Consider the following 461,373-nt stretch of genomic DNA (forward strand, 5'->3'; position numbering starts at 1 on the left):
CAGTTCCATGGCCGCAAAATTAAGTTAAAAATTGTTACACCTCCCGATTTCGTTGGTTAAAAATGAGTCTATGTTTGTGGACAAATATTCTGTTTTTAAAAGAATTTAAAATAAGTTTATGGCTTCCGTTCGGATACTCATAATCTGCTTCATACAATAAGCAGAAAAACTAATGGCAAATCCAGTGTTATGAAGAATCTCTTGCTACTTACCCTATTGTTTATGTTTAGTTTACAGCCTTCTTTCTCGCAGGAAACTTTAAAGCTTTGGCCTGATGGTGTTCCCGGTCCCAATGTTTCGCCCAAACCTGAAGAGGTATTTGATAGCGTGCGGGTCCGTTATGTTTCGGAACCAACGCTGACGGTTTATCTTCCGGAAAAGGAAAAAAACAGCGGAACGGCTGTGGTTATATGCCCCGGAGGAGGTTATTGGATTGAGGCCATGGATCACGAGGGATATGATTTTGCGAAATATTTGCAGAAACATGGAATTGCCGGCATCGTATTGAAGTACCGTTTGCCGTATGGTCATCCAACGATTCCGTTGCAGGATGCACAGCATGCCATCCGCACCGTGAGAGCTAATGCAAAAAAATGGGGCATCGACCCGAATAAAGTAGGAATTGCCGGCTTCTCGGCCGGAGGACACCTGGCATCGACTGCTGAGACACATTTCGACGATGGAAAGCTGGATGCTTCGAATCCAATAGCGAGGAAAAGTTGTCGTCCCGATTTTGCCATTCTGGGTTACCCGGTAATTACCATGAATAAAGCCTGGACACACATGGGATCACGGGAAAATTTACTCGGGAAGAATCCGTCAAAGGAATTGGTTAAAAAATATTCGAACGAACTGCAGGTAACGCCGCAAACGCCGCCTACTTTTATTTTCCTGGCGGATGACGACGATGTTGTTCCTCCTAAAAACAGCGTTGAGTTTTATATGGCTCTGAGGAAAAACAAGGTGCCGGCTGAGATGCATATTTTCGCAGAAGGCGGGCACGGCTTTGGAATGCACATTAGTGGAAAACCACACGACCAATGGCGAAATTTGGTCATCGATTGGATGCGCGTCCGTAAATTGATTCCTTAAATATGGAGAACCTGTTCAAACTCCCATCTTATTGCTAAGTTTATTATTCTATGTTGTCTGATACACATCCTCAAAAAGTTATAAATCATTGTCCCCGTTGTGGTTCAAGCCAGTTTAAAAGTAGGGAAGAGGGTATCTCTTTTTCCTGCGAAGATTGCGGATTCGTTTATTTTGTCAATAGTTCGGCTGCGGTGGCTTGCCTTATTTTTAATTCGAAAGGCGAGTTGATGCTTTCGCGAAGAGCGATTGAACCAAACCACGGAATGCTGGACTTGCCGGGAGGATTTGTTGATGTGATGGAAACCGCAGAAGAGGCGGTTCGAAGAGAAATCAACGAAGAGTTGGGAATTGCAGTTACCGGTTTGCAGTATCTCACGTCCTTTCCCAACGAATATGTCTTTTCGGGCTACAGCGTTTTTACGCTCGACATGGCTTTTGTTTGCCGGGTCGATGACCTCGCTTCTGCCCATCCCAAAGACGATATTTCAGCCATCGAATTTTACGATGTGAAAACTGTTCCGTTCCAGGAATTGTGTTCCGACAGCATGCGAAATATTATTGAGTTCTATCTTGAAAATAAAATAAAATGACTGTACCAGAACGTCTTGCTGCTGCAAGAGATTTGATGAAACAGCGTGGAATCGATGCGTGGATTATCTCCGGCACCGATCCGCACATGAGTGAATATCTTCCAAAACATTGGTATACAAGAGAGTGGATATCCGGATTTACCGGCTCCTACGGAAAGGTTGTCGTTACTCAGGAAGAAGCTATTCTGTCTACCGATTCGCGTTACTTTTTACAGGCAGAAGAGCAATTGGCTGGAACCGGTATTCAGTTGGTGAAGGATCTCCGCCAGCCGGGCGACGCGCCTTACATCGGTTGGCTGAAAAAAGCGCTTCCGGAGGGAAGTAAAGTTGCCATTAACGGACTGACAATTTCGGTAAGAGAAAAACGTAGCCTGGAAGCTTCATTGGGTGCGAAGGGCATTACTTTGGATATTACCATTGATCTGGTCAGCGAACTATGGGAGAACCGACCATCTCTTCCCAACTCGCCGGCTTATGAGTTGATGCCCGAGTTTGCCGGTACTTCCCGCAAGGAAAAACTGGCAATGCTGCGAAATAGTCTGCTGGAAAAAGAGGCGGACGGAATGGTGATAACGGCTCTGGATGAGTTAGCTTGGGTTTTCAATCTTCGTGGTAGCGATATCGACTACAATCCGGTTTTTGTCGGATACGGATATATCGACAGGGAAGAGGCGCATCTTTTTGTTCCGGAAGGAAAGATTGACAGTGCATTAAGTGAAAAGTTGGAGTCGGAAGGCATTCGCATCGGTGGTTATGACGAATTTCTCTCTTTCGTGAAGAATGTAGCGGATAAAACGTTGTTGATCGATCCATCCCGAACCAGCGCTTTGTTGTTCGAGTCGGTTCCGAAATCGTGCCGAATCGTAGAAGCTTCATCTTTAGCTAATTTGCTGAAGTCTGTTAAAGGACCGATCGAAATAGAAGGAATGAAAAAGGCGCATGTTCGCGACGGCGCTGCCATGGTGAATTTTCTGTATTGGCTGGAAAATCACCTGGGAAAAGAGAAAATAACCGAGCTGACAGTCGACGGCAAACTAAGGGAATTCAGGGCTGAACAGGATTTGTTTGCCGGCGAAAGTTTCCATTCCATTGTAGGGTATGCCGACCACGGTGCGGTTGTTCATTATAGTGTGACCGAAGAAACCGATAAGGAAGTACAGCCCGAAGGCTTCTTGCTCATCGATTCTGGCGGCCAATACCTCGATGGCACGACGGATATTACCCGGACAGTTGCCGTTGGTCCGCTTTCAGAACAACAGAAACTGGATTTTACACTGGTGCTAAGGGGAATGATTGGTTTAAGCATGGCTCGCTTTCCGGAAGGGACTCGTGGTGTTGCACTCGATATTTTAGCGCGAAAGCCATTGTGGGATAACGATATGGACTATGGTCATGGAACGGGACATGGCGTCGGACATTTTCTGAATGTGCACGAGGGACCAATGAGCATCCGGCAGGACCTGAATCCGGAAATTATCCGGCCGGGACAGATTTTGTCGAACGAGCCTGGCATATACAAAACTGGTCAGTATGGTATCCGGACGGAGAATATGATTCTTTGTGTCCCCGGAAATGAGTCGGAGTTTGGCCAATTTCTGAAATTTGAAACATTGACTCGTTGTCCGATTGATACGAGTGCTGTGATTCCAGAATTGTTGACAACGGAAGAGCGTGAGTGGCTGAATGATTATCACCACGCTGTTTTGCAGGAAGTCGGACCACTGGTTTCTACTCCGGTAAGAGAATGGCTGACAGCCAAATGTGCACGAATCTGACATCTTAATTTTTATTATTGATTGTGTAAATCATTCTGAATATGAGGAGATTTTTCGTGGTCATCATCCTGCTGGTAAGCAGTTTGACTTCGTATGGTCAATACTACGTTAACGGGCAGGATCCTGCTTCGATTCACTGGCGGCAAATCAATACACCGAATTTCCAGGTAATTTACCCGGATGATTTTGAGCAGAAGGCTCAGCAGGTGGCTTATATCCTGGAAAAGGTTTATGGCTATGCCAGTGAAACGCTGGAACATCAACCAAGAAAAATCTCTGTCATTTTACATACGAAAACCGTTCATGCCAATGGTTTTGCCGCCTGGGCACCTGCCCGGGTCGAAATGTTCCCTACGCCATCGCAGGATATTTATCCACAGAAATGGCTGGAACAGTTGGCGATTCACGAGTTCCGGCATGTGGTGCAGATTGATAAAATCGGTGAGGAGCTGCCCGGTATTTTTAAGGTAATTCTCGGTCAGCAGGCTGCAGCTGCAGTCGTTGGTGCTTATTTACCTTTCTGGTTTCTGGAAGGTGATGCCGTTTCCACGGAAACAGCGCTTTCACACGCTGGTCGGGGACGCCTTCCTTCTTTCGAAATGCCGCTAAGGGCGCAGGTTTTGCAAAAAAAGATCTATTCATACGACAAAGCTTATCTCGGTTCGTATAAGAATTTTATTCCTGATCATTATGAATTGGGTTACCAACTAGTGGCTGGAGCCCGCAGCCGCTACGGTGCCGATGTGTGGGCCGGCGTGCTGGACCGTGTTGCCAGGCAGCCTTTGTCGCTGACGGCTTTCGATAAGGGACTGAAACTGGCTACCGGAGAGAACAAGATTGGCTTGTATCACGAAATATTCGACAGACTGAAAGCCAAGTGGCAACATCAGGATAGCTTGAACGAGTTGACCCCGGTTCAGGTTCTTTCGGCTAAGCCAAAGTATTTTACGAGTTATCGTTATCCGTATTATGTGAATGATTCGACGGTCGTTGCTCTGAAAACTTCTATCGATGATATCGACCGGTTTGTTTTGCTTGAACCAAGTGGAAAAGAACGGAAGTTAGTAGCGCCAGGCCCGTGGTTTCGCGAATCGGTGACATACGGAAACAACCGGATTTACTGGGTCGAACAGAAATCGGATGTCCGCTGGCAACATCGTGAATTTTCGTTGCTCCGCGTATATGATATCAATCGGGGAATGGTTTGGCAACGCCGTTACCACGAAAAAGTGCTGGCTCCTTCCGTTTCCAGGGATGGTAAACATTTGTGTGCCGTGGAAGTGGGGTGTGCGAACCAGAGTTCTATTCTGTTGCTTTCGCCGGAAAATGGTGATATCATCAAATCGTTTCCGGCTCCTGACGGGCAATTGTTTCTGACACCTTCGTGGAGCCAGGACGGGAAACATATTTTCACGGTAGTGTTAGGCGACAAAGGGAAGACACTCGCCGAGCTGAATGTAGCGACCGGCAAACTCAAAACATTGATGCCTTTTTCGTATGTGGAAATCCGCAGGCCGGTGCAACAGGGGAATTACCTATTCTATGCTTCGGCTCAAACGGGGATCGACAATATTTTCGCATTGGATCTAAAGACCGGTGAAAACTTCCAGGTAACGTCTTCGCGTTTTGGTATCCGGGATATTCAGTTTTCTCCGAACGGAAAGAAACTATTGTATGCCGATTATTCTGCTAATGGTTTCCGGGCGATTCAGGCAAACGAGAAATCATTGCTTTGGAAGAGTTCGCCACAGCAGGAAGAGGTGCATATGGAACCGGCACAGACGATTGCCCGGCAGGGACCGGGGGCTGTGCAACTGGATGAGCCGGATTCGGCTTTATATCCATCAACAAAATACAGTAAGCTGGGACATCTTTTCAATATTCACAGTTGGGCACCGGTTTATGTGAACACGACGGATTACACGATTCATCCCGGAGTGTCGATCATGTCGCAGAATAAGCTGAGCAGCATGATTGCGCAGTTTGGTTACGATTACTCGGTGAATGACAAAGAGGGTAAGTGGTATGCAAACCTCGAGTATGAAGGTTGGTTCCCGATTTTTAAACTGGAGACTAGTTTCGGAAAACAAAAATCGCAGTATTACCAGGTAACCAATTATACCAATCAGGCCGGCCAGGTGGTCCGGTCGGATACTTCGCTGGTCGATTTTTCCTGGAATCAGTGGAACATCGATCTGGATGCCCGGATTCCGCTGGATTTGTCGAGAGGGAAATGGTACCGGCTCCTTCAGCCCGAAGCAAAAATGGAGTTCACGGGTATTCAGCACAATTCGACTACGCCTTCCCAGTTTTTCTCGGGCAGCATTGTACCGATTACTTACCGGCTGTATTTTCATAACTTACTCCGGCAGAGTATGCGGGATTTGCAGCCTCACTGGGGACAGATCGTGGATTTCAGTTTTCGGCACACGCCTTTTGGCAATTTGGATTATGGAACGGCCTGGTCGGCTGAGGGATATGAATACCTTCCCGGATTTTTCCGCCACCATGGCATCCGGGTGTATGGTGGTTACCAGCGGAAGGAGCTATCGGCAACCGGCAATATGTTGTCAGACCTGATTTTGTACCCGCGCGGTTACAAGAGTTTTTCCAACCGGCAGTTGTTTACACTTCGAACGGACTATACGCTGCCGTTGCTGTACCCGGACTGGAACCTGGGACGGTGGATTTACCTGAAGCGAATCAACCTGCGCGGTTTTTATGATTATGGATGGACAGAGGCACTTGCTTCTCAAAACAACCAAATAATCAACTATAATTTTAGTTTTAAATCATACGGGGCTGAAGTAACAACCAATTGTCATTTCCTTCGTTTCAAGGCGCCGGCCAACCTGGGAGTCAGGTATAGTTACATGCCCGATTTAAATGACTACCGTTTCGATGTACTTTTCTCCATTAATTTTTCAGCACTGTAATTTTTGAAAAAGAATCTAAACCGAGAGCTGTTTATTTCCTCTTGATGAACAGCTCATCTTTTTTAAAGCCGCTGTCATCCGAAGGTTGATTTATTGATTCCTGCTCCTCAAAATCTGCATCATTACCGGGAAAGCATATAAACATGCAATTCTCAACAGGTTTATAACACTTAAATCACATTGTATCGAGCTGATTATACGTTAATTAATATCTAAACAGATAGAGAGAAAACGGTTTCCAAATAAGAGCTTCAAGCCGTTTGAGTTGCCAGTTTGCTTAAATTCCCACTTATCGATTCGGTTGACACCTTGAAACCGGATTTCCTTTCCTGAAAACACACCATTTACGGTTTACAAGAAACAATTCCCGTATTCAGACTTGCTGTTCTCCAACATAAGCATAGAAGACAAATGTCAACCAGACGTATGAATACATATGTAAACAATGTGTTTCTGGAACATTTGTAATATAATCATCTATTTTACTAATGTAATCAGCCAAAATTTACATAAAACGAATCTAAATTCACTTTTTTTAACCTTGATAGTGTCTGTTTGTAAATAGACTTTGTTAGTAACTGCTCATTGAGACTTACACTATATTAAGTTCACTAAATCAATTCTTTAAGATTAATTTCAAAAGCTAAACTTTAAGTAATTAGATACATTTGTATGCAAATGGGCTTCAAACACTATTGATACTGTATATTTAAATCCATAATACTCTATAAACCAGTAATTAATACAGGCAGTTGCTACCAATACTTTAAGTATTTCATTTCAATATTCCGGATATTCTTTGTGTATGATTAAAGCATAGAAAAACAACATATTAGGTGTATATGTGAGTAAACATGATGTTTTAATTATCTTGTATTCATGTAGTTTGATATATTTTCAGAAAATACAATTGTAAATTGCAATATATAAATCAAATCTATTGTTTGTTCGATTCTGTATTATTACATTTGTCACAGATAGAGTTTACAAATGAGTGGTCGTAGATAAATGACATTTCTGTATCGATAAGAGCAGGCTGCTAAATGTGAATTCCCTCAATTACCAAAATTCAACTGTAAACAGATGAAGGAACGGATCAATGAGTTTTTGCTAAGTGAACATTTGTCTCCGGCTGAATTTGCCGACCGGATTGGAGTGCAACGCTCCAGTGTTTCACATGTGCTGAACGGGCGAAATAACCCCAGCGCTTCGTTTATTCAGAAGATGATTGCTGCTTTTCCCGGACTGAGCACACGATGGCTGCTGCTTGGCGAAGGAAACATGACAGAGCAATCAGCCAGGTCGGGCAGTGACTTATTCACAGAGCCAAGGCAGCCGGAAGCTACGACAACCAACAATGAACCTGTTCAAAAGAAGGCGGAAGGTCCCGAAATTAAGCAGAAACCTACTCACGAACCGTCGGTGGTCCAATCGGAAGAACCCGTCTCTTATGCATCGAAAAAAGAGGTACAGGACATCTGGGATGACGGTCCGGGCGAAATCGAACGTATTGTGGTGTTTTATTCCGACAAAACTTTTAAAGCATACAAACCCTCAAAATAGTTTTTTCGGCTATCTTTGCCCTTCAAATAGTGGCTTAAGATGATGAATAAGACTGTTCAGAACCTCAGGGTTTTATCGAATATCCAGCTTAACCGGGACCATCATCTCCTGGAGTTGCAGGCTCCCGTCAAGTTGGAACAGATCGCCCCAGGCCAGTTTGTGAATGTCCGTGTTGAGAAATCACAAAGTACGTTCCTTCGCCGGCCGTTTTCTATCTACGGGGTTGATTACGAAAAGAATACTATCTCTTTGTTTATTAAAGATGTGGGCCCTGGTTCGCACGTGCTGACATCAACTCCTGAAGGTGAGGAGGTCGATGTGGTTTTTCCGCTGGGAAATGGCTTTTCTTATCCCGAAAAGAACGAACGTATCCTGCTGGTGGGCGGTGGTTTTGGTATCGCTCCTTTACTTTTCTTCGCCAGGGAACTGAAAAAACGCAACCTTGATGTAGATATCCATGCTCTGGTTGGTGCCCGTACTTCGGATGACCTGATGGAACTGGATTCGTTCGCTCAGTGTGGAGAGGTGTATTCGACGACTGAAGATGGTACACACGGTGTGAAAGGCCGGGTGACTGACCATCCTGCCCTGAAGGATAATTTACAAAAGTTCAACAGAGTTTACAGTTGTGGACCGGAGCCGATGATGGAAGCTGTCGCGGCAAAAGCTGCTGCAGAGAATGTGTTTTGTGAAGTATCGCTGGAGAACACGATGGCTTGTGGTTTTGGGGTTTGCTTGTGCTGTGTAACCGATACGACCAGCGGTCATCAGTGTGTTTGCACGGACGGACCAGTGTTTAATATAAAGGATTTGAAATGGTAGATTTAGGTGTCAAAATAGGCAATCTCGACCTGAAAAACCCGGTTATGACGGCTTCCGGGACGTTTGGATATGGACTGGAATTCGAGGATTTTTTCGACTTAAACCGACTGGGTGGCTTTGTTGTCAAGGGAACAACCTTGCATGCACGCCAGGGAAATCCTTATCCGCGTTCAGCTGAAACGCCTTCCGGTATGTTGAATGCGGTCGGTTTACAGAATCGTGGAGTAAAGTACTTTGCCGAAAACATCTACCCAAAACTTGAGAAATTCCAGACCAATGTGTTGGTGAATGTTTCGGGTTCTACCGTGGAAGAATACGTGGAATGTGCCGAAGTGATTAACGAACTGGAGCATATTCCCGGTATCGAACTGAATATTTCCTGCCCGAATGTAAAGGAAGGCGGAATGACTTTCGGAACCAGCTGTCCGTCGGCTGAGGCCGTAGTCCGTGAAGTACGGAAAGTTTACGATAAGCATCTGATGGTGAAGTTGTCGCCAAATGTAACTTCCATTGAGGAGATTGCCCGTGCTGTGGAAAATGTGGGTGCTGATAGTGTTTCACTCATTAATACATTGCTCGCTATGGCCATCGATGCTGAATCGCGCAAGCCATTGCTTTCGACGATTACCGGCGGATTATCAGGGCCGGCTGTGAAGCCTGTAGCGCTGCGGATGGTGTGGCAGGTGGCTCAGGCGGTGAAAATACCGATTGTCGGCATGGGAGGTATCATGAATGCAGCGGATGCAGTTGAGTTTATGCTGGCGGGTGCTTCTGCTATCCAGGTGGGTACTGCTGGCTTTGTCGACCCGCTTGCTCCGGTAAAGATTGTGGAAGGAATCGAGGATTATCTGAAGCGTCACAAAATTGAATCGGTTACTGACTTAGTGGGGAGTTTACAAGTGTAATTACATTTGTAAACATACGAATTAATGAATTTTAACGTTATATAACATGCAGCCTGTTTTTTGAACAGGCTTTTGTTTATAAAATTGCGCACGTTATTAAATTGTGCATGGATATTTTAGTGAATTTTCGAAATATTATTTCCAGAGCAGTGCCTATGAGGTATTTATTGGGATCTTTTTTGGCATTACTGTTTGTCATGTCCGACTTTACACCCGGCTTTTCTGACCTGGGTGTTCCCAAACACAGCTTTTCGGTTCCAGATATGAAACCGCTTAATGAGCGGTTGACCAACGATTTATCGACGTTTGAATATTCCGATTACATCGAGCGTACGGTCGATCGGTTTATGGAACGGAATGAACTGCGTGGTGTTTCCATCGCTGTGGTAAAGGACGAGAAGCTGGTATTTGCACATGGCTACGGTTATGCTGACAAAGAAAACAATGTCATTACCGAACCTCGTAACATTTTCAGAATCGCCAGTGTTTCGAAGTTGATTACGGCTGTGGCCATTTTTAAACTCATTGAGAGTGGCAAATTATCGCTCGACTCAAAGGTGTTTGGCAAGGACGGCGTTATCAACGACGAAAAGTATATGCCATATCGCGACCGTCGTATGAATGATATCACCGTAAGGGAATTATTGAATCACTCTGGCGGCTGGACTCAGAAATATGGCGACCCGATGTTCATGCCTGATGTTATTGCCCGTAAAGTGGGCGATCCGCTTCCGGCGACCATCGATACCTATTTAAAGTTTGTTACCAGCCACCGGTTGCATTTCAAGCCGGGGACAATGAGTTCCTATTCGAACCTGGGTTTTGTGTTGCTGGGTGAAGTGATTGCCCGTGCTTCCGGAATGTCGTACGAAGATTATGTACGGGCCAATGTATTGTTGCCTGCCGGGATTACCGATATGCACATTGGTCACAATACATATAAGAATAAATATCCGAATGAAGTTAAATATTACGAACAGCGGGGTTCGCTTCCGGTAACGGCCTGCGACGGTTCGGGACTGATTCTTCCGAAATCCAACGGTGGAAACGATATTACGTTGCTTAGTTCTGCGGGTGGATGGGTTGCCTCGCCGGTGGAATTGATGAAGTTGCTGGTGGTGATTGATGGTTTTCCCGGTGTACCGGATATTCTGTCGCCTGAAAGTATCCGGGAAATGACAACGCCAAATCCACGCGGATTCGAACCACTTGGTTGGCGCGGAACTACAGCTTCGGGGTATTGGTGGCGGACAGGCAGCATGCCTGGTACAGCTGCTATCATGAAACGTCGTCCGGACGGTCTTGAGTACGTGATTATTTCGAACACCAGTAGCTGGAAAGGACCGAACTTTACACGGGACCTGAGCCACCTGATGGACCGCATTTGCCGTCGGGTAAAAGAGTGGCCCGACCAGAATTTGTTCGAATATCACCGTCCCAAAGATATGTTGGCAATTAATTAATACACAATATAATCGAATTGAAAAGAGCACCACATTTTGGTGCTCTTTTTTTGAATTGATATCTCCACATTACATTTTTGTGTATTTTTTTTAAAGTAGAATGAACCCTTTTCAAACCTTTCAGGCTTTGGTGTGTTAAAGGAGGTGAAAAAAAAATTGATTTATAATCATTCACCATAAAACCGTTTAATTACAATGTCTGATTTTCAAGTGATGATGCCCAAAATGGGTGAAAGTGTCCAGGAGGCTACAATCACCAAAATGTTTGTCAAAAAGGGCGATACTGTTGAAGAGGACGATGTTCTTTTCGAAATTGCTACCGATAAGGTGGATTCGGAAATTCCCTCACCGGTTGCCGGTAAGGTAAAAGAAATTAAATATAACGAAGATGACCTGGTTGCGGTTGGGGAAGTTGTTATGTTGATTTCAATGGATGGGGAAGACGAAGGAGATGATACTTCTTCGGAAGAGACTACCGATAAAAAGGCAGAGGAACAACCTGCCGCCAAGGAAGAAAAATCGGAAACACCGAAAGATTCTGATGCTCAGCAAGGAAATGTAAATAAACAATCGGGCCGGTTCTATTCACCGCTGGTTCGCAGCATTGCCGATAAAGAAGGCGTTTCGTTTGACGAGCTCGAATCGATTGAAGGAAGTGGCCAGGGAGGTCGTGTTCAGAAGAAGGATATCCTGGCTTACCTCGAAAACCGTGGCTCCGGAAAAGCTGCTCAACCCGCAGCGGCCAGTGCACCTGCACAGGAAGCCAAAGCTGCTCCCCAGGCTCAGCAACACAAAGTATCGGTTTCCATCGGTGCTGAAGATACCATCGTGGAAATGGATCGCGTGCGTAAGATGATCGCCGATCATATGGTAACATCGAAGCATGTGGCACCTCACGTAACTTCAGTTGTCGAGGCCGATATGACCAATATGGTGCTGTGGCGTAATAAAGTGAAGGGCGAATACCAGGAGAAGTACGGTGAGAAAATTACGTTCATGCCGTTGATTACGGAAGCTGTTGCCAAAGCACTGGCTGAGTTCCCGTACGTAAACTCTTCGGTTGACGGTTATAATATTGTTCTGCGCAAGCATGTAAATATTGGTATGGCGGTAGCTACCGAGAATAATAACCTGGTAGTTCCGGTTATTAAGGATGCCGATACGAAGAATCTGCTTGGTTTGACCAAGGATGTAAACCGCCTGGCTGCGCTGGGACGCAAGAACAACCTGGGGCCCGACGATCTGCAGGGCGGAACATTTGCCATTACCAACTTCGGTTCGTTTGGTAATATTATCGGTACTCCGATTATCAACCAGCCGCAAACAGCTATTCTGGCTGTAGGTACCATCGAAAAGAAACCGGCTGTTATGGAAACACCTACCGGCGACGCTATCGTGGTTCGCCATAAAATGTTCCTGTCGTTGTCATACGACCACCGTGTGATTGACGGAATGCTGGGTGGTAAATTCCTGCGCCGTGTGGCTGATATTTTGGAAGAACATGATCCCAACCGCGAAATCTAATTGACAAACGGATAAAAGATTATTACAAAAGGAGATAAAATGAAAGAGAATCTTCACGAACTTGAAGTTCCCAAGAAATACCATATTAAGAAGACCGATAAGGAGGTTTTAGCCCAGTGGTTTTACCTGATGACCGTTGGTCGTGCTATCGATGAAAAAGCTCCCAATTACCTGAAACAGGCGATTGGATGGTCGTACCATGCACCATACGCCGGTCACGATGGAATCCAGCTGGCTATTGGTCAGGTTTTCGATAAGGAAACGGATCACCTCTTTCCTTACTACCGTGATATGCTGACTAACCTTTCGGCTGGGATGACTTCCGAGGAGTTGATCCTGAACGGAATTTCGAAAGCAACTGATGTTACTTCGGGTGGCCGGCACATGTCGAACCACTTTGGTAAACCCGAGTGGAACATTCACAACGTTTCATCGTGTACTGGTAACCATACGCTTCATGCTGTTGGTGTGGGACGTGCCATGCGTTATTACAAACACAAGGGCGTTTCCATCAGTTCACAGGGAGAATCCTCGGTGTCCGAAGGATACGTTTATGAAGCCATCAACGGTGCATCGAACGAGCAACTACCCGTGATATTCGTTTTACAGGATAATGGTTACGGAATATCGGTTCCGAAGCGCGATCAAACGGCCAACCGGAAAGTGGCTAACAACTTCACTGGATTTAAAAATCTGCGTATCATTCATTGTAATGGTAAGGACGTGTTCGATTCGATGAACGCCATGGCGGAAGCAAAAGCCTGGTCTATCGAGAACCAAAAACCGGTGATCGTTCAGGCCAACTGCGTGCGTATACATTCACACTCAAATTCCGACCGTCACGAACTGTATCGTAACGATTACGAGTTGAATTATGTGTCGGAATACGACCCGCTGGGCAAATTCCGCAGGATGTTGCTTCGTTACAACCGCTTCACGGAAAAGGAACTGGATGAATTGACCAATAAGGCTTTACAGGAAGTTAAGGATGTGCATAAAAAGGCGCTGAAAGCTCCGGATCCGGATCCAGCATCCATCTTCGATTTTGTACTTCCCGAGCCTTACGTGTCAGAAAAGTACCCTGACGGAACCCACAACGAAGACGGCGATAAAAAGAAACTAATAGAAGCTTTGAACGGTACCTTGAAAGAGGAATTCCGTCGCAACCCCGATACTTTCATTTGGGGACAGGATATGGCCAACAAGGATAAAGGCGGTATTTTCAACGTTTCGAAAGGAATGCAGCAGGAATTCGGTATCGAGCGCGTATTTAACGGCCCGATTGCCGAGGACTATATCACAGGAACAGCCAACGGAATGTCCCGCTTCAAAGAGGATATCCGTATTGTGGTAGAAGGAGCTGAATTTGCCGACTATTTCTGGCCGGCAATGGAGCAGTTTGTGGAAATGACGCACGAATACTGGCGAACCAACGGTAAATTTTCTCCGAATGTGACCATTCGTCTGGCTTCCGGAGGATACATCGGTGGTGGTTTATACCACTCGCAGACCATTGAAGGTGCTTTATCCACGTTCCCTGGTATTCGCATTGTATATCCATCGTTTGCTGACGATGCTGCCGGACTGCTTCGTACTTCCATTCGTTCCAAAGGACCGACGCTCTTCCTTGAACCGAAAGCACTTTACAACTCACCGATTGCCGCTACGCCAATCCCCGAAGAGTTTGAAGTGCCATTCGGCAAGGCTCGCGTGCGTAAAGAAGGTTCCGATTTGACTGTCATCACTTATGGTAATACAACCCATATGTGTCTTAATGCAGCTAACAAGCTGGAAGAAGAAGGTTACAGCGTAGAAGTAATTGACCTGCGTTCACTGATTCCGCTCGATAAGGAAACCATTCTCGAATCGGTTAAGAAGACCAACAAGGCAATTGTTGTTCACGAAGATAAAGTGTTTGCCGGCTTTGGTGGCGAAATCGCTGCGACCATTACGTCGGAAGCGTTCGAATACCTCGATGGTCCGGTGCAACGCGTTGGTTCAACCTTCACACCGGTTGGCTTTAACCGTATTCTGGAAAAAGCCATTCTTCCGAACGATGATAAGGTTTACGATGCGATGGCCAAATTGCTCAAGTACTAAAACTTTAGTTGAAGATTAATCAGTAAAAAATGAAAAAAATAGGATTATTCTATAGTTTCCATACACAGAAAACCGCTAAAGTGGCTGAGAAAATACAGAAAGCTTTTGACGAAAAAGGCATCGAGGCCATCAATGTGGAGGAAGTGGATGAGAAGACTTTCTTGAAATATGACAATCTGATTCTGGGCGTTCCAACCTGGTTCGACGGCGAATTACCCAATTACTGGGATGAATTTGTGCCAGCCATCGAAGATATGGACCTAAAAGGCAAAAAAGTTGCCATTTATGGTTTGGGTGACCAGGTTAATTACCCTGAGAATTTCTGCGATGGAATCGGCATTTTGGGCAAACTGATGGAACAGCAGGGCGCTGAGCTCGTTGGGTTTGTTTCGGCCGATGACTACAACTTCGAAAGCTCAAGAAGTGTTCGGGGTGACAAATTTGCAGGACTTGCGCTTGATCAGGAAAATCAGGCCCGTAAAACCAATAAACGTATCGAAGATTGGGTAGCTGATCTTAAGAAGTCATTTAACTGATTACCAGATACAATTTATTGACAAGATAAGCGATACCATGCTGAGGGAGATTCTCCCTGGCATGGTATTCGTATATTTAGGCTACATTTGTAGCATATATTCAACTTATGAAACTAAGGCAAAGAAACAGACTATTTCAAGTTATTGTTGTTACCGGAATAGTGATATTAGTTGCTTTACTAACCCGAACACCCGAATTCAAAACCCGAAATATACAGATGCTGGAGAAAAACATTACCAGCGTCGACAGCATTATTCCACCCGGCGATTCCACTATTGTTCCGGTTAAATACCAGGGAGTTCCCGACTTTACCGATCTCGATCCACAGGTTCGCAAAGAGAAATTTATTCAGTTTATGCTTCCGGCCGTTCTGATTGTCCGCCACCGGTTGCTGGAAGACCTTCGGCATGTTGAATACATTGAGGATCGGAAAGCAAAAGGTGATCCCATCGCTCCGGCAGACACCGTTTTCCTTCATCGCATGTTCTCGAAATACCGGACTGATTCCGTCAATGTGCTGAAACGGAGGATTTACCCGCATCCTGTAAGTCTGGTCATTGCACAGGCAGCGCTGGAATCGGGTTGGGGTACGTCCCGGTTCTTCCGAAAGGGAAATAACATTTTCGGCGTCTGGTCGTTCAACAGCGACGATTCGCGTATTGCATCGAAATACAAGCGCAACGGACGGACGGTCTACCTTAAGAGCTATGATTCTTACATCCAGTCCATCAGCAACTATTACCTAACCATTGCCCGGGTTCCGTATTACAAAAAGTTTCGGAAAGAGCGTTGGAAAGGCGCTTCGTCGCTTGATTTGCTGCCATATTTGAGTCGATATTCGGAAAAAAGTCAGTACGCCCAACTGGCTGGTTCCATTATCCGTGAAAACGGAATACAGAAATACGACAAGTACTCATTAAGAGAATATGAACACAAATCGGGGATTATGTTGCTTATTCAGGATAAGTTGAAGTTTTGGTAAGCATTTTTTGGCGTCCGGAGTTATGTTTATTTATTAGTTTTACGGCAAAATAATATCAGGATTTACCGCCTGTTTGGATTAAATCAAGATATAATGAAAGAAATAATGAAAAAGAAGAAAAGAATAGCACTGGTTGCTCATGACAACCGGAAGAAAGATATGATGGAATGGGTGAGCTACAACTGGAATGAACTGGCTCAGCATTCGCTGGTTGGAACTGGTACCACCGGTAGATTGGTGGAGGAAACCATCAACCAGAAATGCATTGAAAATGATGCAGTCCCACCAGAAGTAACCCGCTTAAAATCAGGACCATTAGGCGGAGATCAGCAACTAGGTTCAATGATTTGTGAAGGCTTGATTGATATGGTCATCTTTTTCTGGGACCCAATGCAACCACAGCCGCACGATGTGGATGTGAAAGCGTTGCTGCGTATTTCGGTATTGTACAACATTCCAACGGCTTCGAACCGTTCTACTGCAGATTTTCTGATTTCGTCGGAACTGTTTCACAAAGAATACAAGCCGCGTATTAAGGATTATTCAGGCTACATTACCCGTTCCATTGATATGGAGTAGGAGCCTCTGTGATATTTATTTAACCTTTACATAACAATTTTATTCATTTCTCTCTGACTGAAAGGCCGTAACTTTATATTGTTAACCTCTAATCCCTTGAGTTATGAGAAGAAAGAGAGAGAAATTGAGAAAAATGATTAAAGCCATGTATCTTCTGAAGGAAGTTATTGGCGAGAAGCAGGAAAATGACGTGTCGTTCAGTAAAACTCCCAAAAAGAAAATCATTGCCGATCTCAACGAGATTATTGATTTGAGCCTGGAAGATTATTATTCGACAAACTTATCCTGATGAAAAACATGCTATTACGTAACACCAATTGAAAACATCGCCATAGATTACTGAGACGATGTTTTTTTATTTTCCTGATTCAGCCGCTGTGTCGGGTACAAATTTAAGCGCTGCAGAATTAATGCAGTAACGCAGGCCAGTTGGTGGCGGGCCGTCATTGAAAACATGTCCTAAATGGGCTCCACAGTGCGCGCAGCGTACTTCCGTCCGAATCATACCGTGACTGGTATCTCTTACTTCCTTGATGTTTTTATTATTAGCGATATCGCTAAAGCTGGGCCAGCCACAACCTGACTGGAATTTGGAATCGGAATCGAACAGCAAAGCGCCGCAACAAACACAGTGATAGGTACCTTTTTGGTAGAAATCGTAGTAAACGCCGGTAAATGGCCTTTCAGTCGCTGATTTCCGTGTAACTTCATATTGCAACGGCGTCAATGTTTCTTTCCATTCTTGGTCAGTCTTCTTTACCATAGTTTGCTCGCTTTGTTTCGATTTATGACTTTGTGCCTGGGATGTAAACATTCCAAACAAAATAATGCCAATAATGAGAATAGTCCGCTTCATGCTACTACATACGTATTCAACACAATTTTGTTTATTCGCTGGCATTTTATCTCAATGAGATTTTCATATTTACTAAAAGCTGCACGTTGACACATAAAGAAAGCCGCCTGAATCGGTATTTTGTAGTGATAAGTTGTGTTGAGTGAATTGATTTCTGTTAATATTCACTCCTTACTCACTTTTCAATATACTTGTCTTATAATTAATATTATGTTATTTTTATAAACAGAAAAACAGGGAAGCGATTTGGCCTCCCTGCTCTTATGATATTATTTGCAGATTATTTCAAGCTGTCGAGCTTAGCTGAAACTTCTTTGAATTTATCCATCATCTTCAGACGGTAGTACAAATTCTTCAGGTGTTCCAAGATAAAGCGGTCCTTCGGATTCAGCGTACTGGCTTTTTCCATATAAGGAATTGCTTTTTTGAACTGAACATCAGCTTTCGCTTTTTCTGCTTCGTACTTGTCCTGTTCTGTCGGCGGAATCTTCGCAGCAACTTCCAGCTGTTTTACACCACGGTTGAAATAAACCACACCCATGTTGTAATAAGCGTCGGCAAATTTCGGATTTACTTCCGTTGCCTGCTGGTAAGCTTTCAGTGCTTCATCCGAACGGCCCAGTTTGTCGAGAGCGGCTCCTTTAGCAAAATAGAAAGTCGGGTTTTTCGGATCTTTCTCAATTGCTTTGTTAAGATACGAGATGGCATCTTCTGATTTGTTTTTTGACATGTAGTAGTTAATCAGAGAAACCAGAATATTCTGACTTTCAGGATAAGCTTCGAAACCTTCTTTCATTGCATTAACAGCAGCGGTGGTATCCCCCATTGCTTCGTATGCATTGATGATCTGGCCATAAGAAGCGCCGCCGTTATAGTCATACTTGATACACTGCTTAAAGTAATCAATTGCTTTCTTGTACTGCTTGGCATTGGTTGCCGCCAAACCAGTGTTGTAAATAATAACTGTATCAACCGGTGTATCTTTTTTGAACATATCGGTTTTCTCGACATCGAGAATGTTTTCGAAGTACTTGGTCGCTTCGTCATATTTCTCTGCCTGGAAGGCGTTAACCGCAGCCTTTGTCAAATCCTGAATCAGGAATGTGAGCTTAATTTTAATGGCGTTGGTATAACGGCCTTTATCATCCAATGACAAAGCTTTCATATATGACTTGTAAGCTTCTTCCAAAGGATTATCGCTCAGCTTTTTATAGTTTTCGTCTTTTGAGGCGAAAATTGCCTGATAGATTTCACCGCGAACTTCCCAGGTACGAGGCCAATCAAGTGTTTTGTCTGATTTTGGATTATCCGGACTAATTGTATACTCAATTGTCTCCAAAGCCTTGTCGAGCTTTCCGCTTTCCTTGTAATTTTCAGCGCTGGATACTTTACCTTTCTGCGCGAATACAGTAGTCCCCGCGAGAAGTAAAATGGCTACAAAAAATACTTTTTTCATGTTTGAATTGATTATCATTTTGCTAATTACAAATTTGCTTGATTTTTCAGAAAGTACAAACTTTCCAACCAATTATTCTGATACTTCATCATTTGATTCATTATCAGCCTCTAATATATCATCTGAAGCTTCAATATCAGTCTCGGATGCCTTCACCCGGGCAACAGATGCAATCTTATCGGTATCTTTCAGGTTGATCAGTTTAACTCCCTGAGCTGCACGACCTGTCATCCGAATATCCTCGACGGGAACACGAATGGTCACACCTGTTTGGGTAATGATCATCAGGTCATCATCGTTGCTTGCGCTTTTAATCGCTACCAACGATCCGGTTTTCGGGGTAACATTCAGCGTTTTAACTCCTTTACCTCCCCGGTTGGTAATCCGGTAGTCATCAATCTTAGAACGCTTTCCGAATCCATTTTCGGAAACAACAAGGATATCCTCGCTTTCATTCTCTACACAAACCATACCAACCAGCTCGTCGTTCTCTCCTCCCAGTGTAATTCCGCGGACTCCAGCGCCTGTACGACCAATGGCCCGAACCTTATCTTCGGGGAAACGGATGGCTTTTCCGGTACGAACCGCCATCATAATTTCGTGGTTACCGTTAGTCAGACGTGCTTCCAGCAACTGGTCATTTTCACGAATGGTAATGGCATTTACTCCGTTTTGACGCGGACGGGAATATGCTTCAAGCGAAGTCTTCTTGATAACTCCCTTCTTGGTACAAAGAATGATGTAGTTATTATTAATATACTCTTCGTCCTTCAGATTCTTGACATTGATGAAAGCCTTGACGTTGTCATCCGGTTCAATATTCAGGAGGTTCTGAATAGCACGGCCTTTGGAAGCCTTCGCTCCTTCCGGAATTTCATATACTTTCAACCAGAAACATTTACCCTTTTCGGTAAACAGAAGAATGGTATTGTGCATCGTTGCGATGAACATGTGCTCGAGGAAGTCTTCATCACGGGTTGTTGAACCGCGGGACCCAACGCCTCCTCGGGATTGCGTTCGGAACTCAGTCAGCGGCGTACGCTTCATGTATCCCATGTGCGAAATGGTAATTACCATCTCATCATCGGCATAGAAATCTTCCGGGTTGAATTCTTCCGCTGAATGGATGATTTCTGTTTTTCTTTCATCCCCGTAGCGACTTTGGATTTCGGCCAATTCATCCTTAATAATCTGCATCCGAAGTGGCTCGTTGGCCAGAATATCTTTCAAATGTTCGATTTGCTTCATCAGCTCATCGTATTCTTCGTGCAGCTTATCGCGTTCAAGTCCGGTCAGCTTCTGAAGACGCATATCAAGAATAGCGCGCGCCTGGATTTCATCCAATTCGAAGTTGGTCATCAAACCTTCTCTCGCTTCTTCCGGCGTTTTGGAACCGCGAATCAAACTGATGACAGCGTCCAGATTGTCGATTGCGATAATCAAACCGCGCAAGACGTGTGCTTTCTTTTCTGCCTGATCCAGCTCATATTGTGTGCGACGCACAACCACTTCGTGACGGTGCTCGACAAAATAGTGAATCAGGTCACGAAGGTTCAGCATGCGGGGCCGGCCTTTAACCAGTGCAATGTTATTAACGCTGAAAGTTGACTGGAGCTGTGTGTATTTGTATAGCTTGTTCAGCACCACACTGGCCATGTCATCGCGTTTGATATCTACCACGATGCGCATTCCTTTGCGGTCCGACTCATCATTTACGTTGGCAATTCCATCAATTCTCTTTTCATTAACCAGGTCAGCGATTTTGATAATCAGCTCAGCCTTGTTTACCAGATATGGAATCTCTGTAATAATCAGCTTTTCTCTTCCGTTCGGAGCTACCTCGATCTCTGATTTACCACGCATCACAATCCGGCCACGACCAGTCTCGTAGGCTTCCCGCACTCCAGAATAGCCATAAATGATTCCTCCTGTCGGGAAATCAGGTGCTTTGATCAAATCAATCAACTCATCCATCTCGATGTCCGGATTGTCGATATAAGCATTGATCGCCTCAATGGTATCGGTCAGGTTGTGTGGCGGCATATTCGTTGCCATACCGACAGCAATACCTGATGCACCGTTAACCAGAAGGTTCGGAAATTTGGCCGGGAGAACGGTGGGTTCTTTCAACGACTCGTCGAAGTTGGGTGCAAAATCAACCGTGTTTTTGTCCAGATCGGCCAAAGCTTCTTCAGCCAGTTTCTGAAGACGGGCCTCGGTGTAACGCATAGCAGCCGGGCTATCACCGTCAACTGAACCGAAGTTTCCCTGTCCGTCAACCAGCCTGTATCTCATGGACCACTGCTGTGCCATACGAACCATGGCAAAATATACCGAGGAATCACCATGAGGGTGATATTTACCCAGCACTTCACCAACAATCCTTGCTGATTTTTTATACGAGCGGTTGGAGTAGATTCCCAACTCTCCCATCCCAAACAAGATTCTTCGGTGAACAGGCTTCAGCCCGTCCCGAACATCCGGAAGAGCTCTTGAAACAATTACCGACATCGAGTAGTCGATGTAGGCAGATTTCATCTGCTCTTCGATATTTATCTTAATTATCTTTTCTCCGTCAGCCATTTATTTTAAATTAAAAATTTCTAACGTGTCTTTTAAGGTCACACAAAAATAGTAAAATATAGGTATCTCAGTGAATTATTTGCTCTTCAATTTACTGACAAATTCAAGTAGCTGCTTTACATATTATTTACGCTTTTTGATGACGAAAAGACAGGAACTTTACCTATTTTGGCAGGTAATAAATTATGAATAGGTAAAGTTTCTCGTTTACAGTACAAATCCACTGAACATGCATGTACGGTCGGTTGTTAATTTGGCTAAAACATCATGAAAAAACTGAAATAATAGCTATTTTAGTAATTCCGGATGACCCGGAACAGTATTTGATAAGCAATTGCAAACACAGTTAGCTGATGAGTATGGATTCAAAATTTTCACCCAGAATAAAAGACGTCCTTTCTTACAGCCGCGAAGAAGCCATCCGGTTGGGGAATGATCATATTGGTACGGAACACCTTTTCCTTGGGATTCTCCGGGATGGTGAAGGCGTAGCCATTGATATCATGACCCAGCTGGGAATTGATTTTTCCGGCATTAAAAAGGATGTGGAAAAAGCAGTTATTAATGACAAACCTTTAGAACCTGACGCATCGGTGCCGTTGATGAAAAGCACGGAAAAGGTTCTCAAGATAGTGTACCTCGAAGCGCGCTCACTCAACGAACAGACCATTAGTACCGGACATTTGCTCCTGGCTATTCTGAAAGACCAGAATAGTCTGGTGAGTCAACTGTTTAACGACTATGGACTTGGTTACGATGACGTTAAGACGGAATTGGAGCACCTTTCGAAAACAGAAAACAAATCCGACTTTCCGGAAGATAGTGATGACCAGGATGAAATGTATGGTGGTCGTGGTAGCGGAAGCGGTGCAGGTGGTTCGGGAAGTGCCAAAGGTTCTTCGCCCAAAACAGAAACACCCGTACTCGATAATTTCGGCATTGATATTACCAAAGCAGCGGTTGAAGGAAGTCTTGACCCGATTGTTGGCCGTCAGAAAGAAATTGAACGGATTGCCCAGGTGCTGAGTCGTCGTAAAAAGAACAACCCGGTACTGATTGGTGAACCAGGCGTTGGTAAATCTGCTATTGTAGAAGGTTTGGCGTTGCGCATTGCTCAGAAGAAAGTTTCCCGTGTGCTGTTTGACAAGCGCGTGGTTAGCCTCGATTTGGCTTCAATCGTAGCTGGCACCAAATATCGCGGTCAGTTCGAGGAGCGAATGAAAGCAATCCTGAATGAACTGTCGAAAGTGGACAACGTGATTCTTTTCATCGATGAGATTCACACCATCGTTGGTGCCGGCGGAGCAACCGGTTCACTGGATGCAGCCAACATGCTGAAACCGGCCTTGGCACGTGGTGATATTCAATGTATCGGCGCCACCACACTTGATGAGTACCGTCAACACATCGAAAAAGACGGTGCACTGGAACGTCGTTTCCAGAAAGTGATGGTTGAGCCAACCAGCATCGAAGAAACCATCGAGATTCTTAATAATATTAAAGAACGCTACGAGGATCACCACAACGTAATGTACACCCCGGAAGCAATTGACGCCTGCGTCAAGCTGACGACCCGTTACATTACCGACCGGCATCTTCCCGATAAGGCGATTGATGCGCTGGACGAATCGGGTTCCCGCGTTCATATTTCCAACATTACGGTTCCTGACCGGATTGTGAAGTTAGAAGAGGAAATTGAAGATACCCGGAATGAAAAGATTCAGGCGGTAAAAAGCCAGAATTTTGAATTGGCTGCCAGCTTCCGTGACAAGGAGAAAAACCTGCTTGCCAACCTCGACAAAGAGAAGGAAGATTGGGAAAAAGAGCTGGAAAGTCATCGTGAAACCGTTGGTGAAGAACAAGTTGCCGATGTTGTTTCCATGATGTCGGGTATTCCGGTACAGCGTATCGCTGAAGCGGAAGGTAAAAAGCTGAAAAACATGCTGGCCGACCTGAAAGCGAATGTGATTGGCCAGGATGAAGCGCTGACGAAGATTACAAAAGCGATTCAGCGTAACCGTGCCGGACTGAAAGATCCGAATAAACCGATTGGTACCTTCATATTCTTAGGTCCAACCGGTGTAGGTAAAACCCAGTTGGCAAAGGTTTTGGCTGAATACCTGTTCGATACAACCGAAGCGTTGATTCGTATCGACATGAGCGAATACATGGAGAAATTCTCCGTTTCGCGTCTGGTTGGTGCTCCTCCCGGATATGTCGGTTACGAAGAAGGTGGACAGCTGACCGAGAAAGTCAGAAGGAAGCCCTACGCGGTAGTATTGCTCGACGAAATCGAGAAAGCACATCCTGATGTGTTCAATCTGTTGCTTCAGGTATTGGACGAAGGACGCTTAACCGATAGTTTAGGCCGCAAAATCGATTTCCGGAATACGATTATCATCATGACATCGAATATCGGAACCCGCCAGTTAAAAGACTTCGGTCAGGGACTGGGTTTCAATATCAGGAAGTCGCCGGAAGAAGAAAACGAGCACGCCAAATACATCATTCAGAAAGCGCTGAAACGTGCGTTTGCACCTGAATTCCTGAATCGTGTGGATGATGTGGTACTCTTTAACACCTTGTCGAAAGAGCACATTAGTAAGATTATCGACATTGAGCTGAAAGGATTGTACGAGCGTGTAGAGGCACTGAATTACAAGCTTAAAATCACCGCGAAAGCGAAAGATTTTATTGCAGGAAAAGGTTTCGACCCGCAGTTTGGTGCTCGTCCGTTGAAACGGGCTATTCAGAAATACCTGGAAGATGAAATGGCCGAAGCCATTATTCAGAACCGGATTGAAGATGGCTCGACAATAACGATTGATTACAACACCAAAGAAGATAAGATGGTGGTGAAAATTGTTTCTCCGACAGAACCACCCAAGGCTTTGGAAAATAATAATAACAACTAAAAAAAGCGGTCCTTTCGGGGGCCGCTTTTCTTTACATCAATTTATTTACCACGATTACTTCTTATCAAGCTTTTTGGCCTCTTCCCAGTAATGATCCATCTCTTCCAGGCTCATATCATGAAGTGAGCGCCCGTTTCCCAGTGTTTTTTCTTCCAAATAATTGAAACGACGAATGAATTTCCGGTTAGTTCGTTCCAGCGCTGTTTCCGGATCGATATCGTACAACCGTGCGGCATTGACCAGCGAGAAAAGCAAATCACCAAATTCCTGTTCCAGCTTTGCCTGATCATTTGCTCTCATTTCGTGTTCAACTTCCGACAACTCTTCTTTCACCTTGTCCCAAACCTGTTCGCGTTCTTCCCAGTCGAAGCCTACTCCCCTCACCTTTTCCTGAATACGATTGGCTTTTATCAATGCTGGAAGCGAAGCCGGCACACCTTCCAATACTTTCTTTTTGCGCCCTTTCTCTTTTAATTTGAGCGCTTCCCAGTTCTCTTCTACCTCGGAAGCATCTGCCACTGAAACATCGCCAAATACGTGCGGATGACGGTAAATCAGCTTTTCGTTAAGCGAGTTGATCACGTCTTCGATGTCAAACGCTTCCATCTCGTCACCGATTTTGGCATAAAAAACGATGTGCAGTAGAATATCGCCTAATTCCTTTTTTATTTCCGCCATGTCGCGCTCAATGATGGCATCTCCCAGTTCGTATGTTTCTTCAATGGTCAACTTGCGAAGCGATTCAAGGGTTTGTTTGCGGTCCCACGGGCATTTCACCCTAAGCTCATCCATAATATCCAGCAACTTTCCGAAGGCCTCCAGCTGTTCTTTCTTCGCCATGTATTGATTATTTTTTGGTAATAAAATTCATTTTCTCTGAACCAATTCGGCTTTCCCGAGTTTTGATTTGCGAACGAAGTTAACAAATTCTTGTGTAGGGGTAATCTGTCGGGCCGTTACCTTAGCAACACGAAAAAAAGTGTTTATTTTGTAGTGCCTTTCAGGAAGGTGATAATAACTGTTTATGATCGAAAAGATTTTTGAACTCGAAGGCGTAGAACATACTTCTTTCTTTGGAGTAAGGAACAGTAAAATTGAGCTGATAAAATCCTACTTCCCAAAACTCATCATCACGGCCCGTGGACACAGTGTTAAAGTAAAAGGTGACCCCACGGAAATAGAAGAGTTTACCACCAAATTTCAGCTGATTCTTGACCATTACTACCACTACAATTCATTGTCGGAAGAAAGCATTCATCAAATTATGATGGATGCCGTGAAGACGATTGAGCAACAATTTCCCGGTCAGGAAGATATTTTGCTTTTTGGAAATTCCGGAAAACCCATCCGTGCCCGTACTCCCAATCAGCGAAAGCTGGTTGAAAAGGCAAAGAACGACGATTTGATTTTTGCCATCGGACCGGCTGGTTCAGGAAAAACCTACACCGCTATTGCTTTGGCTGTCCGTGCGTTGAAAAATCGTGAAATTAAACGGATTATTTTGAGTCGTCCGGCAGTGGAAGCCGGTGAGAATCTGGGTTTCCTACCGGGAGATTTGAAGGAGAAAATCGACCCGTATCTGCAACCGTTGTACGATGCGCTGCTCGATATGATTCCTCCACGTAAGCTGGAAGAATTTCTGAAGGATGGAGTTATACAGATTGCACCACTGGCGTTTATGCGGGGACGAACGCTTAGCAATGCCTACGTCATTCTGGACGAAGCGCAAAACACTTCCATCCCACAGCTGAAAATGTTTTTGACCCGAATGGGACTGAATACCAAGTATGTTATTACCGGCGATATTACACAGATTGATTTACCGAAAAAGCAGCCGTCAGGTTTGATTACTGCGCTCCGGATTCTGAAGGATTTGGAGGGAATTTCCATCATCGAATTCGACAAGGGTGACATTATTCGGCACCGTTTGGTTCGCGATATCGTCGATGCATATGACCATTACGATAAGTCAAAATGAGTATTATAAAAACCGTAAAACTTAATCAACATGAGCAGTAAAGCCATTATTCAGACAGATTTTAATTTTCCAGGACAAAAAAGCGTGTACAAGGGAAAAGTACGCGATGTGTACAACATCAACGACGACCACCTCGTAATGATTGTATCCGATCGCATTTCTGCCTTCGATGTGGTGCTCCCTGAAGGCATTCCTTACAAAGGACAGGTTTTAAACCAGATTGCAGCCAAGTTTCTGGATGCGACTTCGGACATTGTTCCTAACTGGAAAATCGCTACTCCTGACCCAATGGTCACCATTGGACATATGTGCGAGCCTTTTAAAGTAGAGATGGTGATTCGTGGTTACCTAACTGGTCACGCCTGGCGCGAATTCCGCGATGGAAAGCGCTCGTTGTGCGGCGTTCCGCTCCCGGAAGGAATGAAAGAGAATCAGAAATTTGATCAACCGCTCCTCACTCCTACCACCAAAGCCGACGAAGGCCATGACGAAGATATTTCCCGTGAGGAAATTCTGGCCCAGGGACTGGTAAGCGAGGAAGACTACGTATTACTGGAGAAATACACACGCGAATTATTTCAGCGGGGAACGGAAATGGCGGCCGAAAAAGGATTGATTTTGGTGGATACCAAGTATGAATTCGGTAAGAAAAATGGAAAAATCTACCTGATCGACGAGATTAATACGCCTGATTCATCGCGCTATTTCTATGCCGATGGATACGAAGAAAGACTGGCCAAAGGCGAAAAACAGAAGCAGCTATCAAAAGAATTTGTACGCCAGTGGCTGATAGAAAATGGTTTCCAGGGACAAGAAGGCCAAAAAGTACCGGAAATGAATGAAGATTTCGTTAACCAGGTTTCTGAGCGTTACATTGAGTTGTTTGAAAAAATCACCGGCGACAAATTTCAGAAAGCTGAAGCCAGCGATGTTGCAGCTCGTATTGAAGAAAATGTAACGAACTACATTAAGCAGAATCTTTGATAATTTCCATCATTAACTAATGATTTAGTTGATGGGTATTCATTAAAATAAATCAGATGAAAAAAACCATCCTCCTCAGCCTGTTTCTGGCTTTTGCCACATTGGCTTTCGCCGATGGAAAAGGAACAAAGGTAGAAACGGGACAACCGGTTCCTGAATTCAAATTTCACGATCAAAACGGGAAAAAGGTCTCCATTGCTGATTTCAAAGGTAAGGTGGTCGTAATTGATTTTTTTGCCACCTGGTGTCCGCCTTGTCGGAAAGAGCTTCCTGAAGTTCAGACAAAAATATGGGACAAATACAAGGACAATCCCAATTTTGCCCTGTTTGTTTTCGGTCGTGAGCAGAAAGCGACGGAACTGGATAAATTCAAGAAGGAGAATCACTACACCTTCCCCATCATTCCTGATGAAAAGCGGAAAATCTTTAGCTTGTTTGCCGATCAGTACATTCCCCGCACCTTCGTTATCGACCAAGCCGGGAAAATTATTTTTGATTCTGTCGGCTATAGCCAGAAAGATTTTCAAAAACTGCTGAATGTATTGGCGAAGAACATTCAGTAATAACACCATTACAAGATAAGCCGGGGGAATCGATTGATTCCCCTTTTTTTGTTCGTTATTTTGTCGAGACTCCCCTTTTGTCTACATTTATTTTTATTTAACAGGAATAAATGGCGGAAAGCAATGACATCCATCGGCTTCGGGAACGTGTAGCTGAATTGGAAAACAGAGTAAAAGAACTGGAGAAGATTCATGACCTGACTGGAACCGGGTATTTCAAAGATGACGGTTCCAAAGGATATTGGTCGGATGAATTGCTGAAAATCACCGGGTATCAGCGTGGAGAAACAGACGAACGGTTCTACTCTTTCCTTGACACCGTTGTGCATCCGGAGGATTTGGAGTACATCGACCGCCAGCACACGGCGCTAACGCCCGGAACGAACCGGATTCTCAACTACCGTATCGTCAGAAAAGACAGAAGTATTCTGCTGGTTCAGGAAAATGTCCGGCTGGATGTTACTCCTGATAAGCAGAGAATAATAACCGGTGCCATCAGGGACATTTCCGACATTTTTACCGTTGATGCAACGCAGAAAGAAAACCGTACCTCCTATCGTGCATTGATTAATGGCGCCAACGACCGGATTGCTTTACTGAAGGAAGACCAGACAAAAGTACTGGTGAATACGGCCTACTACCAATCGCTGGGCTTTGACGAGTCAGACCAACAGGAGTTGCTGGAGCGCAACCTGGTTTCCCCGGAAGACAAAATGGCTTATGACGATGCGATTTGTCAGGCGTTGACCTCTGGCAGTTCGGTTGCCGAATACCGCGTGCTCGCTCGCAATGGTTCTGTTCACCATATGGACACCCGCTTTACCCGAATTTGGTCCGATAACGGGACGACGCCTTATATTCTCCAGATTTCACGCGATGTCAGCTCTTTGAAAAAAGCGGAAGAAAAACAATCGGAAAGCGAAAAAAAATTCCGCCAGTTATTCGAAATGTCTAACGACGCTATTCTTTTATTAAAGGAGTCGGGCGAGATAGTGGATTGTAACCGCAAAACTAACGATCTCTTTGAAATGGAACGTGAGGCGTTAATCGGGCGTTTCCCCTGGGAATTATCACCTGAAACGCAACCCGATGGAGCACTTTCCAGGGAAAAAGCACTGAACATTTTCCAAGACGCTTTATCCGGAAAGAAACCGGTATTCAGGTGGGAACATCTGAGTCATAAAGGGTATTTGTTTGATGCTGAAATTCAAATCACTGCCATTCAGGTTAATAATCAAAAACTTCTGCTGAGCAACCTGCGGGATATCACCAAACAAAACCTGGCCGAAAGCGCGCTGCTCGAATCAGAGCAGAAATTCCGTAAGTTCTTCGATACCAGCTTGCTTGGAAACATCATCGCTTTAGCTGATCATTCTTTTGCAGAAGTTAATGATAAGGCTTGTACGATGCTGGGATATTCGCAGGCAGAATTCAAGGTGATGAACTGGAACCAGATCATTCATCCCGATGATCATTCAGAACTGCTTTTCGAAGTTGGACAAATTTTTCAGGGAAAGAAAAAAGAAATCACCCGCGAAGTAAGGCTCGAGCGCAAGAATGGTCATCTGTTATTTGGACTTGTGGCAATAACGCCGCTCAGGAACGACGCCGGACATGTATACGCCATTCTTACTTCATTACTCGATATCACCGACAGGAAATTAGCTGAAAACGCTTTAAAACAAAGTCAGAATCGGCTTTCATCAATCTTTGAAAATGCTCCGTTGGGTATCATTATCCTCGACGGTGACGGCAAGCTTTTCATGTGGAATGAGCGGTTTGTCAGCATTCTGAATGCCCGCGGTGAACGAATTGACATGAATTACATTGCCCGGCACATGCACCCCGATGACGTGAACGATGCCCGGGAGGCATTGAAACGGTTAATTGTCGGCCGGACAGATTCGCTCGTGATGACCAAAGCTTACCGATTGGATAATTCTGAAACCTTATGGCTGAAAGTAACCGCTTCTTCCATTAAATCCGATAGCAATGACGTTCAGTATATCGTGTGCATGATTGAGGATATCACCACACAGACTTCCATTAGTGAATCGCTGAAAGCCAGCGAACAGCGATTCCGGTCCTTATTTTCGCATATGCGCAACGGCTTTATGATCATCGATGTAATAAAAGATGAAAATGATCGCATTGTAAATTTTCAGTTTGCTGAAGTTAACGAAGCGATTGAAGAAGTAACCGGCATTTCCCGAACTCAGTATGCCGCCAAACTTGCTTCCACTTTGATGGGAAGGCAGTCGCGCTATTGGTTTCCGTATATCGAAGAAATACTGAAGAGTCAATCGGTTATCCGTGAAGAATTCTTCATTAAAGATACGGGGCGATACCTCGAAATCACAGCTTATCCTTTGCAGGGAAATCAAATTGCAGCGATACTGGAAGACGTAAGTGAGCGAAAAATGACCGAAACTTCGCTCATGGTTAACGAGCAAAAGTTCCGAAGCCTGGCCGAAAATAATCAGGATGCCATTATTCGCTACGATAGTCATCAATGGGTAACGTACCTGAACCGGCAAGCAGAAGAGCTTTTTCAGGTCCGGCTGATTGATATCATGAGTCAACCACTTCCTGAGAAAGTATGGAAGAAAAGCCAGCGGAAAAAATGGCAGGAAACGCTTGATTATGTTTTAAAATCCGGCGAATCGAAACACATCGAGACGCACCACAAAAGAAAAGGGAAACAGGTCATCATGCTCTGGCGCCTCACGCCCGAGTTTTCGACGAACAACAAGATCATTTCCATTCTCGCCGTATCGCGGGATGTTACGCTCATGAAAGAGGCGCAACAGCAACTGTTGGTGGCCAAGGAAAAAGCGGAGGAGAGCGACAAATTGAAATCGGCATTCCTGGCTAACATGTCCCATGAAATCAGGACTCCGCTGAACGGAATAATGGGCTTCGCCGAGCTGCTGAAACTGTCGAATATTGGTGAGGATGAAAAACAGGACTTCCTGGAAAACATCACGCAAAGCGGATATAAACTGCTCACGATTATTAATGACATCCTCGACCTGTCGAAGATTGAAGCCGGCCAGATTAATATTGTTCGCAATCGTTTTTCGGTTAACCGGATGCTGAATGACCTGTACAAACTCTTTCAGCCGAAGCTCAGTCTTTCGAATTCGAAGGTGAGTATGTCAGTTACGACTACATTGGAGGACAACGAAAGCTTTATTTACAGCGACGAAGGCCGATTGCGACAAATCATCATCAACCTGGTTGACAATGCACTTAAATTTACCGAAGAAGGTGAGATTGAATTTGGTTACGAAATTATCGACCATTCGCAGATTCGCTTTCTCGTTAAGGATTCGGGAATTGGAATTCCTGATGATAAACGCCAGGCCATTTTCGAACGATTTAGACAAGCGCAGGACACGCACCTAAACAAATACGGAGGCACTGGCCTGGGATTGTCTATCGCGAAAGGTTTTGCAGAGCTACTCGGTGGAACTATCGATTTTACTTCGGAAGTTGGTAAAGGCACCACTTTCTATCTAACACTTCCCTTCCCTGCCGGTTCGGATCACAAACCCGAAAATACCTCACCTGATGAGTTAGCTTTTGACCCGGAAATGTACGACTGGACCGGTAAGAAAATTCTGTTGATTGACGACGATCGGAGTAATTTCTTCCTGTTGAGAAGACTACTTAAAGAGACAGGATGTAAAGTTGATTTTGCTCAAAATGCAAGCGAAGGGTTAGACAATTTAATAAATAACGAATATTCGACTATACTAATGGACATTCGTCTGCCTGACATCAACGGGTTTGATTTGACAAAAAAGCTAAGAAAAGAACAGAACGATATTCCGATTATTTTCCAAACGGCTAATGCCATGGAGCAGGATCGGAAGAAGGCATTTGAAGTGGGTGCCGATGATTTCCTTTCCAAGCCACTCGATTTCGAAGATCTGTTTCATGTGCTCGAGAAATTTCTGCAATAAAAAAAGGGCACTCTAAACTGAATGCCCTCTTTTCTATCTAAATGTAAGTTTTATTCTTTGCTATCATCAGCTTCTTCCGAAGTTTCGCTTTCTTCTGACTCTTCTTCGTCTTCGTCGTTAAGCAGCTCCTTTTCCTGAAGCAGATTATACCACTGAATCACTTTCCGGATATCGGAAATGTAAACCTGGTCGCGATCATACTCAGGCAAAACTTCACCAAAATAATTGGTAAGCTCTTCGGTTGATGCCTTATGGCTGATGGCCTTTCCACCATCTTCCTTCTCCATGATGTTTTTGAAGACTTCTTTCAACGGAACATCTTCCTGCGAAGTATAAATGGCAATATCTTCCAGCGAGCTGATTTTAGAGCTGGCAAATGCCGGCATCTTTTTACCGTTCAGCAACGATTCTACGATGATGTTATTCTTTCCTTCGGATACTACTTTAAAAAGTCCGGGCTGACCGGAAATCGCCAAAATTCCTTTTAACATATGCTTCGTTTCTTATTTTTTGGTGCACGAATATAGTAAATAAATTGGCGCAAAACGTTGACACCTGTTCAGTGGATTCAATCCGGAACGTATTTTTTCCAACATCCCGGACTGAATCCTTTTAGATATTATCAGAGATCGATTTGCTGCATAATTCCAAAGCGAATCCATCGACCTGGCTGTACCAGATTTCCGAAATCGTAATAGGTTCTATCCAACAGATTGGAAACTCCCATGTAGATATTCGTTCCTTTTTTCTTCCAATACAAACGGGCGTCAGCTAACCAGAATGGCTTGTAATCTACCTCTTGTCCATAGCCGGTTCCGGTCCATTGGGTGTAAGCGCCGTTTCTATCCTGATAAGAGAACTGCCAGTTGGCACCGAAATGATTCCAGATAGCATGCGAAATACCGATATCGAGCTTGTTCTTCATGTAATCGAGCACATAGCGCGACGCATAAATCCCACTCTGCTTGTTCTGGTTCATCCAGGCGTACGATACTTCCACATAGTGCAGGAACGTTTTCTGTCCAAGCAGCTGGTCCAGACTGACGCGCGCCGAAAACTCAATTCCGTCGGTATTTATTTTCGTCAGGTTCTCGGCGTGCCACACCGTCTCATTGGGTTGATGAACCCAGTCGATCATGTTCTTTCCCCAGCGATGAAACCAGGAAACGTGCCCTATCAGACCTTTCTGTTCCAATTTGATACCTGATTCCAGAGTGGTTGCTTCTTCCGGTTTTAAATCCGGATTTCCGACATTCGTCGGACTACTGTAATACAAATCGGTAAAGGTTGGCATACGCAGTGACTTATTCACCGATGCATACCAGCGGGCTATCTTGCTGAAATTCCAACTGATATCAGCTCCGGGGTACAAATTCCATTTCATCCCCAGCTGCGAGTTCCAGTTGGTCATCAGTCCGGCCGAGAACATCCAGTTTTTCAAGTAAACCGAATGCTCCAGAAATATACTGAAGTTGGTCCGGGAATCTGATTTCGTAAACTGAATTCCATCTTCTCCCGGAACATTAATTGGCTTGTCCATTTCTTTTCCCAACACGGTACTCCAGATGTTTTCACTCCGGAAATCGGAACCAAACGCTGTTTTCCCTAACGGTGAAGTAAACCAGGCATTCAGATTCGTTCCGTACACATCGGTCAGATGATAATTGTGCTGTGTGTACCACGAAGGCGCATCGACCATACCACGGAACAGTTCAAACTTGTCCTGGTTCCGCCGCCAGTAAACCGATGGCGTGAAATGCACAACCTTTCCGGTCTCCATTTTAGCTGACGCGAAAGTAGTTTTGATACGCTCGTACTGATTGGGAAATGCAGGCGTATAGAAGCTGTTCGCTCCAAATCCCCGGTTGGTATAACCAGTCTGGATTTCCAGGTTGCCTGCATTGGTCATGATTTTCCCCTCGTAGAATCCTTCACCGATGTTGAAATCCGTGTTGCTAATGTAACCATCGGATTTCCGGTAATCAGCTGCCACGAAGTTTTTCATGTGTTTCGAAACCCAGGTACCCGACAAACCGGCATTATAATAGCCGTGCTGTCCGCCTGCTGCGCGTACTTTTACATTCGAATGGTCACTGGTTCCGGTAATGATGTTGATGGCTCCGCTGAAGGCGTTGGGTCCGTATACCCGGGACGCGGGTCCTTCGAGGATTTCGATGCGCTCTACTGCATCGAGGCTGATGGGGAGATTTAAATTGTGGTGACCCGTTTGTGGGTCGGTGATGTTGATGCCGTTGAGAAGAATTAAAACCTGGTCGAAAGAACCGCCGCGGATACTGACATCGGCCTGGACGCCGAAATTGCCGCGTTGTCGTACATCAACATTTAGGGCATACTCTAAAAGGTCCTGAATACTCTGAACCGGAGCAGCCTCAATCTCGTCCTTCCCGATAACGGTAACGACACGAGCCACCTGCGAGAAGGTTACAGGGGCACGTTGCGCACTCACCACAACCTCGCCGACCGGATGGGTATCCTTTGTCAGGTCAAGGGTGTCGCGGCGGGCATCCATGAGGTTGGTTGCTGCGTTCGAGGGTAAGGCGTGCAGGAGATACATCACTCCCAGCGAGCCAATGCGCACCACTTTGTGCAGGCTGCTGAAGACGGAGTACCCTTTCCGGCCCCACTTTTTGAACGTCACCACTTCGGATGCCTGGCGCTTGCCAGTTGTTTTGTTCATAAAATGATTATTTAAGTTAAAATGAAACGGCGCAAAGTTAGGCAATCATTTCTTTTATTACTTTCATTTTTGGATCTTAGTACCTGTTACTGACTGAAACTAACACAAACTGATACGACTAGGTAATGAAAACTAACCGAAGAAATTTTTTCCGCCTTGCGGGAATAACCAGTGCCGGCATCCTTTCCGGCGGAATGGCTTCCTGCCAGCAAGAAACCCAAAACACAACTCCAATAAGTTCTCTTCCCGAAATTGAAGAGGCTGTCAACAAGAAACATACACAGCGATTTAATATGTCGGGGTATGCCGCTCCGAAGGTGGAGAAGGTGCGCGTCGGATTTATCGGTCTTGGCGATCGCGGTTCCGGCGCTGTTGTCAGAATGGCCCACATTGATGGGGTTGAAATCAAAGCGCTTTGCGACAAACGACCTGCAGCAGTTGAAGCTTCCCAAAAGACGCTTGTTGAGATGGGGCTTCCGGAAGCAACAACCTATACCGGCGATGAATCGGCATGGAAAGAGCTATGCCAACGCGATGATTTAGACTTGGTATACATCTGCACACCGTGGAGCTGGCATACGCCGATGTCGATTTATGCCATGGAAAACGGCAAACATGCGGCAACGGAAGTTCCTGCTGCAACCACAGTTGACGAAGCCTGGCAACTGGTTGAAACTTCGGAAAGAACAAAGAAGCATTGCATGATGCTGGAAAACTGTTGTTACGACTTCTTCGAGTTGCTTACGCTGAATATGGCCCGGCAAGGTTATTTCGGTGACATTGTGCATGCCGAAGGAGCTTATCTGCATACCTTACTCGGAATGAATTTCGCCAAGCCACAGGACAATAAGCAATCCGACGGAGCCTATACCGATATGTGGCGATTGAAGGAAAATTTCCGGAATGGAAACCTTTATCCTACTCATGGTTTGGGCCCGGTTTGTCAGGTGATGAATGTCAATCGCGGTGATAAGATGGAATACCTAACAGCCATGCAAACCAACGATTTTCAGATGGCCCAGATGGCCAACGAATTAGCAAAAGAGGATTCGTTTTATGAAGAGTTTGCAAGGAAACAATACCGGGGAAACCACAATACCACATCGATACGAACGGCTAAAGGAAGGACCATAACCGTAAAACACGATGTAACCTCTACCCGTCCCTATTCCCGTATTCACCAGATTACAGGAACAAAAGCCACTGCTCAAAAATGGCCGTCTCCTCAGCGAATTTCCATTGAACATCGCTGGGCTTCGCCCGAAGAATTCAAAAAGTTTGAAGATCAATATACACCGGAAATTGTAAAAAGAGTTGGTGAAATGGCGAAAGAAGTTGGTGGACATGGCGGCATGGATTTCATTATGGACTGGCGATTGATAGATTGTTTGCGCAATGGCTTGCCACTGGATCAAGACGTATACGACGCTGCGTTGTGGAGCGTTGTAGCACCATTGAGCGAATGGTCGGTTGCGAACCGTTCAAACTCCATTGAAGTTCCCGATTTTACCTGTGGTTCGTGGGAAAAGAATACTCCGGTTGACCTTTCGATGAAAGAAGGAGGTAATACACGGGTTGTTAATCCTGAAAAAGCTGACAAAACAAAGCAACTACAAGTGTAGTCCGGAGATAAAAAAGGTCTGCTTCCCCTCGGAAACAGACCTTTTAATCTATGAAAGGACATAATTACACTGTTGTCTTATCTTCGGGCTCCCATAAATATTAGTATATAATAAATAAGGGTGGCCAACGACGCCAGAGCTGCAACTACATAAGTGTATGCGGCCCACTTTAAGGCGTCAAAAGCTTTTTCCTGTGTCTGAACGGTTGTAATCCCGGTTGTTTTCAACCAGGCCAAAGCGCGACTACTGGCATTAATTTCTACCGGAAGGGTAATGAAACTAAACAACGTAGTCAGTCCAAACAGGATGATACCGATCAGCATAATAGCCGGGAAACGCTGAACAGTAAAAATACCGGCCAGCAAAATCCACATAGTATATTTCGACGTGGCGCTCACAATCGGGACTAATTTTGAGCGTAAGCCCAACCACTCGTAAGCTCTGGCGTGTTGGACCGCGTGTCCACATTCGTGAGCTGCGATGGCTGCAGCTGCAATACTATGACCGTAATACACGTCACGGCTCAGATTAATTGTTTTATTGGCAGGATTATAATGGTCGCTTAGCTGACCTGAAACGGTTCCAATTCTTACGCCTTGAATTCCATGATCCCGCAACATCTGCTCAGCCACATCGCGTCCGCTCATTCCGTTGGCTGTTGGAATCTTGCTGTATTCTTTGAAGCGGCTTTTCAGCTGGTAACTTACCAACCAGCTCAATAGAGCAAAACCGATGAAAATAATCCAAATCATATCTTTTTGTTTTTAGTTTTCCACGTTTGTCATAACATCGTGAGATAAACAAATGCCCTGCCAAATTATAAATCCGGACCGATTGGCAGCGTTCAAATTATCTTAAATTTTCTTAATACTGTCACGTTTTCCCGGTAAGGTTCATCATATTTGTATCATCAAAATAGAAATGAACCATGAAACACCTCGTTACCATATTTGCCGTTTTAACATTATTTCTTTCCAACGCTTTCGCTGAAACTCCTTCCAATGACAATATTCAATTTCTGAAAGATGGAGTATCATTCAGTCTTCCAGCCGACTGGAAGATTATTTCGGATGAACCCGTAGGTAAAGACGGACACTATTTTTCGGCCGAGCATAACACAGAAGATGCCACGGGTGTGATTACCGTTACCTGGCTAAATGCGCATATCGAACCGGATGTGGTGATTGACTCGCACAAAAAGAACATGCGGGCCGCCGATATTTACCAGCAGCCGGGTATTGAATTTACTGCCATCGAGCCTGTCACTTTTGCCGGACGGAAAGCTTACCGGTCGAAATATGCCACGTTGGTTAACGGTGACAAAATGGAGGGTGAAATTATCTGTCTGAATTGCGAAGGAAAAACCATTAGCTTATTCATGCAGAGCGGACTGGATGACAAAAAGGCAACTGAAGCAGCATTTCTGCAGTTGGAACAGACTTTTGGTTGCCGCGAAGAATAATTGTTGTTTTCGTAAAATCAACTTTCAGCTTTTTTTCTATTTTTAGAAACGAACACCGACCTTTCGTTTACAACCCATGAGCCGACTGGATTCCAGACACAAAACCATTTTTTACCATTAAGAATGAGGAGGAGTTATGGAAACAGTGTGGGATTACCATCCAACAGCCGCCGAAATTGAAGAGCTCTCGCTGGTATCGCAAGAGGAATATATGCAGGTTAACCACGAAACAGTCAACCTCGACCTTTTTCTACTATTCAGCCACCGGAAAGAAAATGAGAAGGCAGCGGTTTATTTTAACCGGTTAAGCGAAGAAACCAAACAGCCCTTTATTACGCAAAGTGATTTCGACTGCTAAATAAAGTTGTAACCTGGAGAGCGTTTTGAGAACAGCGGCCAAAGAAAAAGCCATTTACAGCGATAACCGATGTAAGTGGCTTTTTTCATGAGCGGCAAACGAGATTCGAACTCGCGACCCTCAGCTTGGGAAGCTGATGCTCTACCGACTGAGCTATTGCCGCTTTTAAAATGACCAGAGCAAATGTACTATTTTTTTCAGTTGTGGTTTTCCATTTTTTCCTAAAAATACTCCTACCCTGTTGGCATTTTTTTTTATTCTTATCTCAGAAAAAACGGTCAGCGCGGAACTTTCTTTCCTTGTTATACGAAAAAGTAATTATCATCATTTAACCATTCCTTTCTACATCTCCGTTCATCAAATATTGATATTGCCTTTTCAGGGAATTTCGAAACCTGCGATTTCCTGTTATACAATATGTTGTCAAACCGAATGAAAACTAGTACGTTCATAAAGAAACTATCCATTAAATAAGCAACTTATGATAATTGGATTACTGAAGGAGACCGGTTCAGAGAAACGGGTCGCCATGTTACCCGAAGTTGTTTCAGGCCTGATAGAACGAAAAGTGGAAATTTTCGTCGAGGAAGGGGCCGGTGAAACAGCTTACCAAAATGATGAAAGTTATAAAAAGGCTGGTGCCCAGGTTGTATCACGGAAAGAAGTCTTGGAAAAAGCCGAAGTCCTGATACAAATTCAACCTCCTGAGACCGATTTAGTTGAAAGTCTGAAAAAAGATCAAATCTGGATTAGCCAGTATAATCCGCTCTGGAATACCGATTTGGTGAAGGCTTTCATTTCGAAAGGAATGGTCAGCTTCAGTCTCGATTCGGTTCCCCGGATTACACGCGCCCAGGCGATGGACGTTTTGTCGTCGATGGCGACAGTTTCGGGTTACAAGGCTGTCTTGGAAGCTGCATCCCTCCTTCCCTCTTTTTTCCCGATGTTTATGACAGCTGCCGGAACCATCCGTCCGGCCAATGTATTGATTCTGGGCGCCGGCGTGGCCGGATTGCAGGCTATCGCCATTTCCCGTAAGTTGGGAGCCCAGGTTCAGGTTTTCGATGTGCGCTCAGCCGTTAAAGAGGAAGTTATGAGCCTCGGCGCTAAGTTCGTTGAAGTGGAAGGCGCCCGAGAGGATGCTGCGGCCGGCGGCTATGCGGTTGAACAGACCGAAGATTTCAAGAAACGGCAGCAGGAAGCCATTAACGAGAAAGTCATAAAAGCTGATGTCGTTATCGGGACGGCGCAAATTCCTGGTAAGAAAGCCCCGGTCTTAATTCCCAATGATGTGGTGGAAAAGATGAAGCCCGGATCGGTAATCATCGATTTGGCCGCTTCGACAGGTGGAAATTGTGAGCTTTCGAAAGATAACGAAATGGTCGAACATCATGGTGTGCGTATTGTGGGACAATCCAATTATCCCGCTCAAATGCCTACCGATGCCAGCAAAATGTTTGGTAAAAACCTCTCCAATTTTCTCGCTCTCCTGATTGATGAGGAAGGTCAGCTTCAGCTCGACTTTGAGGACGAGATTATTAAAGGAACGTGCATAACCCGTAATGGTGAAGTCATTAATGAGCGGGTTAAATCGATGTTAGACAGTAAAAACGAATGATATGGAACAAGTATTAGTTTATTTCTATACCTACAAAGAAGTCATCTTTGTCATCGCTCTATCTATTTTTCTTGGCATTGAAGTGATTTCGCATGTACCGTCGGTGTTGCATACGCCGCTCATGTCGGGTGCCAATGCCATTAGTGGTGTTATCATCATTGGGGGAATTATCCTGGTCGGTCATGCCGATACCAGCCATATTTCTACCGAACTGGTACTCGGCATTTTGGCCATCATTTTCGCCACGCTTAATGTGGCCGGAGGTTTTGTTGTGACGGACAGAATGCTGGAAATGTTTAAGAAGAAAAAGAAATAAACGAGCGATATGGATAAAATTATCGGAACACTCAACGGTACGCCCTTCACGATGGGCGAAACCCTGCTTCAGCTCAGCTATTTGCTGGCTGCACTCTTATTTGTTTATGGTTTGAAGCTCCTGAGCCATCCTGAAACGGCGCGCCGGGGGAACATCATTGCCGGAGCCGGTATGCTGCTGGCTATGATTGCAACCATGTTTCTACATAAAAATGCCGACGGACAAGGAATCGCATTAACAAACATCTGGATCATTATCGTATCGATTGGCGTTGGAACTGTCTTGGGCTGGTACATTGCCCGGACCGTAAAAATGACTGCCATGCCCCAACTGGTGTCGTTCTTCAATGCCACCGGAGGTTTGGCTTCGGCGCTGGTCGCTTTGCTCGAATTTCCTCATGCCGACATCACCGATGTGCGGCTTGTTCTGGTCACCCTTTTGGGACTGGTCATCGGTAGTATCGCCTTCAGCGGTTCGATGATTGCCTATGGTAAGCTAGACGGAAAAATCAAAGATATTCGCGCCGGCATCATGAAGTATGTCAACATTGCGCTGCTCATTTTTGTGGTAGCCATATTTGTTTACATGCTCGTATCCGGAAAAAGTACCGAAGAACTCAACTGGGAGCTTTATGTCCTGTTCGGGGTATCACTGCTTTACGGCGTTCTGTTTGTCATGCCGATTGGAGGTGCCGACATGCCGGTCGTTATTTCGCTATTGAACAGCTTTACTGGTATTGCTGCCGCTATGGCCGGTTTTATTTATAACAACCAGGCGATGATTCTGGGTGGTATTTTGGTTGGCTCAGCCGGAAGTATTCTGACCGTACTGATGTGTAACGCCATGAATCGCTCATTGCTCAATGTGATTGTCGGAGCTTTTGGTGGCGGTCCGTCTGCCGCACAGGCCGAAGGTGGCACGATGAAGGAAATTACGCTGAGCGATGCCTCCATCCTGTTAAGTTATTCGCAGAATGTGGTCATTATTCCTGGCTACGGATTAGCCGTTGCCCAGGCACAACATGTTTGTCACGAGCTTGACCAGTTATTGTCGTCGAAGGGAGTCAATGTGCGCTATGCTATTCACCCCGTGGCCGGTCGTATGCCCGGACACATGAATGTGCTGTTGGCGGAAGCGGATGTTCCTTACAGCCAGTTGGTGGAAATGGACGACATCAATCCGGATATGCCGAGCACTGATGTCGCGGTTGTAATTGGTGCCAATGATACAGTCAATCCGGCAGCACTGAACGATCCCGGCAGTCCCATCGCCGGAATGCCGATTATACACGCGCATGAGGCGAAGAATATTATTGTGATGAAGCGTGGACGAGGGAAAGGATATGCTGGAATTGAAAATCAGTTATTCTTTGGTGAGAAAACACGTCTGCTTTTCGGCAATGCCAAAGACTCGCTGCAGGCGCTGGTAAATGAGATCAAGAGTTTGTAATTAAAATGGTGATATGATAGTCCCCGGATTTGCGTTGAAGCTTATTCGGGGATTTTTTTATTCGTCAAACCACGGATCCATAAAAAGATTGGTATTAGCGTAGATGTCCAGGTTTTGGTACCGAAGGATTTCTTTCAGTTGACTTCGTAATATCTTTCCTTCCGGGAATTGATGATGATTCTCTTCCCAATCATTTAATTCATTGAGCGCTTCGCCGTAGCGCTGTTCTCCAATCAACTGAGAAATTCTTTCATACTTCTCCCGGTTAGTTTCTTTCGGATTCATCAAAAAACATTTTACGATGCACCGGCTTATCTTGCCGTACTGAAGACTTCAGGATTCCCTGATTAATCTGAAAAAGCTGAAAAGAGCCAACGTGTTTACGACGTTCTTCCGTCAACCAGTGAACGTGCTTTTGCAGAATTTCCAACACGTCTTCAGGCGAATCGAGCGAAATAATGACGGGAATAAAATATTGATTGATCCTTTTCAGGTTACCACCAAACTTTTTCGAAACAAGAACATCAACCTCTTCATCCCGGAATAAGCTTGTCAACAACCGGGCCTTTTCCGGGGAACCATGAGCGATACTATGCTGCGAATCCTTGGCAGGATTCAATATTTCCCGGTGGAAATTTATTTTGCCTTCACGAAAGTCATACAAAAGGTATTTATCCGCATCGCCAAAATGTTGGGGTTCAAAAATATGATCACTGTTCACAGCTAAAGCAAAACGCAAGTTCGATTTCATAAAGTCTGGTTTTTAGGTTGGAAATTTTGCAATATAAGCTCAAATCCAATTCAGGTCTTTGAAAGGAATCTTTTTAAAGATAACAAAGTGTATGAACATATGTTCCTTTAAGAAGAAAACCTTCCCAACATTTACATGCGGAAAACAGAAAGCCAGAAAAATAACCAAGGATACGATTAAAGGATACCAGACCAGGAACAGAATGTGTAGAAGATGATAGACAAGAAAAGTCTGCTGAATATTCAACAGACTTTTCTTTCAAGAGAGCCACTCATGGGACTCGAACCCACGACCTGCTCATTACGAATGAGCTGCTCTACCAGCTGAGCTAAAGTGGCGATTTTCGGGTGGCAAATTTAGTAAAATTGGCATTTACTACAATACTCCCCTACCCGAAAATAGATGTTTTTAGTCTTCCCAGTCGAGAATAATTTTTCCGCAGTTTCCTTCTTCCATGATTTCAAATGCTTTCTGGAATTCGGTGTAATGGAAACGGTGCGTAATAACCGGGGAAATATCGAGGCCCGAGAGCAACATTTTTTCCATTTTGTACCAGGTTTCATACATTTCCCGGCCATAAATTCCCTTCAGGGTTATTCCCTTAAAGATGACTTTATCCCATTCAATTTGCGTAGTATCAGGCAAGATTCCCAACAACGAAATTTTACTGCCATTGTACATGTGTTTAATCATGGTGTCAAAAGCAACTGGCGAACCGGAAACTTCCAGGCCAATATCGAAGCCGGATACCATGCCATGATCGTGCATCGTTTTTTCCAGGCTTTCTGTGCGTGGATCGATAATCTCGGTTGCACCCATTTTCATTGCCAACTCGCGCCGGTAAGGGCTCAGTTCAGTACCGATCACGTTTCGGGCACCAACAAACTTACTTACTGCGATGGCCATGCATCCAATGGGACCGCCAGCTCCGGTAACCAGAACATCTTCACCAATCAGTGGAAACGACAGTGCTGTATGCGTTGCGTTTCCTAGCGGATCCATAATTGATACAATCTCATCAGGAATCCGGGCATCAATTTTCAGCACGTTTTCCGAAGGAACAACAACGTATTCAGCAAATCCACCATCGCGATTCACACCGATTCCCACTGTATGGTCGCAAATGTGTTTCCGTCCGCGACGGCAGTTCCGACAATATCCGCAAGCGATGTGACCTTCGACTGTTACCCGCTCTCCAATTTCAAAATGAGTTACTTCATTGCCTTTATCTGCAATCACTCCAACATACTCATGCCCGATGGTCATGGGAGTTTTAATGGTCTTCTGCGCCCACGCATCCCACTTATATATATGTAAGTCGGTTCCGCAGACGGCCGACTTTTTTATTTTGACCAATACTTCGTTAACCCCCACTTCCGGGATGGCAACATCTTCGAGCCAAAGGCCCTTTTCCGGTTTGCTTTTTCTTATCGCTTTCATGAATTTCTTCTTTATCTGATGATTGACTTTTTTCTACCAGTCCGGACAGATTTTTGTAAATCCATTCGCGGAGACAAATTAAGTACCTCCTTTACAAAATAAGGCAATTTGCCGATCCAAATCGCTAATAAAAGTCATTTATTGAAAGCAATCACTCTGAAAAAAAATGAACAAACGACCGTAAATCGTTTGTATTCAAGATAAATTGGTCTTCTATACCACATATGCTGAAAAACATATCGCTGACAAACGTCATATTATTCACTGTTTATGTGAACGTTAAACACATTCTACAGGATCAAATGGAGAGTAATTGTTTTAATTACATTAACATTTTTAACAAAAATTAATAATTAGTGCTAAATTAGCTACTGTTAAACCTGATGAGCATTTTGATTGAATCTGAAGGTTCAGACCTTTTACTAAAACCACAACATTTTCTGACCTAGCTATGCTAAACTAATGAAGCGGGAACTTTCTTCTTCCCGCTTTTATTTTGCAATGTGCCGGATGTTGTACCGAATGCGGATGTAAAACAATATTCCGGCGGAAGCCAAACCAGCCAGAAAACCAATCCAGATCCCTGCCGCCCCAACGTTCAGAACGAATGCAAACAAGTAACTGACTGGTATGCCAATTACCAGGTATGAAATACCAGCCATGTACATCGGATACTTTACATCGGCCATTCCTCGCAAGCATCCCAGCGAAACAACCTGCAACCCATCAAAAATCTGAAAGAAAGCAGCAACAATCAGCAGAATCGTCGCCTGATGGATAACTGCCTTGTCGGGCGTAAACAGAATCGGAAGAAAATTCCGAAAGACAATAAATACAACTGCCGAGAATCCCATGAAAAGTAAAACCAGGTGGCGCGAAGCTTCAATAGCCATCCGCATTTCCTTGAGGCGATGTGCTCCCATCCAGTTGCTCACTCTAACCGTAGTTGCCATGGCAATTCCATTGGAAATCATAAAAGTCATAGTCGCCAGTCCCAATGCAACCTGGTGCGCTGCCAGCGGAACGGCTCCCAACCATCCCATCATGATTCCGCCAAAATTGAATGCAACGATTTCGAGTACCAGTTGTATGCCAATTGGCAAACCGATTTTAAGCAACTCGAGCATCTTCTGTGTACTCGTTTGAACCGAAGGAAAAAACAACAAGTACTTTCTGAAATTCCCCTTAAAATACAGTAACAAAGCCATCATGACCGGCATAGCCATTCGGGCGATTAACGTAGCGTAACCGGCTCCCAGCAAGCCCAATGCCGGGAATCCTACCTTACCATAAATCAAGATATAGTTCAGAAAAATGTTTAACGCATTGGCAGTAAGCGTTACCACCATCGCAATGTGGGTATTTCCGAGCCCTTCGGCGAATTGCTTAAACGTGAAGAACAACAAAAACGGCAACATGGAGATAGTCAGCACCCTAAAATACGGAATCGCCAGGGCAACCACGTTGGCGGGCTGTCCCATGTAAGGCATCAGATAAGAAATTCCCCACGAAGCAGAAGTCAACACTACCGTGAAAGCAAAATTCAACCACAGACTGTTTTTAAAATATATCGCCACTTCGCGGAAATGGTTACGACCAAACGATTGCCCCACCAAAGGCGTAAGACCAAATGTTATTCCCATCCCCAACATCATCACCAGGTAAAAAAGGTTGCTGGCGAACGACGCAGCGGCCAGTTCCGGAGTGCCGACATGGCCGACCATCACCGAATCGGCGAGCTGTACCACTACCTGTCCCGCCTGCGAAAGCATCAAGGGAAAAGCAAGGTGCAATATATTCTTATAGTATGAGCGGTAATTCTGAAACATAGGACTTTTTGTTTTCGGCCTCAAAAGTACGACACTTTGCTGAATAAACTCAAGTGGCTTTCATTCACCCAAAACGGAAGTAAAATCAACTAACGCAATCTTTGATTTCATCTAAATAGTTCCTATATTTGCGCGGTTTTAAAACAAGTTATTATTAATAAAACTGAAACAATATGTTGAATCAGTATGAAACCGTTTTCATTGCAACTCCCGTTTTATCTGAAGCCCAGATAAAGGAAGCGGTTGAAAAGTTCAGAGAGCTGATTACCGGTAACAACGGTGAACTGCTCCACGAAGAACACTGGGGATTAAAAAAACTGGCTTACCCCATTCAAAAAAAATCGACTGGGTTCTATCACCTTTTCGAATTTAAGGCCGATCCGGCTTTTATCAACAAGCTCGAAACTGAGTTTCGTCGCGACGAGCGTGTCATTCGTTTCCAGACAGTAAAATTGGAAAAATATGCCGCAGAGTACAGCGAAAAGAGAAGAAACAAAGTAAACGCGAAAAAAGAAAAGGAGAACTAAACTATGGCAGGTAATACAAGCGAAATCAGGTATCTGACCCCGCCGTCAGTCGAGATCAAAAAGAAAAAATACTGCCGTTTCAAAAAGAACGGAATCAAGTATGTTGATTACAAGGATCCGGAATTCCTGAAGAAATTCCTGAACGAGCAGGGTAAAATTCTTCCCCGTCGTATCACCGGAACTTCTCTGAAATACCAGCGTAAAGTAGCGCAGGCCGTAAAAAGAGCCCGTCAGATTGCTTTGCTGCCTTATGTAACCGATTTGTTGAAATAAAAAAGGAGGAGGTAAGACTATGGAAATCATTCTGCTTCAAGACGTACCCCGCCTGGGTAGCAAAGATGATATTGTGAATGTAAAGGACGGTTATGCACGTAACTTCCTCATTCCGCAAAAACACGCTGTTGTAGCCACCGAATCGGCAAAAAAAGTACTGAGTGAAAATCAACGTCAGCGCGCTCACAAAGAAGCGAAACTGAAAGAGGAAGCTCAGGCAGTTGCTGCCAAACTCGAAGGCTTGAAAATCAGCATTGGTGCCAAAACAAGCACCACCGGAAAAATCTTCGGTTCAGTTAATAACATTCAGATTGCTGAAGCTCTTAAAGAAAACGGCTTCGACATCGATCGCAAACAGATTACCATTAAAGAAGACGCTATTAAAGAAGTTGGTAAGCATGTTGCGAAAATTAAACTGCACCGTGAGGTATACTTCGAACTCGAATTTGAAGTTGTTTCCGAGTAAGTTTATATAACTTATAAAACATTATTATTGATTAAATTCTTTCCGAACATTACATTTTCAAACAACATAAAAGCCGTCAAAATTTTGACGGCTTTTTTTATTGAATATCTATTTTGTGTACTGAAATCTTCTTCGTTGCTGAAACATTTTACGATTTTACGGCAATGGTCTCAATCTCGACCAGCACACCAAGCGGCAATTCTTTTACGGCAAAAGCTGCTCTTGCCGGCGGATTTGTTTCATAGTACTTTCCATACACCTCATTCATGGCTTTAAAATTGGCCATGTCCGATAAAAAACAAGTCGACTTCACGACATCGTCAAAGCCATAACCAGCGGCTTTTAATACGGCTTCAATGTTCTTCATTACCTGTTCGGTTTGCGCGGTAATGCCTTCAGGTATTTCCTTTGTTTGAGGATTAAGCGGTATCTGTCCGGAAATGTAAAGCGTCCCGTTTACTTCAATAGCCTGACTGTACGGCCCGATGGCTTCAGGTGCCTCTGATGTTGCAATAATTCTTTTCATATCACTATATTTTATGAATACGTTCCATTTATATCACGTAAATATACGACATGATATACACCGTGCATGCTCTAAAAAACAGTTTTCGGAGGAGAAAAAATCAGACTTTATAAGTGAAAAAAGAGGGAAATTTTACGGACAAAAGAATCCACGAACAGATTGAAGTCAGTTTAAAACCAAATGATCTTTTAAAACCCAAATACAAAAAACCAATCTTAAAACCGAAAACGACTGTCGTGGATTCAATTGCAATATTGGTAAACACTGACGAAAAAAACAACAAATTTGGATCAATTCTCTACCCCAAAACAAGCATTATTTCGCTTATTGAAAATCGATCAAAACAGTCTTCATCACTCTTCCTAACGTATGTTTTTGAAAAATATTTTGCAAAAAGTAATTTTTTTTCACATTTCCGGAAGCGTTGATTTTATTACGTTATAGGCTATATTTTAGTGTCCGATAGCCATCTTTTTATAAAATTTCTTGTCAAAGATCTTGACACGTAAGGTTAGACTTTCGTAACTTGGCATTACCAAATACAAAACAAAAACCAATTTTAAAACCAGGTTATGACAAAGCATCTAACGGTGCTGGTTCCTGAATTCTTGGTCAACACATCCTCCTTCCCCCAGGAAATTGCCCAATATGGAAACCAGTTTGAAAATAAAGGTTTCGAGGGTCAACCCTCCAACCATCGTAACGGTGGGAAAGACAATCCGACTACATTAGAGAGTTTTGAAGCTGCCATTGATTACTACGTTTGTAATGGTCTCTCTCAGTTCGTGAACACAGTGACTCTATTAATTAAAAAATTAATAAGTTAAAAATATTTTTTGAAAGCTATTGCTTTTTAGAAATGATGTTCATAAATTGTATTACGTTAAAATAGATTAAATCTTAATAAAGATACTTAAAACCCAAAATCTCCTTTTTATAAACCAATCTTAAAATTGAAAATTATGAAAAAAGTAATTTTACTCTTCGCAGCTGTAATGTTCAGCAGTGTCTTATGGGCACAGTACTTAACCCCAGATCAGGTTTTACCCAACAATACAGCGGGTGACGCAACTGTCAATCAGGTTGGAGATCACAACAAAGCTGTTATTGACCAAAGAGGTGCAACCGGCGGTGGAAATGTGTATAACGCTCATGGGATCAAAATTGGTAGCAATACCGATGCAACCATTAATATCGAGGGTGATCACAACAAAGCATCTATCACTCAGGTTGGAACACAACTCGTAGCTGGATCGGATATTAAGTTCGATGTTCCTGAAATGTCTTGTGACGGTTTTGATTTAGATCCTCAGGTGAGTGGTACAGGTTTAATTGGCCCATCACATAGTTCACCATCAGTAACCGCTGATTGTTTTACAACAGTTTGCTGTATGAAATTTGATAAAGTAACCGAAATGTTTACTGGTGTACCTGAATTGATGTATGTTCGCCCCGGTATTTATATTACAGGCGACCGTAATAAAGCATCAATTGTGCAAAATGGAGAGAACCTTTTGGCTGGTATTCAGATTAACGGATTAGACGGTGCTGCTGAAGGACAAGGGAATAAAGCGTTAATCGAACAATGGGGTAAGGACCAAAAAGCTACTATTGGAATTACCGGTGTAGGTAATGGTGCTGTTGTTAAGCAGGGCATGGACGAAGTCGGTTCTCAGGCATTTGTTGCTGTCGATGGTAATAACAGCTTCGCTTTTACTAAGCAAGACGGAACTGGAAATAACTATGCATGGCAGTATATCGATAACGGAGATCGTAGCTATCTCTATATTCATCAAACTGGTGGCTCTGATAACCTTGCTGCACAAAAAATTTACCACGGTGACGATAGTTATGCTCAGATTACTCAAGATGGCAGCAATAACGAAGCTTTCCAAGCAATAGTAGGTGATGATAATATGCTATATTTGAATCAGGAAGGTAATCACAACGTAAGCATTCAACGTACTGAAGGTCATGGCAATAACAGTTGGGCTAACCAGGAAGGAAATTTTAACCAGTCTGTTATTTATCAGTAATCTTCATCAAAAGAACCCATTTTCAAAGAAATTATTTTAATTAAATAAGAAATTATAAATGATTTTGGGTCGAAGCTGCCTGCCTTTGAGTAGGCAGCTTTTTCTTTACTTATTAAATTTCACTGTCATGGTAAAATTTTCTTACATAAAATTTATTCTTGCGGGGATTATTCTTTTGTTTGACTGCTCTCTATTGCACGCGCAAAAAGTACTACCGGAAAAACAGCAGACAATACTGTTCAAGCCCGCATGGGAAAAGAACGACAGTGTAGCATATAAGGCAACAATTAGCTGGGATGTCAAAATTGCTGATTACCAATGGACCAAGCAATACAGCTCGTTACAACGATTCAAAGTTTTATCAGTAACCGATAGCAGTTTTCAGGTTTTGTGGAAAGCACAGGGGTTTCCTATTAACATTTTTCAAGATTATCCCGGACCGATGTATAGCTGGTTCCAACAATTTAATCAATCAAAAACACTTGATCTGATTGTCCAATTCAATGAATGGGGGGTTCCTGAAAAAATCCTTAATCACGATTCCATACAGGCTTACTACAATCGTATGGTAAATGACTTTTTAAAAGAACTTCCCGGTAAAGATGTGAGTCCCCTAAAGAAAACGGCTGTAAAAAATTCTCTGTTAAACCTAAAAAAAATAATAGACAGCCAATCATTCGGAGATGTATTCGTAAAAAATCTCTCCATCTTGTTTCCTTTTTACGGAAAAAGTTATTTTGTCGATCAAGACTTAAGTATGACCGGTTATTCAAATGTGCCTAATTTGTCCTTTCCTGTACCAATAAAAATCCATACCCGCCTCAGAAAATTGCCCGATGGTGTTTATCAAATGGTTTCTGCCGAATCGGTTCTGCCATTTAACGAATGGCGAATTAAACCTCCAAGCTATGACTCTATGGATTTTCAATACAGTGATTCTGTCAATTTCAAATACAACACCAAAACGTTTTGGCTAACACATGCGCGGCACGCTAAGCGTTTTGAGCGAAATGGTTATACAAAGAATTTTGATATATCTTATACTGAAGTTAAATAAAATCCGTTATTTTACTACAGGACTAAAACGTTTTCATCATGTATAAATTTATTTTCATACTGTTGTGCCTAATTCCCTCTTTGGGACATGCGCAAGATTTCGTTTATACACCGGTCAACCCAGCCTTTGGGGGTAATGTATACAACTACAGTTGGATGTTGAATTCAGCGAACGCACAGAAACAACAATCTTCATCTTCGGCCAGTGCAACAAGCAGTTTATTTAGTCAGTCACAAGATAACCTCGACAATTTCACGAAAAATCTCAATAGTCAAATTTTAAGTCAATTATCTCAACAAATTCTGCAGAATCAGTTTGGTGATTTCAGTTTACAGAACGGGCAATATAACGTTGGTAATTATCAAATTAATATCAAACAAGGAACACAGGGAATCGATATCAATATTTTAGATACCCAAACCGGGGGACAGTCCAGTGTCACCATTCCCAATCAATAATTGTTTTTGACCGTGTTTAATTGATCTTTCCCCCATGAAAAAAATCGGATTTGCTATCATAATGACTTTTTCGCTAATTCTGAGTTCGTGTAATGCCTACTTCAATCAACCCATGGCGCCTACTCCTGCCCGTATTGGACAGGATACCAAGGTTACTTCAAAATTCGCTGAGCTGCCAGCGCCGGCGGAACCGATTGTTGCAGCGGTTTACAAATTCAGAGACCAGACCGGGCAATACAAGGCCACCGATTACGGTTCCTCCTGGTCTACGGCCATTACGCAAGGAGCAACCTCCATTCTACTCAAAGCTTTGGAAGATTCGAAATGGTTTGTTCCGATTGAGCGGGAAGGACTGGCCAACCTGCTGAATGAGCGGAAAATTATCAATTCTAGCCGGATGAATTACTCGCGGCAAACGGGCTCAAAAGAACCCTCTCTCCCCCCACTCCTTTTTGCCGGGATCATTTTGGAAGGTGGAATTATTTCGTACGATTACAATATATTAACCGGAGGTGTAGGCGCACGTTACCTGGGCATAGGTGCTGATACAAAATACAGGGAGGATCGCATTTCTATTTATCTAAGGGCCATATCAACCAATAGCGGAAGAATACTAAAGTCGGTAAATGTAACTAAACGTATTATATCTCAAGAAGTTAGTGCAGGAGTTTTCAAATATGTAGCGACCAACAAATTATTGGAGGCAGAAACCGGTTTTACCTACAATGAACCTACTGATATTGCCGTAAAAGAAGCCATTGAAAAGGCAGTCCTAGACTTAATCATGGAAGGCGTATTCGACGGTCTTTGGAAATTAAAAAATCCGGCTGATGTGGAAGCTCCGATTTTTACGCAGTACCTCCATGAAAAAGATGAAGATCAACAAGAAAATTTCTGGGGCAACACATTGAAGCAGCGAAGAAATAAATTCTCGCTCAACTTTGCTGCAAATGCCTATCAGCTACAGAGCGACTGGGGGAAAACAAGCTTAACGGGGGGCGGCACCGTGGGTATTTCCTACTTACCAAAAAAGCGAACTTCATTCCTTAATTTTACAACCGGAATTGGAAAGTTGAAAAGCGGGAGCCAGTTCAGCACCACAATGCTAAACAGTGAACTGAATTATGGAATCAACCTATTTCCACAGCGTTCTTTTACACCTTACTTTTCGGCTGGTTTTGGTGCCACTTACACGGATAAATTTTATCCCTACATAAAAGGTTCTGCCGGAATGGAGTTTTTACTGAGTAATAATGCCGGAATATTTATGGAGATGAGTAGCAATTACTTGCTGAACGACAACCTGGATGGAGTCAATCATGGATACTTCAATGATTATTTTCTCGGAGGCCGGATAGGACTCAACATCTATCTCGACTTCAATAAGCAGAAACAGAAGTAGCAAATGATTGACAATATTCCTGACTTTTTGTAACTTATGTAAAAATGAGCGCTATGAAAAAATTTACAATCATATTTATCATATTGGGGTTGACGATGGTCTCAATATGTTCGCGGGCCCAGGACAATAATCAGGAAAAGCAAGATGAGAGTATTCATCAGCATCAGATGATGCAGCAGATGTTTATCAACGAGCAGAAGGCCTTACAAAATATGTCCTTGCAGACCCAGATTAATCAAAAAGGCAATAACAATAATGCCTTAATCAATGATCAATCAGTACAATCGAATCTGAATTATACATCTATCAATCAGAATGGAAACTCCAATAATGCTCAAATACAGCTCGAGGGGAAAAATTTACGAACGAATACAATGCAAAACGGTAACTACAACAACATTGATTTGAATGTTGGAGGTAATAACATCACTTCAACGATTGTTCAATATGGAGATAACAACAATTATGTCAATCAATTCTCCAACTATTCATCCGCAAACAAGAATTATAATGTTCAACAACAAGACGGTGCTCAATTATATATTCAGGAAAATTACTTTAACCAAATCAATGGTATTTCCATTAAGATGAAAGGTGACATGAAGCTGCTTCTCAAAAACGGTGGCAACTAAAATTTTTCCGAATGACTCGTACTGTATTATTCACTAATATCTAACCCCCTCAGAGACAATGAAAAAATTCTCCTCATTTAAGGTTCTTCTTGTGATTGCTTTGCTGTTAAGTCTGTGGCGATGTAAGGAACAACCCTACGATGTTGTCCAGTACGGATCGCTTGAAGGAGTTATTTTGAGCGAATACAACGACAGACCGATAAATGGAGTTAAAATCACAACATCACCAGCTTCTGAAACCGTTTATACCGATTCTGTTGGGCATTTCAGTATCCCTGAAGTTCAAGCAGGTGATATCACGGTAACAGCCTCCCGGGATGGTTATCTCAACTATACAGAGAAACTGTCGATCACAGAAAACGAAACCAGCAGTGTCAGTATTTATTTGCCCAAAGACAGTACATCTAACCCGGCGGATGATGTAATAAGTTTAGGATCACCGTTGGATGGAGCGCTTGACCAACCTGTCAACCTGACTTTCAGCTGGCGTTTTAATGCAACGACATACAAAAACACGCCAATCGATGTAAGTTTGGTAACAGTAAACACAGCTACGTTGGAAGAAAAAACATGGATTGCCAATACGACTGATACCACCTACACGGTGCAAGGGTTAAAATACAATACTACTTACCTTTGGTATCTGAAGGTGGAAGCAGATGGAGCTTCTATTGGAAATACCCAATTCCAGCGAATTCAAACGCAGGCTGTCCCGAAGAACCTTTTGGTTTATGCCAAGGTATTTAATAATAATTACGAGATCTTCTCATACGATAGCACCACCCAGATAAACTATCAGCTGACAGATTATCCATCCAGAGATTGGTATCCTCGAAAGTCTCCTACAGAAGATAAGGTAGCTTTTGTTTCGGACCGGGATAATTCCAATCAAATTTATACGATGGACATGGATGGTCGGAATGTTACCAAAATATCGCAGCTGTCCGTAACCGGATACAACAATAACGGCACCGGTTTTGCCTGGTCACCAGATGGTGGGTACATCATCTACCCCCACAACAATAAGCTCATAAAAATCAATAAAAATGGTTACGACAGCCAGGTATTGGCTACTGCCCCGGCCGGACGTGATTTCTGGAAATGTGATTGGTCCCGCTATGGGCACAAGATTGTAGTTCAGACCGTTGGTGACAATATTTATGATTCGGAAATCTACGTCATGGACGAGGACGGTAGTAATATGCAATTATTGGTTGCAAACGAACCAGGAAGGACTGATTCTCCAACATTTTCCTTTGATGGGAATACCGTTTACTATACACACGACGCTTCCGGTCTAAACGCTCCGGATGGTTTCCAGCTTGATGCCCGGTTGTACCAGATCGATGTGGATGGAACCAATCAGCAGGAAATTAAAATTACCAAAGGGGCCGGTGAATGCGTTTATAATCCACGTATTTTGCATGCCGGTGTTGGATTGGTATATTCTCTGGGTATTCCGGATGGGCCCAAAACCATCTACTTATCTTACTTACAGACCAACACGGATGGAACCATCTCAGGAACCAATCAAACAATCATTTCCGGTGAGATGCCGGATTGGTAAGAAAATTATTCAATAACGATTATATGAAAGGGGCTTTATTAGCCCCTTTTTTTGATATGCTTAGAATATGAAACAGGTAACTTCGTATAATCTGGAGTTTAAAGTATTCTGCACGCATCGAATTAGTATATAATATTCAACGAACCTGCAATCAGCTATTAAGGTGAGCGTTGCAAATACGGATCAGGAAATTCAACTTAGATATAGTAAAGAGGCTTTAAATACTGAAGGAAAAAATTCATTGCAAAACAACAGCAATAGCCTTTGGGACGAAACGCAATCCTTCATCGACTGAAGCAGCCGCCTAATTCTATTTTTCTGTAGTTCAAGATAGAGCATCAATATATTCCGTTCCCCATCATATCCGGATCTTCTAATGTCTGCGAAACATTTTCTCTCTGCTTAAGGTAACTTTGAACTTGTCCAACTGCATAATCGGCATAGGCATTTATGATTTCCTCACGTGGCGACAGATATGAAGAAAACACTTCATCGTCATTCACATAAATAGACACCATCACCCGATTCATTCGGGGTGGACTTTCTTTGATAAAAAGAGTATAATCTTTGGCACCTACTGGTGCCACCCATTTGGAATAAAAAGACTCATAGAAATCGCGTCCTACCTTCGAGAGCGTCTCATCAACAACCAATCCATCAATTTCGACACTCAGTGCTTCTTCACTCTCTTTTTGCTTCTGCTCATTTATCAAAGACACCAGTTTTTCAAGCATCATTTTTTGAAAAGCTTTCTTGCGAAATGTCAAATTGCCTAATTTATTCAGGACTGAATCAGGCGTGGCTGACAATCGCTTTGACGGCACTGAAGGAATAGGCTTTAAGGCAAGAAGCACTTTTACCCCATCAACATAAATCGTGTCAGGATAAGGCCTTTTGTTTAGAATTTCATCAACATGTTTTTTCCAATCAGCGCCATAAGTATCCGGAACTTTGTATAGTGCAGAACGGGAAGCCCCATCAACAGTACTATCTTGATCGACAACCTGAGGAGTAGTAATTCCTGCAGATAAATTACCTGATAATAATGTCTGAGACTTGGCCTGAAAATTTACTATCAGCAAGAAAAATGCTGCGAGATGAAAATATTTTGTGAGTTCTTTCTTCATAACACATCTGGGGGTTATCTGGCTTCAAGTTACTACAAAATATCGTTAAATTCAATCATTGAGGGCATCCCTTTCGTCCTAAAAACACAGCAAAATAAAAGCACAATTTTGCGTTTTCAATAGCTCCGAATTTTACTACAAACGAAATATTCTTCATGTTGTTATAAGCTATGCCGGAAATCTGACTTTAGCTCGAATCGAAAATTTGCTTATTTTCACGAATTAATTAGGAAAGTATGTCGGATACGATTGATATAACAGGACGATGGCTGTTCTCGGAAGATTTTGGCTTCGGTACCGATAGCGGATACGTTGATTTGGAACAAAAAGGTTCCAGATTATCGGGGACACTTCAGTTTGCCGAGCAGATTGAAGGTGAAGAGACATTTATTGTCCGACAGGAAATTTATGGAACCGTTACCGGCCGTATCGTTTCAATGAAGTCCAAGTCATGTGAGATTCTCTTCAATAACCAGGATATAACTTATGAGCTGGATTCCTGGAAAGGAAAAATTACCGATGAAGGGAAAATTACCGGGAATAGCATCGACGACGAAGGAACCACCGGCAGATTTGTTATGGAACGGATTAACGTCCAGACTTCCGGCTCTTCTGACGATATTTCATTTGGAATAAACTAATCCATATGCCTAATAAAAGCTCTAAAGACTGTTTTGTTTGTCAGGCATCGGAGGAAGAAAAACTACTGCTGATTCATCCCCAGGTGATGTTACCCGTATGTCTGGATTGTCACAATACAGATGCTGAAAAACAAAAAGTTGACGAACTGCTGGAAGGATTGGCCGACGGATTTGTCTGCGGTTGCATCTGATACTAACTTACCATGATTAATTTTCTCGATTTAGCCGGTACATTCGTATTTGCTGTGAGCGGAACCCATACTGCTATGCAGAAACGATTTGATCTCTTTGGGGCCCTTTTTATTGGCTTTGTTACAGCAGTTGGTGGCGGAACGCTTCGGGATATTTTGATTGGAATTACTCCCGTATCATGGATGAAGGACATCAACTACTTCTATATCATTGTAGCAGCAGTTATTTTCACCATCCTTTTCAGGAACTTTGTCCAAAAGCTCAGAAAAACGTTATTTCTTTTCGATACCATCGGAATTGGTGTATTTACGGTCATCGGACTTGAAAAGGCGCTTATGATTGGAATTCCAATCCCTATGGCTATTATGATGGGCGTGGCTTCAGCTGTAGCCGGTGGCATACTCCGCGATGTTTTCAGTAACGAGATTCCCCTCATTTTTCATAAAGAGATATATGCTACCGCTTGTTTTGCTGGTGGAGTTCTCTTCATTATTCTGTACAAATTCACTTCACTTTCCGAATCATTTACCGTGCTATCGACGATACTGGTGATCATTGCCATCCGCATTTTAAGTGTGCGCTTTAACTGGTCCCTGCCCCGATTGCCCAAACATCATGAAAGCCATGGAAATTAACTCTGAACAGCAGCGCCGGGAACTGCTTGAGCTGGCCCGTACCCGCATGCCCTTTGGAAAATACAAAGATCGTTTACTGGTTGATTTACCCGAGCCTTATTTGGTTTGGTTTAAGCAAAAAGGTTTCCCGAAAGGAAAATTGGGTAAAATGCTTGAGTTGATGCTTGAAATCAAATTCAACGGATTAGAAAACATAATTCGAGAAATAAACAAAAATTTTAATTACTGATTTTCAGAATATTATATATTTTGTTTAATTTTTTTCATTATTTCTTAAACATTTTTATTCCTCTGTGCGTATTACATGCAGAATGAAAACGATTTACGTCTAATCAAACACTGCATGTTATGAAAACAATTAAAATTTCAAGACTTTTAGTCACGATGTTGGTTTTAGGTTTTGTCTTTATGTCCTGTAAAGACGATGATGATAATACCACCACGGTAGAGCAACCACAAATGGAACAAACCATTGCTGAAAAGGCAATCGGAACTGAAAACTTAAGTAGCCTCGTTGCAGCACTTCAGGCTGCCGACTTAGTTGATCCTTTCACCAAATCGGGAAACTATACCGTTTTTGCACCTACTAACGAAGCGTTTGCCCAATTTTTGACTGACAACAACTTTGCCTCTTTGAGTGAAGTACCTAAAGAAGTACTCGCCAATGTACTACTCTACCATGTAGTTAACTCGCGCGTGATGTCGTCTGATTTATCGGCCGGATACTCACCATCCATGTTGCCTGCATCCGAGGACAATTACGTAAGTTTATATTTCCCGGAAGGAAATGTTACGCGAATTAATGGATACTCGAATGTAACAACAGCTGATATTGAGGCCAGCAATGGTGTGATTCACATCGTCGATAAAGTGCTGACGCCTCCAACGGTCGTTGACCATGCTGTTATGAATTCTTCTTTTTCATCGTTGGTGGCTGCTGTTACCAAAGCCAACTTGGTTGATGCACTGAAAGATGGTGACAATCTTACCGTATTTGCACCAGTTGACGGTGCATTTGCATCGCTTCTGTCGGACTTGGGATTGTCAAGCCTGATGACCTGACAGCTGAAGATTTAACTCCCATTTTGCTTTATCATGTTCTCGGAACAGGCGTTCCTGCGGCCAGTGTAGCAGAAGGATACGTTCCTACCTTATCAATGGCCAATGATAACAATTTGAGTTTGTACATCCGGCTGATGGATGGAAATGTGATGCTGAATGGCCAATCGAACGTGGTAGCAACCGATGTATTTGGAACCAACGGAGTGATACACGTCATTGACAAGGTTCTTTTGCCTCAGACAATCGCAGACTTCGCTGTTGCCAATCCCGCATTTTCACAGCTGGTTGCTGCGCTTTCACAGGCAAATCTCGTCGACGCATTTAACGGTTCCGATGTTTATACGGTTTTTGCCCCGGTAAACGCAGCTTTTGACGCGCTTTATTCCCAGCTGGGTATTTCCGGAGCAACTGACCTCACTGCTGAAGATTTGACCCCGATTCTTACAGCTCATGCGGTAAACGGTAATGTACTCTCCGGCACACTCACATCAGGCTCAGTGCCCACTCTTAATTCGAACAAGTCGCTGGATATTGCTGTCGCAGAAAGCGGAGTAACCATCGATGGAGACATCAACGTAGTGGCCACCGATGTGCAAGCCACAAACGGCGTCATTCACGTCATCGATAAAGTTATCGTTCCTTAATATATAAACGTTTGGTTGATCAATGTAAGGGTCGGAAATCTCTTCCGGCCTTTTTATTCAAAATGCTTATCTTTAGCCTAACCTCATTTTGAAAGCAATGCCTGGAACTTATACGATAAAAGATTTGGAGAATCTCTCCGGAATTAAAGCACATACCATTCGCATCTGGGAGAAAAGGTACGGTCTTCTGATTCCGCAACGAACAGATACCAATATTCGTCGATATACGGACGATGATTTGAAGAAAATCATCAACATTTCGCTGCTGGTCAACCGTGGCTTTAAAATCTCGAAAATTGCAGCACTTTCCGAAGAGGAACTGTATAATCATGCACTGAAGGCCAGTTCGAAACCCGAGGATACCAACGACCGCATTGAGAAGTTGATCTTTCATATGCTTTCGCTCGACATCAACAGTTTGGAGCAGGAAGTGGAATCGTTGATACAGGAAGCCGGTGTAGAAAGGGCTATTTACCAATACATATTTCCCTTAATGGAGAAAATTGGTGCCTTGTGGCAGGCCAACAGCATTGTTCCTGCACAAGAGCATTTCATGTTTAATTTCTTACGCCAGAAGTTAATTATTGAAACGGACAAGCTTCCTAAGGCTGATGGTAAAGCAAAGCTTTCCGGAATTTTCTTTCTGCCGGAAGGCGAAAATCACGAATTCAGTTTACTCTTTTACAATTACCTGGCGCGGAAAAACGGGCATCACACCCTATATTTGGGACAGTCTGTTCCACTTTCCGACATTCTTACCATTGCCGAATCGTTCCACTTCGATTACTACTTTACCGCGATCATAACTTCGACGCCTAAAAGTGATTTCGAACAGTTTCTGGGAGATTTTTCCCATAGGGTGAGCACGTCTACGTTGTTTGTCACGGGAAAAGAAGCGCAACACTACAAACGCAAACATCCGAGAAATACGCGGATCATCAGCCGGCCGGAAAAGTTCGCCGAAGAAATCAAGAGCCTATCCAGAAAAGAGGATTAACCGCTATTTGATATCCTTCAGGTTGAACGGAGTTTCCTGGTATACGTAGTAGTTTAGCCAGTTCGAAAACAACAGGTTGGAATGTGCACGCCACAACATCAACGGCTTTTTCGAGCTGTCGTCGTTCGGGTAGTAATTTTTGGGGACTTCAATCGGTAAATTCTTGGCCAAATCCCTTTTATATTCCAAATCGAGATTGATACGTGCATATTCAGAGTGACCAGTCACAAAAATCTGCTTCCCTTTGCGTGCCATTACCATGTACACGCCTGATTCTTTTGACGACGAAACGATCTTCAAATCCGGGATCTTCTCGATATCTTCCCGGCGGGTTTCGGTATGCCGTGAATGGGGAACGTAAAAGATATCATCGAAACCTCTGAATATCGGCAACTTATTACTGGTCATCGTGTGCTCAAAAACACCGAACATCTTCTTTTCGAGTAGATGCTTCGGTACTCCGTAAAAATGATAAAGACCGGCCTGTGCTCCCCAGCAAATAAACAAAGTAGAGGTCACATGATGAACCGACCAATCCATTACTGCTTTCAGTTCATTCCAGTAATCAACTTCTTCAAACGGCAACAATTCCACCGGAGCGCCGGTAATGATCATGCCGTCGTAGTTGTTTTGCGAAACCGCATCGAAACGCTGGTAAAATGCCTGCATGTGCTCCGCCGGAGTATGCTTCGGAGTATGCCCGCCAAGCTGCAGCAAATCAATTTCTACCTGCAAAGGAGTATTTGACAGCAGTCGGATTAAATCCGTCTCTGTGTTCACCTTCAGCGGCATCAGGTTAACAATCGCAATTCTCAGCGGCCTGATATCCTGATGCGCAGCCCTGCTCTTGCTCATGACAAAGATGTTCTCTTTCTTGAGCATTTTGATGGCTGGCAGTTTATCGGGCAAATTTAAAGGCATTTCACTCTGTTTTTGTTGTTAAAATTGCAGGACTCGAAAATAACGAATCCTGCAATATATTCCTATTCGGCCGTTTCCAAATCAAAGTGACTGGAACGCCTGTTCAAAGTCAGCAATGATGTCGTCGATATGTTCGATACCAACCGACACACGCAGCAACGCGGGTAATACTCCTGCTGCCAGTTGTTCTTCGTCACTCAACTGTTGGTGAGTTGTAGCAGCAGGCTGGATGATGAGTGTTTTCGCATCACCCACATTCGCCAGGTGACTAACCAACTCAAGTTTGTCGACAAACTGGCGGGCTTTTTCTTTTCCACCTTTTACGATGAATGAAAGCACAGCACCGGCACCGTTAGGCAGATACTTTTTCGCCAAACCATGGTCCGGATGGCTCTCCAAACCAGGATAGCTAATTGATTCCACTTGCGGATGATTCGACAACCATTTAGCCAGTTTCTGCGTATTCTCAACGTGACGCTCGACCCGAAGTGACAATGTTTCTAGTCCCTGCAATAGCAGGAATGCGTTAAACGGACTCAGTGCCGGTCCAAAATCACGAAGCGCTTCCACGCGAGCTTTGATGATGAACGCAATGTTCTGGAACGTTTCCCAGTAGCGCAAACCATGATATCCTTCTGAAGGTTCTGTCAACCCGGGGAACTTGCCGTTGTTCCAGTTGAAATTTCCACCATCGACAATCACTCCACCGATAGAAGTTCCGTGGCCTCCAATCCACTTGGTCGCAGATTCAACAACTATATTAGCGCCGTGCTCCAACGGGCGGAATAGCTTTCCGGCGCAGCCAAAGGTGTTGTCGACAATCACCGGAATATCGTGCTTTTTGGCAACAGCTGCAACCGCTTCAAAATCTGGAATAGCGAAACTCGGGTTTCCAATCGTCTCGAAATAAAGCGCTTTGGTATTTCCATCAATCAGCGCTTCGAAGCTCTCCGGTTTCAAATCTTTCGTAAACCGCGCATCGATTCCCAGTTTTTTCAGTGATACTTTGAACTGGTTGAACGAACCTCCATAAAGGAACGGTGAAGTCACAAAGTTATCGCCCTGCTCCAACAAGGTGGTAATGGTAACAAACTGGGCTGCGTGACCAGATGAAAGTCCCAGAGCTGCTACTCCCCCTTCGAGGGCAGCCATACGCTGCTCAAATACATCCGTTGTCGGATTATTGATTCGGGTGTAAATGTTCCCGAATTCCTGCAAACCGAACAAGTTAGCTGCATGCTCCGAATCGTTGAACACGTAGGATGTGGTTTGATAAATCGGCACAGCCCGCGACAAAGATGATTCATCCGGCTCGTGCCCTGCGTGAATTTGTAATGTTTCGAAGTGTTTACTTCCCTGACTCATAATGCTCATTTTTTATAATTAATAATTGATTTATCCCTATTTCGTATGACACCGACAAGTCGCCTGTGTCAATTTCCCGGCCGGGGAATGATTTTAAACTGCAATAGATTTTGACTCGAAAAATTCCTGGTGAACTGCTTTCACCGCTTTGGAACGGTCATCGCGGTTGACCAAAAAATAACTGACAACCGGTGATGCTCCCGAACAACTCATCACAACATTGATTCCTTTACTTGCCATAGATGAAAATATCCGCGCAGCAATTCCATAATTGTCGATCAAACCGTCTCCCACGGCGGCGATAACGGAGATTTTTTCCATAATTAGCAACTCGCTAACGGCTGGCAACTCTTCGGCACTGACAACCGCATACGCGTTGCGCAAGTCTTTTTTTGCTAACAGAATATTGATAGAAATTTGCGAAGTAATGACGGAACTAATGTTGATTCCTGCCAGATGCAAGGCTGTAGTTACTTTTGCCAGAATACCGGGCTTCAATCCTACTCCGGGCCCCTTTAGTTTGAGTACACCAAAATCATCGCTGTAGGTGACGCTCTTGACTACACCTTCGCGAATGGTTTGGTCAGAATTCACGATGGAAAGCGGCTTTTCCACATCCATTTCACCATAAATATTGTATACCCGGATGGGAATGTGTGGGTCGACCAAAGGCTCGACGGTACGGGGATGCAGGATTTTGGCACCGAAATAGGCCAATTCTGCTGCTTCTGCGTAGGCCAATCGCTCAATTCGTACCGGCTCGTCAACCAGCTTCGGATCGGCGCTTAAAAAGCCATCTACATCTTTCCAGATATCCAGCGAAGATGCTCCGACACAACGGGCAAGCGCTGCTGCCGAATAATCACTTCCGCCTCGTCCCAACAACGTTACTTTTCCTTCATCTGAAACGCCATAAAATCCGGGAACGACATATATCCGGTTTCCCAAAAGGGATTCTCTTACCTGCTTTGTGGCTTTTTGGAAATCAATGGATGCACTTCCAAATTCTCCGTCGGTAACCAATCCGATATCTTCAGGCGAAGCATACGCTGCATCCACCCCGTAACCTTCGAGTACGCCCTGCAGAAACACGGCAGACAAACGCTCGCCAAATGCCAGAATCAAATCCTCTAAAGCAGGAGAAGCATCACCGGTCAGAGCGATTCCCTGCAGGTAATTTTCCAGCTCATCCAGCAATTCACGAATGTGGTTCTCTATGCGCTCAAGCAATTCCTTTTCAATCGGATGCTCTTCCAACGCTTCTTTCTTTAATTGAAAAAGAAAACGACTTACTTCGCCGGCCACTTTCTCATTCTGGCGGGCTTTCTCCAACGATTCAATCAAATAGTTGGTAACTCCATAGAAGGCGGACACTACAACCACAAGAGGCTCATCATAGTTCGTGATAACGTTCACCACGCGGCGCACGTCACTCTTGCTTTTAAGGTTCGATCCGCCGAATTTTACGACAATCTTCGGCATAGATATCCTTAATGAGATGTAAGAAAATAAAGTGTTTCAGATGATAAATGGTCCGGAATGGACCGGTCGGAAATGCCTCCAAGCACGGATATGCCTGAAGGCTATCGCATGGCCATAGTCATGTTGGGCATCATAGAAGAAGCAGTCATCAATCCAGAGGTGTAAATGGTTACCTCGGCAATAAATTTTGGTGTAATGATTTGTTCTTTTTTCATTTTTCTGCTGTTTATTATGATTAGGTTTTGGCACCATAGATGTTTCCGGTTGCCAGAGCTTCACAGAGCCTAATCTCTCCACTCTTCTTCATAATATCAAACATCTTCTTTGCCCAAGAATATGTATGATGTGCTGACAAACATATGGACATGATTTCAAAAATGCAAACATCTCAACATAAAAATCGGACAAATTCCTATTTTTTAAAACGGGCTTAATATTGGCACTCAATATTTTTGTGCAAACCGGTCACACATATTATGACATCAAAAATCTTCTTTGTAGCTTTAACCCACAACTAACACAAAACCTGACGACGATGAGATGCTCCCTCTGCATTATACTGAAATACCTACGTGTATTAACTTCCGAATGATATCCCACATTTATTAAAACTGGAAACTAAACAACAGACAAATGAAACTTAAAAAAGGATTCTTTATGCTGGTTATTCTTGCTGCGGCGGTTGGATGTTCAACCAAACAATACACGCGGCCTGAAGTAAAAATTGTACCGGAACCGGCCAAAGTTGTGAACGCGGATGGCGTGTTTGTCCTGAATGAAAAAACGCCCATTCTGGTTAACGAAGACAACCCGGAGTTGAAACAAATTGCTGGTTTTTTAACCGATCAGCTTTCTGATTTTTATGGATTAAACACTTCAGTCGACGTGGCAGACTCACCACAAAAAAGGGCAATCTTTATCGGTCTCGATAAAAGTCTCAACCTGGGGAAAGAAGCTTATAATCTTTCGGTAACACCGAAACAAATTGTTTTGAAGGCTTCGGCGCCAAACGGTTTGTTTTATGGCGTTCAGACCCTGATTCAACTGCTGCCACCTTCTCGTCAACAGCTAACGGAAGCCGTATTTCCTGCTGTTGAAATTGAAGATGCGCCACGATTCAGCTGGCGAGGAATGCACCTCGATGTCGGCCGTCATTTTATGCCGGTTGATTTCGTGAAAAAGTACATCGATTACATTGCCATGAACAAAATGAATGTGTTTCACTGGCACCTCACCGAAGATCAGGGATGGCGTATCGAAATCAAGAAATATCCGAAACTGACAGAAATCGGTTCGAAGCGGAAAGAGACAATCATTGGGCATGCGCACGAGTCGAAGGAATACGATGGAACACCTTACGGTGGATTCTATACACAGGACGAAATCAAGGATGTAGTAGCGTACGCTAAAGCCCGTTATGTCACCGTCGTTCCGGAAATCGAACTTCCCGGACATGCCTTAGCAGCGTTGGCGTCGTACCCCGAATTGGGATGTACCGGTGGTCCGTATGAAGTGGCAACAACCTGGGGCGTTTTCGATGATGTATATTGTGCCGGAAAGGAAAACACTTTTAAATTCCTCGAAGATGTTATCTCAGAGGTTATGCCTTTGTTCCCGGGTGAATATTTCCACATTGGTGGCGATGAATGTCCAAAAACACAATGGAAGAAGTGTCCTTACTGCCAGGCCCGCATGAAAAAAGAAGGTCTGAAGAATGAGCATGAGCTGCAAAGTTATTTCGTACAACGCATCGAAAAATTCCTGAATGAACATGGCAAAAAGATGATTGGCTGGGACGAAATCCTCGAAGGTGGATTGGCTCCGAATGCAACGGTCATGTCGTGGCGGGGTGAAGAAGGCGGTATCGCTGCAGCCCAGGCACATCACGATGCGGTGATGACACCAGGAAACTATTGCTATTTTGACCATTACCAGGCCGATCCGAAAACACAGCCATTGGCTATTGGTGGCCTGACTCCGCTCAAAGAGGTTTATGAGTACGAACCGATTCCCAAAGAGTTGTCTGCAGAAGAAGGCAAATATATTCTGGGCGCACAGGGAAATGTTTGGACCGAGTACATGAAAACTCCGGAGCGGGTCGAATACATGGTTTTCCCACGTATTGCTGCCCTGGCCGAAGTGGTTTGGTCACCCAAAGATACCCGCAATTACGACGATTTCATGAATCGCATGCAGGACGAAGTCAAACGCTACGATGCGCTGGGCATCAATTATTGTAAGGTCGAATTTCAATAAAGATTGACTTAATTATAAAAGAAAAGGATGGCAGTTTTGCTGTCCTTTTTTCATTTATGCGTATTTTCCGTTCTCAATTAAAACTTAGCCATGCACCTGATACTTCTGGCCATCGCGCCGGTAATCATTATCCTGTTTTACATCTATTGGCGCGACAAATATGAAAAAGAGCCTTTCTATCTGTTAGCCAGAGGACTTCTGTTTGGCGTTATCAGCGTACTGCCGGTTACATTGGTCGAAGGCGTATTGATGATGTTTGGCCCGTTATTCACCGGCTACTGGAACACGTTTTACCAGGCTTTTGTCGTGGCTGGTGCTACGGAAGAAGGGTTCAAGTTTCTTGCTTCTTTTTTACTGGTTTGGCACAGCCGGGAATTCAATCAACGGTTCGACGGGATTGTATACGCGGTATTCGTTTCCATGGGCTTTGCCTTAGTGGAGAACCTGTTGTACGTTTTCAGCAGTTCGGATGGACTCTCGGTGGGGCTAACCAGGGCATTAACCGCTGTTCCGGCTCACGCTATGTTTGGTGTATTGATGGGATTTCATCTCAGTCTGGCCAAATTTTATCCCCAGGCCCGTCGCCTTTTCCTGGGCTATGCTTTTTTAATTCCGTTTACTTTTCACGGATTATACGATTTTATCCTGATGTCAGGTAATCAGATCCTTTTGGCTCTTTTCGTTCCGTTTATCATCTACATGCTGTTCAGGGTTTATCGCAGAATGAAGCTATTATCGGACGCAGATAACCTGATACATGACGGTCAGGAGTAGCCGACGGAAAGTTTTCTTTGTATATTTGTTCACATCACGCCCAAAAACGACTGGATATGCAATTTATCGAATTGGTAGAACAACGTCATTCTGTAAGAAAATTTTCGTCAACTCCTGTTGAAAAAGAAAAGCTGGAAGCTATCCTCGAAGCAGCGCGAATGGCTCCGTCAGCTGTTAACTTCCAACCCTGGCATTTCATCGTGCTAACCCATAAAGACGTTCTCGAGAAATTTTATCCCGTTTATCACCGTGAATGGTTCCGCACGGCTCCCGCTGTGATTGTTGTTCTGGGCGACCATCATCAGGGCTGGCACCGAAAAGAAGATGGAAAGGACCACACCGATATTGACATCGCAATAGCAGTCGACCATATCACGCTGGCTGCAACGGAGCTCGGACTGGGAACCTGTTGGGTCTGCAATTTTCACGTATCGCAGGTAACTGATTTTTTCGAGCTCCCAAGCCATTTGGAGCCCATTGCTTTAATCCCGGTTGGTTATCCTGTAGAAGGACAGGTTATTCCGGCTAAAAAGCGGAAAGATGCTTCTGAAATCATTCACTGGAACAAGTTTTAGTTTCTTTCACAGAAAAGAAAGTACGATTCGTTTGCGCTGAAAACGATTGGGTTGTAACTTGAGTATAAGAAACCAACCTATCGAACGAACATGTACCAGTGTCGAATCATTAAACGGATTTCCAGCGTCATACTTATCCTAACACTCGGTTTAACAGCAAATGCCCAGTTTGTTCCAAAGTTATCAGTAGTCGGCGGTCTGGGTGTTCCCGAATTATACCACGCTGGACTAAAATTGCAGACCTCTCCCCGCTCGGAGTTCGGCGTTTATTATGGATTTATCTATGCTTCTTCTCATAATTCATCCGGGTGGTTTCGTGATTTCGAACTGAATATGCGCTCGCTCACACTAGACCATAGCTATTTCTTTGGCAAGGTCAGTCCGCTAAGTCACCGACGTAGCTGGTTTTCCCGTCAGGGGTTCAATTATTACCATGAAGTTGGAGGAAGTGACGATACTTTTTCCGGAGTGCTTACCATTGGAAGAAAGTTTCCGTTTAGCAATGCGGCCGGATTGGCACTGGATATTGGTACAGCCATTCCTTTTTCCAATAGGAAAAACATCATCCCGGCAGCGCGACTGCAAGTTTATATTCTGCTGAGCAAACCTCCACAGGGGAAATAATCTGCAGCTTAATAAGACTGAAAATAAATAAGATAGAAGTGGTCACATTACGTTTAACAGGGCAAACCTTACTTTCGTTTGCTTGTTTACGCTACAGTTAAAGTCGACGAAATGAAATGACTACCCTAATCGCCATATTACTCCTTCTGTTCTTCCTGACTTTAACTATTTCAGCCATCAGAGATTTGCTTACCAGGACACCTCGTTACAATACCCGCGTTTTTTGGGCCATTGTCATTCTTTTTCTCTTCCCGGTAGGCACATTTATCTATTTCCTTTTCAGGGGAAATGACCCAACATTTTAACTATTAGGCAATGACTTAGTTGCTGGCTCCCTGCAATAAACTATTATCGACTGACATCGAAATGAGATTGAGTACCAGCTGCACCGTTAGTGGGTCGTAGTGAAATTCGCCTTTCAGGCCCTGGATTTTTCCACCGGGATTAAGTAATCGTCCGTCCGTCAATAATTGCGAGAGAATGACTTTTCCATGACCTCTGCCAGTAGAGATCGAAACAACGGGAAAACGGTATGGATTGGTTCCGGCCTGAATGAGATTCTTTGTTGTACCACCTTTCACCTTCAAAAACATATGCACAGGAGGAACAGTAACTTTGTCGAATCCGTTCCAGTTACCACTTTCCATATTCTGCAAATGGTAATTAAGCTCCTTGCTCTTCGAAATAATAGAAAAGTTGGTTTCCGGTTTTGCCTCACCTGAAAAATAGGCGGAAATGCGGAATGGAAGATCGATCTCCTGCTGGTCAACATCAGGCATCTCTGCCGGTCCAAAATCGAGAAAAATAACCGACATGTTGCGACGTAGCGCGCGTTCAATTTCGGCACTCACATCCGGATCTCCGTTTTTCAGGCGTTGCCAGGTCCGGTATGAGCAAAGCATGCATTGCCCCCAGCTAAACGACGGCGCTTTGATGTTCTGTTCTTCCACAAACTGCTTCAAAGAAGTTTCGTATTCTGGAACATAGACCATAATCTTCGACATCTTTTGGGACTTCTCCGGCTTGAAAACATCGAAGGGAATATCTTCACATAACTTCTTACCACTTTCCTCTTCACAGGCGCGTAAAACATACTTTCCTTCCGCTTCGGGAACTTTCACCATCATGGGAATATGGAAAGGCTGGTTAGCTTTCAACGGAATCCTCAATAACGTACTCCAACTCTCCATGCCGACCTGGTTCACAATCTTCAGCTGGGTCCGGCTTCTAATTAAACCGGAAGAATGATTATTCAGGTTAATGTTTACTTTAACCGCCTGTCCCGGAAGGAAATGACTGGCGCCAATATTAATTATCGCATTCACGTCATCTGAGTTCTGAGCGGCGCTTGTCAGTGGCCAAATACTCAAAAACAAACCAATAAAAAGGAGTGAAAATATACTATGCTGTTTCATGGGCTATCTACAAAAATACCCTGTCCGGATTTATTCACGGACAGGGTACTTCATTAATATATATCGTGAAGATTATTCTTCCGGATCGCCGTAAGTAAACGAAACGAAAGCCAAACGTTTTCCGTCGGGGCTCCACGAAGGCACGTTCATGGTACCTTGTCCGCCGTAAAGGTAAGCAATCACTTTCGATTCCTTGCTATCTGTATCCTGCATCTGGATCATCACCCGCTTGTTGTGCGGATGATTGCCCGGTGCTACCGTCGGAGGATACGAAACATATACCATACGCTTGCCATCCGGCGAAATGTGTGCAAACCAATCGTTATACGGACCAAAACTGACTTGTTCCTGGTCACTTCCATCCGGTTTCATGCGCCAGATTTTCATCAGACCAGAACGTACCGAGTTGAAATAAATGTATTTTCCATCCGGTGAATACTCCGGTCCGTCATCCAACCCTTCAGCGGTTGTCAAACGGAATTCTTTTCCGCCAGTTGCGGGAATACCGTATACATCGTAATTACCATTTCGTTCGGCGCAGTATACCAGTGTTTTTCCGTCGGGCGACCAACCATGCCAGTACGAAGGTGCCTTATCGGTTACCCGGAAAGCGTCTCCCCCTTCGATGGGAATAGTGTATATGATAGAACCTGATTTTCCGTCGCCTAATTCAGTTTGACTGGAAACAGCCAGCATGGTTCCATCAAATGAAATACCATGATCGTTATTACAACTCTGTGCTACACCGGTATTCAAGATCTGCGGATTAATCGTATCCAACGGAAATTTGATGATTTTGCCATCCGAGTTATACAGAAGATACTTACCATCCCGCGACCAGTTAGGCGCTTCGATGTGTGTATTGGTCGTGTAAATTACCTTGCGGTGACCGCTCTCAACATCCAGTATTTCCAAACGGCTTGGCGAAGGATTTTGGTATCCGTCAACTCCTTCCGCAGCCGGAACATCAATTCGGAAATTCTCGAACACAGCGGTTTCCGACACATCGGGATTATGAGAGCCGATAAACAAGCCGGCGTATACCGTATCGGGCAATTGCAGCTCGACGCGGCCGGTTTCCTGCAACGGATTTCCAAATTTCGCTGCCCGCATGATAATTGTGTCTCCCTGGCGCTCCAATTGAATCACATCCGGAGCCGAAAGTTCCGCTTTGACTTCTTTTGTCTCGGTGTTGGCTTCCGGACGATATTGCAGCGAGGTGAGACCGTCGCCGTGAATAGCAGCGTCGGCATACACCGAACCACCGGTTAAATCACTACGAAACATCAAGCCCATTTTTCGGTGTGGATCAACACCTTCACCCTTAAAATGAGCCATACAGGTCATGATGAAATCGCCGCCCAGCTTTTTGCGGGCAAACTGAAATTCATCGCTGGTTCCCCAAATGTTGGTTCCACTTCCTGTTAAGGTATAGGTTTGCGTTTCCGCATTGTACACCGTACTTCCTTTTATTTTTAACTTACCAATGTCGGTAGCCTGATTGAACACGCCAATATCAGCCACATTGGCCGGAGGCGTTGAGCAGGAAAAAAGAGCAATGATGGGAATCAATAACATAAATCGTTTCATCGGTTTGTTATTTTAGATTTATTAGTCATGTAGTCTGAATGAATTAAGCAAAGAATCTGAGAATTCATTTGCCGGAAGCTTTCCAATATTAAGCATAATTCCAATAATTCCGAAAGGATGCGGTCAATAAATGTTGTCTCGAAAGTATTCCCCTGTTTTATTGATTTTAACTACCTTGCCTGCTTCAGTTCAAGCCCAGAACGACCGAAATGAAAAGAATAACGCGACATTTGTACCTCGACAAATATCCGGTGAAGCCGGAAGCTGAGAAGTTGATTGTCGGTACCATTCATCCGCACGATAAGTCGCAATTCAAGCTCCCTTTCTTCTATGGCAACCGGCTTAGTTTATGGAAACTATTGCAGCTAGCTTTTCCGGATGATTTCGGACCAGAACTTACTGTGAATTCCATTCTCAGTTTCCTGGAGAAGCATCGAATTGCTATGAGCGATACCATCCGGGAGTGTATCCGGACAAATGACTCGGCGCTGGACCAGGATTTAATTCCTACCCGGTTGAATTGGGAACTAATTGATCAAATCCGGCAATCCCATATCCGTGAAATCTTCTTTACCAGCGGGTTTCAGAAAAACAATGCTTTCAAACTTTTCTATGTCGATATCCTGGGGATGAAAATCACGAAAGAAATCAGGCATAGCCGTGAGTTGGTGCTACCTCCCAACTTATTTGGCAGACCCGTGAAATTAACCATCCTCTACTCTCCTTCCGGAGCTGCCAACCGAGCCTGGGCGCAAACTCGGATATGGAGAGACAATCAACACAAGTATGTTGACTCCCCCACTCCGCTTCAGGACTTCAAAGTAGATTACTACCGTGAAAAATTTAGCTGAGCGGTTCATGCTCTTTTACTCACCACCGACTTCTTCTTGCAAATATTCCGATTAGAAAATTTTATGTTATCTATTTCCTGCAATATCAATGTAGTGCGGAATAGCATGCATTTTTTTCGAAAAAAGGTATTGCGAAAAACCGAAAATCCCTTACATTTGCAGCCGTCAAACGACATCAGTCGCCTGACAAAAAGTTCGGGGTGTAGCGCAGCCCGGTTAGCGCGCGTCGTTCGGGACGACGAGGTCGAAGGTTCGAATCCTTTCACCCCGACAACAAGAGATTCAAACAACATTAAAAGCCTGTTAATCGTATGATTATCAGGCTTTCTTATTTTTTGTCATATCAATTCAAAGCAGAATATTTCAGTATAAATGAGAACCACGCGGTGACCTCTATTATTATGTATCTTTAGGTCACCAGAAACGATGTAATGTTCTGTCGGGGAGTTCATTACAATTTCATGCATACATCGGTTATGTTCAGAATTGATGGTTTTTGATGCCCTTTCGAGGCCCTTATCAGTGACCTTTTCAGGCCAAAATCCATCAGAAAAATGAAATTGTTATGAGAAGCTCACACACCTTCACCATCAAGTTCATCCTCAGAATGAACAAGATGCGTAATCACCAGGCCCCCATCTACGCCCGTATTTCCGTTGATGGAGTCCGAAAAGAGATGGCCATCAAAGAAGCCGTCAATCCCAACGATTGGGACAATGAAATCGGCAAAGCCCGCGGAAACCGGCCGGAGTCACGTTCCCTGAATACCCGGTTGGTTCAAATCAAGTCAGAACTAATGCAATGCTACCAGGATTTGCGTCTGCAGCACAAGCTCATTACGGCCGATAAAATCAAGAATCTTTATCTTGGTATTGAGGTCGAGCAGTTCAGCCTTTCCAAATTAATAGACTACCATGAAAAGACTGCGTCCGGAATCCTGGCACCGGGAACAATGAAAAACTATTACACCACGCAGAAATATCTCGGGGAATTCATCCGGAAACGGTACAAGACATCCGATATCTACCTTTCGGAAATCAATTACCAGTTCATCACTGAGTTTGAATATTTCCTGCGAAGTCATCAGCCGGCCGATCACCAAAAGCCAATGAGGAATAACGGTGTGATGAAACACATGGAGCGCTTCCGTAAGTTGCTGCATTTGGCCAAACGACTGGAATGGATTCAGCGCAATCCTTTCGAATCATTCCAATTCCATTTTGAACCGGTTGACAGGGGATACCTGACCGCATCGGAATTACAAAAAGTAGAGCAAAAAAATTTCAGCATCGAGCGCCTGCAGATTGTTTGCGATTTATTTGTCTTTGCTTGCTACACCGGCGTTGCCTACGTCGATATTGCTAAGCTGACACCCGATAATTTGCGAATTGGTATCGATAGTCACCGTTGGCTGCACTACGATCGTACCAAGACAAAACAATCTGTCTCGTTGCCGCTTCTTCCCAAAGCACTGGAGATTATCAGGAAGTACCAGGAACATCCGAAAGCTTTGCAACGAGGCACTCTTTTCCCGGTAATGACCAATCAGAAGCTTAACGGCTACCTCAAAGAAATTGCCGACCTGACCGGCATCGACAAAAACCTGACCTTCCACCTGGCACGCCACACTTTCGCAACCACGGTAACCCTCAGCAATAATGTTCCGATTGAGACCGTAAGCAAAATGTTGGGCCATACCAAAATTGCCACTACGCAAATCTATGCGCGGGTAATTGAGACCAAAGTCAGTCACGACATGCAGAAGTTGAGAGAAAATCTCAATCAAACAAGTTCAAATTTTATGATTAAACAAAAAAATACTAACTTAGGGTAAACCAAGAAAATAACGGATCGAAAATCTAAGTTATTATTGGGATTAACAGACGATTTAGAGAATGAGGCGTTGCCTCCTGAAGCTATAACCGTCTGTTTTTTTTCACCGCATTTTCAGAAGTGTCGGTTATACACCAATGAGAATATGACCAGGATATTTTCGATCTTTTTCAAACCTAAACCTCAATGAAACATGAATTTCACGTATTGGAAAAATCCGTGATAGAAAAGCTATCCATCACCTCTTTTTGTTGTCAGTCATTCACCCCTGAAGAATTGCGTTCATGGCATGAAACGGTTAAGGAAGAAATGCTACGAATCGAAACGGCCGTCAGGTACCAGGTCTTTAATCAGGGGAACAGGCGCCAGTTAGCAAAATACATTTCGAGCAATCAGGCGGCAATGGTTCGGTTGTTGAATCATCTCCACACGGTCTTTGCATCAACTTCAAACATCTCTCCAACTGAATCACAACACACAATGCTGCAGGTAGGTCAACAGTTGGCCTACAACATGGAAGATTTATTAGGCTATTTGGCAGAGGACCATCCTGACCTGTTCAATTTCAATCAATACGGTTCTGCATTTTTCCACCAGAGAGTAGCAAAGATTTTCAGTCAGAAAGTGGAACCAGTCAGGAAATACCTGGAAGAGAATACAAATTATCCGGCGGTTGTCTCGCTCATACTCAAACCCTATCAGGAATTAATTCATACAAGCCTCCGGAAGTATTCTTATTGGAAGATAAAATACCTCAATGCCTTGTTGGAACAGCTCCAGCAAGTGATAGACAAGAAGCTGAAAGATTCAGAGCTCGGGATGGAACTCTTTATGACTATCATTTACATGAATTACAACCCGACCAACCTGTTCGTCGCCTGCTCACGCTTAATTGCCAAACAGTGCTACCAATACGAAACCACCAAACAGCAATTACACTACCTACACCTGATGCGTAAGACCATTGTTCAGGTCATACCGGCCCCGAATGTGGCTTATAGACCGGAACGTCCTTCGTTGCAAAAACAATTGAAACAATGGATTTCCCAGGAAATAACCTACCTGCATATCAAGACGGACCTGAATAACATTACCTCACTTGGGATTCCGGTCACCGAAGAGAAGATCGAAAAATTACATACGAATCTTTCAGTGGCCCAGCTGGCCTGTATGCTGAAAATCTACATGGAGACAAATGCCATTAAAAACCCAAACCTCTCCGAAGTCATCCGGTCATTTGTTAAACTGGTCCGGACAGACAAGAGCAGGGAAATCTCTGAGGACAGCCTGCGGACCAAATTCTACAACCTGGAGCGGTCAACCTGTGATCGGGTCAAAGAACTACTGCGCCGGCAGTTGAATTACCTCGATGAATTGTAAAAGACACTCCGCTACAAATGGTCCGAATTTTAATGAACCGGGTTGTAACCCCTAAAGAAATTTAGGATAAATTTCTCATTGATAAACAATCTGTTAAGGGGGTTCTGTAACCCCCTTGTAACTGGATCAGCATTGGTTTCTTTCGTTGCTTTGTTTTCAAACCATTTTAAATCAACTGTTATGCCAGACGAAAGAAATCAGTACCCGGAAAAACGGGGCATCTATCGCGAACAGCTGGTCACCACACACGACCTCCAAAACTTAAAAGAAGAACTTCTCTCTGACTTCCGGAAGCTCTTAAAAGAACAGAACCACCAGCCAGTCAAAAAATGGCTGAAATCCTACGAAGTCCGAAAACTGCTAAACATCTCACCGGGGACGCTCCAAAATCTGCGGGTAAACGGAACGTTGCCTTACACCAAAATCGGTGGGGTCATTTATTACGAGCAGAGCGACATCCAGCAAATGCTCGAGTCCCGGAAGACAAAAGGACACTTCGTGTAAACCGGAAGAGTCCTCGAAATCCATCTGAATTACCACTCAAACCTTTCGAAAACAGGTTAATCGTGACGTACAATGAACTACATCCGGCACCTGGCGGCATTCTTCTGGTGCGTGGAGCAAGACGATCGTCTTACACCGCACCACATCAGCCTTTACCTCGCCCTGTTCAGACGATGGAACCTCAACCGGTTTCAGAATCCCATCTCCATCAACCGGGCAGAGATGCTGAGAATGTCCAAAATCGGTTCGGTCAATACCTATTCACGGTGTCTCAAACAGCTTCACCAGTGGAAATACATCGATTATCAACCGTCGCACAACCCCCTTAAAGGTAGCCGGGTGAACATGTTCATTTTTGATACAACTAGTGAACAAGTAGTGATCCCTTTAATAAACATTAGTAAACAGATTAAACAAGAAACTATAGAATACAATGAACCAATCCAATTTCAATCAGAAAAAATGGAACAGGAAACCAGGTACGGGAAACAGCCCGAAAGCGCTCCCTTGCAAGAGAAGAAGTCCAAACCGGAAAACTCCACCGATACACCGGCAAAAAGTAAAATCCCGCCTCCGGAGGAACATGTCAAAATCTACTTCCTCGAGAAGGAGTTCCCTGAAGTGGAAGCTGAGCGATTTTTCAACTACTACGAATCGGTAGGCTGGAAAGTGGGCGGCCGCACCCGGATGAAAGACTGGAAAGCGGCGGCCCGGAACTGGATGCTCAATGCCCGGAAGTACGGTCCGCGACAACCATTGAGCCCGCGGGATAAATCAACCGAATACAAACCTGATAATGGGAAAAACTATGCCGAACCACTCTGAACTTTTCACCGCGCCGGGAGTCATATCTTTCGGGAAAGGAACCGTCAACTACAGCTTTTCAAGCTGCCTGGAATTCATGGAACAAAAAGGCCGGGAATTATTCGGCACTGATTTCAAAATTTATGGAGAAGACAGACCCATCATTTTCAAACTGCTCATCTGGGCCATACGCGACCAGGAGAACGCGCAGCGGCTAAATCTCAACCTCAACAAGGGGATCATGCTTACCGGACCCATTGGGAGCGGAAAAACCAGCCTGATGACGCTGCTTCGCTTTTTCATTCCTCCGGACATCCGACACAACATAAAATCCTGCCGGGAAGTCAGTTTCGAATTTCACCGCAATGGTTACGAGGTCATCCGGAAACACAGCATCCTGGCTTATGACCGCTCCACCGGTGGTAAGAAACCACGGGCCGTCTGCTTTGACGACCTGGGGACCGAACAAAACCTGAAATATTTTGGCAACGAAGTAAATGTGTTGGGCGAAATACTGCTCAGCCGCTACGACCAGTTTGTGTCCGACGGAATGCTCACACACTTAACAACCAATTTAACGGCCGGTGAAATTGAAGAATTCTATGGTTCCCGGGTTAGAAGCCGCATGAGGTCGATGTTCAACCTCATTTCATTCGATTCGAATACCAAAGACAAACGGCAATAGCCTGCTACAACTCCCTGCCATCGCTACCCCGACTAAGTGGTGGCAGGGAGCTTCTTAAACATTCAGGCTAATCCATACCAAACAATCGTAACAATAGCAACCGCGAGGTCAAACCTGAAACCTGAAACCCTTATTACAACAAAAAAGGCTGCCCTTCTTTATCAAAGGACAGCCCCGGTGCGTCGGTTGACGTTGTAATCTTATTCTTGCAACGGAACCAGACTTAACTTCTTAAGCAGCACAGTTCCTTTACCTTGCAACATGATACCGAATTGACCAACCGGACGCACTTCAGCGTGGCCATGGTCGTACTGCTTGCCATTCAGGTAACACTTCAGGTGTTCTCCGGCAGCCGAAATTTTCAAGGTCGACCATCCCTTGGCAAATTGCGCATCATGACTGTCCAGCATTTTTATCTGGCCGTCATTCATACGCTCCAGTTTCATGGTTTTATTGTCGAACACCATCGCATCATAGTTCGACTCGTCCTGATAATGAAAAAGCAGGGCTATTTGACCAGTATAATCGATTAACTGGTATTGGAATTCAGCTCCAAAATTGCCAAACACATCATTAAGCATGAGAACCACTTCCTGACCGTCTGGCTCGATACTCAGGACATTGGAACCATCCATTTTAACCACTTTGGCATTGAGTTTTGCTTCGTCGCCCTTAACTAACTTTAGCTGCCCCTCAAATGGCTGTTGAGCCGGTTGCCAGCTCATTTGTCCTGTGGCTGCTTCATGCATTTCTTCATCATGGTGTTCATCTTCGTCCATCATTCCGTTGTGTGAATGCCCTTCCACCATTTCCTGATGTCCGGATTTTTCCTGTGTATTGTTCTTGTTCTTCTTTGAATTGCATGAGTAAAGACTCCCCGCTAAAAAGAGTGCGCTTACAAGAATTATCGTTTTTGTATGCTGTACTTTAATCTTCATTGGATTCATTTTTTAAAGTTGTGTAATTATTTCTCCTGCTTTTGCTGTGTACCAACCTGGTATTTATACACTAATTTTCCGCCATAGTCGGCAGTCTTGGCTATCGAACCGATACCAAGCAACCCACCAATCAGCAACACCACAGCAATCCACTTTTTGTTTCGCAGACGGGTGAAAAAAACAATCAACCTAACAACCAGGTAACCGCTGTAAAACAACAGGGTCCGCAAGGCCCAGTCTGCATGGTGTGATGCCGTTAATTCCGCCTTCAATGGCACATCGACGATATCAATAGCTTGCCTTCCGCTCAGGTAAGTGATCAACAACATGACCACCCCGAAACCGAAAAGAGCAAGGACCGTATTTTCAAGCCACGCTTTTCTCCATATCAGGCTGGCTGCGTCTGCAAGTGTGGCAGTAATTAATATCGCGATCGGAAAATGAATCAGTAGTGGATGTATGTTCGGTGCCCAGGTAGGGAGTAAACTTTCCATATCATTTCATTTAACTGGTTAACAAATAGATGACTGGTCGACATTCACAAAGGCAAATATCGACTATCGAAATTGAAGGATAGCCGCGATTTTCTTCCTGACTCCGGTAGTAGCAAATCGATGGTAATATGGCTTTTCAACCCTTCCGGTGATACGGAGAGAAAGTACGACCAGACGACCGGTGCGTTAATGCAGAAAAGATTGTATCATAATCCTGATACCCGCTCCTGTATTAAAAGGCAGAGGAGGCCCCTCCCGGATATCCGCAGTAGAACGGTATAAGTGATTATCGCGAAGTTGAAAAAATGTTTGCTCAGTAACGTAAGCAGTAAATGAAGAAATCAACACCGGTGCAGTGATGTAGGGAAGCGTAGCTTGGAACGACGCAAAGTATTTGGCCGTAACATCCGTACAACAATCATCCTCATCACCCGGCGCATGATGTTGATGCTGGTGCAGGTCCTCCTGGCCACTCGTGGTATGTCCACTGTTCAAAACGGAATGAGAATCAGATGGAATCAGGTCTTCTGCGATACAGACAGTCCGTACCATGTAAACTCCCAGGAAAGAGATCATACATGCTACAGCAACAAAAGTCCTTATGTTCCGCAATCGCATCATTCTCTATCTACTCATATCTGCTTGTGAAAAAATAACTCATTTACAGCGCAGTCGGCTAAAAGGCCATCCCCAGCGTTAGCAAAGCCTGCGTATCATATTCACGCTCATTGCTCAGTGGCGTCTGGATACCGACCCCAAACGCTGTTTCGTCCGCAATCCGGAATTTAAGTCCGAATAAAGAATACAGACTGGTGGCGTCCTGTGTAATTTCGCCTCGCAGTTCCAACTCAGGATATAACAGTTTCGATACTCTGAAAACAAACGAGCTTTCGTATTCGGCCATTTTATCGGCCAGATTAATGTGCGTATTCGCATCAACCACCATAAACTGAGGTACCGTAACTCTACCCGAAACACCAAAAAGATACTTTAAAGAATTGGATGCCACTGGACCGGTCGGGATACTTACCTGACCGAAAACACTGGCTCCGTTATGATACGAGTTGTCGTGCAGGAAACTATACATCAGCATCACTTCCGAGTACGGCGAGGTTTTGATACCGTCACTCCGGATATGTATGCCCAGATTAGGGGCTATGCCAGCCTCAATATGCAGGGCTAAATCCTGTTCTACATCAGCGCTGTTTCTCTGCTGGAATGGAGTTACTCTCAAACTGACTTCGCCAGGTTGATCAGGTAGGGCCATGTGTGCCATAAATGGATGGACAAACATATCTGCCATGCGCCCGTCGCCGTTTTCCTGCGCTCTGGCCGGAGAAGTAATTCCGGCAACGGGTAATACGAAAATTAGAAAATACCTAAACAATTTCATGATACCCATATATTTAATTTAACAAAATCGAAAAAGACCTTCAGCACGGGCAATCCCGTTGCAAATGTTCTCTCTTTAGGGGGAGCCTGGGCCAACCAATAGAAGTATGATAAGAAAGGTTGACCAGTAGATAGGAAGAGCTCTGGTGGTCTTTTTCATGATTCTTCTGCCTTAATAGACAACGTCAAAATATTGAACAACAAATAGTTGACAGCCTACTAATAGTCACCAACCATTCATAAGTATAAAAGTTCAGTTTTTAGCATTAATTAATATCTCCGGTACAGCGAACCTTCATATGAATTAAAAACAACCCTGCGATGTATAAATACACCGACAGGGTTACTATGAAAAAAAACCAATCCTTAATTGTTCATCGTAGCTGATGATCCACTATTCATATGACAGTTCTTCATATCTCCCGTCGAATCCATCATCATTGGATGGTTCATTCGGGTACTATCTTTCATGTTGTGCATGTGCATCGCTTGTTGATGGCCATCCATCTTTTTCAACGTCATCCCGCACTTGGGGCATTTCCCCGGCTTGTCCGTTACAACATCATGATGCATCGGGCACCTGTAATGGGCGACAGACGATGAATCTTTCTGCATGGCGTGTTTCATCGGGCAGTTTTTCATGTCCATCGAATCTCCCATCATCATGCTATGCTGCATGTGTGTACTATCGGACATCGAATGCGTATTCATCTCCTGGTGGGCAGCACCCTTTTTCTTCAAGGTCATCCCGCACTTGGGACATTTTCCCGGGTGATCCATCACCACGTCAGGATGCATCGGACAGGTGTACTGAACAGCTGATTGTTTAGTGGCGGGCTGAGCCGGTGTGGCATCTTGTGCAGAAGCACTAAAAGCGATCAATAGCATTCCCGAAAGGAATACCAGGGAGTACAGAAAACTCTTTTTCATTCTTTTTTAATTTATTGAAACATAGATAATGGCGTCAAGCCTTTTGCATTGATTGATATAATTGATGTGTTAGCGATGTACATACTGCTCATAAGTTGAATCCGACTGAAAGAACATGGCTCTCCTGGAATTGTGTGGATCGGGAAAAATCACGGCATCCGCCTTGTTAATCCTTTTACCGGTGACGGGGTCGGTCGTAAAACGAACCTGAGCCGTATTATACCGCAACAAGCTAATGCAGTGCTGACAGCAGCCCCAGTAGGTTTTTCCGTTTACCGTTACTGAACGAACGGAATGGAGCTTAATATCTCCGTTGACCATACAAACCCGGCTATGCTGTATTTCCTTCCCTTCCTGTGAATCAAAAGCCTTATTTACGCTGTTCTGCAGGTAAAAGAGGTAGCCAAAAAAGCCAATGACGAGAGCGAAGATAAAACCCCCGATTCCCAGAAGCACACGCTTCTCTTTCCGGGTCCAATTCAAATTGGATTTGAATACCTCTTTGAGCATTTTTATCTTTTTCATCTTTTCAAAATTTTATATAAGATCGCGCCACTGGTGATCTAATCATATTGATTTCTTCATGCAGGTGTTGAAGTCGAACCCATGAAACAAATAGTGAATCGTATCCGAATTCTCCGGCCTTAAGGTCGCTTCAGGTGCCTTTGCCTGGTGTATAATGGAATTCATTTCAACGGCTTTCAAACTTCCTTGATGCAGGGAGTAGGTGGCCTCCCGGTAATGATCTGAATCGGCTTCTTTGATGGAACTTCCAATCATTATGCTATAGATTATCAACAGTATGACAAATAGGGCAAACTCAAATCTCTTCATCACCGCTCCTCTCAGTTCCAGCCAAATCCAGGAAAATAAAAAAATGACCAGGAGAATGAGTCCCAACATCTCATCGGTTTGAACATTGGGACGAACAGTTTCGAAATCAATTATCGGAGGGGCTTGAAAAAGCCCCACGATAATTGAAAGTACAGCTCCTAAAGCTCCCACCCCAAAGCTCCAGCTCATATACAACCTGAAAGTGTCCCGGTTTTCGGCTCTCAATAGCCCGAAAACACCGAGCAACGATGCCATTATCAAAAAGGTAACAGTCAGATATAGAGCAAAAGCCAACATAGGGTGTAAAGCATTAAAGCATATAATCAGTCAGTAGTAACGAAAATTCAATGGTATCTCTACAATGATTCGATAACCCGTTCCAGTTTCTTTAGAATATTTTCTGAAACACAGATAAGGTCCTCATCATCTACCGCCTGCATCGATGCCACCGGATTGACGGCCGCCACTTCGATTCCTCCATCTTCAGTCTCCTGAACGACCACATTGCACGGTAGCATGGTTCCGATTTTATCCTCTATTTCCAATGCTTGGTATGCAAAGGGAGGATTGCAGGCTCCCAAAATTTTATACTTCCGGAAATCAACATCCAGCTTTTCCTTTAGCTTTTGCTGAATATCAATTTCAGTTAATACACCAAAACCTTCCTGCTTCAACGCCTCAGTCACCCTGGTAACCACTTCGTCGAAGTCTCCTTTTGTTTTCTTATCGATGTAATATTTCATCTGTTTGTATTTTAGGTTTCAACTGTCTGAATATTTAATTTTCATTAGAATCGAAGCGTTAACCCGCCTCCGGCACCGTACCGGTTGTCATAACTGGCTACCAGTGAAAAATTCTTCGATAGCATATATTCTGCACCGGCATTCCATACCGTTTCGCCTTCCACATTTTTATTGGGCGGCAGTGTATTCACCGCGCCAAAGTCGAGTTGATACTCGTAGTAGCCAAATACCGACAGCCGGGGGAACAACATCACATCCCGTCCGATGGAAATGCGCGGACGTAATTCATTATCCACACGAAGGTCCAAATCGAACATGTAGGGTGTAAACCACCGGATTCCGGCGACAGCAGTCGTTTTGATATTATCCAGGCTGTTCCGATCGGTATTCTCCATATTCACTCCGGCGAAAACCCGGAAATAATCATACAAATACCGTTCATAGGTGAACTCTGCCTCCATGTTCTTATTCCAGCCATACTCAGCATCGAAATTGAACTGATTACGGATGTTCGATGAAACAAGGCTTAAACTGGTCACATTCGACGCCATCTCGGCAGTTCCCCACGTATAGTACCGGTTGGTTTCGTGTATGAGTTTCTTCACCGGATAACCTTTCAGGCGAGGGTCCCTTGGAGTACCGTAACTGAATATCCGTGCCATTCCACTCGTCAGGTGATAGAGAATGTGACAATGGAAGAACCAGTCTCCGCTCTCCTGGTTGTAAAATTCAATCGTAATCTTTTTCATCGGAGGCACATTAACCGTATGTTTTAAAGGCGAATAGTCGCCATTCTTATTTAGTACCCTGAAAAAGTGTCCGTGCAGGTGCATCGGGTGGCTCATCATCGTCAGGTTATTCAGCGTGATACGCGTGACTTCACCTTTCTTGATCTTAATTTTGTCCGTTTCCGACAACGGGATACCGTTCATGCTCCAGATATAGCGGTGCATGTTACCGGTAAGATTGAGCAGGATATTCCTGACCGGAACATCCTTCGGGAAGGTAGTTTTTACAGGCGATTTCAGATAGTCGTAATTGTATTTGGCGAACATATCCATCCCTTTCATACTACCTTTCATGTCATGGCTCATGTTCCCCTTCATTTTATCGGTCGACTTATCCATCTGCATGCCCCAGTTCTTTTCCATCTTATGGGGTTCATCTTTCTTTGGCCGGTATTTGATAGCGGGAGCTCCCATGCGCATATCCATTTTGGCCATCTTTTTCATCATCCCGATTTTGTCGGGTTTGGGAACATCCGGGGCGGCAAGCACAGGTCCTTTCCCCAGGAAGGCTGACGTCGAACCCGAACCATCGTCAGTTGTGGCCCTGAATTCAATTTGCCCGTTCTTCGGAATGGTAACAATGAAGTCGTACGTTTCCGCTATCGCGATAAAAGTTTTGTTGCGCTTTACCGGCACTACGTTTTTACCATCAGCCGATACAAGCGTAGGTGTTTTTCCTCCAAAAGTCATCCAGTAAGAAGTCGAAGAGGACCCGTTAATGATTCGCAATCGAACCCGGTCTCCCGGCTTGAAATTGGGATACTCCTGTTTTTGCGAGCCGTTCACCAAAAAAGCAGGATAATACACATCGGCTATATCAGCGCCATCCATTCGCTGCTTCCAGAATTTAAGCTGTGCTCCTAAAGCGTGGCGGGCAATTACCTTGTTCAGCGGCGTAGCGGTACCTTTTTTTATCTGGTACCATTCGCTCCCTCGCTTAAGCGTACGAAGAACGTTGATGGGCTTTTCGTTGGTCCAGTCCGAAAGTACCAGGACTAACTCCTTGTCATACTTTAACTTCTTCTTCCGGGGTTCAATCACAATGGAACCATATACACCGCTTTGTTCCTGCAGCATGGTGTGTGAGTGATACCAGTAAGTTCCGGATTGTTTCAACGGGAACTCGTACTTACGCGTTTCGCCGGGTTTAATCGGTGGAGTCGTCAGGTACGGTACACCATCATAGAAATTAGGTAACAGAAGTCCATGCCAGTGAACCGATGTCTCTACATCCATTTCGTTCTTGACATAAATGACAGCATAGTCGCCTTCTTTAAACTTCAAGGTAGGTCCGGGAATCGTGCCGTTGACGGTCATCCCCATGACCTTTTTTCCTGCTTTATCAACTTGCTCCTTCCGTATCGTCAGATGATAGGTGGTGGTGTCAGTTTGAGCATATGCAGGTATCTTCACCAGGAATAATAAACCAAACAGTAATAGGGTATAAATATTTGTTTTCTTTTTAATAAAATCCATAATAAATTGTTTCTGTGTTCTTTACCTGTAGTTACTCTCTTTTCTTTTTTATTTCATCCATTAATAATTACTACATCCTTCTTAATCTAAGTGCATTGGAAATCACGGAAACAGAGCTAAAACTCATGGCTGTCGCCGCCAGCATAGGGCTAAGCAACAATCCGAAAAATGGAAACAGGATACCGGCCGCAATAGGTACGCCCAGGGCATTATATACGAAGGCAAAAAACAGGTTTTGCTTAATGTTTCGCATCACCTTGTTGCTCAAATCCCGGGCCCGGGCGATGCCATTCAGATCGCCTTTGACAAGCGTGATTTCAGCACTCTGCATAGCGATATCGGTACCCGTTCCCATAGCGATTCCGATGTTGGCTTGTGCCAGGGCGGGAGCATCATTAATTCCGTCTCCGGCCATGGCAACAATATGACCTTCAGCTTGCAGTGATTTAACTTTCTTGTATTTGTCGTCAGGAAGACAGTCTGCCATAAAACCATCGAGTTGCAACTCTTTGGCAACGGACTGGGCAGTAAACTCATTGTCCCCGGTCAGCATATGAACTTTCACCCCCATGTCCTGAAGGGCCCGGATAGCTTTGGCTGAAGACGCTTTAATGTTATCTGCAACGCTAACAATGCCTTCCACCTGCTGACCTCGTACCAGGTACATCACGGTCTGGCCGGTAGACTGCCACTCTTTTACCAATTCTTTGTTCTCACCGTTCAGTCCCGCACCAAAGTCTTCCATCAACCGGTGATTACCTAATCCAATTTTGTGTTGCTGATAAAACGCTTGAACACCCTTACCGGTCACCGATTCAAAATCCGATACCTCCAGCAGGGAAATATCTTTTCCCTTTGCCCCCTTGACAATAGCATCAGCTACCGGGTGCTCACTGTTAGCATCGATTGAAGCGGCCAGCTGCAGTACCTCCACATCGGTCATCTCTCCAAACGATTTGAAGTTCCGAAGGCTTGGCTTACCCTCGGTTATCGTACCGGTCTTATCAATGATAAGGGTATCTACCTTGTTCATCTCTTCAATGGCCCGGGCATCTTTTACCAAAACTCCTGCCTGTGCTCCTCTGCCGGTTCCAACCATGATAGACATGGGAGTGGCAAGGCCCAATGCACACGGACAAGCGATAATTAGTACCGATACAGCGTTCACAAATGCGTAAACATAAGCAGGTGCCGGACCCCAGATAGCCCATACAGCAAAAGTGATGATGGAAACGCCAACAACGATTTGGACAAAATACTTCGCCACTACGTCAGCAAGTTTTTGTATCGGTGCCCGCGAACGACTGGCCTCATTGACCATTTCGATAATCTGGGCGAGCAGCGTATCCGACCCGATCTTCTCGGCCTTCATGTCGAAAGCCGTTTTCCCATTGATGGTACCACCGGTCACCTGATCATCCGGAGCTTTCTCTGCAGGAATAGGTTCGCCGGTAATCATACTTTCATCGATAACAGCATTTCCCTTAACAATTACACCGTCTACCGGAATCTTTTCGCCCGGCCTGACTCTCAGTATGTCACCTACCTGAACTTCTTCCAATGGAATCTCCTGCTCTTCATCTCCCTCTACTCTGCGGGCAACCGGTGGAACCAGGTTCAATAAGGATTTGATGGCCGAATTCGTTTTACTGTGCGCCCGCAATTCCAGAACTTGCCCCAGTAAAACCAGTGTCAGTATCACCGCTGCAGCCTCAAAGTATACATGTACATTACCCGCTGCATCTTTGAACTGTGGTGGAAAAACTTCGGGAACAAGCAAACCAAAAATGCTGAAAAGGTAAGCCACGCCGACGCCTATCGAAATCAGGGTCCACATATTGGGCGAACGTCTCCTGACGGAACTCCAGCCTCTCTTAAAAAAGCTCCATCCGGAATAAAATACCACCGGCGAGGCCAACACAAATTCAATCCATTCCCAGGTTTTCTTCGACGCGACATCCTGTAAATGCAGAAAACTGAAAAAATCGGACATCGCAATTATAAAAACCGGAATACTTAAGGCCAGGGCAACCCAAAACTTCCTGGCCATTTTTTGATAGGCTTTCTCTTCCTCACTTGTCTCTTCTCCCTTTTCCGGTACCAAATCCATACCGCACTTCGGACAACTCCCGGGCCCATTCTGTTTTACTTCCGGGTGCATCGGACAGGTGTAGGTAACGCCCGAAGGCGTGATGCTCTCCGCTTTCCGGAGGTGCATTCCACAAATCGGGCAATCACCCGGTTCATCATACGTCTTATCTCCCTCACAACGCATGGGGCAATAGTATTTGCCCTTGAGATTTCCACGATGTCCTTCTTCTGAATGATGATGTTGGTGTGCCGGGTGATGCCCGTTTGATTTCCCCTCTTTCTCTGCATCTACTCTGACAAGATGCATCCCGCATACCGGGCAATCGCCCGGTTCATCATAAGCCTTATCTCCTTCACAGTGCATCGGGCAATAATATTGGCCGCGGTGTTCTGTATCCGGATGATGGTGCTGATGTGTCGGCTGATGCGTTTCTTTTCCTCCTCGCTCTTTTGCCTCCACTGATACCAGATGCATTCCACATACCGGGCAGTCTCCCGGCGCATCATAAGTCTTATCCCCCTCACAGTGCATGGGACAATAATATCTGTCGAATGTTTTTTTATCCATCGTTCTGAAATTTTAGCGTGAGACAATCAAGAGGAAAAGTGACGAACTACGCGATCATTTTTCGCTTTTCCTGGTATTCTTCCAGGCTTATTTCTCCGCGCGCAAAACGCTCATTTAGTATATCCAGTGCCCCTGGCACCTTTCTGCTATCCGACTTGCTGTCGATAACATTTCCTTTCGTCAGCCAAAAAATGCCGACCACAAAAAGGATTCCGATAATCCATCCAATTCCCATCATAACAGACCTCCTTTTCCTTATTCTTAGTTACTTAGTTACCAGTGTATTTTGAATGTTCTTCAGTGATGATTTAGAAATATATTCATAATCAAAAGTGCTCAACCTGCATTTCAACAACATCCGTGATGATGGTGTGAGTGATGCCTGCTTTCGTTCTTCGGGACCAGGCGCATGTTACATACCGGACAGTTTCCCGGGGAATTGTACACCTTATCTCCTTCACACTTCATAGGGCACTGATAGGATGTTACCTCAAACGTTGGAAATCCTTCATCACTTTGGTGATGGTGCCGTCCACTTCCGGAAGGCCTTTGCCCCATCCGGTTTCCAGCGCTGAATCGGGGTAACAGTTTATTGAATCGTACCATAACGAATAGCTGTTTAAGTTCATAGAACAAAGATACATGCCCTTAAAGGGCTGGCTGTTACACAATTCATCATTTGTTTTACATCATTTTTGGATACAATCACGAATTGACTCCAACCATTTTTTTCAACACTGATTATATCGCTAGTATCCCTTCTTCATCAGTACGCACCTTATAAGCACTGTCCACTGGCGACACAACGATCACTCCATCTCCGTTGTAGCCCGTTCGCGCGTTTTTACGAATGAGCTGAATGACCGGAATTACATGTTCATCGGCAGCCAAAATCTCAAGTTTGATCACCCGGTAGGCCTCGGCGAACGGGTATTTATAACTGATATGTTCTTTCTCATGATCGGAGTAGCGGCCGGTCCCTTCACATTCCACGAAGGTCATACTGTAAAATCCCTCGTGCTTAAGGGCATCGTAAACCTCTTCCATCTTCCGGTAGCGGACATAAGCTTTTATCAGTTTCATGGTACTTTTATTTACAGTTGCTTACTTGATTTTCCGGATAATTCCTTTTCCGGGCAATCGGTTAAATCCCTAAGCTGACACTGGGAACAGGAACCATCTTCAGTAGCCCCTTCATCATCCTGGAAGGCACAGGAGTGAACCGTGAATTCCGCGTCCCGGCTGAACATCAGCTTCACTCCCAGTGCCAGTAAAACAATGGCAACCAAAAAGATGGTGATAACCAAAGTCTTGACAAACATAGTTCACGCTTTAGCGTCTGACTCCCTGAAAATCCATCTCATAGGTCGTTTGACCATCCATCAGTTGAAAATGATAACCGAACGTATGCGACATCATATCGAATCCGCCGACCAGTTCCTGGTCTGCTGTACTGTCGCTGGCCATGTGTTGTTCCCAGTCGGTCATTCCATCCATGGAGCCGCCCATCATCATGCCTCCCGACATATCTCCCATGTCAGGCATATACCCGAACATGTTTTCAAATTCATCGCTGGTAAGTCCGGCCATCACACTATCGTTATGGTCGTAATAGTTAAGCATGAACGTTGTATCCATTTCGTCATTAAAACAATGAACATCAATTTGCGAATCACTGATTTTTGTGATAACAGCCGTGGCTTGGGCAACATCCGAAATGGTGCCGGTTGCACTTTTCAGGCCTGATTTGGTTATCGTACCCGAATAGGTACCGGCGATTTCATTTTTCGAAGCATTATCTGTTTTCTCACAGCCGGTTGCTATGAAAATACTCAGTACAACCAACATATATAGAATTCTGTTTCTTCTCATTTCTCTGATTTTTTAGTGGTTCATGTCACAGCAATCCAATCGTTTATTCCCCAGGTTAGCTTTGTTACTTTTAGCTAATCGGTTAATCCAACCTGAGAAAATCCCTTTCTTTTGATGGGAGAATGAAAAACCCTGTTCGCTTAGGTTCTCTTTGATAGTTTCTTCACTGATTTCATAGGGATTGTATTCTATTTCAACCAGTTTTTTGCTGAAGTTCACCCGGACAATACCTGCGAGAGCTACCAGTAATGACTTCAGTTTCTTTGCTACATCGGCTTCTACAACGATTTCAGATTGATAGGAAACCATATTTAAATATTCTTCCATAGCTAATTATCTTAAATGGTTAAACCCTGATAAGAGAGATAATCGCTTGTAACGTCAGACATCAGTGGAGGAGATCATGCTTTCAGCAAAATCACTTCTTTACGCATGACTCACGTGCCGGAGGTCATCGTTTAACACAATCTGCATACTCATTCCAATACGGAACCAGTCGTGAAAATCCGATAACGACGCTACAGTGAGAAAGAATAAATCAACAGAGAAATACTTGTGTAAGGGCACACCTATCCCCTGCATCATAAAGGGGAAGGCTTGTCTGATGAGTATAAAATGAGGAATGAACTTCCGAAGCAACAGGAAGTTCAACGGCAGGAATGATCAATACCGGAGCAAAAATATGAAGCACCGGAGCCTGAAAATCATTGTCGAAATTCGACGCCAGAAAATCACTGGCCACCTGGTAATGCTCATGTGTATCCGCACAGCCGTCCATATCATGGTGTCCGGGTGTACAACAGGATTGCGCATGGACATAAATCGCTACATCAAACAACCGGCCATGGGAATAGTGCTTGTTGATCGTTACCCCGAAAGTAGAAGTTAGTAGTATCAGGGCTGTGAGGATATGTCCTGCTTTGTTAAGCATAATCAGAAATAAAAATAGACATTGTGCCACGAACCTCCAAACAAAACATCGGTATTACATCATAAAAACAACATAATATCGTGATTCATCAGGTGACATCCAGGACACATCCTGCAGTATTTCTGAACTTTACGCTCCATTGTTAATTTTTATTAAATACACGAGCACGCATTAATCAAGCATTAGTTCCTCCTGGAATAAGGATGACAACAATTGACTGTTTCTTCATAACTAAATTTCGTAACAGGCTGAAAAAATTCTTCAGGTTAATTCGAAAGTGGTCTTCATTTCTGGAAATAAATTTATTCCTCCATATTGTGTCAGTAAATAAAATTATTTTTAGTTTTGCATCCTACCAAATTAGTAGGATAAATAAGAATGAATAAAACGCTCTCCATAGCAAACAGCATGATGTGTATGTGTTGCCGTATGTTTTTAAAACATGTGGGGGGTGATGCTGTACACGATTGTTAGTGACAAAATATTGAAAACATAGGTACCAGCCCTTCACAATTTGTGAAGGGCTTTTTTTTTAACTATAAATTCAAAGTATGTCAGATTTAAATTTCAAAATTGAAGGGGAAGCTCAGACTGGAGCTCGTTTTGTGGCAAAAGCAAGGCAATTTAGCCTGACTATCGATGAACCGCCTGCACTTGGTGGTGACGACCTGGGTGCCAACCCGGTAGAATACCTGTTGGCAAGTTATGCTGGCTGTATCAATGTGGTGGCTCACTTAACCGCCAGAGAGCTGGGACTCCAGGTTAAAAAGCTAAGCATTAAAGTGAATGGAAACCTGAATCCCGCCAGGCTGCTGGGGCAATCAGACGAGGAACGCGCAGGTTTCAAACAAATTGATGTCGAATTCAATCCGGAAATTGATGCCAGTCAGGAACAACTGGAACATTGGATGACCCTCATAAAAAAACGCTGTCCCATCAACGACAACCTTTCAAATGTTACACCCCTCTCATTTAATCTTATCCATGAATCATTAACGGTATAACTAGGTTTTAAGCTATGTCAAGAATTTACAACAACATTACTGAAACCATCGGTAATACCCCGCTCGTTCGCTTGAACCGAATCAACAAGAGCAAAGCCACCGTTCTGGTCAAAATTGAGTCATTTAATCCCGGAGGCTCCGTAAAAGACCGTATCGCGTTATCAATGATTCAGGCTGCCGAAGAAGAAAAGATAGTTAATCCCGACACGGTAATTATCGAACCTACCAGTGGCAACACCGGTATTGGTCTGGCGCTGGTAAGCGCGGCAAGAGGTTATCGGTTAATCCTGACGATGCCGGAAAGCATGAGTGTAGAACGGAGAAAAATTCTTCTGGCTTATGGTGCCGAATTGGTCCTAACTCCTGCCAGCGAAGGTATGAAAGGTGCTATTGCGAAAGCTGAAGAACTGGCTAAAAAATACCCGAATCATTTTATTCCTCAGCAATTTCAAAATCTCGCCAATCCACAGGCGCACCGAAAAACAACCGCTCTCGAAATTTGGGAAGATACCAAAGGTTCAGTCGATATTTTTATTGCTGGAGTGGGTACCGGAGGAACGGTAACAGGTGTCAGCGAAGTGCTGAAAAGTAAAAACCCGGAATTGAAAGCTGTTGCGGTTGAACCTATCGGTTCACCTGTACTATCCGGAGGAAAACCCGGACCGCATAAGATACAAGGTATTGGGGCCGGTTTTGTACCGGAAGTATTAAACACGGGTGTTTACGATGCCGTCATGCAGATAAATGAAGAAGAAGCCGTGAAAACTGCCCGCGAACTCGCAAAGCAAGAAGGAATTTTCGTGGGTATATCTTCTGGTGCTGCATTGGCTGCTGCTCTGAAATTGGCCGAAAAGCATGAAAATGATGGTAAAGTTATTGTCGTGCTCTTACCAGACACCGGCGAGCGTTATCTCAGTACAATACTATTTGAATAGGCAATAAAAAATCATAACCACAAAATAATTTGGTGACAACTCACTTTCCGGAGATTGAAATAGTATGGTTCAATATTCTTACGAAAGCTGGGTTGTCACTTTTTATAAGATTAATCGCGCTCTCTTTTCTAGACCCTCACTTTTTTCTCTTTGTCTACTCTTTTCTTCAATTGAATTGTAACCACACACGCTGTGAGCTTCCACACAGATAATCACCCCCGGCGATTTAACCCCATCAAAATCAAGACATAAAAATATCATAACAATTTAACTACATGTGTGTTATTCTAACAGAACAACGTTTTCAAAACCAGAAAATCAATGAATACCTCACGCAGAAAATTCATCTGGATTGCCTCTGCAGCATCGGTTGGTGTTCTGAGCGTTCCGGTACTTCCGAAATTGTACAATTCCATTACCGGGGGACAAAGGGTTTCACCCCATCCCCTGAACAAAAACTTCCCGGCAGACGTCGATTTGGAGTTCACAGCCATTCCGGATCAAGTGCAGCTTCTCAACGGTAGTAAAACGAACATTTATACCTACCAAACCCGTATCCTGAAAGCTGAAAATGCTACAATAGATAAATTACCGGGCAGCTATCTCGGTCCGGTTATCCGCGTAAAACAAGGACAAAACGTTCGTGTCCGCTTTAAAAATCAATTGCCGCGTGAAAGTGTGATTCACTGGCATGGATTACACATCCCGCAGGAAATGGATGGCCATCCCATGTATGCCATCGACAAGGGCGGGGAATTTGTCTATGAGTTCACGGTCAACAATCGCCCCGGCACGTATTGGTTCCATCCGCACCCCGACAAGTTTACCGGTCCACAGGTATATTACGGACTGGCCGGACTGTTCATTGTCGAAGGCGATGAAACGGGGTTACCCGACGGAGAATATGACGTGCCTTTGGTTATTCAGGACCGGAAAATAGATGCTGACAATCAGCTGGTATACCTCGATGGTGGACGAATGGCGCGTATGCAAGGCTTTCTGGGTGACAGAATACTGGTCAACGGCCAACCCGACTGGAACCTCGATGTGAAAAAAGGCACCTACCGGCTCCGCATCTTAAATGGCTCCAATTCCCGTATCTACAAACTGGCCTGGAGCGATGACAGCAATATCGTGGCCATCGGGACAGATGGCGGCCTGCTGGAAAAACCGGTAACGCGGCCTTACCTGATGCTTTCTCCGGGCGAACGCATCGAAATATGGAAAGACTTCTCCTCCCAAAACGACGGTGAAGAGGTACAATTAAAAAGTCTTCCTTTCGAAACCGGTTCTCCCATGGGAGGCGGCGGAATGATGGGGGGCATGATGGGAGGCGGACAACAGCAGACACCCAACGGAACAGCCTTCGATTTGGCATCGTTCCAGGTAACGCCACAAGCCGGCGTACAGAAAGAGCTCCCGGCCGCCTTCGCAAAACACAGGACATTGTCTCCCTCGGATGCTGTGAATGCCAACAACCCCAGAACATTTCATTTCTCGTTCGAACGGATGCAATGGGTCATCAATGGCGAAACCTTTGAAATGATGGGGGTAGCCGACTGGGAAAAAGTAAAACTGGACACCACCGAGGTATGGGAATTCATTAATGGTGGCGGCAGCCGGGGCATGGGCCGGATGGGCAACATGATGCAAATGCCCCATCCTGTCCACCTGCATGGTTTGCAATTCAGAATAATCGACCGCGATGTCTCCGGCATGAGCGCCTCAGTCTGGGAATCGGTAAAAGATGGTTTCGTCGATCAGGGCTGGCAGGATACGTTCCTGCTCATGCCGGGAATGAAAGTGCAGGCGGTGATGAAGTTCGAAGACTATACCGGAATCTTTGTCTACCACTGCCATAACCTGGAACATGAAGACATGGGCATGATGCGGAATTATGAGGTCATTGCATAGCAGGCTCAAACCCAATGGACACTAAAATTAAAAAACGGTACAACCGGATAGCCAAAGTTTACGATATCCTCGAAAGTCCAATGGAATCGGGTTTTTCCCGGTGGAGAGAAAAATTGCTCAGTGAGGTAAAAGGGAAAACCCTCGAAGTGGGCGTTGGCACGGGTAAAAACCTGAAATATTATCCCGGCGATATCGACCTGACCGGAATTGATTTCAGTGAAAACATGATTGAACGGGCCCGGCGTAAATCCCGCAACAAACCCAATATCCGGTTAATGGTGATGGATGCCGAGAAAATGGATTTCGAAGCCAACACGTTCGATACCGTTGTCACATCGTGTGTCTATTGTTCCGTTCCCGACCCCGTGAAGGGAATGAAAGAGATGAAAAGGGTGTGTAAACCCGGCGGCAGGCTGCTCATGCTCGAACATGTCAGGAGCAACCACAAAATGGTTGGCAAACTGATGGACTGGATGAATCCCATTCCCCTGCATCTTTACGGCGCCAACATCAACCGGGAAACATACGAAAACTTGCTGAAAGCCGGGTTCGAACCGGACGACATTACCATAAAACATTTATGGTACGATATCGTATTACTCATTAAAGTGAATATCAGAAAATAAGGGCTCAATCGGGTGTGCAACATAACCGAATGAACTCAACCAGGTCATAACAGACACATCAGGCACAATTTAGATCTGAAAGACCAGGTCTTAGTCTCTCTTTTAAAAGTTGAATCCAAAAAAAATCAATTATCATGAAAACACTAGTTTTAATTTTTACCATGATTACATTCCTTTCAGCGAAAGGATTCAGTCAGCAAACGGACGCGAACAAGCTCCTCGAAAACCAGGAAACACGTCAGGCTATTTTTAAAGCCATCGCCGGCAACCCGGATATGATGAGCGATTTTATGAAAGTGGCCAAACAGAACAAAAAGGCCATGATGATGATGAATAACGAAACCATGGGCAAAGACCGGCAAATGGGAATGGGCGATAAACAGGAAGGAATGCACGGCAACAAGACCATGATGGGCAAGGATAAAATGGGAAAGAAAGGAACCATGATGGGCAGTGAGAATATGTCGGACCGAATGGAAATGATGAACGAGATAATGGATAACCCCGGCATGAGGCAACAAATGATGGAGAAGATGATGAACAAAACGGACAAGGATACCGCCATGAGAAACCAGTTTATGCACATCATGTCACAACATCCCGAAATGATGAAAATGATGCAGGAGAAAAGCATGATGAAGTCGCAGCATATGAAGAAGAATAAAATGGAGAAACAATCTCACATGAAAAATAAGTAACCGCACGAACGGAAGGTGAGTCCCCCAACGTCGAAATAGATTTTTCACTTCTGCTGGAAACCTTTTAAATCTGGTAATAAACATGCTGAACGTAACATTTCTGAATTTTCTTGAAAGCCCCTCCTTTGTCATACCGTGGTATCTGTTTGGTATCCTGGCCGCCATATGGGTTACCTGGGACGTTTTCAAAGTGAACACCCGTGTGAATACGGCGTTAAAATATGCCTGGCCCATCATCATGATTTTCTTTTCAGTCATCGGGCTGGCGCTGTATCTCATTACGTGCAGACCACCCGGGATTGGAAAAAAGAAAGGAAAGGATGAAATCGATTACCACCATCGGTATGTATCGGCCAAATGGAAAAAGGTGACCGGTTCGGTGATGCATTGCGTAGCCGGCGATGGTCTGGGAATCATGACAGCCATGGTCATCAGCCGGATGATTGATTTAAATTTCTGGCCGGAGTTCTGGTTCGAATATGCTGTTGGATTCTTATTCGGATGGTTCATCTTTCAGTTTATCGCCATGCGTAAAATGGCAGACTCAACCTCCAAAGCCCTCTGGCTGGCCGGCAGAGCAGAGTTCTTCTCGATGATAACCGTCATGGTCGGAATGGGTTTGGTCATGCGTTTTATCACCCCGGAAATAGCTGGTCAAAGCCCCAATCCGGATACGTTTACCTTCTGGGGATTTGGCGCACTGGGGCTGTTCGTCGGCGCGATATTTACCTTCCCGATGAATTGGTGGTTGGTATCAATCGGGTGGAAACACGGAATGAGCTAAGGATCTAGATCAATATCCTCATCTGCTATGGGTGAACAAACCCGGGTAGAACAACAAAAACAAAGGCTGTCCAAAAAATCTGGACAGCCTTTGCTAATTTTCATGCGACTCGCAATGGCAGACACGAATAGCAGATGCCCGCCAACGGGAATAAATTCAATTGACTTTGCCTTCTTCTCCGTTTTTGATGCGTACCGCTCGTTCAATATCCGAGACGAAAATCCAACCATCACCACTTCTTCCGGTATGACCGTACTGTTGGATGATAGATACCATCTCGTCCGCTTTTTCCTCCTCGCAGACAAGCTCAATTTTCACCACGGATGAATATTTCTGAACATACTCAATGGAATAGCTGAAAAACTGATCGTCAGCCCACTGAGCCAGGGCTGCGGCGTCCAGGACAGTCATACCTGTGACACCTGCCTCCTCCAGATTTTGGATGACAATTTCTGCCTTTTCTTTTCGGATGTACGCCTTTATTTCCTTCATGTTAATCCTCCTTATGAACCTCGGTTATCATGTTATTTTTCTTCATTTCCCGCTTTTTCACGACGTAGAAAATAGCCGGATAAAAAGCCAGTTGGATAAGCAATGCAGTGATAATCCCTCCAAACATTGGAGCCACAATACGTTTCATCACGTCTGAGCCAACGCCATGTCCAATCAGGATCGGTAACAAACCAATCAAAAGAACCGTAACGGTCATCACCACCGGCCGGATTCTCCTGACGGCCCCCTGGAAGATGGCTTCTTTCAATTTATCCAGCGAGGTCATTAAACCTTTGTCCCTCATGTTTTCATAAGCTACTTCCAGGTAAAGTAACATGACAACTCCCATCTCTGCACTCACTCCGAGCAGGGCAATTACACCAACCCAAACAGCGACACTCATGTGGAATCCGGCAAAATAGAGGTACCAAACGGCGCCGACCATGGAGAACGGTAATGCCAGCAGGATAATACCTGTTTTGGTAAACGATTTGGTGTTGAAATACAGCAACAACACGACCAGCAACAGCGTCAATGGAATTACGAGCGACAAGGTTTTGGCGGCACGTTCCATGTATTCGTACTGTCCGCTCCATGTCAGGGAATAGCCCTGGGGAAGATTAATTTCCTTATTTACCACCTTCTTAGCGGCATCCACGTATGAGCCGATATCCGTCGTGTTCAGGTCAACATACACCAGTGATTCGGGACGGGCATTCTCTGATTTGATGACTGGCGGGCCTTTCTTCACAATGATGGCTCCCAGCTGCCCCAACGGAACTTGTCCGCCATGTGGCAACGGTACCAGCACCCGCTTCAATGCTTCCAGGTTGTTTCTGTAATCACGTTGATAGCGGAGATTGACCGGATAGCGCTGCAGTCCCTCGATGGTTTTGGTGATGTTCATTCCGCCAATGGCCGATTGGAAAATGTCTTCCACATTACCCACGGTCAGTCCGTAACGGGCGATGGCGTCGCGGTCAATATCAAAATCAATATAATTACCGCCCTCAGAGCGCTCCGCAAATACCGAACGGGTTCCCGGAACTTTTCGCAACACGCCTTCGATTTTCTCTCCCAGGTTTTGAAGCACGCTCAAATCAGGTCCGGTAATTTTAATTCCGACCGGTGTCTTAATACCCGTTGAGAGCATGTCAATCCGGGTTTTAATCGGCATCGTCCAGGCGTTGGTGAGCCCCGGGATTTTAATGGCCGCATCCATCTTATTTACCAGCTTTTTCGGGGTCATTCCCTCAGGCCATTCGCTTTGCGGTTTTAATTGAATGGTGGTCTCAATCATCGAAAGCGGTGCCGGGTCAGTAGCGGTCGATGCACGACCTACTTTTCCCATTACTGATTTCACTTCCGGGAATGATTTGATGATTTTATCCGTCTGCTGCAACAACTGCCGTGCTTTGGTTATCGAAATCCCCGGCAAGGTAGTGGGCATGTAAACCAAATCACCTTCGTACAGTGGGGGCATAAATTCAGACCCAAGTTTGCTGTATGGGAACCAGCTGCCAATCACAATCAGGGCCGAAATAATCAGTACCCACCATCTCCGCTTGATGACGAAACCGACAACCGGTTCATAAGCGCGCATTAGGAACCTCGTGATAGGATTGTCTTCTTCCTTTTTCATCTTTCCACGGATAAAATAGCCCATCAACACCGGCACAATGGTGATGGCGAGAATGGCGCCAACAGCCATCGAATAGGATTTGGTGAATGCCAGCGGTTTAAACATCCGGCCTTCCTGGGCGCCAAGCGCAAAGACAGGAAGAAACGAAACCACAATCACCAGCAGGGAGAAAAAGATGGACGGACCTACTTCTTTTGAGGCCTCCAAAATAACGGCCCAGTGCGGCTTTTGCTTTTCAGGCGGCAACTGCTGATTACGTAGCACATGCGACTGGGCATTCTCCACCATGATAATCGCCGCGTCCACCATGGCACCAATAGCAATGGCAATACCACCAAGCGACATGATATTCGCATTAATTCCTTGCAGATGCATGATTAATAAGGCTCCCAGTACGGCCGTTGGTAAAGTAAATACAGCAACGAATGAACTCCTGAAGTGCAACAGGAAAAAGAAAATCACCAGCGAAACCACGATAATTTCTTCCAGTAGTTTATCCTTAAGGTTGTCAATCGCTTTATGAATAAGTCCTGAACGGTCATAAGCGGGGACAATCTGAACGCCGGCCGGCAGTGATTTTTTCAGTTTTGCAATTTTCTTCTTCACCTGATCAATCACTTTCAATCCGTTGGCACCGTATCGCTGAACGACAATTCCGCCCACGACTTCTCCCTTTCCGTTCCAGTCCGCCAAACCACGGCGCAGTTCCGGGCCAACGACCACATTGGCTACATCTTTCAAATAAATGGGCGTGCCGGTCGCTTTATTAAAACCGACGGTCACCATCTTTAGGTCCTTCTTGCTCTTAACATAGCCGAGTCCGCGGACCATAAATTCAGTCTCGCCCATTTCGAGTAGCCGGCCGCCTACATCGTTGTTGCTATTCTTAATGGCCATCTTTACCTTATCGAGCGAGAGATCGTAAGATGCCAGCTTAATCGGATCAACCTCTACCTGGTATTGCTTGACAAATCCGCCGATGCTGGCTACTTCAGATACACCCGGGACCGTCATCAGCTCATATTTCATAAACCAGTCCTGGATGGACCGTAGTTGCTGCAGGTCCTGTGTCTTCGATTTCAACACGTATTCATAAACCCAACCCAGCCCGGTAGCATCCGGGCCCAGCTCCGGCGTAACGCCTTTGGGCATCGAACTCTGCATCGAACTTAAATATTCCAGCACACGGCTCCTGGCCCAGTACAAATCAGTCCCGTCCTTAAAAATCACATAGACCATTGAAAAGCCAAAGAAGGAATAACCTCGTACATCGGTAGCACCCGGAACCGAAAGTAATTTCGTCGTCAGCGGATAGGTGACCTGGTCTTCCACAATTTTCGGACCCTGTCCCGGATATTTGGTCATGACAATAACCTGAACATCGCTCAAATCAGGAATAGCATCCACCGCTGTGTTCTTGATGGCCCAGATTCCGGCTGCCATCAGCATGACAGTGAAAATAATGACCAGCGTTTTATTGTTGATGGACCATTCGATAATCCGGGCAATCAGGCCGTCTTTATTTGTTTCATTTGGAGTCATAATCTTTCTTTCCTTCGTTTACAAAAATGCTTGTTATCAAGCGTTTCCTGTAATTCTGCCGCAAGGCATCATTGATACTTAAAACCATGTGCTTTCAGGTTGTCTTTTACCTGTTGAATGGTCATTTCACGCAGTTTCATTCCGCAAATCGGGCAAGTTCCCGGTTTATCGGAGATCACGTTCCAGTCCATGACATCTTCGTAGAGTTTACCGTCATGATTTTTATCGATGGCTTCGACGTTAATCACGCCTTTCCGGATGATCGTAGTGTCCTTCACTTCTGAAGTAGCTTTGGTGGAGTCCTTATCCATCTTCATGCCTTTCATATTCTTCATTTGCTTGCCGGAAGTGCTGTCTTTTTTAGCAGCTGTGAACAAGTTCATTGAAGCATTCAGGTTCGATTCGGAGTCAATCATAAACTCGGCAGAGGTAACAACCTTCGTGTTAGCAGACAATCCGCTTAAAATCTGGTAGTAGCCATCTGAGTAGTTACCCAGCTTCACATGTACAGGTTTGAACTTTCCATGGCCTAGTGATACAATCACAGTGTTCTCACGGCCGCTTTGAAGGATGGCCTGTGCAGGAACCATGGGGTAATTGCCTAAATCTTTTCCTTTGATGTCTACATTGGCAAACATACCGGGCTTCAGTACATGGTTGCTGTTATTCAGATCAATCCTGACTTTAATCGTACGGGTTTGGGTGTCCAGTACCGGGTAGATGAACGAAATCTTTCCTTTGTATGTCACTCCCGGCAGGAAATCCATGGTGATGGTCGCCGGCTGACCCAAAGCAATTTTATTCAGTTCATGTTCATATACGTCAGCTACCAGCCACACAGAGCTCAAATTGGCTATTTTCATTAACGGCATTCCGCGCATGATTTTAGCCCCTTCATCAACGTTTTTTGACAATACCGTTCCGTCAAAAGATGCTGTGAGGGTGATATATTTCCTCACATGCTTTGTCTTCTTCAGCTCCTGGATATCCGCGTTTGAAACATCCAGCAATTCCAGTTTTCGGGTAGCATTCTTCAGCAAATCTGATGGCTCCTGACTTCCAATCATAGCGTTATCATAAGCCAAAGCAGTCAGATATTCCTGCTCTGCTGCAACCAGTTCCGGCGAGTAAATCCGCAACAATTTCTGGCCTTTCCTCACTTGCTGCCCCGTGTAATTCACGTAGAGCTTATCAATCCAGCCTCCCGCTTTGGTGGTCACCGTGTATTCTTTCTGCTCGTCAGGCTGAATAATGCCATTGGTCATCACATCAGCATGCATATTTGCGGATTTCACAACCGTTGTCTTCACATTCATATCCTGCTCTACCACCGGATCGATGGAAACCACACCATTTTGGCCGGCCTGATCGGCATAAACCGGAACCAAATCCATACCCATGGCCGATTTGCCGGGATGATTGTAAATCTCATTCGGGTTCATCGGTGCACGCCAGTAAAGGATTTTCCCTTTCTTGTCATTTTTCGCTTTGCCTTGGCTTTGCTCACCTTCAGTCATCACAGTACCCTGTTTCCCGGATAACAGATAATATCCTGTAACGCCCAACGCTGCGCCCAAAATAACTAACAGGATATAGACGAATATTTTCTTATTCATTTGTCCTTTTTTTATAATTCATTAATTCAATTGCGTTCCCGATAAAAACTCCAGTTTCGACAGGTTTTTACTGTAGGAAGTCCGGATATTGGCCAGTTCGGTTTTGACTTTCAGAATCTGGTCTTCTGCCCGCATCACGTTAACAAAGTCTATTTTATTAACCTGATAATCTGCCAATGCAGCCTGGTACGACTGAAGGGCCTGAGGCAGTAACGTGGTCGTAAGCAGTTTTTCCCGTTTTTTCAGGGCACTCATTTGCGAATTGATGGCTCCGAAATGTTGCTGTAAAACCTGCAGCGAATGCTGATATTGTTGACTGAAGGCATCCTGCTGGAAACGGGCGCGGTTGACTTTTGCAGTCTTGTTTCCTCCATAGTTGATCGGAATCGTCACGCCGACCGCTACGCCCAGTAAATCCTTGTAATCCGCTCCACTAACTCTATTGAAGCCTCGCTGTGTGTACTGTACACCTACTTTAAAATTGGGATAGAAAGTGTACTTGGCTTCCTTTTGCATCAATTCAGCCTTCGTTTCATGAAGTTTAATCTCTTTCAAAACCGGCCTGTTTTCCTTGGCTAAGGCCAGAAGTGAATCGGTTTTTACATACTCGTGGGTGATAGGAACAATCCTTTCAGTTGGAATATAAACAGAGTCGTTGCGCAACAAAAAGCCGTTTAGTTTGGCCTGTAACGTCGACTCCTCACCTTTTAAAGTTTCAATCTTATCCTGCAGCCGGGTTTTTTGAACTTCCACCTCGATCACATTCTGCAGACTGGCGGTCTTCACTTCAAACTTTCGTTTGGCAACCACCGAAATCTGTTTCAGTAAATCCAGGCTTTCCTTTGTCAAACCGACATCCGCTCTTTTCTCCTGGAGGTTGTAATAGAGCTCCGAAACTTGTTCCTGTATCTGGTTGACCAAATCGGCAATTTGCTGACGAATAATGAGCGTGTCCATCGATTTAACGGCCGCTTTGGCTTTCAGACTTCCCGGAAAAGGAATCGCCTGTGCCACACCAAGAACTTTGCCGGTCATCGCTTCCTGGTTCAGCGAAAAACTATTCGTCGGAACATTCATCAATCCCAGATTGGCTACCGGGTCCGGAAGGTGCGTCCCCACCTGGATATTCTCCCTCGCAGCCTTTAATTGAGCCTGCAACATCGATAGGCTCGGATTTACTTTTTCGGCTTGTTGAATCAAGCCATTTAAAGAATCATCCTGACTCTGCGCGAACGCCGGCAGACTTATCGCGAGAATCAGTAACAATCCTATTAACTTGTATCTGTTCATTGAAATATGATTTAAGGTGTCTCTTACAACTATTCTGACCAAGAAAAAAGCTATTATTTTCCAGACACGATGTTACTATCATCATGACAAAATTAGAAACATGCTACCGCAAAAGGGTTATATAATTTTCACAAAGAGTTATACAATTACCACTATTTGCCATCTCATTGGGAGAATTTAAGTCAACCGTTAGAAATACGATAAGAAAGTTGACTGCCTGTAACGCCAGACATTGGCAAACGAGATCATGCTTATTGGAAAGTTGATTGTATTAAGCACCACATCTGTTCCCAAAGTTATCGGACAACACGGTCTGTCTGCTCATCACTGAACGAAACCAGCTGTGTAAAAGCGATAACGACGTTACGGTTAGAGCGAATAAATCAACAGAGGAATACCTGCATAAGGGCGCACCTATCCCCTGCATCATAAAGGGGAAGACTTGTCTGATGAGTATAAAAAGAAGAAGGAACTTCCGAAGTAATAGGAAGTTCGACTGCAGGAACGATTAATACAGGAGCAAAAAGATCAAGTACCGGAGCCTGAAAATCATTGTCGAAACTCGACGCCAGAAAATCGCTGGCCACCTGGTAATGCTCATGTGTATCCGCACAGCCATTCATATCATGATGTTCGGGAGTACAGCACGATTGCGCATTGGCATAAACCTCCACATCAAACAACCGACCATGGGAATAGTGCTTGTTGATCGTTACCCCGAAAGTAGAAGTTAGTAGTATCAGGGCTGTGAGGATATGTCCTGCTTTGTTAAGCATAACTCTGTTCCAAAAGTAGAAATTCCAATACAAATGCCAAAAGAGCTTTATTCCAGACAAATACTAATCACGAATGAAATTCCTCTTAATCAACTGGTTCACTATCTATTAAAAATATCTACAGCTATTTGTGAAAAAAGATTAAATTTTCTTTTCACATCCTAAGGTATTCGTTCCATTTTCGGCTAAAACAATGAAGTTGCTGCCCATTCAAAGATAGTAACTCCCCCCAACAAAAAGACCGCTGCCCCCATAGCGCCCCTGGCAGCGTTGCGCCCAAATAACACCCTGCCCACACCAACTGAATTTACATAACACCACCATTCCATAGCATCGTCATCCGTCCGCGCAAATCCGTGATAACAATCCGTGCCAATCTGTGGTCTCCAATTCTCCCAATCTCCGCTTCCCATTTTCCCCACTCACCTTTTCTCCATTTCTCCCATTCTCACCTACACCTCATCCTTATTCCGCTTATTCCTACCCATCCCTTTGATGAAGTGCCGATCACTGCCATCGATATCAAATTCCGGTACCAGGCGTTCGCCAATCGGTTCAATCAATTGCCGCCCGTCTTCTCGTGGGCTCTTGATTTTCGGATCAATCGGATAAGCATTCATAAGTTCTGCCGGGTACGGCTCCAGAAGCGAAGTGATTTCCTCCAATGGAGCTTTCGGGTCCAACCATTGCCGTTCATATTCCCGGTGCAAGATAACCGGTGACCGGTGGTGAGGAATCTTCTGCAGCAAAGCATTCGCCGATGCAGTAATGATGGCAAACGAAGAAATCTCTTCTCCGGTTTCCTGGTCCGCCCACACATCCCAGATGCCGGCAAAGGCAAAGGGGCGTACATGCTCTTTTAGATAAACCACAAAAGGCTTGCTCAACTTCTCTTTGGTTGTTCCCTCAATGAAGGCATCGGCCGGAATAAGACAGCGCTGTGAACGAATTGGTTTCCGGAAGGCAGGTTTGGCAATAATACCTTTCGCGCCTTTGTAGTCGGTTGCATCCTCTTTGTTCTGGTCACCTTCCGAACGGGCGTTGATGAACATCATGCTCTTCTTTTTCGACCAAAAGGGTGTCAGACCAAAACGGAAAAGCTGTAGTTCGCCGGGAGCGGTATTCGTAATAACGGGAGAGTATTTGCCCGGCCCAATATTGTATGAAGGGGTAAAATCAAGCCCTTCAGGAACCGCAACATCAAATCGTTTTTGAATGGCAGTTAAATCGCTTGCCAGGATAAATCGACCGCACATAACAACTGGTTTTAAATTCTTAGTTCAATAAAGTTACACGCTTTGCGCTTAAATTGCATCAAAACAAATTATCTCATTGTTCTTTTGGGTTCTTCAGGGGAAGCCGGGCCAGTTTCTCAACCTCCAGGCTGGGATGTCCGAATTCCTCGGTCACCTTTCCCAACATCAGGTATACGCCATCTCCGCGGAAAGGATACTGCTTGAGCGACGATGGGAAATGAGTGGTCTCGAAAAATTCACCGGTCACATCGAGAAAGCTTCCGAAATGCATGGTCTCTTTTCGCACAGTCCGCACATACTTGATGGTCACCAGCGTTCCCACCATCCGGACGCGTTTCCCCAGGTTGTTCATCAGGTCTTTGGCCATGATTTCACCACGAAACTTTGTCTCCAGTAAATCGAACCAGGTGCAGGTGACCGGAAATCCCAGGATTTCTATCTCATCATAAGCGGCCTCTTCCGCTGTCTGGCTGAGTTGTGGAAGTTGCCATTCCTTCTGTTCCGGTTCAAAAAGCTGGTGCGGGGTGCTCGGCTGCTTTTTGCCCAATAGCATGTGAGCCTCCCACAGCAATTGCATCTTGGGTTTTCCGGTAAACCGGAACGCACCGATGCGGATCAGCAGGATCAGGTTCTCGATGCCAATTTTCAGCCGGGAAACAAATTGCTCCATGGATTTGAAATCACCGGCTCTTTTTCGCTCCCGGACGATGTCCTGCTGCAGCTTGTGCTCGAGGTTGTTCATCAGGTTAAAGCCCAGGAAAATATTCCGTCCGTAAATGGTAGTATCGACGGTGCTGCGGTTCACACAGGGTGGTTCGATATTCGCTCCGCAGCGCCGGGCCTCATTCACATAGACCCACGTCCGGTAATAACCACCAAAATTGTTGATGACCGCGACCATGAAATCAAGCGGGTAATGGGCTTTCAGGTAAAGGCTCTGAAAACTTTCCACCGCATAGGAGGCCGAGTGTGCTTTCGAAAAGGAATAGCCGGCAAAGCTCTCAATCTGACGCCAGACCTCCTTCACAATCTCCGGCGGCCGGCCTAAAGAATGACTGTTGCTGAAAAAACGGTCGACAATGCGTTGAAACTCTGTTCTCGAACGGTACTTACCGCTCATCGCCCGGCGCAGGATATCGGCATCCGCCAAATCGAGCCCGGCAAAATGATGGCACACTTTCAGCACATCTTCCTGGTACACCATCACACCATAGGTTTCTTCAAGCTGCTCTTTCATCACCGGGTGCAGATAGCTAAAACCATCCGGATGGTGAAAACGGTGAATATATTCGCGCATCATACCGCTTTTCGCAACGCCCGGCCGGATAATCGAACTGGCGGCAACCAGGGTAAGGTAATTATCACAATGCAGCTTTTTCAGCAAACCCCGCATGGCCGGACTTTCGATGTAAAAGCAGCCGATGGTTTCTCCTGACCGGAGTTGTCGGCGGGTCTGTTCATCCTGCATGAACTCATTCACCCGGTGAATGTCGATTTCCTCGCCCCAGTTGGCTTTAACGATGTCCACGCTATCGTTGATATGCCCGATGCCCCGTTGGCTCAAAATATCGAGTTTTTCGTAGCGTAAATCTTCGGCGACGTACATGTCCCATTGAGTCGTTGGCAATCCTTTCGGTGGCAAATCGAGTGCAGTATAACAGGTAATGGGTTCTTCGCTGATAAGTATACCGCCTGCATGGATACTCCGCAGGTTTGGAAAATCCTGCATCATCGAACCGATGGAAAAGATATGTCGGTAGAGTTTGCTTTCTTTTATCTCTGTCTCCGGACTTTCAATCAGTTGGTCAATCTCACCCTTGGGAAGTCCGTAAACTTTTCCCAACTCACGCAGAATCGATTTTCCCTGGAAGGTATTGATAGTTCCCAACAATGCGGTATGACGCCAACCATACTTTTCAAAGATGTAGCGTTGTATCTCATCGCGGTCACGCCACGAGAAATCAATGTCGAAATCAGGCGGAGAAGTCCGCTTGGGATTGATGAACCGCTCAAAATAAAGGTTGAGCTTTATCGGGTCAACGTCGGTAATCTTCAGGCAATACGCAACGACAGAATTGGCCCCGGAACCACGTCCCACATGGTAAAATCCGCGCTGCATCGAATACCGGATGATATCCCAGGTAATCAGGAAATAGGCCGAAAAGCCCAGTTCGTTGATCACCTTCAGTTCTTTCCTGACGCGCTGTATGGCTTCCGGGTTATCACCGTACCGGTACCGGCAACCTTCCAAGGCCAGTCTCTCGAGTAAAGCCGTATCCTCTTCCTTGCTCCCGGTAAAGGTTTGCTTATTCTTCACCCGGGTAAAGTCAAAATGTATTTCACATTCTTTTGTCAAACGTTCTGTTGCCTTGACAATCTCCGGGAAGCCGGCATAGAATGTCTTCAATTCCTCAAATGGTAGAAGTCGGTCATGCTCATTGCCCAGTTGTTCCGGCGTTAATTTGCTTAGCAGGGTGTTATGTTGAATCGCCCGCAAATGACGGTGCAACTCAAAATCATTTGGGCCGGCAAAAGTAGCCGGTTGAAAAGCCACCAGTTTCTTTTGTTCTCCTTCCGGAATAGTAACCTGAACACGGTTCAACTGTTCGGGGCGCACGCCCAGGAACTCATTTTCCCGTAACGAGTGGATGGGCTTCTCCCCGAAAGGAAAAATGAAATACACATGGGGAAGGGTGGGAGGATTGTCGGGCAGCGGCGAACCGGCAATCAGGTGTGTACTCAGAAATTCGTTGAGTTCCCGGAAGCCTTCATTATTCCGGGCCAAACCAACATACAATTGTTGGTCACCGTTTCGGAAATCAATACCAGCAATGGGCTTGACACCAACTTTTTCAGCTTCCCGCACCCAATCGACAATCGCTGTCGAATTGTTGATATCGGTAACGGCCATGGCAGGAGCGCCCATTTTTGCCGAGGCTTCAGCCAGTTGCTCCGGCGATCGGGTGCCGTACCGCAGACTGTAGTAAGAATGTGTATTCAGGTACATAAGCCAGTGGTTTATCTGATTTAGTGATAATATCCTTTCCGGATCACCAGTTTACCTGGCGGCGTGTCCTGTAGTGTCTTCATGTCGTCAATCACCTTCCGGGCAGCCACGCCCGAGGCCCGGCGAATGGCCGTACTGCCAAACCGTTGCTTGATGCGGTCCATGCTCAGGTACAGGTTGACCATTTCCGAAGAATCCGTGAACAGGTCGAGTTGCTGTGTTCCGTTAATCAGGTGGCTGAACCGTACCCCGATAAGCCGGATAAGCATCCGGCGCTGGTATAGCTTCCGGAACAGCTCTTTGGTAATCTCTATCAGCGTGTGGTCAAACTGCGTATAGGCAATGCGCTTTTGCTGTGAATGGGTATCGAAATTGGAATACCGGATCTTCACCGTCACACAGGAAGTCATTTTCTCCTGGCTGCGCAATTCAAAGGCGAGCTTTTCAGCCATACTCACCAACAGTTGCTCCAGGAAAAGAACATCGGTGGTGTCGCGCTCAAAGGTACGTTCGGTGCTGATGGATTTCCGTTCCGAATAAGGTTGCACCGGAGTCGGGTCAATACCGTGCGCCTTCTTCCAGATAACCATACCGTTCTTTCCCAACACCTGTTGCAACATTTCCGGCGGAATCTCCGCCAGTGTGCGGATTGTTTTAATCCCCATCGAATTAAGCAAATGGTAGGTCTGAGGCCCAACCATCGGGATTTTCCTGATGGATAAGGGATTGAGGAAAGGTTGAACCACATTGGCAGCCACCTCTAGTTCACCGTTAGGTTTGGCTTCACCCGTGGCAATCTTTGAAACGGTTTTATTAACCGAAAGTCCAAAGGAAATCGGTAGCCCGGTTTCCTTGATAATAGTACGCCGCAGTTCCTGCGACCACTTCAGGCTGCCAAAGAACCGGTCCATACCGGTGATGTCCAGGTAATGTTCATCGATGGAAGCCTTCTCATAAACAGGTGCACGTTCGGCAATAATTTCGGTAACGGTATCAGAGTAGCGGCTGTAGCTCTCCATATCGCCACGTATAATGCGGGCATCAGGACAAAGCCGCCGGGCCATTTTCATGGGCATACCCGAATGGACACCGAAAAGCCGGGTTTCATAACTGCAACTCGCTACCACGCCCCGTTCCGACATGCCCCCAATAAGGACGGGCTTGCCGTTCAGTTCGCTGTGGTGTAACCGTTCCACCGATACAAAAAAGGTGTCGAGGTCCAAATGCACCACGGTCTTTTTTCCGCTTTCTGCTGTTGCTGTCATCGTTGCCATTATCTCTACACATGCTTTCTCAAAAAAAAAGCGGCAGGGAACCTGTTTCCGTTGCCTGTTGCCTTGAATTGGGAAATGGTTCCGTTGGGTCGGGAAATGCCTGCTGTGGCTCCCTGCCGGCCTGCTGTTTTTTTGTTGCCCTACCGGGAAAATACCGGAAGGCTTTTATTATTCAGAACGTTGTTGTATTTTTGCTTAGATTCTAATCATTTTTGTGATTATATTCTAAGCATTATTCCTGAAATACACAAATACAAATGGAAAAATCAGTACTCCTGTAAAGTGTTATATGATTGAAAAACAGCGAATAATAGCGGAAATAAAATAAATCAAAATTTAAAAGGTAACTCCGATGTATTTTGCTCAAAACATTAAGCTCTTACGAAAACGCCGGGGACGGACCCAGGGCGAAGTGGCGTTCGCATTGAAGATGAAAAGGCCCACGTTGGGAGGATATGAAAACGGGGTCGCCACACCGGCTTTGCCTCAGCTGATCGCCTTCTCCGATTACTTCGGCATCTCCATCGATACATTGGTGAAAGTCGATATGTCGAAACTTCGCGACAGTGAACTCAGGCAACTCGAGAGTGGATATGATGTGTATGTCAAAGGCAGCAAACTACGCGTGCTCACCACTACCGTCGACAGCAATAATGACGAAAACATTGAACTGGTACCCGAAAAAGCAAAGGCCGGTTACACCAGTGGGTTTGCCGACCCGGAGTTTGTCAGTGAACTGCCGACTTTCCGGCTACCGTTCCTGTCAACCGAAAGGAAATACCGCACGTTCCAGATAAGTGGCGATTCCATGTTACCGGTTCCACCGGGTGCCTGGGTAACGGGAGAATTTGTCCAGGACTGGAACACGCTGAAAGACGGCGATGCTTGCATCATCCTGACATTGGACGAGGGAATTGTCTTTAAAATCATCGAGAACCACGTCAAAGAGGAAGGAAAGCTTAGGCTCATTTCACTGAACCCTCTGTATGAACCATATGAAATACAGGTAGTCGAAATTCGCGAAATCTGGAAGTTCACCAACTACATCAGTTCCGAAATGCCCGCCGGCGAAGTAAGTCCCGGCCACCTCGCCCAGAGTCTCCACCAACTCCAAACCGATGTGCAGTTCATCAAAGAAAAAATGCAGAACAACAACAGTCACAATTGAGTAAATAAAACCTATAGCTTCTATTGCCCCTAACTGGAAAACCAATAATTAAACTTGATCATAAAGATATTATTCGGATAAATATTGAACATTCGCTTAAAGCCCTTTGAGAAGTCAAAAGGTCCAGCCGGTTCAAATGCGGTTCTGTCTTGTGCCCAGACGAAATAAAATGTCGACCCCGCTTTATATTCCCATCGGACCACAAGGTTACTCCTGAACTGCTGAAAATTAAAATCAGGGTTAGGAATACTGTAATCGGCAACACCATCCCCATTCCTGTCGAAATGATACATGGATCCTTCTTTTTCCGGTGTTACAATATGAAACCTGTCAGTATATCTGGTATTAAGCGGATTGACAACCTCTTTAAAGTCGGAGAATTTACCTATGGAAACAAAAGGACTTCCGTAGTATTGAATCGTCAACTCAGGTGTAATGGCCAAATCAGCCCGGAAGGTAAAGCCCAGGTTCCGGTTATCAACGGTTCCCAGCAAATAAATTTTATCCGAAGATGTTCTTTCGAATTGCCCGATATATTGCAACTCGTCATTGTTCCGAAGGTAGGTCGGTTGCAGAGACAAAACCAGGTTGGAAAACGGCCGGTAGCTAATATCCGGGGTAAACGTAAAATAGTCCAGGTTTCCTGATAACCCTTTTTGGTAATTTCCGGTAATCCCAAAGTAGAGGTTGTTAGACCGGTTGGTATAGAAAGCCCAGGAATACTGTAACAAATCAGGAACTTTCATGGAAGGGCCTCCTCTCAATAACCGCTCATCAATCGTTCGGAATTTGAACTGTCCCACAACCTGGGCGGTCCAGCTATTCATCAACTCAGTTTCAGCTGTCAGCGAAAACAGCGAATACAGACCATCGCCGTGAGCATTCCATGCATTTTGCTGCAACAGGTTAAAAGTATAGGTCTTAAATACCCGGGTATTCTCTTTCTCGTCATAAGTGATATGGGTATTGTTTTTCAGGATATTAGAAATAGTCATGTATCCCAAATCGTTTAACTCCAATCCGGGTGAGCGCATCACCAGTTCTTCGTTATACCGCCAGTGTCCTTTACTCCATTTTCCGATTTTTACCGACGCTCCGTACCCGTTTAGTGCTGTCCGCGCAGTGTCGAAGGTGATTCCTGTTACATCAGGTCGCTGGAAGTACCGCGCCGACGAAGTTTGTAGCCTGATGATAGCTTCCCGGTCTCCACTGATATTACTTCCAATTGCTTTTGCTTCAAAAAAATACTTTCGATCCTTCCAATACCGGGTGAAATCGAGACCGTAGGTCAGCGCATCCCTTGAAAGAAAATCTAGGTAATTATTTTCAATCGCCCGGTGCGTTTGAGTAATAATTCCTCCAAACAGCGTGTTTCCCCTGTCAAAATCCTTTTGAAAGCGACCAATGAAATAGTTGGTCAAAGGCTCGACTACTTGTTGTGATTTCTCTCCATTGTGGTAAATATCAGCTTTCTCCTTTAACGTAAACGACTCAATAATCCCCAATGACAACCCGTCGGCTGTCTTTCCCGATAACTTTAGTGCACCTCCAATCGTCGTGTTTTCCGGCATACTGATGGTGTCGTAAGGAGGGATATAGGATGGAGCATGTCCGATACGGCGCGTATAAAACAACTGGTCTTCATCAAAAGTAAAATCAAAAATATTCTTGCCTTCGACGAAAAAGGGGCGTTTCTCTTCAAAATAGGTCTCGAAAGCCGAAAGATTCATGACAGACGGGTCGGCTTCGACCTGACCAAAATCGGGATTGATAGTTGCATCCAACGTAAAGTTGTTGGTAATGCCAATTTTAGCATCCAACCCGCCCTGGCCCTTCCACTCTGCTCCTTTGGCAAAAGGATTGCCGGGAATTTTTCTGGAAGTGGTTAGCTTACCCGAAACATAGGGGGATAATTCTATTCGCTTAGCTTTTTTTAGTCCTTTCAGACCATGCAACTCACCAAAAGTATAAACCAAACCGGTACCGTCATTCGCCACCAGGTTCCATTGGTCCTCTTCCTGCAACCGATCAATTCTTCGCCACGAATTAAGTCCCCAGACCTGATTCGGCGAAGAACTATAGCGCAACTGACTCAGCGGAATTTCAAATTCTGCTGTCCAGGCCGAATCCTCGTAGGCCACTTTGCCGTACCAGACAGCATTCCAGTTCTCATCCCAGCCATCATTCGAAACCCACACGTCGAGTTTTTGCCCGGCAGAAGTAAGATCGAACTCGAAAGCAGTCCGGTGATCAAAATAACTATCGAAATGTACTCCCACAATATCTCCTTCCCAGTTATCGCGACGGCCCAGTTTTCGGGTCATTTTTTTCATATCATCATAAGCACGAATAGCCACAAAGATGCTCTTATCGTCATACAGGACCTTTAATTCAGTCTTGTGAGAAGGTTTTGCCTTATAAGTAGGTGAAAATTGGGTGTAATCGCTTTGCCACTCCCCAAGCTTCCAGCAACTGTCATCCAGTTTGCCATCGATTATTGGGGGTTTCGAAATACGTAGTGTATGATACACTCGCTTGGGTTGACTTACGGTATCTTCGCGATTATTTATTCCGGGACGATTATCAGTCCCGGAATAAAATCGCACAGTTGCTGAGTATCCATTACTAATCAAAACAATCCATAAAAGAAAGAATACGATCAGCCGTCTATAACTATTTGCGTACATGTTTCCGACTATTTTGCCGCCCTGGTGCGACTCATGAAACGCTTCGACAGCCACCTTCTGACAGGTATATCATACAACTTCACGCTCACATAAGCCAGGGTAATGGTTACGACGAGAACAAGGAGTGCAACAGGTAACGATTCGATTGAAGAAATATGGTTCTTTTCCACCCAACTCATAAACATGTAAATAAACGGGTAGTGAGTGATGTACAACGGGTAGGAAATATCGCCCAGGAATTTGTTAATCTTCGAAGAATATCTTCCGTTAACTTCGCCACTGGCTCCAACGAAAACGATAAGCGGGAATACAAAAATAATGACCAAAGCATCATAAAGTCCGTTCAACCAAACATGTTCACTTCCCCCTATTTTGGGGATGGAAAGAACCACGATTAACAAAAGGCTGGTCCAAAGGAAAGCATGTTTAATATGGCCCGGTTTGCTGATACGTGAGAGTAATAAGCCGGCAAAAAACGGGTATAGCAACCGGGTAAAGCCAATACGTAGCTGAGTGGGATCTATCGACCAACCGCCAATAATATCACCGTTCTGACTGGTTACGGCCAGGTGGAGTAGTGCCGCTCCCGCAATAAAAACCAGCACCGCCAGCACTTTATTGGAAAACTTCCGAATGAAAAGCGCGTATAGAATGTTGGCAATGTATTCAAAGAAGAGAGACCAGGCCGGACCGTTAAGGGGATGCATTTCTGTCCAGCCCCTGATATCCAGGGAAGGAGGAACCGGAAGCAACGTAAAGCCAATCAGCATCACCAGCAGCATTTTCCACACCGGCACTTCATTTATCATCGGGAATGCACCGCCCTGGAAGTAAAAGGTAACAGCTCCAACGATCATCCCCATGATAATCATTGGGTGAAGTCGGATTAACCGACGTTTAAAAAAGTTTCCCAGGCTCATTTTACTCCAGCGGTCATCGTAGGCATAACCGATAACAAACCCCGAAAGGACAAAGAAGAAATCCACGGCCATATAACCGTGATTGATGATTTGTTTCGCATTATCACCGTGGGTAAATGTTTCCAACAGATGAAACATAACAACCAATACCGCGGCTACACCGCGCAGTCCGTCAAGAATTTCATAGTGCTTTTTGGAGTCTTTAAAAGACGCTGCAGAAGTATAATTCATAGGTTAGGATATTGTAATTTTTACAAATAAAGCTGAATGCTTCGTTGAATTATTGTCACATTTTAAATAATTATTGTCGGATTTTTGTAATATTGACCACATACAATTGAATGTATGCCGGAAGAAATAAAATATTGTCAGGTTCCCATCGGTAATAGCAAGTCTTTTTTTTACGACCATGTTCATATTGTTTGGGACGAACAAATCACCTTTCATCAGCATGCTGAATGGGAGCTATCCTATGTAATAACGGGTAGCGGAACACGCATTGCCGGCGATATGGTGGAGACCTTCTCGCACGGAGAAGTCGTGCTGCTTCCGCCCAATATTCCTCATTGCTGGTCCTTCGATGAGCACAACTACGATGAAGAAGGAAAAATCGAAAATATCACTATCATTTTTCCCGACTCGTTGCTGGAGAAATGCACCACAGTTTTTCCGGAAACGGAACAGGTGATATCACAAATCAGGCAGTATCAGCAGGCAATAGCTTTTGGGGGTAAAACCTTAGGGACATTGCAGAAAATAATGGTGGCCATGAAGTCGCAAAACAATCTGGAGCAATTGTCATCTTTGCTCAATTTGCTGGATGTTATTGCTTCTTCGAATGAAAAACGAATTGTAGGTTATCTTGGCAAGCAAAATAAAAGTACGGCGAAAATGCAGGACATATACCGGTTCACTTTTAATAACTACCAAAATTCCATAGCACTCGATGATGTGGCAAATTACGTAGGCATGAACCGTTCGTCATTTTGTGTCTTTTTTAAACGGTCAAAAGGAAAATCATTTTTTACTTTCCTCAATGAATTCCGCATCGACTCATCCTGCCTGATGTTACAGGAAACGAACATGCCCATCGCTGATATATGCTACGCTGTTGGCTTTAATGATGTTCCCTATTATAACCGTACCTTCAAAAAACTGAAGGGAGTAACGCCAAAAGATTATCGTACAAGGCGTCAACTGGAAAATTCAGCAAAATAACCCCGTTGCTCGTAACCTGTCTTCTCCTACTGGAGGTCTCACAAGCCGGAGAAGGATTTTAGCGTAGTTCTTAGAGAACTTGCTACATGGCCTTACTCACCTTCTCCATTTCATCCCAACGTGCCTGCAGGCCGTTGCCCAACCTTGCCGAAAAACCCAACAGTCAACAACCTTCGGCACCGCGCAAAGCAGGTCCGGCCTCCTTAGTCATGACGCCTCTACGTTGTCATTTCCTCCCAGTCCGCACCCGCTTTCTTTCCTTGCGCACTCTCACTCCGTTCAACGTCAAACCATACATGAGCTACCCTCCGTGTCAATCCGTGATAAAAATCTGTGAATATCTGTGTTATTCAAAATCGAATTTATATCTTTGTAACAACATGCTTACCCCGCTTCCCGTAAGAACAGCGCGCTCAGGGTGAGCTTTTTATTTTTATACCTGCTATGAAAAAGAAAGTGTCTTACAATAAACCTGCACTTTCCTATGCCGACCAACTTCAACAATTAAAATCGCGAGGACTGAACATCGCTGATGAGAGTGAATTTCTGCGCCTTCTCGAATTAAAAAGTTATTACCGGTTAAGCGGGTATTGGTATCCACTGTTGGCAGATAAACAAAAACACCTGTTTAAGGCGGGCGCCAGTTTTGATACAGCCTATCGCATTTATCAGTTCGACCGGGAACTGCGTCAGCTGGTCACCAACGAAATGGAAAAAATAGAAATTGCGGTTAGAGCCAAAATGATTTACATTCTGTCACACCATTATGGCGCATTTTGGTACACCGACCCGAATCTGTTTATTGATAAGAAGAAGCACAGCGACACCATTGATAAAATAAGCATTGAATACCATCGCAGTGATGCCCAGTTTATACGGGCGTTTAAAAATAAATATTCAAATCCGTTGCCCCCGTGCTGGACGGCATTCGAAATCATGTCATTTGGCTCATTGTCCAAATTATATAACAATTTCAAGCCGGGGAGAAGTAAACGGGAAGTAGCCCGGTGGTTTGGCGTGGATGATAAGACGTTTGGTTCCTGGCTACATAGTCTCGTTTATGTCAGAAACGTTTGTGCACATCATTCCCGACTGTGGAACAGAGTGATGCGGATACAGCCAGCCTATCCTACAACTCCCAATTTGCGATGGTTGAACAACACGAGCATTCAAAACAACAGAACGTACTACATCTTATCAATTATCATCTTTCTGCTGCAGTCCCTCGACAACGGACACACCTTGGTAGCCGACTTCAATGCATTGTTGAAAAAATACAACAACATCCATCCGGGTGCCATGGGCTTCCCTCCGGGTTGGGAAACCGAACCTTTGTGGAATAGCTCGTGGTGAAGGTACGACCATTTTATCCGCGCCCATCCGTATCCATAGCCATTTATACGCGTAATTCATACGGGTAGTCATTGCGCGCTGCCATAATTCGTATTTACAGAAAAAGCCACCCCACACTCACACACCGGGTATTATTTGGGTCACACTTTTTGTGTGGCCACCTCCAACACGTTACAGCACTTTGCCTTTCGGTAAGTCGGGGTTTCAGTGCGTTTTGCTGAAGCCAGTTCATCCGTCTATTACATAGTCCCAGGTGCAAAGTCAAAAAGCTGTAGCCTTCCCGGGTGTCCCAACAAAAAGTCCGCTGCCCCCATAGCGCCCCTGGCAGCGTTGCGCCCCAAATATAACCTTGCCAACACCAACTGAATTTACATAACATGCAGTTCATAGGAACAACCCCCACAACCCAACCGTGGGCCTGATTGTCCTATAACCTAATTATGTAAATCAGTAAGCCCCAACCACACCACCATTCCAAAGCATCGTCATCCGTCCGCGTAAATCCGTGATTCAAATCCGTGCCAATCAGTGGTCTCCAATTCTCCCACTCTCTGTCTTCGTCTTCACCTTTGCCTTCGCCTGAACCTTTGCCTGAGCCAACCCCATATCAGCTGTTTACGATACCCAACCTTCATCCTTCTTTTAAGTCAGTCTAAATACAAACTGCTGACCTGCAAAAGATTAAGTCAGAGTATAAAAAACAATCGGACAACCGCTACTGTTCCGTGGTTAACAAAATCAATTAGCTATTATGGATACTCTTCAGGTTAAAGGCTCTTCCGGAAGAGGCTCTCCCGGAACAACACTCGGGTTCTTCTTTGGCTTTGCAGCCGATTCGTTATATGGCCCCCCCTCTGGCAATTTTAAAGAGCTCATAGAACTGAGCGCCACGATGTTCGGACTCTTGGTGGCTACTCCCTCCCATACCTCCTCACTGCCTGGCATTCCTTTGGTGACCAGGGGCGATACGACAGGTGAAAAAAACATTTTTTTTCTGCTCCTGCTATCCGTCACCGGTTTGAGCGGAGTAACCGCGCTGTTGCACTGTTTTCGTTCTCATGACCGGCCATTACGGACAGAAGCGCGGCTTGATAATCCCCATGCAGCTAGGCGTTATGATGAAAATCCGCCTTACATCCCGTTATGGCAGGAACAAATCGCCGGTATTCCGAAAGAACAGGTGCCACCGTCGCTCGCCAGTTTGCGGAAAACGCGGCAAAAACCAAAGGGCGATCGATGATCATCATCGGGCCGGAGTTCTAATAATTGGCCTTTGGCCTCTTACCCGGCGGGTCCGTATGTGGGTTTTCCGATTGCTCATTAAAAAGTCGCATCGTATATCGAAGATAATGCAGGAGCCTGGTAATCATGCGACTTCTGTTGATTAACAACGGCAACTATTTTCTAATCAGTTTAACAATAAAAGCATGAAAAAAATATTTCATCTATTTGTAATCGTTTCGATTCTTTTTCCCTTTTGGGGAGGGAATTTGAATGCTCAATCACTCACTTTTTCGGGAGAAATCCGTCCCCGGTACGAATTTCGCCATGGTTATAAGACAATTATCCCGGATGGAAATTCAGCAGCCAATTTCATATCGCAGCGTACGAGACTGAATCTTTCCTACGGAAGTAAGATGTTTAAATTTGGCATCGCATTACAGAACGTTCGCGTGTGGGGCGATGTTCCGCAGCTCAACAGCTCTGATGTTTACGGGACAGCTATTCACCAGGCATGGGGCGAAATGATCTTTAGTAAAAAGCTGGCTTTCAAAATCGGAAGGCAGGAAATATCTTACGATGACCAAAGGATTTTTGGAGGTGTGGACTGGACGCAGCAGGCAAGAAGTCACGATGCAGCGATTTTTAAATACCGCCCCAACAAAACGACGGAAATAGATGTTGGTATTGCGCAAAACGCCCAAAGCGAAGCGCTTTATAAGACTGATTATCTTGTTAGTAATTATAAAACCTTTCAGTACATCTGGTACCATGAACGGTTCAGCAAAACGGGACTAAGCCTGCTGTTTTTAAACAACGGTATGCCTTATAATGAATTAAATAATTCCCAGACAGTTGTTTACAGTCAAACCTATGGCGGCAGGTTTACCTATAAATCGAACCCGCTGAAATTTAATGCCTCGTTCTATTATCAGGGAGGGAAAAACAAACTCGATAAGACCCTCTCCGCAGAATATGCTGCAGCTGGTGTTACCTATTCATTGCCATCTGAATTTACATTCGGCCTGGGGGGCGAATATCTTTCGGGGACTTCTTCCAAAGAACAGGCTTTGAACCAAACGGATAAATCATTCAAACCCTTTTACGGAACGAACCATAAGTTTGATGGCTGGATGGACTACTTTTACGTAGGAAACTTCATGTACAGCAATGGTTTGTTTGATGTGAGTCTACCATTAACTCAAAAAGTAAATAAGTTTACGTTCAAATTAATCCCCCATTATTTCTTTGCTGCTGCAAAAGTATCGGCTTTACAAGGTGACGGAACCTGGAAGGATTATAAGAGTAACCTGGGAGCTGAAATCGATTTTTCAGCGAATTATAACTTCTCCAACGATGTATCTGTTAGCGGAGGATATTCGCAAATGATGGCAACACAAACTCTTCAGGTATTGAAAGGTGGAAACTACAAAAATTCCAATAATTGGGCGTGGTTGATGCTTACGTTCAAACCGACTTTTTTCAGTAAACTCTGAGTTTTGGAAATTGACTAAACCCGGGCATTGAAAATATAATTTTGACCTTTCAATCCCGGGTTATTTTTTCCGGCCATTTCACTAAATGATATGACAATATTCGCTTTCCGACATTCAGGCTTCGAATATGAGTAAAGTCTTGTGATACTTCCGGAGTTTCGGGATTTTCTCCTGCTTCTTTTAAGTCAGTCTAAATACAAACTACTGACCCGCAATAGATTAAGATAGGATGTAAAAAACAATCAGATATCCGCCACTGTTCTGTGGTTAACAAAATCAATTAGCTATTATGGATACTTTTCAGGTAAAAGGCACACCTAAACGGGGCTTACTAGGAACCACCCTGGGTTTCTTCTTCGGCTTCGCAGCCGTCTCGCTCTATGGTCCAACCGCCGTAAATTTTAAAGATGCAATGGGAATCAGCTCCACTCTCCTGGGACTACTGGTGGCAATTCCTTCACTTTCCGGGTCGTTATTGCGCATCCCTTTCGGGGCCTGGGTTGATACAACAGGAGGAAAAAAACCATTTTTTATTCTCCTCTTGTTGTCAGTCATCGGTTTGGGAGGAGTCACCCTGTTGCTGCACTTTAGCTATCCAAACCATATGCAGGGTATGTATGGCCTGATTTTATTCTTTGGATTCCTCAGCGGTTGTGGTATTGCCACCTTTTCGGTAGGAATTGGACAAACCTCCTATTGGTATCCTCAGAAAAAACAAGGTAAAGCGTTGGGCACTTATGCCGGTTTAGGAAACCTGGCACCAGGTATATTCTCGCTTATCCTGCCGTTATATCTTGCTCACTATGGCTTCATATCGGCTTACTTTGCCTGGTTTATTTTCCTTTTTATTGGCCTTCTGATTTATGCTAAGCTGGGTGTAAATGCCTATTTTTTTCAGTTTCGTGATGCCAAAATGAGTGTTGACGATAGTAAGGAGGAAGCCAAAAAGCTCGGACAGGAAATTTTCCCTTCAGGTGGGGTCAAAGATAGCCTAATCAATTCTGCAAAAGTGAAAAACACCTGGGCACTGGTTGTCCTTTATTTTACCACATTCGGCGGTTTTATAGCCCTCACTGCCTGGTTTCCCACTTATTGGAATCAGTTTCAGGGATTCAGTGGTGTGAAAGCTGGTCTGTTTACCGCCATTTTCTCGCTACTGGCATCGCTGCTTAGGGTACCAGGTGGCTCTTTCGCCGATAAGGCAGGAGGGGAAAAAATGAGCCTGCTGGCCATGGTTCTGGTTTTGCTTTCTGCCATTGTACTTTCAATCACGCAAAGTTCAGTCATTGGCATACTGGCGGCTATTGTACTGGCTGCCGGGATGGGATTTAACAATGCTGCTGTTTTTAAACTGGTTCCTCATTATGTCCCTAAATCGGTAGGTGGTGCAGCCGGATGGGTTGGCGGACTGGGCGCATTCGGTGGTTTTGTAATCCCTCCGGTAATGGGAGCTATAGCGGATAGCTATGGAAAAATTGGTTATGCACGCGGTTTCTTTGTTTTTGTTCTTTTAGCTGCCATCAATATGTTCATTATTTACCGGTTGCTAAAAAGTAAACCAGTTGCGGAAAATTAGATTGACAACATCTTTCAAATCTGAAAATCATTAGCATGAGTTTATTAAACCGGCTTTTCTACTTTAGCAGGGTGGCAGAAAAAACCACGGACCGACACATCGTTACAACAGAACGAAACCGCGACAGCGAACAATTCTACAGGAATAGATGGCAGTACGATAAAATTGTTCGTTCAACTCACGGAGTGAACTGCACAGGTTCCTGCTCATGGAAAGTATTTGTAAAGAACGGTTTGGTGACCTGGGAAATCCAGCAAACCGATTATCCCGAAACCCGGCCCGACCTTCCAAACCACGAACCGCGTGGTTGCCCACGGGGTGCCAGCTATTCGTGGTACCTGTACAGTGCCAACCGCGTAAAACATCCCATGGTGCGGGGAACACTAATCGATGCTTACCGCAAAGCCAAACTGAACTGCAGTGACCCGGTCGAAGCTTGGCAAGCCATAATGGAAGACACAGTTATCTCTAAAAAATACAAGGCCGAGCGTGGTCTTGGTGGATTTGTCAGAGCAGACTGGGAAGAGGTCAATGAAATCATCGCTGCCGCTAATATTTATACCATCAAAAAATTTGGCCCCGACAGGATAGCAGGATTCTCGCCCATTCCGGCCATGTCGATGGTTTCTTATGCTGCTGGTACCCGGTACCTGAGTCTTATCGGTGGTTCCGTTTTAAGCTTCTACGACTTTTATTGCGATTTGCCACCGGCATCGCCACAGACTTGGGGTGAACAAACCGACGTACCTGAAAGTGCCGACTGGTACAACTCCTCTTTTCTCATGCTCTGGGGCTCCAACGTGCCGGTCACCCGGACACCCGATTCTCCATTTTTTACCCAGGTACGTTATAAAGGGACCAAAACGGTAGTGATTGCTCCTGACTACAACGACGCAGCCAAGTTTTCCGACCTGTGGATGAAACCCAAACAGGGAACGGATGCGGCCCTGGGAATGGCTATGGGGCATGTAATACTCAAGGAATTCTTTCTGGAGCAAAAAACAGCCTATTTTGATGAGTATGTGCGACAATATTCCGACCTCCCCTTCCTGGTAAAACTGGAGAAGCACGAAAAGGGTTATGTCGCTGGCGCATTGCTACGGGCCTCCGATTTTGACAATAAGCTAAATGTCGATAAATCTCCTGAATGGAAACCGGTACTTCGGGATGAAAGTTCCGGTGAATTATCGGTACCAAACGGAACCATCGGTTCACGATGGGATAAGAGCCAGAAATGGAACCTGGAAATGAAGGATGCCCGCACCGGGAAGGATATTCAGCCGCTCTTGTCTGTATTAGAGAAACATGACGAAATAATTGATGTGGCATTTCCATACTTTGGCGGGCCAACCTATAAACATCAACACTTCAATGCATCGGAGCATGACGATATTATTTCGCACAAAATTCCGGTACAAAGAATCCACACCAATGAGGGAGAATCCTTGTGTTGCACCGTCTTCGATCTGATGGTGGCCAATTATGGCCTCGACTGTGGATTGAATGACCATAATGCAGCGAAAAGCTACGACGAGAATCTACCCTATACACCATTATGGCAGGAGCAAATAACCGGCGTTCCCAAAGAACAGGTGATTACTGTCGCCCGCCAGTTTGCCGAAAATGCAGCAAAAACTAGAGGACGGTCGATGATCATCATCGGAGCAGGTGTCAACCACTGGTTCCATACCGATATGATCTACCGGAGCGCTATCAATATGCTCGTCTTCTGTGGATGTGTGGGGCAATCTGGTGGTGGTTGGTCGCACTATGTTGGACAAGAGAAGTTAAGGCCGCAAACCGGTTGGTTACCGCTGGCTTTCGGTCTCGACTGGAACCGGCCTCCCCGCCATATGAATACAACCTCCTATTTTTATCTTCACAGCGACCAGTGGCGTTACGAAAAAGTGCAGCTGGATGAATTACTCTCTCCCCTGGCTGACCAAAAGCTTTGGAAAAACCTAACCATGGTAGACTGTAACGTGAAGGCCGAACGAATGGGATGGTTACCTTCTTCACCGCAGCTAAATGCTAATCCGGTAAAACTGGCTGGTGAAGCGGAAAAAGCCGGGAAGAAGCCGGAAGATTATGCCCTGGAGAAACTAAAAAGTGGTGAAATACATTTTGCTTCGGAGGACCCGGATAATCCGGTTAACTTTCCCCGTAACCTGTTTGTTTGGCGCTCCAACCTGCTGGGCTCAAGTGCCAAAGGAATGGAGTATTTCATGAAACACCTGCTGGGTGCCCAAAACGGTGTTTTAGGAAACGATCTGAAAGCCAGCGGGCAACCGTTACCATCCGAAGTAAACTGGCACGATCAGGCGCCCGAAGGTAAACTGGATTTGCTCGTTACAGCCGATTTCCGAATGTCTACAACAGCTCTTCATTCCGATATTTTGCTGCCAGCTGCCTCCTGGTACGAAAAGAATGACCTGAGTACTTCTGATATGCATCCTTTCATTCATCCTTTTCATCAGGCTGTTGACCCGGTATGGGAATCGCGTTCAGATTGGGATATATACAAGGGACTGGCTAAAAAGTTCTCCGAACTTTCCATCGGTCATTTGAGTAACGAAAAAGATGTAGTTCTCTTGCCGCTGCAACATGATTCTCCCATGGAGATGTCAGAAACGACAGACGCCAGCGATTGGAAACATGACGGGAAAGAGCCAAAACCCGGGATTAATATGCCCAAAATCATCACCGTAGAACGCAACTATCCGGAAACATATAATCGCTTTACCTCTTTGGGGCCACTGATGAAGAGTGCCGGAAACGGGGCGAAAGGCATTAGCTGGAATACGGAAGAGGAAGTTGAGTTTTTGAAGCAACTGAATCACGCTGTTTCAGAGGAGACAAGTGCTCAAGGGTTGCCGCAAATCAGGACAGATATTCAGGCAGCAGAAGTGATTCTGAGCCTGGCTCCGGAAACCAATGGCAACGTTGCTGTAAAAGCGTGGAAAGCATTGGAAAAAGTAACTGGCAGAAATCACCACGCATTGGCTGCAAGCCGCGCCGACGAAAAAATAAGGTATCATGATATCCTGGTGCAACCCCGGAAGATAATCACTTCCCCCATTTGGAGCGGAATCGATTCGGAGGAGGTTTCTTACAATGCTGGCTACACCAATGTCCATGAGCTGATTCCCTGGCGTACCCTCACAGGTAGGCAAACGCTTTATCAGGACCACCCATGGATGAGGGCCTACGGTGAAAACCTGGTTTGCTATAAACCTCCCATTCAGACGAAATCGGTGGAAAGAATCCTTCAAAAACTACCATCAGACGGAAATTACCTGGTCATTAACATGATGACCCCTCACAACAAATGGACAATCCACTCCTCATGGTCTGATAACCTTCTTATGCTTACCCTGGGAAGAGGTGGTCCGGTGGTATGGATGAGTGAGAAGGACGCCGAAAAAATTAAGCTTGTAGATAACGACTGGGTGGAAATCTTCAACCAGAATGGTGCGTCGGTAACGAGAGTGATTGTATCACAACGCATTCCGGAGGGGGCTCTGGTCTATTACCATAACCAGGAGCGGACCGTCAACATGCCGGTCAGTCAGGAAACTGGCAACCGCGGTGGTGTACACAATTCCCTCGAACGGTTGAGCCTAAAGCCAACCCACATGATAGGCGGATATGCACAACTGGCTTATGGTTTTAATTATTACGGAACCATCGGTTCGAACCGCGATGAAATTGTGGTCATACGTAAATTGGAGAATGTAGAATGGAAAGATGAGGAAATCGGTTGATAATAACAGAGTAAATTACTGATTATGAGAATTCGTGCTCAGATAGGAATGGTGTTAAACCTGGACAAATGTATCGGTTGCCACACGTGCTCCGTTACTTGCAAAAACGTATGGACTACCCGTCAGGGAATGGAATATGCCTGGTTTAATAATGTGGAAACCAAACCCGGAACAGGCTACCCAACTGATTGGGAAAATCAGGAGCACTACCAGGGTGGATGGAAGCTGGACAAAGGGGCGCTGCATCCCCGCATGGGAAGCAAAGTCGGAATCATGAAAGGAATATTTGCCAATCCTCATCTGCCACAGATTGACGATTATTACGAACCTTTTACATTTAACTACTCCATTCTGCACAAACAGGCCAAATTCAAAACACCTCCATCAGCAAGACCATATTCGATGATAACCGGTAAGTTGATGGATAAGATTGAGAAGGGCCCCAATTGGGAAGACAACCTGGGAGGTACGTTTGCCAAACGAAGCAAGGACCGGAATTTCGAACAGGTACAGAAGGAAATTCTCAGGGAATTTGAAAATGCATTCATGCTCTATCTTCCTCGTCTGTGTGAGCACTGCCTGAATCCCACCTGTGTAGCTGCTTGTCCATCAGGCGCCATATACAAACGGGAAGAGGACGGTATTGTACTAATCGACCAGGATGCCTGTCGTGGTTGGCGCGAGTGTGTCAGTGCCTGTCCCTATAAGAAAATCTATTTCAACTGGCAGAGTAAGAAATCGGAAAAATGCACCCTCTGCTTTCCGAAAATCGAGAATGGCGAACCAACCATCTGTTCTGAATCCTGTGTCGGACGAATAAGGTATTTGGGCGTTATGTTGTATGATCAGGACCAAATCAAATCGTTGGCTTCAACTCCCGAAACAGAAGATTTATACGAAGCTCAGTTAAAAGTTTTTCTTGACCCACACGACCCCGAAGTTATCAAAGAGGCAAGGAAACAGGGGATGACGGAAAACTACCTAAAAGCAGCAGCTGCATCACCCGTGTATAAAATGGTGATGGATTGGAAATTAGCGCTACCTCTCCACCCAGAATTCCGCACCTTACCCATGGTCTGGTATATACCTCCTCTGTCGCCTGTTCAAACCGCCGTTGACAGTGGAGAACTGGGGATTAACGGAATATTACCCGATGTGGAGTCCCTGCGAATCCCAATCAAATACCTGGCCAATCTTTTTACAGGCGGTAAAGAAAAACCGGTTACCAGCGCACTGAAAAAAATGTTGGCCATGAGGGCCTGGATGCGGGCTGAATCATTGGAAGAATCTCCCAATCCTGATATTCTGCAGGAAGCTGGCCTTTCTGAAATACAAGTCAGTGAAATGTACCGCTATCTGGCACTCGCGGACTATAAAGACCGTTATGTTCTTCCAACCCGCATGGTTAAATCAGATGAAGATGCCTACCGGGAGAAAGCCGAAAAAGGATTTGATACCAATAATGCAAACCGCCCACGAACCAACTTATTCGGAGGAATATAGCCATGATAAAAACTTATAAAATACTATCTCTGCTACTCTCATATCCTCAAAAGGAGTTGAAGAATTTCCTGCCGGATTGCCTTATGCTCCTCAGACAGGAGGAATTATTGAGGGATGAACAGATGAAAGGCATACAGAATTTTATCGATGTCTTTTCGAACGAGGAATTAACAAAATGGCAGGCACACTATGTTCAGCTTTTCGATTATTCCCGGTCGGTTTCCCTGCATCTTTTTGAACATGTGCATGGTGACTCGAGAGACCGTGGACAGGCGATGGTGGATTTGATACGTTTTTACGAGGAGGCAGGCCTAGAATGGAAAACAAACGAATTGCCCGATTACCTGCCCGCATTCCTGGAATTCATTTCGCTTTCCTCTTCAACACAGGTGGCCGCTGAATTTCTCTCTGAACCGATCACCATCATCGGCAAGGTTTACCAAAAACTGCAGGAAAAGGAGAATACTTATCAATATATTTTCAGCGCTATTATTTCACTCTCCGCCAAACAACCGGAAATGGACAAGGTCAGTTCCCTCACTGAGGCGGAAAAGCCGATGAATCTAGATAAAGAATACAGTGAAGACCCCATCCGTTTTGGCGGAGATAACGGTTGCTCAACCTGTCACTAAAAGAATTGGATCATGGAAAACTACGTCAATAACTTTCTATTTACTTACCTGCCGCATATCGCGATGGCAGTCTTCTGGTTTGGTCTTATTACACGGATTGTGAAAACATCCCGGACCATTCAGGCAAAATCCGGTCAATTCCTGGCCGGAGATGGATTGAAATGGGGCAGCAACCTTTTTCATTATGGCATAATCCTGGTGTTCATAGGTCATTTTACAGGCCTCTTCACCCCCGAAAAATTATACCACCTGGTCATGACGACCGCTACCAAGCGAGTCTTGGCCGTATCTCTAGGGGCTGTTTTTGGAACCCTTACTTTCATTGGAATCATCATCCTAATCATCAGACGGTTTCGGAATGAACGAATCCGACTAAACAGCAGCCCGCAAGACTATTTCATTATTTTTCTGCTGTTGGTAGAAGTGGGATTAGGCCTGGCTTCCATGACTACTACTGCCACCTCTTCGGTGGAAAATTATGCGGCGCTGGGCGAATGGGCACAAAAAATTATCACCTTTCAGCCTGATGCCGGCGCGGTCATTGCCGGCCATAGCTTAATTTACAAACTACACATTGTAGTCGGGCTATTCATCTTCATCATATTTCCTTACACTAAATTAATGCACATAATGGTTTTACCTGTAGCCTACTTCTTTCGTTCAGGATACCAGTTGGTGCGAAGAAGATGAGAAACGGCTAAATAGAACTGTTTTTAATAAACAACTTCCGGTGGATTCACTCGTTACGAATATGACTTAAAATCGAATGCCCGATGGCTTCCGGTTTGTAGGCCGAAAGGTCATAAACAGATATATCCGCTCCGTTTAACCTGCTGATAAGGTCCTTAGCATATCGCGTTCTTGTCGTCAATAAAAGATGACGCTGATTCCTATGGAGCAATTGATTTAGGCTATCGGACCACCCTCTGTCTTTCAGCTCCAATTGACCAACTTCATCAATAACAACAATGTCGCAATCAGAACCGTCTGTCAGCAAACTGTTTGTTCCCATACGTAGTCCATTCGGATGAATGTAATACCGGCCAATCTGTTCAAGTTGAGGTTCTCCGTTTAATCGAAGAAAAGCCCCACGTTCTCCGCTTTTGATATCAACAACGTCATATCCGATCGTTCTACCTTCATTCATAACCCGATCAGAATAAATACCGCCGACTGTAATTTCTTCTTGCCGAAACAAGTTGATGATTTCACGGATGTAGCGGGTCTTTCCTTGCCCACGTTCTCCGCTGAGGATAAATATCCTGGAATGCACCCGTTTTTGCTTTTTCATTTCCGTTAAACGTTCTTCAGCCTGCGACAGTATCTCATAAAAAAGAGTAATCGGCTTCCGGAAGAAAGATTGAACGTTGGGCAAATTGTCTACAGCTGAGGGCAAACTGTTAAAAGAAAGTTCTAAGGCAATCGACAGACTATTGAAAGAATTTCGTTGAAAGAAACGTCGGATTTTAGGATGGTAGAGTTCCGTCCCCAGCACCGAAAAACCCATGATAATGACCGCCGCACGGAAATTCATCTGTAAACCAATAAGCACTCGCTCACCTGTAGTGGAATCGCCATTAAAGACGAATGCAACGAGCATGGTGATGAAAACAAAATATATCCAAAACTTTGGCCGTGCAATCTGCCGGAATGCACGTTTATATCGGGTAGCCCAGATGGTCCCAATGAGAATAATCGCTATACTCCATACTTCCCAGGGGAAAAAACTGAGTAGAAGTAAGGAGCCGATCAGGAGAATGACATCCACAAACAACCAGTTGAGTGAATAATCAAATTTGCCTCTTTGCGGGTTTTGTCTGGAAGATAATGTAGAAGCGCTTCTTTCTGGTCGGTACAAGTCTTGTTCATTTCGTAGCTTCCGTCCAATTTTTATCCCCACAAAACCATATACTATTCCCAAAAAAACATAAATCCCTGAGAAAATTAAAATCGGCATCCAAACTGTCTGGAAATGGAGTTGCATCTCTTTTTCAGCCATCTCAACAAGATGAGTGTAAAGCTCAACAATATGAAAACCGTAAAAAATAATTAAGTTGATGATTCGCTGAACCAGATTCCATGAAACAGCCAGTGCGGCTCCAGTTAAATAACCGGCTATGGTGCGCCCCAAAAGCAACGTGGAAAATTCAAGCAATACTGATTCGGCAAAAATGGCAATCATCGGCCCAAAAATAACAGCACTTGGTGATAAAGTCTTCAAAATGGCCGTTATCAAACCAGCCCGCCAAAACAAACCCTTTTCATTCCATAGATAGCTCACCGAAATCAATACAATCAATCCAATTCCGGTGAGTAGCGTTCCACTAAAAGGAATTCGCAGGTTATGCAAAAAACTACCAAATACGATCTCGAACGAAGCCCAAATGGTCCCAATCACTGAAGCCTTTATCCATTTATCACTAAGTTCATATTTAACAGACATTCAAAATAGAATTATTTTCATCTAATTTTAATATATAAAAAGACGCATAAGACTCATAATGTAACCATTAAATCCATAATTACGGAATCTTAATAATACAAGAAAAATAAGTATAAAAGTAAGATTTCTATATACCTTTCACATTCTTGAAACAGTCTTTTTCTCCTCATTACTCCAATATCTAAACTCCAATCAGGTATCCGGGATCTATTCCCCAAATTACGCAAAAAGAAAGCGCACCGCCATCCCATAGCATCGTCATCCGTCCGCGCAAATCCTTGAAAAGAATCCGTGCCAATCTGTGGTCTCTAATTCTCATTCTCATCTTCACCCTTTCTCCCGATCTCCATTTCTCACTTTCTCCCCCTCTCATCTTCTTCGTTTCTCCAACTCCCCATGTGCCTGCAGGCCGTTGCCCAACCTGGCAGAGAAAGCCCGGAAGTCAACAACCTTCGGCACCCCGCAAAGCCGGTCCGGCCTGTTCGGTCATGACGCCTCTACGTTGTCATTCGGTCACAGCCCGTACCCGCTTTCTTTCCCAACTCACACTCACTCCGTTCAACGCCAGTCTTTACATTAAGCTACCATCCGTGCCAATCCGTTCTATGTATTCATGCTTATCTGTGGCCAACAATTCAAAATTGACAAGTTGAAGTAATATATACGTGACACGCTTAAACATCCATTTGCCCTGTTAAGAAAACCGCAAGAATCGGGTTGTAGCAACCAAATTGGTTATCCAATTTTGCAATAAAAAGAAACATGGCAAACTTTCAAATCAAAGCAATTAGAGAAGACTTCAATCATTTGTTTTCATTAAGCGATTCTCAACTACGTGAGCAAGGCGCTAGAAAAATTCTTGTCGATAATTACCCGGGGTTCCCGTGCCGGATTAGTCTGGAGGATGCACCAATTGGAGAAGAGGTTGTTTTACTACCTTTTAAACATCATAATACAGATTCACCTTATCAGGCATCGGGCCCCATCTTTGTCAGAAAAAATGTAAACGCACCTGAACTTGAAGTAAATGAAATCCCAAAGATTCTACATTATCGATTTCTATCGTTACGCGGTTATAATAGTTCCGGGATGATGATTGAAACAGATACGTGCGACGGAAGTGATGTACAAAGTAAGCTTCAAACCTTTTTTGAAAATTCAGAGGTAGCATACGTTCATATTCACAATGCAAAGCCGGGCTGCTATAATTGTGTTGCAGAGAGGATCTAAAATCATCGGTTTATTCTCGCTTAATCTCGGTCAGAAAGTAGGAACTCCGTACAATTAAGTCCTGCATCTAAAATCGCCACGTGCTTCCCGACTGTTGCTTTCATACGCATATTTCCTGCACAGCAACAACCTTCAGCACCCCACAAAGCCGGTCCGGCCTGTTCGGTCATGACGCCTCCACGTTGTCATTTGGTTACAGCCCGCACCCGCTTTCTTTCCCGCACTCTCACTCCGTTCAACGACAGACTATATATGAAACCCCATCCGTGTAGTTCCGTGATAAAAATCCGCGTATATCCGTGCCATCCAATTCGTGTAATTCGTGCGCGCCAGCCTTGTGCGTTAGGTAATTCGTGTAATTAGTTCTTTACAGAAAAAAGCCACCCAATTTAGGCGGGCGGCAACATAAGCACACTTATTCACCAGGCAAGGTCAGGCCCTTCGGGTTTTGGAAAAAATCTCCATTCTCCTTCGTCGAATCGTATTTTTCCCAAAAACCTTGCTTTCAGCCGGCCCGCCTGTGAGCTGGCTTTCTTTTTTCTTTTTCGGTTTCTGTTTTCTTTGGAAAAATAATTACCCTGCCAGTCTAAAGTCTGTAATCTATTGTCTTACGTCTTAGCAAGAAAAAGACCTCCCTTCCGGAAGGTCTTTCCACTCAAACCTCACACACGGTCACCATCAGGTGACTTCTTTCTCCACTTGCCTCTGACCAGCCTGCTCAGCGTCAGAGAAACAACAAAACTCACTACCGCGCCAACAGCAGCTAAAAGCGCTGTTTCCAGTAAATCCTGCCCCGTCAGGTTCACCAGGGTACTCAGCAGCGTTCCGCCTAACGTACCGGCGCGGGTCCCACCATCAACAGCCGGCAGGCTCACGGCACTTCATCGCTTCCGGACTCTTCATCCTCGACAGCCACCTGGCTGACAGCGCCGGCGACGGTACCGGCTACCGTCAGGTATCCGGCCAGTGTCGTAACGGCTGCCGGTAAAGCAACCGGAGCCGCCAGTAACGTTCCCCCGGCAGCAGCCAAGGCGAGCCCGATAGTTCGTAATACCCGGAAAAACTTCGGGGTCCGTGCTTTAGCTCTTTTCAGAATATTCATATCCAACCATTTTGGAATTACGTGTAATGTGAAGAAGAACTTCTTCATCTCTTCGAATAGCCGGCAATACATGATTCAGTAATCGTTGATTTGCCGGCCTTGATTGAGTCCCGTAGCCGGGCCCCAATAGTTTGGTCACCGGTGCAATGCACCCCAACAACTCGCGCAGGGCATCATTGGCCGGGTGAAACAGAATCCAGGTGCGCCCGGGAACTTTCACAACCTGTAAGTGCCAACCCCGCTTTTCCGTGTATCGTGCCTTCAGGTGATAACTCCCTTCCGGAATACAGGAAATCCTCTTTTGGTTGGCCCGCCAGGGCAGTTCAATGGTGTGGCAGATTACCTTCCCCCGGCAATAAACCACACCATTCGTTCCACTGGGGAAATAACTCCGGTAGAGTTCCAGGTCCACTACGGCAGATCAACTGCAACAATGGCCATGGCATTCAAGGCACCACTTTTCAGCGGATACGCCTCACCATTGACCATCTGGAAGAACTCAATGGAGAAGGCCAGGAAAATCGGCGACGGACTCGCAGCTTCAATCTGCACCTCCAGCGATTGAGCTTCGTGTTCCACGCTGTCAATCTCCACAAAATCGCTCACAGCCATTTTGGTAGAAAAGGATTCCCCCTCGAAATCAACCGTTGCCCCCAAAGCGCCAAAACGGAGATGAGTGGCATCCTGCACCATCGCCAAATCGGTCGTGGGTACCAGTGCCGGCAGCGATACCTCCAACGCGCCGGTTGCCCGGTCAACGGCCGTGGCAAAAGGAACATAAATGGTTCCTGCCAGCTGGGCGCCTGCGTTGAATTCAAACCCTTTCAGCAAAGCCGGGTCCCCGTCGCTCACGGTACGCTCACCACGGGCGTTGGTCGCATCGGCCTGGATAACCTTCAGCATCTGCGTGGTCAACCGGTTGGATACCCGGTTATCGGCGGCATGCACCATCAGCTGCCGCAACGCATTCCGGAGCAGCTTGCTCGCTTTCCCGGCCCGGCCAAACTCCGACCCGTTTTCACGCGTCCTCACAAACGCCGGGTCATTCTTGATGCGGTCAGCATCGACGCCGCCCTTCGTGCGGGCATAATACTCTCCACCGCTCTTGTAGAAGGAAAGATCACCAATCGCTCCCTCCAGTTTAATCAACCCCTTTTGTCTTGCCATAACGCATAGATTTTGGTTACTTCCAACAAGTTATTGTAACCAATGCGCCACAACAAAAACCACCTTCCGCAATAGGTCAAAAAGGGCCATTTGTCCCTAAATGTCTTCCGGGACGGAAGAAAATCAGTAAATTTCCTCTGAAACCTCCGGAAGATTCCCCGGAGTTTAAGTAGGGATAGAGTATAGATAAAGTAGGAATGATGCTTTTACAGCGAAGTTGTATTTACCCAAAAGATGTGCAGCGGATAACCGGTAAAAGCGAACGGTCAGGGAGAAGGTTGCTGACCAAAATCCGTCAGGAGCTGGGAAAAGCTTCCCATCAGTTTATCACTGTTGAGGAGTTCGCTGAATACACCGGTTTGCCGGTTTCCACCATCCGCCAATACCTTGTCGATTAGCCCTAACCGACAACCGAAGCAGACCTTCGTCACTTTCCCATAAAGTTTAAATCATTTTAATATCAATTAGTTGGAAACAAAAAACAGGAATTCTAATTTAGTGGAAGATTGAGGCACGTCAATCGCGTTCATTCCATTTCAAAAGAATTGAGAACCACGCAGTGACCTCCACTGAAACCGTTCTGCTAATCCATTGATTTCATACGATATAAGGGTTGAGGTTCGAATCCTTTCACCCCGACAACAAAAGATTCATTCTGAATCAAAAGCCTGTTAATCGTATGATTATCAGGCTTTCTTGTTTTTTATCATATCAATTCAAAGCAGAATATTTCAGTTTAAATGAGAACCACGCGGTGACCTCTTCGGGCCAAAATTCTCCCTCTCCTCACTTCTCACTTTCTCCTCAACGCCAGCTATCGGCAGCCTTTTCACTTTAACCTTCTTCTTTGCCTGAACCTTGGCCTTTCTCCCTTTCTCATCTTCCCCACTGTCACAGCCCCAACTTACGTTGAAAATCTTTTAGTAAGGGTATCGACAAACTAAACATGACTCGCCACCGGTCCCAGTCTACCGAAGTATTGTTTTCGCTGCTCTCTACAGGTTCTACGGAAGGGAAGTTCAATGGCCTCGATAATTTTGAATTAGTCCCAGAGTGAGTCAAACCGAGTGACAACGAAAAATCCTTAAGGCTGAGCAAAAAACCGCCTCCTACATGGAAATAATCCGAGTGAATGGCAGTCAATAAAGCAGTGCTACTGTCAACTTCCTTTCTCAAACTGTTGTAATCAGTATAAAAACTGGCAAACGACCTCAGTTTTTCTGACAAGTAAAGTTCGACACCAATTCCAAAGTTAATAATACTCCTCTGCTCATCAGCCAGGTTGGAGGTCATCACTTCACCCGTACTTTGAATAACAAAATCAGCTGGATCCATTATATTGTAGCCGGCTACTTGACTATACCATTCTGCGCCTGCATGCACTGTATTCTTCTTTATCCGGTGTGAAATCCCCACCCCAATAGCCAACGGTGAACTGTAACGAACCTTCAGATCGGTTTGGTCACTATAGCCGAATATATCCGGCTTGTCAGAGAAATGATTCAATCCTGAAGCATAGTTTTCGTAGTTGTATTCTCCTTTTCCACCAATTTTTAAAATCGGAGTTAAAACGGTAAGCCCAATCGTTCCCCTGGTATATCGATATGAAACACCTGCTTTCCATAAAAGTCCGTCGTAGCTAAACTTATAACTATTATTGTAATTATAGCTGGCAGCCTGATTGCTCGTTTCATCTAACGCAGCCATATCCAATATCACACCGCGTTCTGATGTTATATGGGAATAAACACTGGTTACTCCAACACTTAACCGTTCACTAAGTGGGTAGGACCAACTCAGACAGCTCCACGTATTTTTGAGGTTAGTTAAAACATTTAATGATGCATTGAAATAATCGTTTCCCGGGGACAGGGGGAAAATTTCCCCATACAAATTATCTTTTATACCGATTTTGATGTCGGAATTATTCTTAATCAAGACCGCCCATGCAAAAGTGTGTTTTTTTAGAAAAGGAACTCTGAATGTACCAGCCGTAAGGTTAGGTACCCCCCGGAACTCACTGCTGCTGTATCCTTTTTTTCCAACCAGATCCTTTACCTTGAAGGTATTAATCTCATAAACATTGCCGGTGTACACAACAATCTGTTCATCGATTTGAGAGAGCCGGCCAGGATTGTAATAAACAGCTCCTAAGTCATTTACCCCACCAATCACCGAACCACCGAGAAACATGGAACTGGCTCCAAATTGCTGTGTCCAGTGATGCCCGTTTTGTCCATGGCTTGACAAAAATAAGAGGACCAATACTGAAAGAAGAGATAGGCGAGCAAATCCTTTTGTTCTATTCATGACGTCGTTGATATCGATGTTCATGACTAAAATCCCCAATGCCAAAAAGCAGTAAAGTGTCTTTTCTTTACTGCCTGTTATTCTAGTGATTCCCCCTTAATAAAAGGAAAACTGAGTCCCAACTGGAATGTCGATAATTTCGACTTCTCAGCATACGCATTGTCTTTAATTACCGGGGTAAATCCCGGACAATACCGGGCAAATACAATCAGATTGACCTTCGACGTGGATTTCTTCGTCGACAGACGAAGCCAATACCCAACCTCTACCGGAAAACTAAAATCAACTTTATGAAAATAAGGTTTGGCATCAATTTTCATATTGGCTTTCGAATCGTCGTATTCGTATTTCCCTTCACTAAATTGATGGGCAGCAGTTAATAAGCTAATTTGGGGTCCCGCTGCGACAAACAAATCAGGCGTAAGGTTGTGACGAATGAAAACCGGTACATCCATGTAATTCAGCCTAAAACTGCTTTTAGCACCCGTTAATTCGCCGGGAGGTGGAATGATAGGAAGTACACCTCTCATCCCTTTTCCGGAAAGTGGCCGGAATTGTGGATTAAATTCCCAGTTCTGGTTCAATTTCACATGCAATCCCAACCCGAAGTTCAATCCTCCGAGAGTTTTTCCTTGTTCAAGTTGAGACATGTATGACGAATTCACAGCTCCGTCAATGCTCAAATGAACTTCCTCCGTAGCCAGATCATCGCCAAAAAGCAAGAGTAAAATGGCCACCTGGCCGGAACTTACGCCAACCAGTAAAAGGCTAAAAACAAACGTTAGCAATAGTCTGACAAGTGCAGGTTTGGTTTTCAATTTACTATATGTTAGGTTGATAGTTAAATTAATCCGATCCCTCATTTATTCGAGATGCAAAGCAATCATTACTTCTTTCCGGGTAATGTGCATCTTTGTTGATATAAGTTAGGAAGAAATCCCGAATCTTCCACTCCAAACAAAAAAGAGGAAAACATTTGTTGGTCTCTGTTGGGCCTCCTTAATAGCACATTCAATATCCAATAACGACTGGTATACATTCATCCGGATGCGTCCCTACTGTCATTTATGCGATTTCTAAACCCGCCTTTTCCAATCCCTCAATCACTTTGTACACGAGTACTTCTTCTTTCACAAACCGGCTGATCAAATAATGGGCCTTCTCTGCAAAATCGGGCCTTCGCTTCTTCAATTGCTGCAACTCCGTTTGAGCATCAACCGGTCGGTTTAGCTGCCCCAAAACAGCAGCCCGTAACATCGGCCCCCAAAAAAAATGTGGGATATGATATTTTTGAGCTTCTGTCAGTGCCTCTTCATATGCCTCCTTACGATAATAATAAAGAGTCGTGGCTCCGTAAAAGTAATTTGGATATTCTAAATTTGTTTCCATTACTGAATCCAGGAGCTGCTTGCCGCGTTCCCAGTCGCCGTACAAGGACAGATGGAATGCCAGAGACCCCAACCGGATAATACTTCGGGGATTCCTTTTCAACATACGCTCCGCTAAATCGAAAAATCGTTCCTTTTCATCATAAAGAAAATATTTAAACGCGAGTGCATTTTGTACAAGGAAATTGTTGGGTTCAAGTAAATACGCCTGCTCGGCAAGTTCTCCAACAGCTACATATGATTGGTCGGCATTGGGAGAGTCCAGTCCATAAGCCGTACCGTGAAAAGCCGCCAGACAGGCTCGCGCAACTCCGGAAGCCGGGTCATCTTCTACTGCTTTTTCCAGGGCACTCAAAGCTTTTTCTGCTGATTCAGGCGACCGGGATACCAGATAATTATAATACATCAGAATCGCGCTGTAGGTATTTAAATTCTGCGGTTTTTGATCTTTAGTTTCCTGTGTTAGTCGTTGCAAGATAATCCCGTATTCATCCCCAATTTCTGCTGAAATATTCCGGACAATACGCTCCTGCAACTCAATGAAGTTTTCAGCAGTCACCTTCTCTGTATACTTTTCAGACCATACCTGCCGTTCTTCGGACAGATCATACAATTCTACCAGAACATTAATTCGTTCTTTATCTCCATGAATGGCTCCCCGGACCACAAACCTGATCCCTTTTTCCATCAAAGAACGATGGAGCTTGGAGCTGTTTGTCCGGCGTCCGGTAACATTCAAAAAATTAGACACCTGCAAATCTTCATACTTGCTTAATTCGATCATGAGTTCATACGAAAATCCACGGGCAAAATAGGCATTGGAGGAGTCCCCTCCCAGGTCGTCAAACGAGAACACTGCAACCGAGGGTTCTCCGAAGTTCAATTTCTCGCTACCGGCAGCAGCCCCCTTTTTTAAATCCTCTGTCGAAGTAAACTGCGAAACAAAATGGGGAATATAACCTCCTTTGGGAATGTTTATCTGAATCTCGTCATTTTTGCCTGTATGACTGTAGTACAGGTCGAGCATCCGGCGCAGTCTTATGGCATTAATTCTGACCAATGTATCCTGACCAGGATCAAAATCCGAATCCCGGTTAAATACATCCACTCCAATAGAATACGCCTTTATTTCATTCCCTCTTCCGTCCAGGGTTTCGGATACAATATATCTCAGAAACCGGCATAGCACTTCTTTGGTACGAAATTCCGGACTTTGACAGATATTATCTACCACCCGCTCTATTGTATCATTCTCGATGAGGATATCTGGCCTCAGAAAGTTAGGTTGCGTTTCACTGTGTTTCACGGTTTGTCTCTTACATTCTAAAGTAAGTTAAAATAAATTTACTGAAAATAAAACACATACATACATTTTCGCAATGGTAGAAAACGTACAACAACAGCCCCTATTATTGCTTAAGAAGAACTTTCCTGAGTTTGAAGAGCAACTCAGTGCAATATACGGACAGGATCCTCTTTTCAGAGAAATAGCGAATGAGTACTATGAGCTAACGTCGAAAGTCGAAGTAAAAGGTTTTAAGACAGTCAAAGAGATTGATAGCTTTACGGATACTATCAACGAATTGAAAGAAGAGCTTCGTGCTTATCTGAATAATCCACCATCAAACAATTTTACGGATTACGACACATAGTGACCATACCTTCAATTTAAAAACCAGACCATGAAAAAGATTATTCAAACAACCGGATTGCTGCTCATTGCCGTGTTGGCGTTTTTTTCCTGCACTCCCGAATTTAACGCAACAGTAGAAGAGCTGGACCTCGCCATCACCGCATATGACAAAAACCAGGATTTCAGCCAACTATCGACATTTTACCTGGCTGATACGATTGTCTACATCAAGGATGATAAAGTAACCATTCAGAGGGAAAGTAATTCCACAGAACAACACATCCTCGATCAAGTCAGGCAGAATCTGCTCGACCTCGGTTGGCAGGAAGTGAGCGACACCACAGACCAAAATGTGCAGGCTGATGTAGCCATCATGGTTTCAGTACTCGAAGCAGACATTTACTATTACTACTCTTACTGGTGGGACTGGTGGTATTGGTACCCGTGGGACTGGTGGTATCCCGGATACCCCGGATATCCCTGGTATCCTTCTTATCCCGATTATCCCGTCTCCGGATACACGGTCGGATCGGTAATGATCGACATGCTCAATATGAGAGACGTGGTCTTACCCCCGGTTGAAGGTAATCCTTCCGTTAAACCCCCAATCGTATGGAGTGGTATTGTTAACGGTATCCTATCCGGATCGAAGGATAACATACAAAATAGATTGACCAGGCAGATTGAGCAGGTGTTTCTCCAAAGTGAATACCTGTATAAAGTAACGACTGACAAATAGAAATAACCCAAAAAACCTGGAATGATGAAAAAATATTTGATCCTAATACTGGTAAGCCTCGCTCCCCTGGTGATGAGCGCGCAGACAAAAACCGTTGTTAAGTTCAGTTACATGCCTGCAATCAGTCTCGGTAAGACTGCTGACTTTACCAATGGCTTTAGTCCCCGGGGAGGCGATTTTGGTGTAGACATGTTTCTGGATGAAGATATATCCGTTGGATTATCTATCGGTTGGAATGTATTCCGCGAAAAAGTCGTTGGTGAGTCCTTTGAATACAGGGATTACCTGGTGACGGGAACCCAGTTCAGGTACACCAATATTGTTCCTTTGAATATCAAAGCCAACAAGTACTTTGGAAACAATGAGCGAAGACCATTCATCGGACTGGGCATGGGAACATCGTACGCCAGGCAAACCAATGATGCAGGGATATTCTCATTCGTTGATGACCAGTGGCAGTTCAACCTCTCTCCTGAGGCAGGGATACAGACCTTGTTGAGACCAGGACTCATGGGTTCTTTTAAGCTCAAGTACAGTTACAGTTTCGAGGCCAACGGATTCCCTGCCATGTCCTATCTCGGTTTCGGACTGGGAATCGGGTTCCTTTAAGTTATGCCGGCCCTGTTATAGCCGATAATATCACAAAGGAATAAATAACTGACTAAAGCGATATAAAATGAGCAAAAAATATGTCATTACAGCCCTGTTCTGCTTAGTGATCTCATCCATTGCCCTTGCGCAGGATAACGAGGAAAATCTATCCCAGCAAGCCGCCAACCCTCTGGCCGACCTGATAAGTTTTCCCTTACAGAATAATCTGAATATGAATTACGGTGAATTCAACCGCAACACTAACATCCTTAACATCCAGCCGGTTATTCCTTTTGCCAATGGCCGAATCATAACAAGGACAATATTTCCCATTGTAAGAATTCCTGACTATGGAAGTAACAACGGAACACTGGCCTCCGGGTTAAGTGATATCGTATTTACCGCGTTCTATGCACCTGCGGACCAGTCAATCACCTGGGGAGTTGGTCCGGTACTCGAACTACCTACCGGAGGAAAGGAAAGAGGTACGCAAAAATGGAGTGCAGGTCCCTCCTTTGTAGCGCTTATGCAGCCCGAAGACTGGACTTTTGGTTTGCTGATTAACAATACCTGGTCATTTGCCGGCAAGCAGGAAAGAGACAATGTAAATCATATGCTACTCAATCTTTTTCTTGTACGACAATTGGGTGATGGATGGTATGTCAATTCAACTCCAATTATCACCGCCGACTGGAAAGCTGAAAGCGGTAACCGCTGGATCGTGCCCCTGGGCGCCGGAGGAGGTAAACTCATTATGCTGGGAGGTAAACTTCCCCTGAACCTTCAGACTCAGTTGTACTACAATGTAGTGCGCCCTGACTTCGGACCCGAATGGCAATGGCGGGTTCAGGCGCAGTTTTTATTGCCTAAATCAATTTTTTCAAAAAAATAGGACGAAACGATGAAAAGGAAAAGAATGATAAACAAGTTGATTTTTTCAATTCTGGTGATTTCAACAGTAGTAGCCTGCTCTTCTCCCGGTAACAAAGAAAAGGAAAGAATTGCATTGGTAGAACGCTACAACGAAGCGGTTGAAAATCTGGATTATCAGACGATGCACAATTGTCTGGCTGACGACTACCTGGGCATGGGCCCGAACTACGGTGATTCGGTTACAAAAGACGCAGCACTGGAAAACTGGAAATATGTAGCTGAACATATCTACGATAAAATAGACTACCGTAAATCCGTAAATGTAGCCATGACCATTCCTTCCGGTGAAAACCAGGGCGATTGGGTATCCAACTGGGCCGAGTTACACATCCGGTATAAAAGTGGCAGGGAGGTCATCCTCTGGGCAAACAGTGTCTACAAGATCGAGGAAGGAAAGATTGCCAGAAGCCTCACCTTCTATAACGAAATGGATGCCCTTCGCCAACTGGGGTACAGGGTCGTCGAAAATAATTAATGATTTTAAAATACTAACGCTATGAAAAACACACTGACCATATTTTTTGCTCTCGCACTGATTGGGTACGTATATAGTTCAACTGCCCAGGAGCAACCGGCGGCAACCGATACAGGACTTGCCAATGGACTTGGGATGTATGTATTTCCTTCTAAAAATCAGGATCAGAAAACGCAGGACGCTGACGAAATGGAATGCTACAGATGGGCTGTTCAGCAGTCTGGTTTTGACCCGCTGAAACCGGTAAAAGTAGCCCCCGGCCAAGTAGATAAGGGGCCCGATGGATCATCCGTGGGCGGAGCAGCCCGGGGCGCAGCGGCAGGGGCAGCCATTGGGGCAATTGCCGGTGATGCAGGAAAAGGGGCAGCCATAGGAGCTGTGGCCGGAGCCGTACAGGGACGGAGAGCGAAAGTGGTAGGTGATCAGATGAAACAGCAACAGATGAACCAAGCTGCAGCCGTCAAAGAGAAAGAAATGATGGATAACTTCAAAAAAGCATTTTCTGCATGTATGGAGGGAAAGGGCTATACCGTCAAGTGAATCGTCATTGTCGAAAAGAACGGTATCACACAATCCTTAAAAATCTGACATAACAAATGCTCAAACCAATGAATACAAAATCACTTATTCTATTGACGCTTATGCTAGCGGCTTTTTGGCATGTAGAGGCTCAAAATGTACCGGCTACTTTTGATGAAAAAGACTCTGCTTATTTCAGCAAGCCCTACCCTTACATTTTACCAATATGGGGCAGCAAAGCGCATGACGCCAATGTCAGATTGCCTTTCCCAATTGGTATCATGTTTAACACACTAACGGGCAGACAAAACCTGGGCATTCAGAACATGCATCTGGGATTTGGAAATATAACGATGCCAAATCCGCCTGAAATGATTGACCTAAGTGATTTTGTGAAATTTGATGATATTTCCGCCCAAACGGCAACCTTCAACATGAGGATCGATGCATGGCTCCTCCCCTTTCTTAATGTATATGGTATTGTAGGAAAAACAAAAAAAGCCGATATCAACGTTAATCTGATCGAACCTATACCTCTGAATGTAACTACCGAAGTAAGTGGTACCTATATAGGGTATGGAGTAATGACTGCCGGTGCTGTCGGTCCAATATTCGCATCGCTCGATGTCAACCGTACTTACAATTATAATCCGAGACTTGATGCCCCTGCAAAAGTTCTGATTGCCGGTCTTCGCACCGGCCCGGTATTCCGGTTTAGAAAGAATTCACAAATGAATGTTTCCTTTTGGACCGGCGCAATGTACAGCCATTTTAACAGCAATACGTTAGGAACGATCAATGCCAGTGAACTGGCTCCGGACGCACCCGCCAAAATCGATGAGATGATAGGCGATTTGAATAATTGGTATGACGGTTTAACTCCCGCTGATAAACTTAAATACCATCTTCCATATACAAAACTAAACGACGGACTCTCAAATCTAAAAGAGGGGCTTTCGAACGGCTATATCCGTTACTCATTTGATAAAGTAATCGAAAACCCCTGGAATATGCTGGTTGGGGCACAATGGCAGATCAATTACCGATGGCAATTGAGGGCTGAAGCACAGTTCCTGGGCGATCGGACAGCCGGGCTCTTCTCCCTCAATTACCGCTTCGGTATCCCGGGTAAGAACTGGTTTTCAAAATAGCAGATATCACCGAATAAAGCTCATCCTATTCAATTGCCGAAAACATAATTATCTAACAAGAAGGAGACAAAGAAAATGAAATCAAAATTACTACCATTAATGGGGCTTACCATTCCGATGCTCATGACGTCCTATGCTACAGCGCAGGAAAAATCAGCAGAGCAGGGAACAAATGCCATCCCCTACCCAAAGAAGGAATGGAAAGGCGTACAGGGTAAAACCCTCGCCGATTCAAAACCCGATTTCATCGGGCAACCCCAGGCTCCGAAAGGGGCCCCAAATGTACTGGTCATCATGCTGGATGATGCCGGTTATTCAAATGCATCATCCTTCGGAGGTGTCATGCACACCCCCACTTTCGACCGTATAGGAGATGAAGGCATTCGCTATACCCATATGTCTGTAGCGGCAGTTTGTTCTCCAACCCGCGGTTCGCTGTTGACGGGTTACAATATTCACCAGATCGGAACAGGGATCATCTCCGAGTTTGCCACCGGTTATCCGGGATACAATTCGCAGATTGACTACAGTACACCCTCTATTGCAAAAATTTTAACCGACAATGGGTATGCTACAGCCGCCTTCGGTAAATGGCACAATACGCCCATGGAAGAAGCTTCTCCTGCCGGTCCGTTTGAGAGCTGGCCCACCGGCATCTGGGGATTCGAATATTTCTGGGGATTTCTGGGTGGAGAAACCAACCAGTTCCATCCTTTGCTGTACGAAAACACAACAGCCATTGAAACCCCGAAAACCAATGCCGATGGATCAGAGTTTCACCTTTCACAAGGCATGGCAGACCAAGCAATCAAGTGGCTGGATAAATGGAAAGGATTAAGAGATGCTCCGTTCTTTATGTACTACACGCCTGGGGCCGTTCATGCTCCTATCCAGGTACCTAAAGAGTGGCGCGATAAATACAAAGGTCAGTTCGATGACGGATGGCATGTATATAGGACAAAATTGCTGGAGCGTCAGAAAAAACTGGGACTGGTTCCTGAAGATGCCAAGATGGTGGATTGGCCGGATGTCATTCCCAAATGGGATTCTTTCACCGAGGAAGGTAAAGCCTATCTGGCCAGGCAGATGGAAGTGAATGCCGCTTTTATGGAACACGTCGACTATCACATCGGACGGGTCATAGAGCACCTGGAAGAAATGGGTGAACTGGACAATACACTGGTGATTTATCTGACTGCCGACAATGGTTGTACGGCGGAAGGAACCCCAACCGGAACCTTCTCGGAGCTGCTGTTTCAAAACGGATTCCCACCCCTCACCATGGAACAGCAGCTGGAAAAGCTTGAAGAGTTTGGCGGGTTAGAAGCCTGGGGCGGGCCACACATGGCTAACCACTATTCTGTCGCCTGGGCATATGCATCCTCCACACCCTTCCAGTGGACCAAACAGATAGCTTCCCATTTCGGTGGAACCATGTCGGCTACGGCCATACGATACCCGAAAGCAATTGAAGCAAGAGGAGAATGGCGCAGGCAGTTTCAGAATGTAACCGACCTCGTTCCAACCATACTTGAAGTTACAGGTGTTCCGGCACCCGATTATGTGAATGGTCAGAAGAGAATAGCGTATCCGGGAAAATCACTTACCTATGCCTGGAAGGATGCGGATGCCAAAACCAATCATCCCACGCAGTATTTTGAAATGCTGGGTTTCATGGGTTTGTATCATGATGGCTGGACACTTGCAGGAAAACCATATCGCATCCCCTGGTCAACAGACCCCGCAGCAATGGCAAATTTTGATCCCCTGAATACCGAATGGGAGCTGTACAATATTAATGAAGACCCCATACAACAGGTGAATGTAGCCGATCAGTATCCTGAGAAAGTGAAAGAACTGGAAAAGATATTCTGGGAAGAAGCTGAGAAATACAATGTGGCTCCCGTAGGTGGCTCCATGGGCCGCTTGTTGCAACCGGAATCGAATCCGCAACGCGCTGCAAAACGACACTGGGAACTCACTCCCAATGTATACCGTGTGCCTGAATTGGCCGGACCCGAGATCAAATCCACCAATTACGAGATCAATGCCTGGATAACGGCCGATGAAAACACCGAGGGAGTTATCTATGCTGTGGGAGAACACATCGGCGGACAGGCACTGTTTATTATGGATGGTAAACTGCGTTACAGCTATTCCACGCTCGGCCTCTACTGGCAGGATTTCGACGGCGATGTGAAAATACCACATGGTGATGTGAAAATCACCCTGAAACACACCATGAAGGAGCCCAAACTGAACGGTCCCTCCACCGTCGAATTCTTCATCAATGATGAAAAAGTGGGGCAAATGGATATTAAAGCAACAGTTTATGCGGCCTATACGGGTCATGAGACCTTCGATATCGGGCGTGATGAAGGCATGCCGGTAAATGAGGAGTATGCCGACAGGGGAAAATTTGAATTTACCCCGGGACAATTGCACAAAGTGGTATTTGACATCAAGAATCTGGAAGAGGAAGTGGGTGCTTCTGAGTATAATGTGATCGAATAATTTGATGATTCTTCTGAAGGAAAAACCGCGGGGGCTGTGGTCACATTCTTCTGGCCACACCCTTGTCGGTTCTAAAAACTATTTTCTCTGATATAGCGATCACAATGATGTTCAGGCTATACCGACTAACAAAATAAAGGTGGCAACTTAGGGCTGAAGCTCTGCTTAACAGAGTTCCCATTGCAGGCTAGTCCGTGTTAAATCACCATTTTGATACTTGTGGAAAAACGGGTTCGCAAACTAACAAAACAATGTATTACCTACGATTCATTATTTTATCGCTTTTATTTTCGCTTCCGCTAAAAAGCTTCTCGCAGGCAGACTCAACGCTAACCAAAAGGGAGTTGCGCCAGATTAGAAAAAATGAAAAAATCAAATCTGGCAAAATGCTGATTACTCCTTTAGCAGGCCCGGGATATACTCCCGAATTACAACTTACTTTTGGCGGGGGTGGAATTATTAGCTGGCGAAACAGCAAAACAAATATGGAGCTGCCGCGCTCCAGCATGCCTTTTATGCTGGCAATAAGTACAACGGGTGCTATGACATTCAACTTGCGCCCCACGACTTATTGGAACAACGATAAAATTCGAATCAATGGCGATTTTTGGTTTAAGGCCATGCCCGATAATTATTGGGGTATAGGTTATCAGAAAGCCTATAATACCGTAAAATCAGACTCTACCACAAAGTATTTCCGCAACTGGTTCCAGTTGAAAAGCAGCTTCCTGAAAAATATCAAAAAGGATCTTTTTGCCGGCATCTATTTCGATGCCAATTATACGAAAGGTAGTCAGGAAACAGACCTGATTAAAGAGGACGAAAACTTCAGCAAGTATAACGACAAACCATTTAATATCGGATTGGGTCCCGAAATTATTTACGATAGTCGCGATGTACCCGTTAATGCATACAGCGGAACGTACTTAAATGTTGTTGCCTCATTCTATGGAACATACCTGGGAGGTGATAACAATTATCAACAGTACATCATTGACACCAGAAAATATTTTGCCGTCAGCAACATCAGTGGCAGGACAGTCGCCTGTCAGATCAAAGGCCGGTTTACCTTTGGGGAAGTCCCTTATGGTGAGATGTCTCAGCTGGGTACTCCAATGGACTTAAGAGGATATCCGTGGGGAAAGTTCCGGGACAAAAGTATGTTTTATTTTTTAGCTGAATACCGTCACAAATTAATGAAAACCGACGGCACAATGAGCAAAAGTGGAGTTGTGGGATGGATCGGATCGGGAACCGTTTTTGATTTGGAGAAATCCTCGGACTATAACCAACAAGCCCAATGGCTGCCCAACTTCGGGGTTGGGTATCGACTGGAAGTGCAACCCCGTATGAATTTGCGTATTGACGTTGGCATTGGGCGGGAGACTACTGGATTCTACTTCAATTTTAACGAAGCCTTCTAATAAGTATTCAGCCTTAAAACTAAATATCATGAAACGAACAACATGGTTAGCCTTATTATCTGCCGGTTAAATGTCTCCACATCAGCTCAGGATAGATCCAGATACATGGGGACAGATGTCATCCTTGTCAAAGCTCCAAACGGAGCAATAGCTCAGAAAAAAACAAGTTAAATCGTATCAATTAGGTTCAAACAAAATAGTATTTAAAGTATAAACCTTAACAAAACTTACTTATGAAAACTTCATTGTTAATCTTTATTCTGACACTGGTTTTTGGAAACCTGAATGCGCAGTCCTCCAAAGAGGAAGTAGATTTTATGCAGTCTGTCTTCGGCATGGAAAAGAAAGCTCTGGTAGCTGAATTTGTAAAACCCAATGCTGCTCAGCAGGATGCTTTCTGGAAATTATATGATGAATATGAAACAGCCCGGAAAGAGTTGGGAAAGAAAAGAATCGAATTGCTGCTTAAGTATGAAGAAAATTTCGACAACCTGAATAATGATCTTGCTGCCGGGCTTTTGAAGGAAGTGATGGCGCTGACAAAGAAAAACGATAAACTGGTGGCCAGTTATGTTAAAAAAGTTGCCAAAGCTACCGATCCGGTAGTGGCCATGCAGTTCCACCAGATCGAAATGTATATTATGAGTGAGATCAGGCGGGCCCTTTCAGAGGGATTACCTTTTCCGGAATCCGTAAAATAATCAATGCACTGATTTAGCTACGTTGAAGCTGGTCGAACAATGGGAACAGTAACGGTTGCTGAATCACATGCAAATCAGCAGTTTCTAATTGATTTGCAAGCTGCAAAAAAGGAAATTCAACGACCCAAATACTAACTAATATGAAAGCATTTACTAATTCAATAGAGAAAAACGAGGGTAGCCATTCACGCTTAAAAAGGGTGCATTACCTTCAGTTAACCGGCATGTTTTTGTTAACGTTGGGTCTCTTCATCTTCCTGTCAGTTGATATGAAAGCTCAGGTAGTTTCCCCTTTGCAGGGGGGCCATTATTCCCCGGGGTTGAGGAACATGCGTGATATGGCATATCCTCCGTCAGGTTTATTTGTATTGTGGTACAATGGTTATTTCAGCAGTGATACCTACATTGATAAGGATGGTCAGAAATTCAGCGGGCTTGAGCTGAGCCAAATCCTGCCTATTTTGCCTGATGTCGATGTTCATATAGACCTGAATGGCTTTACAAGCATCCCTGCCATTTTTTGGGCCACCGATCTGAAGCTACTGGGAAATGCCCAATACATGGCGGGTGTATCATTTAACTACATTTCGGCCAAATCTTCCGTCATCTCTGAACGGGGCGGAATCGTGATCGACACAACATATACAAGAACGGCAGAAGGCCGGAACTCAGGGTTGAGTGACCTGTTTTTTGCTCCTCTGGGACTTTCCTGGAGCAAAAATCAGCTGGATTTTACCTTCTTATATGGATTTTACGCCCCTACTGGAAAGTACGAAACCGGCTCGACTGATGTTGTTGGACTTGGATTCTGGACCCATCAGTTTCAGGGATATACCTATTTCTATCCGGTGAAAGATAAATCTACAGCCCTGCAACTTGGTATTACCTACGAACTGAACAGTAAAATCAAAGATGCCGATGTAAAGCCCGGAAACCGGTTCTCTCTCGAATGGGGACTAAGCCAGTATTTTAGCGATAGATTCGAAGTGAGCATCATGGGAGGACATAACTGGCAAATCAGCAAAGATAAGGGAGATGATGTGTATTGGGATGCATCTGTGTATGACAGAAAAAGCACGATTGCTTTCAATGCCGGTTACTGGCTTTTGTCTAACCACTTGATGGCTAACGCAAAATACATGAGAGATTTTGGGATTAGGCAACGTTTCCAGAACAATACCTGGATGCTGAATCTTGTTTTTGTTCCCAACATAAAAAAAGGGAAAAATTAACTCAGCCATCCCAAACAGAAGTTGATGAATAAAGTTGGGTAATCTCAAATAAAATAGTCGATAAGGGTTATCGCTGTTCGAAAGCAAATCTTCTTCACAAACCTGAACTACCAGGGAACCGGAGAGCACAAAAAACCACTTATGACCACCAATATCGTTAATGGAGGATCGCTAAATGAAGTTCATCCGGTTGTTGACATACGTGCTCATTGTTCTGCCCTATCTGGCAAGGGGGCAGAAAACTTCGGACAATCAAATCACAAGAGATGGAACCGTTTCCGATACCCTACAGAGGGATTCTCTGACGGTAAGGGAAGTTGCTCCGCTGGATATTCCGCAGGACCGGGGTCTCTTCATTGTCACACCCGACCGGCAAATGCAGATGCGATTGGTCGGCTCCGTGCGTATGTTGGTAGTCTATGACAACCTGGAGATCAACAATAAAAACTCCCTGAACACCTTCGATGTTCCGGTTGGTAGAAGAAATAAATCGCTGCCGAACTTCTATGCAGGCTTGATTCAGACCCGGTTGGGGTTTGAGGTAACTCGCAAAACCAACGCTGGAACTCTGTTTGCCAGACTGGAAACCGACTTCGCGGGTGCATCAGGCTTTCGCATTCGACATGCCTACGGTGAATATAAAAACATGCTAGCAGGTCAAACCTGGAGTTTGTTCTCACAGATCACAGCAAGCCCGGCCACTGTCGATTTCGCAGGTCCAACTGGATCAGTGAGACTCCGAACACCCCAACTCCGCTATTCTTCTCCCGGTCAGCTGGCGGGGCTGAATTTTGCCGTGGCTGTGGAATACATTCTTCCCGACCATTCGCTCCCCGACTCCCTCGCGTTCAAACCACTTCAGTTTTTGCCTGATGTGACTTTCCGGCTCGATAAGAATTTCGCCAAAGGTTACTGGCAGCTTTCAGGAATTATTCCAGTGCTTTCCGGACGTATTGGTCAGGATAACCTGGTAATCAGAACCGGATGGGGACTGGCAACTTCTGCTGGCATCAATACCTGGCCCAACGGAAAATGGTACCTGCAGGCAGTTAGCGGCCGGGCCATCTCCGGTTTGATTTCCGATTTGCGCGGACAAGGTCTTGACATCGTATTGAATGATGAAAATAAAGCCGTGGAACCATTTCTCTTTGGCACATTGGTCGGGTATGAACAACAATGGAATAAAAAGCTTTCAAGCAATCTCATCTTCGCAATGGTACAAACAGAAAAGATGTCGTTTCTACCACCCGAAAACTACCGGAGAGGACAGACCTTCCGCACCAATACGTTCTGGTCGCCGACCGAAGGCGCCAAACTGGGAGCTGAATTCATCTGGGCCAGGAAGCATACGATGGACGGACAACATGGAGATGCTGTCAGGCTTAATGTCCTTTTCTACTATGATTTCTAACTGACTAAAGATTAAGTCAATGCACAACTAATAACACTTAAATCAAATTATCATGAAAAAGTCATTTGTTTCCAAAGCTCTCTGGGCGGCATTACTCTTTCTTGCAGCTGGATGTTCAACCATTTATTATACAGGAGAATGGAAGGACACAGAAAAGCTCAGTGCCAAATCCTTTAACAGGATTTTCATCGCTGCCATGACCGAGAACATCTCTGCCAAACAGACGATTGAAAACGACCTGGCAAAAGCGCTCGAAGCGGAAGGTTTCCAGGTTGACAAAAGCAGCGATTACTACAAACCGAATTTCAACAATCAGAACGCAGGAGATGAAGCCAACATGCTGAAGAAAATCCAGGAGCTCGGTTGCGATGGTATCCTCACGGCTGCACTGGTCGACCAGAAATCAGATACGCGATACGTGCAAGGCAATGTAACATACGCTCCTTTCCCGGCTCACCGCTACTATGGTCGTTACACGCGATATTACACACACATGTATCCGGTCGTTTATGAACCAGGATATTACGACAATGACCATTCCTATTTCTTCGAAAACAATTTCTACGACGCTGATAGCGGCGACATTCTTTTTTCGATGCAAAGCAAAGCGGTTAATCCAACAGACTTGAATAAATTCAGTAAGGAGTATGCCTCTGCACTCATCAAACAATTGAAAAAGAATGGGATAATAAGAAAACGATAAAGTCTTTTTCTCTCGTTCCGGGGAATGTTGATACTCACCTCCTCCCGGCCTGTCTCGAAGAGGAGGTGACATTCTTAACACAGCTAACGGTAATGCAAAAATCCGGTCATGGGCATATCAAAAAAAACATCTTTAAAATTCATCATCGTAGCGGTTGCTTTCGTAACGATAGGTTGCAGTCGCTTCGGCCCTCAAACAATAACAAAGGACCGGTTCAACTACACGACCGTTCTCTCAGACTCGTGGAAAGACCAGATGCTGCTGAATATCGTGAAGATCCGGTATGGAGATGCTCCGATTTTTCTGGATGTTTCATCGGTGATTAATTCATACGAGCTTTCGGGAAGGGCTGGTATTGGCGGCGACGCAGATGTCGTCCCGAATTTTGGGGCCAATGCTTATCTGGACGTGAACGGGACCTATGCCAACCGCCCAACCATCACCTACATCCCTTTGTCGGGCGAGCGTTTCGCCAAGAGTCTGATGTCCCCCATCCCCATATCTCCGGTTCTCAGTTTGATTCAATCCGGATATTCTGCCGATTTGGTATTCCGCATTTTGGTACAATCTGTCAACGGACTTGAAAACCGGTATTCCGGGAAAAATATGGGTAATCCTGAATTTTATCAACTCACAAGGAATCTAAAAGAGATCCAGGGTGCAGGAGCCATCGGATTGAGACTGAAAAAAACGGAAAACGGTGAGGTGTTGACGTTCGTTTTTAAAAATGTAGAGACCGAAGAAATAAAGAATAAAATCCGGGATATAAAGACGCTTCTCGGTCTCAATCAGCACGAAAATGAATTGAGGATAATTTACGGCGTTTTACAGCCCGATGATAAAACCATCACCATCCTAAGTCGATCCATGTTGCAGGTACTGAACGAATTGGCGTATTACATGGAAGTTCCTGAAAAAGATGTTGAAGATAACAGGGTAAATCCTAGCTACGGGAATTTAGTCGTGGAAGGTGAACCCGTTCCTCCGCTGATAAGAATTTACAATGCAGAGTTGCATCCCGAAGACGCGTTTGTTGCCGTTCCCTACAACCGTAGCTGGTTTTGGATTGACAACAAAGACCTTCATTCGAAACAGGTCTTTTCCTTCCTGATGTTCACTTTTACACTGGTTGAAACCGGAAATACGGAAGGAAAACCGCTCGTTACCGTACCTGTAAGATGATAAAGATGAATACGATGAAAAAAAATATTGCCCTGTTCATGATTCTCGTTGGAAGTTTTTCCTTCCACGCGCAATCACAAAACGATTCCAATAAAAATTTCAATTGTGCCGCCATCCCGGTGTTCAACTACAGTAACAACATAGGCGCTTCGTTTGGTGTGATGGCCAATGCCTATTACAAGCTTAGTGTCAACGATTCCCTCTCCCCTTCTTCATCCACCGGAATTTTTGGGATGTATACAACAAACCAAACCTCTTTTCTGGCAGCATTTCAAAGGCTGTACCTGAACGAGGATGCCTGGCGGATGATGCTGGCTTTCGGTACCGGAAATATCAATTCCCAGTACTGGCAGGAATTCCCCATTGGAGGTGGCGATTTTATTGGGTTTGGTACACGGGCTCAGTTTGCCATGGGGCAGGTCGAACACAAAGTGTTCAACAATTTGTATGTCGGTATCAATGCCACTTTTATTCAGTCCAAAACAACATTTAATTTTCCCGACTTTTTTCCTGATTCACTGAAGTACGATAAAAGAAACATGAATAACCTGGGGTTTCAGGTAAATTACGACAAACGCGACCACCAAATTAATCCCTACAAAGGATTCAATATTAAACTAAAAGGTAACTTCTTCCGGGAATGGATGAAAAGTGATAATGACTTCAACAAGCTCCGGTTTACTTATAATCAATACTTCACCCTGAAAAACGAAAAGAATATTCTGGCAACACGTTTTAACGCTGTCATTTCAACAGGAGACGTCCCTTTCCAGGGACAGAACGTCGTTGGGCAGGATGATATTCGAGGCTATTCATCGGGGCGCTACCGGAATGACCAGGTATACGCAGCACAAGCCGAATACAGATGGCGCTTCCACGACAAACTCGGCATGGTCGGTTTCATCGGAGTTGCTTCTGCAGTAAAGCATTTCGATGACATTTTTAAGAGCGAACTACTGCCAGGTGCCGGCGCAGGCTTCCGCTACTTAATGATTCCAAAAGAACGAATTAATATTGGAGTCGATTTTGCCAAAGGAAAAGGCGATTGGGGTCTGTATTTCCGAATCGGCGAAGCCTTTGGAAGATGATTTTCATGCGTCTCGAACGCTGTATAAACGAAACTAAAATGACTGGTATTTATTATATGAACTGATATTTGATGCCAGCTGACGATTACTGACTGTCACTATCAACAGTCTGATATAGTAGTATGCTGATATTTATTCTGAAAATCTATACCATAATCTACTAACCAATGATGAAAAAACAATGGCTTTTTATTTGCCTCATCCTGATGGCAATTAGCTCTGCGAAAGCACAGGAGCTCCAACTTTCTCCATTTATCGGGTATACCTTTGCCGATAAATTCAAGATTAACAGAGGAAGTGCTAAAATAGGTGACGGTTTTACCTATGGGGCAAGTCTTACCTACATCGTCAACAAAAAGACAAACCTCGAATTAACCTATAGTCGCGAGGATTGCAATGCTTGGGCATATTCCGAATATCACGGTATCGATGTGCGAGGTCCGTTAAGTGTAAACTATATCTTTTTCGGGAGCAGCGAATTACTTCAGTTAAATGAAGACTTGAGTCTGTTTATCGGTCCCAATGTTGGCTTGGGTATCTACTCCGGTAAAGATAATGACCTGGGTTCAACCACTCAATTTGCAGTAGGTCTGTCTGGTGGCATGAAATACATGTTTTCCGACAAAATAGGTTTTCGCTTGCAATCGCACTTAAACATGCCGATTACCAACCTGGATGCCGGATTGTGGTGGAATATAGGAAGTGGCCCTTCTGCCGGTTTAACCAGTCATATTCCGTTTCTCCAGTTCGGCTTTACCGGAGGTCTGGTTTTAAGATTGAACTAAAGTACTTCAAATGAAAATAAAAAAATGATTTATTACCCGGTGCCGGATTCCTTTTTCATTATACTGCAAGACCGCAACGGATGTTATTTTGGTCACACTTTTTGTGTGGCCACCGCCACCAGCTTTGTTAAAGAATTGAGAACCACACAGTGCCCCTACCGAAACCGTTCTATGAAGCCGCAGATTACAGTCGACATACAGCACTTAATTCAAATCTTGTCACCTCGACAACAAGAGCCAGTTTGTATTTTACAAGCTGGCTTTTTTATTTCTGCTCAGTAACCATTTTCGAAAAAGATCGAATACTACAATCTTCAGTGCACACCTTCGGGGAAGGTTTATTTGCCTGATTGGAACGTCAATTTTGTCGATTTTTTTTAATCGGCTGTTTATCACTATTTTTTTAAGAGCAAAACTTAAACGCATAAAATATTGATTTTTAGCGACATATTGATTAACTTCCTTCCTGCTCCAACTTTATTGAACGGAATGTATGGACAGTCATTACCATGATATGAACCAATTATTCCTTCAACGACTGACAGAAATTACCGAAGAGAACCTGACAAACGAGCATTTTAATGTCGACGACCTTGCCAGCGCTGTGAATATGAGTCATACCAAACTCTATCGAAAACTGAAATCCTTATCCCATCAAACGATTAGCCAATTCATTCGCGAAATCAGATTGCGAAAAGCACAGGAGATATTATTAAATGAAGACGTCACTGCATCAGAAATTGCTTACCGGACAGGATTTGGAAGTCCTACCTATTTCAATAAGTGTTTCCACGAATATTATGGCTATTCTCCTCTCGAATTCAAGAAGCGTGAGATACAAAAAAGATACGGCTTTGTTTCTTTTTTATCCCGAAAACTGAAAAGCAAAATACACTATTTTCTAATTATCATAGCTTTGGCAATAATAGCTGCCCTTTTCTTTTTTGCTTTAATAAATCACGATAATTCCGATCCGGAAAAGAGCCATTCTCATAACAAAGGAATCATTTCATCCAAAGGTTTTATTAGATATCCCGAAGCAAATACGACCTGCCTAATTCGTTAAATTTTTGAACGATTATCACAATAGATGCACATAATTGGCCATGTTCAGCCCGTTATTTGCTATTCCCAACCTCTATTCCTGTCGGACATTTGTATAGTCTAATTACTCCACTTTAGTATTCACCAAAACTCTGCTATCATGAAAAAGATTCTGCTACTATTTATGTGCCTGCTCGCTTCGGCTTTGGTATACAGTCAACACGAGAAAGGCCATACAGAACTGGAACAAGTGGAAGTATCTCCACCTGAATTCACTGGCATAAAAGGTTCTACAAATCTTTTAAATGGCGAAACATCCCACCCAACACTGTTAAGCGAATACATATTGAACCATGTTAAGTACCCGGAAACCGATATTGAACGCAACCGGGAGGGAAAAGAGATTATACAGTTTGTTGTTCAACCCGACGGTACATTAACTGATTTTACTGTAGTTAATAGTGTTTCAAAGACTATTGATGAGGAAGTTGTTAATGCTTTGAAAACCACAGAAGGAATGTGGAAACCTGGCTTTAACAATGAAAAACTGGTACCGATGGAAAAAGAATTTAGTATGGTTTTCAAGCTCGCGACCACACGCGACTTAACCGCTCAAGCTACTACACAGTATAAAAGGGGGAATAAATTATTATTGTTAAAGTATAAACCGAAAAGAGCTCTTCGTCACTTCGAACAAGGATTGGTATATGTGCCAAAAAGCAAGCCATTACTTTTTATGCACGGCTTTGCGCAGTACCAGCTCGGTGAAAAAGACGCCGCCTGCCGGGACTGGAACCGGGTTAAAGAACTGGGTGGCATCGACGCCGACGGATGGCTGGATAACCTCTGCCAAATGAAGGGGTATGCCGAAATGCAAGAAATTATGAATGAATAAATTGAGCAACAACATGAGAGAATCCGGTTTTAAACAACAGGCACGGGAAGAGGAGTCGCCATTATTTGTCGGCTCCTCTTTGTCTGTTATTTCAATATCGTACTAAACTGTTGCTTAGGCTACAAAACAGTTAACCAACCTTTTCAACTCTCAGCTTTTCGCAAACCGGATGAGTCAATGTTTCTGCCGGATGATTCGCATAGCTAACCACCATGCTACCGTCGTAGGCTTCAATCGAGACAATTTTCATTTCCACGCCCAACGACAAATCGCGATTATTCAGGTATTTCAAAAAATCAGAAGCGGAATGGGCCAGTGCTATTAACCGGACTTTCTCTCCAGGCTCGCAATTGCTGAGCTGCTCATAAACCTCCTCGGCAATATGCCCGTCCTTGTCTGGAATCGGAGAGCCATGGGGATCGATGGTTGGATGCCCCATCAATTTATCCATTCGGTCGAAAAAAATGGGTGAGTTAATATGCTCTATTTGCTCCGCAATTTCATGGACTTCTTCCCAGCCAAATCCCATTTCATTTACCAGAAACATTTCCGTCAGCCGATGCTTACGCAGAACCAGAGCCGCTTCTCTCCTTCCCTTTTCCGTCAGCGAAAGCGGCTTGTATTTCTCATAGTTCACCAGCTCCTGCTTCTTCAGATTCTTTATCATGCTGTTGGCTGTAGGAAGACTCACCTTCAGCAATTTACTCAGGTCAGAAATCGTTGCCATTCCTCGTTCTGTAACGAGTATAAACAAAGCTTTCAGATAATTCTCTTCGGTTACGGACGCCATAGTTCTTCAATATTCGAAACAAAAGTAATAAAAAGATTAAAATAATTTTGTTAGAACAATCTAACTCTATACTTTTGTCTCCCAAATAATATGTAATTGCACCAACCAATATATGAGAACAGAATCACTAAGTGAAGTACATTCAACGGTTAAAACCGATAAGAAAGGGTGGAGAAAAATTTTAGCGTTCATCGGGCCTGCTTACCTGGTTAGCGTGGGTTATATGGACCCGGGAAACTGGGCTACCGATATTGCCGGAGGTTCGGAATTTGGCTACAAACTGATTTGGGTTCTGCTGATGTCGAACTTAATTGCCCTCCTTTTGCAATCGCTTAGCGCCCGTCTGGGAGTTGTCAGGGGAATGGATTTGGCACAGGCTTCCAAAAATGCGTACCCCAAATGGGCCAATATTCCGCTATATATACTTGCCGAAATTGCCATCGCTGCCTGCGACCTGGCGGAGATTGTCGGGATGGCCATTGGTCTTAATCTGCTCTTCGGACTGCCACTGATTTGGGGCGTCGGTCTGACAGCCCTCGATACCGTGCTGCTGCTCTTTTTGATGAATAAAGGTATGCGAACCATGGAAGCATTTATCGTTGCGCTGGTTTCTGTCATAGGACTCTCATTTTTGGTTGAAATGTTTATCGTTTCCCCGGTATACGGCGATGTAATGAAAGGCTTCGTTCCTTCCAAACTAAGTGGTGACGCGCTGTACATCGCTATTGGAATTATCGGAGCGACTGTGATGCCGCACAATTTGTATCTGCACTCATCGTTGGTGCAAACCCGGCAAATCGACCGGTCGAAAAAGGGATTGAAAGCAGCCTTAAAATTCAACTTCGTCGACTCAGCGATTGCTCTCAATATGGCGTTTCTGGTTAACTCGGCGATATTGGTTTTGGCAGCGGCGGCGTTTTACGTCAATGGTTATTTCCACATTGCTGAAATACAGGATGCCTCTAAATTATTGGACCATCTGTTTGGAAAAACAGCTCCCACCTTTTTCGGTATCGCACTGATAGCAGCCGGACAGAGTTCCACCATTACCGGCACACTGGCCGGGCAGATTGTGATGGAAGGGCACCTGAATCTCCGGATTCAGCCCTGGTTACGAAGGTTGATCACCCGCTTACTGGCGATTATACCTGCACTTTTCACCATTATTTATTTCGGAGGCGATGCGCTGGGAAGCCTTCTGATATTAAGCCAGGTTGTGTTGAGTCTTCAATTGGGATTTGCTGTGATTCCGCTCATCCATTTCACCTCCGACAGGAAAACAATGAAGGAGTTCACCATCAAGTTGTGGGTTAAAGTTCTGGCTTGGATAAGTGCGGCAGTGATCGTTTACCTGAACATCAAAATGGTCATCGACGAGATTGCTAAATGGGTTGCCAATTCCGGAAACGATAAAATATACATTTATTTGATTGTAGTCCCATTGGCAGTTGCAGTTCTGGCTCTGTTGATTTTTATCTTCGTCTACCCGTTCTTTACCTCTTCCAAGAAAAAGAAGAAACAGTGGCCACATGGCAAAGCCGAAGTATTTAAACTGACGGAGCCCGTCAAATATCAGCACATCGGTATAGCCATCGATTTTTCCGGTAATGAGCAAAAGATTATCCAGAATGCATTGTCGCAAGGGGGAAAATCAGCATCCTACACGCTTCTTCACGTAGTGGAGAGTGCTGCGGCCCGTTACCATGGAGATAAGTCGATGGACTATGAAACACAGCTGGATGCTGCCAATTTGGAAGCCTACCAGAAGAGCCTGGAAGAGCTGGGCTACAGCGCCGATTCACAAATCGGGTTTGGTGACCCGGCATCGGAGATCAGCAAACTAATCACCAAAAACAATATCGATTTTCTGGTGGTAGGTTCACACGGACACAAAAGAGTAAAAGACATGGTGTATGGTACCACCGTTGATTCCCTAAGGCATACAATTCAGATTCCTTTACTAATCGTTACTTAAGCCGAAAAGAAACGTATTTAAAAACTACCCTACCGGAAAGAACTGTCTTATATCTGCTTGAAAACAGGAGATGATTTCAGTCTAAAAGGCTCTTCAACAGCAGTCTATTTTGCCAGACTCTCATTCCGTTTGTAAGAAAAAAAACGGGTAATATTTCAGCAAAAGATTAAAATTTTTCCAAATATTCGAAAAAATGTTGTCTCTGAAACTAATACAATCTTATGTTTCGGAGGCATCGTTTTTATTAGACCTTCAGGGATTTTGAAAGAATATTTCAGGTGGCTGTTCATCACTAATTTGCTTTAAAATTGCTATTAGGTTCGAAATACCGGAATTTAGGTGTTGTTTTGACTGATTTTAAATAACAGCATGTGACACACAGACAGATTTGGAATCTCACCAGGTCAATATGGAACCAACCTTCGTCCAGCGGGTAACCCAAATCACGGAAGAAAACCTGACGAACGAGCAGTTTAGCGTAGACGACCTTGCCAACGCGATGGGGATGAGTTATGCCACTCTTTACCGTCAACTTAAGGGAAACACTCACAAAACCATCAGCCAGTTTGTGCGGGAAGTTCGTCTGAAAAAGGCAAACGAAATTCTTTTACAAGAAGATGTTACCGCTTCGGAAGTGGCGTATCGCGTTGGTTTCGGAAGTCCCACCTATTTCAGCAAATGCTTTCACAAATATTTCGGCTATGCCCCGGGAGAGTTACGAAAAAGAAAACTCCGGAGCAAAAGGAAATTCTCGTTAAAGCTGTTCCGAATGAATAAGAAGCAAAGAAACATTGTGATCGTTATTGCTCTCATTTTTATCGCTGCCCTTTTCATTCTGCTTTCCAGAAAAAATCATCCTGCCCAATGGCAGGAAAGCCCGACTCAAAATAAACCCGGATTCGCCATCGATTTGTCGGTAGGTTGAAACAAATCTGTTCCCCCTCACCATTCAACATGCTTTTTCTAAAGTCAAGGAGATTTTGATAAAAGTGACGAAAAACCTGTTCTTTTTTCGAACCGTTCATCCCTAATTTGTTCTGTTTACCCTTCCTATTGTCCTCATCTTAAGCCTATTTAGACCAAATTAAAATTGGAGCAAATATCAACCTTTTATGGTTATTACCACTAATTAGTCCCTCCAATCTTTATTTCATGGTGAGAGAAATTCACCAGATATTGAAAGATACGTGCTATTTCTTCAGGGGCATTTCGTCGGAAATTTGCTTAGTGACAGATAAAACATTCCTATTCTTAGTATTCACTAAAACCGTTTATTATGAAAAAGTTTCTGCTTTTAGTATTGTGTCTCGTCATTTCGGGACTTGCTTATAGTCAAAATGAAAAAGACCATAAGACTCTGAACCAGGTGGAAGTTGCACCTCCTGAGTTTGTTGGCGTTCATAACGCAGCTATCTTTCTTAATGAAAAAGCTACCCATTCCTCGCTGCTGATGGATTACATGAAAACAAAAGTTCAGTACCCGGCAATTGATATTGACCGTACCAATGAGGGAAAAGAAATCATTCGGTTTGTTGTTAATCCTGACGGTTCCTTAAGTAATTTCACAGTCATTAATAGTGTATCTCCCAGTATCGATGCTGAGGTGATTAGTGCACTGAAAACAACTGACGGCATGTGGAAACCCGGCTACAACAATGAAGAATTTGTGCCGATGGAAAAAGAATTCAGCATGGTCTTTAAAATTATTGGCACCAATGATTTACTCAGCAGGGCAACCGTGCAGTTCAAACGTGGAAATAAATTGCTGCTGATAAAAGAGAAACCGAAGCGGGCTCTTCAGCATTTCGATCAAGGGCTGGTTTATGTTCCGGAAAGTAAACCCTTGTTATTCCTGCGTGGCTTGACTCGTTACGAACTGGGCGATAAGGACGGTGCCTACCAGGATTGGAAACGGGTAAAATCACTTGGAGGAATTGAAGCCGACGGATGGCTTGACAAGTACAACAAAATGGGAGGCTACGCCGAAATGATAAAAACAGTCAATGAATAATGACGAAAACAAATAGGAATCAATTAACCCGGACAGAGTTAGAGAGGATTCAAATAAACTTTTGAATTCTCTCTAACCTTTGTTATAAACACTAATACCTGTTTATTCTAATATTTCGTCAACTCTTCCTTATAAAACCTCTCAATAATGATTAATATTCATGATGAGATAAAAGCGCACCCCAACTATTTCAAACAACTCGCTGTAAGAGACCTACTCTTTGTGTACTACAAGTGTCCGCAGAGAAAAAAACTGGTCCAGTTATGCAATCACTACAACGAATTTATATTTTCGTTGAACGGAGAACGGATTTTGCACCGTGGGGGTAAATCGTGGAAAGTAACACCCCAGACGTCCTATTTTAAACGAAAAACGGCTTACATCCAGGAAATTACTGATGTATCGGGTTGGGAAGTACTCGATTTCCATATACCAGATGAGTTTCTGATCCAATTTGCCAGGGAATTCATGGATCATTTTTCCACCGCAGATTTACCGGAGTTGACAACCGATATGTTAATTAAGGTCGAGCTGAACGAGGTAACAAGAACTTATTTTTACAGTATGCTCCCTTATTTCACACAAAAAATACCGCCTTCTGAAAAACTACTTGAATTAAAATTTAAGGAACTTCTCTTAGATATTTTATCCAACCCTTCCAATAAACAATTAGTGGCCTATATTCTCCATCTCAGTGATGATATCAAAACTCCGATTTGGCAGATCATGGAAACTAACTACACCTATAATCTAACCCTGGCAGAGTTCGCACGGATTTCAAGTCGCAGTCTCGCTGCATTCAAAAGGGAGTTTTTTGACTACTACCATACAACACCTGGCAAATGGTTAACCAACAAACGACTTAAACATGCCAGTATATTATTGAAAACGAACAAACAAAGCATCTCCGAAATTGCGTTTAGTTCCGGTTTTGAAAATGTGTCCCATTTTAGCCGAATTTTTAAGCAAAAGTTTGGTTTATCCCCACTTCAATATAGAAACAACGAGATCAGTATTTCATGATGATTCAAAAAAAGACGGTTTTATCCTTAAAGTAAAAAAACTGAGCTTTTAAGAAAAACAGAATTAACTGCCCCCTCCTACCTTTGTACTACGGCAAATGCTTATAAGGTCTGTTGAAACATTAATAATCAATATAAATCTTTATTAAAGGCTGAATATAAGTCAAATAATAGTGACAGATAGGATTCCAATTCTTAGTATTCATTAAAATTAATCGTCATGAAAAAGTTTCTGCTTTTAATTCTAGGTTTGGTTATTTCGGGACTAGCCTATAGTCAAAACGAAAAAGACCACAAGACTCTGAACCAGGTGGAAGTAGCTCCTCCTGAGTTTATTGGCGTTCATAACGCTACGATCTTCTTCAATGGTAAGAACGTTCCCCGTTCGTCACTTCTGATAGGTTATATGAAAAATCATATTGTGTACCCGGAATTTGACATCGAGCATTCCATTGAAGGAAAAGAAATTATTCGGTTCACGGTTAATCCGGATGGTTCTGTAAATAATTTCACAGTCGTCAACAGTGTGTCTCCACGTATTGACGAAGAGGTTATCGATGCACTGAAAACTACGGACGGTATGTGGAAACCCGGGTATAACAATGAAAATGTGATACCGATGGAAAAAGAATTCAGCATGGTTTTCAAAATCAACGGAACCCACGATTTGATTACAAGGGCAACAGAGCAATACAAACGTGGAAGTAAATTGCTCTTAATAAAAGAAAAACAGAAGAGGGCCCTTAGGCATTTCAATCAAGGGTTGGTTTATGTTCCGGAAAGTAAACCATTGTTATTCCTGCGTGGGTTAACCCGTTACGAATTGGGCGATAAAGACGGCGCCTACCAGGATTGGAGACGGGTAAAATCATTGGGAGGAATTGTAGCTGATGGTTGGCTCAATAAGTATAGCGAAATGGAAGGTTATGCCGAAATGATTAAAACCGTAAATGAATGATGAAACACACAAATAAAAATCAATTAACCAGGACAGAGTTAAAGAGGATTCAATGTTTTATTTGAGTCCTCTTTTTGGTCCAACCCAATTTTTCCCAAAAAATAGTACGGTTGTCCACAATAGGTTATTTAGACTCATTTAGTTTTAACCGATCTATTCCGAACATCCAATACTTTTCATCCCTTTTTTTTACTCGTATTATGGGACAGAAATAGACAACACAATGACAAATAAGTGCTATTTCTCCCGATTTTTTTCGTCAGAAATTTGTATCGCGACAGAGCACAGAGTAAACTCCAATTCCTAGTATTCATTAAACCGTTTTTTATGAAAAAATTTCTGCTTTTAATTCTATGTCTGGCCATTTCCGGGCTGACTTTCAGTCAAAACGAAAAAGGCCGTAAGACGCTGGAAGAGGTGGAAGTTTCACCTCCAGAGTTTATTGGCGTTCAAAGCGCCACTCTCTACTTCAATAGTGACAAAACTATCGGAGCCTCTCTACTTTCAGAATATGTGAAGAATCGTGTCGAGTACCCGGCAGCGGATATCGAGGCTTTCAGAGAGGGAAAAGAAATCGTCCGGTTTACTGTACAACCAGACGGTTCACTCACCAATTTCAAAGTAGTCAACAGCGTGTCTGCCAGCATCGATGGCGAGGTTATCAATGCACTGAAAAGTACCGACGGCATGTGGAAACCGGGATACAACAACGAAAACATTGTGCCGATGGATAAAGAATTCAGTATGGTATTCAAACTTATGGAAACAAATGACTTGATGACCAAGGCCACCGTCCAGTTTAAACGTGGAAATAAGTTGCTGTTGATTAAAGAGAGACCTAAGAGAGCCCTTCAGCATTTTGACCAGGGCCTGGTTTACGTACCAGATAGCAAACCCTTGTTATTCCTGCGCGGTTTGACCCGTTATCAACTGGGAGACGACGAAGGTGCTTGCCGGGATTGGAACCGCATTAAATCTCTTGGAGGTATTGAGGCTGATGGTTGGGTTGAAAATTACTGTGAAATGCCAGGTTACGCCGAAATGATGGAAATAATAAACGAATAATGGAACAAACGAAAGAGAAATCAATTTTTCAGGACAGTTTTTAAGAGAGAGGAGTCAAAATCCGTTTGATTCCTCTCTTTTCGTCTGCATCCATTGCAGTATCCGGGTAATATCAGCATTCTGCTTCTTCCCCTCTCTCCCCTGCCGAACAGTATGATTCGCCATTGGGTAGCTGGCCACTTTAACGACTTTCTGTTCCGGCTGCCAGTGAATAACTGAACAGGCACCCCACGAACGCATCGTAAACCGGGAACGGATTTTAATGATATGGTCCTGCTTTCCAATGTAGGTTACCACGTATTCGGCCGCCAATTCATCCCTCAGCCGCTCAAGCGGAAAATCTTCCTTCTTCCATTCCAACTGGTTCATCACGACTTCGGGAAAATCCGGAAGTTCCGTGTCCGGCGCTTCGATATAATCCAAACGAGGTTTGAACCGCTTGACCAGGTACGCCCAATAGACGGCACTGAAAACGATGATCCAAAGGGTACCGGTTGCCAACACCGAAAAATCGATCACTTCACCGGTAAATGCAGCTCTCAATATCCGATAGACCACAAAAATTCCCCACAGGATAAGGAAGTAGACAACAATGAGTTTTCGATAAGGTTTTAGCATACTTTCCCGCTGTTTCTACATGGCAACGAATGACCCAGGCTACAGGTTCATATCGCGAATGAGCAATGCAATGGACTCATTCTGCTTTCGTCCGGCTCCCCCCTGTTTCATTGTCCGGTTCGACATCGGGTAGCTGGCTAGTAGCAAAATTCCTTCATTCTCTTGATAATGAATAAATGTACAGGCCCCCCACGACGACATGGAAAAACGATCCCGAAGCTTCATGATTCGCTCTCCTTCATCAACGTACGTTACTTCGTAAAAACGAACCAGTTCTTTATGAAGCTTTTGAAATGAAAAACTGTTATTGGAGATTTCGACCTCTTTGGTAACCGTTGCCTTGAAAACAGGTGGTTGTGTCCCGGGTTTTTGAATGTAATCCAACCGCGGTTTAAATTCCCGGATAAGGACTCCCCAGTAAATCAAACTAAACAGGATAATCCAAACAATCCCGGTGACCAGCACCGGCGCATCCATCGGCCGCCCAAGCAGCCACACAGCCAACAGGCGCAGCAGGAGAAACATTCCCAGCAGCACAAAGAAGTAGGTCACAATTAGTTTCACATAAGGTTTCATTCGGTTAGTTATGATTTGTTATTGTATATCCCCTACGGGGAAAATTCATCTATTTCCGTTCCATTGGCTACAATACGGCAACCGCTACGCGGTATTCGAATGCCATTGTTGACATTTCATTCGATTTTCATCAAATCTGCAACGAGCGCGAACCATTGCCTGCAGGGCATCCGGTATTGTAGCAAGAGTGACCACGAGCGTCACATTTACGCCCTAGGCGTTACACATCCTCCAAAAAATCAAACAAAAACCGTTCATCATATTCAACTGCGAATTTCTTTAAAAACGAAACATACTCCTCCCTAAAGGTTCTCTTGCGATGATGTTCCTCCTGATTGGAAATATACTCATAAACAGTTTCCATCTGTGACCGACTGTAAGAAAAAGCCCCATACCCATCCTGCCATGCAAACTTTCCCCTGCACAATCTTTCTTTGTTGATGAATAAAGTAGTGTTTCGCTTCACAGCAAAAACTGTATCCGAAATAGAGACGGAAGGATTTAATCCCACTAAAAGATGAACATGATCGACAACTCCATTTACAATAATGGATTTGTGTTGTAGTTCGGTTAAGATGCTGCTCATGTATGGAAATATCCTTTTTCGGATATCCTCATGCAGGACGGCATCCCGGTTTTTAACGGCGAAAACCAGTTGAATGTATAACTGTGAATAGGTGCCAGGTTTCATTATGTTTGGTTTTATGTGTATCCCCTACGGGGAAAATTAAATTTTCGATCTGTTTCTTTCTACAATACTACAACCGCTACGCGGTATTCGGACGCCATTGTTAGCATTTCATTCGATTTTCATCAAATCTCCAACGAACGCGAACGATTTGCCCGTAGGGCATATAGTATTGTAGCAACAGTGACCGCGAACGCCGCATTTACACCGTAGGTGTTATGCAAATTGATTTGAACACCGCCTGGCATCCGTATATCCCCTACGGGGAAGATTCATCCTTTTCTATTCTGTTCTCTACAATACGGCAACCGCTACGCGGTATTCGGGCGCCAATGTCAGCATTTCATTCGATTTTCTTCAAATCTGCAACGAGCGCGAACCATTGCCTGCAGGGCATCCGGTATTGTAGCAACAGTGACCACGGGCGCCACATTTACGCCGTAGGCGTTACACAAATTGATTCGTAAACCGCCAGACATCCAGATATCCGTATATCCCCCACGGGAAAATTCATCCGTTTCTATTCTGTTCTCTACAATACTGCAACCGCTACGCGGTATTCGGGCGCCAATGTCAGCATTTCAATCAATTTGCATTGAAACACCACCAAACACGAACGATTGCCTGCAGGGCATCCGGTATTGTAGCAACAGTGACCGTGAACGCCGTATTTACGCCGTAGGCGTTACACGTCTTCCGGCTCATCTAGTACCTGAACCAATTGAGCGAGCGCTTCGTTTTGTTCTTTTGCTTTCCGTGTGGCAGTCTTTGTGTATCCCGACATCGGAAAACTGGACAGAACCACCGCCCCACTCTCCTGCTGCCAGGCTACATGGGTCAGAATTCCCCAGGCCTTACGGTTATACGGTGTCCGGAACTTCATCACTCCGGCTTCTTCGTCCATATGCGTCACATGCACATGTGGCGGCAGGATTTCGCGCAAACGCGTCACACTGAAACCGGCATCCGGCACCGCCACCTCCAGGGTTTGGGTATCCCGGAACTCCGGTTTAGCATTGGTGGCTGCCTCAATGTATTTGAGTTTCGGTTTGAAGGTAAACCAGAGCAGGCCCCAGTATATCACCTCGAAAAATACCGCCGAAACCAAACCGGTCCAAACGACCGACTCCTCGAACGGCTTATGCATAAACAGGCTGAACAGATACATCGCACCGATATAACCGCCCCAGTAAACAAAAAAAGTAATGATGATGATTTTGCGAAAAGATTTCATAAGTAGGTTCGTTTTCGTTCGTTCCAATATATTACCATAAACAAGTCAGTCATCAACGACACATCTGACCTATCTTCTGCTATTGTCGCCTGTGATTTTACGGGTTGCAATAACATGGTAAAAGGGAACAATTTAGCGCTCTTGTTTTTTTTACTTTATCGAAAATAGCTATTTCATTTTACAATATATTCCTCTCCTCCGCACTTTTTACCGTTTCCACCGGAAATACGGGTGTATCCCCTACGGGGAAAATGCTATGTTGGATACATTTCTTTCTACAATACTGCAACCGCTACGCGGTATTCGAATGCTTTTTTGAGGTGCCCTGTAGCCAGGGGACAAAAAATATCCATGTACTTCTCATGCCCTAGCTTCCGGAAACGAAAAATATGCCCGTATTTCCAGTGCCGGGACACCATGGGATCAAAAATATACCGGTATTTCTCATACCCGGGCTCCATGGAAGGGAAAATATCCATGTATTTCATATGCACCGGCGTCAAGTGAAGTATAATACGCGTGTATTTTTAGTGCTTGATATGGAAAGATGCTGAACTGCGCTCATTTTTTCCTTCATTAGCATAAATAACTACCCGTTTTTAGCTTACTATTTAGATTATGTATAAATTGTTACCATAAAATAAATATTCCAAGCCTGCATGCTCTTCTATTCCTGATTATATGATCATAAACATGTTTTTGGTTATTGCCTGATAAAACGGATAGCCGTAACTTCTATCTTATTTCAACACCAAGACCAAAAATTATGGAACAAATTATCGATTTTAGCAGGTTCCACCTGCGAAACAACGAACACTACCAGTTCATGTCCGATTTGAGTAAAATGATTACGGCGACCACTCCCGAAACCCTTGGCGTGGTTAACCAGTTTCCCGCTTTTACTGACGTGCTAAGTAAAGAGGCTATCGCTATCGGGGTTGAAGACGGCAGCAGCCTGTCAAAAAAGATGAGCCTGCTGGATATTCGCCGCGATAATACCTGGAGCGCCATTAACTTCCGTATCAAGTCGACGTTGACGAGCCCCATCGATGAAGAGGTGGAAAGCGCGGCCTTACTGGAACGGCTGATGAACCAGCACGGAAATGTGCGCGAACTTCCCTACAATGAGGAAACCGCCGCTGTGCAAAGTCTCGTGAAGGATTTGCAGGGTGAAACGTATGCACCCCATGTAGCCCAAACCGGGTTGACAAGTTGGGTGGAAGCACTGAAGACTCAGAATGAGGAATTTGCCACGACTTTCAACCTGCGTAACAGCGAAATGGCCGGCCGCCCCAATGGTAATGTTAAATCAGTACGACAGGAAGTGGACCCACTGTACGAAGAAATCGTTAATCGCATTAACGCAGCTATCACGCTGGAGATAGCTGCCGATGGCGTGGAAACGTTTGTGAGCGAGTTGAACGAAAAAATCAGGTACTACCAGAATACCCTGGCCATTCGCAGCGGCCGCAGTCAAAAGGATGAAGCCGAGGCAGAAGAAGCCTGATGTGTAAAATTGTTGTTGTTTTGGCATTGCCATATGCCATATGGATTTAAGGTTAATAAAAAGCCGCAACGAGTTACCCGCTGCGGCTTTCTTTTTCTATCGTATTGCTCCGAAGGAGGAGACTTCCAGACATCAGCAACCGAACACATTGAATAGTTATTCGTTTGTCAATCCCAGGCTCCTTATTTAGAAAGATTATTTTTAAAATAAAAACACGCCCTGCCATTCACCTTCATACCGTCGAAAAACAGAGCGATTGCTGCTTGTAAAGTTTAAGCTGCACCTCTTCGCTATTTCGACCAATAATAACTAAACACATTGATTTATTGATTTTTCTTTAGTTTTGCCACTTCATTTTTGGAGCTATTTTAAGGACGTTGAGCCTTCACCGTGTATTTTTAGCCGTTTGCGGTAACGTAGTAATTACCCCAACAGAAAAATTGTTTCCAAAGCACCGCCGGTAAATTCGGCTATAGACGTAATAGTTGTGATTGCTGCTAACGTGATAAGAGGTGCAATGAAATTGTAATAAAAAGCGGTGGCTTTGCGTTCTGTTTTAAGAGAGAACATAAAAATATTGAGAAGTAGAAAAGTGGAGTGTTTATGAGTAGGAGGATGTGGCTGGGGGTATATGTTGTGCTTTACCTGGTATGTTTGGTACCATTGAATAGCGTTGCGGACAACACGCAAAACCGGGGCTTGATTTCCATCGCAGACGCCAAAATTGATATTGACAATAATTATGTACCCGACCGTTTAGGAGATACTGTCACCGTCGCCGGACGGGTAACAGTTGGCTCGGGAGTGTTGCGCACCCAAAAACTGTTTATCACTCTTCAAGACCATTCGGCAGGCATTTTTATCTACCAGCCGGATTATAATGGCCCGAAGATTCATGCAGGCGACAGCCTCCGTGTAACCGGGGTTATCGATCAATACCACGGCCTCACCCAACTTGTCCATCCGGTTATTACCTTTTGCGAAGCCACTCGCCGTCAAGTTCCCCCTGCGGTATCTATTCGTGATGGCTCATACGAAAAACTGGAAGGAAGGCTGGTAAAGGTAATGGGCCGCATCATCAACAAAGGGGTCAATGATGGAGGAAATTACTTGCTGATTGCCCCCGGTGCCGGAACCAACAACACCCTTTTTGTTTTCAATGCCTGGAGACACATCGATACATCGCTGTTCGACAGATACAAAACTGGAGAGATGATCGAAATCACCGGACTGCTTTCCCAGTTCGACAGCCGCGATGAACCCGATGGCGTGTACCAGATACTCCCCCGCAGTAAAGCCGATTTACAAATCATACAGCGTAGTCCCGGTTATTACAGCCGGCTGGCATTGCTTGTTGGTTGCATCTCCATAGCCATATTGGCCTTTAACCTGATTCTGCAAAAAAGAGTACGGCAGCGGACCCGCAAACTGAAAGCATCGGAAAGCCGTTTTGCTAAACTGGCCGATTCCACCACTTCCGCAATATTAATCTTCCAGGACGGACAATTCGTCTATCAAAACCCCGTGATGGCATCGATTACCTCGGGAGGTGACCTGAACCGGCTCCTGGATCAATGGATTGAAGAACTGAAAGAACCGGGCAGGACCACCAACACTCCATCCGAATTTCGCTACACCTCCATCGACGGTCAAACGTTCTGGTTCACTTACACATCGGTGCCCATTGTCTGGAACGACCGGGATGCCCTGATTATCACCGCCACCAATATTACCCAACGCAAACAGACAGAAGAAGAACTCAGACGAAGTGAGGAACGGTTTCAATCCATGGCCCAGGCAGCACCGGTAGGGATATTCCGAACCCGCCCGGATGGCTATACCACCTACGTAAACCCCAAATGGAGCGAACTATCCGGGCTTCCCTTAAATCGAGCTACCGGATACGGCTGGATGGAAGCCGTTCACCCGGATGACCGCGACTGGCTGTTGCAACGCTGGTCGGACGATAGCAGATCCTCGCATGAGTCGGTCGCCGAATATCGCTTCATGCGCCCGGATGGAACTGTGCTATGGGTGTTAGGCGATGCCGTTCCTGAATTTGATAGTCGCGGTAATCAGGTGAGCTTTGTTGGTACCATTACCGATATCACCCGGCAAAAGCTTGCTGAACAGGAAATTCGCCAAAGCGAAGAAAAATACAAGTACCTGTTCTATCAGAATCCGCAACCCCTGCTTATTTATTGCACGGAAAGTCTCAGATTCATTGAGGTGAATGAACGTGCCATCAGGCACTATGGCTATTCCCGGGAAGAGTTTTTGAATATGACCGTCGAAGATATCCGGCCACCGGAAGATGTGGCTGCGGTACGAAAAGCGATTGAAGAGCAGAAAACCAAATACAAAGACTATGGCATCTGGCGGCACCTGAAAAAAAATGGTGAAGTCGTCCATGTGGAGATTGCCAATCATGAAATTGAATATAACGGCAGACCTGCCCGTATTGTATTGATCAACGATGTAACAGAACGTTTAAAAGCGCGACATAAGGTAGAGGAAAGTGAAAAATCATTAAGTGAAGCACAGAAGATCGCCCGCATGGGCGACTGGGAATACGATTTGGTAAAGAACAAAACAACGTGGTCGGATAATAATTTCCGGCTGCATGATTTGCGTCCCGGAGAAATCGAACCCACCTACGACTATTTCATGAGCCGTATCCATCGGGAAGACAGGCAGAAGGTGCTTTACAGCGAAGAAAAGCTTCTGAAAACCAAAAATCCTGTTGAATTTGATTTCCGGATCACTGGAAAAGATGGACGAATTATCTGGTTACTGAACAGGGTAATTCCCTATTTCGATAATGGCCAACTGGTTCGAATGAAAGGGGTCAACATCGATATTACCGAACGGAAAAAAGTGCTCGAAAGGCTAAAGCTGCTCAACACCTCTATCGAGCAGAGCCCCATCAGTATTATTATTACCGATCCGGAGGGAGTGATTGAGTTTGTCAACCCGAACTTCACCCGGAATACCGGCTACACTTTTGAAGAGGCGGTTGGGAATACTCCGGGAATTCTCAAGTCGGGCACTCATTCTCCGGAACTCTACCGCGACATGTGGGCAACCATTAAGAAGGGAGAAATCTGGATTGGAGAGCTCCAGAACCGGAAGAAAAGCGGCGAGCTCTTTTGGGAGAAAGTGCAAATTGCCCCGGTGAAAGATGAGCGGAGCGAGATAACCCATTATGTCGCCATTAAGGAAAACATCACCGAAAAAAAGCGGTTGTTTGACGAATTGGTAGAGGCAAAGGAGAAGGCGGAAGAGAGCAACCGCCTGAAAAGTGCTTTCCTGGCCAACATCAGTCACGAAATCCGCACCCCGATGAACAGCATTCTTGGTTTTTCCGAATTGCTGAAATCGTCCGATTTATCAAGGGAAGAGAAGGAGGAGTTTTTCGATATCATCGAGCAAAGCGGCAAACGGATGTTGAAGACCATCACGAAAATCGTCGAGATTTCCCGGCTCGACACCAATCAGGTTGAATTGGTTGCTTCAACAGTCCCGGTAAATTTAATGCTTCGAAAACTGGAGAAACAGTTTAATAAACGCGCATCGGAAAGACAACTTGCTCTATCGCTCGAACCTGGCTTGCCTGATGAGCAGGCATTGGTGCAAACCGATGAAGAGAAGCTGGAAACCGTGGTCAGATACCTGCTCAACAATGCCTTTAAATATACCCACAGAGGTTCGGTGCGATTTGGTTACCGCCCGAATGGCAAAATGCTTCAGTTTTTTGTTGAAGATACCGGCATTGGCATGAATGAAAGTGCGTGCCGGAAGATTTTTCGTCCCTTCGTACAGACGGACGGCACTTATACCCGCAGTTACGAAGGGCTTGGACTGGGCCTGGTAATAGCCAAGGGGTATGTCGAAAAACTTGGTGGGACGATTGAACTGGAATCGGAATTCAAGAAGGGAACGACCGTTACCTTCACGCTTCCCTTTCGAACCTGACCGGGGAATGAAGGAATTTTACAGAAAAACACTTTTTTTTCACTGTGCAACATAATTATTACAAATGAGTTATAACAACAATGATGTTTTTTGTGGACTTTGACTGGTAAACAGCGGCAATATTTTTTCAGACTGGCCGTTGTTTTTTTAGGTAGCATGTGATCATCCCGATTGCAATGTTGTATTTCGATGGGTTAACGTGCTCCTAATTGCCTTTTATTTCTACGGGGGCCCAGCATTACCGCATGAATATTCGGAAATATTGAAACCTTTTTGCTCCTCAATATCTACTGAATTTCAATACCTTCCCGGGCCCCCTTTCTTCATTTTATATAGAGTCTAAATTTCATAAAATCTGTAGGTTGAGAAAAATTAATTTTACAAAACAGGGACCATTACAAAAAAAGCTGTTTTCTTTGCAGCCGGTTTAATATATAGCATGTATTTCCACACTTATTTATTCTTCAGTCCTGTTTATTAAAACTGACGACCCAACACATTAGCTTGTAGAAAAATGAATTTGCGTCCCCCCGGACTTAAAAAACGGTTTCGTTTCTTTGCTTTAGGAAAAACCGGTCTGACATTGATCGTCTTCCTACTGATCGACATTTACTGGATATTTACCACACGTGACTACGTGGAGGCCTCGAAACTTGAGCCTTATACACATCATATTATGGCATCCATGGCTCGCGCGCAATCGCAATTAACCGCCGCCCGGAATCATTATTTCGAATTTTACCTCTCGAAGGATTCACTCGCACGCGATTCCGCCGCCGAACACATCGCGAACTTTGAGCGGCTGCTGAACAACGTCCGCCGGATGGCGAGCGATTCGGAACAGATTCGACGGCTGCAGAATATTACTGTGCTATTAAACGATTCGCTCAAAAAAGCTTCATTGCCGGATGGCTACCAGCCCGGCCAGTTGAACGGAAGCCATCTGCATATTGTCATTCCGGAATTGAGATACCTGAAAATGCTGGATGATAGCATTGTCGAGTTTCACAGCCGCGAAAAAGAGATCCTGCAAGATCGTCTGGAGATTTTTACCAGAACGTTCCATCGCGCGATGGCGGTAAGTATCCTGGTGTTACTGACCAACTTATTCCTTATTTTCTTTTTTGCCTGGCAAGTCCGGAGGAAAATTCTGGAACGCCAAAATGCAAATGAGGAATTAGCCCGCCGGCAAGAGAGTTATAAGGCCATCCTGGGGAATATACCTTTATCGGTAGCGCTGTCGAACAGACAAACAGGCGAAATCATCTATATCAATCAGACCTTTCAGCAGCATTTTGAAGTTACCGCGAATGATGAAGCAGAAGAGGTATTTCAAAAGTTGCGAATCGGCTTTACCACACCGAAGCGCGCAAAAGAAAAAACAAGAAGTGCTGAATATTGCTGGAAAATGGCTAATGGCGAACATCATATCTACTTGTACGAAGCTAATATCGTACAAATACACGATGAAGAATTAATACTACACGCGCTACTGGATATTACCGCCAGGAAGAATTACGAAAAGGAACTGAAAAAGTCGCAGCACAAGCTGCAGGAAACCCTGGATGCCAAAGACCGGTTTTTCTCAATTCTGTCACACGACATTCGTTCACCGCTGAGCACGGTAATCGGATTTTCCGATTTACTGGTGGAAGAGACTGACCACCCATATGCAAAAACCATTTGCGAAACGTCCGAAAATCTGCTAACCCTACTGAACAATGTGCTTCAGTGGTCGAGGGCACAATCAGGAACCATGCGTTTCCAACCGGCAATGGTAAACCTGCATCAGATTGTCGAACAGGTCTACTCCATTCATCAAAGCACCGCCGGGGAAAATGGGATTCGTCTGTCTAACGAGGTAACGCCGGATGAAGAGTGGACAGCAGATCCTTATATGCTGGAAACTATTCTGCGAAACCTCGTATCGAATTCCCTGAAGTTTACCAGCAAAGGGGATTCGATTACTGTCTCTGCCCGGAAAAAACACAATAACCTGTTAATTGAAGTAAGAGATACAGGAAGTGGCATAGCACCGGAGAAACTAACAACGCTGTTTTCTCTGAGGAAATATAACGGAACCCCTCAGGAATCCGGCAACAATAGCGGATTGGGATTACTCCTGTGCAAAGAGTTGGTAAAACGCCACCAGGGAACGATTTCAGCAGAAAGTATTCCCGGAGAGGTAACAATCTTCAAAATCAGATTACCCGGTATAGCAGAGATATCGCCTGCCGCTTATTAAAGAACCGACAGGCGATATGCAATTATTTTACCGTGACTGGCTTATTTCGATGCCTGGTCGGCCAGTTTTTTGCTGTACCGGGCACCAATATCGGGATACTGTTTCAGCAGTGCTTCAATCGCGTTTAAATCAGCATCGGAAAGTTCAACATCCACGGCACCGGCATTATCTTCCAAATATTGGATACGTTTGGTTCCGGGAATCGGGATGATATCCTCGCCCTGGGCCAGTACCCAGGCAAGCGCCAGTTGAGCAGGTGTACACCCCTTCTCTCCAGCCAATTCGGCGAAAGCAGACGCCAGCTTTTGGTTGTTATCCCAGTGCTTTCCGCTATAGCGGGGTAACGACTTCCGGAAGTCGGTATCGGTCAAACCGGAAACATCCAGTTTGTTGGTCATCAGCCCGCGGGCCAGTGGCGAGAACGGAATCAACGACATCCCTAATTCGCGAATAGTCGGTAATATTTCATTCTCCACATCGCGGGTTAGCAACGAGTATTCGCTTTGCAACGCCTGAATGGGATGCACCGCATTCGCTTTGCGGATTGATTCAGCGGAAGCTTCACTAAGCCCCAGGTAGCGCACTTTTCCTTCCTTCACCAGCTCAGCCATCGCTCCTACCGTCTCCTCGATGGGCACATTCGGATCGACCCGGTGCGCATAGTACAAATCGATGGTGTCGATGCCCAGTCTTGTCAGGCTTTTCTCTACCGCCTGCTTGATCCACTTTGGGGAACAATCAATGTAGGCTCCGTTGGCATTCGGCACATAACCGGTTCCTTCCGGAAAACGGAACCCAAATTTGGTTGCTAAAAAGACCTTGTCGCGCTTATTCTTCAATAATTTAGAAAGCAATTCTTCATTGGCCCCGTTGCCGTATACATCGGCTGTATCCAGGAAGTTGATTCCTAATTCCAATGCCCTGTCGAGCGTAGCCAAACTCTCTTTTTCATTGGCAGGTCCGTAGGCAAAGCTCATTCCCATGCAACCTAATCCTACGGCCGATAGTTTCTCTTCTGTTTTTCCGAGTTTTCTATATTTCATATGTACATTTTTTTGGATCGATTATTCAAGTAGTCACCGTTAAAACAGTCGGCCAAACCTTTTGTTTCCACTTACGGGAAGTCTTCCCGACGGGATTCAGCTTCGCTTAAACAACAGGTAAAACAAGTTCGCCAGTAGTGACAGGCTAAACATGACTACCCCGATGGGAATCAGGTCACCCGATTGAAACAAAGCCGGGATGGTCCCTGCAATGAAACTCAGAATGAAGCGGGATACCCCAATGGTGGCATTGGCCGAGCCGCTAATCTCCGGCATCAGATTCAGGATTACAGCCGTTCCGTTACCGAATATCAGTCCCAGGCTGCCCACAAACAACACAATGGCTCCAAAAACAAGCGTGAAAGGCGGATGAGGAAGCGAAACACCAACCAGCATCAGAACACCGCCAATTAGTTGAATGATAAGCCCCAGTTTCATCATTTGCTCTGGCTCTTTATTTTTTAACCGCCAGTTGTTAAGCAACGACAACGCGATGTACAGAACCACATTCGAACCAAAAAGCAGCGGAAACACGCGATGCGTGAAACCATAGTATTCAATGTAAATAAATGACGAACTGGTAATAAAGGTGAACATGCCTGCCGTAGCAAAACTAATGGTCATGAGCATCAAAACAGGCCGGCGATGACTAAAGAATATCCGGTATTTCCCGATCAATTGTTCTTTGGTTACCCTGTGTGTCAAATGGGTATGATGACGTGATTCGGGCATCACCGCGAGGAAAATGAAAAACAATACCAACGCATAACTGGCCAGGAAGAAAAAGATGGAATGCCAGCCTCCCAAGTCGAGCAGAAACGAACCAATGACGGGAGCAAACAACGGAGCCAGCATCATGATCATCCCGATAAGAGTCGCCAGCTTAGCCACCTGCTTTCCCTCAAACCAGTCGCGCACAAAAACCATGGCAGTCACCGAGGCAAAACCTCCACCGAATGCCTGTGTTGCTCTTAACAGCCATACCATCTCAACATTGGGAGCGAACGGTATGCCGGCTGATGATAATCCGTATAGTAAAACGCCGGTTAACGCTATTTTTTTTCGACCGAAAGAATCAGACAACGGTCCACCGAATACATTCCCGGTAGCAAATCCCAGAAAGTATACCGTCAGCGTAATCTCAATCAGGTGAATGCTAACGCCAAACGATTTGGCCATGACCGGCATGGCAGACAAATACGTATCAATACCAAACGGCGAAAGAGCAGTCAAAAATGCCAGCAACACAGAGGTGACAGCGATGAAGTATTTGCTTGATTTGTGAATCGTCATAAATCTGTTCTGAATTTTAAATTCTTCCAAAGAACTAGCTGAACCAGGATTTCACCCCTTCCTGCCCGTCGTGAAAGCGAAACTCGACTACATCATATTCTTGTACTCCTGCTTTGACAAACGGATCACCTTCCAGAAAATCATCGACTTCCGTCCTCGATTCCGCTTTCATCAGAATAACGCCTCCGCCGGAATGCGCTTTAGGTCCCGAGAAAAGTATCCAGCCTTCGTCGAATCCTTTTCGCAAATAAGCCAGATGTTCTTTGATCAACTTTTGCAACTCTTCCTGTTCAACCGGAAGCGGGTCGTAAAACGTCCCTTCAATCATGAAATAAAGCATATTATTCTATTTTGATAAGTTTGAACCTGGAGTACACGTTCATCCTGCGGAATGAAATGAGGTTCCCGTAACTGGCTATCAGGCAATCGAAAAATCTCCAATTTGCGCTGAAAATAAAACAGAAAAGCCCGTTGTCAAATACTGATGAATCCGCCAACCGAACGATGATATTTCGTAATCGTCAAATTATGTCCGGGGGACAAAAGTAATGTACTTCGTTGGAGTTTCAACCTTGTTTAAAAACACCTGCAATGGCCCTGACTGTACTATTATTTCTGACAGTTAATCTTGTAGACAAAGAAGAGCGAGAAAAAAACAATGGCCATAAACAAACTGAAGAATACCGTGAATCCGAATTGACTGATGAGCCACCCGCCAACAATGGGAAACAAAGCGGGAATGATATTACCTGCACCGGCAAAGCCAGCATACAAAGCCCGGTTGTCATTGCCCGATACTTCCAGCAATACGCCATTCATGGCAATGGAATACATAGCATACACCACCCCGCCGATGATAAATACCGGGAAGAATGAAGGCCTTCCGCCAGGTAGCATGATGAGCAATGGCATCACTAGAGCCAGGATAACATTGGAATAGAGCAGATACCGGTAACGAACGTGTTTCCGGAAAGCAAATACCAGCATCGAGACAGCCACGCTGCCCAGCACTTTACTAATTAAAAAGAAGCCGGTATCGCTGCTTTCGGTACCGTAAATATCTTTCGCGTACAGAATGACAAAAGGGAGAAAACCGATAGCAATGCCTTGTGTATTGATGAAACCAAGAAAGTACTTTAACCGTGGATTGGTCTTCAGCTCCTGCTTCATTACATCAATAAACTGACGAACACCGGCTATGCGGGTCTGGGAAGGAACTGTTTCACGGATCGACCAGAATCCCAGGGATGCGATAAACAGCGCTGCAAATCCAATGAAAAACATAAACGCATAGTTCACCGGATACGGCCGGGAAACCAACACCTGGCGGGCCGCCACAACCGATAAGAGTACAATGGTCCCATTGATGATTTGCTTGGAGGAAAAGAAAGACTTTCGGGCAACCGGTTCGATGGATTTGCCCAGAATATCGGTGTAACTGATGTTGGCAAAAGCTCCACCCAACGCGAACAACGTAATGAAAAGGAATATCATCCATAAAATGGGAAAACCACTGCCCGCCTGCCAGAAGTAAAGTATCAGGCCCAGCCCCAACAATGACAATATTCGCGAGTTGATTCCTAACAACAGGAACTTCTTCTTGTGTGATTGATTACTCAGGTAAGGGGCGAAAATAATTTGCGTAAAGCTGGATCCCCCGAGCAAAATAGCGGACATGATACCGACATGGACCGAATTTCCACCTGCCTCAATCAACATGGCGGGGATTACCGTATCGATGTCCATGAAATTTTGGGCGAAAGCCAGAAATGCGGCATGCCAAAGAAAAGCTGTGAAATTATGCTGAGACGTTGTGAAGCGGTCTCCAGTAAGATTTTTTTTCATTCCGTTTAGTGCGTGGGAGAAAGAGTTTAGGTTCCTTTCTCAGCACAAAAATAACAGAAAGCAGCAATTATCCGCTTGATGAGTAAAAGCCATAAAACAAAAAGGGAGCCCGCCTATTCAGCAGGGCTCCCGATTACACAAGGAGTGTTTTAGGTCGATACATAGTTTACCTGTAATCTCTCTACCAAGACTGTCACAGGGATTAACTAAAATGAAACACCAAAAAGTTTTATTGTGGAAATCACCGGATATTTTCCTGTCCTGGAAAACAAACTCCTTAAAAGCCGGTATTGTCAGGGATAGTAGGAGTTTTTGAGGGGGGAAACAATGGTGAAAGTGTAATTTTCACCATTTTGGTTTAATATATTTATTCCTTTCTGAAATGCATCAAATGACCAACGTTGTAAAACCTGTCGGCAATACTTGGATTATCCTTCAACTCCTTATCAGTATATGGGAAGTAAGGAATCAACACGTCGTCACCAGGGTGCCAATTAGCTGGAGTGTACACCGTTTCTTTGTCGGTTGTTTGAAGGGCCATAACGGTACGCTTGATTTCGTCCATATTACGTCCGATGCTATGAGGATAGAAAAATACGGCGCGAACGATATTTTTCCCATCGACCACAAAAACACCACGAACATATTCCGAAGTACTGACAGGGCGATGCAACATCCCGTATTTCCGGGCGATAACATAGCGATTGTCTTCAATCAACGGAAAGTTGATTTTGGCCGGGGCCTGGTCTTTGTACCGAAGCTCATTCATAGCTTCCACCCAATGATGGTGCTGCATGAGCGTTTCGGATGAAACCACCATCAACTTGACACCCAAATCCTCAAAATCCTTTTGCATCTGGGCCAGAACCATAATCTCCGAAGAGCAAACCGGGGTAAAATCCCGGGGATGGCTGAAGATAATCTTCCAGTTTCTCCCAAAATCGCGTGGGAACTCGATCAATCCCTGTGTTGACTGTGCCGTAAAAGACGGTGCTTTCTCCCCTATCAGAGGAATCCTTACTGAATCTTCAGCCGGCAGATTCAGAGCTGCCAGTAGAAAACAAAGGAACATTGAAATGAACATGTACTTTTTCATAACTATTTTTATTTGGTTTAAATAACAATGAAATGTATGCCATTTCCACACCAAAAAAAATGGATTATTCCCAAAATCGATCAATTCTGTGAAAACTTTAACATATTGAAATTCTTATATTTATACAATAATTTCTTATCTGTTTAATACAACAAATCTCTTTAGCGCAGGTTGGCTGAAGGAATTCTGTATTGTTACCTCGGCAAATACCTGAAAACACAACAATTCAAATATTAATGATTGATTTACAGAACTAAACAGGTATCCATTCATAATTATTATTATCGCCTGATTCTTCAATAATTATGAATAGACTACTTAACACCAATTGCAACCAACTATATAACTGCACAATAGCATACTAACAGAATTATTTCCACTGCTGCACAAAACCTCAACAGATTCAGATTTCCTTTCTCCTGAAAAGGAAAAAAGCTGGGATGCCGATAAGAACGACTGCTATGGCTATAAAGGATTCTAGAGGACGTTCGATAGCAGTCAGAACGAGCATACACAAGGCTGCCAAAGCATAAAAGACGGGAATAAAGGGATAACCGGGATGTCGGTAATCGGGTTGCTTCGTTTTACGTAAACGGAATACGCCTAATACAGCAATTATCGGAAAGATTCCGAGGGCAAATCCCATAAAGGTTAGTATTTGGTCGAATGTACCGGTTAAAACCATTATTACCGATACACTGCTCTGCAGAATGACAGAGCGTACCGGCACATGGTATTTGGGACTCACACGGGCTGCAAAGCGGAAAAAGTAGCCCTCTTTTGCCATTGCATAGTAAACACGTGGCCCTAGAACAATGAAGGCGCTAATGGATGAAAACAAAGCGAAGGCAATCAGAATTGATAGAATGTATTTGGCACTATTGCCAAAAAGATGGATGACAGCCGTTGCTCCAACGGTTACCTCTCCCTGAAAATTTTCGAGAGGGATGGCATATATGAAAAGTATGTTCAGGGAAAGGTACAGTAAAATGACGATAATCGTTCCAAAAATCAGCGAACGCGGTATGTTTTTCTGCGGATGAAATGCTTCGCCTCCCAGATAGGTGGCGGCATTCCATCCGCTATAGGCGAACATAATCCATACAAGCGAAAGACCGATACTTCGCCAACCGGGACTATCTCCTGCTGTTTGTTCCAGTGAAAAATGACTCCAACTCCCCTTTCCCCAGATGAAGCCAGCCAAAATCAACGCGGCAATCAATATGACTTTTAGAATTGTCAGAAAGTTTTGCCAGCGCGCACTGCTCTCTATTCCCCGGATATGAACTAATGTAAAAAGGAGAATGACCACTACCGCGATTGACTTTAGAAAAAACGGCTGTGAATAATATTGCGCTGCCGGCCATTCGGCTGGTATTGCTTCTACTATGTATTCGCTAAAACCAATAGCCGAAGCGGCTATCGGAGCCGAAAAACCAACGACAAACGAAATCCAGCCGCTGAGAAATCCGGGCAACGGGTGGTAAAGACGGGAAATAAAGACGTATTCGCCTCCGGCTTCGGGCATGGCCGCGCCGAGTTCGCTATACACCAAAGCTCCACACAAAGCAATAAATCCTCCGAATGCCCACAGCAGGATGAGAAGATAAGGGTTTCGCAATTGGGCCATTATGATTCCGGAAGTCGTAAATATCCCGGCACCAATCATATTAGCGACCACCATACTCAATAAGGCCAACAATCCCAGTTTCCGTCGTAGCAAATGATTTTCCTGCGAAAGCACTATTTAAGGTTTTGCTGTTTTGTAACTGATGGAAACACCTCCTCCGCCATCGTCTACCGAAGTTTTGAAATTGGGGAGGCTTTCTACATAGTGGAGAAATTCGCCTGTGCCGTAATATCCACCATGCTTACTGATGTTGTGTGCAGTAAAACAACCGCCAATTTTCAGCTTTGGCGCCATCACCTTGAAATAATTGGTATACCAGTTTTTATCGGCATCGCTAAAAACGAAATCATATTCGCCTTTTAGTTTGGGCACCAATTCCCGCGCATTCCCCAACCGCACATCGACATAGTCTGATAAGCCCGCAGCCTTGAAACTCTCGAGCGCCTCCCTGTATCTCCGTTCGTTCATTTCGAAAGTAATCAGCTTTCCTCCGGTCTTACTCAAAGCCCAGGCAATCCAGATTCCGGAATGGCCGGTAGATGTTCCTATTTCGACAGCGTTTTTATAGTTATTGTCGACAATGAGTTTGAAAAGTAGTTTTCCATCGTACCGCGGAATATTCATATCGCGCCAACTATTCTTGTGCGCAATGAGAAACTTCTGGACTTTCCGGTCCAGTTCATTTTCGGGTTCTGTGTATAATCCCTGGCCACTTAAATGCTGAGGAATAAGAAAGAACCCTGCAAGGAAAATAAGCGCGAACCAATGCTTGAGTGGATGTTTCATTTCGGCGTTTTTTAGGTTTCAGAACCGAATCACAACAACGAATACACACACCAGTCAATCTAAATTAGTTCATTTTCATGAAGATGAAAAGATACAACTTTCATCCTTGAAAACATCGCGGCATAAAAAAAGGAGAGCCAAACGACTCTCCTTTTCAAAACCAGCACCAGGCTGGCAGCAAAATATCAATCAATAAACATCAATTTGGTATCTCTTCTGTTTCTTCAGTTCCTTTAGGAAGTCTTCTGCCTTTTCGGGCTCGAGACCGCCTTCGGAAGCTACTATTGCTTTAAGTGTTTCGTGAACATCATGGGCCATGTGCGTTTTATCACCACAAACGTACAGATAAGCACCTTTTTGCAGCCAATCGTACAGCTCCTTGCTCTTTTCTATCATTCGATGCTGAACGTACACTTTCTGCTCCTGATCGCGCGAGAACGCCAACGAAAGCTCCGTCAGAACCCCCTGTTGTCTGTAGTTTTCCCAATCTTCGCGATACAGATAATCAGTTTTCTTGTGTTGATCGCCAAAGAATAACCAGGAATCACCATGCGCATGGTCACCATTTCGCTGCTGAATAAAGCTTCGATACGGTGCAACTCCGGTTCCTGCTCCCACCATGATCATCGGTGCATCCAACTCTTCCGGCATTTTGAAGCCAAGATTGCGATCGATGAAAATCGGGATCCAGCTTCCTTCTTCAATCCGGTCGGTCAGGAATGTTGAACACGTTCCCTTCCGGTCGCGATCACGGTTTCGGTAACGGACCGCTACTACCGTGATGTGAACTTCATCCGGATAAACTTTCTGACTAGATGCAATAGAGTACAAACGAGCTGACAACTCGGGCAAAACACTCACCAGCTGACTTGCGGTTAGCTTGGCCGGGAAATCCATCAACATATCCAGCACATCATGGCCATATAAATATTCATCCAGCTCATTCTCATCAGCCAGCAAATCACCTAACGCTTTATTGTTGGTCAGCTCATGATAGCTGGCCAGCATGTGACTCGTAAGAACATTTATCTCCAACCGATTGCGCAACGCTGTTTCCAGCGGAAGCGACCAGTCTTTTAAAGCGACCTCTGTCTGACCATCCAGACCGGTATGCTTCAGAATACCTTTTACCAATTCAGCCGGATTATTTCCAAAGACCCCAACATTATCACCTGGCTCGTATGTGAATCCGGAATCGGCAATATCGAGCTCTACGTGATAAACGTCCTTCAGCGAGTCTTTGCCTGTTAAGCGTACTTTCCGCTTCACACGGGCGAAATAAGGGTTCTGCCTTGAATATCCTGTATCTTTTGCGTTGGTATCCTCGGCTACTTCGGCCACAGGCTCTCCGCCTGATGCACCGTTAACCTCCCGGACAACCTGCAATACCGTATTGATCCAATTCGAGGCATCTTCCTCATAGTCGACATCGCACTTTACGATGGGCAAAATGTTGTTGGCCCCTCGCTCTTTCATTACCTCATCGAAATCGACACCGGCCTTGCAATAGCTTTTATAAATCTTGTCGCCCAACGCCAGCACGGCATAGTTAATACCAGCCAGAGACGGACATTCTTCACCTCTCAGATACGCCAGCATGTCAACCGAGTTCACAGGCGGATCGCCTTCACCATGCGTGGGAAGAATCATTAGCACATTTTGGGCATTGGCTACTTCCGGGTAGCTATACTCTTCCATCAGGAAAATTTCCGCTTCGAAGCCTGAAGCTTCCGCCACGTCGAAAAGACGGTATGCAATATCCTCGCTATGTCCCGTATGGGTTCCATACAGGATGGTCACCGATATTTTTCCATCGCCTGAGCCTTTTTGTTGCTGCTCGGCATGCACGAAGTATTTTCCGGGAATAAAACTTTCCCCTTTTAAGTGGTTGTTTATCCAGTCCAGCTGTTTCTTTTGCTGTGTGACACTCTCACTATTCACAGCCCGAAACTCATTTTTCATTTCCGAACCAAATGTATTACTCATAGTATCTTTAACTTGACAATTAAGGTCTTGCAAGCAATGACCTTTTAAACTTTTCGGGTCCCCCAGACATTCAGCAACGGATGCTTATTATAGATTCATTCTGCTGGTTATTAACACTTTTCACAACCAGCAATGATGCATCTGTCAATGTCCGGAAACCGCTTATTAATAATGCCTCAAAATTAGTGTAATATTTGTTAGAAGCATCTTTATTTAGAAAGAATTTAATCTACTGATAACAAACCACTCAAATCTCAGTTTGTTCATCCGCATTCCGGTAGTTGATTCAAGCTTCTAAAATTCGATTGATAAAGTGTACTTGATGAATATCCTGAGCAAAAAAAAATCCGGCATCAAAGCCGGATCTTTCAGTATCTATTTTATTGGATATTAATTGTCTTCCATTTTCATCTTATCGCGGAAGTAAACATTCCATGCGATGTAATTTACCAGGTGTGTGGCAAACTTCATTTCGTGCATAGATGTGAACAACTGACTCATGGTGTCTCGCGTTGGACCGAGCAAGTCAGATAACAGTACTGTTGTGCTGTCGTCGAAAGTAATCTGGTAATCGCGATACTTGTTACAGAAAGTGGTGTATTCAGCGTCACTGTCATTCTCGCTACTGTTATTGTCTACAACAGTTACTGTAGCATTCTGCTGAAGCTCTCCGCCTTTGTATACTTCCAGCGAATCAGAGCCAGCTGTGCGGGTATGCACAATCTGCACATCTCCAATCGTCAGAGAGTGTACCTTCGTGTACGTGTCGGCACCTGTGTCTTTACTCCACTTAACCATTTCGTCATAAATCGTCTGATCTCCGTCTGACAGGTTATAATCATAAAGCTTAGTGGTATCGGTTCTCTCAGCCTGCATACTTACTGCATAACCGCTGGCGAAAGTAAAAGTCGACGCGTAATTGTACGGATGTCTGTGCATGCCATTCATCGACCACTCAATGTCGAGATTACCAACAGCAGTATCAGAAACGGCAATGTCACTTCCGAGGCTGTAGTTCAAGCCACCTGGATAGGCGTATTTATACTTATATTTTGATGTCGTAATGACAAAGTTGTTTCCTAACGAATCCGTGTCCTGCTTCGTTTTATAGAAGCAATATTCCGGATGATGGAGGGCCAATTTTTCTGGAAGTTTAATAATAAACAAAGAAGTATCAGCCGTCATTTTGAAGTGATTGTACATGTACGAACTATAGCCCCAGTGCATTTCATTCAGTACAGAATCCTGGTATTCGTAAACTCCGGCTACATCAGCCAAGGTGATGCTGTCTGAAAACATTTCGTCATCACTAACTGAAGCGTCCGCTGATTTCAAGTTACTGTTCCCTGAGGTAATTACTTTGTAGCCATCAGAACTACTAATGTCATTCATGGCAGTACTGACCTGATCTGCGCTGTTGTTGATGGCTTCCTTTAATGATTGATTAGCGACGTCAGTAGCCCCTCCGCCGGAATTCTGAGTGCAACTCCACATTCCTACAGCTGCCAATGCAACAATTGCGGACAAAAATATCCGATTTTTCATAACCATAAGATTTTGTTTACAAGTGATTATTTTTAATACAAAGGGGATTTTGCTATTAAAAAAAAGAAACAGACGCATTAGTGAACAACTGACTTGCATGCATTCGGGATAATGGTGGGGGTTCCTGAATGACTCAAGCCTGTCAAACAAAATGCTCCGTCAATAATTCTTAAGGTTTTGAGTAGTTGCTTTCTCCAAGCAAAAATGCAAATTCGTTATTAACCTACAACGACGAAACTGAATAATTTATTACCAAACAATATGAATTTAACATTCTTTAACCACCAATATAAATATCTATAATTAAATATAGGTATTTATGACCGGTAATACTCACGACTCTTAGACTGATTGATATTACATAATATTTATTAACGAATAAAGAAAAAGATTATTGTATATTCGGAGAGAAATTATTACTTTTATGATGGTTATTGCAGTTTGCCAGAGTTGAATAACCGGACCAAGGCATAATCAAATAAAAATATTTATAAAGACATTGGATCATGCTCCTAAATTCGATCCAATTTTTGCCTTTTTATTCCTTAATCCAATACGGATTGCCGGCAGCCTGTTTATCAGGCTGCCTTTTTTTATCCTACAGATAAGGTCGCAATAAAAACGCCAACAACTACTTAAAAGGATGGATAAACATAACGACCATTACAATTACCGCGGCAAACCACAATGACCGCTCCCAGCGTTGGCGTTTGTTCTTCGAAATCCGGTTGAAATAGTGCCGGATAACGGGTGCCATATACCGGATTGTGAAATAGGCACCAACGAAACCAAGGAGATTCCCTGCCAATACATCACCCGGGAAATGGGCTCCAAGATATATCCGGGTATAGGATACAACAACGGTCAGCACCCCTAAAATAAAGGGCATAACCTTTCTTTTCCTGATATGCCAGGCAATCACAGTGAAGGCAGCGGCTGTCGTGGTACTGTGGCCAGATGGAAAACTATATTTGTGCAATATGTAATTCCCAACGTAATGCACCATGTCCTTTCCTTCAAAAACTGTTAAAGGCCTGTCCCATTCGAAAAACACCCAATGCTTCAGGAACTGCGCAATGAAGCCGGTAATAATCACGCTAGCAATGGCTACAAGTACCATATTCATATCCTTTCGCATAAAAAGCAGCAACATTAGTGCGGAAAGGAAGAATGAATCTCCCAGCCATGTCAAAATCAGCATAGGGTAATCGAGCCATTTGAAATAAACGCTGTTCATGACGAGAAAACTGCCATGATAGCCATAAGCGAGTAATAAAAAGCCTAATAGTATCCAAAACATTAGTAGTGGAGCAAGGAAATATTTATTATCCCAAATAAAGTTTTTCATACCAAGTTACTAGTTTGTATCTGCTTTATTTCTGGTTACAATTCCTGCCTGCTTAGCGAATGCGGAAATTCGACGCCATCAGGCCAATTCTAAAAACCGATATTTCGTGATTGAAATAGATATTGTAATAATCCTGTCCGTAATAATATTCAGCGAACAATGATATATCATTCAGCATTTTAGGGTGATAAGCCACCCGAAAAGAAAAATCAAATTGCTTTGATAAATCATACCTCTGTTCCGGTGAACGATTATCAATAATCCACGTGAAGTGCATGTGGTATCTTAATTGGCTTTGGGTGAAATAACTATCCGGTTTGTTTTCACAGTAGTCGTTGCCGGAAATCAGGCTTTTAACCGCTCCCAGGTAATTCTTCAGTTCGGAGTCGAAATTGAGCCGGAAGAGACCGTAATCATCTACCAATCCTTTTGAATTGAGCAGATGGGTTTCAAATCCAAACTTGAAATATTCCGGGACCAATTGGTTGCCCCTCGAATGGTCGTCGATCAGTATCCATCCGGCCTTGACAAAATTCGTTGCAAAATTGCCGTTTTCAGTGTTGTAGGTCCCGTCAGAATTATACACTGGTCCGCTTTGCCCGTTGGAATGATGGCCGAGAGTTAAATACGAAAGCAATTCTCCTTTATATACATCGGGGTTCCCCAGATTACGATACACGGTCAGGCTGGGCATATAACTCGGCGTGGTTATCGGATAGGAACGTTCATCCTTCATCCGGATAACTCCTTTGAATGAAATATCCATTGCCCATTTGCCGTCGTGTGACAAATTCACCAGGTAGTACGGAGCGATTACCGCTTCGAACAACAGCGGATTCAGGTTTCCAATTCCCTGCTTAAATGTTATATAACTAGGCGAATGAGCCATTCCGATATATTCCGACATTAATTTTTGCGGCGATGGCGATTCCTGTGCCAATACTTTTGAATTAGTCAGCATGAAAACGATTCCGGTAAAACCGAACGCAATCAGCCAGCTTTTAAACAGACTTTTCATCACACAATCTCTTCGTCCTGTTCTGTCTGGAACTTCTTATATTTTAACATTAGTTAATACTAACTAACTTACATTTCATAAAAAAAAACGGTTCCGGAAATGTTCCTTCTTTTCTCCCTTTGGCACCTTAATTCCCAGCACCTGGACAGTATCGCCCACATTGCTACTGATACTATGTACCAGGTGTGCCGGACATTCGACCAACATCCCCTTGGTTCCAATCATTTTGTCTTCGGCTAACCGGATGGTAGGATTTCCTTCTACAACGTAGTAGAGCATGTCGCATGGTAGAATTTTCGGCCCCATGCTTTCGCCTGGCTGTAAATCAAACTGCAGAATTTGCAGCAATTTGTTCTCATATAGATATTGCAAGTCCACTTCTTTTCCGCTAATGGACCTGAGCCACGGATTTCGATGTACTATTTTCATCCCTGTTACTTTTAAACCAATCCATCACTTGGTTAATTCATCCAATTGTTATTTCAACATTCTTTTCTTGAAATGAGCATCAACACGTTTTCCAAAATCTTTGAGCCTTCCTCTACGAGGTTTATTTTCTGCTCAAACAACTGCCACTTCATCATCATCATCCGCATCGCGCCCATTATTATGGTGGTTATTTGTGAAGAAGGAACATCGTCCCGGATTTCTTTCTTAACCTGCCCCTCCTTAACGATTTCTTCCAATTTTCCTGCTACCAAAAGCGTAATGTCTCTGATTTTCTCTTTCAGATAATCTTCGCCCTGGTAAATCTCCTCGGAGGAAATAACTGAAATCAAGGCCGGATTCTTCTGCAGCCGGCTAAACTGAAATTCAAAGGCCTGCCGCAGCTTATCAAAACTTGATGAATCACTTTGCGCGATCCTGGTAATGTTCGATTCTGTTGACCCTGAAAAAAAGTCGATGATATTCACCAGGATTTCTTTCTTGTTTTTGTAATGCCGATAGATGGCCGGCTCCGAAATACCAATGGCATTCGAAAGGTTTTTGATGGTCAAACCCTGTAGGCCTTTTTCAGCAATCAGCTTGATTCCCGTGTGTATAATCTCCAACTGTCTTTCGGTATACATGATCTGTTAGTTAATACTCACTAACAAAAGTACAACACTTTTGGGAACTGAGCATACTCGATTAAATATTTTTATATAAAGTTTACGTTAACTCACTTTTTGCAAAAAAAAGAAAGGAGGCTAATCGCCTCCTTTACACTATATAATGTTCTTCAGATCAATCATCATCGTCATTATCTTTCCCGGCCAATCGGGCGGGATAGGGAACTTTTCCTTTTGCACTGAACCATAAAATGCGATTCAACAGGTCATCATCTCCCCCATCGATATGATCATATTGTGGCTCCATACTGATATTGGCGTAGTGCAACGCTTTTCCTTTCAGGGAAGAAAGTGCTGCATTCATCTCGTCAAGCGGAATCTGGTTTTTCACCGATTTGTAAGGAGTGTAATCAGGTGTTTGATCGAAACAGGCATCCATTGTCGGAGCTATGGCATCCTGAATATTCATCGGTGGAAGTCCCAGTATCTGTTCAATGGTTCGAACCATTGCAGGTTGGTTATATGCTGCATGAACTGCTTCATCTTTGTGGGAATACGGACTAATAACCGTTCCTACTGTCCGGTAAGCTGAAATGTGGTCCCAACCAGTCTGACTGTCATCTTCGGTAACGAAAATAACGGTATTCGACCAGAACCGACTATGACTCAACGCCTCTACAATCTGGCCCAACGCCAGGTCATTGTCCGCAACCATAGCCCTGGGCGTTGGATATCCGGGACGAGTTCCAGCAGTGTGATCGGCCGGAAGTGCCATTACCATCAATTGCGGAAGAGAGTCTCCTTCCATGTTCTCGTACTTCTTCAAATCTTTAATGAAGGCATCAGCACGCATTACATCCGGTATCGCATGGTGGTCATATCCAGGGTAAATTTTGCTCAAAATCGGTTTAACCGGTCCTACCGTGGTCTTATTGGTGAAATGGAATGGTTCACCATTCACAAACTTCTGATATATATCTTTCCAGCCAAGTGACTTATCGAATTCGGGAACAGCTGCTTCACCGTATATCTTTACTGATACGCCGTGTTTCATCGCGTTATCCCAAATAAATCCGGTGGGAGCATAAACTAACGCGTCGTACTGAACATGCGGATAGCTCCGGAACCAGGCCCGTACATTTTTCTCCACATAATCGGTAACAATCGATGCATCGGTCCACTGATGTCCTTCGGCAGAACATTTTCCGGAAGCCATGTAATTGTCCATCAGAACAAAATCGTTGACCAGCCGGTGCATATTCGGTGTTACCTTACGTCCGTATATACACAGTGTCGAATCTCCTCTCCCCTTCTTTACATCACCTAATACCTGATCGTAGGTCCGGTTCTCCTTGATAATATAGAGGACATGCTTAAATACCGATGGTTCTCCAATTCGGTCAGGGACAGGCTTCGGCTCGACGCCTTCCCGGGGCGGTAATTCAGCCAACTTAACTCTTGCCAAATCGTTAACCGCGATTACCGTGTTGGTATGCTCTGCCAACTCTTTTTTGTCCGGCATAGGAATTACAGAAACCGACGCCAGCATATGGTGCGAATTATACGCCAGCGTTTTCTCCGGTCCCCGTTCCAATCCTACGTGAGCTCCCATCGCCTCAATATTGGTGACGTACATTTTTTTCTTATCGGCAATGGTAATTGATGATGGATAAGCGCCTGTCGGAATAAATCCAACGACTTTGCTCTTCTGATCGAGACCACGCGCTGATGCATGTTTACCCAGACGTACAACCGCCACAGCATTGTCCATACCGTTCGCCACGTACAGGTATTTTCCGTTTTTCGATACGGTTATGCCTTCCGGCGAGTCGCCCCAATATTTATTCAGGCCGGGTTGCAACCGAACCATAATGCTTTCAGTCACTTTATCGGCAACCGGATCGACAACCGACACATCATCGCTGTTGGAGTTGGTGACGTAAATATATTTTCCTCTCGGAGCCGCAACAATCTCATTGGGATGAAGTCCGGTTACAATTTCACGTATCAACTGACCGCTATTCGGATCGAACACCGAAATACTTCCTTCGCGGGTTGCTCCGGTATTCAATGTCACTTTCGCTTCGCCCCATGGCACACCAGCTACAACGTCTTCATCTCCCAGTGGCAGTCGACCTCCCCAGTTGGTCACAAAGAGCTTGCCGTTGGCCTCAGCAATACCATAAGGTGCTACACCAGTATCTCTTCTCCATATGATGTTTCCTGTCGCCAGGTCCTGCTTTACCAGTTCGTTGTTACCGTCTAGTACGACATACAAGTAGTCTCTCCCATTTTCTTTTCGAATCAATAGCTCGTTAGGAAGAGCTGTCTTTGCCGGTGGCAACGGGTCATATGAAAAATAGTCCGTAATTCCGGCTTTTCCGTTTTTCCAGCTTGCCCGAATGACATACGACTTTCCTCCGCTTGTCGCTGCACTCCATAATACCTCCAGCGAATTGCCTGTTTGATGCCAAATAATACCTGAATACGTACTCATAGCTCCGGCTAACTCCGACCTAGACTTTATGGGCAATGTATCAACGATTGAGTCGGTTTTTGTTTCGATAAAAACCACGCTATACCTTTCTTCTACCGCCAGCCAATTACCATCCGGTGACAAGGCTGCATCGAGCGCGTGATTTTCCAGACCTTTATCGCCAAAGTAAATCTGCTTTCCGGCGGGCCTGAGTATTCTGTTCCAGGGAAGAACATCATTACCCGATTCATCCACTTTTTTCCCTTGCGCCACATTCTGGCTCCACGCCGGAGCAACGATCAGGCACAACAGAACTAGCGTTAATTGTATTAGTTTCATGACAGGAATTTTGATTTTATAAGGAAACTGAATTGTCGACTCTTTGTTCAGGGCTTCCCTATATTATTTGGAATTGACAATCCATATGCAACAAAGCAAAAAGAAAAAATCCCTACCAGAAAGCATCAGGTAAGGATTTTATCATAAAAAAAGTTAAAAATATTACAATATCATTTCTCTTCGTTCTCTTCAGCCTGAGGCATTTTGAATGAGCCCATGTTTGTAATCTGGTATTGCGACATATTAAATTTCTTATCACTGTTTTTATTTACTTCTGTCACCTTTAAACTGGTACGCTCACCCGTTTCCTTATCCAATGAATTACTCTCCATCAGAAATCCCCAGGGCATACCATTGGCATACATCGACGACTTGAATACCGAGGACATCAGATCACGTGTCTGCAACTTTACATCCCGCGAGATCCAGAAGTCGGCTTTATCCATTTCATCTTCATACACGTATTCCTCGCATTTGTATCCTGCAATGGTTTTTGTACGTCCTGTTTTCTTCAGGTTAGGATTCATTGCAGACATATCTGCCGGCGCTGTCTCCATATCCGAACTGGCATTATATAATGAATCGATGTTCGTCATCAAATCAAGCCCATACACTATTCCGGTATGTTTTCCGTCCTGATCGGAAAGAATAATGGTAGCTTTATTCTTGTAGTCGAAAATGTATATCCCTTTTCCTTTTGAGTCTTCCCCCATGTCTCCGCCTTCAAATTCATAAGCAAAGTTATGCCTGCCGGGATTCATAAAAGTGACCAGCGTAGCATCGCTTTCCAAAGATCCGTCCTTTTTATATGATTTAACGACCATCGTAGTAGAATACTGAAAATCATACTCTTTCTCTATCGGAACCGGTTCACCGGACATTCCCATGCTCTTCATCACACGCTGCATCCGTTGCTGTTGTCTGGCTTCCCGCGACATCTCGCCTTGCCCATTAGCTGTGCTGTCATTTTTATTACTTTCCAGCGAATCCTCTACTTTATCCAGCCCTTTGTCAATTTGTTCATCCATTTTATCTTCAGCGCGCTTCTCGGCCTTTTCCTGAGTCTTTTTCAAGGCCTTGTTAGCCATTTTTTTTAGAAAGCCCTGTGCCTGCGTTGGCTGCGAAAAACAAAGGGCTCCGGCAAGAACTAAAAGTAAAATCCATGTTTTTTTCATTGCTAAATCTCGATTTAAATTGGTTTATTTTTGGTTGAGTGTTAATAAAATTAATACTTGTTTATCTGAAAACCAACAATTAAGATAAATATATAACTATCGTCAATTATTGGGTATATCACAGAAACACTGCACCTAACCGCGCGCATATGCGACAAAAAATGGGGTAACCAACATGCTTACTGCTCATTATCCGGTAATCAGATATTTATTCATCAAAGCATACCGTGTGATGAATTGAAAAAGTTACTTTTGTTGGGTAAAATTTTGATCATATGAATACGTGGTTCGAGTGTAAAGCAAAATATGTAAAGATTGACGAAAACGGACGGGAGAAAAAGGTCAACGAAGCCTATCTACTGGATGCTGTATCGTTTAGTGAAGCAGAAAGCCGCATTTATAAAGAGCTGGAGACGATGGTGAGTGGTGAATTCACGGTAACGAAAATTGCCAAGACCAACATCGCTGAAATTATTCCGTCGGAAGATGGTGATCGCTGGTTCAAAGCAAAAGTATCGTTCATTACCATCGATGAAGAGAAAGGTAAAGAAAAACGGACTGCGCAATACGTTCTGATTTTAGCCAAAACCGTAAGGGATGCCTACGAAAAAGTCGTTGAAAACATGCAGGGAATGATGGCTGATTTTGAAATCAACGCTGTAAACGAAAGCCCCATCATGGATGTGTTCCCTTATTTTGGTCAGGAAGAGGAAATCCCGGATAATCTTCGCCCGCTGAATGACGATGAGCTACTGGCATCTAATAATGAAGCAGAGGAAGACCAATCTGACGATCTGGAGCCACTCGAAGATGACGAAGAAGAAGAATAAAAGCTTGGCTACAAAATACTCAGTTCAGACTGTCCACGCCGGGCAGTCTTTTTTATGCCCAAACGGGTTGTCCGGCTTTCGCCGAACGCTTTTTAAAAGCCCAGTAAACTACCAGAGAACAACCGATTCCGACAATGGCACCCGCCAATACATCCGAAGGATAATGCACCCCCAGATCCATCCGTGAATAACCAACCAAACCTGCCCAAACAAACGAAGGAACAATGACGTACCAGCGCGGAAATATCAGGCTGAGAGCCATTGCCATGGCCATAGCATCGGACGTATGGCCCGATGGAAACGATGGACTTCCTCCAGCCGATAATTTTTCAATAAATGGATAACTAATAAAAGGTCGCGGGCGCTGAAATGTATATTTGAGAATATTGACAACAATGGCTGACAGGAGCATGCTTCCTGCCATGTACCAACCCTTCTGCTTTAAAATCCGTTTCTTTACCCGGTAGCCCGCCATCAAAATCATCAACGGAATTCCGTAAGATACCGGGAAAGCAGCCGCAGAAATAATTTTAAATGGCCAGTCCAACGCGGTATTTCGGTTAAGATTGACAACCTTCAATATATCGATATCCGGATTTTGTCCTAAAGCAGTGGCGTATACAAAAACCAAAGCAACCGTAAACAGTATGGTCACTGAGTTTCTACTCATTTTCTAATTCTTTGAATAACGTAGCTGGCATCCTCTTTCATAAGTTCTTACTTCATCTGTCTACGCTACCGGATGATGTTGCCGGTAATTAATCACAATCACATGACAAATTTATGATACTTAAAGTTCCTGAATGTTACATCACTCTTAAGCTTTATACCCCTGTTTAAGTGTAACACTTACGATTACGGGCCGTAATTTTTACTCAAACTCTAAAGCGATACCATCCAGTCTTTAATGTACAACCTATATCATTCAATTTGAAATCTTTATATTTAATGTGCTAAACTAACAACACTAAACAATGAAAAAATCCAATCAGCTTACACGAAGAAAATTTATTGGAACAGCTGTCGGAGCAGCTGGCGCATTTACCATTGTGCCGAGTCACGCAATTTCCGGTCTAGGACATGTTGCTCCCAGCGATAAATTGAATATTGCCGGTATAGGTATCGGGGGAAAAGGAAAGGTGAACCTGGAAAACATGGTCGGACAAAACGTTGTAGCCTTGTGCGATGTCGATTGGGATTATGCCACTCCGGTTTTCGAAAAGTATCCGAAAGCCAAACGTTTTAAGGATTTCCGAAAAATGCTGGAACAGCAGAAGGATATTGATGCTGTCGTTGTAGCCACGCCTGACCATACACACGCAATTGCGGCAATGGCAGCGATGAAAGCAGGGAAACACGTCTATGTGCAAAAACCGTTGACGCATTCCGTCAGTGAGTCTCGTTTATTAACAGAAACGGCACGGCAAACAGGAGTAGTGACTCAAATGGGAAATGAGGGCCATTCTGATGATACGGTTTATGAAGTAGCGGAAATTATACAAAGCGGAATTTTGGGAGATATCCGGGAAGCTCATGCCTGGACCAACCGCCCCATCTGGCCGCAGGGACTGGAACGACCGAGACAGTCCGAAAAAGTTCCGGAAACACTCGACTGGGATTTATTTATTGGACCGGCAGCTTTTCGTCCCTATCATTCAGCTTACACGCCCTGGAGTTGGCGTGCCTGGTGGGATTTTGGAACCGGCGCCCTGGGCGACATGGGCTGTCATATTCTGGATGTACCGTTTTATGCTCTTAAGCTAAAATATCCTGTTGTCGTTGAAGCCAGTTCAACCATTTGTAATACGGAAAGCGCACCGGAAGCGTCGCGGGTTGAATATACTTTTCCCGCAAGGGAAAACACAGAATACTGCAACTTCCCGGAAGTGAAAGTAACCTGGCACGACGGTGGATTAATGCCTCCCCGACCAAAAGAGCTACCTGACGGCGAGCCCATGGGCGGCTGGGGCGGTGGAAATTTGTTCATCGGCTCCAAAGGCAAACTGGTGTGCGATTACTACGGCCGCGACTGGAAACTGTTATTACCGGGAAATGAGAAACCGATTACAAAGGTTGACCTTCCGCGATACGCTGACGATCCGCTGGGTGGCGGCAGGCACGAAATGCAATGGGTAAGGGCCTGTATGAAAGGAAAAGATGGTGTTGGATTGACATCATCTGACTTTGAATACGCAGGACCGCTTTCGGAGATGGTGTTGATGGGAAATCTCGCCATCCGGTTACAGGCACTCAACCGACCTCTTCATTGGGATGGTGAGAAAATGAAGTTTACCAATATTTCGCCTGACGATAAATTTAAAATCATTACCTCCCATCAGTACAAAAAGATTGACGGACAACCGCAGTTTCACACGGACTGGACGGACGAATTACCAGCTGCTGAAATGGCAAATGAATGGGTAAAACACACTTATCGTAAGGGATGGAAAATTTGAATGAAAAAATATTTCCGTTCAATTTAACACATTAACAGGCAGTTTGCTTTCGACCCGATGTATTTTGTTAATAAAAAATCATATAAGAAAGCATACTAAGACAATATTGAAGGATAGGTACACGTTTTACCTATGCTTCTACAAATAATTCTACCATTTTTTTGGGGTGCTGCTTCTTCGGGAGTCGCACCCTTTTTGCTTTTTACTCACCTAAAATGTCAGGAGTGAAAAGCTTCCCGAAGTAGATAAATGCTCTTTGAGACCCCTTCGTCCGCAGGCTCTTTGCCTTCGAACTCGAGCGAAACATATCCCTGATAACCGACATTTTCCAATATCTCGGCAATCCGTTTGTAGTTTAAATCGAGAGTGTACCACTCGCCTCCCCCGAAATATGTTTTAGCCTGAACAAAAACGGTTTGAGGCGCTATCATCTCTAGTTTCTGATAGGGATCTTCCAGAAAATTACCGGTGTCCATCAACAATCCCAGCCACGGTGAATCGATTGCCTTCTTAATGCGCAACATGCCTTCCGGAGTACTGGACAAGCCCCAATGATTCTCCAGCGCCATCACTACGCCCAGTTCTTCGGCCCGAGGCAAACACTTTTCAATACTGTCGATTGCCCAGCCAAATGCGTCGTCTTCATCATAGCCCGGAATCGGCTCTTCATGCCCCCGGTGAGCCATCAAATCGTCGAATGACTTACGCGTTCCCCACCTTCCTGAATTCAGCCGGATACTGGGAATTCCCATATCGGCGGCAATTTCAAGGCAGCGAAGTGTATGTTGAATATTCTTTTCCCGCTCTTCTTCGTCGGGTGAAACAAAATCCTGATGGATGGACAAACAAACCAAATCGATTCCGTTGACAAACGCATGGCGTTTCAGCTTATTGAGATAGGATTTGGATTCACTGTCCATTTGCCGGTGTAACACGTCAACTCCTTCAATTCCTAACCGGGCCGCCTTGTCGATTACCGTATCGACCGACACTTTGGGCTCCTTAAAGTGCCAGTACGAATAGGTTGATACAGCTAGTTTAACTCTTGTTTTCTGCGGAATGGAAGGCATCCCCGGTTTCATGGATGGCAGCAATAATCCTCCGGACGCGAGGCCGGCGGCCGATAGGAAATCTCGTCGGTTTGTTTTCATAGTTTGGTTGATTAGTTAGTTAAAAATAAGCTTACAGGAACATATGATTATGGAGACTTAATTCCTTCATTATTAAAAAACAACAAATCCTTCACATCTTCAACTTGCATAAACGCCTCCTGTTTGTTCAGGTAACGGTTCCCGACAACGCCAACCTTCTTGCAATGCAGTAAGCGTATTACCGGATTATTCATCTTCACTGATTTTGGATCGAATACCGTATTTTGACGAATGACCAACCCGGCTGTTGAAGTAGCATCTAAAATACTTTTGCCTTCGTTGTAAAATGTATTTCCCTCCATGGTTACATCCTGGTGAACAAAGGTAGTATCAGCCGATGCATCTGAGAGAACCGGGCCAATCAAAACCATGGCCTTATTATCCTTTGCTGAATTACATCGTCTCAACGTGTTGTTTTTAATAAACACCTGGTTCAATGCTACCGGCTGGAATGTCGAAGCCAGTTCGCCTCCCAGCTCAATACCATGTCTTCCCGATCGAATGTGATTACCGTCTACCGTAATTTTCCCGGAAGTTTGCAACCGAACACCGTCTTCCATCATATTATTCAACCGGTTACCCCGTAAAATAACTTCCGGCTGACGTGAAATATTCGTCAGCAGCATTCCCGGTTGTACTGTTTCCGGAAGCGCCCGGTCGAACCACAATTCCTGGTATTGTTCATTCAAGTCACGAATCCGGGTTATGACTCGTTTATCCCGAAGAGTGAGATCGACTGGATTAATAAACCGAATAGTGTCTCCAACCTGTGCAAACTGACTGCCCCAATGTTTTTCACTTACCTGCCGGACACCAAAAACACTATTGCTAATTCGTTTAATAATTTTCAATGTCGGCCCGGATACCGATATGGCGGCTCCCGTCATTCCCGAAAAACGGCTATTGGTTACGGCAATCTCCTTTTGGCACCCGATAAAACGGATACCCCCGACCAGTGACGACAATCTTTGTCCAGCCAGGCTATCGGGTAACACATTCAGCCTGTCCAGCATGATATTTCCCGACTGCTCAGCAACCATTATTTTGCCCGGCGCGTGAACTACCGAAACATTAGACAAGGTAACGCCATCGGAACCGGTCAGATGAAATGCCGGAGATATTTCACTTTCCAATCGCTCGCTATCCACCTTCCAAATTACTTTCCATCCTTTTTGGGGTAATTGATTCGGATGGACTTCGATCCAAAAATTACCCTGGCGCAACGGTTTTATCGACGCATTAGTATATGTTCCCAAGTTAGATGACAAAAACGAGCAACGACCGGAAACATCAGGACGAAGCCACCCCACAACTTTAACGGGCAGGTTTTCTCCATTTCTTTTCATCGAAAGCCTTCCGTTCGCTATTTCCAGACTATCGCCCCGGCTGGTTTCAACTGTGAAGAAATGTCCTTCTTTGTTTACTTCCGTAACTGTTCCTTCGCCCCAAACGGAGGAGACAAAACGAATATTAATATTCCGGATACTGATATTCTTACATTCCTGAAGCTCGAAGGGTAACATCATCCCATGGATAACAAAAGTTGAACCTGAACCATCGATAATCAGGTTTTCGAAATTAAACAGCGGGAAAGCAATTCGTCTCAGTCCGTTAGAAGAGCCTGTTAAAGTCAGATACTCTTCCAGTGCATAATCGGGATAAAAATGGTAAGTTCCTTTCGGGATGGTTAATCGAGAAGCGCCCGATTCGTAACAAGCATCCAACGCTTTTAAAATAACCGGTGTGGCATCTTTTTTTCCGGCAATTCCGAACTGAGCTGCGTTAATACCATTCCGGACCTGTTGGCCAAATACCGGAAGGATAGCTGTAAGGATGAGGAAAAGCAGTATTATCTTTTTCATAATTTGGTTGATGGTCGTTCTGAATTTTTATTCAAGATATAAAATTCGGATGACCCGGAGAAAGTGTCAACAGGCTTATTATGAAAAGTAACAAGTTAATAACGTAAATTTTCGAAAAAGGAGATTCTTACTCTTCGTCGGTGAAATCGAGTTCATCACCATTTTCTGCAGTAGCAATGGGTAGCGAAAAGGAAAAAGAAGTTCCGTGACCGGGACGACTGGAACCAATCAACTTTCCCCCGTTCTGCTCCACAAACTCAGCTATCAAGCTAATACCCAAACCAGTTCCCGACTCATTATCGGTACCTTTCGTCGTGTATGCCATGCGCTGCTTGAGCATCAGGTCCAGTTTATCCTGCTCCATCCCCACACCATTGTCACTGACGGTTACAATCTGCTCATCTTTTATTTCACGACTGGATATAACTACGGTCCCACCCCGGTCTGTAAATTTGATGGAATTGCTGACCAGATTTCGCAAAACAGAACTAATCTGGTTATAATCGCAGTGTACCCGGGCATCCTTGTCGATGTCCAGCTCAACTTTAATATCCTTTGCATTCGCAACTTGCTGCAGCAAACTGACGGCTTCTTCTCCCATGCTATGCAACGGATAATTCCCCGGAAACGACTCAATGCCGTCGTGCTGATTTTTTGCCCAGAAAAGTAAATTCTCGGCCAGGAAATACACGGAGCCCATTTGCTGGTAACATTCCTCGATGAACACATCCAACTCCTGCTTATCGAGCTTCATATCACCCGTGGCATAGGCACGAAAGATTTCGTACATGCTGGATAACGGCCCGCGTAAATCGTGACCGATGATGGAGAGAATGCGATTCTGAACCTGGTTCAAATGGCTCAATTCCCGTTGTTTTTTCTGCTTATCAGCCAATAACATTTCCTGCTCCGAACGCTGTTCCGACAGAACAATGTTCATTGCCTTCAGCTTACGCCGCTGTTTATGCAACCAAAGTGTAAGGAGAATAAAAAACAGAAGCAGAAAAATCACAACAATCAGCGTGTCATATAACTGCTGTCTGTCAAGATTCGCAAGACCGAGAAAACTAAAAGGCGACTCACTGACCGATGATCCGGATTGTATAATGTGTCCGGCTGTCATAGGTAACATGCCATAACCTGCGTCCAAACCAAAGGTGAACACAAATGTCAACATCAGAAAAAGCGATGCGAAAAACCGGTGGATATGAATGCGCCTGAAAATGTTCATTCGGGCAAATATTACTTCAACAAAATTCTGTCGAAAGACAAATTAGCTTCTACCATTAAATTCGGGCTGAAAATAACTGGTTTTACGTTTGCAACCAATAAATCTGACGACTTCCTGCTTAATAAAATGATTTTCCTGTACAAAATGTTTATTAACGACAACTGTTTTTTGCCTAGTAAAAGAGATGAAACATTTCGAACCATCTGGTTATCTGCTCTAAAGGGTTCAGTGAACCTCCCCCGGTAAAGACAACACTTTATTCCTGTGCCTCTAAAACACATTGTGCGAATAAGGGTATTTTGCTATTTTTCGGGCAAATTAACAGTATTAACAAATTAACCTTAACTAACGTGAAACGTAAAACGCTAATCCTGCTTGCGTCAGCAGTATTCCTGTTGTCGTGTTCAGCAAACAAACAACCCGTACAGCGAGTGAATCCATTTTTCAAAACATTCGATACTCCTTTCCAGGTTCCTCCTTTCGAGCAGATTACCAATGCCGATTATCTGCCTGCCTTCAAAAAAGGTATGGAAGAACAAAATGCGGAGATAGACCTAATCGTCAATAATTCAGAGGCTCCTACCTTCGCCAACACCATCGAGGCATTTGAATACAGCGGACAGCTATTGAACAAAGTAGCCAATGTATTCTTCAATGTGAAGGGAGCAAATACCAATGACTCGATTCAGGCTATTGCCAAAGAAGTTGCTCCGTTGCTTTCACAACACGGCGATGCAATCAACCTAAATGAAAAGCTTTTTGCCCGCATCAAGAGTGTTTACGACCAGAAAGATGAACTCGATTTGTCGCCGGAACAGAAGAAACTTCTCGAAGAAACATACAAAGGTTTTGTCAGAGGTGGTGCCAACCTGGAACCCGAACAAAAAGAACAGCTGAAGAAAATCAATGAGGAATTGTCACTTCTTTCGCTGCAGTTCGGTGAAAACCTCCTGGCTGAAACAAACAACTTCCAACTCGTCGTCGACAACCAGGACGACCTGGCCGGATTACCGGAATCGGTTATTTCCGCTGCAGCGGAAGAAGCCAATGCAGCCGGCATGGATGGTAAGTGGGTATTTACCCTACAGAAGCCGAGTTGGATACCTTTCCTCACCTATTCTGAGCGTCGTGATTTGCGCGAAAAATTGTACAAAGCCATGTACAACCGCGGTAACAATGACAACGAGCACGACAACAAAGCCATCATCAATAAAATGGTGAACCTGCGTCTACAGAAGGCGAACCTGATGGGCTATGACAATTGGTCAGCGTTTTTACTCGACGACCGCATGGCTAAGAAACCGGAGAATGTTTATGCTTTGCTCGAAAAAGTCTGGACTCCCGCACTGAAACGCGCCGAAGAAGAACGCGCCGATATGCAAGCCATGATTAACAAAGAAGGTGGAGATTTCAAGCTGCAAAGCTGGGATTGGTGGTATTACGCCGAAAAAGTCAGAAAAGCCAAATACAACCTGGATGAAGAGCAGTTGCGTCCTTATTTCGAACTGAATAATGTTCGCGAAGGAGCTTTCGCGGTAGCAAACAAGCTGTATGGCCTGACATTTACGGAGCTCACCGACATGCCGCTTTATCACCCCGACTGCAAGGTGTTTGAAGTAAAAGACAGAGACAATTCTGAAATTGGCGTTCTCTATATGGATTTCTACCCGCGTGCTTCCAAACGCGGTGGTGCCTGGATGACCAGCTACCGGAAACAGCACTTTAACGAGGAAGGCAAAGACGTTCGTCCGGTTATCTCGATTGTAACTAACTTCTCGAAACCGACGGGCGATAAGCCGGCATTGTTGACTTACGATGAGGTGGAAACCCTCTTCCACGAATTTGGTCACGCATTGCACGGACTCTTGTCAAATTCTCATTACAATTCGTTGTCCGGAACAGCCGTTGCACGCGATTTCGTTGAACTTCCATCACAGGTTATGGAGCATTGGGCACCACAACCCGAAGTGCTGAAGATGTATGCCCGTCATTACAAAACCGGAGAAGTGATTCCGCGGGAACTGGTTGATAAATTGGTGAAAGCCGGTAAATTCAACCAGGGATTTGCTACGGTTGAGTACCTGGCTGCTTCTTTCCTCGACATGGATTATCATACCATTACCGAACCGCAGGACATCGATGTCAATAGCTTCCAAACGAAGTCGATGAATAAAATTGGTTTGATTGGTGAAATCATTCCGCGTTATAAGTCAACGTATTTTGCTCACATTTTCTCAGGCGGATATTCAAGCGGCTACTACAGCTACATCTGGGCCGAAGTGCTCGATGCAGACGCTTTTGAGGCATACAAAGAGGCTGGAAACATCTTTGATCAGACAGTTGCGACTGCCTTCCGCACACAAATTCTCGAACGTGGAGGAACGGACGAAGCGATGAATCTCTACGTCAACTTCCGTGGAAAAGAACCGGGAATTGAACCGCTGCTGAAGAACCGGGGATTACTCGATTAAACTCATTACGATATACGAAGTTAAGACCCGGTTCCATTGAGCCGGGTTTTTCGTTTTTTTCCTGCCAAAGCAGCGTCTTTAGTAAAAGATATCTTCGCAATATGCGATTTCCGATTTTTAATCTCACGCGTATTTATTATATTAATCGGACTATTTGTGATGAGAATACCCCTCTGATGGAATTATTGGGTGTATGTAAATTGAGGATAGGTGAAAATAAAAAATTTGGGAATGTCTCAAATCGAAAAAATCAATTTAGAAGAAAAATTCGCCAAGTTTAGCGACCATTGGAGCCCAAAGGTAATCGGTCAACTTAATCACCAACAGGTGAAGGTGGTTAAATTCCAGGGAGATTTTGTGTGGCATAGCCATGAAAACGAAGATGAGCTTTTCATGGTCATCAACGGCTCGTTTACCATGGAACTTCGGGATAAAACAATTGAGGTTCATGAAGGAGAACTGATTATCATCCCGCGTGGAGTTGAACACCGACCAATAGCAAAAGAAGAAGTCAGCATTCTGCTTTTCGAGCCCGGAACAATTGTCAATACCGGCGAAGTACGCAACCAGCTAACCGTGGAAAAACCCGACCACATATGAGATGAAAGCGAAAGCTGAAGATATTTGAAACAACCAATATTACACTAAATCATAACACATATCATGGAACAAAGAATCTCGTATATAACGCTCGGCGTTAGAAATCTGAAAGAATCAGAGAATTTTTACAGCAATCTGCTGGGATGGAAGAAAACAGAAGAAAGTACCGGTAACATCATTTTTTATAAACTGAACGGCCTCATCCTGGCATTGTACCCGGTTGAAGCACTGGCCAGCGATGCTGAGACGGTACCCGGTGCAAAATGTTTCAGTAATTTTACCATATCGTATAATACCCGCACAAAAGCCGAAGTTGACGATGTGATATTCAAACTCGAGAAGCACGGAGTCAAAGTAGTCAGGGAGGCCGAAACCGTTTTTTGGGGCGGCTACCGTGGGTACGTTAGTGATCCGAATGGATTCATGATCGAAATTGTATATAACCCCAAAGCTGAAATGGACGAAGCGGGAAATATTCTGTAATTTCCGGAAATATAATCCCATTGAATTGACTGCGGGCGGGAAAAATTCTTGCCCGCTTTTTTGTGCTCATTCCTTCACCTTTTTTAACGAATTCCGGTCAACCTTTTTGAAAGCTTCAGGTTACTATAATATCACTCTACGATTAATAACGGAAAGATGAGCAGTACGATGTGGGATCAGCGATATGCAGCTGAAGAATATGTTTATGGAACCAGCCCCAATGAGTTTTTCAGGGCAGCACTGGAAAAGCTAACCCCGGGAAAACTTTTATTGCCGGCTGAAGGTGAAGGAAGGAATTCGGTTTATGCCGCATCGCAGGGATGGAAAGTAACTGCGTTCGACACCAGTACTGAAGGCCGGAAAAAGGCAATGCGGTTAGCCGAACAGCAGGGTGTTCATATTCAATACCAACTTGCCGGATACAACCAGGTTTTGCTGCCCGAAGAGCATTTCGACTGCGTTGCCATGGTGTATGCCCACGCTTCAGCTGCTGACAGAACGCAAAGGCACAGACGAATGCTAAGTTTTCTGAAACCTGGTGGCACATTTATTCTGGAAGGTTTCTCGAAAGAACAGATTCATAACCGCACAGGAGGACCGCGAGATGTCGAGATGCTTTTTTCGGAAGAAGAATTGAGAAATGATTTTCAGGAATTAGGCGAATTGAAAACATGGAAAGAAGAAATCGAATTGCAGGAAGGGCCGTTCCATAACGGATGTGCCAATGTAATTCGGTTAATCGGTGTAAAATAAGCTGAAATTCAATTTTCAGCCATTAAGTTGCTACCCCATTATTATATTATTATACCTAAAACCCTCTGTAAGATAACTGGAGACTTACAGAGGGTTTATTTTTATGCAACTCTAAACATCTCTATCGAAACCAGAAGACGATGGCTGCGGTGAGCAACAGTAATATAATCGATAAATAGCGATAATTCTTATACCACGGCAAGCCTTTCAATTCTGCCGTTTCTTCCCGGAAAATCTTCTTCGACCAGGTCATATTCTCCACTTTTTCAGCTGCTGGTTTCGCGGTAGCAAGACTCACTCCTACGTGAACTCCCATACAGATAAGCAACAACAATGGAGCCTTATTCAGGAAATGGATGTTATTAATAGTGTCTGACCATCCATATATTTCGGATAGAAAGACAAATATGGCAATTGCCAAACCGGTTATAAGGCTGACAAATGCTCCGTTGGCATTCCCTCTTTTCCAAAAAAGTCCTAATAAAAAAACAGCAACTACTGGTGGTGCAATCAAGCCGAGTACCATCTGGAGATATTGGAAAAGTGAGCCAAAGCGATCGATTTGCGGAGCCCACAAAGCAGCAATCACCACCAGAATAACGGTTGCAATCTGTCCAACGCGAACCAATTGCTTACTGGTTAATCCCGGCTTAATTTTATGCACAAAATCCATGGTAATCAGTGTCGACGCTGAGTTTAGGGTCGCACTCACACTCGATGACATTGCAGCCAGTAAACCAGCAATCACCAATCCGAGAACACCTTTCGGCAATAAACTGTAAATCAACACGGGGTACGTCAAATTGGGACACTGAGACAGATGGGTACAAAGCATCCTCGCTCCCGTTGCATCGTTGACGGTGTAATAGTGCAGACTGCTAATATCCATATTCGAATAAAGTACAATGGCGATCACACCCGGAAGTACCATGATGAAGATGACCGGAAGTTTCAGTAAACCAGCAAACAAAGCCCCCCAACGACCGTGATTCAAGTCTTTGGCACTCAGCACGCGCTGAACCATAAACTGGTTGTTGGCCCAGAAGTAGAATCCCAACAAAGGAACACCAAACACCAATCCTGTCCACGGCATCAGTGGATCTTTACTCGATTTTACCAGGCTGAAAATTTCCTTGGTGGATGTATGCAGTTTTCCGGCATCAATCTGGGCATGCAGGCCATGAATTAAACCGGACCAACCTCCCACTGCCGAGAATGCATAATAGGTTAGAATCGTCGAACCAATCACCAAAATCAGAGCCTGAATCACCTCGGTGTGCACTACCGATGACAGACCTCCTGGAATAGTGTACGCAGCCGCGGCCAAAGCCAACACAATAATAATGACTGTGGAATTAACTTCCGGGAAAATGAGTTTTAAAATCAGGTTACCGGCATATAATCCGGCGGCCGTATCAATGACAACATTCCCTAGTACGGTAATAAACGAAAAGTAATACCTGGATCGACTGTCGTACCGACGCTCGAGAAACTCCGGCATGGTATATACTTTCGACTTCAGGTAAAATGGCAAAAAGAAAACGGCAAAGAAAACCAAAACAACGGCAGCCATCCACTCATAGTTGTAAACGGCTACATTGGTTTTATATGCATCCGATGCCAGGCCGATTAATGTACTACTTCCTATATTCGCGGCAAACAGTGAAATACCGACAATCGGCCAGGTCATATTTCTTCCCGCCAGGAAGTATTCTTCCGAGTCCTTTCTTTTGGCTTTTTTGAGACCATAGATGATGATACCAACGATATATACGATGATGATACCAATATCAAGCGGGCTCAGACTTAAGTCTTTCATTACTTAGTTTTATATAAGGTCCAGATGTTGTTCTCCTTTGGGAGAGGAATGGTTGATTGTAAATTGCAGCTTATTCAAATCGACAGACAATTGCGCAAATTCATTGCCTTTGCTCCACCGCAATTTTAGTTCGTTTTGTTCACTATCCTGAATTTGAAAATCTCCATTGAAAGCAGGATGTGAATTCCTAAATTCGATTAGGGTTCTCAGTTTTTTTACCACAGGTTTTTGTAACGACTCGTTCACCTCTTCCTTAGTGTAATAGTGTCGGTTGATATCCCTACCAACATTTGTCTTTTCCAGAAGTTTCATGTCGTTAGTTCCGGCGAATAACCCCATATAATAAACCTGAGGAATACCGGGAGAAAAGAATTGAATGGCACGAGCGATGATGTAACTGTTTTCATCGCGCCCCAATGCATCGAAATATGTACAGTTGACCTGGTATAAATCGAGATTGGAAGCAGCGGCACCGGTCGCTTTTTTACTCTGCCCACCCGAATTCTCGTGTATTTTCCTGACAACATGGTCAATTTCCTTATCGTCAATCAGGCCTGGCTCTCCTTGCTCTGAAGCCACATCCACGATACCGATTCCGTCATGAGTATCCAATACCGTAAAAGCATTCCTTGGACTCATGCGCAACCAATTTTTCAGGTTGGCTGCACTTTTGTGGAACAAAGTATCGAGCACGAGCACCGGAAGAGCAAAGTCATAAATATAGTCGACCTTTTCGGCAATACTGATTTGTGTTTTGTAATGAGAATGAATTTCCACCAGCACGTTCATTCCGCGCTTGCGCGCCTTCTGCGTCAGCGATTCGATAAACTCAAACGTTTTGTCAATCATAAAGCAGGATGTTCCCGGCAGTTTAATGGCATAACCAGCTGCATCGAGACGAATCATCCGAATTCCTGCTTGCTCAAATGTGTCCAGAATGCTTTCCAGGTATGCTTTCCCCGGCTCGCTGTTGACATCGATGTCAATTTGATTACTGGTAAAAGTTGTCCAGACAAACCGCTCGGTACCATCTTTAAACTGAAAACGGGAGAATGGAAATCCCGGACGTGGCCGGTAGATCTTAAGCAAATCCTGGTCGGTTGCTCCCTGAGGGAAAATCTTCCGGTAGGTAAGAAACATATCAGCAAACGGAGAACTTTCGCCTTTTTCCAGATAATCAAGAAACTGTTGCGATTCAGCGGAAACGTGATTCACAATTAAGTCAGCCATTACATCAACATCCCGGCTCAATGCTTTGATGTCGTCCCAGGTTCCCAAACGGGGATCCACCTTTCGGTGATTGATGGGGTCAAATCCCGCATCCGCCCGGTCGATGGGATAAAAAAACGGCAACAAATGAACGCCACCAAATAAAGGCTTTAGTTCGCCCCGATGTAATTGTTGATGTAATTCAGATATATGCTGGCTGCTAAACCGGTCGATATAAGTAATCAGCTGTACTTTATTCTCCATACTTGTTCAATCTCTGTTCTAGTTGGTTATGGAGGGAAGAAAATTACGAGTAATTCTCTCCCCTCCTTTTCCAAACTTACCTACGCAAATTCAAGTAATCCCTCATTACATCAGAATGAATAGGTAACGGTCATGGTTGTTGCTCGTCCGGTAATCGGCCGCGCACGCATGTAATTGACTGAATTGCTGGTAAAAGGATCCGCTTCCATTTCAGTAAAACCGAGTGTATTCGTTAAATTATTCACATTTACCCGCAACGACAATCCTTTCGTGATAGCGTAATTCGCAAATGCATTCACGTATGCAAATCCGGGTAACACAACTGAATTATCATCCTGCGAATAAACTTTGGTTGTTCCGACAAGGCTCATTCCCAAAGCACCTTTTCCGATGGTGTACGACGGACTGATATTGTACATCAGGGTCGGAACACGACGCGGTGTATTACCTACGTTGTCGGCGGTAAGACTCTTTGTGATCTCTGCTTTTGTGAATGTACCACCTGAGTTGATATTCAGGTTTCCGGTACGGATAACCGTTTCCAGTTCAGCTCCGTAAGATTTGTATTTGTTATTGATAATCTTGTTGAATTCCGTATTCTGCTCGTCCACGTGATTGTAAAATCCTGTCAGGAAGATACCGGCCACCGGCGAGTTGTACTTGAATCCTAATTCAGCTTGCTTGATACCATCATTGCTCAAACCTTTAACAGTTTTACCGGCAGCAGTAATAAACGGCGTATACAACAAGCGGTCGGCATTGGCGCGTCCCCCTTTACTGTAACGGGCGAACACAGCCTTGTGCGCATCGAATTTATAGTTGGCACCAACCGAATAAGAAACATAGTGATAAGAATAACTTACGGGATGTGGATTGGAGTTATCCAAAACCGTTACGCTCTGTTCTACAGGCGAAATCTTACCATCCTTGTTCACATCAACCTGAGCTTGTTCATTGCCAAGGTAATAACCGAATGCATCTCCCATATCGTAACGAACACTGGCATCAACATTCAATTTATCAGTTACATCGACTCCCATATTCGCGTAAGGAGCATCAATGGTGTAAGTCATATCATAACCACGGGTACAGCAGTTGCCCCACGCCGGAACACCATGGGCGGTCAGTCCGCCTTCACTGTAAAATGAACTGTCGGCACTGGCCACATTCATCAGGCGTGGCTGATTCTGAACATCGGTCAGATAAGTCTGCCACAACCAGGTCATGGCAATGCGCTGTGAAGCATGATAGTAACCGGCTGTTACGTGGAAGTTATCGAGTTGTTTCGAAATGTGTACATCGTTGGTGAAGTTGTCCAGGTTGTTCAATTGCACATCAAACGTGTGCAACAGCATCAGCAATCCGTTTCCATTCAGATTGGAAAGCTGTGACTGTGTCAGAGGCGTACCGGCATTGGCACCGTTTGCATAACTCAATGTCGCGCCGGCCCCTGCTAAACTGGTAGCCATTTCGTCAGCGGGTTTCAGGCTTACCGGGAACGGTGAATTGAAAGAACCGTGGTTAAAAGCTAACTGTCCCCTATCGTGAACAGTCCAGCCATTTCCTAAATCGAAGTTAAATTCAGCTCCTACTGCATCTGAAATCGGATGCATTCCGTCAGCCATGTTGAAAGAACGACTGTTTCCGTTGGCATCAACAGACAGCTGATGAATAAAATAAGGACTCTGCAATGCAGCGTGCTTCAGGTCAAACCCTGGAATGGATTTATAGGTCGGATTCGAACCGGTTCCGGTTACCATGACCGGCATCGGCATATACGAAATGGCCCGATCATTCAGGTGTTTCAAATACAGCCTTACGTAGCCTTTGTCGAACTCCTTGGTGAAGTTGGCTTTAATTTGACCACCCTTATTGGCTGTAAATCCGGCATTACGTGGACCGACACCTTCGCGGTAGAAACCGCCGATGTTAAAACGGAAACCGTTACCAAGAGGTGCTCCATAGTTAAAGTCGGTTCGGAATGTCTGGTAATCCAGACCAATGGTTGTTCCAATGCTTCCGCCTTTCTTCACTCCGGTTTTGCTGATAAAATTGATGATACCAGCCGGTGAGTTACTGGCCAGCGTCGATGCGCTACCACCTTTCAATGCCTCTACGCGGGCCACTGTTTGATCGGAGCGCAGAAAAATATCGGCGTTACCGAACGAGATATCACCGAATTGCATTACCGGCATTCCATCTTCCTGAAGTTGCAGGAATTTGGCACCCCCGGTAGAAATCGGTACACCACGAACTGAAATATTGGCGTTACCTTCACCACCTGTCGACTCGGAGTGCACACCCGGAATGTTTTTAAATAACTCGGCCGTTGTCGTTGCACTGAACTCTTCCATTGCCTTTGGCTTTAGGCTAGTCAGTGAAACACTGGAATTGATGGCCGATTTAGGGTTAACCACACCGGTTACAACCACCTGGTCCAAACCGATGAGGTCTTGTGACAAAGCAAAGTTTACCGTTGCAGTCTGCCCATCTTTGACTGTAACACTTTTTTGAACTTTGTTGTAGCTGATAAATTGGGCTACTAAATCGAAAGACCCGGCTTTCACTTTGGTAAGCTGGTAATTTCCGTCGGCATCGGTAATCGTACCTGTATAAGTTCCCTTAATCAGGACACTGGCACCCACCAGCGGTTCACCGGTCTTCTTGTCGGTGATTTTCCCTTTAATGACTCCGGTTCCCTGGGCAAAAGAAACAACAGGGACCATAAGCAGCAGCAGGGTAAGCTGCATTAATTTCCGTTTCATAGTTTTTGGATTTATGTGATTTCAAATACAAATTTTCAATCCGAGATTCTTCGAAAACATGTTTTCATTTGTACCAATCAGTCGACAAATCTATATTCCCACTTCTCCAAAAACAATAGATTTACAAGGGGTTGAAGACCATTTCTCATTTCAACCGGTTTCGCAACCGGTTGCGGTTGATAACTTTTTCATTGTTCTTTAACATTTATGTTACTTAGATTTAATAAACGAAGAATTTCCTACCTTTGGATGGTCATCAGCTTAACCATGCATGAGCCAGAGTATCACGATCAAAGACATTGCAAAACTCCTGGGATTATCGAAATCAACCGTAAGCAGGGCGTTAAAAGACCATCCGGATATCAGCCCGGAGACCAAACGTGCCGTCAAGGAGATTGCCGAAAAACTGCACTACAGGCCAAACCATGTGGCCATTTCGTTGCGTCACCGAAAAAGCCGGATGATTGGTTTATTGGTACCTAATATTTCCTACTTCTTTTTCCCGTCGGTTATAGAAGGCATCGAGGAAATCGTGCATGAGCATGGATACCAGTTGATGATTTTACAGTCGAATGAATCCTACGAGCGCGAAGTGAACAGTATCGATACCATGTTGGCCAATAATGTGGAAGGTATTCTTGCTTCGGTTTCCCGGAAAACGGAAGATTTCAGTCATTTCAAAAATGTCATCGACCGTGATATTCCCATTGTCTTTTTCGACCGTGTTCCGGAAGAAATTAAAGCCGACATGGTTCTGGTTGATGATATTCGTGGGACATACGATGGTGTTAAACATTTACTGGATACCGGAAGGAAGCAAATCGCTATCTGCATTGGTCACCCCAATCTACTGATTAGCAAAAATCGTTTGAAAGGATACAAAATGGCCCTTAACGAAGTGGGCCTCGAAGTGGAGGAAAAGTACATTATATCCGGACAATCGATCGATGATGTGGAGCGTGCAACCCATCAGCTTTTGAATCAGGAAAATCCCCCGGATGGAATTTTCGCGATAAGCGACCTTACGATGACCGGCATCATGAGAGCCATTTATGCCAATCGTCTTCGCATTCCGGAAGACATCGCAGTAATCGGATTTTGTGAAGAGCCCTTCAGTACGATGTACAACCCTCCTTTATCGACCATCCAACCCATGGGCTTTGAAATCGGGAAAATGGCCACCGAAGTGTTGTTTACTCGTATCCAGGCAGAGCACGGCTTTATGATGACACCCGAAATCCACAACATCACCAGCAAAATGGTTATCAGGGGCTCGACCTGATTTCAGCAATTACCCAATTTTGTCTGACAATACCGAAAGTCTTCTCTCTTTTTGCCTTTCCTTATATTCCTTTTAACTTTGATCGGGTCGAACTTAAATACCCGATAAGTATGAGCATTGTATTAATGATTCTTGCCGGAATTGTTGTTTTGTCACTGTTGGTTATCCTCACCGGTTCGCTGGTATTCAGAGGAAAAATATCACGGGAAGTAAATCGTTTGATGTCAGCGGAAGAAAGCTCACTACCGGGAGTGATTCGGGCCGACAAATTAAATGGACTTCCTGAGCCTGTCAAACGCTATTTGAAATATGCCGGAGTTGTGGATAAAAGAGAATTGCTGCGTCTGCGCATCAGCCAGAAGGGCGAAATCAGGACAGACAGGGACCAGAGATGGATGCCGTTCAGAGCGGAGCAATTTGTCTCTACAACAAAACCCGGATTTCTGTGGCGGGCCAATACATTTCCCATCCTGGTAAGAGACATGTTCGATGGTAAAAAAGGAAGTATGCGCATCAATTTACTGGGCTTGCGCAACCTGGCGATTGCTGAAACACGTGAAATCGATCAGGGTTCGCTCATGCGCTACCTGGGTGAAATGGTTTGGTATCCAACAGCTTTCCTGAGCGATAAAATAACCTGGCACCCAATGGACGAGAATTCAGCCATGGCGGTTATCAAAGCAGGTAATACAACTGCAGAGGGCGTATTTCATTTTAACGCATTGGGACAGGTAGAGATGTTTACTGCCAAGCGCTACCGCGAAATACACGGTCACTTCGAGCTGGATAAATGGATGGCTCAAATGGAAGAATACCGTGATGCAGAGGGCTTTATGATACCTTTTAAAGGAACCGTTTCGTGGAAACTGCCGGAAGGAGATTTGGATTATTTCCGTTTCGAGCTAACCGGTTACCACCGAATTTCCTGATAAGGGGTACTAATACCATGATGACAGAAAAGAAAATGGCCATTCTCTCGTAAGAAAATGGCCATTATATCAAGTTTGGGAAGTGTTTTCAGCTATTTACGTAACTTGAGAAAATCTTGTTTCATTCTTTCCAAATCGGCCAGCCAATCCTCAATTTCCTGCTCGTGCTCCAACTCTTCATTCAAAATCGTGGTCGCCATTTGATAGGTTGTGTGATCCTTACCATAAGTAAAATCAGCTATATCCTTGTAACGCTGAATGGCACAGCGTTCTGCGTCTAGATTTTGATTGAGTACCAATTCAATATACGGATCGGTCGGTTCTTCATATTTGCATTTGCTAAGCTTGACCCACTCCGCCGGGTTCAGCACCGGTGTTCCACCTAATTGTACAATACGGTCGGCGACCATAACGGCATGATTCAGTTCCTGATCGGCATGAATCATCAACTCAGGTTCTACCTCGCTACGCATGGGACCTTCTATTACACGGGCTCCAATCCAGTACTGATAATACGCCAGCCATTCTTCACTTAAGGCTTCATTTAATGTTTTAATGAGTTTTTCTACATCCAGGTTAAGGATGTCAATTCCACGTTTTCCCATGATTTCAATCTGTTTTTTGGTTTGAGTAGGCTTAAGTTAATGATTAAAAAACAGATATCCGGTTAGAATCATTATAAAAACCGGCGTTCTACCATTGGAATCAGAAAAAACAAAAAAGGACGGCTTTTGCCGTCCTTGAAAATTTATTAATCAATAATATGCTAAAAAAGCGAATTCTTTCGGGGTTTGTCTGCCCTTTTTTCCTTTTTTAAATCGATGTAGCGCTCTTCATTCTTACTCAGGAAGTCATCCAGTTTATAGCGTTTCCAATATCTCAACGCTTCACTTTTCAGGAATTCATCATCTCCTTCCCCATAATACTCATTGAAATATTTCGCTGCTTGCTTTAGGTTACGCCGGACAACGTCACCCAACACGTAATTCACTCCTATATAAAATTTGGCTACTACATCACCATTTTCACTGGCTTTTCTGTAATAGCTGAAAGCTCGCCGATGATTTTTCTCTACGCCCTCCCCTTTTTCATACATCGTACCGATATTGTACAATGCAGCATGTTCGTTTTGCTCCGCAGCTTTCTTGAACCAGTCCATCGCCTGACCAAAGTCTTTTTTCCGGCCGATTCCCATCAGGTATATATTTCCCATTTCGGTCTGTGCCAACCGGTATCCGGCTTCCGCCGACTTCAGATACCAGTTATATGATTCGGTCTCCGATTCTTTATCACCAAACTCCTTATCGGCGTATGCTTTCGCCAGCAGGTACATGTATACACTGTCGCCGTTCTCGGCACATCTGCGCATCCAATAAAGGGCTGCTTCCCTTTCCGGCTGTACTTTGTCAAAATGGTGATACAGCTCCTTCTGGGCATCCAAATTTCCATCATAGCCGGCCTTCTTCTGCCAGTATCTCGAACTATCAATATTTTTCGAAAGCCCAAGCTTACCAAACTGGTACAACTGGCTCAGCCGGTACTCCGCTTTCTCATATCCGGCTTCCGCCGATTTAAAATACCAATACCGGGCAGCTTTCGCATTTCGAGCTACTCCATGGCCGGCCTCATAGTAAGTTGCCAGCGTAAATTGTGCTACCGGATCGTTGGAAACAGCCTTGCGCTGAAGTTGTGCAACATCCACTTCCTGAGCTTTTAGCAAGCCACTTACCCCCAGAAGTAAAGTGATGAGAGCTATTTTGAACTGAATTTTTTTCATAATCGAACGGTTTTTCGGCGAAGAAGGATTTTATTTTCTCTCAAAGATATTACGTTTATTTGAATCTTTTATTGTTTAGTTTTCAGGATTTTTTTCGCAATCACTTCTCATTCAATGGTAGTTAGCATTATTTTCTTCAAACAATCAATTCAAGATAACATAAAAATATACAAAAAAAGTCCGAGTTATAAAACTCAGACTTTTCGTGATCCAGGCGGGACTCGAACCCGCAACCGGCAGCTTAGAAGGCTGCTGCTCTATCCAGTTGAGCTACCAGACCATCCTTTATTTTGCGCTGCAAATATATAAAATATCCCCGTTCTCTAAAGGGAAACAGGGATATTTTGTCTGATTTTATTCCTTACACCAATACAATATTATGCTCAGCACACTGCTGCACCATATCTTCCGGCCACAAACTGGCCTGCACCTCACCGATATGCGCTTTCCGGAGGAAATACATGCACAACCGCGACTGCCCGATTCCGCCGCCAATGGAAAGTGGCAATCCACCCTTCAGCAGTTTTTGATGAAATAATAGTTGCTTGCGGTCTTCCGTGCCTGTCAGCTTTAGCTGTTTTTCCAGTGCTTTCTTATCGACTCGAATTCCCATCGACGACAATTCGAAGGAACGGTTGAGTATACTGTTCCAAACAATGATATCACCATTTAAACCTTTGTATCCATCGGAATTGGACGTGGACCAATCATCGTAATCCGGTGCTCTTCCATCGTGAACTTCGCCATTCGCCATGGTTCCGCCAATGCCAATAATAAAAACGGCACCGTACGCTTTGGCGGCCTCATCTTCCCTCTCCTTCGGCGTCAAATCCGGATAACGCTCGGCCAGTTCTTCTGCATGAATAAACGTAATCTCTTCGGGTAGCGACGGCTTCAGTTTGGGATAATTTTCATAAACCATAAACTCCGTCCGCAGCAACACAGCATAAATCTGCCGAACTACTTTTTTCAGAAAATTCAGCGATCGCTGTTCCGAGGTAATAACTTTTTCCCAATCCCACTGATCGACATACAGTGAATGCATATTCGAGAGTTCCTCATCTGCCCGGATGGCATTCATGTCGGTATAAATTCCATAACCTACCGGGATGCCATATTTCGCCAGCATCATGCGCTTCCATTTGGCGAGCGATTGGACAACTTCCGCCTCTTTGTCGTCGAATTCCTTTACCGGAAACGAAACCGGTCGTTCAATGCCGTTCAGATCATCGTTTACGCCGGTTCCCTTTAATACAAAAAGTGGCGCCGTTACCCTCCGTAGTCTCAGCTCTGCAGACAGGTTCTCCTGGAAAAAATCTTTCACAAACTTGATAGCCTTCTCTGTGTTCTTCAAATCGAGAAGTGGCTTGTAGTTTTCAGGAAAATATAGATTCATGCCTTTGGATTTATTAGTTTAACATCGGCAAATGTAACAGATTTGAATATTCAGCCGTCTGAAAATATGAGTTTCAAAAACATGTTGTGACATTTGCTTATTATCAGAAAACTTTTCCGACAAACACTAAATCAATCCATCTTGCCCATCGAATCGTACATGTAAACGGCGAAGGTAGCCAGCCAGTGCGAACCAACATAGTTTTCCGACAACACATGTGGCAAGGCATCAGCAGCGTGTTGATGGGCCATTTGAATCAACTGACGAGCCATCACACTCTCCGGCGGAAATTCCTTCGCTATATCGAACATGCACCACGCGCGACTCAGGTTCAGACCATCGAGATGTACGCCTTTGGGGTCGGCGCGGTCGCTGACAACGGCCGGATGTTGCAACGATTCCGGTATTTGCGGCAGGAAAGTCCGGAACCATTCCTGAAAAGCTTCCCGGTCGAGAACGCGCAGCATCAAATCGGCTTCGATAAGTGATGGCGAGAGGAAATCATCACCTCCCGGTTCCCAGGCTGCCGGAATATTTTTATCGTTCTCATAATAAAACAGCGCTCTTTCTTTTAGCAAGTTTTCGAATGTAGAATCCCGGGTTACGTTGGCATAGTCGAGTGCCAACAGCAAGCCCAATGCTGTATTTTCATGAACACCTCTCCGGATGGGATAATACAATCCCGGTAGGTAAAAATGATATCGTTGAACGATCTCTTGAGCCAATGGCGCCAGTATATTCGCCCACTCTTTTCCGTTCGGATTGTCCCAGGTCAACAATTCGGCCTGAAGCTTGAGCAACCATCCCCACCCGTATGGGCGCTCGAAACTTTCACGTCCGGGCGCCTGAAAATAGGCAATCTCGGTTTGTATGTTCTCTTTCGTAAAATGCCGGTTCAACACATCGATGATCTGCTTTCGCTGCGGTAAGTCGGGATACATTTTCAATAAACGAACCAGCAACCAATGACCGTGCACGGCTGAGTGCCAGTCGAAACATCCATAAAACGCCGGATGCAACCGGTTAGGCGTTTGCGCATCCTGTGGCCCGTTCATGGTATGACTGATTTTATTCGGATAAATCTTATCGACATTCTTCAGGACCAGATCGGCAAACTGCGCTGCCTTTTCTTTGGTTAATTCCGGCACCACCGGCGTTTGAGCTTTTGACATATTCATAAAACTGGAAAGAAACAGAAAAAGCAAAATTAATTTTCTCATTATCTGCAGGTTTATATCGGTTAAATCAAATGAATTGTCTGGTTCATGAACTTCTCCTTTGATTTCCCGTAAAGGGACAAACGAAAAGACGCGAAAAAAATTAAGCATTTTTATGGTAAGGGTAACGTAAAACACGCATGAAATCCAAAAAAAAGATTTATTTGCACCTGCAAATCAGTCGTTGGGAAACGACTATAAAAAACCAGTTATCAATAAGATGATGAGCGATATTCAAGCAAAAAATCTGAACGTATCGGATGATAACGAATTGAATATCGAATGAAAATTTAACATGATAAACGAAAACAAGATTATTGTCGGAAGCGAAGAATGGTGTTCACTTCCTGATTTAAACATTCCGGCCATTAAAGCCCGGGTTGACTCCGGCGCCAAAACCTCCTCCATTCATGCCATCAATATTCATCCTTTCAAGAAAGAGGGTATACCGTGGGTCAATTTCGACATTCCTCCCATTCAGAAGGATGGGAAAACTTCGGTTAATTGCGAGGCAGAAATCGTCGATCGCCGTACAGTGAAGAGTTCCAGCGGCATTAGCGAACGCAGATATGTTATTAAAACAACTGTAGCGTTGGGTGAAGCGGCGTGGGAGATTGAACTGACGCTGGCTAACCGAGACTCGATGGGCTACCGCATGTTACTCGGACGCGAAGCAATGAGTGGCCGAATGCTCGTTGACCCGGAAGCCCGCTTTTTGTTTGGCCAAAAATCGACTGCACACCTGAACGAGTTATACCAGCCAAATCAGCCATCCCGACAGGGTTTGAAGATTGGACTTTTGGCTTCCGACCCGAACCTGTACAGCAATCAGCGCATTATGGAAGCCGGCGAAGCACGCGGTCATGAGATGCATTTCCTGAACATCCGCCATTGTTACATGAAGCTCGATGCCACCAATCCGGAGATTCACTACCGGGGAGGACGAATTTTGAATGACCTGGATGCGGTTATTCCGCGTATCAGGCCCAGTCAAACCTTCTACGGATGTGCATTGACCCGCCAGTTCGAGGCGCTTAAGATATTTACGCTCAATTCGGCGGCAGCCATCAGTCAGTCGCGTGACAAGCTTTTCTCGTTGCAGTTGCTGCTTCAAAACGGACTGGAAATTCCAACTACCGGTTTTGCCAACTCGCCGCTCGACACCTCGGATTTGATTAAAATGGTAGGTGGCTCTCCGTTAATTGTGAAACTGTTGGAAGGAACACAAGGCAAAGGCGTTGTGCTGACCGAAACCAAAAAGGCAGCCGAGAGTGTCATCAATGCCTTCAAGAGCTTGCATGCCAACATCCTCGTTCAGGAGTTTGTCAAGGAAGCCAACGGAAAAGATATTCGCTGCTTTGTGATTGATGGCAAGGTGGTGGCGTCCATCCAGCGGGAAGCTGCTCCCGGCGAATTCCGGGCCAACCTGCACCAGGGCGGAACGGCTTCGGTGGTGAAAGTAACGCCTGAAGAAAAACGCATCGCCATTAAAGCGGCCAAAACCATGAACCTGAAAGTGGCAGGCGTGGACATCATTCGCTCGGCGAAAGGACCGCTTTTGCTGGAAATCAATTCGTCACCCGGACTGGAAGGCATCGAGTCGGCGACTAACAAGGACATCGCTGGGAAAATGATTGCCGCCATCGAAAAACATGTGGGCTGGAAAACGGAGAAGTAAATTCTGGTTGACCACCATACTGCAGGTAGAGACGCCGTGCCTGGCGTCTCTCTTTCTTACCATCTACGTTGTATTACCTTATCCGCGGGAATACAATTGCCCGGCGCAGCTGGTATGGCCTGCCTCTGCCAATATAAGCATTCCGTGCAGCGTGTGCGGATTACCTATAGAAATAAGGGTACTTCATGCAGCGTGAATGAATTGCTTCTCGCCAGCCAAGTATTACATCCAACCCAAATGAATGGCCTGTGGTCAGCCAGATGCCCTGTTTAATTTAAATGAGCGACCTGGCGACAGCCAGATACTCCACTCAATTCAAATGAACAACCTGGCGACAGCCAGATACTCCATTTAATTCAAATGAGCGACCTAGCGGCAGCCAGATGCTCCATTTAATTCAAATGAACAGCCTGTAGCCAGCCAGTCACTTCATTCAACGCAAACCAGTCGTCTGGCGGAAGCCAGGCAGGCCGTGAAATTTGAATGGTTCGTCTGTGGCCAGTCATATCCCTCGTCGCTACCAGAATGAGCATCGACAACCTATCGCTGTAATGATCATACTAATTTAATTGGCCATACCGGAAGCTTCGTTATTTTTGCACGCGTCATGGGGAGCTCGTACAGCCAAAATATCTTCCGGCTTTACATCATCAAGTGCGCCAAATGGTTCATGCTGGTGATGCCCATTGTCGTCCCCTTTTACCAAAGCAACGGCCTCAGCATGCACGACGTGTTTTTCCTGCGGGCCATTTACTCCGTTGCTATTGTTCTACTCGAAATCCCTTCCGGCTACTTCGCCGATGTGTGGGGACGAAAAACCACGCTGGTAGCCGGTACAGTCATGGGTGCCATTGGCTTTGGCATTTACAGCTTCTCGTACCGTTTTGGCGAATTTTTAGTGGCCGAAATGGTACTTGGCGTCGGACAAAGCCTTATCTCGGGCTCCGATTCGGCTTTGCTGTATGACTCACTCAAAGCCGAAAAACGGGAATCGGAGTACCTGAAACTGGAAGGACGTGTAACCTCCATCGGGAACTTTGCCGAAGCCATTGCCGGCGTGTTGGGCGGATTGCTGGCCACGCTGAGTTTGCGTTACCCCTATTACGCACAAACACTGGTAGCTTTTGCAGGCGTTCCGGCGGCCATTTCGCTAAGAGAACCTCCGCGCGACGACCGTCACGCGAAACCCGGTTGGAAAGATATTTTCCAGGTGGTGAATCATTCGCTGATCGAAAACAAACCGCTGCGAACAGCCATCCTCTACTCTTCGGTTATTGGCACCGCTACCCTCACCATGGCCTGGTTTGTGCAACCTTTCTTTAAGGAAATATCGCTTCCTCTCTCGATGTTTGGTGTGCTTTGGACCGTACTGAATCTATTGGCCGGGCTGGTTTCGATGATTGCTTACAAATTCGAGAATGCGCTGGGGCGGAAAAACACGGTATTTCTCATCCTCATATTTATTACCGGTTCGTACATCGCCATCAGTCAGAACATGACGGCCTGGGGTATCGCGATTCTGGTGGTCTTCTACTTTGTGAGGGGAATTGCCACGCCGATTCTGAAGAATTACATTATTCAGTATACCACATCGGCTAACCGGGCCACTGTGCTGTCTGTACGGAGTTTTATCATCCGAATCATTTTTGCCGGAGTCGGACCATTCCTGGGTTGGTACACCGACCAGTTCTCACTGGGTTCCGCATTGGCCATTGCCGGCATGGTCTTCTTCACCGCCGGATTTGTCGTTCTGCTACCGTTCCTGCAAAACCGTATCCGCATAAAGCGGACAAATAACCGGTAACCTCAATCAATTTTCAGTATCTCGCCGTCGAATCCCAGCTCCACACCATCGGGCAACTCTTCTGATACATCTTTGTGTAATCCCATCTGGTGACTGATGTGCGTGATGTACGCTTTGCGCGGACGAATTTTCCCAACGATCTCGATGGCTTCGCTCAGGCTCAGGTGCGAAATGTGCGATTCTTTCCGCAAGGCATCAATCACCACCACCTCTACTCCCTTCAGCTTCTCCAGCTCTTCATCGGCAATCGTGCTAAAATCGGTGAGGTAGGCAAATTTCCCCACCCGAAAACCATAAACCGGCAACCGGTGGTGCATCACCCGAATGGGAATGATGTCGAGCGAACCAACGGTCAAAACTGAACCATCGATGGGCACCAGGTTCATCTGAGGCGTGCCGGGATATTTTTCTTCCGAGAAAACGTAGTCGAAGATGGAGCGCAGGTTCTTATCAACGCGCGCTTCGCAGTAAATATCAATGGGTGCCTTCCGAACCCAGTTAAAACTACGGATATCATCGAGACCGAAGATGTGGTCAGCGTGCTCGTGTGTTAGCAAGATAGCATCGATATTCTGCACTTTCTCCCGCAACATCTGCTGACGAAAATCGGGGCCGGCATCCACCACTATGCAGGTGCCGTTGTCTTCAATCATTATCGAACTTCGTAAGCGCTTATCGCGCGAATCGGTTGAACGGCAAACTTCGCAATTGCAGGCGATTACCGGCACTCCCTGCGAAGTTCCTGTTCCCAGTAATGTTATTTTCATGTTGAATTTTACGTTTTACGCTCCTCCCGACTTTTCGCGGTAGCGGAATGACAGGTACATCAGGTAAGGCACCATCATCATCCCCATAACGGCCGGAGGAATTCCGCCCCTCGGCGGCAGCAAGGTGAGGCTGACAGCAATGGCAAATCCGTTATTTTTGAGCGAAGCCAGCAACATTCCACTGATTTGCTTCGGTCCATTCAACTTCTTTGCCCAGCGTTTCAAAGCCCAATCTGCCGCAAGGCTGATTCCAAAAGTAGCAAAAAAAGTGACGGCAGCCACGGGTAAAAGCAACATTGGATCGGTTAAGAAAACATCCTGGTTGGAGCCAATGACCGTATAAATGACCAGGGCAAATCCGAGGTTGACAACCTTCCCGCGAAGGTAAAACACCGGCTTTTGAATGGGTTTCGCCAGCAGGAAGCGGGAAGCCACCATGGGAATAACGAGCAGGATGACCAAAATACGACCAATAATTTCGGGGGAAACAGAAACGCCCGGAGCGAAAACCATCAGCATCACCGGAATCAGGATGAACGACGCCAGGTAGCTGCCCAGTACACCGAACACGGCAAATGCCACATCGCCGCGAAGAATAAACGCAAACGGAATAACGCCTGTTCCGGCCGGTGCAGCTGCAATGATCACAAATCCCCAGAAGAGTTCCTTGTCGGGCGTAAATAACCAGGCCAGCAAAATAATGAGCGTTCCCAACACCAAATAACTGGCTGAGATACCAAACAGCATGGGACGAATGAGATTGCGCAGCGGGAAAAATTCCTTGAGGGTTATCCCCGTAAGGGAAAAAGCCAGCACAATGGCCAGAAGCGGTAAAACCAACGGGCGTAATGTTTCCGCACCCGCCGGAGCGAGTAAACCGACAATAACTGCGAAAGAAAATTGGGTATTGCGGAGAAACAAAAAGCGGAGAACGTATTTCATAAATTCGGTTACCGACTTCAATCCATACAAACAAGCCGGCGAAAATATTGTTTTTCGCTACCTTTGCGCCCATGAAGAAAATGGCTAATCTGTACCTTATACCAACTACGCTTGGCGATACTGAGCCAGGCCATGTTGTCCCCGCCACATTGGTGGACACTGTGCGTTCACTTCGCTTTTTTATCGTAGAGAACGTGCGTACTGCCCGCCGCTACCTGAAGAAGCTGGACCGCGATATCGACATCGACGCGCTGGAGTTCATGGAGCTGAACAAACACACCGACCGGAAACAGCTTGAACGCTTTCTGCATCCCGTTTTAAACGGAAACGATACCGGCATTATTTCCGAAGCCGGCTGTCCCGGTGTAGCCGATCCGGGCGCCGACGTGGTGAAACTGGCGCACGAAAAAGATATCCGGATAGTTCCGATGGTTGGACCTTCTTCTATTTTGCTTTCGCTGATGGCGTCCGGAATGAATGGACAGAACTTTGCCTTTGTGGGCTACCTTCCCATCCCGAAAGGAGAACGGCAGCGGGCCATCAAAGATTTGGAGCGCCGTTCGGCAACCGAACACCAAACGCAGATTTTCATTGAAGCGCCTTACCGGAACATGAAATTGCTGGAAGATATCCTGCAGGCTTGTCACGACCAAACACGGCTTTGCATTGCCGCCGACATCACACTGGAAAGTGAATACATCAAAACGCAGACGGTGGCACAATGGAGAAAAGGATTGCCTGAACTGCATAAACGACCGGCGATTTTTCTGCTCCATAAAGACTGATTTCAAATACGATAGTTGTACCTGCTTAACAACAGCCGTTTGATTTTGGCCACAAATCAATATATTTGGGCACTGAAAGTCTAAGCCAATGTTTGAAGATTCTCTGGAAGTTCTGGATCATGTGCGACTGCATTTTAGTCCGGCCGGCATTCTGGCACTAAATATCGCACTCGCCTTTATCATGTTTGGTATAGCGCTGGATATTCATATTTCCGATTTCCGCAAAATTATTACCCGACCGAAATCGACCTTAACAGGAATTGTTTCTCAGTTTTTGCTGTTGCCTGCACTTACCTATTTGCTGGTTCTCTTTTTGCGTCCAACGCCAACCGTGGCTCTGGGAATGATTCTCGTAGCATCCTGCCCGGGCGGAAACATTTCCAATTTCATCTCTTCGCTGGCAAAGGGAAATACGACGCTGTCTATCGGTTTATCAGCTATTGCGACCCTTTCAGCTACTTTTATGACGCCATTGAACTTTGCCTTCTGGGGAAGCCTTTATACGCACTTTTACAACCGCCACGATGCCGAGGCGCTACTGCGTCCGTTGCACATCGACTCCGGGCAAATGTTCCAAACCGTTTTCATTCTATTGGGTATTCCACTGGTACTGGGACTCATTTTCGCCCGCCGTTTCCCGCGTTTAACGGTTAAAATACGCGGTCCTATCCGGAAGCTGAGTGTTGGTATTTTCATCGCTTTTGTGGTGATTGCGCTGGCCAAGAATTTCGAATTCTTCATTCAGTTCATTCATCTCATTTTCATCATCGTATTAATTCACAATGCTCTGGCTTTGGTGACAGGATACAGCGCCAGCAGCCTGATGAAACTGCCGCAGACCGACCGGCGAACCATTGCCATCGAAACAGGGATTCAAAATTCCGGACTGGGACTGGCACTCATCTTCAATCCCAAAATATTTCCACCCGACATGGAACTTGGCGGAATGGCCATCATTGCTGCGTGGTGGGGCATCTGGCACATTGTCTCCGGTTTGAGCCTGTCGTGGTTTTGGTCGCGTAAGCCGGTGACCGACGAAGCAGAGACAGAACAGTTGGTAAATGTTCACCATCACAGCCACGCGGAAGGGAAATAAGGAAATTATGGGAAAGATTTATCGCTATTCCATCGGTTATGATGTGGTCAGAGGATTTGTCAAAACGGCCCATCGTCTCTTCTACCGGAAGGTTATCGTAACCGGAAAAGAAAATATCCCTAAAGACAAACCCATCATTTTCGCCCCGAACCACCAGAATGCGCTGATGGACCCGCTGGCCTTGGTTTGTACGCTTCCCTCCCAGATTATCTATCTTGCAAGAGCAGATATTTTTAAAAGCGCCACAAACCGTCCTTTTCTTCGTTTTCTGAAAATCATCCCGGTTTACCGGATTCGTGACGGAGTAGAGAACCTCGGAAAAAATGAAAAGACCTTCCGGCAAACCATCGAGATTTTACAGCATAATACACCGCTCTGCCTTTTTCCGGAAGCACGCCATACCGATAAGCGAACTTTACTGCCTCTCAAGAAAGCGGTCCCTCGTATCGCTTTTCAGGCAGAAGAGAGCGGTGGATTAGGAAAAGATTTGGTCATCATCCCGGTAGGCATTTATTACAGCGATTACCAGGAGCCTCAATCCATTCTTCAAATCAACTATGGAAAACCGTTACAGGTAAGTGAGTTTCTGTCTTCCTACCGGGAAAACCCGCAACGGGCGCAACTGGAACTGCGCGATGCTTTACAAGAGAAGCTGTCACCGTTGATGATTGACATCCGGGACACCGAACATTACGAGCTATATGAAACGATTCGGTTGTTGTACCGACAAACCATACTGAAAGAAGAAAATCTTTCGCCCAAGTCATGGGAAAATCATTTCCGGGCGGACCAACTGACCATTCAGAAACTGGAAACCGCCGCCAAAGAAGACGATTCTTTTCTTCAGTTGCTTACGGATAAAGTACAGAAATACGAGGCGTTACAGCACGAGCAAAAAATAATAGAAGATACACTGGAGAAAAACCTGCTCACGCCGGCCCAGGCAATTTTCACGGGTGCAGGCTTTCTGCTGACATCTCCGGTCATTGCTTTTGGTTGGTTGCATCACGCACTTCCCCATTATCTTCTAAAAAATCATGTAAACAACAAAATTGAAGATTCGCAGATGCGCAGCTCCTTCTATTTTGTGCTGGGAATGCTGGTTTTTTCGGCCATGTATGTAGTTGGATTATTGACTTTGGGACGACTGTTTCCCGGCTGGTGGAAAGTGCTTTATCTTTTAGCGATGCCACTGAGCGGTGTTGTTACTTACCGATTAATCCGCAGCTGGAAGGTGTTTCGAAATCGGCTTCATTTACGATTTGGATTATCGAAAGAGAAACAAAAGTTGCTGTTGGATAGCAGACAAGAGATTATTTCCTTTTGTCAAAAGGCATTTTCTGCACAAAAACAATAAAATCAAGCCAATGCGCTGTTCTGATCGCGCAACTGTTCCATCATCTTAAACTCGAATTCGAAGTTAGGTGTAAATACATCTTTGCCCAGATTCTTCTCAATTTGTGAGCGGCTCCAGAATTTCCCCTCAGTAACTTCGTCGGAGTGTAATCGGATTTTTTTGTAATCGTAAGAAGTATAACTGTACACCAACTCGGCTTCCACGTCGGTCTCCCACTTGTAACTGGCCATCGGGCGTGCCTGAAAGTCAGTTAAACCAATTTCCTCGTAAGCTTCACGCTTCAAAGCCGTTTCAACCGATTCGCCAAACGAAATGTGTCCACCGACGGCTGTATCCCATTTACCGGGCTGTACCAGTTTATCTTCCGGGCGTTTCTGCAAATAAATATGTCCTTTTGGATTGAAAACATGAAGATGCACTACCGGATGCAAAATCTTCTGACCGTTGTGGCAAGCCGAACGGGGCGCTTTCCCAATGACTTTCCCTTCCTCATCGACTACCGGCAACCACTCTTCATCATCAGCAACCACCGGCATTTTTCCTTGCTGGCGCTTATTGCGAAACCATTCATTCGCAAAATAGACCGCGAAAATAATGTAAAACAATCCGCCGCTAATAAATGCCCAGGCTGCTTCGCTCATGTAAAAGGCCGAGAAAATAATCAGACCGGTGTGCGCCAGGAAAATCCAAAACATGTTCCGGAGATTCCGCTGAAACTGCGCCTGTTGTTGTTCATTGAAAGAGACATCCTTCATGTAACGGCCGGCCATCATCTGCACAATGTTCAGTTTGCCAAAGGCCGAAACACCCAACACCGCACAAAGAATCAATTCGATCAAAGCGGGCTTCAACTTGAAAAAGATGTCGTTATCGAGCAGAATTGATATCAGCGAAAGCACTACCAGCAAAGCGGTGTCAATCAGTACAAACTTTTCGAGCCGGCGCTCCTTGATTCCGGTTACGATTAGCTCGATCAGTCCAACGCCTACCGCTACCACAATACCGATTTTCGTTCCCCAGATTTCATCCGCAAGGATAAAAACAAAAAGCGGAATGAAACCCGGCAGCAATTTTTTAATGAGATCCGTGCGCGTCACGTCGTCAGTTTATGGATTGAAAAAAACCGCGGTGAAGTTCCGCGGTCAGTGTTTAAAATTGTCTTTCGATTATCACCGGATTGGAGTCGCTCTTTATCACTTTGTAGACCGTGACATGGAAAACGAGCGTCGAATAAGCGGGGACACCCGATTGAGGCGTTCCTCCGTAACCCAGTGTGGATGGAATAATCCATACCGCCTTCTCACCTTCTTTCATTTGCAGGATGGCTTCTTCCCAACCAGTAATTACCGATCCGGCACCTACCGTGAAAGTAAATGGTTCGTAATTGCCTGAAGAGTCAAACACGTATCCGTCCTGAACTCCGGTAGAATCGGTACTCTCAATCAAATTTCCGGTATAGAATACTTTTACCTGGTCACCAACGGCGATGGAATCCGCCCCGGCAGGAGCATCCTGCTCTTTGATGACATAAAGTCCCGAGGGAGTAGGCTGTGCATCCGGATAATATTTAGCTACGTACTTATCCCGCAATTCCAATTCCAGTTCCCTGGCTTTCTGGCGGCTTGTCTTGCTACAGGAAACAAACCCCACACTCAATACAACAGCCAGTAATAAAAAACTTAAACCCCTACGTTTCATATATTTCATTCGTTAACTATTCAAACTTCCGCTTTACGGTCTTTCTAATTTCCTTTCCGACCGATTAAAAATTCAGCGCTAATTTATTAAAATTCGGCGCATCTCGCCTATTTCCTTTCCCCGATTTCAATTTCCCAGTTTCCTGTGCTCATCTTTCAATTTAGCAGAAAATTCGGGCAACAACTCTTCGAATTTCTGAATGGTTTCAGCCAGCGACAACTTTGATTCTCCTCCTGAGGCGTTCATATGACCGCCACCGTTAAAATGCAGGTTGGAAAATTCGTTGGTCGGAAAACCTCCTTTCGAACGGAACGAGATTTTCACCATATCTTCCTTTTCGGTGAACAATGCGGTGAAAATAACACCCTTAATCGACAGCGGATAATTGACAAATCCTTCTGTATCGCCGGGCACAAAATTGTATCGCTCCAGTTCTTCCATGCTCAAAGAAATGTACGCTGCATGGTATTCCGGGAATACTTTCATTTTCTGGTCCAGACTGTACCCCAAAAGTCGCATCCGGTCGGCCGAGAAATTGTTGTATATCAAATCGTGAATCCGGTCCTTATCCACTCCTTTTTCCAGCAAGCGGCTCACTACTTCGTACATATCCGGTGAGGATGCATTGTAACTGAAAGAGCCGGTATCGGTAGACAAACCTGTGAACAACGCTTCCGCTGCATCTTTATCGAGGTATTCACACAAATCGAGACTTTCGACAAAGCGGTAAACTAACTCGGCGGTCGAACTGGCTTCGGTATGCGAGAACATCAACTCCGTCACATCAGCGGGATCGGGGTGATGATCGATCAACACAATCGGTTTGGTCACCTTTTCAATCAGTGGTCCCAGTTTTCCGGCCCGGTCAGGCGCATTGAAATCGAGCAGGAACACCAAATCAGCTTTTTCCAAAATCTGTCGACTGACATCCGGTTCATGCTCATACACTTTTACGTCATTAGTGCCACTCACCCATTTTAAAAAGGCAGGGTAATCCGTCGGAGAAATGACCGTCGGAGCGTAACCCGCGTTCGTTAAAACACGCCACAATCCCAAACTGGAACCAACAGCATCACCGTCCGGATTTACATGTGGTATAATCACGATGTCCCGGACATTTTCATTCAACACATCCTTAACTTTCGCTATTGTTTCAGGGGATAATCTCTTCAAAATTGATCTCTTTTTAAACGTAAGACGCAAAGATAGGAATATTGGTTGTTTCGTACCTGCACATTTTGAATTATTTCAGCTCCCGGACCCCCGAACAACCTTTAAAATTCCGGATAAAATCATTTCTTCAACATATCGATACTATGTTTAACAGCAACTCATTATTGACGCTCAGTTTCCGCAATTTCCTAATTTTGATTGAAGAGAAATCAAAATGATTTTCTAACTAAAATATCACTTGTCATCCGTTCTAAATAATGCGTCCGGTGAACTCATCGGTGATACGGATGTTTCTATTCGCAACTAAATTTATCAACATGGCTGGAAATACTACGCTAACGATGATTAAGCCGGGAGCCGTTCGCCGGAATTTAATTGGCCCCATCCTCGGAATGATTACTGAACACGGTTTCAAGGTGGAAGCACTTAAACTAACGAAGTTATCGGCCCGACAGGCCGCCAAATTTTACGAAGTTCACCGGGGAAAGCCGTTTTACGACGGACTGGTTACCTACATGTCTTCCGGCCCGATTGTGGCTGCCATCCTCAGAAAAGATAATGCGGTAACGGAGTTCCGGGAGCTCATCGGCAACACCGACCCCGAAAAAGCAGACGAAGGTACCATCCGGAAATTATTTGCCGAGTCGCTTTCGCACAATGCAGTTCATGGCTCCGACAGTGACGATAATGCGATGAAAGAAGCTGCCTTTTTCTTTTCGGAAACCGAAAGATTTTGTCCCGAGGAATGGCATTGTGACGAAGAAGTCAAAGAGTACCCTCAATAAAATAATTGTTCTTACGCATGCACTAAAACCTGTTTTCACTGAAAGCAGGTTTTTTATTTTAAAAATATTCATCTTACTGAAAATCATATCTTCCAAAGTGTTCTGCTCCTTGTTCCGAAAATCATTATCTTGAGGCGCTTAATCAATAGACTTACCCAAATCATGAGAAATCATTTGTACTTCGTCACCTTTGTGGCGGCCCTGGGCGGACTAATGTTTGGATTTGAAACTGCCGTCATTAACGGAACCATATTTTACGTACAGCAGTTCTTTGGTTTTTCCGAAGCGATGAAAGGCGTGGTCGTCAGTACGGCGCTTGTTGGCTGTATCATTGGCGCGCTGTTCATCGGAAAACCGGGCGATATTTTCGGCCGGCGCCAGATGATGAAACTGATGGCTGTGATGTTCCTGCTATCGATGATTGGAGCCGGCCTGGCAACCAATCTCACGGTCTTCATTACGGCCCGCTTAATCGGGGGAATTGCCGTTGGAGGTGCATCGGTACTGACTCCCATGTACATTTCGGAAATTGCACCACCCAAATTGCGCGGTCGTTTGGTGGCCACCAACCAGCTGGCTATCGTATCCGGAATTTTGTTGGCGTTCTTCTCCAATTACATCATCGATAGCATAGGAGCTGCCAATTGGCGCTGGATGTTCCTGGCCGGAACGATTCCGTCAGGTGTTTACTTCCTGTTGCTGTTCTTTATTGAAAGAAGTCCCCGCTGGCTGGTCAAAATGGAACGTGTTGAAGAAGCACTTCACGTTATACGGAGGGTTAATCCGCATGAAAATGCAGAAACCCTGATGCACCAGATCAAGGATTCGCTGAATCAGGAGGTAATGAAGAAATACTCTTTCATGTTTAAACCTCCGTACCTGAAGTTGGTCCTGATTGGAATTGCCGTTGGGATGTTTAACCAAATGGCTGGAATCAATGTCATCATGTACTACTCGACCGATATTTTCCGAGTGGCTGGTTTCTCCGGTGAGTCCGCGATGTTCCAGTCGGTACTGATTGGTGTCACAAACCTGGCATTTACCATCATCGCGATGATATTCATCGATCGTTTCGGACGTAAGTTTTTGCTTTATGTCGGAGCAACGGGTATGTCGGTATTCCTCGGATTATTTGCCTGGTCGTACATCACCGGTAACTACGCAGGATACCAATTGCTGGCTTACCTGGTTGGATACATTGCCTTTTTTGCCTTTTCACAGGGAGCTGTTATCTGGGTTATCCTATCGGAAATGTTCCCGAACAATGTACGCTCACGGGGCGCAGCTATCGGCTCTTTCTCTCACTGGTTCTTCAACTTTGTGATCGCACTGCTTTTTCCTGTTGTATCAGCCAAAATTGGCGTCGGATGGGTGTTCGCCTTCTTCTTCGCCGCTACGTTGCTGAGCCTCCTGTTCTATCACTTCGCGTTAGTCGAAACCAAAGGCAAATCGTTGGAGGAACTGGAAATGGAAACGATTGGCAAGCGGGTTTCTTCCTGATTTCCTATAACAGATAATATTTCAAGACGCAATTTTCAAGGCCGGATGCTTTGATATTGCGTCTTTTTTCATACCTTATCCTAATTGATAACCATTAAGATTGACAGGTACCAAATACATCAAGACGCCTTTTTCGAGAAATATATTTTCCTGCTGATTCCGGTAGGTGGAGTTTTTATCTCTGATTTCAGCTCAGGAAGTATCTTTTTAAGGAAAGGCAACAGTGAAAACCCGAAAAATGATCGCCATGAATAAATACATGAAAACCTTTGCATTGACCGGTAAAGAAAAGATGGAAATACAGGAGCGGCCAATGCCGGAGATTGCCAATGACACAGACGTTTTGATACGAATGATACGTGTGGGAGTTTGCGGTTCCGATATGCACTATTACAAAGAAGGTGGTATCGGAAGTCAGGTTATCTCCTATCCGTTTACCCCCGGTCACGAGGGCGCTGGCATTGTAGCAGCTGTCGGTAAAAGAGTGAAACATGTCGCTGTTGGCGATCGGGTTGCTATCGACCCGGCTATGCCATGCGGACATTGTGATCAGTGTGAAGCCGGACGACCGCATACCTGCCGCAATCTTAAATTTTTGGGCAATCCCGGTCAGGCTGAAGGTTGCCTGTCTGAATATATCGTCATTCCTGAAGGCTCGTGTTTTCCCATCAACAACCGCCTGGGATTCGATGAAGCCGTTATTTCTGAGCCGCTGGCTATCGGTTACTACGCAACCAAGTTAGCCGGCGATTTGAGAGGAAAATCCATTGGAATTCTGGGCTTCGGACCTATCGGGATGAGCGTATTACTCCCGGCGCAGGTTCAGGAACCAGCGAAAGTATACGTGACCGACAAACTGGAACACCGACTGAAAATCGCCCGGGAAACTGGTGCCAACTGGACGGGGAATCCGGATGAAACGAATATCGTAAGTGAAATTAACCGACTGGAACCGTTACAGATGGACTACGTTTTTGAATGCTGCGGAAAGCAGGAGGCAGTTGACCAGGCGATTCAGCTTTTGAAGCCCGGAGGAACATTGCTGATTGTTGGAATCCCGGAATTTAGTCACTGGTCCTTCCCCGTCGACGAGCTTCGCCGGAAGGAAATCACCATACAAAATGTTCGCCGCCAGAATGGCTTTACCCGCCCGGCGCTCGACCTGATTGCCGATAGCACCATGGATGTTACACCGATGGTTACCCATCATTTTCCGTTTGAAGAAACCGACAAAGCTTACGCCACCGTTGCTAATTACGAAGACGGTGTAATGAAGGCGATGATCGATTTCTCTGCCGGACGTTACGACGATTAACAAAATTAACTTTCGAGAAAATCAGGCGAAGGCATTTCCAGACAGATCAGGAATTGTATCTTTGGGAATTTTTCACATCCATGATATACGAAACCCTCAGGAAATACTTCGGCTACGAAACATTCAGGCCTTTACAGGAAGAGATTATTCAGTCGTTGCTCGATGGTCGCGATTGCCTTGCCATTATGCCCACCGGCGGTGGAAAATCGCTCTGCTTTCAGCTGCCTGCATTGGTACAGAAAGGAACCGCCATCGTTATCTCTCCGCTCATTTCCCTGATGAAGGACCAGGTAGATGCTTTGCGCGCCAACGGTATCGGAGCAGCTTACCTGAACTCAACGATTTCGGCTACTGAATCGATTCAAATCTTCAAGGATGTGATTTCCGGGAAAATCAAGTTGCTGTATGTTTCACCGGAGAAACTGCTTTCGCAGGATTTTTACCGCCAAATCAAAACCATCGACATCAGCCTCTTTGCTGTCGACGAAGCGCATTGTATTTCGCAGTGGGGACACGATTTTCGCCCGGAATATACGCAGCTGAGCTTTCTTTCGCGTGAATTCAAAGCGCCCATCATTGCCTTAACTGCCACCGCTGATCGCATCACTCGAAGCGACATTGTGCAGCAACTGGGCCTGCGAAACCCGGAAACATTCATTAGTTCGTTCGACCGCGAGAACCTGAGCATTTCAGTTCTTCCCGGAAGGGACAAATTTGCCAACATCAAACGGTTCATTTCACAACGAAAGAACCAAGCCGGCATTATTTACTGTCTGAGCCGGAAACAAACGGAGCAGCTGGCGAACAAACTCAATGGTGAAGGGTTGAATGCGGTGAGCTATCACGCCGGCATGCCTGACACAGCGCGACAAACAGCCCAGGATGATTTCATCAACGACCGGGTGCAGATTGTCTGCGCCACCGTGGCCTTCGGCATGGGTATCGACAAACCGAATGTTCGCTGGGTAATTCATTACAATCTCCCGAAAAACCTCGAAAGCTATTACCAGGAAATCGGACGCGCAGGACGCGATGGGCTTCCGGCGGATACGTTGTTGTTCTACTCCTACCGGGATGTGCTTACGCTGAAACAGTTCATCGAGGAGAGCAAGCAAAAGGATTTGCTAACGCAAAAACTGGAGCGCATGCAACAGTTTGCCGATGCACGAACCTGTCGGCGAAGAGTTCTGCTTAATTATTTCAATGAAGCGTATGATAAGGACTGTGGCAATTGCGATGTGTGTCAGAATCCGCCTGCTGTTTTCGACGGTACCGTCATTGCACAGAAAGCACTTTCCGCCATTGCCAGGGTAAAAGAGCAAGTCTCCTCCGGCTTGTTAATTGATATTCTTCGGGGGTCAGCCCGAAAAGAATTGATTGAAAACGGCTGGGCTGAAATCAAAACATATGGCGCCGGCCGTGATATCTCCTACCGGGACTGGCAGGAATACCTGCTTCAGATGCTCAACATGGGCTTGTTCGAGGTAGCTTACAACGACAGTAACAAATTGAAATTAACGCTGCTGAGCCGCGATGTTCTTTTCGACGGAAAGAAAATCAACCTCGTTTCACCCGAAGAAGCGGAAAACCGCTGGCAACAGCAGCAGGAAAAACAACAGGTTCAGACCAAAGTGGAAGAGCTGGACAATGCATTGTTCGAGCATTTACGGACCGTCCGGAAAGAGTTGGCTGCCGAAAGAAATGTTCCACCCTACATCATTTTCTCCGACGCTACGTTGAAACAAATGGCGACTTCCAAACCGACTACTGAATTTGCCATGCGGCAGATTTCGGGTGTTGGTGAGTTCAAGTACGAACAGTTTGGACTCATCTTCATTCGCGCCATCATGGATTTCAACCAGTTTGGCGAAACCAATGAAAAGCAGTCGACCAACCGTTATCAAAAAACGTATGACTTCCTGCAAAAGGGATATACCCCGGAAGAAATAGCCGAACGATTAAACCTGAATATTGTAACGGTTTGCTCCCATCTGGCCTATTTGTACGAAAGCGATTACGATATTTCGTTGCATGAGTTTCTCGACAGGAAGGAGTTGCAGCAGATTGAAGAAGCCTTGCTCACGCCTGGCTTGAAACATGAATTGAAACCAGTTTATGAGCAATTAAACGGTGAAATTCCTTACCATAAAATCCGGCTGGGACTCAGTATCGTTAAGAAAGAACAAGGTTAGTTCTGGGTAGAATGCTCCCGGACAAATTCTTTCCATTCGGTCAACGTTAGCGTGTTGGGAGCATCGTACACCGCATCGATGTCGGCCGCTTTATTCTTTTCGGCCAGGTAACCACTCCAGCACATAAACCAACAGTACTTCGGCTGCTTAGCCAATGTATCAGGCGGTGGCAACTTCCCCACTTCGCCCAAACCAATCGGTTTTCCGTTCGCCAGCTTCAGTAAGTCATCGTAATCAGAACGCTGGAAATTTTCACTGTACACATCTGTTGCCAATACATCTACCACATCATCACCCGGATAAAAATCAGCATATGGCTTGACGTTGTTCCGGATTTCTGTTCCGTTGAAGACCCAAATCAGGTTATTCAAATGATGTACATTGACGAAGCGGTCGAACAGCATACGGTAAAGCTTTTTATACCTTTCGGGATTGCCACACCACCAAAACCAGTCACCGTTGGGCTCATGATACGGTCGCCATAAAACCGGGACACCGGCGTCGCGCAGTTCTGCCAGATAACCAGCAATGACATCGACCTGGTGGCACCAGCGCTTGTGCAGCCTGGTTCCGGGCGTTAACAGCTTGTTCCATTGTGTATCGGTCATTTTTGCCATCACATTATCGTCGAAAGTCCCAGGCTCATCGTCAATGGGTCGGATGGCATGCCACATCAGGGTAATCACAAAACCTTCGTGATATTTGCGAATGGCTTCTTCCATGTTCCGCTGCCGGAAATTGATGCCATCGAGTGAGTTGGGAAGGCTTTGTCCAAATTCCTGTCCCCACACGGCCGGATAATAACCAGTCAGCATTTTAGCTTCTTCGGTGCGACCGGAAATAAACACCGGGTGATTGTGTTGTCCTGTCAACGTATATTTTCCACTGACATCGTACAATAACTGCAGCAACTGCTTTGCCTCGGGCGAAGCATCCGGATTTACCGTAAATGCGCCGGGCGTCCATTCAAAAGAAAACTCCTCTCCCCTTTCGCAACCGGAAATGAAGCTCATCAATAAAAGGAAAAGGAATAATTTTCGCATACCCGAGAAAATTTGGCACGCATCGCTGGCAAGGAGAGTGCCGGTTTAGTTTCCGTTAAGGTGGCCATTAACAATGACCAGTGAAAGATAGGAAATTAAAACAATTCATTGAAGTGCGGGGTTACTGCAGCAGGTTTTCGGGAAAGCTTCCAGCATAATGTAAGCCAATTCCCCGCGCTTTTAATTCTTTACTTACCCGATCGACAATCCGTTGGTTTCGTTCACTTTCAACCGCCCGGCGGATGATGATCTCGTTGATTTGCTTTGGGTAATCGGTGGCAGCCTGCATATAAATGCCTAAATCGTTTTGGGTGTTATCTCCCACCAGGATGAATTTCTTAGCCGGAAAAAGTTGAATAATCTCCTCCAGAATTTCCAGTTTATGCAAATCCTTTCGTGGCAATTTCCTTCCTGTCAACACATGACGCATTTTCCGGAAATGCTTTAGAAAAACGGGGCCGGGTGGCAAATTATTCTGACGCAAAAAACGGTAAATGAGCGGATACAGATTTTGTTCGCTGTTCGATAGATAAAACAATGCTGCACCATCTTCATGTAACCGGTTGACCAGCCGAACCATGTTGTCGACGGTTTTTCGCTTTTCGACACGAGTGAGCATTAAAGTTTTAAACTTCAGAAGCTTTTTTGATATAAATGAATGAATCAACGTATCATCAATGTCTGAAATCACTAGAGTGTGTGTGTCGAGATGGCGAACCTGCCGGGTGAATAAAGTCTCCGGAATATGTACTTCAGTATTTCCAGGAATGTGGACTTCCTTCAGGCATGCCGGTGTTTTCCTGAATTTTCGTTTGCCGAAGAAAAGTCCGTTCCGGTCGGTTTTCATTTCGATCGTAGCAGAATCAAAAACCAACTGAACCTTGCAATTTTGACAGCGATTGGCTAGATACAAAGCAGCGATTCGACGGAAAGTTTCCATTCGGGAATAATCCGTAAACGAAAACTTCCGGTAATAACTGTAAATAAGCTGCCCGAACACAAGAGTTGTGCTACCGTTTGAAATGGCATGAAAACTAAGCAATACCGGTTTCTTCTTCCTCATCATCACCTCCTGGTACAATTATCCTGACAGCTGACTCTATCGTCGATATGGTTAAATGGTCCACTTTCCCGATGTATTCTCCGTCAATCTGAAAGTCAACTTCCCGATCGATTTCAATTTCCGCCTCTTTGCAGCTAACAACATCGGAATACATCTCTTCATCGAGAAACAGCTCAAACTTGGTTAGTCCGAGATTGATCAGCTCCTCGAGCTGTATTTCCTGAAAATTACATATTTCGAAGCGCCCATCAGACATCGAGCCGTTCAATGATAAATAAACACCGGTTCCAAACCTCCGGGCATTGGCAAACGCCAGCATGTAGCCTTCTTTCCTGTAGGTTTCCCCAGGCGTTTTGATAGTATACTGCATCTGCTCGCTCTCCTGAAAAGCCCGGAAAAGATGCCTAGCATATCCGACCATCCGGCGGTCGCCCGACTGGGCATAATTTTTCACAATGAGCGCATTAACACCAACATCCCCCAGGTGAATTCCCAGATATTTTTCATTAAAGCGAAGGAGATCAATCGGTCGTGAAACCTGCCCCTTTACGGCCAGTTCCAACGCTTCAGGAAGAATTTCAGGAATCGTCAACTCGGTCGCCAATCCGTTAGCCGAACCCAACGGCAAAATACCTATCGGAATGTCCGTGTTTATCAGGTTTCTGGCGACCAGCAAAACCGTCCCATCACCACCACAGACTACAACTCTGTCGGGACGGTACCAGTCGATTTCGGCTTGCAACGTTTCATCATCATTCTCGCCGGTTGTGTACCGAAACTTGAAGTCAAATTTCTCCTTCACCGAAAGCCAGTGAATGCGGAGGATGGTTTCATCCTTATCAATTCCTCCGGAAACGGGATTCATGACAAACAGAATTTTTTCCATTCAGCCAGGTTCAATGATTTCTGAAAGCACTACATCTATTGATTATAAATGGAAAATAACGATTGTTTACCGGAAGAACAAATATTTTCCTCCCGGCACCGACAGACGTCAACCCGACTTTATCATTTGTGTCCACACGCAACAAAAGTCGATTAATATACCTACAGGATAATTGGGTACTTCTATAGAAAACAAAGAGGTATTATATCAGGAAGAATACGCCCGGGAGAAGTATATATAGAACGTGTCCAAACTTCCAGGCAACTTGCTGCCAGTTTTTTTGGGGGGGGGGAAAGACGTTCTCACAATAAAAAATTACTCTCTGTAATGAACGTTTTCGATATCGGTCGTTCCTTTACTGGATATCACATCCTTGATGTCATTCCATTCCCACGCAATCACCAACAGGAATACAATCAGCACTCCTGCCAGAAAAAATAATAACTCGCGTGGTGTTACTCGTTGAATCTTCATGGTCGATTGTTTTTTGGATCTGAGTCTAATACTATTTATACAACAATAATTTGAATTATAAAGTAACTTTAAACTATCGGACGATCAATTGTTTAAATATTACCTCTAACAAACACAAAAAGGAAAGCTCGCCTGATTATCAGGTAGCTTTCCCTTTTCACACCAAGGGCAAGATAGGAATATAGCCGGAACTGTACAAGGATTTTAATAAGTTATATGCTTCAAAAGACATGTTTCTATAAGACAAGATGTATAAATAATTCGCTCTCTTATTCAGCTAGCTCTCATTCGCCGCTCCTTGCGCACCGAAAACCCATATTGAATAACGAAGTTTCAATCGAATTCATAGACCGGGCCGAAACGGTATAGCTGTAAGCGCCATTGGCATCGAAAAAGAATGAACCACCCCGAATGACGCGCACATTCTGATTGGGCTGAACGGTATACTCACCGCCTGGATAAGCTTCATAAACATCGGCACACCAGTTCCACACGTTACCGCCCATGTCCGTCAGGCCGCAAGTTGTTTCACCATAATAACCTACCGGTGAAGTATAAACGAAACCATCTGCTCCCTGTCGATCTGTTATTTGGTTTCCCTGCCACACATTGCCCTGATATTTACCATCGACAATCAATTTGTCACCCCAGCTGTACGTCGATTTATTTTCTCCGCCACAGCGTGCTGCATATTCCCATTCCGCTTCCGACGGCAATCGTTTTCCGGCCCATTCGGCATAAGCCGAAGCATCGTTCCAACTGACCTGTGTCACCGGATGATTGTCCGGAGCCTTCGGGCCATCGGGGCCAAAAGGATATTTCCAGGTAGCCCCCGGAACCAATTCCCATTGTCTCTTCTGAAAACTGAACACTCCCGCATCTCCAAAATTCTGAGCATCGGTCATGTAACCGGTGCTTTTTATAAACCGCCTGAATTCAGCGACTGTCACTGGTGTTTTATCGATATAAAATGATTTGACCGTTACCTGATGAACGGGCTTTTCATTCGACAAGCCCTTTTCCGAGCCCATCATAAACGTTCCGCCAACAAAGTGAACCATACCGGATGTATCGGCTTTGGACTGGCGTACTGGCTGCTTCAATTCTCTTTTGACTGTTGGAGATTTGCTTTCGGAATTAGTAGTATTCTTCCGTTGATGACATCCCAAAACGAACATCAAAACAATGAATGAGAGGACAAACAATCGGTTAGACATAGGCTTAGTTTAGAGGTTGATTGATTCTTTCGTTGAAAAAGTTCGCCATATCAAACAACTACGGCGATATGATGACAATTCCGTTTCAATCGTTAAAATACACATTCATCAGATACAATATCTGCCGAATTTAGTATCTTTTCAAAATAATTGAACAACACCTGTTATGCCGAATAAGCCTTTCCTTTTATTCCTTGCCTTTACTGTGTTCTTCATTTTTCGCCCAGTTACAACTGACGCTTCCAATCCTTTGAAACCCTACCTGTGGACGAATGTGGTAGTGCTCTATCAATTAAAGGCCGATCCGGTGAAAGAAGAACCGGCTTTTCAGCAAACTATCGACAAAAATTTTCAGCGATTCAAACAGGACAAACTGGTATTTATTGACTTAACGGGAAAAAATTCAGGAAAGTTGCATGCCCAACTTACTCCCGAAGCACTCGAAACCCTCCGGAAACGCTTTAAAACAGAGCCAAATAAGTCGACTTATGTCATTGTGGGCATGGACGGATGGGAGAAGTTCCGACAGACCGGACGCTTCAATCCGAGTCAATTTATTGACATAATAATGCAATATTCGTCTTCCAACTCCGAAAAGTAATTAACAATCACCCTACCATTATCACTTGATTTTCTTTTAATTGAACAATATATTTCCGCAAATTGCCGAAATTGTTAATAACTGTTAAATGATTTTCTGGCATTGTGCCTCCTTTTTGCCGTAACTTTTTTCAAACCTAAGAAAACTAAGTGGCTATACTCGTTCAAGCCAATCATTCTAACGGGCATCTTTTAAAACCCCAATGATGAAGAAAAGAGCCATAACCGGGATGATGGTCTTTATATTTCTTTTTGCTTACCCCGGGAAAGCCGGTGTTGTGGATGATTATTCTTCCCCCCAAAATTCCCCTGAAAAGCTGATCGAAATCGAGACATCCCTTAAAAACAGCCCTGCCACCCAGCGATTGGTTAAGCACTGGCTGATTGGTGAAACCGAAGGTTACATTACGGCCTGGTATTACCACGATAAGTTATTCCTCATTGAGGAGTGCAGCTCCGAAGAGGGAGGTATGATGAAACAATCGTATCTCATCGACGGTCAGCAATTGCTGATGGCTTCGTTCCTTCGGATGGAATACGGATACGGTTCACAGCCGGATGAAGTACGATTCCTCGATACACGACGCTGCTACAACGACGGAACATTGCAGACAATGTTTCGCCGTTCAGACTTTCTCCGGCACATTGCCGGTGACTGGACAACAGCGCTCGACGAAGAGACGAATGTTCCATTCGAAAAGGTTGATTTCCGTCAGGGAGCATACTATGCTACCGACTTACGGCAATTGGAATATCTGCGTTTGAGATGGGAGAAACATGGCGTGCTGTTGTTGATGGAACATGCATCCAATTTGCAGGACCAACCGCTGGAAGCAACTGCCCCATTGCTGGCCCAGAAGTGAACCAACTACAGTTCAAGCAGATAACGGCATAAATGATAAACCGAATAGAATGTTTTTTCACCGTTCGTTGTTCGAACCTGCCAGCAAGGTGGTTCTGACCGGACGGTGATTTCTATTTCGGTATCTGCCTCGTTATTCACTTCCAGCCCGTTTCTTTCCAGGGCCTTTTGGGTCCACAACAACTCTGTACCCGTTCCTGTCAAACGGGCTGTCAGTTTTGGATGCCGTTTGATACGAAAATCGCCTTTTTCCATGTCGAAAACCAAATCCGACTTCTGGAACAGCAAAGGAAATTGTCCATTCAAAATCAAATCTTCCGGCGCTCCCTGAACCACATCATCCTGCAGCATCAACCAAATCATATCAACCTCACTGACAGCGATGTTCAAATCGTGAGTTGAGAAAATGATGGTCTTGTTTTTCTCCCTTGCCAGATGATGAAGGATGCTCACAACTTCGTATTTATTGGGTACATCCAGGAAAGCTGTTGGCTCATCGAGCACAATGATGTCGGTGTCCTGAGCCAGGGTCCGGGCAATCATGGCCCGTTGTCGTTCGCCGTCGGAAATCTGATTGATAGGCCGCGATTGGTATCCATCCAGTCCAACCATCCGGATGGATTCATTGACGATTTTTCTATCCTCATCTGTCAGCTTTCCAAACCAGTTGGTATGAGGAAACCTTCCCAGCGCTACCATCTCGAAAACAGAAAGATTAGCTACGCGAATGATTTCGGTGGAAACAAAACTCAACATCGTGGCCAGTTCTTTTTCCCGGTAGGAAGCGATGGATTTTCCGGACACGGTAATATTGCCGGAAATAGGCAGCTGGAAACCGGCTAGTGTTCTTAGCAACGTACTTTTGCCAATGCCATTACCGCCAATGAGTGCCACCAGTTCTCCCCTTTCCGCGCCAAGCGAAATATTGCTCTTAACAACACGCTCTTTGCCACGAGAATCACGGTAGCCAACCGATACCTGGTTCAGTTTTATGGTCTTGCTGTCACTCATTAACTCAGGGCTCCTACTGTTTTATTTCGTAAAATAATCCAGATAACTACCGGAATTCCAAGCAGCGCTGTAACTGAATTGATGGGCAATGTCGATTCGGAACCGGGAAGTTGCGAGACGATATCGCTGAAAAGCATGGTTGCTGAACCGAGCAAAATCGTACCTGGAATCAAGCGTTGGTGACGAGCCGTTTTTAAAGCCATACGCACGATATGCGGCACGGCGATACCGATGAAGCCAATTGGGCCACAGAAAGCCGTGATACTTCCGGCCAGAATACAAGTCGAAATAAAAATCAATACGCGGGCCAGTTGCACATTCATTCCCATGCTGCGGGCATAATCTTCGCCCAGCAAAAAAGCATCGAGTAACTTGGCAGAAATAATGGCTAAAAACAGTCCCAGCAGAACTCCGGGTAACAATACCTGAAGCTGTGCATTGGTTACGCTACCCAAACTTCCCATGGTCCAAACCACGAATGATTTCAACATCGATTCGCTACTGAAATACTGCATGATGTTCACGATAGCCGAAGTCGCCGCAGAGAAAAGAATTCCCAATATCAGGATGGTCATAATGTCTTTTACCCGGGCTGAGACGGCCAGAATCAGCATGAGTATCACGGCTGCTCCAATCCAGGCTGCGCCGGCAACCGACCACGCTCCCATGATACTAAAAGCTCCGGTTGCAAACAAGCTTCCGGCACCCAACACCAGCAAAGCGACACCTAAACTCGCTCCTGAACTGATACCTAAAACATACGGCCCGGCCAATGGATTCCGGAAGACCGTCTGCATTTGCAGGCCGGCAACGGACAGTGCCGCTCCCGCCAATAAGGCTGTCAATGCTTTGGGAAGACGAAATTGACGAACGATGGTCACAAGTTGCGAATCAACCTGACCGGGAGCAAAAAGCGCCTTTATTATATTACTTAGGGAAATATGATACGAACCGATGAAGAGATCGAGCACAAAGAATACAATCACCAGAACAGCCAGAAGAAAAAGGCTTCCTTCCGGGCGAAAACTCCGTTTCATCTTTGTCGCGTTTGCTTGCTCCATCAGTTAGTTTAATTGCCGGTAAAAATACAATTTTCCGTCGGTCTCTTTGTCGGGATGAAAGATGCGGACCAAATCTTTCAGAATCAAATCGGGCCTGACAACACCTTTTTCCCAATAATCGTTTCCGCCTCCGGCACTCATTCGGGCATTGTTGTTATAAACCTTGTGTTTTTTTACCGGTGGTAACGACGAAAAGCGACTATCAACGGAAAGCAGATCTTTAATCGAACCGGCAGTCCCGCTATTGATCCAAAAATCAGCCGATTTGGCTTTCATGAACACATCTTCGATGGATACCACAAAAGCATTACGGGAAGTATTTTCGTGCCAAAGATATTCGCCGCCGGCATCGTGAATCAGATTGGCCAAATTGGATTTTCCTCCGGCCATCCACCAGTTATCTTTCCAGGGTAACCCGGTTAAAACTTTCGGGCGATAATCCACCTCAGCCACTTTCTTTTTAATCTGCTGATAATTCTTGTCAATCCGGTTGAACCACTGTTGCGCCTCTGCCTCTTTTCCATATATCGCGCCAAAAAATTTAATCCACTCGCATTTGGCCAGCGGAGTACTTTCCAGGTACTCTCCCACCAACATCACCGGAACGCCCAGGTCTTTCAGCTTATTTAGCTGCGCACTCACCTCGCCGTCGACGCCGTAGGTTAAAACCAAATCAGGCTTCAGGCTCAATAATAGCTCGTAGTTTAATCCCTGCGCATATCCTACTTCCGATAACTGTTTATCGTGATATCGTTGAATGATAGACGAATCGGAAACCAGGTTAATATCGGGAATTCCGACCAGCGAGGAAGTTTCGTTCAGCGCTTCGAGAAAGCCCAGCTGCGTAGTAGAAAGACACACAACCCGTCGAACGGGCGTGCGAACAATGTTCTTGCCTTGCAAGGAAGCCGGTATTTTTTGATTTCGGGGTACCAGATAATAACTGTAGGAAACACCGGACGACTTCTGCCAGGGATTCAAAACCGTCAGCTTTTCGTAGGTCTTAAAATTTTCAATCGTAAACCCCCGGGCATACTTCGTTGACGTAGATACAAATGTACTTTTTCCTTCCGGTGAAGGGGGGTTTTTCGATTTGCATCCAAACAATAAAAGTGGAATGGATAAAGCCAGGAATAAGAGTTTACGAACCATCCGGTGAAAATTTTCCCAAAGGTAAGCCTAACTTTCGTTAACGAAAAATCATCGTCCGGTTCTTAACCGGACTTTCATCACTTCTCTGACCTTATCGGTTTTTACAGCGATAAAATAAATTCCTGAATTGTGATTTCCAATGGAAACCTTTACCGGTTCGTTCGTCAGGTAGCGTACTTCCTGATGCAACGTTCTTCCCATCATGTCCATAATCGATACCACGGCATTTCCTTCCGGTCCGTTGTTCTGCAGATACACGTAATTACTCAAGCCGCCGGTCGGATAATACACCTCAAACTGTTTATCATGAAGATTCGTATCTACTACATCCAGCCCCAAAACATTGCAGGCATGCGCTTTGATTAGTAACGACGTTTTAATTCCAATATCAGGTATTTGATCAAACGGAACCCAGCCGTTGTTATAAAAAGCGTAGGCAGTATTCACAGAGTCCGTAGGCGCATCCCGGGCGGGCGCATTAAAAACAGCGATGCTATCCTGAAGATTATTGTAGTCGAGATCGTAACCGACATAAAACGTACCGGTGGTTGTTATTGGATTTGTCAACGGAATGTAATTCATCGATGAATCCTGCAAAGTGTTTATCGAAACAGCCTGTGTTGCAATGATATGATTTGGCAATCCTGTCGCCGGGTCGGCATCGTACACATTCAGATTGAAATATCGTCCCGAGGATATCGGGCTGGTAGCCGCCTGACTAAAAGCGATAGCCACCGCCTGCAATTCCGCCTGGGTCGATTGATCGAACTTTTCAGCGTAAGCGGTAATCCCCAATGAATTTTTCCCGGTTATATACCCCGAGTTGTCTGACAGTTTTTGTTTTACATACTTTTCGCCGTATTGAACATTGGAAAACAGCCCGCACGGATTGGGATTTGATGCGTAAGGGTCCAAACCATCGACAAAAGTGTCACCGCTGCCATTCGGGTCCAGCCAGGTAGCCAGTCGCATGGTGTCGGCACTGTAATAACTCCATTGCTTGTTCAGCATAGCGAAGTAATCATTCACCGGGTCGGCACACGTAGCTGCACCTCCGGTTAGCGTACCAATTAACTGGGGGTGATTTGGATCGGCAATTATCAATCCACTTCCGGAAGAACCGGCCTCAGTCGTTCCTACATCCCAGCGATGAATGACCCAAAAAGCATTGGAAATGTATTTAGTCGAAAAAGAGCCGACGCCCGGAGCATCGTAATCGCGCGATATCTTCTTCACATCTCCATTGGGATGATGAATGGCAAAAGTTGATGTAGGAATCGAAGCGCTGTTGTTCCAGCCTGAAAAATAGGGTCGATAATTGGCCGGAGGCATGGTTTGCATTTCGACCAACGCAAAATCAAGCGAATCAGAACGTGCTCTTAGTATAGAACCGGAAACGGTTTGGTCAACGTACCCGTCAATGCTTCCCAGGTTTTGTCCGCAATCGGGACTTTCGTAATTAAAATAAAACACGGTTTGCTCGGCATCGGTTTTTGAGCCAATGCAGTGCCCTGCCGTTATCAGGTAGGGAGTTTTATCTTGAGTAACATTGTTCACCATCGTTCCGGAGCATAGCTCACTTCCGGCAATAATTAAACGTACTTCAGATTGTTTTTGCACGGCCAAATCCTCGCCTGGAGTACAATAAACATCGACATTACACAAACCTGCTTGTCCCAGCGGCCGATCGCCAAATGCATTCTTGTAATCGTGATTGACCTTGGTGATACGCAACTGACCCGGAAATTCAGCATCAGCCGGCTCATCATACTCTACCACCATTTCATCGCCGGCCAACGGACGAACAGCAAACGTTCCGTATCCCGACTCATTGTTCGCCGTAAAGGCCCCCAACACTTTTTGATGATTGGGACTATAGATAAAGAGTTTAGCATGATCGGGCAATTTAAACCGGTCGAAAATGATATTCAAAGAATAAGCACCCTGCGATAAAATCTTCACCCTCCATATTTTCGTGCCATCACTGTCAACTGTCCAGGTTCCCGAATTTTTCGGCGTGATATCGACGTTGAAAGTATGAGCAAACTTGTAGGGCTTCAGCCGTAATCCACTTTTGGGTTCCGCTCTCATCAATTGCTGGTTGGAAACATGTTCCATCTGAACCACCGGCACCACGGTAGCCGCTTTCTCCTTTAAGGAAAAGGAAGCGGGCTGACCTCCATAGGAAATCTGTGCCGTAATGACCTCCGGGGAAAGAGCCAATCCAAAAGCCAGTAAAATGAGAATCACATGCCTGTTCATAGAAGGGAAAGTATTTATAAAAGTAAATATAAGAAACTTCGTTAATCAAAAACGGTCGCTTTTCACGCACATAGCTATTTTGTTTACCGGAATCGTTAATTTTATCCACCAAATCGTACTTGCTGGTGATATTTCTTCACCGGTAGTAAAAAGCACAAATTATTTATTATGAAAGTCTTGGTTATTTATGCAGACCGGTTCGCTTATGAACCTGCCATTAAAAATTTAGAAGAAGTGGAAACCATTGAAAAAGGTGCAGCCCACGAAAATTGCATTGTTGCTTTCATCCAGATGGAAGAAGGTGACGAAGAGAAAACCGTGGCCAGCCGGGAGAAAAAACTGGTAAACCACTTGAAATGGACCGCCCGCAAAAATGACACACAGTATATTGTTCTGCACTCATTCGCCCACTTGTCGGAATCCAAGGCTTCGCCCGAATTTACCAAGGCCATTTTCGACGCAGCCGAAAAACGTCTGCAGAATGCTGAATACAAAACAGCGCAAACGCCTTTCGGCTACTTCCTCGATTTGGATATCAAAGCCCCGGGCCACTCACTGGCACGTATCTGGGCTACGTTATAAGATTAACTTTTTCTTCGGAGCAACACTACCCAATCCTTATTGCCGTCGGAAGGTGCACGTCCGAAATCAATCCATCCATCTCCGGTGGTTGTCTCCATAGTTCCCTTTTGCAAGGCACCACCGGTACGCGGATTGAACCACGAGACATTATAGATTTCTCCCGGATGGCTCACCTTAAATCGTGACCAGGTTGTTCCTTCGCCGAGGTAAATCACGTATGTTTTTCCCGGCTCGGCCAGACAATAGGATTGCTCCCGGTCGTTGGTAATAATCAGGTTATCGGCTGGCTGCATGTTCTGGAACGGAACATATTGCTGGAAAAAGTCCATAGCGATTTTCGTCTGCTTCCACAGGTTCTCACGCGAGCGCCAGTTTTCGCAGTTCAAATCGTTATTCGGGAACTTATATCCGAAGTACCACTCTACTCCTGCTCCACCGGCCATTAAACTGCCCCACAAACATTGGTGGCGTAAGGTATCATGCTGTGCGTCGTTGCGGTCGGGTAAAGCGCCTTTCCAGGCAGGGCCAACTTCATCCATGGTAAGCACCCACTTGTGTTGGGTGGTGTCGGAATTCTGCCACCATTTCTTCGTCACCTGGTGAACATCGTAAGGATTGCCCACCTGAAGTGAAACGCCATCCAGCGATTTAAATCCAAGCATGGGTATCAATACTTTGTCCCGATTGGTATTATCGGAATGAGTATGAATCACAATCGGATGATGATACGGATCGATTTTGGCCAGGTAGGATGCCATCGCCTTGCGCTGAGCATCATTTTGCCCGTTGGGTGTCCAGTCTGCCGGGCCGTTTTCTTCACCTAAATTCCAAATCAAAGCCGGATGATGACCAAACCGTGCAACCAGTTCACGGTAGTATAATTTTCGTTGCGCATCGGTGTTTCCATTATCGAGCAAGGTCTCGTTCTCTGTTTCCTGTGTCACCAGATGTTGCGAAATTCCCAGCGAATCCATGTGATTGAAAACGATTTCCCACTGATCGAGTTTGGAGCAATCGAAGCGGTAACGTTCGTTTCTGCGCGACCAAGGCCACACGTCATCGCCGTCACCCTGCACATTCATGGTCAGGAAATAGACAGAATTCATTCCCTGCGAAGCGAGATAATTCAACGCACCAATAATTCCTTTTCCTTTATCGCCGTGCCAAACCGGATCGCCGGTATGCCAGTCTTCAATGTGTGGTTTATATTCATGCAACGTTGGACCGGAGTCTGCTTCTCCCTCCTTGGTTTCCTTTTGTCCCGGCTTGTAGGTATCGTCAAATCCGGCATACGCCAGAAAATTTTCAGGACTATCGGCTCCGGCTTTCAGAAAGTATTTGCCTGAACCAGCAAAACGAAGGTAATGTCCGCCGGTGTATTCAAGACGTCCCTGTGCCCGGAAGTCGCGGCCGGTTTTATCTGTCAGGGCAACTTCAAAACTACCTTCAAACCCGTTGGGACTGACCGTTTCACCTTTCACATCCGCTTTATCGGCAATGGCGACATTTCTGCCTTTTACAAACGAAATTTTGTAGTTCCATGTTCCGGTTTTATCCGGGCAAAACCGAACTTCCCATTTGTTCCCATATACCGCTCCGGATTCGGCAGCATTCCCGTCGGCTGCAAAAAAACCGGGTACTACATACGTTTTGTTTCCATTGGTAAAAGTGGCTTCCAGACGGTAATCCAGGAATGGATTGTCGGCTGAAAACTCAGCAACTAACGGTCCTGTGACCATTAAAGTAACAGTATGCCATTGTTTTAACTGCCCGGTAACTTTCACAGCGGGTTCACGATGGTGGTGGCAGCTTGTCAGCGAAAACACAGCAATTGCCAGGTAAAGCAAGAATATTCTCCTCATACGATATAATACTTATTTAGTATAATAACCTGAAAAATATCTGAATTATTGTCTCAATTTCCGGTCTTTAAAACCTTTCAAATGGTCATTTTGCTTCTACCTGTCATTCCTGTGAAACGAACGAAATAAACTTTGAACTCATTCTCCCTGTCTCTCACATGCTTTGCTTTCCTTTGAGTGTGAACTCCACGGCAAAGAAATTCCTTCGCCCAAAAGCCTAACTATCGAATCACTATTGTATATGGGTGTATTAGTTATCTGAACCAGGATATTGGGTTACGATAAAGCACCTCATAACTGCATTGTCTCGTCCTTTTCAGCAACCAATTTAGAAAAAGAGTCGCTAATCACCAACCAAACAATAAATTATCTTCAATAAACGAAATTTAATCATCGGTACTTGTACTCATCCGGGTGCGCCATTGTGCCAGCGCCCACCCCATCACCAGGCTGGTAACCAGGATGGCTATTCCCAGGATTCCGCTTTCTATCTCATGTACTTTGAATTCTTCCGGGATATCGAAGAAAAGAAGGATGGAAATCAATCCACGGGGCGCGATAAAAACTTCGGGAAGAATATTTTTACCGACAACGGTCCGGAATATGACAAAACGAATCATGTAGAGGATAAAGAGGAAGGCAAAACTAAGCAAAAGCACTTGCCAGCTCAGCACATCGCCAATGGAAATAGCCATACCGAACACCACAAAGAAGAATGACCGAACCAGGAAGGAGGTTTCTTCCGTGATCATCTTAAAACTGTCGAACAGGACACCAATGGCCTGGTGGTCGAAATATTTGGAAAGTTTTCCTCGGATAAAAAGAAACTGATTACGCAATACCAAACCGAATACCAGAATAATGAGCAACGAAGAAAGGTGAAAGATTTTTCCTTCGGCATACAGAAGAATCAGCAGCGACAAAAACAAAAAGAACTTCGTTTTGATAACCACCAACTTCTGAAAAATATAGAGCAGGATAAAACTTCCGATGAACGCAATCAACACCGTCAGGCTAAGATTTGCCGTCACATTTCCAACGATTTCCCAGAAACCATTCGCATTGGCATTTTCCAGTAGAATATAAAAAGCCATGATTCCGAAAATATCGGAAAGCGTACTTTCATATATCATGAATTCCCTTCGTGTACGCGTCATTTTATGCACACTGGGAATAACAATGGCAGAGCTAATAATAGCCAACGGAAGCGAATACAAAAGGGCCACGGTGAGCTCAAGTCCCTGAATAACAAACATCATCATTCCGGCAAAGCCGAAAGTGGTAATATTCAATGTGAGGAAAGCCACTAAGGTTGATTTCCAGATAACCGGCCATCGTTCCGGCGAAAGCTTTAAATCCAACGCGGCTTCCAGCACAATCATAATCAAACCAACGACACCCAATAGTTCCAGCGTCGGCATGAATGATTCCTGAAAATCAGACAAGTCAAAGAAATATTTCATCACCATTCCCAGTCCAATCAGCATCAAAACACTGGGAATATTGGTTTTATTACTCAATACATTAAAAATGAATGAGGTAATGACAATCAGACAAATGACTATGATAAGATGATAGGTATCCATGTTGGCAGAAATATCGTTTGGTTCTAAAATAATATGAAACCATTAAATATAAAAAAGGTTGTCACCTATTAACGCAGCGACAACCTTTTTTTAATGTATCGTAGGATTTCCTTAACCTAGCGGGCGTAAACCCGTACTTTTGCTTCACCCCGTACCACGTTCAGCGCATTCATGGCTAATGCCTTCATTTCATCCTGTCCCGGATAGATGTATACCTGGCTAATGAAGTCAACGCGCTCACGAATCAACGACATCAGGATTTTATCGTAAGCCATTCCGCCGGTGATCAGGATACCATCCACACGACCTTTCAGTACCGTAGCCATTTCTCCAATCGCTTTCGAAACCTGGTAAGCCATCGCATTGTGGTAGAAAATGGCGCGCTCGTCACCTTCATTCACCGCCATTTCCACATCACGGGCGTCGTTGGTTCCAAGGTAAGCCACAAAGCCGGCTTCTCCGGTAATCATCTTCTTGATCTCGTCCTTCGTGTACTTATTGCTGAAGCACATATCGACCAGCTGACCGGCCGGCAACGTGCCACTTCTTTCCGGAGAAAACGGTCCCTCACCGTCGAGCGCATTGTTGGCATCGATGACGCGGCCATTGTTATGCGCACCGATGGAGACTCCGCCACCCAGATGAACCACAATCAGGTTCATGTCGCTGTAAAGTCTGCCCAGTTTAGCCGCATGTTGACGAGCAACCGCTTTCTGGTTCAAGGCATGGAATATCGAACGACGCTCGAAGTTGGGATGACCACTTACCCGCGCAATATCATTCATCTCGTCGGTCACCACCGGATCGGCTGTGAGTGCCAGTGCATTCGGAATTTCCTGCGCCATCTCGTAAGCGATCATCGAGCCGAGGTTCGAAGCGTGCATTCCGCTAATGCCGACTTTGCAATGCTCCACCATCCGTTCGTTAATTTCGTACACGCCGGACTCCAGCGGATAGGTCAGTCCTCCCCGACCAATAATCGCTGCCATATTGTTCAAGTCAATGCGGTCAGCTTTCAGCTCTTCCAGAATAGCGTTCTTCCGGAATTCGTACTGTTCGGTTACCGTTTTATACTGGTCGAGCTCTTCTTTTGAATGACGAAGTGTTTTCAGGAAAATACACCGGACATCCTCGTACACAGCAATTTTGGTAGAGGTTGAACCGGGATTAATGACCAAAATATTTATATCTCTCATGTTCTGTATAATTTACTTAGCCAACATGGCTGCCAACGCAATGGAATATAACTTGGTTTCGATGGAATCGCCGCGGGAAGCCAACACAGCGGGCACTTTTGCACCAACTAATGAAGCAGCCGATTCGGCGCCAGCCAGTTTGGTATTGGTTTTATAGAATACGTTACCGGAATTCAGGTCGGGGAACAGAAGACAATCCGCCTTCCCGGCAACGGGACTTTTAATTCCTTTTATTTGCGCTGCTTCCTCATCAACAGCTGCATCCAAAGCCAACGGACCGTCAACTAAACAACCTTTTATCTGGCCGCGTTCATTCATTTTCGAAAGAAGTGCTGCTTCGGAGCAGGATTGCAAACCGGGTAATACCAACTCGGTGGGCGCAACAGCCGCTACTTTCGGATTCTCAATTCCCAAAGCTACAGCCGTTTGTACCATGTAGTTAATCATCTGCACCTTCTGCTTCAAATCCGGCTCGGGAATAATCGCCACATCACTGGCAATAAGCAATTTGTGATAATTAGGAATTTCCATCGCGGTTACGTGGCTCAAAACCGCACCCGGAGGCAACAAGCCGTTTTCCTTATTGAGAATGGCGCGCATGAATTTATCAGTGCTCACCAAGCCTTTCATGATAATGTCGCCTTCACCGTTATTAATCATCGCCACCGACTCAGTAGCTGCCCGCTGATCGTTGGGTTGATGAACGATGGTAAACTTGGCCGGGTCAATATTTTCGTGACGACAAACTTCTTGGATAACTTCCTTATCTCCCACCAAAATTCCATCAATCAATCCCAAATCGATGGCTTTGCTGATGGCGACAATCGTGTGTTCGTCGTTGGCGTAGGCCGCAATTAACTTGCGCCGTGGACGGCCTTTTACGGCCTCAAAAAGATCTTCCAGTCGATTAATTCCCATAGAATAATCTGTTTAGCAAATTTCATTAAACGAGTTCGCATCGAAACGGCGACAGCTTTTATCATTATCTCCTACGTATCATAACAATCAACTACACAAAATGACTTCAGAACTTATCTATCCGTTTACACATGTTGAAATTACGAAATGAAAACATCTCAAAACCTATGAAATGTTAGGATTTCGCCTGACCCGACATGCTGTTAAACTATTTCTTTCAGGATGATAGAAAAGCCCCGTCCGGATAAGAAAATTTCTCTTATGCCGTGGCAGGGCTTTACAATTCAAAACTTTCGTTGAAAATTTCGAAAGGAAATATCGTTAATTTAAAATCATTCTACATTAACAAGATTGTATGTCTCGCGGGCAATGACCAGTTCTTCGTTTGTAGTCACGGTCATCACCGTCACATGGGAACCCGGAATGGAAATGATTTCATCCTGTCCATGCAGCCCGATATTCTTTTCCTCATCAAAAATAACCCCGAGGTATTGCATGTCCCGGCAGACCAAATCCCGGACGTAATCGTTATTCTCGCCAATTCCCCCGGTAAATACGAGAATATCCAGGCCGTTGAGTTCGGCTGCATAGGCACCGATGTATTGCTTCACGCGGTTGGCATACATTTTCAATGCCAGGCGCGCCCGGTCATTGCCTTCGCGGGCAGCCGTCGCCAAGTCGCGCATGTCGGACGAAAGTTGTGAAACGCCTTTCACGCCACTCTCTTTGTTCAACATGTCATTCAGTTCGTTGCTGTCCATTCCTTCGCGGCAGCCGATATACAACAGCGCACCCGGATCGATGGAACCGCTTCGTGTTCCCATCATCAACCCTTCGTTGGGAGTAAATCCCATGGAGGTGTCAACTGACTTGCCTCCGTTGATCGCTGTGATAGAAGCTCCATTTCCCAAATGGCAGGTAATGATTTTCTGATTTCTGATATCGCGGTTCAGAAATTTACAGGCTTTCTCTGCCACGTATTTATGACTGGTTCCGTGAAAACCATAACGGCGCACACGTAAACGTTCGTAATAATCGTAAGGCAACGAATAAAGGTAAACATCCGGCGTCATGGTCTGATGGAACGCTGTGTCGAAAACAGCTACCTGCGGAACTCCGGGAAGCAATTCCTCCATGGCTTTGATGCCATCGTAATTGCCGGGATTGTGCAACGGAGCCAGTTCGAAACAGTCGCGGATGCCTTTTTTCACATCCTCATCGATGACGCGCGCCTCGGTAAATGTTTCACCTCCGTGCGCTACGCGATGACCGACTGCTTCAATATCCTCCAGCTTATTCAAAACACCGACCTCCGGGTCGGTAAGCGCCTTCAGGATAAGCCCAATACCCGTTTTGTGATTTTTGATTTCGGTTTTCACCAGGTAATCTTCCTGATTCGGAACCTTGTGCAACAAACAGCTTCCTTCTATACCGATGCGGTCGACAATGCCTTTGGCCAGCAAATTGTCGCTTCCGCGAATAGAAAGCAGCTGGTATTTGATAGACGAACTTCCACAGTTCAGGACAAGGATGTTCATTTTGGTTTGATTTATTGGTTTGAAAAAAGCGCCGGCTTTTTTATTCCGACGCTTTCATATTTTGCCTAATCAGTGATTCTTGACGATGGTTTCGGTATCCATAGCAATGACAAGCTCTTCGTTGGTTGGAACGACAATCACTTTTACACGTGAGCCTTCTTTGCTGATGACTTGTTCCTTGCCACGAAGTCCGTTGTTCTGGTTTTCATCTATTTCGATGCCGAGGAATTCCAAATCTTCACAAACTCCTGCACGGGTGATATCGGCATTTTCACCAATTCCTCCAGTGAACACCAGCGCATCAACGCCTCCCATGGCTGCCGCATACGAACCGATGTACTTCCGGATACGGTAATCATACATCTTCATGGCCAGCTGGGCACGTTCATTTCCATTTTCCAATGCAGCAATTTCGATATCGCGGGCGTCGGACGAAACGCCGCTGATTCCCAACATTCCTGCATGTTTATTGAACAGCGTGGATGCTGACTTGGTGCCGATTTTCTCTTTGTCCATGATGAAGGTCACGGCTCCCAAATCGATATCTCCGCTTCGGGTTCCCATGATCAAACCTTCAACCGGCGTGAATCCCATCGAAGTATCGACTGATTCACCGTTTTTCACGGCACAAACCGATGCTCCGTTTCCAAGGTGACAGCTGATAATCTTCGAGTTCTCCTGATCGAGACCTAAAATCTCAGCAGCCCGGCGTGCCACGTAGCGGTGACTGGTTCCGTGAAAACCGTAACGACGAATACCATATTTAGTGTACAACGCATAAGGAATTCCGTACATGTAAGCATGCTGCGGCATAGTTTGATGGAAAGCCGTATCGAAAACTCCCACCTGGGGAACTTCAGGCAATAAAGCCTGCATTGCATAAATACCTTTCAGGTTAGGCGGGTTGTGTAACGGAGCCAGCTCTACGCATCGCTCCATCTCTTCAATCACCTCATCGTTGATGAAAACACTGCCTTTGAAGGCTTCACCTCCGTGAACCACACGGTGGCCTACCGCATTGATTTCCTCGAGGCCCGTAAGACATCCGTGTTTCTGGCTGGTTAAAACGCCCAACACATATTCAATCCCGATTTTGTGATCGAGAATTTCACCTTCGAACTTCACTTTGTCGCCCGACTCTTTCTCGTGTTTCAGGAAGGAGCCCTGCATCCCAATCTTTTCCACAACACCTTTGGCCAGCACTAGCTGATCAGCCATGTTGAAGAGCTGGTATTTGATGGATGAACTTCCGCAATTAAGTACTAATATCTTCATTTGATTGTTTTCTTTTTGTTCCGGCAGCACTAGATTCATGCTTGATTGCCGGTAAAACTCCGCCGCAGCGAATTAAACATTGAATGTTTTGAAATGCCCGTTATCGATAATATTCCCATCCTCGTCGTAGGTATAGAATCCTGCACCGACCTCACGGCCCATGCGCTTAGCGCGAACCAGTCGTTTCAGAATCGGAGAAGGTTTGTATTTGGCCCTGCCAAATTCGTTGTACAAATTCTCCATCCAGCGAACCATCTTATCCAGTCCGAGAATATCGGCCAGTTCGAATGGACCGAACCGCATTCCAAAACCAATTTTCATCACCTTGTCAATGTCGGGAAGTTCTCCAACGCCTTCCATCAGTACCTCACAAGCTTCGTTCAACAAAGATGAAAACAGACGAATCGAAATCAATCCGGCAGCTTCTTCTACCGGAATCACCATCCGGTTCACCATCGTGACAAACTTCTTCACTTTCTCGTACACATCTTCCGACGTGTACAATCCTCTTACCACCTCACATACGCGGGCTTCAGGCGACTGCACAAAGAAATGCAGACTCACACAACGCTCGCGGTATTGCAGTTCTGAAGAAAGCTCGGTAATAATAATGGTCGTCGAGTTGGTACCAATGATACACTCCGGACTCACCACTTCCTCGATGCGACGGAAGACTTCTTTCCGCTCATCCACTTTGCGTTCCTCATGAGACTGTGAACGAATCGCTTCGATGACAAAGTCACAATCAGCCAATTCTTTGTAGTCCAGGGTTCCCTTGATGCGAGCCATGATTGCCTTCTTCTCGCCTTGGGTCATCCCCCAGTTGTTGATACGCTGATCGAGCGTTTTGCTCATCTGGTCGTACGCTTCCTGAATCTTTTCTTCCGAAAGCTCGATGAATACAACTTCAATGCCGTACACACTGGCAATCCGGGCTATGTTCTGCCCTACACTGCCGCATCCAACAATTCCTATTTTCGAAAACAGCGTCTTAATCTGCTGTTTCTGACTGAGTCCATAAAGTTCAATGGGCTCGACCTGAATTTCTGCCATTTTATATCGAAATCAAATATGAAATATCTATGTAGACTTTTCCCTTCCGGGAAGTTCAAACTACTACTTATTTATTGTGCCTGGTTAGCGGTAATGGCTACCATGTTCACAATATCGCTTACCGAACAACCGCGTGACAAATCGTTGATGGGAGCTGCCATGCCCTGCAATACCGGTCCAACCGCTTCGGCGCCAGCCAAACGCTGTACCAGCTTGTAACCAATGTTTCCGGCTTCCAGTCCAGGGAATACCAACACGTTGGCCTGACCGGCCACTTCGCTTCCCGGAGCTTTCAGTTCGCCTACTTCTTTCACCAGGGCAGCATCCAACTGCATCTCGCCATCAATTTTCAGGTCGGGTGCCATCGACTTCGCCAACTTAGTCGCCTGAGCAACTTTGTCCACCAGGTCGTGTTTAGCGCTTCCTTTGGTCGAGAATGAAAGCATGGCTACTTTCGGGTCCATGCCAACAATCGCGTTGGCAGTTTTAGCGGTAGTTACCGCAATTTCAGCTAGCTGTTGCGCATCCGGATCAGGCATTACGGCGCAATCGGCAAATACCAGCACGCCATCGTGACCAAATGATTTGTCTTTTAAAAACATCATGAAAGCTCCGGAAACCACACTCACACCGGGCATTGTTTTTACAAACTGAAACGCCGGACGTAATACATCACCAGTCGCATTAATAGCACCGGCAATCTCGCCGTCAGCATCGCCTGCTTTGATCATCATCGGACCATACACCAACGGATCATTCAGCATTTCCAACGCCTCTTCCCTGGTCAAACCTTTTTTCTTCCGGATTTCCACCATTATATCGGCATAAGTATCGCGTTTGCCGCTCGTCTTCGGATTGATGACTTCCGCTCCTTCGATTTTCGCGCCACACTTTTCCGCCTCGTGTGCAATCTTACCCGGATCGCCCAACAACACAATTTTGGCAATTCCTTCTTTCAGGATAATGTCCGTGGCTTTTAGCGTTCTAATCTCCTCTCCTTCCGGCAGGACAATTGTCCGGTTCAACTTCCGGGCCTGCTCTTTAATCTGATTCAATAATTCCATTTACTATATGTAGTTTAAAACTTTTGACTTCAACTTTCAAAAATTACTGCAAAATTACAGAAAATAGCCTGTCCTTAAAATGTAACAAAGTCATGTTTTCGTTAATGAATGGTAACTTATTCAAACGAATGTTGGGTTTTTACCATCTCATTCTCATTTGATTCAAGCTACTTCGTTTTTTTCACATCGTCAGGTTTGTTCGTCATGTTTTAGAAATGGTCTCGTTAAATATTCAATTTTACGACGTTTTGGTAGGTTGTATGACAACTTTAATTGTCAAACAAAATTACCAAAACCTCACTCTTATCCCTAATTTTCAATGCGTTTAATGAGTATAAATAATTTGAACCATGCGTGTCCGATCTTTTGTATCTTAGCTTCACCAAATCATTAAAACATGTCAAGTACCGAACCATTCGAATCACTGGCCCGTGAATTGGAGGGCGAACTATTTACCGATCAGGTACATCGCGTCATATATGCAACTGATGCCTCCTCCTACCGGGAAAAGCCGATAGCCGTTACCATACCGAAGAATAAAACTGATATCAGTCGAATTTTGAAATACGCCCGGGAGAATCAGCTCTCTGTCATTCCCCGCGCTGCCGGAACATCTTTGGCCGGACAGGTCGTGGGCAGCGGCATCGTGATGGACATTTCCAAACACATGGACCGCATCCTCGAATTCAACCAGGAGGAAAAGTGGGTGCGCGTGGAGCCGGGTGTTAACCTGGCGGAATTGAATCTCTACCTGAAACCTTACGGATTGCAATTCGGACCCGAGACTTCAACAGCCAACCGTTGCCGTATCGGTGGTATGCTGGGCAACAACTCCTGTGGTCTCCACTCGCTCATCTACGGAAGTGTGCGCGACCATATTCTCGAAGTCGAAGCTTTCCTGGCCGATGGCTCGGAAGTGACTTTCGGTCCGCTGAGCAAAGAAGAATTTGAAGCCAAGTGTGCCGGTGACCCGGAACAACTGGAAACGAAGATTTATCTCCACCTGAAAGAGATGCTGGAGAATGAAGATACCCGGAGGAAAATCGAAGAGGTGTACCCGGAAAAGAGCGTCACCCGCCGAAACATGGGCTACGCCATCGATATTCTGATGGATACCGACCCATTCATCGGTAACGGAGTACCATTTAATATAGCCAAACTGCTGGCCGGCTCCGAAGGAACACTTGCGTTCTCAACTTCCATCAAGCTGAATTTAATTCCGCTTCCGCCGAAAGTAAAAGGCGTAATAGCAGCGCACTTTTCTTCCCTGGAAGATGCTTTCCGTGGAAACATTGTCGCGCTAAAACACAATCCGGGCGCCATCGAAATGATGGACGACATTATTATTGAGTGCACGAAAGAGAACATCGAGCAACGCAAGAATAGGTTCTTCCTGCAAGGCGAACCGAAAGCCGTGCTGGTAATTGAATTTGCGCGGGAAACCAAAGAAGAGATTGAAGCCATTCACAAGGCGCTGGTGAAAGATATGGAAGAGGCTGGTTACGGTTACCACTTCCCCCTTATCTTTGGTGACGAACAAATCCAACGGGTGTGGAACCTGCGTACGGCCGGGCTGGGATTGCTTTCCAATATTCCGGGCGACCGGAAAAGTACGACCGTGATTGAAGATACCGCGGTTAGTCCCGACAAACTACCTGAATACATGGCCGAGTTCCAGCAGGTGCTCGATGGTCACGGATTGCAGTGCGTTTTCTACGCGCACATCGCTACCGGGGAAATCCATCTGCGTCCGTTGCTCAACTTAAAAGACAAAAACGATCAGGAGCTGTATTCCACACTGGCACAGGATGTAGCCGAGTTGGTTAAAAAATACCGGGGTTCCCTTTCGGGAGAACATGGTGACGGCCGCCTGCGCGGTTCATTCATCCCATTCATGTTCGGTGACGAGATTTACGGGCTCTTCAAGGAACTGAAGAAAACCTGGGACCCGTGGAATATCCTCAACCCGGGAAAAATTACGGATGTACCGCCCATTACGCAAAATCTCCGGTACAACCTCAACAACCACTATCCGGAAGTGGAAACCGTGAGTGACTTCTCGTCGACGAAAGGATTTCTGCGGGCAGTAGAGAAATGTAACGGTTCGGGCGATTGCCGTAAATCGGAAGTAGTGGGCGGAACCATGTGCCCAACGTTCATGGCTACCCGCGACGAGGACAAATCGACGCGTGGACGCGCCAACATTCTGAGGGAATTCCTGCACCATTCCGAGAACGATAAACCGCTCGACCATCCGGAGATTTACCAGGTGCTCGACTTGTGTATTTCTTGTAAGGCCTGTAAAGCAGAATGTCCGTCGAACATTGACATGGCGAAATTCAAAGCCGAGTTTCTACAATATTATTACGACGAGCACGGAGCACCGCTTCGCTCGAAACTGATTGCCTGGTTGCCCCGCATGAGTGGATTGGCTTCGGCTGTTGCGCCACTGGCCAACTGGAACATGAACATGGGGCTCACCAAAAGGCTTATCGGTTTCCATCCGAAACGGTCGATGCCGGCATTTACCAGCAAAACATTGAAAGGCTGGGCCAATAAAAACCGGCAACCGGAAGGAACAAAAGGCAAAGTATACCTCTTCGCTGATGAATTCACCAATTACCAGGAATCGGATATCGGTATTAAAACCATTCTGTTGCTAACGAAACTGGGATATTCGGTAGAGATTCCCAAGCATCGCGAGAGCGGACGTACCTTCCTGTCGAAAGGATTTATGCGCGAGTCGAAGAAAATTGCTAACGACAATGTGCGCATGCTGAAGGATAAGATTTCGGATGAAACGCCAATGATTGGCATCGAGCCGTCGACCATTCTGACCTTCCGGGACGAATATCCCGAACTGGTAGACGAGTCATTGCGTGAGGCTGCGGTTTCATTGGGAGAGAATGCCCTGCTGTTCGAAGAGTTCTTCGTGCGCGAAATGGAAAAAGGCAACATCACTGCAGAGCAGTTTACCACCGCACAGCGGGACATCAAACTGCACGGACACTGCCAGCAGAAAGCGGTGGCCTCAACGACCCCAACCAAGCAGATGCTTTCGCTGCCGCCCAATTACCAGGTGAGCGAAATCAAATCGGGGTGCTGCGGAATGGCCGGTTCGTTCGGTTACGAAAAAGAACACTACGAGTTATCAATGCAGATTGGTGAAATGGTGCTCTTCCCGGAAGTCCGGAAATCAGCCGGTGAAACCATTATCTCTGCTCCCGGAACCAGTTGCCGCCACCACATCAAAGACGGCACGGGCCGGAAAGCCATTCACCCTATCGAAGTCATGTACGACGCATTAGCGTAAGACATACAAAAGCCGGGACACTTCAACCCGGCTTTTTTTCACCCCAACCCCCTGAAGGGGCTTTAAGTCAATAAATAGTTGTCACGACTGTACTTTTAATCTTCGTATCAACAGGACGATACAAATAATATCTTAACGTAACCACCATCGAAGCGATTAAGTCCCCTTTAGGGGATTTAGGGGTGTAAAGTTGGTTGACAAAAAAGCCAGATGTTCGTAACGTACAACAACCACAATCGAAGTGTTTAAGTCCCCTTCAGGGTCCCGAGGCTTCGGGCTAGGGGTTGTTTCAATCATGAGTTGACTGAAAATTTAATTCACCCCAAACCCCTGAAGGGGCTTTAAGGCAGTGAGTGAGTGTTGCAGTAGTGCTTTCATTGGATTTGTAGAAGGCAATAATATAGTATCAAACTTGCAGCACTTACAATCAAAGTGGTTAAGTCCCCTTTGGTCCCGATACTTCGGAATAGGGGTTAATATTTCACCTTTTCCCACCTTAATCTACGGGTTACATTAAATCCGATTAATTACACTACCTTAGCCGCCTTGATTTACAGAAAATATATGACATTTAAAGAATTAGAGATTATTGAACCTATCCTGAAAGCACTTACTGCTGAGGGATATTCAAAACCCACCCCGATTCAGGAACAATCCATCCCCATTTTATTGAAAGGAAGAGACCTGCTCGGTTGTGCACAAACCGGCACCGGCAAAACCGCCGCCTTCGCCATTCCGATTTTGCAGCATCTATATCAAAAAAGGAAACAACATAACGGACAGCGCAAAATCAAAGCGCTCATTGTTACCCCCACGCGGGAACTCGCGATTCAGATCGCGGAAAGTTTTTCCACTTACGGCCGATATACCGGTATCCGTAATGCAGTCATTTTTGGCGGTGTAAAACAAGGCCCGCAGGTTCAAACGCTCAAAAGAGGCGTCGATATTCTGGTTGCCACACCCGGTCGGTTACTCGACCTGATGAACCAGGGATATATTTCCTTAAAAGATATTGAATACTCTGTGTTGGATGAGGCAGACCAAATGCTCGACATGGGTTTCATCCACGACATTAAAAAGATTATCGCTCAATTGCCGGCGAAACGGCAGTCACTGTTCTTCTCGGCCACCATGCCACCGGATATCGTGAAGCTGTCGAATAAGCTCCTGGGTAATCCGCAGAAGGTCACTATTCGGCCCAAGCAAACTACCGCCGAAAAGGTAGAGCAATCGGTCTATTTCGTCAACAAACAGAGCAAATCCAAATTGCTGGTGCACCTGCTCAAGAACGAGTCGGTCGATTCGGCATTGGTGTTTACAAGGACGAAGCACGGAGCAGACAAGATTGTCAGGATACTGGGGAAAGCCGGTATTGATGCCGGAGCAATTCACGGAAACAAAACGCAGGGACAACGACAGCGTGCACTGGGAAGTTTCAAGAGCGGCCGGATGGGCGTTCTGGTAGCCACCGACATTGCCGCGCGCGGTATCGATGTGGAAGAGCTGTCGCACGTTATCAACTATGACCTGCCGAACATTCCCGAAACCTACGTTCATCGTATTGGACGTACCGGAAGAGCCAGCGCCAGTGGTATGGCCATGTCGTTTTGCGATACCGAAGAGAAAGCGTACCTGCGTGATATTCAAAAGCTGATCGCTCAGAATATTCCGGTCGTAGCAGAACATCCGTATTTGAGTGAGGAAGGCGAAGCGCCAGCCATACAACCGGCCAAACCGCAACGCTCGTTTCAGCGCCAGCGGCAAACCAACCGGAACAACAGTGAAGGTAGCAATAGCCGCCCCAAACGAAAACGGAGTTACCCGCAGAAACGGAATTCGTAAGAGAATACAAAAAGAAAAAGATAAAAGCCTTTCCCGGCCTCTGGCAAACGGGAAGGGCTTTCTCCTTGTTATAGCTACGTCTTATTAGGAAAATAGCTAACTTAGTTCTTTGATCAACAAATAACTAAATCAGCAAACCATGGAATCAGAACAGCATCAGGAAGAGCAACCCGTTGAAGTTTTTTCCGGATTATCACGGCTTATTCAACATTTTGTATTTCGCCCCGGAGCACTACTCATCCTTTGGGGTTGGGTGATGTTTTACAGCTATGCGATGAATTACCTCACCCAAAAGATTCTGGTGGCTTCCCGAACACAATCGTTGTTGGGAAACCTGGGCATCGTTTTGGGAGCAATTGCTTTCATCATCACCATCTTTTACCTTCTGCGACAGGCCAAGCCGGTAGCCAAACAGGAAATTTACATCCGGTACGTTTGGGTCTCCCTGCTTGTCAGCCTGGTGCTCATTAACCTCATTCAGTATAACGTGCTGCAACAGATCAATTTCGAACTGCAGCATCCCATCTTCATGGTCGTTATTGCCTTTGCTATTGTCGTTAGCGGTGGTATTCTAAAGTATCCCTTTCTCCTGGCCGGAGGCATCATCTTTGGGATACTGGCTTATGCGGCATCCTTGCTGTCGTTAACCGATCAACTGCTGATGGAAGCCATTGGCTGGCTGGTTGCTTTTATCCTGCCGGGACATATCCGGTATTACAGGCATAAAAACTAAACTTTCACCAACAGCAGCCGGCTACCATCCTTACCGGTAGAAACATGTCATACGAAAAGATGCTGACTGTTATTCGGTAGACTAAATTGGCACCTCTGCCAGTGTGATAGACATACATTCTGTGAAAATAAGCTGAAGAACATAACCAATCTGTTCCCTTATCCGGGAGAAGTTTACCAATAAAACATAAAAATGATTATTATTGTAGAAGACTAAGCTACCCTCGCCTACTGAACTGACCTTTTTGTGATTTTGAATATGTTTCTATTAAAACGGTATAACAGCGTATATAAAAAGGAGAGAATCATCCATGCCTAACCTTCTGTATCATCTCTTTTGCAATAACCAACCTGCGAAATATCCATGCATGGATACGATAGCAATCATCTCCTGTATTTTCCTCTAACGAACAAGATAATTCTATGAATATTAACAACTAATAATCCTATGAAGACAACAAAAATGCTCAAATCCCTGGCGATTCTAATGCTGGGAACCTTTCTTTCGCTGAATGCTTATTCACAACAAAATTTTATCCCCGGTTACGTCGTCACCACCAAAGGCGATACGCTGCATGGGCAGATTGATTACCGAAACTGGGATAAGAATCCGGATAAGATAACATTCAGACAGGAAGGAAAAACGACTTCAACAACATATAGCCCACTCGAAATTAGATCATTCGAAGCCAACAGCGAAGTTTATGTGAGCGCCGTCGTAAAATCATCTGTCAGTTCGAGAAAGGCCGGCAACCTGGGCGACGAAACAGAACTAAAAACAGCAACGGATACCACCTTTCTGCAAACCCTGATACAAGGCGACAAAAGTTTGTATTACCTGAAGAACCGGCGGGGAATTGAGAACTTCTACATTGGACGGAATGGCCAATACGATTTGCTGGTATATAATGTGTATAAATCGAACAAAGAAAATAAAGTCCGTATCAATAAACGATATGTCGGGCAACTGGTACTGTACTTCAATAACGCTCCTTCCGTTCGGCAACAAATTCAGAGAACAGACTATAGCAAGACCAGTCTGAAAAACCTCTTCCTTGCCTACTACAAACAATCTTCGACGGCACCAAAATTCCAAAAGAAAAAGGATAAAGGTTCCGTTGAATATGGAATCGTGGCCGGAGCCACTATCTCCACGGTTAAATTTGGCGGAAATGATATGGTTTATCTGACCAGTGCCGATATATCGCCATCAGTCAATCCAACCGGTGGTCTGTTCCTCGATTTCATTCTACCCCGCAGCCAGGGTAAATGGTCGATATACAACGAACTAAACTACAACTCATACCAGTTGTCAACCGATTACAATGGGTACTACCACGATATCTACTATACCGAACAGATCAATGCTGAGTTTGCCTTTTCGTACCTATCGTTGAATAACATGGTGAGATTCCGATACCCGGTAAAAAGTTGCTATCTGTATATCAATGCAGGTTTCTCCAATGGTATCATCATCGACGAGACAAACCACAAGACCGATGTGGGAAGATTCGAAACAACAGAAAGCAAAGGACTGGATGACATTAAAAAACACGATGTTGGTTATATCGGAGGAATCGGAATGCAATACCATCATTTCTCTTTAGATGCCCGGTACAAACGAACCGGAGGCTTTTCCCCGTATGTTACGCTAAGTTCTCCTCTTAGTCAGTACTATTTCCTGTTGGGATACCGCTTCTAATCCTTTGAATGTATACCGGGATGAACTTAAATCGTCCCGGTATGCATTCCACTGAATCATTTTACTTTCGCAATTTAGAAATCTTATATTCTATTGAGAAACATCCCCTTTCCTACTCTTCTGCTTTGCCGGAATAGCATTAATTCAATAAATTTACTCTCCAACCAATTAACCTCATCATGAAGAAAGTGCGCATCCTATCGCTCGACGGTGGCGGCATCCGCGGCATGATTCCGGCTACGGTTTTGGAATACATCGAAAACCAATACATCGAAAAGAGCGGTAATCCGAATGCCCGACTGGCCGACCTCTTCGATTTTATTATCGGGACCAGCACCGGAGGAATCCTTACCTGCTTTTACCTGACGCCCAATCCGGACAAAGGAGAAGACCAACCACAGACCAAATACAAGGCTTCACAGGCGCTGGAGTTTTATTCCGAAAAAGGATACCGCATCTTCAATGCCTCCAAACATTATCCGTGGTTTGGTTTGCGTCAGCTGTACAACGCCAGCAAATATACGGCCCGGAATCTCGAATCAATCTTTACCGAAGAGTTCGGTGAGCTGAAAATGAGCGAACTGGTGAAGCCGTGTCTCGTGACCACCTACGACCTGGCCGCCAAATCATCTTTCTTCTTTAGTAGCCGCGAACCGGAAAACAAACAACGGGAGTTCTATGTGAAAGATGTGGCCCGTTCCACATCAGCGGCTCCTACGTACTTTCCCTCTGCTTTGATTAAAAATCTTGTCACCGGAAAGGAGATGGTGAACATCGATGGCGGCGTGTATGCCAACAACCCGACCATGTGTGGCTACGCCGAATGCCGGAACACCGTTTTCCCGCAGGTCGCTTATCCCTCAGCTGACCAGATGCTGATACTCTCTATCGGGACGGGCGGCGGACAGGTCGATTTCCCGGCATCGGAGAAAAGCGGCAACTGGGGATTGCTCAAATGGGCTAAATCGATGCCCGACATCATGATGGACGGCAGCTTTGACACCGTCGACTACCAGATGAAACGATTGTTTGGCTCGCTGGCCGAAGAACATCAGTACAACTACAAACGAGTCGATGTGCCGCAGGATAAACGAACCTATTCCAAAGATATGGCTGACGCATCGCCAGCTAATATCGACGCGCTGAAAGAAGCCGGACAGGAAGCATTAAAGGCAGCCCAGAAAAACCATGAGCAGTACAGCCTGGATAATTTCATCGACCGGCTGATAGCGAACACGCCTGATTCATAAACCGGTTCCTATATTTCAACATGGATTATCTCGGGAAATCTTGATAACTTACTTCTCTCTAACAGCTTTTCTATGAATGCAACCCAACCTACACCACGGTTTTCAGTAAAAGGCCGAAAACGAATCCTGGCCGGGAATGCTTTTCTATTGGCTATCTTGTTCGGACTGGTCTCCTTCAATAAATCCGTTCTTCGTCCGGCCTTTCATGACCAGCCGTTTCTGGATACCCTGACCGGATGTTTTCCCAACTTCCTGGCCGCCTTGCTCATTAGCCTGGCTTTCGTTAATGCTATCGTGAACCGGAAACCCCCGCACGGACGACTACTGGCCTACCTCGCTTCTACAATTGTATTCATCATACTCACCATTGAAGAACTAAAACCGATGTGGGGAGCCAGTACCTATTATGACGTATACGATATTGTGGCAAGTGCCGTCGGTTCGTTGCTGGCCATTGGGATATTCGAATGGATTTCGAGGAAACAAAAACTTACATCCTAAAGATTGGTGACATGCAAACCGAAAACAGCTATTGGAAAATATTCAACAGAAGAATGAAGAGGTTCTCCCGGGAAATCGATCCCAAAACTACCGGTGCCTATTCAGGCAGAGCACTGATAATATTCATTCCGTTTGTCCTGATTATTTCATTATTTGAGTACTGGTTTACAGGAAATAAAAAGTGACCTCATTCGATTAGAAAATGCTGATGAAGTGGATAAAGAATTCCATATTAACCATCCTGCTATTGAGCTCTTACCTGCTCTTTTCCTATTACTACTTCAACGGTTGGTGGTACTCCTCCATCGGGACGGTGCTCATCCTGTTTTTCAGTTACCTCATCTGGGGTAAACAGTTTCGCCGGGTGACCGGTACCAAAATATCTCACACCACCTTCCACAAAACAGTTCTGCTGGCGTTCATCATGATTGTCGCCTCCATCCTGCTCATCCAACACATCGGTAACCGGCACATGACAGCCATTCAGTTCACCAATTGCCGGAACTATTTCCACGATATCTTTTACATTCTGAACGAAGAGATCATCCTGGGCGCGATTCCACTCTATCTCCTTATTCGCAAATGGAAAATCAATTCGCTATTAGCCACTGGCGGCCTGGCCCTTTTCTTTGCTGTCGCTCATTTCGCCTTCTACCGATGGATATTCCTGCAACGGGGAACGCTCGAACTAACAACACTAACCACCTTGTTCCTGGTAGCCTTCGTGCGGAACTGCCTAATCGTTCTCAACGGGCATATCGGGTACTCGTGGGCCTTACATTTCGGATGGATGATGGTGATGTTCGGGAACCGGCTGTATTTTGTCGAAACGAACACCAGCATAACCGAGCCCGACCGGTTTAATATGTTTTTGGGCTCACCGGAAATGATTAGTATCAGCTTAATCCTCGCCGTGGTTAGTTTCGTCTACCTAACGGGAAGGGATAAACAACTCCTGAGAAAGGAGCCAGCGAATGTCGAATGATTTGTGTCCAATTGTTGCTGTCTGATTCTACTGATTCAGATAGTCCCTCATCAAATCGTAGTAACGAGTCTCGAAATCATTCAAACTGATACCAAAATGAGTTTCAAATGAGGTGGCAAACAAAACACCGCTCCGGATATCGGTAAACAGTTCCAGAATATCCAGTGGTGATTTTCCTAATCCCTTTTCGTCGAGAATATAGCGCATGGTCAGATCGAATACGTTGTAGTAATAGGCTGTTATATCGGCATTCGGCGGAAAGTCGTCCCATACATGAATATGAATCGGATTACCTCCACCCGGTTCATCGGCATGATTGGCTATCCAGTTTTCCAAATCTGCCAGGTCCCGGATACCGTTCAATCCTCCCCCACCGTAAATGGCGATTCCCTCGCTAAACCAAACATCTGTTCCGAGATTGACTGCCGCCTCAATCAAAAATTCGAATTCATGGGTTAGTTCATGCTTAAACAGATAATCGTAAAGGTTTAAGTCTGCCGAAGACGATCGAATGGTCTCGAAAATAGAGCCCCAGTAGGCAGCAGCAATATTCTCTTCGTGGTACATATTAATGTACACGTCTATTTTGTTGTAGCCGGGCGGGAAGTGCAAAATGGAATTATCCTGCACATTAAATAAATCAAGTATTTCGAAAAACTTCTCATCGGCATAAGCGCCAACCCGCTGCTTCATTGAAGCGTCGGCTCCGTCACTATAGACCATGCACCAGGTCGACTCATACGGATTTCCATTGTGCGTCCAGCGAATGGGGGAATATTTCATCCACGAGGCTTCCACAACCTCGTTATCAGGTTGGCTATCCTCTTCCTGTTCATCCTTGCTGCAGCCCGCAAGGAAAACCACAAGAACAACCCATCGTAGCATCCATATGGTCAACCTGTTCTTCATGCCAGGCGGTTTACGATTGACGCAACACCAATAAAATTAGATGAATACCTCTGAAAAGACAATTTAATCCACACAAATAAGTATCGGCAAAAATTGAATTAGTTTCATTTACCTGACGGGAAGGGATAAACGAATAAAGAAGATAAATTTATCTGAATAAGCAACCATCCTGCCTCGCTCTTCATCTGATAATAAACTAATCTATTATCATGAAGAAAACTGCGCTGCTGTTATTATTGATTCTGCCTATCGTTTCCCAGGCACAAGACAACAAAAAAGGAATTAGCTTATCGCTGAAAGGAGGACTCACCCTGGCGAACATGTATGGAGAAGATGTGCAAAGCGAAACCGATCTAAACGGAAGCTCACCGGATAACTTTTACGCCAATAACCCCGCCAGCAACCGCTTAAAGCCCGGAATGAATTTTGGTGGCGTACTCGATTTCCGTTTCAGCAACTTGCTATCATTGGGTATTGGGACATCGTATATCCAAAAGGGTAACCGCATTAATGCCACCCAACACTGGAACAACGATTTGCAGGATTTCGAACCGGTGGATGGCCGCATCAACTGGATTCAAAACTACCTGACGCTGGATGTTCCGTTGAAAATCTATTTCCCGGTAAAGGAAAACGAACTGTACCTGCAGGGCGGTCCTACGTTTGCCAAACTGCTCAACTCAAAGGAAAAAGGAAAGGTGACTGTTGGAGGAACCGATTATACCTACGAGAATAACCGGGGGGCCAATGATACCGAACCCGGATACTTTGTAGGCGCCGGCTACTTGTGGTCGATGAAGGACAAGCCGGGCGATATCCTTATCGAATTTATCTGGAACCGAACCGTAGGCAAATCTTATGGCCGCGACCTCATCCCTAATCCCATGCATTATTATAACCAGACCTTCAGCCTGAATGTTGGCTACCGGTTTAACTGGCATTAAAAAATAATTCCAAACTCGACCACCAATAACCTAACTCAAGAGACGCGAATCATCGCGTCTCTTTTTGTTTGAACCGGGATGAAACTGTCTGAACCGGGATTACGCAGATTAATGGATTACACAGATGGAAAAGACACTGCAACAGAGCTGCACTATCTCAAATGATTTGACAGCACTCCTGAATAATGGACCGGTAGAACAAAACATCCCTGCCTATATAGCTGAGTTAATTCATTTTATTAAATTTATAATCTAACAACTAACCACAAATCCAATAACCATGACCAAAACTTACAAATACAAGGAAATCACCCGAGACATTATCGGTGCTGCCATGGAAGTGCACAAGACACTGGGAAACGGTTTTCAGGAAGTCATCTATCAACGGGCGTTGGAAATCGAAATGCATAACATGGGATTGAACTTTCACCGGGAATTTGAAATGCCTATCTATTATAAGGAGGAACACATCGGGACCCGTCGTGTCGATTTCCTGGTGGAAGAACACATTTCAGTCGAATTAAAAGCTATCACTCAATTGGAGGATGTTCATCTGGCGCAAGCTAAAAACTACCTGGAAGCTTATCATATCGAGGTAGGATTACTCATCAATTTTGGTAGCAAAAGTTTGCAGTTTAAAAGATTACTTAACTCGAAATACAACGAAACTGTCTGAACCACGATGACACGGATGAAATTGTCTGAACCGGGATTACACAGATTATCCAGATTAAATGGATTATGTGAGCTCTGTTGGAGCTTTATCTGTACTATCAGGTGTGTGCACCGCTGTTTGTTTCAAGATATTTGTTGATTGGTCAAACGACATTGGATAGGTAACGCGGCCTTCATCTGTGTAATCCATTAATCTGCGTAATCCGGGTTCAGACGATTCACAAAAAAAGCCCCGCAACAACGGGGCTTTTCTTTGGGGCTAATTTTTGGCGAGGGTAATGGTGAGTTTGGTCGTTTCGCCGGAATTGACGGCGACATCCAACACCTGCTCTGTGTAACCGTACTTCGACACTTTCATCTGGTAGTTACCGGGTGTCACCGATTTGATGCGAAAGCCACCCTTCTCAGCGCTCTTCTTCGTCAACGGCGCATGACCATTCACCGGCAACAGCATCAATTCGATGTTGGCTCCCGTTACCGGCACCAGGGTTCCGGCTTCGACCACCTCGCCTTTCACCGATAATATCTCGGTGCGCGGATCGATCACCATACGGGCCCCGCGATACCCAACATAAAAATCAGGTTCCGCCTGCCGAATCATATCCACCAGCGTATCAATCTGCATCAACACCGCGTCGGTTTCGTCGAACAACCGATCACACTCCGATGACTGGTCCTGCCGTTCATTCACCACCGTCCGTTTCACCGGGATAGCTTTGGCAAATGCTTCGATAGCATCATTCAATGCGGTTTGCGTTTCGGCGGTGATACCAAACGGTGCCAGCTGCTCCAGCAACGGTTCTGCTAGGTTATACAAATTCCGCGAACTGTCACGCACCGTCGCATCCGCTCCTTTCTTCAGCATACTTTCGGTGAAATACGCTTCCTTCAGCAACGTTGGTAATTGGTTCTGACGGGCGTACGCCACCAAACGGGTCGACGTATCATACGCCAGTATTCCCAACCGCTGCTTCAGCACATTCTTCTCGTCGGAAATACCGGTGATATTCCCCGATTGATTCGCTGAAAAGGCTAACAATTTGGGAATGTTCTCACTCAAAGTGGTTTTGTACGTAGAATAATTCGGCAGGCCAGATACCTTGCCCTCATTAGCCGTCAGGTAATCATTCGTTACCTGGTACGACTTCAGTTTAGATAATTTTCTTTGATTCATAATCATCCAAGTTAAATCGAGTTAATAAATAATTGTATAATAGATGACAAACATCTATCCATCCGTCAAGCCGATACGACACAGCATACCCTGACACACATACCTCTTCCACTTCTTAATTACGCTGTATTTAAGTCATTTATCGGGAGAAAATCCGTCCGAAGGAACGGGTCTTTGTCATCTTAAAACGGCAGGCTAAAAAGGTTTATTGTCTGCTGATTTTCAAAAACCTTATCCATATCCAAAACAGTAACTTCCAATTTAGCTTTTCATTCGTCCCTATCCCCCGCAAACAAAGGGATGAAAGCTATCACACTTTTGTAAATATTTTTTCGATATTTTTTTCAAAAACAATACAATAACTCAATAACAGTTAGTTACATCGAATCAAAAACAGACAATATTTATTAAAAGAAACACAATCATCATTCTCAAAAACACATTGCCAACCTATCCGTATTTCCCATAAAATCGGTATATTCATTAACGAACCAGCCGAACCTATACATGTCCGACCACTACCGCCAACAATACCGTATTCTTACTGCACGAGCCAATTGGTGGGATTACCGCAATGAAGCGGCCTATTTTATCACCATTTGTACCGCCGGGAAAGCACATTTTTTCGGAACCGTCCGGAATGGAAAAATGCATTTGTCGGAATTGGGGGAAATCGCCCATCAACATTGGCAAGAAATTCCCAACCATTTCCCATTTGTTCAATTGGATGAATTTGTCATCATGCCGAACCATGCACATGGGATTGTTGTATTGAAAAATCCGGCCGACAATCGAACGATCGTAGAGACGTTGCATGCAACGTCTCTACCAACAACGCAGGCATTTCAATCCAATCATTCCGGACCATCATTAAAAAACCAACACATGGCCAATATTTCACCCAAACGGGGCTCGTTGCCGTCCGTGATCCGCGGATTTAAATCATCGGTAACGCGCCGCGCACGACTATCACAACCTGACTTTGCGTGGCAACCGCGTTACTACGATCATATCATCCGTGATAACAATGATTGGATGCGTATCCGTGAATACATTCGTAACAACCCGGCGCAATGGGGACAAACCGATGATGACGACCACACGGAAACACCGCCGTGGGTTTGAATAACCTGTCGGCCTTGAGCGATGCTCCCGTAGAGACGCAATGCCTTGCGGCTCGGGTAACGACCATCCAATTATTCCCGGCCTCGAACATGGCGATCTACCACGTTCCCAACAACGCCATCGCCAGCAATCTGGTCAATCAGCGTAATCCGGGTTCTGACAATTGCTCATTCTGAAAAACATGAAATGCCCGCGACACGGATTCATTCATTTTGTTAAATTTAACCAGAATGCAAAACACAAGATAGAAGGAGAATATGAAAAAATTACTCACCATAATCTTACTAACGCTAGCTGTTAATGCGTTTGGGCAAAAAAACGAGCCAGACAGTTGTTTGTGTAATATTTCCGTAATTAAGGAACTTAGACAAAATCAAAAGAACTTGACGGCTGAAATGATTGTAAAGTTCCTACGAGCATATCGGCCTGAATGCAAAAACAATGCAGAATTCTCAGAGGCAGCTAACTGGAATCTATTCTATTTCTTGAAAGAAAATACAACGCAAACAATAAAAGCAATTGAGATGTCGAAGAATGATCCAAAGGTCGACATCGATTGGATCATTCAACAATTTAAAATGCCTGTCGATGACGGAATTGATGTAACGACAATCTACAACGAGGTGAACAAAATTCAGCCGAAGACAGATATCGTTAAAAGGATATTGGCAAATTTAAAATATGCATCTGAATAAACCGGATTGAAAATCATAGGTTAAGCTGTTATTCAAAATCGCTCTCGTAGAGACGCAATGCCTTGCGTCTCTGGCAACGACCATTCAATTATTCCCGGCCTCGAACATGGCGATCGTAGAGACGTAGCAATGCTACGTCTCTACCACGTTCCCAACAACGCCATCGCCAACAATCTGGTTAATCTGCGTAATCCCGGTTCTGACAATTTCCCCATCCTGAAAAACATGAAATGCCCGCGACAGGGATTCATTCATTTTGTTAAATTTGGCGCCCGAATCCAAATCAATATTACCCTTCACATTCGCTTTGCGACAGAAGACAAGACGTTTTAAGAAATAAAGAACTGTTTTATATACACATCAGATGAAATTCATTAAACCTAGCGAGATTTCAAGTAAGATAATGACACTGTTTGAAGAAAGTGACGAGTTTGTCATTATCGTTTCACCCTACGTTAAAATATCGAAGTGGTATAAACTCTTAAAGAAATTTGATAACCTAAAAAGAAGAAACATACCTTTCCAATTCATCATCCGTGATGACAAAACGAACCAAACATCATTTCAGGAGCTGAATGAATTAGGCATTGATTATTCAGCTATTCCCGATCTACATTGCAAGCTCTACCTGAACGAAAAGTATGCAATTGTATCGTCCATGAATTTGCTTTTAAGTTCAGAAATCAATTCACTGGAATTGGCTTATGCAACAGAAACAGAAGAGGAATACCAGGAGCTGATTGATTTTAGTGAACGATATTTGAATATCGATTTTACTCAGAAGGCTCCCCAACCAGACCAACAAGAGGAAGCTGATTTTGATTTAGGAGGATATATTGAGAAAAACTTGTCGAGCAAGTTGGGCTCCAGAATCCGGGTCAGACAAAACAATGGATCTATTGACGTAAATACACGATCTAATAACTATTCCTGCTTTATATGGAATGCAAAACAAAATTTCCTCAGAATATCCGGTATTCTTTCAGGTAAAGAATACGATTACTTAAACGAGCATCCTGAAGCGCTTCCGCAAATCAATGGTCTAAAAGTTGAGTTGCAAAAAGGCGGCAATGGATACTCTGATTCAATCTGGGCCACATCTGAAAGTTCCTTAAAAAGTTATGACCTAGTATACGTATATAAGGATGAGAAACATTGGATTGCAGACAGAATCGTGGACTTCGCTTCCGAAATTAATGGTTATAAAGATTGGGTATACGAGAATCTCAGATAAAGTACGTTTTAAACGATTTACAATATCTCTGTAGAGACGCAATGCCTTGCGTCTCTTTTGTCTGAACCCGGATTAACCAGATGATTGGATTACCCGGATGAAGAAACACACATAAGCGGTACCATCCCCATTAATTTGCAGCACTTCCGAACAAAGCGCCCGTAGAGACGCAATGCCTTGCGTCTCATTTGTCTGAACCCGGATTAACCAGATTATTGGATTACACAGATTAAAAGACACTGCACATAAGCGACACCATCCCCATTAATTTGCAGCACTTCCGAACCATACGAATAATGAGACGCAAGCATTGCGTCTCTACACCGTTTCAATCAGCGTAATCCCGGTTCAGACAGTTACCCCATCCTGAAAAACATGAAATGCCCGCGACACGGATTCATTCATTTTGTTAAATTTAACCAGAATGCAAAACACAAGATAGAAGGAGAATATGAAAAAATTACTCACCATAATCTTACTAACGCTAGCTGTTAATGCGTTTGGGCAAAAAAACGAGCCTGACAGTTGTTTGTGTAATATTTCCGTAATTAAGGAACTTAGACAAAATCAAAAGAACTTGACGGCTGAAATGATTGTAAAGTTCCTACGAGCATATCGGCCTGAATGCAAAAACAATGCAGAATTCTCAGAGGCAGCTAACTGGAATCTATTCTATTTCTTGAAAGAAAATACAACGCAAACAATAAAAGCAATTGAGATGTCGAAGAATGATCCAAAGGTCGACATCGATTGGATCATTCAACAATTTAAAATGCCTGTCGATGACGGAATTGATGTGACGACAATCTACAATGAGGTAGATAAAATTCAACCTAAGACAGATATCGTTAAAAGGATATTGGCAAATTTAAAATATGCATCTGAATGACCCGATTTGAAAATGAAAGGTTAAGCTGTTAGCCTACATTGCACTGCCGTAGAGACGCAACCCCTTGCGTCTCTTTGTCTGAACCACGATGACGCAGATTATTGGATTACACAGATAAAGAAGCACACATAAGCGGTACCATCCCCATTGATTTGCAGCACTTCCGAACAAAGCGCCCGTAGAGACGCAATGCCTTGCGTCTCTCTGTCTGAACCCGGATGACACAGATTATTGGATTACCCAGATGAAGAAGCACCCATAAGCGGTACCATCTCCATTAATTTGCAGCACCTCCGAACAAAGAGCCCGTAGAGACGCAATGCCTTGCGTCTCTTTTGTTTGAATCATCATGGCGCAAATGAAAAACCACCGCCCCCAATCTGCGTAATCTGGTTAATCTGCGTAATCCCGGTTCTGACAATTATCATACAGATGTTATCGCATTGACACTATCGTCACCATTCTACAAAACATCCTTTCTAACGTTCCGATCAGGAGAGTCTCATCAGTATAAACGCAATGCTATAATACATCCCACAAAAACCTGTCATACAACAAGAAACGACAAGCCATGTTATGCCATCATGACAGATAAAACTGACATAAAAAATACTATAACACATGCCATACTGACATTTATCCCTATGGCATAATAATTGGTTAAATAGAATTGCAAAAAAAGTTGCCGGTCACTGATAAACAAAAAATCAGTCATTCTACCACAAACGACTGATTTTTTAATGTCTTGGAATCAAATGCATTGCCGTGCACTTAGGAGACTGACCCCCTTTTTATTGATTCCGTTTTTTCATTTAGTTGGATTGCAAATGTAGTCTTTTCTATTCTATCTACAAATTCCGTCCAGCTTTTGTTCATGTGGTTCCGGTTAAAAAACTCACCGGACAATCAAGTAGTTTATTAAAACTCAAAAAAGGAGACCCAACGCATGGTATTCTTTACATTTAAACTATCAAAACACAATGAAAAAAAGTATTTCAATTAATCAATTCGCCGAGTACAGCAAAGCAAAGACGGAAGCATCAAAGAAACGGATTATTGGTCAGCAAAAAAGACCCAATTCTTTCCTTATCCCTTGGTATCAACTAGCTAAATCAAGAATAAGATTAAGCCTTAGGAAAAAAGGTGACTTAGCACCAATAATCAATGGTATCGAAATATTGTTAAAGCGCAAACCTGATAACAAAAGGAAGCGAATAGACAAACAGGTTTCGATAGAGGCTTTGGAACATTTCTCAAACATGCAATTACCTGATGTTGTAAAAAGGAAAGATGTTGAAATATACCAGCCCGATGAGAAATCAATAAATATAAATGGTTTAAACATTTCAATTTCTCCAGATATTGTTTTCAGGTACAGAAACGAAAAAGGAACCTTGGTTTTAGGTGCAATAAAGGTGCATGTTGGTAAAAGCAAACCGTTTTCATTTGATACAGCTCAACTAATTTCGTCTTTGATATATAAATATCTCGACGATATTAAAGAACCTGGTGAGAAGGTTGAACCAAAGAACTGCCTAACGATTGATATTTTTGATGAACGAATTGTTTCTGCACCAATAAATACTCAAGAATATGATGATTTTATTAATGAACTCAGCAATGAGATCATTGCAATTTGGGATGCCGCATAAGAACATCATGTTTTTGTAAACATTAAATTCGAAACCATAAAAGCTCCGCTCTTCACGGAGCTTTTTTTAAAAACCAAGTTATCCTATCCCTAAATTCAGTACTCTAAAAACCAAGCGAATAAAGAAAAGTCATTAACCCAAATCAGCGAGACAATTACCCCATCCCTGCCCGTTCTTATCTTGTTGATAAAAACATCGAATGATAAATAGATAGGTGAATTCATTTTGTTAAATTTGGTAATCATCCAATTAGTAACCTCTATTTTAATTGAAATACACCAATCTATACTGACCTACAATTTGAGGATTATTAGAAGATCAAAGCAAGAAAGAGAGTCAGGAAAAACAAATATGTAGCCCTATGGAACTAGGAATATTGAAGACAGTAACACCCAGAAAAAGATGGCATAATGAAGCAACAGACTTCACTCCATGGCTTGCAAGTAACATCCATGAGTTAAACAAAGCGCTTGGCTTAGAACTTGAAGTAGAGAACACGGAAGTTGCAGTTGGTCCATACTCAGCCGACATATTAGCAAAAGACACTGGTTCAGGAAAATATGTTGTTATTGAAAATCAATTGGAAAAAACTAATCATGACCATTTGGGGAAATCCATTACCTATGCCTCAGTATTAGATGCATCATCTATCATTTGGATTGCAACTAATTTCACAGAAGAACACAAAAAATCGCTGGATTGGCTAAATGACCATACAACAGATGACATATCATTCTATGGATTACAAATCGAACTTTGGCAAATTGATAACAGCAATCCGGCTTTAAGATTTAATGTCATCAGCAAGCCAAATCAAGCAGTTAGACAGGCTGCACGCTCAAAAGCAATCGAAGATTTGTCTGAAAACAAAAAATTCCAATATGAGTTCTGGAACAAGTTCAAAGATAAGCTTGCCAAGACAAGGAAGATCCCCTCATTACAAACTCCCAGACCTCAATACTGGTTTGATATTTCTTTAGGCAAATCAAACATTCATCTGTCCAACACCTGTAACACAGAAGAGAATACCGTCGGTATCCGGGTTTACATTGGTAATAAAATAGCTGATTCTATGTTACCATTTTTGGAAAGTAAGAAAGTTGAGATTGAGAAAAATATCGGTCAACAACTCATATGGAATCCAAATCCGGACAATAGAGATAAAGTTATTGTACTGTTACATACTACTAATTTCAATGATCAGCAGAAAGTGGACGAAGCTTTAGACTGGTTAGTAAATTATACGCTGAAATTCCGGGAAACATTTTCAAGAATTATTCAAAATGCACCTTAATATAATTATACTACTTTATTTGTCTAATATTCCCAACCAACGCTTTTCATAAAATGAAAATAAACAGATTTATCAATTGGGACTTCGCTGGAAAACTTGCTGTTGTACTTACCATTATTGGAGCATTAGTAGGTTTAGGACATTGGATAACCAACAAAACCAAAAGAAATAATATTAAGGCAACTATAGAGATACGAGAATTTCACCTACCTAAAATATATAGCACATTTGTTGACAGCATCGACTCTTATCATTTATCAAATGATTACGATGAAATTTTCATGGCATATCAAGATACAATCAATAATTACCTTGATACAATTATCCTTGCATCGAAATCTACTCTCGAAGCTGAACCACCCCAAAATAGGCTAATAACAAAAAAGATGTTCACTAGTATAAATATTAAACTTAATGAAGCAAGAAAACATATAACTAACAAAATCAGGACTCAATTTGATAAAAATACAATCTCGAAGTTCTTTGAGGGTTGGAATTTAGCTATTTTGGAGATTACTAATAATGGTGATAATGAAATCAAAGGGTTGCAAATAGAAGTCTTAAACAGTGGATTATTTGATGGTGGGTATTATGAGTTAGAAGCTAATCGAAAAATAATCAAATATTCAAATTTTAAGAACATCATTGAATTACCTAGTTTAAGAGGAAGAAAAAGTTTAAGCATCAGAATATGGAGTAATATTTATTACCCTGATGACATATCAATAACCTCCCCTAACGGAATTATAAAGCCTAAGGAAATTATTAGTACGCATGGTTTCTATGCATGGGCAACTAAACACTTAAATTCATTGGGTAGTATATTTACCATAATAATATTCCCATTATATATATTGTCTATTTTGATCTACGGATACATTAAACTTAATTCACTAAATAACAAGAAGAAAAATTAAAAACTCTATTCGACGCCCCTATATCTTATCCTAAAATTCCCAGCTCCCAAAAGCCAAGCCAACAAAGAAAAGCCCAAGAGACGTAGCCTGCTACGTCTCTACCATGTTTCCAACAACACCATTGCACCCATCTGCGTAATCTGGTTAATCTGCGAAATCCCGGTTCAGACAAGGTTTGCCAGCTTTGAACAGGGCCATTAAGGAGACGCAAGCATTGTAGGTCGACCAGGAACAACGCAACCAGAGAGTGTTCAAAAAACTGTGTCATGTAAGTAATATGTATAATTAACTTTACATGGTATGGATAAAGAAAAGTTTGACTACGAGCAGTTCAAAAAGGAAGCCATTGAAGGCTTGAAGAGTGGTAAAGGTTTAAGTGGACCGGACAACGTGCTTTTACCTTTATTTAAGGACTTTCTGGAAGGAGCATTGGATGGCGAACTGGATAGCCATTTGGAACAAGCTGTTGAGCCAAACCGGCGTAATGGTCATAACCGCAAAAGGGTAAAGACCGATCAGGGGAGTTTTGAACTGGAAACGCCAAGGGACAGGAACGGGGACTTTGAGCCGGAGCTGATAAAGAAACGGCAGACTGTTCTGGGGGAGGCATTTGAGCATCGTATCTTATCGCTTTACAGCAAGGGATTAAGCTATGCGGATATCCAGTCCCACTTACTGGATTTATACGGGATGGATGTATCCACAGGTAAGCTGAGTGCAATAACCGATAAGGTAATACCATTAATCCAGGAGTGGCAAGGGCGGCGTCTTGAGCCTGTTTATTCCATTGTATGGCTGGATGCGATGCATTTTAAGGTAAGAGAGAACGGACAGGTCATCACCAAGGCTGTTTATATCATTCTGGGTTATAACATGGAAGGCCGGAAAGAACTACTCGGGATGTATATCTCAGAGAGTGAGAGTGCCCGATTCTGGCTGAGTGTACTGACTGACTTGCAGAACCGGGGAGTTAACGATATTCTGATCTCCTGCATGGATAACCTGAAAGGCTTCAGTGAAGCAGTACAGGCTGTTTTTCCCAAAACCGATGTACAGTTGTGTGTGATTCACCAAATCCGTAATTCGTTCAAATACCTGGCTTTTAAAAACCGGAAGGAGTTTAACAACGATTTGAAGCCGGTCTACCAGGCCTCGAACCTGACAGAAGCCGAACTGGCGATGGACCGTTTTGAAGAGAAATGGGGTGAAAAGTACCCGTTGGTGATTAAGTCATGGCGAACCAACTGGCATCATCTGACGCGGTTTTTCGATTACTCCAAACATCTTCGGCGTATCATGTACACCACCAATACCATCGAAGGTTTTAACAAGCAGATACGCAGGGTTACCAAACGAAAAGGAGCTTTCCCCAGTGAAACTGCTTTGATGAAATTACTTTATCTGGCCCAGGAGGAGATAACCAAATCATGGTTATCCAAGCCACCATTCTGGGGACAGATCAGACAGGAATTAATTATCAAATTCGGAGAACGATGCGGCCCATTAACTTAAAATGTGCCATTGAAATATTGATAACTTTCTCAGGCTTCGCCAAAGTTATCAACATTACAACAGCACTGAAACAGCATTATTTTAGCCCCTGACACAGTTTAATGAATACTCCCCGCAACCAAGGAGACGCAAGGAAAAAAAGACGCAAAGCAAGGAGACGCAAGGCATTGCGTCTCTACGGCGGACAAATATCGGCCGTCTCCGGTCATACAACAACCGTCATCGTTCATACAAGCGTCGTCTCCGTTCATAAATCGACCGTTAATTGCTAAACAAGCGCCGTTAATTGCCATAAATCGACCGTCAATTGTCATACAAGCGTCGTTAAATGTAATACAACGGCCGTCAATTGCCATACAAGAGCCGTTAAATGCAATAATTCGATCGTCAATTGCTATACAAGCGTCGTTAATTGCAATAAATCGACCGTTAATTGTCATACAAGCGTCGTTAAATACAATACAACGACCGTCTCCGGACAAATATTGACCGTCAGATGCCATACAACGGATGTTAATTGATAAAAACCGGCCGTCAACGGACCCAAATGTGGCGGTTATGCTCATCTACTGGCCGGAATTTTCCCTAAAACGTGTTTCCGGAGGCATCGGACCGAAAAAACTGTGGAAGAATGTATTGCCAAACTGTAACAAATCATCGACTCCGGCTGTCTAATGGGGTAACAGGCGGGTAATGAAGGGGCCAGCGGGGCTACTGCATTTTTCAACTTTTACCTGTTAAATAATAAAACAAATTGAGTATTTTAGTTCCGGTGGAAGTCGCGCTTTTGGCGGCGACCAACCAACTAAAAGGGTTTACCTTAACGATACAGATATGACGATGACGCTTTTTAACCTCACATGGTTAAAGCATTTTCTCGCGATATTCTTCCTGACCTTTATTCACGAGGATGCTGCCATACTGGCGGCGGGGTTCTCGCGTGTCGAGCATCACGTACCCCTCGTGTTGGTCTATACTGCCGTTTTCACGGGAATTGTCGCCGGCGATGTATTCATTTATCTCCTCGGACGGTTTGCCCAAAAGAACGCCTGGCTGCGTCGCAAAATCATTGGACCCAAGGTCGAACGCCTCCACAACTGGATTGAATCGAACCTGACGAAGGTGCTCATTATGTGCCGCCTCACACCGGGCCTCCTCTTCCCCACTTTCGTGGCTTGCGGCTGGTTTAAAATCCCGCTGGGACGGTTCACCCTGCTGTCGGCCATCACCGGTGGCGTGTACACCTCCATCGCCCTTACGCTGGTGATTGTGTTCGGCGATTTGGTGCTGGTGCACCTGAACTACTGGGCGTGGATACTCGTCGCCATCATAGTTATTGTATTCGCCTCCACCAGCCTGCTGAAACCGAAGTTCGCCAAGGTGACCGAACGGGCCCTCGACGACGACGAAGCTCCCTCATTTTTGAAAATGCTGAAAACATATAAGCCCGGACGGAAAAACAGGCATACCGGGATGCCGTCACCCGACGGACTGAAAAGGTTCGTCTCGCTGGCTGAACGCCTCCCCAACGGATTATTTTATTTACCGGTCGGATTACGCTGGTTATTCCTCTCGGCGCGTTATCGCTCACTGACCCTGCCCACGGTATCGAACCCCATGATTGAAACCGGCGGTTTCTGGGGCGAGTCGAAGAGCGATATCATGGAACAGGTTGGCGACGACCACCAGCAATGGGTGGCCGAGTTTGTGACCTTCGAACGAAACGGTAAGGGCGTGGATGCCGATTTGCAGGACGCGCTTTCGCTGATGAAGGAAAAAGGCCTGGAGTTCCCGGTGGTGGTGAAACCCGACGTGGGCTGGCAGGGATACGGCGTGCGCCTCGTGGAAGAGGATGCGCACCTGCTCCATTACCTCGATGAATACCCGAAAGGGGAAAAACTGCTGCTGCAGCGTCCGGTGCAACACGACGGCGAAGCGGGTATCTTCTACGTCCGGTATCCGGGCGAGGAACACGGCAAGGTGATTTCGGTGACGTTACGCTATTTCCCGTATGTGTATGGCGACGGAACATCGACCCTGCGCGACCTTATCCGCAACAATCCGCGCATGAAAACCCATGCCGATTATTACCTGGGCGGGAAAACCGAGCACATGAGCCTCGAGAAGCAGTACCTCGACATGGTGCCGGCCGACGGTGAACTGATTCGCCTGTCGTTTATTGGGAGTATCCGCGTAGGCGGTCTCTACCGCGATGCCAGTCATTTGATTACGCCGGAGCTGAGCGCCCGCATCGATGCCATTGCGCAAAGTATGCCGGAGTTCTACTTTGGCCGCTTCGATGTGCGCTTCGAATCGACCGAGCTGCTGCAAAAAGGCGAAGGATTTTCCATCATCGAAATTAACGGTGCCGGCTCGGAAGCCATCAGCGCCTGGGACCCCGAGGTTTCGATCTTCAAACTGTACAAAGCGCTGTTCAAATCGCAGAGCCTCCTCTTCAAAGTAGGCCATCTGAACCGTTCGCGCGGGTACAAACCCATGACGGTAAAGGATTTCCTGAAAGCCGCCGCCAAACAAAACAAACTGATTGATCAGTATCCGCCGGCAAGCTAGGAAGACATCAAACAATATTCGATAACTGCAGAGACAAGGCAATGCCTTGTCTCTGCTATTTTGTATCACTATGAATAGGTTGGTGTAAGGTTGGGACAGGTGCTGGTCAATGATTTGTCGGTGCTTCATTGCCCCACCCAACCTCCCCAAACGGGGAGGCTTAGGTCCCCATTCCATTAAAGGCTTCGATGATTATCGTGGATAGATGTGATTAGCGTTATAAATGACAGCAGCTTTCAACGTCGTGTCGCAATAGCGCCAGGATATATCGTGGTATTCACCCCTCTGTCCCCTAAAGGGGATTTTGGGCCGCTGCAAATGACGAACTGAACGCTACAAAGGCAACCTAATAACGATGTAGGGCCACGATATATCGTGGCCGGGCACCCAACTTCTAAAATTACCGGCAATCGGGCAGTGAATCGGTCAGGATATATCCTGACCCTACAATGCAAACGCACATACCCTATATCGCAAGCGCTGTAGAGCCACGATACATCGTGGCCGCATGACAAACACCGGAAATGTTTGGGGGTAGCGCGTTGCAACGGTCACGACATGTCGTGCCTCTACGGGATACGTCCTAAAACTTTTGTATCTCTTCGTTAACCGGATAAATATTTATTATATTTGGGTAAACCGCATTACCGGTAACCCATTACGATTACCAGGCAGCGAACTAACTTAGGTTTTTAGCGATATCGTTTTCCGTCGATTCCTGCATAACAGGATTTTAAGCGGATGAACGCATCGTTGCATCACATCAACTATAAAAACAAAAATAAAATGACCAACAAGACGACCTTAAAGATGATGCTGATTTTCGTAGCTATCCTGGCTACCTTCAGCAGTTGCAAAAAAGACGAAGTAAGCCTAAGAACCGGCGCATTAAAAGTGAACTTCACGCCCAACAACAACTATCTTCCGGTAATTGATTATACCATTACCCTCCAGAGCGATGCGTCGAAGGCGATATCCGGTCTCGATAAAAACCTGTTCGAGGGAGTGCTTACCGTCAAAGACCTGAATCCGGGTAACTACTACTTAAATTATAACTACACCATTGCCGACAGGTACTACTCGAAGCAGGTACTGTTTCAAATTCATTCGGGCAAAACAACGGAACTAACTTTCCAGTTGTAAGCCGGGTACTAACGGATGGATGGTATTTGGTTGCCGGAATGAGATATATTCTGAGATTCACCCCAATTTCGAAGTATTACAAGGAACTGGTATTGCAGCAGTCACGACATGCCCAAATTTTCACCCCTACCCCGATGTTATTTACAATTCGGGGCCCTAAAGGGGACTTTGGGCCGCTGCAAATGACGAACTGAACGCTACAAAGGCAACCTAACAGCGCAGTAGGGCCACGATACATCGTGGCCGTGCACCAAACGCCTAAAAAATCTGGGGATAGCGCGTTGTAACGGTCACGACATGTCGTGACCCTACGGGGAAAACGGTCATCAACCAACGTACCATAATAGCAGAGCCGGGGAAATTCCCCGGCTCTATGTGCTTTGCATTTTATATCGTTGAATATTCCCTATTCCTCTCCTTTATAGTAATCGATACCTTCCAGCTGCCAGCGTTGTTCCATTTGGTGTAAGGCGTCGAGGAAGCGTTGATAGTTTTTATCGGGCAGCGGCGTCCAGCCTACTTCAGCGTAAGCGGCTAACCGGGGGAATACTTTCAGGTCCATCGACTTTGTGGTGGGAATCCACTCACTCCACATCTGGCAACCGAAGCCTAATATCTTCGAATCGTACTTCGGGTCGAGTCCTTCAGGAATGGGATTGAATGAATAGGCTTTCGAAAGCGGAATCATTTTATAGTTATAATCGAGATAGGTCATCCGGTGGTAAGCATTCACCACATCGTAGCCATTCGAAACCGCCTTGTTGATCAAATCGAGACTTCCTTTCCAGAATTCGATGATAGCCGATTTGGCCAGCGTCTGTTTTACCTGTGTATCGGCCGAATCCTGCCACTCATGCACGTTATCGCCGAGGATTTCGTTCCATCCCATCATGCGATGTCCCGTACTGTCGACGAACTGCGAGATACGGTTGGTGAACCAGATTTGTAAATCAGCGGGAGAAGTCAGTCCTTCCTTCTTCATCAGCGCCTGCATGGCTTCCGATTTCTTCCACGCGTCGTACATCACCTCATCGCCCCCGATATGGACCACCTTACCGGGAAACAGGTTGAAAACTTCGGTGAGCACATCCTCGAGGAATTGAATAACGCGCGGATCGGCAATGTTAAACGAGTCGGGCAGCTTTCCAAAGGTCACCGGCACCTCTTTCGTGGTTCCCAACACCCCGAGCCACGGATAAGCTGCAATGGCTGCCGAAGCATGACCGGGCATTTCAATCTCCGGAACGATGCGAATGTGCCGTGCAGTGGCATACGCGATGATATCCTTGATTTGCTCCTGCGTATAGAAACCGCTGTGTGGCTTTCCTTCGCGTTTGTCGCTGTGACGGGCCGCTTGTGTGTCTTTCCGGTAGCCGCCTACCGACGTCAGTTTCGGGTACTTCTTGATTTCGATGCGCCATCCCTGGTCATCCGTCAGGTGCCAGTGGAAGACGTTCATCTTCATCAGCGCCATCTGGTCGAGCATGCTTTTCACCACGTCCACACCTTTGAAATGGCGCGATACATCGAGCATAAATCCCCGCCACGCAAAACGTGGCTTGTCGGCAATGGCTACCACCGGAACGGCAGCGGTTTTTCCCTTACCGGGATGGAACTCAAACGCGGGTGGCAACAGCTGCCGCAGCGACTGAATACCATAAAATACGCCGGTACGGGTCGCCCCTTCGATGACAATCCGCTTGGGCTCCACCGTCAGCAGGTAACCTTCGTCGCCCAGCGAGTCTTTCAGGGTTGCATTCAGCTTCAGCTCGATGCCTTTGCCTTTCTCTTTGATGTGCGGCTTTTCGCCGAAAGCTTTCGCCAGGATACCTGCCAGGTAACCGGCTTCGGATTGGGTTGCCTCACTCGAAACAATGGCCGTCTTCGCCGTCAGTGTGTAGGTACCGTTGCCGGGCACTACGCTTACCGGACGCGGAATGATGTTGATCTCCGCCTGCGCGGAAACAGCAACTCCCGCCAGGAGGAAAAAGGCCAGTATGAATTTCATTGTTTTCATAACCGTTTTGTTTTTTATGGGTTGATGGGAAAGAGAATGCAAATGATGAATTCGGATAGAAAGCCCACCGTAACAATCACCCCACCCCCCGATTTCTCGGAGCTCCCCTAAAGGGGAGGCTTGTCTTGTCCTGAAATAGGTTTACACAAAAAGTAAACTTATGGCAGGATTTAGTATGTATAGCGAGAGGTTTATAAAACAAGTCGTTAACGAAGTACAAATGGGGCTTATTACCAAAGAAGCAGCCCGACGGAAGTACCATATCAAAGGACACACAACAGTTTTAAAATGGATTCGTAAATTTGGTAATGAAAAGGTTTATTCTGTTGGTATGGAACCGGATGATAAAATCTCCAAAACGGCCCTTCTGAGACGTATTAAGGAGTTAGAAAAACAACTGGAAGATGAAAAACTCCGCTCCGAAGGATTTTCACAAATGATCGATATTGCGGAAAAGCAATTTCACATTCCGATCAGAAAAAAGTCCGTAACCAAACGGTCCAGGCGTTAAAGTATTGCTATCCGCGCGTTGGTCTGGGCAGGATATGCCGACTGTTTGGTTTCACCAGGCAAGCTCATCATAAGCATTATAAAAAGCAGGAACGGGCGATTGTCGAAAATCACATTATTGTTCAGATGGTTAATGAAATTAGAAAAGAGCATCCGAGAATGGGAACCCGAAAACTATATCATCTACTCAAGCCTGATTTAGAAATGCTCGGCATTAAGATGGGACGTGATGCTTTGTTTGACTTACTTTCCACTGAAAGAATGCTGATCAGAAAAAGGAGGCGACAACACATCACTACCAATTCCCATCACTGGTACAGAAAGTATCCCAACTTAATCCAGGGGTTCATACCTTCCGGCCCAAACCAGCTATGGGTAAGTGATATTACCTATCTAAAAACGCATTCCGGTTTCCGGTATTTATTTTTACTGACAGATGCCTATTCAAAAAAAATATTGGGATACCATCTGGCCATTGATCTGGATAGCACACATGCTGTTGCCTGTTTGCAGAGGGCTTTAAAAAGTCTCGGTCAACCTGTCGCAGGATTAATACATCATTCAGACCGGGGGATTCAGTATTGTTCTAAGGAATATGTCAACCTGCTTCAGGATTACCAAATTCAGGTTAGCATGACAGAGAACAGTAATCCACGAGACAATGCCATTGCCGAGAGAGTTAACGGTATTCTTAAAGATGAATATCTTCATCTCGAAGTAAGCAAGAACATCATTTTCACAAACAGTCAGTTAGAAAAGACAATAAACAAGTACAACAATAGACGTCCGCATCTGAGCTGCAATATGCTCACACCGGAACAGGCACATCTCAGATCGGGTACACTCAAAAAAAGATGGAAAACCTATTATAAAAAACAAGTAAATTTAAATGTCTAACCTGTAAACTTTTTTCAGGACGATACAGCTTAGGGTAACTGCAAGTGTTGAACACATTGCATGAATCACTGCTTACTACTAACCAAACATCTTTTTTCTTTTCCCTTTATACTTTCAGGAATATCTTTTTCCGGTACAAAATGTACAGGAACGCCCACACGCAGGCTACGTACCCGACGGCACCGATGAGCCCCGCGATATGATGGGGCGTGAGATGCATCAATCCGCCGAAGAAGAAGTTGCGCATGTTACCGAAATCGATGATTTTATACTGCACTAAATAGATGGTGATGGGGTTCAATCCAATCACCACGAAGAAGAACGCCCATTTTTTGAAGCCCCAAACGTCGATGATGAGGTAAAATATCCCCAACAGGATGAGACTCCATCCGCCGGCATAGAGCATGAACGAGCTGGTCCACAATTTCTTGATAATAGGAAACCACAATCCCCACAATTCACCGAGTCCCAGCGATACAATGCCCGCACCAATCAGGATGAGTCCTTTCCGCAGCTTACTCAAACGAACATCTTCGGAAATCAGCAGCCGCCCGGCAAACACACCCAGTAACGCCGTGCTGATGGACGGGATGGTGCTCAGAATACCTTCGGCCTCCATCTCTTTCATGTATAACGTACCCGGAATCAGCAGGCGATCGATAAAGCCTTCGAGGTTGCCTTCCGGTGTGAGCACGCCTGCACCGAATCCCGGGACCGGAATGTACAGCATCATGAGGCAATAGGCCAGCAACAGGCCCCAGAACCAGATGATCTGCGCGCGCAGGTTCGTGTTCAGGTAGATAATGGCGGCAAAGAACCAGGCAATCCCGATGCGTCCCAGCACACTCGCCAGACGAAAGTGTTCCGCGTCGAGATTGAGGATGCGGTTGTACAGCATTCCCAGGACAATCAGCCACATCATCCGCTTAAACGCGTGTTTATAAATGCTTGCTTTCGAATCACCGCGAGCCAGCCGTTTCCCAAACGAGAAAGGCATCGAAACACCGGCGAGAAACAGGAAGAGCGGGAATATCAAATCGTAGAATTGGAATCCCTCCCACTTCACGTGGTCCATCTGCCCGTGTAAATATTTAAACAGCGGCCATCCGGTGAGGGTCGCCAGGGCATGTATGACCCGCTGCCCACCGGTAATCCAAAACATATCGAACCCACGGAGTGCATCGAGCGACAACAGGCGCTGCCGCTTCGGTGTACCGTTCATCTCTTTCATGTGCATAGCGTTTATCGGTTGGATTTACTTCCGGAATTCGAAGCCGGAAAGGACCATTTCCACCTCTTTGCCATCCGTCGGAGGATTTCCGCGGTACAGCCACAGGTTAATCTTCGCAGCCTCTTTGCCGGGCTTCGGATTATCGGCGCCGGTATACGTCCATTGTGTCATCAGTTGATCCACCGGAGGATTATCGCCGACGTTCCCCTGGTAACTGGCAAACACCACGCTGTCGGGCTGCCAGTTAAACCAATGCGTCGACTGCTCCCCGGTTTGATCGAGGTAATAGCGGTGATGATTGCCCGGATGCCACCCCGGCTGAATCACAAACTGCGAATCTTCGGTGGTGTCTTTGGCCCATTTCGAGAACTCGATATCAATTTCGGAGGAGTCATTGGCATAGGTGAACAGCCCTCCAACTACATTCTTGTCGAAGCCATCCACCCGGCTGGCTACATGAAAGATGTACGTCCCATAGCCATGCGATTCCATCAGCGAAATCTTGGCACAGTTCCATCGACCGTTGCGATGGGTAATTTTCAGGTGCAAATTCCCGCTGTCGTCGAGCCAAACGTTCTCTTTGGAATCGGAAAAATAATTGGGCCCGGGTCCCTGCCTTGTATCTTTGCTGTTCCCAACCCGCCAGTCGTAGCCGGAGAAGTGAATAATGCGTGTACCGTCGACCATCCGGTCGTTATTTACAGTCTTTTTGGTTTTGTTCCCGCATCCGGCAAGAAACAGAACAGCTACGACCAGAAAAATCCAGTTAGTTTTCATCTTTTTCATTTTTTGTTTGGTTAAACACGACCTCCCCGGCCCGGATGGTCTGTACAATCTCTATCCACTTTTCCGTCTGTTCGAACAGCACCAGGTTAGCGGGCGAACCTTTGCGGAAAGGTATTTGCGACTCTCCCTGCAACAGCTCCATTGGCTTGAGCGAGGCTTTGTTCCACGCCGTTTCTTGCGAAAGCAACTCTTTCCCCGCCATCTGGTTGACGCACCACAGCAGCGATTGCGCCGAACCGGCCAGCAGTTTGGGCTGATCGGCCATGCAAAGGCGGCCTTCGGGACTGAGAATCACATCACCACCAATATGACTATGGTAATTACCCGGCGTCAAACCGGCAAAGTGTGTACAATCACTTATCAGGATAGAGGTTTCAGGCTTTACCTTGAAAACAACTTTCAGAAAGGACTCGGGTAGGTGAAAACCGTCGCCAATCACGGTGGTCCACAACGCATCCTGAGCCAATTGTTCCCAAATGTAGTTGGGATGGCGCGGCAACATCAGGTGTGCCGCATTCCCCAGGTGCGTCGACAACCGGGCACCGGCTGCAACGGCCCCGGCAATCTGTTCCGGCGTCGCCGCCGTATGGCCAATGGACACCACAACGCCGCTTTCGCTGCACCGAGTAATGAACTCTTCCGAACCTTCCCATTCCGGCGAAAGGGTGATGATTTTAATTCGTCCCTCAGCTACTTTCTGCCACTGCAGAAACAAGTCCCAATCCGGTTTCTGCACCAATTCCGGGTCATGTGCCCCGCGAGCGCCTTCTTCTTTCGAGAGAAATGGGCCCTCAAGGTGAATACCACCAATGGCTGCATCGACATCGGGGTACGAATGACAGGCAGAGACAATCACTTTCAGTGCTTCGGAAATCGCTTCCGGGGTATTCGTGATTAAAGTCGGTAAGAACGTCGTTACGCCTTGCTCCGCCAGCAACTGTACCGCGCGATACACTTCAGACGCCAGCAAAGGAGCGGTATTGAAATCGATACCGCCGTAACCGTTTACCTGCAAGTCGACCAGGCCCGGCGCGATAAAAGGATGTTTCCCCTTCCCTTCCGGAAGTTGAATCACTTCGGCTATCTTTCCATCGCGGATACCGATGTGCACCAGTTTTCCGCTCCGGTAATCGAGGCCTTCGAGGTACATGTGGTTGTCGTTTGATTGGTTCATGGTATTATCGTTAGCTAAACAGCTGGTTTATCTATCCATTCATTGTCATCTTTTCATTTCGCATCATCATTCAGTGCCGATAACAGTTCATCCGCTTTCGCCGACTCGTCACCGGGAACCAGAAATCCGGTCGCCACATACAACACAAGCGAGGTGAGCATGGGTGTCGCCACTTCTCCCGCCAGGGAGAAATCAGGCAGTAATTTCGTGACCACAAAGGCCAGCAATCCGCCAATGATCGACACAATGGCCGCGGTACTTCCGCTCCGTTTGAACACCGGTAGCAATCCCAAAATCATCGGGATAGCAATCGGCCCCAACAACGACGCGAACCAGGAAACAATCAGGCCGAATACCCCGCCAAAGTGCCGGAAGTTGATCGCCACGATGATGGTAAACAAGGTAAACGAAAAGGTCGTGATTCGCGCCATGATGAGCGCCTGTTTCGGGGTGAAATTCCGTACACGCGGAATGGCCACGGGCAGAATATCGCGGGTAATCACGGCTGAAACGGTGTTGGAATCGGACGAGGTCATCGACAACGTGTTGGCAAACATCGAAGCCAGAACCAATCCGAGTAAACCGGCCGGAAGGAACTTCATGGCCATCATGCCATACGACAGCGTTGGGTCGGCCAAATCCCTGAAGAAGAGCGGCGCCGCAAACATCGGGAACAAGAGAATCAACGGCCACACAAAATAGAGGATGGACGACAAAACACCGGCTTTACGAGCCTCGCCTCCTGATGAAGAGGAGATGAAACGGGTCGCCAGGTTCCAGGTTCCACCGCTATAGCTGAAGAAATCGATGACCAGCATCGCCATAGCAAACGCCGGCGTGTAAGGATCGTTGAACAAATGCGAGTTCGCTTCCGGCAAACGGTGCCACATCGTAAACACTCCCGAAAACCCGTCGCCCAGTTTTCCGAGAATCATCACAAACATGGTGACTCCGGCTGCCAGCTGAATCATGAATTGGGCAAAGTCGTTCCAAACGTCCGCCCACAAGCCGCCAATGGTGATATACATCAGTGAAACACCGCCGGCCAGCAGAATTCCAACCGTCAGCGAAGTGCCGGTGAATACATTCAATAATACAGCGATCGCAGCCAGCTTGCCTCCCACATCGAATACCTTGATAATGGCACCGCTCCAGGCGATGATTTGTTGCGTGGTGAGGTTATACCGGGCCAACAGGTATTCTGTCGGCGACTGAATGCCGGTCTTGATCCGTAACTTCGCCCAACGGGGCGCTACCCACAAGGCAGCCATCAATGTTGCCAGTCCGACACCGCAGGCCCACCAAATGTACAAGGTGAAACCGTGCGTATAGGCGATTCCGGCGTAAGCCACAAACACCGCCCCACTGTAACCTGATACATGATGCGAAACCCCTGACAGCCACCAGGGCAGTTTACCGCCGGCGGTAAAGAAATCGGCCGAATTTTTCACTCTCCGGTAGGCGGTTGCACCGATTACCACCAACACTAAGAAATACATCGCCAAAACGATCCAGTCAATCAATTGCATGGGTTAGCCTTTCTGTTATTATGCTTTTATGGTTGTTTTAACTATCGTGAACGAAGCATCATTTTGCCTCCTGCTTCCCGGAGCTAATCTGAAGGTATTTATCGGCGTACCGTTTCCCCAATATCCGTTGCGACTTGTTGTTGAAATGGATGTAATCGGGGTTGCAGGTCAAGTCGCTCGTAGGAACGACGTAGCAATTCTTCAGATCATTCGGTACGGTCTTGATAATTTCATTGATCTCCGCCCATCTTTTCGCCCGCAAGGGTGGACGTGTATATGATCCCAGCTCTCCCATAATGATAGGCAGGGAATCATCGCCGATAAAGGTGCGGAAACGGGTCAGCACCGTCTCTACTTTCTTTTTATATACCGGTATCTTGTCCGGGAAGGCATCGCTTTCGCCCTGGTGCCAAAGGATACCTTTGACCACTCCGTATTTCATCGCCGTTCCGGTCTTCTCCCTGAAATTGCTCCAGAGATGGACGCCATTGAATATGGAATCATTCATCCAGTATTGAATAGAGCTGCCTCCCACTGCCGTTGGAACCAGCCCGATGGTGATGGAATCGCCCACATGTTTCAGCAATTCGCGTGCAAACGAAAGACCGGCATCCATTCCCGTTACCTTGGGCTGATACAGATGCAACGGCTCCTTTGCCACGACCCATTTGCCCTGTAGGTTCATCGCCAAAATGCGCGGATTCGGAACGGTATCCTGCGGTTCTACTACGCCCCGCCCCGCCATATTCGACTGACCGGCCATGATAAAGATCCAAAAGTTCTTCTTCGCAGGCATCTCTTTCGGATACACTACCTTCTTCGGGAAATTGGCCGTCTTGCTCTGTGCCATTCCATTCATCCACAAGGCCATTCCGGCCAACAGCAATACCAGGTATCTCTTCATCTTCACCGTTTTATCATTACCGCACGTTTGCTACGGCTTCGTATATGTTTTTTAGTTTTTCGTTCCGGATATGGTTCTGTTGTTTGATTTCATCGGGATACAGGAAACCTTTGTTCAGCTCTGCAAAGCGGGCATTCAGCTCTTTCGATTCATCCAACAGCTTCTTCAGCTTCGGCAATATCACTTTTCCCATCTCCCGGTTATAATTATCGGATTCATACACCGCTTCCACCTGTTTAAAGGCAAGGTAGAAATCCCGCAAGTCGAGCATGAGCCGTAAATGGGCGAACTCCTTCTGGCGCGCATTGGGTTGCAGCGTTGCCATCATCGCTTTGGCCGCGTCGACACTCTTCTTGATGGAGTCAAGCTTCGCCACATCTTCCGGTGTATCCACTTTTACTAAATTCGGGGAGACGAGCAGTATTTTCCAAAGCTTCTCTCCCTCTGCTGCGGTCAAACCAAAGCGGTCCTGCGCATACTGCACCACAAACTTCTCCGGATTGAGCGGCTCCGCCTGCTTCAACGACTGCGCATAGGCAGCAACCAGGATGCGGAAACCGGATAATGGATAGACATTACGAATCGCATGCATATCAATCACCTCATAATTGGTATCCCAGGTAAAACCATACACGCCTGAAGTGGACCACGAGGTCATGACCATTCCCTGGTAACCGGCTTTTCGGGCGTACGGAATGAAATCGCGCTGATTGTTGAAGTGTTTCTTCCAATCGGTGGTGTACCAGTTATCGGGATGGCTGCGGATGGCCGGCGAGCCCCAGAACGTGAGCCCCTGGTCGAGTAACTTGCCAATATCGCCGAAGTGATTGATTTTCCAACCGTAGTTCCAATCCACATACACGGTTTGCTTGGGCAGCTGTTTGACGGCTTCAGGGTATTTCAAAACAATATCGGACCACAGCACCGGAATTTTGCCCATGTCCACCACAATCTTGCACATCTCGGCAATGTAATCGGCGAACAGTTTGCCCGTCCCTTCTTCCGCTGCTTTCGCAGAACAGACGGGGCAATGTCCCAACAACCGGGTTTCGTCGCCACCAATGTGAATGTATTTCGACTTGTGCAGCGATGCCATGTCTGAAAACAGATCGGTGAACAGCTTCTTGTCACCTTCTATCTGCGACGGGCATACCTGCGAAATATCCTTTTGTGATTCCCTCAGCTCACTGTATCGCGCATGTCGTAAAATGTATTCCACGTGCCCGAAACATTGCTGCAACGGGATGACGTCGATGCCCAAACTATCGCAGTAGGACACAAACGACTTGACCTGCTCGCGCGTGTAAGCATACTTGTTGGAAATCGTTGCGTGCTTCTCATACGGATAGGAAGCTTCCCATTCCATCACCAGGGTATTGATGCCCATCCCGGCCAACTCTTTGGCGAAAGCCTTCAGTGCAGGCATGGTCATCACTTCAATTCGTAAATCGATATGGAATCCCCTTATCGGGAACGGTTTAACAGCTTCCGTTTTCGCTTTCTCAGCAGGTTTTTGTGTTTCCGCGGAAGCGAACGCCCCGGGGAAGAAAAGAATAATGATGGTCAGCCATGCAAAGAGCGCGGCTACAGACATCGGTTTTTGTTTCAAGCGTTTCATCAGTCGTTGTTTAGTTTACGAACTTTTATGTTTTGGTATTTGTCGTTTCAATTCTGTTGAACGAAGTCTAAAAGACGGCCATCCAGTCGGACGTTTGATGTCCTTTGTAACTAACGGACGAAGCACCCGGCTTCCGGAACAAAATGGTGTCTTTTTCGCCCGAAGGACCTTCGACTGTCAATGCCACGCCATCCGCCAGCAGTTCCTGCTTCACGTTCCATTCCGTAGCATTCTCCTTTACCGGAACCACCAGCAATACCGAGTGGGTATCGGCACCGGAAGTGGAATACGAAACCACCGGAGCGAATTTGTCCGTCCCTTCTAAGTTGACATATCCTTTGCCTACACTCAAATCATCGTAGGAATCTGCGTTCGCCGGAATGATAGCCATCGGCTGATCGGTTTTCAGCAACACACTTTTCCGGGCACCGTGGGTTTCCACTTCCACCGGCAACAAATGAAGCAGTAATTCGTAGTTATGTTTTTCTGCTGCTTTGAAATGATCGTGAATCAACATGTATTTATTCCGGACAAAGGCCAGACTACGCGTCCATTGTACGTTCGAATTCGTTGGATCGCTGGCCGGGGAAACCATTCTCACTAACTTATAGTCAGGCTTTTCTTCCCAGTCGGTAATACGGTTCTTCGTCTGCCGTTTTCCGGCCCACTGCCGGTCACTTGAAGTCGCAGCGTCCTGTTTTCCGTCAATCAATACGGTGTTGTGTGCTTTCGACGTGCGATACCATTTTACGATCAGCGGATTATCGTAGTTGCTACAGCCGCTGTCAATCATCACGGGCTCTTCACCGTACCAAAGCACAAAGCCCAGTCGCCCGGCATGGTCGTGCGAACCAATTGTCCTGGCCGGATTGGCCAGCAAATACCAGGGCGTTAAACCGGAACCCTCCGCACGCATCACCCCGATTTGCGTTTCGGGAAGATAATAGGACCCCGGCTTTTTATTCGCATTCACCTTTTCGTTCAGGACTTCGCGAATAATTGTTTCGGTCGGATTAACCGGCATCGGATAGGAATCATTTACCGGTGGCATAGTGCCATCGGGTTGCGCGACCTCGAAAAGATAGTCGGCCATCTTGTGCAGAAGCGGCAAAATATTTTTAGGAGGCGTCACGCCATTGTCACGACACAGTAAATACGTATCTCTGAAAATGGAGGCTTCGAACGGATAGTATCCGAACATCTGCTCCACATTCCCGCCATCGGGATAGAAGGCAAAATTGATGTGATGTTCCAGAATCCGCAGCGCACCTGTTCTGAGCTCTTCAGCTTGCGATAATTCGGGGAATAAAATGCCCAGGTAAATCATCGCCAAGGCTCCGTGTGCCTGGTGGTTAAATTCATTGAGCTTCTGCTGACCAAAACCTTCCACCAAAACGAGCGCATGCTCTTTCAACGTATCATCAATCAGTTGTTTATCGGCAGCAGACAAACCCTCACCGCCAAGGTAATAACACCACGAAAGATGAATGGAGCGCCAGGCCACCTGCATATCGTACCAGTTGTATTTGGAAGTGGGATGATCGGTTACCCGCGGATTGTCATGTATCCATACGCGAATCAACTTCATCATGTCCTCCAGGTAACTCACATCTCCCGACAGGTAATAAAGCCGGGCAAAAGACGGCAGGTAGTAAAAGCGGTTCAGCCACACACTTTTCTCCAGCTCCGTCTTTTCCAGCTTTCCCCAACCAATGGGATCCCCATATACTCGCTGCAGCAGGCCGTTCCGGATGGCTTCCACAATCACGTGGTCATTCTCCGAATCGATTAATTGCATTTGAATAAACTTTCCACCCTGATCTTTCGGCAAGTAATCGCCAAAATTGTATTTCTTCACGTATGGGTAGAACGGGAATTGTGCTTCCGGCTGCTTATCCTTATCACCATTTGCCTTCCGGCTGAAAGCATTCGTGGAAGAATTTCCGTATGCCATACTTCCCAACGTCACACCAGCCGCAGCAGCTGTCATATTTTTGATAAATCGTCTTCGCCTGTTATCCATACGACGGATTGAGTCAGTTAAAGCGACCGGATTGAACCCGGCCGCATATTTATAATTGTATCAGGTTAGTACCTTGTTATTGGCTGCCAAAGTGAAAACGATTCACGTTCGGCTTTTGAACTATCAGTTGTACTGCTCGCGGCCAAACGAATCCTCATCGAAGTAAAACTTACAATGGGTATGCGTTCGGAGAACCGAAGCAGGACACTCTTCTGTAATCAGACCATTTAGGGTATCATACACCGCCTGACGCTTGGTTTTTCCCGGAACCACACAGAATAAATAGTCTGCCCGCATCAATGCCGGAATGGTGAGTGTTATCGCCCCGGTGGGCACCTCTTCCAACGTGGGGAAACAGCCATCGTTCACCTGCTGATTCCGGCAAGTCCAATCGAGTGTCACCCGTTTCACCAGTTTCAAATCGTTGAAATCGGCTACCGGCGGGTCATTAAAGGCAATGTGTCCGTTCTCGCCAATGCCCAGACAAACAATATCAATGGGCGCCTCACTCAGCAGCTTTGAATAGCGGATAATGGTCTCCTCCGGGTTATTACCATTGAGTAAATGCACTTCCCGGAAGGGTACCTGCTTAAATATCTTTTCGTTCAAAAAGCCGGCAAACGAGCGCGAGTCTGTCGAATCCAGCCCAATGTATTCATCCATGTGGAAAGCGGTTATCCGTTGCCAGTCAATCTGTGTGGAACGGACCAGCGAAGCCAGCGCCTCGTTTTGCGACGGAGCGGCAGCAAATACCATGCGAATGGATTCCTTTTTCTCCAGCAAAGCAACAATTTGCTTCTCCACATCAGCCCCGGCCGCCTGTCCCATCTCTTTCCTCGAAGGATAAACGTGCACGTCCAGGTGTTCAAATTTCTTCATATTGAAAAATCAAAAGATTTAACTTTTACAGGAATCATCGTCATTGACACCCCTCCTCTATGGGTGCCGCTAAGACATAGCAAGAGCATTTCCAATGGTTTTATCACCAACCGGTAAGTTACAATGATTGGCTGTTTTTTGCATGATGAACCATGCTGTTAGTCAATACCAAAGGAGCTAAGCTCGAACAATTAGTTAAAAAAGTACCGGGAAAGACATTCTGTCTTTCTTATGTTTTTGCTACTGTCAACCTAATTTTCAATCGGTTATCATCAGAAAGAAAACATCACCATCCAACAAGCTAACTGTCAATCCGTATACAATGGTTACGACAGACACTTCCCCGGATACTTTTAAAACCTCTGTTTAACTGGCTCTATGCGAAAGATTCCATATCAGAGTTTATTCGTCGAGACAGACCACGTCCTTCGTCTTATGAATCACGCCATTAAGAGAAGCGCCGGATTCGAAGGAACCGTGGTTATCTACTTCCATTACAATATTTTAAAATCACTCACAATCAATTCGTTGTTTTGATTGTCGCTGGGATATTTTCCGCGGAATAACCAAAGGTTGATTTTTAATCTCAGGTCCTGAGATGTTGGAATATCTTCTCCGGTATAAGTCCAGGTTTTCACCACATCTTCTTGGGGGGGCGTTAAGCTTTCACCGAGGTATGAGCCAAATTTGATTGAGTCTTTCTGCCAGTCGAAAAAGTGCGTTGAGTAATCGTCTTTCAACGGCAAATTGAATCTAACTTTGTTACCCGCAGTTGTAGAGGGCTGAACGGCGAACTGACAATTATCGTTGTTCGCATCTCCCCATTTGGAAACTTCAATATCGATTTCCTGCACATCAGTCTCGTACGCAAATAAACCGGCGACTACATTTTTGTCGAGTTGGTCTACGCGACTATCCAGGAAAAAAACATATTTGTGATAACCATAGGTATTCCAAAGCGAGACTTTTGCACAATACCATTTTCCGTCACGTTGAGTTATTTTTAGATGCATCCGTCCCTGATCGTCGACCCAAACATTGTCTTCGGAATTCGAAAAATAGTTTGGGCCAGGTCCCACAGTGTTATCGTTCGAGTCCTCAACCACCCAATCGTATCCCGCAAATGAGATTATTCTTGCTCCTTGTTGGACAGGTAAATCACCGGATGTTTCCTTTTTGCACGAAACAAAGGCAAACAGAAATATAAGTAGCATGTATTTTACCATGTTACAAGAATTTAGGATTAGACTACAAGAGCTTTTCAGCCCATGTAGTCTAATTTTATTAATTATTGAACAGTTATCGCGACATCGAACGGATTAATGCTACCTCCATCCCTATCTTCGACAGATACGGTAAAGCTATCATCGGCCGAACTGGTACCGGAATGTACATACACAATGTTACCGGTGTCAATGTCTAATTGAGTGAACTTACTACCGTCGGTCAATGTTTGTGTTCCCATTATCAACCATCCGTTTGAAGGAGCAGACTCAAGTGTATAGATAATGTCGGCCGGAGCGGCTCCACTCATCTCAAGTTCGCTGCTTTTCAGAACTGCGGAACCTCCGTTTTCAACTGAGAACCCGGTATTTGTTCCCATGGCCAGGTTACTGTTACCCGAAGAGAAAACAGCAATCAGCATCGGTGGTACGTTCTTGGGATTTTCTTTCGAAATGAGATCGTTGGTTTCGTTTCCTCCTGATTCACCATCAATTTTAATTGCAATTTTTCCAGGATTCTGCAGTTTTCCGGCCACATAATCGGAGCAATCCCAGCTAAATACTGAAACCTTGCTTGTGATCAGATGTGATATCTCGTTTGGATCTGAATCAGGAGCATTGTTCCAGGTCATAGAGGTCTCAGACCAGGTTGTATCCGGAACATTGTACAAACTCAAACGTAATCCTTTTCCATGCGTGAAGTTTACACCCACGTCGACGAAAGCCTGTCTCAAATTACCGGTCTTCGTGATGTCTTTCAAATCGAACATCAGGAACGTTCTTCTGTCGTAATCTCCGGCGCCATCTACATCTTTCACTTTAATGAGAATATCGGAACCAAAGTTCTGATCGGCTTTTGTACCGCCATTGATATACGTGTCTTGCGTAGCATAAATGGTATCGGTTTCCAGCGACGGATTTGTAATATCCGTCGTACCGGTTACCGCCGAATAGTAAACAAGAGCAGGAGAAATATGGATAGCTCCGTTCGTGGGTTCCAGGTTAGAGGTTACAATCGTCCAGCTCTGGTTTGTTCCCTGGTTGATCACTCCCTGATAATTGTTATTCCGGGATAAATACATTTGTTGACCGTTCTCGGTCTCAAAAGCAACCGGAAAATTCACCGTATAAAATGTACTATCCGTAAACAGTATCTTTTGAGGAATAATATGATACAACAAGATGTTTTTCAATATCGGTACCGGGATATCACTGATACTGCTATAATTATTGGTTGTCAGATAATCTCTGAATGCACTGTTGCGAGGAGCGATAAATGTTTTTTTATCTGCTCCGGAATACATATCCTGCAATCCGGTAGCTGTAATGGCTTCCTTCAAGAATGACAGGGAATCTTGTTGCTGAATATACTCCCAGGCTGTCATGTTCAAATTCGGATCCGTATAACTGTGCTGATACTCAAAGTCTGGTTGAATTTCGCATCGTGTAAGAACCAGCATGAGCAAGCTTGAAGCCACCATTATTCTTACCAGGTAAGCCCCAAAGAAATATATCTTATTTTTTTTCATTATACTCATTTTTAACTTTCATGAACTGTTATTTGCCTAACAAAGACCTACTTGTAATAGTCGTTTTGCTCCATATTCGGATTCTTATTCAAAACGCTCGTACTGATAGGCCAAACCAGGTTTCCTTCATCGCTCAACCCGTTTATAGGTTGCATGGTAGAAATAGCTCGTCCGGTTCTGACAAGATCGAACCAACGGTGACCTTCAAAACATAGTTCGATTGATCTTTCGTGCAAAATGGCAGACTCCAAGTCACCATATTTGTCAGCAGCTTCCTGTTCCGTATTAAAAGCTGGCAATCCTGCCCTGGTCCGAATTTTATTTAGCAGATTCAGAGCTTCATTTATATTCTCTGCACCTCCGAGTTGCGTTAAAGCCTCGGCGCGGAGCAACATGATATCGGCCAGCCTGATAAGAACAATATCCTGATGTGACTTGGAAGGATCTTCATCGTTCACTCCTTTACCCAGAAATTTCCAAATTGCTTTCGGATCGGAAAGGGTTGTATCATACACATAGGGAATACGCCGATCACCCGATTCGTAAGAAGCTTTAAATTTCTCGGAAGGCGTATAAATGGCGTACGATCCAAGTGCATAAAGAACACGCAGCAGATTCGTTTGCTCATCGTTATAGCCAACTTCAAAAATGCTTTCCTTTGAATAGCCGTCAGTGAAAATCTTACCCCAGTCATCCATACTCGAGACCAATGAATACAAAGGGTTATTCAGCACCAACTGAGACGAAGCAACTGCTTCACTATATTTGTGCCTCCACATATAGACCTCTGTAAGCAAGGCATTCGCAGTTCCCTGCGTAACCATGATCCGGTCCTTTTCGTTGTTGAATTTTTCAACGCAATTGGTAGCGGCATACGTCAGATCCTGTTCAATCTGATCAAGCACCTGTTCTTTGTCCGTTTTTGTCACGAAAATATCCCGATCAGTAGAGGTATAAGGTTCGGTGATTAACGGGACGTCCCCCCATACGCGAACCAGATAGAAGTATGCGAGTGCACGTAAAGCTTTCGCCTGACCAATTAATTGTGTACCACCACCCGGATCGTCTTTGTATACATCGGGAATGTATTTAATGGCATAGTTTGCCCGACTAATCATTCTATATAATGTTGACCAATCAGCAGAGCTCGCTGACTCACTTAGGTTATTCTGCATCAAAATCAATCCTTCTCCGGATTGGTCAGTTTGCACATTGTCTGCCCGTCCTTCGCCCCAGTAAGCGAAATTAACTCTAAAAACGGATTGGGCAGCGTTGTAGATTCCATAGACTCCAGCCTGTGCATCACTTTTTGTTTTATAAAATCCCTCAGCAGAAAAACTACTAACCGGGCTTTTATCTAGTATATTATCTGTACAGGCTACCACCTGGAACAGAAGTATAATTGCGACAGTTAATTTGATATATTTCATTTTCATTGCCTCCGGAATTAAAATTTAACATTTAAACCCATAATAAATGTGCGGCTCTGTGGGTAAGCTCCATCATCGATGCCTAACTGCAAACCACTATATGAGCTCACTTCCGGGTCGTATCCGGTATAATGCGTCCATGTCACCAGGTTTTGTCCGGTTACATAAAGACGTAAGCCACTAATTTTCAACTTGTCGGTAATCACGTTAGGAAAATCGTAAGCCAGGTTAACGTTTTTCAAACGGATGTAAGAACCATCTTCGATCCATCGATCGGACACCCGGTTGGTATTTCTCATTGGGTCTCCACGAGTAGGTTTCGGGTAATTGGTTACATCACCCTGTTCTCTCCAGCGATTCAATGCATCCGTCGAAACGTTGTTATATGAATTTACCCAGTTCCTCATGAAATTCAGGTTACTGTAAATGTCATTCCCGTAAGAGAACTGGAAGAAAACATTCAAACTGAAATTCTTATAACTTAACTCGTTGTTCAGACCACCCGTAAATTTGGGTTGCGCGTTTCCGATAATTTGCCGGTCGTTATCGTCGATGATGTGATCACCATTCAGATCTTCCCAAATTACATCGCCGCCCATAAATTCTTTTCCGTTAGACGATCCCATTCGTACATGGTCAACATTGTCTTCATCCCTGGAATAAACGCCCATTGATTTCCATCCGTAGAAAACACCGATGGGTTCGCCTTCCTTCAGAATATGGTATGAACCGTTTTGAATAAAACCATTCGTCAATATATCCTCGGGAAGACTGACAACTTTGTTTCGGTTGAAGCTGATATTGAAACTTGTATTCCATTTAAAAGCTTTCACAAAGTTGTAGGTCGTCAGCGAAAGTTCCAGACCCTTGTTCTGAATTTTACCAATATTCTTAGTGATGTAATTAAAACCGGTCGTTTCCGGAATCGGAACAGCGAACAACAGGTTGGATGTATTTTTGATATAGACATCGCCGACGAATGATACCCGGTTGTTCAGCATCGTCAAATCTATACCGGCGTCATACTGTGTCGTAGTTTCCCAGTGCAGAGCTGAGTTAGGCATCACGGTTGGAGATGCACCGGAATTATCGAGATAATTGGTCCCAATAGCAAACTCTCCCTGCGAAGTATAGTTTCCGATGGCTTCGTTACCGGTTTGTCCAACACTGAAACGCAGTTTACCATCGTCAAAGAAATTCAGCTCCTTTACAAAAGGCTCATCCGAGAAACGCCATGCGGCAGAAGCTGATGGGAAATAACCGAAACGGTTGTCTTTACCAAAACGGGATGAACCGTCGGCCCTGAAGTTTGCTTCGAAGAGATATTTGCTTTTATAGTCATAAGTCAAACGACCGAAATAGGAAGCCAGACTATGTCCATAGGCTACGTTGACGGCCTGATTGGAAATGGTACCGGCACCATTCAGCGTATGAATGTTATCACTGGCAAAGTACATTCCGTCCAGACCGGTCACTTCTGTTTTCCATTCCTGCGTGCTAAATCCGGCCATGGCCGAAAGGTGATGCACATCGTTGAACGACTTGGTGTAGGTCAGATAGTCGTCGTTTGCCCAGGTCAGGTTATTGGTAGAGCGAACAGCTCCGCGGTTGTATCCTGCCCGGTAATCGACGGTTGTCGGATAGAATTCGTCCTCTTTCATATTAATGAAATCGAGACTCAGGTTAGCCCGGAATTTCAATCCCTTGAGAAGTTCGTATTCCAAATACTGGTTACCAATGATACGGTTTGTCGTATTCAGGTGCGTAACCTCTTCGGCCAATGCCACCGGGTTACGTTTTCCAAAGAAATAGTTAATGGGTGAACCATCGGGGAAGGTCAATGAATATGTCGGAGGCCTGACCAAAATAGAGACCACCAAACTGTTGTTCCCGGTACCACCGGCATTAATACGATTATTAACACCATGCGTATAGGAAACACTCTGACCGATTTTCATTTTATCGGAAACCGTAAAATCGGTGTTCAACCTGGAAGTAATTCGTTTGTAATTTGAAGCCAGGAAAATACCATCCTGATCCAATACTGATGTACTGAAGGCATACTTCGAAGTTTTGCTTCCTCCGGCAACCGAAAAATCTACCTGACTTTGTTTAGCAGTACGATACATTACATCTTGCCAGTCAACATCGCCGTTGTTGCGAGGGCTGAGTGAATCGATGACCGTCCAGCTTGGTTCTGTCGGAGTTGTTGCCCCGTTGTAATAGTCCAGGTTACGATATGCATCGGTAACAACCTGACGCCATTGCGTCGCATTCAAGACACTGAGGAAGCGGGTAATTTTACTGTACCCCATAGAAGCGTTGACACTTACTTGCGCTTTACCTGCTTGTCCGCGCTTGGTAGTAATCAAAATTACACCGTTAGCAGCTCGGGCGCCGTAGATAGAAGTGGAAGCGGCATCTTTTAACACTTCTATTGACTGAATATCGGCCGGGTTGATATCGGCCAGTGGATTTAATCCGTGTGAATTCCATCCGTTTAACTGGGATAATGAATTGGTCTCAACGGGCACTCCGTCGATAACATAGAGCGGACTGTTTCCCGAGTTCAGGGAAGATTGCCCACGAACAGTTACGGTGATTCCATCACCGGGAGCTCCAGAATTGGAAACCACCTGAACACCGGCTGCGCGGCCTTGCAATGCCGACATCACATCTTTTACTTTTGAATTCTCGACCGCCCCCATATTCACTGATACAATTGAACCGGTCAGGTCGCGCTTTTTCTGGATACCATATCCAACCGCCACAATCTCGTTCAGCGATACAGCCGAATCTTCCAACACAACATTCAGCATGTTCTTCCCGGTGATGTCCACCTCTTTGGTCTTCATCCCAACAAAGGAGAATTGCAGCATCCTGGTTTTTGAAGGCACATTGATACTGAAATTCCCGTTTGCATCGGTTATTGTACCAGTAGTGGTTCCAACCACCCGTACGTTGACACCGGGTATGGGTTCTCCGTTACTGTCCAGTACGACACCCGACACCTTCCTTTCCTGTGGCTGGGCAGACTGCTGTAGAGGAGCTTCTCTCTCTCTGAGAATCACCTGGTGGTCGCGAATATCATAAGCGACGCCGGTCTCAGCGCAGATTTGCTCCAAAACATCATAGATATTTTTATTTTCAATGTTCAGGGAATACTTTTTGGAGTAATCGAACAAATCGTCCTTGTAAATAAAAACATAGTCGGTTGATTGTTCTATGGCTTTGAGAACTTCCCGTATATTAGCATTTCTGAAATTGAATGTCAGATTGCTTTCCTGCGAAAAGCTTTTTCCGAAAGCCACAACTACAAGAAAAGTTAGTAGTAAGGTTAATTTCATCTTTCGAAAAGTTGTACGATTACTTTTCAGGCATAAGATATGCCCTAATCGCGTTTTTTTCATAATTTTGTACAATTAGTAGGTTATACACAGAATTTGCTAATCTTAGGCTGGATGAGGATGCCGCCTCACCAGCCTAATTTTTCATTATCTCATAATTATCTTTTCCTATTTGAACTATTTTCACTGAAGCGGTTTGTGACAACACATCCATCACTTCGTTTTTCTTTTCCGTTAACATCAGCTTTCCTGAAATCTTCAGCATGCCGACCATCGGATCCTGGAAAGTGATACGGATATTATAAAAGCGTTCGAGTTTTCGGGTTACCCGGTTAAAGTCGGAACTGGCAAACTTCAGCATGCCGTCTTTCCAAAGGATGTAGTTTTCCACATCCACATGCCGGACTTTCGTTTCCTTGTTATCGCGATTGTAGGCCGCCATCTGGTTCGGAACCAAATCAATCGACTTATCAAACAGCCCGGCGTTGTTTTGGCGAATGCGCACTTTTCCTTCAGCCAGTGTTGTTTCGTATACATTATCAGAAGGATAGGCTGAGACATTAAAGTGAGTTCCCAAAACTTCGACGTTGATATCGGTAGTCTGTACAATAAACGGATGCTTGGGATCCTTATGTACCTCGAAATATGCCTCACCAACGAGAAATACTTCCCGATGCTTTCCTTCGAATACATCAGGATAAATGAGGCGACTGCCAGCGTTCAGGTAAATCTTCGTTCCGTCGGATAACAGCATTTCGGATGTTTTCCCGTAAGGAACAATGAGTTGATTCATCTCATTGTTCTTTTTGCCTGGCGTGCTTTCCGATGATGCCACCTGGATGGAATCGTTAATCACCAGCTTTTTATTGCCAGCCTGGTAAGCAAACGTCGATTTGTCTTCCGCCAACTTGATGTGTTGTCCATTGGGACGAATCAGTGTTGTCATCGGTCCTGAGGGGTGACCGGAAATTTCCTCGGTAAGAAAACGTTGATCGCGGTTGTCCTTGCGGTAAAAGAGTAATGCACCAATGGAGAAGAACAGCAATGCTACTGCCGCGTAACGCGAAATAACAGCAAACAGCTTAATTGTCCGGTGACCAGATTGTCTCCGTTCTATTTCCTTAAGAATACCGGAGAAAAGCATAATCTTTTGACTTTCGGAAAGGTCACTGTCGATGGTGCGAAACTTTCCAACCACTTTTCGGGCCAATAGAAGATTGGTTTTCTCTTCCGGATGCTCCCGAAGGTAATTCTCCCAGTAGCGTTCGATGTCTTCATTGGGATGAAATACCCAATCGATAAAGCGTTTATCTTCTAAAAACTGACCAATCTTGTCCATTAACTTTTATGCTTTTAATAGAAGGGACAGCCAACTTCATTTTATGGACAGGATTTTTTAACTTTTTTTTAAGAAACTAAATACTTTTTTCATAATCCAACCATAACGCACTGATTACATGTGCATTTTAAAAACAATAAAAAGAGAGAAAAATTATGGGATATCATGGAGTATTTCAATTTTCCCCGGTTAAAAGCGTTCAGATCAGGAAAAAACAAACACTGTTTAGCTAGCACCTCAGAAAATCAACAGCAGAACAACATGAAAATTCGAAAAGACACAACACACCCCCTTCGAAACATTGAGTTAACATAGCAGTCATTTCAAGCCGTATGGGGAGAACCATTCGTATTATAGGAGAGAAAGAGGAGCAGAAGTAAATCGGGGTAATCGATGCTCTCGCGAACCGACTTAATAGCACGGTAGACCTGCTTTCGGACAGATTCCACAGAAATTCCCAGCATCAAGGAAATTTCAGCATACTCGAGACTCAGATTGAATCTCAGATAAATAATCTCTTTTTGTTTGGCTGGTAAGTCGGTAATAATCTTCTTCACCTTTTCCAACACCAGGGTACTAGCCTCCTCCTCCATATACTGCTCTTCGAAGCTGTATTGCACTTCGAACATGTCCACATCGTTAATATCACGCTTTTCCAGTCGGCGATACTTTTGCAGTTTTCGTATCAGTACCCTTTTCAACGCGACAATCAGATAGAGTCGCAGATTCCTGGTGATGTTGGATTTCTTACGCTTGTCGTACAGATCAAGAAAAACTTCCTGGATGGAATCTTTGACCATGCCTTCATCAGGACTCAACTTGCTTCCATAGCGATACAAATCGTCGATAAAAAGGTTATAAAGTTCAGCAAAAGCTTCTTTATCATCCTTTTGGACAATTTGCTCCCATAAAATATGAATCCTTTCCATTCCGGATAGAGACATGCTGTAGTTACCAAATTAGTTTTCCCTTTTCCAGGGTAAAGAACGCAAAATTGTTACAGATAAACAATGGTTCACTTGCTGACGCAGAACATCATTGCCACTATTTATAAAGCTTGCTGCTGAATAGAGACAGCGAAATAATTACTAGCATATCATTCAATATCAAACACATTACCGCAATTGACTCTTACCGCACCGGCAGGGCAAAATAGCCGGGGAGATTGCCAATTTAAGAAGTGATTACCAGTTTCTCCGCAGTCTTACATGCTGGTATCAATCGGGCTTACGTACCATTTAAAAGCATTTCCTTTCTAGAGTAAAACTGAAAATTTCGAGACTGAACAGGTATCCAATTGTTAAAAGATGGTCTTTTTTCAGGATATTATGGCATTTCCTGACCTGTAGCTCTTCCATTCCTGATCTAAATTCCTTAGCTTTAGGATATGAAGGAATTCTCCCCCCATAACAGCCACCAGCAGGAAACGCGGGTCGCTAACGAAGAACTGGATAGTTTCCGGTTGATATCGAGGCCTCACTCCCTGAAACTTCTGAAGCAGACAGAAAAGGAGAGACAGATTATTCTGCAATGTACCATCCTTCCCGGGACACTCTCCGGCGTCATTGGTCCGGTGCGTATCTGGCCAACTACTTATCTTGTCGATCGTGAAAATAACCACAGAAGTCAATTGATTGATGCCTGGAACATTGCGCTTTATCCCGATTGGCATTCCGTTCCAGACCGGAAGAAGATTCACCGGATAACGCTGATTTTCTCGGCCCTTCACAATGATTGCAAACAGTTCGATTTAGTAGAGGATATTCCTGAAAAAGGAGCATTTGTGGTAAAGAATATTATACGCAACAAACTGGGAGTTTACGAAGTACAGATTTAGCTTACCTTAAAGAGAGTTCCATCAAATCAATCGTTTCTTAACTGATTCAAATCTTCTATTGCACATTTCTTCCGGTTTACGACTGTTTAACCAGTTTATTTATGGCCTCCAATAAGTCCTTCTTTTTGAAAGGCTTGGATAGATAATCATCACATCCGGCAGCCAAAATACGTTCCCGATCAGTATTCAGCGCGTAGGCTGTCAAAGCCAGGACCGGAACATCGTTCTGTTTCTTAATACGCTGTGTTGCTTCCAAACCATCCATCACCGGCATACGAATATCCATGATAATCAAATCGAAGGACGGATAGCGGGTACGACAAAGCTCCACTGCTTTCTGACCATTCGATGCATGCGTTACCCGTCCCCCTATGTCTTTCAGTAATTCATTGATGTAAATAAAATTATTCCGTTCATCCTCAACAACTAAAAAAGTGAGATCACTGTAATCGACTTCCGGATTTTTAGCCAGCCTGATTTTATCCTTGATCTGCCTGTTCTTTAACGGATGTGAAAAATAGAAAACCGAACCATCGTCGGGTACCGACTCGAACCACATATATCCTCCCAGCGATTCAGCCAACGATTTAGCAATCGACAGGCCGAGACCTGTTCCGCCGTAAGTACGGGTAGTTCCTTCTTCCACCTGCCTGAAGCGTTCAAATACCAACTGATGATGATCTTCGTGAATTCCGATTCCCGTATCTTTCACATAGAATATCAGGCTATGCATGTCGCCTTTCAAACCAAACTCAACAGAGCCGTCGTGTGTAAACTTCACAGCGTTTCCTACCAAATTGGTCAGAATTTGTTTGAGCTTCGAAATATCGGAAGTGATATACCGGCTTTCTTCCGGAACCGGAACCATTTTCAGTTTGATATTTTTCTTCTTGCACTTCAGTTCAAACATCGAAAAGAGATAGATAAACAACTTCTCCAGATCGACTAACCCTTTCTTCACCTGGATTTGGTTCGCTTCAATCAATGATAAATCGAGTATGTTATCGATCAAGTAGAGAAGCTGGTCACACGATTCCCGGATAATTCCGGCATAAGTTTCATGTTCTTTAGGATCATCGTTGGCAAGCAATAACTCTGAAAAACCAAGAATTCCGTTCATCGGTGTTCTGATCTCGTGGCTCATGTTGGCCAGAAAAGCTGATTTCAAGCGGTCGCTTTCCTCGGCTTTTATCTTAGCAAGATACAACTCTTCATTTTGTCTCTTTAACCTCTCGTGCGCTTCCGCTAGTTTCCGCTTTTCCTCTGTTTCTTTCAATGCCCGTCGGATAGCCGGAACCAACCGGACCATTCTGTCTTTCAACACATAATCGGTAGCACCTTGCTTTAAGAGCTCAACAGCTTTTTCCTCTCCAACCGTTCCGGAAACACAAATAAACGGCACCATCGGAGAAATTTCAGACGCAACGTCCAATGCTCCAGTGGCATCGAAACCGGGAAGGTTATAATCTGAAAGAATGAGATCGAATCTCTCATCGTGACGCAGTGCTGCTAAAAAGTCATCGCGATTATCAACATTGTACATTTCCGCATCGAATGAATCGTCCAGAATCTCACGCATAATCTCAACATCGTAAGCGTCATCTTCCAGATAGAGCACCTTTAGCTTATCTTTTGGTTCGTTTACATCCATAGCCAGCCATTCAAATTTTAGGTGATTGATTCACAACAACCCAGAACATTCCCAGCTGTTTGATAGCCTCCATAAAATCAGCCAAATCGACCGGTTTTACAACATAGGCATTTACTCCAAGATCATAGCTTTTCACCAAATCTTCCTCCTGCTGCGATGACGTTAACATCACGACAGGTATTGATTTCAGTTTTTCATTACTCCGAATAGCGGCTAAAGTTTCAATTCCATCCATCTTGGGCATTTTCAAATCCAAAATAACAACGGCGGGAAGTCCCGGATTCCGGTCAGCAAACTCGCCTTCCTTCAACAGGTAATTCATTACCATTTCACCATCCTGCACCCAAATGATGTCATTTGCCAGATTATTCTCCTTCAGAGCCTCCAGGGTCAACTCGGCATCCCGGGGATTATCTTCTGCCAATAAAACCGTTTTAATTTCCATCTTTTTGTTGGTTTATGCTTTAGGCAAACTGAATGAAAAAACAGCTCCTTCGCCGGGGACTCCTTCTGCACGGGTCAGACCTCCATGCCGGTTAACAATCCTCCGTACAATGGCCAGGCCAATACCTGTCCCTTCATATTCGGCATCCGAATGAAGTCGCTGAAAAGTACCAAACAGTTTATGTATATACTTCATATCAAACCCAATTCCATTATCCCTGATTGAAAACACATATTGGTTCTCGTCCACCTCACAGGTTATATCGATTTGAGTGTATTCTTTTTTCGAAGAATATTTAACTGCATTATTGATCAGGTTATACCAAACCTGCCGAAGCAACGCGTAATCGCCCTTCACTTCCGGCATCGATTCAATATGCCAACGAATATCGCGCTCTCTATTATCACGCTCTATTGCTTTTTGAACTTCTCCGACCAACGAGCTCATATCGAACCGAACCATTTTCATTTCGGCTCTTCCCATACGGGAAAAATTCAACAGGTCATCAATCAACTTTGCCATCTCACTGCTCGCCTCTTTGATATACCGTAAATACGTTTTTCCCTTTTCGTTCAGTTCCTCCTGGTTCTTCTTTACCAGTAAATCAACAAATCCGGAAATATGCCGTAAGGGAGCACGTAAATCATGTGAAACCGAATAGGAAAAAGATTCCAATTCTTCATTGACACTCTGAAGCTCACGATTAGCCTCGGTTAGCTCCCGGGTGCGCTCGTCAATCTTGTCCTCCAGCACTTCATTCAGTGAATTTAATTCGGCGATATACAGCTGTTCTTTATAGCGATACCGGCTGATAAAGTAGGTGATAAAGAAAAGAACAAGGGCCGATAGCAAAAGTGCGCTCCACAGCAGCACACGCAGATGTAATAGCTGGGCTATATCTGTCTTTTTTAAATGAGCCACGAATACCCAATCATTCTGAGGATCTGAAATCAGATTATTCAGGTTATTTTGCTTTCCATTGATGAAATCATTGGCGACCGAAACATGCCGGAAAACAAAAAGCCCGTTATCATTGTACACCGAGCCGGCAGCTTGTGAAGATATGGTGCCCCACGCATTCGGAAAATAATGTGCAAAATTCTGATTCGCCAGATTGTTGAACATGAAACCGAAAACAGGAAAGTTCGAAGGGCCCATGAGCCAGTACCCGTCAGTATTCAAAAACATGAAATGCTTATTCACTTTTTTATTCTCGCCTGACAACTGGCTGAAATATCCGTTTAAATACTGGTTGATAACGATAATACCTAACAGCTTTTGTTTCAAACTGTACACCGGCGTAGCAAAACGAATAACGCGCTCATATGGCACTTCAATTTGACCGCCCTCTATATTCAGATCGATGGGGGAAACATAGATCTCACCGGGCTTTAATTCCAGTGCATTCCGATAATAATAGCGGTCACTCTTATCCTGAAGAACACTATCCGGTACACTCTGTAGCTTTCCCTCGATCCAGTTAAAGCGAATTCGCTCTCTCCCATCTGGTCCAATAAACCTTACCTGTTTGTAGTCCTGGTTGCTCATTGCCATTAACTGCATGTCTTCCTTCAGCAATTCAATGTCCCTCTTTTCCCCCGAATATTTTCGTACCGAGCGTTGCCGCGCTAAGTAACTAATATCAGATACAGTAGGCGACAGTAAAGCGAGAATCAGGTTATTTCGCTGCTCCAGATAGTAAGAATAGTTGGCAACTGTATTTTTTAATATTCGCTCCTTTTGATCAACATAAACATACCACGTGATTGCCCCCACCAGCATATAAAGGATAGCGAAAACCGGAAGAAAAACGATTAAAAACCTATTTTTCAGCAATAATCTCATGGGCGGCAGTTAGTTTACTCAAAAAAGAGAATATCAACCTTAAAAAACTGACAGATAATCACAACTCATTCAAATGAACTGTAATTTTTGTATGGTTTGGATACAATTTTGGTTTCAAAAACTTTTTGAAAGTTAATAAAAGTTCGTCAAACGATAGAATAAATTCTCCAGAACTTCTGACGTGCCTCCATCCAGGCTTCCAGCAACTGCAGCACAAATTTAATTGCTATATTTCCGATACGATAAATAACTAACAACACATGACAATTATCCCCGATTCGTATCTGGAGCGAATAAGATACAATGAGCGGCTAACACCGTCGGTACTTGTTTTGTCGCAATTGCAAAAGATGCACTTACTCCATATTCCTTTCGAAAACCTGGACATTCATCAAAACGTCCCTATCGAACTTAACATCGATCATATTTATAACAAAGTCATAGATCAACACCGGGGAGGATTCTGTTACGAATTGAACAGCTTGTTTTATGAATTGCTGAAGCATTTAGGCTTCAAAGTCCGACGAATTTCTGCCCGTGTTTACCACGACAATGAATACGCTCCCGAGTACGACCACCTGGCAATTGTTGCCACCATCGATGGAAAAAACTACCTGGCCGATGTCGGTTTCGGTGAGTTCACTTTTTCGCCCTTGCAGCTCGACACAACGAAACCACAAAACGATGAGAGAGGTACCTTCCGAATCGACCGGTATGAAGAAATTTACTACCGGGTGAGCAAGCAGGAAGGTAATGTTTGGCAACCAGTGTACATATTCGAAAACAGACAGCGGGAACTCAAGGAATTTGAAGCCATGTGCCAGTATCATCAAACCAGCCCGGAGTCGCCTTTCACAAAAAGCCGCCTGATTACAAAACCGACCAACAACGGCCGCATTACACTGACAGACGACACACTCAAAATCTCTCAAAGCGGCCAGGCAACAGAAGAAAAGCCCGTGAATTCTCCGGAAGAATTTGCCTCCTACCTGTTCACCTATTTCGGAATCCGATGAGTCGGAACAGGCTTCCCCTTTATACTCCCAAAACTGAATTCGCTCTTAATTCTGCTTTTAATAAAACATTTCCCTGCTGGTAATTACCCCTTCTGCGCGAAAGAAATTGCTTCGGACAAATGAACGAAATGAAACATTCGTTGTTTTCAGATTGGAAAAAGCTTAATCAATTCTTGTATTTATGGTACGATTGAGTCGAATATTAAGTGAAGAATATAGGTTAAACCTGAAAAAAATGGGGCAGCGTGATATTTGTCTCTTTTATTAAGATTAAATCTTTATAATTTTCACGTCGAAAGAAAATACTAAGCAAGCTCATATGTCAACATTAGAAATCCCTTATGGGAAAGTTCTTAAAAATTTGTCCAAAGAAGATATCCTGAATGACTACAAGCTGGCCCACCTTAGCCGGCAAATCAGTGTTATCGGACGCAAGGAGGTGTTAAGGGGTAACGCCGAATTCGGAATCTTTGGAGATGGAAAAGAGATCGCTCAGTTGGCAGCCGCCCATTTTTTCAGAGAGGGCGACTGGCGTTCAGGTTATTATCGCGACCAGACGTTTATGCTGGCTACCGGGATGACCACTCCCGAAGAACTATTTGCACAATTGTACGGCGACACGGATGCTGAAGCCAATCCGGGCAATGCCGGTCGCTCCATGGTTAACCACTATGGTACACCCAATGTAACTCCCGACGGCCAGTGGCTCAACCTGGTCGAACAAAAAAACACTTCCTCCGACATCGCTCCCACTGCCGGTCAAATGCCTCGCATGGTCGGACTGGCCTACGCATCGAAACTTTACCGGAACAACAAAGAACTACACGATTACACGCAGTTTTCGGATTTAGGTAACGAAGTGGTTTTTGGTACCATTGGCGACGCGAGCTCGGCCGAAGGACATTTTTGGGAAACGATCAATGCTTCGGCAGTATTGCAGGTTCCGCTGGCACTCTCGGTGTGGGACGATGGTTACGGCATTTCCGTACCCGGAAAATACCAGATTGCCAAAGCCAACATATCGGAAGTGCTAAGTGGATTCGAGAAACGGAATAACGACGAGAACGGAATACTGATTTACCGTGCAAAAGGATGGGATTATCCCCGGCTGCTGGAAATGTATGGCGAAGGTATTGCCCGTTGCCGTGAAAAGCACATTCCGGTTCTTTTCCATGTGAATGAGCTGACCCAGCCGATGGGACACTCATCATCGGGTTCTCACGAGCGTTATAAGCCGAAGGAACGCCTGAAATGGGAAACCGAATTCGATGCGATTGTGAAAATGAAAGAGTGGTTGCTGGTGGAAGGCATTGCCACCGAAGAGGAACTAAAATCGCTCGAAAAAGAGGCGGAGGATATCGCACGGAAAGCGAAAGACAAAGCCTGGAAAAATATTAAAACACCGGTGCAGAAAGAGCGCGACGAACTGGTTCGTATCGTCGAAGGCCGCTCCTGTAGCTGTGTCGACTCCCGAAGCGATGTAGTGGATTCCATCACCAATTCGCTCAAAAAGCTAAAGTATCCCATCCGCAGGGATACGGTTAGCTCGGCGCGGAAAATCATGCGGAATGTTTGCCGCACGTGCCCGGCCAAACGGAGCCTTCAGCATCAGCTTTCCAACTGGCTGAAAGAACAAGGCGTACAAAACCACGAACGATACAGCAGCAAACTATACAGTGAAACGGATTTTGCAGCCGTTAAATCGACTGCAGTTCCGCCGGTTTTTACCGATAAATCGGAAACCATTCCGGGCCGTGAAGTACTGCTGCGCAACTTCGATAAACTCTTTGCCAAATACCCGCTGCTGGTCACCTTTGGCGAAGATACCGGCGCATTGGGTGATGTGAACAAAGGACTGGAAGGCATGCAGGCCAAGTATGGCGAACTCCGGGTAACCGACACCGGTATCCGCGAAACCACTATCCTTGGACAAGGAATCGGTCTCGCTTTGCGCGGAATGCGTCCCATTGTCGAGATTCAGTACTTCGACTATATCCTGTATGCGCTGCAAACGCTTAGCGACGATTTAGCCACACTGCACTGGAGAACTGCCGGCGCACAAAAAGCACCGGTGATTGTCCGGACCCGTGGGCACCGCCTGATTGGTATCTGGCACTCCGGTTCTCCGCTTAGCATGATCATCAACTCCATTCGCGGTATCCATGTTTGCGTACCACGCGATATGACCCAGGCAGCCGGCATGTACAACACGCTGCTGGAATCGGATGACCCGGCACTGGTGATCGAGTCACTCAACGGTTACCGCATTCGCGAGAAATGTCCGGAGAACCTCGGTGAGTTTAAAGTGCCACTCGGTATTCCGGAAATTATACATGAAGGAACCGACGTGACTTTGGTAACTTATGGTTCTTGTGTACGCATTGCTCAGGAAGCAGTAAAACAACTCGATGACTTTGGCATCAGTGTAGAACTGATTGATGTGCAAACGCTGTTACCGTTCGATACAACCGGCGTTATTGGTAAGTCGCTTTCGAAGACCAACCGCATCGTCTTCTTCGACGAGGACGTGCCGGGAGGAACCACGGCTTTCATGATGCAGCACGTGATGGAAAAACAGCACGGATACTTCCATCTCGACTCAGCACCGAAAACCATTACCGCCGAATCACACCGACCGGCTTATTCAACCGACGGTGATTACTTCTCCAACCCCAATGCCGAAGATGTGTTTGACGCTGTATACGAGATGATGAGTGAAACCGATCCGAAACAGTTTCCGCCCATTTATCCGGAATAAAGAGAGAAGTTTTTCTATAACGATACAACACAAACCTGACAGGTTTCAAAAGCCTGTCAGGTTAACTTTTTAGTAGCCAAACATCAAAATTTGACATTTTGCTACTTTTCCGTAGCACTGCCGTTCAATTTATTCGCCCTGCTCAATTTTTAAGTTCCCTGCTCAATTATTTATTTCCCTGCCAAACAATTTGTCATCCCTTGCAGGGGTTTTACCCCTCTTTGCAGCTATTTTTGCTGTCTTTGCAACCTCTAGGGAGGTCTTTGCAGCTATTTTTGTAGTCTTTGCAGGATTTTGGGGGGCCTTTGCAGCTCAGGAGGCCTTCCTGCCGGGCAGGAAGGCCGCGAAAGCCAGCCGGACAGACGAAAAATGAAACAGGAATGCTGACAGAGATAAAAGAATTGCTTTCCGGGGAAACCGGAAAACGAAAAACCAACACCGGAGGTATTGAAAGAGATAAAAAAAACAGGTTGAAACCGGAAAGTTCCAACCTGCCTAATCTAAACCTGATGATTATAAATTATAATCACTAACTGAATACCGAAGTCTTATCAGACTTCCACTAAAACACAATTTTTTATTTCATTACCGAAAAACGATAGATACACTCATGCTGATAGGTTTGCCCCGGCTTTAATGTTGTAGTCGGGAACTGTGGTTTGTTCGGAGAATCGGGATAGTGCTGCACTTCGAGACAGAAAGCACTGCGATGCTCGTAGGGCTTTCCTGATTTGCCAATCTCCTGACCGTTCAGGAAGTTTCCGGTGTAGAACTGAATACCGGGCTGGTCGGTTAACACATCCATTTTGATCCCCGATACCGGAGAATATACGGTTGCAGCCAATGCCACACTGTCGCTTTTGTTGTTCAGCACCCAGTTATGGTCATAACCTCCTGCGTACTTCAGCTGCGTATTATCGGCATTGATGCGCTCGCCAATCGGCGTCGGTTTTGTAAAATCAAACGGAGTTCCGGTAACCGATTCGATGATGCCTGTCGGAATCAACGTAGAATCAACCGGCGTAATGCTGTCGGCGTTCAACATCATCACATGGTCCAGAATGGTTTTGGAACCTTCTCCCGAAAGGTTAAAATACGAATGATTGGTCAGGTTCAGCACCGTTGTCTTGTCGGTGGTTGCCTTGTAATCAATCTTCAGTCCATTTTGCGGAGTCAATTCGTACGTTACCGTAACATCCAAATCTCCCGGGTAACCTTCTTCCATATCAGGAGAATGATAGGTAAACTGAATTTTGGAATCGCTCAGTTTCTTGGCATTCCAAACCACGGCAAAGTAACCTTTCGGACCACCATGCAGACTATTCATACCATCGTTGGCAACGAGATTGTAGTTTACGCCGTCGAGCGTAAATTTTGCATCACCAATACGGTTGGCATAACGACCAACCGCCGCTCCGAAATAGGTTTGCGGACGGTTGATGTAGTCATTCAGGTTATCGTAACCCAGAACCACATCCGTCGGTTTTCCATTTTTATCGGGCACACAAAGTGCGACAATACGGGCACCGTAGTTGGTCACTTTCAGTCCAATGCCATTCTGTCCAACAAGGGTATACAGCTTGACCTGCTTACCATCGACCGTTTGATCGAATTTTTCGGGATTAATTTTTTGGACGGCCGGCGTAAATACCGATGGTTTCGATTGCGGCTGACAACTCATCATCACAACCGTCAAAACCAGAGAAAGAATTGTTAAACTCGTTTTCATGGTGCTATATTTTAGAAATGCGTTATACTTATTTCAACTGGACCAATACAACGGAATGCGCCGGCAGCGTAATGCTCAGCTTACCGTTTTTTGGTTTTGCTACCGCGAAGTCCTTCATGGTTACTTCCGGTTTCTTACCGAAATCGTTGTATGAATCCATAGACTGACCATCGACAATTTTTCCGGATGCTTCCTTGTATGTCACACCAGGAATATCACATTCCAGCGACTCGGCCTTTTCCGGATCCAAGTTACAAAGAGTTATGCTCAATACACCATTTTTTACCGATGCAGAAGAGCTAATGGCCGGAATACTGTCGCCTTTGTAAGTATAAGAAGCGCTTTTCAGGTTCATCGGTACCAGGCGTGCATCCTGATGTACACTGTACATTTTGTATACGTAGTAAGTGGGCGTCAGTACCATCTGCTTGTCTTTGGTCAGGATAACTGCCTGCAGTACATTTATCATCTGGGCAATGTTAGCCATCTTTACGCGATCGGCATGTTCGTTAAAGATGTTCAGGTTCACACCTGCAACCACCGCGTCACGCATGGTATTCTGCTGGAACAGGAAGCCGGGGTTTGTTCCGGGTTCTACATTGAACCAGTTTCCCCATTCGTCGACAATTAAGCCAACCCTTTTTTGCGGATCGTAGCGATCCATGATGGCAGAGTGACGGCGAATCAGCTCGTCCATGTAAAGCGTTTTCTTCATTGAGGCGAACCAGTCATCTTCGTTGAAACCGGTCGCATCGCCTTTATTACTCCAGGTATGAGCAATCGTATAGTAATGTAGCGAAAGGCCCTGAATGAGGTTAGGGTGGCGCATCGCTTTCTTCATCACAGTTTCTGTCCAGTTGTAGTCATTGGAATTGGGACCGCTTGCAATTTTATATTGAGCTCCCCACATGTAAGTCGAAAACTGGTTAAACAGATCGGCATAATAATCGGGCGTCATGTTGCCACCACATCCCCACGATTCGTTTCCTACGCCCCAGTATTTCACCAGCCAGGGATCCTGACGTCCGTTTTTCTTGCGAAGGCGGGTCATCGGGCTATCGTTGTTCGAAGTTGTATATTCAACCCACTGAGAGGCCTCCTCCACAGTTCCGGAACCAACGTTCACGCTGATATATGGCTCAGCTCCTACCAGCTCACAGAAGTCGAGGAATTCATTCGTACCAAAGCTGTTATCTTCGGTTACTCCACCCCAGTTCACATTCACAATGGATGGGCGCTTATCTTTCGGTCCGATTCCATCTTTCCAGTGGTACGTGTCGGCAAAACAACCGCCGGGCCAGCGAATAACCGAAACCTTCATGGCTTTCAGTGCATTCACCACATCGGTACGATACCCGTCAATGTTCGGGATATCCGAATTCTCACCTACATAAATTCCACCATAGATACCATGACCGAGATGCTCGGCAAACTGGCCGTAAATTTCTTTATTGATTTTTGTCTTAGCTTCGTCAGGATATACCGTTAGCCGGTTTTCCTGGGCCATCAGTTTTACTGAGAACAACAAAAGCAGGGCAACTACCCCAAATTTTAAATGCTTCATGGTTGGATGTTTAATTCGTTTTTAGTTTTAACTAATTGGATTGCGTTTGATTTTGTCTGGTTGAACCAGTTCTGATAGTATGGTCCGGCACGGGAAAACCCGCTACCGGACCTTTCTAATCTCAAAACGGTTTCTATTGCGAAAGATTAAAGTTTTCCTAATTCGATGTATCGCTTGTATATCTCGTTATACTGAGCTGCATTTTCGGCAATCGGATAATAGGTCTTCTCGAAACCTTGTCCCATGGCCGACTGAGCTTCTTCCACTGAAGAATAAACTCCCGCAGCAACTGCTGCAAACATAGCAGCTCCCAGCGCCATCGCCTGCTCCGATACCGACACTTTTATCGGCATATTCAGCACATCGGCCATGGTCTGCATAACGAATGGCGATTTTTTTGCGACACCGCCAATACCAACAACTTCTTTGATTTCGATTCCATGCTCAGCAAACCTGTCGGTAATCGCGCGTGAACCAAAAGCCGTTGCTTCTACCAACGCACGGAAAATACGCGGAGCTGATGAACCCAGGTTCAAACCGGCAATCGTTCCTGTAACGGTCTGGTCGGCATCCGGTGTACGACGACCGTTGAGCCAGTCGGTAGCCACAATGGTCGATTCCTCTACCGGAATCTTCGCAGCTTCTTCCGACAACACCGGCAGGATTTTATCTTCGATAGTTTTCCGCTGTTCCTCATCATCGAGGAATTGCAGCGGCCAGCTCAATACATTTTTAAACCACGCGTAAATGTCGCCAAATCCCGATTGACCTGCTTCCAGACCAACCATGCCGGGAATAACCGAGCCGTCAACCTGTCCGCAAATACCCGGAATGAGCTTGTCTTTCATCTCTTCGTACGGAGCCACCAGGATATCACAAGTCGAAGTACCAATGGCACGAACCAATGTGTTCGGCGTTATCTCAGCGCCAACCGCTCCCATGTGGCAGTCGAAGGCACTCACGCCAACGACAACATCGGTTGACAAACCGAGTTTTTCTGCCCATTCGGGAGAAAGCGTTCCGGCGGCCGCATCGGAAGTATAGGTTTCATCGAAAAGATTATCACGTAAACCGGCCAGTTCAGGTCCGAGTGTTGTCAGGAATTTCTCGTCAGGAAGGCCGTTCCATTCCGGATCCCACATCGCTTTGTGTCCAGCAGCACAACGACCGCGTTTCAGGTCTTTCAATCCGGTGGTACCGGTAATCAAAGCCGGAAGCCAGTCACAATACTCCACCCATGAAGTAGCTTTAGCTTTCACAGCTTCATCTTCCCGAAGAACGTGCAGCACTTTGGCCCACACCCATTCCGATGAATAAATACCACCTTCGTATTTCACGTAATCAATGTCCCACTCTTTCGAAAGCTTGTTGATTTCATCGGCCTCTTTCACGGCCGTGTGATCTTTCCAGAGGATGAACATCGCATTGGGATTCTCTTCAAAGCCGGGCAACATCGCCAGTGGAGTTCCGTTTTCGTCGGTCAAAGCGGGCGTACTTCCGGTGGTATCAAACGAGATACCGACCACATTTTCTGCCACACCTGCCGGACATTTGGCCAGCGCTTCCTTTACCGATGCTTCCAGCACTTCGATGTAATCGAGCGGATGTTGACGATATTGATTCTTCGCCGGATCGCAATATTTGCCTTCCATCCAGCGGGGATAGTTTCTTACAGCAGCAGCCAACTCTTTTCCGTTGCTGGCATCCACTACCAACGCGCGGCACGAGTCACTTCCGTAATCAATCCCGATAACGTATTTTGTCATGATGTAACGATTTTCTAAAGGTTCGTCTTCCGGTTAAACCCGAAATGATTTATTGGCCGTAATAAGCGTTTTTACCGTGCTTCCGCTCATAATGCTTCTTCACCAAATGCGGATTCATGGTCAGATCCGGGTTATTCATGAAGGCAAACGTTGCCATCCTGGAAATCTCTTCCATGACAACTGCATTATGAACGGCGTTGTGCGCATCTTTTCCCCACGAAAACGGTCCGTGGTTCTTCACCAGCACACCGGGAATTTCCATCGGCTTCAGTTGGGCAAAGGTCTCCACAATAACGTTCCCGGTTTCTTTTTCATACTCACCAAAAACTTCTTCTTCGGTCATATCGCGTGTACACGGAATATCGTTGGCAAAGTAATCGGCGTGTGTTGTCCCGATAATCGGTAACGCCTTTCCCGACTGCGCCCAGGCAGTGGAATAAGTAGAATGTGTATGCACTACCCCACCGATTTCCGGAAATTCCTTATAAAGCACCAGGTGCGTGGGCATATCCGACGATGGTTTCAGATTTCCTTCCACCACATTGCCATCCATATCCACAACGACCATATCAGAGGCTTTCATCACCGAATAATCCACACCGCTCGGCTTGATAACGAACAGCCCTTTCTCACGATCGATGCCACTCACATTTCCCCATGTAAAAATCACGAGACCGTATTTAACGAGATCCAGGTTGGCCTGAAAAACCTCTTCTTTTAACTGCTCTAACATGATTCAACTTGTTTAAGGTTGAGAAAACGGTCCGGAGTGTAAAACCTCATTACCAGAAAGCCAGAGCCTCCGGACCGCTGCTTTAATTTTATCCGCTTTGCGCGAAATCAGTTGATTCCGCCTTTCAGCATGTAGTATACTTCGTTCCAGCGAAGTTCTTTCTTCAATTCCGACACTTTAGTATCCTTTCCAATCAGGATATATTCCACATCGGCCAGCTCAGCAAAATCTTCCACGAATTCAGGCGTGAGAGCCAACGTGAAAACTGAGTGGTGAGTACCGCCGGCATAAATCCAGGCAGCTGCGCCATCTTCCAGGTTCGGATGCGTCTTCCACAGCGCACGGGCTACCGGAAGTTTGGGCAAATCCTGGTAAGGTTCGATTACGTCCAGCGTATTCACAATCACGCGGAAACGGTTACCCATATCGATGAGCGTTACGTTCATGGCATCGCCGGTTTCGCTGTCGAATACCAGGCGAGCCGGAGCATCTTTACCACCAATTCCCAGCGGATGTACTTCCAGCTTCGGCTTCTTGGCAGCAATCGAAGGACAGATTTCCAGCATATGCGAACCGAGAACAGCCGGAGCAGCCGGATCGAGATGATAGGTATAATCTTCCATGAACGAGCTTCCACCTTTCAGTCCGGTTGACATCGTTTTAATAATGCGCAGCATAGCCGCCTGTTTCCAATCACCTTCGGCACCGAAACCATATCCGGCAGCCATCAGACGCTGAGAAGCCAGTCCCGGCAACTGTGAAAGTCCGGTCAGGTTTTCGAAGTTCGTGGTGAATGCTTTGAAATCACCGTCTTCCATGAAACGCTTCAGTGCAATTTCGTAGCGGGCCTGTACTCGAACATTCTCGTAATATTCACCACCTTTTTTGCAGTTGTCCGCTACATCATACAACTCGTTGTACTCTTCCACCAATGCATCCACATCAGCGTCGCTTACTGCATCGACGTATTTTACTAAATCACCGACACCAAAAGCTGAGATCTGCCAACCGAATTTAATTTGTGCTTCTACTTTGTCACCTTCAGTAACAGCCACCTCGCGCATGTTATCACCAAAGCGGGCTACTTTCAGTCCCTGCGAATCGGCCCAGCCAATGGCAGTACGGCACCACGCTCCTACTTTCTCCTGCACTTTTTCATCCTGCCAGTGACCAACAACCACTTTCCGGTTCTTTCGCATGCGTGCGTTGATGAACCCATACTCGCGGCCACCATGCGCGCTCTGATTCAGGTTCATGAAATCCATGTCGATTTCATTCCACGGAATGTCACGGTTGAACTGCGTGTGCAAATGCATGTAAGGCTTATTCAATGTCTTCAGGCCAGCAATCCACATTTTTGCCGGAGAGAAGGTGTGCATCCAGGTAATTACACCAATACACGATGCATCTGAATTTGCTTCTACACAAATATTCAGTATTTCCTCAGGGGTTTTTACCACCGGCTTGAAAACGACCTCTACAGGCAATTTTCCGGAGGCATTCAAACCTTTTACAATGGTTTCGGAGTCTGTATCAACTTGCTTGAGTGTTTCCGGACCATACAAATGCTGGCTTCCCGTGACGAACCAAACAACTTTTTGATTGAGTTCTTTCATGATAATATTACTTGTTTTGAAAAATTATTTCTTACCAGAAATAGATATAAAATCCAATAATAAAGGCAATTACTATCAACGAATTGATAACATCCCACTTATTCCAACTGGCACGGGTCACAGCAATTTCTTCAGAGGTAGCAGAACGGAAATAAAGCCCTTTGATTTTTGCCGGATCTTTACCTTCGGTGAAGTAACTGATGATCACCATCAACAGAATAATGACAATAAACAAGGCTATCTCATAGTGCAACCAGTTTGGCGCTACAATAAACTTGAAGAAGAAGTTATTCGGGTCGAATGAGCTAGCAAATATCTTCATACCCAAACGCATCATTCCAAGGAAAAAGCCGATAACCAATCCCCAGTAACCAGCGGCCGGAGTGGTCTTCTTGGAAACAACCCCCAACAGGAATACTGCGGCAATACCCGGAGCCAGCAACGACTGAACATCCTGCAGATACTGATAAAGCACTTGCCCCATACCTTTCATAACCGGAATCCAGAGGATACCCAAAACAACAATTACTGCAGTGGCAATTCGTCCCACACGTACCAATTGTTTTTCCGGGGCATTCGGACGGTATTTTTTATAGAAGTCTACTGTGAAGAGCATGGCTGAAGAGTTGAAAAGCGAGGCAAGTGAACTCATCAGAGCCGCCAGAATACCTCCTACTACCACGCCACGAAAACCAGCAGGCAATAATACTCTCACCAGCGTAGAAAATGCTGCATCACTACTTTTCAGGTCAATCAAACCTTTTTGATTCAATGCAAAAGCAATCATTCCCGGAATCAGGAAAAGGAATACAGGAGTCAGTTTCAGGTAGGCGCCGAAAATAGAACCGCGGCGGGCCTGAGTCTGGTCTCTTCCCGAAAGGACACGTTGCACAATATACTGGTCGGTATTCCAATACCAAAACCCGATAATGGCAGACCCGAGTATCACCCCGGTCCATGGAAATTCCGGGTCGTTAGCCGATCGAATCACACTAGCCATACTGTCGCCGGTCGCCGTCTTGGCTGCGCGGGTAATTTCCATCAGCTGATCCCAGCCTCCCAGCATGTGCAAACCGGTAACCAGAATCACTATGGAACCGATTAACAAAATGGGCGTCTGTAACACCGATGTATACAGCACGGCTTTCATTCCGCCGAAGGTGGTATACAAACCGGTTATCACCACCAGTCCAATGGCACTCACCCAGAAGAAATCGACGTGATAGCCCAATAAAGTTATGTACTGAATATTGAACACACTTTTGAAAACCACACCTCCGGCATACACCGTTACGGCCACTTTTGTCAACACGTAACTTACCAGTGAGATGATGGACAGAAAAGAGCGTGATTTGGAATTGTAACGTCTTTCGAGGAATTCAGGCATAGTGTACACTCCACTACGCGCATAAAGCGGAACGAACAACCATCCCAGCATTAGAATCAACCATCCCTGCATCTCCCACGATGCCATTGCCATACCACTTTCAGCACCGGCACCGGCTAATCCTACCAGGTGTTCAGAGCCAATATTGGAGGCAAAAATGGATGCACCAATCGCAATCCAGGTTGCATCGCGACCTGCCAAAAAGTAATCAGATGAGGTATCGTCCTTTTGTCTGATTACCCAGACGATAATTCCGATCATCAACAGGAAGAACCCGCCCAATACGATCCAGTCTAATAAAGCCATAATCTACGATTTAATTGTTTATTGGTTTATTTTTAATGTTCAAATGAAATTATAGGTCATTTTGACTTTTATCTAGTTAAAAAAATATTCATTATCACAACTCAAATGAATAACCGCTCGCTTCATATTCTTCGTATCGCTCTTTGTTAAAGGCATACAGATAGGCACCTTTCTTCGAATTGCTCATATCTTTTATTGGCAATCGGTCCAGTAAGTTCATGGAAATAATTTTCCGCCGAAAGTTGGCTGGTTCCAGTTTTTCCTGGTAAATGGCTTCATATAACAAACGCAACTGAGTAATCGTAAATGTTTCAGGAAGCAACTCAAATCCTATCGGTTGGTATTTCGCCCTCCTCTTCAGGCGCCTCAGTGCTTTGTCCACAATCTCCGAATGATCGAATACCAGGTTGGGAATCTCATTGATGGAGAACCACTGAGCACCATGCTTTTTCAAAAGGTCTTCGCGGTAATCCTGAATATTGATTAAAGAGTAGTAAGCCATACTGACGACACGGGCTGCCGGATCGCGGTCAACTTCAGAAAACGCACTCAACTGTTCCATATAAATGTCACGCATACCTGTAATACGGGCAAGTACCCGATAAGCAGCATCATCCAGTGTTTCCTCCTTCTGAAGAAATCCCCCCATGAGTGACCAACCACCCTTTTCCGGTTCAAAATCACGCTTATACAAAAGAAGATTGAGGTGTTCTCCATCGAAACCAAAGATGACACAGTCGACGGCCAAATGGAACTTTTCCTTATCGGTATACGGCATAGTTGAGCTTTATTGGTGCAACAAATGTCATATTTACATTTATTATTTGCAAATAAATTTTTAAATTTTTTGAAAAACATGTTAAAGAATAGACCTACTATTTCTCATTTGAAAGTTATTGTATCCTGATGCTACAACAGAAGCGCCCGGAAAACAAAACTGGTACAAACACCTTATACTATACCGCAGCTGCGTTCCAACAAAAAAAAGCCATCACTACGGATGGCTTTCGAAATAAATATTGTGTAAACAGCTAACTGCTGTGTATTTCCGGCTTCAGTTTCCGAATCACACCAAAAGTGGCTGAAAACAAGAGAATAACTTTAATGACCTCCAGCCCGATATAAATAAAATGTGCCGGATCGGAGGTGGGCTGTGCGCCATTAATAATTTCAACCGCACGGTGCGTCAAAACGGGCAAAAGAACAAACGTCTGGATAGCAACAATCACGGCAAGTCCTGCAACCATAAAAGTCAACTTGTCCTTTAAAAATCCGAAGTTCCGCTTAACAAAGAATAGTAACAACAGGGTAAGCACAATCTCCACCCGGTTTAATCCCGTAAAAACCAGTTTGCCAATTCCCAGGCCAATGGGCAATGTCACCCCCGGGGCCTGAAATTTCAGCCAGGCTTCCATAAAACTGATCGCACATACGAAGCCAGCCCAAAACATCAGAATGACGATGGGTGCAAATGCAACGCGTTTATTCATCATATATTTAGTTCATTAATCGGTTTATAACAGCTTCCTGTTTCATTACCTTTTGAGCCAAAGAATAAATTGTTTCCTTTCGCACCAACCGATAGAAGCCGTCTCTGATAGGAAGATATTCTTCATGCATCGGACAAGGATGTGCGTCGTCGCAATGCTTTAATCCAAATCCGCAACTGGTGAAAATATGGGCATCTCCCATTTGGCTGATTACGTCATATAATGTGGGTGAAGCTTCGGGTGTAAGCTCTTTAAAAAAGAATCCTCCTCCCCTGCCTTTCACCGATGAAAGTACACGCGATCGGGCTAACGTCTGCAAGATTTTGGCGGTGTAAGGTTCCGGACTTTCAATTTCTTTTGCTACTTCGCGAAAGCCGGGCGTTTTCCCTTCCAGATTTTTCATACAGATGTAAACCAACGCTCTGATGGCGTATTCAGCTGCTTTTCCTACCATTTTTTAATATAAAAGTTCATCTATTTAACCGCCATCTTCTGTTCCAGTTCAATGGCTTTCGGAAAAAGTATGTTATTTTCCAAATGAATGTGCCGATGCAAATCCTTTTCAAAGTCGGCCAACTGTTGATAGGTCACCCGAAAGGTATTGCAGGCGTCATCGGGAATACTGTATCCGGCCGATAATTTAGCAATCTTTTCAAAACGTTCTCCTTCGTTTTGATGTTCCTGCATCATCATTGCAACCGGATTTTCTACCTGCCCGAATGACGGCGCTTGATAAGGAACTTCTCCCCTTTTTACTGCTTCCAGACGCTTAATATGAGGAAAAAGAACCATTTCTTCCTTTTGTAAGTGCATCGTCAAATCGCCAGCTGAACCTTCGAATAATTTTTTTATCTCAATTATCTCGGGATGGTGTTCACTGTGCTTTCGCTCTATTTTCTCCAGATTCTCCAACAAAACCGGAATGTGTTTCCTCACATACGTATGATGCCGCTCGACAATATAGTCAATCAGCTTATCCAACGCCAGCGCATTTAAATATTCAGCATCCGGATCGTTTTCCGCCAGTGCAGCATTTAACTCTTCCAACAAAATTTCCGGTTCCACACCGGCCTTGCGGCTTGCTTCATTCAATGGGCGATTGCCGTTACAACAAAAATCAATATGGTGAGAAGCAAACACCTGGGCTGCCTTAAAGTTCTCACGTACAATCTCTCCTACGTTTGAATCACTCGTTATCTTCATATCGTTCAGAATTATTTACGACACAAAAATATGTATTTTTCTTTTAAAAGGATTAAAAGGTCTTTTTATATTTTTACATTTGTTCACACCAACTCATAAAACTTGTTGCAATGAACACAAAACGATTATGGGCAGGATTTATCCTTGTCATGGTAATTTCATTTGGTGTATTACTCTATTACGGTGAAGAGATTTATCGCAAGGCACCTCCCGAACCTGAAAAAGTAGTTACGCAAAGCGGAGAAACTCTTTTTTCCGGCCAGGACATTAAAAACGGGCAGAATGTGTGGCAATCCATCGGTGGACAGGAACTCGGTACCGTATGGGGCCACGGCGCCTACAAAGCACCCGACTGGACAGCCGACTGGCTGCATAAAGAGGCTGTTTTTATTCTGAATAAATGGGCCGAAGCCGACTACGGAAAAGGCTATGCCGCTCTGAACGATGAAAACAAAGCGGCACTTAAGGCCCGACTGAAAGACCTGATAAGGAAAAACCGGTATGATGAAAAAACAGGAGTGCTAACCATTCCTGATGTTCAGGCCGAAGCCGTGAAAGCTATCAGCAAAGAATACACCGGTCTTTTTATGGATGGTCCACAATATCAAAAGCTCCGTGAAGATTACAGCATTCCGCCCGGAACCGTCAAAGACCCGGAAAGGATGCACGAAATGAATGCTTTCTTTTTCTGGGCTACCTGGGCCACATCCACTGACCGCCCGGGAATGGAAATCACGTATACCAACAACTGGCCGCCCGAAAAACTAATTGACAATAAACCGACCAGTTCATTGATTATCTGGACCGGATTCAGCGTTATTCTGCTTTTGGCTGGAATAGGTCTGCTTGCCTGGTATTATGCTTCGAATCGCGAAGAAGAAGATTTCACCGAAGTTCCGAAAGTCAATCCCCTTTCGGGACAACACATTACACCTTCGATGCGGGCCACGCTGAAATACTTTTGGGTTGTATCGCTCCTCATCCTGGTACAAATTGGCATGGGGATTATCACCGCTCACTATGGCGTTGAAGGATTGGGCTTTTACGGACTTCCCCTCGATAAGATATTACCATACAGTGTTTCCCGGACGTGGCATCTCCAGCTGGCTATCTTTTGGATCGCTACATCCTGGCTCGCCACCGGATTGTTTATGGCTCCGGCCGTCTCCGGCTATGAACCCAAATATCAAAAACTGGGCGTTAATGTCCTGTTCATCGCCCTGCTGGTTATCGTTGTCGGTTCTATGGCCGGTCAGTGGATGGGAATCATGCAACGGCTCGGCTTGGTCGATAACTTCTGGTTTGGTACCCAGGGATACGAGTATGTCGATCTGGGGCGTTTCTGGCAAATCTTCCTGTTTATCGGACTTTTCATCTGGCTCTTCCTGCTGGGACGCGCCCTCTGGCCAGCCATTACCAAGAAATCGGAAAACCGACAGCTACTGATTCTTTTCCTAATCTCTTCTATTGCCATCGCGGCATTCTATGGTGCCGGACTGATGTGGGGACGACAGACCAACCTTTCCATTGCAGAATACTGGCGCTGGTGGGTTGTTCACCTTTGGGTGGAAGGATTCTTCGAGGTATTTGCTACGGTTGTTATCGCCTTCCTTTTTGTCCGTATGCAGCTGATCAAGCCAAAGCTGGCTACGGCGACGGTGTTGTTTTCCACCATTATTTTCCTCTCAGGAGGTATTCTCGGAACATTCCACCACCTCTATTTCGCCGGAACTCCTACGGCCGTTCTGGCTATTGGAGCGACATTCAGCGCCCTGGAGGTCGTGCCGCTGGTTCTTGTAGGTTTCGAGGCTTATCATAATATCCGAATGAGCAAAGCCAGTGGTTGGATTCAGACCTATAAATGGCCGATTAATTTCTTTGTGGCAGTGGCGTTCTGGAATCTCGTCGGAGCAGGAATCTTTGGATTTGTCATCAATCCTCCCATCGCACTGTATTACATGCAGGGACTAAACACGACGGCGGTTCATGCCCACGCTGCTCTGTTCGGTGTTTACGGCATGCTGGGTATCGGTCTGATGTTGTTCGTTTTGCGTGATATGAATCTTCAACCGGAGTGGAAGGAGAAGCAACTGAAGTTTGCCTTTTGGACACTCAACATCGGGCTGCTGCTGATGGTGCTTATCAGTCTTCTCCCGGTTGGATTGATGCAAACCTGGGCCAGTGTGAAGTACGGTCTTTGGTATGCCCGTTCACCCCAATTCCTGAATCATCCGCCCATGCAAAACCTCCGTTGGTTGCGCGTGATTGGCGATACAGTATTCACCGCCGGTGCACTGGTATTGGTTTGGTTTGTTTTTGGATTGAAAACAGGCTGGTCGATTAAAAAGAAATAATCAATTAATCGCTGTACACCCAAAATCCCTGAGGTAAATTACTTCAGGGATTTTTTTATTTTGTTTCAGGCTCCAAACCGTTCTTTGGCTTCCTCCAGCATAGAAATCGTCGCAGTTGCTCCGCAACGGGTACAGCCTGCCTCCTGAACCGCCAGAAGCTGATCGAGTGTTCGAACGCCGCCAGCCGCTTTGATTTTCACTTTGGGGCCGGAATACTTTCGCATCAATTCCAGGTTCTTCAACGTTGCCCCTTCGTAGCTGTATTTGCCATCGGCTCCTTTCACAAAGCCAAAACCAGTCGATGTCTTCACGTAGTCGGCTCCAACTTTCGTGCAAATTTCGCAAAGCCGTTTGATGTCTTCTTCTTTGGTAACAAAATCAGTTTCGAAAATCACCTTCACAATCGCGCCGTGGTAGTGACATTCATCGGTAACGGTCTGGATTTCCTTCTGAATATAATCCCAGTCACCCTGCAATGCTTTTCCAATATTGACAACCATGTCAATTTCAACAGCTCCATCGGAACAGGCCACTTCGGTTTCGAAGCGCTTCACCTCGATGGTGGAATTCCCGGCAGGAAAACCGATGACACAGCCGACCAGTACACCGGTGTCCTTAAGCAATTCGACTGCTTGTTTTACCATATATGGTTTCACACATACGGAAGCCACATTGTATTTCGCGGCTACTTCACACTCCCGTTTCAGGTCGGCATCCGTTAACGTGGGATGCAGAATGGAGTGATCGATCATTTTCGCCAGTTCGTTCAGTTTAGTCATGATGTTTTATTGGTTAGTTAGTTGCTTTTACATTGCTTAGTTTAACCTCGCCTAATCGCTCCAGTTTATCAGAAGCGGCCATACCATTTGGATTGCAACCGGGTTTTCCTTCCGGAACAGCAATGTCCAGTTTTTGATAATGAGCTACCCAGGTCGAATCGAACTGCCCTGTTTTCGGGTTCTTAAAAGTCATGGGATTCAGTTTGAAAACCGAATCGGGAGCGAATATCGTATACACAAATTCAGAGCAGTAATATCCCGTATCCGGAAGAATATACGTGTAGTTGTAAGGTTGTCCGAGCAATTGCTCTGCCCGTTTCATCGCTTCCGGAATGAACTTCCGGAACGGAGCTTTCAACCGGTACGCTACCACTTCTGATTTTTCCCCGTCAGGATGTAAAAAAGAATCGAGCGGCTGACGGAACACACCATGCTTCGGCTCCGAATTCAACACATAAATGCCGTCCGGAGCCACTTCGGCAATTCCCATGTGGCTAAAATGCGTCGCCTTTCCGGTTTGTGTTACCTGATCAATAGCCTGCGACAGGTTAGCATCGGCAGCTCCCCTAAACAGAATATCACCGGTGCGGATGTCAAAGCCATTCGGCTTCGGCTTGCATCCTGCCCAGCCACTGATAAATACGAGCGTCAGTACATACATCAGAAAACGATAAGTGGTACGCATAGAATTCATGCTGATTGATAACCTGACAAATGTAATCACCCACACGATGAAATGAAAAATAAATCATGAAAACTGAAGAAGAGTGCCCATAATTAACCGCCCGATTCATCAACAATTAATATCCTGAAAACGTTACTATTATATATATTCAGGACACTTGACAGGTCCGATTGATATTTACCGGCCGGAGATTCGCCTTCAATTTCCCGGTTCAACCGGAAAAACCGCCTCCGGTCGTAGCTACCACACTAAAACAAGGAAACTATGAGCGACTGGACGATATTAAAACCTTTTGGAAAAGACGAACTGGAAGCCATGTACCAGCTACATCATGCGGTCCAGTTCATTGCACTCGCCGGCGAACACCTCGCCGAGAAACATCACCACCATGAACACCGCAGCATGTCGTGGCATCACGATGGATTCTTCTACGGCTACAAAATTAAACAGCATCACGAGTATTTTCATGTGGGGCTCGACGTCACCAGCTTTACCCTCATCTTTCTGGATGAATACCTGCATATCCTGAAAAAGGTGCCACTAACTGAATTAAGCAAAGCAGAAGTGCTCAAGCGATTTAAGACAATGTTGCACCACCATCAGCTGGACGACGAGGTCATTCAGTTTCCAGTAGACCGGGAGCACCCAACTAAACTGGATGAGGAATTCACTTTTGGCCAGCATTCCGGACATGCGCTTTGGCAGAATATCGCCTTACGCAACGACACCACTTTGGTTTTGGAAAACGTGCTGAAGAAATTCGAGCATACCGGCGAAATCAAAACCTGGCCGCAGCATTTTAACACCGAAGCCAACATTCCGATGCGACGTGAATCACACGGTGAACTGTTGCGCTCCATTTCCATCGGATTGGCTGCTCCCGGCAAGGAAATCAGGGAACCGCACTTTTATGTGATTCTGCGAAAGGACCAGCCTGATGTCGTGCCAGACCGGCATACCGATGCCCCCGGACAATGGCTGACGGATGATCAAACGCACCGGATTCTCTTGCTCTCAGATGTTGTTAAAGCGGAAAATCAGCAGGAACTTCTTACTCGCTTTTACGAAGAAAGTCTGGAAATATTCCTGCCTCCTGCCTAACGGGAGATACCAGTCGATGTTTGAAGTAGCTGGTCGGTAACTTCCGCCACGTTAAACAGCAGAACCAGTTGTTGCCGGTTGGTTCCGTCTTCCATTTCGGAAAGGCGTTCGCGGAGACGAACCAGTATGGGTTCCATATGACAGGTGGGTTCACCCTTTAACGAGCCGGCCAGCATTTGGCTTGCTTCCACCAGCGCTTCTTCAATGTTGGTAGAAAACTCCTCCATCTCCGGATGAATGAACTGCTGAATATCACGGTGCGCGCCTAACGCCGAAAGATAGGATAGCAACGCATGGTTCAGATAAGTGAGCCGGAAGGCCTGCTGCCGGAAACGTTGCTGCTTCCGGGGTTCCATCTGCATATCCTGCCAAGCCATGGCCAACGCGTTGTCTGCCTGGTGAGCCTGCCTGCGGGCAATGCGGTAATCCAAATCATCTTCTTCCGACAGACGGTATTCTTTTAGAATGGCTTTGAAGTAGGCAGTATTTTTCGCCAATGCCTCGGAAATCAAAGCCGGCAGGCGCTTGTATTGCCAGTCGGGCCAGAGTATCCTGACGGAAATAATTGCCAGAGCTGCCCCCAACACCGTGTCCAGCATCCGCGGGCCCATCATGGCAACGCCTTTTCCCGACAGGAGATTAAAAGCGCCCAAAACAAACATCGTGATAAAGATAACGGCAATGTAATAACGCTTCCGTAACCAGAAGAAGAAGTAAAAAGCGGCCAGTAGCATCAAAACCAGTTGCCCCATTTGTGTGGGAAGAATCTGCACAACCGCTACACCGGCTGCCACGCCCATAAACGTTCCCAGAATACGCTGAAACAGCCTGCGGCGGGTTTCGCTATAACTGGGCTGACAGACAAATAAGCTGGTCAGCAAAATCCACTCGCCCTTCTCGATGTGCAGCCACTGCATCAATCCGAAGCCAATCACAAAACAGGTACTCAGCCGGACGGCATGGCGTAACCGGGGATGACGCCAGTGCAATTGCGCTTTCAGGCGCTCCCACAATGTGCGGGTATCCCGGGCCAGTCGCGGAATGTATTTTCGTTGGGAGATATCACTCAGGTTCAGGAGCGAACGGTGCGATTGGGTCAGGTTATGCAGCAACAGTGAAAGCCCCTGCTTTCCTGATTCCGGACGTTGTTTTAGCTGTTCGTTCAGGGCATTGACAATCCAGTTCAGCGAAACAGGATGCCGGTATGGAACGCCCGTGAGCAGCGTATCTGCCAACCGTCGGGTCGCCTGTGCCAGCTGCAGCAACAACTGCCCGAATCCCTCCATCAAAGCCTGGTTATCCGGGTTACTGCTGAGTAATTCATACCGCTCATGGCTCGAAGCAGCCCGTTCGTGCAAACTCTGCAACAACATGAAGCGACGAAGGTAGGGCACCAGTTCCGTCTGGTCGTCCAGGGCATCGGCATAGCTGTTCAGCACCTCCTTAGTCCGCTCCAGCGCATTCACCATCTCAATATTCAGCAAAGCCAAACGGTGACGAATGGTCGTCTGCTTTTCTGCATCACTGGGAAATAGTTTAGCTTTCTCTTCCAGGTAGGCAGAAAGGGCTAAATAACCACGCGCCAACTGTTCTTCCAGCAATCGCCAGGGATGACGGTACAACAATGCCAGCGAAAGCAAACCATACCCCAACGCACCTGCCGGTAAGAGGATGGGCTGCCAGTATGGTGCCGGCCGAAGCGAATCTCCCAGCATCGTATAGATGGCAATCAGTACCGCACCGAAGCTGACACCGCGATAACGTTCGCCTAAGCCGCCAATCAAAATGAACAGTACAGTGGAGCCTGCCAAACCAATCGCAAACAGCCAGGGAGTCGGGCGTAAAATCTCAACGGAAGCACTGGACAGGGCAAAACTAAGCACCGTCAATACCAACGCTTTGATACGGCCTTTGGGATGATCATCAGTTTCGGCCAGAGCACCGGCCAAAGCGCCTAACGCCAGCGTTACTCCGAAATAGGCATAACCGGTCAGAACAAACGGCACCGACAGTAAGGCCATGGCAATGGTAGCTTTCATCGCCATCAGCCGATCGGGATAGCGCCAGAAAGTCTGCCGCACCGATTCGTACCAAATTTTATTTTTTAGCTCTTGCCACATTTTGCTAATCGAAGTAAAACCAAATGAATATATCTATTTTCCAGCAATTCTGCCGCAAAAATATGAAATCAAAGAGGGAACAGGATACAAACTGAGACGTCTTGATAAAATGATAACGCCACGTTAACTTCATAATGATATCGCATAAGATAAACGGGAATTGACATCTTGAAATAAATCGGTTCTCCGTTTTATATTCACCTTAAGTTAAAAATGAAGGCTTTTCCCACCGTAATCATTCCCTGAATCAATATAATTTATCATATTTACATCTTCAAATAAAACATTCGGTAGAGCACTATTGAGAACTTCTTTTGAGAAGCATTGAACAACGCCATCCTGCAGCGACTATAATGAGGGAATAATGAAAATTCGAATTCTTTTTCTTTTCACCTTTCTATTGTTCAGTGCATCGTTATACGCTCAAATCGTCGAAAATAATTCTATCGATTTCTCGGGAATGAAGCCATTCTGGCAAATCGAGTCTTCTTTGATAAAAGATAAAGAACCTCCTCCCGGAGAGTGGAACGCCCTCTTCAATAGCCCGGCTTACCAGATATTATTTGCGGGCGGATTTTCACAAAAGAACTTTGAACACCAGTTGCGGTTAGCCTTTATGCCGTCCCTGGATTCGGCTCTTAACAAAGCGTTGAAAAAGAATGACCAACAGTCGGAATTCCTGGAACACTACCTGCAAATCAAGGGGAAAGAAAAAAAGTTAAGGGAACAACAAATCCGTTTGCAGAAAGAACAGCTCATTGAAACCGCCCTGTCGATGGCCCGGAGTTTCCTGCCCGACAGCTTCCAACTGGACAACTCCTTACCCCCCGTGTCGTTTGCTGTTTTTGAGAACACCACAACGCGTGCACCTACCGGGATTATCATTGATCTTCTCTTCAGCCTGGATTTTGATTCGTACCTCCCCTATCTGCTGGCGCACGAAGCGTATCATATCTACCGCGACAAAATCAAAAATACCCATTATCCCGATAAGGATGAAACTGACTACCCGATGGTACAGATGCTCACCCAAATAGAAACCGAAGGCATTGCCGACCTGATCGATAAAAAGAAGTTTTTCCTCAAAAAGGGATTGTTCTCCAATTGCGACTGGGCTAAATCCTATCAGCACTACCTGGATAAAGCGCCGGAAACCATTCGTCAGCTTGACCAGTACTTTACTCAAATGGCCACAGTTCCCAACAGCGACCGCAAAATTATCCAGGATTTAATTCCCATGAACGGTCATCCCACCGGGTACTTTATGGCCAACGCCATTATGCAAAAAATGGGCAAGCGTACGCTAATCAAACAAACGGCCAATCCCTTTGCTTTTTTCCGCCTCTATCAACGTGTTGCCTTGAAAGACAAGAAGCATTACCCTCCCTTTTCGTCGGCTACCGTGCAGTACCTGCACGAAATGGAACAGAAATACGTTCCCTCCAAAAACAGCTTGCCTCCTGCCCCCAAGCAGCCATCCATCCCAAAACTAATGTGGTACGAGAAAGATAAAGTACAGTATAATTGGTGATGCTAATTAGCGAGCCGTAAGCCGATATCCGGTCCTTCAACTGCATTCACGATAAACGCCTTCTGACATCCGTTCTCTTTTCTTGACAAAAGCCTAAAAACATGCGTAACTTTCTCGTATCAAACTGGTTCAAAACCTTCATTTGATTAACCATAAACGTCATGGAAACAATACTATTAATTATCGGTTTGGCAGGTGTTATCGTCTACATCGCTTCAGCCATTTTAATTTTCGACTACGTGAACGAAAGAATTCACAAACGGAGGCACTTCGTCTTCATCAACCTGTTTATCTACTCGTACGTGAAGCATTATAAGAAAATGACGCGCGAAGAAACCGGGAAGACGGGGAAATTCTTCTATTTCTGGCTCCTGTCCATCAATGTGGCGCTGCTGTGTTTTATTCTGTTCCTTATTTTCCGTTAATAACGGGAACCCATATTACGGCTTGTAATCAACAAACACCTGCTCTTGCGTTCCGAGGCCTTCAATGGTCAATTCCACTTTATCGCCGTTTCTCAGGTATTGAGGCGGTTTCATTCCCATTCCCACGCCGGGAGGCGTACCGGTCAGAATAACATCACCGGCTTCCAGCTGCATATACTGCGATATGTACCAAATCAGGCTCGATGGATGAAATATCATTGTCTGGGTATTGCCTATCTGGCGAATGCTGTTATTCACGGTCAATTGCAAGTCCATATTGCGGGGCTCGGCAATGTCATCGCGGCTGGCCAGGAAAGGACCCAACGGCGTGAATCCCGGCGAGGATTTTCCTTTCACCCACTGCCCTCCTCTTTCGAGCTGAAATTCCCTTTCCGACACATCGTTGGCGATGGTATATCCGGCAATGCATTCAAAGGCGGCCGCTTCATCTTTCAGATAGAGCGCGTTCTTTCCGATGACAATCGCCAGTTCAATTTCGTAGTCCGTCTTGATGCTGTTGGGTGGAATCACCACCGGGTCAAAAGGCCCTGATAAGGTATTGGTCGCTTTCGTGAAAATGATCGGTTCGGAGGGGACCTCCATATCGGTCTCTTTCGCATGGTCTCCATAATTCAGGCCGGCACAAACGATAGCTCCGGGACGGGCCACCGGGCTCGCCCACCGCTCATGCGGATTTACTTCGGGCAACTTATCGCCTTCTTCGTCAACCAGCTTCTGCAACAGATTGAGTCCGCCGTGCTGAAAAAAAGTGTGATCCCAATCATTGAACCTCGCGGAACAATCGTACCGTTCACCGTCAATCAGGACGCCCGGCTTTTCTTTGCCCCGCTCTCCAAAACGAATCAATTTCATAGCTACCGATTTTAGTCATCATAAGTAACCGAAAATTTACCGAACAGGAAGCAATTATCGATTGAAAATCACGATTCTTTCACAGTTTCCTGGATATCCATGTTACGTAAGCGGCTTTTCTTTGTTCCGTAAGAAAAATATAATACCAGACCGATAACCAACCAAATCACAAAGCGCAGCCAGTTGGTCACACCCAGTTCCGACATCAGGAACAGGTTAATCAGCAATCCGATAACCGGAATGATGGACCATTGCCGAACAATGGCGGCTATGGTGAGGACCACCGCAACCACGATAAAAATCCAGACAGGCCATTCGACCTCTGCTAAAGATGCAAAGCTGAAAGCGATATGTTCCGAAACGAACATCACCACCAGAACAAGGGCCCATACCGGCAACAAAAACCAGCGACTATTGAAGTAAGGAATCCGGAAACCGCCTTGCCCTTTGTCTTTTCCCCGTGGGTTCATGATCAGGATACCGCCCGATACCAGCACAAAAGCAAACAGGGTTCCGATACTGGTTAAATCAGTCACTTCCGTGAGATTCATAAACAACGCCGGCACGGCCACAATGGTCGCAGCAACAATGGTTGCAAATCCCGGTGTGCGGAAACGCTTGTGCAGTTTCGAGAAGCGCGGAGGCAGCAAACCGTCACGGCTCATACTCATCCAGATGCGCGGCTGCCCCACCTGGAAAACCAGCATCACACTTCCCATGGCAATCACAGCTCCCAAAGCTATAATACCCGACAGGGCTTCCAGGTGATTTTTATGGAACACATAGGCCAACGGGTCACTCACGGCCAGGTTCTTGTACGAAACCATCCCGGTAATCACCAGGCTGAGCGTTACATATAATATGGTAGTAATGACTAAGGCATAAATCATGGAACGGGGCAAATCGCGGCGCGGATTCTTACACTCTTCGGCCGTGGTCGAAATCGCATCGAAACCAATGTAGGCGAAAAAGACCCCCGCAATTCCTTTCAGCACCCCTCCGACTCCGTTGGGAGCAAACGGGCTCCAGTTATCGGGTTTCACATAGAAAGCACCGACGCCGATGACCACCATCAGAATCAACAGCTTCAGCAAAACAAGCAGGTTACTTGTAATCTTCGCTTCCCGAATTCCCCGGTACACCATGTACGAAATGAACAGCACGATGCCCAACGCCGGTATATCGGCGATGAGCCGGAAGTCTCCAATCTGCGGTGCATGCATCCAGGCCAGGTAGGTTTCCTGCAAATGGAAACTCAACTGATCGAGCGTTTGACCGCCCGCCAATGCTTTCACTGCTTCGGCATGACCACGCATAGCACTCAGGTAATCGACACTCAGAAATTCGGGAATATGAATGCCCAGCCCCCGAACCAGTCCGGTGAAGTAACCCGACCATGAAATGGCCACGGCAATGTTTCCTACGGCATATTCCATAATCAAATCCCAGCCAATAATCCAGGCCACCAATTCGCCAAAGCTGGCATAAGCATACGTATAAGCACTTCCGCTGATGGGAATGGACGACGCAAATTCAGCATAGGCCATGGCACTGAAACCACAGGCCAGCGCCGTAAAAACAAACAACAGCGAAACGGCGGGTCCGCCCTGCGCTGCTGCTGTACCAATCGTACTGAAAATTCCGGCTCCTACTATGGCGGCAATTCCGAAAGCCGTTAAGTCGGCTACCGACAAATTACGCCGCATGTGTGTCTCTTCTCCGCTCCCGGCAGCATCCTTCATGATGAGTGCTATCGGTTTTTTGCGAAACAAGGGATTCCTATCCATAACTAATCAATTTTGCTTTCGTGCTTTACTGAACCGAAGAGGTTTTCCGATCCATTTTCAAGAATATTGCCAGCAAAAATAAACATATTGTCAGTTTACACCCCCTTTTATTCGTTATTTATAATTTAAATTCATCGGTTTTTTACAACCTGACACTCCTTTTTCGACGATAACAACCAAAATTTTCATTATTCCACAGGCAGCTTGTCAAGACATTAAGAAAGATTGTTTGCTCACTACTCCGCCACAGTCGGTTAACCCGTTTTTTGTTGCCAAACAAGATATTTCCTACCGGGAATAGGGCGCATGCCGAATAGTTTCCTACCTTTGCAGCGCAAAACAAAGCAACAAGTATCATATGGACGATGGCCCGTATCATAGACAGGAACTTGGTATAACCTCGCATTAGGAGAGGCCGGACGTCGTGTGCCTTTCTTAATGAAAAAAATAAGGAGGCACGAAAAATGATTAAAATCTTCAGAAGCTTTGGTGGTTACGTAGAACTACCCCAGGCAGAAAAAGGATGCTGGATTAACGTGACCAATCCCACTCCCGACGAAATTACTGCGCTGCGTGACCAGTACAACATGCCCGATGACATTGTTAAGGATATTCTTGACCAGGACGAGCGTCCGCGTTTGGAAAACGACGACGACTGGTCGCTGGTGATTTTGCGTATCCCCATCGAGAATCAGAACAACGGTGTGCCCTTTCACACGGTTCCGCTGGGTGTTTTCATGACACAGGACGTCACCATCACCCTTTGCTCGGTACAGAACGAGGTGCTGCCTTCACATCAACCGTCGCTTTACCGCGAACCTTACCAGCAGGTGAACGACGAACTGAATTTCATTCTGAAACTGTTCCTGCGATCGGCTACCACCTATTTGCGTTACCTGAAATACATCAATCAGCAGACTTCGTTGATCGAAACGGACCTGGAGAAATCGATCCGGAACAAGGAATTGACCAAGTTGCTGAAGATGGAGAAATGTTTGGTCTTTTTTATCACCTCCCTCCGCTCGAACGAAATTGTGTTGACCAAACTGCGAAACTCGCGGCGCAACACCCTCACCGAGATTAATGAAGACCTGCTGGAAGACGCGGTGATTGAAAATAAACAGGCCATCGACATGGCGCAGATATATTCCGACATCCAGAGTGGCATGATGGACGCTTTCGCTTCGGTTATCTCCAACAACCTGAACGTGGTGATGAAGCAGTTGACCTCCATCTCCATCATTTTGATGATCCCAACCTTGATTGCCAGTTTGTACGGGATGAACGTACCGAACTTCATGGAGAACTCGGCCTGGGCCTTCCCGGCTATCCTGTTCTTCTCCGGCCTGGCTGCCTACATCGGCATCGTCATGTTCCGAAAACGGAAATGGTTTTAAGGCTCGAATCAATGAGTAATGAACAATGAGAAATGAACAATGAGAAATGAACATTGAAGAGGTCCGGGAAACGAGGCCTCTTTTTTTGTGACCAGACTAAGACCTAAAACTGTTTTCCGGGGTGACTCCGGAGGATTCAAATGTTGTTAGCAATTAATACCACACATTAAAAAGAGGCGCACCTGACACCCTGAATTGAAATAGCGACGAGCCTTCGCCGCATACGGGAATATCGAATCGATGAATTCCGGTATATCAGGGTTAGCTCCCGGCCACGTGTAACCAGCAACATCAAAGATGTTTTTTCCGGCAACGTCGGATAGATATTCTTCACCCCCAATCAATTTGGGGGCGGGTAACTCGCCTCTTACGAACAACCCCGAAGCGGGTTGAATGCATTAATGACTGGAAATCACATCTCATGAATCGAATGCTTACTGTTGGCAACCACTGAGGTTATTATTCTCCTATATTCAACTCCTTTCTGAGTTGCTTTACTTACTTGCCTTAAATCCTCCGGTTTCGCCGGAGGTGATGAATATTTATCCCTGACGGGAATTCCTTTGCAACACGGCCACAATATATCGTGGCCCTACAGCAGCAGCACTAACGCAACATCGAAGCCCAACAACAGTAACGATATTAACGACAGAAACAACAGTAACAACATAAACCACAGCAACCACAACATGAAACCTGTAACCTGAAACCAACTTTCTACAAATGCGCGCCGGAAAGCATAAACCCAATCAGATTGATGGTGGAGTGAAACAGCATGGAATAGATGATGCCGTATTTCATCCGGACAAACCCCAACAAGGTTCCCATGATGAGCTGCGGTAGCGTAAGAAACGGTGCCAGCAACAGCACTTCCAAACTCAGGGGATGAAAGTTCGTGACATGGATAAATCCGAATGCTATCACACTCGCATAGAAGAACCAGGGAAAATAACGAACGATAAAGCGCTGCAGCTTCTTCCGGTACAACGACGATGAGAAGAAGGGAATGACACCGACTCCCAAAACGGCAAAGATGATCCCCAGAATCATGTCGCCCTTGATCAAGCGCAAAACAGAAAGCCCCGTGATGATAATGGAAAAAACCCAAAGGTTTTGTTTCAGCGGACGCAGCAACATCCGAAAAAGGGTTTCTTCGAAAAGCGGCGCCAGGAATACGACCGTGATAAACAGCTGCCAGAAAGGATCGTCGAATTCCGACCTGCTTAAGCCCTCCAACTGCATACAGATATGCGCAGGAATAGCTGCCGGAATGACAAGTAGAAAATACAAGAAAATCAGCAGAAAAAAGTACAATCCATCAACAGGCTCTTTCCTGATATACGAAGGATGTTTTAGGTAACGAAAAAACTCCTTTATCATTTTTGTCGGTCATTAGCCAGGTTCATCACAGTAATGTAATCTCGCATCGGTCAAAATGCCTTAACGAATCTAAGGAATCGTTACGTTAAATTCAATTTAAACTACTGACAACAGAATCTCTCCTAACCACACCCCCCAACCTGAAACCAAGATACCGCACGGCCACGATATATCGTGGCCCTACCAGACCGGGAACCAAGTTCAAACACGAAGGCCAACTATAATGCAGGGATAGTTAGGATTCTACCCTGTTCAAATTTCATAGGCATCATTTTTTATTTCGTGCGCATGATTTTTCGATGCCTCCGCAAACCATTCAAAACAAACCGGGACATCATTATTTTCAGCCCTGACACCGTTGAATAAAAACGGCTGTGGGCGGACTTCGCTGACTGGTGGGGAGTGCTCGCTATGTGGTGGGCGGACTTCGCTGACTGGTGCTGACTATCCGCTGAGCGGTGGGCAGACTCCGCTAACTGGTGGGGACCGTCCGCTAAGTGGTGGGCAGCCTCCGCTATCTGGTGGGGAGTGTTCGCTATGTGGTGAACGGACTTCGCCAGCTGCAGCCCGGCATGTACCAGGTGAAAGCCGGCAAGTATGGTTACACCGAGAAACTGCTTGACATTGTGGTGAACTCCGGCGAAACCACCGACCTCACCATTGCCCTCACCAAAAATTAAGCTACCGAAAAGCCCCGCTCGATGCGGGGCTTTTGGTGTGATATTCAATCGATTTTATTTGGTAAACAATAAGTTTCTCTGAATTATTTTCTATCTTAATAAGCCATAAAACAGCAACCAAGTTGTACAAAGAGATATGTGATAAGAATTCTCAACGGATGTGTTTCCACCCAATTAATACATGAAATGAATACCTCTTAATCAGTTAAAAAGACCGCACTAAAATCACAACTAACTCTTTATCAACACGAGCAAAAAAAGCATTCATCTAATAATTGAAAGGAATTTATGAATTACATTGTTTTTGACTGGGACTCTTTTGGGGTGAATATAGTAGCTGGAATTTTTCTACTAATTCCAAGTATAGTGATTTCCATCTGGTTGATTCCTAAATTTACTTTACGATTAATTAAAAAACGAAATATGAAGTATTCTGCAGTAAAGATTGGTGCGATACTGCAGGAATTGAGTGAGTTTTTAATTGATTCTCCATTTAAAAACGAAGAATTGAACAAGGAGCGCATTGCTTTATTCACGAAGAAATCAAATACAGAAAATTATAAATTCATTACTCTTTTCAATATAAACGTTTTTAATCCAATTGTTTTTCCAAAAATGACTTTAGTAATCAATGACTTTTTTAGAATTAGAGAGTTAAACGAAACATATGATATTGTTTCGATGGAGTACGGTAGGATTAAGAATTTTCGAGTTGAAATTGAAAGAATTTTGGCAGCTCATTCTTTGCATATTGAAGATGAAGTTATTCAGAAAGTAAGCTGCTTTTGTTTCGACATTAAAGCTCTCGAAATTAGCTACAAATCCAATACTTTATATGATAGCTTACTGATAGAAACAAAAACAGAAAGAATTGGTGTTTTTGGGTTGAATGAAATTATTAAAGTTTACGAAGCTCTCCTTTATCTAATAAGAGACTTGATAATAGAAGAGCTCTTTGATTATGAAATAGCAACTGATAATTAATGAATCTAATCCCAGAATAAAACGCAATATCAAAAATGAAATATACTCCTGACGAGCTGGAATATTACTTTAGAGAATCGGAGGATGTTGCAAAAAGTGAACCTGTCTTTCTTAACTTGCTTGAAAGAGCAAAGCAAAATGATTTGTCATATACTGAGTCTAAATATTTTTGCACCAATCTTAGACTTGTATATAAAAATTATGGAATTCCTGAGGATTTTGATGTTTGTCAGGAGCATATCTTCAATGACCTTTACAGAATTTTTTATAAAGACTTACATGGAATAACTGAATTGAAGGACAAGTGGGGACGAATGCTCAATGCGGAGCAAAAAAGAGTTGGTTTAAGACAACTCGAAGCTTTTTATGAGGAATGGAAAAAAATCTTAAAATCTAAAGAGACAGGCAATCTCACTAAACAGGTAGCCAAAGAAACCCGGCATGAAATAAAGTCATTGTCCAAAAGTCCTGAATTCTATTTCTCAGGAGTTTTCTATGAAAGTAATTTATTCAAGTTTAAACACAAATCTACTTTTCTACGGTCTAGATACTTAAGAAATATGATGTTTGAATATATAGATAAGCATAGAGAAGAAATCACAATTCATTTTGACAATAAGAGTATTGAATTTAATTTGTATACGTTAGTACATATTTATTTCAGACATTATGCTCGAATAATAAAACAAACAGAACTTGAAAAATCATTTCACAACGACGAAATTGATTATTCCTACATAGGTATTCAGTTGAAAGAAATACTTGAAAAAATAGATGGATTTAAAATTAAGCTCGATAATGATAGAAATGTTATTTTCAAATACAGGCAAAGACTATATTCCGTATGGATATCTCCTAGGAAGCTCAAAAGTGTGAGAGGTGTTTCTGGAATGAAAACGTATTTTAGGATCGATACATTTTATCCAATCGAAAATCAGCAGGAATTAAAAAAGTGCAAAGAAATGGATGAAATAAAAATAGATGACGAGCTATATTTATTTAAATGAAATATGCCAAACAATAATATGGCAGGTAGGAACTCCAATATATCGGGATCGCCCGACAACAAAAAAGTGACCTTTAATCAAAACCAATGCAAATAAATAAGCTCATATCACTCAAGCCACATCGGAATTACAAGGCAACAATTTATTCAATTGCCGTATTGGCGCTGTATATTTTTGTGTATGCATTAATGGTTAAGCATACTTTTAAAAATAACTCAATCCCTACTTTCGATAACTTCGACATTTTCGAGATACTGGTTATTACTTTATGGTTTTTAATCATTGTTTCAATATTCTGGTCATACAGAATTGCCAAACAAACAGGAAGGGAACCTGCCACATGGATAGTGATTGGATTTTTTGCAGGACCAATCGGACTGTTGATTCTCAGTCTTAAAGATTATCAAATAAAGAATAGCGAATTGTTGCACGCTATTAAAATGACCAGAAAAGAGTACCTTAAAGAACTAAGAAGCAATAGAAACAAAGATTCAGATTTCTCCACAGGTTTAGAACAAAAATATCATCAAATACTTACTGAAAGAGCAGCCGAAATAATTACCAAAGAAAAGGTTGAAACCCTAAAAGAGTTAGTAGAAAATGGTGTTATTGACCCAAATACCGATCTGAAAGAAAAGGAAAGAATCATAAAGTTCGTTGAGCTCAATAAGATTAAGGATTCAGAAATAGAAAAATGGAATCCGGAATGGATAGACGATACAAGCCTCTGTCCTGCTTGTGGAGCTAAATTGGACAAAGCATCAAATAACTGTCTGAATTGTGGTTTAAGAATCAAATAACTGTTCTGCGAACAGACGCTACCCGACCATGTACGGGTGATCGTTACCAACGTTTTAACTGATAACAAAACATGATAATACTAGCACTGATATTTCACAAATTGGGCCATTGGGTTCCTTCATGGATTCGAAAAAAGAGCTTTAAGGAGTTGAGAGACACGTTTGGCTGGAATCGATACTTCTTTGAGATGGGTGGTGTTATTATGAATTTGGTTTTGGCATTCCTCATTATTTTATCAATAACACTGACAAGCAAGGAAAAATACCTACTAAATGATAATGCTGTATTTGGGATTGAGTGTAGTGATTATGCCAAAGCTATTGGATTTGAAAACGGAGATAAGATCCTTTCAATAAATAATCAAAAGGTCGAGCGTTTTTCCGACATTCTGAAATCTATAATACTTGCTCCTGGTAATGTTGAAGTCATGGTGAAGCGAGGACGCCAGAATGAAAAAATAATTGTGACCTATGCCGACAAGCTAACACTAATGAAAAATAGTTCGATTGCTCATTTCAAACCAAAGTTAGGGCCGGACTCCACGAATACGTTGCCCGGCAAACAATTGAAATATAATGAACGAAGATTAGGGTTTGGAGATGCTTTAGCAACTTTTTCAACGGCATTGAAAGTAGTGCATAGTTATTTTTTCTCACCAGGAAAATCCAATGCTATTTCAGGCTTTATTGCCATAAAAGGTATTCAGAACCTAAAAGGATTTTTATATCTACTTGCACTTAATTCAATAATAATCGGATTATTAAATTTGATACCGATACCTGGACTAGATTTAGGAAATGCAATAATCACTCTTATTGAAAATATCAGGAAGAAAAAATTTAACAAACACGCATTGAGAGTGGTTAGAATTGTTTGTTCCAGCTTAATCGTGGCTGCTTTTATGGCTTTAATATTACTGAACTAAAGCAAAAAAGGTTGATAACAGTCGACTTCATTGAACAGTGCTATCGGGATGTATTGACAACCTACAACTTACGATTAGACCTTATTTAAACGAGCACGACCAAACAAAACATGGAAACCATCATAACCATATCAAATGTTTTAATTCTTGGGTTAATCATTTCGTTACCGATATTATTGCTTGGTGTGCTGAAAAGGAGAACCTCCAAAAGAATAGCCATCAAGTATTTCCTTATAAGCTTATTCTTAATGGCATTGTTAATTCCTTTATTTGCAGCCTGGACAGATATTTCCAATTTAATGCTTCTTAATCATTATGGATATCGTGTGGACGGCATGAACTATGAAAATGTATTACCCAAAAATAGAGAGCGTGTAGATGACCTTGTAACGAGCATCATGGGAATTGGTTGGCCTTTGAAAGCCATTTTCGGATTTGTTATGACAATCCCCTACCTAATATTTGTGTATCTTGGCAAGACACTGTTTGATAAGACTAAGAAAAACAAGGCCTAACATATTTTCGTATGATAGGCGGGGCTACCCGACCACATACAAGTGACCGTTTGCAAAACTTGAAAAAAGCCAAAGGATTTGAAAGCACCTAATACGAAATATAAAAATGATTGGAAGTCCATGAGTTTAGAGAATCTTGAGAAGGACTATTGGGCTGAACCGACTCATGACAGTCATGTAGTTAAGACCTGTCATCAACTGAGGAAGAAACCACTAAAGGACTTTGAAACGGAAGAGTTACGAATCATGATTAGTCAGAACATTGGACTGAGGTATCTAATTCCTCTGGCTCTCGAGACTTTAAAGGAAAATGTTTTGGCCGAAGGTGATTTCTACGAAGGCGACCTATTGAAGTCCGTCCTGACCATCGACAGAGAATTTTGGAGGAAAGAAAAAGACCTTTTCACAGAACTCGAAGCAATTATCTCGGACAATGAACAAGTTTTAAAAGAACAAGGACCTAAACTTTGGGAGGCCTTTAATGAGATGAAAAAGAAATACAAATTCAAGGAAAAACGAAATACAGCTTGCTTCACATGTATTCACGTAATGACCATGAGCAAACCAATTTTGTTTGTCAGCCATGATGATGATTCAAGTTGGGAATTTACATGTGGAGCAGATGGACACTCGGAGGATGAGATTAAAATAATAAGTTTAGAGGAAGCAACAGATATTGACAGTTCAATAAATGAATTAGCCGATATGCCAGAAGGAGTTTGTGCGGAAAGAGAAAACATTGGAGCAAAATGGATAAAGAAATAAAGACGAGTTCCAACGAACCGCCACCTCCAGGGGGCCAACCGTTCATCATACCATGACCGATAAATTCCGGAATACATACCGAATACCTTCTGCCCGTTTGTCCCATTGGGATTATGGTTCGAATGCCATGTATTTCGTGACCATTTGTACGAAACACCGGGAATGTTATTTCGGGGATGTGGTGGATGATGAAACGGATGACAATGCGGTCGGCGGTGCGATGGACGGGGTAGAGACGCCCGAATCGGGCGTCTCTACGGGGCCACCACCATTGGTCAATCCACGCCATACGAACCCACCATCACCGGCCAATCCCGGTCATACGAACACCACCAAAATACAATTATCCGAAATTGGTTTATTGGCACAAAAATATTGGTTGGAAATTCCCATCCATTTCCCATTTGTTGTTTTGGACGAATTCGTGGTGATGCCCGATCATGTGCATGGGATCTTGGTGATTGATAAAACGGATACCAATGCGGTCGGTGGCGCGATGGATGTAGAGACGCCCAAATTGGGCGTCTCTACGGGGCCACCACCATTGGCCAATCCACGCCGTACGGACCCATCACCACCGACCACCCCGTCACGCACGGCCCGTGCATCACAAAAATGGCATCCCGGCATATTGGGGGTCATCATCAACCAATACAAACGAATGGTAACCATCCGTGCCCGGAAAATACACGCGGATTTTGGATGGCAATCCCGGTTTCACGATCACATCATCCGGAACGATGCATCATTGCAACAAATCCGGAAATATATTCAGGATAACCCTACAGAATGGAAAGGGGAATAACGAATAGCATGTATCGGGAATAGTTCATACCTTTCATATACCATTGATTGTCGGTTGTATGTAAAAAGCTACCGGGTATGAAAACGACCATATCAAATCAGATACGCCTGTTCGTTATTCTGCTATCGACACTTCCCCTGATGGGGAATGCCCAATCCACCTATGTACCCGGCCCGGCCAACATCGATACGTCAAAATTCGCCCATATCTATTTCCTGAGAGACCGTGCAGATGAATTCCCCGACAATTGGTTGGCTGTCATCATGAATGATGATCGGGGATTTTGTGTCAAAGCCAAAATGAATCATATATACCGGGGCAACACGCTCCTGACAGGAGACATCCGGTTTCACACGAGTATTCATCAGGCAAAAGTAGAGATATCCCTTCCCCTTTCTCCCGGGAAAAATTACTACGTCGAATTAAAACCGGAAAGGCAGGATGATAAGAGTATTCTAGGTAGAATGAAAATTCTGGATGAAACGGAAGGCAAAGCCAGAACAGAGGCCTTCCCCAATACGGTGCAAGACCGGTACTGTTTCCTGCCAATCACGGGAAACCATGACTTTCGGGAAAATGCATGGAAAGACACGATTCGTTGGTATGCCAGCAATCAGTATGATTACAGTTTCATGCCGCTGCCCTCCTGGGAGCTCATCGTACGAGCACCATCTCGCACGGCGTTTTCCTTTCGAAACCAATTCATTTCGAATACCTATTCCGAAGGGGGTGGTATCCTTTACCAGCCACTCAAAAAATGTAGTTCTGAAACCGAATTTGAAAATTACTGCCGGGACGAATTCGTCAAATCAACATTAGATAAGCAACGGGATTCATTGATCAGTTGGGAGATGAAACCCGTTACGGTGCCGGATGGGATGAAGTATGCCCAAATTGTTACGATAGAAAACCGGAATATCGGTGATGATTTATCGGACGGCAAGCCCTTACTTATCCGTTCAACGTATGTGGTTTTCTTCTGGACGGATAAGAAAAGCAAAGGAAATACCGCCTGTCTTTACACATCAGAAAGGGGACTCCCGGAAGAATTACATTCTCTTTCAACGTTGGAAGATCGCATCCGATGGTCGTGGGACAGTTTTCGGTTGGTGAAGAAAAATGACGATTAGAGACGCCATGACACCGGTGGCGAAGGCAAACCAGAATATTTTCTATATTAGTTGCCGAAAACTGTAATCAACTATCTCTATGAAAAAATTACTTTTACTTCTCCTGATCAGCTTTTTCACATTAACGTCTTCCACACCTCCAACAGAATTAATGGGAAGCTGGAAAATTTCAAAAATCATCAATACAAAAACCAGGAAACAGGACAATTTCATTGATAAAATGTCTTTTAAGCAAGATGGTGTATTCGAGGCAGGTAAAGGCGACCTGGTTAAAAGCGGAACATGGTATTTTGACGAAGACGAAAACCTGATAACACTAAATGTCGGACAACAGGATGCGCATTATAAAATTCTTAAACTTTCAAAAACAAAATTGGTTATTGAAAATTTTGAAAGTAAAATCTATTTAAAGAAATAACACCATAACCAAAACGATATCATTTTTTGCTGTGCTAACGGTTTTTATGGTTACTGTATTTTTACCACTAGTCAGGTTTCCAGTGGAAAACCACTTTTATTGGATTAAGAAATTGAAAAAAGGAGGTATTAACCTATGGAATATTTGGGTTCATGTTTATGTCGGACTGTTCAATTTAGGGTGGTAGGCGATTTCGAAGATTTTTATTTATGCCATTGTGGATATTGCCGGAAAGATACGGGTTCCGCTCATGCAGCCAATTTATTTTCGACAACAGCAAAACTTGAATGGATAAAAGGTGAAGAAGAAGTTAAGACTTTTCAACTAGCGAACACGGACCATGTAAAAGCATTTTGCACAACTTGTGGTTCGGCACTTCCTAATTTACAAATGGAAGGCAAGCTGTTAGTGGTACCTGCAGGGAGTTTAGATACGAAATTGGACAAAGTACCAGATGGTCATATCTTCATCTCAAAGAAAGCGAATTGGGACGAATCGCTGCATACGTTTAAGAAATTCGAACGGTTTCCAACAGATGATTAAATAGACGGTAGAGACGCCCAAATTGGGCACTGGTGCCCGAATCGGGCGTCTTTACAAACACCACCCAAATGCAATTATCCGAAATCGGTTTATTGGCACAAAAATATCGGTTGGAAATCCCTATTCATTTCCCATTTGTTGTTTTGGACTAAGAACGGTCGCAGAGAATTCAGGTTTCTGTAAAAGTATTTTGATTATCACGAATTAGCACCGGAGATGAAACGTAAAAACATAAAAAAGTCGGGCTGGGAACCCGACTTTTATAAACTAACCTAACCTAACTAAACCAAACTAACCTAACTTAAAGATTCCTATGAAAAAACTTGCTTTTCCTATTTACAAAGATGTCCGTTTTTTCTGTTAACTGATTTGAATAGCTATTAAAGAAAGTTAAACTTCAGGGAAAAGTTGTTAGTGGTATTATAGACCAAAGTGTCTGACTAACTACAAGCACATACGTACTAAGCCACGTCGCCGCTTCTCTCCTCTCCCGACGACTATCATTTTTCAAGAAACATGAATAAGGGTCCAGCTCATCCTGCCTTAAAATCACTCGGCCTTCCTGAATTTAAGCAATAGCTGGCCGTTGCTCCAGAGCGATAACTCCTTTCCTGAAAGTTGATATTGATCTACTTCCTGAAGAATCGCCAGGAATTCCTCCTCTTCGTCCAATAATGGACAGGCCTTTTTGGTCGCAACAACTCCCACGATCTTGATATATGACTCATCAAGCACCAGTTGTCCGCGGAATTGATTACAGCCTGCAAATCCGGCTACCTGGTTTTCCTTCACTTTGAATTCGATGGTCGGATGATTGTGCGGAAAAATCTCCTCAACCGCTTCTCCATCCATTTCGGTTAATTCCCACTTCTCCTCCAAAGCATTTTCCTTCTGTCCGGCCTGTGTCGATTCCGGCAACGCCTTTTCATCGTTCTTCTGTTGGGCTTTCAACTGATTCACTCCTCCCACACCGAAAGTAAGAACACCGAGAAAAATTATCAGCGAAAGCGATTTCATCATTCTTTTCATACGGGATGTTTTTTGTTAGCGTTTGTTGTATCTGAATTTATCTCTACTCAAGTTACGAAATAAAGCGTGCTTTTCTCCCTGTTCTTGAGCAAGAAACAGACCTGCTGAAGACAATAGACATTAGATTGTAGACGTTAGACAAAGTTTCAAGTTAGGGCTGCGCCGTTTCGATTGTTGCTGTTGTTTGGCTGTGTATTTCAGATTTCAATATTCTCCCATTCGCCTTTTCGCCCCATCTCCGCTTCACCGTTGCAGGTTGCAGGTTGCGCTACGCGGTTCCTGTTGTTCCTGTTGTTTCTGTTGTTCTCCTACGATTCACTCAGTAGCGAATAGGTAGGGCCACGATACATCGTGGCCGCGCTCTAATCAGGTTACAGTTTTCCTGTTTCTGTTGTTAAAGAAGTTTTCGGTGTTAAGTTTTAAGTAAAAGATTCAAGACAGGAGACCATAGACTTTCGACCCAGACGCTGCGGTCGGGATTTCGCTTTGCTCAACTTCCGGCTCTTTTATTGTTCATCTCACACTACTTATTATTAATTGATTATCGGGTCTCTTTGTGACCGTTGTGTAAAGCTTAGCTTCCTTTGTGGTAAAAGAAACCATGCAAAAAGCGCAAAGAAAATCCATGCTAATCCCCTCTTACCGGCAACTTCGAAGCTCATTATAAAATTTAGCATTCATAATTTCTTTTTCTCCATCCGTGGTTTCATATTGCAGAATCGGGATATTTTCCGGATTTTTAGCGACCATTATAAGAATGATATGAAACCGATTGAGTACGCACTTGTCTCGGCAGCCATCCTGATAGGGGCTGTATTGTTTTCGAAGATTGTCCGGATGCTGATCACCCGTTCGTTCAAACGGGCGGCCAAACGCATCCAACTCGATCCAACAAACTATAACTTCCTGAAGAATGGAATAAGCTTTCTTATTTTTCTGTTGGCGGTAATCGGTATTTTCTTCATCATTCCCGGGCTACGCACCTTGGGAAGTACGATGCTGGCCGGTGCCGGTATTTTTGCGGCGGCCATGGGTTTTGCGTCACAGCAGGCATTCTCCAATATCGTGAGCGGCATCTTCATCGTCGTTTTCCGACCATTTGGTGTTGGTGATTTCATTAAACTCAGCGAAACACATTACGGTACCGTGGAGGACATCACGTTGCGGCATACCGTTATCCGGAATCCGGAAAACCGGCGCGTTATTATTCCCAATTCCGTGATTAGCTCGGAAACCATCCTTAACTCGAGCATTGCCGACGCTAAAATCTGCTCGCAGGTAGAATTCGATATTGCCTACCATTCCAATATTGATGATGCCATTGCTCTCATCCAGGAAGAGGCCATGAAACATCCCAATCTGTTCGACAACCGGACAGACGAAGAGAAAGAAGCGGGAGAACCCGTGGTGCGTGTCCGTGTCATTGAATTAGGAAACTGGTACGTGCGATTGCGTGCTTACCTGTGGGCCGAAGACAATGGAAAAGCCTTTGTGATGAAATGCGATATGCTGAAAAGCGTCAAGGAGCGTTTCGACCAGGAAGGCATCGAAATTCCGTACCCGTACCAAAACCTGATTCACCACAACTCACAGCAGGAACTGAACGCGTGACACGTGGTTTCAGGTTGGACTTGAGGTTACTGTGGTTACTATCGTTCCTGTTGTTCCTGTTGTTTCTGTTGTTCGGCTTCGATGGACGTATTTTGGTCGTGATGGAGGGATTCCCGCTAGGGATAAATGTTCATCACCTCCGGCGAAACCGGAGGATTTAAGCCCAAAAAATAAAGCAACTCTGAAAGGAGTTGAATATAGGAGAATAACACACTCAGAGGGGGCTAACAGGAAGATTTCGATTCGTGAAATGTGATTTCTAAGCAGTAATGAATTCAACCTGCTTCGGGGTTGTTCGAAAGGGGGGAGCTCCCCGCCCCCAAATTGATTGGGGGTGAAGAATATCTATCCGGCGTTGCCGGAAAAACTCTTTGATGCTGCCGGTCGTACATGGGTAGGTTTCAATTTCCATAAAAAAAGCCGCTGCGATGGCAACGGCTCTATATCGATATTAAGTATGTTTTCTTCAAACCTGCAAAAACAGTTCCTGAAGTTGTTCCTTCACCATTCTTGGGTCCGGGTCAACCGGGAAAACCAAATCCGGTTTCATAAACTGAATTTTATTCTCCTTTTGGAATTTCTGGATACCACCACCGGTAACATTCAGCATAATAACAGCATCTTTCTCCACCTTTCCGGCTTCGACAGCCTGCTTCAGCGAAGCAGCAGCCACAGCAGCGGCAGGTTCCAGATCGATCCCTTCATTCAGTTCGAATAACGTACTGGCTAAATCAGCTTCTTCATTCGTCACCGCCAATACTTCGCCTCCGGCGTCAGTCATAGCGTCATACAAGCCACCTGAAATTCCGTACGGGGGTTTCCGGTTCGACAACACTTTCGCATCAATCTCTTCTACCTGTTTCCGGGCAACGGCATCGTCCATCGGCAGCATTTTCCGCGAACCTGCTTCCCACGCATCTTTTATCGGGGTAAACGGTGCATTCTGCGAAACCATCAGCTTCATCTTGTTCGAACCAAAACGTCCGTCTTCGATAAAACGCAAGTTGGCTTCCCACGCAGCAATCGCTCCAGTTCCACTACCCACTGCCTGGAAATAGTAATCCGGTATTTGCCCGATAGTGGTAACGGCCGAAAGAACTGTTGTTCCCATTCCATCACGACGGGCCACATTCTTGGCACCTCCTTCCGGGAAGAAAATCTCCATTTCGCAGGCGATGTTCGACAGATGAATCGCATCGAAATAATCGCCTCCCGATTCGGTAGCAATCAGCTTCACACACGGGTCAATCGGTTCGTTGAACCAAAGCGCCTTCAGGTTGTCTGAAGGAACACACAGTAGCAACGGGATTTTATTTTCCGAACAAACACGGGCAAACGCACGGGCTGTATTTCCAGCGGAAGCGACAACCATGGTCTTCTCTTCGTTGTAATTGGTCCGGGCGCACACTGAGTACGCCTCACACTCCTTGAAGCTGCCGGTATTCATCACTGCACCTTTCTCCGGCCAGTACCCGTTGAAGGTGATATAGAGGTTCTCCAATCCGAGCTCACGTGCAAATCCTTCGCTTTTGTACGTCACAGGAGCCCCGGAACCATCCAGTACCCGGTTAATGGGCAACCAGTCGGCATATTTATACAAGCCCGGAAGCTCTTCACGTACACGTAATTGTTTTTGCGCATATATTGCCCTAATCAGGGATGGAGTTTCGTTCTCAGGACAGCTCAATTCCCAGTTACCATCGTTGAACCGGGTGCCGCAACACAACGATTCAAGATAATACTCTGTTTTGGTAAAGTTGGCCATAGGAATATCTCATTTATGGGGCAAAAATAAGTTTTTTTTCCAAAGGGCGTCCCCTTTTCCGGTCGGCGTTTACAATCCGGAATGCTTCCAACCAAGTTGCCAGCCCATTATATATTCTTTTTCCACTCTTTTTATTACGCAACATACAAAAGATTACCAAACGGTCAGAAAACGCTTTATACTTATTAGACAAGTCTTGTTTCACCTGCCTTTCTTAACGAGAAGCGGGAAATCAACGGTCCGACAATCTCATGGATAATGGTTGCGCCCATAATCGTCCCCAACAGAGCTTTCGCAAAAGGTTCAAATTCTGGGGTAGCGTGAACTGCCAACGCCAATCCAATCACAATCCCTCCTTGCGGAATCAGACCTCCGATGGTGAAACGGCGCACATTTGCCGACCGGTGCGTCAGGCGTGATGCCACGTATACGCCGGTAAATTTCCCAACGCCCCGGCTGACCACAAACAACAAAATGAGTGACAAAACGCCGGATACAACCGAAAATTCGAGATACATTCCACTTACCGTGAAAAAGAAGAGAAAGATAAGCTCCTCGGTGTAGCGCTGCATTACTTTCTTAATAATATGCCGGTGCGGATTGAAATTGGCAACCATCAGTCCCAGTGCCATGGCCGAAAGCAATCCGTCGATTTCGAGCGTACGGGCAGTTCCAAAACAAAATGCCAGGCCACCAATGATGAGAATGATGTAGGCCCCTTCGGAGACAATCTTTAGCCTATACGCCAGGAAATTGAAGATCCACCCAAATACAACACCTACTCCTACACTAAAAATAATTTCTTTCACCGATGTCAGTAATCCGGTTCCCAAATTGGCCGAAGTGTCTCCCAACATGGAAGAAGTCATATTAATGGCAACCGAATAGATGATGATACAAATGGCATCATCCAGCGCCGCAACGCCCATAATGGTATCGGTCACCTTTCCCCGGGCCTTGTATTCGTGCATTACAGCCAACGTTGCGGTTGGATCGGTAGGTGCCGCCAGTGAAGCAACCAGCATACTAAACGGTAATAAATACGCTGCACCCATATCGAAACCGGTGAGATAGAGGAAAAGATACAGCACCGTCCCAACCAACAAAAAAGCCATAATCGATTCGGCAAAAGCGATGGCAATAATGGAACGTCCCAATTGCCGCAGTTTGGGCATGGTCAATGAGGTTCCCACTTCCATCGTAATGAAAGCGAGACAGAGGTCGGTTATCGGGCGGACATGCAGCGGGAAAACATCAGGTACGATGAAAAATATTCTTGGATTCAGCACAATGCCGGCAACAATGTATCCGGTTACCCGGGGAAGGCCAATGCGGTGAAACACCTGGCCGAAAACATAACCACTTAATAAAATGATTCCGGTAATCAGAAGGGTATCCATAGGTTCAGATTTCATTCGGCTACCATCAAAATTAAGATGATTATGCCGATTTGAAAATTTATACGCACGAAAACCAACGACTAAAATTTGACATAAATCATTTTTATTTTAGTCAATAAACCAGAATTTAACCGTTACGCATATCACGAATTATTTGCTTTAAGACAGTATACTTATCGACCTAACAGAAACCTGCGTATTTTCCGCATTAAACCAGTCGAGCTCCGTGCGTCATCGAATGACAATTTTTAACTCATTCATCAATAAAAACTAACTCACACCCTGTAAAACTACGACCTATGAAAACTATCATCTTCCTTTTGCTTACCACAATTTCAATAACCAGTTTCAGCCAAACAAAATTCGAAAAGGGATATCTCATTAATAACAATGGACAAAGGATTAACTGCTATATTAAAGACAATGATTGGAAGAATAACCCTACAGAAGTGAAGTTTAGAGTCGGTGAAAGTGGCGAAACAAAAATCGCAGATTTAAAGAATACCAAAGCTTTTGGAATTGAGAATAAGGTAGCCTATACAAGAGCTGTCGTCGATATCGATTACTCCTCCGGTGATGTTGCGACTTTATCCCAAAAACGAGACCCTGAGTTAAAAACCGATACCGTGTTCTTAAAAATCCTGGTCAAGGGGAAAGCATCACTTTTCTACTATGAGAACAGCAATCTCATTCGTTATTTCTACAGTACATCAGACAGCCCCATAGAGCAATTAATCTATAAGGAATACATCAAAGGCGACAAGGGAATCTTCAAGAACAGAGATTTTACAGCACAGCTTTGGAAAAATGTCAGGTGCCCTTCAACCTCCATCAATATCATCAAAACCATCCGGTATAACGCGAAAGACCTGGTTGATTATTTTCGAAACTACAATGAATGTGTCAACAAGCCATACACTGACTATACCAAATCGAAAAAGGAAAAACTTTTCTCACTGACAGTTACACCCGGCATCGAAATGGCATCCATGTCAATTGACAGCCGCGAGACGAACCTGATTGATGTGGACTTTGGAAGCAAATTCAATTACCGGATTGGACTGGAATTGAATATGCTCCTCCCATTTAATCATAATAAGTGGAGTATTTTCATGGAACCGACCTATCAACATTATTCAGGTCACGAAGTAATTGAAAGAACCTACTACCTGCCTAGAGATGTAGATGCTGAATACAAATCGCTGGAAATACCGATGGGTTTAAAATACAGCTTCCAACTAAACAAAAAGTCGTTTCTTTTCCTCCGGGGAGGCATGGTTGTCGATATTCCGTTCAATTCCACCATTACGTATACCAATCAGGACCGCCTCTACAAAATCCTTTCGGGAAATAGTTTTACCGTAGGCTTAGGTGCGCAATACAAACGACTCAGTTCTGAATTTCGGTATTATGGGAACCGCGATATTTTAAGTAGCTCTATGTCCTGGGATACCAAATACAGCAAACTGTCTTTTATTCTGGGGTACCGGATTCTTTGAGAGGTTTTATTTCGGATAAAAAAATCCACTATACCTGACAAATCCCCTGTTATGCGGGTTGGAGATTTTGTAACTTCCTTGCAAACAAAAAGAGTATTATCATGAGAATTGATCACATTGCTTATCGCGTTCGCGACCGCTTTGAGACAGCACGATTCTTTACAGAAGGATTCGGTTACACCATCGATCCGGAATTACCGGACGGTTTTGAAATTAAGTTTGACGATGGCTCGACTGCCAAGTGCCTGGTGCTGCTGCCACCCGAAAAATTGAAAAGTGGCATCCCCTGGGATATTCCCGGAGCTGATGGATTGGAATATCATATGGCACCCGAAATTTTCATTTCCGACGGACAAAATCATTCGGTTGTCGAAGAGTGGGTAGCCTCGAAGAATGGCGGCGTTGGCGGCGTTCACCACATCGCTTACCAGGTGGAATCGGTTGAAGCTAAGATGAAAGAGTTCAAAGAGAAGGGGCTGATGGAATTTACGACCGATGAGCCCATTCGCTGCGAGGGCCTGACGCAGGTGTTCACCAAACCCACGCCCTTTACCGGCATCATTTATGAATTCATCGAACGGGAAAAACACGGCTTCTGCCAGGACAGTGTTAAATTCCTGATGGAAAGTACCCGCGATTTGAAATAAGTTTTCCTTCCGGGAAACCGGAAAATAAGAAAGGGGCCTCAACAGCCCCTTTTCTTTATGGTAGTTCTTTCAGTTCGATATTTTTCCAACGTACTTTGATTCCGCCACCGGCGTGAATCTGCAAGGCAATGGATCCGTTGGCCTTTCCGATTTTTTCATCTGTCAGTTTTACCATTTTCTTTCCGTTGAGCCAGGTTTCTACTGTCGGGCCAACCACGCGCAAACGCAACGTGTTCCACTCTCCCATTTTCAGAATATCTTCCTTGTCATCCGGAATTTTCTCCAGCCATCCACGTCCGTAGGATTCGTATATTCCACCGGTATCGTGTCCCGGAGGCGCAACTTCGCACTGCCAACCGGTTATCTTGGTTCCTTCGATGGTGGACCGGAAAAAAACGCCGCTGTTGCCGTTGCTCTCCTGCAAAAACTGAAGCGTCAAATCAAAATTTTTGTAATACTTATCGGTGGCCAGGTAACCGTATTCCTTGTCCGGACCGCTTTCGCACACTAGCTCCCCGTTATCGACATACCATTTTTCGGTTCCGTAAATCGTCCATCCGGTCAGGTCTTTCCCGTTAAAAAGAGAAATGCTTTTGCTGGGCAGCATAAATCCGCTGAACAGCGCTATTGCTGTCAGCAATATTCCTATTTTCTTCATGGTAATTAGTTTAGTCAGGTTAGCAGATTAGAGTTCGCGGATTTTTATATTCCGGAACCAGATGTAACTACCGTGATCCTGCAGGGATATATGGCCGACTTTCGCCATTCCGTAATCCGGAAAGTCTTTCCATTTTCCTTCGTTCTTGCGTTTGTTCCAATCATCTGTCCAACGCTCGAACTCGACCACCTTCTCTCCATTGAGCCACTGCTCCACATGGTTACCGTTAACAATAATACGGGCTGTATTGAAAGCCGGACAACCGACCATCTGCAGTTTCTTCTTCGATTTATCGGCCGTGTACATTCCGTAGTTCGCTCCCGTCAGCTGCCATTCTTCCACTTTTTCCGGGAAACCGACATCATCGAGCAATTGATACTCGGGGCCGGTGTAATACACTGCACCATACTTCGGATCGTCGATCACACCGTACAAAATACCGCTGTTGCCTCCGTGCGAAATTCGCCACTCAAGCTTGAGTTCAAAATTCTCGAATTGTTTATCGGTAATGATGTCGCCACCAATATCGCCGCCTTTCCCAAGCGACATCAGGCTACCATCACGAACCACCCAACCTTTGGTTATATCGTTACCATTGAAACCCTTCCAGCCATTTAACGTTTTGCCATCGAACAGCAATTGCCAACCATCAGCTTTTTCCTGTTCGGTTAGTGTATTCAAGGCTTCGGTTTCGTGTTTCGAAAGGCAATCAGACGCACATCCGGCTTGACCGGCACAGGTAGTTTCCTCAACCTCGACGTTTTCGGTCTTTGTTTGCTTCTTTTGAGTTGACTGGCATCCGGCGAAGATCAGGCCGATACCAAAGGCGATCAGAACAAGTGATTTTTTCATAGAAATAAAAGGTTTGATTAGTTTGTGCATTCGCTGTGTACTAAAACGGGGGGAAAGAAAGAGTCTGTCCAATCCTTCACCCCGCCAGCTGTTCGAAAGCTACTAATTTTTTATCAGCTGAAAAATACTTTTCAAAAGCCCTTTCTTACTGATCCATGAAAAGATCTTCTTTGATTCTCCGGATACGCTTCAAAGCATAATCGACATTGGGATTGTCGGAGTCGCCCATGCGTTTGAGGTATGCCTGGTAATATCCTAACGCAATGGTTTTGTTGTTATTGAATTCCTCGTAAGTAGTAGCCATGTCGAACAATACCCGGGTGCGCGTTGAGTCGTATTCGAGTGCCTTCTTATAACCATCAATAGCATCCTGAAAACGCCGGTCGCGGTCGTACACATCGGCCAGATGATGATAAAAATCCGACAGGTAGCTCGGTGTAGCCAGTTTGATGGCTGTTTCCAGGAAATGGGCACTCTGCTTGTATTCGGCCTTGCGTTTCAGACATAGCCCAATGTAAAAGGCTACCATATCATCAGTTTTCACTTTCTTGTAACACCTTTGAAGAAGCTCTAAAGACTGATCTTCTTTGCGCTCGAAAAACAGGCTAATGCCATAATATTTTTTCACGATATAGGAAGAATCTGCGGGCAATACATGCTGGTAGTAGTCCACTGCTTTTTCGTAATTCTTTGCCAAAAAATTCAGCTCTCCTGCTTTCTTCTTCAAAAGAAGATTATCCGGGAAATGTTCCAGCGCATTCTCAATGTAATCAATGGCAGGCCCATAAAACTTATGCTGTTGCAGAATATTGACTAAATTCAACAAGGAAGCCAGGTCATCGGGATTTTTCTCAATAACCCACTTATAATTGTCGACGGCATCCATAATCCGGTCAGTCCGGTAACAGCTTAATGCATACAGCCGTCGGAAAAGAAAGTTCGTTGAATCGCGGGTCGCTAAATCTTTGAATAGATACAACGCATCCAAATCGCGGTCGAGTTGCAGGTAGAGTTTTCCCAAATCCACCTGTACCTCGCTGTTGTCAGGATCGGTCGTGAGAATCTTTTTGTAAACGGTTACTGCTGCCGGAAGATTTCCGAGCATACTGTAGGCCTCGGCCTGCAACGATAAAGATTGAGCAGTTTCCGGCCCCTTCTTCAAAACGCCTAAAACGTCACTGTATCGCTTTTCTTTCTGGTAGGCTTGCGCCAACAGAAGCAAAGACTCCGGAGCCAGCTTTCCCGCCTCAAGCTTTGGCTGTAAGCGGTTAATCACTTGTTCTGTTTTTCCCTGATAAAGGAGGTAAGCCAGATCCTCATTTTGTCCAGTAGCCGGTAGGTAAAAAGCAAGGAGGAAAATAAGACACAAAGCTGCTTGTTTCAGTTTCTCATTCATATCGGGGGATTTAAGAAAAAAGAGATGCCACTGATTGATATATCGCTGCGGCATCTCCTCCTATTTTATTCAACTGTTTTTCAACGCAAGTGAAATTGCGATACGACCACCCTAAATTCGGGTATGGGATGTCCGGCTATTCACTGCAACACAAAATTGATTGGCACAGTGAACTGGACATTCACTGGTTCTCCTCTTTGCGTTCCGGGTGTCCATTTGGGCAAATTGTTTACAACCCGCAATGCTTCAGCATCCAGCGAAGGAGAAATGCCACGAGCGATCTTTGCTCCTCCCACAGCTCCTGTTTTGGTAACGATGAAGTTAACGTAAACCTTGCCTTGAACTCCATTCTCCTGGGCATCTTTGGGATAATGAATATTTGCCGCAATATATTTTCTAAGTGCCAAATCACCACCTGGAAACTCAGGCATTTTCTCTACGATGAAGAATACAGGAGAGCCCTCGTATTCCGCGTTATCACCTGTATTCTGCCCGGTCATGCTGGCATTTTTCTCCACCGTATTCTCCTGTAGTTTATCAAGAAACTTCTGGGTAAAAATCTGCATTACTCCGTTCTTCACATTATCTTCTCCGTAATGCACGGCGAATCCCTCTAAACTCTTTTTGTCTTTGAAAACGTTAATTTTGGCAATGGATTTCGGATCTAAAGTATCCATCACTGCCTTGCTGGCCACGACCTCATCAATTAAAATTAATGGTTGCTTATCGACTGATGCCGATTTAACAGCAACCTGATCAGTTGCTGGCTCCGACGTTTTTTCGCAAGCAAAAACCACTACCAGCAATAACATGGTCATTAATCCAATCAAGTATTTATATCCGGCCCAACGAGGGGACTTTATTTTTGAAATCATCTTCATTCTGCTTTTTAGTAAGGAATAATTGAAGTTGTTGGCAACCTGAAGCTGAATGCCGGTCACCTGTTCAATCAGCATGGCTTTGTAACGTACAGGCGATATGCCCTTGTTAACTACCAGCGCATCGGCCAGAAATTCGTGGTTTTCCCTAACAGCTCGGCGCAAATACCAGATAAATGGGTTGAACCATTGCACCAGAACGACCAGCTCGAGTAATAAAACGTCGACGGAATGCCGTTGCCGGATATGTACCATCTCGTGTTTCAGGATATGATTGCTTTCTTCCGTTCCGAATTGGAAATCGCGGCCAACAAAAAGCCAGCGAAAAAAGGAAAAAGCGGATGTTTCAAATCCCAGACGGACAATGGTCAGGCCCTTGTATTTGCGTTTTTCACCACTGCGAACCAACAAGACCATCTGGCCCAGTTTCCAGGTAAAACGCAGCGCGAAAAAGAGAATGCCACTAAAATATATCAAACCAATGAGAGGCAATGAAAGAAATATCCCGGATGCATCGGCTCCGGCTCCACCATACACATCTACCGCTTCGAGAACCCGAGGTCCGCTGGCAATTAGCGCCAGATTGGACGATGCCGAATTCAGAAACACCGGAATGTGAAGCAGCGGAAGTATACCGGAAAAAACAGCTGATACGATGAGGTACACACGGTTTAACCGGAAAAACGTCTCTTTGCGAAGAAAGAAGAAATAGACCAGAGTGAGTAAGCCGAGGCTTATTCCCGATTCTGTTATGAAGTTGATATACGTATTCATAATAGTTAAAGTCAGTTGTCAATCATTTATTACTTCATGATGTCTTTTCATCATTTTTATCTATCTCGCGCCGGACTTCTTCCAGCAAGTCATCCAGATCATGAATATCCAGTTTGTCCTCCCGGGCAAAAAAGGAAACCATTTCCTTGAATGAACCATCGAAATAGTTCCGCATAAAACGCTTCCCAAACGAACGGGTGTACTCCTTTTTACTGACGATGGGAAAATACTGGTGCGATTTACCGTATGCCTTGTGATCGACAAAACCCTTTTTCTCCAGTATCCTGACGATGGTGGAAACGGTATTGTAGGCTGGTTTCGGCTCCGGCATTTCGTCGATGATATCGCGTACGAACGCCTTGTCCATATCCCACAGTAGTTGCATCACCTGTTCTTCTGCTCTTGTCAGTTCTTTCATTGTAAGTTGACTATTATTCAATAACATTTATTCCTTCGGCTAAAGGTACCGAAGTCGTTATTTATTTCAAACTATTTTTTTAGTTATTCGAGATAAAAAAATCAGGGCGGCATGCCCCATCTCTTTTCCTTTTTCATATTATCTAGTTTTTCGATTTTGCTATTACCTGTTTCCTGCGCATGGAAATCTATTCACAATAGTAAAACTAATGTTTTAGTTTTCCAACTAAATGATTAGTTTTTGTGAGTAAAAGTATACTGTGAAGAGAAAATAGCCATCTCAAAAATATTTTGGTCTACGAATCGTTTTAAGTGCATACTCTCCTACTTCAACCCCAAATCATTCAGCAGATTTCGGAAAAACAAAAGGAAGGAATTTGCACGAAAATTCAGCGAAGATCATCATGTAGTGTTCGTCAGCGATCGTTCGTTGAGATCTCGTTAAAAACTTGTTAACAAGCTGTTGATAACATGCGTTTTTTGAGCAGGTGATATTGACTATTACTCTGCGTTTCTGTAAGTTTAGATTAATTCCTCTAAACCAAATTATTTCTCATGGAAATTCAGGATTATCAACAGTCGGATTATGTTTTGCGCGATTTGCATGCGACGGCAAAATGGGGCGTATTTCTGTCAATAATTGGCTTTGCTTTTACAGGCATTTATATGGCAGTGGCCGTTTATTCGAGTCGCTTTATTCAATTGCCTGCCGATTTTCCGGCCTTTGCGCATCATTATGCAGCGGAATTCAAAGCCATATTCCTGCTGGTTCCCGGCTTGGTCTATTTTATCCCGAATTTCTTTTTCTACAAGCTGTCCCGGGCTACGTTAAGTGCCTTAACGGGAGAAGAAGTAACTTTACTTCCCAACGAAATCATGCTTCACCGTCGTACCATCGAGCAATTGGGAACATTGATGATTGTTGCCCTGGCATTTATTTCGGTCGTTATTATCCGGTTGTTGCTAACGAGCTCCATCTAAATCAAAGCAACCGAAAATCGTCAGCATCATTTCCTACCGGGAATTTTATCCGGAAGTTTTCCAGGCTTTCCATTGATAATGTGTCTGTAACAACTTCTTCCCTGTTCTCGAGCCGATGCATCACTTCCCCACGCGGATTTACCAACAACGAATCGCCGCAGTAATCAATTTCATTTCCGTCAGTGCCAACCCGGTTGAGACCGGCCACATAGACCTGGTTCTCGATAGCACGGGCTTTTAGCAGTGTTTGCCACACCTGCGTCCGGGAAGCCGGCCAGTTGGCTACATAAAGAGCTAAATCGGTATCTTTCCGGTTACGTGACCAAACGGGAAAGCGCACATCATAGCAGATGTAAAGGGCGATTCTCCATCCTCTGAAATTGACTATCACCCGCTCTTTCCCCGGTTCGAAAACACCTATTTCACCCTCAATCAGGAACAAATGCCTTTTATCATAACTGGCATAACTTCCATCGGGTTGAACAAATAGCAAACGGTTGTAACGACCTCCGGCATCTTCCGTAATAACACTTCCACATACAGCCGCATCCAATTCGGCAGCTTTCTTCTTCATCCACTGCATGGTCTCACCATTCATCGGTTCAGCCAAAGCCAGAGCATTCATCGAAAAACCTGTGGTGAACATCTCCGGAAGGACAATCAGGTCGGTCGATCCTTCAATGGAGTCGATCATTTCCTCTAAATGGTTTCGGTTTTTCTGTGGAGATTCCCAATAAAGATTGGGTTGAATGAGTGTAATACGAAGGTCGTTTCCGTTTTTCATAAGCTGCTTTTTTATTCCAAATCGTCTCCGGTGTTAAACATCTCCGGATGTTTTCCCTGTACGCCCTTGTCCTTGTACCATTGACGCACCCGCTTCAGATCGGCATTCAGGTCATCGGATAGTTCAAATTTTTCATTGAAGCCTATTTCTTTTTTGCCCCAATCAAAATAGCCCAAATAAACCGGAACACCAGCCAAACGGGCCATCGTATGAAATCCGCCTTTCCAGCGCGCTGTAGGCTTTCGGGTTCCTTCGGGGGCAATCGCCAGATGAAGGTAATCACGTGTTTTAAATTCATCCACAACCTGCTTCAGAACGTTAGCCCCTTTTTTCCGGTCGACCGGAATACCGCCCATGGCACGTACGATGTATCCCAATGGCCAAAAGAAAAACTCCTTTTTAATCATCACGTAAGCTTTCCCGCCTACGCTGGTATAATAAATCCATGAAATGACAAAATCGAGAGCTGAGGTATGCGGTGCGCCCAGAATGATACATTTCGATTCGGGAGCCACTCCTCCAATCGCTTTCCATCCCAGGAGCCGTAGTAAAAATCCGGTAAATTTCTTCATTATAGTTTACTTAAAATATCTGCGTTGTTTCACGCAAAAATAGTCCTTTTATCTTCTTTGCACACGCTTATTGAACAATCCATTGTTCCAATTTTTCAGCCTTGCCGTAACGGGTTAACAGCTCAACAGCAAGTTCCACCGCATTTTCAGTTTCTTCCTTACCTGAAAAACCGATAATTACCATCAAGAAACGCTTGGTTGCATTGGTAACCGATGTTCGTTCCGAATCGCTTGTCGGACTTCCAAACGCCGATTCCTCATCACGGAAAACTGGTAAGAATTCGATGTTCAGTTCTCCCCGTCCAATTGCCTGATACGCTTCGTTGTTTTCTCCAATTCCCATTTGAACGTCGCCTTCAATTTTCTCCACATCATAACCCCCGATGGATATCCCGGTTTCCAACGAAATCAGGTTAACCAGATCGACTATGTTATTGATGTGATAAAGTCCCAAACCACGAACGACACGCCGTGTCAAGGCTTCCGCCGAAAGGCGGTACCTTGCCGGGTCTTTTCCGCATGCTTTATAAGCTTTACGCGATGCCTGAATCGCACTTTTCTGGCTAATTTTATTCAGTGGGAGATTCTCCTTAATCCTGTTTTCCGTTTCCTTCATCCTGTTCAACAGCTCCTCTCCCGCCGGTTCGATTTGTACATCACACTCGATACATCCCAAAACCATTTCAGGTACACGCGATTTCAAATCAACGAAAATTTCAATTTTAGTCATCCCTAATCTACTTTTCTGGTTAATTCTATCCGAAAATAATCATTACATTTGATAAAAAGCATAGTTGTGCCTGTTCCCTATATCGACATCCATACACATGACGCGGTTGAACAGGAAGACCTATTTCAGCTGCAAAGCTTGTTTTTACAGGATTTTGAGCAGAATCCTTCGCTGAATTATCCCGTAACAGCCGGCATACATCCGTGGCATGCCCATCTGTTTACGCCGGACGAAGCGCGCGAAATGCTGGAGCGCAACATCGGAAATCCATATATTGTCGGCATTGGTGAAACCGGCCTCGACCGCTCCATTCACACTTCTCTTGCCATACAGGAAGAGATTTTCCAAATTCACATCGAAGCGGCTGAAAAGATAGGAAAACCCCTAATCATTCACTGTGTAAGATGCTGGCAAGATGTGAGCCGATTGAAAAAAGACACCACCATTCCGTGGATATTGCATGGCTATACCGGGAATCTGGAAACAACCCAGCAATTGCTTCGAAAAAACTTCATCTTCTCCATCGGCTCTCACTTACTCGACCGTCGGGCTAAACTTCGCGAGTCGATTGAAATCATTCCGATAGAGAATCTGTTCATTGAAACCGATGATACTAACGTCGATATCAGAGAGATTTACAACGAAGTTGCTCTTCTGAATAATATGCCACCCGAAGATTTGAAAATGCATATCTTTGGCAACCTAAAAAAAATCTTCGGACCGATTGTCCGGGCATAATTTTTTCCTGAAATGAAATGGTACAAACGGACGGAGCTTCTGGTTGGGAGCACCGGAATTGAAAAGTTACAGAACGCGCATGTATTAGTTGTTGGATTAGGTGGAGTTGGTGCTTACGCGGCCGAAACCATTTGTCGTGCAGGTGTGGGCCGAATGACCATTGTAGACGGAGATTCTGTAGAAATGACCAACCGGAACCGTCAGTTACCGGCGCTTGTCTCCAACGAAGGAAAGCCCAAAGCCGAAGTTATGGGCGCTCGTTTCCGGGATATCAATCCGGAGATTGAACTGGAAATTATCAACGAGTACCTGAAAGATGAGCGAATGAAAGAGGTACTCGATGCCCATCCGTATGATTATGTCATTGATTGTATCGATACCTTGTCGCCGAAGGTTTACCTGTTGCAGCAGGCAAAAGAACGAAAGCTTCCGGTTGTGAGTTCCATGGGAGCCGGCGGCAAACTCGACCCGACTCAAATTCAGGTTGCCGATATCTCAAAATCGTATAACTGTGCCTTGGCCAAGATGATTCGCAAAAGGCTGCGAAAACTAAACATCAATAAAGGAATTAAAGTCGTGTTTTCGCCCGAGGACGTAGACAAAACAAAGCTCATTATCGAGGAATCGCAGAACAAGAAATCAACTGTTGGGACGATCTCCTACATGCCGCCCGCATTTGGTTGTTTTATCGGCTCGATCGTTATCCGCGACTTGCTGGAAAAGTAATTTTACTTCTTTTATTCCTGCTCAGGAAAAGTGCTGCTTCCTAGTAAGAAAACCTTCATTACACTAAGATGTTGACTTCTTTTTCCTATATTTGACTTCATTATATTGGTATGATAACTTACATTAATACCAATATAAACAAAGCGGGTTTCTGCTTGTCCTACTACTTCTAAAATTCTTCTTATGAATATTTTAAACGGCGGAGTTGGTCAAACTATCAAGTTAAATGGCAAGACGTTATCTTATTTTGCCGGAAACAACTACCTGGGACTTGCCAATGACCCGACACTTGTAAATGACGCCATTGATGCTCTCAGAAAATATGGGGTAAACTTCGCTGCTTCCCGGCAAACGACTGGTACATCGGATATTCACCTGGAACTGGAAAAAACGCTGGCTGAATTCAAATCTCAGCAAGATGCAGTTGTGTTTGCCTCCGGATACATGGGAAATAAAATTCTGCTTCATGTGCTAAAGGAGCGCTACGATTCCATCTTCGTCGATTCAATGGCTCATTCCAGCATCACAGACGGTATTCCACGAGACGTTTCATGTATGGAATATTATGAGCATGCCAATCCCAACCACCTGGAGAAATTATTGAAATCTTCGTCTAAAAAGAAGCCCTTAATCATAACCGATGGTGTATTTGCCCTTACGGGAGAAATCGCTCCAGTCGACCAGCTCTATTTGTTGGCGCAAAAGTACGGAGCGCTAATGGTTGTAGATGATGCTCATGCGACCGGCGTTCTCGGAGAAAATGGCCGGGGTACGCCAGAGCACTTCCACCTGGACCAAGCACCGGGCCTGTTTCAAAGTGAAACCATGAGCAAAGCGATAGGCTCTTATGGCGGTTTTATTTCCGGTAGCAAAGACCTCATTGACAACATCCGGAAGAAATCAACTTTCTACGGCGCTTCCACCGCCTTGCCTCCGCCAATCGTTGCTGCCGGGTTATCTTCAGTAAAGCTAATCATGAGTCGCCCCGAACTGCGAACCCGACTGATGGAAAACACCAGAATTCTCCGCAAGGGAATTGAAGAACTGGCGTTTTCGACAACGAAAGGAATAACGCCTATTATTCCTCTTTATTTTAACGAAAAGCAAACTGCGAATACTTTATCTCAATACCTCGAAGAAAACGGAATTGTTGCGCCGGCAGTCGATTACCCGGTAAAAACAAGCCAGTTCATTGTGCGAATCACCGTATCAAGCACGCATACCGAAGAACAAATTCATCATCTTTTACACACATTAAAAGAATGGAGAGAAAAAATATGACACCCACGACGATCAAAGAGGTTTTCATCGAAACCATCAACATCCCGCTGGATGCACCTTTTACAATAGCTACCGGAGTGAAATACGAAATGGAAAATGTGCTCATCATCGTGCGCCTCGAAAACGGCATGGAAGGTTATGGAGAAGCGGCTCCATTGGAACCGGTAAACGGAGAAAACCAGGCTACTGCGCTGGCCACGCTCAACAGTTGTCAAAACTTCCTTATCGGGAAAGATGTGGCCGATTTCCGGCAAATATCAAAACACCTGAAAAGTGTGTATGATGTCCAGGTAACCGCTCGCAGCGCCATCGAAATGGCTTTGATCGATGCTTTTACTAAATCGCTGAATACGCCGCTGTATACTTTTCTGGGCAAAGCCGAAAACAAAATTGAAACCGACTATACCATCGATATCGTATCACCGGAAACAGCCCGGAAAAATGCTGCCAAACTCGCCGGCAAAGGATACAATACGCTAAAAACAAAAGTTGGTAAGAACCTGGTGGAAGATATCGACCGGTTACTGGCGATAAAAGACGGCGCGCCGAATTGCCGCCTCATGTTGGATGCCAACCAGGGATATTCTCCCGCCGATGCAGTTTACTTTCTTGGCGAACTGAAGAAGAACAATATACGGCCCGAACTATTTGAGCAACCAGTGAGGAAGGATGATTTGCGTGGAATGAAGTTCGTCAAAGACCACACATCGGTACCCATTGCTGCAGACGAATCGGTCTTTACCGCAACCGATGCTATTAAAGTGGTTCAGGCTGGTTGCGCCGATTTGATCAATATCAAGCTGATGAAATCAGGAATCGTCGAAGCTTTGGATATTGCTGCCATTGCCCGTAGTGCCAACATGGAACTGATGATTGGCTGCATGATCGAATCGCGGCTGGGACTGGGATGTGCAGTACATTTGGCTGCCGGACTGGGCGGCTTCCGCTTTGTTGACCTGGACCCACATTTGGAACCGGAACAAGATCCATTTATCGGTGGCCCGGAATTTTCGGAACCGGTTTATGCTCTCTCATATGAAATACCAGGAATAGGTGTAGCAAAGAAGTAACAACAGGTATAAAAAAGCTGGTTGGCTGAAGTTTTTTCTTCATGCCCAACCAGCTTTTATCTCTTATCAATTCGAGAATTAAAGCAGCTCTTTTACCACTTTCAATGCCGAATCGTAATCAGGTTCATTCGTAATTTCAGAAACGAATTCCACGTATTTTACGGTTCCGTCTTTGTCAATGATAACTGTTCCACGGGCCAACAGGCGTAGCTCTTTAATCAGATATCCGTATTTGATACCAAAGTCTGTATCGCGGTGATCCGACAGGGTTACGATGTTATCCAATCCTTCCGCTCCGCAAAAGCGCTTCTGAGCAAAAGGTAAATCGCAGGATACCGACAGAACAACGGCATCGCCCAACTTGTCTGCTTCGGCATTAAAGCGACGGTTTTGTGCAGCACAAACACCGGTATCGATGGAAGGATAAACGGCGATTACCACCACTTTCCCTGCATAATCACTTAATTTAACCGGATTCAAATCGGCTCCTATAACGGTAAATTCAGGTGCCTTCTGTCCAACTTTTATTTCATCTCCAACAAGTGTCACCGGATTTCCGGCAAACGTAACTTTTTCAGCGTTTTCTTTCATGTGTATTGATTATTTTGATTTTCACACGATCCCGATTAAACCGGGAACATTCTTTAATTCATTATTCTTTATGATACTTCAAAGTACCACTAGATAAACCGAAATTAATTCAAAATGTTCGACGTGAAAAATGCATCCGGGTTAAGTTTGTTCGTTTATACCCGCAAATCCACATAATTATACAAATAAGAAGAAAAGATGAAACGAGAAATCGCCGTTTATCAGCCTTATTCCTTTCATACTTAGCCCTGATAGACTAACTTTACTGAGAAACCAGAATCTATATTCAATGAAGACAAAAAAGTTTGCGGTAGTTCTAGCCGGTTCCGGTGTTTTTGACGGTGCCGAAATCCATGAATCCACGTTAACGATGCTTTCGATTGCCAAAGCCGGCGGAACCTATCAATGTTTTGCTCCGGACAAGGAACAGGCCCAGGTTGTTAATCACCTTACCGGTGAGGAAATGCCGGAAAAACGTAATGTTTTGGTGGAAGCAGCACGAATTGCCCGGGGCGACATCAAACCATTAACCGAGTTCTCGCCCGACGATTTCGACGCGATTGTTTTTCCCGGAGGATTCGGAGTAGCCAAAAACCTTTGCACTTTTGCATTCGATGGTCCGGAGTGTAGTGTGGATCCGGAAGTTGAAAAAGTCATCAAAGCTTCTGTCGACAAAGGCCTCGCTATCGGAGCAATCTGTATCTCGCCGGTTTTGATGGCACGTGTCCTACCCGAAGTTGACGTCACGATTGGCGAAGACCAGGAAACGGCTGAAGCTATCAGTAAAATGGGAGGTGCCCACCACATCACCGACCACGGGGAAATCATTATCGACGAAAAGTACAAACTGGTCACAACTCCCTGCTACATGCTCGATGCAACGATTGTGCAAATAGCCGAAGGAACCGATAATATTGTGAAGGAGTTGATTTATATGATTGAAAATTCCTGAAAACATTGGATGAAATGACAAAAGAGAGATGCAATTTGAAACGGCATCTCTCTTTTGTCATGCTATTATTTTCTACAACGTCAGAACTGGTAACGGACTCCAAGTCCCAGATTAAAATCAAAATTATCTCCATGATTTACCAATCCCAGTTCCGGTCTCATATCCAATCCAAGTTGCAAGCCAAAAGGCCATGCATATTCAATACCGACATTTCCGGCTGCAGCCAGATAAAATCCACTGCTACCACTTCCGGTATAACTGTTTTTGTAATCCCATGAGCCAACTTTAACACCCGGACCGGCATACCAGTTGAAACCATCGCCCAAAGGCCATACCCACTGGTAAATTCCGGTGAGTCCCCAGGCAGTATAGTCGCTGTGCGAAATCAACCCCAAATCAAATTCCAGTCGATTCAAATCAGATAATCCGTGCTGGTAGGACACTTCAGTGCCAAAACCATTTCCGCCTCCAAAACGCAAACCAATTGCATGGTCCTTTACAACCTGCGCATTAGCCGACATGGTTAGTCCTGCAATGAATAATGCAGATAAAAGAAATAACTTTTTCATGTGTTTACAGTTTAATTTCAATTGATTTGTGAAGACACTATCTTGCTCTTTTTCTTTACCAATTAATAACGGTTTAGGCCTTGTTTTGTTTGCTTCGCAGGTAATTTCAACGATTTCGTTATTTTTAAATCCGGATTGCCTTTTTTATCAATTGGCTTAATCGTAACTTATGAATCGCTCGAAACTAACCATTTATCTGACAACCACTGTCTTATTCCTGTCTTCGGCAAGATTGAGTGCTCAAACAACTCCTGAGGTAAAAAATAAGTTCAGGATAGGTGCCGGCGCACTATTCGAGCGGAGTTTCGACCGGCGCGGTCCCTACCTGATGGCTGATTACACGCGGGAGATCAGTCCGGTGATTGGAATTTCACCCGGTATCTGGTTTGCTTACCGACATTCGGCCTGGAAAAATGTGACGACATACTGGCGTTCAACCTTCGACAGTAAAGATCTTCGGGTAGTGCCACGGGTCAATCTTGTTGTTACTCCCCTACCGGGAAAATTCTCCCGTTTGCATTTGCAGACAGGTATTCTGGCCGAAGTGCTCTTCTCCAAATTCCATTCGACTAACGAAAATGATTTGATGCAACGAACCAGTGACTATCTGGAAGAATCGACCAAATTGCGCCCCGGCTTCAATGGCGGATTACACGTTGACGTCGTTCAGATTAAACAACGTTGGCTCGGCATCGATGCAGAGATTATCTACGAATATTCCGGCTACAATCCCCGAATTGATGCCATGAATCTCGCTGTTTACTATACTTTCTGAGCTATTATTTCTTACAGATTAATCTCCTGACTTCCTGAATGCAACTGAATTTCTTTTCCGTTCCAACGGAAAACACCGGTAAGATTCGCCGGCAAAACAATCTGCCCGGTAATTCCGTCTTTCCCCGTCCGATGCAAATCAAATTCAATCATTCCGTCCGGATGAGGGAATTTACCTTTGATAAACTGCAACGGACCCAACGCCGGCTCGATTTTCACTGTTTGAAAGCCGGGTGAAGCCGGCTCGATACCAGCGACCGTCGCCAGCAAGTCATAATCAGGACTCGCACTCCAGGCGTGACAGTCGGAGCGCGTTGGGTCGGGCTTCTCTGCAAAGGTGGTTAAGCCTTTTGCTAACATGTCGCGCCAAAGACCAAGCGTATTCAGGTATTCATCAGCCAAACCTGCTTTCTTCATCGCCCGCGTCAAATAAAACCGAAAATACATGGTCGGCTGAATCAGCGAAGTGTTGTTCATCATTTTTCGAACAAAACCATTCGCATCGCCTTTTTCAATTGCTCCGGTCAGTACAGCGAATATGTTGGTATGCATGCTGAACTCTTTCTTTTCCGGCGTATCTGCAAAATATCCCCGCGATTCGTCCCAACAGTTTTTGCGGACTGCTTTCACAAGATTATCCGCTAATTTCTGATACTCCTGAGAAAGGCAAGTGTCATTGAATTGTTTGAAAATTTTGGCGGCGTGTTGTGCGCTGTAGGCAAACTGCAACGTCAACATGGCACTTTGGCCAGAAAAACCACCGGCCGGCATTCCTCCCATCTGCGACTCGCTGCTCCAGCCCCATTCTTTGGCCCAGTCGACAAAGTTCCAATATTCAACTTTTCCCAATAAACCGGTTTTCGGATCGATGCGTTGTTCAAACCAATGCATCACATTCTCGACTCCCCAAAGATTGCTTCGAACAAAAGCCGGATCGTTGCGGAGCATCCGGTAATCATTCACCATATCCACCCAAAACAGTGAGTACGGTGGAATAACTTGCGGCAAATATGACGGGTAGCGGCTTCTTGTCAGGCCTTCTGAAAAGCGGGAATCATTAAACAGTTGAATCGCTTTGCGCATTAGCCGGTCATCACCCGACACATACAACGAAATCAGAGCTTGTATCCTCGTGTCGCCTACATACTGCAATTGTTCGTAATACGGACAGTCGAAATAGGTTTCGTTGGCACACAAACGCGCTGTTCGCCAACCAACGTTCCAGATTTGTTTCAATGTCGAATCGCTGGAGGCAAATGCTGCTTTTTCGACCAGCGGGTAGGCGGTAAACATTCCGTAATAATCGCCGACGGTTAACGGTTCGTCACCTGTTTGAATATCCATCCGGATATAACGGTAGGTCCGAAACCACAACGGCCGGAACATGCAATTCGTTCCGCCATCGGGAAGAAAAACATCGGTATAGCCAAGTAACTTTTTCCCTTTAATATCATCGCGGTTGCCTTTTTGCCCATTTACATTAAACAGCGCTTCTGCATAGCTGACTTTAATAGTCGCTCCTTTTCCATTTGTTACAAACAACTGAGGATAAGCCGTCGTCAAAACACCGTTGTCAATCAAAATCGAAACTTTGTGATTAGCCGGAATGGTTAAAGGGGCCTTTCCCTGAAGCCAATTATCCGGGACACTTATGCCCTCACTTCTCCTCACCGATTTCATTCGCTCCTGTTTCTTTTCCATGAATGGAATTTCCCGCGGAGTCAATGTCCAGGAAGTTTCCGTTCCGATTCCTTTCGGTTGACCATTGTTCATTTGGCTGGCCTGTTTCCAATCCGAATCGTCGTAATCGATTTTTTCCCAACCCCAGGGATATTGGGAACCGTCAACCACATCGGTCGGACCAACGACAATATACGCGTGGAGCAGTCTCCCCGGATCTTCTCCCGGACTATATGCCTCATCCTGCATCACTTTCCACGACGAATTAGTATTCACCATCTCCTCTTTCGAGGAATTTCCTTGCAGAATGAATCCTGTCATCAGCGAAAACTGCGCTACCGGTCTTTTTAGTGCAAAGTTCCAGACTTCGGCAGCCAAAACATTTTTTCCTTTCCTGAGATAAGGAGCTATATCGACCGACTCAAAACGCCAATGCTCGATGTCTCCTCTCGATGGACCTTCGCAAACGGGGGTTCCATTAACAAAAAAGCGATACCGGTTATCGCCGGAAATATTTACAATAAACCTACCGGGAACATCTGCTAAATCGAAACTCTTCCGGAAGTGATAGACGCCATATTCCACTGGCGAAGCTGTCGGATGACTTATCCAACGTGCACTCCATGGCCGATTTAATAAGGAAGGATTAATCTCATTCAGGGCAACTTCCTGACTGAATCCAGTCGTGCATAAACTGGTCCAAATCAGGAACGTCAGAATCCATTTCATAGGTTATGATATTTTGGTGTTTAATAGTTTACGGTATCAAACAGCTACTTCTTTTTGTCCCCACTCACTATTTTGGTGTATTTGAAATAGTAAAGCTGTTTCATTCCCCTCAGCCAGGCTGGCGGTTGATGAATGCCTGTATTGCTGACATCGATTAGTTTCAGTTTTTTACAATTGGAAAGTGTATAGGGTAATTCCGTCAAGTTCGGATTATCATTCAGATAGAGTTCTTCGAGGTTTTCACATAACTCAAGCACCTTATTCACCGATCGCAAATCATTATCCCGCAACGACAACGTCCGGAGATTCTTCATTGCAGTAATGTTATTGGGAATTTCCGTTAGATTATTGTGATCGAGAATCAGTACCCGAATGCTCGGTGAAAGTGCCTGAACAGGAAAACTGTGCAATCCCTCCCAACTCAAATCCAGAATATAGTGATTGGTACCATATTGCGCGTCACCATAAAAAACACCGGGACGTTTCTCCTGTCCAAAAGCAACCAAGGTTGCCAGACTTAATATCACCGTAAAAAATAATTTCATCCTCTTCATCATTGATAGATTTTAGCCGAATCGTTTGAGATTACCCGAGAACTAATCCAATGGCAAAAGGTACAAAAAAGGATTGAAAAAGGCCGTAAATAAAGGGATTTTACTAATTGGGAATAATGACAGAAGCAAATAAAAAAACCATGGTTTCCATTCTGGTTGAAGGCGGAATACCATGGTTAGATCGTACACATCATTTTAATGACTACTTGTACTTTCAATCATCAAAAAATAAATCAACAACGCTTAATTAATCGTGGATAACAGGATAACAAAGGCTATTTTAAAAGGTTCACCATTCGGTGAAAAACTCAAAAATATTTTCGCGATAGCCCACAACGTTATTTCCAACACCTTCGTGGAATCCCACTTTTTCCCGGAAGGATTGAATTGTATTATCTTTGCTTCCGGTCGAAATTGAAAAAAGAGCAAATGATTACAGTTTTACTCTTAATGGTTGCCGGTATCTTGGCCGGACTGTGGTTGGGGAAATTTCCATCGATAATGAAAGTCAACGACAGACTCATATCGTGGGCCATCTATCTGTTGTTGTTTTTACTCGGTGTCAGTGTTGGGACGAATGAAAAAGTCATTCAAAGCCTCGATTCCATTGGCCTGCAAGCGCTTCTTCTAACTGTTGGTGCATTGGCTGGAAGTATCGCCACAGGATGGATAATTTACCGTGCATTTTTTCACCTCGATAACAACTAGACCATGAAAGGCAGTCTTATCATTCTTTCTTTCTTCGCTCTGGGAGTTATTTTGGGTGTTACAGATTCACTTCCCGAGTTTCTGCTAAAAACCGATTTCAGCATGTATGCATTGTACATTCTGATGTTTCTGGTGGGAATTGGCATTGGCGCCGACCGTAAATCGTGGAAGGTTATCCAAACCATCAATATAAAAATCTTCCTGGTGCCGCTGGGAGTCATGGTAGGAACAGCCATCGGGGTTACGATTGTTTCGCTGTTTCTTCCCAACTTAACTATCAGAGAAGCTATGGCCGTTGGTGCCGGCTACGGCTATTACAGCCTGTCCAGTATTTTCATTACACAAATGCATGGCGAAACACTTGGCGTGATGGCCTTGCTTTCAAATATCATCCGCGAAGTAGCTACGTTGTTGCTGACACCTTTGCTTGTCAAGTATTTTGGAAAACTGGCCGGCATTATGAGCGGTGGCGCTACTGCAATGGATACAACCTTGCCAATTATTACCCGCTATTCAGGAAAAGATTATGCAATCATATCGCTTTTCAGCGGAATTGCTTTGACGATATTGGTGCCGGTAATCATTACATTCATTCTGCACACCAGCCTGTAAGTTTTGGAGAATTAAACGTCGGAGAACTGTTTGTCGGCCAACTGACGTGAACCGGCCAATGGCAAGGTAAAGTAGAATACCGAGCCTTTTCCCTGCTGACTATCGACAGCAATGTTTCCGCTATTGGCTTCCACAAATTCACGGCAGAGATTCAGGCCCAGACCAGAGCCTTTCTCCTTGTTTGTTCCATAGGTCGTGAAATAGGTTTCTTTATCGAATAACTTGGGAATATTTTCTTTCGGAATACCAACGCCGGTATCTCTTACAGCTACCTTAATATTCTGGTCATTCTGCTCTATTTCCAGAATAATGCGGCCACCTGACGGCGTAAATTTAATGGCGTTGCTGAGCAGGTTTCGCAGTACCAGATTTATCATATCCGCATCGCAATACGAGAGCACAGCGCCTTCCATTTTAATTTCCATGTCGATGCCTTTTACTTTTGCATCCGCCTTAATCAAATCGAGTGAATCCTCAACTAATTCGCTCAGGTCAACCACTCCGTGATTGGGTGTTATTCTTCCCTGTTGCGAACGAGACCAATAGAGCAGATTCTCCAGCAAATTGTGTGTGTCGCAGGTTTTGTCGCGCAGCACTTTCATCACATCGAAGAGCTCTTTCCTGTCAGTGAACTCATCTTCCAGAACCATATCGAAAATCGAGCGCATATTGGCGATCGGCCCCCTCAGGTCGTGACCAATAACTGAGAAAAGTTTGTCTTTGGTTTGGTTCAGTTCCTCGAGCGTATTTTTTTGCATCGCCAGCTTTTCATTTTGCCGGGCAATCTCAGTATTCTGTTGCGTAATTTTCTCGTTATCCAAACGCTTCTGAACGTACGCGTAAATAATCAATCCGGCAACGAGAAGGATAGAAATAGTTAGTCCCAGCAACGTATTTCCCAACAGTTTTTGCCTTTCCAATTTAGCTTGCTGAAGTTCAATCAGCTGCTCTTTCTTCTGAGTCTCGTATTTGGTCTGCAACTCGGCAATTTGCTGCGACTTCGCAAGACTGATAACTGAGTCACTGTACGACTTGTACTTTTCATGATAATAAAGCGCTTCTTTATAGTTCTCCAAACCGGCATATGCCTTCGACAAATTCTTGTAAATCCGGGCTACTTCGTTACTCACGCCCATGTCACCAACAATCTTGAGAGCAGCCGAATAATAATTAATTGCTTTTTCGTAGGAACCTACTTTTTCAAGAATAACGCCAATATTATTGATACACTGAGAAATCCGGCTGTGATCGTTCATCTCTTTGAATAAGGACATTGCCTGAAGAGTATGTTCAAATGCTTTCGGCATTTCGCCCTGCTTTTGAAGAATGACCCCAATGTTTAACAAGCAGTTGGCAACACCTCGTTGATTATCTAATTCATCGTATACGTTAAGGGCCCGGGTATAATACTGTTTGGCATTTAGCAGTTTGTGCCGTTTCGACGAGATAACTCCCATGTTAACCAAACTGGTTGCCAGCTTGTCTTTGAATCCATTTTTTTCAGCTAAATCCAGGGCGCGCTTATTATAGTCTTCAGCTTCGTTTATCAATCCAATGGTGATGTAAGCACTGGCAATGTTGGTTAAAGTCGTTATCAGCGGATGGATAATGTGATGTGTATCGTAGTAATTCAGTGCTGCCTGGTAATTCTGCAGTGCTTTTACATATTGTCCTTTTCGGTGAAAAATAAGTCCGATGTTATTGTGTGCATGTGCCGCACCACGCTCATCACCAATTTTTTCGTAAATCGCTAAAGCCGCTTCATATGAGGACATTGCCTGACTTAATTCGCCGTCCTGCTGATACAGAATACCGTAGTACTGCCTGGCATCGGCAATTCCTTTTTCGTAACCTACACGCGTGGCATAACTCAAAATTCCGGGAAGCTGCAACCTAACTGTCTGCGGATCGGAATAAAGATTTTCATCACACGAATTCAATAACATGTCAATCTTATCCCGGTCGGTCAGTGCTGATTTATCCGTCAGCTCGGGCAAATCTTTTTTTGCATCGCCGTCGGCATAAAGCTTCTCTCCTCCCAATATCAGGAAGAGGAACATCAACATTCCTGTTAATAGGTTCACCTTCATTGCTCTAACATTTAATCCTGCTCTCTATCAAATGGTTACCTGTTGAGCGGTAAGAATTTATGGAAGATGGGCAGTCCGATCTTCTCAAATTTAATAATAATTAACAGAAAATAAACGCCTGACAACAAAGCAAAAAAAGCCGCTGAAGTTGTTACGACTAATCAGCGGCTGTATCATGTTAACATTTTTCTCTATCGATGGAAAGACTCACTAATGAATTTCAGTCCGGCAGGTAATCCGGTACGCCAGTATGTCCAACTGTGCGAGCCGTCGCGAACGCGGTATTCGTGCGGAATTTTCAAATCGCGCAATAATACGTGCAGCGCTGAATTTCCTTTATACAGGAAATCGTCGTCGCCGCAATCGATGTAATACCTTACCGAGCGAAGTTTTTCAGCCGGAATATCTTTAGCCAGATGCAGCGGACTATGCTCAATCCAGTTTTTACTGATACGCGCCTGGCCTTCCAGGTTTTTTCCAAAGATATCGCCAAAGAACATGGTGTAATTCTTATCGGGCATATTTACAATCTCCTTATCGGTGAAGGTTCCGGAAGAGAACGCGACACACGAAGAAAACAGATCATTATACTTCATGGCATACATCAGAGCTCCATAGCCGCCCATCGATAGTCCTGCAACCGCTCTGAATTCCTTTTTGGAGCGAATTCGGTACTGCGATTCGATAAACGGGATAAACTCTTTGATGAACATATCCTCATACGGGTCTTTTCCCTGATAGTCGTTGCAATACCACGTCACTTTGGCATCCGGCATAACGATGATCATCGGCGAACACGAACCGCTGTCAATGGCTTCGTCAGCTATCCGATTTACCTCGCCAAACTGAATCCAGCCGGTTTCGTCATCGGAGTATCCATGTAAAAGATAAAGAACCGGATAATCCCGTTGTGAATCATCATAGCCCGGCGGCAGGTAAATGGAATATTTCACATCACGGTTCAGGAGGTCACTTTTCATCGAGAGACTCTCCACTACAGTGCCTTGCTGAGCAAATGCTGCAACCTGAAATGCCAGCAACACCAGTAATAGCAACAACTTCTTCATTGATTATGATTTAATTTTAGTTTATGATGCCTGAAATTATTGTCTCCTTTACAGAGGACGCACCCGCATATAATCGAGCATGGCCTTGTTGACTTCTCCATTCATATTTTCATTGAAATCTTCCAGCGAAAGCGTCAACGTATTTTTGCCGGCTTTCAATTCTACCTGAATCGGATTGCTCCAGCCCCAGTTCGACCATTCGTCTTTTCCTCGTTGCGCGAAAACCGCTACACCTGCAAAATGATTATCGACGTTTACCGAACGAATAGCACATTTATTATCGGTATTATCCGGTCCGGAACCGTTTGAATACCTGAAATCGATGGTATATTTTCCGGTGTGGTTTACGGTAAAGTGAAAAACCAGTTTCCGGTTTTTACTTTTCGTTAGCTCTACAAAACCATTTCCGCTGTAACCATGATAGTCAAGCGATGATTTTGATGCGACTGCTTCGGCCTCAACTTTAACTACCCTTCGCGGCGAAATTACGTCGACCGGATGGCTCAAAAATGAGTTGTCCGCCTTTCCGCGCGTTTCTACCTGGTATTCTGCCAACCGCGTTGTTAATGGAATTCGCACGGAAGTATCACTAACCATCTGGAAGAATTTACCATTCCGATAAACGGTGTAGCTATCTGCTCCTTTTACCGGTCGCCAGGTGAGATACTCTCCGTTCAGTTTCACCTGCGTTGGTGCAGCCGGTGAAAACCGATTGGTAACGAGATTGATGCGTCCCTCATGTTGAATCTTATTGTTCATCTCGATGACAACCTGATGCTTCCCACTCAGGTTTCCCGGCAGGAAATGCTCTTTGCTATCTTTTCCATCGATGGAAAAATGGCTGATTTCGTCGCCAAAACCTTTGACTTTAATGGAAAGATCCATATTCCTGTAGCGGAAATTCGACACTTCGAAATTTCCCCGGTAGGCTTTGGGAACAACGGGAGTAAACTTTATCCCGTCTACCTGAAAATTCATTCCCAGGAAAATACGGTAAACCGTCGCCAGATTGCCGGCAATGCTCCACAGCTGTCGGTTAGAATTAACCTGTGTATCTCTGAAATCACCATTTCCGGCCACCATATTTTCTTTGTTGGTCAGGAAAAGCGCTGCCGGCCTGTAAAGTGCTGCAAGGCCCTGCTCTACCCCAGCCATATTCCCGAAACGGGCATTCGCCCAGTTCCAGTAAGCTTGGACAAACGGCCAGATGCTGTTGTTGTGGTACGGAGGAATTCCGGGTATTTGCGGGTAAATCGTTGGGACTCCATACTCAACAACAGGAGTTTTTTCTAAAATAGACCGCACCCGGGCCGTATCAGCTACTCCAAACAGAACGGATAATGCTTCCCCGAGCGCTTCACTTCTGGTCGAAAGTGAGAAATTATTCCGACCATAAAGATACTGGCCATAATATCCTCTTTCAGGAATCCATAGTTGGCTATTCATATCCGCTTTGATGGAATCAGCCAGCTGCCCATAGTGATTCGTTGTATCACCCATCATCGTTGCCATGCGGGAAAGAAGCGTCAGCGTATGATAGTGCACTGCATTGGTTCCGAGACATCGCGACTGGGAAATGTCCACACCATTCATCCAAATAGGATAAGTCTGTTTGCGCCAATCGAGAAATGAAGATTCGCCCATCATCAGATGATTCCGGTTATTCAACAAAGTTTTAATATCATCGTCAACGCTGTTCTTAATAATCGGATAAATCGTTTTCAGCCATTCCTGATCACCAGTCACTTTATAAATTTCCCATGCAGCTGTTGCCCAAATGCTCCGATCGGAAGACACAGGCCACGCACCTCCTGTTCCGGTGTCCTGAATAATCCGGCCGTTTTTGACTTTTCGCATCAAACTGGTTTTAGCTACTTCTGGCTCGAGATAGGCATACGCCAAAATAATACTGTAACTCACATCGCGCGTCCAGACGCCCGGCCACGATTCACCGGTCCGGAAAGTCCCGTCAGACTCGATATCCTTTACCGTCTCGTCGAGCGACAGGTTATACATGGCATCGACCAGGGGAATATCGGAATGCAACTGAGGATATCCGGAAATATCATTTTCAAGACTCCATTTCTTTGCCGTAAAATTTTCCGGTTCGTAAGGATTCATTACTACCGTGATGGTGTAGATACCGTCGCCATCCGGGTCGGTTAGTTGAAATTGCTTCCGTGTTGCCAGATTATCAAAATCCCAGCTTAACGGAGACAAATTTCCGGCAATAAAAATCCCTTTAAAATCATCCTTGTAAATGCGACTACCATTCGAAAATTCATGAAATCCTTTCTCGTTGAAATCCTTCATCAGGTTTCGCGCATCGAGCCTGATTTCCATTTTGGTGTTGGCAGACAAATTACCTGTTGGATTCGATTGCGTCTCATCCTTGCCTTTCTGGCCAAATTCAATCATGGGCAGCTTAACCACGCCTTTTTTGTCGGGAGTCAACAAAAAAGTATGGTTCACCCCTACCGGCAACTCGTTATCTTTTCCGTTTACCGCAAACTTGAATTCAATGAAATTAGGGAAATTCTCATTGGCCGGGCTCTGGTAATCGGATGTCATTTTCGTAGGCGAAATAACTTTAGCCTTGTACTTGCCCTGTACGACGCGATTACCGTAAACTTTATAATTCTCTGCTTTATAAAGCAGCCTGTTTCCCCGATGACAGCCCGCCAGCAAAATCATCGTGATAAAAAGCAAAAACCCCTTTTTCACAACGCTATTTTTTCTTCGTTATAATTACACCATTTTTTCGGTAATAACCTAATCACAAAGGTAATGAACACCAACAATCAAAAAGAAGAGCGGGACAAGAATATTTTCGGGAATTCAACCATTAAAACAGACAGCAAAAAATAAGGGAACTGCTGCCTGCAATTCCCTTCCTCTTTTAACCAAGCCTGACCAAAATGTATGAAAAAATTTTTTTCCTCTCTTTACTTACAAAGATGGTCGATAAAGGTGTTAAGCCGATAAAAGTTTTCCTAAAATTCCTTAAAACAGCTACTTCTCCTTATCCTCAAAGAAGGCTTCCTTGCCGGGATAGTTCATCGATTCCTTTGCCTTTTCAACCGGAAAAAGGAAATACCTGATGGTACCTTCACTGCCAACCTTTCCCTCGTGATTGATAATTTGTGCATGAATGGTAGCCAACCTCCGGTTCTGGTCTACCAATTTCGCCTTCAACGTGATTTCCCCCTGATCAATCAGCACCGGTTGCTGATACTTTACTTCCATCGATGCGGTGACACCGGCTGTTCCACATTGCGTGTAAACCACCCAGCTGGCAATTTCGTCCAGCATGGTTGCCTGAATTCCACCATGCAGAACATTGAGGTAGCCCTCATACTTCTTTTCAGGAATCCATTTCGACATCACTTCACCTTCTTCCACTTCGTGAAAGTGCATCTTCAAACCAATCGGGTTGCTCGGTGAACAGCCGAAACAATGGTATTCGCCGGAAGTATCCTTCGCGTATGGGTTGACAATTTTTTTCATATCTGTATCATGAGTTTTATTTTAACGTTCAATTTTTTGTAGGAAATTCAATCAACTTCCACCAGTTTATTTTCCTGAATATACCATACGTATCCCTTCGTTTGGGTGTATCCCATTTTACGAATATCCGTCAGATAGCCTGCTACTTGTTTCCGGTTCTTTTCATTCTCGCTTCCGGTCTTATAATCAACTACGACCAACTGGTTCTCTTTCATCATTACCCTGTCGGGACGATGGGTCCGCTCTTTGCCCCTAAGGATATCGCGCTCGGCAAGAACTTTCCAACTACCATCAAACCACGAATGAACGACATCGTCTTCCAGCTTCTCAGTAATCTCACTTTTTAGTTGCTCCAATTCGGCTTGTTCGATCTTTCCTTCGAACAACATCCGATTCAACGCTTTGTCTATATCTTTTGCCGTGATGATGTTTTCAAAAATCTCGTGCATCAATTGCCCATAGTTCACTTTCTCCAACTTATTACTGGGCTTTATTTCAAAGTAATCCTGGCTGTGTAACCGGATTTTCAAACTATCGCCTTTTCCGCCTAACTGAAAATTAGTTAGTGCGAACGAATCTGTAGTTGACTTCTCCTGTGTGGATGGTTGGAGTGCTCCTAACTCGAAAGACTTGCTTTCCATGTTCCAAAAATCGGTAATATCGATGTAGTGTTGCCGGTCTTCCGAATCGAGCAACGGCGGGTTTTCGAAAATACGCTGCAGTAGTCCTGACATCGAATTCCCCACTCCTTTCGTTAGTTTGGGATTATACGCTCCATAAACAACCAAAACATTTCTGGGACGGGTAAACGCCACATAAAGCAAATTGAGGTTGTCGACCGCACTATACAACATCTCGGTAAAGTACTCTTCTGCAAACAAAGAATTGGTCAGATTCTTTTTATACTTCACCGGAACGAGTGCCAGTTCGTTCAAGGGCTCACTTTTAGGTTTACACCACAAATGCGGAGCGTGCTTAGGGTCGGGATAAACCGGCCAGTCACAAAACGGAATGAAAACCACGGGGAACTCCAGTCCCTTCGATTTATGAATCGTCAAAACCCGAATGGCATTCTGCTCTTCCGCTACACTAATCGTTTTACTAACCCCGGTACTCTCCCACCAATCGATAAATGAGTTGATATCGGCAGATTCAGTCCGTGTATAATCCAGCAAAATATCAAGGAAAGCCTGTAAATAGGGCCATTCTCCTGAAATAGCATTCAAACGAAACTCACGAATCAATCTCTCGGCCAGGTTGTACAGCGGCAATCCCCTCAGTTCATTCTTCAAAGCAACGCTTTCTTCATCTCCCAGCCAGGGCTTAAACAGTGCCGGCATGTTATTCATGTAATCGAAATACCAATCAGCCATATCATCCTGATTCGAATTGGACGCTCCGAATAAATCCAGCTGTGGTTTTCCTTCGTTTTTCAACAATGCCTGCTCTTGTTGAGACATAGAAGGAAGCAGATAATAGAAAAATTCGTGTATCATCTCCGCTTCCCGAATTTTATTTTTCGGCCCGGCCAGAATATGAAAATAATTCAAAACGAACTTCACGGTAGCAGCATTGCCTACAAACAGAGAGTCATTTGAAATTACGTCGTAACTGTAAGATGTATCAGGATTGGCCAGCTTTTTTTCCAGCAAAGCCCGGGCTATTTCTGCACCTTCCCTTTTATTCCGGACGAGGATAGCCATATCGCCGGGCTCATAGCCAAGCTCCTGCATTTTCTCAATGTCCGAAATCGTTTTTTCGATGGCCATTTGCCGAAAATCTTCCTTGTTTCCTTCATTCTCCATTAAGTCGATGCGCACATATCCGTCATCACCTTTACTTCTGGCGCACTTCTGAAAATGATCGGCGTAGGCTTTAGCTATCAAATTTTCAAAATCTCCTTTACTCTCAAGAATATTACCAGCAGATTCCAGTTGAGTGTTAACATCCTCCTGCAGAAATTCAGCGGCCTGCCGAAAGACAATGTTATTAAAGTCGATAACATTTTTGGTGCTTCGCCAGTTGGTGTCAAGTGTTACTTTATCGAGCCCATAGTGTCTAAAATCGTGTTCCAACTGATTAGCCAGAAGATTCCAGTCACCATTTCGCCAACGGTAAATTGACTGCTTCACATCGCCCACCACCATATTCTGTCCGCCTTCCGCCAGGGAGTTCTCCACCAGCGGATTCAGGTTATGCCATTGCATTCGCGACGTATCCTGGAATTCGTCAAGCATAAAATGCTGGTAAACCGAGCCCATCTTCTCATAAACAAAGGGTGTATCGCTACCTGCTATTACCTTGTTCAATAACTGAGCAGTATCACTCAATATGAGAATATTTTTTTCCAGCGATATTTCTTTGACTTTGGAAGCCAAATCGGTTAAAACACCTAATGTATACAGGTTGGGAAGAACGGCGTTTGCCGATTCCACTTTTGGAAACTCATCCCTATAATATTGCAAAGCTTCTTTCAGCAGACTGTTCAATCCTTCATCATAAGCAGCATCGATGGCATTCTTCACCGCCGACTCTGTCGTTTTGGTCGACCAATCATCCAGATTGTCAACGGCCTTTAAGACCCGCGCACCAGGTTCGTATTTCCCTTCCGTTAATTTTGGAAAATAAGAAGCAAATGAAGTTTTGCCATATTTGAAGGACTCCGGCCTCAAACTATGACGGGTCATCAAAGCGATCCCTTTCCGGCCGATGTCTGCCATTCGCTCATCAAACTCCTCGGTGATCTTCTTTAGCTTCTTTCCATAATCAGCCAAAAATTCCTTGTCTTCCATTCGGGTAATCAGTTCTTCATCGAATGTTCGGAACGCTTCACCGAAGATTTCACTTCCCCTCTCGAGAATATGCTGTTTAAAATTCCAGTTCTGACCGACTTGCAGTGTCTGATCGGCAAAATCAAGGAACCACTCCCGAAGCAGTTCGTTATCATCAATACCGAGAAACAAACGTTCCACCGCTTCTTCTAAAATTGCCCGGTGATCCAATTCGGTTCGAAACGAGGCATGCAGCCTGATTTCCCGTGTAAAAGCGCGTACTACCCGCTGAAAGAAACTATCGATGGTGCTGACAGAAAAACGCGAGTAATCATGCAAAACCGATTTTAAGATTTGATTAGCGTTTTTTCGAATAGCTTCTTCCGTCTTTCCGGAAACAGTCGTCAACGTATCCAGGTGCTGCGAAGGTTGTCCGCTAGCCAGCAGATAGAGTTCACTAAGTATCCTCCCCTTCATTTCGGCCGTAGCTTTATTGGTAAACGTTACGGCCAAAATATGCCGGTACGCTGTCGGTTCCTGAAAAATGAGCTTCAGATATTCGCGTGTTATCTGAAACGTTTTTCCTGAACCGGCCGAAGCTTTATATATTTTCAAATTAGACATTATCTCAATAGAATTTTGCTTCATCTAAGTATTCAAACTGTCCTCAAAACCATTATTCTTCATGAAGAATGACAACTTTTAGTTCTCTTCTGTAAAAGTAGAAAACATCTCCTAAAAATTTTTTTACACTTCTCCCATTTATCCATTTTAGGACTACTCATTTCTCTGCAAACCGCGAAACAACTGAGGTTATGACTACTGAACTTATTTAATTGTATCCAACAGCTAACGTATTAAATCTTGCTTTTTGCTAAATCGAGTCATAATTACATAATTTTTGACATTATGGTACGTTATTAAAGGCAAAGGGTAATTCTGAATTACCAAAAAAATGTTATGTTAGCAAGCTCAAAATTCGAGAAGTTTCGCAGTTTGACTAACCCAATTCACAAATACGGAAGCATGAAAATCCTAAATTCTGAGAAAGTAACTTACTTGTTGTTGTTCGGGTTACTTCTATTTTTCACCCCCGGTATCACTGTGGCTCAAAATGTTTCAGTAAGTGATGAACCTCATAGTCCGGACTCAACAGCAGTTCTGGATATTTATTCCAATACCAAAGGTCTGCTTATCCCCCGTGTAGACCTGGTTGCTCCCGATGATCCGGTTGTTGGAACAAAACCGACAGGATTGTTAGTTTGGAACAAAACAGCTTCGGCGCTTTACCCCAACATTGGTTTATATTATTGGGATGCTGCTGCTGCTGATTGGAAAAGTATTTCGTCGACGGAATATGTTCCTCAGACTTCCGCTCATTACATCGGAAGCGCGACATCGTATGACAGCGCCGATTCTATTTTGGATAAAAGCTTATACGATATAGACGTTCTTTTCCAGGCGATAGCCCAACAACCCGGTACCAATGCCAATTATATGGTAAATATTATTGCAACCCGACAGGGAGCCGGATTAAACGAAACCGACGGTGCTTATCTTAATCATCCGACTGCTACCTATATTTCGACAGCAACTTCACTGAATGAAGCAGATTCACTGTTGGATAATCAATTGACTACGGTTACCAATTCCACCGCGACAAACAGTGCAGCCCTTGTCAACTTAAACACACGGGTTACAAACAATACAAATGCGATTGCAACTAATACATCCGATATTTCAAATCTAAGCCCACAAGTTGCAAATAACACTTCTGATATTTCAAATTTAAGTACACAGGTTACAACCAACACATCTGATATTTCGAACCTGCAGACACAGGTCAGCAATCTTGCTTCTAATACATCTACACAAACTGAAATAGACGCGGTTGAAGCCGGAGCCGGTTTAAATGCCGACGGAACCTATTCAGCTAACAGTGGCGCAACTTATATTGGAACTGCCACAAGTTTGAACAACGCTGATAATCTGTTGGACCAGGCTATCAGCTCAGTAATGGCGGATGTCCAAACCAACAATCAGAATGTATCACAACTCTCTCAAGATGTAGCTAATGTACAGCAACAGGCTACAAACATTCAAGCCGAGTTGGATAATACTCAAGTCGGCGCTGGATTAGGAACTGACGGCAGCTATACTGCCAACGCCGGAACTAACGTTATCACCAGTGCAACGGACCTGAATAACGCTGACGTTTTGCTCGATCAGGCTGTAACAGCAGTTACTACAACAGCTCAAACCAATCAGTCTAATATTTCTAGTTTGGACACTCGTGTACAGACATTGGAAAACAATTCGGTTTCCAGTGCTGATTTCGGCGCTGCCGGTACCGTTGAAGCGAATAAGGCGATCGTTGCAGGAAGTGACAAGTCCGTTAGCGGCTTTAACAAAATATCTACAGATGGTAAAGTGACGGTCGGAGCAACAACTCAGCCTGAAGCATCAGCCATTATGGAAGTAAATTCCACTACTCAGGGTTTTCTTCCTCCACGAATGACGCTGGCACAGATTGACGCCATAGCATCACCCGCTGAAGGTTTGATGGTTTACTGTACTTCACTGCATCAACCGCTTTATTACAACGGTTCTCACTGGATGACCTATACCGGCAGACCTGCCGAAATCAAAGTTGGAAATAAGCTGGAAGGTGGTATTATCTTCTATATCAACAACTCGACCAATGAGGTTTATGTTGTCGCAGAACAGGTATTTAATGGCCTTGAATGGGGACCGATCGACCAGATGATTGGTGCAACTAGCATTGACGGATCATCCAATACATCACTGATCAATACAGCTCTGGCAAGTAATACCACCTATGCTGCACCATTCTGTGCAAGCTATACGTACGAACTAAAAACTGATTGGTATCTGCCATCTCAAGAGGAAATGGCTTTATTGTATGCAGCACAAGCCCAATTGCCTTCAGGATTTATCCAGTCTGCGTATTACTGGACTTCAACAGAAGTTGATGCATCTAAAGCCGTAGCATTCGATGGTTCAACCGGAACAGCTATCACTGCAGGTCAATTGAAATCAAGCAAATACCAGTTTTACGCAATCCGGAAATTCGTTATTCAGTAATGAGTCGACTCATCTACATAACACTCCTCTTTGCCTGTTCACTTCTTGTGAGAACACAAGCAGATGCACAGCAAGCTGTTTTTCATAACAGTGGTGCACAGATTGTGATTACCAAAGGCGCTGACGTGAATATACAGGGTTCCATGCTTAGTGAGCCGTCCAATAATATCGCTCCCAAAATTCAGTTAAACGGAAATCTCAGCATTTCGGGTGACATCATTAATCATTCCGACAATCTGTTCCGTATATCCGAAGGATACCTGATTTTGACGGGAACTGGAACACAGGTTATCAGCAGCAATTCATCCAACCCGTTTCTGGTATACAACCTGGAGCTTAACGGAACAGGGACAACGCTTCTGCAAACCAATGTTCGTATTATCAACGATTTGAATTTTCAACAAGGATATCTCGATGTCGGTGACCAGGATTTAGTCCTTTACTCCAATGCGGTTACTTCCGGAACACCGGGAGATCAGTCAATGATCATCACTTCGGGAACCGGGCGAATGATTAAAAGTTTGACGCAGCAAGAGGATATTACTTTCCCGGTAGGAAGTACATCAAAAGGCGTGCATTATTCTCCGGTAGATGTTGCCTGGGAATCGGGTACTTTTTACAGCAGTAGCATTGTTATGCTTTCGGTTAAACCGGAAAAACTGGACGCTAATACCAGTCCGCAAAACTACTTGGAAAAATACTGGGATGTGCAGGTAAGCGGAGTAGATAATCCAAAAGCCGACCTCACATTTCACTATGCACCGGAAGAAGTTTTTGGTGATTCAACTCAAATTTACGCCATGCGCTTTTTTGAGAATAACGGACAAATGTGGCCACGCTTCGATGGTGAGCTCAATCCAGTGACACACAGTTTCACCTTCACGACCAGTGATTTTGGGAAATTCACCGCCGGCGATTTGGGTACATCTGACTTCTCCGATGTGATTGTTTTCCCGAACCCAAATAATGGCGCATTCTCCATTAAAGTCATTGCTCCGGCCGAAGGAATGATGGATATGCAATTCACCAACATGGCTGGTCAGCTATTATACTCCGGCCAAATCGATCAGGGTATTCATGAGTACGACTTTACCAACTCGCCCAAGGGAGTGTATTTTGTGAAGATTTTCTTCTCGAATAAAATTGTTACACGTAAAATCGTCATACGATAATAAGAGACTTGTTTTATCGAATAAAAAGGCAAATATTCAAGAAAGAAAGGGTGATTTCCACTGGAAATCACCCTTTTTCTATGATGTATTTTCTGATTTATCCTTTCGATTCAGGCAGAGTCTCAGTTCTTTCTCCCTGGACTTCTGGATTGCTGTTTGCAACCTTATGACTGAAATCAATATAGCTTAATTATTAATTATCATCGTACACTCCGTGGAACTCACCAGAAATGGAACGTAAGCGAACACCGTTTTTATATCCTACTACAAAGGCATCTTTTATCTTCGTATCCCTTCGGATGCGTTTCTTGAAAGCCTCAGCCTCCGGATAAGTATCGAAGGTTCCCAACGTAAATTTCAGGTAACCGTCCTGCTCTTCGCTCTTGATTGGCTCCGTCAAATGAAGAATTCTTGCCAATTCTTCGGCAGTGTAATGATATTGGGCAAAAGCGCCAACCTGGACAGCAAAACGATAAACAGCATCTTTATATAAATGACCACTTATTTTTACATTATCGTCGCCGGTGCGGTAAAAGCCGAAATGCCCATCAATCTGTTGAGCCCCGTTATAATCTTTCAGCGGAAGAATCTTATAGCTCAACATCATGGTTGAACCTTTGGGCAATTGCGGATAATCGACATGAATATCTGTTTTGGTGTAACTCTTTGTCGAATCATCCCAGGCATATATGCCTTTTGGCAGTGGAATATTCAACATTCCCGGCGTACTCAAATCACCTTTCTGAATTTTGATATCCAAATGATATTCGTGTCCGGGTAAGAGTTTCTTCTCCGAATTCACAGCGAGTGGAACCTCCTTCAAACCAAATTTCTTATCTAAATCAAGCATATCCTCGGCTGTCTTCTCTCCTCTTCTCTTTCCGAATTTGTATACAATACCGACTTCACCGACCAGGTAATTTGGATTTCTCAACCACTTGTAATCTTTATCGTTTCCACCTTCATAATACTGAGAATCCAGTCCGCGCCAGGATGCTCCCAAACGGAATCCCATGTGATGCGTCAGGTTATAATCGAACAGCAAACCAACCTGATACGAAATCTTGTATTTATCCTTAGGCTTAACAATGTTTGGAGAAGGCTCGAATAAATTGACGCCACCTCCTACTTTGCCATAAAACGCATATCGCTTTTGCGAAACATCTTTGGCCTGCAGGTTGGTAAAATTGATTAATCCGTTCAGATTGATATCGTGATAGTAAGAATAATCATTGCCAATTGCACGGGCAAAACCAAACTCATATTCAGTTTCGATAGAAAATACATCATTTATTTTCCGTTGAATCCCTGCTCCCACAAACGGAGTGATTTCATTAAAATAGGCATTGAAGTAAGGATCCAATTCATTATTTATCGCTTTAAAATAATTGGTGGCTCCTCCGTTAATGTAAAAAGACCAGGGTTGACTGATATGATACTTTTCTGGTTTTGCCTGCGTACTGTCCTGCTCCTGGGCAGCCGCACCGACAGAAACAGAAATCAATAAAAGCATCATCGTGGCACGAAGTAATCCCGGCAGAGTAAAGTGTCTTCTCATTTTTATCAAGGTTAGTTGCAATAACAACGTAAAATGGTTTCTTCTCAATATTTATTAAGGGTCTGAACCAAATTTAAAAAATTTGAACCCCATTTCTTAATTTAATGAAAAATATTATCAACAAATACAAGCGACTTATCACGTTTCAGGAAAGTACAAATTGAAAACGAACACATTCGTTAACTGAGTTTAAACCGAACCCGAAGCACACCATCGTCGAAAGACGTCGAGATTAAATGGAACGTACCGATTTCGTTTGTCTCATTAACATGGTCACCAATACAGGGGCAGGCATCGTATTCGCCAACATGCACAATGCGCAAATGTTCCTCATCAATGGCTTCATCCGGCAATCTATCCAGGTTATAGCGCTCCGCCGCCTCATCGTATGTGACCATTTCGTATGCTACTGCCAAATTCCAGGCAATAACCTCATTCACCCGAAGTTCAAGATCTTTTTCTTCATCCGTGGTGAGCGGCCGGTTAAACCGGTAATCACATTTCGATTTCCGGCGCTCTATGTGACTGGCAAAAGCCCGGTTACAACCAAACATGCGCATCATTGTCTGATTCAGAATATGCTCGGCCGTATGCATCCGGTGATCGTAATCTTTCATTAGTTAGTCTATTTAAAACAAAAATAGCCATTTCTACCGTTATATTCGCGGTATTTCTTGCATACCCTGTTTCAAAATATGAATTTTATGTTTCCACCATGCAACACAATTGAAATCGTCTCGTCATTCAAACAGAAGGATAAAGTAAATTGAAAAGAAAAGCGATAAATATTCATCAGCACCTGATTGACCGCTGCCTGCTTAACGATGCCAAAGCTCAGTTCGAAATTTACAAACTGTACTACAAAGCAATGTATAATACCAGTTTGCGAATTGTTGGCAACGTGGAAGATGCGGAAGACGTAATGCAGGAAGCTTTTCTTAAAGCGTTCAGAAAAATAAATACTTACGAGGGCGAAGTCAGTTTCGGAGCCTGGTTGAAACGAATTGTCATAAACCATTCCATCGACTACCTGAAAAAAAGGAAGATGGTCTTCAATGAACTTTCGGCCAACGAAAACAGGTTACCAGATAATGGCAGCGAACCCGAAGTGGAAGAAAATATTTCGGTTGACGAAATAAAGAAGGCGATGGATGAACTCTCGCACGGATACCGGTTGGTGCTTTCACTCATTTTGTTTGAAGGTTACGACCACGAGGAAGTGAGCGAGATTTTGGGAATTAAAAACGCTACCAGCCGTTCGCAATTTCTGCGGGCACGCAATAAACTAAAAGAGATTTTGATAAACAGAAGAAGTAAAAATAACGTGGCAATTATCTGATTATGGACAATCTGGAGAAAATAATAAAGGATAGAAGGGACGATTTTCTGGAAGAACCTGCAGAAGGCCATTTCGAACGCTTCCAGAACCGACTGGCACAAGCCGAAGGAAAAACCAAACGGAAGAAGTTGTTTGTTTCGCGGTTCAGCCGGATAGCAGCGGTTGCCATCATTCTGTTGCTGTCGGCCAATCTGGTACTGTATTGGTTCCATCCGGCACAAGACCAGAGCCAGGCCGTGAACCAAACAGAAGAAGTTCCGGGAGAGTTCAATGAGGCCCAGTTGTACTACACGGCCCGAATTAACGACGGCATCAGTCAGTTGCAAAAAATGGCCAGCCAGGGGGTTGAGTCACCGAAGGAAGTAAAGGAGATTCAAAAGGAACTGACCGAAATGGACAGCCTTTACCGAAATTTGCAAAAAGAGCTGAAAGCCAATCCGGGAGACGAACGAATTTTAAATGCCATGATTGAGCACTATCAAACCAAACTGGCAATTATTAATACGATACTCAATGATTTAAAAAACGCATCAATACAAAAAAAATCATCATCTCATGAAAACGTTCAAATATAACTTACTGTTTCTGGTTGCTATTCTCTTTGCCAGCCAGGCATTTGCCGAGAAGACAACCAAGAAAGTATACCAGAGTTTTGATATCAACTCGGTAAAGGCGTTGAATATCAACAATAAATTTGGCAATATCTACATCGACGATGTTCGTAGCGACTCGGTTGTAGTCGACGTAGACATTTGGGTCGAAGGTTTGTCGGAAGACAAAGCCAAGGCATTGCTGAATAAAATCGATGTCTCCATTCATCAGGATGGTGGAACGGTGTACGCTGAAACGGATATTACGTCGGATTTTAAAACCCGGCAAACATTCAGCATCGATTACCATATTTCCATTCCCGCCGACCGTGACCTGAAGGTTGAGCAACGCTACGGAAATGTCGCCATGAACAACCTGACCGGGAAAGGTGAATTCGAAATCAAGTACGGTAATCTTACTGCTAAAAAACTGAATTCGCCATCGCTCAGCTTCGATTTGGCTTATAGTAAAGCCCAGGTTGACGAGACCGACGACTTGAATACAGACCTGCGCTATTCTAAATTATTCCTGACCAAAGGAAAGAAACTGACAGTCGACAGTCGGTACTCAGTTGTAAAGGTGGATAATTGCGACTATCTGAAAGCTGATTCCCGTTACGACGACTTTGAGTTGGGTGAACTCAACACCTTGATTGCCGAATCGATGTACACCAACATCAAAGCCGACAAGCTGAATTCTACTTTACAACTGGACAACGGTTACGGAGCGATAAAAATTGGCGAAATACCGGCCGGATTTGACAGCATCCACGTGACCAACAAATATGCCAGCATCAAGTTGGGCATTGCTCCCGATGCCTCGTATTACCTTCACGGAGAGGTCCAGTATTGCAACCTGAAACACCCCGACAGTAACCGGTTGAACCGGATGAAAGAGAATACCAGTTACGAAGTAGATGGAGTCATAGGAAATGACAGTGCTCCCAAAGCGAAAGTTGATATTTCCAGCCGCTACGGAAGTATTTCCTTAATGCAATAAATTCGAATACAAACTTTTTCAGCCGGCCGGTTTCCGACCGGCTTTTTTTATGAAGAACAAATAGGTGAGCTTGTATAAGTCGAACAACCATAACGGTCCACCTTTCCGGGATAATTGCTTTTCCCATTTTACATGAAAATTCTGGTACAGGTTTGCCATCAACTTCTGCAATCCCAATCTTTTCAGAAAACGGAAGTACCGCAGAATCTTTACACCTGATGAATCGAAATCAATATTGGCCTTCATCAGTTCGGCAAGATTCTCTATTCCTTCCCGGGTTTTGTCAAGAAACGTAGCCGCATCGTCAATTCCCGTATGAAAAGCCGGATTGTCAATATGAAGAACACTTGCTCCCGATTTTTTCAGTTCCTGACCTAAGAGTGTGTCCTCGTGCCCGTAACGGGATAGCTTCTCCGAGAACCGAATCACTTCGAATCGTTCTTTTCTTATCAGGAAATTGAAGGCAGAGAACGAACCGAAAGGTCGCTGATTACGTACCGTCGAAGATATTTGTTCTCGATGTATCCCATATCTCCACCTTAGTCGCTTGTCTTCTTTGTCCGGTGGTTCATAAAAATAAGCTGTTCCGCCGCATACCACATCCACATCATCGGCGTAAGCGATATAATTCTTCAAAAACTCTGGGTTGAAAATCTCCGCATCGGCATCTAGAAAAAGCAAGTAGGGATATTGTGCCATCTCTGCCAGGCGATTACGATTAGCAGCCCGGCCTAAATTCACGGATGAGGTTTCTATTCGGGTAAACCAAAATTCCTCGTTGAGTTTGAAAGCCGGAACCGGCCCATCTTCCCCGACAATGATTTCAAAAGGTATTTCGCACAATACAGCCTGCTCATGCAACGTTTTAATCAGCAGGAGACAATTGTTCTGATAGCTTGGAATCAATATCGAAATCATGGGAATTGCAATTGTTTTTACTATGTTGCAAATCCGAAATTCGATTCGCAATCATGCAAAAATTAACTGAAATGTTTCACATAAAAAAATATTTGCCACTCACGCTCATGGCATTTTTATTGGCTGCCAAAGTGGTAGTTGCCGAAGGTTACCAAATAAAACTTTCGCTACCGAAGCAGAAAGATACACGTATTTATTTGGCTAGCTATTATGGGGACCGGATTTTCCGGGTCGATTCCACTGAAACCGACGCACAGGGTCGTGCTACGTTAGCCGGAGATTCTCCGTTGGATGAAGGCTTTTACCTGTTGTATCTCGACAAAGATCATTATTTCGATTTTCTGGTAGGAAAAGATCAGACCTTCTCTATCTCGGGTGGTTTTCAAAACGGCGAAAGTCAAAATTTTTCCGGTGCCCCGGAAACAGAAGCATTTCAGGAGTATCAGCGCTTTCTGGCACAACAGCGTAAAATACAGATGAACCTGCAACAGGAAATGCAGAAATACCATTCCAATCCCGATTCTGCGAAGCAAATTCGCAACAGGATGATGGCCTTGAATGATCAAATGCAAAACTACTGGGACAAACAAGCCGATAAGTACAAAGGAACATTTTATGCTGATTTCATGCGCTTCATGGTTATTCCCCGACCGGGAAAAATCAATGTTCCCGCCAGGGTTTCCAATCCCGATTCCGTGAAGTGGGCAAAAGAATATGCGTTCCGCAGGGACCACTTCTGGGACAACTTCAACTTTGCTCAGGAAGGCCTGATCCGCACGCCTTTGATTAAAAACAGGCTGGACACCTATTTCGACAAAGTACTGATACAAAATCCCGATTCGATTATTGGTCCGGCCAAAAAGTTGATTGACAAATCAAAAGCCAACGATAATGTGTTCCGGTTCATGGCCGATTACGTGTTGACACATAGTGCTAATTCCCAGGTGATGGGAATGGACAAGGTTTTTGTGAAGATTGCCGATGCTTATTTCCTGAATGGAAAAGCAAGCTGGGCCGATTCGACCATGATGGCCAAAATCAGGAATAAAGTATATGTCACACGCCCCAATCTGATTGGAAATACGGCGCCCGAATTAAAACTTCCCAATGCTGAAGGTCAGTATTTCAGTCTGCACCAGGTGGACGCCAAATACACGATTCTTTATTTCTGGGAACCCGATTGTAACCACTGTAAAGAACAAACCCCGGTTTTGTACGACAAGGTTTACAAGGAATTGCATCCGAAAGGAGTGGAAGTGTATGCCGTTTTAACTCAACCGGACGAAAAGGCTGACTGGCAGAAATTCATCGATGATCATGGATTGTACGACTGGATCAATGTTTGGGATCCGGATATGATTTCCAACTTTCACGCACTGTACGACGTACACAGCACACCTACTTTATACATTCTCGACAAGAACAAAAAAATCATTGCCAAACGGTTAGATGTGACCACCGCCGGTGATTTACTGGAAAAACTGCTGAAATACCAGAAATAAGTTCAGTTAGTAAAGATTTTAACGGAGGAATCAGATGTGGTGAACCAAAATATCCACGCTGGTTCCTTCGTCTTTCTGTACCTCTACTTCTACCTCACTGTCTTCATAGCCATACTTATGAATCTTTGCATGGTATTGTCCTGGAGGTAAATTATAGAACCGGAAATGTCCAAGTGGAGATATATGCCGGGTCAACTTCAATTCACGTATGGTGATATCCGCATTTCCTACCGGAAGATGCGTGGCATCATCAATCACAGTTCCCTGCAATGGAATAGAATAAGCGGTGCGAATTCCCCGGGCTTTTTTGTAGGCTTCATAAAAGTCTTTATTCACCCAACGAAACATCATCGACTGGGCATCCAGATGTTCCTTCAACACTTTTTTTGCTTCCAGCATCAGATCATCGAGTTTATCGTAAAGCTTTTCCCGGGTTTGAATCGTGACTGATTCCCCTCCGGTGCAATAACGCAGTTTCTCGATGTTCTCTTCCATTTCAGCCAAATGCGCCAGTGTAATAAAATAAGTACGAAGTTCACTATAATGCTGCACACTGATATCCAATATATCCTGGCTTTTACGCAACAAATCGTCACAGGTAATTTCACTAAAATCAGACGAAAGATAGTCCAGTTTGTCAATCAGCTTGTGATCATCCTGCGTTAATGCATACACCAGCAGATTCTTGGAAATTCTGATGGTCAGTTCCTCCAGCCGTTTCCTGAAAATAGCTGAATCTTTTTTCGGCAAAACATACAGCGATTCCATTTTATGGACAATTTGCCGGATGTAAAGCAAACGCCCGGAAAAAAGATGAAAAGCCGAACGGAACCCGTAGTGGTTACGCCAAAGGGAATGATACTCACTGCAAACCTTCTCCACAGCCAGAAACATTTCCATGGTGGCTATTTGATCTTTATTCATAGCAGTATCGATTTGATTGAGAAATTACCTGAAGTATCCCCTGAGAGGGTGGTGATAGAGGATGTATTACCGCTTGTAATCTTTCCCGGAAGAATAAATATCGCTTTCAGAAGTGTGCTCTGTGGCCTGACTCCCTATTAAATTTACGGAAAAATAAGCGACTTACATAAATAACAGTTCAGTTTTAAGTTGCCCAATACCGGGATGTATCAGGCTTGTTCTTCCACAGAAATGTCTTTGTTACCTGTTGCGCTTTTCCTATTTCGCGTCTTCTTTAGGCTTACCCGGCAGCTGTTCGATTTTCTCCTCCAGGTTCCGGATGGCCGTTAATACCGTTGTCATTTCTGACCGGGCTTCCGGAAACTCCTTGCTGGTATAGGCATAGAACCGCCATATTTCCATCACATCGCTGGCGTCAACTGAGTAAGGTTCGTACATTGAATTGAGTGATTTCAGCAGAATCGTGCCGTTCTTATTTACCGTTACCATCTTAAACACGAAATCCTGCTGTCCTTTCAGAATAACAATACAAGGCGTATCCGGCTTGATGACTGTCCAGTCCTCCACATATTGCGTAATGATGTCACTATTCTCCGGCACCGGCAGCATGGAATCGCCGGTAGACGGGAAAACACGAAACGTTCCCTGGGGCGGCAGATTGGGAAGAGAATATTTCGGCAACGATGCGATGAACTCCGGGTCGTTGTACCCCGCCATGTATCCTGCCTTGGCTTTTACCGGAACATACTCCACATTTTCATTATTGGATGGGTCTACCGAGATGGCCAATACCCGCAGGTTACCTCCCCGGATGTACACATCATTTCCGGCCTCCAGTTCCCGAAGCTTTATTTCTCCCAAAGTGGAAAGGTTGATCTTTAATAACGTGTCGATGCTTATTTTAAAAAACTCCGAAAAATTCAGGTAATCTTCCGGTTGCGGTGACTTCGTGTTACCGGCCTCGATGGCCGCCAGTTTGGCCCGGGTTAATCCCAGTTCTGCAGCAAGAGCTTCCTGGCTCATTTTCTTCCGTTCCCGGAGAAATTTAATATTTCCGGCGAAAAATATTTTTTGCGATCTGCTTCTCATTTGTTATATTTAAAAACAGTAATTTGTTATTAATAATAACAAATTTAGTAATTATTTTCAATTATGAAAGAGTTGGCTGGGAAAAAAGAAATTATCAAGCAGCTGAAAGAGAAGATACTTGCAATGGAGGGGTTCAGCTCGGGGCCGGATAGTCACCAGTTTGATTTCGGCCTGGGACCGATGAATGTGGCATTTCCGGGAGGTACTTTTCCTGTTGGGGCGGTGCACGAGTTCATTAGTCCTACCCAGACCAGTTTCTCTGCAACCAACGGCTTTATTTCCGGACTATTGAGCACACTCATGAAGCAAGATGGCATTTGCCTGTGGGTGAGCTCCGGGCGCAGATTGTTTCCGTCAACATTGAAGTTTTTCGGAATCGAACCGCATCGGATCATCTTTATCGATGTCAGACGGGATAAAGATGCCCTTTGGGTCATGGAGCAAGCGTTGAAATGTAACTCACTTGCCGCGGTTATTGCCGAATTGAGAGACATCAACTTTGCCGAATCAAGGCGATTGCAGCTGGCCGTGGAAGATAGCCGGGTCACCGGTTTTTTGCACCACTATTTTCCCCGCAAGGAGAATACACTGGCCACTGTATCCCGCTGGAGAATCAAACCACTACCCAGCCTGGTAACTGATGGACTTCCCGGGGTAGGATTCCCCCGCTGGGAAGTAGAATTGGAAAAGATTCGGAACGGCCAGCCTGGTATCTGGCAGTTCGAATGGAAAAATGGTGTATTCAAGCATATCACCGTTCCCAAACGAGCTGTTCCGGAACCCGGATTACCACGAAAGGAAAGACACTATGCCTAAACGGTATCTGTCCATATGGTTTCGTCATCTGGCTACGGACCGGATGGTCAGGCTTCATCCGGAACTTCGGGACAAGCCTTTTCTGCTGTATGCTCCCGAACACGGACGGATGGTGGTCAGAGCTTCCAGCCGGGCTTTAGATCGTGAGGGCATTGCTCCCGGCATGGTCGTGGCTGATGTTCGTGCCATACTCCCTTCGGTGGAAGTCTTCCCCGACGAGCCGGAAACGACCGATAAACTGCTAAAGGATTTGGCAGAATGGTTTCTCCGCTATACACCCGTGCCTGCCATCGATCCGCCCGACGGCCTGATGCTGGATATCACCGGTTGCACGCACTTGTGGGAAGGAGAACTTTCCTACCTCAAGTCGATCATCCTTCGTCTACGCAAAGGTGGATATGATGTAAAGACAGCCATTGCCGATACCATCGGTACCGCATGGGCCATGGCACGATTTGGTAAAAACGGTACCATCGTTGAACCCGGCAGACAAGCTGAAGCGCTTCGCTCACTTCCACCAGCGGCTTTACGACTCGATAACTCCATTCTGCAACGCCTGAAAAAGCTTGGTTTCAGACAAATCGGGCAGCTGAGCCGCATCCCCCGGACCAATCTGCGCAGACGCTTTGGTGATGTTCTACTGACCCGGCTGGGACAGGCATTGGGAACCGAACCGGAGCTTCTGAATCCGGTGCAGCCTCCCCCGCTCTATCAAGAATGGCTACCCGCTTTGGAACCGATTCGAACGGCCAAAGGAATTGAGATTGCCCTTCAACGCTTACTGGACACCTTATGTGAACGCTTTTTCAACGAAGGCATAGGGATGCGAACAGGTACCTTCAAAGGTTATCGCGTTGACGGTAAAATCGAGCAAATTAGCATCGGAACAAACCGGGCATCGCGCAATGCGGCCCACCTCTTCAAGTTATTCGAACTTAAAATACCGGAAATAGAACCGGCTCTCGGAATCGAGCTGTTTGTGCTGGAAGCAACGTTGGTGGAAGAGGTCAGCGAAACGCAGGAAGCTTTATGGAGCATGGGAAATAGCGACCATGCAGCCATTGCTGAATTGCTGGACAATATTGCCGGCAAGGTAGGAATGAAATCTATTCACCGCTATCTTCCGCAGGAACACCATTGGCCGGAAGCTTCGATAAAGGAAGTTTCCTCCCTGGTGGAAGAACCGGAGACAGCATGGAGAACTGATCGCCCCAGACCGCTTCATCTTTTGCCCCATCCCGAACCTATCGAGGTGATGGTGGCCCTCCCCGATTATCCGCCACTACATTTCCGGTACAAAGGCAACCTCATCAAAGTGGCCAAAGCCGACGGACCCGAAAGGATCGAACAGGAATGGTGGCTCCAAACGGGACCGCCAAGAGATTACTACTACGTTGAAGATGAAAATGGCGCACGCTACTGGCTGTTCAGACTTGGAACATATGGCAATGGAGAACCCCGATGGTTTCTTCACGGATTTTTCGCCTAAGGAAAGTACAAGATGATGAATTATACGGAACTACAGGTGACTTCGAACTTTACCTTTCTGCGGGGAGGTTCGCATCCGGAAGAGCTGATTGAAAAGGCGGAAGAACTGGGCTATAAAGGGATTGCTATTACCGACCGCAATACCCTGGCGGGAATCGTTCGCGCTCATGCAGAAGCCCGGGGGAAACATATCCGGTTCATTCCCGCCTGCCGTCTCGACTTGTTGGATGGACCGAGCCTTCTGGTTTATCCGACGAGCATTTCGGCTTACGCCCGTTTATCCGAACTTCTTTCAGTAGGAAACCTTCGTGCAGAAAAAGGGAAATGTCATCTGTACAAAGCCGATATCTTCCAATACACCCGGGATATGAAATTCATCGTGATACCGCCGGCATCGCTCAATGAGGATTTTGATTTCGAACCGGAATTTGTCAAGGCGTTGGAAGAATATAAAGAAGCGTTGGGAAACGACCTGTATCTTGCGGCCAGCTTCACCTACACGGGGGATGATCAAAAGAGATTGTTCCGCCTCTCCCAGCTGGAAGCCCGGCTCGGAATCCCGGTGGTAGCCACCAACGATGTACATTACCATTCGCCGGAACGCAGAGAATTACAGGATATCCTGACCTGCGTCCGGGAGAAATGCACCATCCACACCGCAGGTTTCCGGCTTCATCAGAATGCAGAACGCTACCTGAAGCCTGTCGAAGAGATGCAGCGCCTTTTCCGGCAGTACCCTGAAGCCATAAAGCGCACCCAGGAAATAACCAATGCCTGTCGTTTTTCGCTGGATGAATTAAAATATCTCTATCCGGAAGAAATTACCAGCGAGGGACGAACACCGATGGAAGAATTGGTTCACCTCACCTGGGAAGGAGCCAAAGAGCGTTTCGACGGAACGATTCCTGAGAAGATCAAGGAGACCATTGAAATGGAGCTGGAGTTTATCGGGCGGAAGGATTATGCCTCTTATTTTCTGACGGTATATGATTATGTGCGCGAAGCCAGATCCAGGAACATCCTGTGCCAGGGACGCGGTTCAGCCGCTAACTCAGTCGTTTGCTATTGCCTGGGCATCACATCGGTGAATCCTTCCAAATTCAAGTTGCTGTTCGCCCGGTTTATGAGTGACGCGCGTAATGAGCCCCCCGATATCGATGTGGACTTCGAGCACGAGCGCCGGGAGGAAATTATGCAGTACATCTATGAAAAATACGGCCGCGACCGGGCCGGCATTGTCGCAACGGTAACGCAGGTACATTGGAAAGGAGCCGTACGGGATGTGGGAAAAGCCATGGGGCTCTCCACCGATGCCATCAACGTTCTTTCCAAATCGGCACACGAGTTCACCGAAGATTGGTTCACGGGGAAAGCCATCCCCACCAATAGTTTTAACCACAATGATCCACACTTGCGAAAGGTGTTGGAGATAACCGACCAGTACATTGGCTTTCCGCGACAGTTGGGACAACATACAGGCGGATTTGTTATCACGCGGGGTAAGCTGCACGAGCTGTGCCCTATTCTGAATGCCCGCATGCAGGACCGTACCAACATTGAATGGAACAAAGACGATATCGAGGCACTGGGCTTCATGAAAGTAGATGTGCTGGCGTTGGGCATGCTGACCTGTATTCGCAAAGCATTCGACCTGGCGAAGCAACATTACAATCTCGACTTGACGCTGGCCAACATTCCACAGGACGATCCGAAAGTGTACGAAATGATTGGCCATGCCGATACGCTCGGTGTATTCCAGATTGAAAGCCGGGCGCAAATGTCGATGCTTCCCCGGTTGAAACCGCGTAACTTTTATGATCTCGTCATCGAAGTGGCCATCGTCAGGCCCGGTCCGATACAAGGCGACATGGTGCATCCCTATTTAAAACGAAGAAACGGCGAGGAGCCGGTTGAATATCCATCGAAAGAGCTCGAAGGCATCTTGGGAAGAACACTGGGTGTTCCGCTATTCCAGGAACAGGCCATGGAAATAGCCATTGTTGCAGCCGGTTTTACCCCCGATGAGGCCGATGGTTTGCGCAGAGCCATGGCCACATTTAAAGCCAAAGGCAAAGTGAGCCGCTATCGCGAAAAACTCATCAATGGCATGATAAAGAACGGCTATACCCTCGAATTTGCCAACCGCGTATTCAAGCAAATTGAAGGCTTCGGAAGTTACGGTTTCCCGGAAAGCCACGCGGCCAGCTTTGCACTGCTGGTGTATGTGTCCTCCTGGCTCAAATGCTATTACCCCGACGTATTCGCCACCGCACTGCTCAACAGCCAGCCGATGGGCTTCTACCGCCCGGCACAGATTGTGATGGATGCCCGCAAGCACGACGTAGCGGTAAGGCCGGTGGATATCAACCATTCTGATTGGGACAATACACTGGAAGAGCAATCAGGACAATACCGTACAGTCCGGCTGGGATTTCGGCAGGTAAAAGGCTTACGCGAAGACGATATGCAGGCGCTTGTATCCGGAAGAAGCAGGCCCTACCAAAATGTCAACGATTTGGTGAATGTCGGCGTTCCTCCCTCTGCGCTGGAAAGACTTGCCGATGCTGACGCTTTCCGGTCCGTTGGCCTCGACCGGAGGCAGGCATTGTGGGAAGTTTCGGCCCTGCACGACCATCCCACCGGAGTATTCAAAGGAACACCTTCGCAAAGCGCCGAGGAGGAAGCTACAGAACTGCCCCGAATGACACTCGGGGAACACGTGATGCAGGATTATGCCAGCACCTCGCTTTCGCTGAAAGCCCATCCGGTCAGTTTTCTTCGGCGAAAGCTAAATGAATTGCAGGTTACGCCTACGGCAGGTTTAAGCTCGATGAAGAACGGGCAGTTTGTGAAAGTGTGTGGTTTGATCACCGTCCGGCAGCGCCCCGGCACAGCCAAAGGCGTACTATTCATCACCATCGAAGATGAAACCGGATTTGCCAACCTTGTTGTTTGGTCAAAGACGTTCGAAAAATACCGCAAACAGATTCTTCAATCCAGACTGCTTATGGTGTCAGGGAAACTACAGATCGAAGGTGAAGTCATCCATGTGGTGGTCAACACCTGTTATAACCTGAATGAATTGATGAGTCTGGACACCGGGGAACGCAATATCGGATCGGTTCAGAAACGAATGTCAACGAAAGATGCTCCTCCCGGAAAGGTTATCCAGGGACAACTTTTCCCGTCGAGGGATTTCAAGTAGACGCATAATCACGAAGCAAGAGAGATTTGCAATAAAAATACAGAAGTAGCGTGAACACTGCTCTTTAATTAACATATGTTCTACCCGAATTCCTTACATTTGTAATAAGTCATTCAAAAAGCACATGGTTGTTAATCAAATTGATTGATTTATCCATCATCATCTGCCTAACCTCGTCCCAATATGAAAAAGGCCGGTAAGATATTTTTATACACGTTACTTTCGATCTTTCTGTTCGTCATCCTGCTGGTTGTTGTTGCCGGGTTGGCCCAGAATCGAATTGTCAGACTGGCTTTGGACCAGGTTAGCAAAACGACCGATATTCCCATCCAGGTCGGAGATATCCAGTTCTCCCTGATTCAACGATTTCCGTTAGCTACCCTCGAGTGCAAAAACCTGTTGATTAGCTCCCCCGATACACTGGAAAACTCCCGGGATACTTTGCTCAATGCTGGAAACCTGTATGTTTCGTTCGAAGTAAAACCTTTGTTGAAAGGTATTTTCGAAGTGAAGAAGGTGGAAATACAAAACGCTGATGCATTCTACCGGGTGGATAGTATCGGGAAAAGCAATTATGATTTTCTGATAGACACCACTCAAACAGAAACGATCGACACATCTTCTAATTCTATTTACCTGAATGTTGAAACTCTTCAACTTCAAAATGTGAGGTGCCATTACCGGGACAACCATCTGAAAGCCGGGGGTAACCTGCTGGTAGATGAATTGAATTTATCAGGATTGATTGACAACCAGCAATATTCAGGACAGATTACCGGATTGGCCCACCTGACGAACGGTTATGCTCGGGAAACCCGGCTAGAGCGAATGAAGAGCGCATCCATTCAATTCAACATGAACTACAAGGATGACACGCTGACTGTTCAGCAGGCCGACATCGATGTGGATGATAACGCGCAAATGGCGTTGAAAGGCTATATCAACATCAGCAAAAGCCTGATGGCCGACCTGGCTGTTCAGGCCCGGAATGTGAATATCGCAGGATTGACTCAGTATTTGCCTTCCAACTATTTAAAAGAATATGGTATTCAAGAACCGGGTGGAAAACTCAATTTGGATGCCCATGTCACCGGCAACCTAACCGATTCCGTCCAGCTGCCGCATGTCGATGCCACCCTCCAGCTTTACAACGGGCGGGTGCAGTACGGCGAATACCCGGAGATAAACAACATTGCGTTGAATGCGAATGTAACCAACGGATCGGCAAGCAATAACCGGACAACCCGGCTGAACATCCATTCTCTCAGCTTCCGGGCGGCCAACAGCGCAGCCAGTCTCACGGGTACGGTTGAAAACCTGGAGTGCCTGTCCTATTCTTTCCACTCGAAGCTGAACCTTGCTATGAGCGACTGGAAACCTTTTATACCGGACTCGATCGTTCAGGGAATTGACGGAAATGTTCGGGCCAGTCTTTCAAGCCACGGCACATTGCCCGATTCGATAACCGCCCCGTTTATCAACTCGGTTGCGGCCAACACCACACTTGATTTAACAGCTTCCAAACTCAATGTAGCGGTTGACAGCCTGCTGTCGGTTCGAAATCTGACCGGCCGGCTTCGCTATCAACCGGGAAATCTGAGGCTGGACAGCTTGTCGGCACAGGTTCCTGCTTACCACCTAAACTTGAAATACCTGGACCTGAATTCAGATATTACAGGTGAGTTCACCCAACCCGACAGTCTACAACTGGCCATTCATCAATTGCATTTGCAAACAGACAGCAGCGATGTTCAACTGCAAGGCACCCTGAAGAATCCGACGACACCTGATTATTCCCTCGACGGAAAACTCAGGCTGAACCTGGCCGAAGTGTATTCGATGTTGCCCGATTCACTGGCCAATGGGCTATCCGGAACGGTTTCTGCAGACATTCAATCGGCAGCCAAAATCAATCTCGATTCCATCACCAGCCAGTTGAATGATGTGCTTTTTAACCGCAGCCACTTTTCACTGGCCCTCGGAAATGTGACCGTCGATATGCCCGATTCATTGATGTGTGTTCAAAACCTGTCGGGAAATTTGAACTATAAAGACGACACCCTGAGGATTGGTCAACTAAACGGGAAATACCTGGGCTTGCATTTCGGTGCACAAGCCACAACGGTTTCGAATATTTATACGGCGGCCATCCTAAATACCCCAAAAGAATTAACTGTTCATGGAGATTTTAGCGTCGATTCGCTCGATTACGCTTTAATCGACAGCTTCCTGAAGAGCGATTCCCTCAGTGCATCTTCAGCGCAGCCGGAACAGCATGCCGACACCATGAAGTTTACCTACAAGGTGAATGGTACCTTTCATGCCAACCAGTTGAAATACGGCACGAACCTGTTTACCAACGTCGACACCAAATTCCTGGTGAAGGAAAACTACTATGTCCTCGACAGCATGGCCATGGATGCCTACAGCGGCAAAGCGTTGACTTCCCTAAAAATTGAATTGAATCCGGAGGGCGAAATGGATATGTACTTCAAGACCAACGTCGACCAGATGAATGTTTCGCAAATGGCCGACGGACTTCACAACTACATCCAGATTGAAGATTTCACCTCCGACCATGTGAAAGGAATCATTTCGACCCAAATGGATGGGGAGATTGTGTTGGATAAAAACTTCGAACCGGTCTACCATTCGCTTATGCTGAAAGGTGACCTGACCATTCAAAAAGGGGCATTGCTGAACGTGAAGCCGGTGATGGAAGTCGAGAAGATTCCCGGCGTTGGTTTGAAGCATATGGACCAACTCTATTTTAGTACCCTGAAGAGCAGCATCTTCCTGTTCAAAAACAAACTATATGTTCCCAAAACGGAAATCCGTAGCTCGTCATTCGATGCCATGTTCTTAGGAATGTATAGTTTTGGCGGAGATTACGCGTATCATATCCGGATGTTCCTGGGCGAAGTGCTTTCCAGTAAATCGAGGGCACATCTACGGAAACAAGCCCATGACAGCGGGTTCGAAGACGATCCGGACGATATAACGAAGGGACGGACTTCGATTTACCTGGTTTCGAAATACGAGAATGGCAAAGAGAAGGCTGGTTTAGACAACAGAAAAGACCGAACCAATATGGTGGCCAAAGTGAACCTGCAGGAACAAATGGTGAACATGCGGTTTCACCCGGCCCTGGTGACATACCATACAGATGAATAGACGGATGAACAAAATAGTGAAAAGATACCTGGTTTTGGGTTTGAGCTTGCTCCTGGTCGCCGCCTGCCATAACAGCAAAGCTCCCAAACCGGTGACGCTGAAAAATACCGTAACGGAAAAGCCGGAGGATGTCGTTTTTGGCAATAAAGATGCCCGGGCAACCGTTTTTATGTATGCCAGTTACCAGTGTACCTATTGCCGGTATTTTTTCGCCCGGACGTACCCGGAATTAAAGAAAAACTACCTGGACACGGGGAAATTAAAACTGGTGGTGAAATGGCTCGATTTTGGCGAACGTCCGAAGATGTTGAATGCGTTGCAAGCCGCCAGTTGCATAAGTCGTTACGGCATATACGATAAGTTTCATGAGTTGATGATCGTTAATCCCGCTGTTGTCTTTACCCCAAAGTTCGACGACCTGTTGGATACCATCATGGAGCACAACCCGGTGATTGCCGAGTGTATTCTGGACAACGACAACTACGCCTATTTGCGGGGCAACGTGAGCGAGTTCCGGGCCAACAAATTAACCGGGACGCCTACGTTTGTGATGAACAACCGGGCCTACAAAGGGTACTATTCGTACGAAAATTTTAAAAAGATACTGGAGAAAGAATTTCAATTGTAATACCAAATCAACAAGCATATGAAAACTAAACTATTCACCATTGCCCTGCTCGGAACACTGGCCTTCACGGCCTGCAGCACCTCGGACTCAAACGAGTATTGCAGCAATCCCGGTGCCACCTGTCCTGACGACACAGCCATTGACGCCAGCGCCTGCTGTACCGACCAAAGCTGTTACTGGACTTACGACAACACGAAATACCAGTGCAACGGTACCGACTGCAGCAGTGTCCTCGACCAAATCATCACCAGCGCCTGCGTCTCTTCAACCAAAAGCGTGAGCATTCAAAACGACGCTGACCTGGCCAAACTGAAAGCACAACTAACCGCCGTCACCGAAAAGCTGTTGGTAGAAGCCCGTGGCGCTTCGGGGTGCGAGTAATCGATACATTCAATAATTCTATCAAAGTAAAAATCCGAAAAGCAGAGTAATCTGTTTTTCGGATTTTTTTTGTTTGAAGTTGATATCGCCATCGCGCGAACCCTTTCATGTGGCCAATCAGCTATTTTTCAACCACAGGAAAGAACTCACGCGACAGCGATGGAAAATATATTGAGCCGAAGTTTGCTTACGTCCCCGGCTGCAATTCATTAGAATTCAGTGTTATTTTGTTAGCTCGAAATGGAACGCCACCGTCGGATTCTTGTTGACTGTTATACGGGCTTCATACTCGCCTTTTGCCAGCCAAAGATTATTACCAAAATGCGCGGTCTCCATCCCTTTACCGGCCACGTGCATGCGACACACCGGTAATGAAGTCCAATCACTTTTCTTAGGAGAAAGCTCGCGGTAACTAATCATCACCGAAGCGTTTTCAACGGGTTTGTCCCCTTCTTTTAGAAAGGCAACCAAATGGTGATTGGGTTTTGGAGAACTATTCATCGTTACCGCACTGGCACCACCATCCCATTTCATTTCGGCACCGGCACCTTCGAACGTTTCAGCCGGTAAAACCTTCATCGTAACAGAGACCTTTCCTACCATTTTTGTCTTACTGACCACCTGGGCGTTCGCAACATTTACCGAAAAAAAGAAACCCAATGATACAGTCATCAACGAAATCAAAATCTTTCTTCTTGTCATAGCTCTGTATTTAATTGTTACTGTTATTAAGAAAGTCCTAAAAGTTACGGGGCTTCTAAGCTTGCTGAAGAAAATTGGTCTTGGTTATTTATACTTATTCTTGATAACAGAGGAGAAACAAAAGAGTTGTGTTAAAACCGGTATTTAACAGGATTAATTCCCGTTAGGCCCTTAAGTTTCCTAAAACGTGGGACCATTACCGCTATGCATTGCAATACAGGAGCAATCGTTTGCGACAGTTCAGAAAATAAAAAACGGGGTCAACATCATTCGATGTACCCCGTCTCAGCTAGCAAATTCGATGTATTTTATTGCCCCTCAAGTCTTTACAGCCAACCATCAATGATGAAACAGTCTTACCCCGGTATTGATAATGGTAATCCCATATTTGTTGGCTGTCTCAATGATTTCCTCGTCCCGGATGGAGCCCATGGGCGTGGCAATGTATTTGATGCCATACTGGTGGGCAAGCTCGATATTGTCTTTTTGCGGGAAGAATCCATCGGAGAGCAAACAGGTGTTTGGCAGTTCGCTTAACAGGATCTTATCGCCAAACCGCTCTTGCCTTTCCTGCTCAATCAATTGGTCCAGATCCGTTCGTTTCTTATTTTCAAATTGTTCTAAAAACGAATAATCAATTTTACTCTTCTGGTACCAAACATTAGCTTTCGTCAAAGCCAGGTTGGAACACAGAATTCGGGACTGCTGTCCGGAACCGATACCAATGACATGGCCATTCGACACCACACAAATGGAATTCGACTGCGTATATTTCAACGTCAGCATTCCGAGTTTTAAGTCGGTGAGAATATCCGACGGAATGTCCTTATTTTCGGTTACTACGTTGGAAAGTTGCTCGTCGTTGATTTTTAGGTTGTTTCGCTTTTGCTTAATGGTGATTCCAAATATCTCACGTGATTCAACTTCGTTGGGTTCAAAATCTTTATCTATCTGAAAGATCACATAATTGCCTTTCTTCTTCGAACGCAGAATATCCAGTGCTTCATCCGTAAATTCCGGTGCAATAAGTCCATCCGAAACTTCCGACTTGACCAGAAGGGCCGTTTCCTTATCGACACAATGACTCAGAGCAATAAAATCGCCAAACGAAGCTAGCCGGTCAGTTCCCCTCGCCCGTGCATAAGCTGCAGCCAGGTTCGATAAAGGTTTCTTTATCAGGTACGCTTTTTTCTGGTTGTCGCTTAAATCTTTAAAGATGGCCACACCGGATGGCGTTACATGCTTGAAAGAAGTGCTGCATTCAACATTCAATGTCTGGCTGACTTCTTTCACCAGTTGCCAGGAATTCAAGGCATCCAACACATTGATGACACTTGGATTTCCATTCAATAAGCTTAGCGCGTTTGACTGATCGATAACTTCCGCATAATCCTGGTAAGGATTCATTCCGTACTTCAACTTCATGGTGCCGTTTTTTAATTCGTTTTGCAGTATATTTCTCAGGCTGCTACAACAGTTTGCCTGCATAGCGTCGGATGGCTCACAAAGTTATTGGTTTATCTGATTTCACCGGATTTTGTCACGAGCTGTTATTCATCTTTAACAATTTCTTCTGTTTCGCAGGACCCCGAGACTTAACAGAGAGGCCCGAAGAAACATCAAATTTCTCCAGGCCTCTGCGCAACAAGTAAATTTGGAATTTTACTTTTCAATCTCTTTTGCAATGAATCCGGCCATCACTTTGGCTGCGTGTTCGTTCGGGTGAATGCTATCAGTAAAGTTCGCCCCCTGATTCAACATGCCATGATACAGGTCAATCACCGGCAGATGATTGGTTTTGGCCAGCTTCTTAACAATCGGAATCACTCCGTTCACAACGGTCGAATCGTTAATTCCCCACTTCGTTTTAAACACGGGAACCGGCAAACACAAATACATCTTCGGATGGGTCGGTATCGTTCTGAACGTATCAATCAAAGCCTGGTAATCCTTTTCGTAACGAGCGGCATTCCAATTTTGAGGTTTCGTATCATTCGTTCCCAGCATGATGACCATGATGTTGGGGCGAAAAACAAAATCGTTAGAAAACTCCTTGCAAATCCAGTAAGGGAAATCACCCTTCTTCTGCAACGTAGTAGCACTTCGTCCCGAATTCAGTACCGTACATCCGGGACCAAGAATGCTGTCGAGTTCCACCGGATATCCTGTTTCACTTTGAACCGCCAGTCCGTAACCTTCCGTAATGCTATCGCCTACGCAGACTACCCGGGTTACTTTTTGGGTACATGAAGACATTACCACCAGGAAGCCGATAATACTCAACCCTATCAATTTTTTCATTCTATCAAGACTTTTAAATTTTCATTTCAATACCGGACTCCCACTACAATTGAATAGTTTGCTCGTGTCCGTCGTAGTTTACTTCTATTCCCTTCGCATCGGGGTCAAAGGATTTTGGCGTGTATTTACCTACCGGAACAATGACAAATGTCCGCTCCTTCAGCATTCCCTTGAATTCACCTTTCCGTTCTCCAATGGTCAACGTTCCTTTGGCCTCGTTGTAGCTGAACGGAATGTTCGAATAAGCACCTTTTTCGTAATCGTAATTTACACCTTCGTCTTCGTAAAGCGTAAAATGGCCATCCTGTCCGCGATAAACATACAAGACAATTTTTTTGGGCAGCTTCTCATTGCTGTATTGAAGTGCTGGTCCTACCGGGATGATAGATCCTTCGTGCACAAACAATGGCATACGGTTGTACGGAGCATCCACGGTTAAAGACTGCCCGCCCTGAATCATTTTTCCCGTATAGAAATTGTACCAATTAGTGCCTTTCGGGAAATAAGCTTTGCGATTACGCGCCTGGTAAGTATAAACAGGACAAACCATAAAAGCCGGACCGAACATATACTGGTCACCAATGTTTTCTACGTTTTTGTCGCCGGGGAAATCCATCACCAAAGGTCGCATGATGGTGTAATCATCGAACCAGGTCATTCCGGCCAAGGTATAGATGTAAGGCATCAACCGATAGCGCAACTGGGTGTAATATAAAATGGAATTGTAGGTAAGACTACCTTTCGGAGCGATGTTCCAGGGTTCCCGATAAGGGTATTGCCCGTGAGCCCGGTATAAAGGAGCAAAGGCGCCGAACTGGTACCAACGGGTATTCAACTCCCGCCACTCTTTGTAATCAGCATCTACTTTGCCTGTTCGGTTATACACCATCTGCCCTTTGACGTACCGGTCTTCGACACAGAAACCACCAATGTCCATGGTCCAATAGGGAATACCACTGATGGAGAAATTCATTCCGGCTGCAATTTGTGCTTTCATATCCTCCCAGCGGGTAGCGATATCTCCACTCCAGGTAGCCGTGGAATAATGCTGCAATCCGGCAAAGCCAGAACGGGTTAACAGGAAAACCCGTTTATTGGGAGCCACACCGCGTTGCCCATTATAAATCGCTTCGGCGTTCATTAAAGCATATGCATTGAAATACTCAGTGGAAGGACCCAAAGCCGTCGGGCCGCACAATTCTTTCCGATACTTCATATCGGTACAATCGAGAATATTCGGCTCGCTGGCATCCATCCACCAGGCATCAATCCCCAGCGGGTATAAATTGTCGTACATCTGTTTCCAGAACAATTTCCGTGCTCCGGCCGAATAAGCATCATAAAATGACCCCACATAACCGGAGCCAACCCAGTCTCGAATACTATCTTTTACGGCCTGCATGTACATCCAACCATGCTTCTCGAATTCCTTGAAATGCTTGGTCGTCGCATAAAACTTGGGCCATACGGAAATCATTATATGGGCGTTCATGGCATGAATGGAGTCGACCATCGCCTTCGGATCCGGAAAACGGTTCTTGTCAAATTGGTGACTTCCCCATTTGGTTTCCGGCCAGTAAAACCAGTCGAGTACAATGTTGTCGATTGGAAATTTAAGCTTCCTGAATTCTTTCAGGGTACTGACTATTTGATTTTGGGTTTTATACCGTTCGCGACTTTGCCAAAATCCCATGGCCCACTTAGGCATGATCTGCGATTTTCCGGTGAGCGTGCGGTAGCCTTTGATGACTTCGTCCATGGATTTGCCATATACAAAATAGTAATCCATTTTCTTATTCATTTCGCTCCACCAAACCTGGCTATTTTGCTCATCTTTCGGCAGCGGAGTTTCCACCTGTAACCCAATATACGACTTACCACCATCCGGCTTCCATTCAACCCTGACAGGAACGCGTTTACCTTCTTCCAGTTTTACGGTGAATTTATAACTATTGGGGTTCCATGCGGTGCGCCAACGTTCCGGTACCACCAACTTATTATCCACGTACACTTTAACATACCCGGCATAATATAATTCGAGGCGATATGTCCCGCTATGTGGTGCTTCAATTTCCCCTGCGTAGGTTACATGGGCATTTTTTAAAGGGAAATTCTCCGGTAAATTCTTGACGGTTTTTATGTCCTCGAAGTAAAGTGAATCTTCGGTGCGCACTAGGTTGGGTCTGGCTTTAGTCATCGAAACATAGGTTCCGGTCAATCCTCCCGGCTTTCCATTTTCATCATATAACTTGAAAGCCCTGTTCAGTTGCTGGTAAGCGCGACTGTCACCAAACCGGCTCAGTGAATAGCTGTCCCACAACAATCCATAATTCTTGTTGGAAACGATAAAGGGCACCGATACCTTCGTATTGTACTGAAATAGTTGTTCGCTCTTCCCTTTGTAATTAAACTCATCGGACTGATGTTGTCCCAGGCCATAAAACGCTTCGTCAGCTGGCGAATCAAACAGTTGCCGGATGGTATAGCCTTTTGTTCCATCTACGTCAATCGGGGTAAAAGTTCTGCCTCCCCCCTTCTTTTCGGCCAAAATAAGCTTGCCATCTTTGTCTTTGAATTTGATTCCCCCATCTTTTTGGGAAACCACGACATTTAATTTCTTTGTGCTTAACCGGATGGAATCCCCTTCATCATCTACCGTAAAAGGAACAGTATGCAAGCCGGGAACAATAATCAGGCTTGAATCCTTTGGAAAGTTTTTATCCGGAGTAGCGGAAACGTGAATCAACTCATCTCCCAGAACCTGTAAACGAACCTTGTGGGTTGCTGTTTTTCCGTCCTGTTTTAGATTCACGACAATGCCATCGTTCAACTTTTGATACTGCGTAGAAGAACACGAAGCGAATAAAATTGCAAATAGCAGGCTTAGATATATGTTTTTCCCTTTCATCGTCAATTAGGTTTTTAAAAGAATATTCGGCCAGCTAAATTCTCAAGAAAAAGGCAGAAACAGGGAGTACAAATGTTTTCAATGGGTGGAGAAATTATTTAAACAGGAAATTTTTCGCCATTCGCGAAACATACGACCTACATCCTATTAATCTATCATCCAACACAATACCTCTTACACACTTAATATCTCATCAAAATACCAGCGATGTTTTTTTTAGACATTCGCTTTAAACCGGAGTACGCTACCCAGAAAAGAGTCGATAGCAACATTCACGTCTAAAAAAAGCGGCGACCTTCAAACGGCACCGCTTTTTCGTAAGGCTTTAATTCTGCTTACCCGACCAAGTGTGCGTCCAGTGTAATTTCAAAACTGAGCGCCTTACTCACCGGACAATTTTCCTCAGCACCTTTGACAATCTTTTGGAATTCGTCTTCACTAATGCCCGGCACTTTGGCCCGTAACACCAGCGCCGACAGAGTGATGACACCATCCTCGATCGTTACCGTCGATTCGGTATCCAACTGGTCCGGAGTATAGCCGGCTTCAGCTAAATCACCACTCAGCTTCATCGTGAAGCAACCAGCATGTGCAGCTGCCAACAGTTCTTCGGGATTCGTTCCCTTGCCGTCAGCAAAGCGGCTGTTAAATGAATAAGGGGTCTTTTCGAGTGTTGCGCTTTTGGTGGTCAGTGTTCCTTTTCCTTCTTTAATAGTACCGTTCCAAACGGCAGATGCTTTACGTTTCATAATGTGTATGTTTTTTGTTTTTAATTTTTTGATGGGACAAACCGGGATGTATCTCAGCACATAAAGTGCAAAAAGGTGATGATTGTGAGAGAAAGATAGCAAGCCAAAACAACTATCTTCTCAGTAAAATCTTAAACCGATTTCAACAAGTAATCATGTGCTAAGTCTAGCCGGACTCCACGCCGGCTTTGTTCGTCTGATTGGGACAGATGAGCATCCATCGTAATAAGTCCCGTCTTTTTTCATCGCTCAATGCAACGATGCTTAGTTCACAGTTTTAAATTTTGGCTTCTGTCCCTTTACTCTACTCAACAAAGAACCATAGCAAATGATGTGCAAAACGGTAATTTTCTTCCAGGAAAACAGAAAGTCGTTATTTTCGGGCTTTCATCTATTGTCTGTGAACGCCCACTAATTCCGACGCTGCTCAATCAATTGAACTGTATATTCCATCACCCGGTCAATACCTCTTCTGTCATCCTCAAACGAATTGCCGACGACATAGTCGGGGATGATTCCCCGCCCATTGTCAATCCCCCCGGCATTGAAGAATTTCTTATACGAAACACGCATATTGTATTTCGTATTAGGAAGTAAAAACGTATATACATCGCCATAGCAAACGGTTAAGCCTCCTGTCTCGGTTCCGATAATTTTACCGGCATGAAAACACTGAAAGGCAGAGGCGAAAAGGGTAGCACTGGAATAGGTTTTCCCGCCAACCAGCAAGTACGTGTTCCCGTTGAATCTAAGCGGGTTTCTGCGAAGTTTGATGTTACTGGTGTCGCGATAGTGGTAGACCATCCCCGGCCTATATTGGGCGGTGTCGATCCAGGCAAGTTGATTTCTTTTGATCAACTCGCTGCTGATTTTTATCTGAATAGAGTCAGTCATTCGAAAACTATTCGGGGAAATATACTGCATCAGTTCATTTCCCAGCATGGAATTTCCGCCTCCGTTTCTCCGGATATCTATGATTAAATCCGTTACATTTTTGTCCCTGATGGAGTGGAAAGTAGAATCCAAAAACACTTTGAATTTTTCCGGATGTCTAAAGTGGTTGAAATTAATAAGTCCAACATTACCTCGTAAGACACGAAAGGAATAATCGTTCCCTATATTTTTTCGTATTGCTATCAGATTCGATATTAGACCTCCTGAAGTCCGGATGGTTCGGGAGATATCTGAACCAACTGGCTTGTACGTGACTTCGAAATCGTGAAAATTATTCCAAAGGGCCCATAACCCGGGCGAACTAAGCAACTCATTGCGAAAAGGTGTGTTTTCGTAACTGACCAGTTTACTTACTTGCCTAATGCACTGAGCAGCAGGTTGGCCATTTATTTTAAGTATTTCGGAACCTATCGGAATGTTTTTTCGGTAGAAATTATTCTGAACCACAAACAGCCGGTTACCTTCTACAGCCAACCGATAAGGAAGTGTTTTCCGAAACAGGATTGAAATTGGATTGTAGGAAAAATTCCAGCCTGCCCCGGTATGTCCGTCCTTTATTTGTGCAAATACCTTCCGGAGGATTTTATAGGCCTCTACATGCGACACTTTCACTGGTAACGTCCGCTTTAGGGAATCAGTTGCTGCATCAAATTCTTTTTTGCTGATAGTCGCGTATAAATCCGGATGAACATCTTCCATTACCCGAACTGCATAATCAATGTCAGCCACCACTTTCTCCCGGGCAAAATAGCGGAGCGTTAGCGACCATGAGACAAGGCCGGCCATCAGCAACTGAAAGGCACATGCTACGATTAGGGACCTCCGGATTTGCCTTCCAAAACTAACCTGTTTGAATATCCGTTTGACCCCGTAAATAGTGGTTGAGACTCCCCCAAACAACACAACAGGAAACAGATACAAAGCGACAACATCATCGATAAGAAGATACCGGGGAAGCAGAAATAAGTAGAGAATTAGGGTAGCAATTAATGAAATAGATACAACTTTTTTCATCTTTTCTGGTTTGGATCGGCTAAGAAAATGTTTGAATTGATGCGGAAGTTACCAATTGTTATTTTAAACTAAAAGCAGATTTTTATCACTTTTAGCCTATTAATGCTCACTAGTGCTAAATCGAAGAGTTACGCGTTAGCCGGCGAGAATGGAATTGATATATCACAAAAACAACAAAAGCACCCAAACCCAGGGGTCTGAGTGCTTTTCTCTATCAGGTGTTGTGTGCCCAGAACAAGACTCGAACTTGCACGCCGAAAACCGGCACCAGCCCCTCAAGCTGGCGTGTCTACCAATTTCACCATCTGGGCAGAATGTACACTTTCGTTTTGTTGAAATATTCGAAAGTGATGAAGAACTTTTGCTTCAAAAAATGCGGTGTGCCCGGAACAAGACTCGAACTTGCACGCCGAAAACCGGCACCAGCCCCTCAAGCTGGCGTGTCTACCAATTTCACCATCCGGGCATTTTTCAATAGCGGTTGCAAATGTAAAAATTTTTGGAAAACATGAACATGTTTACCTCCCCTTTTTTGCAACTTTTTCGCCTGTTAGCGCTCGTAATCCCGTTCGAATTCGACCCGTTTTACGATCCCATCCTTTGAAACATAAAACCGGGTTGTCTCCGTTTTGGTTGCCGGCGGACTCGCAAACTCATCATACTGAAAACTTCCGGTGTTGATGCGGGCCTTCCCAAGGTTCTTTTCACGGACGTAGACCATTACTTTTTCGCCGTTGGCACGATTCTCTACGCGGGTAGGCCTTCCTTCAGACAACTGTACCTGTTCCCACTTCTTCCCTTCATAAGCCCTCGTTAGTTTTCCCTGCATGCTACAGCCTGTCAGCATGACCAAACTAAGTACAACCAGTATTAAAATATGCTTCATCAAGAATGTTTTTCTCACTATGCGTTGAACGGTAAATTTACGAAGTACTGCGGATTTCGCAAGAAAAGGCCGGAAACAAAAAAAGCCGGTAAAATTACCGGCTTTAAAGTGCCCAGGAAAGGACTCGAACCTTCACGGCCTTGCGGCCACTAGTCCCTGAAACTAGCGTGTCTACCAATTTCACCACCTGGGCATATCCCTAAATAGTTGAATTATTATGTGCCCAGGAAAGGACTCGAACCTTCACGACCTTGCGGTCACTAGTCCCTGAAACTAGCGTGTCTACCGATTTCACCACCTGGGCATTAATATTTTCAGAACGTGTCGCAATGCGTTAGCTGCAATTGCGGGTGCAAATATAAATGATTTTTTAGTTATTGCTAACCTTTCAACCAAAATTTTCGTGCTGCTTGCAGCCATTTTCCTATGCCTTCTGCCTTTCTTGCAGAAGGCCAAAAACTTACTTCTCCAACCAATTTTTCTCCATCTCCTCTGTTAAAAAAACGAACCGTTTATTTGGAAATATCGGAATCTTTTATGAACATTTGTTCACTTCGCTCTTTTCGATTGACAACTATGTTTCACAAGAAATTAAAATAACTGAATATTATGAAAATTGCAGTACCAACCATGGATGGCGCCACCATTTCGCGCCATTTTGGTAAAACCAGAAAATTTAAAATCGTCGAGATAGAAAACAACCAGGTTGTAAAAGAGGAAATCCGCGACAACGATTTCACCGGACATGCAAAAGAGCAGTTTAGTCTGGATACTTCGCAAATTCATCATGAACGTAACCACGGTGAAGAACATCATCATTCGCACGACCATGATCATCACCATGGCCATTCACACGAAGGTATTTTCAGAGCACTGGAAGGTGTTGAAGCTGTTCTTTCAGGAGGAATGGGCCAGCGTTTGTATAATGATTTTACGGCCCGGAACGTGGAGGTTGTCATCACTGATGAAAACAATATTGATGCGGCTGTGCAAAAATTCATTCAAAACGATTTGCCGCACATCGACCGCTTTTGCCAGCATTAAAAAAAGAACCCCGGAAGTTATCCGGGGTTTTTCATTTATTTCTTCAGGTTGTTATTCAGGAAATCAGTAAACATTGTGTAGAGATGCATTCGGGTGTTTCCACCGTAAATACTGTGATTTCGGTTATTGTAAATCATCATCTGGAACTGCACGCCGGCCTGAACCATTGCTTCGGCAAATTCCATCGAATTTTGCAAATGCACATTATCATCAGCTGAACCATGGACCAACAATAGTTTACCTTTGATTTCAGCTGCGTGGTTCAACGGTGAGTTGTCATCGTATCCACTCGGATTCTGCTTTGGTGTCCGCATGTAGCGTTCCGTATAAATCGAATCGTAATAGCGCCAATTGGTGACTGGTGCCACAGCAATAGCTGCTTTGAAAATGCCAGCTCCTTTTTCCAGCGAAAGCGCCGACATGAAACCACCGTAACTCCATCCCCAGATGGCAATATTGTTTTTATCGGTATAAGGTAACGAGCCCAAATATTTGGCCGCATCCACCTGGTCATCCGATTCCAGTTTACCTAATTCCATGTAGGTGCATTTCCGGAAATCTTCTCCCCTTGCACCGGTTCCGCGCGGATCGACACACGCCACGACATAACCGTCCTGTGCAAGGAATGAATACCAGTCGACACTGAATTTATCGAGGACCTCCTGCGAATTCGGGCCGCTGTATTGTGTCATCACTACCGGGTATTTCTTATTCGGGTCGAAGTTCAGCGGTTTAATCATCCAACCGTTCAGCTCCACTCCTTCCGAATTCTTAAAGGTAAAGAACTCCTTTCGCGGGATTTGATAGCTAGACAACTTCTGCTTCAATGCTGCATTGTCTTCCAATACCCTGATGAGTTTTCCACGATAATCGTGAAGCGTAACGTACATCGGAGTATTCACATTGGTGAAATAGTTGATGTAGTATTTGAAGCCGTTACTGAAAGCCGCGTCATTGGTCCCTTCCTTTTTCGAAAGTTTGTACTTTTTCTTCTTGTCGAGACTAACTGCATATACTTCGCGGCGAAGCGGAGACTCGGCTGCAGCCTGATAATAGAACAACTCCCGGTGTGGATCGTAACCGTAAAACTTCGTCACATCGTAATCACCGTCAGTCAGACGCTTTACTTTGATACCGCTAAAATCATACAGGTAAAGGTGGTTGTAACCATCCTGCTCGCTGGTTATCACAAAGTGTTTGTTGTCCGGAAGGAATTTCAGGTTGTCCAGAAAATCGGTTTCGATGTAGCGCTTATTTTCTTCGGTGTAAACCTTACGGGTATCGCCGGTAAACGGGTTGGCAAATAGAATATCCAGCTTGTTTTGCAGCCGGTTTTCCCGGAAGACGGCCAACTCATTGCCATTAGGTATCCAGCGGATGCGCGGAATGTATTGGTCGGTTTCTTCTCCCAAATCAACATCGAGCGTCGTACGCGATTTGATATCATACACGTGCACCGTAACCGTAGAATTCGGTTCTCCGGCCACCGGATATTTGTAGGTATAGTTCGACGGGTACAAACGGTTCTTCATTAATGTCGGATCTTCACCTTTGTACATCGGGAAACTGTAAGTTGGAACGGCTTCCTCGTTGAATTTCATAAACGCCAGCTTCTTGCTGTCAGGCGACCAGGCAAATGCCTTGTTAAACTCGAACTCCTCTTCGTACACCCAATCCGGTGCACCGTTGATAATATGATTTCGCTTTCCATCGAAAGTAATCTTCCGTTCAGTTCCAAAACGGAGACTTTTTACAAACAGGTTATTATCGCGCACAAAGGCAACCCGCTCGCCGTTGGGCGAAAAAGTGGCCAACTGTTGCCGCCCTTTTTTCGACAGCGGAGTCACTTCTTTGGTGGTAAAATTATATACGTAGTATTGGGCAGTGAATGAGCGCCGGTAAATTTTGTGCTTATCAGTCATCAGCAAAACGCGCGACTCGTCTGAACTGAACTCGTAATCGGTAATTTGTTTCAGGGAATCAATTTTCAGATCGGATACCGACAAAACCGTCGCGACTTTTTTGCCCGTCTTATAACTATACTTCACGATTTCGGTTCCACCTTTCTCAAGCGTTGTGTAATGAAGACCATCCTTCATTGAACGCAATCCTTCTACAGTTTTGGGACGGAAAGTTCCTTTTGCCACCACATCGGCCAGCGTAATCTTCTGCGCCTGAACATGCGGGACAAAGAAAACCATCAATAATACCAGAAAAAATAAACTCTTCCGCTTCTGCATAATGTTTTGGATTAATGAAATTATATCTGTTTACTTATTTCGACTTCCGAAATTTCCAGACTTAAAAATGCGCCTGAAATAAATTAACCACCAAAGATAAAAATTCAGCGCTCATTCGGGTATGTTGTAGGCAAGGGAATAAAATTTATGAAACCATAAAATTAAGCAGGAGTACAATTTTAGGAGTGTCGAGATTATGATTATCTTTGCAGGCTGAGAAGAAAACAGAGAAACAAATGATAAAAATTACACTTCCGGATAATTCTGTTAAGGAATTCGAACCTGGGGTAACCGGCTTCGATATTGCCCGCTCTATTAGTAACCGGCTGGCAAAGGATGTCCTGTCCATTTCGGTAAACGGGCAGGTTTGGGATTTGACGCGTCCGATTAACGAGGACGCCAGTATTAAGCTGCATACCTGGGACGACCGCGAAGGAAAAGAAACATTCTGGCACTCATCGGCTCACCTGATGGCTGAAGCAATTGAATTCTTCTATCCGGGAACCAAGTTCGGAATTGGTCCGACTGTCGACAACGGTTTCTATTACGATGTTGACCTCCCTGACGGGAAAGTTCTTTCAGATAAGGATCTGCCGCAGATTGAGAAGAAAATGATTGAATTGGCCCGCGAAAAGAATGACATTGTTCGTCAGGAAATTTCCAAGGCTGATGCACTGAAAACATATACCGAAAAAGGCGACCCGTACAAACAGGAGCTGATTTCGGAGCTGGAGGATGGAACCATCACTCTGTACAATCAGGGTAATTTTACCGACCTCTGTCGTGGTCCGCACTTGCCGAATACGAGCTACATCAAAGCGGTTAAACTGACCAGCATTGCCGGCGCTTACTGGCGTGGTGATGAGCACAACCAAATGCTGACCCGTATTTATGGTATCACTTTCCCGAAGCAAAAAATGCTGGAGGAATACCTGGTAATGCTGGAGGAAGCCAAGAAACGTGACCACCGTAAGATTGGTAAAGAGATGGAACTGTTTACCTTCTCGCAACGTGTCGGACTGGGGCTGCCGCTATGGTTGCCGAAAGGTGCCATGCTGCGCGACCAGCTGGAGCAGTTCCTTAAAAAGGTTCAGAAGAAATTCGGCTACGAGCAGGTAATCACTCCCCACATTGGTGATGTGAACCTGTATAAAACTTCCGGCCACTTCCAGAAGTATGGCGCCGATTCGTTCCAGCCCATCCACACTCCCGCTGATGGAGAAGAGTATTTGTTAAAGCCGATGAACTGTCCTCACCACTGTGAAATTTATAGCAGTAAACCGCATTCATACAAAGACCTTCCCGTTAGGATGGCTGAGTTTGGAACGGTTTACCGGTATGAGCAAAGTGGCGAACTGCATGGATTAACCCGTGTACGTGGCTTTACCCAGGATGATGCCCATATCTTCTGTCGTCCCGATCAGCTGAAGGAAGAATTCCTTAAGGTTATCGATATTATTTTTATTATATTTAAAGCTCTTGACTTTAAAGATTACACCGCTCAGATTTCACTCCGCGATCCGAAAAACAAAGAAAAGTACATCGGCTCGGATGAAAACTGGGAAAAAGCGGAAAGAGCAATCATCGAAGCTTGCGACGAGAAAGGTTTGAATACGGTAACCGAATTGGGAGAAGCCGCATTTTACGGTCCAAAGCTCGACTTTATGATCAAGGATGCGCTGGGACGGAGCTGGCAGTTGGGAACCATCCAGGTTGACTACAACCTGCCGGAACGCTTCGAACTGGAGTACATCGGTGCCGACGACAAACGTCACCGTCCGGTCATGATTCACCGGGCACCGTTCGGTTCGATGGAACGCTTTGTAGCTGTTCTTATCGAGCATACCGCAGGTAAATTCCCGTTGTGGCTAACACCTGAGCAAGTGGTGATTTTGCCCATCAGCGAAAAGTATAATGATTATGCGCAAAAAGTTTCAGAATCCTTAAATAATTCCGATATTCGCGCCATAATTGACGAACGTAACGAGAAGATTGGCAGGAAAATCCGTGACAACGAGTTGAAACGTATTCCCTATCTTCTTATCGTTGGTGAAAAAGAGATGGAAGAAAATACGGTTTCCGTTCGCCGACAAGGTGAAGGCGACAAGGGAACTATGCAACTTGACGAGTTCGCAGATTTTGTCAATAAAGAAGTTCGCGAACAATTGTCAGCCTTTTATAGTTAACCGTAATACTAATTAATCAAAGGAGGATTTAGCCATAGCAGTAAAAAGAGGCAGAGGCCCAAGGCCAAAAAGAGAAGACAAACTGAGTTTTCGGACGAATGAGCAAATTCGTGTTCCGGAAGTTCGCGTGGTAGGAGAAAATGTAGAAAATCCGGGAGTTTATCCCACCAGAGAGGCATTACGCATGGCTGATGCCATGGAACTTGACCTGGTGGAAATTTCCCCGAAAGCTGCACCGCCGGTTTGTCGAATCACCGATTATCAAAAGTTTCTTTATCAGCAGAAAAAGAAACAGAAGGAGTTGAAAGCCAAAGCAACGAAGATTGTTGTCAAAGAGATTCGTTTCGGTCCGAACACCGACGACCATGATTACAATTTCAAGCTGAAGCATGCAGAGAAATTCCTTCAGGATGGTGCAAAGGTCAAAGCATTTGTGTTTTTCAAAGGTCGCTCGATTCTTTTTAAAGAAAAGGGAGAAATCCTGTTATTGCGGTTTGCACAAGATCTGGAAGAGTTGGGCGCTGTAGAGCAGATGCCAAAACTCGAAGGAAAACGAATGACCATGTTTATTTCGCCTAAGAAGAAGAAGTAATTCGAATTTAAAGATTAGACTGTAATGCCTAAGATGAAAACAAATCCCGGTGCTAAGAAGCGTTTCAAACTCACCGGGAGTGGAAAAATCAAAAGGAAGCACGCGTACAAAAGTCACATTCTGACAAAGAAAACGACTAAGCAGAAGCGTAACCTCACTTACTGGGGTACTGTAGCCGACGTTGACAAGGCTGCCGTGAAGAAGCTTCTCGCAATGAAATAATGTATTTCATTCCTTTTGAACAGAGATTAGAAAATATTAGTTACTAACCGGATGATGAGCAACTAAGTGCTTTTGAAACAATAAACCCGCCATTATTCAAATTGTAGAAATTATGCCAAGATCAGTAAATCATGCGGCGTCGAGAGCACGTCGCAAGAAACTCCTGAGCGAAACCAGAGGTTACTTTGGTTCTAGGAAAAATGTCTGGACGGTTGCTAAAAACACATACGAGAAAGGTCTTCAGTATGCGTACCGTGACAGAAAGAAAAAGAAAAGCCACTTCCGCGCATTGTGGATTCAGCGTATCAACGCTGCTGCACGTGCCGAAGGACTATCCTACTCACAGTTTATGGGTAAACTGAAAGCAGCTAACGTTGAAATCAATCGTAAGGCTCTGGCCGATTTGGCTATGAACCACCCGGCTGCATTCACTGCCATTGTTGAGAAGGTAAAATAAATTTTTTCGGATTAGGTGAAATAAACATTCAGATATAAAGGAAGCTCATTCAGAGCTTCCTTTTTTTGTCATTCACCGAAAAAAGTCTTCGTCGTCTATCCCTCTTCTTTACGGTGCAAAACCATTCCTACCTTAACAATAATTCGCACCGGCTTTTCCTCAATAATCTTATATTTGTAATTCTTGAAAAGGAATATACACCAATTCGATAAAATTTCATATGAAGATTGCGCTAATTGGTTACGGCAAAATGGGAAGAACAATTGAGGAGATTGCCATTAGCCGCGGCCACGAGATTGTCCTGAAAATTGATGTCAGCAATGCCGCCGATTTAACTGAGGAGAACCTGAAGAAAGCGGATGTTGCCATCGAGTTTACCACCCCCGATTCAGCCGTCGATAACTACCAATTGTGCTTTGCTGCCGGAGTTCCGGTTGTAAGTGGTACCACGGGTTGGCTTTCCCGCAGGAATGAAGTAGAAAATGCTTGTCAGGAAAAAGAAGGCTGTTTCTTCTATGCATCTAATTTCAGCATAGGCGTCAATCTGTTTTTCGAATTGAATCGCAAACTGGCGCGAATGATGAATGCATTCGACCAGTACAATGTGAGCATGACCGAAGTTCATCATACGCACAAGCTCGATGCGCCGAGTGGTACAGCTATTTCGCTCGCGGAAGATCTCATCGGTGAAGTCAAACGGGTCGATTCCTGGACTATCGATAAGCCGAAATCAGCTACCCAATTACCCATCGAAGCCATTCGCGAAGGCGAAGTACCGGGCATTCATACGGTGAAGTACGATTCTGAAGTCGACTACATCGAAATTACTCACAGCGCCAAAAGTCGCAAGGGTTTTGCACTGGGGGCTGTGCTGGCTGCTGAGTTTTGCCAAGGGCGAAAAGGCATTTTGTCAATGAAAAACCTGCTCGACGAAATGGCTTAAAATGCTATTGAAACACATCATATTCTGTAAGATAAACACACTTTCGAATGAGAAGTATTCTGACAAACAAATGGTTTAAATTCGCCGTCGTAGCCGTATTGTACACCCTGTGGGTTATTTGGCTCGGTATTTACTGGTGGTTCTTCGGCCTCATCGTTATTTTCGATATCTACATCACCAAAAAAGTACACTGGGCTTTCTGGAAAAAGAAAGATCCACCTGGAGGAAAGCAGACCAAGACTGTTGAATGGATTGATGCCATTATCTTCGCAGTTATTGCAGCATCCTTTATCCGGATGTTTTTCATCGAGGCCTACACGATTCCCACCTCTTCCATGGAGAAAACCATGCTGGTAGGCGATTACCTCTTTGTTAGTAAGACCGCTTACGGACCGAAACTTCCCAATACCCCGATTTCGTTCCCGTTCGTGCATCACACCATGCCGCTGACGAAAACAGTGAAATCGTATTCTGATGCCATCCAATGGAAATATCACCGATTGAAGGGATTTGGCCATGTGAAACGCAACGACGTGGTGGTTTTCAACTTCCCGGAAGGTGATACGGTAGCCGTCAACATGCAGGCGCAAAGCTACTACCAGTTAGTCCGAATGTACGGTCGCGACCGGGTTTGGCACGACAAACGTACTTTCGGCGACATTATTTACCGCCCAATCGACAAACGTGAGAATTACATCAAGCGTTGTGTGGCCATTTCGGGCGATTCGCTGAAGATTGTCAATGGCCAGGTTTACGTTAACGGGAAACCGCAGATTGTCATTCCCGGCCTTCAGTACGATTACATTGTTACCACCGATGGAACTGCTATTAATCCGGAGGCACTCGATCGGTTGCACATTTCGAAGGCCGATAGGCATCGAAACGGCGCTCAGTATATGTTCCCGTTGACCAAAGAGAATGTAGCAAAGCTGAAGAAATTCAGCAATGTGATTTCTGTTGAACGGATGAATATGCCGGCCGGTCGTCCCGATCCGAATATTTTTCCGTTCGATCCGAAGGACTATCCCTGGAACGTCGATAATTTCGGCCCGATTTGGATTCCCAAGAAAGGAGCAACGGTTCATCTAACACTGAAAGATCTTCCGTTCTATCGCCGGATTATTCGTGTTTACGAGAAGAATAAACTGGCCGTGAAGGACAGCACGATTTACATCAACGATAAACCGGCTGATTCATACACATTCCATATGGACTACTACTGGATGATGGGTGATAATCGACACAATTCGGCAGATTCGCGTTACTGGGGATTTGTGCCGGAGGATCACGTTGTGGGTAAAGCGTCGTTCATCTGGCTGTCGCTTGATAAAGACAAGTCGTTCCCGGCCAACATCCGCTGGAACCGATTCTTCAAGAAAGTAAAATAATTGTTTATCAATATTCAGCACAAGCCGGTACCTCCAGTACCGGCTTTTTTTTGCCTAAACCTTTCGTATTTTTTCGTTAGAAATAACTGATAATCAAATCCCCCAACTAGGGAACTTACACTAAAAAACGCGCTCTTTTGTAATTCCGGAGGCTGAGTAAATACCAATTTGATAAAACAGTCATTTGTTATTCCACACGTAGATCGATTCCCTGGGATGAACAAATACACGAATAACATCAACCACTCTTGACTCAAGAGATAAACAGATTTTCGAATGAGAAATATTCTGACAAACAAATGGTTCAAATTTAGTTTTGTAGCTGCCGTTTATATTTTGTGGGTAATCTGGCTTGGCATATACTGGTGGTTCCTTGGCCTGATTGTCATTTTCGACATCTACGTCACGCAAAAAGTGCACTGGGCTTTTTGGAAAAAGAAAAATCCACCGGGAGGAAAACAGACCAAAGTAATCGAATGGGTAGATGCCATCATCTTCGCGGTTATTGCGGCCACTTTTATCCGTACATTTTTTATTCAGGCCTATACCATTCCTTCTTCTTCCATGGAAAAAAGTATGCTGGTTGGCGATTACCTTTTCGTCAGCAAAATGGCTTACGGCCCCAGAATGCCGATTACACCAATTTCCTTTCCCTTTGTGCAGCATACCCTACCACTGACCAAAACAGTCAAGTCATATTCCGATGCCATTCAGTTTAAATACCATCGCTTAAAGGGCTTTGGGCATGTGAAACGAAATGATGTCGTAGTCTTCAATTTCCCGGAAGGTGACACCGTTGCCGTAAAAATGCAACTGGAAACAAGTTATTACCAGTTGGTCAGAAGCTATGGGCGCGAACGGGTACGGAATGACAAACGCACTTTCGGCAACATTATTTATCGTCCGGTCGACAAGCGTGAGAATTACATCAAGCGCTGTGTCGCGATTCCGGGTGATTCGCTGAAGATTGTGAACGGTCAGGTTTTCGTTAATGGGAAACCGCAAAAAGCGATTTCCGGGCTACAATACAACTATGTTGTAACGACCAATGGAACGGCCATTAATCCGGAAGCACTCGACCGTTTGCACATTTCAAAAGCAGACCGACACCGGAATGGTGCTCAGTACATGTTTCCGTTAACCCGCGAAGACGTCAAGAAGCTAAAAAAATTCACTAACGTGATTTCCGTTAAACGGATGAATACACCTGCTGGGAATTCCGACCCAAATATTTTTCCCTTCGCCCCGAAAGACTATCCCTGGAACGTCGACAATTTCGGCCCGATATGGATTCCCCAAAAAGGAGCGACTGTTCATTTATCGCTGAAGAATCTGCCCATCTACCGCCGTATTATTCGTGTTTACGAGAAAAATAAACTGGCCGTAAAGGACAGCACCATTTACATCAACGAGCAACCAGCTGATTCTTACACGTTCAAAATGAACTACTACTGGATGATGGGCGATAACCGGGACGACTCAGCTGATTCGCGTTACTGGGGATTCGTGCCGGAGAATCATATTGTCGGAGAAGCTTCTTTTGTTTGGTTGTCTCTCGATAAAGACAAGCCGTTCCCTGCCAACATCCGCTGGAACCGATTCTTTAAAAAGGTGAGATAAAGTCTCTATTCATATTCGTTCTTTTAAAAGCCGGTATATTATTTGCTGGCTTTTTTATATCCTAATTTATCTGACAAATGAAAAGAGCACGACCAATACTAAGTTTCCTATGCAGCCTCCTGATATTGTACAGCTGCTCCACCGGGCAATACATTCACGATACCGGAAGTATTGAGCGACAAAAAGAAATGCACCGGAAAAGAACCGGCATCAACGTTGGGGACGTAGCCTTGCAGATGCTCAATATTGTTACACTGGCTTCGCTGAATTTGGATATGGAACCGGAGACCACTCCCCGCTCCTTCAAGCGAATCAAGCTCTATAATCACTCCAGCGATACCATGAAGGTGAACCTGGTAACCAACGTCTTCTGGTCGGACGATGAGTACAACGACATCCTCGATATCCGGATTCCCCCGAAACAACACACGCGGTTAATGGTACCTCTGGGAGCCGATTACAACGTCTATTTTCATGACTCGGATGAGGAAAAGGACGAAATGATAACCATCAATACTGCAGATTTTAAACGAGTAGGCCTGACACCGGGAATGACGCTCACCGGAGAAAAATAATTGACAGAGAACCATTCTTCTTTTATCAGCTAAGCGGAAAACTGTATCTTAGAGTAACGAAAAACTCTTGAATTATGCAGCGTGGTTTAGTCACCGGACTCATACTCGGAATTATACTGGTTGTTTTTGCCCTGCAAAATGCCATCAGCGTTTCCGTAAAATTTTTGATTTGGCAAATACCGGAAATTCCTCTGGTTTTGCTTCTTTTGTCTGCGATTTTAATTGGCGTGGTGTTAAGTGCCTTGTCCAGTTATCCGGCCAAACAACGTTTGAGAAAGGATAACCGCCAACTAAAAGAACGCATTGACGAACTGGAAGAACAGTTGCTGGAGTACCGCCAGGATTTGGAAGACCTGGAACAGGAAGAACAGAAAAAGAGAGATGAGGGCGACCTGATTCGCGGCGATTCCAACAGTACATTCTTCGACGATTAACGAATATTTTCCAATGACCGAAACACATACTGCTTTACTTTCCACAGCTTACCTGGGACCTGTACAGTATTATTCAAAACTGCTTCGTTACCCCCAAATAATCATTGAACAACACGAGAACTACCCGAAACAAACGTACCGCAATCGCTGCAGAATTCTGGGTGGAAACGGACCTCTGACATTAAGTATTCCGGTTGATAAAGGCCCGGAGTTAAAAGTAAAAACCAAAGATGTCCGCATTGCTACCGCAGAAGATTGGCAACGGCTTCACTGGCGAACCATCGTTTCTGCTTATAACAACTCTCCCTTTTTTCCATATTACCAGGATGAACTGGCCCCGTTTTTTCAAGAAAAGAAATGGAAATACCTGTTAGATTTCAATTTGGAGATACAGGAAAAGGTGATGGAATTGCTGGAAATCGATGTTCAGATTAAACTGTCGACAGAATTTATCAAAGAGGAAACGGAAGATATGCTCGATTTACGCGAAGTAATTCATCCTAAAAAGCAAAGAAGCAAACCGGATCCACACTTTTCTCCTGAGCCTTACACGCAGGTTTTCGAAGAAAAATTCGACTTTCAGCCCAACCTGTCCGTTATCGATTTGCTATTCAACGAGGGCCCCGAATCAATGAATATTCTGGAAGAATGTTTTAAGGAATAAATGTGAGGGAAGGCCTAGATTACCTCCATCACAAATTTCTGGATAATTTCGCGGTGATCGAAGGCCATTTCCGGTAACGAAATAATGGGAAACCATTCAGCTTCCAACGCATCGTCGCCACCTTTCACTGGAACAGGTTCAGGAATCTGCCCTGTAAATACCACGGAAATAGTGCGGGCCCGCGGATCCCGGTCGACAGCATCGAATGTATAAAACTGCTTTAGCTCCACACCGGTTAAAGCGGTTTCCTCTTCAAGCTCCCTTTGACATGATTCAGCCAGCGTTTCGTCCATATTCACAAATCCTCCGGGCAACGCCCATTTTCCCTCAAAAGGATATGCTTTTCGGCGAATAAGCAGCACCCACTGCTCGCCGTTACGTTCTGCTGTTACTATGGCATCAACTGTTATTGCCGGCCGGGGATATTGATAAGTGTAGGACATATAATTACAAAACATTACTTTGAGAGCAATTCACCGTATTTACTTATGCGAACTACTCTCTGCTACAAATAATCCAAACGCAACAAAGATTCAAAAAAATTCCGCCATCTCATCATTGCTCACTCCTCTTTTTTCTTTTGGGAATAAAGCCAGATTAAATAAGCCACAATAACTATGGCTAAGATGTATCCGATGAAATGCAAATGGCTCATAAAATTTGAATTTAATTAACCATCAATGATTCTCTTCATTAGGCGCATCTTGTGCGTATATTTTCGGGTCTCTGCATTGTAAATTCCAAACTGGTCAACATTGTCGATTCTCACTTTTCCGGAAGAGTGAATAATCTTGTTCCGCTCCCAGATGATGCCTACATGCGTAATTAATCCTTCGTCGTTATCGAAAAACGCCAAATCGCCCGGTTGTGCTTCGTCAACAAAACTGAGATGCTGACCAATCTGAACCTGCTGCGATGCATCGCGCGGAATAGGTATTCCCACCATTTTATACAAAACCTGTGTCAATCCCGAACAATCAACTCCCAAAGGAGAACGACCACCCCATAAATACGGCGCATTGAAATATTTCAGTGCGTTTTCGATGATGGTGGCTCTTACATCGGGCGGCGATTCAATCGTCACGTTTCCCTTTATTGTATATAACGAATCGTCGATCCGAAAGGTTTTATCCGACTGATTATAAAAAGGTAAGGAACTGCCCGCAACAATCAAAAAATTATTGTAGCTATCCGAGCTTTGAACAATATTGAATACATCTGTTGTTACTACTGCAGGAAGTTGCTGCAGTTGTGTTATGAGTGCATTATCCACTTCGTTGACCATTTTCCGGTCAATCCATCCCTCGTATCCATCAAGCTCAATCCGGATGCGGGTCCACTTCTCAGTTTCTTCCAAAATGGCGTAATGTTCACCAAACAGAACTTGTGTGCACATTTCACTCTTCTCGGTCGGCTCCGTCCGAACCGGTATTATACTGAGATTGGAGATTCCGTATCTCATCAAAATAATTATTATTTTTGGTATTAAACCCAAAGATAGAAATTTTATCGAATCGTGATTTTGAGGAACGGAAAAGAGGCTTGTAAGCATGAATATAGAAAATAAACTAAAGTCCAGAGAATCATTCTGGCACACAACTTTCGTGGTAGCGCTATTTGTCATCACCACGATTCTGATCTATCTGGCACTTCCGGGCGAAGCTCGCTTTAAATATGAATTTCAGAAGGGACGCCCCTGGATGCACGAAACGCTTATCGCCCCTTTCGATTTTGCGGTTCTCAAAAGTGATGACGAACTCAAAGCAGAACGCGACTCCGTTCTGAGTGCCCAGCTTCCATATTTTACTTACCAGGATTCAATTGGTAAAGAGCAAATAGCAAAACTGAAAAGCCGGATTGACAACCTGGAGCAATCCAGCGATTCGAAAACAACCGCGAATACAGAAGTAAAAGATCAACTGGTTAACCTTTACCAGGAAGTTTTCAAACGGGGTATTCTCGAGCAAAGCATTTCCGACTATGCTGCATTAAAAGGGAAAGATGATTTGATGCTTGTGGAAGATCATGTCGGACGCAAAGTGCCGCTGGGATCCGTTTTTTCCCTGAAAACAGCATATAACTACCTCTCATCGGGACAGCAGCAGTTGGCTGATAAATATCCCTCGTGGCAACCGCTACTGGTCAAGTTGCATCCGGAGGTTTACTTACACGCCAACCTGATATTCGACGAAAAAACGACCGATTTCGAGCGACAAAAACTACTTGACAATATTTCTACTTCGCGGGGAATGGTTCAGGAAGGCGAACGCATCGTTTCGCAAGGTGATTTAGTGACTCCCGATGTCTACCGGATTTTGGAATCGTTGCAAAAAGCTTACGAAAACCGTCTTGGTAGTAACTCGACAGAATATTATGGCGTACTGGCCGGAAAAGCCATGTTTATCCTTCTCCTGGTGCTGGTGCTTTTCCTGTTTGTTTTCAACATACGTCGCGAATTATTGAATTCAAAACGGGATATCGCTTTTACCCTTTTGATGACCGTCGTGATGATCTACTTCTGTCGACTGGTCGTTTCCACTAATCCGCAGCTCGTTTACCTGGTTCCGTTCACGGTTCTGGCTCTCACAATCCGAACATTCCTGGATGCCCGGTTGGCTATTTTTGTGAATACCATCGCCGCACTGATTGTGGGATTTATGGTACCCAACGGATACGAATTTGTCCTGTTGCAAATTCTGGCCGGTACAGTTGCCGTGATTAGTCAGGATAAATTGTTAAGAAGAGGCCAGTTGGTAATCACTTCTGTGTTTATTCTTCTAACGTACGTTTTTGCATTCATTGGCATCTCCCTCATTCAGGAAGGAAACTGGGATGCCATTAACTGGATGCAAATGCGATGGTTTGTTGGTAACGCCGTCTTAACGCTGATTACCTACCTGCTGGTTTATATATTCGAGAAATCGTTTGGCTTTGTATCAGATGTAACACTGATTGAGCTTTCCTACTCGAACCAAAACCTGTTGCGTAAACTGGCTGAAGAAGCGCCTGGAACGTTCCAACACTCATTGCAGGTTGCCAACCTCGCTGAAGATGCCATCACCAAACTGGGTGGCAATCCGTTGCTTGTCAGGACAGGTGCGATGTATCACGATATTGGAAAAACCAAAGCGCCGCATTTCTTTGCCGAAAACCAGGCCAAGGGGATTAATCCCCACGAAGAAATGTCGCTCGAAGAGAGCGCTCAGGTCATCATGAACCATGTAACCGACGGTGTAGCATTGGCTAAGAAATACAAGATTCCGGAAATGATCATCGATTTTATCCGGACCCATCATGGAACAACCAAGACAGGCTACTTTTACCTGATGTCGAAGAATGAAAACCCGGAACAGCAGATTGATGCTTCCAAATTTACCTATCCCGGCCCGGTTCCTTCGACAAGAGAAACGGCTGTGGTTATGCTCGCTGACAGTATTGAAGCTGCATCCAGAAGCCTGAAGGACATCAATGGAGAGTCGCTTTCCGATTTGATTGATAAAATATTCAATTCAAAAATTAAAGACGGACAGCTCGATTACGCTCCCCTTACCTTCCAGGATATCACACTTCTCAAGCAAATATTCCTGGAAAAGCTTTTAACCATCTACCATGTTCGAATGGAGTACCCGGACGAGAAAAAGGTAAAAAAAGTTAAACGCAAAACAATTCGTTTAGAACGACGTAAGAAAGATTAAGATTTTCAAATCCACCCCATAAATGAAAAAGATACAATTTCTTTTGCCAATCGTCCTGTTGGCGATTTGGGTTTTGTCGGGATGCCAAAAGAATGACACACCGACGCCGACACCTTCCGGTTCCAGTGATTCCACCGGAACGGTCGTTTCCGGAGTAAAAAATACTGCCGAGCTTTTTAATAGTTGGTACCTCTGGTATAAAGATATGCCGGACGTGGATCTTTCGTCATATACCGATCCTTCGAAATATGTTGATGCCATACGATATACCAAAGACCATTGGAGTTTTGTGGCGCCTCTCCAGGAAATTCTCGACTTAATTCAGAGCGGTCAGTCAGGTGGCTGGGGTGCCGGCTTTAAGTTCGACCTGTCCGATAGCCTGCGTATTGCCGATGTTTACACTGACAGTCCGATGGGACGGGACAGTGTGGCCCGTGGCTGGATGATTCGCTCACTCGACGGGCAACTCGTTAAAAATATGAGTGTCGATGCCATCAACCAGGAACTCGCCAAAAACCAGGTCACTTTTGGGTTTGTTCTTCCCGATAGCACCTACAAAGAACTAAGCATTGTAAAGGGCAATGTAGTGATGAATACAGTCCAATACAGCCACGTTTATGACACAGACGGTGAGAAAACCGGCTACCTCGTTTTCTCCGATTTTCTGGAGCCCTCCGTTGCTGATCTCGATACAACTTTCGCGACCTTTAAAGCTGATGGCGTTTCGAATCTCATTCTCGATTTGCGCTACAATACAGGAGGATTGCTCTCAACGGCCGATTCGTTAATGAGTTTAATTGCCGGAAATAAATACAATAATCAAACGTACAATGTGCAAAAGTTCAATGACAAGCACACTGATGCAAACGAGAACAACGTGGTCCACCAGGCAGCCAATAGTCTGAATTTAAATAAGATTGTTGTCATAACATCCTCTTCAACTGCTTCGGCCAGTGAGCTGACCATTTCGGGTCTGATGCCTTTGTATCCGGTTACCCTTATCGGGACACAAACCCTCGGAAAACCGGTTGGCATGAGCATCTTCTCTGACACACAGGACAGCCTTGCTATTGCTCCCATCAGCTTCCGCAATGTCAACAGTGCCGGCTACAGCGATTATTTCGATGGTATTCCTGTCGATTACACCGTCTACGAAGACGTCAAGTATCCGTTCGGTGATCCCAACGAGTTGTGCCTGAAAGCAGCACTTAATTACCTGTCAACCGGAAGCCCCGGAACCGCTGCCGCTATGCTAAAATCGGGTACGATGCCATCAAAGCTGCTTAGCAAGGGTACCGATGTAACGGTGACGAATTTGTATGATTGGAAGAGATGAATTACGAGAAGACATGACTAATCCAGTGAATTGTAGTATTCGGTAATCTTGATCAGATCTTCGTCTTTTTTGGCAGAGAGGTGATTGGTCTTCATGTATTTTTCAATCTGTTTGACATGATCGCCAAATGCTTCCGGAAGTTTCCTCTTTCTTGTTGGCAATTTCTCTGCTTTGCCTGATTGATCAAGCAACCAGTAGCTATCTGCTCCCTTTTGGAAACGTGCTGGCTGAGCTCCCTTATAAGCCTCCTCAGCTTTGGGCCTGATTAGTTGGATTTTATCTTTTAAAAGCAAACTTTTTTTGCCGGGAGATATTAATTGGAAGTAGCCCTTCATCCAACCTCCACCGCGGTTATAGGAGGTCAATATAAAGTGCTTTCCTTCCTGAATAACTTCCTTCAGGTCTACGGTGTTTGGGTCAATAATAATCGTCTTATCTCCTTTCAGCATTTCAAAATTATCCTCATAAATATTGTATCGAAGTTCTGCGTCAATCCATTGGTCTCCCACGTTCGCTTTTGAAGCAACAAAACCATCAGTCAAAAATGGTGACCCATTGACATTAACGTATCTTTCTCCTCTAATATTAGATTGATTACTTTCTACGTAATTTATGAGTTCATCTGTATTTGTAATCACTGGTTGCTGACCAAACATGTAATTACTACAAACTAAAAAAATGAATAATATCGAAAACTTTCTCATGGTATTTTGATTTTTACATTATTACTTCACTACTAATTTAGTGTTTTTAAAAACGGGAATTTGAGGAGTAAGCAGATACACCCCCTTGGGAAGCATCGAAACATCCAATTGATTTATACCTTCATGCAACGGGTAAGTTCTAATTTTTTGACCAGATATATTGAAGATAAACAACGTATTTCTCCTTGCATTATTCCTGACATTTATAATCTTGTTGGCAGGATTTGGGTAAACCACACTATTCTCATCATTGTAAAAATCTGTAAATCCAGTCTTTACATCCACCATTATAGTGAAATTTTTCATATATGTATTATTACCATTATCTGTCACCCTTATCGTCAATGAGTATTCCTTTTTATCATCATAATTAAAGACCATCGCAGATCTTAGTGTATCATTTTCAATGTAAAACTCTGAAGTTTTATATCCTCCTGCAACTAAAGGTTGACCATAACATTCATATTTGAAAGTATCCTCCGGTGTCTCATCTACTACCTTTACAAGCGAAACAAAACTTCCTTGCGCAATGCCCTCTTCAATATGAGTATTTGATAATGTTATGTCAGTTGGAGGATACATGGAGTCATCAAAGAAATCAGCCGGAACAATTCCTATGACAGCTGCACCATTCAATGAAAAGTTATTACCGTTCACCGTCAAACCATCTAAATCATAATAGCCGTTCATTGAACCACTATATCCCCAGTTTACATGAAACAGATTTCCTTTAATTCCATCCAAATTAAAAGCATGCCCGGCTTCATCATTATCTCCATCCCCCGAATATATAACCGGGCGAAAATTCTTTATTTCATTAGTGAGTAATTCTCTCCATTCAGAGTCGGTTTTTGAACTTCGCTTCACATATTTTACGGAAGAGCCGTATGAAAAATAAGTTATTAATGCATCCGGGACGTTAAAAGTATAAGCTCCAGAACCGTCCGGAGCGAAGTCCATATCAACCGAAACTGCACAGTCATATAACAGCAGTGCATTGTATTCGTCTGACCCGGTCATTGACATAGAAGGCCAATGATACAAAGAGGAACTAAAATCCTGTTCCAATTTACCATAAGTTCCATGAAAATAATCGTGATACCCAACACCGGACACCGGATATTGATAATAGCTCATTGCCTGAGCCATGGCAACAGCTACACATCCAACATATGTGTGACCTCCGGGTCCAGCTTCATCAAGTGGACAAAATTGATTCCAACCTTTTCCCTGATTAAAATTTGCTCGGATAAAAGGTTCAACATCACTAACAGTTGCAGATTTTAGCGTTTCTCCGGTATAAAGCACATTCCACTGCGGATCAACCACTCCATTACCGTTATGAATTGCCTTTCCGATTCGGGCCCGAATTTCTTCAAAAAAATCACTGAACGGATATTGAGTTGTCTCCTGTAATTCAAAGTTATTCCCTTTTCCAAATCCCAGAATGGCTTCAACCTGATCATCTCCGGCCAGCCAAACCCAACCTTTATCATCTACTGTTACCAGATAATCAGTTATGACGTTGTCTCCAAATGCCTGGACAATAACATTGTCAGGTGTTCCCTCAATCACAGAGACTTGCTTTAAAAAGTTTAAAGCTACTATCTTCGCTTTTTCTTTTGAAATCGGGTTTCCCTGAGTCACAAACTGCATCAGTAACAGGACGGGAAACAAAATGGACTTTAGGACTTTCATAATTACAGCTCAAATATTACCAAAAGGCTCCGGTATATACCGGAGCCTTAAAGCTATCTTCATAGTATCAAACCCTTTGTGTCTATTTCTTATCATCCAAAATCTTTGCGTGAGATTTAGGAGTACCGTAGACCTTCGGTATGGATGCCGATTTTATACTCACGGAAGCAGCTGCTGGCTGTTTCGTAAAGTAGGTATCTACAAAGGCATTATCAAGATCAACATAGTTAAAATCCTGATCATATCTAGAATAAAACCAAATGAGTGATAACTCGAAATCACCATTCGCATAGACTGTAGCTACCATTGGATCCCCACTATTCGATTCAAAGTAAACGTGAAGATCGTCAGTGGTATCATCTGGTGTTCCATTGTCATCCATATAAACATGAGAATATGGAGGGAAAGTCAATGTACCAAAATCACCGTCAAATGTAGCGTACACCGGTTCTGTTGACCCTCGCAGACCAGTCATTATAACGCCATTTGGATCATCAGGATCTGCTTCAATAGTAATTGCATCCGTTTCATCATTTGCAGAACCATAATAGCTAGTTGAATATGCACTATAGGAACCGATAATCAGGTCACGAGTATATCCATAAGAAACTAACCAATATAATCCAGACTGACCAGCGCCATCTGCTTTACTTTCTATTGCAGCATTAGGATTGTTTTTAGAATCGACAAATACACCTTCAGGCAAACTCAACGACACCCAGTTACCAATGTCCGGTAATTCTGGTTTATAAAGAGTAACGGTACTATCCGCTGGGTTTGCATCGATATAATTAGCTGGGATTTCAAACGTGTAAACTCCTAGACCGTCATAATAAGTCATCACAGGAAGTGGGCCACCACTAGCCAAGTCCATATCCGAATCAAATTTCAGAGTAATAGCAAAGTTCTGATCGCCAATACTTGCACCGGACTCCGGAGTAACAGCTATCATATTGATAGTTTCTACCTCTATATACCAATAGGCATTGCCTTCAATTGCACCATCCACAACTGCAGTATAAATACTATCTGCCGGATTTCCTACCAAATCCTTAACAGCACCTTCCTCCATGTTCAACATGATCAATTCTCCGGGGACAGGTGTTTCCACCTGACTAATTATCAAATTCCTACCGGACACCGAAATAGCATCGGCTGGAATTGCTGATACAACTCCTGTTGAATAGTAAGTTAATGAAACAGATTTAGTGTCATCAAAAGCGATTGCTTCATCGTATGTCAGAGTAAAAGTCGAACTTACAGCGACTCCGTCGTGCCCAGATGAAGGAGTATATCCAACCAGCGAAGGCGAAACGTTGTCTGTAGTCTTAATAATCTCTGTAACAATATCGGAGATCACTCCATCTGCGTTACTGGTAGCCGCAAAAATCTCATAGCTCTTATTTGGATCCAATGGACCAATTGTCCATGATAAGGTGCCATCCTTTTCAATAGCACTTAACCCTGTAAAAGCTGCATCAAGATTTTGCTCAATAAGATTTTGCTGCGTTGGAGCTACCGCCGAAGTGTCATCATAGATAACAAAGGCCGCATAACCTTTCATATCTGATGAAAGGCTTAAAACAAAAGACGAGTCCTTAACATCTGTAATATTTAATGTAGCCTTAGGCGCAGACAGCACACTAAGTGAGTTATAAGGCTCATCCTCCTTACAGCGACTCATTGATAGCATAATCAACAACGCTGCCAGGACTACATATACTTTATTTTTCATAAGTCTTTCTGTTAATTGGTTAAAAAAAACTTCTACAGTTCTAAACTCCGACAGGAAAACCTGTCGGAGTAATTTTATTTCATTTACTGTAGGGTCCAGTATGTATCGAATACGTCCCAGACATAACCATCATAATCTCCAGTCATTGCTTCACCCAAGAAGTCAATGTGTATAGAGCCATCATCCGATATTTCACCAACAATTGGCACGCTCTTATTTAAATTCAGATTTTCGTCGCCGACATAGAGTAAGATATTACCGTAACCATAACCATCACCAACATCTGCCCCGGCTGCAATAGTAATCGTCATTGCATCCAAATCAACCGTAGCGGAAATGGGAAGGTTTCCGTATGCAATACCGGTAAGGATTAACTTACTGACATCTGCCGGATCGGGTTCTGATGTGACCGTCCAGGCTTCATCCCAGGCACCGGGACTACCGTAACTCTTGGCTTCAACTGAGAATGTACCAATCCACTTACCTAAAGGATGCTCATCATCTTTGACTGTCAAAGTATATTGATCGTTCGCTCCGGTGCTATAACCTTGCGAATTGCTGCTTAGCAAGATATTGACACTCTTGTTACCTGTAAAATCACTATTATCAATAGTTTTCACCCTAATGGTGTCATACCCCCATCCATTGGGATAGCTTAGTGTTTTTGATTCGTTTAAGATTTCAAAATCGACCCCCTCAACAGCCGGGTTATCAAGTCCTTCTGCCGAGAACTCAAAATCCACCGTTACAGCAGGAGACCCTGGTACAGCCGTAACCATCACCGGTATAGCGATAACCGCACCTTGTTCACTAACCACACCACTTGATGATGGGAAAGCAACAAAAGCATCCTCTTGTTTAAACACAATTGGATCGTTAATATCGCAAGAGCTGAATAACAGAACTCCGGCGAATGTAACTAATATGATATTTAATAATTTTTTCATTATACGAAGGATTTTAATTCATTAATAGCCCTCATTCTGAACCATGTTCTTATTTGCTTCCAACTCATAAACAGGTATAGGCATTGCCCATAAATAACTCGGAAAGTCCACATTGACTGGTCCAGAAATTTTACCATCTTCATTCACCCGCTCTAAGGAGCGACCTGTACGGGATAAATCCCAAAGTTGATGTCCCTCAAAACAGAGTTCTAAACGTCTCTCTTTGTAAACATCAGTCAAGAATACCGCTGGTAGCTCAGATGCTCCGCGATTGCTGCGAATCATATTAATATCATTCTTTGCATTACCTGATGCGCCATTGAGTACTGCTTCGGCACGAATAAGATACATTTCAGATAAACGAAGTACAGGAATGTTATTGACTGCATCATTACCTTTCCCAGGAAACTTACCAGGCCATAGATAACCTGCAGCTTTGTCGGATGACACAAAAAACTGTCCCCGTACATCGCCAGGTTCAAACATATCAACTAGCTCCTGTGAAACACAAATATCACCGTAGCCTTCTGGATTATACAGATATCCAACTTCCTCGAGACCAGGCCAATCAGATTCGGTCAGATTACCATAAACCTCGAATATCACTTCGCTTGCTGCATTGGTACCCCATACAAGAGGATATTCATCGGCCGTATACATCTGAAACTTTCCGCTACCGATTACTTTAGTCGCATATGCGGCAGCATTATTCCAATCCCCCATATAAAGATAAACCCGTGCAAGGAGTGCCTGCACTGCATATATATTAGCAAAGGCTTTGGGATCAGCAGCTCCGGAGGATATTCCCCGGTCTTCATTCATTAATCCTTCTGCGGCTTTCAAGTCAGCCACAACCTGAGTATAAACTTCCTTTACAGTATTACGGGCCGGCAAATCTATTTTCGTTTCGAGCACAATAGGAACACCAGGGGTTTCACCACCCTGATAAGTGTATGGCTGCGCGTACATCCTCACCAAATCAAAGTGACCAAGCCCCCTAAGGAAAAGACATTCACCTTTTAGTTGATCTTTCTGATCCTGTGTTACTCCGGCTTCATCCAGCTCGTCGATTGAATTTAGTACATTATTAGCTGCTGCAATCGTTACATAGGCAGGATTCCAGAGCCCAGCTGTATTAGAGGCATTATTCCCCCAGTTATATTCGGTTTGGTAACGCCCTGTGTTTAGAGGACTTGATTTAGTATTTCCCCCTTTAAGATCAGCATCCAGAATAAATTCTGCTCCATACCAATTATTATCATACAACGTGGAGTATGCTGCATTGGTCGCTTGCACCAGCCCGTCATAAGTTGACAATACTTTGCCATTGTCGAGCTCCAAGGGTGGTTTTTTATCAATGATATCCTCACAAGAGGAAACCAAAAGACCCAAGGCAAGCAGTGTATATAATAATATCTTATTTCTTTTCATTTGGTATTTATTTTAAGATTAAAAACCAAGGTCTACACCAAAAGTTATGGTACGAGGATTTGGGTATGTCGCATATCCGCCGCCGGTAACATCTCTTTCTGGATCCCAATAACTTACATCATCCCAAGCATAAAGGTTAACAGCGTTCATATAAATACGTGCGCTATTTAGTTTAGCCTTTGCAACCCATTCTTTTGGAATATTATATGAAACTGTTAGGCTTTTAAACCTAAGGAAGGAGCCGTCTTCCAAAAATCTAGACGTACCCCATGCATTGGAATCTGAGGTATTGTTAGGGATTGGTTTTGGATTAGGCACCAAGTCTCCAGGTTCTCTCCAATAGGGAAGCAGATTGGCACTTTGAATGCTACCCCAGTTATAACCATCAGAGTCGATATACCTTCTCTCCATGATATAAACCGAGTTTCCATAAGAAAAGTTAAAGTACGCATCAACTGTGAATCCTTTCCAGGAAAATGAACTAGTGAAACCACCGAAGAAGTCAGGGTCAACCTTTCCTTTATAAACTCGTCTTGCATCAGCAGCATTTTCCGTGATTTTACCAGCCTCATCATACCACAACGCATTTCCGTCGACCGGATTCACACCTGCATAATCGTACACATAATACTCGGAGAATCCTTTTCCACCAACGCGATAACGACGCCACCAACCATCTGCAATTTCCTCCTGACCAGCTAAATCGGTAATCTGTACTTTATTGAAAGAAATATTAAATCCAAGGTTCCATTTAAATGGGGCTTTTACTACGTCATAATCAGCAGCAACTTCCAAACCTTTGTTTGTTAACGAACCGACGTTTTGCGAAATACTCGTAAATCCAGTGGTTCTCGATAAAGGTACAGAGAGCAACATATTCGAGGTTTTACGATCATAATAATCGACAGTTGCATTAAAACGCTCGAACAATGTAAGATCCAGTCCAATATTCATCGATGTATTGTCTTCCCATGTCAAATCTGGATTGGCTAATTGATTTGGAGCCAAACCACCCAGACCGTTATACGTACGTGAACCATAAACACCATAAGATTCGTAATTTCCGATGGCCGCATTACCTGAGATACCATAACTTCCTCTCAATTTGGCAACGTTAACCCAACTGAGCCCATCCATGAACCCTTCGTTGTGTGCGTTCCAACTTCCACCAACAGACCAGAACGTAGCCCATCTGTTATTCTCACCAAAGCGTGAACTTCCGTCCCTACGTGCACTAAGCGAGAGGAAATACCTTTGATCAAAATTATAGTCCAGTTTTCCAATAAAAGACTGAAAAGCCCAGCTGCTCAAACTATAACCAATATCCTTGTCTTTTGATACATTTGACAGATAAGGAAGATCTGCACTCGCACCGCCTCCTTCCATGGTATATGCGTAATATTTATTATCGGTTACCTCGTACCCTACTAATGCATCAACGCTATGTTTCTCTCCAAATACATTATTGTAACGAAGAGTATTCGTTGTAGTCAAGGTACGGTTTTGGTTAACCGCCTCATACACGTAACCATCATAGTTTTCACCATCTGGAGTTTCAGGGTTCCAATAAATCCTTCCCTGGTTAGTCAAATAATCATGTGAGTTCTGGGTTTTGAATTCCAGACCAGGAATAATTTGATACGTAAAATACAACGATGCGAAATAGTGATGATCCTTATTCCATTGCTGGTTTAATGCTACGTTACCTAAAGGGTTAGAATTATTATTTGACGGCAAGTCCCAATTGAAAGTACCATCAGGATTATAAGCATTTTCCCATGGCAACAAAGACGAAGCAGCCCAGAAAGGGTTAGCATAAGCAAGATCATTGGCCTGATCTTTGACGTATTTGTATGCACCGAAAGATCGAAGACCAATGGTAGCCTTCTCAGAAATTTTATGATCCAGGTTTATCTGCATACTGATTCGTTCCATCCCTGAACCAATCTGAATACCCTGAGTGTTATAGTATTCACCGGATATCCGGAAACGAGTTTTTTCATCACCGCCGGAAGCAGACAACTCATATTTCTGATTAATACCTGTTCGGAAAACTTCATTCCACCAATTCGTCAACTCTCCTCCTAATAGAGATTTTGGGAAGTACAAATTTGAATTTGCCAAAGCAGGATTATCGGGATCTTGTCCGATATTTCTTACCGCATCTCTCATATAAGTCCAGATCTCCTCTGGATTCATAAAGCGGAAATTTGAATCGTTGGTTTTTTGTGAAAAACCATATTGAGCATTTAACTTGAAAACTGTTCGCCCAGCCTTACCTGTTTTTGTTGTAATCAGGACTACCCCATTTGCTGCCCGTGATCCGTAAATAGAGGCTGCCGCTGCATCCTTAAGCACCGTGATAGACTCAATGTTATTAGGATTTAGTGAGGCTAATACGTTGTTCGTGTTATTAGTTAAGGAATAATCTCCATTCACAACAGGGACACCGTCAATAACATACAGCGGTTCTTTACCTGCATTAATAGAACTGTACCCCCTAATCCGCAATTGAGTGCCGGAGCCAGGTAGTCCAGATCCACTATTGATCTGCACACCTGCTACTTTACCCTGCAGGAGTTTCTCCGCAGAACTTACAGGAACATCTTCCAACTGCGAGGAACTAACAACATCAACCGCTCCGGTTTTTGCTTCTTTTCGTTGTGTACCATAAGCAACGACAACGACTTCGTCAACACCAACTACATCTGGTTCCATTTGAATGTCAATTCGGTCGCTCGTAATTGGTACTTCCTGTGTCCTCATTCCAACAAAGGAGAAGATTAAAGCCTCTGCGGATTCAGGAACTTTCAATGTATACCGACCTTCCATGTCAGTAATAATTCCTAGCGTTGTACCTTTAACGCTTACTGAAACACCAGGTATTGACGAGCCATCCTCTGCATTAATTACCTTTCCGGTAATCGTTCGGGACTGCGCATACAATACCTCCATTCCAATAAATGCAAAGAATGCAAGTAATAGCACAAGTTTTTTCATAAATAATTGTATTAAAAGGTTAAGTAGTCGTGAAGCCAGTTATTTTACATAGACGGTTAAAAATATAAAAAAAATATTTTTTAATGAAAATTAACATTTTTTTTCTTTAGTTAAGAGTAAGATTGTCTGCCAATCCTCCTTTTTGATTACAATTCAATGCCCATTTCGCGATCAGCTTAACATTACTCACCGCATTGATATACTGACATATAAAACAAAAAGGCTCTCTGAATCCAGAGAGCCCTTGAGCCTTATTCTTAAAGATATGCTTATTAACATATCTTCAATTTTTATGTGTTAAAATGTGTTAGTAAGCTTCAAATTTCCATCTGTTTCGTGGAAGCTCCGCCATTATAAACCGCCACCAACACTATAGTTGAAATAAAAAAGAGCCCCTGCAAGGATAAAACCTACAGAGGCTTTCTAAAATAAGTCTAAATAAAGTTTATAGAGGACCTATCACCGTTTTAAAAAAACACGAACTGTTTAATTACTAAACAGAGGATTTCAGCTTGTAAGTCCCCCAAGCCTTTATTGCTTAGTTGTCTTTTGTAAATCCAGTATAGCGATATCCGGCAACACGATACTCTTTATATCCATACTGCGCAGGATAAGTGTCGTCGTTAAACGATACATTAAACACAATGCTGTCTGCCGGCATTCCACTTGGTGTAGTCGCAGCACCATACAGAATCTGACCATTTGTGATAGTCAACTTCGAATCATACGCTTCATTTTGGGCGTCGATTGCCTGGAATGTCTGCGCATTAAGATCGATATTCATTTTGGTCTTAAAATCCCATAAAGTTCCGTTGTCATTGATCCACATCTCGGTGGAGCTATTGGAAGATGTATTATACGTATCAAGATGGAAGTGACCTAAGCCAAACAACTCATCATCAGTATATACCACATTGCCAACTGAGTCAACAGCTACGGCTGTCACATACCAATCACCAGCCATCTCTTGAGTTGCTGTGCCGCCAATTTGATCCTTCTCACACGAAGTCATAAAAAGGACACTTGCAACCAGCACCGCTGTATATAATAATATTTTTTTCATATCTATATCAACAATTTTTTAGTTAATAATAATGTTGAATGTCATCAATCCTGCATAATCCATCGTGTAAGTAATTTGGCCAGTTGCGGGATCGACTGCACTAGCAGACATGCCGTCCATTGAGTCACCCCAAGCCGGCACATGGCTACTCAGTGGAGTAATTGTATTATCAGCATTCAGCTGAAAATACCCATTCATGGCATATTGAGGACCATATCCTGCATGCTGATCATAATAGCCTCCCATAAAGTCGGTAATATAAAATTTGCCAGGCTCAGTCTGCAGAATAACAATATTATATCCACTGAAATTCACGATTTTGCCGCTAGAAAGCCAGAGACGATAGGTTCCTTCACCGATCGTATGTATACCTGATGAAATAATGGAAGGTGTTGGATCAGCAACATAAACAGTACGTGACCCACTTCTTGAGATACCATCAGCATTCGTAATCTTGTATGTAACTGAATAGATCCCGGGTGTACTCGTATCCACTGTTGAAGTAGTGACGATCTGATCGGAAACGTCTTCACCGTTAAGCATGGCTTCGGCTCCGGCATCCTGATAATTGGCTCCTTTATCCACAATGACTACCGGATCACCCAGAATGGTCAATGTCGGATAATATGTAATATCGGTAACGCCTGCAGTGGTAACATCCTTACAACCTGAAAAACCAACAATTGCAAGCATTGATGCCACTACTAAGATCAATATTTTATTTTTCATCGTATTCGAAATTTAAATCATTCATATTTTATTTCGCCCAGAATACCGGTGTTCCATCTCCCTCATTGGCAGGAGCATTGTTATTACGGCTGGTTGAACTTTCTGCATATCTGAAACGTTGCAGAATTTTATCAGCTCCAAGTTTCGTATTGTACTTAATCGGAGTATAGAGTGTACCGGGCTGATAAACCTCAGGAGTATAATCATAGGTTGTCTCGTTGTAAATATCTGCTCCGGTAATGGTTCCGAACTCCGGATACTTGAGACGACGCATCTCACACCATGCTTCAAAGTTATTGGTTCCTCCCAAAGCAATCCACTTCTGCATACCAATCAACTCTTTGTACTTGCTGTTATCCCATGGATATTGGTTGGTATAGACATCAGCAGCATCAGCAGCGCTAAGTCCGGCATCAGCAAACGATGCATCAATAGCAGCCTTGTAATGCGTTTCAGCATCGGCCGAAGAACCATAACGGGCATAATATTCTGCCTTGAAGAATTCGATTTCCGAAACCGTAATCAAGTTAACCGGCATATCATATGAAGCGACCGGACGACAAAAATCACTGGATCCGAATGGAGAACCACCGAAGTTTGTTCCGGAAACACCTCCCTGGTATTTTCCATCTGCATTGGTCTCATAATATTTACTTAACCGGGCATCGTCAGTTGATTTCAAGGTTTGCAGATAGGCAATATTACCAACGACGTTCACCTGTGTTGAACCAAAATAGGATGCAAATTCTTCCTGGTAGAACGGGTTGGCTTTCCCGGTTTCATCTGCCCATATACCAGACCATGCTACATTTGATGTCGGGAAATTATTTTCCTGAATGAGGCTCGCTAAATCAGCCTGTACATCCTGTACATCACTCATGCGCATAAGAATTTTCAATTTCAATGCATTTGCAAACTTAATCCACTCATCGACAGAGGTAGTTCCAAACAACATGTTGGTGCAAACTACATCTGAAGAAGAAACTTTGGACAATGCATCATTCAGTTCACCAAGAATTCCCTGATAAATGGTCAAACCATCATCATACTTCGGAGTAAGATTATTCAGGTCGAGTGCCTCGGTATAAGGTACGCTACCATAAGCATCCACTAACACCTGGTAAGTAAACGCACGCAAAGTAGTTGCTGCCAAATAAGTTCCCCACTCTTCTGAAGCCTGTGCCTGGTCACGTACCGTTTGCAGGTTTTTGAGTGTGTGTGAAAATAACTGCGTATAGTCTCCGCTTGAGCGTGTTGCGGAAACAGCGAATTGAGAATAGTCTAAGTAGTTACTCGTTCCAAAATCCTGAGCATACTGCTGTGCGAGATAACCACCCGTGATACGGAAGTAGTCTCCATAGCTGGCAGCCAGGTTCATTTCGGCGCCAGGAAAGATCATACCGGGAGTAACATTACTTTCTGATGGTGAATTGGGATCCGTATTGATATCCAGGTAATTATCACAAGAAGTAAGCCCCAGTAGAACAATTGCAAATATGAATATTATCTTTTTCATAAATCTCCGATATTAATATTTTATACTAAGGTTAAAACCATAAATACGGTTTGCTGGATTCACATACAGTTCCCCGAACTGACCTCGCAAATCCGAACCTGTAGTACTTGACTCAGGGTCAATGTAGTAGTTATCTTTTGCAGTCCAAATAAATGCATTATTAACAAATGCCGAGACTGATATATTACTCAATTGAGTTGCTCTAACCCATTTTTTTGGCAAAGTATACGAAAGTGTAATATTCCGCAGTTTGGCAAAAGTGCGATCAACCATATAGGCCAATCCGCCCTGTCCATATCCATACAAATTGAAATAGTCCTGGTAACTTCCATCCGGCAGCTTCAGTGCTGTACTATTTTCAGTATAACCGGTAACATTACCATCAGCATCAGTTACTTCCTGTGCCGAATTAGGAATAACAAATGGTTTGCGATCGTTGTAAGTCGTCACGATTCCATTTCCGGTAAACTGCATCAGGTTTTTCGTACGTGAGAACATAGAACCACCATAGCGAACGTCGAGGCTGGCACTCAGAGAAACCCCCCAGGCCGTAATACTCGTGGTAACCCCGCCAGTCCATTTGTGGTTCATGTTCAACCCGGTGTCTTCCACTTCCTTCGTCAGAACCGGCTGACCAGCTGAATCGACAATCAGATCACCATAATACTGACTACTCTTATCGGTAACGTACTGAGGTAAATAGGTGTAATATTCACCAATTGCCTTACCTTGCTCAGCATACATATAGACAGCATCGTTCCCGGCAGAAAAGTTATAGATGGTTACTTTTCCACCTTCCAGACTGGGCGGCACAGACAATACCTTGTTCCGGTTGAGTGCAAAGTTCACATCTAAATCCCAACGGAAATTCCGGGCTTTAACAGGAGTGGTATTCAGCAACAATTCAACACCTTTATTCTGAACATCACCAAAGTTCGTTACAAACCTGCTGAAACCGGTAGATGGATCAACCGGCAGCGTGAAGATTTGATCAGATGTTTTCCGATCATAGTAAGCTGCGTCAATTCCAATGCGGTTTTGGAAGAATTTCAAATTCAATCCAAACTCGGTCTCCGTTGTCATTTCTGGTTTTAGATTTGTACTTGGAGCAATAACGGACGCAAGGAAAGAATTCGTTCCGTTCATCGGAAAACTTGCGATATCATTGCCATAATATCCGTCTGCATAAGCCTGCAAATAACGGGTACTGGTATAATACGGACTGGCATCATTACCGGTCTTACCGTAAGCCAGTCGAACCTTACCGAATGACAATACGCTGTTTTTGGGTAACATTTCGGTGAATACCCAGCTCAGGGTTGCTCCGGGATAGAAATAGCTGTTATTCCCGATAGGCAGCGTGGAAGACCAGTCGTTACGAGCAGAAACTTCAAGGAATAGCATATCCTTATACCCCAAAGTAGCATCACCCAATGCACCAACCAACCGGCGTTTAGTCTGTGATTCGGTCAGGAGTGATTTGGTAGCACCATTGCTTAAATCCCAGAATCCGGTATAAAAGGTCAATCCGTCGGTTTGTCCTGCCATTAAAGTTGAAGCCCGCTCATTGATATTCATACCAACGTGTGCATCTACAGAGAATTCACCGAATTTCTGGCTGTAATTAGCCAGGAAGTCATGGTTCAATTCATAGGAACGTCCATAACGGGCATATACATTACCAGTCTGATTCATGTTGCTCGGTGCATAACCGTAGTCATTATTGATCAGAGCATCATCCAGAGCAATTTCGGGGGTACCAATTTTGGAATCATAATCCGTATAATCAAAACCGAAACGATATGTCAGGGTCAGTGCTTTTGACAGATTGATATCCGCTTGCAACTTGCCATGGATTTGCTTAGAATCCATATGGTTATAATTATTGGCAATCGACCAATACGGGTTGGTAATTCCGTAAGGAGTGAAATAGGCTTCCGGAGTATTGAACGGACTTGACAGGTCTTTCTTATCAACCAGTGAAATATCACGTGGGAACTCATACAAACCATCAATTACAGAAACTCCCTGATAGGTACTTACCAAATCAGTCTTTTTTCTGGCAAAATTCACAGAAGATGAAACCTTGAACCAATCAGCGCCTTCATATGATGAACGAAACGCAATGGTATTTCTTTTGTACAAATCAGCATCTGATGGCATAACACCATTATCGTGCGAATTGGAATAGGAAGCATAGTAATTAACTTTTCCGTCGGCTGAAACTCCACTTAACGAGATATTATGTTTCTGAGACCAACCAATATCAAAAAAGTCCTTGATATTATTCTTCTGTGCAGAATAATTGTGAATCAATTGCTGATTGTTCCAGATAGGGCCATAAACCTGGCGAGAACCATCCAGGCGGGGTCCCCACGAACCGTTCTCAATATAAGTCTGGTTTCCATTCCATCCTTGTCCCCATTCATTCTGCATTTTAGGAAGCAAGGAAATCTGACGAGCCTGCAAACCTCCGTCATACGTAACAGAGAAGTTTCTTCCATCCTTACCTTTGCTTCCCTGTTTGGTGGTTACCAAAATAACCCCGTTAGATGCCCGGCTACCATACAGCGCTGTCGCCGCTGCACCTTTCAATACGGTAATTGACGCAATATCATCAGCTGAAATATTGGAGATACCTCCGATACTCATTACCTGTCCTGATTTATTAAGAGCATCAAGATTAAGTGAATTGTTCTGTAACGGAACGCCATCTACAACATAGAGAGGCGCGTTACTTCCGTTAATTGAACCAAAACCTCGAATCGTTACAGTCGATGCGGTACCGGGATCTGAAGAAGAGTTCTGGACCTGCAAGCCGGCCACTTTTCCAGACAACGAACTAGTAACGTCTGTGTTACGTTCTTTTATTAAATCATCGTTATTCACGGTAGTGGAGGCGTAACCAATTGATTTTTCACTTTTCTTAATTCCGAGAGCGGTTACAACAACCTCGTTGATACCAACCGTTTCGGATTTCATTACAACATTGACCGTGCTTCCAGTGATCGGCACCTCTTGTGTTTGCATACCAACAAATGAAAACACCAATGTTTTGGCATCCTTGGGTACATTAAGTGTGTACTTACCATCAATATTGGTAATCGTACCTAATGTGGTACCCTTGACTGAAACTGAAACACCGGGAATGGTACTTCCGTCGTCGGCAGAAGTGACCACACCCGATATTTCCCCCGTTTGCGCCCAAAGAGACTGCAAACTGATTGCTAATACTGTAAGTAACAGCGCAAAGTTTTTCATAGATTAAATTTTTAGATTAATAAAACAAATCCCCATAGCGGCCTCACACCAAGCCACTATAAGATTCACTTTAAATTACATACAAACCCTAATAAATTTGGAAGTAGGGCAACAATCACACACAATAAACTTAATACAATAAGTATTATAATCCTTTGGCATTTTTTCACCAGAGGAACAAAAATAAAAAGAATTTAAAACAAACCACGGCCTTTGCTATCCACACCTGTAATCATAAATTTGATTTTATTGATAATCGCAAGTATGTTCATATGATAAAACCTTGGTTTAAGTATTTTTAACGCTTTTATTTCAAATCGTTTACAAAAAGAGAGTTTTCGCGCAATTTGCTTTCACTATAAATAGCTCAACCCAATGTGCTTCAATATCGGCCGTCGAAAGTTTACAGTTTGGTAACATAAATTAACATTTATGCAGTAAGGCATAGATGACAGCTCAAACTGTAGTTTCCCTTAAAACCTCATGGTTTAACCCATCTTTGTTTCGACCATGCTGACAATTTCCTTCTCCATGGCAACAGCCTGGTTGGCTATCTCCTCGCCCTTCGCCAGCAACTCTTTCTTCTTCATTTCGTCGGTTAAACCGGAAGCATTGATTCGCACATTCATCCAGGCACCAAGAACGGCAGTACGGGCACACAATGCGCCAACACCTGCATCGGTGACCGAGTTAGGATTCCCTTTCTCTACCATGGCACGGATTACATCAAACGATGCCAGCGAGGTTTCCATGACCGAAAGCGGAACTTCCATCGCATTGAGCGTGGCAGCCTGAATGGCTTCCGTACGTGCTGCTTTTTCGTCATCCGATCCTTTCGGCATACCGAAAGCGGCCATAATATTATTGAAAGCCTGCGTATCTTCATCGACCAGTTTCAGCAATCGCTCCTGAATCTCCATGCCTTTCTCTGCCCATTCGGAAAATTCTTCCCAGCGCTCATCCCAGCCACGTTTGTGAGCCGAGAGGTTAGCCACCATGGTAGCCAATGACGCTCCCAACGCTCCGACATACGCCGATACCGAACCGCCACCCGGAGCAATACTCTCAGAAGCGGTTTCTTCAGCAAAGCCGCGGGCCGTTAAATCAACCAGCTTCTTATCTTCCTTATCATCAAGCATGTACTCAATGATTTTTTTATCCGGATCAAACGGTTGAAGTTCGTCAAGACCTAATGATTTGACAGCTATTTTGATGATTTCCCTTTCCGGGATACCGGTCGAACGATTTTGCTTTCGCAGGAAATATTTACCGGCGTCGAGAATGTACTTCAGTGGCATTATTCCCACCAACTCCGATCCTGTTACTCTGATACCACGTGATTCTGCACTTCGGCAAACTTCATCGAATGCTACATGAACCGGTGTAACAGTTAAATCAGTTAGGTTCATCGAAATCTGGGCAATTCCGTATTCTTCAATATACCATCCGATTGCCCGAACCTTTTTCAACGTACCCGGAATACGAACCGGCTCGCCGTTTTCGTCTTTTACCATTTTTCCGGTTACGGGATTACCTTCCCGCTTTACTCGTCCGGCTTCGCGAACATCGAAAGCAATGGCATTGGCACGTCGCGTCGATGTCGTATTCAGGTTAATATTATAGGCAACCAGAAAATTGCGGGCACCGATGGCAATGGCACCAGTCTTTGGAACAAAGGCGGCAGGACCGAAGTCAGGTTTCCATTCAGGGCGTTTCAACTTGTCACGCAAAGCCTCGTATTCTCCCGAACGGCAAAATGCCAAACTTTTTCGTTCTTCAGTAAACGCGGCAAATTCATAGGCATAAACCGGGATTCCCAACTCATCTCCTACTCGTTTACCCAGTTGACGGGCATATTCTATTGTCTCTTCCATTGATATTCCCGCTACGGGTACCAACGGACAAACATCGGTAGCACCAAAGCGCGGGTGCTCGCCCGAATGTTTCGACATATCGATTAGTTCGGCAGCTTTTTTAATGGCTTGAAAGGCCGCTTCAATGACCAGTTCAGGCTCTCCTACAAATGTGACAACGGTACGATTGGTGGCATGTCCCGGATCGACATCCAGCAACTTCACACCTTTTACCAACTCAATTGTATCCGTAATTTTTTTGATAACAGACAAATTACGTCCCTCTGAAAAATTGGGAACGCATTCGATAATCCGTTTTGTCATAGAACTCTCATTTTTTTAGGCACTACAAAATAGAAGTGTTTAATTGGGAATACTATGATAATTCACATCTTTCTCACGCTTCACTGAATCTCGCCCCTTAGGATTACCGTCTCTATAAGTTCGGAATTGTATGCGTACGGAAAATACTGATATGAAGGAATTTCCCTGGTGATGAAAACATTGGCCGCCTTGCCGCGGGCAATACTTCCATAGCCGTCGCTAATGCCCATTGCATAGGCGGAATTAATTGTGGTAGCGTTAATTACCTCTTCCGGAAGCATCTTGTAACGGATGCATCCCAGCGACTGCATGAATTTCATGTCGCCGGAAGGGGAAGAACCGGGATTGAAATCGGTGGCCAATGCTACCGGAAGTCCTGAGTCTATAAGCTTTCGCGCCGGCGAAAGGGGTAAATCGAGGAAAAAGGCAGCCCCGGGCAAAATGGTAGGCATGGTATGTGAATGTTTAAGAACATTTATTTCATCATCCCCCAAGTATTCGAGGTGATCGACTGAAAGCGCCTTATTTTTCACACCAACCTGTACTCCACCGGTAAGGCCTAACTCATTTGCATGTATTTTGGGCAGAAGACCATATTCTGCTCCGGCTTCCAGTATTCTCTCGGTATCGGCTACCGAGAAAAAGCCGGTGTCGCAGAATACGTCGATATAGTCAGCCAGCTCCTCTTCCGCTATGCGTGGCAACATTTCATTGATAATCTGATCGACATAAACGGACGGATTATCCCGGTATTCCATTGGAATGGAATGTGCCCCCAGGAAAGTCGACTTAATAGCCAGCGGAGTAGACTCTTTTAACCGGCGAATAACGCGCAGCATTTTGATTTCATCCTCCGGGTTCAAACCGTACCCACTCTTAATTTCGACAGCTCCGGTCCCTTTATATATAATCTCTGATATTCTCCCAAGAGCTGAAGTGCAAAGCTCGTCCTCACTCATTTCGTGCAAACGTCGGGCTGAGTTCAGAATACCGCCCCCTCTTCGCGCGATCTCTTCATATGAAAGACCTTTTATCTTATCGACAAATTCCTGTTCACGACTTGTCGGGTAAACCAAATGTGTGTGCGAATCGCAAAAAGACGGAAAAACCATTCTTCCGGTGCAATCTATTTCCATCAACACATCATAATTATCCAGATCGTGCGTGCTCAACTCATCCATCGGACCAAAGTCAACAATCATCTCATCGCGCATCAAAAGAAAAGCATCCTGAATGGTATGGACTTTTGCCATATCTTTTCCGGCAACCCAGAGTTTGGGTTCTTCTTCTACCTGCACCAGCTCCTTGATATTTACCAACAATACTTTCATCTGCTAATTTTTTTTAGCTCCCTGAAAATCCATCAACAAAATCGATATCCAATTGGGAGTTTTTCCTTTTTCACCAACTTTTCATACCCGGAAAATCAATGGACCATGATTCTCTTCCAACAGAATCCAGACTCAATCCGTGCATTGCATCTATACATTTTTCAGTACCGACTCCATGACTTAATTTCTGAAACAAACGGGAATACCATCCCAGGTAGTAACAGAATAAGTTTATTCAGGCCAGCCAATTTCATAAACTCCATACTGCTTAATCAGTACGAAAGTTTAATAGTAATAAATAAATTTAAGGAAACGCGGATAAAAAATGAGACTTATCAGGCATAAAACTTTAATTTTTTTATCCCTTTAAAAATTCAACCTAACGTGAAACTAATTACAACCAAAACATTAATTATCAATATAGTTACATCTCAATTTAAATATATGGTCCTGAATTAGCACTCAATTGCTTATTTTTGACAACCGCTAAACTAATTGCTTATGATAAGAAAAGTACCACATACCTATGTCATTATTTTCCTAATTATTCTCTTTTCGGCTGCACTTACGTGGATTCTTCCGGGAGGTGAATTCGCCAGAGAAACCATTACGGTTAACCACGTAGAAAGGGAAGTCATCGATAGCAGCTCCTTCCACTATGTCGATAAAACGCCGCAAACCTGGCAGGTATTTTCAGCATTTTTCAAGGGGTTTGAGAATACCTCCAACATCATCGTCTTCATATTAATTATCGGCGGTGCATTCTGGATTGTCAACGAAAGTAAAGCTATCGACATGGGGATTTACTCCTTTCTCCTGTTTGCCCGCAACCTGGAACACCACCGCTGGTTACGAAAGATCGGCATCGATAATCTCATCTTCGTTTTAATCATGCTGATGTTTTCGGTATTTGGAGCTGTTTTCGGCATGAGCGAAGAAACCATTGCATTTATCATCATCTTCGTGCCGCTTTCCATTTCCATGGGATATGACTCCATTGTCGGGGTATCGCTTTGCTTCGTGGCGGCAGGGCTTGGATTTGCCGGTGCCATTCTCAACCCGTTTACCATTGGAATTGCACAGGGACTTTCTAATCTTCCGCTGTTTTCCGGTATTGAATTCCGGCTATTCAGCTGGGTAGTGATTAACCTGGTTGGGTTCATTTTCATCATCCGTTACGCGAGAAAAATCAAGAGAAATCCAACAAAGTCGCCCGTATATGAAGATGATGCTTACTGGCGTGAAAGAGGAAACGCGCACATTGAAAACCTGAAATTCCACACACCAAAAATTGCCTGGTGGGTTTTTGGCTTGCTTTCAGTCATCATGATATACACCGCTTTCCGCTATCCCATGACCGAACTGAATATTGGAAACAGTAAATATCCCATGCCGGCTATTCCGATCGCGACCTTCGCCTTCCTGGTAACAGGAATCCTCAGCCTGAGGAAGACCGTGCATTATTTCATTCTCACGCTCCTGCTGTTCACTATTGTATTCCTGATTATCGGTGTTATGGGCTACGACTGGTATGTGATGGAAATTGCAACCATTTTTCTGGGATTGGGAATTGCCTCCGGATTAGCAACCGGAAAAAACGGCAACGAAATTACCAAACTCTTCATCGAAGGTTCGAAAGATATTTTGTCAGCGGCCATGGTCGTTGGACTTGCCGGAGGTATTATTGTTATTCTAAACGATGGTCATATTATCGACACATTGCTCCACTACATTGCTGAATCGATGAGCAATCTGGGCAAAGTTGCTTCTGTTGGCATGATGTACATCTTTCAAACCATGCTGAATATCATTATTCCATCGGGCTCGGGCAAAGCAGCTTTAACCATGCCAATGATGTCGCAGTTTTCCGACCTGATTGGCGTTTCCCGGCAGGCCACGGTTATGGCTTTTCAGTTTGGCGACGGATTTACCAACATGATTACTCCTACTTCCGGAATTCTGATTGCTGTATTGGGAGTGGCGAAAATCCCTTACGAGAAATGGGTGAGATGGATTGCGCCTTTAATGGCCATTCTGATTCTTATCGGATTCCTGTTGCTTATCCCGACCGTGACCATGAAACTGAACGGATTCTGATAGAAAAATTTACCAAAAGAAAAAGCCCGTCCCAAATTGGGACAGGCTTTTTCTTTTATTCTTGTCCGAGATTACTCTGCTGGAGAAATAGCTTCAGTAGGACAAACCTCTGCGCAAGAACCACAATCTGTGCAAAGTTCCGGGTCAATTTTATAGATTTCACCTTCACTAATCGCTTCTACCGGACATTCGTCAATACAAGTTCCGCAAGCAATACATTCGTCATTGATAACGTAAGCCATAACTTAAATGGGTTTTTATTGATAACATTTTAACAGGAGCAAATGTACAAAGTTTGACTAAAAAACAAATTCTCTAGATGTGTTAATAACATTTTTTGGGGAATTTTATAATCATTCCAAAAACGGCAGAAAGCCGTTACTTTCAGCTGGTTTTATTATTTTCGTTTTAGATTTCGGAAATACGACCTATACTCAACTTAAGCTAAAACCAACAAATGGAAATATCCGGGAATATTCTAACCGCTTTTCTGCTTACGCTTTTTGCCGGTTTGTCAACTGGAATTGGTAGTGCAATCGCCTTTTTTACCAAGCGCACCAACACCAAACTATTGAGCGTGGCTCTCGGTTTCTCGGCGGGTGTGATGATTTACATTTCCTTCATGGAGATTTTCCCGCACGCCCAGGAAATCCTGATTGGTAAGCTCGGTAAGTTGCGGGGGCACTGGTATTCGCTCCTGGCCTTCTTTGGTGGCATGCTACTGATTACCCTCATCGACAAATTCATTCCCAGCTTCGAAAACCCCCACGAACTGAAAGCTGTAGAAGATATGGACGACAAGAGTAAAGCCATCGCTTTTCGGAAACTTTACCGGATGGGTATCATGACTGCACTTGCTGTTGGAATCCACAATTTCCCGGAAGGCCTGGCCACATTTGCGTCAGCACTCGAAGATCCATCCATTGGAATAGCCATCGCGATTGCTATTGCGATTCACAACATCCCGGAAGGAATTGCTGTTTCGGTTCCGGTATATTATGCCACCGGAAACCGGAGAAAAGCGTTCTGGCTCTCTTTTCTGTCGGGAATATCTGAACCGGTAGGTGCGTTGCTGGGATACCTCTTGATTATGCCGTTTGTTACACCGGAAAATATGGACTTGATTTTCGCCTATATTTTGGCCGGTGTCGCCGGAATCATGATTTTCATCTCCTTCGATGAATTGCTTCCATCGGCCGAAGAATACGGAGAACATCACCTTTCGGTTTACGGTCTCATTGGCGGAATGGCCGTAATGGCGCTCAGCCTGATGATACTTTCGTGAAAAGAAACTATGCTTCTTTCTTTTTCATCTGTTGCTGGTAATATTTGCAGTAAGACGTCAATCCGCACTTCTCGCACTTGGGTTTGCGCGCCAGACAAATGTATCGTCCATGCAAAATCAGCCAGTGATGTGCGGTGGCGATCAAATCTTCGGGAATATATTTTATCAGCTGCTTTTCCGTTTCCAGCGGCGTTTTAGCGTTTGTACTCAATCCCAGACGGGCCGCAACCCGAAAAACATGCGTGTCAACCGCCATCGCTGGTTTGTTGTACACCACTGACGCAATTACGTTAGCCGTTTTCCGACCTACACCCGGCAGCTTGATTAACTCTTCTACCGTATCCGGGATTTCGCTGTTGAACTTTTCCACCAGCATTTTCGCCATCCCCACCAAATGTTTGGCTTTATTATTCGGATAGGAACACGAACGGATGTATTCGAACACTTCACCCGGCTCCACTTCGGCCAGTTTTTCCGGCGTAGGAAATCGTTGCAGCAGTTCCGGTGTTAGCTGGTTTACCCGCTTATCGGTGCATTGAGCCGAAAGAATGACGGCTACCAGCAATTCATACGGGTTGGTGTATTCCAGCTCGGTTTCAGCAATGGGCATCTCCTTTTGGAACCACTCGATAACGTGGGCAAAGCGTTCTTTTTTCTGCATGGGTTAATTTCGTTTGCGGTAAAATTAATGGTTTCGTTTATGTAAATCGTCATTCCAACTGAAAACAACGGGAATTTGTTCAGCCGTACTTGATTTTCACGCTAATGTGATAAGACCAAACATTTGTGGTTTTTCATGTAATTCCTGCTATTTTTGAGGGCTAAAACAGGGATTGCATGAAGCCATATCTTCAGGTTGAAAATCTGACAAAATACTGGGGCGAACTCGCCCTCTTCGAGAATATCAACTTCACCATTTCAGAAGGGCAAAAGGTAGCCCTGATTGCCAAAAACGGTACGGGAAAATCGACGCTGATGGATTTGATTTACAACATCAACTCGCCCAGCGAAGGCAGCATTTCCATTGCCAGCGACATTCGCGTAGGTTACCTCCGGCAAACACCCGATTTGGACCCGAACGATACCGTGATGCAGGCCGCATTTAAATCGTCGGACGAACTGGTGGAAACCATCCGGCTGTATGAAATGGCTGTTGAAAGTCAGGATACCGAAAAGCTGGCGGAAGCCATGGAGAAAATGAACCGGCTGAATGCCTGGGATTTTGAAGTGCGTATCAAACAAATCCTGACGCGTCTGAAAATTACCAATTTCAATCAGCGCATCAGCCAACTTTCCGGAGGACAGCAGAAACGGGTGGCACTGGCCAACGTTTTGATTACCGAACCCGACTTTCTCATTCTTGACGAGCCCACCAACCACCTCGACCTGGACATGATTGAATGGTTGGAGAAGTATCTTGGGAAAGCTAAATCAACGCTTTTCATGGTAACGCACGACCGTTATTTCCTCGACAGAGTGTGCGACGAAATTCTGGAACTGGATGACCAAACCATTTATCGTTACAAGGGGAATTACTCGTATTATCTCACCAAACGCGAAGAAAGAATTCAGCAACAAACAGCTGAAGTAGAGAAAGCCAAGAACCTGTACCGCACCGAACTGGAATG

General features: G+C 44.7%; 396 protein-coding genes, 8 tRNA genes, 1 pseudogene and 1 riboswitch (2 of these 406 cut by a window edge). Of the genes and pseudogenes, 201 read left to right on the forward strand and 204 right to left on the reverse strand.

All coding sequences use genetic code 11. The annotated features are described in order from the left end of the window. Window positions 1-9, reverse strand: partial view of a LysE family translocator gene (locus AC060N_RS09765; RefSeq protein WP_106542755.1) — the start only. The gene continues 618 nt to the left of window position 1, outside the view; only the first 9 of its 627 coding nucleotides appear in the window; it begins with the start codon at window positions 7-9; the stop codon falls past the left edge of the window. A gap of 180 nt (window positions 10-189) precedes the next feature. Here AC060N_RS09765 and AC060N_RS09770 point away from each other — a divergent pair, with 180 nt between their 5' ends. The 14 genes from AC060N_RS09770 to AC060N_RS09835 all read left to right on the forward strand — a co-directional run bounded on the left by AC060N_RS09770 (window position 190) and on the right by AC060N_RS09835 (window position 17,157). Beyond that, window positions 190-1,092 carry an alpha/beta hydrolase gene (locus tag AC060N_RS09770; RefSeq protein WP_479526928.1) on the forward strand — a complete coding sequence of 301 codons (903 nt, stop codon included), beginning with the start codon at window positions 190-192 and terminating at the stop codon, window positions 1,090-1,092. 50 nt (window positions 1,093-1,142) lie between these two features. Further along, a complete protein-coding gene (locus AC060N_RS09775) occupies window positions 1,143-1,682 on the forward strand; it encodes an NUDIX hydrolase (protein ID WP_479526929.1) in 540 nt (179 codons plus the stop codon). Next, window positions 1,679-3,457 carry an aminopeptidase P family protein gene (locus AC060N_RS09780; protein ID WP_479526930.1) on the forward strand — a complete coding sequence of 593 codons (1,779 nt, stop codon included), beginning with the start codon at window positions 1,679-1,681 and terminating at the stop codon, window positions 3,455-3,457. Before AC060N_RS09775 ends, AC060N_RS09780 begins: the two co-directional genes overlap by 4 nt. Before the next feature lie 41 nt (window positions 3,458-3,498). Then, window positions 3,499-6,393, forward strand: a complete 2,895-nt coding sequence (locus tag AC060N_RS09785; protein WP_479526931.1) for a hypothetical protein — start codon at window positions 3,499-3,501, stop codon at window positions 6,391-6,393. Between the two features lie 1,083 nt (window positions 6,394-7,476). Next, a complete protein-coding gene (locus AC060N_RS09790) occupies window positions 7,477-7,956 on the forward strand; it encodes a helix-turn-helix domain-containing protein (RefSeq protein ID WP_479526932.1) in 480 nt (159 codons plus the stop codon). 39 nt (window positions 7,957-7,995) lie between these two features. Further along, entirely contained in the window at window positions 7,996-8,778 is a 783-nt protein-coding gene (locus tag AC060N_RS09795; RefSeq protein ID WP_479526933.1) for a dihydroorotate dehydrogenase electron transfer subunit, read from the forward strand. Continuing rightward, entirely contained in the window at window positions 8,772-9,683 is a 912-nt protein-coding gene (locus AC060N_RS09800; protein ID WP_479526934.1) for a dihydroorotate dehydrogenase, read from the forward strand. The genes AC060N_RS09795 and AC060N_RS09800 overlap by 7 nt, the downstream gene beginning before the upstream one ends. A 197-nt stretch (window positions 9,684-9,880) precedes the next feature. Beyond that, complete coding sequence (locus tag AC060N_RS09805) at window positions 9,881-11,146, forward strand: serine hydrolase domain-containing protein (RefSeq protein ID WP_479526935.1); 1,266 nt, start codon at window positions 9,881-9,883, stop codon at window positions 11,144-11,146. Window positions 11,147-11,341: 195 nt separating this feature from the next. After that, window positions 11,342-12,670 (forward strand): dihydrolipoamide acetyltransferase family protein, encoded by a 1,329-nt coding sequence (locus AC060N_RS09810; protein WP_479526936.1) that lies wholly within the window; start codon window positions 11,342-11,344, stop codon window positions 12,668-12,670. A gap of 39 nt (window positions 12,671-12,709) precedes the next feature. Next, window positions 12,710-14,770 carry an alpha-ketoacid dehydrogenase subunit alpha/beta gene (locus AC060N_RS09815; protein WP_479526937.1) on the forward strand — a complete coding sequence of 687 codons (2,061 nt, stop codon included), beginning with the start codon at window positions 12,710-12,712 and terminating at the stop codon, window positions 14,768-14,770. A gap of 29 nt (window positions 14,771-14,799) precedes the next feature. Continuing rightward, window positions 14,800-15,306 carry a flavodoxin gene (locus AC060N_RS09820; RefSeq protein WP_463232588.1) on the forward strand — a complete coding sequence of 169 codons (507 nt, stop codon included), beginning with the start codon at window positions 14,800-14,802 and terminating at the stop codon, window positions 15,304-15,306. Between the two features lie 218 nt (window positions 15,307-15,524). Beyond that, window positions 15,525-16,289: a glucosaminidase domain-containing protein gene (locus tag AC060N_RS09825; RefSeq protein ID WP_479526938.1), complete on the forward strand. Its 765-nt coding sequence runs from the start codon at window positions 15,525-15,527 to the stop codon at window positions 16,287-16,289. Between the two features lie 93 nt (window positions 16,290-16,382). Beyond that, the gene (locus AC060N_RS09830) at window positions 16,383-16,868 is read left to right on the forward strand and encodes a methylglyoxal synthase (RefSeq protein ID WP_479526939.1); all 486 of its coding nucleotides are present in this window, start codon (window positions 16,383-16,385) and stop codon (window positions 16,866-16,868) included. A 103-nt stretch (window positions 16,869-16,971) separates the two neighbouring features. After that, window positions 16,972-17,157, forward strand: a complete 186-nt coding sequence (locus tag AC060N_RS09835) for a hypothetical protein (RefSeq protein ID WP_146142027.1) — start codon at window positions 16,972-16,974, stop codon at window positions 17,155-17,157. A 66-nt stretch (window positions 17,158-17,223) separates the two neighbouring features. Here the strand turns inward: AC060N_RS09835 and msrB are convergent, their stop codons facing one another. The 3 genes from msrB to gyrA all read right to left on the reverse strand — a co-directional run bounded on the left by msrB (window position 17,224) and on the right by gyrA (window position 21,763). Beyond that, window positions 17,224-17,631, reverse strand: coding sequence for a peptide-methionine (R)-S-oxide reductase MsrB (gene msrB, locus AC060N_RS09840; protein WP_479526940.1), 408 nt, complete (start codon window positions 17,629-17,631; stop codon window positions 17,224-17,226). A gap of 373 nt (window positions 17,632-18,004) precedes the next feature. Further along, on the reverse strand, window positions 18,005-19,180 hold the full coding sequence (locus AC060N_RS09845; RefSeq protein ID WP_170108954.1) for a tetratricopeptide repeat protein: 1,176 nt from the start codon (window positions 19,178-19,180) through the stop codon (window positions 18,005-18,007). 72 nt (window positions 19,181-19,252) lie between these two features. Further along, window positions 19,253-21,763 (reverse strand): DNA gyrase subunit A, encoded by a 2,511-nt coding sequence (gene gyrA, locus AC060N_RS09850; RefSeq protein ID WP_479526941.1) that lies wholly within the window; start codon window positions 21,761-21,763, stop codon window positions 19,253-19,255. A 359-nt stretch (window positions 21,764-22,122) separates the two neighbouring features. On the opposite strand from gyrA, the gene AC060N_RS09855 reads away from it, so the two are divergent. Continuing rightward, window positions 22,123-24,678, forward strand: coding sequence for an ATP-dependent Clp protease ATP-binding subunit (locus tag AC060N_RS09855; protein ID WP_479526992.1), 2,556 nt, complete (start codon window positions 22,123-22,125; stop codon window positions 24,676-24,678). A 54-nt stretch (window positions 24,679-24,732) separates the two neighbouring features. Here AC060N_RS09855 and mazG read toward each other — a convergent pair whose 3' ends face one another. Continuing rightward, window positions 24,733-25,518: a nucleoside triphosphate pyrophosphohydrolase gene (gene mazG, locus AC060N_RS09860; RefSeq protein ID WP_106542772.1), complete on the reverse strand. Its 786-nt coding sequence runs from the start codon at window positions 25,516-25,518 to the stop codon at window positions 24,733-24,735. 184 nt (window positions 25,519-25,702) lie between these two features. Between mazG and AC060N_RS09865 the strand changes: the two genes are divergently transcribed. From AC060N_RS09865 to AC060N_RS09880, 4 genes are all read left to right on the forward strand, one after another. Continuing rightward, on the forward strand, window positions 25,703-26,656 hold the full coding sequence (locus AC060N_RS09865; protein WP_479526942.1) for a PhoH family protein: 954 nt from the start codon (window positions 25,703-25,705) through the stop codon (window positions 26,654-26,656). A gap of 30 nt (window positions 26,657-26,686) precedes the next feature. After that, window positions 26,687-27,640, forward strand: a complete 954-nt coding sequence (locus tag AC060N_RS09870; RefSeq protein ID WP_479526943.1) for a phosphoribosylaminoimidazolesuccinocarboxamide synthase — start codon at window positions 26,687-26,689, stop codon at window positions 27,638-27,640. A 56-nt stretch (window positions 27,641-27,696) separates the two neighbouring features. Continuing rightward, complete coding sequence (locus tag AC060N_RS09875; RefSeq protein WP_106542775.1) at window positions 27,697-28,203, forward strand: TlpA family protein disulfide reductase; 507 nt, start codon at window positions 27,697-27,699, stop codon at window positions 28,201-28,203. A gap of 110 nt (window positions 28,204-28,313) precedes the next feature. Next, a complete protein-coding gene (locus tag AC060N_RS09880; protein WP_479526944.1) occupies window positions 28,314-32,171 on the forward strand; it encodes a PAS domain-containing hybrid sensor histidine kinase/response regulator in 3,858 nt (1,285 codons plus the stop codon). A 50-nt stretch (window positions 32,172-32,221) separates the two neighbouring features. Here the strand turns inward: AC060N_RS09880 and AC060N_RS09885 are convergent, their stop codons facing one another. Together AC060N_RS09885 and AC060N_RS09890 are read right to left on the reverse strand one after the other, a co-directional pair. After that, window positions 32,222-32,662 (reverse strand): DUF5606 family protein, encoded by a 441-nt coding sequence (locus AC060N_RS09885; RefSeq protein ID WP_106542777.1) that lies wholly within the window; start codon window positions 32,660-32,662, stop codon window positions 32,222-32,224. A 131-nt stretch (window positions 32,663-32,793) separates the two neighbouring features. Continuing rightward, window positions 32,794-34,869, reverse strand: coding sequence for a TonB-dependent receptor plug domain-containing protein (locus tag AC060N_RS09890; protein WP_479526945.1), 2,076 nt, complete (start codon window positions 34,867-34,869; stop codon window positions 32,794-32,796). A 125-nt stretch (window positions 34,870-34,994) separates the two neighbouring features. Here AC060N_RS09890 and AC060N_RS09895 point away from each other — a divergent pair, with 125 nt between their 5' ends. Then, window positions 34,995-36,491, forward strand: coding sequence for a Gfo/Idh/MocA family protein (locus AC060N_RS09895; protein ID WP_479526946.1), 1,497 nt, complete (start codon window positions 34,995-34,997; stop codon window positions 36,489-36,491). A 77-nt stretch (window positions 36,492-36,568) separates the two neighbouring features. Here the strand turns inward: AC060N_RS09895 and AC060N_RS09900 are convergent, their stop codons facing one another. Beyond that, complete coding sequence (locus AC060N_RS09900) at window positions 36,569-37,243, reverse strand: zinc metallopeptidase (protein WP_106542780.1); 675 nt, start codon at window positions 37,241-37,243, stop codon at window positions 36,569-36,571. A 176-nt stretch (window positions 37,244-37,419) separates the two neighbouring features. Between AC060N_RS09900 and AC060N_RS09905 the strand changes: the two genes are divergently transcribed. Together AC060N_RS09905 and AC060N_RS09910 are read left to right on the forward strand one after the other, a co-directional pair. Further along, window positions 37,420-37,953 carry a DcrB/PsbP domain-containing protein gene (locus AC060N_RS09905; protein WP_479526947.1) on the forward strand — a complete coding sequence of 178 codons (534 nt, stop codon included), beginning with the start codon at window positions 37,420-37,422 and terminating at the stop codon, window positions 37,951-37,953. A gap of 136 nt (window positions 37,954-38,089) precedes the next feature. Next, complete coding sequence (locus AC060N_RS09910; protein WP_463229252.1) at window positions 38,090-38,311, forward strand: hypothetical protein; 222 nt, start codon at window positions 38,090-38,092, stop codon at window positions 38,309-38,311. Between the two features lie 90 nt (window positions 38,312-38,401). On the opposite strand, the gene AC060N_RS09915 is transcribed toward AC060N_RS09910, so the two are convergent. Then, window positions 38,402-38,474, reverse strand: a tRNA-Gly gene (locus AC060N_RS09915). A gap of 318 nt (window positions 38,475-38,792) precedes the next feature. Between AC060N_RS09915 and AC060N_RS09920 the strand changes: the two genes are divergently transcribed. The 3 genes from AC060N_RS09920 to AC060N_RS09930 are packed head-to-tail and all read left to right on the forward strand — an operon-like array spanning window position 38,793 to window position 41,694. After that, window positions 38,793-39,929 (forward strand): Re/Si-specific NAD(P)(+) transhydrogenase subunit alpha, encoded by a 1,137-nt coding sequence (locus AC060N_RS09920; RefSeq protein ID WP_479526948.1) that lies wholly within the window; start codon window positions 38,793-38,795, stop codon window positions 39,927-39,929. A gap of 1 nt (window position 39,930) precedes the next feature. Then, a complete protein-coding gene (locus AC060N_RS09925; RefSeq protein ID WP_479526949.1) occupies window positions 39,931-40,245 on the forward strand; it encodes an NAD(P) transhydrogenase subunit alpha part 2 in 315 nt (104 codons plus the stop codon). 9 nt (window positions 40,246-40,254) lie between these two features. Beyond that, complete coding sequence (locus AC060N_RS09930) at window positions 40,255-41,694, forward strand: NAD(P)(+) transhydrogenase (Re/Si-specific) subunit beta (RefSeq protein ID WP_479526950.1); 1,440 nt, start codon at window positions 40,255-40,257, stop codon at window positions 41,692-41,694. A 57-nt stretch (window positions 41,695-41,751) separates the two neighbouring features. On the opposite strand, the gene AC060N_RS09935 is transcribed toward AC060N_RS09930, so the two are convergent. The 5 genes from AC060N_RS09935 to AC060N_RS09955 form a co-directional block, all read right to left on the reverse strand. Continuing rightward, the gene (locus AC060N_RS09935) at window positions 41,752-41,979 is read right to left on the reverse strand and encodes a hypothetical protein (protein WP_479526951.1); all 228 of its coding nucleotides are present in this window, start codon (window positions 41,977-41,979) and stop codon (window positions 41,752-41,754) included. Then, the gene (locus AC060N_RS09940; protein ID WP_479526952.1) at window positions 41,960-42,445 is read right to left on the reverse strand and encodes a NifB/NifX family molybdenum-iron cluster-binding protein; all 486 of its coding nucleotides are present in this window, start codon (window positions 42,443-42,445) and stop codon (window positions 41,960-41,962) included. The genes AC060N_RS09935 and AC060N_RS09940 overlap by 20 nt, the downstream gene beginning before the upstream one ends. Before the next feature lie 265 nt (window positions 42,446-42,710). Continuing rightward, window positions 42,711-42,783: transfer RNA gene (locus AC060N_RS09945), tRNA-Thr, on the reverse strand. A 70-nt stretch (window positions 42,784-42,853) separates the two neighbouring features. Next, window positions 42,854-43,885, reverse strand: a complete 1,032-nt coding sequence (gene tdh, locus AC060N_RS09950; RefSeq protein WP_479526953.1) for an L-threonine 3-dehydrogenase — start codon at window positions 43,883-43,885, stop codon at window positions 42,854-42,856. Window positions 43,886-44,376: 491 nt separating this feature from the next. Then, window positions 44,377-45,714, reverse strand: coding sequence for an MATE family efflux transporter (locus AC060N_RS09955; protein WP_479526954.1), 1,338 nt, complete (start codon window positions 45,712-45,714; stop codon window positions 44,377-44,379). Window positions 45,715-45,887: 173 nt separating this feature from the next. Here AC060N_RS09955 and rpsF point away from each other — a divergent pair, with 173 nt between their 5' ends. From rpsF to rplI, 3 genes are read left to right on the forward strand one after another with little or no spacing between them, the layout of a single operon-like run. Further along, window positions 45,888-46,241, forward strand: a complete 354-nt coding sequence (gene rpsF / locus AC060N_RS09960) for a 30S ribosomal protein S6 (RefSeq protein WP_211297849.1) — start codon at window positions 45,888-45,890, stop codon at window positions 46,239-46,241. A gap of 3 nt (window positions 46,242-46,244) precedes the next feature. Further along, a complete protein-coding gene (gene rpsR / locus AC060N_RS09965; protein ID WP_025866281.1) occupies window positions 46,245-46,514 on the forward strand; it encodes a 30S ribosomal protein S18 in 270 nt (89 codons plus the stop codon). A 19-nt stretch (window positions 46,515-46,533) separates the two neighbouring features. Next, window positions 46,534-46,980: a 50S ribosomal protein L9 gene (gene rplI / locus AC060N_RS09970; RefSeq protein ID WP_479526955.1), complete on the forward strand. Its 447-nt coding sequence runs from the start codon at window positions 46,534-46,536 to the stop codon at window positions 46,978-46,980. Between the two features lie 148 nt (window positions 46,981-47,128). On the opposite strand, the gene AC060N_RS09975 is transcribed toward rplI, so the two are convergent. Continuing rightward, window positions 47,129-47,506 (reverse strand): RidA family protein, encoded by a 378-nt coding sequence (locus AC060N_RS09975; RefSeq protein WP_479526956.1) that lies wholly within the window; start codon window positions 47,504-47,506, stop codon window positions 47,129-47,131. Window positions 47,507-48,078: 572 nt separating this feature from the next. On the opposite strand from AC060N_RS09975, the gene AC060N_RS09980 reads away from it, so the two are divergent. The 7 genes from AC060N_RS09980 to AC060N_RS10010 all read left to right on the forward strand — a co-directional run bounded on the left by AC060N_RS09980 (window position 48,079) and on the right by AC060N_RS10010 (window position 54,658). Then, on the forward strand, window positions 48,079-48,333 hold the full coding sequence (locus AC060N_RS09980; RefSeq protein ID WP_479526957.1) for a hypothetical protein: 255 nt from the start codon (window positions 48,079-48,081) through the stop codon (window positions 48,331-48,333). Window positions 48,334-48,468: 135 nt separating this feature from the next. Then, window positions 48,469-49,542 carry a hypothetical protein gene (locus AC060N_RS09985; RefSeq protein ID WP_479526958.1) on the forward strand — a complete coding sequence of 358 codons (1,074 nt, stop codon included), beginning with the start codon at window positions 48,469-48,471 and terminating at the stop codon, window positions 49,540-49,542. 127 nt (window positions 49,543-49,669) lie between these two features. Next, window positions 49,670-50,599 (forward strand): hypothetical protein, encoded by a 930-nt coding sequence (locus AC060N_RS09990; protein WP_479526959.1) that lies wholly within the window; start codon window positions 49,670-49,672, stop codon window positions 50,597-50,599. Window positions 50,600-50,637: 38 nt separating this feature from the next. Then, window positions 50,638-51,057: a curli assembly protein CsgF gene (locus tag AC060N_RS09995; RefSeq protein WP_479526960.1), complete on the forward strand. Its 420-nt coding sequence runs from the start codon at window positions 50,638-50,640 to the stop codon at window positions 51,055-51,057. A gap of 34 nt (window positions 51,058-51,091) precedes the next feature. Further along, window positions 51,092-52,459 (forward strand): CsgG/HfaB family protein, encoded by a 1,368-nt coding sequence (locus AC060N_RS10000; protein WP_479526961.1) that lies wholly within the window; start codon window positions 51,092-51,094, stop codon window positions 52,457-52,459. A gap of 53 nt (window positions 52,460-52,512) precedes the next feature. Beyond that, window positions 52,513-53,091, forward strand: coding sequence for a hypothetical protein (locus tag AC060N_RS10005; protein ID WP_479526962.1), 579 nt, complete (start codon window positions 52,513-52,515; stop codon window positions 53,089-53,091). A 58-nt stretch (window positions 53,092-53,149) separates the two neighbouring features. Continuing rightward, window positions 53,150-54,658 (forward strand): carboxypeptidase regulatory-like domain-containing protein, encoded by a 1,509-nt coding sequence (locus AC060N_RS10010; RefSeq protein WP_479526963.1) that lies wholly within the window; start codon window positions 53,150-53,152, stop codon window positions 54,656-54,658. 338 nt (window positions 54,659-54,996) lie between these two features. Here the strand turns inward: AC060N_RS10010 and AC060N_RS10015 are convergent, their stop codons facing one another. Further along, the gene (locus AC060N_RS10015) at window positions 54,997-55,785 is read right to left on the reverse strand and encodes a CsgE family curli-type amyloid fiber assembly protein (protein ID WP_479526964.1); all 789 of its coding nucleotides are present in this window, start codon (window positions 55,783-55,785) and stop codon (window positions 54,997-54,999) included. 236 nt (window positions 55,786-56,021) lie between these two features. On the opposite strand from AC060N_RS10015, the gene AC060N_RS10020 reads away from it, so the two are divergent. From AC060N_RS10020 to AC060N_RS10050, 7 genes are all read left to right on the forward strand, one after another. Continuing rightward, window positions 56,022-56,426, forward strand: a complete 405-nt coding sequence (locus AC060N_RS10020) for a hypothetical protein (RefSeq protein WP_479526965.1) — start codon at window positions 56,022-56,024, stop codon at window positions 56,424-56,426. A 5-nt stretch (window positions 56,427-56,431) separates the two neighbouring features. Further along, on the forward strand, window positions 56,432-56,617 hold the full coding sequence (locus AC060N_RS10025) for a hypothetical protein (RefSeq protein ID WP_153639086.1): 186 nt from the start codon (window positions 56,432-56,434) through the stop codon (window positions 56,615-56,617). 12 nt (window positions 56,618-56,629) lie between these two features. Next, window positions 56,630-57,253, forward strand: a complete 624-nt coding sequence (locus AC060N_RS10030; RefSeq protein ID WP_153639087.1) for a trimeric intracellular cation channel family protein — start codon at window positions 56,630-56,632, stop codon at window positions 57,251-57,253. Beyond that, complete coding sequence (locus AC060N_RS10035; protein ID WP_479526966.1) at window positions 57,234-57,482, forward strand: DUF3820 family protein; 249 nt, start codon at window positions 57,234-57,236, stop codon at window positions 57,480-57,482. Before AC060N_RS10030 ends, AC060N_RS10035 begins: the two co-directional genes overlap by 20 nt. Before the next feature lie 119 nt (window positions 57,483-57,601). Beyond that, window positions 57,602-58,315 (forward strand): fasciclin domain-containing protein, encoded by a 714-nt coding sequence (locus AC060N_RS10040; RefSeq protein ID WP_479526967.1) that lies wholly within the window; start codon window positions 57,602-57,604, stop codon window positions 58,313-58,315. A 23-nt stretch (window positions 58,316-58,338) separates the two neighbouring features. Then, window positions 58,339-58,959, forward strand: coding sequence for a fasciclin domain-containing protein (locus AC060N_RS10045; RefSeq protein WP_479526968.1), 621 nt, complete (start codon window positions 58,339-58,341; stop codon window positions 58,957-58,959). 97 nt (window positions 58,960-59,056) lie between these two features. Next, window positions 59,057-59,956, forward strand: a complete 900-nt coding sequence (locus AC060N_RS10050) for a MerR family transcriptional regulator (protein WP_153639089.1) — start codon at window positions 59,057-59,059, stop codon at window positions 59,954-59,956. A 3-nt stretch (window positions 59,957-59,959) separates the two neighbouring features. Here the strand turns inward: AC060N_RS10050 and metA are convergent, their stop codons facing one another. The 3 genes from metA to AC060N_RS10065 form a co-directional block, all read right to left on the reverse strand. After that, the gene (gene metA / locus AC060N_RS10055; protein WP_479526969.1) at window positions 59,960-60,877 is read right to left on the reverse strand and encodes a homoserine O-acetyltransferase MetA; all 918 of its coding nucleotides are present in this window, start codon (window positions 60,875-60,877) and stop codon (window positions 59,960-59,962) included. Between the two features lie 81 nt (window positions 60,878-60,958). Next, a complete protein-coding gene (locus AC060N_RS10060; protein WP_479526970.1) occupies window positions 60,959-62,242 on the reverse strand; it encodes an O-acetylhomoserine aminocarboxypropyltransferase/cysteine synthase family protein in 1,284 nt (427 codons plus the stop codon). 93 nt (window positions 62,243-62,335) lie between these two features. After that, on the reverse strand, window positions 62,336-63,724 hold the full coding sequence (locus AC060N_RS10065) for an aspartate kinase (RefSeq protein WP_479526971.1): 1,389 nt from the start codon (window positions 63,722-63,724) through the stop codon (window positions 62,336-62,338). Window positions 63,725-63,950: 226 nt separating this feature from the next. Further along, window positions 63,951-64,036: riboswitch (SAM riboswitch) on the reverse strand. A gap of 321 nt (window positions 64,037-64,357) precedes the next feature. Here AC060N_RS10065 and AC060N_RS10070 point away from each other — a divergent pair. The 5 genes from AC060N_RS10070 to AC060N_RS10090 all read left to right on the forward strand — a co-directional run bounded on the left by AC060N_RS10070 (window position 64,358) and on the right by AC060N_RS10090 (window position 68,258). Continuing rightward, entirely contained in the window at window positions 64,358-65,980 is a 1,623-nt protein-coding gene (locus AC060N_RS10070) for a beta-N-acetylhexosaminidase (RefSeq protein ID WP_479526972.1), read from the forward strand. Window positions 65,981-66,070: 90 nt separating this feature from the next. Beyond that, window positions 66,071-66,754 (forward strand): PrsW family glutamic-type intramembrane protease, encoded by a 684-nt coding sequence (locus AC060N_RS10075; RefSeq protein ID WP_479526973.1) that lies wholly within the window; start codon window positions 66,071-66,073, stop codon window positions 66,752-66,754. Between the two features lie 56 nt (window positions 66,755-66,810). Beyond that, window positions 66,811-67,329 (forward strand): nitroreductase family protein, encoded by a 519-nt coding sequence (locus AC060N_RS10080; protein WP_479526974.1) that lies wholly within the window; start codon window positions 66,811-66,813, stop codon window positions 67,327-67,329. A 90-nt stretch (window positions 67,330-67,419) separates the two neighbouring features. Then, window positions 67,420-67,953, forward strand: coding sequence for a hypothetical protein (locus AC060N_RS10085; protein WP_479526975.1), 534 nt, complete (start codon window positions 67,420-67,422; stop codon window positions 67,951-67,953). Between the two features lie 116 nt (window positions 67,954-68,069). Then, window positions 68,070-68,258, forward strand: coding sequence for a PLDc N-terminal domain-containing protein (locus AC060N_RS10090; RefSeq protein WP_479526976.1), 189 nt, complete (start codon window positions 68,070-68,072; stop codon window positions 68,256-68,258). A 15-nt stretch (window positions 68,259-68,273) separates the two neighbouring features. On the opposite strand, the gene AC060N_RS10095 is transcribed toward AC060N_RS10090, so the two are convergent. Both AC060N_RS10095 and AC060N_RS10100 read right to left on the reverse strand, forming a co-directional pair. After that, a complete protein-coding gene (locus AC060N_RS10095) occupies window positions 68,274-69,278 on the reverse strand; it encodes a hypothetical protein (protein ID WP_479526977.1) in 1,005 nt (334 codons plus the stop codon). Window positions 69,279-69,440: 162 nt separating this feature from the next. After that, a complete protein-coding gene (locus AC060N_RS10100) occupies window positions 69,441-70,958 on the reverse strand; it encodes a TolB family protein (protein WP_479526978.1) in 1,518 nt (505 codons plus the stop codon). A gap of 209 nt (window positions 70,959-71,167) precedes the next feature. On the opposite strand from AC060N_RS10100, the gene AC060N_RS10105 reads away from it, so the two are divergent. From AC060N_RS10105 to AC060N_RS10135, 7 genes are all read left to right on the forward strand, one after another. Then, window positions 71,168-71,809, forward strand: coding sequence for a hypothetical protein (locus AC060N_RS10105; protein WP_479526979.1), 642 nt, complete (start codon window positions 71,168-71,170; stop codon window positions 71,807-71,809). 196 nt (window positions 71,810-72,005) lie between these two features. Further along, window positions 72,006-72,080, forward strand: a tRNA-Pro gene (locus tag AC060N_RS10110). Between the two features lie 294 nt (window positions 72,081-72,374). Further along, window positions 72,375-73,643, forward strand: a complete 1,269-nt coding sequence (locus AC060N_RS10115; RefSeq protein ID WP_479526980.1) for a site-specific integrase — start codon at window positions 72,375-72,377, stop codon at window positions 73,641-73,643. A gap of 185 nt (window positions 73,644-73,828) precedes the next feature. Continuing rightward, entirely contained in the window at window positions 73,829-75,022 is a 1,194-nt protein-coding gene (locus AC060N_RS10120; protein ID WP_479526981.1) for a hypothetical protein, read from the forward strand. A 180-nt stretch (window positions 75,023-75,202) separates the two neighbouring features. Continuing rightward, complete coding sequence (locus tag AC060N_RS10125; protein ID WP_479526982.1) at window positions 75,203-75,526, forward strand: helix-turn-helix domain-containing protein; 324 nt, start codon at window positions 75,203-75,205, stop codon at window positions 75,524-75,526. Window positions 75,527-75,598: 72 nt separating this feature from the next. Next, complete coding sequence (locus AC060N_RS10130; protein WP_479526983.1) at window positions 75,599-76,351, forward strand: hypothetical protein; 753 nt, start codon at window positions 75,599-75,601, stop codon at window positions 76,349-76,351. Continuing rightward, the gene (locus AC060N_RS10135; protein ID WP_479526984.1) at window positions 76,335-77,015 is read left to right on the forward strand and encodes a P-loop NTPase family protein; all 681 of its coding nucleotides are present in this window, start codon (window positions 76,335-76,337) and stop codon (window positions 77,013-77,015) included. Before AC060N_RS10130 ends, AC060N_RS10135 begins: the two co-directional genes overlap by 17 nt. A 200-nt stretch (window positions 77,016-77,215) precedes the next feature. Here the strand turns inward: AC060N_RS10135 and AC060N_RS10140 are convergent, their stop codons facing one another. The 18 genes from AC060N_RS10140 to AC060N_RS10225 form a co-directional block, all read right to left on the reverse strand. Further along, the gene (locus tag AC060N_RS10140) at window positions 77,216-77,953 is read right to left on the reverse strand and encodes a hypothetical protein (RefSeq protein ID WP_153639547.1); all 738 of its coding nucleotides are present in this window, start codon (window positions 77,951-77,953) and stop codon (window positions 77,216-77,218) included. Window positions 77,954-77,979: 26 nt separating this feature from the next. After that, the gene (locus AC060N_RS10145) at window positions 77,980-78,447 is read right to left on the reverse strand and encodes a DUF2231 domain-containing protein (RefSeq protein WP_153639548.1); all 468 of its coding nucleotides are present in this window, start codon (window positions 78,445-78,447) and stop codon (window positions 77,980-77,982) included. Window positions 78,448-78,633: 186 nt separating this feature from the next. After that, window positions 78,634-79,023 (reverse strand): hypothetical protein, encoded by a 390-nt coding sequence (locus tag AC060N_RS10150; RefSeq protein ID WP_479523699.1) that lies wholly within the window; start codon window positions 79,021-79,023, stop codon window positions 78,634-78,636. A gap of 100 nt (window positions 79,024-79,123) precedes the next feature. Beyond that, window positions 79,124-79,840 (reverse strand): hypothetical protein, encoded by a 717-nt coding sequence (locus AC060N_RS10155; RefSeq protein WP_479523700.1) that lies wholly within the window; start codon window positions 79,838-79,840, stop codon window positions 79,124-79,126. A gap of 365 nt (window positions 79,841-80,205) precedes the next feature. Continuing rightward, window positions 80,206-80,769 carry a heavy metal-binding domain-containing protein gene (locus AC060N_RS10160; RefSeq protein ID WP_153639551.1) on the reverse strand — a complete coding sequence of 188 codons (564 nt, stop codon included), beginning with the start codon at window positions 80,767-80,769 and terminating at the stop codon, window positions 80,206-80,208. A 69-nt stretch (window positions 80,770-80,838) separates the two neighbouring features. Continuing rightward, on the reverse strand, window positions 80,839-81,294 hold the full coding sequence (locus AC060N_RS10165; protein WP_479523701.1) for a hypothetical protein: 456 nt from the start codon (window positions 81,292-81,294) through the stop codon (window positions 80,839-80,841). Window positions 81,295-81,336: 42 nt separating this feature from the next. After that, complete coding sequence (locus AC060N_RS10170; protein WP_194831506.1) at window positions 81,337-81,858, reverse strand: hypothetical protein; 522 nt, start codon at window positions 81,856-81,858, stop codon at window positions 81,337-81,339. A 101-nt stretch (window positions 81,859-81,959) separates the two neighbouring features. Further along, window positions 81,960-82,346, reverse strand: coding sequence for a DUF302 domain-containing protein (locus tag AC060N_RS10175; RefSeq protein WP_153639554.1), 387 nt, complete (start codon window positions 82,344-82,346; stop codon window positions 81,960-81,962). 44 nt (window positions 82,347-82,390) lie between these two features. Then, window positions 82,391-84,610, reverse strand: coding sequence for a multicopper oxidase domain-containing protein (locus tag AC060N_RS10180; protein ID WP_479523702.1), 2,220 nt, complete (start codon window positions 84,608-84,610; stop codon window positions 82,391-82,393). Window positions 84,611-84,680: 70 nt separating this feature from the next. Further along, window positions 84,681-87,269 (reverse strand): copper-transporting P-type ATPase, encoded by a 2,589-nt coding sequence (locus tag AC060N_RS10185; protein WP_479523703.1) that lies wholly within the window; start codon window positions 87,267-87,269, stop codon window positions 84,681-84,683. Window positions 87,270-87,315: 46 nt separating this feature from the next. Continuing rightward, a complete protein-coding gene (locus AC060N_RS10190; RefSeq protein ID WP_153639557.1) occupies window positions 87,316-87,507 on the reverse strand; it encodes an SHOCT domain-containing protein in 192 nt (63 codons plus the stop codon). A gap of 110 nt (window positions 87,508-87,617) precedes the next feature. Continuing rightward, window positions 87,618-87,737, reverse strand: coding sequence for a heavy metal-binding domain-containing protein (locus AC060N_RS10195; RefSeq protein ID WP_479523704.1), 120 nt, complete (start codon window positions 87,735-87,737; stop codon window positions 87,618-87,620). Window positions 87,738-87,754: 17 nt separating this feature from the next. Continuing rightward, entirely contained in the window at window positions 87,755-87,898 is a 144-nt protein-coding gene (locus AC060N_RS10200; protein WP_153639558.1) for a hypothetical protein, read from the reverse strand. A gap of 112 nt (window positions 87,899-88,010) precedes the next feature. Next, a complete protein-coding gene (locus AC060N_RS10205) occupies window positions 88,011-88,352 on the reverse strand; it encodes a P-II family nitrogen regulator (RefSeq protein WP_153639559.1) in 342 nt (113 codons plus the stop codon). 11 nt (window positions 88,353-88,363) lie between these two features. Next, entirely contained in the window at window positions 88,364-88,591 is a 228-nt protein-coding gene (locus AC060N_RS10210; RefSeq protein ID WP_153639560.1) for a hypothetical protein, read from the reverse strand. A gap of 10 nt (window positions 88,592-88,601) precedes the next feature. Further along, window positions 88,602-89,141 carry a hypothetical protein gene (locus tag AC060N_RS10215; protein ID WP_153639561.1) on the reverse strand — a complete coding sequence of 180 codons (540 nt, stop codon included), beginning with the start codon at window positions 89,139-89,141 and terminating at the stop codon, window positions 88,602-88,604. 12 nt (window positions 89,142-89,153) lie between these two features. Further along, a complete protein-coding gene (locus AC060N_RS10220; RefSeq protein ID WP_479523705.1) occupies window positions 89,154-89,468 on the reverse strand; it encodes an LDCC motif putative metal-binding protein in 315 nt (104 codons plus the stop codon). Between the two features lie 211 nt (window positions 89,469-89,679). Further along, window positions 89,680-90,072: an HYC_CC_PP family protein gene (locus AC060N_RS10225; RefSeq protein WP_479523706.1), complete on the reverse strand. Its 393-nt coding sequence runs from the start codon at window positions 90,070-90,072 to the stop codon at window positions 89,680-89,682. Between the two features lie 551 nt (window positions 90,073-90,623). Between AC060N_RS10225 and AC060N_RS10230 the strand changes: the two genes are divergently transcribed. The 6 genes from AC060N_RS10230 (at window position 90,624) to AC060N_RS10255 (ending at window position 96,033) form a co-directional block, all read left to right on the forward strand. Further along, window positions 90,624-91,076, forward strand: a complete 453-nt coding sequence (locus AC060N_RS10230) for an OsmC family protein (protein ID WP_153639564.1) — start codon at window positions 90,624-90,626, stop codon at window positions 91,074-91,076. Between the two features lie 14 nt (window positions 91,077-91,090). Further along, complete coding sequence (gene cysK / locus AC060N_RS10235) at window positions 91,091-92,011, forward strand: cysteine synthase A (protein ID WP_153639565.1); 921 nt, start codon at window positions 91,091-91,093, stop codon at window positions 92,009-92,011. A 321-nt stretch (window positions 92,012-92,332) separates the two neighbouring features. Beyond that, window positions 92,333-93,925 (forward strand): multicopper oxidase family protein, encoded by a 1,593-nt coding sequence (locus AC060N_RS10240; RefSeq protein ID WP_153639566.1) that lies wholly within the window; start codon window positions 92,333-92,335, stop codon window positions 93,923-93,925. 14 nt (window positions 93,926-93,939) lie between these two features. Further along, window positions 93,940-94,551, forward strand: coding sequence for a class I SAM-dependent methyltransferase (locus AC060N_RS10245; RefSeq protein WP_153639567.1), 612 nt, complete (start codon window positions 93,940-93,942; stop codon window positions 94,549-94,551). A gap of 134 nt (window positions 94,552-94,685) precedes the next feature. Next, complete coding sequence (locus AC060N_RS10250) at window positions 94,686-95,249, forward strand: hypothetical protein (protein ID WP_479523707.1); 564 nt, start codon at window positions 94,686-94,688, stop codon at window positions 95,247-95,249. Between the two features lie 82 nt (window positions 95,250-95,331). Beyond that, window positions 95,332-96,033, forward strand: coding sequence for a DUF4396 domain-containing protein (locus tag AC060N_RS10255; RefSeq protein WP_153639569.1), 702 nt, complete (start codon window positions 95,332-95,334; stop codon window positions 96,031-96,033). Window positions 96,034-96,189: 156 nt separating this feature from the next. On the opposite strand, the gene AC060N_RS10260 is transcribed toward AC060N_RS10255, so the two are convergent. From AC060N_RS10260 to dinB, 8 genes are all read right to left on the reverse strand, one after another. Continuing rightward, on the reverse strand, window positions 96,190-96,525 hold the full coding sequence (locus tag AC060N_RS10260; protein WP_153639570.1) for a P-II family nitrogen regulator: 336 nt from the start codon (window positions 96,523-96,525) through the stop codon (window positions 96,190-96,192). A 1-nt stretch (window position 96,526) separates the two neighbouring features. After that, window positions 96,527-99,709, reverse strand: a complete 3,183-nt coding sequence (locus AC060N_RS10265) for an efflux RND transporter permease subunit (RefSeq protein ID WP_479523708.1) — start codon at window positions 99,707-99,709, stop codon at window positions 96,527-96,529. A 68-nt stretch (window positions 99,710-99,777) separates the two neighbouring features. Continuing rightward, window positions 99,778-101,325, reverse strand: a complete 1,548-nt coding sequence (locus tag AC060N_RS10270) for an efflux RND transporter periplasmic adaptor subunit (protein ID WP_153639571.1) — start codon at window positions 101,323-101,325, stop codon at window positions 99,778-99,780. A 21-nt stretch (window positions 101,326-101,346) separates the two neighbouring features. Beyond that, complete coding sequence (locus AC060N_RS10275; protein ID WP_479523709.1) at window positions 101,347-102,615, reverse strand: TolC family protein; 1,269 nt, start codon at window positions 102,613-102,615, stop codon at window positions 101,347-101,349. 383 nt (window positions 102,616-102,998) lie between these two features. Then, a complete protein-coding gene (locus AC060N_RS10280) occupies window positions 102,999-103,391 on the reverse strand; it encodes an HYC_CC_PP family protein (protein WP_153639573.1) in 393 nt (130 codons plus the stop codon). A 452-nt stretch (window positions 103,392-103,843) separates the two neighbouring features. Then, entirely contained in the window at window positions 103,844-104,647 is an 804-nt protein-coding gene (locus tag AC060N_RS10285) for an SOS response-associated peptidase (protein ID WP_479523710.1), read from the reverse strand. Between the two features lie 73 nt (window positions 104,648-104,720). Next, window positions 104,721-107,654, reverse strand: coding sequence for a DNA polymerase III subunit alpha (locus AC060N_RS10290; protein WP_479523711.1), 2,934 nt, complete (start codon window positions 107,652-107,654; stop codon window positions 104,721-104,723). A gap of 20 nt (window positions 107,655-107,674) precedes the next feature. Beyond that, on the reverse strand, window positions 107,675-108,919 hold the full coding sequence (gene dinB, locus AC060N_RS10295; protein WP_479523712.1) for a DNA polymerase IV: 1,245 nt from the start codon (window positions 108,917-108,919) through the stop codon (window positions 107,675-107,677). Window positions 108,920-109,280: 361 nt separating this feature from the next. On the opposite strand from dinB, the gene AC060N_RS10300 reads away from it, so the two are divergent. Continuing rightward, window positions 109,281-110,096 carry an XRE family transcriptional regulator gene (locus AC060N_RS10300; protein WP_479523713.1) on the forward strand — a complete coding sequence of 272 codons (816 nt, stop codon included), beginning with the start codon at window positions 109,281-109,283 and terminating at the stop codon, window positions 110,094-110,096. Between the two features lie 29 nt (window positions 110,097-110,125). On the opposite strand, the gene AC060N_RS10305 is transcribed toward AC060N_RS10300, so the two are convergent. Next, window positions 110,126-112,783 (reverse strand): DUF5916 domain-containing protein, encoded by a 2,658-nt coding sequence (locus tag AC060N_RS10305; protein WP_479523714.1) that lies wholly within the window; start codon window positions 112,781-112,783, stop codon window positions 110,126-110,128. 8 nt (window positions 112,784-112,791) lie between these two features. Beyond that, window positions 112,792-113,934 (reverse strand): acyltransferase family protein, encoded by a 1,143-nt coding sequence (locus AC060N_RS10310; protein WP_479523715.1) that lies wholly within the window; start codon window positions 113,932-113,934, stop codon window positions 112,792-112,794. Window positions 113,935-114,048: 114 nt separating this feature from the next. On the opposite strand from AC060N_RS10310, the gene AC060N_RS10315 reads away from it, so the two are divergent. From AC060N_RS10315 to narI, 9 genes are all read left to right on the forward strand, one after another. Continuing rightward, complete coding sequence (locus AC060N_RS10315; RefSeq protein ID WP_479523716.1) at window positions 114,049-114,921, forward strand: AraC family transcriptional regulator; 873 nt, start codon at window positions 114,049-114,051, stop codon at window positions 114,919-114,921. A 444-nt stretch (window positions 114,922-115,365) separates the two neighbouring features. Further along, window positions 115,366-116,274, forward strand: coding sequence for an Abi family protein (locus AC060N_RS10320; RefSeq protein WP_479523717.1), 909 nt, complete (start codon window positions 115,366-115,368; stop codon window positions 116,272-116,274). 751 nt (window positions 116,275-117,025) lie between these two features. Further along, on the forward strand, window positions 117,026-117,514 hold the full coding sequence (locus AC060N_RS10325) for a hypothetical protein (protein ID WP_479523718.1): 489 nt from the start codon (window positions 117,026-117,028) through the stop codon (window positions 117,512-117,514). Between the two features lie 187 nt (window positions 117,515-117,701). Further along, window positions 117,702-118,991 (forward strand): alginate export family protein, encoded by a 1,290-nt coding sequence (locus AC060N_RS10330; RefSeq protein ID WP_479523719.1) that lies wholly within the window; start codon window positions 117,702-117,704, stop codon window positions 118,989-118,991. 289 nt (window positions 118,992-119,280) lie between these two features. Continuing rightward, on the forward strand, window positions 119,281-120,567 hold the full coding sequence (locus AC060N_RS10335) for an MFS transporter (protein ID WP_479523720.1): 1,287 nt from the start codon (window positions 119,281-119,283) through the stop codon (window positions 120,565-120,567). A gap of 35 nt (window positions 120,568-120,602) precedes the next feature. Beyond that, a complete protein-coding gene (locus tag AC060N_RS10340; RefSeq protein ID WP_479523721.1) occupies window positions 120,603-124,331 on the forward strand; it encodes a nitrate reductase subunit alpha in 3,729 nt (1,242 codons plus the stop codon). Window positions 124,332-124,355: 24 nt separating this feature from the next. Beyond that, window positions 124,356-125,834 (forward strand): nitrate reductase subunit beta, encoded by a 1,479-nt coding sequence (gene narH, locus AC060N_RS10345; protein WP_479523722.1) that lies wholly within the window; start codon window positions 124,356-124,358, stop codon window positions 125,832-125,834. Between the two features lie 2 nt (window positions 125,835-125,836). Then, the gene (gene narJ / locus AC060N_RS10350) at window positions 125,837-126,466 is read left to right on the forward strand and encodes a nitrate reductase molybdenum cofactor assembly chaperone (protein ID WP_479523723.1); all 630 of its coding nucleotides are present in this window, start codon (window positions 125,837-125,839) and stop codon (window positions 126,464-126,466) included. A gap of 12 nt (window positions 126,467-126,478) precedes the next feature. Then, window positions 126,479-127,156 carry a respiratory nitrate reductase subunit gamma gene (narI, locus tag AC060N_RS10355; RefSeq protein WP_479523724.1) on the forward strand — a complete coding sequence of 226 codons (678 nt, stop codon included), beginning with the start codon at window positions 126,479-126,481 and terminating at the stop codon, window positions 127,154-127,156. Window positions 127,157-127,202: 46 nt separating this feature from the next. Here the strand turns inward: narI and AC060N_RS10360 are convergent, their stop codons facing one another. Next, window positions 127,203-128,765 (reverse strand): nucleoside-triphosphatase, encoded by a 1,563-nt coding sequence (locus AC060N_RS10360; protein ID WP_479523725.1) that lies wholly within the window; start codon window positions 128,763-128,765, stop codon window positions 127,203-127,205. Window positions 128,766-129,090: 325 nt separating this feature from the next. Continuing rightward, window positions 129,091-129,234 (reverse strand): hypothetical protein, encoded by a 144-nt coding sequence (locus AC060N_RS10365; RefSeq protein WP_479523727.1) that lies wholly within the window; start codon window positions 129,232-129,234, stop codon window positions 129,091-129,093. Between the two features lie 437 nt (window positions 129,235-129,671). Here AC060N_RS10365 and AC060N_RS10370 point away from each other — a divergent pair, with 437 nt between their 5' ends. Continuing rightward, entirely contained in the window at window positions 129,672-130,139 is a 468-nt protein-coding gene (locus tag AC060N_RS10370) for a DUF1203 domain-containing protein (protein ID WP_479523728.1), read from the forward strand. Window positions 130,140-130,801: 662 nt separating this feature from the next. Here the strand turns inward: AC060N_RS10370 and AC060N_RS10375 are convergent. From AC060N_RS10375 to AC060N_RS10390, 4 genes are read right to left on the reverse strand one after another with little or no spacing between them, the layout of a single operon-like run. Then, window positions 130,802-131,014: a hypothetical protein gene (locus tag AC060N_RS10375; protein WP_479523729.1), complete on the reverse strand. Its 213-nt coding sequence runs from the start codon at window positions 131,012-131,014 to the stop codon at window positions 130,802-130,804. Beyond that, window positions 131,011-131,241 carry a hypothetical protein gene (locus tag AC060N_RS10380; protein WP_479523730.1) on the reverse strand — a complete coding sequence of 77 codons (231 nt, stop codon included), beginning with the start codon at window positions 131,239-131,241 and terminating at the stop codon, window positions 131,011-131,013. Before AC060N_RS10380 ends, AC060N_RS10375 begins: the two co-directional genes overlap by 4 nt. Continuing rightward, window positions 131,219-131,653 carry a DUF5675 family protein gene (locus AC060N_RS10385; protein WP_479523731.1) on the reverse strand — a complete coding sequence of 145 codons (435 nt, stop codon included), beginning with the start codon at window positions 131,651-131,653 and terminating at the stop codon, window positions 131,219-131,221. Before AC060N_RS10385 ends, AC060N_RS10380 begins: the two co-directional genes overlap by 23 nt. Next, a complete protein-coding gene (locus tag AC060N_RS10390) occupies window positions 131,653-132,408 on the reverse strand; it encodes a hypothetical protein (protein ID WP_479523732.1) in 756 nt (251 codons plus the stop codon). Before AC060N_RS10390 ends, AC060N_RS10385 begins: the two co-directional genes overlap by 1 nt. A 197-nt stretch (window positions 132,409-132,605) precedes the next feature. On the opposite strand from AC060N_RS10390, the gene AC060N_RS10395 reads away from it, so the two are divergent. After that, the gene (locus AC060N_RS10395; protein ID WP_479523733.1) at window positions 132,606-132,806 is read left to right on the forward strand and encodes a hypothetical protein; all 201 of its coding nucleotides are present in this window, start codon (window positions 132,606-132,608) and stop codon (window positions 132,804-132,806) included. A 493-nt stretch (window positions 132,807-133,299) separates the two neighbouring features. Here the strand turns inward: AC060N_RS10395 and AC060N_RS10400 are convergent, their stop codons facing one another. The 3 genes from AC060N_RS10400 to AC060N_RS10410 form a co-directional block, all read right to left on the reverse strand. Then, window positions 133,300-134,718 (reverse strand): hypothetical protein, encoded by a 1,419-nt coding sequence (locus tag AC060N_RS10400; RefSeq protein ID WP_479523734.1) that lies wholly within the window; start codon window positions 134,716-134,718, stop codon window positions 133,300-133,302. A gap of 77 nt (window positions 134,719-134,795) precedes the next feature. Beyond that, the gene (locus tag AC060N_RS10405; RefSeq protein WP_479523735.1) at window positions 134,796-135,536 is read right to left on the reverse strand and encodes an outer membrane beta-barrel protein; all 741 of its coding nucleotides are present in this window, start codon (window positions 135,534-135,536) and stop codon (window positions 134,796-134,798) included. Window positions 135,537-135,783: 247 nt separating this feature from the next. Next, entirely contained in the window at window positions 135,784-137,412 is a 1,629-nt protein-coding gene (locus tag AC060N_RS10410; RefSeq protein WP_479523736.1) for a hypothetical protein, read from the reverse strand. Window positions 137,413-137,518: 106 nt separating this feature from the next. Between AC060N_RS10410 and AC060N_RS10415 the strand changes: the two genes are divergently transcribed. The 18 genes from AC060N_RS10415 to AC060N_RS10500 all read left to right on the forward strand — a co-directional run bounded on the left by AC060N_RS10415 (window position 137,519) and on the right by AC060N_RS10500 (window position 155,126). Beyond that, window positions 137,519-137,758, forward strand: a complete 240-nt coding sequence (locus tag AC060N_RS10415; protein ID WP_479523738.1) for a hypothetical protein — start codon at window positions 137,519-137,521, stop codon at window positions 137,756-137,758. 30 nt (window positions 137,759-137,788) lie between these two features. Further along, the gene (locus AC060N_RS10420) at window positions 137,789-138,478 is read left to right on the forward strand and encodes a DUF4136 domain-containing protein (RefSeq protein ID WP_479523739.1); all 690 of its coding nucleotides are present in this window, start codon (window positions 137,789-137,791) and stop codon (window positions 138,476-138,478) included. A 21-nt stretch (window positions 138,479-138,499) separates the two neighbouring features. Beyond that, complete coding sequence (locus tag AC060N_RS10425) at window positions 138,500-139,087, forward strand: hypothetical protein (protein WP_479523740.1); 588 nt, start codon at window positions 138,500-138,502, stop codon at window positions 139,085-139,087. A 67-nt stretch (window positions 139,088-139,154) separates the two neighbouring features. Continuing rightward, window positions 139,155-139,961 (forward strand): hypothetical protein, encoded by an 807-nt coding sequence (locus AC060N_RS10430; protein WP_479523741.1) that lies wholly within the window; start codon window positions 139,155-139,157, stop codon window positions 139,959-139,961. 9 nt (window positions 139,962-139,970) lie between these two features. Then, window positions 139,971-140,477 carry a nuclear transport factor 2 family protein gene (locus tag AC060N_RS10435; protein ID WP_479523742.1) on the forward strand — a complete coding sequence of 169 codons (507 nt, stop codon included), beginning with the start codon at window positions 139,971-139,973 and terminating at the stop codon, window positions 140,475-140,477. A gap of 21 nt (window positions 140,478-140,498) precedes the next feature. Next, window positions 140,499-141,017: a glycine zipper domain-containing protein gene (locus AC060N_RS10440; protein WP_479523743.1), complete on the forward strand. Its 519-nt coding sequence runs from the start codon at window positions 140,499-140,501 to the stop codon at window positions 141,015-141,017. A 68-nt stretch (window positions 141,018-141,085) separates the two neighbouring features. Further along, on the forward strand, window positions 141,086-142,147 hold the full coding sequence (locus AC060N_RS10445; RefSeq protein WP_479523744.1) for a hypothetical protein: 1,062 nt from the start codon (window positions 141,086-141,088) through the stop codon (window positions 142,145-142,147). A 99-nt stretch (window positions 142,148-142,246) separates the two neighbouring features. Then, window positions 142,247-144,661 (forward strand): arylsulfatase, encoded by a 2,415-nt coding sequence (locus AC060N_RS10450; protein WP_479523745.1) that lies wholly within the window; start codon window positions 142,247-142,249, stop codon window positions 144,659-144,661. Window positions 144,662-144,912: 251 nt separating this feature from the next. Then, window positions 144,913-146,085 carry a BamA/TamA family outer membrane protein gene (locus AC060N_RS10455; protein ID WP_479523746.1) on the forward strand — a complete coding sequence of 391 codons (1,173 nt, stop codon included), beginning with the start codon at window positions 144,913-144,915 and terminating at the stop codon, window positions 146,083-146,085. 233 nt (window positions 146,086-146,318) lie between these two features. Further along, complete coding sequence (locus AC060N_RS10460; protein ID WP_479523747.1) at window positions 146,319-146,786, forward strand: hypothetical protein; 468 nt, start codon at window positions 146,319-146,321, stop codon at window positions 146,784-146,786. 140 nt (window positions 146,787-146,926) lie between these two features. Next, the gene (locus AC060N_RS10465) at window positions 146,927-148,018 is read left to right on the forward strand and encodes a SphA family protein (protein WP_479523748.1); all 1,092 of its coding nucleotides are present in this window, start codon (window positions 146,927-146,929) and stop codon (window positions 148,016-148,018) included. Between the two features lie 175 nt (window positions 148,019-148,193). After that, entirely contained in the window at window positions 148,194-149,429 is a 1,236-nt protein-coding gene (locus AC060N_RS10470) for a DcaP family trimeric outer membrane transporter (protein WP_479523749.1), read from the forward strand. Window positions 149,430-149,481: 52 nt separating this feature from the next. After that, a complete protein-coding gene (locus tag AC060N_RS10475) occupies window positions 149,482-150,132 on the forward strand; it encodes a hypothetical protein (protein ID WP_479523750.1) in 651 nt (216 codons plus the stop codon). A 108-nt stretch (window positions 150,133-150,240) separates the two neighbouring features. Next, the gene (locus AC060N_RS10480) at window positions 150,241-151,314 is read left to right on the forward strand and encodes a hypothetical protein (RefSeq protein WP_479523751.1); all 1,074 of its coding nucleotides are present in this window, start codon (window positions 150,241-150,243) and stop codon (window positions 151,312-151,314) included. A gap of 14 nt (window positions 151,315-151,328) precedes the next feature. Further along, on the forward strand, window positions 151,329-152,402 hold the full coding sequence (locus tag AC060N_RS10485) for a BamA/TamA family outer membrane protein (protein WP_479523752.1): 1,074 nt from the start codon (window positions 151,329-151,331) through the stop codon (window positions 152,400-152,402). Between the two features lie 167 nt (window positions 152,403-152,569). Beyond that, the gene (locus AC060N_RS10490) at window positions 152,570-153,187 is read left to right on the forward strand and encodes a hypothetical protein (RefSeq protein ID WP_479523753.1); all 618 of its coding nucleotides are present in this window, start codon (window positions 152,570-152,572) and stop codon (window positions 153,185-153,187) included. A 493-nt stretch (window positions 153,188-153,680) separates the two neighbouring features. After that, window positions 153,681-154,253 (forward strand): helix-turn-helix domain-containing protein, encoded by a 573-nt coding sequence (locus AC060N_RS10495; protein ID WP_479523754.1) that lies wholly within the window; start codon window positions 153,681-153,683, stop codon window positions 154,251-154,253. Between the two features lie 138 nt (window positions 154,254-154,391). Beyond that, window positions 154,392-155,126, forward strand: a complete 735-nt coding sequence (locus tag AC060N_RS10500) for an energy transducer TonB (RefSeq protein ID WP_479523755.1) — start codon at window positions 154,392-154,394, stop codon at window positions 155,124-155,126. A 130-nt stretch (window positions 155,127-155,256) separates the two neighbouring features. Here the strand turns inward: AC060N_RS10500 and AC060N_RS10505 are convergent, their stop codons facing one another. Continuing rightward, entirely contained in the window at window positions 155,257-155,916 is a 660-nt protein-coding gene (locus tag AC060N_RS10505; protein WP_479523756.1) for a metal-dependent transcriptional regulator, read from the reverse strand. 112 nt (window positions 155,917-156,028) lie between these two features. Between AC060N_RS10505 and AC060N_RS10510 the strand changes: the two genes are divergently transcribed. From AC060N_RS10510 to AC060N_RS10535, 6 genes are all read left to right on the forward strand, one after another. After that, window positions 156,029-157,891 carry an Nramp family divalent metal transporter gene (locus tag AC060N_RS10510; protein WP_479523757.1) on the forward strand — a complete coding sequence of 621 codons (1,863 nt, stop codon included), beginning with the start codon at window positions 156,029-156,031 and terminating at the stop codon, window positions 157,889-157,891. 409 nt (window positions 157,892-158,300) lie between these two features. Beyond that, window positions 158,301-158,816, forward strand: a complete 516-nt coding sequence (locus AC060N_RS10515) for a helix-turn-helix domain-containing protein (RefSeq protein ID WP_479523758.1) — start codon at window positions 158,301-158,303, stop codon at window positions 158,814-158,816. 351 nt (window positions 158,817-159,167) lie between these two features. After that, window positions 159,168-159,902, forward strand: coding sequence for an energy transducer TonB (locus tag AC060N_RS10520; RefSeq protein ID WP_479523759.1), 735 nt, complete (start codon window positions 159,168-159,170; stop codon window positions 159,900-159,902). A gap of 147 nt (window positions 159,903-160,049) precedes the next feature. Continuing rightward, window positions 160,050-160,925: a helix-turn-helix transcriptional regulator gene (locus tag AC060N_RS10525; protein WP_479523760.1), complete on the forward strand. Its 876-nt coding sequence runs from the start codon at window positions 160,050-160,052 to the stop codon at window positions 160,923-160,925. A 219-nt stretch (window positions 160,926-161,144) separates the two neighbouring features. Continuing rightward, window positions 161,145-161,882 carry an energy transducer TonB gene (locus tag AC060N_RS10530; RefSeq protein WP_479523761.1) on the forward strand — a complete coding sequence of 246 codons (738 nt, stop codon included), beginning with the start codon at window positions 161,145-161,147 and terminating at the stop codon, window positions 161,880-161,882. A gap of 327 nt (window positions 161,883-162,209) precedes the next feature. Continuing rightward, a complete protein-coding gene (locus tag AC060N_RS10535; RefSeq protein ID WP_479523762.1) occupies window positions 162,210-162,947 on the forward strand; it encodes an energy transducer TonB in 738 nt (245 codons plus the stop codon). A gap of 54 nt (window positions 162,948-163,001) precedes the next feature. Here the strand turns inward: AC060N_RS10535 and AC060N_RS10540 are convergent, their stop codons facing one another. From AC060N_RS10540 to AC060N_RS10560, 5 genes are all read right to left on the reverse strand, one after another. Beyond that, on the reverse strand, window positions 163,002-163,565 hold the full coding sequence (locus tag AC060N_RS10540) for a hypothetical protein (RefSeq protein ID WP_479523763.1): 564 nt from the start codon (window positions 163,563-163,565) through the stop codon (window positions 163,002-163,004). 39 nt (window positions 163,566-163,604) lie between these two features. Continuing rightward, a complete protein-coding gene (locus tag AC060N_RS10545; protein ID WP_479523764.1) occupies window positions 163,605-164,141 on the reverse strand; it encodes a hypothetical protein in 537 nt (178 codons plus the stop codon). Between the two features lie 220 nt (window positions 164,142-164,361). Further along, on the reverse strand, window positions 164,362-164,832 hold the full coding sequence (gene tnpA / locus AC060N_RS10550; protein WP_479523765.1) for an IS200/IS605 family transposase: 471 nt from the start codon (window positions 164,830-164,832) through the stop codon (window positions 164,362-164,364). Between the two features lie 682 nt (window positions 164,833-165,514). Continuing rightward, complete coding sequence (locus AC060N_RS10555) at window positions 165,515-166,063, reverse strand: hypothetical protein (protein ID WP_479523766.1); 549 nt, start codon at window positions 166,061-166,063, stop codon at window positions 165,515-165,517. Window positions 166,064-166,338: 275 nt separating this feature from the next. Next, entirely contained in the window at window positions 166,339-166,551 is a 213-nt protein-coding gene (locus AC060N_RS10560) for a hypothetical protein (protein WP_479523767.1), read from the reverse strand. 278 nt (window positions 166,552-166,829) lie between these two features. Between AC060N_RS10560 and AC060N_RS10565 the strand changes: the two genes are divergently transcribed. From AC060N_RS10565 to AC060N_RS10575, 3 genes are all read left to right on the forward strand, one after another. Continuing rightward, complete coding sequence (locus AC060N_RS10565; protein WP_479523768.1) at window positions 166,830-167,570, forward strand: DUF6261 family protein; 741 nt, start codon at window positions 166,830-166,832, stop codon at window positions 167,568-167,570. 603 nt (window positions 167,571-168,173) lie between these two features. Next, window positions 168,174-171,545, forward strand: a complete 3,372-nt coding sequence (locus tag AC060N_RS10570; protein WP_479523769.1) for a PAS domain S-box protein — start codon at window positions 168,174-168,176, stop codon at window positions 171,543-171,545. A 514-nt stretch (window positions 171,546-172,059) separates the two neighbouring features. Beyond that, window positions 172,060-173,790, forward strand: a complete 1,731-nt coding sequence (locus tag AC060N_RS10575; RefSeq protein ID WP_479523770.1) for a sensor histidine kinase — start codon at window positions 172,060-172,062, stop codon at window positions 173,788-173,790. A 41-nt stretch (window positions 173,791-173,831) separates the two neighbouring features. On the opposite strand, the gene AC060N_RS10580 is transcribed toward AC060N_RS10575, so the two are convergent. From AC060N_RS10580 to AC060N_RS10650, 15 genes are all read right to left on the reverse strand, one after another. Beyond that, window positions 173,832-174,833, reverse strand: a complete 1,002-nt coding sequence (locus tag AC060N_RS10580; RefSeq protein WP_479523771.1) for an aldo/keto reductase — start codon at window positions 174,831-174,833, stop codon at window positions 173,832-173,834. A 96-nt stretch (window positions 174,834-174,929) separates the two neighbouring features. Then, entirely contained in the window at window positions 174,930-176,126 is a 1,197-nt protein-coding gene (locus tag AC060N_RS10585; RefSeq protein WP_479523772.1) for a multidrug effflux MFS transporter, read from the reverse strand. A gap of 34 nt (window positions 176,127-176,160) precedes the next feature. After that, a complete protein-coding gene (locus AC060N_RS10590; RefSeq protein ID WP_479523773.1) occupies window positions 176,161-176,466 on the reverse strand; it encodes a YciI family protein in 306 nt (101 codons plus the stop codon). Between the two features lie 269 nt (window positions 176,467-176,735). Continuing rightward, a complete protein-coding gene (locus AC060N_RS10595) occupies window positions 176,736-177,971 on the reverse strand; it encodes an MFS transporter (protein ID WP_479523774.1) in 1,236 nt (411 codons plus the stop codon). A 367-nt stretch (window positions 177,972-178,338) separates the two neighbouring features. Then, the gene (locus AC060N_RS10600; protein WP_479523775.1) at window positions 178,339-179,067 is read right to left on the reverse strand and encodes a redoxin domain-containing protein; all 729 of its coding nucleotides are present in this window, start codon (window positions 179,065-179,067) and stop codon (window positions 178,339-178,341) included. 403 nt (window positions 179,068-179,470) lie between these two features. After that, window positions 179,471-180,811, reverse strand: coding sequence for an APC family permease (locus AC060N_RS10605; protein WP_479523776.1), 1,341 nt, complete (start codon window positions 180,809-180,811; stop codon window positions 179,471-179,473). A gap of 3 nt (window positions 180,812-180,814) precedes the next feature. After that, a complete protein-coding gene (locus AC060N_RS10610) occupies window positions 180,815-181,483 on the reverse strand; it encodes an O-methyltransferase (protein ID WP_479523777.1) in 669 nt (222 codons plus the stop codon). 189 nt (window positions 181,484-181,672) lie between these two features. Then, complete coding sequence (locus AC060N_RS10615) at window positions 181,673-183,469, reverse strand: diflavin oxidoreductase (protein ID WP_479523778.1); 1,797 nt, start codon at window positions 183,467-183,469, stop codon at window positions 181,673-181,675. 390 nt (window positions 183,470-183,859) lie between these two features. Continuing rightward, the gene (locus tag AC060N_RS10620; RefSeq protein WP_153639121.1) at window positions 183,860-185,014 is read right to left on the reverse strand and encodes a hypothetical protein; all 1,155 of its coding nucleotides are present in this window, start codon (window positions 185,012-185,014) and stop codon (window positions 183,860-183,862) included. 631 nt (window positions 185,015-185,645) lie between these two features. Then, window positions 185,646-186,362, reverse strand: coding sequence for a phosphatase PAP2 family protein (locus AC060N_RS10625; RefSeq protein WP_479523779.1), 717 nt, complete (start codon window positions 186,360-186,362; stop codon window positions 185,646-185,648). A 52-nt stretch (window positions 186,363-186,414) separates the two neighbouring features. After that, on the reverse strand, window positions 186,415-187,380 hold the full coding sequence (locus tag AC060N_RS10630) for a hypothetical protein (RefSeq protein WP_479523780.1): 966 nt from the start codon (window positions 187,378-187,380) through the stop codon (window positions 186,415-186,417). A 75-nt stretch (window positions 187,381-187,455) separates the two neighbouring features. Then, the gene (locus tag AC060N_RS10635; protein ID WP_479523781.1) at window positions 187,456-187,809 is read right to left on the reverse strand and encodes a cupin domain-containing protein; all 354 of its coding nucleotides are present in this window, start codon (window positions 187,807-187,809) and stop codon (window positions 187,456-187,458) included. Between the two features lie 53 nt (window positions 187,810-187,862). Further along, on the reverse strand, window positions 187,863-188,450 hold the full coding sequence (locus AC060N_RS10640; protein ID WP_479523782.1) for a TetR/AcrR family transcriptional regulator: 588 nt from the start codon (window positions 188,448-188,450) through the stop codon (window positions 187,863-187,865). Window positions 188,451-188,607: 157 nt separating this feature from the next. Continuing rightward, window positions 188,608-191,247: a bifunctional YncE family protein/alkaline phosphatase family protein gene (locus tag AC060N_RS10645; protein WP_479523783.1), complete on the reverse strand. Its 2,640-nt coding sequence runs from the start codon at window positions 191,245-191,247 to the stop codon at window positions 188,608-188,610. Between the two features lie 170 nt (window positions 191,248-191,417). Then, a complete protein-coding gene (locus tag AC060N_RS10650) occupies window positions 191,418-192,335 on the reverse strand; it encodes a DUF4412 domain-containing protein (protein WP_479523784.1) in 918 nt (305 codons plus the stop codon). 362 nt (window positions 192,336-192,697) lie between these two features. Between AC060N_RS10650 and AC060N_RS10655 the strand changes: the two genes are divergently transcribed. Continuing rightward, entirely contained in the window at window positions 192,698-193,252 is a 555-nt protein-coding gene (locus AC060N_RS10655) for a DUF4494 domain-containing protein (protein WP_479523785.1), read from the forward strand. A gap of 52 nt (window positions 193,253-193,304) precedes the next feature. On the opposite strand, the gene AC060N_RS10660 is transcribed toward AC060N_RS10655, so the two are convergent. Continuing rightward, complete coding sequence (locus AC060N_RS10660; protein WP_479523786.1) at window positions 193,305-193,922, reverse strand: phosphatase PAP2 family protein; 618 nt, start codon at window positions 193,920-193,922, stop codon at window positions 193,305-193,307. A gap of 304 nt (window positions 193,923-194,226) precedes the next feature. Between AC060N_RS10660 and AC060N_RS10665 the strand changes: the two genes are divergently transcribed. Continuing rightward, window positions 194,227-195,708 (forward strand): Gfo/Idh/MocA family protein, encoded by a 1,482-nt coding sequence (locus AC060N_RS10665; RefSeq protein WP_479523787.1) that lies wholly within the window; start codon window positions 194,227-194,229, stop codon window positions 195,706-195,708. A 218-nt stretch (window positions 195,709-195,926) separates the two neighbouring features. Here the strand turns inward: AC060N_RS10665 and AC060N_RS10670 are convergent, their stop codons facing one another. From AC060N_RS10670 to AC060N_RS10680, 3 genes are all read right to left on the reverse strand, one after another. After that, window positions 195,927-196,859, reverse strand: coding sequence for a sugar phosphate isomerase/epimerase family protein (locus AC060N_RS10670; protein WP_479523788.1), 933 nt, complete (start codon window positions 196,857-196,859; stop codon window positions 195,927-195,929). Between the two features lie 47 nt (window positions 196,860-196,906). After that, window positions 196,907-198,721: a right-handed parallel beta-helix repeat-containing protein gene (locus tag AC060N_RS10675; RefSeq protein ID WP_479523789.1), complete on the reverse strand. Its 1,815-nt coding sequence runs from the start codon at window positions 198,719-198,721 to the stop codon at window positions 196,907-196,909. A gap of 127 nt (window positions 198,722-198,848) precedes the next feature. Then, complete coding sequence (locus AC060N_RS10680) at window positions 198,849-199,952, reverse strand: sensor histidine kinase (RefSeq protein ID WP_479523790.1); 1,104 nt, start codon at window positions 199,950-199,952, stop codon at window positions 198,849-198,851. Between the two features lie 350 nt (window positions 199,953-200,302). Here AC060N_RS10680 and AC060N_RS10685 point away from each other — a divergent pair, with 350 nt between their 5' ends. From AC060N_RS10685 to AC060N_RS10700, 4 genes are all read left to right on the forward strand, one after another. Continuing rightward, entirely contained in the window at window positions 200,303-202,423 is a 2,121-nt protein-coding gene (locus AC060N_RS10685) for a M3 family metallopeptidase (protein ID WP_479523791.1), read from the forward strand. Between the two features lie 231 nt (window positions 202,424-202,654). After that, window positions 202,655-203,023 carry a cupin domain-containing protein gene (locus tag AC060N_RS10690; RefSeq protein WP_153639133.1) on the forward strand — a complete coding sequence of 123 codons (369 nt, stop codon included), beginning with the start codon at window positions 202,655-202,657 and terminating at the stop codon, window positions 203,021-203,023. Window positions 203,024-203,086: 63 nt separating this feature from the next. Then, window positions 203,087-203,506 (forward strand): VOC family protein, encoded by a 420-nt coding sequence (locus AC060N_RS10695; protein ID WP_106542856.1) that lies wholly within the window; start codon window positions 203,087-203,089, stop codon window positions 203,504-203,506. Between the two features lie 156 nt (window positions 203,507-203,662). Then, window positions 203,663-204,259 carry a class I SAM-dependent methyltransferase gene (locus AC060N_RS10700; protein ID WP_479523792.1) on the forward strand — a complete coding sequence of 199 codons (597 nt, stop codon included), beginning with the start codon at window positions 203,663-203,665 and terminating at the stop codon, window positions 204,257-204,259. A 121-nt stretch (window positions 204,260-204,380) separates the two neighbouring features. Here the strand turns inward: AC060N_RS10700 and AC060N_RS10705 are convergent, their stop codons facing one another. From AC060N_RS10705 to AC060N_RS10715, 3 genes are all read right to left on the reverse strand, one after another. Continuing rightward, window positions 204,381-206,078, reverse strand: coding sequence for a sodium:solute symporter (locus tag AC060N_RS10705; protein WP_479523793.1), 1,698 nt, complete (start codon window positions 206,076-206,078; stop codon window positions 204,381-204,383). Window positions 206,079-206,087: 9 nt separating this feature from the next. Then, window positions 206,088-207,551, reverse strand: a complete 1,464-nt coding sequence (gtfA, locus tag AC060N_RS10710; protein WP_479523794.1) for a sucrose phosphorylase — start codon at window positions 207,549-207,551, stop codon at window positions 206,088-206,090. A 110-nt stretch (window positions 207,552-207,661) separates the two neighbouring features. Further along, window positions 207,662-210,316: a TonB-dependent receptor gene (locus AC060N_RS10715; RefSeq protein ID WP_479523795.1), complete on the reverse strand. Its 2,655-nt coding sequence runs from the start codon at window positions 210,314-210,316 to the stop codon at window positions 207,662-207,664. A 271-nt stretch (window positions 210,317-210,587) separates the two neighbouring features. Between AC060N_RS10715 and AC060N_RS10720 the strand changes: the two genes are divergently transcribed. Further along, window positions 210,588-211,598, forward strand: a complete 1,011-nt coding sequence (locus AC060N_RS10720; protein WP_479523796.1) for a LacI family DNA-binding transcriptional regulator — start codon at window positions 210,588-210,590, stop codon at window positions 211,596-211,598. A gap of 110 nt (window positions 211,599-211,708) precedes the next feature. Then, complete coding sequence (locus tag AC060N_RS10725; protein WP_479523797.1) at window positions 211,709-212,527, forward strand: DUF6544 family protein; 819 nt, start codon at window positions 211,709-211,711, stop codon at window positions 212,525-212,527. Between the two features lie 92 nt (window positions 212,528-212,619). Here the strand turns inward: AC060N_RS10725 and AC060N_RS10730 are convergent, their stop codons facing one another. From AC060N_RS10730 to AC060N_RS10750, 5 genes are all read right to left on the reverse strand, one after another. Next, the gene (locus tag AC060N_RS10730) at window positions 212,620-213,132 is read right to left on the reverse strand and encodes a ferritin-like domain-containing protein (RefSeq protein ID WP_106542863.1); all 513 of its coding nucleotides are present in this window, start codon (window positions 213,130-213,132) and stop codon (window positions 212,620-212,622) included. Between the two features lie 161 nt (window positions 213,133-213,293). Then, window positions 213,294-214,304 (reverse strand): tetratricopeptide repeat protein, encoded by a 1,011-nt coding sequence (locus AC060N_RS10735; RefSeq protein ID WP_106542864.1) that lies wholly within the window; start codon window positions 214,302-214,304, stop codon window positions 213,294-213,296. A 206-nt stretch (window positions 214,305-214,510) separates the two neighbouring features. Further along, window positions 214,511-214,584 (reverse strand) — tRNA-Arg (locus tag AC060N_RS10740). Between the two features lie 81 nt (window positions 214,585-214,665). Further along, entirely contained in the window at window positions 214,666-215,700 is a 1,035-nt protein-coding gene (asnA, locus tag AC060N_RS10745; RefSeq protein ID WP_479523798.1) for an aspartate--ammonia ligase, read from the reverse strand. A gap of 131 nt (window positions 215,701-215,831) precedes the next feature. Further along, window positions 215,832-216,920, reverse strand: coding sequence for a DUF2891 domain-containing protein (locus tag AC060N_RS10750; RefSeq protein WP_479523799.1), 1,089 nt, complete (start codon window positions 216,918-216,920; stop codon window positions 215,832-215,834). A gap of 292 nt (window positions 216,921-217,212) precedes the next feature. Here AC060N_RS10750 and rimK point away from each other — a divergent pair, with 292 nt between their 5' ends. Together rimK and AC060N_RS10760 are read left to right on the forward strand one after the other, a co-directional pair. Next, entirely contained in the window at window positions 217,213-218,595 is a 1,383-nt protein-coding gene (gene rimK / locus AC060N_RS10755) for a 30S ribosomal protein S6--L-glutamate ligase (RefSeq protein WP_479523800.1), read from the forward strand. Between the two features lie 607 nt (window positions 218,596-219,202). Continuing rightward, the gene (locus AC060N_RS10760; RefSeq protein ID WP_479523801.1) at window positions 219,203-220,399 is read left to right on the forward strand and encodes an MFS transporter; all 1,197 of its coding nucleotides are present in this window, start codon (window positions 219,203-219,205) and stop codon (window positions 220,397-220,399) included. A gap of 2 nt (window positions 220,400-220,401) precedes the next feature. On the opposite strand, the gene AC060N_RS10765 is transcribed toward AC060N_RS10760, so the two are convergent. Together AC060N_RS10765 and AC060N_RS10770 are read right to left on the reverse strand one after the other, a co-directional pair. Then, window positions 220,402-221,166, reverse strand: a complete 765-nt coding sequence (locus AC060N_RS10765) for an MBL fold metallo-hydrolase (RefSeq protein WP_479523802.1) — start codon at window positions 221,164-221,166, stop codon at window positions 220,402-220,404. A 15-nt stretch (window positions 221,167-221,181) separates the two neighbouring features. Beyond that, window positions 221,182-222,108, reverse strand: coding sequence for a bile acid:sodium symporter family protein (locus tag AC060N_RS10770; protein WP_479523803.1), 927 nt, complete (start codon window positions 222,106-222,108; stop codon window positions 221,182-221,184). A gap of 71 nt (window positions 222,109-222,179) precedes the next feature. Between AC060N_RS10770 and AC060N_RS10775 the strand changes: the two genes are divergently transcribed. The 3 genes from AC060N_RS10775 to AC060N_RS10785 all read left to right on the forward strand — a co-directional run bounded on the left by AC060N_RS10775 (window position 222,180) and on the right by AC060N_RS10785 (window position 225,346). Beyond that, the gene (locus AC060N_RS10775) at window positions 222,180-222,893 is read left to right on the forward strand and encodes an SAM-dependent methyltransferase (RefSeq protein ID WP_228491916.1); all 714 of its coding nucleotides are present in this window, start codon (window positions 222,180-222,182) and stop codon (window positions 222,891-222,893) included. Window positions 222,894-222,981: 88 nt separating this feature from the next. Then, window positions 222,982-223,989, forward strand: coding sequence for a bile acid:sodium symporter family protein (locus AC060N_RS10780; protein WP_479523804.1), 1,008 nt, complete (start codon window positions 222,982-222,984; stop codon window positions 223,987-223,989). A 7-nt stretch (window positions 223,990-223,996) separates the two neighbouring features. Further along, on the forward strand, window positions 223,997-225,346 hold the full coding sequence (locus AC060N_RS10785; RefSeq protein WP_479523805.1) for a 1-acyl-sn-glycerol-3-phosphate acyltransferase: 1,350 nt from the start codon (window positions 223,997-223,999) through the stop codon (window positions 225,344-225,346). 2 nt (window positions 225,347-225,348) lie between these two features. On the opposite strand, the gene AC060N_RS10790 is transcribed toward AC060N_RS10785, so the two are convergent. The 3 genes from AC060N_RS10790 to AC060N_RS10800 all read right to left on the reverse strand — a co-directional run bounded on the left by AC060N_RS10790 (window position 225,349) and on the right by AC060N_RS10800 (window position 228,217). Beyond that, the gene (locus AC060N_RS10790; RefSeq protein ID WP_479523806.1) at window positions 225,349-226,443 is read right to left on the reverse strand and encodes an NUDIX domain-containing protein; all 1,095 of its coding nucleotides are present in this window, start codon (window positions 226,441-226,443) and stop codon (window positions 225,349-225,351) included. A 52-nt stretch (window positions 226,444-226,495) separates the two neighbouring features. Beyond that, window positions 226,496-227,044 (reverse strand): FKBP-type peptidyl-prolyl cis-trans isomerase, encoded by a 549-nt coding sequence (locus AC060N_RS10795; RefSeq protein WP_479523807.1) that lies wholly within the window; start codon window positions 227,042-227,044, stop codon window positions 226,496-226,498. Between the two features lie 126 nt (window positions 227,045-227,170). After that, window positions 227,171-228,217 (reverse strand): DHH family phosphoesterase, encoded by a 1,047-nt coding sequence (locus tag AC060N_RS10800; RefSeq protein ID WP_479523808.1) that lies wholly within the window; start codon window positions 228,215-228,217, stop codon window positions 227,171-227,173. 317 nt (window positions 228,218-228,534) lie between these two features. Here AC060N_RS10800 and ndk point away from each other — a divergent pair, with 317 nt between their 5' ends. From ndk to recQ, 4 genes are all read left to right on the forward strand, one after another. Then, entirely contained in the window at window positions 228,535-229,002 is a 468-nt protein-coding gene (gene ndk, locus AC060N_RS10805; RefSeq protein ID WP_479523809.1) for a nucleoside-diphosphate kinase, read from the forward strand. Window positions 229,003-229,164: 162 nt separating this feature from the next. After that, the gene (locus tag AC060N_RS10810; protein WP_463231050.1) at window positions 229,165-230,502 is read left to right on the forward strand and encodes a sugar porter family MFS transporter; all 1,338 of its coding nucleotides are present in this window, start codon (window positions 229,165-229,167) and stop codon (window positions 230,500-230,502) included. 247 nt (window positions 230,503-230,749) lie between these two features. Continuing rightward, on the forward strand, window positions 230,750-231,817 hold the full coding sequence (locus AC060N_RS10815) for a zinc-dependent alcohol dehydrogenase (protein WP_479523810.1): 1,068 nt from the start codon (window positions 230,750-230,752) through the stop codon (window positions 231,815-231,817). A gap of 80 nt (window positions 231,818-231,897) precedes the next feature. Next, entirely contained in the window at window positions 231,898-234,009 is a 2,112-nt protein-coding gene (recQ, locus tag AC060N_RS10820; RefSeq protein ID WP_479523811.1) for a DNA helicase RecQ, read from the forward strand. Here the strand turns inward: recQ and AC060N_RS10825 are convergent. The 5 genes from AC060N_RS10825 to AC060N_RS10845 all read right to left on the reverse strand — a co-directional run bounded on the left by AC060N_RS10825 (window position 234,006) and on the right by AC060N_RS10845 (window position 238,692). Beyond that, the gene (locus AC060N_RS10825) at window positions 234,006-235,052 is read right to left on the reverse strand and encodes a glycosyl hydrolase (protein WP_479523812.1); all 1,047 of its coding nucleotides are present in this window, start codon (window positions 235,050-235,052) and stop codon (window positions 234,006-234,008) included. The two genes, recQ and AC060N_RS10825, sit on opposite strands and share 4 nt — an antisense overlap. Window positions 235,053-235,173: 121 nt before the next feature. Further along, entirely contained in the window at window positions 235,174-236,118 is a 945-nt protein-coding gene (locus tag AC060N_RS10830; RefSeq protein ID WP_479523813.1) for a phosphatase domain-containing protein, read from the reverse strand. Further along, a complete protein-coding gene (locus tag AC060N_RS10835) occupies window positions 236,087-237,001 on the reverse strand; it encodes a diacylglycerol/lipid kinase family protein (RefSeq protein ID WP_479523814.1) in 915 nt (304 codons plus the stop codon). The genes AC060N_RS10830 and AC060N_RS10835 overlap by 32 nt, the downstream gene beginning before the upstream one ends. A gap of 315 nt (window positions 237,002-237,316) precedes the next feature. Continuing rightward, window positions 237,317-237,475 carry a hypothetical protein gene (locus AC060N_RS10840; RefSeq protein WP_463231044.1) on the reverse strand — a complete coding sequence of 53 codons (159 nt, stop codon included), beginning with the start codon at window positions 237,473-237,475 and terminating at the stop codon, window positions 237,317-237,319. 284 nt (window positions 237,476-237,759) lie between these two features. Continuing rightward, the gene (locus AC060N_RS10845; protein WP_463231043.1) at window positions 237,760-238,692 is read right to left on the reverse strand and encodes a formylglycine-generating enzyme family protein; all 933 of its coding nucleotides are present in this window, start codon (window positions 238,690-238,692) and stop codon (window positions 237,760-237,762) included. A 166-nt stretch (window positions 238,693-238,858) separates the two neighbouring features. Between AC060N_RS10845 and AC060N_RS10850 the strand changes: the two genes are divergently transcribed. Beyond that, the gene (locus AC060N_RS10850) at window positions 238,859-239,293 is read left to right on the forward strand and encodes a DUF4174 domain-containing protein (protein ID WP_106542877.1); all 435 of its coding nucleotides are present in this window, start codon (window positions 238,859-238,861) and stop codon (window positions 239,291-239,293) included. A gap of 202 nt (window positions 239,294-239,495) precedes the next feature. Further along, window positions 239,496-240,155: a hypothetical protein gene (locus AC060N_RS10855; RefSeq protein WP_146142033.1), complete on the forward strand. Its 660-nt coding sequence runs from the start codon at window positions 239,496-239,498 to the stop codon at window positions 240,153-240,155. A gap of 5 nt (window positions 240,156-240,160) precedes the next feature. Here the strand turns inward: AC060N_RS10855 and AC060N_RS10860 are convergent, their stop codons facing one another. From AC060N_RS10860 to AC060N_RS10875, 4 genes are read right to left on the reverse strand one after another with little or no spacing between them, the layout of a single operon-like run. Further along, on the reverse strand, window positions 240,161-241,165 hold the full coding sequence (locus AC060N_RS10860) for an ABC transporter ATP-binding protein (protein WP_479523815.1): 1,005 nt from the start codon (window positions 241,163-241,165) through the stop codon (window positions 240,161-240,163). Continuing rightward, a complete protein-coding gene (locus AC060N_RS10865; RefSeq protein ID WP_479523816.1) occupies window positions 241,165-242,202 on the reverse strand; it encodes an iron chelate uptake ABC transporter family permease subunit in 1,038 nt (345 codons plus the stop codon). Before AC060N_RS10865 ends, AC060N_RS10860 begins: the two co-directional genes overlap by 1 nt. A 27-nt stretch (window positions 242,203-242,229) precedes the next feature. Then, window positions 242,230-243,378, reverse strand: a complete 1,149-nt coding sequence (locus tag AC060N_RS10870) for an ABC transporter substrate-binding protein (RefSeq protein WP_479523817.1) — start codon at window positions 243,376-243,378, stop codon at window positions 242,230-242,232. Between the two features lie 48 nt (window positions 243,379-243,426). Beyond that, on the reverse strand, window positions 243,427-245,640 hold the full coding sequence (locus AC060N_RS10875) for a T9SS type A sorting domain-containing protein (protein ID WP_479523818.1): 2,214 nt from the start codon (window positions 245,638-245,640) through the stop codon (window positions 243,427-243,429). 168 nt (window positions 245,641-245,808) lie between these two features. Between AC060N_RS10875 and AC060N_RS10880 the strand changes: the two genes are divergently transcribed. Continuing rightward, window positions 245,809-246,222 carry a threonyl-tRNA synthetase editing domain-containing protein gene (locus AC060N_RS10880; protein ID WP_106542883.1) on the forward strand — a complete coding sequence of 138 codons (414 nt, stop codon included), beginning with the start codon at window positions 245,809-245,811 and terminating at the stop codon, window positions 246,220-246,222. Between the two features lie 2 nt (window positions 246,223-246,224). On the opposite strand, the gene AC060N_RS10885 is transcribed toward AC060N_RS10880, so the two are convergent. The 8 genes from AC060N_RS10885 to pta all read right to left on the reverse strand — a co-directional run bounded on the left by AC060N_RS10885 (window position 246,225) and on the right by pta (window position 256,714). Further along, window positions 246,225-248,084, reverse strand: a complete 1,860-nt coding sequence (locus AC060N_RS10885; RefSeq protein ID WP_479523819.1) for a glycoside hydrolase family 140 protein — start codon at window positions 248,082-248,084, stop codon at window positions 246,225-246,227. A gap of 386 nt (window positions 248,085-248,470) precedes the next feature. Next, window positions 248,471-249,670 (reverse strand): cation:proton antiporter domain-containing protein, encoded by a 1,200-nt coding sequence (locus AC060N_RS10890; protein ID WP_479523820.1) that lies wholly within the window; start codon window positions 249,668-249,670, stop codon window positions 248,471-248,473. Between the two features lie 116 nt (window positions 249,671-249,786). Then, window positions 249,787-250,866 carry a butyrate kinase gene (gene buk, locus AC060N_RS10895; protein WP_479523821.1) on the reverse strand — a complete coding sequence of 360 codons (1,080 nt, stop codon included), beginning with the start codon at window positions 250,864-250,866 and terminating at the stop codon, window positions 249,787-249,789. A gap of 12 nt (window positions 250,867-250,878) precedes the next feature. After that, on the reverse strand, window positions 250,879-251,784 hold the full coding sequence (locus AC060N_RS10900) for a phosphate acyltransferase (protein ID WP_479523822.1): 906 nt from the start codon (window positions 251,782-251,784) through the stop codon (window positions 250,879-250,881). Between the two features lie 332 nt (window positions 251,785-252,116). After that, window positions 252,117-253,322 carry an acetate/propionate family kinase gene (locus tag AC060N_RS10905; protein ID WP_479523823.1) on the reverse strand — a complete coding sequence of 402 codons (1,206 nt, stop codon included), beginning with the start codon at window positions 253,320-253,322 and terminating at the stop codon, window positions 252,117-252,119. 69 nt (window positions 253,323-253,391) lie between these two features. Beyond that, window positions 253,392-254,597 (reverse strand): acetate/propionate family kinase, encoded by a 1,206-nt coding sequence (locus tag AC060N_RS10910; RefSeq protein ID WP_479523824.1) that lies wholly within the window; start codon window positions 254,595-254,597, stop codon window positions 253,392-253,394. Between the two features lie 72 nt (window positions 254,598-254,669). Beyond that, window positions 254,670-255,650: a 3-hydroxyacyl-CoA dehydrogenase family protein gene (locus tag AC060N_RS10915; RefSeq protein ID WP_463230763.1), complete on the reverse strand. Its 981-nt coding sequence runs from the start codon at window positions 255,648-255,650 to the stop codon at window positions 254,670-254,672. Between the two features lie 71 nt (window positions 255,651-255,721). After that, window positions 255,722-256,714: a phosphate acetyltransferase gene (gene pta, locus AC060N_RS10920; RefSeq protein ID WP_479523825.1), complete on the reverse strand. Its 993-nt coding sequence runs from the start codon at window positions 256,712-256,714 to the stop codon at window positions 255,722-255,724. Window positions 256,715-257,111: 397 nt separating this feature from the next. Between pta and AC060N_RS10925 the strand changes: the two genes are divergently transcribed. From AC060N_RS10925 to AC060N_RS10955, 7 genes are all read left to right on the forward strand, one after another. Beyond that, window positions 257,112-260,027, forward strand: a complete 2,916-nt coding sequence (locus tag AC060N_RS10925; protein WP_479523826.1) for an FAD-binding and (Fe-S)-binding domain-containing protein — start codon at window positions 257,112-257,114, stop codon at window positions 260,025-260,027. 564 nt (window positions 260,028-260,591) lie between these two features. Beyond that, window positions 260,592-261,869: a DEAD/DEAH box helicase gene (locus tag AC060N_RS10930; RefSeq protein WP_106543819.1), complete on the forward strand. Its 1,278-nt coding sequence runs from the start codon at window positions 260,592-260,594 to the stop codon at window positions 261,867-261,869. Window positions 261,870-262,008: 139 nt separating this feature from the next. Beyond that, window positions 262,009-262,602: a hypothetical protein gene (locus tag AC060N_RS10935; protein WP_479523827.1), complete on the forward strand. Its 594-nt coding sequence runs from the start codon at window positions 262,009-262,011 to the stop codon at window positions 262,600-262,602. Window positions 262,603-263,049: 447 nt separating this feature from the next. Continuing rightward, window positions 263,050-264,303 carry a porin family protein gene (locus AC060N_RS10940; protein ID WP_479523828.1) on the forward strand — a complete coding sequence of 418 codons (1,254 nt, stop codon included), beginning with the start codon at window positions 263,050-263,052 and terminating at the stop codon, window positions 264,301-264,303. A gap of 179 nt (window positions 264,304-264,482) precedes the next feature. Then, the gene (locus AC060N_RS10945) at window positions 264,483-265,553 is read left to right on the forward strand and encodes a patatin-like phospholipase family protein (RefSeq protein WP_479523829.1); all 1,071 of its coding nucleotides are present in this window, start codon (window positions 264,483-264,485) and stop codon (window positions 265,551-265,553) included. Window positions 265,554-265,625: 72 nt separating this feature from the next. Continuing rightward, window positions 265,626-266,054: a hypothetical protein gene (locus AC060N_RS10950; protein ID WP_479523830.1), complete on the forward strand. Its 429-nt coding sequence runs from the start codon at window positions 265,626-265,628 to the stop codon at window positions 266,052-266,054. Between the two features lie 208 nt (window positions 266,055-266,262). Continuing rightward, complete coding sequence (locus AC060N_RS10955; protein WP_479523831.1) at window positions 266,263-267,039, forward strand: hypothetical protein; 777 nt, start codon at window positions 266,263-266,265, stop codon at window positions 267,037-267,039. Between the two features lie 27 nt (window positions 267,040-267,066). Here AC060N_RS10955 and AC060N_RS10960 read toward each other — a convergent pair whose 3' ends face one another. Next, complete coding sequence (locus AC060N_RS10960; RefSeq protein ID WP_479523832.1) at window positions 267,067-267,948, reverse strand: hypothetical protein; 882 nt, start codon at window positions 267,946-267,948, stop codon at window positions 267,067-267,069. 209 nt (window positions 267,949-268,157) lie between these two features. Between AC060N_RS10960 and AC060N_RS10965 the strand changes: the two genes are divergently transcribed. Both AC060N_RS10965 and AC060N_RS10970 read left to right on the forward strand, forming a co-directional pair. Continuing rightward, on the forward strand, window positions 268,158-268,892 hold the full coding sequence (locus AC060N_RS10965) for an outer membrane beta-barrel protein (RefSeq protein WP_479523833.1): 735 nt from the start codon (window positions 268,158-268,160) through the stop codon (window positions 268,890-268,892). Window positions 268,893-269,172: 280 nt separating this feature from the next. Further along, window positions 269,173-269,568 carry a GxxExxY protein gene (locus AC060N_RS10970; RefSeq protein WP_479523834.1) on the forward strand — a complete coding sequence of 132 codons (396 nt, stop codon included), beginning with the start codon at window positions 269,173-269,175 and terminating at the stop codon, window positions 269,566-269,568. A 258-nt stretch (window positions 269,569-269,826) separates the two neighbouring features. Here the strand turns inward: AC060N_RS10970 and AC060N_RS10975 are convergent, their stop codons facing one another. After that, window positions 269,827-270,741 carry a carboxypeptidase-like regulatory domain-containing protein gene (locus AC060N_RS10975; RefSeq protein ID WP_479523835.1) on the reverse strand — a complete coding sequence of 305 codons (915 nt, stop codon included), beginning with the start codon at window positions 270,739-270,741 and terminating at the stop codon, window positions 269,827-269,829. A 507-nt stretch (window positions 270,742-271,248) separates the two neighbouring features. On the opposite strand from AC060N_RS10975, the gene AC060N_RS10980 reads away from it, so the two are divergent. After that, window positions 271,249-271,866, forward strand: a complete 618-nt coding sequence (locus AC060N_RS10980; protein ID WP_479523836.1) for a transposase — start codon at window positions 271,249-271,251, stop codon at window positions 271,864-271,866. Between the two features lie 257 nt (window positions 271,867-272,123). Then, window positions 272,124-272,561 (forward strand): hypothetical protein, encoded by a 438-nt coding sequence (locus AC060N_RS10985; RefSeq protein ID WP_479523837.1) that lies wholly within the window; start codon window positions 272,124-272,126, stop codon window positions 272,559-272,561. 132 nt (window positions 272,562-272,693) lie between these two features. Here AC060N_RS10985 and AC060N_RS10990 read toward each other — a convergent pair whose 3' ends face one another. After that, a complete protein-coding gene (locus AC060N_RS10990; RefSeq protein WP_479523838.1) occupies window positions 272,694-272,816 on the reverse strand; it encodes a hypothetical protein in 123 nt (40 codons plus the stop codon). A 109-nt stretch (window positions 272,817-272,925) separates the two neighbouring features. On the opposite strand from AC060N_RS10990, the gene AC060N_RS10995 reads away from it, so the two are divergent. The 6 genes from AC060N_RS10995 (at window position 272,926) to AC060N_RS11020 (ending at window position 280,059) form a co-directional block, all read left to right on the forward strand. Further along, window positions 272,926-273,795, forward strand: coding sequence for a phospholipase D-like domain-containing protein (locus AC060N_RS10995; RefSeq protein WP_479523839.1), 870 nt, complete (start codon window positions 272,926-272,928; stop codon window positions 273,793-273,795). Between the two features lie 451 nt (window positions 273,796-274,246). Then, window positions 274,247-274,684, forward strand: coding sequence for a hypothetical protein (locus tag AC060N_RS11000; protein WP_479523840.1), 438 nt, complete (start codon window positions 274,247-274,249; stop codon window positions 274,682-274,684). Between the two features lie 980 nt (window positions 274,685-275,664). Next, window positions 275,665-276,336: a hypothetical protein gene (locus AC060N_RS11005; RefSeq protein ID WP_479523841.1), complete on the forward strand. Its 672-nt coding sequence runs from the start codon at window positions 275,665-275,667 to the stop codon at window positions 276,334-276,336. A 361-nt stretch (window positions 276,337-276,697) separates the two neighbouring features. Next, on the forward strand, window positions 276,698-277,630 hold the full coding sequence (locus tag AC060N_RS11010; protein WP_479523842.1) for a DUF4268 domain-containing protein: 933 nt from the start codon (window positions 276,698-276,700) through the stop codon (window positions 277,628-277,630). Between the two features lie 53 nt (window positions 277,631-277,683). Beyond that, window positions 277,684-278,547 carry a hypothetical protein gene (locus tag AC060N_RS11015; RefSeq protein WP_479523843.1) on the forward strand — a complete coding sequence of 288 codons (864 nt, stop codon included), beginning with the start codon at window positions 277,684-277,686 and terminating at the stop codon, window positions 278,545-278,547. Between the two features lie 300 nt (window positions 278,548-278,847). Next, complete coding sequence (locus AC060N_RS11020; RefSeq protein WP_479523844.1) at window positions 278,848-280,059, forward strand: IS256 family transposase; 1,212 nt, start codon at window positions 278,848-278,850, stop codon at window positions 280,057-280,059. Between the two features lie 864 nt (window positions 280,060-280,923). Here AC060N_RS11020 and AC060N_RS11025 read toward each other — a convergent pair. Beyond that, window positions 280,924-281,154: a hypothetical protein gene (locus tag AC060N_RS11025; protein WP_479527000.1), complete on the reverse strand. Its 231-nt coding sequence runs from the start codon at window positions 281,152-281,154 to the stop codon at window positions 280,924-280,926. Here AC060N_RS11025 and AC060N_RS11030 point away from each other — a divergent pair. The 3 genes and pseudogenes from AC060N_RS11030 to AC060N_RS11040 form a co-directional block, all read left to right on the forward strand. Next, window positions 281,074-281,238: pseudogene (locus AC060N_RS11030) on the forward strand (hypothetical protein); the annotation flags it as partial. The gene AC060N_RS11025 and the pseudogene AC060N_RS11030 overlap by 81 nt on opposite strands. A gap of 201 nt (window positions 281,239-281,439) precedes the next feature. Continuing rightward, the gene (locus tag AC060N_RS11035) at window positions 281,440-282,630 is read left to right on the forward strand and encodes a hypothetical protein (protein WP_246187250.1); all 1,191 of its coding nucleotides are present in this window, start codon (window positions 281,440-281,442) and stop codon (window positions 282,628-282,630) included. 786 nt (window positions 282,631-283,416) lie between these two features. Then, window positions 283,417-283,773, forward strand: coding sequence for a hypothetical protein (locus AC060N_RS11040; protein ID WP_479523845.1), 357 nt, complete (start codon window positions 283,417-283,419; stop codon window positions 283,771-283,773). A 406-nt stretch (window positions 283,774-284,179) separates the two neighbouring features. Here AC060N_RS11040 and AC060N_RS11045 read toward each other — a convergent pair whose 3' ends face one another. Beyond that, on the reverse strand, window positions 284,180-285,790 hold the full coding sequence (locus AC060N_RS11045; RefSeq protein ID WP_479523846.1) for a beta-N-acetylhexosaminidase: 1,611 nt from the start codon (window positions 285,788-285,790) through the stop codon (window positions 284,180-284,182). A gap of 160 nt (window positions 285,791-285,950) precedes the next feature. Here AC060N_RS11045 and AC060N_RS11050 point away from each other — a divergent pair, with 160 nt between their 5' ends. Together AC060N_RS11050 and AC060N_RS11055 are read left to right on the forward strand one after the other, a co-directional pair. Further along, window positions 285,951-286,301: a hypothetical protein gene (locus tag AC060N_RS11050; RefSeq protein WP_146142101.1), complete on the forward strand. Its 351-nt coding sequence runs from the start codon at window positions 285,951-285,953 to the stop codon at window positions 286,299-286,301. Between the two features lie 32 nt (window positions 286,302-286,333). Beyond that, entirely contained in the window at window positions 286,334-287,197 is an 864-nt protein-coding gene (locus AC060N_RS11055) for an IS3 family transposase (protein ID WP_308788912.1), read from the forward strand. Window positions 287,198-287,303: 106 nt separating this feature from the next. On the opposite strand, the gene AC060N_RS11060 is transcribed toward AC060N_RS11055, so the two are convergent. From AC060N_RS11060 to AC060N_RS11125, 14 genes are all read right to left on the reverse strand, one after another. Continuing rightward, the gene (locus tag AC060N_RS11060; protein ID WP_479523847.1) at window positions 287,304-288,428 is read right to left on the reverse strand and encodes an acyltransferase family protein; all 1,125 of its coding nucleotides are present in this window, start codon (window positions 288,426-288,428) and stop codon (window positions 287,304-287,306) included. A gap of 24 nt (window positions 288,429-288,452) precedes the next feature. Continuing rightward, window positions 288,453-289,214 (reverse strand): LamG domain-containing protein, encoded by a 762-nt coding sequence (locus AC060N_RS11065; protein WP_479523848.1) that lies wholly within the window; start codon window positions 289,212-289,214, stop codon window positions 288,453-288,455. Continuing rightward, window positions 289,195-290,388 carry an N-acetylglucosamine-6-phosphate deacetylase gene (locus tag AC060N_RS11070; protein ID WP_479523849.1) on the reverse strand — a complete coding sequence of 398 codons (1,194 nt, stop codon included), beginning with the start codon at window positions 290,386-290,388 and terminating at the stop codon, window positions 289,195-289,197. Before AC060N_RS11070 ends, AC060N_RS11065 begins: the two co-directional genes overlap by 20 nt. Before the next feature lie 53 nt (window positions 290,389-290,441). Further along, window positions 290,442-291,917 carry a sodium:solute symporter family protein gene (locus AC060N_RS11075; RefSeq protein WP_479523850.1) on the reverse strand — a complete coding sequence of 492 codons (1,476 nt, stop codon included), beginning with the start codon at window positions 291,915-291,917 and terminating at the stop codon, window positions 290,442-290,444. A gap of 58 nt (window positions 291,918-291,975) precedes the next feature. Then, window positions 291,976-292,821 carry a sialate O-acetylesterase gene (locus AC060N_RS11080; RefSeq protein ID WP_479523851.1) on the reverse strand — a complete coding sequence of 282 codons (846 nt, stop codon included), beginning with the start codon at window positions 292,819-292,821 and terminating at the stop codon, window positions 291,976-291,978. Between the two features lie 16 nt (window positions 292,822-292,837). Then, window positions 292,838-294,439, reverse strand: a complete 1,602-nt coding sequence (locus tag AC060N_RS11085) for a family 20 glycosylhydrolase (RefSeq protein ID WP_479523852.1) — start codon at window positions 294,437-294,439, stop codon at window positions 292,838-292,840. Between the two features lie 67 nt (window positions 294,440-294,506). After that, window positions 294,507-296,462 (reverse strand): heparinase II/III domain-containing protein, encoded by a 1,956-nt coding sequence (locus tag AC060N_RS11090; RefSeq protein ID WP_479523853.1) that lies wholly within the window; start codon window positions 296,460-296,462, stop codon window positions 294,507-294,509. Window positions 296,463-296,585: 123 nt separating this feature from the next. Then, a complete protein-coding gene (locus AC060N_RS11095; RefSeq protein WP_479523854.1) occupies window positions 296,586-297,341 on the reverse strand; it encodes a glucosamine-6-phosphate deaminase in 756 nt (251 codons plus the stop codon). Window positions 297,342-297,835: 494 nt separating this feature from the next. Further along, a complete protein-coding gene (locus AC060N_RS11100) occupies window positions 297,836-298,567 on the reverse strand; it encodes a glycoside hydrolase family 16 protein (RefSeq protein ID WP_479523855.1) in 732 nt (243 codons plus the stop codon). Window positions 298,568-298,629: 62 nt separating this feature from the next. Beyond that, a complete protein-coding gene (locus tag AC060N_RS11105) occupies window positions 298,630-300,093 on the reverse strand; it encodes a CBM96 family carbohydrate-binding protein (protein WP_479523856.1) in 1,464 nt (487 codons plus the stop codon). Between the two features lie 47 nt (window positions 300,094-300,140). Next, the gene (locus AC060N_RS11110; protein WP_479523857.1) at window positions 300,141-301,529 is read right to left on the reverse strand and encodes a RagB/SusD family nutrient uptake outer membrane protein; all 1,389 of its coding nucleotides are present in this window, start codon (window positions 301,527-301,529) and stop codon (window positions 300,141-300,143) included. 11 nt (window positions 301,530-301,540) lie between these two features. Continuing rightward, window positions 301,541-304,870, reverse strand: a complete 3,330-nt coding sequence (locus AC060N_RS11115) for a SusC/RagA family TonB-linked outer membrane protein (protein ID WP_479523858.1) — start codon at window positions 304,868-304,870, stop codon at window positions 301,541-301,543. A gap of 136 nt (window positions 304,871-305,006) precedes the next feature. Further along, window positions 305,007-306,209, reverse strand: coding sequence for a FecR family protein (locus AC060N_RS11120; protein ID WP_479523859.1), 1,203 nt, complete (start codon window positions 306,207-306,209; stop codon window positions 305,007-305,009). Window positions 306,210-306,532: 323 nt separating this feature from the next. Then, window positions 306,533-307,138, reverse strand: a complete 606-nt coding sequence (locus AC060N_RS11125; RefSeq protein ID WP_479523860.1) for an RNA polymerase sigma factor — start codon at window positions 307,136-307,138, stop codon at window positions 306,533-306,535. A gap of 458 nt (window positions 307,139-307,596) precedes the next feature. On the opposite strand from AC060N_RS11125, the gene AC060N_RS11130 reads away from it, so the two are divergent. Next, complete coding sequence (locus AC060N_RS11130) at window positions 307,597-308,046, forward strand: hypothetical protein (RefSeq protein WP_153639195.1); 450 nt, start codon at window positions 307,597-307,599, stop codon at window positions 308,044-308,046. A 76-nt stretch (window positions 308,047-308,122) separates the two neighbouring features. Here AC060N_RS11130 and AC060N_RS11135 read toward each other — a convergent pair whose 3' ends face one another. The 3 genes from AC060N_RS11135 to AC060N_RS11145 are packed head-to-tail and all read right to left on the reverse strand — an operon-like array spanning window position 308,123 to window position 311,987. Next, entirely contained in the window at window positions 308,123-309,697 is a 1,575-nt protein-coding gene (locus AC060N_RS11135; protein ID WP_479523861.1) for a response regulator, read from the reverse strand. A gap of 10 nt (window positions 309,698-309,707) precedes the next feature. Next, window positions 309,708-310,142, reverse strand: coding sequence for a response regulator (locus tag AC060N_RS11140; RefSeq protein ID WP_153639197.1), 435 nt, complete (start codon window positions 310,140-310,142; stop codon window positions 309,708-309,710). Between the two features lie 12 nt (window positions 310,143-310,154). Next, on the reverse strand, window positions 310,155-311,987 hold the full coding sequence (locus AC060N_RS11145; RefSeq protein WP_479523862.1) for a sensor histidine kinase: 1,833 nt from the start codon (window positions 311,985-311,987) through the stop codon (window positions 310,155-310,157). 260 nt (window positions 311,988-312,247) lie between these two features. On the opposite strand from AC060N_RS11145, the gene AC060N_RS11150 reads away from it, so the two are divergent. From AC060N_RS11150 to AC060N_RS11160, 3 genes are all read left to right on the forward strand, one after another. Further along, window positions 312,248-313,003 carry an arylamine N-acetyltransferase family protein gene (locus tag AC060N_RS11150; RefSeq protein WP_228491923.1) on the forward strand — a complete coding sequence of 252 codons (756 nt, stop codon included), beginning with the start codon at window positions 312,248-312,250 and terminating at the stop codon, window positions 313,001-313,003. A gap of 319 nt (window positions 313,004-313,322) precedes the next feature. Continuing rightward, window positions 313,323-315,761: an alpha-ketoacid dehydrogenase subunit alpha/beta gene (locus tag AC060N_RS11155; RefSeq protein WP_479523863.1), complete on the forward strand. Its 2,439-nt coding sequence runs from the start codon at window positions 313,323-313,325 to the stop codon at window positions 315,759-315,761. 380 nt (window positions 315,762-316,141) lie between these two features. Beyond that, complete coding sequence (locus tag AC060N_RS11160; protein ID WP_479523864.1) at window positions 316,142-316,294, forward strand: hypothetical protein; 153 nt, start codon at window positions 316,142-316,144, stop codon at window positions 316,292-316,294. Window positions 316,295-316,338: 44 nt separating this feature from the next. Here AC060N_RS11160 and AC060N_RS11165 read toward each other — a convergent pair whose 3' ends face one another. The 10 genes from AC060N_RS11165 to ric all read right to left on the reverse strand — a co-directional run bounded on the left by AC060N_RS11165 (window position 316,339) and on the right by ric (window position 327,555). Beyond that, window positions 316,339-317,490: an aldose epimerase family protein gene (locus tag AC060N_RS11165; RefSeq protein ID WP_479523865.1), complete on the reverse strand. Its 1,152-nt coding sequence runs from the start codon at window positions 317,488-317,490 to the stop codon at window positions 316,339-316,341. Window positions 317,491-317,518: 28 nt separating this feature from the next. Next, a complete protein-coding gene (locus AC060N_RS11170; RefSeq protein WP_479523866.1) occupies window positions 317,519-319,054 on the reverse strand; it encodes an alpha-N-arabinofuranosidase in 1,536 nt (511 codons plus the stop codon). A 146-nt stretch (window positions 319,055-319,200) separates the two neighbouring features. After that, a complete protein-coding gene (locus AC060N_RS11175; RefSeq protein WP_479523867.1) occupies window positions 319,201-320,820 on the reverse strand; it encodes a ribulokinase in 1,620 nt (539 codons plus the stop codon). A 49-nt stretch (window positions 320,821-320,869) separates the two neighbouring features. Next, on the reverse strand, window positions 320,870-321,553 hold the full coding sequence (locus AC060N_RS11180) for an L-ribulose-5-phosphate 4-epimerase (RefSeq protein WP_479523868.1): 684 nt from the start codon (window positions 321,551-321,553) through the stop codon (window positions 320,870-320,872). Between the two features lie 107 nt (window positions 321,554-321,660). Further along, window positions 321,661-323,169 (reverse strand): L-arabinose isomerase, encoded by a 1,509-nt coding sequence (araA, locus tag AC060N_RS11185; RefSeq protein ID WP_479523869.1) that lies wholly within the window; start codon window positions 323,167-323,169, stop codon window positions 321,661-321,663. Window positions 323,170-323,200: 31 nt separating this feature from the next. Next, entirely contained in the window at window positions 323,201-324,862 is a 1,662-nt protein-coding gene (locus tag AC060N_RS11190) for a sodium:solute symporter (protein ID WP_479523870.1), read from the reverse strand. 94 nt (window positions 324,863-324,956) lie between these two features. Beyond that, window positions 324,957-325,640, reverse strand: coding sequence for an NUDIX hydrolase (locus tag AC060N_RS11195; protein ID WP_479523871.1), 684 nt, complete (start codon window positions 325,638-325,640; stop codon window positions 324,957-324,959). A 253-nt stretch (window positions 325,641-325,893) separates the two neighbouring features. Then, entirely contained in the window at window positions 325,894-326,355 is a 462-nt protein-coding gene (locus AC060N_RS11200; protein WP_479523872.1) for a hypothetical protein, read from the reverse strand. A 4-nt stretch (window positions 326,356-326,359) separates the two neighbouring features. Beyond that, window positions 326,360-326,806, reverse strand: a complete 447-nt coding sequence (locus AC060N_RS11205) for an RrF2 family transcriptional regulator (protein WP_153630736.1) — start codon at window positions 326,804-326,806, stop codon at window positions 326,360-326,362. Window positions 326,807-326,826: 20 nt separating this feature from the next. After that, entirely contained in the window at window positions 326,827-327,555 is a 729-nt protein-coding gene (gene ric, locus AC060N_RS11210) for an iron-sulfur cluster repair di-iron protein (RefSeq protein ID WP_479523873.1), read from the reverse strand. A 110-nt stretch (window positions 327,556-327,665) separates the two neighbouring features. On the opposite strand from ric, the gene AC060N_RS11215 reads away from it, so the two are divergent. Next, window positions 327,666-329,909 (forward strand): nitric-oxide reductase large subunit, encoded by a 2,244-nt coding sequence (locus AC060N_RS11215; protein ID WP_479523874.1) that lies wholly within the window; start codon window positions 327,666-327,668, stop codon window positions 329,907-329,909. 65 nt (window positions 329,910-329,974) lie between these two features. Here the strand turns inward: AC060N_RS11215 and deoC are convergent, their stop codons facing one another. After that, window positions 329,975-330,688, reverse strand: coding sequence for a deoxyribose-phosphate aldolase (gene deoC / locus AC060N_RS11220; protein WP_479523875.1), 714 nt, complete (start codon window positions 330,686-330,688; stop codon window positions 329,975-329,977). Window positions 330,689-330,701: 13 nt separating this feature from the next. Next, window positions 330,702-331,373: a YiiX/YebB-like N1pC/P60 family cysteine hydrolase gene (locus AC060N_RS11225; protein ID WP_479523876.1), complete on the reverse strand. Its 672-nt coding sequence runs from the start codon at window positions 331,371-331,373 to the stop codon at window positions 330,702-330,704. Window positions 331,374-331,637: 264 nt separating this feature from the next. Between AC060N_RS11225 and AC060N_RS11230 the strand changes: the two genes are divergently transcribed. Continuing rightward, window positions 331,638-332,474, forward strand: a complete 837-nt coding sequence (locus AC060N_RS11230; protein WP_479523877.1) for a hypothetical protein — start codon at window positions 331,638-331,640, stop codon at window positions 332,472-332,474. On the opposite strand, the gene yccS is transcribed toward AC060N_RS11230, so the two are convergent. Next, complete coding sequence (gene yccS / locus AC060N_RS11235) at window positions 332,471-334,594, reverse strand: YccS family putative transporter (protein WP_479523878.1); 2,124 nt, start codon at window positions 334,592-334,594, stop codon at window positions 332,471-332,473. The genes AC060N_RS11230 and yccS overlap by 4 nt on opposite strands. A 364-nt stretch (window positions 334,595-334,958) precedes the next feature. Between yccS and AC060N_RS11240 the strand changes: the two genes are divergently transcribed. Further along, window positions 334,959-336,125, forward strand: coding sequence for a DUF5700 domain-containing putative Zn-dependent protease (locus AC060N_RS11240; RefSeq protein ID WP_479523879.1), 1,167 nt, complete (start codon window positions 334,959-334,961; stop codon window positions 336,123-336,125). A 161-nt stretch (window positions 336,126-336,286) separates the two neighbouring features. Then, entirely contained in the window at window positions 336,287-336,550 is a 264-nt protein-coding gene (locus AC060N_RS11245; protein WP_479523880.1) for a hypothetical protein, read from the forward strand. A gap of 15 nt (window positions 336,551-336,565) precedes the next feature. On the opposite strand, the gene AC060N_RS11250 is transcribed toward AC060N_RS11245, so the two are convergent. Both AC060N_RS11250 and AC060N_RS11255 read right to left on the reverse strand, forming a co-directional pair. Beyond that, window positions 336,566-337,423, reverse strand: a complete 858-nt coding sequence (locus AC060N_RS11250; protein ID WP_479523881.1) for a fumarylacetoacetate hydrolase family protein — start codon at window positions 337,421-337,423, stop codon at window positions 336,566-336,568. Between the two features lie 68 nt (window positions 337,424-337,491). Continuing rightward, entirely contained in the window at window positions 337,492-339,210 is a 1,719-nt protein-coding gene (locus AC060N_RS11255; RefSeq protein WP_479523882.1) for an amino acid permease, read from the reverse strand. A gap of 464 nt (window positions 339,211-339,674) precedes the next feature. On the opposite strand from AC060N_RS11255, the gene AC060N_RS11260 reads away from it, so the two are divergent. Further along, entirely contained in the window at window positions 339,675-340,607 is a 933-nt protein-coding gene (locus tag AC060N_RS11260; RefSeq protein WP_153639221.1) for a magnesium transporter CorA family protein, read from the forward strand. A gap of 717 nt (window positions 340,608-341,324) precedes the next feature. On the opposite strand, the gene AC060N_RS11265 is transcribed toward AC060N_RS11260, so the two are convergent. Continuing rightward, window positions 341,325-341,987: a CPBP family glutamic-type intramembrane protease gene (locus AC060N_RS11265; protein WP_479523883.1), complete on the reverse strand. Its 663-nt coding sequence runs from the start codon at window positions 341,985-341,987 to the stop codon at window positions 341,325-341,327. Window positions 341,988-342,484: 497 nt separating this feature from the next. Between AC060N_RS11265 and AC060N_RS11270 the strand changes: the two genes are divergently transcribed. From AC060N_RS11270 to AC060N_RS11320, 11 genes are all read left to right on the forward strand, one after another. Beyond that, complete coding sequence (locus AC060N_RS11270) at window positions 342,485-342,667, forward strand: hypothetical protein (protein WP_153639223.1); 183 nt, start codon at window positions 342,485-342,487, stop codon at window positions 342,665-342,667. 288 nt (window positions 342,668-342,955) lie between these two features. Continuing rightward, window positions 342,956-343,651 carry a hypothetical protein gene (locus AC060N_RS11275; RefSeq protein WP_479523884.1) on the forward strand — a complete coding sequence of 232 codons (696 nt, stop codon included), beginning with the start codon at window positions 342,956-342,958 and terminating at the stop codon, window positions 343,649-343,651. 35 nt (window positions 343,652-343,686) lie between these two features. Continuing rightward, window positions 343,687-344,658, forward strand: coding sequence for a hypothetical protein (locus AC060N_RS11280; RefSeq protein WP_479523885.1), 972 nt, complete (start codon window positions 343,687-343,689; stop codon window positions 344,656-344,658). Window positions 344,659-344,744: 86 nt separating this feature from the next. Continuing rightward, window positions 344,745-345,458 (forward strand): zinc ribbon domain-containing protein, encoded by a 714-nt coding sequence (locus AC060N_RS11285; protein WP_479523886.1) that lies wholly within the window; start codon window positions 344,745-344,747, stop codon window positions 345,456-345,458. A 71-nt stretch (window positions 345,459-345,529) separates the two neighbouring features. Beyond that, on the forward strand, window positions 345,530-346,384 hold the full coding sequence (locus AC060N_RS11290; protein ID WP_479523887.1) for a site-2 protease family protein: 855 nt from the start codon (window positions 345,530-345,532) through the stop codon (window positions 346,382-346,384). A gap of 110 nt (window positions 346,385-346,494) precedes the next feature. After that, window positions 346,495-346,899, forward strand: a complete 405-nt coding sequence (locus AC060N_RS11295) for a hypothetical protein (RefSeq protein WP_479523888.1) — start codon at window positions 346,495-346,497, stop codon at window positions 346,897-346,899. Window positions 346,900-346,977: 78 nt separating this feature from the next. After that, window positions 346,978-347,664, forward strand: coding sequence for a contact-dependent growth inhibition system immunity protein (locus tag AC060N_RS11300; protein ID WP_479523889.1), 687 nt, complete (start codon window positions 346,978-346,980; stop codon window positions 347,662-347,664). 52 nt (window positions 347,665-347,716) lie between these two features. Beyond that, window positions 347,717-348,469, forward strand: a complete 753-nt coding sequence (locus tag AC060N_RS11305) for a transposase (protein WP_479523890.1) — start codon at window positions 347,717-347,719, stop codon at window positions 348,467-348,469. A gap of 77 nt (window positions 348,470-348,546) precedes the next feature. After that, window positions 348,547-349,599 (forward strand): hypothetical protein, encoded by a 1,053-nt coding sequence (locus AC060N_RS11310; protein WP_479523891.1) that lies wholly within the window; start codon window positions 348,547-348,549, stop codon window positions 349,597-349,599. A 79-nt stretch (window positions 349,600-349,678) separates the two neighbouring features. Continuing rightward, window positions 349,679-350,017 carry a lipocalin family protein gene (locus tag AC060N_RS11315; RefSeq protein WP_479523892.1) on the forward strand — a complete coding sequence of 113 codons (339 nt, stop codon included), beginning with the start codon at window positions 349,679-349,681 and terminating at the stop codon, window positions 350,015-350,017. 135 nt (window positions 350,018-350,152) lie between these two features. Continuing rightward, window positions 350,153-350,560, forward strand: coding sequence for a GFA family protein (locus tag AC060N_RS11320; protein WP_479523893.1), 408 nt, complete (start codon window positions 350,153-350,155; stop codon window positions 350,558-350,560). Between the two features lie 549 nt (window positions 350,561-351,109). Here AC060N_RS11320 and AC060N_RS11325 read toward each other — a convergent pair. After that, entirely contained in the window at window positions 351,110-351,589 is a 480-nt protein-coding gene (locus AC060N_RS11325; protein ID WP_479523894.1) for an META domain-containing protein, read from the reverse strand. A gap of 762 nt (window positions 351,590-352,351) precedes the next feature. Between AC060N_RS11325 and AC060N_RS11330 the strand changes: the two genes are divergently transcribed. After that, window positions 352,352-353,200, forward strand: coding sequence for a mechanosensitive ion channel family protein (locus tag AC060N_RS11330; protein ID WP_479523895.1), 849 nt, complete (start codon window positions 352,352-352,354; stop codon window positions 353,198-353,200). Between the two features lie 466 nt (window positions 353,201-353,666). Here the strand turns inward: AC060N_RS11330 and AC060N_RS11335 are convergent, their stop codons facing one another. Together AC060N_RS11335 and AC060N_RS11340 are read right to left on the reverse strand one after the other, a co-directional pair. After that, entirely contained in the window at window positions 353,667-354,965 is a 1,299-nt protein-coding gene (locus tag AC060N_RS11335; RefSeq protein ID WP_479523896.1) for a cysteate synthase, read from the reverse strand. A 185-nt stretch (window positions 354,966-355,150) separates the two neighbouring features. Continuing rightward, window positions 355,151-356,365: a cation:proton antiporter gene (locus tag AC060N_RS11340; RefSeq protein WP_479523897.1), complete on the reverse strand. Its 1,215-nt coding sequence runs from the start codon at window positions 356,363-356,365 to the stop codon at window positions 355,151-355,153. A 299-nt stretch (window positions 356,366-356,664) separates the two neighbouring features. Here AC060N_RS11340 and AC060N_RS11345 point away from each other — a divergent pair, with 299 nt between their 5' ends. Further along, window positions 356,665-357,864 (forward strand): hypothetical protein, encoded by a 1,200-nt coding sequence (locus AC060N_RS11345; protein WP_479523898.1) that lies wholly within the window; start codon window positions 356,665-356,667, stop codon window positions 357,862-357,864. Window positions 357,865-357,965: 101 nt separating this feature from the next. After that, window positions 357,966-358,511 (forward strand): VOC family protein, encoded by a 546-nt coding sequence (locus AC060N_RS11350; RefSeq protein ID WP_479523899.1) that lies wholly within the window; start codon window positions 357,966-357,968, stop codon window positions 358,509-358,511. Between the two features lie 55 nt (window positions 358,512-358,566). On the opposite strand, the gene AC060N_RS11355 is transcribed toward AC060N_RS11350, so the two are convergent. The 5 genes from AC060N_RS11355 to AC060N_RS11375 all read right to left on the reverse strand — a co-directional run bounded on the left by AC060N_RS11355 (window position 358,567) and on the right by AC060N_RS11375 (window position 363,487). Further along, complete coding sequence (locus tag AC060N_RS11355; RefSeq protein ID WP_479523900.1) at window positions 358,567-359,169, reverse strand: 3-keto-disaccharide hydrolase; 603 nt, start codon at window positions 359,167-359,169, stop codon at window positions 358,567-358,569. 27 nt (window positions 359,170-359,196) lie between these two features. Next, window positions 359,197-360,021 (reverse strand): 3-keto-disaccharide hydrolase, encoded by an 825-nt coding sequence (locus tag AC060N_RS11360; RefSeq protein WP_479523901.1) that lies wholly within the window; start codon window positions 360,019-360,021, stop codon window positions 359,197-359,199. A gap of 145 nt (window positions 360,022-360,166) precedes the next feature. Then, window positions 360,167-361,417, reverse strand: a complete 1,251-nt coding sequence (locus AC060N_RS11365) for a tetratricopeptide repeat protein (RefSeq protein WP_479523902.1) — start codon at window positions 361,415-361,417, stop codon at window positions 360,167-360,169. 140 nt (window positions 361,418-361,557) lie between these two features. After that, on the reverse strand, window positions 361,558-363,069 hold the full coding sequence (locus AC060N_RS11370) for a TonB family protein (protein ID WP_479523903.1): 1,512 nt from the start codon (window positions 363,067-363,069) through the stop codon (window positions 361,558-361,560). Between the two features lie 34 nt (window positions 363,070-363,103). After that, on the reverse strand, window positions 363,104-363,487 hold the full coding sequence (locus AC060N_RS11375) for a BlaI/MecI/CopY family transcriptional regulator (protein ID WP_479523904.1): 384 nt from the start codon (window positions 363,485-363,487) through the stop codon (window positions 363,104-363,106). Window positions 363,488-364,041: 554 nt separating this feature from the next. On the opposite strand from AC060N_RS11375, the gene AC060N_RS11380 reads away from it, so the two are divergent. Further along, on the forward strand, window positions 364,042-364,467 hold the full coding sequence (locus AC060N_RS11380) for a hypothetical protein (protein WP_479523905.1): 426 nt from the start codon (window positions 364,042-364,044) through the stop codon (window positions 364,465-364,467). Between the two features lies 1 nt (window position 364,468). Here the strand turns inward: AC060N_RS11380 and AC060N_RS11385 are convergent, their stop codons facing one another. From AC060N_RS11385 to AC060N_RS11395, 3 genes are all read right to left on the reverse strand, one after another. After that, window positions 364,469-365,251, reverse strand: coding sequence for an amidohydrolase (locus AC060N_RS11385; protein ID WP_479523906.1), 783 nt, complete (start codon window positions 365,249-365,251; stop codon window positions 364,469-364,471). A gap of 11 nt (window positions 365,252-365,262) precedes the next feature. Continuing rightward, entirely contained in the window at window positions 365,263-365,823 is a 561-nt protein-coding gene (locus AC060N_RS11390; protein WP_479523907.1) for a 1-acyl-sn-glycerol-3-phosphate acyltransferase, read from the reverse strand. A gap of 67 nt (window positions 365,824-365,890) precedes the next feature. Continuing rightward, the gene (locus AC060N_RS11395; protein WP_479523908.1) at window positions 365,891-366,553 is read right to left on the reverse strand and encodes a B3/B4 domain-containing protein; all 663 of its coding nucleotides are present in this window, start codon (window positions 366,551-366,553) and stop codon (window positions 365,891-365,893) included. Between the two features lie 66 nt (window positions 366,554-366,619). Between AC060N_RS11395 and AC060N_RS11400 the strand changes: the two genes are divergently transcribed. The 4 genes from AC060N_RS11400 (at window position 366,620) to AC060N_RS11415 (ending at window position 370,368) form a co-directional block, all read left to right on the forward strand. Continuing rightward, on the forward strand, window positions 366,620-367,291 hold the full coding sequence (locus tag AC060N_RS11400) for a TatD family hydrolase (RefSeq protein ID WP_479523909.1): 672 nt from the start codon (window positions 366,620-366,622) through the stop codon (window positions 367,289-367,291). A 12-nt stretch (window positions 367,292-367,303) separates the two neighbouring features. After that, window positions 367,304-368,017, forward strand: a complete 714-nt coding sequence (locus AC060N_RS11405; protein WP_479523910.1) for a tRNA threonylcarbamoyladenosine dehydratase — start codon at window positions 367,304-367,306, stop codon at window positions 368,015-368,017. Between the two features lie 183 nt (window positions 368,018-368,200). Beyond that, entirely contained in the window at window positions 368,201-369,298 is a 1,098-nt protein-coding gene (locus AC060N_RS11410) for an aminotransferase class I/II-fold pyridoxal phosphate-dependent enzyme (RefSeq protein ID WP_479523911.1), read from the forward strand. Beyond that, complete coding sequence (locus AC060N_RS11415) at window positions 369,280-370,368, forward strand: dipeptide epimerase (RefSeq protein ID WP_479523912.1); 1,089 nt, start codon at window positions 369,280-369,282, stop codon at window positions 370,366-370,368. Before AC060N_RS11410 ends, AC060N_RS11415 begins: the two co-directional genes overlap by 19 nt. 78 nt (window positions 370,369-370,446) lie before the next feature. Here the strand turns inward: AC060N_RS11415 and tpx are convergent, their stop codons facing one another. Then, window positions 370,447-370,959: a thiol peroxidase gene (gene tpx, locus AC060N_RS11420; RefSeq protein ID WP_479523913.1), complete on the reverse strand. Its 513-nt coding sequence runs from the start codon at window positions 370,957-370,959 to the stop codon at window positions 370,447-370,449. Window positions 370,960-371,248: 289 nt separating this feature from the next. On the opposite strand from tpx, the gene elbB reads away from it, so the two are divergent. Beyond that, window positions 371,249-371,911 (forward strand): isoprenoid biosynthesis glyoxalase ElbB, encoded by a 663-nt coding sequence (elbB, locus tag AC060N_RS11425; protein WP_479523914.1) that lies wholly within the window; start codon window positions 371,249-371,251, stop codon window positions 371,909-371,911. Between the two features lie 80 nt (window positions 371,912-371,991). On the opposite strand, the gene AC060N_RS11430 is transcribed toward elbB, so the two are convergent. Continuing rightward, entirely contained in the window at window positions 371,992-372,480 is a 489-nt protein-coding gene (locus tag AC060N_RS11430; protein WP_479523915.1) for a hypothetical protein, read from the reverse strand. Window positions 372,481-372,649: 169 nt separating this feature from the next. Between AC060N_RS11430 and AC060N_RS11435 the strand changes: the two genes are divergently transcribed. After that, entirely contained in the window at window positions 372,650-373,255 is a 606-nt protein-coding gene (locus tag AC060N_RS11435; protein WP_479523916.1) for a hypothetical protein, read from the forward strand. An 11-nt stretch (window positions 373,256-373,266) separates the two neighbouring features. On the opposite strand, the gene AC060N_RS11440 is transcribed toward AC060N_RS11435, so the two are convergent. After that, complete coding sequence (locus AC060N_RS11440) at window positions 373,267-375,663, reverse strand: alpha-L-rhamnosidase-related protein (protein ID WP_479523917.1); 2,397 nt, start codon at window positions 375,661-375,663, stop codon at window positions 373,267-373,269. A gap of 44 nt (window positions 375,664-375,707) precedes the next feature. Then, window positions 375,708-376,208, reverse strand: a complete 501-nt coding sequence (locus tag AC060N_RS11445) for a hypothetical protein (protein WP_479523918.1) — start codon at window positions 376,206-376,208, stop codon at window positions 375,708-375,710. A 438-nt stretch (window positions 376,209-376,646) separates the two neighbouring features. Here AC060N_RS11445 and AC060N_RS11450 point away from each other — a divergent pair, with 438 nt between their 5' ends. Then, window positions 376,647-376,925: a LysO family transporter gene (locus tag AC060N_RS11450; RefSeq protein ID WP_479523919.1), complete on the forward strand. Its 279-nt coding sequence runs from the start codon at window positions 376,647-376,649 to the stop codon at window positions 376,923-376,925. Window positions 376,926-376,928: 3 nt separating this feature from the next. Further along, entirely contained in the window at window positions 376,929-377,537 is a 609-nt protein-coding gene (locus AC060N_RS11455; protein ID WP_479523920.1) for a LysO family transporter, read from the forward strand. A gap of 11 nt (window positions 377,538-377,548) precedes the next feature. On the opposite strand, the gene AC060N_RS11460 is transcribed toward AC060N_RS11455, so the two are convergent. The 5 genes from AC060N_RS11460 to AC060N_RS11480 all read right to left on the reverse strand — a co-directional run bounded on the left by AC060N_RS11460 (window position 377,549) and on the right by AC060N_RS11480 (window position 387,596). Further along, window positions 377,549-379,627: a tetratricopeptide repeat-containing sensor histidine kinase gene (locus AC060N_RS11460; protein WP_479523921.1), complete on the reverse strand. Its 2,079-nt coding sequence runs from the start codon at window positions 379,625-379,627 to the stop codon at window positions 377,549-377,551. Between the two features lie 191 nt (window positions 379,628-379,818). Continuing rightward, window positions 379,819-380,694 carry an alpha/beta hydrolase gene (locus tag AC060N_RS11465; RefSeq protein WP_479523922.1) on the reverse strand — a complete coding sequence of 292 codons (876 nt, stop codon included), beginning with the start codon at window positions 380,692-380,694 and terminating at the stop codon, window positions 379,819-379,821. 48 nt (window positions 380,695-380,742) lie between these two features. Next, window positions 380,743-383,418 (reverse strand): alpha-L-rhamnosidase-related protein, encoded by a 2,676-nt coding sequence (locus tag AC060N_RS11470; RefSeq protein WP_479523923.1) that lies wholly within the window; start codon window positions 383,416-383,418, stop codon window positions 380,743-380,745. 288 nt (window positions 383,419-383,706) lie between these two features. Then, complete coding sequence (locus AC060N_RS11475) at window positions 383,707-384,201, reverse strand: PaaI family thioesterase (protein WP_479523924.1); 495 nt, start codon at window positions 384,199-384,201, stop codon at window positions 383,707-383,709. A 47-nt stretch (window positions 384,202-384,248) separates the two neighbouring features. Next, the gene (locus tag AC060N_RS11480) at window positions 384,249-387,596 is read right to left on the reverse strand and encodes a UvrD-helicase domain-containing protein (protein WP_479523925.1); all 3,348 of its coding nucleotides are present in this window, start codon (window positions 387,594-387,596) and stop codon (window positions 384,249-384,251) included. A 402-nt stretch (window positions 387,597-387,998) separates the two neighbouring features. On the opposite strand from AC060N_RS11480, the gene AC060N_RS11485 reads away from it, so the two are divergent. Together AC060N_RS11485 and AC060N_RS11490 are read left to right on the forward strand one after the other, a co-directional pair. Beyond that, the gene (locus AC060N_RS11485) at window positions 387,999-390,077 is read left to right on the forward strand and encodes an autotransporter outer membrane beta-barrel domain-containing protein (RefSeq protein WP_479523926.1); all 2,079 of its coding nucleotides are present in this window, start codon (window positions 387,999-388,001) and stop codon (window positions 390,075-390,077) included. Further along, window positions 390,077-391,249, forward strand: a complete 1,173-nt coding sequence (locus AC060N_RS11490) for a T9SS type A sorting domain-containing protein (protein ID WP_479523927.1) — start codon at window positions 390,077-390,079, stop codon at window positions 391,247-391,249. Before AC060N_RS11485 ends, AC060N_RS11490 begins: the two co-directional genes overlap by 1 nt. Before the next feature lie 193 nt (window positions 391,250-391,442). Here the strand turns inward: AC060N_RS11490 and AC060N_RS11495 are convergent, their stop codons facing one another. Beyond that, window positions 391,443-392,807: an SPOR domain-containing protein gene (locus AC060N_RS11495; protein WP_479523928.1), complete on the reverse strand. Its 1,365-nt coding sequence runs from the start codon at window positions 392,805-392,807 to the stop codon at window positions 391,443-391,445. A gap of 179 nt (window positions 392,808-392,986) precedes the next feature. Continuing rightward, complete coding sequence (locus AC060N_RS11500) at window positions 392,987-393,424, reverse strand: alanyl-tRNA editing protein (RefSeq protein WP_106542642.1); 438 nt, start codon at window positions 393,422-393,424, stop codon at window positions 392,987-392,989. 149 nt (window positions 393,425-393,573) lie between these two features. Between AC060N_RS11500 and AC060N_RS11505 the strand changes: the two genes are divergently transcribed. From AC060N_RS11505 to AC060N_RS11515, 3 genes are read left to right on the forward strand one after another with little or no spacing between them, the layout of a single operon-like run. After that, entirely contained in the window at window positions 393,574-394,146 is a 573-nt protein-coding gene (locus AC060N_RS11505; RefSeq protein WP_479523929.1) for an RNA polymerase sigma factor, read from the forward strand. A 2-nt stretch (window positions 394,147-394,148) separates the two neighbouring features. Further along, window positions 394,149-394,721, forward strand: coding sequence for a hypothetical protein (locus AC060N_RS11510; RefSeq protein ID WP_479523930.1), 573 nt, complete (start codon window positions 394,149-394,151; stop codon window positions 394,719-394,721). Next, window positions 394,702-395,736 (forward strand): hypothetical protein, encoded by a 1,035-nt coding sequence (locus tag AC060N_RS11515; RefSeq protein WP_479523931.1) that lies wholly within the window; start codon window positions 394,702-394,704, stop codon window positions 395,734-395,736. Before AC060N_RS11510 ends, AC060N_RS11515 begins: the two co-directional genes overlap by 20 nt. A gap of 18 nt (window positions 395,737-395,754) precedes the next feature. Here AC060N_RS11515 and AC060N_RS11520 read toward each other — a convergent pair whose 3' ends face one another. Continuing rightward, window positions 395,755-396,654 (reverse strand): glycosyltransferase family 2 protein, encoded by a 900-nt coding sequence (locus tag AC060N_RS11520; protein ID WP_479523932.1) that lies wholly within the window; start codon window positions 396,652-396,654, stop codon window positions 395,755-395,757. 71 nt (window positions 396,655-396,725) lie between these two features. Between AC060N_RS11520 and AC060N_RS11525 the strand changes: the two genes are divergently transcribed. Then, a complete protein-coding gene (locus AC060N_RS11525; protein WP_479523933.1) occupies window positions 396,726-398,156 on the forward strand; it encodes a redoxin domain-containing protein in 1,431 nt (476 codons plus the stop codon). A gap of 30 nt (window positions 398,157-398,186) precedes the next feature. Here AC060N_RS11525 and AC060N_RS11530 read toward each other — a convergent pair whose 3' ends face one another. After that, entirely contained in the window at window positions 398,187-399,080 is an 894-nt protein-coding gene (locus AC060N_RS11530) for a carboxypeptidase regulatory-like domain-containing protein (protein ID WP_479523934.1), read from the reverse strand. 258 nt (window positions 399,081-399,338) lie between these two features. Further along, window positions 399,339-400,169 carry an XRE family transcriptional regulator gene (locus tag AC060N_RS11535; RefSeq protein WP_479523935.1) on the reverse strand — a complete coding sequence of 277 codons (831 nt, stop codon included), beginning with the start codon at window positions 400,167-400,169 and terminating at the stop codon, window positions 399,339-399,341. A 63-nt stretch (window positions 400,170-400,232) separates the two neighbouring features. Here AC060N_RS11535 and AC060N_RS11540 point away from each other — a divergent pair, with 63 nt between their 5' ends. From AC060N_RS11540 to AC060N_RS11565, 6 genes are all read left to right on the forward strand, one after another. Beyond that, a complete protein-coding gene (locus tag AC060N_RS11540) occupies window positions 400,233-400,985 on the forward strand; it encodes an ImuA family protein (protein ID WP_479523936.1) in 753 nt (250 codons plus the stop codon). After that, the gene (locus AC060N_RS11545; protein WP_479523937.1) at window positions 400,978-402,474 is read left to right on the forward strand and encodes a Y-family DNA polymerase; all 1,497 of its coding nucleotides are present in this window, start codon (window positions 400,978-400,980) and stop codon (window positions 402,472-402,474) included. Before AC060N_RS11540 ends, AC060N_RS11545 begins: the two co-directional genes overlap by 8 nt. A 12-nt stretch (window positions 402,475-402,486) precedes the next feature. Continuing rightward, a complete protein-coding gene (locus AC060N_RS11550) occupies window positions 402,487-405,678 on the forward strand; it encodes an error-prone DNA polymerase (RefSeq protein ID WP_479523938.1) in 3,192 nt (1,063 codons plus the stop codon). A gap of 183 nt (window positions 405,679-405,861) precedes the next feature. Next, window positions 405,862-408,852 (forward strand): AsmA family protein, encoded by a 2,991-nt coding sequence (locus tag AC060N_RS11555; protein ID WP_479523939.1) that lies wholly within the window; start codon window positions 405,862-405,864, stop codon window positions 408,850-408,852. Between the two features lie 4 nt (window positions 408,853-408,856). Then, window positions 408,857-409,480 carry a thioredoxin domain-containing protein gene (locus AC060N_RS11560; protein ID WP_170108938.1) on the forward strand — a complete coding sequence of 208 codons (624 nt, stop codon included), beginning with the start codon at window positions 408,857-408,859 and terminating at the stop codon, window positions 409,478-409,480. Window positions 409,481-409,498: 18 nt separating this feature from the next. Then, window positions 409,499-409,861: a hypothetical protein gene (locus AC060N_RS11565; RefSeq protein ID WP_106542631.1), complete on the forward strand. Its 363-nt coding sequence runs from the start codon at window positions 409,499-409,501 to the stop codon at window positions 409,859-409,861. A 222-nt stretch (window positions 409,862-410,083) separates the two neighbouring features. On the opposite strand, the gene AC060N_RS11570 is transcribed toward AC060N_RS11565, so the two are convergent. From AC060N_RS11570 to AC060N_RS11620, 11 genes are all read right to left on the reverse strand, one after another. Next, the gene (locus AC060N_RS11570) at window positions 410,084-410,563 is read right to left on the reverse strand and encodes a hypothetical protein (RefSeq protein WP_479523940.1); all 480 of its coding nucleotides are present in this window, start codon (window positions 410,561-410,563) and stop codon (window positions 410,084-410,086) included. Window positions 410,564-410,902: 339 nt separating this feature from the next. Continuing rightward, window positions 410,903-411,988, reverse strand: a complete 1,086-nt coding sequence (locus AC060N_RS11575; RefSeq protein ID WP_479523941.1) for a 5-aminoimidazole-4-carboxamide ribonucleotide transformylase — start codon at window positions 411,986-411,988, stop codon at window positions 410,903-410,905. 237 nt (window positions 411,989-412,225) lie between these two features. After that, a complete protein-coding gene (locus AC060N_RS11580; protein ID WP_479523942.1) occupies window positions 412,226-412,864 on the reverse strand; it encodes a DUF459 domain-containing protein in 639 nt (212 codons plus the stop codon). A gap of 43 nt (window positions 412,865-412,907) precedes the next feature. Further along, on the reverse strand, window positions 412,908-415,772 hold the full coding sequence (locus tag AC060N_RS11585; protein WP_479523943.1) for a TIM-barrel domain-containing protein: 2,865 nt from the start codon (window positions 415,770-415,772) through the stop codon (window positions 412,908-412,910). A gap of 335 nt (window positions 415,773-416,107) precedes the next feature. Further along, window positions 416,108-416,521: an OsmC family protein gene (locus AC060N_RS11590; protein ID WP_479523944.1), complete on the reverse strand. Its 414-nt coding sequence runs from the start codon at window positions 416,519-416,521 to the stop codon at window positions 416,108-416,110. Between the two features lie 411 nt (window positions 416,522-416,932). Further along, on the reverse strand, window positions 416,933-418,489 hold the full coding sequence (locus AC060N_RS11595; protein WP_479523945.1) for a S41 family peptidase: 1,557 nt from the start codon (window positions 418,487-418,489) through the stop codon (window positions 416,933-416,935). Window positions 418,490-418,715: 226 nt separating this feature from the next. Further along, window positions 418,716-418,800 (reverse strand) — tRNA-Leu (locus AC060N_RS11600). Between the two features lie 70 nt (window positions 418,801-418,870). Next, window positions 418,871-418,955, reverse strand: a tRNA-Leu gene (locus AC060N_RS11605). A gap of 84 nt (window positions 418,956-419,039) precedes the next feature. Next, window positions 419,040-419,375, reverse strand: a complete 336-nt coding sequence (locus AC060N_RS11610) for a hypothetical protein (RefSeq protein WP_106542618.1) — start codon at window positions 419,373-419,375, stop codon at window positions 419,040-419,042. Window positions 419,376-419,484: 109 nt separating this feature from the next. Then, window positions 419,485-419,568, reverse strand: a tRNA-Leu gene (locus AC060N_RS11615). A gap of 27 nt (window positions 419,569-419,595) precedes the next feature. Further along, a tRNA-Leu gene (locus AC060N_RS11620) sits at window positions 419,596-419,679 on the reverse strand. Window positions 419,680-419,984: 305 nt separating this feature from the next. Between AC060N_RS11620 and AC060N_RS11625 the strand changes: the two genes are divergently transcribed. Continuing rightward, entirely contained in the window at window positions 419,985-420,419 is a 435-nt protein-coding gene (locus tag AC060N_RS11625; protein WP_479523946.1) for a NifB/NifX family molybdenum-iron cluster-binding protein, read from the forward strand. A 35-nt stretch (window positions 420,420-420,454) separates the two neighbouring features. Here the strand turns inward: AC060N_RS11625 and AC060N_RS11630 are convergent, their stop codons facing one another. Continuing rightward, window positions 420,455-422,659 carry a S9 family peptidase gene (locus AC060N_RS11630; RefSeq protein ID WP_479523947.1) on the reverse strand — a complete coding sequence of 735 codons (2,205 nt, stop codon included), beginning with the start codon at window positions 422,657-422,659 and terminating at the stop codon, window positions 420,455-420,457. Between the two features lie 236 nt (window positions 422,660-422,895). On the opposite strand from AC060N_RS11630, the gene thrS reads away from it, so the two are divergent. The 10 genes from thrS (at window position 422,896) to AC060N_RS11680 (ending at window position 431,740) form a co-directional block, all read left to right on the forward strand. Beyond that, window positions 422,896-424,845 (forward strand): threonine--tRNA ligase, encoded by a 1,950-nt coding sequence (thrS, locus tag AC060N_RS11635; RefSeq protein WP_479523948.1) that lies wholly within the window; start codon window positions 422,896-422,898, stop codon window positions 424,843-424,845. 82 nt (window positions 424,846-424,927) lie between these two features. Beyond that, entirely contained in the window at window positions 424,928-425,437 is a 510-nt protein-coding gene (gene infC, locus AC060N_RS11640; protein ID WP_106542614.1) for a translation initiation factor IF-3, read from the forward strand. Between the two features lie 24 nt (window positions 425,438-425,461). Continuing rightward, window positions 425,462-425,659 (forward strand): 50S ribosomal protein L35, encoded by a 198-nt coding sequence (gene rpmI, locus AC060N_RS11645; RefSeq protein WP_106542613.1) that lies wholly within the window; start codon window positions 425,462-425,464, stop codon window positions 425,657-425,659. 112 nt (window positions 425,660-425,771) lie between these two features. Then, entirely contained in the window at window positions 425,772-426,116 is a 345-nt protein-coding gene (gene rplT, locus AC060N_RS11650) for a 50S ribosomal protein L20 (RefSeq protein WP_106542612.1), read from the forward strand. 220 nt (window positions 426,117-426,336) lie between these two features. Beyond that, window positions 426,337-427,059 (forward strand): 4-hydroxy-tetrahydrodipicolinate reductase, encoded by a 723-nt coding sequence (dapB, locus tag AC060N_RS11655; protein ID WP_479523949.1) that lies wholly within the window; start codon window positions 426,337-426,339, stop codon window positions 427,057-427,059. A 47-nt stretch (window positions 427,060-427,106) separates the two neighbouring features. Further along, window positions 427,107-428,447: a signal peptidase I gene (gene lepB, locus AC060N_RS11660; protein ID WP_463237835.1), complete on the forward strand. Its 1,341-nt coding sequence runs from the start codon at window positions 427,107-427,109 to the stop codon at window positions 428,445-428,447. A gap of 276 nt (window positions 428,448-428,723) precedes the next feature. Further along, window positions 428,724-430,067: a signal peptidase I gene (gene lepB, locus AC060N_RS11665; RefSeq protein ID WP_479523950.1), complete on the forward strand. Its 1,344-nt coding sequence runs from the start codon at window positions 428,724-428,726 to the stop codon at window positions 430,065-430,067. A 77-nt stretch (window positions 430,068-430,144) separates the two neighbouring features. After that, the gene (locus AC060N_RS11670; protein ID WP_479523951.1) at window positions 430,145-430,642 is read left to right on the forward strand and encodes a hypothetical protein; all 498 of its coding nucleotides are present in this window, start codon (window positions 430,145-430,147) and stop codon (window positions 430,640-430,642) included. Window positions 430,643-430,716: 74 nt separating this feature from the next. Further along, a complete protein-coding gene (locus tag AC060N_RS11675; protein ID WP_153639456.1) occupies window positions 430,717-431,076 on the forward strand; it encodes a LapA family protein in 360 nt (119 codons plus the stop codon). A gap of 13 nt (window positions 431,077-431,089) precedes the next feature. Beyond that, the gene (locus AC060N_RS11680) at window positions 431,090-431,740 is read left to right on the forward strand and encodes a WbqC family protein (RefSeq protein WP_479523952.1); all 651 of its coding nucleotides are present in this window, start codon (window positions 431,090-431,092) and stop codon (window positions 431,738-431,740) included. A gap of 14 nt (window positions 431,741-431,754) precedes the next feature. On the opposite strand, the gene AC060N_RS11685 is transcribed toward AC060N_RS11680, so the two are convergent. Together AC060N_RS11685 and AC060N_RS11690 are read right to left on the reverse strand one after the other, a co-directional pair. After that, complete coding sequence (locus AC060N_RS11685) at window positions 431,755-432,183, reverse strand: NUDIX domain-containing protein (RefSeq protein ID WP_106542703.1); 429 nt, start codon at window positions 432,181-432,183, stop codon at window positions 431,755-431,757. 227 nt (window positions 432,184-432,410) lie between these two features. Next, window positions 432,411-433,202 (reverse strand): C40 family peptidase, encoded by a 792-nt coding sequence (locus tag AC060N_RS11690; protein ID WP_479523953.1) that lies wholly within the window; start codon window positions 433,200-433,202, stop codon window positions 432,411-432,413. A gap of 88 nt (window positions 433,203-433,290) precedes the next feature. On the opposite strand from AC060N_RS11690, the gene AC060N_RS11695 reads away from it, so the two are divergent. Further along, the gene (locus tag AC060N_RS11695) at window positions 433,291-435,435 is read left to right on the forward strand and encodes an HD family phosphohydrolase (protein WP_479523954.1); all 2,145 of its coding nucleotides are present in this window, start codon (window positions 433,291-433,293) and stop codon (window positions 435,433-435,435) included. A gap of 22 nt (window positions 435,436-435,457) precedes the next feature. After that, window positions 435,458-436,771: a S41 family peptidase gene (locus AC060N_RS11700; protein WP_479523955.1), complete on the forward strand. Its 1,314-nt coding sequence runs from the start codon at window positions 435,458-435,460 to the stop codon at window positions 436,769-436,771. Between the two features lie 17 nt (window positions 436,772-436,788). On the opposite strand, the gene AC060N_RS11705 is transcribed toward AC060N_RS11700, so the two are convergent. The 12 genes from AC060N_RS11705 to hutI all read right to left on the reverse strand — a co-directional run bounded on the left by AC060N_RS11705 (window position 436,789) and on the right by hutI (window position 456,363). Beyond that, window positions 436,789-437,475 (reverse strand): hypothetical protein, encoded by a 687-nt coding sequence (locus AC060N_RS11705; protein WP_463237841.1) that lies wholly within the window; start codon window positions 437,473-437,475, stop codon window positions 436,789-436,791. A gap of 21 nt (window positions 437,476-437,496) precedes the next feature. Then, window positions 437,497-439,173 carry a C10 family peptidase gene (locus tag AC060N_RS11710; protein WP_479523956.1) on the reverse strand — a complete coding sequence of 559 codons (1,677 nt, stop codon included), beginning with the start codon at window positions 439,171-439,173 and terminating at the stop codon, window positions 437,497-437,499. A gap of 82 nt (window positions 439,174-439,255) precedes the next feature. Then, the gene (locus AC060N_RS11715; RefSeq protein WP_479523957.1) at window positions 439,256-440,908 is read right to left on the reverse strand and encodes an Ig-like domain-containing domain; all 1,653 of its coding nucleotides are present in this window, start codon (window positions 440,906-440,908) and stop codon (window positions 439,256-439,258) included. A gap of 83 nt (window positions 440,909-440,991) precedes the next feature. Beyond that, entirely contained in the window at window positions 440,992-441,855 is an 864-nt protein-coding gene (locus AC060N_RS11720; RefSeq protein ID WP_463237846.1) for a hypothetical protein, read from the reverse strand. A gap of 21 nt (window positions 441,856-441,876) precedes the next feature. Further along, the gene (locus AC060N_RS11725) at window positions 441,877-443,286 is read right to left on the reverse strand and encodes a RagB/SusD family nutrient uptake outer membrane protein (protein WP_479523958.1); all 1,410 of its coding nucleotides are present in this window, start codon (window positions 443,284-443,286) and stop codon (window positions 441,877-441,879) included. 18 nt (window positions 443,287-443,304) lie between these two features. Further along, window positions 443,305-446,286 (reverse strand): SusC/RagA family TonB-linked outer membrane protein, encoded by a 2,982-nt coding sequence (locus AC060N_RS11730; RefSeq protein WP_479523959.1) that lies wholly within the window; start codon window positions 446,284-446,286, stop codon window positions 443,305-443,307. 538 nt (window positions 446,287-446,824) lie between these two features. Beyond that, entirely contained in the window at window positions 446,825-447,298 is a 474-nt protein-coding gene (locus tag AC060N_RS11735; protein WP_479523960.1) for a lipid-binding protein, read from the reverse strand. A 69-nt stretch (window positions 447,299-447,367) separates the two neighbouring features. Next, complete coding sequence (locus AC060N_RS11740) at window positions 447,368-448,078, reverse strand: BT_2262 family domain-containing protein (protein ID WP_479523961.1); 711 nt, start codon at window positions 448,076-448,078, stop codon at window positions 447,368-447,370. A 28-nt stretch (window positions 448,079-448,106) separates the two neighbouring features. Continuing rightward, window positions 448,107-449,594, reverse strand: a complete 1,488-nt coding sequence (locus AC060N_RS11745) for a SusD/RagB family nutrient-binding outer membrane lipoprotein (protein WP_479523962.1) — start codon at window positions 449,592-449,594, stop codon at window positions 448,107-448,109. A gap of 12 nt (window positions 449,595-449,606) precedes the next feature. Next, window positions 449,607-452,855, reverse strand: coding sequence for a SusC/RagA family TonB-linked outer membrane protein (locus AC060N_RS11750; RefSeq protein ID WP_479523963.1), 3,249 nt, complete (start codon window positions 452,853-452,855; stop codon window positions 449,607-449,609). A gap of 488 nt (window positions 452,856-453,343) precedes the next feature. After that, window positions 453,344-455,032 carry a glutamate formimidoyltransferase gene (gene ftcD, locus AC060N_RS11755; protein ID WP_479523964.1) on the reverse strand — a complete coding sequence of 563 codons (1,689 nt, stop codon included), beginning with the start codon at window positions 455,030-455,032 and terminating at the stop codon, window positions 453,344-453,346. Window positions 455,033-455,112: 80 nt separating this feature from the next. Continuing rightward, window positions 455,113-456,363, reverse strand: coding sequence for an imidazolonepropionase (hutI, locus tag AC060N_RS11760; RefSeq protein ID WP_479523965.1), 1,251 nt, complete (start codon window positions 456,361-456,363; stop codon window positions 455,113-455,115). Window positions 456,364-456,864: 501 nt separating this feature from the next. On the opposite strand from hutI, the gene AC060N_RS11765 reads away from it, so the two are divergent. Next, window positions 456,865-458,460, forward strand: a complete 1,596-nt coding sequence (locus tag AC060N_RS11765; RefSeq protein WP_479523966.1) for a YfcC family protein — start codon at window positions 456,865-456,867, stop codon at window positions 458,458-458,460. Window positions 458,461-458,531: 71 nt separating this feature from the next. Here the strand turns inward: AC060N_RS11765 and AC060N_RS11770 are convergent, their stop codons facing one another. Then, on the reverse strand, window positions 458,532-458,702 hold the full coding sequence (locus tag AC060N_RS11770; RefSeq protein ID WP_479523967.1) for a DUF362 domain-containing protein: 171 nt from the start codon (window positions 458,700-458,702) through the stop codon (window positions 458,532-458,534). A gap of 215 nt (window positions 458,703-458,917) precedes the next feature. Between AC060N_RS11770 and zupT the strand changes: the two genes are divergently transcribed. Then, window positions 458,918-459,745, forward strand: coding sequence for a zinc transporter ZupT (gene zupT, locus AC060N_RS11775; RefSeq protein ID WP_479523968.1), 828 nt, complete (start codon window positions 458,918-458,920; stop codon window positions 459,743-459,745). Between the two features lie 7 nt (window positions 459,746-459,752). On the opposite strand, the gene nth is transcribed toward zupT, so the two are convergent. Next, window positions 459,753-460,406, reverse strand: coding sequence for an endonuclease III (nth, locus tag AC060N_RS11780; protein WP_479523969.1), 654 nt, complete (start codon window positions 460,404-460,406; stop codon window positions 459,753-459,755). Between the two features lie 176 nt (window positions 460,407-460,582). On the opposite strand from nth, the gene AC060N_RS11785 reads away from it, so the two are divergent. Next, window positions 460,583-461,373 carry the beginning of an ABC-F family ATP-binding cassette domain-containing protein gene (locus tag AC060N_RS11785; protein ID WP_479523970.1) on the forward strand. The gene runs 1,081 nt beyond the window's last position, so the window shows 791 of its 1,872 coding nt (coding positions 1-791); it begins with the start codon at window positions 460,583-460,585; its stop codon lies off the right edge, out of view.

It is taken from the genome of Prolixibacter sp. DSM 2831, from assembly GCF_056493735.1.

Bases quoted from the DNA above. Each gene is read 5' to 3' on its own strand.
- AC060N_RS10570 (WP_479523769.1), top strand. From the start codon at position 168,174: ATGAGTAGGAGGATGTGGCTGGGGGTATATGTTGTGCTTTACCTGGTA.
- AC060N_RS09780 (WP_479526930.1), top strand. From the start codon at position 1,679: ATGACTGTACCAGAACGTCTTGCTGCTGCAAGAGATTTGATGAAACAG.
- AC060N_RS10480 (WP_479523751.1), top strand. From the start codon at position 150,241: ATGGGCATATCAAAAAAAACATCTTTAAAATTCATCATCGTAGCGGTT.
- AC060N_RS10515 (WP_479523758.1), top strand. From the start codon at position 158,301: ATGGAACCAACCTTCGTCCAGCGGGTAACCCAAATCACGGAAGAAAAC.
- gyrA (WP_479526941.1), bottom strand. From the start codon at position 21,763: ATGGCTGACGGAGAAAAGATAATTAAGATAAATATCGAAGAGCAGATG.
- AC060N_RS10440 (WP_479523743.1), top strand. From the start codon at position 140,499: ATGAAAAACACACTGACCATATTTTTTGCTCTCGCACTGATTGGGTAC.
- buk (WP_479523821.1), bottom strand. From the start codon at position 250,866: ATGAGAGATATAAATATTTTGGTCATTAATCCCGGTTCAACCTCTACC.
- AC060N_RS09985 (WP_479526958.1), top strand. From the start codon at position 48,469: ATGAAAAAAGTAATTTTACTCTTCGCAGCTGTAATGTTCAGCAGTGTC.
- AC060N_RS09920 (WP_479526948.1), top strand. From the start codon at position 38,793: ATGATAATTGGATTACTGAAGGAGACCGGTTCAGAGAAACGGGTCGCC.
- AC060N_RS11365 (WP_479523902.1), bottom strand. From the start codon at position 361,417: ATGAATGAGAAACTGAAACAAGCAGCTTTGTGTCTTATTTTCCTCCTT.
- recQ (WP_479523811.1), top strand. From the start codon at position 231,898: ATGATATACGAAACCCTCAGGAAATACTTCGGCTACGAAACATTCAGG.
- AC060N_RS11115 (WP_479523858.1), bottom strand. From the start codon at position 304,870: ATGAAATTAACCTTACTACTAACTTTTCTTGTAGTTGTGGCTTTCGGA.
- AC060N_RS10450 (WP_479523745.1), top strand. From the start codon at position 142,247: ATGGGGCTTACCATTCCGATGCTCATGACGTCCTATGCTACAGCGCAG.
- AC060N_RS10125 (WP_479526982.1), top strand. From the start codon at position 75,203: ATGCCAGACGAAAGAAATCAGTACCCGGAAAAACGGGGCATCTATCGC.
- AC060N_RS11630 (WP_479523947.1), bottom strand. From the start codon at position 422,659: ATGCAGAAGCGGAAGAGTTTATTTTTTCTGGTATTATTGATGGTTTTC.
- yccS (WP_479523878.1), bottom strand. From the start codon at position 334,594: ATGTGGCAAGAGCTAAAAAATAAAATTTGGTACGAATCGGTGCGGCAG.
- AC060N_RS11290 (WP_479523887.1), top strand. From the start codon at position 345,530: ATGATAATACTAGCACTGATATTTCACAAATTGGGCCATTGGGTTCCT.
- AC060N_RS11260 (WP_153639221.1), top strand. From the start codon at position 339,675: ATGATTAAAATCTTCAGAAGCTTTGGTGGTTACGTAGAACTACCCCAG.
- AC060N_RS11570 (WP_479523940.1), bottom strand. From the start codon at position 410,563: ATGACAAGAAGAAAGATTTTGATTTCGTTGATGACTGTATCATTGGGT.
- AC060N_RS11715 (WP_479523957.1), bottom strand. From the start codon at position 440,908: ATGAAAAATAAAGTATATGTAGTCCTGGCAGCGTTGTTGATTATGCTA.
- AC060N_RS11545 (WP_479523937.1), top strand. From the start codon at position 400,978: ATGCCTAAACGGTATCTGTCCATATGGTTTCGTCATCTGGCTACGGAC.
- AC060N_RS10510 (WP_479523757.1), top strand. From the start codon at position 156,029: ATGAGAACAGAATCACTAAGTGAAGTACATTCAACGGTTAAAACCGAT.
- lepB (WP_463237835.1), top strand. From the start codon at position 427,107: ATGAGAAGTATTCTGACAAACAAATGGTTTAAATTCGCCGTCGTAGCC.
- AC060N_RS10625 (WP_479523779.1), bottom strand. From the start codon at position 186,362: ATGAAAAACTTTATTTGGGATAATAAATATTTCCTTGCTCCACTACTA.
- AC060N_RS11590 (WP_479523944.1), bottom strand. From the start codon at position 416,521: ATGAAACGTAAAGCATCTGCCGTTTGGAACGGTACTATTAAAGAAGGA.
- AC060N_RS10610 (WP_479523777.1), bottom strand. From the start codon at position 181,483: ATGAAACATCCACTCAAGCATTGGTTCGCGCTTATTTTCCTTGCAGGG.
- AC060N_RS11340 (WP_479523897.1), bottom strand. From the start codon at position 356,365: ATGGATACCCTTCTGATTACCGGAATCATTTTATTAAGTGGTTATGTT.
- AC060N_RS11385 (WP_479523906.1), bottom strand. From the start codon at position 365,251: ATGAAAAACGGAAACGACCTTCGTATTACACTCATTCAACCCAATCTT.
- AC060N_RS10035 (WP_479526966.1), top strand. From the start codon at position 57,234: ATGAAAGCCATGGAAATTAACTCTGAACAGCAGCGCCGGGAACTGCTT.
- AC060N_RS11200 (WP_479523872.1), bottom strand. From the start codon at position 326,355: ATGATGAATAAACGCGTTGCATTTGCACCCATCGTCATTCTGATGTTT.
- AC060N_RS10275 (WP_479523709.1), bottom strand. From the start codon at position 102,615: ATGAACAGATACAAGTTAATAGGATTGTTACTGATTCTCGCGATAAGT.
- AC060N_RS11495 (WP_479523928.1), bottom strand. From the start codon at position 392,807: ATGAGAAGACACTTTACTCTGCCGGGATTACTTCGTGCCACGATGATG.
- AC060N_RS10310 (WP_479523715.1), bottom strand. From the start codon at position 113,934: ATGAATTATACTTCTGCAGCGTCTTTTAAAGACTCCAAAAAGCACTAT.
- AC060N_RS11595 (WP_479523945.1), bottom strand. From the start codon at position 418,489: ATGAAAAAAGTTGTATCTATTTCATTAATTGCTACCCTAATTCTCTAC.
- AC060N_RS10100 (WP_479526978.1), bottom strand. From the start codon at position 70,958: ATGAAACGATTTATGTTATTGATTCCCATCATTGCTCTTTTTTCCTGC.
- AC060N_RS10630 (WP_479523780.1), bottom strand. From the start codon at position 187,380: ATGAAAAGTCTGTTTAAAAGCTGGCTGATTGCGTTCGGTTTTACCGGA.
- AC060N_RS11670 (WP_479523951.1), top strand. From the start codon at position 430,145: ATGAAAAGAGCACGACCAATACTAAGTTTCCTATGCAGCCTCCTGATA.
- AC060N_RS10400 (WP_479523734.1), bottom strand. From the start codon at position 134,718: ATGAATAGAACAAAAGGATTTGCTCGCCTATCTCTTCTTTCAGTATTG.
- AC060N_RS10130 (WP_479526983.1), top strand. From the start codon at position 75,599: ATGAACTACATCCGGCACCTGGCGGCATTCTTCTGGTGCGTGGAGCAA.
- AC060N_RS09890 (WP_479526945.1), bottom strand. From the start codon at position 34,869: ATGAACAAAACAACTGGCAAGCGCCAGGCATCCGAAGTGGTGACGTTC.
- AC060N_RS11370 (WP_479523903.1), bottom strand. From the start codon at position 363,069: ATGAATACGTATATCAACTTCATAACAGAATCGGGAATAAGCCTCGGC.
- AC060N_RS09895 (WP_479526946.1), top strand. From the start codon at position 34,995: ATGAAAACTAACCGAAGAAATTTTTTCCGCCTTGCGGGAATAACCAGT.
- AC060N_RS11310 (WP_479523891.1), top strand. From the start codon at position 348,547: ATGAAAACGACCATATCAAATCAGATACGCCTGTTCGTTATTCTGCTA.
- AC060N_RS10325 (WP_479523718.1), top strand. From the start codon at position 117,026: ATGGATACTCTTCAGGTTAAAGGCTCTTCCGGAAGAGGCTCTCCCGGA.
- deoC (WP_479523875.1), bottom strand. From the start codon at position 330,688: ATGACTAAACTGAACGAACTGGCGAAAATGATCGATCACTCCATTCTG.
- AC060N_RS10105 (WP_479526979.1), top strand. From the start codon at position 71,168: ATGAAAAGAATAACGCGACATTTGTACCTCGACAAATATCCGGTGAAG.
- AC060N_RS10845 (WP_463231043.1), bottom strand. From the start codon at position 238,692: ATGTCTAACCGATTGTTTGTCCTCTCATTCATTGTTTTGATGTTCGTT.
- AC060N_RS10565 (WP_479523768.1), top strand. From the start codon at position 166,830: ATGGAACAAATTATCGATTTTAGCAGGTTCCACCTGCGAAACAACGAA.
- AC060N_RS10735 (WP_106542864.1), bottom strand. From the start codon at position 214,304: ATGAAAAAAATTCAGTTCAAAATAGCTCTCATCACTTTACTTCTGGGG.
- AC060N_RS09775 (WP_479526929.1), top strand. From the start codon at position 1,143: ATGTTGTCTGATACACATCCTCAAAAAGTTATAAATCATTGTCCCCGT.
- AC060N_RS11075 (WP_479523850.1), bottom strand. From the start codon at position 291,917: ATGCAATTGATTGACTGGATCGTTTTGGCGATGTATTTCTTAGTGTTG.
- AC060N_RS11085 (WP_479523852.1), bottom strand. From the start codon at position 294,439: ATGAAACGCTTGAAACAAAAACCGATGTCTGTAGCCGCGCTCTTTGCA.
- AC060N_RS10280 (WP_153639573.1), bottom strand. From the start codon at position 103,391: ATGCTTAACAAAGCAGGACATATCCTCACAGCCCTGATACTACTAACT.
- AC060N_RS11090 (WP_479523853.1), bottom strand. From the start codon at position 296,462: ATGGATAACAGGCGAAGACGATTTATCAAAAATATGACAGCTGCTGCG.
- AC060N_RS10240 (WP_153639566.1), top strand. From the start codon at position 92,333: ATGAATACCTCACGCAGAAAATTCATCTGGATTGCCTCTGCAGCATCG.
- AC060N_RS10720 (WP_479523796.1), top strand. From the start codon at position 210,588: ATGAGCCAGAGTATCACGATCAAAGACATTGCAAAACTCCTGGGATTA.
- AC060N_RS10905 (WP_479523823.1), bottom strand. From the start codon at position 253,322: ATGAACATCCTTGTCCTGAACTGTGGAAGTTCGTCTATCAAATACCAG.
- AC060N_RS10835 (WP_479523814.1), bottom strand. From the start codon at position 237,001: ATGGAAAAAATTCTGTTTGTCATGAATCCCGTTTCCGGAGGAATTGAT.
- AC060N_RS10540 (WP_479523763.1), bottom strand. From the start codon at position 163,565: ATGCTAAAACCTTATCGAAAACTCATTGTTGTCTACTTCCTTATCCTG.
- cysK (WP_153639565.1), top strand. From the start codon at position 91,091: ATGTCAAGAATTTACAACAACATTACTGAAACCATCGGTAATACCCCG.
- AC060N_RS10930 (WP_106543819.1), top strand. From the start codon at position 260,592: ATGACATTTAAAGAATTAGAGATTATTGAACCTATCCTGAAAGCACTT.
- AC060N_RS11685 (WP_106542703.1), bottom strand. From the start codon at position 432,183: ATGTCCTACACTTATCAATATCCCCGGCCGGCAATAACAGTTGATGCC.
- AC060N_RS11750 (WP_479523963.1), bottom strand. From the start codon at position 452,855: ATGAAAAACTTTGCGCTGTTACTTACAGTATTAGCAATCAGTTTGCAG.
- asnA (WP_479523798.1), bottom strand. From the start codon at position 215,700: ATGAATCTATATTTTCCTGAAAACTACAAGCCACTTCTCGATTTGAAG.
- AC060N_RS09905 (WP_479526947.1), top strand. From the start codon at position 37,420: ATGAAACACCTCGTTACCATATTTGCCGTTTTAACATTATTTCTTTCC.
- AC060N_RS11105 (WP_479523856.1), bottom strand. From the start codon at position 300,093: ATGAAAAAAAATAAGATATATTTCTTTGGGGCTTACCTGGTAAGAATA.
- AC060N_RS10430 (WP_479523741.1), top strand. From the start codon at position 139,155: ATGAGCAAAAAATATGTCATTACAGCCCTGTTCTGCTTAGTGATCTCA.
- rpsF (WP_211297849.1), top strand. From the start codon at position 45,888: ATGTTGAATCAGTATGAAACCGTTTTCATTGCAACTCCCGTTTTATCT.
- AC060N_RS11355 (WP_479523900.1), bottom strand. From the start codon at position 359,169: ATGAAGAAAATAGGAATATTGCTGACAGCAATAGCGCTGTTCAGCGGA.
- AC060N_RS11335 (WP_479523896.1), bottom strand. From the start codon at position 354,965: ATGGCCAACTTTACCAAAACAGAGTATTATCTTGAATCGTTGTGTTGC.
- AC060N_RS10875 (WP_479523818.1), bottom strand. From the start codon at position 245,640: ATGAACAGGCATGTGATTCTCATTTTACTGGCTTTTGGATTGGCTCTT.
- AC060N_RS10010 (WP_479526963.1), top strand. From the start codon at position 53,150: ATGAAAAAATTCTCCTCATTTAAGGTTCTTCTTGTGATTGCTTTGCTG.
- AC060N_RS10765 (WP_479523802.1), bottom strand. From the start codon at position 221,166: ATGAAAATAACATTACTGGGAACAGGAACTTCGCAGGGAGTGCCGGTA.
- AC060N_RS11435 (WP_479523916.1), top strand. From the start codon at position 372,650: ATGAATCGCTCGAAACTAACCATTTATCTGACAACCACTGTCTTATTC.
- narI (WP_479523724.1), top strand. From the start codon at position 126,479: ATGGAAAACTACGTCAATAACTTTCTATTTACTTACCTGCCGCATATC.
- AC060N_RS09885 (WP_106542777.1), bottom strand. From the start codon at position 32,662: ATGTTAAAAGGAATTTTGGCGATTTCCGGTCAGCCCGGACTTTTTAAA.
- AC060N_RS10265 (WP_479523708.1), bottom strand. From the start codon at position 99,709: ATGACTCCAAATGAAACAAATAAAGACGGCCTGATTGCCCGGATTATC.
- AC060N_RS10070 (WP_479526972.1), top strand. From the start codon at position 64,358: ATGAAACTTAAAAAAGGATTCTTTATGCTGGTTATTCTTGCTGCGGCG.
- AC060N_RS11415 (WP_479523912.1), top strand. From the start codon at position 369,280: ATGGAGAGAAAAAATATGACACCCACGACGATCAAAGAGGTTTTCATC.
- AC060N_RS09830 (WP_479526939.1), top strand. From the start codon at position 16,383: ATGAAAGAAATAATGAAAAAGAAGAAAAGAATAGCACTGGTTGCTCAT.
- AC060N_RS10245 (WP_153639567.1), top strand. From the start codon at position 93,940: ATGGACACTAAAATTAAAAAACGGTACAACCGGATAGCCAAAGTTTAC.
- AC060N_RS11060 (WP_479523847.1), bottom strand. From the start codon at position 288,428: ATGAAAGAGATGAACGGTACACCGAAGCGGCAGCGCCTGTTGTCGCTC.
- pta (WP_479523825.1), bottom strand. From the start codon at position 256,714: ATGGAATTATTGAATCAGATTAAAGAGCAGGCCCGGAAGTTGAACCGG.
- AC060N_RS10455 (WP_479523746.1), top strand. From the start codon at position 144,913: ATGTATTACCTACGATTCATTATTTTATCGCTTTTATTTTCGCTTCCG.
- AC060N_RS11525 (WP_479523933.1), top strand. From the start codon at position 396,726: ATGTTTCACATAAAAAAATATTTGCCACTCACGCTCATGGCATTTTTA.
- AC060N_RS10180 (WP_479523702.1), bottom strand. From the start codon at position 84,610: ATGGATTTTATTAAAAAGAAAACAAATATTTATACCCTATTACTGTTT.
- AC060N_RS11625 (WP_479523946.1), top strand. From the start codon at position 419,985: ATGAAAATTGCAGTACCAACCATGGATGGCGCCACCATTTCGCGCCAT.
- AC060N_RS11255 (WP_479523882.1), bottom strand. From the start codon at position 339,210: ATGGATAGGAATCCCTTGTTTCGCAAAAAACCGATAGCACTCATCATG.
- AC060N_RS10170 (WP_194831506.1), bottom strand. From the start codon at position 81,858: ATGGCATCGTTGCTCGGTGTTTTCGGGCTATTGAGAGCCGAAAACCGG.
- AC060N_RS10675 (WP_479523789.1), bottom strand. From the start codon at position 198,721: ATGAAAAAGATAATACTGCTTTTCCTCATCCTTACAGCTATCCTTCCG.
- AC060N_RS09900 (WP_106542780.1), bottom strand. From the start codon at position 37,243: ATGATTTGGATTATTTTCATCGGTTTTGCTCTATTGAGCTGGTTGGTA.
- AC060N_RS11330 (WP_479523895.1), top strand. From the start codon at position 352,352: ATGAAACCGATTGAGTACGCACTTGTCTCGGCAGCCATCCTGATAGGG.
- AC060N_RS11265 (WP_479523883.1), bottom strand. From the start codon at position 341,987: ATGATAAAGGAGTTTTTTCGTTACCTAAAACATCCTTCGTATATCAGG.
- AC060N_RS10145 (WP_153639548.1), bottom strand. From the start codon at position 78,447: ATGGAAAGTTTACTCCCTACCTGGGCACCGAACATACATCCACTACTG.
- msrB (WP_479526940.1), bottom strand. From the start codon at position 17,631: ATGGTAAAGAAGACTGACCAAGAATGGAAAGAAACATTGACGCCGTTG.
- tpx (WP_479523913.1), bottom strand. From the start codon at position 370,959: ATGAAAGAAAACGCTGAAAAAGTTACGTTTGCCGGAAATCCGGTGACA.
- AC060N_RS11155 (WP_479523863.1), top strand. From the start codon at position 313,323: ATGTCAACATTAGAAATCCCTTATGGGAAAGTTCTTAAAAATTTGTCC.
- AC060N_RS10575 (WP_479523770.1), top strand. From the start codon at position 172,060: ATGAATTTGCGTCCCCCCGGACTTAAAAAACGGTTTCGTTTCTTTGCT.
- AC060N_RS10595 (WP_479523774.1), bottom strand. From the start codon at position 177,971: ATGAAAAAAAATCTTACTGGAGACCGCTTCACAACGTCTCAGCATAAT.
- rimK (WP_479523800.1), top strand. From the start codon at position 217,213: ATGATAAACGAAAACAAGATTATTGTCGGAAGCGAAGAATGGTGTTCA.
- AC060N_RS10690 (WP_153639133.1), top strand. From the start codon at position 202,655: ATGTCTCAAATCGAAAAAATCAATTTAGAAGAAAAATTCGCCAAGTTT.
- rplT (WP_106542612.1), top strand. From the start codon at position 425,772: ATGCCAAGATCAGTAAATCATGCGGCGTCGAGAGCACGTCGCAAGAAA.
- AC060N_RS10185 (WP_479523703.1), bottom strand. From the start codon at position 87,269: ATGGATAAAAAAACATTCGACAGATATTATTGTCCCATGCACTGTGAG.
- AC060N_RS10090 (WP_479526976.1), top strand. From the start codon at position 68,070: ATGACTACCCTAATCGCCATATTACTCCTTCTGTTCTTCCTGACTTTA.
- AC060N_RS11135 (WP_479523861.1), bottom strand. From the start codon at position 309,697: ATGGATGTAAACGAACCAAAAGATAAGCTAAAGGTGCTCTATCTGGAA.
- AC060N_RS11550 (WP_479523938.1), top strand. From the start codon at position 402,487: ATGATGAATTATACGGAACTACAGGTGACTTCGAACTTTACCTTTCTG.
- AC060N_RS11000 (WP_479523840.1), top strand. From the start codon at position 274,247: ATGAAAAAATTACTCACCATAATCTTACTAACGCTAGCTGTTAATGCG.
- AC060N_RS11680 (WP_479523952.1), top strand. From the start codon at position 431,090: ATGACCGAAACACATACTGCTTTACTTTCCACAGCTTACCTGGGACCT.
- AC060N_RS11485 (WP_479523926.1), top strand. From the start codon at position 387,999: ATGAAAATCCTAAATTCTGAGAAAGTAACTTACTTGTTGTTGTTCGGG.
- AC060N_RS10925 (WP_479523826.1), top strand. From the start codon at position 257,112: ATGTCAAGTACCGAACCATTCGAATCACTGGCCCGTGAATTGGAGGGC.
- AC060N_RS11345 (WP_479523898.1), top strand. From the start codon at position 356,665: ATGAAAACTATCATCTTCCTTTTGCTTACCACAATTTCAATAACCAGT.
- AC060N_RS11040 (WP_479523845.1), top strand. From the start codon at position 283,417: ATGACCAACAAGACGACCTTAAAGATGATGCTGATTTTCGTAGCTATC.
- AC060N_RS11380 (WP_479523905.1), top strand. From the start codon at position 364,042: ATGGAAATTCAGGATTATCAACAGTCGGATTATGTTTTGCGCGATTTG.
- AC060N_RS11320 (WP_479523893.1), top strand. From the start codon at position 350,153: ATGGAATATTTGGGTTCATGTTTATGTCGGACTGTTCAATTTAGGGTG.
- AC060N_RS10615 (WP_479523778.1), bottom strand. From the start codon at position 183,469: ATGAGTAATACATTTGGTTCGGAAATGAAAAATGAGTTTCGGGCTGTG.
- AC060N_RS11325 (WP_479523894.1), bottom strand. From the start codon at position 351,589: ATGAAAAGAATGATGAAATCGCTTTCGCTGATAATTTTTCTCGGTGTT.
- AC060N_RS10250 (WP_479523707.1), top strand. From the start codon at position 94,686: ATGAAAACACTAGTTTTAATTTTTACCATGATTACATTCCTTTCAGCG.
- AC060N_RS10300 (WP_479523713.1), top strand. From the start codon at position 109,281: ATGTATTTTGCTCAAAACATTAAGCTCTTACGAAAACGCCGGGGACGG.
- AC060N_RS10230 (WP_153639564.1), top strand. From the start codon at position 90,624: ATGTCAGATTTAAATTTCAAAATTGAAGGGGAAGCTCAGACTGGAGCT.
- AC060N_RS09910 (WP_463229252.1), top strand. From the start codon at position 38,090: ATGGAAACAGTGTGGGATTACCATCCAACAGCCGCCGAAATTGAAGAG.
- gtfA (WP_479523794.1), bottom strand. From the start codon at position 207,551: ATGGAGAATAAAGTACAGCTGATTACTTATATCGACCGGTTTAGCAGC.
- AC060N_RS10260 (WP_153639570.1), bottom strand. From the start codon at position 96,525: ATGAAGGAAATAAAGGCGTACATCCGAAAAGAAAAGGCAGAAATTGTC.
- AC060N_RS10390 (WP_479523732.1), bottom strand. From the start codon at position 132,408: ATGGCAAGACAAAAGGGGTTGATTAAACTGGAGGGAGCGATTGGTGAT.
- AC060N_RS11095 (WP_479523854.1), bottom strand. From the start codon at position 297,341: ATGAAGAAATTTGAACACCTGGACGTGCACGTTTATCCTTCGAGGAAA.
- AC060N_RS10505 (WP_479523756.1), bottom strand. From the start codon at position 155,916: ATGGCGTCCGTAACCGAAGAGAATTATCTGAAAGCTTTGTTTATACTC.
- AC060N_RS11440 (WP_479523917.1), bottom strand. From the start codon at position 375,663: ATGAAATGGATTCTGACGTTCCTGATTTGGACCAGTTTATGCACGACT.
- AC060N_RS10220 (WP_479523705.1), bottom strand. From the start codon at position 89,468: ATGGAAGAATATTTAAATATGGTTTCCTATCAATCTGAAATCGTTGTA.
- AC060N_RS10665 (WP_479523787.1), top strand. From the start codon at position 194,227: ATGAAAAAATCCAATCAGCTTACACGAAGAAAATTTATTGGAACAGCT.
- AC060N_RS10425 (WP_479523740.1), top strand. From the start codon at position 138,500: ATGATGAAAAAATATTTGATCCTAATACTGGTAAGCCTCGCTCCCCTG.
- AC060N_RS10340 (WP_479523721.1), top strand. From the start codon at position 120,603: ATGAGTTTATTAAACCGGCTTTTCTACTTTAGCAGGGTGGCAGAAAAA.
- AC060N_RS11530 (WP_479523934.1), bottom strand. From the start codon at position 399,080: ATGAATAAAGATCAAATAGCCACCATGGAAATGTTTCTGGCTGTGGAG.
- AC060N_RS11305 (WP_479523890.1), top strand. From the start codon at position 347,717: ATGACCGATAAATTCCGGAATACATACCGAATACCTTCTGCCCGTTTG.
- narH (WP_479523722.1), top strand. From the start codon at position 124,356: ATGAGAATTCGTGCTCAGATAGGAATGGTGTTAAACCTGGACAAATGT.
- rpsR (WP_025866281.1), top strand. From the start codon at position 46,245: ATGGCAGGTAATACAAGCGAAATCAGGTATCTGACCCCGCCGTCAGTC.
- AC060N_RS11045 (WP_479523846.1), bottom strand. From the start codon at position 285,790: ATGAAAACAATGAAATTCATACTGGCCTTTTTCCTCCTGGCGGGAGTT.
- AC060N_RS09980 (WP_479526957.1), top strand. From the start codon at position 48,079: ATGACAAAGCATCTAACGGTGCTGGTTCCTGAATTCTTGGTCAACACA.
- AC060N_RS11170 (WP_479523866.1), bottom strand. From the start codon at position 319,054: ATGAAGCATTTAAAATTTGGGGTAGTTGCCCTGCTTTTGTTGTTCTCA.
- AC060N_RS09790 (WP_479526932.1), top strand. From the start codon at position 7,477: ATGAAGGAACGGATCAATGAGTTTTTGCTAAGTGAACATTTGTCTCCG.
- AC060N_RS09815 (WP_479526937.1), top strand. From the start codon at position 12,710: ATGAAAGAGAATCTTCACGAACTTGAAGTTCCCAAGAAATACCATATT.
- AC060N_RS10750 (WP_479523799.1), bottom strand. From the start codon at position 216,920: ATGAGAAAATTAATTTTGCTTTTTCTGTTTCTTTCCAGTTTTATGAAT.
- AC060N_RS10485 (WP_479523752.1), top strand. From the start codon at position 151,329: ATGAAAAAAAATATTGCCCTGTTCATGATTCTCGTTGGAAGTTTTTCC.
- AC060N_RS10370 (WP_479523728.1), top strand. From the start codon at position 129,672: ATGGCAAACTTTCAAATCAAAGCAATTAGAGAAGACTTCAATCATTTG.
- AC060N_RS10840 (WP_463231044.1), bottom strand. From the start codon at position 237,475: ATGAAGATTCAACGAGTAACACCACGCGAGTTATTATTTTTTCTGGCA.
- AC060N_RS10025 (WP_153639086.1), top strand. From the start codon at position 56,432: ATGCCTAATAAAAGCTCTAAAGACTGTTTTGTTTGTCAGGCATCGGAG.
- AC060N_RS10330 (WP_479523719.1), top strand. From the start codon at position 117,702: ATGAAAAAAATATTTCATCTATTTGTAATCGTTTCGATTCTTTTTCCC.
- AC060N_RS10825 (WP_479523812.1), bottom strand. From the start codon at position 235,052: ATGCGAAAATTATTCCTTTTCCTTTTATTGATGAGCTTCATTTCCGGT.
- AC060N_RS11410 (WP_479523911.1), top strand. From the start codon at position 368,201: ATGAATATTTTAAACGGCGGAGTTGGTCAAACTATCAAGTTAAATGGC.
- AC060N_RS11770 (WP_479523967.1), bottom strand. From the start codon at position 458,702: ATGGCTTACGTTATCAATGACGAATGTATTGCTTGCGGAACTTGTATT.
- AC060N_RS10815 (WP_479523810.1), top strand. From the start codon at position 230,750: ATGAATAAATACATGAAAACCTTTGCATTGACCGGTAAAGAAAAGATG.
- AC060N_RS10900 (WP_479523822.1), bottom strand. From the start codon at position 251,784: ATGGGAATTAATCGACTGGAAGATCTTTTTGAGGCCGTAAAAGGCCGT.
- AC060N_RS09870 (WP_479526943.1), top strand. From the start codon at position 26,687: ATGAGCAGTAAAGCCATTATTCAGACAGATTTTAATTTTCCAGGACAA.
- AC060N_RS11285 (WP_479523886.1), top strand. From the start codon at position 344,745: ATGCAAATAAATAAGCTCATATCACTCAAGCCACATCGGAATTACAAG.
- AC060N_RS10960 (WP_479523832.1), bottom strand. From the start codon at position 267,948: ATGAAGAACAGGTTGACCATATGGATGCTACGATGGGTTGTTCTTGTG.
- AC060N_RS11315 (WP_479523892.1), top strand. From the start codon at position 349,679: ATGAAAAAATTACTTTTACTTCTCCTGATCAGCTTTTTCACATTAACG.
- AC060N_RS11195 (WP_479523871.1), bottom strand. From the start codon at position 325,640: ATGCCGTATACCGATAAGGAAAAGTTCCATTTGGCCGTCGACTGTGTC.
- AC060N_RS11445 (WP_479523918.1), bottom strand. From the start codon at position 376,208: ATGAAATTATTTTTTACGGTGATATTAAGTCTGGCAACCTTGGTTGCT.
- AC060N_RS10935 (WP_479523827.1), top strand. From the start codon at position 262,009: ATGGAATCAGAACAGCATCAGGAAGAGCAACCCGTTGAAGTTTTTTCC.
- metA (WP_479526969.1), bottom strand. From the start codon at position 60,877: ATGCCTTTAAATTTGCCCGATAAACTGCCAGCCATCAAAATGCTCAAG.
- AC060N_RS10435 (WP_479523742.1), top strand. From the start codon at position 139,971: ATGAAAAGGAAAAGAATGATAAACAAGTTGATTTTTTCAATTCTGGTG.
- AC060N_RS11050 (WP_146142101.1), top strand. From the start codon at position 285,951: ATGGCAGGATTTAGTATGTATAGCGAGAGGTTTATAAAACAAGTCGTT.
- mazG (WP_106542772.1), bottom strand. From the start codon at position 25,518: ATGGCGAAGAAAGAACAGCTGGAGGCCTTCGGAAAGTTGCTGGATATT.
- AC060N_RS10915 (WP_463230763.1), bottom strand. From the start codon at position 255,650: ATGGCAGAAATTCAGGTCGAGCCCATTGAACTTTATGGACTCAGTCAG.
- AC060N_RS11395 (WP_479523908.1), bottom strand. From the start codon at position 366,553: ATGACTAAAATTGAAATTTTCGTTGATTTGAAATCGCGTGTACCTGAA.
- AC060N_RS09835 (WP_146142027.1), top strand. From the start codon at position 16,972: ATGAGAAGAAAGAGAGAGAAATTGAGAAAAATGATTAAAGCCATGTAT.
- AC060N_RS10760 (WP_479523801.1), top strand. From the start codon at position 219,203: ATGGGGAGCTCGTACAGCCAAAATATCTTCCGGCTTTACATCATCAAG.
- AC060N_RS10660 (WP_479523786.1), bottom strand. From the start codon at position 193,922: ATGAGTAGAAACTCAGTGACCATACTGTTTACGGTTGCTTTGGTTTTT.
- AC060N_RS10955 (WP_479523831.1), top strand. From the start codon at position 266,263: ATGAAGTGGATAAAGAATTCCATATTAACCATCCTGCTATTGAGCTCT.
- AC060N_RS10085 (WP_479526975.1), top strand. From the start codon at position 67,420: ATGTACCAGTGTCGAATCATTAAACGGATTTCCAGCGTCATACTTATC.
- AC060N_RS10590 (WP_479523773.1), bottom strand. From the start codon at position 176,466: ATGCTTTATTTCATGATTGAAGGGACGTTTTACGACCCGCTTCCGGTT.
- AC060N_RS10205 (WP_153639559.1), bottom strand. From the start codon at position 88,352: ATGAAACTGATAAAAGCTTATGTCCGCTACCGGAAGATGGAAGAGGTT.
- AC060N_RS10005 (WP_479526962.1), top strand. From the start codon at position 52,513: ATGAAAAAATTTACAATCATATTTATCATATTGGGGTTGACGATGGTC.
- AC060N_RS11360 (WP_479523901.1), bottom strand. From the start codon at position 360,021: ATGAAAAAATCACTTGTTCTGATCGCCTTTGGTATCGGCCTGATCTTC.
- AC060N_RS10970 (WP_479523834.1), top strand. From the start codon at position 269,173: ATGACCAAAACTTACAAATACAAGGAAATCACCCGAGACATTATCGGT.
- AC060N_RS09925 (WP_479526949.1), top strand. From the start codon at position 39,931: ATGGAACAAGTATTAGTTTATTTCTATACCTACAAAGAAGTCATCTTT.
- AC060N_RS11705 (WP_463237841.1), bottom strand. From the start codon at position 437,475: ATGAGAAAGTTTTCGATATTATTCATTTTTTTAGTTTGTAGTAATTAC.
- AC060N_RS10990 (WP_479523838.1), bottom strand. From the start codon at position 272,816: ATGAATGAATCCCTGTCGCGGGCATTTCATGTTTTTCAGGATGGGGAA.
- AC060N_RS11740 (WP_479523961.1), bottom strand. From the start codon at position 448,078: ATGAAAAATAAAATATTGATCTTAGTAGTGGCATCAATGCTTGCAATT.
- AC060N_RS10495 (WP_479523754.1), top strand. From the start codon at position 153,681: ATGGACAGTCATTACCATGATATGAACCAATTATTCCTTCAACGACTG.
- AC060N_RS11735 (WP_479523960.1), bottom strand. From the start codon at position 447,298: ATGACTTCGTGTGAGAAGGATCAAATTGGCGGCACAGCAACTCAAGAG.
- elbB (WP_479523914.1), top strand. From the start codon at position 371,249: ATGAAGACAAAAAAGTTTGCGGTAGTTCTAGCCGGTTCCGGTGTTTTT.
- AC060N_RS10530 (WP_479523761.1), top strand. From the start codon at position 161,145: ATGAAAAAGTTTCTGCTTTTAATTCTAGGTTTGGTTATTTCGGGACTA.
- AC060N_RS09990 (WP_479526959.1), top strand. From the start codon at position 49,670: ATGGTAAAATTTTCTTACATAAAATTTATTCTTGCGGGGATTATTCTT.
- AC060N_RS10850 (WP_106542877.1), top strand. From the start codon at position 238,859: ATGCCGAATAAGCCTTTCCTTTTATTCCTTGCCTTTACTGTGTTCTTC.
- thrS (WP_479523948.1), top strand. From the start codon at position 422,896: ATGATAAAAATTACACTTCCGGATAATTCTGTTAAGGAATTCGAACCT.
- ftcD (WP_479523964.1), bottom strand. From the start codon at position 455,032: ATGACAAAACGGATTATCGAATGCGTTCCCAATTTTTCAGAGGGACGT.
- AC060N_RS11455 (WP_479523920.1), top strand. From the start codon at position 376,929: ATGAAAGGCAGTCTTATCATTCTTTCTTTCTTCGCTCTGGGAGTTATT.
- AC060N_RS11460 (WP_479523921.1), bottom strand. From the start codon at position 379,627: ATGAAGGTGAACCTATTAACAGGAATGTTGATGTTCCTCTTCCTGATA.
- araA (WP_479523869.1), bottom strand. From the start codon at position 323,169: ATGAAAGAACTCAATCAAAAAGTTGTTTGGTTCGTCACGGGAAGCCAG.
- AC060N_RS10160 (WP_153639551.1), bottom strand. From the start codon at position 80,769: ATGAAAAAGAGTTTTCTGTACTCCCTGGTATTCCTTTCGGGAATGCTA.
- AC060N_RS10030 (WP_153639087.1), top strand. From the start codon at position 56,630: ATGATTAATTTTCTCGATTTAGCCGGTACATTCGTATTTGCTGTGAGC.
- AC060N_RS10940 (WP_479523828.1), top strand. From the start codon at position 263,050: ATGAAGACAACAAAAATGCTCAAATCCCTGGCGATTCTAATGCTGGGA.
- AC060N_RS10215 (WP_153639561.1), bottom strand. From the start codon at position 89,141: ATGAGAAGAAACAGAATTCTATATATGTTGGTTGTACTGAGTATTTTC.
- AC060N_RS10115 (WP_479526980.1), top strand. From the start codon at position 72,375: ATGAGAAGCTCACACACCTTCACCATCAAGTTCATCCTCAGAATGAAC.
- AC060N_RS11250 (WP_479523881.1), bottom strand. From the start codon at position 337,423: ATGAAATTGATTCGTTTTGGAGAGCGGGGCAAAGAAAAGCCGGGCGTC.
- AC060N_RS10640 (WP_479523782.1), bottom strand. From the start codon at position 188,450: ATGTATACCGAAAGACAGTTGGAGATTATACACACGGGAATCAAGCTG.
- AC060N_RS11675 (WP_153639456.1), top strand. From the start codon at position 430,717: ATGCAGCGTGGTTTAGTCACCGGACTCATACTCGGAATTATACTGGTT.
- AC060N_RS11275 (WP_479523884.1), top strand. From the start codon at position 342,956: ATGAATTACATTGTTTTTGACTGGGACTCTTTTGGGGTGAATATAGTA.
- AC060N_RS10655 (WP_479523785.1), top strand. From the start codon at position 192,698: ATGAATACGTGGTTCGAGTGTAAAGCAAAATATGTAAAGATTGACGAA.
- AC060N_RS09935 (WP_479526951.1), bottom strand. From the start codon at position 41,979: ATGAATCCGAAAGAAACTAACCGGGAGAAGTATGAAAGAATTTCTCAG.
- ndk (WP_479523809.1), top strand. From the start codon at position 228,535: ATGGCTGGAAATACTACGCTAACGATGATTAAGCCGGGAGCCGTTCGC.
- AC060N_RS10770 (WP_479523803.1), bottom strand. From the start codon at position 222,108: ATGAAATACGTTCTCCGCTTTTTGTTTCTCCGCAATACCCAATTTTCT.
- AC060N_RS11575 (WP_479523941.1), bottom strand. From the start codon at position 411,988: ATGAAGTTGAAGTACGGAATGAATCCTTACCAGGATTATGCGGAAGTT.
- AC060N_RS11510 (WP_479523930.1), top strand. From the start codon at position 394,149: ATGGACAATCTGGAGAAAATAATAAAGGATAGAAGGGACGATTTTCTG.
- AC060N_RS11700 (WP_479523955.1), top strand. From the start codon at position 435,458: ATGAAAAAGATACAATTTCTTTTGCCAATCGTCCTGTTGGCGATTTGG.
- AC060N_RS10015 (WP_479526964.1), bottom strand. From the start codon at position 55,785: ATGAAGAAAGAACTCACAAAATATTTTCATCTCGCAGCATTTTTCTTG.
- AC060N_RS11240 (WP_479523879.1), top strand. From the start codon at position 334,959: ATGAAAATTCGAATTCTTTTTCTTTTCACCTTTCTATTGTTCAGTGCA.
- AC060N_RS11120 (WP_479523859.1), bottom strand. From the start codon at position 306,209: ATGGACAAGATTGGTCAGTTTTTAGAAGATAAACGCTTTATCGATTGG.
- AC060N_RS10965 (WP_479523833.1), top strand. From the start codon at position 268,158: ATGAAGAAAACTGCGCTGCTGTTATTATTGATTCTGCCTATCGTTTCC.
- AC060N_RS10730 (WP_106542863.1), bottom strand. From the start codon at position 213,132: ATGGGAAAACGTGGAATTGACATCCTTAACCTGGATGTAGAAAAACTC.
- AC060N_RS10695 (WP_106542856.1), top strand. From the start codon at position 203,087: ATGGAACAAAGAATCTCGTATATAACGCTCGGCGTTAGAAATCTGAAA.
- AC060N_RS11005 (WP_479523841.1), top strand. From the start codon at position 275,665: ATGAAAAAAAGTATTTCAATTAATCAATTCGCCGAGTACAGCAAAGCA.
- AC060N_RS10680 (WP_479523790.1), bottom strand. From the start codon at position 199,952: ATGAACATTTTCAGGCGCATTCATATCCACCGGTTTTTCGCATCGCTT.
- AC060N_RS10500 (WP_479523755.1), top strand. From the start codon at position 154,392: ATGAAAAAGATTCTGCTACTATTTATGTGCCTGCTCGCTTCGGCTTTG.
- AC060N_RS09875 (WP_106542775.1), top strand. From the start codon at position 27,697: ATGAAAAAAACCATCCTCCTCAGCCTGTTTCTGGCTTTTGCCACATTG.
- AC060N_RS10065 (WP_479526971.1), bottom strand. From the start codon at position 63,724: ATGCCGAAGATTGTCGTAAAATTCGGCGGATCGAACCTTAAAAGCAAG.
- AC060N_RS11375 (WP_479523904.1), bottom strand. From the start codon at position 363,487: ATGAAAGAACTGACAAGAGCAGAAGAACAGGTGATGCAACTACTGTGG.
- AC060N_RS09930 (WP_479526950.1), top strand. From the start codon at position 40,255: ATGGATAAAATTATCGGAACACTCAACGGTACGCCCTTCACGATGGGC.
- AC060N_RS10980 (WP_479523836.1), top strand. From the start codon at position 271,249: ATGTCCGACCACTACCGCCAACAATACCGTATTCTTACTGCACGAGCC.
- AC060N_RS10795 (WP_479523807.1), bottom strand. From the start codon at position 227,044: ATGAAACGTAGGGGTTTAAGTTTTTTATTACTGGCTGTTGTATTGAGT.
- AC060N_RS10175 (WP_153639554.1), bottom strand. From the start codon at position 82,346: ATGAAATATTACATCGATAAGAAAACAAAAGGAGACTTCGACGAAGTG.
- AC060N_RS11350 (WP_479523899.1), top strand. From the start codon at position 357,966: ATGAGAATTGATCACATTGCTTATCGCGTTCGCGACCGCTTTGAGACA.
- AC060N_RS11165 (WP_479523865.1), bottom strand. From the start codon at position 317,490: ATGAAAACGAGTTTAACAATTCTTTCTCTGGTTTTGACGGTTGTGATG.
- AC060N_RS11225 (WP_479523876.1), bottom strand. From the start codon at position 331,373: ATGCGTACCACTTATCGTTTTCTGATGTATGTACTGACGCTCGTATTT.
- AC060N_RS10135 (WP_479526984.1), top strand. From the start codon at position 76,335: ATGCCGAACCACTCTGAACTTTTCACCGCGCCGGGAGTCATATCTTTC.
- AC060N_RS10950 (WP_479523830.1), top strand. From the start codon at position 265,626: ATGAATGCAACCCAACCTACACCACGGTTTTCAGTAAAAGGCCGAAAA.
- AC060N_RS11070 (WP_479523849.1), bottom strand. From the start codon at position 290,388: ATGAACCAATCAAACGACAACCACATGTACCTCGAAGGCCTCGATTAC.
- ric (WP_479523873.1), bottom strand. From the start codon at position 327,555: ATGAAGATAACGAGTGATTCAAACGTAGGAGAGATTGTACGTGAGAAC.
- AC060N_RS09825 (WP_479526938.1), top strand. From the start codon at position 15,525: ATGCTGGAGAAAAACATTACCAGCGTCGACAGCATTATTCCACCCGGC.
- AC060N_RS10650 (WP_479523784.1), bottom strand. From the start codon at position 192,335: ATGGCTAACAAGGCCTTGAAAAAGACTCAGGAAAAGGCCGAGAAGCGC.
- dinB (WP_479523712.1), bottom strand. From the start codon at position 108,919: ATGACAGCAACAGCAGAAAGCGGAAAAAAGACCGTGGTGCATTTGGAC.
- AC060N_RS09785 (WP_479526931.1), top strand. From the start codon at position 3,499: ATGAGGAGATTTTTCGTGGTCATCATCCTGCTGGTAAGCAGTTTGACT.
- AC060N_RS10255 (WP_153639569.1), top strand. From the start codon at position 95,332: ATGCTGAACGTAACATTTCTGAATTTTCTTGAAAGCCCCTCCTTTGTC.
- AC060N_RS10870 (WP_479523817.1), bottom strand. From the start codon at position 243,378: ATGGTTCGTAAACTCTTATTCCTGGCTTTATCCATTCCACTTTTATTG.
- lepB (WP_479523950.1), top strand. From the start codon at position 428,724: ATGAGAAATATTCTGACAAACAAATGGTTCAAATTTAGTTTTGTAGCT.
- AC060N_RS09955 (WP_479526954.1), bottom strand. From the start codon at position 45,714: ATGTTTCAGAATTACCGCTCATACTATAAGAATATATTGCACCTTGCT.
- AC060N_RS10285 (WP_479523710.1), bottom strand. From the start codon at position 104,647: ATGTGCGGTCGATTTATCCTGGCAAGCGATTTAACTGCCATTCAAAAA.
- AC060N_RS11205 (WP_153630736.1), bottom strand. From the start codon at position 326,806: ATGGTAGGAAAAGCAGCTGAATACGCCATCAGAGCGTTGGTTTACATC.
- AC060N_RS11520 (WP_479523932.1), bottom strand. From the start codon at position 396,654: ATGATTTCGATATTGATTCCAAGCTATCAGAACAATTGTCTCCTGCTG.
- AC060N_RS09940 (WP_479526952.1), bottom strand. From the start codon at position 42,445: ATGAAATCGAACTTGCGTTTTGCTTTAGCTGTGAACAGTGATCATATT.
- AC060N_RS10700 (WP_479523792.1), top strand. From the start codon at position 203,663: ATGAGCAGTACGATGTGGGATCAGCGATATGCAGCTGAAGAATATGTT.
- AC060N_RS09820 (WP_463232588.1), top strand. From the start codon at position 14,800: ATGAAAAAAATAGGATTATTCTATAGTTTCCATACACAGAAAACCGCT.
- AC060N_RS10200 (WP_153639558.1), bottom strand. From the start codon at position 87,898: ATGAACTTAAACAGCTATTCGTTATGGTACGATTCAATAAACTGTTAC.
- AC060N_RS10635 (WP_479523781.1), bottom strand. From the start codon at position 187,809: ATGAAAATAGTACATCGAAATCCGTGGCTCAGGTCCATTAGCGGAAAA.
- AC060N_RS11295 (WP_479523888.1), top strand. From the start codon at position 346,495: ATGGAAACCATCATAACCATATCAAATGTTTTAATTCTTGGGTTAATC.
- AC060N_RS11450 (WP_479523919.1), top strand. From the start codon at position 376,647: ATGATTACAGTTTTACTCTTAATGGTTGCCGGTATCTTGGCCGGACTG.
- AC060N_RS10190 (WP_153639557.1), bottom strand. From the start codon at position 87,507: ATGATGGGAATTGGATGGATTATCGGAATCCTTTTTGTGGTCGGCATT.
- AC060N_RS10585 (WP_479523772.1), bottom strand. From the start codon at position 176,126: ATGACGATTCACAAATCAAGCAAATACTTCATCGCTGTCACCTCTGTG.
- AC060N_RS10210 (WP_153639560.1), bottom strand. From the start codon at position 88,591: ATGTTTGTCAAGACTTTGGTTATCACCATCTTTTTGGTTGCCATTGTT.
- rpmI (WP_106542613.1), top strand. From the start codon at position 425,462: ATGCCTAAGATGAAAACAAATCCCGGTGCTAAGAAGCGTTTCAAACTC.
- AC060N_RS11695 (WP_479523954.1), top strand. From the start codon at position 433,291: ATGAATATAGAAAATAAACTAAAGTCCAGAGAATCATTCTGGCACACA.
- AC060N_RS10830 (WP_479523813.1), bottom strand. From the start codon at position 236,118: ATGATGAGGAAGAAGAAACCGGTATTGCTTAGTTTTCATGCCATTTCA.
- dapB (WP_479523949.1), top strand. From the start codon at position 426,337: ATGAAGATTGCGCTAATTGGTTACGGCAAAATGGGAAGAACAATTGAG.
- AC060N_RS10810 (WP_463231050.1), top strand. From the start codon at position 229,165: ATGAGAAATCATTTGTACTTCGTCACCTTTGTGGCGGCCCTGGGCGGA.
- AC060N_RS11465 (WP_479523922.1), bottom strand. From the start codon at position 380,694: ATGAAGAAGTTGTTGCTATTACTGGTGTTGCTGGCATTTCAGGTTGCA.
- AC060N_RS10470 (WP_479523749.1), top strand. From the start codon at position 148,194: ATGAAGTTCATCCGGTTGTTGACATACGTGCTCATTGTTCTGCCCTAT.
- AC060N_RS11145 (WP_479523862.1), bottom strand. From the start codon at position 311,987: ATGAGATTATTGCTGAAAAATAGGTTTTTAATCGTTTTTCTTCCGGTT.
- AC060N_RS10140 (WP_153639547.1), bottom strand. From the start codon at position 77,953: ATGAAGATTAAAGTACAGCATACAAAAACGATAATTCTTGTAAGCGCA.
- AC060N_RS10890 (WP_479523820.1), bottom strand. From the start codon at position 249,670: ATGGATACCTATCATCTTATCATAGTCATTTGTCTGATTGTCATTACC.
- AC060N_RS10555 (WP_479523766.1), bottom strand. From the start codon at position 166,063: ATGAAATCTTTTCGCAAAATCATCATCATTACTTTTTTTGTTTACTGG.
- AC060N_RS11610 (WP_106542618.1), bottom strand. From the start codon at position 419,375: ATGAAGCATATTTTAATACTGGTTGTACTTAGTTTGGTCATGCTGACA.
- AC060N_RS11500 (WP_106542642.1), bottom strand. From the start codon at position 393,424: ATGAAAGATTACGATCACCGGATGCATACGGCCGAGCATATTCTGAAT.
- AC060N_RS10855 (WP_146142033.1), top strand. From the start codon at position 239,496: ATGATGAAGAAAAGAGCCATAACCGGGATGATGGTCTTTATATTTCTT.
- AC060N_RS11110 (WP_479523857.1), bottom strand. From the start codon at position 301,529: ATGAAAATGAAATATATCAAATTAACTGTCGCAATTATACTTCTGTTC.
- AC060N_RS11580 (WP_479523942.1), bottom strand. From the start codon at position 412,864: ATGAAAAAATTGATAGGGTTGAGTATTATCGGCTTCCTGGTGGTAATG.
- AC060N_RS10305 (WP_479523714.1), bottom strand. From the start codon at position 112,783: ATGTACGCAAATAGTTATAGACGGCTGATCGTATTCTTTCTTTTATGG.
- AC060N_RS11175 (WP_479523867.1), bottom strand. From the start codon at position 320,820: ATGACAAAATACGTTATCGGGATTGATTACGGAAGTGACTCGTGCCGC.
- AC060N_RS09805 (WP_479526935.1), top strand. From the start codon at position 9,881: ATGTCCGACTTTACACCCGGCTTTTCTGACCTGGGTGTTCCCAAACAC.
- AC060N_RS10975 (WP_479523835.1), bottom strand. From the start codon at position 270,741: ATGAATCAAAGAAAATTATCTAAACTGAAGTCGTACCAGGTAACGAAT.
- AC060N_RS10270 (WP_153639571.1), bottom strand. From the start codon at position 101,325: ATGAATAAGAAAATATTCGTCTATATCCTGTTAGTTATTTTGGGCGCA.
- AC060N_RS11430 (WP_479523915.1), bottom strand. From the start codon at position 372,480: ATGAAAAAGTTATTTCTTTTATCTGCATTATTCATTGCAGGACTAACC.
- AC060N_RS10945 (WP_479523829.1), top strand. From the start codon at position 264,483: ATGAAGAAAGTGCGCATCCTATCGCTCGACGGTGGCGGCATCCGCGGC.
- AC060N_RS10465 (WP_479523748.1), top strand. From the start codon at position 146,927: ATGAAAGCATTTACTAATTCAATAGAGAAAAACGAGGGTAGCCATTCA.
- AC060N_RS10475 (WP_479523750.1), top strand. From the start codon at position 149,482: ATGAAAAAGTCATTTGTTTCCAAAGCTCTCTGGGCGGCATTACTCTTT.
- AC060N_RS10420 (WP_479523739.1), top strand. From the start codon at position 137,789: ATGAAAAAGATTATTCAAACAACCGGATTGCTGCTCATTGCCGTGTTG.
- AC060N_RS11215 (WP_479523874.1), top strand. From the start codon at position 327,666: ATGAACACAAAACGATTATGGGCAGGATTTATCCTTGTCATGGTAATT.
- AC060N_RS10020 (WP_479526965.1), top strand. From the start codon at position 56,022: ATGTCGGATACGATTGATATAACAGGACGATGGCTGTTCTCGGAAGAT.
- AC060N_RS11765 (WP_479523966.1), top strand. From the start codon at position 456,865: ATGATAAGAAAAGTACCACATACCTATGTCATTATTTTCCTAATTATT.
- AC060N_RS10580 (WP_479523771.1), bottom strand. From the start codon at position 174,833: ATGAAATATAGAAAACTCGGAAAAACAGAAGAGAAACTATCGGCCGTA.
- AC060N_RS11480 (WP_479523925.1), bottom strand. From the start codon at position 387,596: ATGTCTAATTTGAAAATATATAAAGCTTCGGCCGGTTCAGGAAAAACG.
- AC060N_RS10075 (WP_479526973.1), top strand. From the start codon at position 66,071: ATGCACCTGATACTTCTGGCCATCGCGCCGGTAATCATTATCCTGTTT.
- AC060N_RS09795 (WP_479526933.1), top strand. From the start codon at position 7,996: ATGATGAATAAGACTGTTCAGAACCTCAGGGTTTTATCGAATATCCAG.
- AC060N_RS10290 (WP_479523711.1), bottom strand. From the start codon at position 107,654: ATGTACCTGAATACACATTCTTACTACAGTCTGCGGTACGGCACCCGA.
- AC060N_RS10150 (WP_479523699.1), bottom strand. From the start codon at position 79,023: ATGATCTCTTTCCTGGGAGTTTACATGGTACGGACTGTCTGTATCGCA.
- AC060N_RS11585 (WP_479523943.1), bottom strand. From the start codon at position 415,772: ATGAAAGGGAAAAACATATATCTAAGCCTGCTATTTGCAATTTTATTC.
- hutI (WP_479523965.1), bottom strand. From the start codon at position 456,363: ATGAAAGTATTGTTGGTAAATATCAAGGAGCTGGTGCAGGTAGAAGAA.
- AC060N_RS10460 (WP_479523747.1), top strand. From the start codon at position 146,319: ATGAAAACTTCATTGTTAATCTTTATTCTGACACTGGTTTTTGGAAAC.
- AC060N_RS09975 (WP_479526956.1), bottom strand. From the start codon at position 47,506: ATGAAAAGAATTATTGCAACATCAGAGGCACCTGAAGCCATCGGGCCG.
- AC060N_RS10545 (WP_479523764.1), bottom strand. From the start codon at position 164,141: ATGAAACCTTATGTGAAACTAATTGTGACCTACTTCTTTGTGCTGCTG.
- AC060N_RS11745 (WP_479523962.1), bottom strand. From the start codon at position 449,594: ATGAAAAAGATAATATTCATATTTGCAATTGTTCTACTGGGGCTTACT.
- AC060N_RS10365 (WP_479523727.1), bottom strand. From the start codon at position 129,234: ATGAGAATGAGAATTAGAGACCACAGATTGGCACGGATTCTTTTCAAG.
- AC060N_RS11720 (WP_463237846.1), bottom strand. From the start codon at position 441,855: ATGAAAAAATTATTAAATATCATATTAGTTACATTCGCCGGAGTTCTG.
- AC060N_RS11100 (WP_479523855.1), bottom strand. From the start codon at position 298,567: ATGGTAAAATACATGCTACTTATATTTCTGTTTGCCTTTGTTTCGTGC.
- AC060N_RS09845 (WP_170108954.1), bottom strand. From the start codon at position 19,180: ATGAAAAAAGTATTTTTTGTAGCCATTTTACTTCTCGCGGGGACTACT.
- tdh (WP_479526953.1), bottom strand. From the start codon at position 43,885: ATGAAAGCGATAAGAAAAAGCAAACCGGAAAAGGGCCTTTGGCTCGAA.
- tnpA (WP_479523765.1), bottom strand. From the start codon at position 164,832: ATGAAACCTGGCACCTATTCACAGTTATACATTCAACTGGTTTTCGCC.
- AC060N_RS10885 (WP_479523819.1), bottom strand. From the start codon at position 248,084: ATGAGGAGAATATTCTTGCTTTACCTGGCAATTGCTGTGTTTTCGCTG.
- AC060N_RS11230 (WP_479523877.1), top strand. From the start codon at position 331,638: ATGAGCGACTGGACGATATTAAAACCTTTTGGAAAAGACGAACTGGAA.
- AC060N_RS10995 (WP_479523839.1), top strand. From the start codon at position 272,926: ATGAAATTCATTAAACCTAGCGAGATTTCAAGTAAGATAATGACACTG.
- AC060N_RS10670 (WP_479523788.1), bottom strand. From the start codon at position 196,859: ATGAAAACAAACCGACGAGATTTCCTATCGGCCGCCGGCCTCGCGTCC.
- AC060N_RS11725 (WP_479523958.1), bottom strand. From the start codon at position 443,286: ATGAAAAGAAATAAGATATTATTATATACACTGCTTGCCTTGGGTCTT.
- AC060N_RS10775 (WP_228491916.1), top strand. From the start codon at position 222,180: ATGAAGAAAATGGCTAATCTGTACCTTATACCAACTACGCTTGGCGAT.
- AC060N_RS11125 (WP_479523860.1), bottom strand. From the start codon at position 307,138: ATGGAAAGGATTCATATTTTATGGGAGCAAATTGTCCAAAAGGATGAT.
- AC060N_RS10725 (WP_479523797.1), top strand. From the start codon at position 211,709: ATGAGCATTGTATTAATGATTCTTGCCGGAATTGTTGTTTTGTCACTG.
- AC060N_RS09810 (WP_479526936.1), top strand. From the start codon at position 11,342: ATGTCTGATTTTCAAGTGATGATGCCCAAAATGGGTGAAAGTGTCCAG.
- AC060N_RS10000 (WP_479526961.1), top strand. From the start codon at position 51,092: ATGAAAAAAATCGGATTTGCTATCATAATGACTTTTTCGCTAATTCTG.
- AC060N_RS10520 (WP_479523759.1), top strand. From the start codon at position 159,168: ATGAAAAAGTTTCTGCTTTTAGTATTGTGTCTCGTCATTTCGGGACTT.
- AC060N_RS10120 (WP_479526981.1), top strand. From the start codon at position 73,829: ATGAAACATGAATTTCACGTATTGGAAAAATCCGTGATAGAAAAGCTA.
- AC060N_RS10155 (WP_479523700.1), bottom strand. From the start codon at position 79,840: ATGAAATTGTTTAGGTATTTTCTAATTTTCGTATTACCCGTTGCCGGA.
- AC060N_RS10445 (WP_479523744.1), top strand. From the start codon at position 141,086: ATGAATACAAAATCACTTATTCTATTGACGCTTATGCTAGCGGCTTTT.
- AC060N_RS10395 (WP_479523733.1), top strand. From the start codon at position 132,606: ATGATGCTTTTACAGCGAAGTTGTATTTACCCAAAAGATGTGCAGCGG.
- AC060N_RS10315 (WP_479523716.1), top strand. From the start codon at position 114,049: ATGCCGGAAGAAATAAAATATTGTCAGGTTCCCATCGGTAATAGCAAG.
- AC060N_RS10225 (WP_479523706.1), bottom strand. From the start codon at position 90,072: ATGCTTAACAAAGCAGGACATATCCTCACAGCCCTGATACTACTAACT.
- AC060N_RS11565 (WP_106542631.1), top strand. From the start codon at position 409,499: ATGAAAACTAAACTATTCACCATTGCCCTGCTCGGAACACTGGCCTTC.
- AC060N_RS10600 (WP_479523775.1), bottom strand. From the start codon at position 179,067: ATGAAAAAGTACATGTTCATTTCAATGTTCCTTTGTTTTCTACTGGCA.
- AC060N_RS10910 (WP_479523824.1), bottom strand. From the start codon at position 254,597: ATGAAGATATTAGTACTTAATTGCGGAAGTTCATCCATCAAATACCAG.
- AC060N_RS10860 (WP_479523815.1), bottom strand. From the start codon at position 241,165: ATGAGTGACAGCAAGACCATAAAACTGAACCAGGTATCGGTTGGCTAC.
- AC060N_RS10645 (WP_479523783.1), bottom strand. From the start codon at position 191,247: ATGAAACTAATACAATTAACGCTAGTTCTGTTGTGCCTGATCGTTGCT.
- AC060N_RS11080 (WP_479523851.1), bottom strand. From the start codon at position 292,821: ATGAAGAGATACCTGGTATTGCTGTTGGCCGGAATGGCCTTGTGGATG.
- AC060N_RS11555 (WP_479523939.1), top strand. From the start codon at position 405,862: ATGAAAAAGGCCGGTAAGATATTTTTATACACGTTACTTTCGATCTTT.
- AC060N_RS10380 (WP_479523730.1), bottom strand. From the start codon at position 131,241: ATGAATATTCTGAAAAGAGCTAAAGCACGGACCCCGAAGTTTTTCCGG.
- AC060N_RS10050 (WP_153639089.1), top strand. From the start codon at position 59,057: ATGCCTGGAACTTATACGATAAAAGATTTGGAGAATCTCTCCGGAATT.
- AC060N_RS11515 (WP_479523931.1), top strand. From the start codon at position 394,702: ATGAAAACGTTCAAATATAACTTACTGTTTCTGGTTGCTATTCTCTTT.
- AC060N_RS10865 (WP_479523816.1), bottom strand. From the start codon at position 242,202: ATGAAACGGAGTTTTCGCCCGGAAGGAAGCCTTTTTCTTCTGGCTGTT.
- AC060N_RS10705 (WP_479523793.1), bottom strand. From the start codon at position 206,078: ATGAAAGACTTAAGTCTGAGCCCGCTTGATATTGGTATCATCATCGTA.
- AC060N_RS11130 (WP_153639195.1), top strand. From the start codon at position 307,597: ATGAAGGAATTCTCCCCCCATAACAGCCACCAGCAGGAAACGCGGGTC.
- AC060N_RS09865 (WP_479526942.1), top strand. From the start codon at position 25,703: ATGATCGAAAAGATTTTTGAACTCGAAGGCGTAGAACATACTTCTTTC.
- AC060N_RS10195 (WP_479523704.1), bottom strand. From the start codon at position 87,737: ATGAAGTGTGAAGGAGATAAGGTGTACAATTCCCCGGGAAACTGTCCG.
- AC060N_RS10490 (WP_479523753.1), top strand. From the start codon at position 152,570: ATGATGAAAAAACAATGGCTTTTTATTTGCCTCATCCTGATGGCAATT.
- AC060N_RS10040 (WP_479526967.1), top strand. From the start codon at position 57,602: ATGAAAACAATTAAAATTTCAAGACTTTTAGTCACGATGTTGGTTTTA.
- AC060N_RS11710 (WP_479523956.1), bottom strand. From the start codon at position 439,173: ATGAAAGTCCTAAAGTCCATTTTGTTTCCCGTCCTGTTACTGATGCAG.
- AC060N_RS11015 (WP_479523843.1), top strand. From the start codon at position 277,684: ATGAAAATAAACAGATTTATCAATTGGGACTTCGCTGGAAAACTTGCT.
- AC060N_RS09800 (WP_479526934.1), top strand. From the start codon at position 8,772: ATGGTAGATTTAGGTGTCAAAATAGGCAATCTCGACCTGAAAAACCCG.
- AC060N_RS10060 (WP_479526970.1), bottom strand. From the start codon at position 62,242: ATGAGTCAGGGAAGTAAACACTTCGAAACATTACAAATTCACGCAGGG.
- zupT (WP_479523968.1), top strand. From the start codon at position 458,918: ATGGAAATATCCGGGAATATTCTAACCGCTTTTCTGCTTACGCTTTTT.
- AC060N_RS09770 (WP_479526928.1), top strand. From the start codon at position 190: ATGAAGAATCTCTTGCTACTTACCCTATTGTTTATGTTTAGTTTACAG.
- AC060N_RS11730 (WP_479523959.1), bottom strand. From the start codon at position 446,286: ATGAAAAAACTTGTGCTATTACTTGCATTCTTTGCATTTATTGGAATG.
- AC060N_RS11150 (WP_228491923.1), top strand. From the start codon at position 312,248: ATGACAATTATCCCCGATTCGTATCTGGAGCGAATAAGATACAATGAG.
- AC060N_RS10715 (WP_479523795.1), bottom strand. From the start codon at position 210,316: ATGAAACGGAAATTAATGCAGCTTACCCTGCTGCTGCTTATGGTCCCT.
- AC060N_RS11690 (WP_479523953.1), bottom strand. From the start codon at position 433,202: ATGAGATACGGAATCTCCAATCTCAGTATAATACCGGTTCGGACGGAG.
- nth (WP_479523969.1), bottom strand. From the start codon at position 460,406: ATGCAGAAAAAAGAACGCTTTGCCCACGTTATCGAGTGGTTCCAAAAG.
- AC060N_RS10780 (WP_479523804.1), top strand. From the start codon at position 222,982: ATGTTTGAAGATTCTCTGGAAGTTCTGGATCATGTGCGACTGCATTTT.
- AC060N_RS09995 (WP_479526960.1), top strand. From the start codon at position 50,638: ATGTATAAATTTATTTTCATACTGTTGTGCCTAATTCCCTCTTTGGGA.
- AC060N_RS10165 (WP_479523701.1), bottom strand. From the start codon at position 81,294: ATGAAAAAGATAAAAATGCTCAAAGAGGTATTCAAATCCAATTTGAAT.
- AC060N_RS11190 (WP_479523870.1), bottom strand. From the start codon at position 324,862: ATGGCTTTATTAGACTGGATCGTATTGGGCGGGTTCTTCCTGTTGATG.
- AC060N_RS11390 (WP_479523907.1), bottom strand. From the start codon at position 365,823: ATGAAGAAATTTACCGGATTTTTACTACGGCTCCTGGGATGGAAAGCG.
- AC060N_RS10985 (WP_479523837.1), top strand. From the start codon at position 272,124: ATGAAAAAATTACTCACCATAATCTTACTAACGCTAGCTGTTAATGCG.
- AC060N_RS11535 (WP_479523935.1), bottom strand. From the start codon at position 400,169: ATGAGAAGCAGATCGCAAAAAATATTTTTCGCCGGAAATATTAAATTT.
- AC060N_RS11405 (WP_479523910.1), top strand. From the start codon at position 367,304: ATGAAATGGTACAAACGGACGGAGCTTCTGGTTGGGAGCACCGGAATT.
- AC060N_RS09880 (WP_479526944.1), top strand. From the start codon at position 28,314: ATGGCGGAAAGCAATGACATCCATCGGCTTCGGGAACGTGTAGCTGAA.
- AC060N_RS11475 (WP_479523924.1), bottom strand. From the start codon at position 384,201: ATGAAAAAAATTGTCAACCCATACGCGAAGGATACTTCCGGCGAATAC.
- AC060N_RS10880 (WP_106542883.1), top strand. From the start codon at position 245,809: ATGAAAGTCTTGGTTATTTATGCAGACCGGTTCGCTTATGAACCTGCC.
- AC060N_RS11010 (WP_479523842.1), top strand. From the start codon at position 276,698: ATGGAACTAGGAATATTGAAGACAGTAACACCCAGAAAAAGATGGCAT.
- AC060N_RS11140 (WP_153639197.1), bottom strand. From the start codon at position 310,142: ATGGAAATTAAAACGGTTTTATTGGCAGAAGATAATCCCCGGGATGCC.
- AC060N_RS11020 (WP_479523844.1), top strand. From the start codon at position 278,848: ATGGATAAAGAAAAGTTTGACTACGAGCAGTTCAAAAAGGAAGCCATT.
- AC060N_RS10525 (WP_479523760.1), top strand. From the start codon at position 160,050: ATGATTAATATTCATGATGAGATAAAAGCGCACCCCAACTATTTCAAA.
- AC060N_RS11160 (WP_479523864.1), top strand. From the start codon at position 316,142: ATGCTGACAGAGATAAAAGAATTGCTTTCCGGGGAAACCGGAAAACGA.
- AC060N_RS10620 (WP_153639121.1), bottom strand. From the start codon at position 185,014: ATGAAAAATCGGATATTTTTGTCCGCAATTGTTGCATTGGCAGCTGTA.
- AC060N_RS11065 (WP_479523848.1), bottom strand. From the start codon at position 289,214: ATGAAAAAGATGAAAACTAACTGGATTTTTCTGGTCGTAGCTGTTCTG.
- AC060N_RS11245 (WP_479523880.1), top strand. From the start codon at position 336,287: ATGGAAACAATACTATTAATTATCGGTTTGGCAGGTGTTATCGTCTAC.
- rplI (WP_479526955.1), top strand. From the start codon at position 46,534: ATGGAAATCATTCTGCTTCAAGACGTACCCCGCCTGGGTAGCAAAGAT.
- AC060N_RS11490 (WP_479523927.1), top strand. From the start codon at position 390,077: ATGAGTCGACTCATCTACATAACACTCCTCTTTGCCTGTTCACTTCTT.
- AC060N_RS10320 (WP_479523717.1), top strand. From the start codon at position 115,366: ATGAAAAAGAAAGTGTCTTACAATAAACCTGCACTTTCCTATGCCGAC.
- AC060N_RS11280 (WP_479523885.1), top strand. From the start codon at position 343,687: ATGAAATATACTCCTGACGAGCTGGAATATTACTTTAGAGAATCGGAG.
- AC060N_RS11560 (WP_170108938.1), top strand. From the start codon at position 408,857: ATGAACAAAATAGTGAAAAGATACCTGGTTTTGGGTTTGAGCTTGCTC.
- AC060N_RS10535 (WP_479523762.1), top strand. From the start codon at position 162,210: ATGAAAAAATTTCTGCTTTTAATTCTATGTCTGGCCATTTCCGGGCTG.
- AC060N_RS10785 (WP_479523805.1), top strand. From the start codon at position 223,997: ATGGGAAAGATTTATCGCTATTCCATCGGTTATGATGTGGTCAGAGGA.
- AC060N_RS11180 (WP_479523868.1), bottom strand. From the start codon at position 321,553: ATGTTAGAGCAGTTAAAAGAAGAGGTTTTTCAGGCCAACCTGGATCTC.
- narJ (WP_479523723.1), top strand. From the start codon at position 125,837: ATGATAAAAACTTATAAAATACTATCTCTGCTACTCTCATATCCTCAA.
- AC060N_RS11540 (WP_479523936.1), top strand. From the start codon at position 400,233: ATGAAAGAGTTGGCTGGGAAAAAAGAAATTATCAAGCAGCTGAAAGAG.
- AC060N_RS10335 (WP_479523720.1), top strand. From the start codon at position 119,281: ATGGATACTTTTCAGGTAAAAGGCACACCTAAACGGGGCTTACTAGGA.
- AC060N_RS10080 (WP_479526974.1), top strand. From the start codon at position 66,811: ATGCAATTTATCGAATTGGTAGAACAACGTCATTCTGTAAGAAAATTT.
- AC060N_RS09855 (WP_479526992.1), top strand. From the start codon at position 22,123: ATGGATTCAAAATTTTCACCCAGAATAAAAGACGTCCTTTCTTACAGC.
- AC060N_RS10560 (WP_479523767.1), bottom strand. From the start codon at position 166,551: ATGAAATACATGGATATTTTCCCTTCCATGGAGCCCGGGTATGAGAAA.